The sequence below is a fragment of the Methylophilus luteus genome, assembly GCF_042676265.1.
Lineage (GTDB): Bacteria > Pseudomonadota > Gammaproteobacteria > Burkholderiales > Methylophilaceae > Methylophilus > Methylophilus luteus.
On the sequence record NZ_JBHTKB010000001.1, the window covers coordinates 786079 to 1247451 of the forward strand.

A 461373-nucleotide genomic window follows, 5' to 3' on the forward strand; every position below is an offset into this window, starting at 1 on the left:
TTCCCAGTCTGACCATAGAGACCGGGCTGCTCTCTATCAAGCCGGCTGGCATTATCATCTGTCCTGTCAGTTACCAGGAAAAACGCCTGGCAGTGCTGGTGCTGGCGGCAAGCCGTGCCGTGACTGACCGTGACCAGACCTTTATTGAGCGCCTGTCGGCTCAACTTGGGGTGGCGCTGCATAATATCCAGCAATACGGCGACCTCAAGCTGCTGGCCGAGCAACTGCATCTGCGCAGTGAAGAGATAGGCCTGAAGAACGAGCAGCTGCTGGAAGCAGACAAGATGAAGTCTGAGTTTCTCGCCACCATGTCGCACGAGCTGCGCACACCGCTTAATGCCATTATCGGTTTTTCGGAGATATTGCGTGATGGCTTGATCGGTAAATTGGCGGCTAAACAGAAAACCTACGTCAATGATATTTTTGAAAGCGGGCAGCACCTGCTGTCACTGATCAATGATGTACTGGACCTGTCTAAGATCGAAGCCGGCCGCATGGAGCTTGAAGGCGAGATGGTAGACGTGAAAGGCTTGCTGCAAAACAGCCTTTCCATCGTCAAGGAAAAAGCCGCCAGCCAGCATATCAAACTGCTGTCTGAGCTGCCAGATGCTCTAGGTCATGCCTGGCTGGATTCGCGCAAGGTGAAACAGATCGTTTACAACCTGCTCTCTAATGCGGTGAAGTTTACGCCTGAAGGCGGGCAGATCACCCTGCAGGCTAGCCTGGTTGAACGTGACAGTGTGCTGGAGCAAATCAGGGATATCCCGAAAACCCATTATTCGCCTATAGGCGATGCCAGCCAGTTTATCCAGATATCCATCACCGATACCGGCATAGGCATAGCGCCTGAGGATATCAGCCGCCTGTTCCAGCCTTTTGTGCAGGTTGAAAGCACGCTTTCACGGCGGTTTGAGGGCACCGGCCTGGGCCTGGCTCTGGTGCGAAAACTGGCGGGGCTGCATAGCGGGGCAGTGGCCGTCACCAGCACGCCTGGGGCAGGCAGCACCTTCACGGTCTGGCTGCAATATAATCCCAACCTCGGTGACAGCACTCTCGCCAGCATACAGCCGGGCGACAGTCTGCGCCCGTTCGTGCACACCGATACACCGCATGTGTTGGTGCTGGAAGATGACGACAGGGCGGCCGACCTGATCAGGCTGCAACTAGAACTGGATAATTGCCGGGTGACGCGTGCGGCGACTGCCGAAATAGCCCTGACTATCCTGGCCGGAGGCGATCCGCCAGACCTGATCACACTGGATATTTTGTTGCCAGGCATGGACGGCTGGGAATTTCTGACCAAGCTGAAAACCGATGCCAAACTCGCCCACATTCCAGTGGTCATTCTTTCCATCATTGCCGATAGCAATCGTGGCTTGTCGCTGGGCGCGGCACAGGTATTGCAAAAACCGGTCTCGGCCGACGATCTGCAATCCGCATTAAGCACACTGGGCTTTAACAAACCCGGAAAGAACCAGCCCGGTGCCAAAGTACTGGTAGTTGATGACGACCCCAAAGCAGTAGAAATCATTTCTTCTTATCTTGAGCACGCCAAACACACCGTGCTGCGCGCCTATGGCGGCGTTGAGGCTACGCATCTTGCCAAAGTAGCACAGCCGGACCTGATAGTGCTAGATCTGATGATGCCGGAAATCAATGGTTTTGAAGTGGTTGAAGAATTAAGGCAGGATAAACTCACGGCAAAAATCCCTATTATTATCGTGACCTCCAAATTCCTCACGCCACAAGAGCAGCAGACCCTCAAAGGGCATGTACTGGCGGTGCTGGAAAAATCTGAATTCAATCATGGCAACTTTATCACTGAAGTGCATAGAGCATTGTCCGGTAAGAAAAAACGCATCAGCAAGGCAAGGGCGTAGAGGCGATCATGGCAAAAGTACTGGTGATTGAAGACAACCCTACCAATATGAAGCTGGCGCACTTGCTGCTGGAGACTTCAGGCCATGAGGTGCTGCAGGCGGTCAACGCGCTGGATGGCATAGATATCGCGCGCAAGGAGTTACCTGCCGTGATACTGATGGATATCCAGCTACCGGGCATGGACGGCCTGACCGCCACGCACATGCTGAAACAGGAGAGCAGCACCAGTCATATCAAGATAATCGCACTCACCGCATTTGCCATGAAAGGCGACGAAGAAAAAATGCGCCAGGCTGGGTGCGATGGCTACATAGCCAAGCCTATCCGCTATAAAGAATTTCTGGAAGCCGTTGATGCCTTACTTTAAAACAACAGGATTCCACTTTAAAGCAGATCTGCGCATAAAAAAATGCTGGCGAGAGGGTTGATACCATGGACATGAAAGTCACACGCAAGACCATACTCATCGTCGATGATGAAGCGAATAACCGCACCTATCTGGATACGCTGCTGAGCTCAGAAGGCTATGCCACCTTGCAAGCCCACGATGGCAAAATGGCACTGGAGCTGATTGCACAGCATCAGCCCGACCTGATTTTGCTTGATGCCATGATGCCGGTACTCGATGGTTTTGAACTGGCCTCACAGCTGAAAAGCAATGAGGCGACTAAAGTCATCCCCATCATCATGATCACCGCGCTGATAGACAGAAACTCCAAAATGCGTGCCCTGCAATGTGGAGTAGAGGAGTTCGTCACCAAGCCGGTAGACCGCGCCGAACTGTGGATACGCGTGCGCAACCTGCTACGCCTCAAGGAATATAACGACTTTCTGAGCAACTATAGCCGTACGCTGGAAATACAAGTTGAAGAGCGCACAGAGCAATTGCTGACCAGTTATTTTGATTCCATGTTCAGCATACTTCGCGCGGCTGAATTCCGCGATAAGGAGACCGGCGACCATATCCACCGCATCGCTTTTTTCTGTAAGGAGCTGTCGGCTGACCTGGGCATGAGCACAGACTTCATAGACACCATCTACCATGCCAGCCCCTTGCATGATGTAGGAAAAATAGGCATCCCCGACCATATTCTGCTCAAACCTGGTGCACATACTGCAGATGAATGGGAGATCATGAAAACCCACGCTGCCCTGGGCAACAGCATACTTGGTCACGGAAAAAGCACCTCGCCGTTCACCATGATGGGCGCCGAGATCGCGCTCAACCACCATGAACGCTGGAATGGCACCGGCTACCCGAATGGTCTGAAAGGCGAAGCAATCCCGCTATCTGCCCGTATTATGGTGATCAGTGATGTATATGACGCCTTACGCAGCAAACGCCCGTATAAAACGGCATTCACGCATGAACATGCCATGCATATCATCTTGAAAGGTGATGGCCGCACACGCCCAGAACATTTTGACCCCATGGTCCTCAGCGCCTTCGCCAGGCTGGCTGAACGCTTCCGTGAGATTTTTGAAGAACATGCAGACCTGCCTGAATAAGCATGAAATTAAGGTTGAAAAGTAGGGCGCTGATAGCTGCTCTACCTGTTTAGCCCTATCTATTACGCTTGGTTTCCATGACCAGCGTGGTCACCGATTTGCTATCAATAAATACCATACAGCTTAACTCGGCAGTTTTCGGGCCGGTAGGTCTGGAGCTGCAAGTGCTGGAAACCCGCTTATCCTGATAACTGATCCCCGGTAGCTCGCCAAAGCCAGTGCGATCTAATTTACCGGTGATATGCAACACCTCATCAAAATAAATGAACACCGTGCTGGTCACGCTTTTACCCAGGATGCCACTCCTGAGTACCTGGTCAACTTTGCCGGTGATGTGTGCCGGCTTGGTGACAGTGGCTGGCGCTTGCGGATGTGCAACGGTGTGACTGTGATGCGTAGTGCATGCTGCAATAAACAAACTGGCAATGCATACATAAACCTTTTTCATCTTAAGCACCTCGTGTCATGGATGTGTGCAGATAGTAACTCAAATCACAACAGGGGAACGCGTTTATAACTCTGGTTTATAGTGCTGATTACCGCACACCTTTAATTTAACATAATATACATTATGCGAAATTAAAGATGGTTAGCCTTGGCTCGAGATTTTTATTTCAGCAATGGCTTTTTTCTCTCGATTTGCTTTAACTTGTTAGACGCGACCAGTTGCTGGCGTTGTGATTCTTTTAGCTGACCTTTGATCAGGCCCACATTTTCGCGCAACTCATTAACCAGTTTTTGATTCTTGGCGGTCTGCGTTTTGTTGACTGCATGTTCTTTAAGTATCGTCTTTTTCAGTTCTGCGACCTCAGACTCCAGTTTGTAAGTACGTTGCCTTTCCCTGTCGACATCAGTAAATGATTTTGCCTCTAGTTTTCTATAGCGGTCTTCTGACAACTTCAAGGCGGCATGCAGTTTATTCAGTTCGGTATCAAACTCGTTATTGATGCTCTTGAGCGAACCTTCCAGCGCCGATTTTTCGTATTGCAGCGTTTTGACTGATTCTTTATGGTTGGCCGATACCTGATGATCTATGAGGAATCTTTTTTCGCTGTCCTGCAGTTGCTTTCTCAGCGTCACCAGTTCCGCAGACTGTTCGATATTCAGCGCTTCCAGCTTTCTGAGCTGGGCCTTGCAGTTTTCCAGCTCCAGACGGTTAGCACTTTCAAGGCCATTGATCACAGAATGCTTTTCTTTCACATTTTGCCTGGCTACTTCGAGCGCCGATTTCCACAGGGTACCCAGTGCTTCGCCAGCAAACTCGCGCAGGCTCTCAGGCAAACCAGAATGTTCTATATCCACCCTGTTTTTAAGTCTTAGTTCCGACCAGAAATTACTCACGGCTTGGGCCGGTATCGTCATCGTGCCTTTACGCACCAGCTGATATAGCTTGTTCGCAGTCGGTTGAATGCCGTATCGAAAAAACATCACTCGACAGACTTCTCTGTATAAATCTTTTGCTTGCGGGAATTGAATGCGTAAGTTTTCTACGTCCTGGATGAGTTTGGTTTCAGTGCTATGCGTAATGGTCATGTTATTCAAAGGCTATCAGGTTGCTAGGTTTCCCTTTTGTGACAGATTTATAACGTATTTAGTTTGCAAAAAATTTCCTGCGCGCAATTTTTCAACATTTTTATTGGTAGAAAATCGCTACGACTGCTAGAGTGATAATACATGAAGTATATTTCACAACCAATTGATTTAAATAGTTTATTTATATTTATAAATCTAATTTATGGTTATGACACTCATCAGAAAAAGGGAAATTATATGAATAATAAAACCATGCGTAATAAAAGCAGAATTGAAAAATTGCAGACGCAATACTCCCTTGAATGGAGTTTGAAAATCGGCGCATACCTGGGGACTTTAACTCGGCAAAAGGCAATCAAACTGGCAGATGTGAAACCGGCCATTTTTCAACGCTGGCTATTCGGCGCACTGGCAGCCCCGGCAGACAAGCTGAATCGTATCAAGCAGCATGCCTATGCCGCTTTGAGAACCAGGCAACGAAAGAAACGCAAGCAGCATCAGGTCGCACACACTAATGAGCAGATCATCAAGACGCAGTTTTTATGGAAGCAATTGATTTTTGATCAACTCAGAGTGGTGGCAAAGCGCAGGTTTTGTACACGTATGAAAATACAATATCGTGAGATGAATCAACGACTTGATCTGAATTGATACGCGCTGAATAACAAAAAACCCGCATTTAAGCGGGTTTGTGAGATGTTTTGGTACTTTTTGATTTTGGTAATTGGTGGAGCTGGGGGGAATCGAACCCCCGTCCGCAAGCCCTCCACAGACAGTTCTACATACTTAGCTGTGTTGTTTATATTTAACCGTACACTCACCAACGAGCAAGCAAGTGCAAAGCGAGTTGCCTTGGATTTAATGCGTGACTAAGCAACCCAACCACGCACGATTCTCTCTAAATGACGCTGCTGCCGGTTACCCGGCCCGACCGAGAGACTCTTCGGGGCAGCGTTCAGCCGGGATTAAGCGGCTAAAGCGTAAGTTTCGTCGTTTGCGACTATACTTTTTCAGATGGATTTACGAGGGAACCTGAATCCTCGGTATGCCCTGCACTGCTTTGCAACCCACGTCGAAACCTGGTCAGCCCCAATGCAAGCTGGCAAGTATACGCCTGAAACCCATACTAGCCAAACTTCAGACGCAGTTGTATGACATGATACAATTCCTGAATGTTCAATAAAATCGTGATCTTCGGCGTAGGATTGATAGGCGGCTCAGTCGCCCTGGCGCTGAAAAAATTAGCCAATCCACCTCAGATCATAGGCGTAGGCCGTTCAGAGCAAAGCCTGCAAGAAGCATTGAGTTTAGGGCTGATAGACCAGGCCGTGACCGACATTGCAAGCGCATTAGAAAATGCAGATTTGGTATTGATCGCTGCCCCGGTAGCGCAAACGCCTGCCATTTTACGCACTATCCGCCCTCACCTTGCCGCACAAACAGTGATCACCGATGCCGGCAGTACCAAGTCCGACGTCATGGTGTATGCTCAGGCTGAGCTGGGAGATCAATTCAACCAGTTTGTCGGTGGCCACCCTATCGCCGGTGCTGAAAAAAGCGGCCCCGGGGCGGCCATGGCTGATTTGTACATAGGCAAAAACGTGATTCTGACACCCGCCGAAACTACCAGCCCGCAAGCGCTACAAAAGGTAGCCGCTTTATGGCAGCAGTGTGGTGCGATTGTCTCAAATATGCGTGCGCAAGAGCACGACAGCGTATTCGCCGCAGTCAGCCATCTGCCGCATTTACTGGCATTTGCACTGGTTGAGGACTTAGCCAAGCGAGATAATGCAGAGTTACTGTTCAAGTTTGCCGCCAGCGGTTTTCGTGACTTTACCCGGATTGCCGGCAGCCACCCTGAAATGTGGCGCGATATTGCGTTGGCAAATAAACAGGCCTTATTGCACGAGCTGAATATGTACCAGCAGGCGGTCACTGAAATGAAGACCTTGCTGGAAAATAATGACGATGAAGGGCTGTTCAACTTATTTGAACACGCCAGCCTTGCGCGCAATGCCTGGGCGAAATCCAAAATTCAATCATAGACTATATATATGGAACAACTGCATTTAGCTGCCGCTGCACAAGCAACCGGGGTGATCACACTACCAGGCTCAAAAAGCATTTCTAACCGCACCTTGTTACTGGCGGCGCTTGCAGACGGGGTGACGGTGATACGGGACTTGCTGGATTCAGATGACACGGCGCGCATGCTGGAAGCGCTGCAATCACTAGGCGTGCAGCTGGAAAACATTGCAGAAAATGCCTGGCGAGTGAGCGGCTGTGACGGAAACTTTCCGAACAAACAGGCTGACTTGTTTTTAGGCAATGCCGGCACTGCATTCCGTCCGCTGACCGCAGCATTGGCATTTTCTAACGGCGATTACCATTTGCATGGTGTGCCGCGCATGCATGAACGCCCGATCGCCGATCTGGTCAGCGCCCTGCGCCTAGCGGGAGCCAAGGTCGATTATCTGGCTAACGAGGGCTACCCTCCCCTGCAGATCTCCCCGGCGACGCTGGATGTCAGCCAGCCTATCCAGATCCGCGGCGATGTTTCCAGCCAGTTTCTGACCGCTTTGCTGATGGCGCTACCGCTGACAGGCCAGGCAGCCACCATTGAAGTAGTCGGCGAGTTGATCTCAAAACCTTATATTGAGATCACCCTTAACCTGATGCAGCGTTTTGGCGTCAAGGTTGAACGGGATGGCTGGCAAAGATTTCATATACCTGCTGCAACACGTTATCAATCGCCAGGCGAGATTTACGTAGAAGGCGACGCTTCTAGCGCTTCGTACTTTATTGCGGCAGGCATAGTGGCGGGCGATGTCACCGTGCAGGGCGTAGGCCAGCACAGTATTCAGGGCGATATTCTGTTTGCCGAAGCGGCCAAGCTGATGGGTGGCCGTATCAGCTATGGCGACAACCATGTACGTGCAGAAAAAACTGGCGCGCTAAAAGCGATAGACCTAGATTGCAACCATATCCCCGATGCGGCGATGACGCTGGCGGTGATGGCGGTGTTTGCGCAAGGCACCACCACCCTGCGCAATATCGCCAGCTGGCGTGTGAAAGAAACTGACCGTATTGCTGCCATGGCCACAGAGTTACGCAAAGTGGGTGCCAGTGTGACCGAGTCGGAAGATGCGATCGAGATCACGCCACCTGCGCAACTGATTGAAAATGCAGTGATAGATACTTATGACGACCACCGCATGGCCATGTGCTTTTCATTGATCAGCCTGGCCGGTGTGCCTATCACCATTAATGACCCCAAGTGCGTCGCCAAAACCTTTCCTGAATACTTTAAGGTGTTTGCCAGTATCGCGCGCTGATCAGGCGGCATAAGCCCATTCGTGTTCATCTGCTTCGCGGCTGGCAGCATGCGCATGGTGGTGGTTCCATGCCCGCTCGTGAAAGTAAAACACCACGGTATTAATGGCTGGCTCTATCAGCGCCATCAGGCCACCGATCAGCATGCTGCCAGTGAGTAGATAGGCAATGCTAAAAGCCACGCTGAAATGCAGGATTGCGAAAGAAAATGTTTTGATCATGCTGTGCTCCTTAATCGTTAGGCACATCATATAAACCACTGAAAATTTTATCCAATTCATTGTTTTTAAGTATTTGATAAGCAAAATTTATGACCGAACAAACTTTATGGCCCGTGATCGCCATCGATGGCCCATCCGCTTCCGGTAAAGGCAGCGTCGCAGAACGTGTCGCCCAGGCATTTGGCTTTCATTACCTGGATTCCGGTGCCCTTTACCGCCTGCTGGCTTATGCAGCGCATACCAGATCGGTTGCCTGGAATGATGCAAGCAAACTGGCACAGATCGCCGCTGTCATGGAGATCAGGTTTGAAAACGGTGAGGCATTTTTAGATGGCGAGCATGTCAGCGCTCATATCCGCAGCGAACAAATGGGCAAAGGCGCTTCCGAGGTCGCAGTGCACCCTGAGGTGCGCACGGCGCTGTTGCAGACGCAAAGAAACTTCAGGCAAGCGCCAGGGCTGGTGGGCGATGGCCGTGATATAGGCTCGGTGATCTTTCCGGACGCAGCGCTGAAAGTGTTTCTGACTGCGGCGGTAGAAACCCGCGCCCAGCGTCGTTATGACCAGCTGATCAATCGTGGTGAAACTGCCAGTTACGAAACGATACTGCAAGATTTAAAGCAGCGTGACCTGCGTGACACGCAACGCTCTTCCGCGCCCTTAGTGCAATTGCCGGATGCCATGCTGGTAGATACCACGAAAATGAATATCACCCAAGCTGTCGACATGATCATTGCCGCCTTTAAAAAGACGGCCTAAATCAGATAAAAAACGCTTTAAGTCATTGAAGCCAATAATTTTTTTGTGTATAGTTCCAGATTCGCGTTATATCTGGCGCCAGCCGGATATAGCAATTTTTAACTTTATCCATTGACTGCTTTTTTTAGGTAGCAATGGCTCGTTAGTCAGCATGGGCTGTTTGGCGAGTAAATTTGGACAATTTTTTAATGGCTTCTATTTCTAATTCAACCTCTTCTAACGAATCTTTTGCAGCCCTCTTCGAAGAAAGCCTGGCCCGCCAGGAAATGCGCGCTGGTGAAGTGATCACCGCCGAAGTAGTCTCTGTAGACAATGATTTCGTGATTGTTAACGCTGGCCTTAAATCCGAGAGCGTGATTAATGCCGGTGAGTTCAAAAATGCCCAGGGCGAGCTGGAAGTTGCTGTAGGCGACTTCGTCAAAGTGGCGATTGAAAAACTCGAAGATGGTTTTGGTTCTACACAACTGTCTCGCGAAAAAGCGAAGAAAATGCAAGCATGGCTGGATCTGGAAGAAGCCATGAACGAAGGCCGTGTAGTTAAAGGCTTTGTCAGCAGCCGTGTTAAAGGTGGTCTGCGCGTTTCTGTCAGCGGCATCATGGCGTTCCTGCCTGGTTCACTGGTAGATATCCGCCCGGTAAAAGACACTACTCCTTACGAGAACAAAGAGTGGGATTTCAAAGTCATCAAGCTGGACCGCAAGCGTAACAACATCGTGGTTTCCCGCCGCGCAGTCATGGAAGACACCCTGGGTGCTGACCGTGAAGCCTTGCTGGGTAGCCTGACTGAAGGTGCTGTGATCAAAGGTATCGTTAAAAACATCACTGACTACGGCGCGTTCGTGGATCTGGGTGGTATCGATGGCCTGTTGCACATCACTGATTTGGCATGGCGCCGCGTGAAGCACCCATCAGAAGTGCTGACCGTTGGTGAAGAAGTTGAAGCCAAGATCCTGAAGTTCGATCAAGAGAAAAACCGTGTTTCCCTGGGTATCAAGCAATTAGGCGACGACCCATGGGTAGCATTGAGCCGCCGTTACCCAGTAGGCACACGCCTGTTCGGTAAAGTGTCTAACCTGACTGACTACGGTGCGTTCGTTGAAGTAGAACCGGGTATTGAAGGTTTGGTACACGTGTCTGAAATGGATTGGACTAACAAGAACATCCATCCGGGCAAGATCGCTCAACTGGGCGACGAAGTTGAAGTCATGATCCTGGAAATCGACGAAGACCGTCGTCGTTTGTCACTGGGTATGAAACAGTGCAAACCAAACCCATGGGATGATTTCGCTGCCACTCACGCTAAAGGCGACAAAGTATCAGGCCAAATCAAGTCTATCACTGACTTTGGCGTGTTTATCGGTCTGCCAGGCGGCATTGATGGCCTGGTTCACTTGTCTGACCTGTCATGGACACAGTCTGGCGAAGAAGCGATCCGCAACTTCAAAAAAGGTGACGAGCTGCAAGCAGTTATCCTGGCAATCGACGTTGAGAAAGAGCGTATCTCTCTGGGCGTGAAACAGCTGACTGAAGATCCAAGTGGCAACAGTGCGCCAATTGGTGACGACAAAGGCGGCAAACCAAAAGCCAAAAAAGCAAAAACTGATGATGTCCTTATCGATGAAGCCTCAGCCGGTACCACTAACCTGGGTGCTTTGTTGAAAGCTAAATTGGACAGCAAAAAATAATAAAGGCTTTAGGTCATGACTAGATCTGAACTCATTGATTTACTTGCACAGCGCTTTCCGCAATTAGTGCTGAAAGATGCCGAGTTATCTGTTAAAACCATCCTCGATGCGATGACAGAAAACCTGGCGACTGGCGAGCGTATTGAGATCCGCGGTTTTGGTAGTTTCAGTTTGAATTACCGCCCGCCCCGTTTGGGACGCAATCCTAAAACTGGCACCAAAGTACAGGTGCCAGCCAAGTATGTGCCTCATTTCAAGGCAGGTAAAGAACTGCGCGACCGCGTAGACGCTATGGAGTAAATCAGCCTTTGCTGACAAAAACGGCATCTCATTGAGGTGCCGTTTTTTTTCGCCCTGCCTGGCCTGAATTACCACTCAGGACATCACTATCTGCATAGCGCTGCTATATTCATGACAATGCCACAGGCGCTTAAGGTAAAATAGGCGCTATCTAAAAAAGAGACCTTGTATGCTGGTTGAATTTGAATATTGGTGGCTATTGATCCTGCCACTGTTTTTCACGCTGGGCTGGATCGCCGCCCGTGTGGATATCAAGCAATTGATTGCAGAATCGACCTCGCTGCCCGCCACTTATTTTAAAGGCCTGAACCTGCTGATCGCCGACCAGTACCACAAGGCGGTAGATGCATTCAGTGAAGCGCTCTACCTGAATAAAGACTCCCTGGAATTGCATTTTGTGTTGGGCAGCCTGTTCCGCCGCACTGGTGAAACCGACCGCGCTATCCACCTGCACATGAATCTGCTGGAAAACTATGAGCTGACTGAACAACAATCGACTTCGATCAAAGTCGAGCTGGCACAAGATTATTTTAAAGCCGGGCTGTATGATCGCGCAGAAGAACTGTTTCTGGCACTGCGTCACACGCGCTATGAACAAGCAGCATTACGCCATTTGCTTGAAATATATGTAAAAGAGCGCGAATGGTCGCAAGCGATCACCATCGCCATTGAGCTGGAAGGTTCCTCCGGCATCTCTTACCGCAAGGAAATCGCCCAGTATTACTGTGAACTGGCCGTCAACGCCATCATCCAGCAAGACTGGCAGAACGCCAAAGGCCACCTGGCCCAGGCCCTGGATGCCAACAAAAACTGTGTCCGCGCCAATGTGCTATTGGGGGATATGGCAGCGCAGCAGGAAGACCATGCCGCAGCCATCTCTTTCTGGAAAAGAATAGAAATGCAGGACCCGGAATACCTGGGCCTGGTCGCGCAGAAAATGCTTAAAAGCTATGCCGCGTTGCATGAAGGTGATGGGCTGATTGCGGGCAATATGTCCAAAGGCCTGAAGGAAGGCCTGGACCAGTTGAGTCATTATCTTGAATCCTACCAGCTGAGCAGCATGATGTCGGTGTTATACGAAGCCACTTTGCAAGCAGAAGGTGCCGATACTGCCGCCAAACTGGCGCGTAATGAGCTGATACGCAAACCCAGTTTGAAATCGCTGGACCAGTTACTGCAAGCGCGCGCCATGCTCGAAGACGAACAACATGATTTACAGCTGATGCAGCAAACCGTGCGTAACGCCATCGGTGACCGTGCCGCCTATTACTGCGACCAGTGCGGTTTCCGCGCCAAGCAATACCACTGGCAATGCCCGGCCTGTAATGCCTGGGAGTCGCTGCCTGCCGAGCCGACAGAAGCGACTATCCGTGATATCAAATTGCTTAAACGCAAATAACCGTTCGTTCATTTCCCCCTACTGATCACACATGACTGATAGCAAAATCATTGTTGCCCTGGACTACGCCGACGCCGCCTCTGCACAAGCACTGGTTGCCAGACTGGACCCGGCGCTGTGCAAATTAAAAGTCGGCAAGGAGCTATTCACCGCAGCCGGACCGGCATTTGTCGAATCGCTGGTCAAACAGCAATACGATGTGTTTCTTGACCTCAAATTCCACGATATTCCCAACACCGTGGCCAAGGCATGCCAGGCAGCGGCAAACCTCGGCGTTTGGATGCTGAATGTACACGCCAGCGGTGGCATGCCCATGATGCAAGCTGCGCGTGAAGGCCTGGATAAAGCTTTTGGCAGCCAGGCCCCGCTGCTGATCGCGGTCACAGTGCTGACCAGCATGGATGAGCCCACCCTGCATACCCTAGGCATACAGCGCTCTTTAAGCGAGCATGTATTAGCACTGGCTAGCCTGACGCAACAAGCCGGCTTACACGGCGTCGTCTGTTCAGCACAAGAAGCAGCCATGCTCAAACAGACACTGGGCCCTGACTTTTGCCTGGTCACCCCGGGCATACGTCCGGCAGATGCCAGCCAGGATGACCAGACCCGCATAGTCACGCCTAAAGATGCCATCGCCCTTGGCTCCCACTACTTGGTTATAGGCCGCCCGATCACGCAGGCAGCTGATCCGATTGTTGCTTTAAACACAATTATTAAAAATATTTAACATTTATTAATAAAATAAAAGCCACTGCCAGTAACAGCTGGCGACTGCTGGATAGAATAAAAGCAGGCTGAGTATTCAGCCTGCTTTTTTCATTCAATGACAAGGAGAAGCTATGAGACACGCTTTATTAGTCTATTTAGTATTATTGTTTTTATCCCCAGCCGCTTATGCCGTCGTAGATATCAATACCGCCAACCAGGCAGAACTCGAGACCCTGAATGGCATAGGCCCATCCAAAGCCCAGGCCATAATTGAATACAGGAAAAAGAATGGCGGTTTTAAAACAGTGGAAGAGCTGGATCAGGTGCCCGGGATAGGTCAGGCAACCCTCAACAATATGAAGAAGGATATTAGCGTGGGAAGCAAAAAAGCAGCGCCTGCAGACACTGTGAAAAATACAGCGGAGAAAAAAAAACCTTGATACGGCATGCAGCTTAAACCGTGAAAACCCATAAAACACCCATCCGGGTGTTTTTTTATTGCTGGCTATAGGGCTACCTGCCCTGCTCTTTTATTCTTAGGTCATAAACCTTCATTAAAACGCAAACAATAGCCTGGCTATACTTTAATTATGCCGGCATAGTAGAATCGTTTTCATAAGCAAACCTAATAAAATCACACTAAAGAAAAATAATGAAAATCGATACTATAAAAAATATCATGCTTGTGTTTATCCTCATTCAATTTGTCCTCAATCTGCAATACGCGCATACCATTTACCTGCTCTCTAGCACCGGGGCCCTTGCCTTGTTCCCGTTTCTATTCTGGATGATCGGCAGCCTGAGTCTGTATATTGCAGCCATCAGGCTGCTGCTGAAGCGTAACAGTCATGGCAAGTTATTTATCCTGGCTGCCGGTCTATTACTTATCTGCACCTCATCACTGCTGCCTTTCCCTCCCATATATGTATTCCTGGTGACTTTAGGCGCGCTGTTAGGTGCGGCTGGCTGGTGGGTGAACAAGAAGTACCGAAAAGACTTGGTGCATATGAAGTGATAGTTAGAATCACCAGGCGCTCTTTTTCTCAGCTCTTACACTATTGCTTATTCATCACGGCATTGCATTGGTTGTGATTAAAAGTCCTCTTTAACACGTCAAAACCCGGAGACGACATTGGAAAATGTGCTGAGTATTTTAAATTGGGCTTTAGCTTTGCGAAAAGGCTTTAAATGAACTTGGTAGGTCACTGCTACATAGCTATAGTTTTAAGTCTATTAGCGACTTTAACGCATGCAGAAACTTGGACATGTGCTCAAGAAAGCATAGCAGTCTATGGTAATGAATTCTGTGAGGCTGAACATGCTCAATATCGAGCGAATCAGGCTAACATTCATTTAGATAAAGCTTATGAAAAATTGCTCAATAATACCGCAAGCAAGGAAAGGAAACAGCTAATCATCTCTCAACGAAAATGGGTAGAGTCATCTACAGCCTACTGCGAGCGTTTCTTGAGGGATCACCCAAGTGGACGCGCCACTCAGGCCGAGATGGCCGCTTCATGTAATGAACAGCAGGCACTTAAACGGACTATGGAGCTAGAGAAAAGACTAAGTGATAGGTCTATGTGCTCTGCTCAGCATGAAGAACTTACGCTACGCCCCTCCTTTGAAGCTCAACTGCTTGGGAACACAACTGCTTTTTTGTATAGCGCGCCAAATCGAAACTGTAAATTGAAAAACGCTAATGTGGCTCAAAGCAGCTACTTTACAGTCTATGGTTTAAACAAAGGCCATGATTGGGCTTATGTAATGTACATCGCAAAGAATGGTGACGATTTTATGGGATGGTTGCCAATGAGTGATATTAAGATCATTGGCCCTTATGGAAGTAACGTGAAGTAGATAGCAATGAAAAACCTATTTGGCTTTCTCAAATGATGGAATCCGCAATCACCTGCAACTCTTTCTGCAGTTTGTTTTTATCAGCAATAGACTCAGCATCTAACTTTAAGAACGCCTCAATACGCTTGCGCAGTGTCGAATATGCTTTGAAGAATGCAGCGTCTATTTCAGACGCTGTGCCCGTTGCCTTGGCGGGGTCATCAACGCCCCAATGTGCTCTTAGCACGTTGCCAAGGTAAGCTGGGCAAGTCTCACCCGCGGCATTGCCGCATACGGTGATGACGATGTCGGGCGTCACTGGCAGATTATCCCATGACTTGCTGTAATAACCGTCTGTAGCTATGCCCTCACATTTCAATAACGCGATAGAACGCGGGTGCACTTCACCAGTCGGCTGACTGCCGGCACTCATTGCTTGCATGCCTTGTGGCGCTAATGCGTTGAATGTAGCTTCGGCCAGAATGGAGCGGCAGGAGTTACCTGTACATAAAAACAGGATGTTCATTGATCACTTTCTATTGTTAAGCGCTTTCGTACCAGCCACGGCTACGATTAACGATGGCGACGACTGACAGCATGACAGGCACTTCGATCAGCACACCGACAACGGTAGCTAGCGCTGCGCCTGAGTTAAAGCCGAACAGAGCGATGGCGGTTGCTACAGCCAGCTCAAAGAAGTTTGAAGCACCGATCAGGGCAGACGGCGCTGCGACACTGTGAGCCACTTTGAGCTTTTTATTCAGCCAGTAAGCCAGCATGGAATTGAAATACACCTGAATGATGATAGGCACAGCCAGCAAGGCAATGATAAATGGCTGTGCCATGATCTGACGGCCCTGAAAGCCAAACAGCAACACCAGGGTCGCAAGCAATGCAGACAGGGAAACGGGTTGAATGCGCTTAAGCAATGCATCAAGTGATTTCTGCCGACCAGCCAGAAAGACCTCGCGTATCAATTGACTGATGACCACTGGCACGACTATGAACAATAACAGAGACAACCACAGCGTATCCCACGGTACGACTATGCTAGACAGCCCCAATAACAACGCTACCAGCGGCGCAAAGGCAAACAGCATAATGGCATCATTGAGTGCCACCTGAGACAGCGTGAACTTGGGCTCACCACCACATAAGCCACTCCAGACAAACACCATGGCCGTGCATGGGGCAGCAGCCAGCAGTATCAGGCCGGCAATATAGCTGTCTATCTGCTCTGCCGGTAACAAGCCAGCAAATAAGTGACGAATGAACAGCCATGCCAGCAAGGCCATAGAAAACGGCTTTACTATCCAGTTGATAAATAAGGTCACGCCTATGCCTTTGCTGTGCGCCAACACATCGCCCATGGTCCTGAAGTCGATCTTGAGCAACATGGGGATGATCATCAGCCAGATCAGCACAGCGACAGGGAGATTCACTTCAGCAATCTTGAGGCCGCCTATGGCTTGAAAGGCACCAGGGAAAGCCTGGCCTAAGGCAATACCGACCACAATGCAACCTAGCACCCACCATGTCAAATTACGTTCAAAGCTCCTGATCGGGCTAGGTTGTGTGATGACATTCATTTAGCAACACTTCTTTCTAGTAGCAATCTCAATCTTTTCAGCAGCAGGAATGCAACAAGCCGCGTCAGCCTCAGGTGATTCTTGGCCACTGAATGTCGGTGCGTTGCCTAACGTGCGATAGGTTTCCCAGGCGATGCCTGAAGGGTCTTGTACCCAATGCTTGTCTGACTTTGCATAGCAGCAGGTGGCACCCTCTTCAGTGATCAGACTCAGTTCTGCCTTTTCTAAACGCTGCTTGATTTCCTCAAGCTCAGACTCATTCTCAACCTGAATCCCAATGTGGTCTAAGCCAACTTTAGCGCCGCGCTTGCTGATAGCAAAGTTGACCAATGGGTCATCTAACATCCACTTGGCATAGTCAGGCTTAGAGACTGTCGGAGACGCACCAAACAGCTTGTTATAAAAGCCCACACTTTGTGCGATGTCATCGACTGAGACATGCAAATGCATACGTTTCATTATTGACAACCTTTCTCAGGGTTGCAGCTAGCCATATCAGGGCAGCATTCAGTGATACCCGCACAGCAATTTTCAGTCAGGTATGCCAGCAAGCCATTCATCGCCGTATAGTTTGCCGAGTAGTAAATGAACCTGCTGACCTGGCGCGAGTCGATCAGTCCGGCGTTGCTCAACTCTTTAAGGTGAAACGAAAGCGTGCTGGGCGGTATTTTGAGTTTTTCTCCTATGCTTCCGGCCGGCAACCCTTCAATGCCCGCTTGAACTAACAAGCGGAATATCTCCAGGCGTGCTTCTTGAGCGATAGATGAGAGTTGTGTCACTGCTGATTTGATATCCATGCATTCTATATTTCCATAAATATAGAAATAATGCAACGGGCTTGTAGACTAGTGCACAGATAAGAATTTAGTTTATAGGGAAGGCTATAGACAGCTATTCTTCCAACAATGGCGTTCTCAGTGTAAGGCGATAGGCAATCCTTTCTAATCCCTTTACCATACAACCTTATTTTGTTGAGGTGTTTTATGCTGCGTTTTCAGTCCATAGCCATGCTGGCTTTAGAAACTGCAGGACTGCTCATCATTATCGCCTTAACCTTGCTGGCGAACCGCCTTTTAAAATCCCTGCCACCTGATAGTAAGATAAAGAGATACTTTCAGCCGCCCCTTACTCAAGCCCAGCTCGAGTGGTGTGTATTATTGCTGATCACGCTTTGTGCGATTGGGCTCACCTTCTATTACACTTGATTAGCTCAGACTATGAATATAACTACAACAAGACTGTTGCATGTATTTAAGTGTTTAGTTATGCGAAGCGACGCAAGGTAAATATGCAAATAGTAGAAGAACAAAACTATTTCAATAATGGAAAATTAATTGTCAGTAGTGACGAGCTAACAGTCGGCAATAAAACGTATCCGTTGAGTGAGGTAACATCGGTTCGTGCTGGAGAAGTTAAACACAAGAAGGGACTGGAGTTTAGCGTGTACATAATCCTATTAGGACTGGTAATCATAGTTACACTATATGAAGAACATAGAGGAGTTTATCTAGGTAGCTTGTTAATCACTTCCGGTGCAATACTTACCTACCGAATTATGAAACAAACTCAATATGCAGTGATTCTTACAATGAAGTCTGGTGAGCATGAAGTATTGGTTGAGACTGACAAACCTTACATTGAAAAGGTGAGTCATGCAGTAAGCGAAGTCATCAGTAAAAGGGACTAAGCCCTAAATTTCACCGCAAATTTTCGTGGAGATATAGATATCCTAATCAATCAACATGCAGCCGGCTGATACTTTGCTTGAAGGACATGGCTGAGAAGTCTGCTGATGCAATACATTTTTCAATATCAATTTCTTGGTGGCTAGTATCAATGTAGCCCATACCCCAGCTTTTATATAGCCTGTCTGCGTGGCTGCCGTTGAGTATCACCTCGATGTTTTTGTGACGGACATCTCGTAGAATATTTGCTAGCAAGGTGTCTACTACGTCTGCTTCACCTTCAAAGTATTGAGTGAAACTCATGCCATCAAATAACAATACTCCTGAAACCTCATTCTTAATGTTTTTAGCGCGCGAGGTTTTGATGATGCTCGACACTTCCATCACGTCATAACCATCTTGGTTTAAGGCGCTTGTATACAAAACAAATCTCATGACCACTCCCTCATTGCTTTTAGATACTTAGAGGATAGTAACAGCTTAATACCAGAACTCTACAATACAGAATATTAAGCCCTCCCAACTCGCACAGTTAGGACTCTTAACCCCCCTCCTCATTGACTATGCCTTAAGTGATGGTCAAAAAAAACTACAGCGCATTATCAGATGCAGGCACAGGCCTTGCCATAGCGAGTGCCAGTCGTTTTCAGAGCGTGTAATATGCGCATGATAACGGCTACTAAAGGGAAGCGATGTCTTACAATATGGATGGAATACTAAGGAAGAGCAATGAGGCTAAATTCTCAATTCTTACAGTGATCATTACTTTGATAGCCAACATACTGTTAAGAAAAGCTGATCTTGTTTTGATTCAGTCATATATGCTTTATATCCCGGCATACTTAATCGTGCTTTCTTTTTACTTCATCATTAAGCATAAGGTTTACAAGCAAGAGGTTTCACATAGTCCTGACTCATATTCATACATTGAGGATGCCGCAATACCAAAGCTAGATAGGCTCATAATATTTCTATCTATGACTATCGGTGTCTGGATGGTGTTAACTACTGGTATGTTTTTGAAGTTGTTCGTGCGATGACAATGGCAATCAAGTGAAGCTCAGGAATGACCTACAGCGCAATTGCTACAAGCAGCACATTAAGTACGCTCTTTTCTCTCCAGATATCGATTAATCCAGAGTATTAAGGAACACCACGCCAACGTAAGACAAAAAAGAAAAAGCCCGCGTTCTGTACTTTTAATTAGTCACAGAAAACAGGCTTTACTTTACTGCTGGCGGAGAGAGAGGGATTCGAACCCTCGATAGAGTTGCCCCTATGCCACCTTTCCAGGGTGGTGACTTAAACCGCTCATCCATCTCTCCGAAAGAAGGCGCGATTATAGCTGATTCCCAATTTCGCGCCAAATGATTTATGGCGGAATCGGCAGATTACAAAATCACGCGTTTTAGCACCCGCGCGCCACGGCTATGAGATTGAACTTTTCAGGATTAAATGGACTAACTCAGTTATCTTATAAATCAGCAAAAACACAGCAAAAACGCTTGATTTTGTAGGTTTTAAGGGTTAATGTTTATCCCGTTAATCATCTTAAAAAGCCTTATTTTAAGCGGCTTGGCAGATGATTTATCAGGTTATTGGGCCATGATCGGATATGGGGTTCAATACGGCGGTTTGGAGAGCAGTTCTGCTATAACATCTATACAAAAAGTACAGGAGTGATTATGAGTTTGGATCTATTGAAAGCCATGGGGGTAAAAGTCCCTTACAAGGCAAAATATGACAACTTTATCGGTGGCAAATGGGTTGCACCGGTGAAGGGTGAGTATTTTGATGTGATTTCCCCCATTACTGGTAAGCCTTATACGCAGGCTGCCCGCTCCAGTGCTGAGGATGTGGAGCTGGCGCTGGATGCCGCGCATGCCGCAACCGATAAATGGGCGAAAACTTCTGCGGCGGAGCGTTCTAATCTGCTGTTGAAGATTGCAGACCGTATCGAACAGAACCTGGAGTTGATCGCGACTGCTGAAACAGTCGATAACGGTAAACCTATCCGCGAAACATTGAATGCCGATATTCCGTTGGCTGCTGACCATTTCAGATATTTTGCCGGTGCGTTGCGTGCGCAGGAAGGCAGTCTGAGTGAGTTGGACGAGAATACCGTGGCTTACCACTTTCACGAACCGCTGGGTGTGGTCGGGCAGATCATTCCGTGGAACTTCCCTATTCTGATGGCAGCCTGGAAACTGGCGCCAGCAGTGGCAGCCGGTAACTGTGTGGTGATGAAACCAGCCGAATTCACGCCTATCAGTATCCTGATACTGATGGAAGTGATAGGCGACCTGATCCCGCCTGGCGTGATGAACATCGTCAACGGCTATGGCCGTGAAGTTGGCGCCCCGCTGTCTAACAGCAAGCGTATTAACAAGATCGCCTTTACCGGGTCGACCGCCACTGGCCGTTTTATTGCGCAGGCGGCAGCCAACAACCTGATCCCGGCAACGCTGGAACTCGGTGGCAAATCACCTAACATCTTCTTTGAAGACATCATGTCTGCCGACGATGACTTTCTCGACAAGGCAGTGGAAGGCCTGGTGCTGTTTGCCTTTAACCAGGGTGAAGTCTGTACCTGTCCGTCACGCGCCCTGATCCAGGAATCCATTTACGACAAATTCATGGAGCGCGTGTTGCCACGTGTCGCCGCAATCAAGCAAGGCAACCCGCTGGACCCTAACACCATGATAGGTGCGCAAGCCTCACAAGACCAGATCAACAAGATCCTGTCTTATATGGATATTGGTCAACAGGAAGGTGCGCAGCTGCTGTGCGGCGGTGAGCGTAATGTGCTGGGCGGCGATCTGGCCGAGGGTTATTATGTGAAGCCTACGCTGTTCAAAGGCCACAACAAGATGCGTATCTTCCAGGAAGAGATTTTTGGACCGGTACTGGCAGTGACTACCTTTAAAGATGAAGCAGAAGCGCTGAGCATAGCCAATGACACCATCTTTGGCCTGGGTTCTGGTGTCTGGTCACGCGACGGCAGCCGTGCTTATCGTATGGGCCGCGGCATCAAAGCTGGCCGTGTCTGGACCAACTGTTACCATGCCTACCCTGCTCATGCCGCTTTCGGTGGCTATAAAGAGTCTGGCATAGGCCGTGAAACGCACAAAATGATGCTGGACCACTACCAGCAAACTAAAAACCTGCTGGTCAGCTACAGCCCGAAAAAACTGGGTTTCTTCTAAACTCAGGGTCTGGCTTGAGCTGATTAAATGTAGTTGCAACCTGATTTAGGTAGTTGCAAAAAAAGGGGGCGAATCTTTCGCCCCTTTTTTGTCTATAAGATAAATATTGAGGGCAAAACCATGGCGGAAAGACTTTCTGCAACACCCAGTGCGATCACATTGATAGAACAGCTGACAGCGCAGCACGGCCCTATCGTGTTCCTGCAATCTGGCGGCTGCTGTGAAGGCAGTGGCCCCATGTGCATGCCTGCAGCCGAGTTCAGGCCCAGTCCGTCAGATGTCAAATTAGGGGTGCTAGCAGGCGCGGTGTTTTACATGGGTGACAGCCATTTCAGCTTTATGGCGAACACGCATACCATACTGGATGCCGTGCCCGGTTCCAGTGGCTCGTTTTCATTAGACTGTGGCAGTGGCTTTGCTTTTATCACGCGCGGCCGTGTATATACCGATGAAGAGCTGGCCGCCCTGCCCGCTGAAGATAGGGTGGGTTATGCATAAGCAAAAAGGGCCGTCAGGCCCTTTTTTATTGGAACAGATGCAGCTGTTAAAAGCCTAAACTATCCAGCAGGTCATCTACCTGCTCCTGGTTAGAAACCACATCCACAGTGTTGTGCGGGTCTATCTGCGGCCCATTCAGCAACGAGTTTGTAGACTCTTCTTTTTTCGCGCCTGGTGAAAAATCCACCAACACCTGCACCAGTTGTCTTTCCAGCTCTTGCACCAGTGTTGTGATTTTTTTGATCACTTGTCCGGTCAGGTCCTGGAAATCCTGCGCCATCATGATATCCATCAACAGCGACTTGGTGGTTGCAGTATTCTTATCTGCCAGTGACAGGTATTCGAGCGTGTCTTGCACCACAGAGTCGTATTCGGATTTGAGCGCCGATTTCGCCATCACATCCTGCCAGCGCGCTTTTAACTCACTGGCCTTATCCGCCAGCTCAGACTGCAAAGGCGTCGCCAGATCAGTGGCATTCAATACCCGCTCTGCTGCCTGCTCAGTCATTTTGGCGACATAATTCAAACGGTCACGCGCATCAGGGATCTCCTGCGCGACTTGTTCCAGCACTTTGTCGTAACCTAATGCACTCAGGCTGTCGTGCAGCGTGCGTGTCATATGGCCAATCCGGCTGATCATATCTTCTTGTTGGTTATCGTTCAGATTGTGCATCAAGGCAGAAGCCATATCTACCATGGCGTTGTCTTGCTTCGGATTGACAGCTTCGGTCATGATTACGCCTCGCCTTTTTCCAGTTTCTCAAAGATTTTAGATAACTTTTCTTCCAGCGTGGCGGCAGTAAACGGTTTCACCACGTAGCCGTTAGCTTTTGCTTGCGCGGCAGCGATGATGTTTTCTTTTTTTGCTTCGGCCGTCACCATCAATACTGGCAATTTGGATAGTTTGGCATCTGCACGGATATTCTGCAGCATGGTCAGACCATCCATATTTGGCATATTCCAGTCAGACACGACAAATTCGAAATCACCACTGCGCAGCTTGCTCAATGCATCAGCGCCGTCTTCGGCCTCCTCCACATTGTTGTAGCCCAGCTCTTTAAGCAGGTTACGCACAATTCTGCGCATGGTGGAAAAATCATCAACCACCAGAAATTTAGTATTCGGATTGCCCATTTGTTACTCCGCTATCATTAGTGACATATTTTACAGTTAGCATTATCAACCCATATGCTGTCAATGCTTGCGCCAATAAAGCGCTGAATTGCCTGTTTGTTCTTTGAGGATTTAAACACGCATGGCGCGTTCACTATTGGTTGCCAGGTGATGCAACACCATCCTGGGCAGGTCTTTCAGGTGAGCAACCTCATGCACACCACCATGCGCTACCGCTTCACGCGGCATGCCATAAACCACACAGCTCTCTTCATTCTGTGCAAAGTTGTGGGCGCCGGCTTCTTTCATACGCAGCATGCCGACCGCACCATCTTTACCCATGCCGGTCAGTATGATGCCTATGGCGTTTTTACCGGCATGCACCGCCGCAGAGTCAAACAATACATCCACAGAAGGCTTGTGTCTATTGACCGGCTCGCTGTCTGACAAGCGGGTGACATAGTTGGCACCGCTTCTGGCCAGCAGCAAATGCTGGTCACCCGGCGCAATATAGGCATGGCCGGGCAATATGCGTTCGCCATCTACCGCTTCCTTGACCGAGATCTTGCACAGGCTGTCCAGACGGGTGGCAAACGATTTGGTAAAGCCTGCCGGCATATGCTGGGTGATCAATACACCGGGGCAATCTGAAGGCATTTGCGTCAGGAACGCTTTGATCGCTTCGGTACCACCGGTAGAAGCGCCTATGATCAATAATTTCTCACTACTGATCAACGGGTTACGGATGGCATTCTGCACCTGGCCACCAACCGCTGATGCTTTGGCTATGCTTTGCAAAGTGCTGACTTTGGCCTTGGCCGCAGTGCGTATCTTATCGGTGATCTCATCGGCATATTGCTGCATGCCCTGGGTGATGCCCATTTTAGGTTTGGTCACAAAATCGGTAGCGCCCAGCTCCAGCGCCCGCAAAGTGATCTCAGAGCCTTTTTCTGTCAGCGTAGAAACCATCAATACCGGCATAGGCCGCAGGCGCATGAGTTTTTCCAGGAAATCCAGCCCATCCATCCTCGGCATTTCCACATCCAGCGTCAGCACATCCGGGTTCAATTGCTTGATCATTTCTCGCGCCACCAGTGGGTCGGGTGCGGCACCAACGACTTCCAGGTCTTTGGTATCGTTGATCAACTCGGTCAACAGGCTGCGTATCAGCGCCGAATCATCAATGACTAATACTTTCGTTTTCATGTGATTTCCTTTTTATAATTATTATTATCAAAACAAATCGATATCGCCACCCACATCGTTGGTTTTCAGCTTGCTGGAGTAAGCCTGCTCGCGTTTGACCAAAGTGTAGTTGTTCAGTTGTTTCAGTTTTTTTACCAGCACCTTGCCGGTTTTGGGAAAGTAATAGACTTTACGCGGATAAATATCCAGCAGGTCTTCCCCGGTCACCCGAATACCTTCATCCTTGAGGTATTTTTTAACGAACTCGGCATTGCGATCACCAACGTTATTGGTGGTGAAACTGCGCAATACATTGCCGCCGCCAAAGATCTTGGCTTCGAGGTTCTCGCGCCTGGCACCATTTCTCAGCAGCTGGTTGATCAGTACTTCCATGGCATAAGTGCCATAGCGCATAGATTCTGAAACCGGGCTATCCCTATCGGCACTGCCACTCTCAGGCAACATAAAGTGGTTCATGCCACCTATGCCAGACTTGGTATCGCGGATACAGGCAGACACACATGAGCCGAGCACAGTGACGATCAGCATATCCTTATCGGTATAGTAATACTCTCCAGGAGAGATCTTGGCCGCTTCGCAATTAAATGTTCTGTCAAAGTAGAGGGTGTTTGCAATGTCTTCTTGTGAAACACTCATGGCTATTTCCGATTCATTAACAGGCTGGAACGAGCCGCGCCGTTAGTTTTTAGTTTGTAGACGGTTTTACCCAGCAATTGCAGCTGGTTGGAGACATAGAGGAAGTTCTCTGAATGCCCGGCCAGCAACAAGCTGTCATCATTCATCAGCGTGATGAATTTTTCTATGATCTTGCTTTGGGTGGGTTTATCAAAATAAATCATGACATTACGACAGAAGATCACATCATAGGCCTCACGAAACGGCCATTGCTGATCCAGCAGGTTGAGCTGGTGAAAGTGAATCAGGTCGCGTACTGATTTTTTTACCCTGACTAATCCCTCATGCTTGGCAGTGCCTTTTTCAAAGAACTTGCGCAACCGGGATTCGTCCATTTTCTTGATGCGGTCTATAGGGTATACACCCGCACTCGCAGTCGCTAATACATTGGTATCGATATCAGTGGCGATGATTTCTACCGGGGGTTTGAGCGAATTGAATGCCTCACACGCGGTGATGGCGATCGAATAAGGCTCTTCGCCGGTCGAAGCCGCAGAACACCAGATACGGATAGGTTTTGCCTGCCGGTTTAAAGCAGCAAGCCTGGTCAGATGCTCTGCCAGTATGGGGAAATGATGCTCTTCCCTGAAAAAAGAAGTCAGGTTGGTGGTCAACGCATTGGTAAATGCCTGCCACTCGTCCGAACTCTGGTTTTGTTCAAGCTTATCCAGATACAGCTTGAAACTTTGCATATCGAGTGCACGTAAACGCCGGCCTATCCGGCTGTACACCATATCCGTCTTTGCATCGGACAATGAAATGCCTGCATGGCGATAGATCAGACTTTTGATTCTGACGAAATCATCGCGCGTAAACAAAAACTCGCGCTCTTCTTGTTCTTGTTTCTTCAAGGCAGTCACTTCGTTATCCTATGCAAATCCGTTGGGTTGCCATTAATTTAAGTCAGACTTAAATTAAGCCTTGGTGGTGTTGATGCGCTCTTTCATCTGGCCGATCGCTAATTCGATCTGCTTTTCTTCACGCGCTTTTGCTTCAGCACTGGTGCGTGCATACTTGCTGCGCTCTTGCATTTGTGTGATTGCCAAAGCAGCAGCGGTGTCATCAGCACGACGGTTTTGTGCTTCTGGTGTTTGTGCTGCAAACGGGTGCAATGCCTCTTTGTATTGTTTCACTACATCAGCCGCTTTAGGCTCGCGGTTGATCGCGGCTTTCAGTGCGATTTTTGTCGCGCGGTAGTTCCAGTCCTGGATACGGTCATCCATATCGGCTTTACTGTCGATAAATACGCCTACGCAAATAAATACGTCATCGGCTTCTTCCAGCGGGATAGTGCCATCAGCTACGCAATCCATCACTGCCATGGCTACGCCACGTTGTGCCGGGCCAAACATCTGAGTCGCCTGACGGCCATCTTTGATCGTCACTTTGTTAAACATCACAGTGTTTGGTTTTACCATCATGTTTGGCGCTGCAATCGCCAATAAACCGTTTACCCCTTGTTTTTGGTCGGTGAGCGTACGACAAAATGCGTCTTCTGCAGCGCTACCGCGTGGTCCTAAAATTAAGTCGATGTGAGCCACGTTCTTCAGATCCAGGCCGCCTTCCGGACGGTCCTCGATGACCAAACCTTCACCAATCAATACTCGATCAATCACTGCCATTTTTATGCTCCTGTTAATTAAAAGTACTACTTTATAAAGGGCTTACAGCGTGCCCTATCCATTACTGACTTGCCGGAAATCTTCCGACCAGCCTGCATTCCCGTGACGCGTTTGCTTCGCGTTGCCTTCGACGATGAATACACTCACTGCTGTTGCCAGCTCATTGGAGTGATCCATCAGTGATTCGGCAGCCGCAGCGGCCTCTTCAACCAAGGCGGTGTTCTGTTGTGTCACATCATCCATACGGATCACGGCGTCATTGACCAGCGCGATACCGGCACTCTGCTCATTAGAAGCCGAGGCGATCTCGCCAATAATGATGCTGACACGTTTGACCGAGCTCACAATCTCATGCATGGTTTTGCCGGCTTCTTCCACCTGGCGGCTACCTTCTGCAGTCTTGTTGACCGAGTCATTGATCAATTCTTTAATTTCGCGCGCCGCAACTGAAGAGCGCTGTGCCAGGTTACCCACCTCGGAAGCCACCACGGCAAAACCCCTGCCCTGCTCACCGGCACGGGCGGCTTCAACCGCGGCATTCAGCGCCAGGATATTGGTCTGGAAAGCAATGCTGTCGATGACAGAAATAATGTCTTCGATCTTGCGTGCACTTTCATTGATGTCGCTCATGGTATGCACCACGGCATTGACCACATCGCCACCTTTGACTGCCACTTGCGAAGCCTGCGCTGCCAGTTCATTAGCCTGTTTTGCGTTTTCTGCGTTCTGTTTGACGGTTGAAGATAGCTCTTCCATGCTGGAAGCTGTTTTTTCAAGATTCGCTGCCTGATCTTCGGTCCTGCGGCTTAAATCCGCGTTGCCCTGGGCGATCTCTTTGGCTGCGATATTGATAGATTCTGCTGCGGCTTTCACCGTCAGTACCGGTTCCACTATCATATCCAGCGTGTTATTCATGCCTTCCACAATACGGCGGTAATCGCCTGGGTGGCGGCTGGCATCGGCACGTACCGTGACGCGGCCCTGTTTCGCTGATTCGGCCAGCAACTCTGCATCATGATTCAATGCTTTCAGGTTGCTACGAACTTTCTCTATGATCTGGTTGATTTCGGCTTTCTGGCCAGGGAACTGCTCCAAAGGCGCATCGAAATTACCATCACCAAACGCTTTGACGCATGCCATGGCTTTTTGATTCAATTCAATATGGCCGGCAACGATTTTATTGATAGAGTCTGCCAGTACCGAGAATTGGCCTTTAAACATATCGGCACGCAGGGTCATATCGATATTGCCCTGTTCGTGCTCGTTATTGACCCAGTTCACAGAGTCCACAATACCCTTAAGGTTGCCGCGTATGCGGTCCACACTCTTGTTCATGGCGGCTTTTTTGCCTGGCAGCGGTTCCAGCTGGGCAGTGAGGTCGCCGCGACCTATGCTGTCCATCACGGCGATGAATTTACCGGTATCGGCGATATAAGCTGACACCATGCTATTGATGCTTTGCGCGACCTGTTTAAAATCACCATCAAATTTGGCGACTGCCAGCAAGGTTTCGTCCTCGCCCTGCGCATGTGCGCTGCTCATAGCGGTTAAATCTGAGATCAGGGCCGTGACATTGCTTTTCAGGCCATCAAAGTGCTGGTTCAGCACGGCAAGCTCACCTGGCAATGGCGCTAACTGGGCAGTGAAATCACCCTGGCCCAATGCCAGCATCGCGTCGCCTGTTTTGTGCAGAAAACCGGCAGGTAAAGCCAGGGTCTGGTTGATATCGGCAGCCATCTGGCGATATTCGCCATGAAACTGGCTCAGATCTAGGCTGGCTTTAAAATTGCCACTGGCATGTTCTGCAGTGATATAAGTGATTTGCTGGCTCAGTTTGGCCAATGTCGTCTTGGCTTGCTGCAATGCATCCAGCACATTGATATCTTCTGCGCTCGCTGCATGGTCGCCATCGCCAAACTCACCATTGGCGAGACTGTTTGCGACAGCTGCAGCCTCACCGGCCTGGCCTCCGAGCTGACTTTTAGCGCTGTAAAGCAACAAGGCACCCAGCCCTGTAGCACAGACCAGCAAGCCCACGCCTAAGCCAGCGTGAATAAAACTGCTGGCGACACCTGCACCGGAAACTGCCAGCAACAAGCCTAACTGAGACGAGAGATTGAGACGACTAAACACACTCAATTTTCCTGACAACATGTTGTCACTCCTTTTTTTCTATTTTCCAAAACCCGCTTACCTTGGATTTTTTTACTATTTATCGGTATATAACGGCATTATTAAATAGCAACGCCACTTTCGAATGATGTGAAAAAAGGGGAAACTGGGCTCTATTTTGGTAATTGCAGCCCTAAAGAAATCAGAAATAGCGTATGCGCTAGTGGCAGATTAATCCTGGGTTAAGGGATGATTTTTTATGTTAAGCCTGCTTTATAAACCTTACAGTCAGCAGCGTTTACAACAAGCAATAAAACAAAAAGCCGACTGCAGTGGCAGCCGGCTTTTGCTATACCCAGTACTTAATACAAGGACTCAGTTAAAACTCTTCCCAGTCCTCATCGTCAGTACCTGTCCTGCGCGACATGCCTGGTGATTTCGCCGGGGCGCTGGCGTGGCCTGCTGTTTTGCCAAACGACCCTCCTGACACCGGCCGCGCGGGCGGCCCGCTATCCCGCTGCTGAGTGGAATGTGACACCGCAGCCTTGACCGGCGCTGGTCTGGCGGCCGCTTTGTGCGTCACTGCCTGCCCGCCACCAAAGCTCTTGCCTTCCAGTTTGAACTGACTGATGGCATCTGCCAGCTGGTTAGCCTGGTCTACCAGCGATTCAGCTGCAGCAGCCGCTTCTTCTACCAGCGCCGCATTCTGCTGTGTGGTTTCGTCCATGCTGGTCACTGCCTGGTTGACCTGGTCGATACCAGTGGTCTGCTCGGCAGAGGCTGCAGAGATCTCACTGATGATGTCAGCCACGCGTTGTACCGATGACACTACGTCTTCCATGGTGTTACCGGCGTTTTCGACCAGACGTGTACCTTCAGTGGTTTTGTTGACTGAGTCGGTGATCAGTTCTTTAATTTCTTTCGCCGCACTGGCTGAGCGTTGTGCCAGGTTGCGCACTTCACCCGCGACCACCGCAAACCCTCTGCCCTGCTCGCCGGCACGTGCGGCTTCCACCGCTGCGTTCAAGGCCAGGATATTGGTCTGGAAGGCGATGCCGTCGATCACGGAGATGATGTCTTCGATCTTTTTCGCGCTTTCGTTGATGGCACTCATGGTCGCGACGACTTCGTTGACCACGGCTCCACCTTTGACGGCGACGTCAGATGCAGTCAGTGCCAGTTGGTTGGCCTGTTTGGCGTTCTCGGCGTTCTGTTTCACGGTTGAAGCCAGTTCTTCCATGCTGGCTGCGGTTTCTTCCAGGCTGGACGCTTGCTGTTCAGTACGGGCTGACAGGTCGGCGTTACCGCTGGAGATCTCGTTGGCTGCAGTGGTGATGGTCTCTACCGCTTCGGTTACGGCAATGATAGGGTCCACGACCATATCCAGGGTGCTGTTCACCCCTTCGATGATCTTGCGGAAGTCACCCTGGTGCTTGTCAGCGTCGGCGCGTACGGTAATACGCCCTTCACCGGCAGCTTCGGCCAGCAGGTTAGTGTCTGCGACCAAATTGTTCACCGCTTCTATGCTGGTATTCAGGTTGTCTATGATCTGGCTGTAATCACCTGGGTAATGGTCGGTGATCCTAGCTGGAATCTGACCTTTGGCGATGTTGTCCAGGTACTCTGAGGTGATGGTCAATGGTTTGACCACCGCATCCAGGGTACCGTTGACACCTTCTATCACTTTGCGGAAATCGCCATTGTGCTTGCTGGTGTCAGCACGGGTAGACAAGGCACCGTTTTGCGCTGCCAATGCCAGTTCGTTGGCATCTGCCACCAAGGCATTCACTGCATCTATGCAGGTGTTAAGGTTGTTGATGATCAGACTGTAATCACCCTGATATTGTTCGTTGATCTTGGCCGGGATATTGCCCTTGGCGATGTTATCCAGGTAGCTGGAGGTCACGCTCAATGGTTTGACGATGGCGTCCAGCGTGTTGTTCAGGCCTTCTACTATCATGCGGAAGTCACCCTGGTGGCGTGAGGCATCAGCGCGCGTGGACAAACGGCCTTCAACGGCGGCATGCGCCAACTCATCGGCGTCGCTGACCAGGCGCTTGATATTAGCGCGCACCTGCTCTATCGCTTCGTTGACGAATGCTTTTTTGCCCGGGAAAGGCTTGAGTGGCGCATCCAGATTACCTGCACCAAAGGCTTTAACTACTTCTATCGCTTCCTGGTTCATGGCGATATGGCCGGCCACCATTTTATTGATGCCCGCGGCCATTTCACCATAGCCACCTTTAAAGCGGGTCTCATCCACCGTGCAATCGATATCGCCTTCATCATGCTGCTGGCTGACATAGTTCAATGACTGCACCAGGCCATCCAAAGTCTTTTGCAATACGCGGATAGAGTATGCCACGCTGGTCTTGTCATCTGCCGGCAAGTCTATCTTCTGCTTCAGGTTACCTTCACCGAAGTTACGGGCGATGATGGTCAGTTCAGCAGGCTCCATGCCTAATTGCTTAAACATATTGCGTTTGATCAGCAGGCCTATGGTCACCACCAGGGCCAGCGCCACCAAGGCGATCGCAAACAGCATGACGATAGCCTGGTTTTTAATGCTTAATGCCTGGCTGGCATTGGCGCGCGCGACATCATTGTTAAATTGACGGTGCTGGCTGATGGCCTTTTGCACATTGGCAATGATAGCCTGATTGGAAAGCAGCACATCACGCGCTGCTTCCTTTTTATTCGAAAGCGATAAAGTCAGCGCATTGCTGCCCAGACCATCATAAGCAGTGATCGCAGCCAGGTCTTTGGCCAGCAAAGACTTGTCTTCTGCGTTGCTGACAAAGCGGTCATACTTTTTCAGCGCAGCCATCAACTTGTCATGGGTCTCGGCAACCTGTTTTTCGATAGACTGCATCTTGGCATTGTCTGTATTCAGCATATGTTGCCAGATCAGGCTATTCAGTTTCTCAAACTCTGCCAGCGTTTCATCCAATACTTCAATACTGGGTGCAGCTGTTTCATTGGCATAATTGGTGTAGCCATAGACCCGCTCAGTCTGAAAGTAACTGATCCCGGCCAGTGCAAACAACCCCAAAGCTGCCACTACAATCAGAATGGTCATCCTTTTTGCGACGCTCATAATTCTTATACTCCAAATCCGTTAATTATTTTTAGCCAAACCCTGGCTTGCATACTATGTTCTTACATGGCTGAAATTTCCTATCAGCCAATAAAATATGTTTTATGACTTCTTATCAGGCTCAAGTTTTACTTGTTGAGAGTTGGGCATTAAAAAACCCCTCATCACAAGGGGTTTTCTATGATGACTATCGTGTACTTATTTCTTTACTTTTGATGCATCAGCCAGATCTGTTTTCTTCTTGGCGTTGTTTGATTCGGCCACTGCGTCGCCTTTCATGTGGGTGGCAGTCAGTTCTGGGCTACCTTCTTCGTAGCATACGCGACCCATCATAGATACAGTGCATACCTCGGCTGCCAGAGCATGAGTGGACAATACTGAGAATGCGCATAAAGCGATGGCGGTGTTAAACGTGTGTTTCATAAAGTCTCCATTAGAGGTTCAAGTCTTGTTGTAGTGGTTATTGATTACCACTTGAACTGGTTTACGAACGCCTGGAGAAAAACTTGAGAAAACTTACAACTTTGTTACAAAATAGCTGTAAATTTGATTGATGATTGTATATTTCAGTCAGAAAACATAAGCCAGTCAGAAATATAAGCCCAGTAAAAAACATAGCTAAGTGCCAAAAAAAGCCGACTGCATCTGCAAGTCGGCTTTTTTATTTCTTTAGCGCTTAAAACTCTTCCCAGTCACTATCATCCGTGCCTGTGCGTTTAGAGGCGGCCGCTTTGCTGGGTGGCGGACTGCTAAAGCCACCTGCTGCCGGCTTGCCGGATCCTCCCCCGTCTGACCCTGACCGGTATGCGTTGCTACTATGCGCACCGGCAGACTGTGTCGCCACTTTTAATGGTGCTGGTCTGGCAGCCGCTTTGTGCGTCACTGCCTGCCCGCCACCAAAGCTCTTGCCTTCCAGTTTGAACTGGCTGATCGCATCTGCCAGCTGGTTAGCCTGGTCTACCAGGGATTCAGCCGCAGCAGCCGCTTCTTCTACCAACGCCGCATTCTGCTGTGTGGTTTCGTCCATGCTGGTCACTGCCTGGTTGACCTGGTCGATACCAGTGGTCTGCTCGGCAGAGGCTGCAGATATCTCACTGATGATGTCTGCCACGCGTTGTACCGATGACACTACGTCTTCCATGGTGTTGCCGGCGTTTTCGACCAGACGTGTGCCTTCAGTGGTTTTGTTGACTGAGTCTGTGATCAGTTCTTTAATTTCTTTCGCCGCACTGGCTGAGCGTTGTGCCAGGTTGCGCACTTCACCCGCGACCACCGCAAACCCTCTGCCCTGCTCGCCGGCACGTGCGGCTTCCACCGCTGCGTTCAAGGCCAGGATATTGGTCTGGAAGGCGATGCCGTCGATCACGGAGATGATGTCTTCGATCTTTTTCGCGCTTTCGTTGATGGCACTCATGGTCGCGACGACTTCGTTGACCACGGCTCCACCTTTAACGGCGACGTCAGATGCTGTCAGTGCCAGCTGGTTGGCCTGTTTGGCGTTCTCGGCGTTCTGTTTCACGGTTGAAGCCAGTTCTTCCATGCTGGCTGCGGTTTCTTCCAGGCTGGACGCTTGCTGTTCAGTACGGGCTGACAGGTCGGCGTTACCGCTGGAGATCTCGTTGGCTGCAGTGGTGATGGTCTCTACCGCTTCGGTCACGGCGATGATAGGGTCCACCACCATATCCAGGGTGCTGTTCACCCCTTCGATGATCTTGCGGAAGTCACCCTGGTGCTTGTCAGCGTCGGCACGTACGGTAATACGCCCTTCACCGGCAGCTTCGGCCAGCAGATTGGTGTCTGCGACCAAATTGTTCACCGCGTCTATGCTGGTATTCAGGTTGTCTATGATCTGGCTGTAATCACCTGGGTAATGGTCGGTGATCCGGGCTGGAATCTGGCCTTTGGCGATGTTGTCCAGGTACTCTGAGGTGATGGTCAATGGTTTGACCACCGCATCCAGGGTACCGTTGACACCTTCTATCACTTTGCGGAAATCGCCATTGTGCTTGCTGGTGTCAGCACGGGTAGACAAGGCACCGTTTTGCGCTGCCAGTGCCAGTTCGTTGGCATCTGCCACCAATGCATTCACTGCATCTATGCAGGTGTTCAGGTTATTGATGATCAGGCTGTAATCACCCTGATATTGTTCGTTGATCTTGGCCGGGATATTGCCCTTGGCGATGTTATCCAGGTAGCTGGAGGTCACACTCAATGGCTTGACGATAGCATCCAGCGTGTTGTTCAGGCCTTCTACTATCATGCGGAAGTCACCCTGGTGTTTACTTGCATCTACCCTGGCGCTCAGGCGGCCTTCTACCGCAGCGTGCGACAGCTCTTCAGCGTCGCTGACCAGGCGTTTGATATTGCTACGCACCTGCTCTATCGCTTCGTTAACGAAGGCTTTTTTGCCTGGGAAAGGCTTCAATGGCGCATCCAGATTACCGGCACCAAAGGCTTTAACTACTTCTATCGCTTCCTGGTTCATGGCGATATGGCCGGCCACCATTTTATTGATGCCAGCGGCCATCTGGCCATAGCCACCTTTAAAGCGGGTCTCATCCACCGTGCAATCGATATCGCCTTCATCATGCTGCTGGCTGACATAGTTCAATGACTGCACCAGGCCATCCAGGGTCTTTTGCAACACGCGGATAGAGTATGCCACGCTGGTCTTGTCGCTTTCTGGCAAAGTGATCTTCTGGTTCAGGTTACCCTCAACAAAGTTACGTGCGATCACTGTCAGTTCAGCTGGTTCCATACCCAATTGCGCACGCAGGCGTCTGGTGATCAGCACACCGGCCACCACGATCACTGTCAGGCACAGCAAAGCGATGGCAGCAGATTGCCACAAGGCAGTCTGTTTGATAGCAGCAGCATTCTCGGCGTGCTCCAGGCTGATCTTCTGGTTATACACCATATGGTCATCGAGTTTATTGGCCAGCTCTATCGCTACTTTATCGGCTTGCTGCAACAGGGCTGCAGCTTCAGGCGAACCGGCATCTGACAAAGCCAGCACACGCGTCATCTGGTCAAAATAACCACTGAGCATGGCCTGCTCTTCTGTGAACATGGCCTTGTCTGTGCTATCGGTGGTCAGGCTTTGATAGCTAGTCATGGCCTCTTCGACCACTTTGCGTCTGTCATGGATCTGCGCGGCAAGCTTTGCCTTCTCAGCCGGCGTAGTCGCCGACACATGTCGCAACAGGTTCAGGCGCAGGCGCTGATAGAAGTTCTCAGCCTTGGAAAGCTCCAGAATGCTGGGAATGCTGTTCGCATTGGCCTGATTGGTATATTCATATACTTTGACCACCTGGGTTAAGGTAAATCCGATCAGGATCACCATTGCGATCGCACAGGAGGCGATCAACAGATACATACGTTTCGCTATTGTCATCTCAAATCCCTAAGATCCAAATTAACTGGCCATACCAGTTTTATATCGCTGAATTATGGCAAAAAACCTGTGCTCTACATGCGTCTATCAGAAGGGTTTTTCCCTGCCAAATCTCACGCAGAATCCAAGTCATACCGACTGCTGTCACCGCGGTTTTCCGGCATGGGCAGGTTTCACGGTTACACATCTTGTATATCGGCATTTAGAGGGCGAAACTTGAATGTAAGATTAAGTGAATTTATTGAATGGATTCAATGACTTTAGTGATGCGGAAAATAAAAAAAGAGAACCATTTTCAAATGGCTCTCTTGCTGAGAAAAATCGAGATATTGTTTGAATCAAACAGCTGCAAATCTTAAGGCTGCAACCGCACTGCCACCCCCCTCAAAGAGGGTAACCGATCACGGCAGATGCCCATAACAAAAACCCTTCATGCAATGTATCCATAACCTGACGCAGTTTACTTGTCATGCTGCAGCCTCCTTAGAAAAAATCACATGTTAAAACTCTTCCCAATCGCTGTTATCGGTACCGGTTTTTGCCAGTCTGGCCGGTTGTTCCTGTACCGCGGCATGACTGTGCGCCACTGGCTTGGCTTTGTTGGCAAATGGGACAGCTGCCGGTTTTTTTGCCGGGGCCACGCTGCTACGTGCCGCTGGCTTGGCCTGATGCAGACGGTATTTGTTGACAGAATCCATCAGGGTGGCAGCCTGCTCAACCAGCGATTCAGCTGCGGCGGCGGCTTGTTCAACCAGGGCAGCATTCTGCTGGGTGGTTTCATCCATCTCGGTCACAGATTTATTGACCTGATCTATGCCTGAACTCTGCTCGGCAGAGGCGGCGGTGATCTCGCCCATGATGTCGGTCACGCGTTGCACAGAAGTCACGATCTCGTGCATGGTTTCACCGGCGTTTTGCACCAGTTTAGTCCCCTCTGTGGTTTTGCTGACAGAATCCGTGATCAGTTCCTTGATCTCTTTGGCGGCACTGGCCGAGCGTTGTGCCAGGTTGCGCACTTCACCCGCTACCACTGCAAAGCCCCTGCCCTGTTCACCGGCACGGGCGGCTTCTACCGCGGCGTTCAAGGCCAGGATATTGGTCTGGAAGGCGATGCCATCGATCACGGTGATGATGTCTTCGATCTTGCGCGCGCTTTCATTGATCGCGCTCATGGTCGTCACCACATTACCCACCACTTCACCGCCGCGTACTGCGACCTGCGAAGCGGCTTCTGCCATCTGGTTAGCCTGGCGCGCGTTGTCTGCATTCTGTTTCACAGTAGAGGCCAGCTCTTCCATGCTGGAAGCGGTTTCTTCCAGGCTGGAGGCCTGCTGTTCGGTGCGGCTGGAAAGATCGTTATTACCGCTGGCGATCTCCTGGGCTGCAGTATTGATGGTTTCACCTGCCTCACGGATCTGCACCAGTAATTCGGTCATGTTTTCCAGCAGGTTGTTCACGCCTTTGCAGATCTCGGCCGTCGGGCCGGATTTGTCGGACAGGTCTATACGGTCTGTCAGGTCACCCTCTGCCGCATTGGCGATAATGGAAGAGATCTGGTCACTGACGCGACGTTCCTGCGTGATATCCACCCACTCCAGTGAAGTGCCTGAGCGTACGCCCTCTTTATCAAAGATAGGCATGGCTTTCAGGCGCACAAACATGTCGCCCAGCGGCATTTCTACCACATGCTCTTTGGTTAATGAGGCAAGCAAACCACGCTGATGCGCCGGGTTCTTGTGAAAGATATCAAAATTCTGGCCGACGATCTTGCCGGCATCAAAGTGAGGCAGCACCTGGCGGAAATTGGATTCCGAGCTACGCATCAAACGCTCGGTAGAGGCATTCATGTAGCGGATGATGCCGTCGTTATCGGCCATCATCATATTGGTTGAGGCCGAATCCAGCGTGGTCTGTATCATAAAGGCTTCGGCGGATCTGATCGCTTGTTCCTTATCTGCCAGCACCGCTTTGGTAATGTCTGTCGCATATTGCACGACTTTCACCGGTTTGCCATCCAGGCCTATGATAGGGTTGTAAGAAGCCTGCAACCACAGGTCTTTATGGTTTTTGCCATACAGGTGGTAAACGCTCTCGTCAGGTTCGCCACGATTCAGTTTTTCCCAGAAGGTCTGGTATTCCGCGCTGGCTTTATGCCGATCGCTGACAAACATGCTGTGATGTTTGCCCACGACTTCATCCAGCGCGTAGCCGGTCACTGCCAGGTAATTCTGGTTGGCGGTGAGTACATTGCCGGCGAGATCGAACTCTATCACTGCCTGCACTTTTGAAATGGCCTGAACCTTACCTTCATAGTCCAGTTCCTGCTGTTTTTCTGCGGTGATACAGAAAGAGAAGATCTTGATCTTCACCAGCTGTTTATCATCATTGAGGATAGGGATATAGTTGGCGCTGAACCAGTATTCATTACCGGTTTTAGCCACACGGCAGACTTCCTGTTTGCCGTTCTCGCCCCTGGCCAGTTTTTGCCATAGTTGCTGGTATGCCGGGCTTTGGGCTGAATGCGCTTTGAGCAGGAAGCTGACATTTTTGCCTATCACTTCTTCGCGGGTGTAGCCTAAAGGTGCTACCAGCAGCTCGTTACAGTCCAGTATGGTGCCATGCGGGTCGCATTCCATCACGCCAAACGATTGATTCACTGCCTGGCCATCTTCCAGCAAGGCCAAGCTTTGCTGTTTGTCTTTGGTGATATCAGTCAGGTAGGCCACGGTTTTGCGCAGTTTGGCCGAGTTGTCCAGCACGGGTGCGTAATAACCCTGAAACCAGTTTTCCTGGCCTGATTTATGGATCAGTTTGAAAGCGCCTACGCGTGATTTGCCTGCGCCCAGATCACTCCAGAAACCCTGGTAATCAGGGCTGGCAGCGTCTTCACCGGCAAGCAGTGTGCGATGATGTTTTCCGATCAACTCACTGGCGCTATAGCCTAAGGCCGTGCACAAATTCTCATTCACATGGCTGATGTTTCCATCAGCGGCTAATTCGATGATGGCCCTGGCCTTGTTGATCTCGGTTTTGAGCGCCGAAAATTCAGCCGATTCATCCAGAATATGCTGATACTGTTTAGTGCCTGCTGCCAATTTATTTAAAATTGTTGAAAACATGATCGCCCCTTTGCAAGAAGTGCCTGTTGCAGTGCTGCTGTTTTGTTGTTAGAAAAGTGCTGTGTTTAATGCACTGCAGCGTCCATCAGTTCCATTTCGTTACTGGTCATCAATTTCTCGATATCCACCAGGATCAGCATTTCCTGTTCTATGGTGGCTAAGCCGACGATGTATTTAGTATCGATGCGGGTGACCAGTGATGGCACTTCGCGCAGGTGTTCTTCACGCAACTCACGTACGTCAGACACACCATCAACCACGATACCGACGATGCGGCCGTTCAGATTGAGGATGATGACGACGGTGAACTCGTTGTACTCCACCTTGCCCAGCTTGAATTTGATACGCAGGTCAACGATAGGCACGATCTTGCCGCGCAGGTTGATCACGCCCTTGATAAAAGGTGGCATATTGGCGATCTGGGTCACCGCATCATAGCCGCGGATCTCCTGTACCTTGAGGATCTCTATGCCATATTGCTCATTACCCAGCACAAAGGTCAGGTATTCGCCGGCGGCGGTTCTCATGCTGCCTGCGTTATTAGCACCGTGATTGTTAGTCATTTCAGTTGAAGTCATTGCATATGCTCCTTATGCATTGATGTGATTTTTTAAGTTGGAATAATCCTGGTCGGCAAATGACCGACCACCCGTCACATAATTGGTTGTTTGGCCCATCTGGGTGATCGCAGGCACATCAAGAATCAATGCCACCGAGCCATCGCCCATGATGGTGGCGCCCGAGACGCCCGGAATACGTTTGAAATTGGTCTCCAGGCTCTTGATCACTACCTGCTGCTGGCCAACCAGGCGGTCGACGAATAATGCCGATTTCTTGCCATCTGCTTCCAGGATCAGCAATACCCCTTCAGTCGGGTTGGTGATCTCGGTAGGATGGTTGAACAAAGCGTGCAAGGCGATGATAGGCAGGTATTCCCCGCGCACATGCACCATCAGGCCTTCGCCGGTGACGGTTTTCAGGTCTTCGGCACGTGGCTGTAAGGTTTCTACGATCAGGTTCAATGGCACCACATACAGGCTCTTGTCCAGCGAGACTGACATACCATCGAGGATGGCCAGTGTCAGTGGCAGCGAGATCGAGATCGTCGTGCCATAACCCAGTGCAGAACGGATCTCGATATTGCCGCCCATGGCGCTGATATTACGTTTGACCACGTCCATACCTACACCACGGCCAGAAACATCGGTGACCACCTCAGCGGTAGAGAAACCCGGTGCGAAAATAAGGCTGTACACCTCGCTGTCGCTCATGCTTTCGTTCACCGGCAAGCCATTAGAAGCGGCTTTGGCCAGGATACGGTCGCGGTTAAGGCCACCGCCATCATCGGTGACTTCAATGACGATGCTGCCGCCTTTATGCGCTGCAGACAGGGTCAGCACCCCGACTTCGGACTTGCCCATTTCACGGCGTACTTCCGGTTTTTCAATACCGTGGTCCACACTGTTGCGTACCAGGTGGGTCAACGGGTCTACGATACGTTCTATCAGGCTCTTGTCCAGTTCGGTGGTGGCACCATTGGTGACGAATTCCACTTTCTTGCCCAGTTTGCCGGCCAGGTCACGCACCATGCGCGGAAAGCGCGAGAATACGAAATCCATAGGCATCATGCGGATAGACATGACTGATTCTTGCAGGTCGCGCGTATTGCGCGTCAGTTGGCTGACACTGTTGATCAGGCCTTCGTTATCTGCCGGGTCCAGCGCATTGACGCGTTGTTCTATCATGGCTTGTGTGATCACCAGCTCGCCTACCAGGTTGATCAATTGATCGACTTTTTCAATGCCGACACGGATAGAGCTGCTTTCAGCGCTCTGTGCCGCTGGCTTGTCAGACTCACGACGTGCCTGGGCACGGCGCTCATCCTTGACTTCAGGTGCTGGTGCGCTGGCTGCTACCGTGGTTTCAGCCTCGGCAGAGGCTTTTGCCAATGCAGCAGCGGCATTATCATCACCTATCATTTGTGCTTTTGGCGCATCAGGGTGTGGTTTGAACGGTGCAAAGAAACCGTAGCCTTCTTCCTGCTGCTCTTCGCCATTATTCGAGAATAAGCCGTAGCCTACTTCTTCAGCAACGGCCACCCTGCCATCCTTGGCTGGCGGTGCCTGTGTGGCGGAACCATCTGGCTCGTTGGTAAAAAATCCATAGCCAGGATCTTCAGGTTCGGCGGCTGCCACGGCGACTTCGGCCACGGCAGGTGCTGGCTCGGCTGCGGCTGGCTGTGCACTTGCTGCCTGAGTGCCTGCTGCCTGAGCGCCTGCGATCTGGATCACCAGTGCGTCAGGGTCGACAATGAATGAACAGATAGAAACAATATCGTCGGTAGAAGAATCGGTTTTGATCAGCAAGGCATGACGGTTGTCGGCACGCTGATACACCGCGACTTCACCCAGCAACTCCAGTTCATCTTTGAGGTTGCCCAGATCTTTTTCTGTGACGTCGGGTAAACCCACGTCATAAAGCTGTATGCCCTGCGCCTGCTCTTCTGCAGAGACAGTCAATGCCGGTGGTTGCGGGTTGACGGCAGCGGCTGGCGCTGCCGGTGCAGTCTCGGCGGGTGCCGCTGCTGCCTTGCCTTCAGATAAGGATTTCAGTCTGGCAGAGACATCGCTCACCTGCTCAGGGTCTACATCTGAGCCATTGCGGTGACCATCCACCTGCATTTTGATCACATCTTTAGCGGCCAGAAATGCATCGACATGCTCAACAGTGAGCGCCATTTCTTGCTTGCGTATCTTATCGAGCAGGTTTTCCAGCACATGCGTGATTTCTGTCATGTCCATAAAACCGAATGTTGCTGCCCCGCCTTTGATAGAGTGGGCTGCTCTAAAAATAGCATTCAGCTCTTCGATATCCGGAGCATCCACATTAATTTCAAGCAAAAGGCGTTCTGCTTCGGCGAGTAATTCCTCAGCCTCATCAAAGAATACCTCATAAAACTGGCTCATATCCACTGTCATTTTTTTCTCCAGTCCCTTAACTTAGGGCACTTATCATCAGGACTCTTAAGCACCGATCACTTTTTGTACGACTTCAATCAAACGTTTAGGATCAAAAGGTTTGACCAGCCAGCCATTGGCACCGGCGGCTTTGCCTTTTGCCTTCATTTCATCTGATGACTCGGTAGTGAGCATCAGGATAGGTACTTTCTGGTAAGAGGCCAGGTTACGAAGATTGGAGATCAGAGTCAGGCCATCCATCACCGGCATGTTCTGGTCAGTCAGTACCAGGTCTACGGTTTTTTCCTTGGCTCTGTTCAAGCCATCCTGGCCATCCACCGCCTGCACCACATCATAGCCGGCAGCTTTCAGACTGAATGCGACCATTTGACGCAAAGAACCTGAATCGTCTACTGTTAAAATTGTCTTCGCCATTTTTACTCGCCTTTTTTACTCAATATGTTAAACATGCTGTGATCAGAATAAATCGATATCACCGCTCGCCAGGTCTTGCTGATTCACCGACTTGCGCAAATTGCCAGTCAGGTGGTGGCTACCCTGGTCAAAATTCTGGTTCAGTTGCATGATGAAATGTCTGATCTCTTCATGCTCGCTTTCCGCCGCCATAGGAAACTGGTGGCTGGATAACTCCTGCAATAATGTTTTCAAGCCATTGACACGATTGATCGTGCGTTGCAACAGCTGGTTGGTCATGTCCTGGAACTGCATACCGGTCACCACTTTATTGATCTCCTGACCAATGCTTTCCTCAAACCCCTGCAACTGCTGCACCATCTCTGGCTGCAAATTGCCGGATTCTGCCAGTGACTTGACCACGGCCTGTTGCTCGGTTAACTGGCCGTATACGTTCATGAAACTGGTGCTGAGCTTTTCTATCGCTTCGTTCAGCAAAAAAGTGGTTTGCTGCAGATCGGTTTCGATCTCCAGCAAGTGCCAGTCACCGTGGCGAGAAACTGCAGCCAGCAATTCCCTTAGTTCTTCGATGGGCAATGTTTTCATAGTGGTCCTATCTTGCCTGATTCCCCTGATTTTCAATCAAGAAATAAGCATGATAAATATCGCTTATTTCTTGGGCTCCTTGATGTCACGTTTATTGCGCTTCTACTGCTTTTTCTTGCTTTTCTTGCAACGATTTCACCTGCGACAGATCATGCTCACTGGCAGAGATCTGGTCATTGTCTTTTAACAATTCTTCTTCGGTTTCTTTATTCATCACGATCAGGCTGATACGCCGGTTGATCGGGTTGAACGGGTTCTCTTTATCCATCATGATCGCCGAGCCCAGGCCGACCACGCGCATCAGCTTGGTCTCGTCCATACCGCCGGAGATCAGCTCGCGGCGCGAAGCATTCGCACGGTCTGAGGATAACTCCCAGTTACTATAACCATGGTCGCCATTGGCATAACCGGCGGCATCGGTGTGGCCGGATAAACTGATCTTGTTATCCACCCCATTCAGTGTCTTGCCGATTTCACGCAGGATCAACTTGGCATACGGCTGCAACTCGGCCTTGGCATTCTCGAACATAGGCCGGTTCTGCTCGTCTATGATCTGTATACGCAAACCTTCACTGGTGATATCCAGCTTGAGTTGTGACTTGAACTGCTTCAAGGTCGGGTTTTCTTCTATCGCCTGCTCTATCTTGGCTTTCAGCGATTCCAGCTTGATCTTCTCAGCCTTTTTCAAGGCTTCTTTAACATCTTCTATCTTGACTGTTTTCAGCTTGCCGGGGTCACCATCGACTGGTTTCACCTGGCCCTGTTTCTTGGTCACGTCCTTGCCGCCGGTGTTTTTCAGGGCCGAATCACTCTGGCCGACCGAAGGCCCCATGAGCACCACATGCAATGGCGTCTGGAAATATTCTGAAATGCCTTCTTTTTGCGCTTTAGAGGTAGAACCCAGCAACCACATGAGCAGGAAGAAAGCCATCATCGCGGTTACAAAGTCGGCATAAGCGATCTTCCAGGCGCCGCCATGATGACCGCCGCCACTTTTCTTTATCTTTTTAACAATAATCGGGGCAACACGATCTTCTGCCATGATGTTCTCCAGCGCTACGCTGATTCAATTACCGGGTTGATTATTTGGACTTGGCCTGTTTCACGTGCTCTTCGAGCTCGGTGAAACCAGGACGCTCAGTGGAATACAGCACCTTACGGCCGAATTCCACCGCGATAGGCGGGGCATAACCGTTAAGGCTGGCCAGCAACACCACTTTCACGGTCTGAAAACTTTTGCTGGATTCTTCCAGCTTTTGTTCCAGCAAACCGGACAAGGGGCCGACAAAACCATAAGCCAGCAGAATACCGAGGAAAGTACCCACCAGCGCGTGCGCGATCAGGATACCCAGCTCAGCCGGTGGCAATGCCACGTTTTCCATGGTGTGCACCACACCCATCACCGCGGCCACGATACCGAAAGCGGGCAAGCCATCACCCAGCTTGGCGATACAATGCGCAGGCACATGGCCTTCCATATGGTGGGTCTCGATCTCGTTATCCATCAGGTTTTCGACCTGGAATGCATCCATATTGCCGGACACCATCAGGCGCAGGTAATCAGTGATGAATTCAACCAGGTGGTGGTCATGCAGGATGTTGGGATATTTGCCGAACAAGGCGCTGGCTTCAGGGTCTTCAATGTCTTTTTCGATCGCCATCAAGCCGTCCTTGCGGATCTTAGTCAGGATCTCGAACAGCAATGCCAGCAGATCCATATACAGCTGCTTGGAGTATTTGGAGCCCTTGAACAAGGTAGGCAAGGCTTTGACGGTGGCCTTGATGGCTTTACTGTCGTTACCGACGATAAACGCACCGAACGCACCACCAAAGATCATCATCACTTCCAGCGGCTGCCACAGCGCGCCCAGATGACCGCCGGCCAGCGCATACCCGCCGAAAATCATGCCGCAAACGACTACGTACCCAATAATAACGAACATGCCCTACTCCACTTTTAGCATTGAATACCTACAGCATAACAATCGTCATCCGGTTTCAATGTTGCAAATAAAAGGGATTTAGCAGGCTAATTAGCTTGCAATATCTGATAGAGGCAGGCGCAGGCAAGCAGAAAGGCTGCTAGTGCGGTATTGCCACCCGCCAGCGTTACAGGGTGTAAACGTAGAGTGCGGGAGCGTTTGCTGCAGGATAGATGATACGGGTGGCAGTCACATCCGCCACCGGGAACTCGGAACTGACAAACAGGCTGCCGGGAAGCATCTCCTGCTGTACCTTGTGCCAGACATCCGCCATTACGGCCGGTGAAAGGTAGGCGAATACCACATCCAGTTGCGTGAAGTCGCTGCGCCTGTAATCGCCCAGCGTGAATCTGGCCCGGCTGCGTGTAAAGGTCGCATGCAGCACGCTGACCAGCCAGGGCAATGGCGCGATCTCTATACCGTCTATCTGGTCTTGTGCACGTTGCCTGGATAAAAACAGCGCAACATCGCCCAGGCCACTGCCTATCTCCAGCACACGTAACGGCTGCGCACCGGCATGTTGTTCCAGAATATGGTGTATGGCGCGCCAGGTAGCGGGAAAAGACGGGTAAAAAGGCACGCGCGTATTGTGCACAGACCAATACAGCGCCAGAGTGATGACAAAGCCGGCAAGGTAAACTACGGCCGGCAAGGCGATCTGCTGCATGCTGATCACCGCCAGCGGGAAAATAACATGTATCCAGCGCCACCAGACCGGCATACGGCTGGCCCTGGCCATGACACTGACCAGTATTGCATGCGGTAGCAGCCAGAACCAGATTGAATCCAGCCGCAGCCCCAGGCTGCGTAGCTCAAAAGCGAATACACTGTTGATTACGTCAGGCGCGACGCCCGCAATCAACAGCAGACTCAAACACTGTATCAGCAATGCCTGGCACCATAATTTGCGCGGCATCAGTTTCTGCACCCATAACTTAGGGGACAGGGAGCGTTGTGCACTTACATTTTGCTGCAACGCCCCTGCCGAAAGTTTGATAGAACGCATGCTGAGTCTTTCTTTAAATACCAGGTTGTATCAGTGATAACCTGTTAGTCACCACCACAGCCTGATTAAGCTGACATTGAAACCAGTTTGTAGCTGAGTTCTTTGGCTTTTTTGGTTTTACCGGCACGTGAAGGCACGTGGCACAGGTTGCACACATAGTTCTGGTTCAGATCGTAGCTGTTGACGATATATTGGCCGCCGCAGCAATGACAGACTTTAGTTGTCAGCATTTTGCTTTCAATAAAGCGCACCAGGGTCCAGGCACGGGTCAGGGACAACACAGGTTCTTCAGTCTGGCCGCCATCCGGGTTTTGCACTTGTTGCATGTACAGAGTGTAGGCTTTGATGATGGCATGTATGCCTTCTACACCTGCATAATCGACCATGAAACGATAGATATTATAGAAAATGGAAGAGTGAATATTTGGCTGCCAGGTCAGGAACCAGTCGGTCGAGAACGGCAACATGCCTTTAGGAGGTGAAACACCTTTCATCTCTTTGTAGAGCTTGATCAAGCGCTCACGTGACAAAGTAGTTTGTGATTCCAGCAATTGCAAACGTGCACCCAACTCAATCATTTGCATGGCCAGTTTAATTTGTTCTGCTTCGTTAACGACACTCTTCTTTTGCATGATAAACCCTCTTTTCTATTCTTTATCGCCAGATGGAAATAAAACTTATACTGTAGATTCTGCAGCTTGGGCGGACATCAGTACCGCTGTGTGCAGGTGCGCCTGGGCAGGATCTTTAGTGTAGCTGGTCAGCATGCCCAGGATCTCGCTATCGTCAAAACGGAAGCGTGTCAGCAGCATGTTGGTGTTACACAATTTGAGCAGTTGCAGGTTGGTCAGGTTTTCCAGCAGGTCTGCGATTTCCTTGTTGATACCCAAACGGAAAATTGCAGTGGCTTTGTCGGCGCGGATCAGTTGTTGTGCCAGCATCAGGTAGTTCAGATTGGCATCTTTGATTTCAGCGAGTAAATCGTTTTGCATGACATTCATGATCTTTTCTCCATTTATTTGCGGTTCAATTTAAGTACGCATTTGCGTTAGGCGTACTTTGCGCGCATTCATGGATGCCAACAATCAGGGTTTGTCGGTTAATTTTGTAAGACGGACGAAAACAGCCATGTAGGTGTTTGTCTTACAAAACCCGGCATGGCACAACACACAACTATATAAAACATATAGTTATGATATTTATTTAATGTTTAACTGTAATAAATATATGGTTATTCTCGCAGTTGCCTGCCCCTTTCAATTCAAAAAATAATTAAAGTTTTCCCGTTGTATTCCGTTAACAGCCATTTTTTTGCTGCATGGGCGTCATCAGATCCGGTTCACGGGCACTTTTAGTCATAACTCGTTTACGGCGGGCTTCACTAAAACTTTAGGGTTTTGTTTGAAAATAATTCATTTATTTTATAAGTCATTGTTTTTTAATGATTAATATTTTATAAATTTGCACTTATTAACAAAATTCAATTCATAACTATTAGATTGCGGTCTATTAGTGCCTTTATTCCAACTATAAAAAACCGCTTTCCTGCTGAATAATCACTCATGTACGACGCAACGCCTGTTGTGTTCCTGAACCCCGACAAGTGAGTGATATGGCAGCTGATGACAGCGATATGGAGAAAACCGAGGACGCGTCCCCCAAGCGATTGGAGAAGGCACGCGAAGACGGCGATATCCCCCGCTCTCGTGAACTGGCCGCCTGTGCCGTCTTGTTCACCAGTGGCATGGCCATCATGATGCTGGGCCGCCCTATGGGTGAGGCACTGAAAGATGTATTAAGACAGGGCCTGCGCTTTGACCAGGCCATGGCGTTCGAGCCGGAACTGCTGCTGGTCCACCTGCTCAAAGTGATAGAGCAAGTGATGTGGGCTTTTCTGCCGCTGGCGGTGATCATTGTGGCAGTGGCAGTAGCTTCACCTATCCTGGTCGGTGGCTGGGTGATGTCACAGAAATCGCTGGTGCCTAATTTTGGCAAGTTGAATCCTATTAAAGGATTGAGCAACCTGTTCTCCAAGAACTCTTTGGTTGAGCTGGTGAAATCACTGGCCAAGACCATACTGGTGGCGTCTGTAGGCTACACCATCGTAAAAAAAGATTTGCAGCCTATGCTGGGCTTGTCTGAAATGCCGCTGGAATCCGGCATCAATGCCATTAATGATTATATGGTGACCGGCTTTCTGACCATTGCTTCTGCCCTGGTGCTGATTGCGGTGATCGATGTGCCCTACCAGCTTTATCAATATGCGCAAAAGCATAAGATGACCAAGCAGGAACTGAAAGACGAAGCGAAAGAGGCGGAAGGCAGCCCGGAAGTCAAAGGCCGTATCCGTCAGCAACAACGCGAAATGGCACGCCGCAGGATGATGAGCAATATTCCGACTGCCGATGTGGTGATCACCAACCCTACCCACTATGCAGTGGCCATACGCTATAAAGAAGGTGAAAGCGGCGCCCCAATAGTGGTCGCCAAAGGCATGGATGCGATCGCCCTCAAGATCAGGGAGATCGCAGCAGAGCACAATGTGATGACCATGGAGTCACCCAAACTGGCGCGTGCCTTATATGCGCATACCGAACTGGAACGTGAAATACCACAAGCCTTATATGCAGCGGTGGCCGAGATACTGGCTTATGTATTCCAGCTGCGTGTATTCAAACAGCATGGTGGCGTGCGTCCGCCTGTGCCTGCCAATGTACCGGTGCCAGATGCGCTGGACCCGCATGCACTGGTGGCGACACCGCCTTCAGCAACAGATATAGAGTGATCAGAGCAGGTTTAAGGAGCTTATAGATGAACAACTGGCAACAAATGATGGGAAAACTGGACGGTCGCGCAATCGCCGCACCACTCATTGTTGTAATGCTGCTGGCGATGATGATCTTGCCGCTGCCAGCCATCGTGCTCGATGTGTTTTTCACCTTTAATATCGCCCTGTCTATCCTGGTGCTGATCATAGGCCTGCAAACCACCAAGGCGCTGGACTTTATCGCCTTTCCTACCGTGTTGCTGATGACTACCATGCTGCGCCTGGCACTCAACGTGGCTTCTACCCGCGTGGTACTGACTGAAGGCCATGCCGGCCCGGACGCGGCTGGTAAAGTGATTGAAGCTTTTGGCCACTTTTTGATTGGCGGTAACTATGCCGTGGGTATCGTGGTGTTTGTGATCCTGACTATCATCAACTTTACCGTGATCACCAAAGGTGCTGGCCGTATCGCTGAAGTGGGCGCACGTTTCACCCTGGATGCGATGCCTGGGAAACAAATGGCGATCGATGCCGACCTCAACGCCGGCCTGATCGCGGAAGATGAAGCCCGCCGCCGCCGTAAGGAAGTCAGCCAGGAATCCGAATTCTACGGCGCCATGGACGGTGCCAGTAAGTATGTGCGTGGTGATGCGATCGCCGGCATTTTGGTCATCATCATCAATATCGTCGGCGGCCTGATCGTGGGCATGGTGCAACATGATCTGAGCTTTGCCGATGCGGTTAAAAACTACACTCTGCTGGCGATCGGTGATGGCCTGGTGGCGCAGATCCCTTCACTGGTGATCTCTGTCGCGGCCGGTGTGGTGGTTTCACGCGTGGCCAACAACGAAGACATCGGTGGCCAGTTGATCAGCCAGCTGTTTGAGAACCCACGCGTACTGAGCGTGACTGCCGGCATCGTAGGCACTATCGGCCTTATTCCTGGCATGCCACACCTGGCTTTCCTGGCACTGGGTGCCATGCTGGGTGGTATGGCTTATTCAGTGAAGAAAAAGCAGGAGAAAGCCGCGCTGCAAGCCATGCTGACACCGCAACCAGAAGACAAACTGGCACCTGCCAGCGAAGCAGAAGAAGCGACCTGGAACGATGTATTGCCGGTAGACACCGTAGGCCTGGAAGTCGGCTACAGACTGATCCCCTTGGTGGACAAGGCACAAGGCGGCGAACTGTTGAAACGCATTAAAGGCATACGCAAGAAATTCGCCCAGGAAATAGGCTTTCTGGCACCGACTGTACATATCCGCGACAACCTGACATTAAAGCCGAATGCCTATCGCATCACCATGAAAGGTGTAGAGATGGCCAGTGGTGAATCCAACTTTAACCAGATGCTGGCCATAGACCCGGGTGCGGTAACCGGCGAACTGGATGGTACTAAAACCACTGATCCTGCATTTGGATTGCCAGCAGTTTGGATAGAATCAGAGCGTAAAGAGTATGCACAAAGCCTGGGTTATACGGTGGTGGATGCGGGCACGGTGATCGCCACCCACCTCAACCATGTGATCTCACTGAATGCCGGTGAATTGCTGGGCCGCCAGGAAGTACAGCAACTGCTGGACCACCTGGGTAAAGAATCCAGCAAGCTGATAGAAGAGATCGTGCCTAAACTGATCAGCCTGTCAGCGCTGCAGAAAGTATTACAGAACTTGTTGAACGAAGGTGTGCACATACGCGATATGCGCACCATACTGGAAACCCTGGCCGACCATGCGCAATATAGCCAGGATGCAAATGACCTGACTGCCATGGTACGTGTCAAACTGGGTCGCGCCATCGTACAGGACTTGTTCCCGTACAGTGACGAAGTGACCGCCATGACGCTGGATGGCCAGCTGGAGCGTTTGCTGTTGCAGGCATTACAGAACAACCAATCCGCACAAAGCGTGATTGAACCTGGCATCGCTGAGAAACTGTCGCAACAGACAGAAGTCGCTGCCAGACAACAGGAGCAGATGGGACTGACACCGGTATTACTGGTTGCCGCCCCGCTACGCCAGGCTTTATCAAGGTTTTTAAGAAGGACCGTCCCGCATCTCAGAGTGCTGTCGCACGACGAGTTGCCAGACAACAAATCAATACGAGTGACCAGCTTAATCGGAGCGCAATAACATGAATATCAGAAGATTTTTTGGCAAGAATGCACGTGAAGCATTGGCTCAGGTGAAACAGGCCTTAGGTGAAGATGCCATTATCGTTGCCAATCGCAGCGTCAATGGTGGCACCGAGATCATGGCCATGCTTGAAACTGATATCGCCAACTCCGATAACAAACAACCGCAGGAGCCGCAGAGTGATGCCCGCAGCCTGCTCGACTATGTGAACGGTCAAGCCGGTGTCAACGGTCAGTCTGGTGTCAACAGCCAGTCCGCAGCGCAAGCAATGCCAGCCGCCAAGGCTCAGCCGCGCATGGCTGCGCCGGCGCCAGCGGCAAAACCGGCGGTCGCTGCACCAGCGGTAGAAGAAACGACGAACAATGACCACGCGATGATGGACTTGTTCAAACAGCACAGCGAGCAGCAGGAGCAGGCCTACCAGGTCGCCACGCAGACGCTGGAAGAAAAAATGCTGACCATGATGCAGGAAATGCGTCATATGCGCAGCAACTTTGAAACGCAGATGAGCGCCATGACCTGGCAGCATCATCTGCAGCACAGCCCGGCCAAATCTAAAGTATTGAGCACCCTGCTCTCTGCCAGCTTCAGCGCCGCCCTGTCACGCCAGATCGCTGAAAAAATGCCGCAGCATATCGATGTGCAGAAGGCACCTATTTGGGCTAAAGAAGTCATCAGCCGCAACCTGCATACGCTGGATGATGAAGATGCATTGCTGGATAAAGGCGGTGTGTATGCGCTAGTTGGCCCTACCGGTGTCGGCAAAACGACCACCACGGCCAAACTGGCAGCCCGTTATGTGATGAAACACGGCACCCAGAACCTAGGCCTGATCACCACAGACAGCTACCGTATCGGCGGTTACGAGCAATTGCGTATCTACGGCAAGATCCTGGGCGTGATGGTACACGCGGTGAAAGATGAAGAAGACCTGAAGATCGCGCTCAACGAGCTCAAAGGCAAACACATGATACTGATAGACACTGTCGGTGTCAGTCAGCGTGACCAGGCAGTGACCGAGCAGCTCTCCATGCTGAGCCGCGCTGAAACGCCTATACAGAAACTGTTGTGCCTGAATGCGACTTCAACCGGTGAAACCCTGACCGATGTGATGCGCAGCTACAAAAAACATGATATCGCCGGTTGCATAGTCACCAAACTGGACGAAGCCGCAGCCATAGGCAATGTGCTGGATGTATTGATCCGTGAGCGCATGCGCCTGTACTACACCACCGGCGGCCAACGCGTGCCGGAAGATATAGAAGTGGCGAATAAACACGCCCTGGTTGAAAGAGTGTTAACCCCACACCAGGCCAGCCTGCCCTACCAATACCTGGATGAAGAGTTGCCACTGGTGATCTCGAGCATGATGCAGGCGCAGGGAGAGCAGCACCATGTTTAATTACCATGACCAGGCCGATGGCCTGCGCCGTATCATGGCCAGATCATCTGCACGCATGATCAGTGTGATGGCGGCCAATGGCCAGCCTGCTGACAGCTGGTTGAGCCAGCTGGCGGCCAGCATGGCCACCCCAGGCAAGCGCGTGTTGCTGATACAGGCCCAGCAGCGGCCCATGACCAAATGCACATTGCAGGCAGTAGCCATGCGCAAAAGCAACCTGAGCCGCGCCGTGGTCAAACACCCGCAAGGCTATGATCTGGCCAGCCTGACAGAAACTGACGCATTAACCTCGCCTTTATCCGCCGATTTAAAAAGCGAGCTCGACGGTATAGTGAAGCAACTTGCGTATGACTACGATACCGTGATGATAGAAGCATTATTAGACACCAGTGACCAGAGCTTAGTCTTGCCCGTGATGGCCCAGCATAGCCTGGTGCTGCAGATGGAACGCCATGATGAAGCGATCAAATCGGCATATACCTCCATCAAGCGTATTTGCCAGCAGCATGGCCAGCTGCCTTTGAGCGTGGTAGTCACAGATGCCACGCATGAACAAGGCCAGCAGTATTTCATGCGCCTGAACCAGGTCTGCCAGCAGTTCCTGGGCATCTCCCTGGGTTTTCTCGGCGCTATCCCGGAGAGCAAATCCATGCAAAAGGCCCAGCCAGCCACCGGTTTGAAAAACCGTCTGGCAGCGGAGCCAACTCCGGCAACACAGTCTGCAATGGCATTTAAAGCCGTTGCCAGAAGTCTGGAACAACAACGTTTAACGACGTCGTCACTGGCTGCTGCCTAGAGTAAAGAGGGAAAACATGTATACCGCTAAAGGCAAAACCAACAATACCGACCAGATGCTCAAGCAGCATAGCGGCCTGGTCAAGAGAATGGCCTACCAGCTGAAATCCAAATTGCCTTCCTGCGTGGAAGTTGATGACCTGGTGCAGGCTGGCATGATAGGCCTGATGGATGCGATCCAGCGTTATGAAGACACGCATGGCGCACAGTTCGAGACCTATGCCTCGCAACGTGTGCGTGGTGCCATGCTGGACGAGTTACGCGGCGCCGACTGGCTGCCACGCGGTATCCGCAAGAATATGCGCGATATCGAGGTAGCGGTACAGCAACTGGAACAAAAACTAGGCCGCCCACCTACCGAATCCGAAATCGCCAAACACATGAACTTCAGTCTTGAAGACTACTACGATGTGTTGAGTGACTGTCAGGGTCACCAGTTGATCTACTACGAAGATTTTCACGATGATGAAGGCGGTGGCGAACACTTCCTGGACCGCTTTGTCGACGATGACAGCAATGACCCGGTCAAATCTCTGCTGGAAAGTGATTTCCGCGAGGCATTGATAGACTCGATAGACCATTTGCCGGAACGCGAAAAAATGCTGATGGGCCTTTACTACGAACAGGAACTGAACCTGAAAGAGATAGGCGCCATCATGAATGTGTCTGAATCACGCGTATGCCAGCTGCATAGCCAGGCCGTGGCCCGCTTGCGTGCTTCTATGCGTGATAAATCCTGGACCGGAGTGTCGTAATGGATTGGGGCAGCCTGGCAGGGCTACTGATCGCGCTCGCCGGCCTGGTGCTGGGACAGACCCTGGAAGGCGGACACCTTAAGTCGCTGCTGCAACCGGCCGCCTTTATGGTGGTGATGCTGGGCACTATCGGTGCCGTGCTGCTGCAAAGCGAACTCAAATCATTTATCAAAGGCCTGCGCATGCTGCGCTGGGTTTTTGTGCTGCCTGAAGATGACAGGCACAAACTGGCGCAGCGTATCAACCAGTGGAGCCAGCAAGCGCGTAAAGAAAGCGTGTTATCGCTGGAAAGCCAGATCAAGCGCGAGCAAGACCCATTTGTGCGCAAAGGCCTGCAGCTATTAGTGGATGGCACGCCAGCTGACCGCATACGCGAAGTCTGCGCCATCGATATGTATTATTTTGAAGTGCAGGAACGTGATGCAGCCAAGATCTGGTCTGCGGCCGGTGGCTATGCGCCTACCGTGGGCATCATAGGTGCCGTGCTCGGCCTGATCCATGTTATGGAAAACCTGTCAGACCCGGCCAAGATCGGTAGCGGCATCGCCGTGGCTTTCGTGGCGACCATTTATGGTGTCGCGCTGGCCAACCTGGTGTTCCTGCCTATCGCCAACAAACTCAAGGGCCATATACAGCACGAGCTCTCGCGCCGCGAGATGCTGCTGAATGCCTGGGTGTCTATTGCCAGAGGCGATAACCCGAAACTGGTCAGCGAACGCCTGGAAGCCTATTTGCGCCTCAGGGAGTCGTGATGTACCGGCGCAAGATCCACGACGATGACGATGACAGCCACGACCGGTGGCTGATTTCCTATGCCGACTTCATCACGTTGCTGTTCGCGTTTTTTGTGGTCATGTATGCCACTTCCAGCATCAACCTGAATAAATACCAGGCATTGTCGAGTTCGGTGGTCACCGCTTTTCAGGGCAAACCTGGCCAGACACCTAGCATGAACATAGACACGCCCTCCTCGCTGCAAAACCAGAGCGCCAGGCTGAAACCGTTGCCGCTCAACTATCTATACCAGGAAAAAAAGCAGCGTGACCTCGACAAAATGCGCGCCATCGGTCAACAGCTGGCCAATGTGCTTGAGCTCTGGATAGATCAAAAGCAAGTGGCTATCCTGCAGGGCGAATTCGGCATAGATATCACCTTGCGCAGTGACTTACTGTTCAAGGCTGACCAATCTGCGCTGAGTGAGCAAGGCCCTTATGTGATCAAGCTGATAGGCGAACAGCTGAAGAATGAATACCGCACCGTGCAGGTTGAAGGCCATATAGACCGCCATATGTATAGTGATGACGCCAACCCTGAAGCCAGGCGCTGGGAAACCACCGCCACCCAGGCAGCGCGTGTGGCCGCTATTCTGGGCATACGCGGTGTGAGCAGCAAGCGCCTGTCGGCGATAGGCCTGGCTGATACCAAACCGGCTTCCAGCAGCGAAAACAATCTGGCGCAATCGGTGAATAACCGCATCATCATCCGCATACTGACGGCTGAAAGTAATGCGCAACAGGCCGCCAACAACACCAATAGCACACAACTTGAGATCTTGCCTAAAGCCGAGCAGGCATTGCAGGCAGCGCCAGAAGTGCAAGACACGCCGTCGGCGACGCTGGCACCAGCTGCCGGCACCAGCGGTACTAAAGGTGCTGGCCTGGACTGATCACTGCAACGCCTGGGCCAGGCTGGCTTCAAACTGCGCTATCGGCATGGGTTTGCCAAACAGATAACCCTGGTAGCGACGGCAGCCATTATTCAGCAACAACTCCATTTGCTCCTGCGTTTCTACCCCCTCGGCGATCACGCTCAGATACATGCTTTGCGCCATGGCGATGATGGTACGTACTATGGTGCGGTCATGGCTATCGGTGACGATATCATTGACGAATGAGCGGTCTATCTTGAGCTGGTATAAAGGTAATTTTTTCAGGTACTGCAGTGAGGAATAGCCGGTACCAAAGTCATCCAGTGAAAACTGGATGCCGATATGGCTGAGCTCGGTCATGATGTTGACGGCGTCATCAACGTTCTCCAGCAACAGGCTCTCGGTCAGCTCCAGCCGCAACGCATTCGGGTTGATCTGGTGTTTCTGTATGCAGGCTTTGATCATGGAGATAAAGTTGGCCTGCCTGAACTGCCTGGCACTGATATTCACCGACAGGCTGAGGTCGCTGGTGTTGCGCGCATGCTGCCATTTGGCGATCTGGGCGCATGCCTGGTCCAGCACCCACATGCCGATATCGATGATGAGTCCGCTGGATTCTGCCACCGGGATAAACTGCAGCGGTGAGATAAAGCCACGCTGCGGATGCTGCCAGCGTAACAAAGCCTCGGCACCGAACGGCCGGCCGGTATGGTCTACCTGCACCTGGTAATGCAAAGCCAGTTGCTGCTGCTCTATCGCCAGCCGCAACTCGGCTTCCAGCATCACCTGGGTGGCGATCTCTGTCTGCATGCCGGGTTCATAGACACATACGCTGTTGCGCCCTGCCTGCTTGGCCCTGTGCATGGCGATATCTACCGCTTTGACAAAGTCGGTGTCGCACGCTTCTACGCTATTAAAACTGGAGAGCCCCATACTGGAGGTGATCTGCAGCTTCTGGCCATCCACTTTAAAGGCACGTTCAAATATCTTTTGCAGTTTGCGCTGCAACACCCACACCTGTTGCAAGGCTTTTTCGCTGTCACTGGCCAGGCCGGACAGCAGGATAAGGAATTCATCACCCCCCATGCATGCCAGAAAATGCGGCGCCACCACCTTTTGCAGACGCTGGGCGACCTGCTGCAACAAGTGATTACCCAGTGCATGGCCGTGCGCCTCGTTGATCCATTTGAAGTGATCTATATCCAGATAGATCAAGCCCCAGTGCTGGCCAGTGGCCGGTTGCAATTGCACCCGCTGCAACACTTCATACGCTTTTCTGCGGTTAGGCAGGCCGGTCACCGGCTCCAGGTAGGCCAATGCCTCCATGGTGTCCTGCGACAGATGGCGGTCGACCACGATACTGACTAATTTGGCCGCCTGCTCTATCATCGATTGCTCACTGGCAGTCGGCGTCTGCGCCTGACGGTAATAAATGGCGAACGCACCGAGAATGTCACCTGCGGCCGTCAGCAAAGGTTCAGCCCAGCCGGCATGGATACCGGAAGCCAGCGCGGCTTCGCGGTGATCCACCCAGTAAGGGTTAGTCATCACATCATCAACGATCACGCGCTGTTTCATGGCGATAGAAGTCGCCAGCGAGCCTTTATCGGTTTCCAGCTGTAACTGGCGCAGGGTTTCCTGCATGGCTTTGGGCAAGGTAGGCGCAATCACCGTTTGCACCAGTCTGCCCAGGTTCTGCGTCAGCACGATGGCGCAATACATATCGGTATGCATGGCCTCAATATCACGGGCGATGGTTTCCAGCACCCGCGTCGCATCCTGCTCCTTGAGTACCAGTTCCAGCATGGAGAACTGAAAGCGCTCATAGGCCAGCGCACGCGATTGTTGCTGTTGTGTCGCCTGCACAGCCTGGCGCTCACGCGTGATCTCACGCACCAGCACTAAAGAGCGTGGCCTGCCTGCAGTGTCGCTAAATTCGTGGGTGCTGCATTCCAGCCAGCGGTTGTGCGGGTCTTGCACGGCGAGTTGTATGCTGCGCTGGCTGATGCCAGGCAAAGGCTGGGAGAGCATGCCCTGCAGCGGCGCATGCGTGATGGCGGGCAGGTAATGCCATAGCGGAGTGAGCGCCGCCACTACAGTGGCAGGCAAAGCTTCAGGCACAGGCATACCGGCCCGATTAAAAAACAATAGGGCGTCGCATTTCCCCTGCTGGTCGGTCACTGCTGCCAACCCAAAACCAGAGGAATCTATGGTGGATTGCCATCTTGCAAACGTGCTGGCGAGCGCCTGATCCGCCAGAACGAATGCGTCGGGCTCGAGTATTACTTTTGACATCACATACCTTCACAACCGCAGTGTGAAATCCAACCCACGACTAGTACCAGCCAGCAAAAGCCTGTCGTTGGTTAAAACCACACACCCCTAAAAATTATTAGTGAGAGTCCCCCATGCAGCACGGCTCTCTTTATATTTACAGTAATGTGTCTAAAAGCGTGAATGATGTCAATAGCGAACAGTGAAGAATGCGACTGTGACGGCAGTCACACAAGCATTTAAAGCCGTGGAATAGCGTTTATGGCCACATGCGGGGAGCACTAGGCCGCTAGATCAGCGCCGCCGCTCAAACGTCAGCCACCAGCGTGCCAGCATCAGGCCGGCAAACAGCAGGCTGTAAATCACTGGCTCGGTGACATCTTTTTTGACCAGCCACCAGTAATGCAATAAAGCCAGCACCGCAATGACATACACCAGCTGGTGCAGGCGTTTCCAGCGTTGTTTCAGCGCACGTATGGCGCGCTGGCTAGAAGTAGCGGCGAGTGGCAGCGTGAGCAGGAAAGCACTGGCCCCTACCAGCACATACGGGTGCTTGACGATATCGTGGCCTATATCCGGCCAGTCAAAGCTGTAGTCCAGCCACAGATAACTCAGTACATGCACACAGGCATAGGCAAACATCCACAAGCCCAGCAGGCGACGCACGGCGATCAGCCAGGATAATCCTGCCCACAGCCGCAACGGCGTGATGCTTAAACTCAGCAGCAAAAACACCAGTGCCCAGGTGCCGGTGAAACGTTCTATGAACTCGACCGGATTAGCACCCAGATCATCAGTGACCGCCAGCACCAGCAAGCGCAGCAGTGGCAGGCAGGCGCCCAGCCAGATCAGCGCCTTCAGTGCGCGTATACGGGCAAGCGGGCTGCTAAATAGAGGTGAGATTGAACGTAGCATCAAGCGTGACACAACATAGCCGAGGGCGGAGTCAACCGCTTAAAAATTCTTTTTTAGATCCATGCCGGCGTATAACTGCCCTACTTCGTCATAGCCGTTAAACATCCTGGTTTTTATACGCCCGGCGAATAATCCTGCGCCTATGCGTTTTTCTGAAGACTGTGTCCAGCGCGGATGATCGACTTGTGGGTTCACGTTGGCATAAAAACCATATTCGCGCGGGCCGGCTTTGACCCAGGTGGTGGTCGGCATCTTCTCGACAAAGCGAATAGTGCTGATAGCTTTGGCGCCCTTAAAACCATATTTCCATGGCACGACCAGGCGTACCGGGGCGCCGTTCTGGTTGGGCAACACCTTGCCATACAGCCCTACGGCCAGGATAGCCAGTGGCTGCATGGCTTCATCCATACGCAACCCTTCCACATATGGCCAGTCCAGCACTGGCAGGCGCGCACCAGGCATATGACGCGGGTCATTATGAGAAACGAATTCTATGTATTTGGCATCGCCGGTGGGCTGGGCCCAGTCTATCAACGCCTTTAACGGCAGGCCTATCCAGGGGATCACCATAGACCAGCCCTCTACACAGCGCATACGGTAGATACGCTCTTCCAGCGGCGCCAGTTTGATCAACTGCTCTATATCCAGTGTCTTAGGCTGCTTGATCGCGCCTTCGACTTTGATGGTCCATGGCGCAGGCTTGAACAATACTGCCTCGCGTGCCGGATCTGCTTTGCCGGTGCCAAACTCATAGTAGTTGTTGTAACTGGTGATATCTTCATAGCTGGTCAGTTTCTCATCCTGGCCATAGGTGGTTTTTCTGGCAGCGAGTGCAGCTGTCGCCGCCTGGGCATTGAATGGCAGCCACAAACCGGCGCTTATTGCACCGGCCGCTTTCAGCAGGCTGCGGCGCTGCCTGAACACCTGGTACGGCGTGATCTCTGAAGGCTGGATGTCACTGGGGTTACGACGATTATTATCCAACAACATACAGGCTCCTTAAGCGCTGGCATAGCATGATAGGTATATGAGTTACGACCTGGTCAGCGGCCAAACAATTCCAAATGATCGCTGCGACTGCAAAGTTTAACAGTGCCAGACCAAGCTTCGCCAGACCAAGTATCGCCAGATTAGGCAACGCCAGACAAGCAAAAGGGCTAAAGTCAGAGAGTGACCTTTAGCCCTTTAAGCACCAGCAAACAGTTTAGCTGCGCTGTCTGGATCTTCTCAGTGCGATGCCTGCAATCATGCCCAGACCTGCCAGCATCATGGCATTGGTACTTGCTTCAGGCACGACGGCGGCCACGCCTGTCAGGCCATTAAAAGTACCGTTCAGCGTGGTCAGATAAGTGGCTGCGCCTGTGCTCAAGTTGATAGAAAACAACTGTGAATCCAGGGTGCCATCATCTACATTGAATAGTGCATAAGCTTTACCGTTACCCAGGATATCAAAGCCATTGGCGGATAACACATCCACACCCAGTGAACCTAGCGTTTGTATGCCGCCATTGCTGGACGGGCTGTTAAAACCGGTATTGAGGAACTGCAGGCTATCACTGCTGCTATTGATGTAATACAGATCAGTGGTATCCCCCGCACCAGGGTTCACGCCTGGACTGGAGTTGCTGTAAGCCACTGCCGTGTAGCCGCCGCCTATATTGCTGGCGGTATTACCTATGACGCCGGTATCAGCATTCACCGCATAGTTGCTGCCTGCCGCTGTGACCACCCGCAGTGAAGCGTTACCGGCAAAATCCGCACTAGGGTTAAAGTCTATGCCTACAGCCTGGCCGGTCAATGAAGCGCCAGTCAGACTGGTTTTCAGGGTGGCAGCACCTGTGCTGGTGTTGAAGGTATACAGGTTATTGGCGCTGGTGATACCGTAAACCAGGCCGTCAGTTGGCCGCAAGTCTACGCCTAGCAGGCGTTCGCCCTGAGACAAACCGGAGATGTTGATATAGGAAACAGTACCCAGACTTAAAGTATCTATGACTGCCAGTTGATTACTGTTGAAGGTGTACAGCGTGTCAGCGTTTGCTTGGAAAGCCCCAGTCAGTGCAACTGTGGCAAGCATAGCCTTGTAAACAAAGCGTATATCCATGGTCTAACCTCTCATCAATCATTATTTATATATATAAGAAATCTGATAGCCCCGATAAACTATATCACGATAAATAATTATTGAGTTAATAATAAATAGACACCACTATTATGGCGATAACTATTTATTTACTATGCATGAATAATAAAAAAGTAAAGCGTGAAAGCGTCTGCTGAAATGTACACACACAGACGTATTTGAGAGTGACACAAGCACCGACGCCAGTTGTGACGGCCAGTGTCTAGGGCCCGTGTCAATGATGATTAAGGTTTTGCCGTGCGCGCCCTGGCCAGCAGGTCAGTTAACTCGTCATCCTGGATCTTGCGGCTGATGGTTTCAGCCTGTGCCAGCAATGTTTCAGCACCAGCCCTATCGCCTTGCGCACGCTTGGCCTCGGCCCAGTGTATCGCCGTTTTGGCTTCATAAAAACTGCCGCCGTTCTCTTGCGCGTATTCCATCAGGCGCTGATAGGTTCTTTCAGCACCGACATAGTCTTTTTTGGCGATAAATAGCTGGGCCAATTGCAGGCTGCCTTCAGCATATTGCTCTGGTGCGGCAGACTTACGGAGCATCATCACGCCTTTTAACTGGTACTCGATGGCGAGGTCCAGCTGTTGCAGTTTCTGGTAACTCAGCGCTTCATGCACATAGCTGTCTGCACGCTCATCGTCGTTTAAAGCCAGCTTTTCGCCGGCCTGAAAAGCTTGCAGTGATTCTGCGTACTGGCCATTGTCGTAATAAGCCTCGCCTAGCAGATTGTGCGCGATACGCACATAGCGGCGCATGTTTTGCTGCTCACTGAATTTGAGTGCCTGCTGGTAACTGGCGAGCGCAGCCGGGGTATTGTTCGCTGTTTTCTGTGCATGGCCTAGTAGCATATAGGCAGAAACCAGATCCAGGCCTTGCGGCTTGAGCGCAATGGCTTGTTTAAAGCTCGCCTCTGCCTGGGCATGTTGCTGCAAAGCCGCTTGCGCGCGCCCTTTGCATAGCCAGAATTCGGGCTGGCTGGCATGCTGCGCGGCAATCTCCACCGCTTGCGCATACTGCTGCTGGTAGACCGCGGCCTCGCATGCGTCCAGCGCTGCGTCTCTCGCAAATACATTATTTATAATCAATAGATTAAACAACAATGTTAAAGTGATTTTTGAGTTTATTTTTAAAGTCATGTCAGAACAACCCTGCTTGTGTTTGCACATTTTCAGTGTCAACTTTTGTGTCAACTTCTGTCGTTGCAGCTGGCAACTGCAGCATGGCCAGCAATGCAGACTCATCGAGGATGGTGACATTGAGTTGCTGCGCTTTTTCCAGCTTGCTGCCTGCCTCTGCACCAGCGACTACATAACTGGTTTTGGCAGAAACACTGCCACTGACTTTACCACCCACCGCCTCTATCATGGCTTGCGCCTGGTCGCGCTTCAAGCTGGGCAAGGTGCCGGTCAGCACAAAGGTTTTGCCTGCAAACGCAGCCGATTGTATCTTTCTGGGGATATCGGCCCAATGCACGCCTAAAGCACGCATGGCTGCGATCACTTCGCGGTTATGCGGCTCCTGGAAAAACTGGTAGACCGCATCGGCCACTACCGGGCCGACATCATTCACCTGCAGCAGGCTGTCTATATCGGCCTGCATCAGCGTGTCCAGGTCACCGTAATGCTGCGCCAGGTCTTTGGCGGTGGCTTCGCCCACATTGCGTATGCCCAGCGCATAAATAAAGCGCGGCAGACTCGCCTGCTTGCTTTTGTTGATGGCGTCCAGCACATTCTGTGCTGACTTTTCCGCCATGCGGTCCAGACCGGACAACATGGCCAGGTCCAGGCGATAAACATCATCCAGATGGTTGACCAGGTTGCGCGCCACCAGTTGGTCGACCAGCTTTTCACCCAGGCCTTCAATATCCATGGCTCTACGGGAGGCAAAATGGGTGACCGCCTGTTTACGTTGTGCCGGGCAGATCAGGCCGCCGCTACAGCGCGCGATGGCCTCATCCTGCAGACGGACCACATGCGAACCGCATTCCGGGCAAGCCGTGGGCATCACAAACACACGTGCATCTGCCGGCCGCAACTCAGGCATGGCCGCAACCACTTCAGGGATCACATCCCCTGCCCGCCTGACGATCACGGTATCGCCGATATGGATATCTTTACGGCGTAATTCATCCTCGTTATGCAAGGTGGCATTGGTCACGGTCACGCCACCGACAAATACCGGTTTCAGCCTGGCCACTGGCGTGATAGCGCCGGTGCGGCCTACCTGCACCGTGATATCTTCAACCAGGGTGGTCGCCTCTTCAGCCGCAAACTTGTGCGCCACTGCCCAGCGCGGCGCGCGCGAGACAAAGCCCAGTGTGCGTTGCAGATCAAAATCGTTGACCTTGTACACCACGCCATCAATATCAAACGGCAGGCTGCTGCGTTGCGCCCCTATCTCGGCGTAATAATCACGCAAGCCCTGCGCGCCGGCTTTGACTGTGCGCAGAGAGGTGACCGGAAAGCGCAGGTCAGCCAGGTATTGCATGGCTTGCGCATGCGATTGCAATTCAGGGATACCTTCACTGGCGCCCAGGCCATAAGCAAAAAAGTGCAGCGGACGTTTGGCGGTGATATTGGAATCCAGCTGGCGCAGGCTGCCGGCAGCGGCGTTGCGCGGGTTGGCGAACAGTTTGCCGCCGGTGGCTGCCTGTTGCTGGTTGAGCTTTTCAAAGTCTTTTTTCAGCATCAGCACCTCGCCACGTACTTCGAGCAAGGCCGGTGGCTGCGCGGCTGTGAGCCGGGTAGGAATAGCGCGTATGGTTTTCAGGTTGTGGGTGACGTTCTCGCCGGTGTAGCCATCGCCGCGGGTGGCCCCTTGTACAAACACGCCATTCTCATAAGTCAGGGTGATCGCCAGACCATCGAATTTGGGTTCTACCGCATATTCAACCACGGTTTCATCTGTGGCTTCGCGCACGCGGCGGTCAAAGGCTTCCAGTTCCTGGTCGCTGAAAGCATTATTCAGCGAAAGCATGGCCTGCCTGTGCTGCACACTGTCAAAAGCGGCTGAGGCCAGCCCGCCGACGCGCTGGCTCGGAGAATCAGGCGTGACCAGCTCAGGATACTGTTGCTCCAGCGCTACCAGCTCGCGGTAGACACCATCGTATTCATTGTCGCTGACCAGTGGCGCATCAAGCACGTAATAATGGTAGTCATATTCGGCGATACGCTGCTTGAGCTGTTGCAGGGCCAGCGCAGCCTCATTGGCAGCCATGATCAGGAGAACAGGCGTTTGGCATGGCTGCTGCCGGGTACTATCCCCTGTGCGGCCATGGCATTAGAAATATTTTTTAACTGCTGACGGATCTTGTCGAGTTGCGGGTCGCCGATAGGCTTGCGGTTCACGTCTATCAGGCTGGCACTCAGGCTGGCAGCCATATTGCGCGCCAGTTCTACCATACGGTCAAATACCTGCATGCTATCCGAGGTGGTGGGGATATCGAGCTGGAATGTCACGCCCGTCATCACCGTGGTTTTCAGCATCTCGCCTGAAAAGGGCTTACCTTCGTAGTTACGCACAGAAAATTCCAGCTCGCCTTCGTTGTTGAACAACTCAAAGCGGCCTTCGGCACTGAGCTGCAAGCCACAGGCTTCAGCCAGGCCGCGCAGTTTAGTCGCATGAAACATACCCTGATTAGCCAGCACGTGGAATTCGACTGCTTTATCGACCTCGATACAGAAAGCATCTATCTCCTGCGCTTGCAACGAAGGCTCATAACCACCTTGCCAGTGCACGCTCAAACCCAGGGCGCGCGCCAGTGTCTCCATAGATTTCTGGAAACGCTTCAGGGTTTCCTGGTCTACCGGGCCACCACGGTCAGCCAGTTGCAGGCTACATACCACCTGGCTAAGCGGTATTTTGCTCTGCAGGGCAGTGCTATCCATGGCCAGCACATCCAGCCATTTGGCATCCGCACTACTTTGCCCCCACAAGCTGGCGTGGTGCGGGAATGTCCTCGCTTCGGCCTGCAAGTCTTCCAGTTCGGCCAGCATCACACCCAGCGGTGCATCTATGACACCCACCCAATCCATCGCCGTATGCAAAAACGCAGGCAAGCTGACTGCTGGTTCTGGCGTATCCTGGGCTGGTGGCTGGTCAGCATCATGCGCTTGCGCATGGTCTGTCACTTGCAGCCCGGCTGATGGTTGAGAAAAACTGTCTGAGGTTTCTTGCGCAGTTTGTTGCTGCGGTGCTGAGATCGAAGGTTCTTGCTTGGGTTCGGCGTTAAAAGCTGCAGGCGTAGATTTGGGTTGTAACGGACGTGTTTCTTGCGCTGGCTTATTCAGCGGCGGGCTGGCGGGGTTTTGCGCAGTGGCTGGTTTGGCTTTCTGGCTATCGTTTACCGTGAATTCCGGCTCAAATTTTGCCGACTGGCGCACACGCGGCTCCGACATCCAGCCTTCTACATCTTCAGTCACGGCGTGTTTGTCAGCCGCGGCGGATTTCTGGCCAGTTTCGGCCTTGTGACCGCCTGGCAACTCGCCATCCAGCACATCTGTACGCGTATGGCTGAAGCGATATTCAACATCTTTGCGGTACTTTTTTTCTTGCCACCAGTTAAAAACTACCACTGCCAGTACAATGCTGACCCCCAGCAATACCAAAATCATCCACAAATCAGACATGTATGGTTACTATCCCTTAAAACTCCGCGATATGATACAACAAAACATGCTTTACGCCGCATGCATGCGTATCGCCTCATCTATATCAACATCAACAATCCGCGATACACCTGATTCCTGCATGGTGACGCCAATTAGTTGTTGAGACATTTCCATCGTGATTTTGTTGTGTGAAACAAACAAAAATTGCGTTTTTTCTGACATCACGCGCACCAACTGACAAAAACGTTCGGTATTACTGTCATCCAGCGGCGCATCGACCTCATCCATCAGACAGAATGGTGCCGGATTGAGGCGGAACAGTGCAAACACCAGCGCCATCGCCGTCAGCGCTTTTTCGCCGCCAGAAAGTAATTGTATGGTGGTGTTTTTCTTGCCTGGCGGCTGCGCGAATACCTGCACGCCGGTATCGAGGATCTCATCCCCCAGCAGTTCCAGCTTGGCCTGGCCGCCATTGAACAGGGTCTGGAACAACTCGCCGAAATTGCGGTTGGCTTCTTCAAACGTTGCGCGCAGCTTGCCGCGCGTTTCGCGGTCTATCTTCTGTATGGCTTCTTCCAGGGTCTCACTGGCGGTGAGCAAGTCTTTCAACTGGCTATCCAGATAACCTTTGCGCTCTTTTTCTACAGCCAGTTCTTCTATGGCCGCCATATTCACCGGCCCTAATTGTTGCATCTGCGCTTGCAATTTTTGTGTGGTCTGCGCCAGCACCTGCACTTTGCTGTCCAGGCTCAAGCCCTGCTGTAGCATCGCATCATCCAGCCCGGTGTCTGCCAGCGCCGCCTGGCATTGTTCCACCTGCAGGCGGCATTCCTGTTGCTTGAGGCGTCGCTGCTCCACTGCATCCCGCAGCGGGTGTAGCTGCTGTTCAACCTGCATACGGCTGCGCTCTTGCGTCTGCAAGGCGTTTTCCTGCTCGGCAAGCAGGTTACGCGCCTGCGCCAGTGCCTGTTCGCACTCATGCTGCTGGGTCAGGGCGTGCGCCAGATTGGCCTTGAGCGTCTCCATATTGCTGATGGCCAGGGTTTGCTCTGTCTCAAGCAATTTATGCTGCAGGTTCTGGCTTTCCTGTTCATTATGCGTCAGCCGCTGTTGCAGATCTTTGACGGCGTTGTTGAGCAAAGTATGTTCAAACACCTGCGACTGATGGGCTTTTTCAGCCTGCTGCACGCTATCACGCAAGTTGAAATAAGCTTGTTCCGCCTGTTGTTTTTGCGCCTGCGACTCTCGTGCCGCTTGCTCCAGTGCAGCAAACTGCGCTTGCTGGCTGGCGATACTGGCCAGCGCGGCCACGCTTTCTGCATTTAAAGCGGATTGCCGGCTTTCGGCCTGCGTGATTTCCTGTTGCAGCCCAGCCTGGCGACGTACCGCATTATCGTGCGCCTGCTGCAAGCGCGAGATCTGCATCTGCGTATCATGCGTGCCGGTGGTCAGTTGCTTGATGCGCACATGCGTCTGTTGTTGTAGCTGACGGGTATTCTGCAACGCAGATTCCAGCGTTTGCGCCTGCTGCTGCGTAGCCGTCACTGCCTGCTGCGCCTGGCTCAGGCCGGATTGCAGTTGATCCAGCTGCTGTTGCCGCTCAAGCACGCCTTGCATCTGGTTCTGGCGGCCATAAAACACCGCGCTGTAGCGTTGGTAAACATCACCGTTTTTAGTCAGCAGGCTCATGCCGGCGCTTAACTGCGGCTGGTATTGTGCCAGCTGCTGTATATCATCAAGCACATAGACGCCGGCCAGCCAGTGTTGCAGGGCTGCGGCTATTTCAGGCTGCTTGATGGTCAACAGACTGAACAAACTGGGTAAGCCCTGCCATTGCGCTGCTTGCGTCTCAGCGCCTGACCCGGCTTTGGCGATCGCCAATGCGGCCTGTGGATGTGGCAATTGCGACCAGTCCGGCAGGTTTTGCGGCAGCAAGGCATTGAGCTTGTTGCCGAGCAGGTTCTCCAGCGCCGATTGCCATTCGGCATCGACTTGAATGGCTTGCCATAAACGCGGCGCCGATTGCAGCCCGTTCTTTTGCAGCCACGGCCCCAGCTGCTGGTCTTGCTTCATGCTTTGCTGCAATTTCTGCAATGACTGTATCTCGGCTTCTAACTGATGCAAGGCACGCTGTGCCTGCTGCCAGTCTTGCCGCGCCTGCTGCAAGGCCTGCTGCTGCGTATTTTCGTCTGCCCTGAACTGTGCCAGCTGCTGCTCTTCATGCTGCAAGTCAGATTGTTGTGTCGCCAGTTGTTGTTGCAGCTCTCCCAGCGCCTGTGTGTCTGGCAATGCCCACTGCCCCAGCTCATGCTGCAAATGCTGCAACCGCTGCCCTACTTCAGCCAGGTTGCGCTGGATAAAATTGACATTGTTCTGTTCCAGCTGCATCTGCTGGCGGCTTTGCTGTACTGCTTGCTGCGCTTGGTTGGCGGTTTGTTGTATCGCTTGCAGCTGCGTAGCCTGTGCCGGCAGATCATGCTGCATGCCCTGCAAGCTCAGGGCATGTTGTGCTACCGACCCTTCAGCCGCCGCCAGGGCAGCCGTTTTATCGTTTAATTGCGTGTTTAATTGCTGCTGCTGTTGCGCCCTGTGTTCCATCTGCCTTTGCAGTTGCTGCTGTTCCTGCAACAGACGGTCACGTGCCTCTTCAGATTGTTTCACCTGCAAACCAAGGTTAGAGACCTGTGAGTTCGCCTCATAAAAAGCCGCCTGTGCTGTATTTAACTGGCCGGAGGCCTGCTGGTGCTGCTGGCGCGACTGCTCAAGTTGCAACTCGTTGCTGCGTAAATTGGCCATTTGCGCTTCTAGCGCATTTACCGCCTGCTCCACCGCTTGCGAAGCCGCCTCATGTTCCAGCACCGCATCGCGTTTACGCAGCCACCACCATTGCGCTTCGGCCAGCTTGTGCGCCTCCTGCAAGGCATGAAACTTTTGCGTGACCACTGCTTGCGCTTCAAGCTTGATGATCTGCTTGTTCATCTCGCGCGAGATATCTTCCACCCGCTCCAGGTTCTCGCGTGTGTCACGCAAACGCAACTCGGTCTCGCGGCGGCGTTCTTTATATTTGCTAATCCCGGCTGCTTCTTCAAGAAACACGCGCAGTTCTTCCGGCCTGGCTTCTACGATGCGGGAAATGGTGTTTTGGCCTATGATGGCATAAGCCCGGCCGCCCAGCCCGGTACCCAGAAACAGGTCAGCCACGTCGCGGCGGCGCACCGCAGTATTGTTGATGTAATAAGTAGAGCCCTTGTCGCGTTCGATCACGCGCTTGACCGAGATCTCGGCGTATTGATTCCACTCGCCGCTGGCACCGCCCAAGCTGTTATCAAACACCAGCTCCACACTGGCGCGCGAGATAGGTTTACGGTTACCCGAGCCATTAAAGATCACCGCATCCATGGCATCCGCCCGCATCTCCCGCGCCGAAGATTCGCCCAGCACCCAGCGTACAGACTCCATGACATTGGATTTACCACAGCCGTTCGGCCCGACCACCCCTACACGTTGCCCGTGCAGATGAATAGTAGTCGGATCGACAAAAGACTTGAACCCCGCAAGTTTTAAATGAGTGAGACGCAAAGTAAGAAAAACGCTTATAAGAATTTGAATGATTGCTTAAGCGTTATAATACCCACTTTTATCAAGAAACATAGCCTGCAATGAACGAACATTTACTCGGTGGCAAGCCAACCGCTGTCCCCGCTAAGACACTGGAAACCTTTGACAACCCGAACCCGAACCGTGATTTTCATATCCATATGGAAATCCCGGAGTTCACCTGTCTGTGCCCCAAAACCGGCCAGCCGGATTTTGCGGTCATTTACCTGGACTATATTCCTGGCCAGCTGTGTGTGGAATTAAAAAGCCTGAAGCTCTATATGTGGTCGTTCCGTGACGAAGGCTGCTTCCACGAAGCGGTGACTAACCAGATCCTGGATGACCTGGTCAGCGCGATCGCGCCCAAGTTTATGCGCGTCACCGCCAAGTTTTATGTGCGCGGCGGCATCTTCACCAACGTGGTCGCTGAACACAGGGCCGCCGGCTGGCAACCGCAACCCTATGTCGAGCTGTCCCACTTTGCGGCACAGAGCAATATTCGCGGCTAAACAATAGCGCCATCAGGCAGGCACAGGCGCTGAAATACAGACTATCGCAGTTTTTTAAAGAATCCTGCGAAAAGTCGTTGACAAGACAAGTGCCCGTCATTAATATGGCGCCTTCTTTGAATTGCAGCGCAAAACAAAGAAATGCAGTACCAGGATTCGGGGGTATAGCTCAGCTGGGAGAGCGCTTGCATGGCATGCAAGAGGTCAGCGGTTCGATCCCGCTTATCTCCACCAAGTGATTGAAAATATTGAGTTTTTTGCAAAAAAATATTTTTCGATTATTTGAAACAATGGTATACTGCACACGTTGTAAAATTTCTTAGGTCCCCATCGTCTAGAGGCCTAGGACACCTCCCTTTCACGGAGGCGACCGGGGTTCGAATCCCCGTGGGGACGCCAAAATCCACGCAGTGGTTGAATCGTTAAAGTATCAATTGATTCATACAGATCAAACCTCCAGTGTTTACGCACTCGAGGTTTTTTCATTTGTACAAGTCCATTCACCCGCCATTCAAAAATGGTATCTGGTATTTCCGTCTAAAAGTCCCTAAAGACCTCAACCCGTAAAAATGTAGATACAATCGGGCAAACACTAAAAGAATAAGAAGATACAGATGAAAGACTCAATCGGCTTCCGCATTCCTAGACGCGCCCTTATTCGCGAGTACAGATCAATGGCGATTGTTATGCCTGTAGGTTTGCTAGCGCCTTGGTTGTTAGGGGTAGTCACACTATCTTCCGTAATACAGACATTTTTCTTTGTTGCCTTTATCTTTGGCTGCTGCTTTTGGTACACACTAAAATATAGATGGGTGTACCTCTCAATGGAGGGTGTACAAGGCGAATCGCCATGGGGTGCTAAATTTTTTATTCCCTGGACTGCTAAAGTAGCACTAGAGAGTCGTTCAGCCTTTGGAGGGATTAAGTGCATATCTATTCAAGCTGAAGATCAAAAGCCAGCGTTAATGCTCCCAGTTGCGATCAGCGAGACACCTGAGTTTATTGAAGCGCTTAAGATGGTTGCACCGTCTGAACACCCTTTGCTGTCTGCAACAGATCACCTCAAGATTAAATAACATAAGAGCAGGCTTCAGCTAGCTTAAATGCAGGCTAGAGCTTGGCGTGAATAAGACTAAGGCCAGATTGATACGATACAATTTAGCTGATAGAAAACCAGAAAAGAGTTTATATATGAAAACTAAGGGGTTAGAAAACCGGGACGACTTCAGATCATACGCCACTGTATTTTTCTTCGTTGCCCTGATAGTGATTGCAGGGTACTTTCTGCGGCAGGCGAATAAAACCAGGCAAGCCCAGGTGGTAGAGTCTGTAGCTGCCGGGCATGTGGTTAATACAGTGTTAATTACTAATACTTTCAGCTCAGACGACACTAGAGTTGAAACGGACAAAGAAACTTACCTGGTGCATGGCAAAGCTCAAGTCGAAAAAGGCAGCAGCCTGCGCTTGGAGAAAAGGTTAAATAAGCAGAAATTCCTCTGCGAGACTTCAAAGAACGAATGCTGGAAACTGGTAGTTTAAAGAATAAACCATACGCAAAATTGACATACAAAAAACCTCAAGTGCTACACACTTGAGGTTTTTTCTTTTGGGGCAACAGCCCCATATTCAGCAAGGCCAAAGTAGTGTTGGCTACTGCGACTGCTTAACAGGCTGATTAATGCGTCTCAAGCTTCATGTAAACCTCTTCGTCGGCCACCATATCCAGCACAGATTCGGTGAACTCATCTGTACATTCGCTGGACCATTCTGCATCTTCAGTGAATTCGCGCGTCATCATGGGCAGAAAGCTCATGTGCATATACTGTCCATCATCCATTTTGATCGCTTGCACCTGGTCAGGGTGTTCTACTAATTCCCAGGTGTCAGGGATATCTAGCTCCACTTGAATGGTGACGATTAGTTTTTTCATGATGCTCTCTTTATATTAAGTGGGTTTGATGACCTGAGACTATAGGTGCTCTTCAACAGAACTACAAGCTAACTTTCACTCGCAGGTGTTTGATTCGGCTTAGCCGAACGAACTCTGTTTGTATGATCAGGTCAATTAGTAGCCTTGCATGTGAATAAATACACTTTTGTCCGAAATGGATTAATTGAGGCCATCACAATGCTGCTAAAATACGTCAAACTTAATTTTTGACCTTGATCAACTATCACTTAAAAGAGCTATATGACGGATAAGACTGCTTTGCAACTGGAAATCGCCGACCTGATGGTAGAGGCACTGAACCTGGATCTTGCTGCCAATGAGATTGAGCCAGATGCACCTTTGTACGGTAGCGGTTTAGGGCTGGATTCTATAGATATCCTTGAAATTGCACTGGTAGTTTCCAAACGCTATGGTCTGCAGCTTAAATCCGATAACGAAAACAATCACCAGATTTTCAGTTCGTTGCGTAGTCTGACCGACTATGTGATGGCCAATAAAACCAAGTGATCTCCTGACGAGCCAGGCTTTCAAAAGACGTTATGCACAAAGCTTTTAAAGTCGTGCGCGGCCTGATCATCGCATTTTCCATCGTCGCCTTTGCATTGCTCGTCCATCATGTGAATACTGCGGGGCAGCACAGTCTGCTAGGCGCCCTGCTGGCTTTAGCACCACTGGTATTGATCGCCTTTGTCTATGCGATAAACATGGATTCCAAATTATATGGCAGCGGCTTGATCCTGCTGGTGTTGATTGTCAGCTGGTGGGCATTACCGCTGGTTCAGCAGCACACCGGCCTGATATTCTGGTTACAGGACATAGGTTTGCTGCTGATGCTATTCATCACCTTCGCCAGGACGCTGATGGCCGGTCGTAAACCTTTATGTGTGAGTTTTGCAGAGATCATTAATGGTGGTCCGCTCCCTGCCGACCATGAACATTATGTGTATAAAGTGACCGTGGCCTGGGTGATTTTCTTCGCTTTGATGATAGCTGCATCCACCCTGCTTTTCTTTTTTGCGCCACTGGCTACCTGGTCTTTCTTTGTCAATTTCCTGACCCTGCCATTGGTGGCGCTCATGTTTATTGCAGAATACCTGGTGCGCAGACGTGTGCTGACTGACCTGCCAACCGGAAATGTACTCGATGCAGTACGCGCCTACCTGGACTCCAGGCAGGTGTGACGGCCTGGACTTGACCTCTATGCAGAAATTACCCTTAGTTAGTCATAGCAGTCTGCAGCAGACGATAGCCTGGCGCAAAAACACAGCCATCACAGTCGGCCAGTTTCTGGCAGATGTGGCTGCACTGGCCAGCATACTGCCTGCAGGCCAGCATGTATTGAACGTATGCCGTGACCGTTACCACTTTGCGGTCGGTTTTGTCGCCGCATTAGCCAGCAATAAGATCAGCCTGCTGCCGCCAACACACACGGTAGAAATGGTGCAGCAGTTGCAAGCGTTTGCAGCGGATGTTTTCTGCCTGCACGACAATCCGGATTGCGACATCGCACTACCCAAAGTGTGCTATCCGGCCAGTCCAGCTGCGCCTTTGGCACCTGCGGAGATCCCGTTGATAGACGCACAGCAAGTGGCTGCGATCGTGTTTACTTCTGGTTCAACCGGCACACCGCTGCCGCATGTCAAGCGCTGGGGCTCACTGGTGCGCAATGTCCAGGCGCAAGCCAAACGCCTGGGTTTAGATCCAGAGTTGGCTTATACCCTGATAGGGACTATACCGCCGCAGCATATGTACGGATTTGAATCGACGGTGTTACTGGCGCTGCAAAGCGGCAATGCCCTGCACAGCAGTCAGCCTTTTTACCCGGAAGATATTGCAGAGACCCTGACCCAAACCAGTGGTGAACGCATACTGGTCTCAACACCTTTGCACCTGCGCCTGCTGCTGGATGCGGAACTGTCATTACCTGAGATATCGCTAGTCTTATCAGCGACTGCACCATTATCAGAAACACTGGCGCATAAAACAGAGAACTCGCTGCATGCGCCATTGGTCGAGATATACGGCAGCACAGAGACTGGCCAGATCGCGACCAGACGCACCACGCAAACCGATGAATGGCAGTTACTGCCAGATGTGCGTTTGCAGAGCGTGGACGAAAGACTGTGGGCTGAGGGCGGTCATGTAGAAATCCCCGCGCCACTGAATGATGTGATCGTACCTACCGCTCATGACAGGTTTTTATTGCAGGGCCGCATGCAGGACATCATCAACATTGCCGGCAAACGTAACTCCCTGGCCAGCCTTAACCACCATTTGACCAGTATAGAAGGCGTAGTTGACGGTGCATTCTATATGCCGGACGAGCTTTCGCATGACCACGTGACGCGCCTGAGCGCATGTGTGGTAGCCCCTGCCTTGAACGCTAGCCAGATCATGGCCGAATTGCGTAAACGGATAGATCCGGTATTTTTACCAAGGCCACTATTATTCGCTGAATCACTGCCGCGCAACAGCACCGGCAAGCTGCCGCGTCAGGCATTACAACAGCTGATCAGCCAACTTGTGCAAACCAGTGCCAGAGTCACGGAATATTAAGTTTATGAAAAACAAGGCAATCAATATCCCATCTGACCACCCGGCTTTCGCCGGCCATTTTCCTGGCACCCCTATTGTGCCAGGCGTGGTTCTCCTTGATGAAGTGTTGCATACCTTAAGCAGCGAAATCGGCCTGACTGTCACCGATTGGCAGATCAGTTCAGTCAAGTTCCTGAGCCCGTTGACGCCAGGGGAATCTGCCAGCCTGGAATACCAGCAACTCGCCAGTGGCAGTATTAAATTCGAGGTGTCATGTCCCGACCCTGACAGGCAAAGGCAGATCGTCATCGGCAGCCTTAGTCCAGCAGCGAAAGCCTGATCGCATGTCACAAGAAAAAGAAAGCGTTTACCAGAAATCTGCGCCCTGGCTACAGCGCAAAGAGCGCAGCAATATGCTGATGCTGCGTATCATGAGCTGGTTATCGCTGCGCCTGGGCCGCCAGGTTTCACGCTCGGCACTGCATCTGATCGCCTTTTATTTTGTACTGTTCTCACCTGCCAGCCGTAAAGCCTCACTGAATTATTTACCCCGCGCACTGGGAAGACCAGCGACCTGGCGGGATCTATACCGGCACTTTTTCAGCTTTGCTTCTACCATTCATGACCGTATCTACCTGATCAATCGCAATTACGACTTGTTCGATATCGAGATTCAGGGCAAAGACGTGATCAACCCGCTGATAGAAGCCAACCAGGGCGTGTTGCTGATGGGGGCACACCTGGGCAGTTTTGAAGTGATGCGAGCGATCGGCCGGCAACTGCCGGGGTTGAAAGTGGCGATGGTGATGCATGAAGACAATGCACAGAAGATCAATGCCATGCTGGCCGCCATCAATCCAGAAGCATCCATGGGCGTTATTCCGCTGGGCCACCTCGATTCCATGCTGCAATTCAAACAGCACCTGGATGAAGGCATGCTGGTCGGCATGCTGTCTGACCGCACGCTGGGCAATGAACCGATGGCAGAAGTAGAGTTGTTGGGCGATATCGCAGCCATCCCTAGCGGCCCGTTCCGCATGGCTGCCCTGTTACGACGCCCGGTGGTGTTCATGGCCGGCCTGTATCTGGGTGGCAACCGCTACCAGGTCGTGTTTGAAACGCTGGCAGACTTTTCAGAGACCCCGCGTGGCGAGCGTGAACAGGCGGTCAATGCTGCCATTGCCCGTTATACCGAGTTGCTGAACCAATACACGCGTCTGGCGCCTTACAACTGGTTTAACTTTTTTGACTACTGGCAAACGACCCCTGCTTCACTAGCAGAAAGGAAACAATGAATATCGCCATATTTTCTAACACTAAACGCCGCCTGCTGGTGGGGCTTAGCAGCCTGTGTTTCACGCTGCTGGCGGTTGCCAGCCATGCTGACAATAGTTTTGATATCGATCAGCTGATGCAGGCGCTGGCAAGCACACAAAGTGGCCATGCCAGTTTTATCGAGAAGAAGAATATCGCGGTGCTGGACAAACCGGTCGAGTCATCCGGTGAGTTGTTTTACACGGCCCCTGACCGTTTGGAAAAGCGTACTTTAAAACCCAAACCTGAAAGCATGCTACTGGAAAAAGATAAACTGACCGTAGAACAACGTGGCCGCAAACACGTCTTGTCTTTGCAAAGCTACCCGGAAATCGCAGCTTTTATCGATAGCATACGCGGCACGCTGGCCGGTGACCGCAAGGCCCTGGAAAAGTCTTATAAACTGAGTCTTTCCGGTACGCAAGAAAACTGGACACTCACTCTGTTACCTAGTCTGGAAAAGATGAAAAAAGTGGTGAGCAGCATCACCATCAGTGGTGTCAGCCAGCAGGTGCAGACCATAGAAATCAAACAGGCCGATGGCGACAGTTCAGTGATGACTATCACCCCTGTCGCTGACACCCCGGTTTCGATTCAATAGCGCTTATCAGCTGATCATCACGTGACTAAATCCATTTACTCCCCTGGCCATGCGCGTACAGCCATCATTGTCTGGCTGGTGCTGGTATTGCTTAGCCTGGGGGTGATCAGCCGCAGCCACTTTACAGCGGATTTATCCGCTTTTCTGCCCAGCCACCCCACTGCCGAGCAACAACTGCTGATGGACCAGCTCAAAGACGGGCTGGCGTCGCGGCTGATACTGGTCGGTATTGAAGGCGCAGATGTGCAAACCCGCGCCACGCTTTCCAAGGCGATTGCCAAAAAGCTGCGCGACAACCCCGCGTTTGTCAGCGTCAACAACGGCGAAGCCAAGAGCGCAGAGCGCGACCGTGAATATTTATATAAGAATCGCTACCTGCTGAGCCCGGCAGTGACGCCTGAGCGCTTCAGCAGTGACGGCCTGCATGCAGCCATCAGCGACAGCATAGACCAGATCGCCTCCCCGGCCGGTTTGCTGATGAAATCTTTGTTACCGCATGACCCGACTGGCGAAATGCTGCAATTACTGGATGCCATGAGCGCAACCAGCCATCCGGAAATGCAGCAAGGTGCCTGGGCGACTCGCGATGGCGAGACTGCATTATTGCTGCTGCAAACCAGCGCGGCCGGTTCTGATACAGACGCGCAAAAACTGGCAATGCAAGCCATAAAAGCCGAGTTTGACCATGCGTTGACAGCGACAGCAACCAGCGCCAATCCCAAATTGTTAATGACCGGCCCTGGCGTCTTTTCAGTGATTGCGCGTGACACCATCAAAATGCAGGTCAGGCTCATTTTCATTGTCAGCTCGGTGCTGATCGCTTTGCTGTTATGGGCAGTGTATCGCTCTAAAACAGCTTTATTGCTGGGGTTCTTGCCGGTAGCAACCGGTATCCTGGCTGGCATCGCCGCAGTGAGTCTGGCTTTTGGCGTGGTGCATGGCATCACCCTGGGCTTTGGCACCGCATTGATAGGTGAAGCGGTAGATTATTCTATCTACCTGTTCATGCAAACTGACTATGCGGGCGATAAGGAAAATAGCCGTAAGCGATGGGTAGCAGCAGTATGGCCTACGGTAAGGTTAGGCGTACTCACTTCGGTGTTCGGTTTTGCATCACTGCTGATGTCCGGCTTTCCCGGATTGGCACAGCTGGGCCTGTATTCGGTCGCAGGCTTGATCGCCGCTGCGGCAATGACACGCTACGTATTGCCATACTTGTTACCGGCTCAGTTTAACATCCAGGATTTCAACCCTATAGGCACCAGGCTGGCACGCTACGCGACATCGGCCAGGGCACTGCGCTGGCCAGCTATAGTACTGGTTGCCGTTTCCGCCATGATCGTCTACCAGCATCACGATAAATTATGGACCACCGAATTATCGGCATTAAGCCCGGTCAGTGCCGCTGACCAGGCACTGGACGGCAGGCTGCGTGGTGGCATGGGCGCACCCGATGTACGCTATGTGATTGTTCTGTCAGGCGACAGCCAGGAAACAGTGCTGCGCAATAGCGAAAAACTAGCGCCTACTCTGGCCCGGCTGGTCGAAAAAGACTTGCTGGCCGGTTTTGACAGTGCCAGCCATTACCTGCCCAGCCAGGCCGCTCAGCAAGCCAGGTTGAACAGTCTGCCTGATGCTGATGAACTCGAGTCGCGGCTGAACGCTGCCGTGCAGGGCTTGCCGGTCAAAGCCAGGACATTCGAGCCTTTCCTGCAAGAGATACAAACCGGCCGTAGCAGGCCTCTGTTGCAACGCAGCGACTTGCAAGGTACTTCTATGGCCATGGCGGTAGATGCCATGCTATTGCAGCAAGGCCAGCGCTGGAATGCACTTGTTCCGCTCACCAGCCCGGCTGGCCGCGATATTGATGCGGCACAGGTACGCAAAGCGCTAGATGATGCGCAAGTCGAACACGTGTTATTCGTTGATATGAAGGCCGAGTCTGACCATCTCTACTCCAGCTATATGCAGGAGGCGATCTGGCTGTCACTGGCGGGAGTACTGGCGATCATAGGCCTGCTGTTACTTGCCTTGCGTTCGCTCAAGCAGGTGCTGGCGATCATTGTGCCATTGGCCGCCGCCGTGTTTACCGTGATGGCAGGCCTGGCCCTGTTTGGCCAGCAGCTGATGATACTGCACCTGATAGGCTTGCTGCTGATTGTGGCTATAGGCTCTAACTATGCCCTGTTTTTTAACCCGGGCACTACAACTACTCAGCAAACGATTTCTCCAAAGACTTATGCTTCACTGGTGTTTGCCAATGTGGCTACGGTACTCGGCTTTGGGCTGCTGGCTTTCTCTACTGTGCCGGTGTTGCAGGCGATGGGGGTGACGGTCGCACCTGGCGTGATCCTGGCATTGATTTTCTCCGCTGTGTTTGCAGCAAGCGCAGGCGACTGATGCGCTACCTGCTTGATTCAGCCCATAGCAACCATAAGGCAAGCACCTTGATGCTTTTGCTGCCAGGCGCCACCTACCTGCCTGAGGATTTTATCAGCCAGGGTTTTGTGCAAGCGGTGCGTGAACGCGACCTAGATATCGACCTGATGTTGGTCGAATTACCTTTTGAGCAGATTGCCGACCTGACCGCCCTGCATGCCTTACACTGTGACCTTATTCAACCGCTTGCATCGCAATACAGTACCATCTGGCTGGCCGGGATCTCCATAGGCGGCTATATCGCCATGGCATATGCACGCCGCTATTCAGGGCAAGTGCACGGTCTATTGCTGATGGCACCCTATCCCGGAAACCGCATGACTACCGGTGAGATAGTCAGCGCTGGCGGCTTGCATGCATGGCAGCCAGCCGCCATCGCTGACGACGACCTGGAGCGTGGCAACTGGCACTGGTTAAAGCATGCGCAAGATGTGGAAATCTATTTGGCTTATGGCACAGAAGACCGCTTTGCCAATGGCATCGCGCTGATGGAGCAGGTAATCCCTGCCACCCAGGTGGATAAAATAGCGGGTGACCATACCTGGCCGGTATGGCAGCAGTTATGGTCTAATTTTCTCAATCAACAACAGGCACGCTGGCAAACAGTTCAACAGCTAGACAGGGTTGCAAAGTGATGACTGAATATCAGGCTAACTCTGCCAAGCTCGAAAAATTCAGGCAAGCCCCCTGGCTGGTGAAAGCTTCGATCTTACTGCATGCGGCATTGCTCATCTGCCTGCTGTTTGCACCTGGCTGGTGGCCTTGGCTGCTTGCGATATTTCTCGCGAACCATTTGCTGATTTCGCTGGTGGGTTTGTGGCCGCGCAGTACCTGGTTAGGCTCAAACTGGACCGAACTACCGCCATCAGCAAAACGGCGCAACGAGATCGCCCTGACCATAGATGACGGGCCGGATCCCGCAGTCACGCGACCAGTGCTGGATATCCTTGACCATTACCAGGTGAAAGCCACGTTTTTCTATATAGGTCACAAAGCCGCACAACACCCTGAGCTGTGCCGCGAGATCGTGGCACGCGGCCATGCCATAGAAAACCATAGCCAGCAGCATAGTGTCTACTTTTCTATGTTTGGTTATACCAGGATGGCAAATGAAATAGTGGCGGCGCAACAAACACTGCACGGCATCACCGGCATAGCTCCGCGGTTTTTCCGCGCCCCGGCCGGTTTGCGCAATCCATTTCTGGATCCCGTCCTCAAACGGTTGGGCTTGCAGCTGGCGAGCTGGTCGGTACGGGCGTTTGACACCAGGGTGAATGATGCAGACCAGGTAAAAACCAGGCTGATCAATGGCTTGCGTCCGGGCGCTATTGTTCTGTTGCACGATGGCAACGCTGCCAGAACGGTAAACGGTGAAGCCATTATCGTCGCTACCCTGCCCGCTTTATTGCAAGCGGCTAAAGCGAAAGGGCTGCATTTTGTCACCCTGGCCCAGGCCGCCAATTGATATGCTTGCTCAAAGCTTGCAATTGCTGTGTGTCAGCCATCAGGGAGTCAGCTATACTGGACTCAAACCCGGTGTGATCGAATTGAATATAAACGTACAAACAAACCTTGAAATGAAAGCCGAGATTTTTTGAAACCATTATTACTTTCACATTTCACCGTGACCAGCTGCATAGGCAAAGGCTTGCAGCAGACACTGGATGCTTTGTTACAACAACGACAGGCGCTGAAACCCTGCGATTTCGAGACCGTAGATCTGCCAACATTTATCGGCGAAGTTGAAGGCGTGGATGAAGTCACCATGTCTGAAGGCATGCAGGCTTTCGATTGCCGCAATAACCGCCTGGCCAAATTAGGCCTGGAGCAGGATGGCTTCGATCAGTCTGTCAACGCCGCTATACGCCAGTATGGCGCTGAGCGTATCGGTGTGTTTTTAGGCACCAGCACTTCAGGCATACTGGAAACGGAAATGGCTTTCCGCAACCGCGATGAAAGCACAGGCGCACTGCCTGATGGCCTGGATTACGGTAAAACCCAGAATACCTATTCGGTTGCCAACTTTACCCGCCACTATTTCAAGCTGACCGGGCCAGCGGCAGTGGTGTCCTCTGCATGTTCCTCGAGTGCCAAGGTATTCAGCGTCGCACGCCGCATGATAGAGGCTGGCCTGATAGATGCGGCGATCGTAGGCGGTGTCGATACACTATGCCTGACTACCCTGTATGGGTTCAATTCGCTGAACCTGCTTTCCAGCCAGGCATGCCGGCCTTTTGACAAGGACAGGGATGGTATCTCGATTGGCGAAGCCGCCGCTTTTGCCTTGCTGGAACGTGTGCCTGAAACAGCCACACCCGGCCTGGCCTCAAATACCAGCCAAAAGGATATTGTTTTACTCGGCATAGGCGAATCCAGCGATGCCTACCATATGTCCTCGCCGCATCCTGAGGGATTGGGCGCAAATATGGCGATGCAGCAAGCCTTGCACAGCGCTGGCCTGCAACCGTCTGCAATTGATTACATCAATCTGCATGGCACGGCGACGCCGAGTAATGATGCAGCAGAAACCAAGGCTGTCAGCGCATTGTTCGGCGAGGAAAACAGGGATGTACCCTGCAGTTCCACTAAAGGCGCTACCGGGCATACGCTAGGCGCGGCAGGGGGAGTAGAAGCCGTGATCTGCGCCCTTGCCTTGCAGCACGGTTTTATTCCCGGCGGACTAAATACCCAAACCACAGATACTGAACTGCCGCTGAATTACCAGTTGCAAAACCGCCCGCAAGCCCTGCAGCGGGTGATGAGCAACTCATTCGGCTTTGGCGGCACCAACTGCAGCCTGATCTTAGGCTTAGCCAGCGCAATCACCGCAGAAACGGCTGACAAATCATGACTTCCAAATTAACGGCATATATCGAAGGCATAGGCCTGATAGGCCCGGGACTGAATGACTGGGCAAGCGGAAGTCAGGTTCTTGCTGGTTTGCAACCCTATCTATCCGCTAAAACGGTGATTCCCGTACCAGAACTTTTACCAGCGGCAGAGCGCAGGCGCGCCAGCGACATCGTAAAACTCACCCTGGCAACCTCGCTGGAAGCCTTATCACAGGCCGCGCTGGCAGACAGCAACCTGCCCAGTGTATTTTCTTTCTCGAATGGCGATGGTTTGAACTGTCATAGCATCTGTGAAATGCTGGCATCTGAAGACCGCGAGATCTCCCCTACCCGCTTTCACAACTCCGTGCATAACGCTGCAGCAGGCTACTGGAGCATTGCGACAAAAACCATGGCGACTTCATCGGTGTTATGCGCATTTGACGCCAGCTTTGGCGCCGGGCTGCTGGATGCGCTGACGCAAGTCGTGGTTGAAGGCACGGCTTGTATCCTGATGGCTAGCGATACCCCTTACCCTGAACCCATGTTCAGCAAACGGCCGATTCCAGACAATAGCGGCATTGCCCTGGTGCTGGCGGCGGAAAAAAGTAAACAAAGCATCGCGCAGATAACGGTCAGTATCACCCATGAGCCAGCTGACAAGTTTGATGATGCTGCGCTGGAAAACCTGCGCACCAGCCTGCCCTCCATGCGCGGCCTGCCGTTACTGCAACTGATCGCAAGCCAGCAACACGGCTTGGTGGTGCTGGATTACCTGGATGGTTTACGCCTGGCAGTAGAGGTGCGATCTTGCTAGAACAACCAGCCCGTCTCGAATCCTGTGCAGCACTAGACCACACGTGGATCGCCAGCCATATTCCGCATCAGGGCGATATGTGCCTGCTCCAGCATGTTAAAGCCTGGGACGCCTTGAATATCAGTTGCATCGCCAGCAGCCACCGTTCAGCAAGCAACCCTTTAAGATCTGGTCAGCAGTTGGGGATCGCAAGCGGCATAGAGTATGCAGCGCAGGCGATGGCCGTGCACGGTGCACTGACGGCCCCCAGGAACCAGCCAGCCCCTAAAGTCGGTTACCTGGTCAGCGTGCGTGGCGTGAACATGCATGTGGCCCGCCTGGATGATATTGCAGCGGATCTGTTGATCGAGGCCACCTGTATCATGGCGAATGAAAATAATATGTTGTATGAGTTTAAGGTCAGTGCGAATGAAAACATACTGCTGCAAGGCAGAGCGGCAGTGGTATTGGACGCTAATGCCTTGATCACCTGAAAAATCAGTCCGGGAAATCGGGCCGGCAAATCGGGTAGTTGAATCTAGTTCGCAAATTTAATTTATGGAAATTGCATCATGAAAAGAGCTTTGGTCACAGGCGGTAGCGGCGGTATCGGTGCGGCGATCTGCCAGCGATTAGCCGCAGATGGCTATCACGTATTTATTCATGCTAACAGCAACAAGGCAACTGCCGAACAGCTGGCAGCGCAAGTCACCGCAGCGGGCGGCAGCGCTGAAGCCTTGCAGTTTGATGTCACAGATCAGGCTGCGGTCCACAGCGTACTTGGCGCGCTGGTTGAAGACCAGCCTATCCAGGTGCTGGTCAATAATGCCGGCATCCATGATGATGCGGTGTTTCCTGGTATGAGCCCGCAACAATGGCATAGCGTGATCGATGTTTCGCTAAACGGTTTTTTTAATGTGACGCAAGCACTGATGATGCCCATGATACGTAGCCGCTGGGGGCGTATCGTCAATGTATCGTCTATTTCCGGCATTACCGGCAACCGCGGCCAGACCAATTATTCTGCGGCCAAAGGTGCACTGAATGCGGCGACCAAATCGCTGGCACAGGAAGTCGCCAGCCGTGGAATCACCGTGAATGCGGTCGCGCCCGGCATTATTGAAACCACCATGACCGAGAATAGTTTTGATGCGCAAGCGATTGCCAACATGGTGCCTATGAAGCGCGCGGGCACCGCCAAAGAAGTCGCCGACCTGGTCAGTTTCCTGGCTTCAGACCAGTCGACTTACATTACCGGGCAGATCATCTCGATTAACGGCGGCATGATTTAAATCGGGATGATTGCTTGAGATGACGTTGAGCTGGCACTGATCAAGTGCTAAGTCAGACCAGGCGCGGCTATGTAAAAAGACATTCTTTATACGCAACCACGTATGGCAAAGATGTGCTTGATGAAAGTTTCTTAAAAACGCTCGCGCAAGCGCCGCGCCATCAATATCGGCAGCCTAAGAACAAAGCCGACGAACAACCTTGTATACATCCAGGTCAGCAGCACATTGTCGCGCAAGTAACGAAAATGCGAGACTCCACCTTCAGCAGAACTGAAATAACGGACCGGTGCCGGCAGGTTAATGACTTTAACCCCCAGCCAGCTTAAACGCACCGCGGCTTCCGGATCGAAATCAAAATGCCGCATCCACGGGTTGAAGCGCATCACTTTTCTCAGCGGTTCTATCGGATACACGCGGAAACCGAACAGCGAATCGCCGATATTTCCGCCCAGCGTCTCAAGGTTGGCCCACATATTGGAGAGCTTACGACCCTGCACACGGATATTCGGCGCGCTGGCGTCAAAGATAGGCTTGCCCAACACCATAGACTTCGGTTGTTCTATCGATGCCTGCATAAACTGCGGAATCAGTTCTGCCGGATGCTGGCCGTCAGAATCCATGGTCAGCACATGCGTGTAGCCAGCTGCACTCGCTTGTTGCAGACCCTGCAATACGGCAGCGCCCTTGCCCTGGTTTTGCAGCAGGTGTATCACCCGCAACCCGCTATCCTGCTCGGCCATGGCTTTTAACGCCACTTCAGAGCCATCGGTACTGCCGTCTATCACCACCCACACCGGGTTCCAGAATTCGCGTGCAGACTGCACGGTTTCGTATACCTTGACGCCAGGGTTGTAGCTGGGGATAAGCACAATATGGGTGTTTGAAGGGTTCATAGTAGGACTTATCTCGGGGTGTGCCTGATTCACAATTGAATCGGTGACTTAAAATTTGATGTATCTATGGTTGTGCTGATATTTTCACTGACAGCCATGTCAGCGGTATCCTGCTTAAGCACATCCCTGAAATACTGTTCGAGTTCTTCCATAAAGCGATGGGTATTTTCCGGCGGCGAGAACCTTTTGCCCAGCCGGACTCTATAGCTGATCGGCATTGCAGGTTTGCGGAACAAGGACCAGCCTTTGCTGAGGAAAGGTGAGTCAGTTTCAATGATCACGGTTTGCACCGGTACTTTGGCCTTTTGCGCGATCAGGGCGATGCTGCCTTTCAGGGCATTGACAGGCTGTTGCACTGTGCGCGTGCCCTCTGGGAACAACAATAAATGGCTACCGGTTTTAAAGTCCCTGGTCGCCTGCATCACCATCTGACGTATAGGCTCGTTACGAATATAACGTGCCAGTCTAGCCCCTGCCCCCAGAAAAACATTATTCATCAGTTCTGACTTCATCACGCAGGCGATATTCGGCAATCTGGAAATAATCATGACCGCATCCAGCAGACACGGATGATTGGGCGCAATGATCAAAGGCTCATCGTTACGCAGCGCATCAAGTTCGGACAGGTCAAAGCTGCACCGCTGCGATGAACTCAGGCTGGCCAGGTAGAGGCGAAAAGAGATCATGATGACGTAACGCCCCAGATATAAGCCTTTGCGCTCTGGAAGCAATGGGTAGAGCAGGCTGGCAACCAGTGTCCAGCACAGGCTGAGAAATCCCAGCCAGATCAGGCCGGCATACAGCACAAAATAATCATACAAGCGCCCTAGCATGCTGGAGATTGGATGCGTGAGAGTTTGTCCGGTTTTCATGCCGCGTGCGCAATGCTTGTTTGTTGCAGGGTTGCTTCAATCTCGATCAGCAATTCTTCGCGGCAGATATCCGCCTGCACAAATACCGCCTGCACCTGATGGCTGAAATGATTTCGCATGGTTTCACGTATGCTATCCAGGTCAGCCGCATGGCGTACATATACCCTGAAACAGGCATTAGAAAGATCGAACACTGCCCCTCCTTGTACACGGTTAGCTTCGCTGACAACCGCCTCAAGATTGACTAAAGTCTCCTGGGTCTGGCCAGTGATATCCTCGGCATGTAGCGTTTCATGGCCCACGATACTCGCAGTTCCCGAGATGAACAAGCACGCTTTCTGTTCTATGTGCACCAAGGTGGCGCGTGAAAAGCTGGGCGTGCGCGGGCCGTATTGTTCCGGATAATTGTAAGCCTTGACCTGCCGCGGGTTTTCAATCGCTATTGCCGGCGCCTTACCTGCTAAAAAAGCAATAGTCAGTGGCCCGCCTTTCAAGCCTAGGGCGCATGCCGCTGGTAATTGCTGCCCGTGCTCCCTGCCCATCTTGACGAATACGTTTTTGCGACCGATATTGAATTGACGATAGCGTTCGAGGTTTTGTTGATCATCACCGTCACTGCCATTGATATTGGCCATGTAGTTCCAGAAACGGTATACGTTGGGGAAACCCAGATCATCTAGCAGTGTGAAGATCTGCTGATAAGCGATTTCCGTCGCCTGTTGCAACGCAGAAAAGGGATTGCCAGGACTTGTGATGATTAATTCAGATGCTTCATCCAGGCTGATCACGCCAAATAGCAGATCACCGTTGCACCGGTAGCGAATTTGCCCCTGCTCACCGCTGATCAATGGCTGTTTCGTGTCCATGCTGGATTCGTCTGACAGCAAGATCTCGCTTGCTGACTCGGCGCCAGAAAGTACCGACGCACCCAGAAAAATCCCTGGAATCTGGCCATTGATTTTCTGCGCCTCATAGACGCCTGCAGCATCGACAAAGCTGACCAGGCCCAGCACCTTATTTTGCCATGCCAGGGGCTGAGACTTTAATTCTGCAAGGGAGAGGTACTCAATTTGAATGCCCATTAGATTGCTTCATTCATAAATTATATGGTTAACCTGGTAGGCATCGAGCGATTTAAGTATTTCTTGTTCAATACTGGACTTCAATACAGAACCTAGGAGGAGTAAGCCCTCAAAAGACTGACTAATCCTGACAGCGGATTATAAGGGGTAGCAGACATTTTCGTTAGAAAACTAGCGTGAAAAACTTAACTTTTTTGTATGTTTATCATTTAAACGGATAAACATTTAATGAATTAAAAGGGTTACAGTTTTTCCCGCCTTACATCGAATGTGCATTTAGCCCAAGGTCTGCCATTCATTTAGATAAGAGCCGCTACTTTAAATAAGGCTTTATTTTACCGACGATTTCTTCACTGTCCGGGCGTGTCATGCTGTTGAATGAATACACTTTCTGGCCGCCGGGCAGGATCACGTATTTATAGAAATTCCATTGCGGTGCTTTGCCGGTCTGTTTGATCAGTTGCTGATAGAGCGGATTGGCAGTGGCGCCGGTGACGCTGGTTTTTTCCACCATGGGAAACTTGACAGAATATGTCAGTTTGCAGAAGTCCCCTACCTGTTTGTTATTGCCTGGTTCCTGCTTGAAGTCGTTGGAGGGGAAGCCGATCACCACCAGGCCTTTGTCCTTGTATTGCTCATAGATAGCCTCCAGCGCTTCAAACTGCGGGGTAAAGCCACACTTGCTGGCGGTATTGACGACGAGGATAGGTTTATCCTGGAATTGACAAAAATCGACAGTCTGACCTTGCAGGGTCTTAAACTGGTGTTGATAGAAAGGTAAACAATCAGCATTGGCCATCGTAGAAACTCCTATAGTGCACAACGCGATGATCAAACCACGCATTACTTTTCTCCTGAAAATTTAACAATAATATTTATATTAATTCTTTACAGACAATCAGTTAGCGCAATTGTTCTGTCGATCATAAGGCATTTTTTTATTTTTGACTGACTATCGTTGCCCACAACGCAGGAACTAAACCCGGCTTTGGCACAGTCTATGCTAATGATTACGGTAAGAATGTCATGACTGACATGTTTGAGCAATATCAACTACCAGTAAGGAGTGAATTATGTTGCAAAAAGCAGGACCTACCGACAAATTTAAGCGTATAGACCAGATGCTGGAAGACTTTGCCGGCGATGAAGTGGATGATTTTGACACCAGCTATGGCAGCTATGAAAAAAGTCATAAACACTATTCGGCCGACGAAGATGCATTGATGGATATTGACGACCTATATTAATGCAGTGATCGGTTTTCGTGCAGAGCGTGCTGCATGGTTACTGATATAATATCGTCATGGAAATTACTACACGCTTGGAGTTCGATGCCGGACATCGTATTCCTGATCACAAAAGTCAATGCCGCAATTTACACGGTCACCGCTACGCGATAGAGATCACCTTATCGGGTGAAATCATTCAGGCGGAACACGCTTCAGAAAACGGAATGGTGATGGACTTTGCCGACGTTAAGCGCATTGCCAGAGAAACCATTGTTGATCGCTGGGACCATGCCTTTCTGGTCTATCAAGGCGATACCGCTGTGCTGGACTTTTTAAACAGCCTGCCTGGTCACAAGACTGTGATCTTCCCGACTATCCCAACCGCAGAAAACATGGCTGCCGAGGCCTTTAAGTTGCTTAAAGCGCAATATCACGGCACCTTTGATAACCATCTCAAACTGATCAAAGTCAGGCTGTATGAAACGCCTAACAGCTGGACAGATGCGTTTGCCTAACCGCTGGTTGACCCAGATTTAATTCAAAACCGGTTTACCAGGGCGTTGCGCCAGATTTGGCCAGGCCTTCGATATACTTGGCATGCGCGGCCAGTTCTTCAGCGTCAGCGGCCAGCAGTTTCACGTTGTTCAAGTCAACGGCAACGCTGTCGTGGGAGACTTGCTCTTCGGTGCCGGATAACTCCATCAGCAGGCTTTCCTGGCCACGCGTCATCGCGATATAGACTTCACCCAGCAACTCCGCATCCAGCAAGGCGCCGTGCAGGGTACGCTTGGAGTTATCGATGCCAAAATGGCGGCATAATGCATCCAGGTTGTTACGCTGCCCCGGGCGCGATTCTTTGGCCATTTTCAGCGTATCTATGATACCGCTGACTGCCGTTTCCAGCTTATCCATCCCCAGTCTGGCCAACTCCATATTGAGAAAGCCCATATCGAACGGCGCATTGTGGATGATCAGCTCGGCACCGCGTACGAATGCTATGAATTCGTCAGCCACCTGCGCAAACAGCGGTTTATCCTGCAGGAACTCGAGCGAGATCCCGTGTACTTCCTGCGCACCGGCATCGATCTCGCGTTCAGGGTTGATATAAACGTGAAAATGGCGCTGGGTGGGCCTGCGGTTAAAAATCTCCACCGCAGCGATCTCAATGATGCGGTGCCCCTGGTCAGGGTATAAACCGGTGGTTTCGGTATCCAGAAAGATTTGTCTCATGGCTGGGCTTTTTAAAGTTGATTCAGGTCGGGTTAACGTTGATTCAGACCGGCGATTTTGCCACGGTGAGTACACCCTGGTTGGCCAGCACATCGGCGCGCTCGTTACCCAGGTTACCGGCATGCCCCCTGACCCAGATCCAGTCTATGGTATGCGGGCTGGCCAGCTCATCCAGCATCTGCCACAGATCGGCATTCTTGACCGGTTTTTTATCGGCCGTCCGCCATTGCTTCTGCTTCCAGCCTTTGATCCATTCCGTCATGCCTTTTTGCACATAGCTGGAATCGGTATAAATTTTGATATGGGCAGGCTTTTTTAACGCCTGCAGGCCCTGGATCACTGCCATTAACTCCATGCGGTTGTTAGTGGTCAATGCTTCACCACCGAACAACTCCTTCTCATGCAGCCCGGCTTTCAGCCAAACGCCCCAACCACCTACCCCCGGGTTGCCTTTACAGGCCCCGTCCGCGTACATTTCAATCCAGCTTTGTGTCGACATGCGCGCATTCTAACTGTTTTTGCACTTTGTTTTGAATGCGCGTGCGGCTTTTTTGCGCCTGCAAGGCCTGGTTCAGCGGAGATTTTTTCCAGTCTGGCTTAAGCAGGCGCATATTCAACACCCTTTTCTTGGCCACCAGAAAATAAACGCCTCCGGTCATGCCCAGGGTGCACGCCCCCCATTTTTCCAGCCTGGCCTGGCGCTGCAGCCAGTTAAAGTCATTGATGGGCAGCGCATGCATCAGGTAATTGCTCTGCACCACCTCAAAGCCCAGTACATTCAACCAGTCCCTGATGCGGCGGGCAGTAAACAGTCGCTTGAAGGCTCCGGCCTGCTTGAACCAGCCTATTTTTGCCCGTAAGCCTAAGCAGCTGAATGGCGTGACGCCGGTCAGGATCAGGGTCCCTTCCGGCACCAGCACGCGAAAGGCTTCGCGCAAGGCCTGGCGCGGATCGTGGCAGTGCTCAAGCACATGCGGCATGCAGATCAGGTCTACAGAGTTTTCAGCCAATGGCAAAAACTCCGGCTCACACAGCAAAGCGCCTTCTTTCAGGGCGTGCTCGTGTAAATAATGTTTATACGGGATGCGGCTCTGCGCCAGCAGGTCATAGCCTGGCCAGCCTAGCTGCAAGGCATGAAAGCCAAACACATCTGCCACTGCCTGCCCGTAAATCGCGGTTTCGCGCTGTGAAATATAGTGCCCTAGCGCGGTCGCATCAAAGGTGGCTGGCTGATCAGACTGCAATATAGGCTCCGGCGAAAGAATTAATCATCATGCATGCTGCAAGCATGCATCACACCCGTTCTTGACAACAGTGCGCGTTTTCTCAATGATGCGTGATGCACGAAACTTCTGCAAGTATACAAATCACTGCCCTGCCCGCTTTCAACGATAACTATTTATGGTTGATACACGCGGGTAAACATGCCCTGGTGGTCGACCCCGGTGATGCCAGCGTGGTGCAACAGGCGCTGCAAGCCGGCGGTTACCAGCTGGACGGCATTTTACTGACCCATCACCATGCCGACCATACTGGCGGGGCACTGGCATTGCAGCAACACTGGCGCTGCCAGGTGTATGCCCCGGACAACGACCATGCCGCCTACCGCGAACTGGATGCGGTCAGGGTAAAAGATGGCGAACAGATCGTATTCAAGACTTTCCCTGGCCTGTCGTGTGTCGTGTTATCGCTGCCCGGCCACACCCTGGACCATATTGCCTTTTATATCAACCAGCAGCATTTATTCAGCGGCGATATTATTTTTGGTGCCGGCTGCGGCCGCCTGTTTGAGGGCAGCCCGCCACAAATGTATGCCTCGCTGCAACGTATAGCGGCCTTACCCGCGGCCACCCTGATCTACCCGGCGCACGAATATACCGCGCATAACATCGCATTCGCCCTGACGGTGGAACCGGACAACCTGGCCTTGCAGCAACGCGCGCAAGACACCGCCGCCCTGCGCCAGCGGCAACAACCCACACTGCCGACCACGCTGGCATTAGAAAAAGCCACCAATCCCTTTTTACGTTGCCTGCCACTGAGCCAGCAAGCTGCCTTTTATCACTGGCAGCCGGTAGATGTGTTTGCCGAGCTGCGGGCACGCCGCAATGTGTTTTAGCCCACGCCATGCGCACGCACAAACTCAGCATGGGCGCAAGGGCTTGTCTGACCGGGAAATTAACGTAGAATGATGTCCTCCTTTAAGCGCTGCTATACGTTACGTCACTCACATGCTGTCTGACAGTGCTCAACGGCCACTCAGGTTTGATCAATGCATGCATAGGCTCTTATGCCCGGACAGTCGGTATCCGCATATGGCCTTTTGCATCAGTCTCAGGATTTAGAAACACCGTCATGCGTTTTAATGAATTACTGCTATGTATCACTTTTTCAGCCTTTCCTATGCTGGCGATGGCTGAATACGTGGAGCCAGCGACGCTTTCGACTGACAATGGTGGTTATGAAGAGAACTTTGGCGAGACCGATACTGAAAGTTATAGCTCCAGCTACCAGTTTGAAGATGCGCTGACGCTACAGGAAAGCTTGTGGGACCGCGTGCGTGACGGTTTTAACATGCCGGATATCGATTCGACCTACACCAATAAACATGAGCAGTGGTACGCGTCTCGCCCTGATTATGTCTCGCGCATGCTCGAACGCAGCAAGAAATACCTGTATCACATCGTGGTAGAAGTAGAAAAACGCGGCATGCCGACTGAGATCGCGCTGCTGCCCATGATAGAAAGCGGCTTTAACCCTAAAGCCTTATCCACCAGCAAGGCTTCTGGCATCTGGCAGTTCATCCCTTCTACCGGTAAAGATTTCGGCCTCAAGCAGAATTACTGGAAAGACTCGCGTAAAGACGTGACGGCGGCGACACAGGCGGCACTCAATTACCTGCAAAAACTCTACACCATGTTTGGCGCCTGGGACCTGGCGCTGGCGGCCTACAATGCCGGTGAAGGCACCGTGGCGCGTGCCATAGAGCGCAACCGTCAACTAGGCTTGCCTACCGATTACCAGCATTTGTCACTGCCGGACGAAACCCGTAACTATGTGCCCAAGCTGCAGGCGATCAAAAACATTGTTTTCCGGCCAGAACAATACGGGCTGACCTTGAATGAGATCCCCAACAAACCGTATTTCACCACGGTGCAGGCGCCGAACAAGATAGATGCCAAACTGGCGGCAGAACTGGCCGGCATCTCGCTGGAAGAGTTCACCGCGCTGAACCCCAGTTTCACCCGGCCAGTGCTGATCACCGAAAACAGTTTCCAGAAGCTGCTATTGCCGACCTGGGCAGCCAGCAATTTCACCAACAATTTAAATGGTTATACGCGCCCCTTGTCTAACTGGCATAGCTATCACCCCAAACGTGGCGAGCGCCTGGGCGATATCGCCAATCGTTTTGATATCAGCCTGTATGAGCTCAGCGCCACCAACAACCTCAAGCCCAACAGAAACCTGATCGTGCGCAGGACCTTGTTAGTACCGGCTGGCAACCACTCCACCCTGACCAAGCCTATAGACGCGGTCGCCATGGCGCAGATCCCGATAGAAGTGGCGGTGGAAAAAGCCTCGGCCAATAAATACACGGCTATTTCGCACAAGGTAAAGCAAGGCGACACGCTTTCCAAACTGGCGAAACGTTATGGCGTCAGTTCCAAGCAGATCATGCAGCAGAACCATTTAAAGAGCAAAAACCTGACCGTGGGCCAGACACTGCAATTCGAGCAGCAGGAGAGCACCGCCAGCGGTTCTGGCAAAAAAAGCAGCGCTGCGGATAGTGGCAGGAGCAGCCGCAAGAAAACCTCTTCAACCAGCAAGCCAAGCAGCAAGCATAGCGCAAAGAGCAGCTCCTCTTCTGCCAGGAAAACAACGACTTCACATGTAAAAAAAACCAAAAACAGTCATAAATAATAAAACTTGTATATGATGGATGATCAGTGTGACATCCGCTTTTTTGCAAAGCCCAAAAAACTGCCCATGTTCCAGCGTCATTTACTCACCCTAGCTATATGCAGCCTGCTTGCGGCTTGTGGCGCAGATAAACCTGAACAGAACGCCTCTGCACTGAACCAGCCCTACCCGCCACAAACAGGTGGCACATTAAGGGGCGCCATGCCTTCAGACCCCAGCAGTCTGATTTTCATGGTGGCTGGTGAGTCCGCTTCCAGCAGTATCACTGCCAATTTATTTAACAGCCTGCTGACCTACAATCAAAACCTGGATCTGGCTGGAGAACTGGCGGAATCATGGCAAGTATCTGCAGATCAGAAAACGCTGACTTTTCACTTAAAACCAGGTTTGCTATGGGCAGACGGCAAGCCATTGACTAGTGCAGATGTACTCTTCACCTGGCAGGCGATCATTGATGAAAAAACGCGCAGCCCTTATGCCTCAGACTTTCAGTTAGTGACCAAAGCAGAAACGCCAGACAAACTGACCTTTGTTGCGCACTATGCAGAAGCCTTTTCTCCGGCACTGGATAGTTGGGCGGGCCTGCAAATATTACCCAAACATAAACTGGCGGGCCAAGATCTGCATACCACCAGTTTTGCGCAAAAACCTATGGGTAGCCATTACTATCAACTCAAAGAATGGCGACATGGGGAATATATCAAGTTGGAGAAAAACCCTAAATCTGTATTGGGGCCTGCCAATATCGACCATCTGGTGGAACGTATCATTCCTGACCCGGGTGCACAGTTTCTGGAGCTGATGGCGGACAATATTGACAGCCTGAGCTTGGACCCTATCACTTATGCACGCATCATTCCGGCCAGGCCAGAACTGCAGGCCAGACTGAATCAATATAAATCGCTAGGCAACAGTTATACCTACCTGGGTTTTAATCTGAAACGCCAGCCATTCACTGACATACGTATCCGTAAAGCAATCAATCTTGCCATTGATAAGCAGGAGATCATAGATGGCGTCTATCTGGGCCTGGGGGTACAGATCGCTTCCCCTTACAAACCTGGCACGCGCTGGAGTCACCCTACATTAAAGCCCTACCCGTTTGATCCGCAACAAGCGCGCAGCTTGCTGGCTGAGGCGGGTTACCAGGACACGGATGGTGACGGTTTCGTAGACAAAAATGGCAAGAAGCTTTCTTTTGAGGTGTTAACCAATCACGGCAACAAAGAGCGCGAAAAATCTGCCGTCATTATTCAGCGCCGCCTGCAAGAGGTCGGTATCGATGTCCGTATCCGCTCTATAGAATGGGCCAGCTTTATCACGCGCTTTATTAAAACCGGCGATTTTGATGCTGTGTTGATGGGCTGGCAATTAGGGTTGGAACCTGACCAGTTTGGGATCTGGCATTCCAGCCAGCAAAAGCCAGGACAATTCAATTTTATCGGTTATAGCAACGCTAAGGCCGATCAACTGCTGGAACAGGGCAGGCGCGAATTTGACCCGGAAAAACGCATGCATATTTATCACCAGTTGGCTGAAGTATTGTACGACGACAGCCCTATTGTGTACTTGTCGGCCGGATATAATTTAACGGCTATTCATAAGCGTGTGCGCGGCATCATGGACCCGGTACCGCCAGCGGGTGTGGGTTACGACTCACAAAAGTGGTATATCCCGATGTCACTGAGACACACTCAGTTTCAGGCACAATAATCATGTTACGTTACCTGCTGAAAAGACTATTCTGGATGATTCCGATGCTGATAGGCATCAGCCTGATCTCGTTCTTTATCATGCATCTGGCACCTGGTGATATCACCAGCACTGAATCTGCGTTCGACCCCAAGTCATCGGAAGAATCCAGGCAAAAACTGCGCGAGTTATACAACCTGGATAAGCCAGTGATCGTGCAATATGGCTTGTGGATGCAGCGCCTGGTAAAGCTGGATTTCGGCCATTCGTTTGCCAGCCATCAGCGGCCGGTATTTTGGGCCGAGAAAGATAAAGACGGCAATGTGACGCCGGGCATGATACAAGAAGCCCTGCCCATCACCTTGCTCATGAATATCGCCGGCCTGCTCATCACCCTGTCGATTGGTATCCCCCTGGGCGTGATGGCGGCTAAACGCTACGGGCAATGGCCGGACCGCAGCATCACCCTGTTCAATTTTATCGGCTTTTCGATTCCCGGATTCTGGCTGTCATTGCTGCTGATGTACTGGCTGGGCGTGATACACCCGTGGTTTCCCATCTCCGGCATGCATAGCCTGAATTACGAGCAGCTGGGTTTCTGGCAAAAGGGCCAGGACCTGTTTATGCATGTGTTCCTGCCGGTGGTGATCCCTTCTATCACAGGCCTGGCCGGCATCACCCTGTTTGTGAAAAACGGCATGCTGGATGTGTTGAGCCAGGATTACGTGACCACTGCGCGCGCCAAAGGCCTGAGTGACCGCACTGTCACTTATAGACATGCCCTGCGCAATGCCTTGTTGCCGCTGATCACGCTGATAGGTCTGTCGCTGCCTGGCCTGATAGGCGGCTCGGTGATCGCCGAGACTATTTTTGCCATCCCCGGCATGGGCAAGTTGTTTTATGAAGCGGTGATGATGCGCGATTTCCCGGTGGTGATGGGGATATTGACCATAGGCTCGGCGCTCACCCTGCTAGGCAGCCTGCTGGCTGACCTCGCTTATGCATGGGCAGATCCACGACTGCGCAAAGGGGTGATGCCTAACCGCTGACCGCAACTATCCAACCATGAAAAAAATCTTACACAACCCCTTGGCCGTTGCCGGTTTATGCATGATTAGCGTGATATTGCTGCTGGCATTGCTGGCACCGTGGCTGGCACCGTATGACCCTGATGATATCAACGTCAAACAGATCCTGCTGGCACCCTCATGGCAGCACTGGATGGGCACCGATGGCCTGGGCCGCGATGTCTGGAGCCGCATGCTGTATGGTGGCCGGGTTTCATTGCTGGTCGGCCTGGTCGCGGTGGGTATTTCCACCGCGATAGGCGTGATCCTGGGTGCCATTGCCGGTTTTTATCGCGGCTGGACAGATACCATCATCATGCGCCTGGTCGATATCATGCTGTCTATCCCCAGTTTTTTCCTGATCCTGGCCGTGATCGCCTTTTTAAGCCCTTCCATCACCAATGTCATGATAGTGATAGGCCTCACCTCGTGGATGAGCGTGACGCGACTGGTGCGGGCAGAGTTTCTCAGCCTCACCCAGCGCGAGTTCGTCGCCGCCTCTACTGCACTCGGCGCGCAAGACTGGCGCTTGATATTCAAGCATTGCCTGCCCAATAGCCTCACACCGGTACTGGTGAGCGTGGTGTTAGGCATCGCCAGCGCCGTACTGCTAGAGTCCGGCCTCAGCTTTCTGGGGCTGGGTGTGCAGGCGCCACAAGCCTCCTGGGGCAATATCCTGACCGATGGCAAAGAGTATATTCAATTTGCCTGGTGGCTTTCGCTCTACCCCGGACTTGCCATCTTAATCACGGTGTTAGGGTATAATCTGCTCGGTGAAGGTTTGCGTGATGTGTTTGACCCCAGGTCCAACACCAGACGCTGACCGTTTAATAAACTACCAAACAGGATCAAGCATGGCATTTCTTGCTGGAAAAAAAATTCTGATCGCCGGTTTGCTCAGCAACCGGTCAATCGCATACGGCATTGCAGCCGCTATGAAGCGTCAAGGCGCTGAACTGGCCTTTACCTATCAAGTCGACAAACACGAGAACCGTGTGCGCGACCTCGCAGCAGACTTTGAATCTACTTTAGTACTCCCCTGTGATGTGGCCGAAGATGCCCAGATCGACAACCTGTTCGTAGAACTGGCAAAAGTCTGGGATGGCCTGGACGGTTTAGTGCACTCTATCGCCTTTGTGCCTAAAGTCGCGCTGGCTGGTGATTACCTGGATAACATCAGCCGAGAGTATTTCCATATCGCGCACGACATCAGCTCCTATAGCTTCTCTGCCATGGCCAAAGCGGCCTACCCTATGATGCAGGGCCGTAACGGCAGCCTGCTGACGCTCAGTTACCTGGGTGCCGAGCGCACCATGCCTAACTACAACGTCATGGGCGTGGCCAAAGCCAGCCTGGAAGCAAATGTACGCTATCTGGCACAAAGCCTGGGCCCGCGCGGTATCCGTGTCAATGCCATCTCTGCCGGCCCGATCAAGACCCTGGCTGCTTCAGGTATTGCCGACTTTGACAAAATGATAGGCTTTAACGAAAAACACGCCGCCCTGCGCCGTAACGTGACCATAGAAGAAGTCGGCAACGTGGCTGCCTTCCTCAGCAGCGACCTCGCTTCTGGTGTGACTGGCGAGATCACCTATGTTGATGGTGGCATGAATATCACGGCTGCCGGTCAAATCGATTGATACTACCCTAAGCAACAAAAGACGCCTGTACTGTCATAGTCAGGCGTTTTTTATTATTTGCTTTTTAGCTTTTAAAGTCTGACAGGCAAAACATAGAGAATAGTTAGAGCAATGACCAAAGCGAGTTGTTACTTTTGCAATCCCTAGCATAAGCATTACTTGCAATATTGTCTTATAAAAAATATATTTTTATTATTTATCTGGTGTACTAAATATTAACTAGTTTATGAAATTATTAGATAAATTATTAAATTTATTTTTTACAAGACAGTTAATATAAAAATTATTCACTCGATTTAAGGTAATCTTAATGCCTGGAAAGGGGTCGCCATGCGGGACGATAGAATAGACATCCTGAGATTTATTGGTCTATCGATGATCATTCTTGCCCATGTGGACCCGCCAGGATTGCTGTTCCAGCTCAGAAATTTTGACGTGCCGCTGATGGTATTAGTCTCTGCCATGTCTTTCAGCCTGAGCTACAAAGCCGATGAACCCTACCCCGCCTACGTCTGGAAAAGAATCAAAAGACTGGTTTTTCCGGTCTGGTGTTTTTTAACTGTTTATTTCCTGGCGATTGCCGCCTTTAATCCAGGCAGTGACGAGCTTGATTCCACTACCGTCATCACCTCTTATGGCTTGCTCGAAGGTATAGGTTACGTATGGATCATACGCGTGTTCCTGCTAGTCGCATTGATCTCCCCATTGCTTTTCCGCTGGCATCAGAACACTATTAGCAACAGCCGGCATTTTACGCTGCTGGCTCTCAGTTTTCTGATTTATGAAGCATTAAGGTATTGTTCACTGCCATATATACAGCCAGGCGCTGGCGAGCTGGTTTCAGCTGTGCTGCTTTATCTGATCGCTTATGGACTGATATTCGCCATAGGGTTGCGCATAAGCCGGCTCAGCAGCAGGCAACTGTACACGCTGGCCCTGTTGAGCCTGGGCATCTGCCTGCTGGCAGGTGGGTGGCTGTTTTTACTGCATGGCGAATTCACCCCTACCCAGTCACTGAAGTATCCACCTTCGGTTTACTATTTCTCCTATGCGGTATTCGTTTCAGTCTTGTTGTGGACATATAGCGCATACATAGACCGCTACATAGAACGATTGAAATTAAAACCGCTGGTGCTGTTTATAGCGAGAAATTCCATCTGGGTATATCTTTGGCATATCCCGGTGATTAAAACCGTGAACACGCATTATCTGGTTAAATATCTGATCGCATTCAGCGTGGCCGTCACTATCACTTATGCGCAGGTCAAGCTGGTGGGGCATGGCTTGAACCACGTAAAAAGTGACGCCTGCAGAAAAAATATAAAAATGATTTTTACCGGCTGACTGATGCTTTGCACGCCTGCTCACGTTCACGCGTAAACACCTGCAACTCTGATGGAATAGAGAGACGAAAGGAAACATATGCCGCAGTTTCTAATCGCCATTCACCGCCCGCTGGACTATGACCCGCTGCTTGCCGAAGATGCAGCCATGACACAAGAGATCACTGACCTAAATCAAGCCATGCGCGCGGCCGGTATCATTGTATTTGTGGGTGGCCTGAATGCGCCAGCCAGCGCCAGATCTATACAGATACAAGCGAATGGTGAGGCGCGCGTCACACCGGGATTATATTTAAATAGCAGCGAATATGTAGGCGGCTTTTGGGTAGTAGAAACGCCAGACCTTGATGACGCCATCAGCTGGGGGAAAAAAGCCGCGGTCGCCTGCAGAGCAGCGGTTGAAGTACGGCCATTTCATAGCAGGAAATAAACTGGCCGCTGATACCGGCCAACCTGCCAGTCTCTGGCTTTAAAAGGCCCAATAAAAAAGGGAGGGCTTAGCCCTCCCCTTGTTACTTTAGCGCAACAAACTAGTTGTTAGCGTTAGACATCAGCACTTTCACATTCAGCTGGATATCTTTCTTGGCTTTGAGTGATGCCACATAGGCATGTGACATCTCAGCACCCAATGCCTGCTGATAGGCTTTATAGGCCCTGTCAGCCACTTCCGGGCTATCTTTGAGCTTCTGGTTCACCGCAATCACTTTAATCACGGTGTAGCCCTGATTAGCTTCATTAAAGCCATAATAGGCTGGCAAGCTATGCGTGTTGACCTTGAACACATTTCTCATCACGGAATCTGACAAGCCTTGCGCATTTCTACGGTCCACGGTCACCGGTGTGATCCAGTCTGCATTTACCGCTTTACCGGCTTTCAGATCGGCCAGTAATGCTTCGCCTTTTTGCTGCGCCAGTTTGCCAGCGGCTTCCGCTCTCAACAACGACTCTATACCGCCTTTGACTTCGTCGTAGCTGCGTGGGGCTTCTGCGATGTATTCTACTGTACGCGCTGCGACCAGATTATTAGGCGAGACTTCGACCGCTTCGGTATTGCGCTTTTCTTTCACCACTTCATCTGAGAACGCCAGGCTGGCCAGACGCTCACTCTTGAAGAACTTGGCAATCTCATCTTTGGTCATGGCCGGCGATGTTTGTACCTGCAAACCAAACTTCTTGGCCACTGGCTCTAGACTGCCGGACTGCTCATACACGGTATTGCCAAAGTCATCGGCCAGTTCAGCGTACTTGGCCTGTGCTTTCTGGAACAGCAACTCGGCTTTGATCTTGAGTTTCATCGCTTCAAAATCTGAAGACTCGCCGGTGATGCCGGTCAGTTTAATGATGTGGTAGCCGAACTCAGATTCCACCAGGTCACTGATTTCACCGACTTTCATAGCGAAAGCGGCATTTTCAAATGGCTTCACCATGGCACCACGGCCAAAACTGCCCAGATCTCCACCTTTGCCGGCTGACCCGCTGTCTTGCGAATACTCTATCGCCAGCTTCTCAAAGCTTTTAGGGTTTGCTTTGATCTGCTGCAGGATTGATTCTGCTTTTTCTTTGGCAGCGGCCTTTTCGGCTGCGCTGGCAGTATTGCTGAATCCGATCAGGATATGGCTAGCCTGACGCTGCTCGTTACCCTGGTATTTCGCAGCATTCTCTTCGTAGTCCTGCTTCACTTCTTCGTCGCTGACAGAAACTTGCCCGACCAGGCTGGCGGCAGACAACAAGGCAAACTGCAATTTAACCTTGGCAGGCGCGATGAATTTGGTTTTGTGCTGGTTGTAATAAGCTTGCACCTGCTCAGGCTTGATGCTGACCTGGCTGGCGAAATCAGAAACTTTCACATCTGCCACTGAGACTTCACGCTGCTCGAATTCAGACATCAGAGACTGCTCAGCGACCTTTTGCGGCATGAATACCAGGTTGGATAAGCCATCACGCACTTGTTGCACGGCTAAATCCTTGCGTATGTTTTGCTCAAACTTGGCAGGTGTCAGCTTGTTCTGTGTCAGCAACTGGTGGTAAGTTTCCTCGGAGAACTTGCCGTTGCTCTGAAATTCCGGCATGCCTATCACATGCTGGCTCAATTGATCATCACTGATGCGGAAACGGTAATCATGGATCGCCCCTTCCATTAAGCGACGCGTAATGATGCTATCCAGCACCGATTGCTTGAACGCCGGGCTTTCCAGCATGGCTGCGTCTACCTTCTGGCCTTGCGATTGCAAGTAGTTACGCGCATTCTCAACCGCATTGGAATATTCCTGCAGCGAGATCTTCTGGCCGTCGACTTTTGCCACCGCGACCTGGCCACCAGCCTGGTTTAGGTATGAATCTATCCCAAACAATGCAAATGTCACCACAATCAGCGCCAAAATGACTTTCGCCACCCATCCTTGTGTATGTTTTCTTAATGCTTCTAACATTTTCTAGTTTCCATTACCTGATTTTTTGCAACGGCAAACTATACCATAAATAGGTCAAAATCGCCTGTCCGCAGCCATTGCCTATGCTTTTGCCTGCGCTGGCTATATACCTCAGCCCTGCTCAAGGTGGATAAGAAAAACAGTAAAAGAAAATTGGCCGGAAAATGCTTTTGAAAAGCATGACATGCATGATGTGCGTTTGGGTAAGGAGTGGACTTGTGCAGCAGGTACAGACGAAAAAAAACGAGTCAGGTTTTACCCTAACTCGTTTTATTTGTTGGCGGAGCGGACGGGACTCGAACCCGCGACCCCCGGCGTGACAGGCCGGTATTCTAACCAACTGAACTACCGCTCCAGTAATCGTTAAAATGAAATTATAGCACGATTATTTTTATAATTTCAACAACTATTTTCTAACTATTTACCGCTACTTATCGTTACTTATTAATGTAATTTATTAAGTATGGCAAGACCGAAAAAATTAAGAGCGCAGACTTCGCACTCTTGATTTTTAAATTGTCTGGTGGGTGCTAACGGGGTCGAACCGCTGACATTCGCCTTGTAAGGGCGACGCTCTACCAACTGAGCTAAGCACCCGTAACAACCCAAGTGTTGCTACAGTTGGCCGAGCATGTTAGCGCTCAACCAAAGCACGCTAGTTTACAGCATCTTTCAGACCTTTGCCAGCCCTAAATTTAGGAGATTTAGCAGCTTTGATGTTAATTGTCGCACCAGTACGTGGATTGCGGCCGGAACGGGCAGAACGCTCACCTACATAGAATGTACCAAAACCAATCAATGTTACCAAATCACCCTTTTTCAGTGCACCAGAGATTGCCTCTGTAGTTGCATCCAGAGCACGAGCGGCTGCGGCTTTCGAAATACCGGCTGCATTAGCAATATGATCTATCAATTCTGATTTATTCACGTGTTTCCCCTATCTAGTTAAAAAAACAGGTACATCCTGTATTGCCTTTATATCAAGCCGCAAAACGAGCTGTCAAGCGCTAATCCAGCGTTTTGACAATAAATCGCATCAATTTTACTAATGCGTGACCGCCTGCTCCGAATTTCCGTCTTCTGCAGCCACGATTTCGACTTCGGGCGTTTTAACGGAAAGTGGCTGCGGCGCACTTTCAAGCGCCAGATCCAGCACCTGATCTATCCATTTTACCGGGTGAATTTCCAGGTCTTTTTTGATATTCGCAGGAATATCGACCAGATCTTTTTCATTGGCAGAAGGGATCAAAACGGTTTTGATACCACCTCTATGCGCCGCCAGCAGTTTTTCTTTCAAACCGCCTATAGGCAACACTTCACCACGCAAGGTGATTTCACCTGTCATGGCCACATCTGCACGCGCAGGGATGCCGGTCAGCACTGAAACCAGTGCTGTCGTCAGGGCGATACCCGCACTTGGGCCATCTTTGGGCGTAGCGCCTTCCGGCAAGTGGATATGGATATCTTTTTTCTCGTAAAAGTCAGGGCTGATGCCTAAACCTTCGGCACGGCTACGCACCACACTCATGGCGGCAGCCACAGATTCCTGCATCACATCACCCAATTTACCAGTGGTGGTGGTCTTACCCTTACCTAGCAGCGTCACCGCTTCAATGGTCAGTAATTCACCGCCCACAGAGGTCCAGGCCAGGCCAGTCACCTGCCCTACCTGGTTCTCCTTGGCTGCGACACCAAAGTCATAGCGTCTCACGCCCAGGTATTGCTCAAGGTTCTTGCTGTTGATGTTGATCTTCTTGACCGTTTTGGTCTTGCCTTTGGCCAGCAGCTGCTCTTTCACCGCTTTACGGCAGATCTTGGCTACTTCTTGCTCCAGACGGCGCACACCGGCTTCACGCGTGTAATAACGTACGATATCGCGCAGCACGCTTTCAGCCACTGAGATATCGGTGGTTTTCAGCGCATGTGCCTTCAGCTGCTTGGGCAACAGGTAGCGTTGGGCGATATTGATCTTTTCGTCTTCAGTATAACCAGCCAGACGAATGATCTCCATACGGTCCAGCAATGGCTCGGGAATATTCATGCTGTTTGCAGTCGCCACAAACATGACATCGCTCAAGTCATAGTCGACTTCGACATAGTGATCGGCAAACGTGTGGTTCTGTTCAGGGTCCAGCACTTCCAGCAAGGCAGAAGAAGGGTCTCCGCGCATGTCCTGGCCCATTTTGTCTACTTCATCCAGCAGGAACAGCGGGTTCTTCACGCCGACTTTGGTCATGCTTTGCAGCACTTTGCCCGGCATAGAGCCTATATAAGTACGGCGGTGACCGCGGATCTCGGCTTCGTCACGTACGCCACCCAGAGCCATGCGCACAAATTTGCGATTGACCGCTTTGGCGATACTCTGGCCCAGCGAGGTCTTACCGACGCCAGGAGGGCCTACCAGGCACAAAATCGGCGCTTTCAGCTTGCCGACACGCTGCTGTACCGCCAGATACTCGACGATACGCTCTTTCACCTTGTCCAGGCCATAATGGTCTGCATCAAGAATGTCTTCAGCGGCTTGCAGATCTTTGCTGATCTTGGTTTTTTTCTTCCATGGCAGGTTAAGCAAGGTGTCTATGTAGTTACGCACCACCGAAGCTTCTGCCGACATAGGCGACATCAATTTGAGTTTTTTGAATTCGGCCGTGACTTTGGCCAAGGCTTCCTTAGGCATGGCAGCATTTTTAATGCGCTGCTCAAGCTCTTCCATCTCGGCATTTTCGTCCTGCTCGCCCAGCTCTTTCTGTATGGCTTTTACTTGCTCATTCAGGTAATACTCGCGCTGGCTCTTTTCCATCTGCCGTTTTACCCGGCCACGGATGCGTTTTTCAACCTGCAGGATATCGATCTCAGATTCCATCAGGTATAACAGGTGTTCCAGGCGCTCTATCACACTGAGCATCTCCAGCACTTTCTGCTTTTCTTCCAGCTTGAGTGTCAGGTGCGCAGAAATGGTGTCCGCCAGCCGGCCTGGCTCATTAATGGTGGCCAGTGAGGTTAAAATCTCAGGCGGGATCTTTTTGTTCAATTTGACGTATTGGTCAAACTGGGTCATGACTGTACGCATCAAGGCTTCGGCCTCTTTGTCGTTCTGGTCAGTTTGTTCGACCTCTACACCTGTTGCCATAAAGCATTCATCGGTTTCGGTGAAATCAGTCACCCGCACTCTATGCAGGCCTTCTACCAGCACTTTCACCGTGCCATCCGGAAGTTTCAGCATTTGCAATACGGTGGCTAAAGTACCGATCTCATACAGGTCTTCTGCCACAGGGTCATCTTTATTGGCAGACTTCTGGGCAACCAGCAATATCTTCTTGTCGCCTTCTGAAGCACGTTCCAGGGCCTTGACCGATTTAGTGCGGCCTACAAACAGCGGAATGACTAAATGCGGGTATACCACCACATCGCGCAATGGCAACAGCGGGATCAGGGCGGTTTCTTCCGGAGTTTCGGCGTCAAACAAAGTGTGTTCAGTCATAGCTTCTTTCAATAAGTGTCAAAGGCATGTGCCTTCGCATTTAGATGGGAACGTACTTTGAAAATTCAAGAGAACAGACTCTCATGAGTCATAGATGGTATCTTGCAATAGCCCGAAGGCTATTGCAAGCATGATTTAACTCGCGTTTTCGACGCGCTTTTGGGCATCCTGATAAATCAGGATAGGCTCAGAGGTATGCTCTATCGCGCCAGCATCGACAATGACTTTAGACAAGTCTTTCAGCGATGGCAATTCATACATCAGATCAAGCAATGAGTGCTCAAGGATAGAACGCAGGCCACGTGCACCGGTTTTTCTTTCCAGGGCTTTCTTGGCAATCAGACGCAGGGCCGAATCTTCGAACTCCAGCTCTACGCCTTCCATCTTGAATAGCTTCATATATTGCTTGGTCAGCGCATTTCTTGGCTCGACCAGGATAGTCATCAAAGCCGCCTCATCCAGCGATTCCAGCGTTGCCACGACTGGCAAACGACCGATAAACTCCGGGATCAGGCCGAACTTGATCAGATCCTCAGGCTCGACATCACGCAATACTTCGCCTACAGCGCGGATATCTTCCTTGCTCTTGACCTCAGCACCGAAACCGATACCGCCTTTTTCTGAGCGATGACGGATGACTTTTTCCAGGCCATCGAAAGCACCACCGCAAATAAACAGGATATTAGTGGTATCCAGCTGCACAAACTCCTGGTTAGGATGTTTGCGGCCGCCTTGGGGAGGCACAGAAGCGATCGTGCCTTCTATCAGTTTGAGCAAAGCCTGCTGTACGCCCTCGCCCGATACATCACGCGTGATGGAAGGGTTGTCAGACTTACGCGAGATCTTGTCGACTTCATCGATATAGACGATGCCACGCTGTGCTTTTTCAACGTCGTAATCGCATTTTTGCAGCAATTTCTGCATGATGTTTTCAACGTCTTCACCGACATAACCAGCTTCTGTCAGTGTGGTGGCATCCGCCATCACAAATGGTACATCCAGCAGGCGTGCCAGTGTCTGTGCCAGCAATGTTTTACCTGAGCCGGTCGGGCCTATCAGCAAAATATTACTTTTTTGCACTTCTACATCGTCTTTTGGCGCCTGGCTGCCTTCGGAAAGCGGGTTGTAGCCTAAACGCTTGTAGTGGTTATATACCGCCACTGCCAGGTTCTTTTTCGCCCTAACCTGACCAATGACGTATTGATCAAGGATGGAACAAATCTCCTGCGGCGTCGGCAGTTTTTTATCGGCTGATTTGATCTCGTTCAGGCTCTGGATCTCTTCACGAATGATGTCATTACATAAATCAACGCATTCATCGCAAATAAATACGGACGGGCCTGCAATCAGCTTTTTGACTTCATGCTGACTCTTGCCACAAAACGAGCAATACAAAAGCTTTTCGCTATCTGACTTATTGGCCATATTTATTCCCTTACTGGTCGCTTTTCACTGAGTTAAACAGCGCGTGCGGCAATTACCTGATCTACCAATCCGTATTCTTTGGCAGCATCAGCACTCATAAAGTTGTCACGGTCGGTATCGCTGGCGATACGCTCAACCGGTTGACCGGTGTGGTGAGCCATGATGCCGTTCAACTTGTCTTTCAAATACAGGATCTCTTTGGCATGGATCGCGATGTCAGACGCCTGGCCCTGGAAACCACCCAGCGGCTGGTGGATCATGACGCGTGAGTTAGGCAGGCAGAAGCGCTTGCCTTTAGAACCTGCGGTGAGCAGGAAAGCACCCATACTCGCGGCCTGGCCTATGCACAAAGTGCTCACGTCAGGTTTGATGAACTGCATGGTGTCATAAATAGACATGCCTGCAGTCACCGAACCACCTGGTGAGTTGATATACAGAGAAATGTCTTTGTCTGGGTTTTCTGCTTCCAGAAACAGCAACTGTGCGACCACCAGGTTGGCAGTCATATCGTTGACTGGTCCGACCAGAAAAATAACGCGCTCTTTGAGCAGGCGTGAGTAGATGTCATATGAACGCTCACCTCTACCACTTTGCTCAATGACCATAGGGATATACCCAAGTCCTTGCGGCTCCATTCTTTCCTGCATCATGCCTTCGCTTGCGTTCATATAATTCATGGTTTAAGCACCCATCATCAATTCATCAAATTTAATTTTCTTATTAGTGACTTTGGCCTTTTCAAGCACCCAGGCCACCACATTTTCTTCTGTCGCCAATGCTGCTGGCTCGTCCAGACGTTTTACGTCGGCATAGTACCAGCTGACCAGCTCATCAGGTTTTTCAAAGCTCAGCGCAAAAGTATCCACCATGGCACGTACCTGGTCTGCATTAGCCTGAAGATTATTGGCATTCACCACTTCAGTCAGGATCAGGCGCAATTTGGCATTGCGTTGCGCTTGTGCCTCAAATACTGAAGGCTCCATAGGAACAGTTTGCGGGTCTACACCGCGCTCACGCAGGTTTTGCGCCGCCGTTTGCATCAGGCGATTGGTCTCAGCCGCCACTATAGCTTTCGGCAGCTCGAAATTGCTTTCGTTCACCAGTGCCTCAAACACGCCCTCTTTCAGGCGTGCCGTAATGCGTTTGGCAACTTCCTGCTCCAGGCTTTGCTTGATCTCCGACTTCATGGTGTCCAGGTTGCCATCTTCAACACCCAGGTTCTTGGCGAACTCTGCGTCTATCGCTGGGTACACCGGTTGCGAGACAGAAACGAATTTCACTGCATAAGTCACTGTTTTTCCAGCCAGTTGGGCAGGATTGTGGTCTGCAGGATAAGTGATATCAAAGCTTTTTTCAGTACCGGCTTTACCACCGATCAAGGCATCATCAAACTCAGCCACACGGCCAGGCTCACCGATCACCAGGTCTATGCCACGGTCACCAGTGCTTTCAACCTGCTGACCATCGATAGAAGCAGTCAGTGTGATATTGATACGGTCGGCTTTTTTCGATGCACGCTTGACTGGCTCATAGCTCACGCGCTGCTTCACCAATACGTCCAGTGTTTTTTCAACATCAGCGTCTGTCACTTCCAGTGCCGGACGTTCGATCTTGACTTTGCTCAGGTCGCCGATAGCGACTTCAGGGAAAATCTCAAAAGTGGCGACATATTCAAGCTCCTGGGCTGCTTCCTTGAATGGCAGGTGCTCAATGTTAGGAAAGCCCGCAACACGCAATTTGTTTTGTTCAACAGCGTCACCAAAGCTAGTTTCTACCGCTTTGGAATAGATCTCGTCACGTACCTGATTACCATAGTGCTGGTTCACCAGACCCACCGGCGCTTTGCCCGGGCGGAAACCTGAAAATTTGGCGGTGCGCGAAATTTGTTGCAAACGTTGCCTGATTTGCCCTTCCAACGGAGCTAAAGGGACTTTAATTGTCATGCGACGTTCCAAGTTGCTGACTGTTTCAACAGATACTGCTGCCATGCTGCACTTCCTGTAAAAATCGTTTGATAACGATGGGTTATGTGAATGGGCGCGCTCTGGCACGCCTCACTGAATGTTTAGCATAACCTGACCATACTCTATAAGCTTTACAAAGAGATCAAATCATGAAAAAAGAGCATAAAAATATAACACAAGTCGCCATTGAAATAAACTTCAAAACAGCGCACGGCCGCGAAGCCTGTTACAGATGGGATGTTGCCTGTTTAATGCGGATAAAACAATACACATTAAACAGTTATTAAAACCCAGGGTTTAGAAAACCCCAGGGTTAAAAAATCTTAGATCTCGCCCAGAGCGACGATGGCTTCGATCTCAACCAGTACATCACGCGGCAATTTGGCGACCTGCACTGTAGAGCGCGCAGGTGTGTGCGTGCCAAACGTCTCGCCATACACCTCGTTCATCGCCACAAAATCATCCAGGTTTTTCAAAAACACTGTTGTTTTAACCACCTGGTGCAAGTTGCCACCCGCCGCCTCTATGATCGCCTGCAGATTAGCCAGCACCTGCTGGGTTTGCGCGACGACATCGCCGTCATTCAGACTGCCATCAGGACGCAATGCGATCTGGCCTGAGGTATACAGCATATTACCGACGATAACGCCTTGCGCATAGGGACCGATCGCTGCGGGTGCCTGTGGGGTTTGTACGATTTTCATGATTTATTTCATCCTGTCTAAGTCAGTTCACCTGAATAAGGGCTTGCCCAAACAATAAAGGCCTCCTGTGAAGGAAGCCTCATTGATCGTAATACACTTTAAATAGTTAATTTTAAAACCTTAAATTTTAAAATTCGCACCATACATTTTGTATGGTTCTAAATGTATGGTGCGAAAGGAGAGACTCGAACTCTCACGCCTCGCGGCGCTGGAACCTAAATCCACCCCCAAAACCTCACCAAAGCCCGCCAAATAAGGACTTCAAAATATTTTGACCAGAATTAATGGTCAAATATGGTCAAAATCGCGAAATGCCAGGCAGAGGTTGAGTTAATATCAATTATGGTCATTAGGCTTCACCAAAACTGAACAAAGGATTTTAACATAGTGGATATGAAAAATATAACGAAACGCGGCAAGTACAGCTACCGCGTGAGAGTCTACGTTAACGGCTCTACTGAGACAGAAACCTTTGATACGCTCAAGGATGCACAGATCTGGCGTGATATGAAAAAAGCTAGAATTGCTCTTGATCCTGACAAGCAACAAATCAGTAACGCCCGTATTAAGCAGCGCGAAGCTAAATCTTCCACCCTGCTTAAAGCTATAGAGCGTTATGAAAAGGAAGTAACGCCCAAGAAAAAAGGCGCAAAAGTGGAATTGACTCGAACTAATAAATTGAAAAAAACCTCGATTGCTAAAAAGAGTATCTATGCCATCCATCCTTCAGACGTTTTGGAAGTTTTAGATGAAATCGGATTTAGCGAAAACAATAAACGTAAATATGCTTCGCTCATTTCTCACATATTCAAAACAGCAAAACAAGAATGGCGCATGAACGTACATAATCCTGTTGCTGGTGAAATCACTTTGCCGAGCAATGGGAAAGCTAGAGATCGCAGACTCAAAGAAGGGGAATTAGAACAATTAGAGAAACTGCTTACAGGCCAGCTAAAACAATATTTGCGCCTGGCTATTGAAACGGGCATGAGAAGAAGCGAGTTATTAAATCTTACTTGGGATCAAGTTGATTTGAAGAAAGTGACTATCTGGCTAACCGACACCAAGAATGGTGAAAGTCGAGCCGTCCCACTATCAACGAAAGCTCGCTTAGCGTTAGAGGAGCTTAAAGGCCTGGATAAAACCAAGATTTTTACTATGACTCCCTTCCAATTGCGCAAAGGATGGGAAAAAGTTAGGACTCAATTAAACCTTGGAGACTTAAGAATCCATGACCTCCGCCACGAGGCCACAAGCAGGTTCTTTGAAAAAGGATTGAATGTCATCGAGGCAGCTAGCATAACCGGTCACAAATCCCTGACTATGCTAAAGCGCTATACACATCTCAATCCAACTGATTTAGCAAAAAAGCTGGATTAAGAAAAGCACATGGAACACATTTCTCCACCACCGCTATCAGATGTGAAGAATGCATTAGAAATGGCCATATCAAGACTTTTACAAAAAGACCATCACCTTCTGGCTGCGAATGCAAGTGAACGCAGCCTTACACATTGGCTTGCAATTCACCTGATGCCATTTTTCAAAAATTATGAAGTTGATTGTGAGTACAATAGAGATGGCTTTGATGTTAAAAAACTGATGTTAAATGAACGTCCAGTCGTAGATACCCAACTCGAAGCCGTGACTGTATTTCCGGACATTATTGTCCACAGACGAGGTTCTAATAATTACAACTTGCTTGTCGTAGAAGTAAAGAAATCAAAATCAGCAGAGGGTTCTGGTTATGACTTAATGAAACTAAAAGCATTCAAAGAGGAGCTTAATTATACTTATGCTGCTCACGTAATTTTAGGGGAACAGAGTCCCGGTAAATTGATTTACGAAATCAATTGGCAATAGTTGAATATCCTTCAAAACTCTAGGTCGATACTCTTAACTCTCCAAAATAAGCTGGGATTGTGACTTACTACCATTTGGCAAATAGGTATGTGCAGTACCAATCAATTTTGCATCCGGCCCTAGCTTTACAATTAGCAGAACGACAAAATTTGCCCCCACTCCATCATCCATGATTATTTCCAGCATGGATTCATCATCCTGAGAACTTGGGTAAGGACTAAATAGTGGGTGCGAATGCCATTCACCTATATAATTAAACCGAGAATAATCATTGTTACTTTGCTTAAAAAAAGCATTTAGTTTCCCAAGGGCATCTTCTATTATTCGTAGAAAATGGCTAATACCTCCAATTTTCTGAATAGTGATCTTGGTCACTTTGAATTCATCCGGCCCAGAGTGCTCCCCCATCAAAATACCGCCAATCTCGCGACTGCCAGACCTCCTTAGCGCACTTGCAATATCTTCGACAACCTCAGGAATTAGAATCAGGTTTAGCACTGCTACTCTCACTAAGTTTATCTAACAACAATTTCACTGCTGCCAAAGATGCGTCACTACTAGGTTCAGCCACATCTTTCCAGCCCTCCCCTTGGATTGCAATTGGTCTAGTGTCAAAAGGCTGAGTGAAAATCCATTCTTTTTTCATACCGATTAAATAAACTGGAACTGGATACTCACTAGGCTTCACTTGCAATAAGGTATCAATAATAAGGCTCGTTAATGACATAGCTATCAAGCTCACATTACTATCATAGGCAATAGCTGGTGTCTCAGCATCAGCCTGGACATCATATCCATGCGCCTGCTTAAATGGAGCAGGTGGTAGTTCTGATAAATACGTGTAGAAGCTGTCTCTTACAGCGATGGGATTGGGATCAATATCCGGCCTTGCTCGGGCAATGAGTCCACCATAACCGCCGGCGTACACCTCACCCCAGCACATAGGAATTTTATGTGCATGAGCAATAGCAGCAATATGTAGAAAAACTTCGGGATTTGCTGTTGCATCAATCAGAAGATCACATTGTGAAAGGGTTTGAAGTGCATTAGCTGCTTTTATTGGTGGCTCTTGACCAGCAACACGATGATTCAATGCTTCGATTTCAAGGTTAGGACTTATAAGGTTTAGGGCTCTTTTAATAGCATCTACTTTATGCAAGCCAACTTCCGCCCAACTCAAATCGTGTCTAACTAAATTCTCAAGTTTGAGGAAATCATCATCTACAATGACAAATTTTCGGATCCCGCTTCTAGCCAACGAGATAGCAATCTTACTACCCATTGAGCCAAGCCCTACTATACCCACTTTCAATCCAGTAAGATTTTGATGGTCGGGTGGCAACCGCATTTCATCGGCAGGTGGTGGCAATATAACCTTAAATTGCTTTAAGGGGCTCTCAGAATAGGAAACTATCGCGAATTGATTAACCTGCCCTGTTTTATTTCCATACAAAACAATCGTACGTTTCTCATACTTCTGTGTTGTTTCATTAATAACAGCAATATCGGAGTTGTCGAGACCAGCTTCGGCAATGACCCTTAGCAAATCCTCAACAGAAGAGATTTCATCAACGGAATCAAATGCATCACTTTTTAAAAGCCATCCTTTACCGTCAATGTTGAACAACGAAGAAAACCCTGTAATTCCAACTGGAATATCGTTGACAACGTAAGTGCTATCATCTGCAGCCTTAAAGCTAGTAATAAAATCAACCTGCCCGCCTTCACCAAACAGCGAGTTGAGCTTCAACTCAACTTTGGATTGCGGCTCCAACTTTTCAATTATCGACAATGCATCTTTTGTCACAATAGAGCGAAAGTAAATATTTCTCGAACTTTGCCCTTCAGTTAAGGCATGTACAGAAGGTACTACGCCAGGTTCAACTGGGGTATTTTCAGTATGCAATAGCTCATATGCGCTTCGGATAATGTCAGCCCCAGTTATCTCTGGATGCCAATTATCTGCTCTCCATTGCAAGCAGAGTGATCCTCCTGTGCCAAACTGATGGTTTGACCATCGCTCAGATGGATCCCTAGGGCGAATATATAGAGGGGCGTTGGGGAATATCGCGGGATAGCCCATACGTGCTTCATAGACTCGTCCATGCACTACCATGTCTATCTGGACTTCGAGGGCCAAACTGTCTGGTAGTATTGCCCAAGAGATAGTTAGCCAATCTACTTCTCTGGATAATTTGTCCAGCTCAGCACATTCTCGGACAAATCTTTCTGGATATTTATTCAACCAATCCACTTATGCAAATCCTGAAGATTTGTTTGGTACGATAGGTTTGTTAGGAAAAGATAATCCTGATGATACGACAGCTGCGGGCTGCAGAAGCGACGCTGCAGCCTTATTGGTGGGAATAAAATCACTAAAATAATCTGTATCAAAAACTTTATTCCATGCCTTCATGGCCTCTTCTTGACTACAGTCAGATTTATCAAGCACATCAAGGTGTTTTAAGCTATCTAACAAACAAGCCTCAAAAAACCCAACACGCTCATCGTCCCATTCCGCCAAATTAATAGGCTGAACGGGATGTTTCACCGTCCGAGAAAAAGCCAGTACATTTTTTATTGCCTGCCACGTAGAACGTAAGGCTTCATCATCTCGATCCGTGACATATACCATATGATCAACAACTAACTTTGTAATACAAATACCACTAGTTGTTTTGTTTTTCCAAGCCTTTCGGCTTCTAGCTAACTTTTTGGTAAGGCGTACCACCTTCCTCAGTTGACTCGTATCTACATCGCCGCTTTTAAGCTCTTGAGTCACATGACCATTAAACCATTTCGTGACAGCCCGTGCGTCGGAGACAACCCACTCGTCCCCACTGGCAAGCTCATGGGTGATCGTTTCATTACCAAAATAATCTTCTGACCAGGTAGTTCGATAAACAGGTAAGTCAATGTGATAGCCAGCTGGATAATATTGCCTTACACAATTGTTCTTAACTTGTGCATCGAAAGCCAAGCGAGCATCGTGAAGTGCCTTTTTGACAAGCCTTCTGGCGGCCTTGGGCTCTAATTCGTTCCCATCTTCGTCTAGCAGGTCTTCGTATGCGAAATAGACACCATCATCAATATCATAGTCATTTTCATCATCCTGAACCATTGTACGCATCGCATAAGAACCTTGCGATGAAACTAAGTAAGGTAGTGCATGATCGGCTGCAATTAAACCATTTTCCAACCTAATTCGGCCATTGTCTCTACGATCACGCATCTCATCTTGTTGCGCTTTTGACAGCACCACTTCGTTCGAATGATATTTCCTAATTTCACGATTGCAATTGAAGCTGGCCATTTATGCGAGTCCTTACGATCTAGAGGTTGAAGTTTCTAAAAGAGCATCTCGGAAGCTCTTCATTTGAATATTGGACTCTATAGAAGCCCAAGCAAAATCCACATCAGAGACGGCCTGCCTAGCCAATGCATTCAACACTTTAGGTCTCGCATCGTCCATATTTTTTAAGTATCCATGCAACTCAGTTGATGGGCATTGCGCAGGAAACCTATAGGCAAAACTACTATAGCCTCTTAACTCTGCGATTTTTTTGGAGATATAGTCATTGGCAACCGCTTGAGCATTCATACTTGCAGTGATAGCCTTTATGCCAAAAGACCAACCAAATGCGCCTCTATGAACAGAATGCCCTACCTCTTCACCACCTTGAACGGGTAAGGTTCCAAGCATATACAGGTGAATTGGTCTATCAAACTCTTTTTTTCGGCTAAGAATCTCATAGGCTTCAAGCATACCCACGGCACCGGGGTTGTTTGCCCAGAGTCCTCCGTCAACGTAGTTCACATAAGTGCCGGCAGTGCCCGGCTCTTCCAAATTTGCTACCGAACGTAGGATAGGTGCTGCGCTACTGGCCATACAGGCATCTACAATGGATCGGTTGTTATCACGACCGTTTAGTCGATCCATATGGGGCGTTTTGAAAACAGTTGAAGCGTGCCGATTTAAATCCACGGCAGTAATTGCGAGAGCAATGCCTCTTCGCTCGTAGACTTGACCTATTGTCAAATCACCGAACGTTTCGGTTAACACTGCACGCAAAGCAGCATCGCCAGCCCGGACACCAGCAAAAAAACCTCGAACTATCTTTTCAATTCCAGGAAGGGATCTCAGCAGCTGTGACGGAAAAATTTTGTCACCGTGCGAATAGTATAGGCTAACCATTTTATCCAATGGTGTACCAGCTGCTAAGGCACTTGCTACAAATGCGCCAGTACTTGTGCCAACAATCAAATCAAAAGCTTTGCCTACGTCAATAGAATGACCTGCTGTGCTCTGTATTCGATCAGAGAACGTTTTTAAATACGTAGCCTGATATACACCACGTACACCTCCACCGTCCAGGCAGAGTACTCGAAATGGATCGGTTGATGCCATATCGCCTCCCAGCGTTTTTATAATTAATCAGTGAGGGCTAATTTATCAAATTCAAGAGGCACTGAAAAAAGTTATTAACTTTTGTTCGACCGTTTTTTACTCAGCTTGGATTCCGTTCTAACATAGCAATCTTTATGAAAATCCAGTGGTATAGATTTCACATACTCCAGCAGTTCGGATTGAACAGTGAGATAAATCGGACTATTCAGTAATGAGTTATCTATCAGATCTCTAAGCATCATTTCGAACTGTCTTAGACGTGCAGATGTATCCCTGATAATAAGAGGAGATTTTGGTCTATTAAGAGACTTTGCCAAAATATATTCCGAAACTGATTTATGGTTGTCGCCTGCTCTATCCTCAATACTGCTCCACTCTTCTGCGGTGACGCGCATTGACACCCTGGCATCCTTTTTTACCGTTTCGAGAGGGAGATACAGCTCTGGTTTTTTATTAACAAGCCGATCAGGGAGGTCCTTAATTGCCTCACCCACTGCATTCAATATTAACCTCTGTAGTGGCTCCTGACTTTTATCCAGCGCCCATATCTCACGTTGAATGTAAGTTATATGCAACAGCTTTACACCGACATTAGCGGTGTTGTATTTGTGTGTAGCTTTGGCAAGAGCGCATTTAATAAGGTAGTCTGAAAGATCCATATTCAATATAGTCACTTCTTGCTCAAGCAACCCCTTCTCTGCAATGGAAAGCCTAATTTCCACTCTCTTTTCTTTTTTTATGTCTTTCAATCTAAACAGGCACATACACTTGACTCCATTGCTTACGATATTAGGGTCTCGGGGCGAAGCCCTGAGTTTATCCAGTAGGATAGACTGAGCTGGGCACGTAGTGACCAAACAGCCTATCTGGTGGATGTGCAAACTTGTTTGTACGTACAACTGGCATCCTGTCCGACAGCAAAGGTCTAAAAGTGGATGGTTTAGGGGACACTTTTGTCGACAGTTTTCGAATACGCATATACATACATTCATATCACTTTGGTTACGATACCCAAATGCTTTGCATTCGTTTGGGTGTTCGTATGGTGAGCATTTCCGGAACCAATGTGATATCGTTATCAAAATTAAAGTATCTACATACATTTAACTTGCATAATAAATGTATGTAGATACAATTACAATATGAGGAGACAAAATGGGTAGGCCAAGAAAACATCTTCCAGGCGAAGAACCGCAAGCGAAAGAGAGATTGATGAGATCTAAAGAGAAACTAATCGCAGCCGGTGGAAAAATGTTGAACGTGCGGCTAACACCAGAAGGTAATGAAGCACTTAAGAAATTATTGAGTACAGAGGAATTCAGCACAGAGACCGAAGCAGTGAATCGAGTGCTGATAGATCGCAGTAAGAAGTAAAGGAACGGCGAGGTACTTTCTCAGGGTCGCCCCGCCGTACATTTTTAACACTAGTGAAAGAGTCAAAATGCAGACACATTCTAACATCACCCTTATTAAAAACCCGCCGCTTGAAACTGGAGTACAAGCATTAAACGAGCTTCTGCAAATATATTGGGATCAAACTCAAGCTTATGTACAGGCAGAATTAATGGGGCTTCCAGAGCCTGAACTCCAAACTCCCCCACTCCCAAATTATTTAATTTACCGAATTTAATTAAAATATTTAGTAAGTAAATTTAATAAATAGTTGTTATTAATCAATAACTTCCATTGCTTTATCGCATTGGATATAGTGTTGTATTGTCAACAATTTTCAGGAGTCAAAAATGAGTAAACGCATTTTGATTGCAGCAAGTCTATTTAGCTGGACCGCAGCATCGATATATTTAGTTTGGTTCACCGAATTAGAGCTGATTGGAGTTGCAGGTTTTCTAGTACTCGTGGCTATGAATGTTTATTTTAAGAAAGCGAATGCGGGAGGTGTTGCATGAAAATAATCTCTCGACTAATCGGTTTGGCCTTGGTTATCTCTGCAGGATCTGCACACCCAGACACGGTGTACTGCGTTAACTGTTCAAGTGAGGTCATGGAAATTGCTCGCCAGGCACAGAACTTTGCGCAGTACGCACAACAAACTTCTAACCTTATAGCGCAACTGGAGGTAATGAGAGCTCAAGCCTCAAGACTTACATCAGCCACGCCATTTTCACAAACTTCATCACTTTTATCCAATTTAATGAAAGTTGTTAATCAAGGTCAGGCGCTTGGGTATGACATAAGCAGCATCACCCGCAAGTTTGAAAATCAGTACCCAGATTTTGGGAGGAGTCAGGGAAACTATTTTGATAGCTACAAGAACTGGTCACAAACCACGTCTGATTCAATCAAATCTGCATTGACGGCATCAGGTTTGCAAATGGAAAATTTTGCTACAGAGTCTGCTACCGCTGACACCTTGAGAACAATGAATCAGAGCCCTGCCGGCCAGTTACAAGCGATCCAGATAGGTAACGCCGTATCTTCTGAAATGCTGGATGAGATGCGCAAACTTAGGCAGCTTAATACTGCGCAAAACCAAGCACAGAATGCCTATCTACTAGGTGCTGCGCAACAAAAGGATGATACGACTAATGGATTGAAAACCTTCCTCAACCAAAAAAACAATGTCGTAAAGAGCTACGAGGAAACAGCAAGGAAATTTAAATGAAAAAGATGAAATTACTTACTTTGGCAACCTTGGTAGTACTGACTGGTTGCGAAAAGGAAAGCGAACAGAAACCATCCTCTTTCTATAACCAAAAAAACGCAACCGTTTATAGTTACGAACAAACGCAGCAAAAAATGGACTATCAAAATTGTCTTGCAAAACATCGTGAAGCGCACATTGAAGGAGAATGCCGTGTTCCTGACTTCCTCAAAAAGTAAATGGTTTCTAATAGCTGCAATCGTCGTTCTAATGGTGCCAGATATCTCTATGGCAATGAGTACTGGAACGCCGATGGAAGTACAAAACGAATTCAAGAAAGCGGCGTTCACGTTTGCTAACAACATCAGCTCATTAGCCCTCAAGCTTTTATGGGGATTAGCTGCGCTAGAAACTGCCTGGGGAACTGCAAAGCACGTACTTGAACAACATCCATTTGAGAAACTTGTTGGAATGCTGTTCAAAATCGCGTTTTTCCCAGCTTTATACACTCTCTTAGTGCATAAGGGGTCTGAATGGCTTCCTGCAATAGTAGAAGGCTTTAAACTTTTTGGTACCGTCGGTACAGGATTGAATCAAGACATTGATCCTCTAACCATCTTTGATATGGGAGTTGCACTTCAAAACTCGATGGTTACTACCTTTAACCAGGAGTCAGGCGCAGACTCGGCTATAGGGGCATTGCAAAATATTTTCCCTGCTCTTTTGATGACCTTTATTTGCATCATCATTTTGATATCGTTTGCAGCTATGGCACTTCTATTGTTCTTGAGTATCGTTGAAGCATATTTACTCATGGCCGTTGCTCCAATTTTATTTGCTTTTGGAGGGGCACGATGGACGAAGGACATAGCCACAAAACCGTTTAACTCTATGATTGCCGTTGGCCTGAAGATCACAATACTTTATTTAATTCTTTCCATTTCGCTACAACTTGCTCCGTTGTGGGCAAAAACAGCAGCAAACTGGACAATGACTGATTGGAGTCCACTCTGGTATGTCGCATTTTCCGCTGTCGCTACCGGTGTACTTACCTGGAAAATCCCAAAAATAGCAGCCGATGCTTTATCCGGATCTGCTAGTTTGTCTGCAGGTGAAGCATTGCAAATTACTGCAGCAGCAATAGCGGGCCTTGCAGGGGCTGCAGCATTGGGGTCTAAGGCCGCAGAAACAACTGCAAATGGTCTTGGTACGGTATTAGATAAAGGTTTAGGTGCTTTGGGTAATGGTTTATCAAATCTACGTGCCCCCTCTATTGAACCAATGTCATCTAATGTACCAGTACCAGATCCGACTGGCCCAGCGCCAAGAGGTGATGGCAGTACGATAAGCACTTCGAATTCGCCAGGCGGTAATGCCAAAGGCGCAAACCTTAGCGGTACAGGTTCTGTAGGCCAAACTTCAAGTAAAGCTATTGATCGTTTTGCAGAGCAGCAGCAACAAAGAAGATTATCCGAAAGATTCCAAGATAGTATGAAAAGCTTGGAGTCTGCGATCCCAAACGATCAAGCAACTGTTGGTGGTGATTTAGTTAAAAATCACTCTGAATGATCGATTGAAAATTAAAAACCGCTTTCGAGCGGTTTTTTTATACCGAACACCTGATAGCATGACTGAATATGAAAACCGTTGAGACACTGAAACTTAGTGAGGCAGAGATCCTACGCATAAAACGCGAAGGCCAAGCTAAATCACGCCGGTTAGTCAAAGAAGGAATTCGTACGCAAGAGAGCATGTTTCTGATATCTCCTGAGGTGGCAAAGGCATCAAAAGTTCGGTATAGAGGATTTTAGACCCTCACTTCACAAAATCTTTAACTGCTCCCGAAGAGGTATGCCTTCACTCCTGATAACTTGACTGAATATGAAAACCGTTAAAACAGTAAAGCTTAGTGAAGCAGAGATCTTACGCATCAAACACGAACAGCAAGCCCGTGACCGTCAATTAGTTAAAGATGGTGTCCGCACTCAAGAAAGTATGTTTTTAATCCCACGCGAAGTCGTAAAGAACTCTACGGTGCGGCATCGTGGTTTCAGTTCAGATGATGATTGAGTTAATTTAAATACGGCTCATTCTTAACTTTATTGGATGGGCTCAATGTCTTTGAGTATCGAAAAAAAATTTAGTGGAATTTGGCATCGCGCGCTTTCTCATAGTCCGCTGACCGACTTGACGCCCGATTTGATCGAAAAATGGGCTACCGAGAAGCAACTTATCAATCCAGTAGCGGAACTTGCTAACGTCGGTGCGTTTCACACGACGCCCTGTATTGTGCTGACTGTCGAGGGTGGCAAAGCTTGCTTTCCGACTATTCCAGCTACAGGTGATGAAAACTGGGAAACTCGACGAAGACAACATGAAGATCAAGCTGCTCTATGGGATAAAGTTGAGTGGTTTATGCCACTTTGGGTACCTATGGGGAAAATATTTGAACTTCTTGCTTCTGTGAAGAATGTAACGAGAGGCAGAGCTCTAGAATTATTCAGGTATCACACTTCAATGTTTTATACATTGCCTTTCGAAGCTGTATGCATTGAGCAGATACTGCCTCAAGCTCGAAGTTTGAAAGATATCGTGCCTTTAGCACGGGAAGCATATCTAGGTGCTTATAGTGGCTACTGGGCGACAAGTGTTGGAACTCTAATACCAGCAATCGAAGGTAGTCTGACAAGAATTGTGTCGGATCTTGGAGAAAAGGCCACCACCACTGAAAAGATCGATTACGCAATCAATCGAGCGATTGAAACTGCTGCGCAACTCCACTTTGATCGAATGTGGGTGCCGCCAGAGTATAGAACATGTGAATATCTCTTCGGACAAGATGAGCGTGTTTTTGCTTTTGAGACATTTCGCAGATGGCTAAAAAATCATTTCTTTTGCAATACAGGCGAATACCATGGTGAAACTTGGTTGAACAGGCACATGTTTGCCCACGGTACAGTTGATTCATGGCAGCAATCTGGCAATTTTACGCGGATGATTGTTGCGCTAGCGACTCTTGCTGCTATCGAATCCTGGTATAACTCTTCTCACAGTGTCTCGTTTTTCCTCCCAGAGATGGATGATGCCAGTAAATTGTTGTGGCAACAGGCATTGCTCCGAGGCCAAACTCAGATGAAGATTAATCTTGCGGAGCTAGAATATTTCCGAAAACACGGGCATTTAGTTCCGCCACTACCAGTTGACAGTGGGGTTTCACTCCGTAAAGCCAGGCTAACCCAAGATTGTATGGACGACTTGGTTAGACCTTTACGAGATGCTGGATGGAGCGTGAAAGTTAATGAGGCCGAAGACACAGCACTTTATATGACTGTCGATGTATCAAACAGCGAGAAGCACTTTAGGGTCGCGTTGTTGTATAGCTGTGCCACCGATAATAAAATTTATAAAAAGCTGGCTGAGAATTGCAGGTTTATTCTTTATTGTGGAGCTCCATACCATCAGGACTCTTATGCTTACGGGCTTACAGTAGATGTTGGCCCAGTTTTAGGATGGCAGCCACCCAAAGCAGATGATCAATTCTAAAAGCAATATTAAATTCATGAGTAAAACCTAGTTTATTCAATAATGCACTAAATCCTAGCTCTAGGTATATTCCCTTTTCGAACAAACATTCATCTAATTTTAAGAGGTAATATGGCTGACCTATTTAGTGACATGATAGATATCGAAAGTTATCTGCCCAAAGAAGGTAAATGGCTGAGTTTAAATTCGGTCTACAATAATCTTCAATGGTATCCCCTATTAATTATCTATTTTGCACTAATCAAGTTTCTATTTGATAAGGGTGACATACTTGAACAGGTTTCAGCTTGTTTCCTTTTGGTTATCTGGTTGTTTCTAATGGCCACAGTTTCAGCACAAACGGCGGTCGTGATGGTCGTTATCATAATAGGGGTGTTCATCCACCCCTACAAACCAAATTGGTTGACTGACATGAAGTCCTTAGCGGACAACAAATTGATAAAATCTTTATTTTGGCTCGCAATTTTCCTTCTTACATGGATCAGCATTTTGACTGCTTTGGCCATTTTGAAAGCAATGATTTCACTGAAAGTGGGCTTATAAAAGCAAGGCTAACTTTAGTAGGTATGTTCATATGTGGAAGCGAAAACCTTCATACCATTCCCTTCCTCTTAAACAAAAACCTTCTCTTTAGGCAACAACAATAAGGCATTAACTCTTGCTATATTGCAAATAAACACCAGCTTGCTTTAGCCTATCCCGCAGAGGTTTGTTTCTCGGCACACTATTCTTTGGCTTAGGCAACTGTTTAACTTCCTGCTTTTCAATCAGCATTCTATTTCTAGCAATAGAAATACCTGCGGCCGGTACAAATGTTCCAGAATGGCACTTTTTGACTAAACCTGAAGCCAATGCCAGCACAGAAACTTTTAGCTTACCAGACTTGCAGATACCAACTATCTCGTCGCAAACCTCTTGAGCCTGAATTTGATCAAGACCTTGCAACAAAAGCCTCAATGAATTCAGTTCAGCAATTTTTAAGTTTTGGGGATAAACCAATAGACTAATGCTTGGTTTCGCTTCCTCACCTGGTTGTAGTAGTTTCTGAGTAATCTCTGTATTAGTAATCTCTGTATTATTGAGCTGTTGATTCTGAATCTCCTGTAGATTCAGTTTCTCCATTTCTAGAGATTTACTTTCTACATCTACAGGAGATTGAGTTTCTGCATCTCCTGTAGATTGAGTTTCTGCATTTCCCGTAGATTGCCTTTCGTCTTCTTCGATTAAAGCCATCTTTACTCCCATGCCTCCACTTGCTTCAGGAGGCGTATTTAAATGGCCTAATAATTCATCCAATGCGGCATCAGCTAGCTTGTGATTTCTAAAATAAAAAGTAAGGTTCGCTCGCTTATCTTGATAACTAGCATATAGCTTGCCTTTAAATTTATCGTTGGCTTGCTCGAATTCCGTCTTTGATTTCCAACGGGTACTAATCCGATCAAAAGCAGTTCTAAATTCAGCGACACTGACCCCGATCTCTTCCTGCCAGCTTTGCCCTAAAACGTATTTTGGGTGTTCAGAGGGTTCTAAAAATTTATAGAAACCTGAAGGATAACGTTCAAACCAATAATCCAGTTGTTGCATCAAAATGCATCCAACGACAGAATCGGTAAATATGCGTAACTCTTTGACGTATGGAATGACATTGCGAGTTAAAGAAAGAATCTTATTTCGCATAACTATCCCCAGCATCATGCAGTCTTTGGCCAGCCATTTTAGAAGCCTTTGTGGGCCTCCCACGACGAGTTTTCATTGCAGGCTGACTCTGGTCTCTAAGGCTGTCTATAAATTTAGCCAAATCCTGGATATATACAAACCTTCTAGACCCACTTAGCACTGTAGGGATCGGGAATTTCCCTTTATAGATCATGTTACGTGCTGTTTGCTCTTGAAAGCCGGCTGATGTCACCGCATCAACAAATGGAATAAGTATCTGGCCGTTAAAACGAGCCATTAATAACTGAACTGTGGAGGTGCTTTTATCCATGCTTTTCTCCTAGGCAGCTAGACACTCAAAGATGTCGCTACCCCTAAAATTCTAGCTTTGCAGCGTAAGCTGCCCGTTTTTAGGAATGGAGAAAAGAACGAGGTACGCCAGGAAGAGGCGCAAATGTATTGTCTGGAAGTGACTCTTTATAAGTAAATACTTGCGCTTCAAATAGCCTAAAGGATATCTGAGGCGTTATAGAAAGAATAACGGCTTTATAGCAATAAGCTGCCAAGACTGAAATGAGTCGCGCACTAAGAGAAGACACCATCAAAACAATTGATAGCAATAAGGTGCATGTAGACATAAAAATCATTGCAAGGCAAAGAACAACCAAAGCAGCAATGCCAAAGCGACGAGCAAACGCATTACCGCTCTCGACGACTCTTTTGCAAAACTGATTTAATTTGCCATGCCTGTGCATGGCTTTGAATATAACAAGGCATAACCATGTTGTCAAATAACAACATGGTCAAATTTGACCAAATTTTAAGGGATTTTTTGAGTATGCGAGGGTATAATTGAATATACCGATATATACTTTAACTTATTGATTTAATTTTGATTTTATTTGGTGCGAAAGGAGAGACTCGAACTCTCACGCCTCGCGGCGCTGGAACCTAAATCCAGTGCGTCTACCAATTCCGCCACTTTCGCTAATCCAGTCACTGCATTTGCATGCATGACCAACTTCGCCATTATAGCGCATTCAAGCTGTGCTCACAATCTGCCTGACATCACATTGACAAGCCGGGCATTCAACTGCAAGATGCGCAATTGATTTCGTAATTTGTGAGTGTCAGGACAGTATATGTATTCAGCCGAAGAAAACATGCTCAGAGCAGAACTTGAGCTTTTAATGAAAGAGCGCGAAGTGCTGCTTAAGATTGCGGGCGTGGCAGCAGGGTTGATCGCGGAGTTGAATTCGGCCGACCTGCCTATACGTACCGTTGAAGCCGCCGACTTGCTGGCGACCAGCATCAACCAGTTACCTGAAGACCTGTTACAAGATGCGTTGGATGCCGTCAACGCGACCATAGTTGAATAAGTACCTGGCGTTGAGTCATTCTATCGCACGACGACGCGTCGCCTGTCTATACTGTTGACCCCATGCGCTACCTTGCCTGTCTCTGCCCACTACTGCTTGCTGCTTGCGGTATTGCATACCAGGCCCAACCTATACAGCAACAGCAGAACATTGAAACCATACAGCAGGCCCAACCCACGCAAGAAGGTTTCAGGCAGTTTGTACAGACCCAATACCCGCAGACAGCCTGGCCTATCACCGCTTGGGATATAGACAGGCTCACTCTCTCAGCGCTCTACTTTCACCCCAGCCTCAAGGTCGCAAAGTCAGATTATGCGGTGGCACTGGCGGGTATCACCAGCGCCGGCTTGCGCCCGCTGGTCGGTTTAAATGGTCAATTAAGTAAAAGTAACCAGGCCAATGGCGATATCAGCCCGTGGGCATATGGGCTGCAGGTAGATATTCCTTTCATTACCGCCAACAAACGCCAGATCAATATAGATATCGCCCGCTACCAGGCTGATATCGCCAAGATACTAATTTCGGAAACCGCGTGGATGCTCAGGCAGCAACTGAGCCTGGACCTGATCCTGCTGGCAGAACAGCAGGCCTTGCAGGCCAGTCTGGCCAAACTGCAGAAATCGCAGGCCAGCCTGTTAAGTGCATATCAGAAAAGGCTGGATATCGGGGTCGCCGGTAAATCCGATGTGTTGCCTATACGCTTGCAGCATGATCAGGCCGCCTGGCAGTTACAGCAACTGACACTGCAGATCAGGCAGACCGAGCAGAAGATCATGCATGATGCCGGGCTGACCGGCCAGAACAATGCCGCCCTCAATATTGCGGCGATGAATATATCGCAGATACTGAAAGCCAGGTTCGACCAGCCGCAAGCTTACCAGGACGCGAAGACCATACAGCATTATGCGCTGACCAACCGCATGGATATACAGCGCGGCCTGGCACAATATGCCAGGGCCGAGTCGCAGTTAAGACTGGAGATGGCCAAACGTTACCCGGATATTACGCTCAGCCCGGGCATACTCTATGAATATGGCGACAGGATATGGGCGCTGGGCATAGGCGGCATGCTCAATCTGCTGAATAAATCCTCAGACCTGTGGGCGCATGCCGAGCAGCTGCGCCAGAATGAAGCCACGCGCTTTTATGCCTTGCAGCATCATATTATTCAATTATCCGAGCAAAGCTATTTAAAATACCGCGATGCCGCCAACCTGCTGATCAGCATGACCCAGGAATACGCGCAGCAATCGCAGCGCAAGCAACAGCTTGAAAACCAGTGGCACCAGGGCCTGATCGATAAAACCGAATATTTGCAGACCGAGATCCAGTTTTATGCGGCACAGCAACGGCTGGTGACCCAGCAGGCAAATGTGCTGCGTGCCTTGCAGGAGATAGAAAACGTGATGCAAAAACCAATATTGTTGTCACAACAAACGGCAACGTTTGCCATTCAAGCTCAAGAGGTGCCAGTCAAATGAATAAAAAAGCACTCTGGATCATAGGCGCTCAAATTGCATTCATCATAGTCCTGATCTGGGTGGTGGTACTGGTCGGCCGCGATGAATATGAGACCATGCAGGATGATCAGGAAGAAGAAATCGAAGGCCCGGTGCGTGTGGTCGAGCAAAACGGCCTGCAGATGGTGAAACTGAACCTGGCGACCCAGCAGAACAGCGGCATCAGCGTGCAGGCCCTGCAAGGCTATGACTATCATGGCAATATCAAGGTGCTGGGTTCTGTGGTTTCTATACAGACCCTGGTCGATTACAACAGCCAGTATCAGCAGCTGAACACCCAGCTCGCCATCGCCCAAAGCGTATTGCCTAACCATCAGCTGCAATACCAGCGTTACAAACAGTTGAATGAAGACGATAAGAACGTCTCAGACAAAGCGGTGCAAGAGGCGCAAGCGCTGGTCATTAATGACCAGACGCAGATCAGATCTACCCAGGCACAGCTGAAAGCGCTGACAGACACCATAGTCGCGCAATGGGGCAAGCCACTGGCGACACTGATCACCCAGCAGCCTGCATCCGGCCCGCTGCATGACTTGCTCATGCAAAAGAAAGTACTGGTGCAAGTCAGTTTCCCGCTCAATTTCAAAGAGCCGGAAGCGAATTCCACTATTTTCATCTCGCCTATCCAGGATGAAGTCAAACCTATACGCGCCGACTATGTTTCGCAATCGATACAGACTGATATCAGCAATATAGGCAAAACCTACTTCTATAGTGCCCCGGCGGATTTTCTGCGCGTAGGCATGCGCGTCAACGTCGTGCCTGCGCAATCGTCGTCGGCCATGCTCAAGGGTGTGCTCGTACCCAACCAGGCCATCGTCTGGCATGGCGGCATGGCCTGGATCTATGTCAAAACCCAGGCGGATACTTTTTTGCGTAAACCGGTGGCATCAGATGTAGAGCTGGATAATGGCTGGTTTGATAATAACCTGCGCCCTGGTACTGAGGTGGTCATCCATGGCGCGCAACTGTTGCTCTCGGAAGAGTTTAAATTCCAGATCAAAAATGAGAATGACGACTAAGCCGCATTTGATCAGCTTGGTGAAAGCGCCGTCGCCATGATGACTGCACTGGTCAGATTCGCGATCCGTTTTTACGGTGTCATTATCGGGCTGGCGATGCTGGTGCTGGTGTATGGCACTTACAGCCTGACGCAAAGCGACTTGAATGTCTTTCCCGAATTCGCCCCAACGCAGATCGTCATACAGACCGAATCGCCCGGCCTTTCAGCCAGCCTGGTCGAGAAACTGGTCACCCAGCCTATCGAAAACATCATCGCTGGCGCCATAGGCATTAAAAGCCTGCGTTCCCAGTCTATCCCCGGCCTGTCTGTGATCACGGTGATTTTCCAGGATAAGTCGGATATTTACCGCAACCGGCAGATCATTGCCGAACACCTGAATATGCTGGGTAACCAGCTACCGCCAGGCATCATCCCGAATATCACCCCGCTCACCTCCTCGGCCAGCACGGTGCTGGGCCTGGGCGTCACCTCAGACAAACTGAGCATGATGCAATTGCGCACCCTGGTAGATTGGCATTTGACCCCACATCTGATGGCTATCCCCGGGGTGGCGGATATCAATGTGTTTGGTGGCGAAGTGCGCCAGTTCCAGATCAAGATAGACCCGCGCAAGCTGATGCTGTACCAGTTGAATATACAGGATGTGGTGACTGCCGCCAGCCGCGGCACTGGCGTGCGCGGTGCCGGTTATATCCAGAATGATAACCAGCGCATCATACTCAATAGCCAGGGCCAAACCACCACCCCGCAGCAATTAGGCAATATCACGCTGATACGCAAGCTGGGCCGCACCATACGCATACGCGATGTAGCCGAGGTGGCTGAAGGGGCTGCGCCTTCCATCAGCGCTGCCGCGGTGAATGGCAAGCCTGCCGTCTATCTTTCGGTACAAGGCCAGCTGGGTGCCAATACCTATGCCTTGACCCAGTTGCTGGAAAAAAAGCTGGCCGATATCAAGCCCAGCCTGACCAGCCAGCAAGTGACCCTGCATGAAGGCCTGTTCCGCCCCGCCAACTTTATTGAAACGGCGATAGACAGCCTGCGTTCAGATATCCTGATCGGCTCGGTGCTGGTCATCGCTGTGTTGTTCGTGTTTCTGTTCAATGTGCGCACGGCAGTCATCTCAGCCACCGCTATCCCGCTTTCGCTGCTGTCTGCCATCGTCGTGCTGCACCAGTATGGTGTGGGGCTCAACATCATGGTGCTGGGCGGCCTGGCCATTGCCCTGGGCGAAGTGGTGGATGATGCCATCATAGATACCGAGAATATTTTCCGCCGCCTGCGCGAGAACCGGCAACTGGCGCAGCCTTTGCCTATCCGGCAAGTGGTGTTCCTGGCCTCTATGGAAGTACGTGGCTCGGTTTTCTATGCCACCATCATCGTGGCGTTGGTGTTCTTGCCATTGATCACCCTCTCCGGTGTGGCCGGTAAACTATTCGCGCCGCTGGCGTATGCCTATATCTCGGCCATTATGGCGTCACTGCTGGTAGCGCTGACACTGACGCCGGCACTTTGCTACGCCCTGTTAGGCAGAGCGCGGCTGGATAACCAGGAATCTCCCCTGCTGCGCTGGTTAAAACAAAGATACGTGAAACTGCTGCACCATATAGAGCACCGCTACCAGATGATTTTGGTGACCAGCTTTGTCTGTATTGCGCTGGGCCTGGTATTACTGCCCTTGTTCAGAAGCCAGTTTATCCCGGTGTTGCACGAGGGGCATTACATACTGCATATGACCACGGTGCCTGGCACTTCCGAGGCGCAATCAATCAAGCTCGGCAATCAGCTGACTAAGGTGCTGCTGGATATCCCCGGCGTGAAAAGTGTGGCGCAATGGGTAGGCCGCGCGCCCAATGCCGCCGATACCTTTGGCACCCACTACAGCGAGTTTGAAGTAGAGACCGGCACCGTTTCCGGTGCGGAACAGGAGCGCATCTACCGCAGCATACGCGAGGAGCTGGCCGGAGAGGCAGAAGATGACGACGATGATGGCAAAGTGGAACTGGGCTTTGTCGGGGCCAATTTTGCCATCAACACCTTTTTGAGCGAACGCATAGAAGAAACCATTTCCGGTTATGCCGCTGGCCTGGTGGTGAATATTTATGGCCATGACCTGGACGCGCTGGACAGAGATGCGCAAAAAGTCGCCCAGCTGCTGGGTAGCATACGTGGTGTCAGGGATATCATGGTGCAGTCGCCGCCGGAGACGCCGGAGATCGCCATCCGTCTCAAGCAGGAAAAACTTTCATTGTGGGGGCTGCAACCGGTGGATGTGCTGGACACGGTCAAAGCCAGCTATGAAGGTGTGCCGGTCAACCATGTGTTTATGGGCAACCGCTCCATAGGCGTCAGCGTTTTGCTCAACGATAGCAACCGCGACGATATCGCCGACATGCGCAATATCCCTATCTTCAACCCTGAAGGCCAGATGCTGAAACTGTCTGATGTGGCGTATATCACACAGGAAGGTGGCCGCTCCAAGATATTGCACTCGGGTGCCAAGCGCATACAAACCATTACCGCCAATCTTGCCGGGCGCGACCAGGCCCTGGTGATGAGCGAGATACAAAAAAGCTTACGCCAGAAACTGACCCTGCATACCGGCAACTATATGGAGTTTTCGGGTGAAGCCGAGGCCAATGCCGAATCACGCCGTGATCTGATCATACATTCGCTGGTAGCCGGGGCGGCTATCTTCCTCATGCTTTATATCGCTTTTGGCAGCCTGCGTAACCTGCTGCTGACTTTTGCCAACCTGCCCTTCGCCCTGATAGGCGGCGTGGTGGCCACTTTTTTTGCTGGCGGCTGGATCTCGCTAGGCACGCTGGTGGGCTTTGTGACCCTGTTTGGCATCACTTTGCGCAACTCCATCATGATGGTGTCGCATTTCCAGCACCTGGTGGATAAAGAAGGCTGTGTCTGGAACCTGGATACCTGCATACGCGGCGCGTCTGAACGCCTGCCTTCGGTGCTGATGACGGCTCTGGTGACGGCGCTGGGCCTGTTACCACTGGCAATAGGCAGCGGCGAGCCCGGGCGTGAGATCGAAGGGCCTATGGCTACGATCATTGTAGGTGGCCTGATCTCCTCCACCGTACTCAACCTGCTGATATTGCCGACCATCATGCTGCATTTTGGCCGCTTTGAAAAATCAGCTAGCTTTGATGAGGCAGAGTCACCAGCCCGCTAAGTATTTGCGCATCCAGGCCTGGTTCAAACTGGCCGACATGGCTGTGGTGCATGACCCAGGTTTGAAATGTCGCCTGCGGCAATATGCTGGATAATCCTGTATCGACGATGCCATCGGCCTGCAATGCAGCCAGTGCATGACTGGGCTGTTGCTGCAACAAGCGATCATCGGATTTCACCAGTAGCAGATGGCTGGCCTCCAGCTGGCAAGCCAGCCAGGCGGCTAAACTGTCAGAGGTGGTCTCCCAGCTCTCCGGCAGTGCCGTCCCCGCCCACAATTCAGGGTTCAAGGCCATCTCACTCGGCAGCCAAACCAGGCCGCGGTGCTGCCAGCCGCGCTCGGCGATTTCCAGCGGATTGCGTACCAGTGTCAGTTCAGGCAGCATGGCGACCAGGCTGCGCGCCATCTGGTCCATGGCATAAATGGCGAGTGCATGGGCATGCACATCGCTGAGATGCCCGGAAGGCAAGCTTTGTCGCATCTGCTGGAATTCACGTACCGCGTTGGCATACACACCGCCACCCGGTACTATGATCACTTTGCCATCACCCCAGCGGGCAACCAGTTGCAGCCATTTGAGCAAAATGTCATGGTGCGTCACGCTACCGCCCAGCTTGATCACCCACATGGTATTTTCCCCGGACATTAAGATGCTGTTTTGAATTGTGCAACCAGTTTTAAAAACTGGGAAGCTTTATCTAGCGTTTCCTGATATTCCTTGTCACAATCTGAATCCGCCACCACACCGCCACCGGCAAAAAAAGTCATGTTCTGCTGGCAGATCACTGCGGTACGGATAGCGATATTGGTATCCATACTGCCATCAAAACCGATATAGCCTATGCTGCCACAATAAATGCCGCGCCGATGTGGCTCCAGCTCTTCAATGATCTGCATGGCCCGCAGCTTGGGGGCACCGGTGATAGAACCACCGGGAAAGCAGCCGCGCAACAGGTCCAGCGCATGATAACCCTGCGCCAGCACACCGCGCACTATACTCACTAGGTGGTGCACATTGGTGAACCGTTGCAAGCGGAACAAGGCATCGACCTTGACCGAGCCTATCTCGCAGACCTTGCCGATATCGTTACGCAGCAGATCCACTATCATCAGGTTCTCTGCCCTGTCCTTGAGGCTGTTTTGCAATGCCTCGGCCTCTTGCCTGTCGCGCTCTGCATCTGCATGCCTGGGGCGCGTGCCTTTGATAGGCCTTGTCTCCACTTTATGCTCAGTCACCTGCAAAAACCGCTCTGGCGACATGGAAAGTACTTCAAACGGCAGCCCCTGGCCATCATCCACCTGCAGATAAGCCATAAATGGCGCTTTGCTCAGTTGCCGGAAGCTGTCATACGCTTGCCAGGCATCGCCGCTGACTTTGACCGCCAGGCGCTGGGCCAGGTTGATCTGGTAACAATCGCCGGCACGAATATAATCTTTGACTTTGCTGAATGCCTGCGCGTAATAGGATTTATCCATATTGTGCGCAATCTCGCCAGTGACGGCAAAGGGCTGCACCACGGCTTGTTGCCGTGTTTGAAGCAGGTCCTGATGCAGTATGTGCAAGGCAGCGATGTCACCAAACCTCTGATGAGACAGCAGCTGGCAGCGCCGTAAATGATGATCAACGACGATGGCCCAATCATAGATCCCCACCAGCAACTCCGGCAGAGGCATGTCCTGCGCGGCCAGCTCTGGCATGGGCTCTATAGTGCGCCCCAGATCGTAGCCATAATAGCCCAGCGCGCCACCGGCAAAAGGCACATCGACCACCCGCGCTAGCTGGTGCGGCTGTAACCAGCGTTTGATCACGGCAAAAGGGTCTTCTTCATCACGCACCATACCTTGCGCCGTATGTACTTCGGTATAAGGCCGTCTATGTATGATTTTTGCGACCGGGTCAGCGACGACGATATCGAACCTGGCTCCCAGGCTGACTTCTTCATCCACCGCAGATGCTTGTTCTGCAGTATCCACCCGCCCGCTCTCAAGCAGCATAGGCCACGGCAGATGCCTGACCTGTGCCAGCCAATGGGCACCTTCTACATAAGGTAAATCGAGTCGTATCAATGCCATGCCTGCCATAACCTCGCCACCGCATAAGCCGGAAAACATACCTGCGCGTGGTCTTTTAATGTGGGATCATCCGCCGACATCCAGCTAGTGGCCGGGGTGTAAGTCAGCTGCAACTGCTGCGCGATGGCCGGTAGCAGAAAACTGCCCGCGCCCAGGCCGGTTAAGCTTTGCGGCTGCAGATCTGCTTGTGTCACGCAGGACTGGATAGCATGCAAAAGACTGGCCACCTGCTGTTGCCTGAACGCCAGCGCCAGCGACTGCCAATCACTGCTGGTAGCATCTTGCAGATCATGGCCCAGCATACGCGCCAGACGGCGCATGCTGGCTGCTACAGAACGGTCCTGGCCATCGGCGGTATCCGCCAGGTCATGCGCCGGGTCTAATTCACCCAGCACGCGGTAAACATCAGCCGTGGTGGCAAAATATTCAGCGGCAAGATGGCGTGTTTGTTGCTGCCACGCTATATAGGGGCCAAACGCCATTAACGGCGTGCGTACCACGCCTGAATACAGCAGGCCATGGCTGGCCATACGCTCAGCGTCTGTCCAGCCGTTGGCGACCAGCTGTTTGGCATGGCACAGCGTGATATCGCTGGTGGTGCTGCCGATATCGACGATCAGCATGCTGGCAGCAGCACTGGTTTGGGCCAGACCACTGGTCTCGGCCAAACCACTAATTTCTGCCAAACCACTGGTTTCTGCCAGACATAATGCCGAAGCATGCCAGTTCATGGAGGCGATCGCTGGCTCCAGCCCGTGCACGGTCGCTGTGAACGAAGCGGCCTGATCAGCAGCAGCCATATAAAACACCGCCCCTGGCAAGCATTGTTGCACCGTCGCTGCGATCTCGCGCACGCCCTGCGCCCTACTTTCAAACAGATCGACCAGCTCGCCGGTCATGGTCACGGCATGTGTGCAGGCCTCTGGCGCCAGCGACCAGGATTGCAATATGGATCGCAGGCTCGCTTGCAGCAGGTGCAAGCCTTTCCACAAAGCGCAGGCCTGTTGCGAGACCTGCACGATACGCCCTGCATCATCCAGCCACACTGCTTTAACATGCGCGCCGCCTATATCCCAGCCTATCACTGCCTGACTCATTGCGCAGTGCCTTCCATCAGCGGTGGCAAGCTCACTGGCACTGCTGACGCGGCCACCAGTGTGGTTAAACAGTTATTCAATACTGCATCTAATATCATCCTGGCCGGATTCTGTTCTAACACTTTGCATAATCCTATATAAGGGGTGGTCAAACGCGGGTTGATTTCAACCAGGGTCAGCATATCATCCGCGCCTAGTATCAGGTCTGCGCCCCAATAACCGGTCAGTCCGGCAATCGCACGCTGTATGTTTTCTGCCATGGCCTGCATCAGCGGTAAAAAACTGGCGGCCTGGTTCACGCCTGCGCCCTGAAAACTGAACTGGCCAGCCTCCAGCTTCAGCCATTGCTGGTGTCCGGCGATGACTTGCACCTGCTGGGTACTCGCGATCACAGACATGCTCAAAGGCTGACCAGGCAGATAAGGCTGTAATAATAGCTTGTCATAAGGAATAGCAAAATTAGATTTAATTTTATTATTAAATTCAATAAGTTCAAAATCATTTTTAAAGTGATAAGTAAACTCACAGCCTGCCCCGTCGTCAGGTTTTACCACCCAGCCAGATTGGGCCCTGGCGTACCACGGCAGTGCCGGCAAAGGCATGGCGGCATGCAGGTAACAATGCGGAATAGTAGAGATGCCGGCCTGCGCGCAGATGTCGGCCATCAATGATTTAGAGCTGGTTTGACTGATCGCAGCCTGGCTGCAACCTATCCAGCGCTTGCCGGTTTCTGCCACCATCTGGCACATGCGCTCCAGTATGCCATCGGTTTCCGGCGCGATCACCCAGCAGGCATCTACATCAGCGGCTGCCAGTTGTGCACGCCAGATGGCATCTGCATCGTCACCAGAGTGTATGGCTATGCTGACTACACTGGCAGGCGCGGTCACCCGCGCGTCATGGCTGGTGATACAATCGACATCCGATAGTACCAGGTCAGCCAGCAAGGCATCGCGCATCAGCAGGCCTTCCTGTAACAGGCTGGCAGGCAGGTCGGCAGACGCCAGGCCACCGGCACTGACATATTCACAAACCCAGATTTTCAAACGAGATTTATTTTGCATATTATTCCCGTCATCGATTTGATGCATGGCCAGGTAGTGCAGGCCATACAGGGGCAACGCCAATCTTATCGTGCGATACAATCACAACTGACTGAAAGCCATGCCCTGCTCGATGTGGTGGCTGCTATTTTACAAGTTTATCCATTTGACTGTGTGTATATCGCCGATTTAAATGCCATCACCGGCGATAGCACTTTAGCCAACCACCGCGACCATATCGCCGCAGCGATTCAGGCATTTCCGCACATCACCTGGTGGGTAGATGCCGGCCTCAGCAGTGTGGCTGCACTGAAGCCGTGGCTGCATGATGCTATCCAGCCTATCCTCGCCAGCGAGTCGCTGCCAGACCTGCAAACCTATCAACAACTTCGCGTCATGGCTGCAAACAGCGTGTTATCGCTGGATTATTTCCAGGATGGCTTTCATGGCCCTGCCAGCCTGCAAACCGATCACGCACTGTGGTCGCAGCCCAGCATAGTCATGAGCCTGCCCAACGTAGGTGCCAAACTAGGCCCTGATCTGCACAGGCTGCAAAGCCTGAAGCAAAAAACCGGGGCATCTCTTTATGCAGCCGGTGGCGTCAGGCACATTGCGGATATACAAGCGCTTGCTCAGACCGGTGCTGACGGCGTATTGATCGCCAGCGCCCTGCACCAGAAACAGATCTCAGCGGCAGACTTACACAAGCTGCAGCCATAAAAAAACCGGCCATACAGCCGGTTATTGAGAGGAATAAAGCTTATTCCAGGTTTGCGTGCAATGCGCGCATGCCTTCTTCAGTCAGGCCTTTGGCGTGGATCAGCTCAGAAATTGCGCCTTCCAGGAACACCAGGGTAGACAATTCGAATTGACCGCCCATAGGCATGCCTTTTACCAGTGGGAAGCTGTCGTCCTGACCGATCTGAACGACCAGGTCAGCCACATCTGCCATGGCAGAAGATTTCTTCATAGAGATCACGACCAATTTAGCGCCGACTTCTTTGGCTTTTTTCACGAATGGCAACAAGGTTGCTGTACCGCCAGAACCTGAAACCAGGATCAGCAAGTCACCGGCCTTGATCGCAGGTGTCACTACTTCACCTATCATGAACACGCTGTAACCAGAATGTACCAGACGCATTGCGAAGAAGCGTGAAACCAGCAATGAGCGGCCAGCGCCACCAATGAATGTTGAGCCTGCTTCGCTTACCAATTTCAGTAATTCAGCCGCTTTTGACTTGTCAGTCACGTCTAAAATGCGTTTTAAATTGTCCAAAATAAACTGTTGATGATCCATTTTCTTGTCCTGTGTATTCAAAATATCAAATAAAAAAACCCGACTCATTACTGGGTCGGGTTTTATTATCGCTGATCAATAATTACTTATTGATAGTTAATAAATTAACCGTGAGCGATAGCAGTGATTTCAGCAGCAGAAGCAGCTGGATCAGCAGCGCCGTAGATAGCAGCACCAGCAACGATGATAGTCGCGCCAGCGTCACGTACTTGAGCAGCTGTAGCAGCTTTAACGCCACCAGCAACAGAGATGTCAACACCCAGGTTCAAACCTGCGATCGCTGCCAAGTCAGCGAAAGGAGTTTGACCAGCAGCTTGTTGGTCCAAACCAGTGTGGATACCGATGATGTGAGCACCAGCAGCAACAACTTCTTTAGTTTTAGCAACTTTGTCTTCAACGCTGATCAGGTCAACTTGAGCTTTTTTGCCATATTTGTTTGCAGCTTTGATTACGCCTTTGATTGTACCGATATCAGATACGCCCAATACAACAGCGATGTCAGCACCCGCTTTGTAGAATGGCTCAGACTCGTACTCACCAGCATCCATAGTTTTCAAGTCAACCAGGATTTTGTTGTTTGGGAATTTAGCGCGCAATGTTTCCAGCAATTTGATACCGTTGTGCTTGATGCATGGTGTACCGATTTCCAGAATGTCAACGTGCGGAGCAACTTTTTCTGCCAAAGCGATAGTTGCGTCAAAATCCAATGAGTCTAATGCCATTTGAGTTAATGCCATGTTTTTCTCCAAATATTTAAGTTTCTAAATGCTATTTCTAGCGTACTACCAATTCAAGCTGGTCGCTAATAGTAAGCCGGCAGCCAAAATAAGTCAATGTAACAGGCCAAATTATGCCTGAATATAAAATCAAAAACGGGCAGGTCTCTGCCCGTTCTCTCATCATCTCACACAGATATTACAGTTTTGCGGCTAATGCTGTTTCCAGTTTGTTCTGGTCAGCCACGAAACCGCGGATACCTTCAGCCAGTTTCTCAGTCGCCATCGGGTCCTGGTTCAATTCAAAACGGAACTGCTCTTCTGTCAGTTTAGCTGGCGCTTCTTTAGTTTTGCCGCCATCTTTCAGCACTTGTACCAAAGTACCTTCTGTCGCTGCCAGGTCTTGCAGCAGGTTAGGAGAAACAGTCAGGCGGTCACAACCGGCCAGGGCGATCAGTTCGCCAGTGTTGCGGAATGAAGCACCCATCACCACTGTTTTGTAACCGTGCTCTTTGTAATACTGGTAGATAGCACGTACAGAAACCACACCTGGGTCTGTTTCTTGTGTGTACTCTGTACCTGGGTTTTTCGCTTTGTACCAGTCAAGGATACGGCCAACGAATGGAGAGATCAGGAATACGCCTGCTTCAGCACAAGCACGTGCCTGGCCAAAACCGAACAACAATGTCAGATTACACTGGATGCCTTCTTTTTCCAGTTGCTCACCGGCCTTGATACCTTCCCAGGTAGAAGCCAGTTTGATCAGTACGCGGTCTTTGGAAATACCAGAGTCTTGGTACAGTTGGATCAGTTTGCGGCCTTTGGCGATCATCGCATCGATGTTGAAAGACAAACGTGCATCAACTTCTGTAGAGATACGGCCAGGAACCACTTTAGTGATCTCAGCACCGATCAGCACTGCCAGTTTGTCGGCTGCGTTTTCGATCTGTTGCTCTTTTGAACCGCCTTGTGCTTTTGCATAGGCAATCGCTGTCTCGATCAGAGGTGCGTACTCAGGAATCTGACTCGCTTTCAATACCAGGGATGGGTTGGTAGTTGCGTCTACCGGTTTAACGCTTTTAATCGCTTCAACATCACCTGTGTCAGCCACAATAGTGGTGATTGCTTTCAACTGATCTAATAAATTTGCCATTCGTTTGCTCCTAAAATGCAATTATCGTTACGTATAGTTATACATAGAAACCTCGAATATTATAACTGAATTTAATTGAGTTAGTTAAGGGCTGTTGCAATTAGCGGCTCTGTGCATGCCGCCCGCAGGCAGTGTATGGGCCGGATGAAAGTCAGGGCATATCCATCGGCATACCCTGTCATTGCAGCTGTGTCGGCTTTTCATCCAGCCCCTTTTCGGGCACAATTGCTGTTTTTTGCAAGTGTTCAAACAGTTAGAAATATGGGTTCTGTCACCTCTTTAAATAAAGAACAAAACAAGACTCGCTTCGCACAATTACCTGTTGACTGGTACCTCAATCCGGAAATTTATGCATTAGAGCAGGCGCACTTGTTCTCGCTGCAGCCCCAATACTTAGGGCATGCGCGCATGACGCCGAATGCAGGCGATTTTCGTGTGCTGGACTGGAAACATAATGCCATGGCGCTGGTGAACAACCATGGCGAGCACCAGCTGGTCAGCAATATCTGCCGCCACCGGCAAGCCGCCATGCTCAGTGGCCACGGCAATACCCAGCATATCGTCTGCCCACTGCATCGCTGGACCTATGACCTGAACGGCCAGCTGCTGGGTGCGCCCCACTTTGAACAAAACCCGTGCCTGCACCTGGAAAAACAAGCGCTGATCAACTGGCAAGGACTGCTGTTTCAAGCGTCTGCCGGCGCAGGCAAGGCCAAATCATTGTCTATCGCCGATACCCTGCGACAGCTGGGTTGCAAGCAGGATTTTGACTTCACCGGTTACTATTTCGACCAGGCCATCGTTGACCACTATGATTTCAACTGGAAAACCTTTATTGAAGTCTATCTGGAAGATTATCACGTTGGCCCTTTCCACCCGGGCCTGAACCAGTTTGTCGATTGTGGCGAGCTGAACTGGGAGTTCGGCGAGCATTACAGTGTGCAGACGGTGGGCTACAAACCTTTGCCTGAATACAGTCTGTCTCCTGCCTATAAAGCCTGGCAGCAGGCAGTGACGGACTATCAACAAGGCGAGCAGCCCAAGTATGGCGCGATCTGGTTCGTGCTTTACCCTTTGCTGATGATAGAGTGGTACCCCAATGTACTGGTGGTGTCGCATATCATCCCGACTGGGGTGGATTCCTGCAAAAACGTAGTTGAATTTTACTACCCGGAAGATATCGCCCTGTTTGAACGCGAATACGTCAAAGCGCAACAGGCCGCCTATTTTGAAACCGCGATTGAAGATAACGAGATCTGCCAGCGTATGCAGCAAGGCCGCAAAGCACTTTACCTGACCGGCAAGGATGAACGCGGCCCATACCAGCACCCTATGGAAACCGGGCTCGAACACTTCCACCGCTGGTATCGTTCACAACTGGAACCGCACCTGAGCGCGCACGCCGTGCGCTAGCGCCAGACCCCACCCATTTTGCTCAGCTTAATTCACCCCAGGCGCTGGTCGCACCCCAGACATTGGCAACTTGGCAGCCTGTGGATGCTGGTCGCCGGCCTGGGCTTTGCCGTGATGGGTGCTTTCGTGAAAACCGGCGCCGCCCGCTTCAGCAGCACAGAACTGGTGTTTTATCGATCGATATTCGGCTTTATCACCATTGCCGCCATGGTCTGCTGGCAAGGCAAGCCACTCAAAAGCCCCATGCTGGGCAAACAGATGGGCCGTGCCTTTACCGGTTTTATCGCCCTGCTGCTGTTTTTTTATGCCATTGCCAATTTACCGCTGGCCACTGCCATCACCCTTAATTACACCTCGCCCATGTTTCTGGCCTTATTGTCGCCGTGGTTGCTGACGGCCGAGAAACCGTTGTCGCGCTGGCAGCAAGGCACTTTGAATCTATGCGTGATGGCCGGGTTTATTGGTGTGACTTTACTGCTGCAGCCAAGATGGGAGCCGGACTTGTGGATAGCGGCCAGTGTAGGCCTGCTTTCCGGCCTGGGTGCGGCGCTGGCTTATGTGCATGTGAAACAACTGGGAGCAAGTGGCGAGCCAGATTGGCGCACGGTGTTTTATTTCACGCTGGTATGCAGTGTCGCCAGTGGCGGCCTGATGCTGAATACCGAGATCACGCCGCTGCACTGGCAAGACTTACCGTTTTTGCTGGGGCTGGGCGTATCTGCCACCATCAGCCAACTGGCCATGACGCGCGCCTATCGCACCGGCCGCACCTTGACCGTCGCCAGCCTAGCTTACAGCACAGTGGTGTTCGCGACGCTGATAGGCGTATTCTGCTGGGGCGAACATTTATCCTGGCTGGAGTATCTGGGCATGCTGCTGATCATGCTGAGCGGGATAGTCAGCTCGCGCGCCAGCAGCCCCAAACAATCAGAATAAGACCCAAGCAGATTAAGGTTCAGGCTGATTAAGGCTCAAGCAGACTAAGGTTCAAGTAACCCACAGCGCATGGCGATCAACGCTATCTCTGCCGAGTTCTGTGCGTTTAACTTCTGTTTGATATTGTATAAATGCGTGCCTACCGTGCGCGGGCTCAGAAACAGCGTTTCGGCGATCTCATTGGTCGACTTTCCGCGTGCCAGCGACATGAACACTTCAAACTCACGCTCGCTCAACACATCGACCGGGTTCTGCTCACCCGACAATTGCTGGATCGCCATTTGCTGGGCCACGCTGGCTTCAATATATTTTTTGCCATTGGCCACACTGCGGATAGCCTTGATCAACTCCTCGGCCGCACTGCGCTTGGTCACATAGCCCATCGCGCCTGCGTTCAACACGCGTTTGGGGTGCACGGAGTCTTCATGCGCTGACAGCACCAGGATGCGCGCATGATTATCTTTGGCGAGAATTCGTTCTATGGCTTCCATGCCGCCTATGCCAGGCATGGTGATATCCATCACCACCACTTGCGGATGATGTTCTACATAGGCACGTATGGCCGCCTCCCCGCTCTCGGCCTCAGCAATGACCTTGATATCCTGATCGGACTCGAGCAGCATTTTAAACCCCATCCTGACGACTGCATGGTCATCTACCAGCATCACGCTAATCATACTTTGCTTTCCTCTTTTTTAAGGCTGTTGTGTCAAGCCGCTTGTAGTGGTAATCGAATGTCCAATGTTGTTCCGCGGCCCGCGCCGGGCTCTGAAACGATTTTAAACTGGCCTTGCAAGGCTTGTACACGTTCGCGCATGCCCAGCAGGCCAAAATGCTGAGTTTGGTCCACCAGCTCCGGCTGCATGCCTACACCATCATCCGCTATCGTCAGCTGCAGGCCATCCGGCGCTGACACGATATGCACATTGATAGATTGCGCATGCGCATGTTTAATGGCGTTGTTGATCGCTTCCTGCACGATACGGTAAAGATTGATATTGACGTTTTCGCCCAGAGGATCGAACTGGCCGGACACCTGCAGCTGTATATTCAAATCCGCATGCTGTGCCTGGTAGCCAGCCACCATATCACGCAGGGTTTCAACCAGGCCCATATTATCCATGGCAGCAGGCCGTAACTGGCGGATGATATTGTGCATGCCGTCGTAAATATGGTTGGCGGCAGCGACTATGGTTTGTGCATTGGCAGCAATATCCGGTGTTTTATCTCTGGTTTTGTTGACGATAGCCACGGCAAAGGTTTTGATCGCCGTCACATACTGGCCCAGCTCATCGTGCAGCTCGCGCGCCAGGCTGCGGCGTTCATCTTCAATATGTTGCTGTATCAGCTGCGTCAATTGCCGGTTCTGTTCCAGCTGGCGCTCGGCATCCAGTGACAGCGCCATCTGGTTCAGGCTGGCACCTATGCGGTCAAATTCCGGCAATGGGAATTTCGGCAGGCGCGTCGCCAGGTCACCCTGCTCTATCTGGTTGATGGCACGCAAAATCTGTTGTACCGGCCGCAAGGCATGGCTTAACAAACCGTAAACCAGCAGATTTAATAACACGAAAAAACCGCTGCCCATCACTATCAGTTGCAAAAAACCTGACCAGGCTTCCCGGACAGAGCCTTCGGCGCTGGAGCTGATGATCAAAATGCCATAACGCACCCGGCGCGTCACGGTTTCCACTTTAGGTGAAACCAGTTTCACAAACCATTTGGGTGGCTCGATCTCGGATTTAAATGTAGATTCCGGCGAAATATACAAAGGCGTATTGGAATAATCATAAAGCTCAATGCGACTGCTGCGCACATAGCCTAACGACTTGAGAAAATCCTGCAACACGTAATGAGTAGGCCCCAGGCTGGGGTTCATCGCAGAGCTGACGATCACGGTATCCAGCAACTGCACGGTGACACGCATAGCTGCTTCCACGCGCTCACGTATGCTATCGCGGGTGTCGCGTACCAGCACTATGCCTGCTGCCAGCAGGAATGCCAGCGACAGCATGGTGACTAGAAGATTTAATCGAAAGCGTAAACTCATTTTTCAGACGCAGACACATTTTCTAACGCAGACATAAGTGGCGCTATTTAACCGTGATAGCCTGCTTTTTGACAGCGTAAAATCATTAAATTAATTTTTAACACTAATCCTTGATGACCAGCTTGTTCCAGGCTTTCGGTTTCTCGGGGTAGGCCAATGGCAAACTTTCCAGTGCCTGCAATAAAATCCGAGAAATCAGCAGGTTACGGTTGGTTTTTGAATCTGCCGGTATCACATACCAGGGCGCATAGTCAGTCGATGTTTCCTGCAAGACACGCTCATAGGCCTGCATATATTTGTCCCACAGCGCGCGCTCATCCAGATCCTTAGGGTTGAACTTCCAGTGTTTGGCAGGCTCGTCCAGGCGTTCCTGCAAGCGCTCTTGCTGCTCTTGTTTGGAAATATGCAGGAAGCATTTGATGATGGTGGTGCCCGACTCGCTCAGCATGCGTTCAAAATCGTTGATCTGCTGATAACGGCGTTCGGCTTCGGCTTCGTCTATCCAGTCATGTACTTTGACGATCAGCACATCTTCATAATGGCTGCGGTTAAAAATAACCAGCTCGCCTTTACGTGGCACCTGTGCATGCACACGCCACAAATAATCATGCGCCAGCTCATCCTCACTCGGTGCCTTAAAGCTCGCCAGGCGGATACCCAGCGGGTCACAGGCACTGAACACCTGCTTGACGGTACCGTCCTTGCCACTGGTATCCATGCCTTGCAGGATCAATAGCACTTTATGCTCAGCCTGTGCGTGCAGGATGTCTTGCCGCTCGTTGATGGCCTCGGTCAGTTGCATCAATATGGCAGCATCTTCTGCCTTATCGCCTGACCGCGCTGATTTGTCGTCTGCCTTGATTTGCTTGAGTGAAAACTTTTTCGGGTTGACGCGATAATCGCCTAAACTGAATTTATCCATGCACTATGCCAACTTCACTGTTAGAAAATATAAGCCAGTGTAGCGCAGTTTATTCAGCCCGGCACCATGCTGCCAGCAAAAGGACAGTAAGACTGATGAAAAAAAAGCCCTCAAATGAGGGCTTAATTAAGGATTACTTGGAAGACCGTTTACGCTCGTGCTCTAACAGGAAGCGTTTGCGCAGACGGATAGTCTTTGGTGTGATCTCGACCAATTCGTCATCATCAATAAACTCCACAGCGCTTTCCAGGCTGATAGAGATAGGTGGAACCAGACGCACCGCTTCATCAGTACCGGAAGCACGCACGTTGGTTAACTGCTTACCCTTGATAGGGTTGACCACCAGGTCATTATCACGGCTATGGATACCGATGATCATGCCTTCGTACAAACGGTCACCCGGGCTGGAGAACATCTTGCCGCGGTCTTGCAGCTTCCATAAGGCATAAGCCACCGCTTCGCCCTGCTCGGCTGAGATCAGCACGCCGTTACGACGGCCAGGCATATCGGCTTTCACAGGTGCGTATTCATCAAAAATATGCGCCATCAGACCAGTACCGCGGGTCAGTGTCAGGAACTCGCCCTGGAAACCGATCAGGCCACGCGCAGGAATACGATATTCCAGGCGGGTACGGCCATTACCGTCAGACTCCATATTGCTCATTTCACCACGGCGGCGGCCCAACTCCTCCATCACCGCGCCCTGGTTCTCGTCTTCCAGGTCCACAGTCAGGATCTCGTATGGCTCGCATTTCTCACCGTTGATCTCACGGAACACCACGCGTGGTTTACCCACGGCGATCTCAAAACCTTCACGGCGCATGTTTTCCAGCAAAATGGTCAGGTGCAATTCACCACGACCAGAAACGCGGAACACGTCGGTATCTTCAGTATCTTCAACGCGCAGGGCAACGTTGACTAATAACTCTTTAGTCAGGCGGTCACGGATCTGGCGTGAAGTGATGAATTTACCTTCGGTACCGGCCAATGGCGAGGTGTTGACCATAAAGTCCATGGTCAGCGTAGGTTCATCTACGCCCAGGTGCGGCAAGCCGACCGGTTTTTCGCGGTCACAGATAGTAAAGCCTATGCCTATCTCTTCTATGCCTGAAATAATGACGATGTCACCTGCTTCAGCTTCATCCACCGGCACGCGCTCCAGGCCTTTAAAACCTAGCACCTGATTGATACGGCCTTGTGCCACTTGTTCGTCTTCACGCATCACGGCAACTACCTGGCCTGGTTTGATACGGCCATTGGTCACGCGGCCTACGCCCAGGCGGCCGGTATATGTAGAGTAATCCAGCGCTGAGATCTGCAACTGCAATGGCGCTTCGCTATCGCCTTTTGGCGGCTCAACGTGACTTAAGATCGTTTCAAACAAGGCACGCATATTATCTGAAGGTGCATTCATATCCAGTGTTGCAAAGCCATTTAAAGCCGATGCGTATACGACCGGAAAATCCAGTTGTTCGTCTGTCGCGCCTAGGTTGGCAAACAGATCAAATGTATGGTTGATCACCCAGTCAGGGCGTGCACTCGGGCGGTCAACCTTGTTGATGACCACGATAGGCTTCAAACCAAGAGCCAGGGCTTTCTTGGTGACAAAGCGCGTTTGCGGCATAGGGCCGTCCACGGCATCCACCAGCAACAATACGCCATCCACCATGCCTAATACACGTTCTACTTCACCACCAAAGTCGGCGTGGCCCGGTGTATCTACGATGTTAATGTGGGTGCCTTCATAAGTTAAGGCGGTGTTTTTTGCCAGAATCGTAATGCCACGCTCTTTTTCCAGATCGTTGCTATCCATCACACGTTCAGTCACTGCCTGGTGTGAGGCGAAAGTACCTGACTGTTGAAGTAACTTATCGACCATGGTGGTTTTACCGTGGTCAACGTGGGCGATAATTGCGATATTTCTAAGGTTGCGTGCCATGTGAACTGCCATCTGTTTGGAAAGGGCGCGATTTTAGCATAAATCACGTTAAATATTTGACTTTTAAAATAAAATGGCTATACTGCGCTCAACTTAAAACGCACTGGGCTGAAATTGATGCCCGACTGTTTTAAATTCATCGCCCTGACCCATCGATAAGCTCGTGAACTTTTGAGGCTATCATCTTTAGAAGTTGTTTTTATGACAACCTCTTCTTTTATCGGTTAGTGGCTATGCCTAGCGCCGGTAAAAGCGATTCATCTCCATATTTGCTTTGGCTTACCTTAATGAGTTAGCACACTGAATGATTGTGTGCGCTGTCATTGGTCAGCTTTGCTTTTTTGCTTTGCTTTAATTTGCTTTACTTGCGCCCTTTTTAATTGATATACGAAAGGGACATCCTTGTCTTTTGCAGATTTAAATCTAGACCCATCCATTTTGCGTGCATTAACCGATGCAGGCTATGAGAACCCAACCCCTATCCAGTCGCAATCTATCCCAGAAGCATTGCAAGGCCGTGACATCATGGCCTCTGCCCAGACCGGCACCGGCAAAACAGCCGCTTTTACCTTACCAGCGTTAAACCTGCTGGCAACACAACATCCGGTACGTAGCCGTGGCCCACGTATCCTGGTGCTGACCCCTACCCGTGAACTGGCAGCCCAGGTGAACGAAGCCGCCCGTAAATACGGTAAATTCCTGCGTGCCCGTTGTGTGAGCATCGTCGGTGGCATGCCTTACCCATTACAAAACAAACTGCTGTCACAACCACTGGATATCCTGGTGGCCACACCTGGCCGTTTTATTGACCACCTTGAGCGTGGCCGTATTGACCTGAGCCGCTTGCAGATGCTGGTGCTGGATGAAGCTGACCGCATGCTGGACATGGGTTTTATGCCTGATGTTGAGAAGATCTGCGCTGCATTGCCAGCCGAACGCCAGACACTGCTGTTCTCTGCCACTTTAGATGGCATCATGGATATCGGTAAGCGTTTCCTGAACAATCCGCTGACCATACAGGTCGCTGGCCAGAAACAGCAGCACGCCAATATCGAGCAACGTCTGCACTTTGTTGACGACATGAACCACAAAAACAAACTGCTGGAGCATCTGCTGATCGCTCCGGACGTGAATCAGGCCATTATTTTCACCAGCACCAAACGTCACGCTGACCTGCTGGCTGAAGACCTGTATGCCGCTGGTCACAGCACCGCTGCCCTGCATGGTGATATGACACAAGGCGCACGTAACCGCACCCTGACCAAGCTGCGTCATGGCGATGTCAAAGTGCTGGTGGCGACTGATGTGGCTGCGCGTGGTATCGACGTGCATGGCATCACGCATGTGATCAACTATGACCTGCCAAAATTTGCTGAAGATTATGTACACCGTATCGGTCGTACCGGCCGTGCCAACAACTCCGGCATCGCTATCTCTTTTGCTTCTAACACTGATAGACACCTGTTGCGCAAAATTGAGCAATACACTGGCCATAAACTCCAGCCAGCGGTGATCGCCGGCTTTGAGCCTAAGCGTGCAGTGCGCATGGATGACGGCGGTGACAAGCGCGGCAATGGCGGCAAACGCCATGGCAGCAGCAATGGCCGTCCACAGAACAAAGGTGGTTTCCGTGGTAACAGCCGCGATGGCCGTAGCGACAGCCGTGAAGGCAGCCGCGAGTTCCGTGGCAACCGCGAAAACAGTTCTTTTGGTGACCGCGTGATGCGCGAAGGCCAGCCGCACAAGCCGCGTGAACCACGCGCCGCGACCGGCGCCAGCGAGCAAAAGTCAGACCGCGAAGTCAACGGCAACAGCAAAAGCTACACTAAAGATACCGACTTTCAGTTCGCCCGCGCATTGACAGAAGAGTTTGGTCAACGTCGCCCGCGTTCTTCAGCCGGTAACCCATCAGCAAAACCGCAAGAGCGTTTTGGTAACCCTAATGCTGGCAATGGCAACCGTGGCGCAAATAAACCGCGCACCGGTGGCAAGCCTTTCGGTGAGTCCGGTGGTATCAAACGCCCTCGTTCATTTGCATAAGCCCACACTATGTCAGAGCAAATTACTGTAGATTTTCGTGCATTAGGCCTAGCCGAGCCGTTGTTAAAAGCCATTGAAGAATCCGGCTATACGACACCAACGCCCATACAGGCCAAAGCCATCCCGCTGGCGCTAGAGCGCAAAGACTTGATGGCAGGTGCACAAACTGGCACAGGAAAAACGGCCGCGTTCTCGCTACCGATTCTACATACCTTGCTACCTCACGCAAGTACCAGCACCTCTCCGGCAAAACACCCGATCCGGGCGCTGGTGCTGGCACCTACGCGTGAGCTGGCTATCCAGGTGTATGACAACATCAAAGCTTACGCCAAGCACACCTCGCTGCGTAGCCTGGTGGTATATGGTGGCGTTGATATCAAGACGCAGACGCCGATTTTAAAAACCGGTGTCGAGATCCTGGTCGCCACGCCTGGCCGCCTGCTGGACCACGTAGAGCAAAAAACGCTTTCTTTAAGCCAGGTGCAGTTCCTGGTGCTGGACGAAGCCGACCGCATGCTGGATATGGGCTTTATGCCCGACCTCAAGCGCATATTGGCTTTATTACCCAAACAGCGCCAGAACCTGATGTTCTCAGCCACCTTCTCGGATGAGATCAAAAGACTGGCTGATGCTTTCCTGAACCAGCCGACATTGATAGAGGTGGCGCGCAGCAATGCCACCAATGACAATGTGGAGCAAAAAGCCTATCTGGTAAATACAGATAAAAAGCCACGCTTTCTGGTGCAGTTGCTGAAACAGTATGACAGCCAGCAAGTGATCATCTTCACCAAGACTAAACTGTCTGCCAGCAAACTGGCACGCGTGCTGGAACGTGATGGCATCCCGTGTAGCGCTATCCACGGTGACAAATCGCAAAAAGAACGTATTGAAGCGCTGGATGCTTTCAAAGCCGGTAGCATTCATGCCCTGGTCGCCACTGATGTGGCTGCCCGTGGCCTGGATATCAGCGACCTGCCTTTGGTCATCAATTATGAGATCTCAACCGCGCCTGAAGACTATGTGCACCGGATAGGCCGTACCGGCCGCGCTGGCGCCAAAGGCATTGCCATTTCATTGATTGATGAAGAGGAAACCAAATACTTTGATGAAATCGAAAAGCTGATCAAAAAGCAGATTCCTAAAGAGAATGCGGTCACCAGCAGTGCGCCAAGCCAGCACTCAGCCACAGCCAGTCGGCAGACCTCAAGTCCACGTGCAACTGGCCAACGTGCGTCTAAATCTAAAAATGCAGATGACGCCTGGTTCTATCAACCTTATGAGTCCAGCGGTTTTGTTGAACCAGCCAAATCGGTAGTCGCGCCTGTGACTAAACCATCTGCAGCTAAACGTAAAGTGGTGGCGGCATTACTAGGTGGGTTTGGCTTTAAGGCAACGCCTAAAGCCAAAGGGCGTACGGCAGAAAGCAAACGGCAATCCCCTGCTAAAACCCGTCAGAAAGAGGGTTTGGAACAAGCGGTAGCCGAAATTGAAGTCGAAGTCGAAAGTTCTCAGTCATAATAAAAAGCCCCGTGAAAACGGGGCTTTTTATTTGCTGTGCAATATATGCTTGCTTAACCTTCACGGTTACGCATAAAGTCAGCCACACCATACAACTGGTTAGCCATATGCCGCATCAGGCTTTCCTCAAACTGGCATTGGTGCATGGCCTTGATCATGCAGTACATCCACTGGTCACGTTCGGATTCACCTATGGTAAACGGCAAATGACGCGCGCGTAGACGCGGGTGACCATAACGTTCGATATACAGCTGCGGGCCGCCAGTCCAGCCCATCAAGAACATAAACAGCTTTTCACGTGTTTCGGTCAGATCCGGCTGGTGCAAGGCGCGTAATCCTGCTGCTTTAGGGTCGCTATCCATGATGTCGTAAAAAGTCTCTACCAGCAGGCGTATATTTTCCGTGCCCTTCTCCGCGCCGCCCAGCCACTCAAACAATGATTGTTTTGCTGCATTTGGCTCTTGAATATCGGTCAGTGCCATGCCTTGCTTAACCTGCGACTTTAGGTGTTACCAGCGCTGCTGCCTGCTTGGCGCGTTCACGTGCCAGCTCAGTGTTTTCTGCGGTTGCCAGGGCGACACCCATGCGGCGGCGTACAAAAGATTCTGGTTTGCCAAACAGGCGGATTTCGCTATCAGGCACTGCCAGTGCTGCTTCCAGCCCATGGTATTCCAGGCTGGCCGCATCAGCGCCACCATAGATCACGGCACTGGCGCCAGCGTCGCGCTGGCTGACATCTACCGGCAAGCCCAGGATAGCCCTGCCATGCAATTCAAACTCATTCAGGCGCTGGGTACACATGGTGACCATGCCGGTGTCATGCGGGCGCGGGCTGACCTCGGAGAACCATACCTGTTCGCCCTTGACAAACAACTCCACGCCGAACAGCCCCTGGCCGCCCAAAGCCTCAGTCACTTTTCTGGCGACTTGCTGGGCATTTTCCAGCGCTTTGGGCTGCATGGCTTGTGGCTGCCAGCTCTCTACGTAATCGCCGTGCTGCTGCACATGGCCGATAGGCGCACAGAAATAGGTTTCCAGCTGGCCTTGTGCATTTTTCGCACGCACGGTCAGCAAGGTGATCTCATAATCAAAATCAATCTGGCCTTCTACGATGACCACGCCCTGGTTGACGCGTCCGCCGCTGGCGGCATATTCCCAGGCGGTCTTCACTTCACTGGCCTGGGTGATACGGGATTGCCCTTTGCCGGAAGAAGACATGGTGGGTTTGATAAAGCATGGATAACCAATGCCGGCATCGATGGCGGCCTGTAATTCGGTCTCGGAACGCGCAAATGCGTAAGGCGATGTCGGCAAACCTAATTCTTCAGCCGCCAGTCTGCGTATGCCTTCACGGTTCATGGTCAGCTGCACCGCACGCACGCTGGGCACTACGGTGACGCCGCCAGCCTCGATCTCAGCCAGTGCCTGGGTATTCAGTGCCTCGATCTCGGGCACGATGAAATGCGGTTTGACCTGATCGACCAATGCTTTCAAGGCATCAGCATCTGTCATATCTATCACATGCGCACGGTGGGCGACCTGGTGACCGGGCGCGTTCTTATAGCGATCAACAGCAATCACCTCTACCCCTAAACGCTGCAAGGCGATAATCACCTCTTTACCGAGTTCACCGCTGCCTAACAGCATGACTTTGGTCGCGTTTGCGCTTAATGGGGTCCCTATCATTACTGCACTCCGATGTAAAAGTGCAATTCTACCATGTGCGATTTGGATGACGGCTGCTCGACGTTGATTTAAATCAAGGATTTAAATCATGCGCAAGCGCTGCAGCCAAGGCCAGCCAGTTAAAAATAAAAGACCCCGCAGTGGCGAGGTCTTTTTCACAGCATTGCTGCCGCATCTGACTAGCGGCAGGCTATTGTATGCACATCAAACTGAGATGCCGTGCTTATCCATACGGTAACGCATGGTCATGCGGGTGATGCCGAGGATACGTGCCGCTTTAGAAACATTATTGCGCGCCTGTTCCAGCGCGCTTAATAACATGGCCTTTTCAGCACCATCCAGCGTCAGTTGTGCCTCATTGGCGGCTGCAGCCGGGCCAGCGGGCAAATGGCCTACCTGCGGCAGGCCCAGATCATGTTCTGAAATGACAGGCTGGGTACACATAAGCACCGCACGGCTGATCTGGTGCCGCATTTCTCGCACGTTTCCGGGCCAGCGGTATTGCTGTATGGCGATCAGCGCGGTCGGGCTGAACTCATGATGCGGCAAAGCATAGCGTTTTTCCGTCATCTGGCGGAAATAATTGGCTAGCAGTATCACATCCTGGCTACGGTCACGCAATGGCGGCATCTGCATGGTGATGACATTCAGGCGGTAATACAGGTCTGAACGAAAACGGCCTTCATTCGACATCTGGTATAAATCGCGGTTAGTGGCAGCTATGATACGTGCGTGTACCGGCCTTTCCTTGGTAGAGCCCAGGCGGCGGACCATGCGTCTTTCGAGTACATTGAGCAGTTTGGCCTGCAAGCCTAATGGCAACTCGCCGATCTCATCCAGAAACAGCGTGCCATCTTCGGCAGACTCTATCAGGCCTGGGCGTGAGGCCACCGCATTGGTGAAAGCGCCTTTTTCATTGCCAAACAACTCACTTTCAATCAACTCGGCCGGTAGTGAAGCACAATCAACATGCACGAACGGCTTATCGTGATTGACACAGCTGGCGTGCAAATAACGCGCAACCACATCTTTACCGGTACCGGTCTCACCGGTGATCAATACGGTAGGCTGCACGGCGTCACTCAGCGCGCTCAGTTGCGCGATACGTGTGATCTGCTGGCGCACGCTCTGCATGGCGGCGCTCTCGCCTATCAGCTGTACCGACTCATTTGCCAGCGTATCGCGCTGCCGCGAGTAATCCAGGCTGGTCTGTAATTCAGTTGTTTTTTCATTTTTTTGAATGATCAGCAGTAACTCTTCGAGATCAATCGGTTTTTTCAGGTAATCGATGGCGCCCAGTTTGATGGCGTTCACCGCATCGGTGACATCGCCATATGCGGTCATGACGATGATATTGATGTTTTTAGCGACGAATTCTGGCAGTAAATCGATACCGTTGCCATCCGGCAGGCGCATATCGAGTAACACCATATCCGGCTCAAACTGCTTTATCAGCAACCTGGCATCATGCAGGGATTCTGCGTGCTCACACTCAAAACCGGCTTTCTGCAAGCGCTTGACCACCGCCCTGGCAAACAGCACCTCATCTTCGACCAGCAAGATTTTCTTTTTGCTGACTAAACGAATCGGTTTATCTATAGATGATGAAATTTGTGAGAGCACGCGTCCTCCTTTAATTATTATTGTTAGTCTTTGTCGTAGCTAGCTAAAGATTGTTTCGGTTTAAACTCATAACGCAAACCAATCCAGCCAGCACGTGGAGCACCTGGCAACAGGCTCAGCACTTTACGCTCTTCGTCAAAATTGCCGGCGTTGTCAAATAGGCTTTCAGCCAAGCGTCCAGCGAGGTAATAGTCTTTATCAAAGATATTGGTTGCTTTAGCAAAGACTTTCCAGCCATTACCAAAGTTGTACTGACTATCGAGGTTTACGATAAAGTAACCACCGAGTTTGCCGCGACCAGTAGCACAATCATCACCGTCATTACAATTCGCAGCATTAGACTGGTGACTGTTATTCTCGTTACCCAATACATACTGGTTGGAATAGCCAATCACGTTAGTACCAATATTCCAGCTAGGCGTAACCGCATATTGTGCGCGCAGTTTCAACTGATGTTCTGGGATAGCCGGGATGCGGTCACCTGAACGCGCAGTGTAAATACCGTCAGCGTCGCCACTGGAGTTGGAGCCATTAACGAAATCAACATCGGTGTCATAGGTAGCGCGTACAAAACTATATGAAGCACTCCATTTGAATTTTTCGATAAAACCGTTAAGACCCAAATCTAAACCCTGGCGCTTAGTACGGCCCACGTTCTTGAAGTAACCTGCTCCGGATTGCGTATTCGCTGCGGTAAACTGGATATCATCATGGTTTACCGCGTGGTAAACACCTGCGTTCCAGTTCACGTTATCAGTCAACTGACCACGACCACCGAACTCATAGGTTTTAGCAACCACTTGGTTTAAAGGTGGGTCATCCGCCAATGCCGCTGGCAGCAAGCATGGAGAAGCTGGATTTGAACAGCCGACTTCAATCACCGTTGGTGCACGGCTGGACTCGCTGTAAGACGTGTAAACCGTCAGTGCTTTCGTTGGTGTATATGTCAACCCTACTGTTGGGTTCAGGCGAGTGTAGCTGTCTTTCGCGGTCAAACTATTAAAGTTATTCGCAGCAGATGCCGGGCCACGCAATGTGTCGGTATTGTCGATACGAGTAAAGTTCCAGCTGGCACCTGCATTCAAATGCCAGAACTCATTCAAAGACAAGGTATCAGTCGCAAATAAACGTGCTGTGTATTGTTTGCCAGTCAAACCAACCGTTTGCCTTTGATTCAATGCACCGGCGCCATCTAGTACAGGTGCTCTAGTATCATCAAATACAGGGTCACTCTCACCAATGCCTGTAACAGTACCGTCAATGTCACCTATGTTGATTTGTTCAGACTGTTTAAACCGGATCAGACTGTAATCGTAACCAGCACCGACAACAAATTGGTTTTCTTTGCCGAATAAATCCTGATTAAAAGTCGCCTGCCCTGTTGCGCCATATGTATTTTGGCTGGTATGCGTACGGTTCATCACAGCACCAGTCAATTCACAATCTGCAGGGTCATTACAGGTTACGGTTGGATAACCTGCCAAAGAGTCACCATCATCGACTTCAGCCTCGTAGCCATCACCATTCAAGGTTCTACGGTTAGATTTTTTGTAGTAAACATTACCTGAAAGTAAAGTGTCACTGTTCAACCAATGGCTGCCATTCAGTGCCAGGAAGTGTGAGTAATTGTTGGTCGCATCCGGTCGGGTATGGATCTGGTCACGGTCACCACTTAACAAGAATTCAGGAGTCAAACCGTTACCGATCAATTTATTGTCGGCACCGATGTAAGTCAGCTCCAGCTTGCTGGTTTCGCTTTGCCAGCCGGTTTTGGCAAACAGCTGATTCACATGCGAAGGTGAGTATTTTCTCCAGCCATCTTCAGTCGTATGCTGAAAACCTATCATGTAGTCTACTGAACCATCTTTAGACACACCGCCGTATTCAGCCAATGCGCGTTGACGGCCCCAGGAGCCAGCTTCATACTCAAGCGCAGCGCCCTGATGGTCGCGGCCATTTTTGGTTTGCACTGCGATCGCACCACCCAAGGTGTTCAAACCGTACAAAGGGTTAGAACCAGGGATCAGTTGCATGTCGCCTATGGCGAAGTTCGGGATCTTATCCCATGAGGTCACATCACCAAACGGCTCGTTGACGCGCACGCCATCAACGTAGGTAGAAAGGCCTTGCGGGTTGCCCAGTAATGATGAAGCAGAGTAGCCCCTGAAATTGATTTCTGGCTGCCATGGGTTACCACCCAGTTCGGTCACCGTCACGCCTTGCATATTATTGTTCATGTAATCGGCAATAGAGACGCCGACCTGATTGTTGATGGCCGCAGGGTTAGCTACCTGGATATTGGCAGGCACCTTGTGCAAAGGCAATCCTATGCCTTTGAGTGGCGTTGCACTGAACACTTCAACTTTTTGAATATTCAATGATTCATCAGCCTTTACGATGGCGGTTTGCGCTGCATATGCAGACACTATGGCAAGCAGCAAAGGCTTGACATTGGTTTTATTCATATAAGGTATCCTTTTCCCGAGAATTTGATTTTTAACTTTTTGAAAAAGCTTATTCCCTAATGCAATTAATGTTCCGCAATTGCAGCAAAGAAAAAGACCATTAAAATCAATACTGTAAAAAAGGACTGGTGTATAACAACCATAAAAATGGCTATTTACAACCAATTTTATGGTTGTTATTGGTTGTTGGCAACCAATTTATGCGTGATTGGGAAGTGGCTGCAGAGAAATTTCCAAGCCGTAAGCATTACGGCCCGGGCGCCAGGCGGCGTCTATGGCGAGCGAGGCGAGTGAAACCAGAGTCTGGCTGTGTGAGGGTTGGGTAGCGATGACATTCACCACCGGATAAAATGCGCGCTGCCAGGGCGGGATGGCCAGCATCTGGAAGATCACTTTTAATTCGCGACGCGGGCGCTTGGCATCCGGCTGCAGGCTTTCACCACCAGCCCGCGCAAATAGCATGAGTTCCAGGCCTTGGGCTAAGGTGATTGCTTGGCCGTAGCGCTTGTTCAAGGTAATGGCGGCAGGATGCACCCCCAGGCGGGCCAGGGCGATGCCGCGGCCTTTACTGACCTTAAACTGGACTTGCCAGTCACCCCAGATCTGACTTTTACCGCCCTGCCAGACCAGTGGCGTTTTGGGCAGCGCGGCGGGCTTGCCTACGCAATACAAGCGTTGCTGGTAATGATGCAGGTAAGCCTGGCGTTTGACTGCCTGCCCTTGTAAAGGCAAGTGCAGGTAGCGATGTGGTTTCACTGTAGACAGTTGCTGCCAGTAGTTCTGCAACTGTTCGGTATTAGGCATGCGCAGATCCAGCTGCTGAAACCAGTAGCGCAGCATGTTTTTCGCACGCGCATCACCTAGCTGGCGCAAACGCTGGATATCTACCGATTGCCCCAGCCATTCTTCGCGTACATCACAGGCGGCGATATCCTGGCCGGCCAGTGTATCGAGCAGCGACTGTGCTTCGGCCATATGGCTGGCACTGCGCGCCAGGGCGCTATCTAATTGCGGGTAGCGCTCGCGCATGACAGGCATCACCGTCTGCCGCATAAAATTGCGGTCATAGCTGATATCGGTGTTGCTTTCGTCTTCTACCCACTGGTATTGCAAGGCGGTTGCCTGTTGCAGAATATCGGCCTTGCTGACCTGCAACAGTGGCCTGAACAGCTTGCGCTCGGCATCCCAGTCGCCCATGGCAGACAGCCCTTTGACGCCGGCGCCGCGCATCAGCTGCAACAGCAAGGTCTCGCTCTGATCCTGCATATGGTGTGCGGTGACGATGGCCTGCGCATCGAGCTGCTGGCGCATTTGATCCAGCGCCTGATAACGGGCCTCGCGCGCGGTGGCTTCTATGCCTTGCCCGCTTTGCAGATTGACATGTACATTGGCCGAATAGAACGCTATGCCCAGCTGCTGGCACACCCGTTCGCACAGGCTTAGCCATTCATCCGCATGCGGGCTCAGGCCATGATGGATATGCATGGCGGATAAAGTGTAAGGCAGACGCGAGGAAAACTGCGCCAGGGCATGTAACAGCACAATGGAATCTACACCGCCACTTAACGCCAGTAGCAGATGTACCGGGGCAGTTTGCGGCGTTTGCGCAGCCAAAAAAGAGGCGACGCCCTTTTCTAGCTGCGTCGTAAATACGGCGTTATTTGTCACTAGTCGCTTTAAATTTACCGTAACTCATCAGGCGCTGATAGCGTGTTTCCAGCAATTGCGGTATTTTTTTAGATTGCAGTGATTTCAGTTGCAGGGCGATGGTCTGGCCTATGCGCTCCATGGTTTCTTCGTAATTGCGGTGCGCGCCGCCTAATGGCTCGCTGATGATGGTATCAATCAGGCCTAGTGATTTCAGGCGGTCTGCCGTAATGCCCAGGGTTTCTGCTGCGTCTGAGGCCTTGCTGGCACTCTTCCACAAGATAGAAGCACAGCCTTCAGGCGAGATGACGGAATAAGTGGAGTATTGCAGCATGTTCAGGTGATCGACCACGCCTAAAGCCAGCGCACCGCCTGAACCACCCTCGCCTATGACTATGCCTATGATAGGTGTCTTCAGTTCAGCCATCACATACAGGTTGCGGGCGATGGCCTCAGACTGGCCACGTTCTTCAGCGCCTATGCCTGGGTAAGCCCCGGGGGTATCTATCAGCGTGATGATAGGCAGATTGAATTTTTCTGCCAGGCGGAACAAACGCAAGGCCTTGCGGTAGCCTTCCGGGCGCGGCATACCGAAATTACGGTACTGGCGCTCTTTGATATCGCGGCCTTTCTGGTGGCCCATGACCATGACCGGGATGCCTTTGAAACGGGCGATGCCGCCTACGATAGCCGGGTCATCAGCAAAAGCTCTGTCGCCATGCAGTTCCTGAAAATCGGTAAACAGGGCGTTGATGTAATCTATGGTGTAAGGCCGCTGGGGATGACGGGCGACCTGTGAGATTTGCCAGGCAGTTAAATTCTGGTAGGTGTCTTGCAGCAGTTTGCTGTTCTTCTTTTGTAATAGATCCAGCTCTTTGGAGATATCCAGGGAATCATGCTCGTCATGAGATGACTGCAGAGCCTCAATACGCTTTTCAAGTCCGGCAATAGCTTGCTCGAAATCAAGATAAGTCAGTTTACTAGGCGTTAAACGTTTGGCACTCATTATGAATTCTTTAGTTAAAAAGTTCAGGCATTATAAAGGATTTTGACATTTTCTTTTGATAACCAGCCCTGTAAATTCAGCAGCAGGTCATCATGCAATACCACTTGCCAGTCTTCGCCCAGCATTAAGCTGACCTGCGCCGCCTGGTTATGGTAATCGACCTTGATCGGGCAACGCTTCTGCTCTTCGTTGGCGTAGCGATAAGGCGTTAATACCGTCATCAATCGCTGCAGATCAGACTGGCCATTGCAGCTAAGCGTCAGCATCTGCGCAAAACGGTTACGCACCGCGGCCAGGTCGTAGAGCTTTCTGGCGCTGACGCGGATACCGCCGGAAAACTCGTCATTGGAAATACGGCCTTCTACTATCAATAGCTGGTCTTCCTTGATCCACTGCGCGTGCTGCATCAGCAACTCAGAACCGACCACCACATCGGTACGCCCCACTGCATCATCCAGCGTGACAATAGCCATCTTGCCGCGCTGGGTCATACGCACGCGCACGCCCATCACCACACCTGCCAGTAATTTAGGTTCATTCTGCGGAGTCAGCTCGCCGAGGTTGCCTTTAATGAACGGCCCCAGCTGCGATTTGTAACTCAGGTAAGGATGGCCGCTGAGGTAGAAACCCAGCGCTGATTTTTCTTCCTGTAATGCCTGCTCTGGGCTCCAGGCGACCACGTCCGGCAGGTTGTGCTGTGTCTCGACCACCCCGCCAAACAGGCAATCCTGCCCGGCATGCGCGGCTCTTTGCTCGGCGGCGCTGATGGCACCATCCAGGCCGGCCAGCAAGGCGGCACGGTTTTGCTCAAGCTTGTCAAAAGCGCCGGCGCGTATCAGTGATTCAATCACGCGCCGGTTCACTTTGCGCAGATCCAGGCGCTGGCAAAAATCAAAGATATCCTTGAATGGCCCCTCAGCCTGGCGCGCTGCGACTATCAGGTCTATCGCCGCCCCGCCGGTGCCTTTAATAGCGCCCAGGCCATATAATATCTGCTGCGCGCTCAACGGTTTAAACTGGTAGATACTGGCGTTGACATCGGGTGGCAATACATCGACATGGTTGCCGCCGCAATCATCAAAAAACGTGTGCACGTTATCAGTATTGTTCATATCGGCCGACATGGTGGCAGCCAGGAAAGCGGCAGGATAATGCGCTTTCAGGTAAGCGGTGTGATAAGCCACCAGGGCATAAGCGGCGGCGTGCGATTTGTTAAAACCATAGCCGGCAAATTTTTCCAGCAAGTCAAACAGGTCGTTCGATTGCTGCAAGGTCAGGCCATTTTTCAGCGCACCCTCGTTGAAGATTTCACGCTGGATCACCATTTCTTCAGGCTTTTTCTTACCCATGGCGCGGCGTAGCAAGTCGGCACCGCCCAGGCTAAAGCCGGCCACCACCTGCGCGATCTGCATCACCTGCTCCTGATAGACGGCGATACCGTAGGTTTCTTTCAGGATGGACTCGGTAGACGCATGCGGGTACTCCACGCGCTGCGTGCCGTGCTTGCGCCGGCAAAAGTCAGGGATCAGGTCCATAGGGCCAGGACGGTACAGGGCCACCAGGGCGATAATGTCTTCAAACAGGTCAGGCTTGGCCTGTTTGAGCATGTCCTTCATGCCGCGCGATTCCAGCTGGAACACCGCGGTGGTGTTGGCGGTTTTCAGCAAGTGGTAGCTGCGTTTATCATCCAGCGGTATGGTCTCGAAACTGAGTGGCGGCAACTCCTCCTGCGCACGTTGCGCATTGGCGTTCTCCAGTGCCATATTGAGTATGGTCAGTGTACGCAGGCCCAGAAAGTCGAACTTGACCAGGCCGACCGCTTCCACGTCATCCTTGTCATACTGGCTGACCAGGCTGTCGCCATTAGGCTGGCAATAGATAGGTGAAAAATCAGAGATCTTGCCTGGGGCGATCAGCACGCCACCGGCGTGCATACCTATGTTACGCACCAGACCTTCCAGCCGCAGTGCCAGGGAAAGTAATTCCGAGACTTCCTCCTCTTTTTCACGGCGTTCCTGCAGCTGGGGTTCTTTTTCCAGTGCGGACTCCAGTGTGATGCCAAGCTCTAAAGGAATCAGCTTGGCGATGCCATCCACAAAATTGAAGGGCAAATCGAGCACGCGGCCTACATCGCGGATCACCGCTTTGGCCGCCATGGTACCGAAGGTGGCGATCTGAGATACCGACGCCAGTCCGTATTTGTTCTTGACGTAATCGATGACGCGATCACGACCTTCCTGGCAGAAGTCGATATCGAAGTCGGGCATGGATACCCGCTCAGGATTAAGGAAACGCTCAAACAGCAAGTTGTACTTGAGCGGATCGAGGTCGGTAATACCCAGGCTGTAAGCGACCAGTGACCCGGCACCGGAACCCCTGCCCGGCCCTACCGGCACGCCATTATTCTTGGCCCAGTTGATAAAGTCGGCCACGATCAGGAAATAGCCAGGGAAACCCATCTGGATAATGATGCCGCATTCAAATTGCAGCCGCTCTTCATACTCGGGGCGTTTCTGCTCGCGTTTAGCCTCATCCGGGTACAGGTATGAAAGCCGCTTTTCCAGGCCTTGTTTTGATTGATCGATCAGGAAAGCGTCCAGGCTTTCACCATTGGGCGTAGGGAAATCCGGCAAGTAGTTCTTGCCCAGCGTGAGTGAAAGGTTGCAGCGCTTGGCGATTTCGACCGCATTCTGCAAAGCGATAGGCATATCGGCAAACAAGGCCTGCATCTCTGCCTGTGTTTTCACATATTGCGACGCCAGAAAACGCTTGGGCCGGCGCTTGTCTGCCAGCACATAGCCTTCGGCGATACAGGTACGCGCCTCATGCGCCATGAAATCATCAGGGGTCTGAAACTGTATGGGATGTGTGGCTACCAGTGGCAGATCCAGTTGCTGCGCGATCAGCACGGTCTGCTGTATGCATAACTCCTGGGCACGCGACTCCTGGCTGCCAGGTTCATGCACGCGCTGCACCTCCAGGTAGTAGCGGCCCTCAAATATCTGTGCCCACTGCCGCGCCGCTTGCAGCGCCTGTGTCTGGTTACCGGCCTGCAAGGCCTGGCCGACATCGCCAGCCACAAAGCCGGACAACATCAACAGGCCGGCATTTTTCTCCTGCAACCATTCAGCTTTGATCTCGGCACGTTCACGGTACTGGTTCTCCAGGTAGGCACGGCTGAGCAGCTCGCATAAATGTCTATACCCCTGCGGGTTCTGCACCAGTAGCAACATGCGCTGCGGCTGGTCGCGCTGCAAGGCATTCTCTACCCATACATCACAACCCAGTATAGGTTTCAGGCCTTTGCCGCGTGCTGAGTTATAAAATTTCACTGCGCCAAACAGGTTGGCAAGGTCAGTCAATGCAAGCGCAGGCATGCCGTCTTGCTTGGCGGCTTTAACATAATCGCCTATGCGTACAGTGCCATCCACAATGGAATATTCACTGTGGCAACGCAGGTGTACAAATGCGGGCGATAAGGTTGGAGTGAGCGGTGCTTCCATGGGGTTATTTTACCCGCCATCCCCTTTTTTGTGATGCCTGCACATGCAAATAATCTGGTTGACAGCGATAAAATGACGGTGAGAACAAGCGATCAACTGCGCTCTTAACAGTTGCAAAAAGCACTTAAGCTGGCTGGCAATATGCACTATGATGTCAGGCTTATTGATAATTGAGCGCTCATGATTATGTCCCACGCCATTTCACTGCTTGATGAACCGATACTCGTGGAAGACAACTTACCGCGTGTGGGCGAAGTGCTGCCTTTTTTCCAGCTGGTGAATCACTCGCTGGAAGATATCACACTGGAATCTTTCCAAGGCAAACGCAAGATACTGCATTTTTTCCCCGGCATAGACACGCCGGCCAGCGCCGATAGTGTACGCCGGCTGGATGCACTGGCTGAGACCTTGCCTAACATCGCCATCCTGAATATATCCCCTGACCTGCCGTTCACCATGTCACGCTTCTGTGAAACCGAGCAACTGCGGCATAGCACCAACCTCTCCACCCTGCGTGGCCGCGACATGATTAAAAATTATGGCGTGCTGATCATGTCCAGTAAACTGGCAGGATTACCGGCGCGTGCGCTGATGGTGGCTGACGAGAATGACAAGGTCTTGCATGTGGAATTAGTGGAAGACCTGACCAGCGAACCAGACTTTGCAGCCGCACTTAAGTCACTCACCGGTCACTAAAGCATCACTTATTCACCAATTAACTTAAATTTACAAGTTGATTGCCGACCAGCTAAGCGCTATAGTAGCTACCTTTACCATTTAACCAGTCTTGGAGAACAATATGGCAAGCGTAACGCTTAAAGGCAACCCGGTCGCTGTTGGCGGAAAATTCTTAACAGTAGGTGATACAGCGCCTGACTTTCAACTGGCGGATGCCAAACGTACACTGGTAGGCCTGGATGCCTACGCTGGCAAACGTAAAGTGCTCAACATTTTCCCAAGCATAGACACTCCGACCTGCGCGACTTCTGTACGCACTTTCAATAAAGAAGCCAGCAAAGCCAGCAACACTGCAGTATTGTGTATCTCTGCAGATCTGCCATTTGCGCAAAGCCGTTTCTGCGGCGCTGAAGGCCTGGATAATGTAGTGACCTTGTCTACTTTCCGCGACACAGCTAAATTTGCCAATGATTACGGTGTATTCATCACCGACAGCAGCCTGGCCGGTTTAACCGCACGTGCCGTGGTAGTGCTGGATGAAAACAATAAAGTCCTGCACAGCGAACTGGTCAGCGAAATCGCCAATGAGCCTAACTACCAGGCTGCCCTGGCTGTTCTGTAAACCTGAATAGCTTGTAGCTGCAATAGAATCAGCTATCGTGCTGATTCAAATAATAAACCAGTTTTCAGGCTGGTTTAGAATAATAAAAAAGCCAGCTTACGCTGGCTTTTTTATTGTTTGCTGGCAACAACTTAAACTCGTTTGAACAACAAGCTGCCGTTAGTGCCACCGAAACCGAAGTTATTCTTCAGGGCGTATTCGATCTTCAGATCACGTGCGGTGTTAGCGCAGTAATCCAGGTCACATTCCGGGTCCTGATTGAATATATTGATGGTCGGTGGTGATACCTGGTGATAGATGGACAACACGGTAAACACCGACTCCAGCCCACCGGCACCGCCTAATAAGTGACCAGTCATCGATTTGGTTGAGTTAACCACCAGATTATAGGCATGGTCACCAAAAGTCGCCTTGATCGCATTGCTTTCGTTGGCATCACCCAGAGGCGTAGAAGTACCGTGTGCGTTCATAAACTGCACCTGGTCAGGGTTGACCCCTGCATTTTTCAATGCATTGACCATGGAACGGCGCGGGCCGTCCATGTTAGGCGCCGTCATATGATAAGCATCGGCACTGCGGCCATAGCCTGACAGTTCAGCATAAATACGCGCACCCCTGGCTTTGGCATGCTCGTATTCTTCCAGCACCAATACGCCAGCACCTTCACCAATAACGAAGCCGTCGCGGTCTTTATCCCAGGGTCGACTTGCCGTTGCCGGATCATCGTTGCGGCCAGATAAGGCGCGCGCAGAGGCAAAGCCACCTACGCTCAGCTCAGTGATCGCCGCTTCGGCGCCACCGGCGACCATGACATCGGCGTCGCCATACTCTATCATGCGCGCAGCTTCGCCTATGCTATGGGTGCCGGTCGTACACGCGGTAACGATAGCGATATTCGGCCCTTTCAGACCCAACATGATAGACAGGTTGCCGGAGATCATATTAATGATGGTCCCGGGAATAAAGAAAGGCGAGATCTTGCGTGGACCACCATCGTCATAACTGTCGTTAGTGGATTCGATCAAGCCCAAACCGCCTATGCCAGAGCCTATGGCGACACCAATGCGTTCGGCATTAGCCTCTGTCACTTCCAGGCCGGAATCACGGAAAGCTTCCAGACCTGCTGCCAGACCATATTGGATAAACGTATCCATACGGCGCGCATCTTTAGCTGGAATATAGTCTTCGGCGTTAAAGCCTTTGACTTCACCGGCTATTTGCGAGGCAAACGGGCTGGGATCGAATTTGCTTATGCGGGTAATGCCTGATTGACCAGCGATAAGATTGTTCCAGGCGTTCTGGTAGCCAATCCCAACTGGAGACACCACGCCTAAGCCGGTTACTACTACTCTGCGTTTGGTCATAATAGAAATCAGCCCTCTTGCGAGGGCTGATTAAAGAATTAATTCAAAGAATTACTTAAGGTTAGCAGTGACGTAGTCAATTGCTTGCTGAACGGTGGTGATTTTTTCTGCTTCTTCATCAGGAATCTCACAATCGAATTCTTCTTCCAAAGCCATGACCAATTCTACCGTGTCCAGAGAATCTGCACCCAGATCATCCACGAAGGATGAAGTGTTTTTAACGTCAGCTTCGTTTGCACCTAATTGTTCACAAACGATTTTCTTTACGCGTTGTTCGATGTCGGACATCTAAAATACCCCTTATTGATAAGTGTCTTGTTCAGTAAACCGGTATTCTAGCAAATCTTGCCCAGAATACCAAAAAACTATTGTAAAAATGAGCAGGCAGATGCACTTGCCTACTCCAGCTATGCGCTATACATGCCACCATTCACATGTATGGTCTCGCCAGTGATGTAAGCCGCCGCTGGCGATGCCAGAAAAGCCACCGTGGCTGCGATCTCATAGACTTGGCCCAGGCGACCTACCGCAATGCGTTCCAGCATTTTGGTTTTGATCTCTTCCGGCAGTTCGGCCGTCATATCAGTTTCTATGAATCCAGGCGCGACACAGTTGACAGTGATGTTACGGCTACCCACCTCTTGCGCCAGCGACTTGGTAAAACCAGACATGCCAGCCTTGGCAGCGGCATAATTGGTCTGACCGGCATTGCCCATGTGGCCCACCACGCTGGAAATATTGATGATGCGGCCCTGACGGGCTTTCATCATCGGCCGCAATACGGCCTGGCTCATGCGGAACACGGATTTCAGGTTGGTGTTCAGTACCGCATCCCAATCGTCGTCCTTCATGCGCATCAGTAAAGTATCTTTGGTGATACCGGCGTTATTCACCAATATAGTTACGTCACCGTATAGTTCTGCGATCTTCTTCAGCACCTGCTCTATCTGCTCGGGCTGGGTCACATCCAGTGCCATACCCACGCCATTCACACCTGCTGCCTTCAGCGAGGTGGTGATCGCATCTGCGCCGCTGGCAGAAGTGGCGGTACCGATCACGATCGCGCCCTGCTTGCCCAGCTCCTGGGCGATGGCAGCACCAATGCCGCGGCTGGCACCAGTGACCAACACTACTTGTTGAGTTAGCATCATCTCTCCTTTATTCACACCGTATTTTATTATTATTGGTTTACAAAAGCCTGTATGGCTTCTTCATTGATCAGCGCCACGCAACTCACTTCTGCCACAATGCGCTTGGCTAAACCAGCCAGCACCTTGCCTGGCCCACATTCTGCACTGACCAACACCTGCTGCGTCGCTAGTAACTGCACTGTTTCAACCCAGCGTACCGGGTTATAAAGCTGGCGTACCAATGCATCTTTTATCTGGGCTGCGTCACTATAAGATGCGACATCCGCATTGTGCAACACCCGCACTGCGGGCGCTTGCACAGTGACATTCTGCAAATAATCACGTAATTTTTCGGCGGCTGGTTTCATTAGATCGCAATGCGAAGGCACGCTGACCGGCAATGGTAGTGCACGTTTGGCACCTTTGGCTTTGGCCAGTTCCATACCGCGCTCTACCGCCGCTTTTTCTCCGGCGATCACTACCTGGCCCGGCGAGTTGAAGTTGACTGCCTGCACCACCTGGCCTTGTGCCGCTTCGCTGCAGACTGCACGTACAGTGTCGTCATCCAGACCCAGAATAGCAGCCATCGCCCCTAGACCTTCCGGTACCGCTTGTTGCATGACTTCGGCGCGGAATTTCACCAAGGGCAAGGCGTCGGCAAAACTCAGCGCGCCAGCAGCCACTAGTGCGGTGTACTCACCTAGGCTATGGCCTGCCATGGCTGAAGGCTGCTTGCCACCCAGGCTTTGATAGACGCGCCAGGTAGCGATACCGGCAGTCAGCATGATAGGCTGGGTATTCTGCGTCAGGTTGATCGCATCATTCGGCTCGGTGGCCATCTGCCAGAAATCCACTCCCAGCACGCTGGAAGCTTCTTCAAATGTTTGTTTGACGATAGCGTGGGATTCGAGACCTTGCATCATGCCCACAGATTGTGAACCCTGGCCAGGAAAGAAAAAAGCAAATGTAGACATAGGCGTTTTAAATCAGTAATTAATCAAGTTTTGAGTTGTGCAGACACGGCAAGTGCGTGTTAAAACTTTACCAGCGCAGAGCCCCAGGTAAACCCACCGCCAAACGCTTCCATCAGTAATATGTGTCCGCGCTGGATACGTCCATCCCTGACGGCGGTGTCCAGTGCCAAGGGAATTGAAGCGGCTGAGGTGTTGCCATGTGTATCTACGGTGACTATCACTTTATCCATGGACATCTCCAGCTTTTTGGCGGTCGCTTGCAGGATACGGATATTGGCTTGGTGCGGCACCAGCCAGTCGATATCGGATTTCTGCATATCATTGGCCTGCAGCGTTTCGTCTACGATCTGGTCCAGCGTATTCACGGCGATCTTGAATACCGTATTGCCTTCCATCACCACGGTATCCGGGCCATCCGGATTGCGTGGTACGTGCAAATGGTTCTCGTAATTGCCGTCGGCATGGATATGGGTAGACAGCACGCCGGGCTGGTCGCTGGTCTGCAGAATGACAGCGCCTGCGCCATCGCCCCACAAGATACAGTTGCTACGGTCGGTGTAATCACAGATGCGGGTAAAAGTATCGGCACCTATCACCAACACATTTTTATGCTGCCCGGAGCGCATAAACTGGTTGGCGGTGGCCAGCGCATAGATGAAGCCGCTACAGACGGCCTGTACATCAAAGGCCGGACAGCCGGCAATGCCAAGTTTGCGCTGCACCATGGTGGCGACACTGGGAAAGAGTTTATCTGGTGTGGTAGTGGCGACTATGATCAGATCGATGTCCTGCGCCTGTATGCCTGCCGCTGCGATCGCATTGAGGGCTGCCTTGGTCGCCAGGTCACTGGTCAGTTCATCGGTGACCTTATGGCGCTGCTTGATACCGGTGCGGGAAAATATCCACTCGTCAGTGGTATCGACCATTTTTTCCAAATCCAGGTTGGTCAATATATTGGGCGGCAGATAGCTGCCAGTCCCTGCAATACGTGTGTGAATCATGGGTGCGATTATGCCTTAAATGGAAAAAAACGCCTAACAGAACAATGGCTGCGAGCCCATCAGGACTCTTCTTCTGCCGTGGCGAGATGCTCGATCTCGAGCTGGGTCTGGATACGCTTGAGAACGCCGCTTTGCGCCTCTTCCATGGCCACGTGTATCGCATGGTAAAAACCTACGCTATCTGCGCCACCATGGCTTTTAACCACGATACCACGCAAGCCGAGAAAGCTGGCGCCATTATAAAGGCGCGGGTCTACCCGTTTTTTAAATGCCTTCAATACCGGGAAAGCGCCCAGCGCCATCAATTTGGTCAGCCAGTTGCGCTTGAATTCCTGGGTCAGGAACTTGCCCATCATGTGCGCCAGGCCTTCAGTGGTTTTAAGCGAGACATTGCCGACAAAGCCATCGCAGACCACTACATCAGTGGTGCCTTTGAAAATATCATCGCCTTCCACGTTGCCATAAAAATTCAGGTGGCTGCCGCGCAACAGTTCAGCGGCCTGTTTTGCCACCTCATTACCTTTGATATCTTCGGAACCGATATTGAGTAAGCCTATGGTGGGGTTAGCTTTATTGTTGACACAACTCACCACCATGGCACCCATGATCGCAAACTGGTACAGGTGTTCGGCGGTGCAATCGGCATTGGCGCCCAGGTCCAGCATAAAAGTACTGCCGTTCTCTGAAGGCAAGGTAGAGGCGATCGCCGGCCTATCTATGCCTGGCAGGGTTTTGAGCACAAAACGTGCTGTGGCCATCAGGGCGCCAGTATTACCGGCACTGACACAGGCTTGCGCTTCACCGGTTTTCACCATATTGATCGCCACCCGCATAGAAGAATCTTTTTTGTTCTTCATCGCGCTTTGCGGCGATTCGTTCATCAGCACCACTTCGCTGGCATGGTGCACGCGCAGGCGCGGGTTAGGCGTCACATGCAGCACTTTCAGCTCGGCCTCTATGGCGTCCTGCAGGCCGACCAGAATAATATTGAGATATGGGTTTTCGTTGAGGATACGAACTGCCGCAGGCACAGTCACATGTGGACCGTGATCTCCGCCCATGGCATCTATCGCAATGACAACTTCCTGAGATTGCCCGTGTTGACCAGTAGTCATGTTATTTCCCATGTTCACTTAAACACATGTGCTGCACTGCGCTAAAACCGCAGGCATACGCCAGATACACAAACGCCGCGCATTTTGTGCGCGGCGCAGTTTGAAACTTTATAACTTTGTGCCAGCGATTACTCGCCTTTTGCAGGCATCACTTTACGGCCACGATAAAAACCGTTCGGGCTCACGTGATGACGCAAATGCACTTCACCTGTGGTTGGCTCGATAGCCAAAGGTGGGTTTGTCAAAAAATCGTGGGAACGGTGCATACCACGTTTGGACGGTGTCTTTTTGTTTTGCTGAACTGCCATTTTAAATTACTCCAAAATTAACCGCCGCAATTTATCAATGGGCAGTTTAAAAACTAGAATTGCTACCTAATCCAGCATTATAAAATATTCCAGAGACAACTGCAAACAAATCCTGCAACTGTCGCTTTTCATTGGCTTTTTATGCAAATACAGGCAGCAACACAGCATGCAATCGTCTATTTTTCCAGCTTGAGGTTTTTAAGCGCTGCAAAAGGGTTGGGCTTCTCGCCCGCCGTATTCTGCAACGGTGCACACGCTTGTTCATGCATCACCGCAATAGGTAAAGCCATCAGCAGCTCATCTTCGACCAGTGATTCAAAGGTCGATTCTGCGTCAGACTCCAGCCAGTCCACATCCTCATCTTCAAGCAGAGCTTCAGGTGGCTCATCACAGATGGCAAATTCAAATTGCACATCCATGGCCTGCGGCATAGCGGCAAAACAGCGCTGGCAAACCAGCGGCAGGTCGGTTTGCACCGCCAACGCCAGCATGGGCAGCTGCGTGTCGCCAAAATAACGTGCTGGCAGACCCTGCAACTGATAAGCCACCGACACCCCGGCCAAGGCCTGGTCGTCACTGACGCCCAGCTCGCGCAAAGCCTCCTGCAGTCGTGGCAAAGCTGCTATCTGCAGCACCCCTTCAGTCTTTTTTTGCTGCCTGGCTAACTCCAGATAACGCGCATTCGACAAAAAAATCTCCTTCTGTTTACTTGCTATTTAATATAGCAAACTATGCAGTCATTGACGAATCCTTATATAGCACCCCATAGCCGCTGATCACTTCATAATGTATAAGCCGCAGTTTTTTGTTATAATAACGTCGCTTCACGCAGTGCTCTTTTCGAGGGTACAACCATGGTGCGGTTTGTATTATCGGCCAGCCTGTCCGGCGGTCTAGATAATATTCAACCACCACCAAACTAGCCAAAACATTGTAGATACAGGCATTTAAAAACCTTATAAAACAATGTGCTTAATAAAAACTCTGTCCTTTTTTTCTTGCTTTATTTAAGGGTAATGTGTGTTTAAGAAAATTTTAGTCGCGAATCGCGGTGAAATTGCGGTGCGCATTGTGCGCGCATGTTCGGAAATGGGCATTAAATCTGTCGCCATCTATTCCGACGCCGATCGCCATGCATTGCATGTCAAAAAAGCTGACGAGGCCTACAACATCGGCTCTGACCCGGTGGCAGGTTACCTGAATGCACATAATATTGTGAATATTGCCGTCGCCGCCGGCTGTGACGCGCTTCACCCTGGTTACGGCTTTCTCTCTGAAAACCCGCAACTGGCAGAGGTCTGTGCCCGCCGCGGCATCAAGTTCATCGGCCCAGAAGCGCATGTGATCCGCCAGATGGGTGACAAGATCCAGGCGCGTAATGCCATGATAGACGCCGGAATCCCTTGCGTTCCAGGTAGCGATGGCAATCTGGAATCCCTGGATGCGGCGATCGCACTGGCCAAGAAGATCGGTTACCCCATCATGCTCAAAGCCACTAACGGTGGCGGTGGCCGTGGTATCCGCCGTTGCGATAGTGAAAAAGACTTGCTGAGCAATTATGACCGCGTGATCTCCGAAGCCAGCAAGGCGTTCGGCAAGCCGGAAGTGTTTCTGGAAAAATGTGTGGTGCATCCGCGCCATATCGAAGTACAGATACTGGCTGACTCGCAAGGCAATGTGATCCACCTGTTTGAGCGCGATTGCTCTATCCAGCGCCGTAACCAGAAGCTGATCGAGATCGCGCCTTCACCACAGTTGTCACAGGCACAACGCGATTATATCGGTGGCCTGGGGGTGAAAGCAGCAAAAGCGGTAGGCTATGAAAATGCCGGTACGGTCGAGTTCCTGCTTGATTCAGACAACAATTTTTATTTCATGGAAATGAACACCCGCCTGCAGGTGGAACATACCGTGACCGAAACCATCACCGGTGTCGATATCGTGCAACAGCAGATACGCGTCGCCGCCGGCCTGCCATTGCAATACAAGCAAAGCGAGATCGCTTTCCGTGGCTTTGCCATGGAGTACCGTATCAATGCGGAAGATCCGCAAAAAGACTTCCTGCCCAGCTTTGGCAAGATCACCCGCTACTACGCACCAGGCGGACCTGGCGTGCGTATGGATGCAGCGATCTACAGCGGTTATGTGATCCCGCCCTATTACGACTCCATGTGCGCCAAACTCACGGTATGGGCACTGGACTGGGAAGGCGTGATCGAACGTGGCCGCCGTGCGCTGAACGACATGGTGGTATATGGCGTCAAAACCACGATCCCTTACTACCTGCAGATCATGTTACACCCGGATTTCCGTTCGGCTAACTTCAATACCAGCTTTGTGGAACAACACCCGGAGCTGACTGAATATGACGTAGGATTACCGAAAGAACTGATGGCCGCAGCGATTGCAGCCGCAATTGCAGCCCATGAAGGCATTTGATTAACCGTATCGCAGTATATTAATTAGATCGACAAGATTATGAGCAAAATACACGTCACCGAACTCGTTTTAAGAGATGGCCACCAATCCCTGATCGCTACGCGCATGCGTACCGATGACATGCTGCCTATCGCCGGCAAGCTGGATGATATTGGTTTCTGGTCTCTTGAAGCCTGGGGCGGGGCCACTTTTGACGCCTGCGTGCGCTTTCTGAAAGAAGACCCATGGGAGCGCCTGAGCAAACTGCGCAAGGCTTTGCCTAATACGCCTATCAATATGTTGCTGCGCGGCCAGAACTTGCTCGGCTACCGCCACTATTCAGATGATGTGGTGCATGCGTTTGTCAAACAGGCGGCTGATACCGGTGTTGATGTGTTCCGTATCTTTGATGCGATGAACGACATCCGCAACCTGAAAACAGCGATCGAAGCTGTTAAATCGGTGAAAAAACACGCGATAGGCACCCTTTCATTCACCACCAGCCCGGTGCATGACGTGGCTTATTTCGTCAACATGGCCAAAGAGCTTGAGGCGCTGGGCTGCGACAGCATAGGCGTAAAAGACATGGCGGGTCTGTTGACCCCTACCCTGGCTGGCGAACTGGTCAGGGAGCTGAAAGCAGCAGTGAGCCTGCCTATCCATATGCATAGCCATGCCACCTCTGGTTTAGCCAGCATGGTGATGCTGAAGAGCGTTGAGAACGGCGTAGATATCATAGACACCTGCAACTCGTCTTTCTCGGAAGGTGCCAGCCACCCGACCACAGAGAGCCTGGTAGCAGCCTTGCAAGGCACTGAGTACGACACTGGCCTTGATTTAGGCAAACTGCAGGAGATCACTGCCTACTTTAAAGATGTACGCAAAAAATACTGGCAGTTCGAGAGTGAATTCACCGGCGTGGATACCCGCGTCCTGGTCAACCAGGTACCAGGCGGCATGATCTCCAACCTGTCCAACCAGTTGAAAGAACAAGGTGCGCTCAACCGCATGGATGAAGTGCTGGCCGAGATCCCTCGCGTGCGTGAAGACCTGGGCTTTCCTCCGTTGGTGACACCGACCTCGCAGATCGTTGGTACACAGGCAGTATTGAATGTACTGACTGGTGGCCGCTACAAATCCATCACCAACGAAGTGAAAAATTACCTGTTAGGCCAATATGGTAAATCTCCAGCGCCGGTCAATGCCGAAGTACGCCAAAAAGCAGTTGGCAATGCAGAAGTGATCACCTGCCGCCCTGCTGACCTGTTGCAACCTGAAATGACCAAGTTGCAAGGTGAAGCCGAACGCTTTGCCAACAACGAAAAAGATGTGCTGACCTATGCCATGTTCCCGGACATAGGCCAGACTTTCCTGCAAGAGCGTAATGCCGGCTCACTGCAACCTGAGCAATTACTGAGCAAAGAAGCCGTGACCCAGCAGACAGCGGCTGCGCGCTATGCTCCAAATGAATTCAATATCACGCTGCACGGTGAAACCTACCATATCAAACTGACTGGTAGCGGCCATGCCGGCGAAGAGCGCCGTCCTTACTATGTGAAAGTAGATGGTATCTCTGAAGAAGTGTTTGTTGAAACACTGAGCGAGATGGAGATCAGTGATGGCGGCAGCTCCAACGGTGGCAAGAAAAAAGCCGCAGCCGTGGCTTCCAGCGGCCGTCCCCGCCCTACCCACCCGGGTTGTGTGACAACCGCCATGCCAGGCACCATAGTGACGGTCAAAGTCAGCGTTGGCGATAAAGTCAACGCCGGTGATGGCGTGCTGGTGATAGAAGCGATGAAAATGGAAAACGAGATACAGGCCAGCAAAGCAGGCACTGTGGTCGCGATCCACGTCGCCAAAGGCGATAGCGTGACACCGGATGAAACACTGATAGAGATTCAGCCGGATTAATCTTGCAACAGCCGTAAACAGCAATGCTAAAATCCCCGGATCGTTATCCGGGGATTTTTTTATCCTATGTCTGCATCCACGCCGCCCATTATTCTTGCCTCATCCTCACGTTACCGGCGCGAAGTGCTGGAAAAACTGCATCTGCCTTTTAGCTGCATCTCGCCTGACATTGATGAGACACCATTAGTGAATGAAAGCCCGGAGCAGACCTCATTGCGGCTATCTGAAAGCAAAGCGCGAAAAGTGGCAGAGCGTTACCCGCAAGCCCTGATCATAGGCTGCGATCAGGTAGCGACAGTGGATGGCTTGCAGATAGGCAAACCCGGCAATCACGAAAATGCGGTTAAACAACTCACCATACTCAGCGGCAAAGAAGTGGTTTTTCATAGTGCTATAGCTTTGTATGACAGCGCCAGCCAGCACATGCAATCGACTAGCGTGCCGTATCACGTTAAATTCAAGACACTGACGCCGCTGCAGATAGAAACCTATTTGCAGCTAGAACAACCTTACGACTGTGCCGGCAGCGCCAAATCTGAAGGCATGGGCATAGCGCTGCTGGATTATATGCGTGGTGACGACCCCAATGCATTGATAGGCTTGCCGCTGATCGCATTGGTCAACATGCTGCAGCACGCTGGTATCAATGTCTTATCCCTGCCACGTACATAGCCTATGTCAGGCTTGTTGCAAGCGGCTGTTAACTTTTGAACGGCTGCCGCGTTTACACAGTCACATGCTTACAAGTACACACAACAACGAGAGGACATTCATGCGACTCAGCTCCCTGCTACTGTTATCACTGGGCAGTTTTTCATTAGGCAATGCTTCATTGGCCCTGGCAGAAACAGCTACCATCAGCCCGCAATCAGACCAAACCGGTGTCGCCGTCACCATTTACAACGAAGATCTGGCCCTGGTTAAAGATAGCCGCAAGCTCAAATTAAACAGTGGCTTATCCGCCTTGTCATTCCGTGATGTCAGCGCCCAGATCAAACCAGAAACCGCGCTGCTGCGCAGCCTGCTGCCAAATACCAGCTTGCAGGTGCTGGAACAGAACTTTGATTTTGACCTGCTCAGCCCGCAGACCCTGTTAGAGAAGTTTGTCGGTCAGCAAGTCAGCGTGATCAAAACCAACCCGACCACCGGCGCCGAGACCGAAGAAAGCGCGACTGTGCTCTCGGCTCAGAACGGCATAGTGCTTAAGATAGGCAACCGTATCGAAACCGGCTTTCCTGGCCGTATCGCCTACCCTAACGTGCCCGGCCAATTGCGTGACCGTCCTACCCTCACCACACAAGTGCAATACAAAGGTGCTGAACAATCCAGTCTGGAGTTAAGTTACCTGACCGGCGGCCTGAACTGGAAAGCCGATTACGTGGCCGAACTCAGCAGCAAGGAAGACAGCATAGACCTCTCCGGCTGGGTCACCCTCAACAATACCAGCGGCACTTCTTACCCTAACGCCAGGGTGCAATTGGTGGCAGGTGACGTTAACCGCGTGCGCGAAGCGATACGCCCTAAAACCATGATGATGCGCTCAGAAGCCATGGCCGCCGATGCACCTATGCCCAGCGAGCAAGGCTTGCTGGAATACCATCTCTACACCCTGCCCAGAGCAACCACCATCGCCGAGAACCAGACCAAACAAGTGGCCCTGCTGACGGCGCAACATATCCCGGCACGTAAAGAGCTGGTGTTGACCGGTGCTGATTACTACTTCCAGGGCCAGTACCGCGCGGTAGAGAAAAAACAGAAGGTTCAGGTTTATGTAGAGTTTGAAAACAAGGAAAGCAGCAAGCTGGGCATCCCTTTACCCAAAGGCACCATGCGCGTTTACAAGAAGGATAACGATGGCACCGCGCAATTTGTCGGTGAAGACCAGATAGACCACACCGCTAAAAACGACAGCGTAAGGCTCAAACTGGGCAATGCGTTTGATGTGACCGCAGACCGCGTGCAGACTGATTTCAAAAACCTGACTAAAGAAAAGCAGACTGCGCTATATGAAAGCGCTTATGCCATCACCCTGCACAACGCCAAAAAAGAGCCAGTCACAGTCACCGTGAAAGAGCCTATCAACGGCGACTGGAAGATCCTCAATGCCTCACAAGCGCACGAAAAAACTTCAGCGCATGAGGCGACCTGGAAGATCAATGTACCAGCCGAGAGTGACGTCACCCTCAAATACAGGGTGCAGGTGAAATACTAGACAGTCATCACCACGCCATCACTGCGTGAGTGAGGTCTTTTAAAAAGCATTCCCTAAGCGGAATGCTTTTTTTATGCCTGGCATGGGATAATCCGGTTTTTGCAATCCTCCAGATACCCTTATGGCTACCGGTACTTTATATTTCATTCCTGTCCCTCTTGCAGAAGGCACCACTCCGCAACAAGTGCTGCCGGCAGAAGTGGTGCAACGCATGCATAGCCTGCGCCACTTTATTGTCGAGAACGAAAAAACAGCCCGCCAGTTTTTAGCCGCCAGCGGCCACCCGGTAGCGATACGCGAACTGACATTCGCGCTGCTGACTAAAGACACCCAGCCCAAAGACTTGCCCGCGCTACTGCAACCATTGCAAAAAGGCATGGATGTGGGCCTGATGAGCGAAGCCGGCTGCCCTGGCATTGCCGACCCCGGCGCCGCGCTGGCTGCGGTGGCGCATCAGAAAAACATACGCGTGGCGCCACTCATAGGCCCCAGCAGTTTGTTGCTGGCTTTAATGGCTAGCGGCCTGAATGGCCAGCGTTTTACTTTTCTGGGGTATTTGCCCAGTGACAAAGCTGAACGCATCAAGGCTATTAAAGGCATAGAGTTTGACTCTAAAAAACAGCAAGCCACGCAGCTGTTTATCGAGACCCCCTACCGTAACCAGCATATGCTGGAAGACCTGATAGCCAACCTGCAACCGCAGACACGGCTATGTGTGGCCTGCAATATCACGGCACAGGATGAGTTGATCGTGACCAAGACTGCAGCTGAATGGAAAAAAACGCCGCTGCCGGATGTACATAAAAAACCGGCTGTTTTCCTGCTGCTTTCAAGTTAGAAATACAGATAAACAAAAAGCCCCGCATTTAACGGGGCTTTTTTTAAGTATGGTGTCGCTTAGCTCTTCAATGGCTGACTCGTAGACTACGCTTAAGCTTTACTAGCTATATTTATCTTGCGGCAAACAAGCAGCACCTCATCCACTCCTTCGGCATCTATCATTCCAGCGACAAGGGTTAGCTTTTTCTGGAAACGCACACCCATCGGCATGAATACATTGTTATACCACCACAGTGCGCGTTCACGCCTATGGGTGAGAAACCACATGCCCAGATCAAGCAGGCGTGACGATTTCGGCTGCATACCGTAAACAGCACTTTGCTCGATTTCAAACCCATATTTGGCAAGCTTGGCGACCAGCGATTGTGGTTCGTAGCGGCGACAGTGCCCGACAAACTCGTCAAAGGCTGTCCACTGCGATGGATGCAGAGGTACCGAGAGCAGCAATGTCGCACCGGGTGCAGCCACACGCGAAAGCTCGGATAAAGCGCCATCATCGTCATCGACATGCTCAACAATATCGAAAGCGCATACCAGGTCGAATATACCATCCTCAAACGGCAGCGCCGAAACCAGGCCCTGCATCGCATTTGCACCATGCGCTTGCAGCTTGGCAACTGCGGGTGCGCTGATGTCCACGAAATGTGTGCCCTCAATAGGTAATCGCGGTCTTAAGCCCGGAGCGATTTCAAGACGAGTTTGCGGTTGGGAGATCAAGGATGAAACTAACGGCCAGGTATTGAAGCGCTCAGGGCTAACCAGGCGCGCATCCGTCCATAGCGGGTCGTAGAATTGCCGGTTTGCTTCAATGAGTTCGAGGTCGTTACTGACAGTGGATGCTGCTGTATTTTTCATGCAGGCATACTAACAGCAGATTTGAAATAGCAGGAAAAAACATGCATCGACAATAGCTACGAGTCGCCAAATGCTTGCTTGCAATCTTCGTTTGTCTTTTCTAGCTGATGCGAATCGGCTTAATCAAGGTAAACGATGACGTTTCGCCAGTCCTATAACGCACAACCCGGCTAGCAATAGCATATAGCTTTCAGCTTCAGGCACAGGTGAGAGGATAAGCTTAGGTGGCAACTGAGGGCCGGTCAGCGGGCCTTCCCGCGGCGGCAAAGGGTGAGAAACGCCATCAAACTTGATAGAGCCGGAAAAATCCATACGCTGGTCTGGAATAAAATTGATCCGTCCACCGCCAATGAGATTGAGGATGCCAGAGAAGTCGATTTCGTTTGCTTTCAGCGTAGTATCCGCTACAAACAGATTTAAATAGCCAGCAATATTGATAGAGCTGTTCGCAATAATGGAGAAAGAAGCATTTTGGCTATTGCCAAAAATATCAATGCCACCGGAAGAAGTGATACTCAAGGAAGACAAGTCAAATATATCGCCGTCATTCACATATAAGGTCTCTCGCTGATCCACAATCAAGGGCGACCCAGCAGCTGGCATCACCAAGGCATGACTAAGATTGCTCAGCAAAGCCAAGTTAACCAGCAACACTGTTTTTAATATATTCACATTCACTCCCGATTAATTTTTCATTGTTATCAATTAGAAAAATATCAGAAATGTGCTGCTTAAAAGATGACTTTTTGATGAAAGCAGGACCAGTTTCAGAGTGAATGCCTATGGCGTAAGCGCCTTAAAAGCATACGCCAGGCTTAGTCTGTTAATTGGATATCGATTTGACGCTGAGAGCAGCATTACAAATGCTGGGTTTGCTATGCTTTATTTAGCTTTTTTATTCGCCACGCCAAACGGGATATGCACCATAGGAATATCTCCCGCAGAAGATTGCAAATGGCTACGCTGATCATCAAAGAACATATGCGGTTTTAACACTGAGAGTATCCTGGCTTTTTCCATGCCGCCCAGAAAAAACGACTCATCTGCAGAAACACCCCATTCTTTTAAGGTGGTGACGACTCGCTCATGTGAGGGTGCATTTCTGGCGGTGATAATGGCGATTCTGAGTATTTTTTTATAACTGGGGTTTTCTTTCAGCAATTTATCTTCCAGCTGTTGCATAAAAGATAGCTTTTTAAACAGATCAGCCAAAGGCCCGGCCTGATGCGGGATAGCCTGTTTCTCGACTTCGTGCGCTTCAAACTCGTTGAGATCATTATTCATTTTGAAAACGGCTTCAGCTTCGTCATCCGCAATCACGCCATCAAAGTCAAACGCTATCCTTAATTCAGTGTCGGCTTCATCATCGTAGACTTTGGATGGCAGCACCACGCCTGCTGGATAATCCAGATCTATCGCGCTTTGTACGTCTTCTTCATTCGCACTCAGGAATAATGATGTATTGAACGCCGGAATATATTCATGAGGAGACCTGCCGGTCATAAAACTGGCGCGGCTGATGTCCAGCCCATAATGCTGTATAGATCTGAACACGCGCAGCCCGGTCTCTGGTGAGTTTCTGGATAACAGCACCACTTCTACCGGTAATTCTGCAGGGAAGGCCTGGTTAATTGCCAGAAACCTTCGTATAAAAGGGAATGCCACACCTTTAGCAAAAGGAATATCAATATTGGTCTCCTGGTGCCTGCGATATTCCTCTACGCCTTGCGTCTTATAGATTTCGTGGGATTCAGTTAAGTCAAATAAAGCACTTGAAGCAACACTAATGACTAATTTTTTATCGATTGGATAGGCCATCACATCTTATTCTTATAAGCAACGCGTTACTGCCCACGCATAAACATCTTGTCCAGATCATTCAAACTCACCTGAAACCAGGTCGGCCTGCCGTGATTGCACTGCCCGCTTCTTTCTGTTGCTTCCATATCCCTGAGCAAGGCATTCATTTCCGTGGTGCTGAGCTGGCGGTTGGCCCGAACAGCCGCATGGCAAGCCATGGTGCCTAACACTTCATTTTGCCGTTCCAGCAGCACCCTGCTGGCACCATACTCATGCAGATCACGCAATACAGCGCGTGCCAATGACACCACATCGGCATCCTGCAGCATGGTTGGGACGGCACGGATAGCGATGGTGGTCGGCGATAAAGTCGCCATATCAAAACCCAGCTGTTGCAAGGTATCGCTGCCTTGCAGCGATTGCAGCGTGGCGACTTCGACCTTTTCTGCATAAAAGCTCATGGGGATCAGCAGCGGCTGCGTGGCTATGGCTTGTTCGCTGAGGGCGTTTTTCAGGCGCTCGTACATGATACGTTCATGCGCGGCGTGCATATCGACCACCACCATACCCTGGGCGTTTTGGGCCAGGATATAGATACCGTGCAATTGGCCCAGGGCAAAGCCTAATGGATATTGTTGCGGTTCTGGCGCGGGTTCCGGGACTAGTACTGCTTCAGACAGCGATATCGGGTTTAAGTAGTCTTCAGCCGCATGCGTTGGCTGCGGGTTGCCCAGAGCACTGATATCGGTCGCTTTCAGGTCACCATAAAGCTGGCCGTAAAACTGCTGGGCGATCGCTTCGCCCTGGTTGGCGACATTATCAGCGCGGTAGCCGCCATCGAATACCGAGCGGCTCTGCAATGGCATTTCGACTTGCTGCCGCGGCATGGATAAGCCTGGCGTGAACGGGTTGAATGGCGCTTGCACCGGCTGGCTGGCTTGAATCTCGGCCGAAGTCTTGCCCAGCGCTTTGTGCAGGCTATGGAAAATAAAGCGATGCACGGCCTGTGATTCACGAAAACGCACTTCGGTCTTGGCCGGGTGCACATTCACGTCGACTAGCGACGGCTCCAGTTCCAGAAACAGCACGAATGCCGGGTGTTTATCGCCATGCAGTACGTCCTGATAAGCCTGCTTGATGGCGTGCGCGATCAGTTTGTCACGCACAAAACGGCCATTCACAAACACATATTGTGTATCGCGGCTATGGCGCTGGTAGGTCGGTGAGGCAGTCATGCCCCACAGGCGCAGACCACTGCTCTGTTCATCCAGCCACACGCTTTGCGCGGCAAACTCGCTACCCAGTACATCGCTGATACGTTGCTGCGGCGTGCTGGCGGCCAGCCGCATGATGGCTTTGCCGTTATGTTGCAGCAAAAAGCCAATTTGCGCGCGCGACAGGGCGATACGGGTAAAGGCATCTTCACAATGGCCGAACTCGGTATTCTCGGTTTTGAGGAACTTGCGACGCGCCGGAGTGTTGAAATACAGGTCATGCACCTCGACGATAGTGCCTGCATCAAGCGCTGCCGGGCTCACAGGCTGGCCTTGTGTGCCTTCGGCGCTGATCTGCCAGGCGTGGCTGGCAGCCTGCTGCCGGCTGGTGAGCACAGTGCGTGAAATAGAAGCGATACTGGCTAGCGCTTCACCACGAAAACCCAGGCTACCCACCTGCTCCAGGTCATCCAGGCTTTGAATCTTGCTGGTGGCGTGGCGGGTCAGGGCCAGTTCCAGCTCATCTTTGGCAATGCCGTGGCCGTTATCGGTGACTTTCAGCAGTTTGGTGCCGCCTTGTATCAGGGCCACCTGGATCTGGGTGCTACCGGCATCTACACTGTTTTCAAGCAGCTCTTTGAGCGCCGAAGCCGGGCGCTCAACCACCTCGCCAGCGGCGATCTGGCTGATAAGTTGATCGGGTAATAATTTGATTTGCATCTCGCCATTCTAAAGGAAACTCGCAAGTAAATGGCTAGATGGGCAAATTTCTGCGTTGCATGCGCCTGGCCATGGATGCCGCGGCTACACTAATTTCTGGCTTGCAACACTGTTTTGCTAGAATAGCTGCCATGTCGCTTTCTGATTTCCAGGCCTACCTTTCCCGCTACGCCCTCGCCCGCCAGCTAAAACGCCAGCACCACTTTTATGTGGGCCCGACCAACTCAGGCAAAACTTACCAGGCGCTGGAAACTTTACGCAAAGCCGAGTCTGGCGTATATCTCGCGCCCTTGCGTCTGCTGGCGATGGAGATACGCGACAGGCTGATGCAAGCCGGCGTGCCATGTAACCTGGTGACCGGCGAAGAGCGCGTCATTATGCCAGGGGCCAGGCACACAGCCTCCACCATAGAAATGCTGCGGCCAGATCATGCGGTTGATGTCGCCGTGATAGACGAGATCCAGATGCTGATGGACCCTGATAGAGGTAGCGCCTGGACGGCCGCCTTAGTCGGCGTGCCCGCCAAACAGGTATTTATCTGCGGCGCCAATAGCGTGACTGCCAGTTGTACCCGCGTGCTTGATGCGCTCAATGAGCCCTACACCCTCACCCACCTGCAGCGCATGACACCATTGGTGATAGAAGACGCTAGTATCTGTGGCGAACGTTACCACGCCGCCAAATTGCGCAAAGTATTGCAGGCTGGCGACGCCATCATTGCCTTCAGCCGCAAAGACGTGCTGACGCTGGCAGCGCGCATCCGTCAGTGGGGCTTCAATGTGGCCACCATCTATGGCGCACTCTCGCCCGAAGTACGCCGCGGCGAATCGGCACGCTTTGCCAGTGGTGATGCACAGATACTCATCGCCACCGATGCCATAGGCATGGGCCTCAACCTGCCGATCCGGCGCGTGATTTTTGCCAATATCCATAAATTTGACGGCGTGGCACCACGCCCGCTCAACGCGACCGAAATGCGGCAGATCGCCGGGCGCGCCGGTCGCCACGGCTTATATGAGACCGGCTATGTCACCGTGCTCGAAGATGACGAACAATGGCATTTAAATGAAATGCTGGCTTGCGATGACACCGTAGCCCCGTTTGCCCTGCCCATGGCGGTGAGTGGTGGCGATATAGAAGCACTGAGCCAGCGCATCCCCACCTGGCGCCTGGCGGAATGTGTAGCGCACTTGCACGCCCAGTATCAACGACAAGCCGGGCCTGAGGCTTTGCAATGGCAAGTCACCCCTTTGCAATACCAGCAAGCGCTATTGATAGATGAAACCGCCCCCAGGCTGTCCATGCGCGATAAATACCGCCTGATGTGCGCGCCGCTGGCGATACAAGTCCCTATCGCACGGGATTATTTTGTGCAGTGCCTGCAAGCCATAGCCGATGAGCGCCCGCGTGCCCTGCCGCTATTGCCGGAGTGGTTAAAAGGTCAGCAGGCGCAGTATCTGGAACAGGCGGAACTGATATGCCAGCATTTGAGTTTGTATAGCTGGTTGAGTTATCAATACCCGCAGGTTTTCCCGGACAGGGAGCTGGTGGATGACGCCAGAAAAACCTTGAATGGGTTTATCAGCCGGGCGTTGAGGGTGCAGGCGGGGTATGGCAAGACGCAACGGGAGACGGAATTGGCGCAATTCCGTTAGCATGGTTGTCGCTATCAGGCGCTAAGCAATCGCTTGCTAGCCACGGGAATGGAAGGCGCAACCTGGCTTGCGCCTGTGCCACTGAGATAAGAGTGCTTGGTATGCAAGCAGATGCTCGCAAAAAGCGGCCGTCATTCTGGCGTAGGGTGTAGCTGGGGCTTCTCTGAGCATACTCAGAGCCTGCGAAACGGTTGGCTTATGCAGAAGCCAACGCGCCCTGCAAGGGAGAATCCAGGCAACGCTAATGCTTAGCTGAGTAACCTTAGATAGTCCCTGGCTACGCACATGGTTAAATGAGTAATTTAGTAGGTATTTCTTTGGATGGTCAGTGCTCTGTTTGTGTTCTATTTCAGCGTTTTCTTTCGCCTCTAGGCGAGTTACTTTTCTTTGTTTGCCCAAAGAAAATGTAACCAAAAGAAATGCACCCTAGCATCCGCTTGTTTCCTGCGTTGCTCATCAAAATAAGCGGTCGCGAAACTCGCCCTAGCGGCCTGCACAGGACGCAGGCCACCGCGGAGCTCAGACAGTCGCTCCCTTCCTCCTTATTTTGACTCCGCTACTCGGCGCGTCAGATAGGGGCCCGTTTAAAACCACCACGATGACACAATGGCTGAACTCAATGGGCTGAGGGCGCTAAGCGCCTGTGCAATCTAAAACCAAACCCGCCAACAATCTTTCTGCTTTGTTTTTGATTTGTTATTGCGCTCGTCGAGCGGGATGCTATGTGAAGAGTCTCACCTCACTCACCGCGTGGTGTCTTTCCGGGTCCCCTATCTGACGCGCCGAGTAGCGCAGGCAGCGTGGGAGGGGTCGGCCAGCGTCTGTTCGAGTTCCGCGGTGGCTTGCGTTTTGTGCAAGCCGCTAGGGCGAGTTTCGTTGGACGCCCACGTTGACGAGCAACGCAGGAAATAAGCGGATGCTAGGGTGCCCTTTCTTTTGGTGCCTTTTCTTTGGGCACGCAAAGAAAAGGCACTCGCCTAGGGGCGAAATAAAAGGCAGATACAGCGCACTAAACCATCAAAGAATTACCTGATCACAATGTTCAGAAATTGCAACTAACCCATGCTTGCGCCTTGCCTGAAGCGCCATCGCCGGAGATTTCCGCCTGTCAGAAAAACAGCGCTTTAAACCTAACGCTTATTTTTTAGAAAACGAAGGATTCGTTGCTATATAGGACTTAACGCCCATTAAAATCGCATTCACCAGCTTATCCTGATAAGCATCATCATTCAGCCTGGCCTCTTCCTCCGGGTTGCTGATAAACGCCGTCTCCACCAGGATAGAAGGAATATCCGGTGATTTCAGCACCGCAAACGCGGCTTGTTCCACATATTTGGAATGCAAGGTATTGATCTTTGCGATTCGGCCAAGCACGCCTTTACCCAGGCGGATACTGTCGTGTATGGTCGCAGTCTGTGACAGATCCAGCAAGGTGCGCGCCAGATCCATATCACGCGTATCTATAGCCACGCCACCGATCAGATCCACCGCGTTTTCTTTCTTGGCCAGGTAGCGCGCACTGGCGCTAGTGGCGCCGCGTTCAGACAAGGCGAACACCGAGGAACCACGCGCGGTGCTGTTGATAAATGAATCGGCGTGTATGGAGATAAACAGGTCGGCTTTTGCGGCACGCGCTTTTTTGACGCGGTCGCCCAGGGGTACGAAGTAGTCGCCATCGCGGATCAGGATGGCTTGCATATTATCTTCAGCATCTATCTGCTGCTTGAGTTTGCGCGCGATTGCCAGCGTTATATGCTTTTCGTGGCTACCTTTGGAGCCTCGGGCGCCGGGGTCTTCACCGCCATGGCCTGCATCTACCGCAATGGTGATGATCTTTTGCCCTGGCCTGGCTTGTTTGAGCGGTTTTTCAACCGGCTTTTCAGCCGGTTTTTCCGCTGCTTTTTCTGCTGGCGGTTTGTCTGCGGGTTTTTCTGCAGCCGGACTGGTAACGGCTGGCTCTGCCGCTGGCTCGCTGGCAGGGGCTGGCTTTTCTTCCGCGCTGGCAGCTTCGGCCTCTTGCAGTTTTTTGCTATGCGCCAGGGCCGGTGAACCTAGTGGCGGCTCGTTCGTGGCGGTGGCCGGGGCAATGCTGATCGCCAGGCGTTGTTGCGAGTTTCCGGCATTCATGTCAGTGACTAACGGTTTGATGTCCGACTTGATATCGAACACCAGCCTGGTGGTATTTTCAGTGAACGGCGCGATGCGTATCCTGGAAAGATAAGGGTGCTGCGGGTCCAGTTGCGGCGGCAGTGCTTTCAGGGTCGGGCTGAAGGCGACGGTGTCCATGTCTATGACCACGCGAAACGGGTTATCCAGCGTGAATACCCGGTATTTGACCTGCTGGTCCAGCAACAACTCCAGATGCACCTGGTTGCCCTGCTGCTGCAGATTGGCCAGTATCACTTCAGCGGCCTGGGCCGACATGCTGAGTGCACATAACAAGGCGATCAGCCATAGGTGCAGTTGCTTAAAACGACTTACTGACATAAACCTTCCAATGATAGCGGTTGCTGGCTGGTGATATGCAGCACGCGCCCATGTGGCAAAATATCAAAACGGATCTCAATATCGGCGATTGGTAATAAAGCACCGGCATTCTCAGGCCACTCGACCATGCAGATGCTCGTGCTGTTGAAGTAATCCCTGAAACCGGCGGCTTCCCACTCTTCAGGGTCTTGAAAGCGGTACAAGTCAAAATGGTAACATGAACCGATAGCCAGGTTGTAAGGTTCTACTATGGTATAAGTCGGGCTTTTGACTTTGCCGACGTGGCCGAGTGCATGCAATATGCCGCGCACCAGCGTAGTTTTACCGGCGCCGAGGTCGCCATGCAGATAGATCACCTGCCCTGGCTGTAACTGCTTTGCCAACAGGCCTGCCGCATGCGTGGTGGCTGCTTCGTCTATTAAAATCTGTGTAGAATACGTTTCTGTCATGTCACACCATTCACATCCCGCTCCCATACACCTGCCTGATCATCATGCTGCCGAGAAAATGGCGGCCACGATCAAGGGCTGGGCGCGCGAATTGGGCTTTGGCAATATAGGCGTTACCGATACCGACCTGTCTGCCGCAGAGCCAGGATTTATGCGCTGGCTGGAAAAAAAATACCATGGCGACATGGATTATATGGCAAAACACGGCTCCAAGCGCAGCCGACCGGCAGAATTGGTGCCCGGTACCCTGCGCGTGATCTCGGTGAGCCTGAATTATCTGCCGGACGACGCCCAGGATGGCTGGAAGGTGCTGTCAGAGCCGGACAAGGCTTATGTCGCCCGCTATGCCATGGGGCGCGATTACCACAAAGTCATGCGGCAAAAACTGCAGCAACTGTGCACACGTATCAGTAGCACTTTTGGCAGTTTTGAATACCGCGTATTTGCCGATAGCGCACCGGTACTGGAGGTGGCGCTGGCGACCAAGGCTGGCGTGGGCTGGCGCGGCAAACACACCCTGCTGCTCAACCGGCAACAGGGTTCATGGTTTTTTCTCGGTGAGATCTACACCAACCTGCCTTTACCTGTAGACCCACCCACCAGCTCACACTGCGGCAGCTGTAGCGCGTGTATAGATATCTGCCCTACCCAGGCCATAGTCGCACCTTATGAACTCGATGCCAGGCGTTGCATCTCGTATCTGACCATAGAGCATAAAGGCAGTATCCCGTTGGCGCTGCGCCCGCTGATAGGCAACCGCGTCTATGGCTGTGATGATTGCCAGCTGATCTGCCCCTGGAACAAGTTTGCGGTTGCCACTGAAGAAAGTGATTTTGCCGTGCGCAATGGCCTGGACAGCACAGACCTGGTGACCTGCTTTGCCTGGACAGAAGCAGAGTTTCAGCAGCGCATGGCGGGCAGCGCGATCTACCGTATCGGCTATGTGCAATGGTTGCGCAATGTGGCCGTCGGATTAGGCAATGCGCCTACTTCAGCCGCAGTGGTCAACGCGCTTACAGCCAGGCAGCATGATGACAGTGAACTGGTCAGGGAGCATGTGCAATGGGCTTTAGAAATTCACAATAAAAATACTATTAATCAATAATTTAATAATTATTTATAAAGTAATTTATTAAAATAAAAAAGCTGGCCAAAGCCAGCTTTTTTAGATTGAAAAGTGCTCAGACCGACTGTTTGCGTCTGGCCATCAGCCCAAGCAAGCCCAGCCCTGCCATTAACATGGCCACACTATCCGCTTCTGGCACCGCAGTGACGGTTAACGCTGAAGTGACTGCCCAGACATAGGTATGTGAAGTCTTACTGAAGCCATCCATCTGCGTGCCATCATCGGTGGCAAATATCCAGGCACCACCTGGCGTTGCAGATTGCAATGACGACCAATAGATATCGTACACCTCGTTATCAAAATAAGCAGTATCAGGAATACCGTCTGCGTCTGGCTGGTAATTGCCCAGTTTATCTCTGACCCCCTTGCCACCCAGTTCATCGTAATAGAGTTTGGCCATCTCACCGGTGCTGGTGTCCACGTTATAACCACAATCTGTGCCATTAGTCGAATAGTTGCAGCCTGTGCTGCCAGTATCGATAATGGTTGGCAGGCGCCACTGGTTGGTGCCGGCGTAAGAGACGCTGTTTAAATAGCCAATAAAGGCGTTTGCCCCAACCCAGGTCGCAGCGCCGTCACTCTCAAAGTCGCCGGCGGTTAAAGCATAACTCCCGGAATAACTGCCTATGATCGCATTCACCACCGTTGAAAAGCCCTGGCTGTTGAACATAGACCCCAGCAAATTGGCATCTTTAGTCCAGCTGATGTCACCGGCACTGCTATACACCACTTCGCTGCCAGCTGAAGTGTAGTTTGTTAATGCTGCGTGGGAAGAACTACTGAATAAACCGAACACGACGACAGAAATAAAAGCCGCTTTATTATTTTTTTGCACGACCAGCTCCTCAAGAATTTTTTTTTAAGTTTTTGATTGAATCTTTAAAAAGCGATTCAATTTATCACAAAAAGCTTGTCCCAGTCACCTAAGCTAACAGGCAGGCTAACAGTCACCTACTCTACATGATCAGCGAGTAAGGCAGCGCCCAGTATGCCGGCATTATCTGCCGAGGATGTCAGGTGTATCTTGATCTTGTCGCGCAACACAGGGATCAAGTCTGTCTGCAAACGCTGGTTAAAGGCATCCTGCATCAGTGGCCAGGAAGAAACCACGCCGCCGCCTACCACCACGTGTTCCACATCTACAATATTAAGCGTCAGGGCGATCGCCTGCGCCAGCTTGGCACCAGCCAGCTGGAACACGGACTGCGCCTGTGCATAGCCCTGGTCAGCCAGCGTCGCTACTTCAAAAGCGCTTAACTGTTGCTTGCTGAGCCTGGCGTAGTTTTTGCCGATGGCAGTGGCAGAAGCATATTGCTCTACGCAACCAAAGTTGCCGCAACCGCATTCCGGCCCGCCGGGTTCGACGATCAGGTGACCTAATTCCAGGGCATAACCATGGGCGCCCGCCCAAACCTGGCCAGCAGTGACCAGCCCGCCGCCTATGCCGGTACCCAGGCCAGCGTAGAGCAGACCGCCGTCAGGCCGGCCTAACAGGCAATACTCGCCATAAGCCGCAGCATTGCCATCATTGGCCACCAACACCTGACGCCCTAGCAAGCGCGATAGATCCTGGCCGAGGTTGACATTGAGCAGCCCGGGAAAGTTAGGTGATTGTGCCAGCACCCCGCTTTGCGGATTGATAAACCCGGGGAAACCTATGCCTATGGACTGGATAGCCGGATATTTTTCCAGCAGTGGCTGTATGGCCTGGGCAGTGACCTGCAATATCTGTTGCCAGGCCTGGTCCGGCGCGTGTTGCTGGCATATAGCGGAATAATTGGCCTGAAAGCGGGTATCTTCAACTAAGGCCAGGTCTGAAAAAACGCCTAATCTCAAGTTAGTACCGCCTACATCCAGCCCCAGGCGTAAAACGCTAGCAGCTTCAGGCATAGGCGCGGCCGCTTTCTTTCACCAGTTGCTTGAAGGCGGTTATCTTGTCATCGGTCAATTGTTCCCAGTGCATGCGCCAGGCCCAGTTATTGATACTGGTGCCTGGCGTGTTCATGCGTGCGCTGCCATCCAGGCCCAGAATATCCTGCATGGGCACCACGGCCAGAAAAGCAATGCTGTTCAAGGCCAGCCGCATCAGTGCCAGTGGCATGTCAGGACTTGCCTGCTGCAGATAGTCATGCAGATGTAAACGTGCGCCCTCTTCAACCTCCTGATACCAGCCCAGGGAGGTATCGTTGTCGTGGGTGCCGGTATACATCACGCTGTTTTCGTCTATATTTTCCGGCAGGTAGGGGTTATCGTAACCACTGCCAAAGGCGAATTGCAGGATCTTCATGCCTGGCAGGTCAAACGCGTGGCGCAAGGCATCGACATCTTCGGTGATGATGCCCAGGTCTTCGGCCACCAGGCTCAGCTGGGGAAAGGTCTGTATGATGGTTTGCAACAAGGCGTGGCCAGGAGCAGGCTGCCAGTAACCATTGATGGCGGTCGGTTCGCTGGCGGGGATCTCCCACGCCGCCTGCAAGCCACGAAAATGGTCTACGCGCACGATATCAAACAGCTTGGACTGGGTCTGGATGCGGCCCAGCCACCACGAGAAACCATCTGCCTGCATCAGCTCCCAGTTGTAATGCGGATTGCCCCAGCGCTGGCCGGTGATGGAAAAGTAATCCGGCGGCACGCCGGCCACTACCGTCATATTGGAATCGGCATCCAGCTTGAACCAGTGCGGGTGTGCCCAAACATCGGCACTGTCATAAGCGACAAAGATAGGGATATCGCCAAAAAGCTTGATGCCGCGCTGGTTGGCGTATATCTTGAGCTGCTCCCATTGCTGGAAAAATATGTATTGGGTGAACTTGATCAGGGTCAGTTTTTCCTGATGGGTTTCGGCAAATGCCTGCAAGGCCTGTGCATCGTGCCTGCGGTAAGCCTCTGGCCACTCGTTCCAGCTTTTATAGCCATGCTGTTCGCGCAGGCTCATAAACAGGGTGAAGTCTTCCAGCCAGTATTGCTGCGCCTGACAAAACCGGGCAAAGCCAGACCAGCTCAGGCCATGACCATCCACTTTGGAGATGGCGCCATTTGACTGCACACGCAACATCACTTTGGCGAACAATTCGGGTTGTGACAGGTTGACCTCATCCGGCAGGCACCAGCCTTCGTTCAACAACTGTTTGACGCTGATCATGCCGGTGTGCCCGGCATGCGCCGACACGCTCTGGTAGGGAGACTGGTCTTCATGCGGCAAGCTGACCGGCAGAGTCTGCCAGATGGTCACTTCCATATCCGCCAGATGATTCACAAAACGATACGCATCCGGGCCAACATTACCTTCCGGTAACGAGGTGATATGCATCAATACACCAACTTGTCTGGATTGCGTCATATTGTTCTTATTGAATAAGGGGAGATGATGATGAAGTTAATCGGGAAATCTGATCAGGTCGTTTTTAATGCCTGATCAGGACGTTCCTCTACGCATGGTGCCTGCATTTTCAGAGTTACCGCCACCATGACTGATAGACTGAGACAAATTATCAGGCGGGACTAAACCCAGCAGATGATAGAGATTGCTCAGGTTGCGGCGGTAGAGCTTGTCAAAACTGGTGACGCTTTGCGCATTGTTGTAATCACCAAACCACCAGAACCAGTCTGAGCTTTCGCAGACAGATAGCTGTTGCTGACACTTTTCTCTGGCTGACAGTGAAAGCTTGTGCACATGCTGGTCATACTGGCGCTTGGCCTCGCACAACAGGTCCCAGGCACGGTTCTTGGCCGGCTCGCCTATCCAGGTGCTGAAGGTGCCGTGCACCCAGCTACCGGCGCAAATATCTTGCAATAGTTTGGGCGGTGGTAATACTTTCGACTTCTGCAAAGCAACAATATCGCTAAATGTGGTCATCTGAATCAGCGGGTGACTTGCCAGGGCCTGGTATAACTCATTCAAGAAGTAATAGCCGTTGTAAGGGTAGTATTCCCAGGCATTTTCACCATCGAGAATAACGCTGACCACCGGCGTACTGTCTTCGCTATTGGCATGAATGGCTTCCAGCGATTGCACAAAATCATGCACCGCTTCGCTGGCATATTGTTTGGAGTATTCAAACCCGATTTTGTCGGATAGCTGGTCATCGCGGAAAAAGCAGACGATGTCCTGCTGGCCATTAGTCACACGATAAGGCTGGTACAAATAGTCGTTCGCTGTCTCATGTTCTAACCCCAGCGCTTTCAGACTATTAACCAGCACGCCCTGCCCGGTAGCTGCCCAGGCGACATCTTGCTCTGCAAGTAAAGATAAAGCCGCATGCGAGACCGCACCTTCAGCTGGCCACATGCCTGTGGATTTTTGCCCGAACACTTTCTCATGAAACACCTTGGCTGCTTCTACATGGGTGATCGCACGCGTATGCCCATCCGGGTAATTGGTCGATTTAGGCAGAGGCGCATCCGGCATTGCGTCTTGCGTACTGTTGAGATCAATCAACAATGGCAGGATAGGATGGTAGTAAGGTGTGGTGGTGAGTTCGATTTGCCCCTTGGCAACTAACGCCCGGTAGCGCGGCAAAATACCCTGCAGGGTTTCACTGAGCACCTCCAGCAACGCTACCCGGTCTTCCAGCGTGAAAAGCATGCCTTTTTTCATCAGGCGCTGTATCACTTTGCTCTTGCGGCGCAGGCCTTCTCCCGTCCACGCCAGGTGGTACCATACCAGCAGGTCCGCCTTGTACTGTGCGGATAGATAATGAAACTGCCCGGACTTCATCACCGGCTCTACGATCTCATACAGGTGCAACAGGCGCTGATAATGCGGGAAAGGGCTCAGCATCTTCTCATGGTGGGCCTTAAAGCAGCTATCTACGATCAGCTGGCAATCGGCATCGGTGATATGATCAAGATCAGGGCTGGCCAGCAGGCGCAACAGCGGGTCGCGCCACTGGCCGATACGCGATTGCTCGGCGTAATCCTGCAGTTGTTCGACCAGGATAGGCACAAAATTGAAAGTCACCCTCGCCGCGGCATTCTGCTCAAGATGGTAGGCCATGTCGCTGTAATCTTTCAGCGCATGTAAATATGTCCATGGCAGCACATATTCACCGCTGACCTGGTCGCGGTAATCTGGTTGATGCATGTGCCAATACAGATTTAACAGCAGTTTTTTATCGGACATACATATACCTCATTTCAAATTCGACCTACTTTATTTTTTTGGAAGCTCTGATCAAAACCCGCTGCGTCACCATACTCGTTGATTTTATTTTAAAGCCTGCCCATGCATGCCGCGTCAAAACAGGCATGTCACAGGCCGGTATTCACTATTTGACTCTATACAGATCCTGGCCCAGCATATCCGGCGTCACCAGTACTATGCCTTTTTCTGATACGTAAAAGCGCTTGCTGTCACGCACCAGGTCTACACCTATCTCCATGCCGGCCGGGATATCACAACCGCGATCTATCACCACATTCTTTAAAATCACGCCCTCGTTGATCTTCACCTTGGGCAGCACTACCGCGCCATCGAGGTCGCAATAATCCGCCACATGCACACCGGAGAATAAAACCGAGTTTGAGACGCTGGAACCACTGATCAGGCAACCGCCCGAAACCAGGGAGTCAGTCGCCTTACCGGTGCGTCCTTCGTCTTTGAAAACGAATTTAGCCGGTGGCAATTGCTCCTGGTAAGTCCATATAGGCCACTCGCTGTCATACAAGTTCAATTCCGGAATGACTTTTGTCAGCTCCATATTGGCTTCCCAATAGGCATCTATGGTTCCTACATCGCGCCAGTAGTAGCCGTTCTCGAGCGCGCCCACGCAGCTATCGGTAAAGCGATGCGCCTGCACCCGGTATTTGTTGATGATGTATGGGATGATGTCCTGACCGAAATCGTGGTGCGAGTTGCGGTCATACGCATCGCGTATGAGCTGCTCGTACAAGAACTTGGCATTGAAGATATAAATACCCATGCTGGCAAAAGCCTGGCTGGGGTCATTCACCATAGGCTTGGGATTAGCCGGTTTTTCATCAAAGGCGACCACGCGGTCAGAGGCGTCTACTTCCAGCACGCCAAAACCCTTGGCATCTTCCAGCGGCACATTGATGCAGGCGATGGTCATATCCGCATTGCTGCGCGCATGGGTGGCCAGCATCTTGCCGTAGTCCATTTTATAGATATGGTCACCGGCCAGCACCAGGATATATTCACCGCCATTTTCGCGCAGCAAGTCTATATTCTGGTAAACCGCATCTGCCGTGCCCTTGTACCACTCCTCACCCAGGCGCTGCTGGGCGGGGATAATGTTCACATACTCGTTGAATTCACCGCGCAGAAAGCCCCAGCCGCGCTGTACGTGCTGGATCAGGCTTTGCGCCTTATATTGGGTGGCGACATTGATACGGCGTATACCGGAGTTGATGCAATTTGAAAGCGGGAAATCGATGATGCGGAACTTGCCGCCGAACTGCACAGCGGGTTTCGCGCGCCAGTCAGTCAGGTTCTTCAACCGGCTGCCACGGCCGCCGGCGAGGATGATGGCGACGGTATTTTTGGTCAGGGTACTGATAAACCGGTCGGAATGCCGTTCTTGCCGCCGGGTATATTTTCTGCGTTCAACAAATTCTGCTTGAGACATGATGCCTTTTCCTTATTTTCCTGATTCCAAAAAATCAGCCTGCAGCAATGCACAGCGACGAATTGTAAAGGCAATATAACGCTTGTTAACTGCAGGTTTGACATCCACAGTCTGCATGATAATGCGGGCAAAGACAACGATATTTCCGCGCTAAACAGCGTAAAACTTCACTTTTTTTGTTAGGATGGCTGACTTTTTTTGTTAGGATGGGTGTTAGTCAAACGGACCTTGCCAGCATGACAGTCAAATTAGCTCCACCGAATCACACAAATAACCAGCACCTGCAACGCATACTTGATGCGACTCACCACGACCCTTTCCAGTTCCTGGGCATACACCAGGATACCGTAAACGGGCCATGGCTGGTGCGTGTGTTCCAGCCCAATGCCGGGCAAGTCTGGGTCAAGGTCGATGACGACTGGCAAGCGATGACCTTAGTCGACAGACACGGCTTATTCGAGTTTTCGTCCAAGGTCGCCATCGCGGCCCCGGTGGCATTACGCATACAGCCGCATGGCCAGACCAGCTTTTATGAGACCAGTGACACCTACTGCTTCGCCAGCACGGTGACGCAAGAAGAACTCTACCTGTTTGGCGAAGGCCGCTTACTCGAGGCCTACAATACCCTGGGCGCAGTGCCCATGACCTTGCAAGGCGTACCCGGCGTCAGGTTCGCCGTATGGGCACCCAGTGCCGAGCGCGTCAGCGTGGTGGGGAGTTTTAACCAGTGGGATGGCCGCGTGCATGCCATGCGTGTGCTGGGCGGCAGCGGCGTGTGGGAACTGTTTATCCCCCACCTGACAGAACATGATCTGTACAAATTCGAGATACGCAACCGTGAGCATGGTTTCGTCGTCATCAAAGCCGACCCTTACGGCAAGGCTTTCGAGCCCAGGCCAGGTGCAGCCAACCGTATCAGCCACAGCCAATACCAGTGGCAGGACCAGGACTGGCTGCAGCAGCGCCAGCAATATGATTGGCTGCATCAGCCTTTCAACTGTTATGAAGTGCATCTGGGCAGCTGGCAACGCGATGAAAATGGTCATTTCCTCAGCTATCGCGCCCTGGCAGATGCGCTGATCCCGCATTTGACCAGCATGGGCTATACCCATATCGAACTGCTGCCTATCGCCGAGCACCCGCTCAATGAATCATGGGGCTACCAGGTGACCGGCTACTTTGCGCCTACCCAGCGCCATGGCAGCCCTGACGACCTCAAATACTTTATAGACCGCTGCCATGCTGCCGGTATCGGCGTCATTCTCGACTGGGTGCCTGGGCATTTCCCCAAAGATGACTGGGCGCTGGCGCGCTTTGATGGCACCGCCTTGTATGAGCATGCCGACCCCAGGCTGGGCGAACACACCGACTGGGGCACCTATATCTTCAATTACGGGCGCAATGAAGTGCGCAACTTCCTGCTCAGCAACGCCTATTACTGGATAAAGGAATTCCATATCGACGGCTTGCGCGTAGACGCGGTGGCTTCCATGCTCTACCTCGATTACTCGCGCAAAGAAGGTGAATGGCTGCCTAACGCCTACGGCGGGCGCGAGAACCTGGAAGTGATAGAGTTTCTCAAGCAACTGAACACCATGGTCGGCGAGCGCTTCCCCGGCGCACTGGTGATCGCGGAAGAATCCACTTCCTGGCCGGCGGTGTCACGCCCGGTCTATGCTGGCGGCCTGGGTTTCAATATGAAATGGAACATGGGCTGGATGAATGATGTCCTTACCTACATGCAGCTAGACCCTATCTTTCGTCAGCATCACCACAACCGGCTGACGTTCGGCCAGATGTATGCCTATTCAGAAAACTTTGTGCTGCCTTTCTCCCATGATGAAGTGGTGCATGGCAAAAAATCCCTGCTCGGCAAAATGCCGGGTGACAGCTGGCAGCAGTTTGCCAACCTGCGCCTGCTGCTGACTTTCCAGATGACCATGCCGGGCAAAAAACTGAACTTCATGGGCAACGAATTCGGCCAGTGGCGCGAGTGGAACGTCAATCAAAGCCTGGACTGGCACCTGCTCGAAGAAAGCCATCCCGGCCATGCCATGCACAGGGGCGTGCAGTCACTGGTGCGTGACTTGAACAGCCATTACAAGCAACGCCCTGCCTTGCACGCGCATGACTTTGACCAGCAGGGCTTTCAATGGCTAGATTGCCAGGATAGCGGTCAGTCGCTGCTGAGTTATATTAGGCGCGGCAATGATAATAGTTTTGTTATAATAGTACTGAATTTCACACCAGTGCCGCGCCTGCAATATCGTCTGGGCGTGCCACAAGCCGGTGTCTATAAAGAAATATTTAACAGTGACGCAGCTTGCTACGGCGGAAGTAACGTAGGCAATGGCGACAGCTGTCACAGTGCCCCGGTTGCGTGGATGGATCATGCTGATTCTATCAGCATAAACTTACCGCCACTGGCAGGTGTCATACTTCAGTTACAATAACTGGCTACACTGTAGCAAATACATAAGCGCCTGCAGGCCAGCGATGAAAATCGCGCTGCAGGCGCTATAAAACGAATCGACTTAAAATTTAATTGACTTGAAAACTAAAGCAACAACATAACATGGCTAAATTAACGACGCACCCTAGCTGGCACGCGCTGAACCAGCATCAAAGTGATATCCGCAATGTTCAAATGCGTGATCTGTTTAAGCAAAACGCAAAACGATTTGAAGAATTCAGTTTAGATGTAGATGGCATTCTGCTCGACTACTCCAAACACCGTATCACCAAAGAAACCTTATCCCTGCTGTTTCAACTGGCACGTGACTCCAAAATAGAAACCTGGCGTGACCGCATGTTTTCCGGTGAAAAGATCAATATCACCGAAAACCGTGCCGTGCTGCATACCGCGCTGCGCAATCGCAGCAACACGCCGGTAGCCGTCGATGGCAAGGACGTGATGCCGGAAGTGAATGCCGTGCTGGCGCATATGCGTACCTTCACCGAGCAGGTGCGTAACGGCCAGTGGACTGGTTACACCGGCAAACGTATCACCGATATCGTGAATATCGGTATCGGCGGTTCCGACCTCGGCCCGGTCATGGCCTGCGATGCACTCAAGCCTTATGCCAGCCCTGATTTAAAAGCACATTTCGTCTCCAACATCGATGGCGCTCACCTGGTGCGCGCGCTGGAACAGTGCGACCCGGAAACCACGCTGTTTATCGTGGCATCCAAAACTTTCACCACCCAGGAGACCATGACCAATGCACATTCCGCACGTCGCTGGTTCCTGGCTGCAGCCAAAGATGAGCAGCACGTAGCCAAGCATTTTGTCGCCTTGTCGACCAATGCCAAAGCGGTAGAAGCTTTCGGCATCAACACTGACAATATGTTTGCCTTCTGGGACTGGGTAGGCGGCCGTTATTCGCTGTGGTCTGCCATAGGCTTATCCATCGCCCTTTACGTGGGCATGGACAATTTTGAACAGTTGCTGGCCGGCGGTCACGCCATGGACAAACACTTCCAGGAAGCGCAGCTGGAACAGAACATGCCGGTGATTATGGCATTGCTGGGCATCTGGTATAACAACTTCTTCCATGTAGACACGCATGCGATCTTGCCTTACGACCAGGGCATGTCGCGTTTTGCCGCCTACCTGCAACAGGCAGATATGGAAAGTAATGGTAAATTCATCTGCCGTGACGGCAGCCGTGTCAGCTATAAAACCGGCCCGGTCATCTGGGGCGAAGCAGGCACCAATGGCCAGCATGCGTTTTACCAGCTGATACACCAGGGCACACAGATGGTACCGGCTGATTTTCTGATGCCGGTGAAAAGCCATTACCAGGTCGGCAGCCCGGATGACCAGCACCACAAGATCCTGCTGGCTAATTTCCTGGCGCAGACCCAGGCGTTGATGCTGGGCAAGACACGCGAGGAAGCCCGTGCAGAGCTGGCACAACAGAACATGAGCGGCCAGGCGCTAGAAGACCTGTTACCGCACAAAGTATTTGAAGGTAACCGCCCTACCACTTCTATCATGTTCGAGCAGTTGACTCCATACACATTGGGCAAACTGATCGCCTTGTATGAACACAAGATCTTTGTGCAGGGCATTATCTGGGACATCAACAGCTATGACCAGTGGGGTGTGGAATACGGCAAACAGATCGCCAGCCAGATCCTGCCACTGCTGATCAGCGCTGAGGCGGTGACCAGCTTTGACAGCTCTACCAATGGGCTAATCAATTACTCCAAAAAAAATGCGTAATAAGTTTTGTAGATAATTGATTTAAAGAATAAAAAAAGGCCTTTAATAAGGCCTTTTTTTATTGCATTGATATTACTCGACCAACTGGTTCTTGATTGCGTAATGCGTGATCTCGGCATTGTGTTTCAAGTTCATTTTCTCGAGCAGGCGGGTGCGGTACATGCTCACGGTCTTCACCGACAAAGCCAGTTTATCGGCGATCTCGCTCACACTGAGGCCGGAAGCGATCATACGCATCACCTGGAATTCCCTATCAGACAAAGATTCATGCAAGGCGGCGGCATGTTCATTACCGACCTGTTCAGCCAGGATCTCCGCCACATTGGCGGTGATATATTTGCGGCCTTTGGCCAGGGTATGGATGGCAGTCAGCAACTCCTCCGACGCCGTATGCTTGCACAGGTAGCCGGAAGCACCCGAGCGTATCGAACGCACGGCATACTGGTCTTCCATATACATGGATAACATCAGGATATTCAGCGCGGCATTTTCGCGCTTGATCAGTTTAAGCGCTTCTATGCCGGTTTTATCCGGCAGGGAAATATCCAGCAGCATCACATCTGCCGGTATTTCGCGCACACATTTCAGTGCCTGTGCCACATTCTCCGCTTCGCCTACCACATCGATATCGCCGCTGGCGACCAGTATCTGTTTAATGCCAGAGCGCAGAATCGCATGGTCATCAACAATGATGACTCTGATTTTTTTAGTATCCAAGCTGTTGCCTCACGTTTTTTATGTTGCTGCCGTCCGCACCGGCGCCTGCACCCGTATCAGCGTGCCGGTCCCCTCTAGTGGTGATTCTATATAGCATTCGCCGCCAAAAGCGGCTGCCCGCTCCTGCATACCGCGCAGGCCAAAAGAATTAGGTTTGATTTTATCAGCCGGGGCAATGCCTATGCCATTATCCGAGATGGTCATGTACAAGGCTTGTTCGACCTGGTTCAACTCTACCCGCACCTCATCTGCCTGGGCGTATTTGGCGATATTGGACAAGGCCTCCTGGCAAATGCGGAACAGCGCCATGGATTTGTCATGGTCGCAGTCCAGCTCATCGCAATTGGTGACAAACCTGGCTTTTAAGCCTAATTGTTTCTTGAACTGGTTGACTTGCCATTCGAGTGCATCGACCAGGCCCAGATCGAGGATATTAGGCCGCAGGTTGCCCGAGATGCGGTGCACAGAATCAAAGGTCTGGTTGACGATAGATTGCAGCATGGTCGCCTGCTCCAGATCTACAGGCGCGCCCTGCTGGATTTTCTGCACTATGGTGGAAAGGCCTAGCTTCATCGCCGTCATATTGCCACCGAGATCATCATGTATCTCGCGGGCGATGCTGACACGCTCCTGCTCTTTTACCTGGTTGAGGTGGGCAGTCAGCGCCTGTAAATCGTGCTTGGCCTGTTCTATCTCCTGCTTTTCCTGCTTGCTCTGGCTGATATTGAGCATGATGCCATCCCATTGCACCGCGCCCTGGCCCAGGGCCTGTATGGTGGCGCGTATATTGACCCATTTCATATCCTGCCAGTCGGCGATCCAGATCTTGCCCTCCCAATCCAGCCGTTTGTGCTGGCGGGCGGATTGTTGCAGCTTATGCTTGAACTGGCTGGCAGACTTTTCTTCCATGGCATTGAATAGTGCTTGTGCGTCTTTAAGCAAAGCGGCGGCAGGAATGCCGAGCAAGGCCTCACAGCCTTCACTCAGGTAGGTGAATACGATCTGCGCATCGGCAGTCATATGCATTTGAAATACCAGGCCGGGAATGCTGGAAACAATGGCTGAAAATCTGCGCTCGCTTTCATGCAAGGCATCTTTGACGCTATCGACTGGAGAATCAGTTGCTGGGCTGGTCACAGGGCACCTCGTGTTAGATGCCAATCAGCATAGCATGACTCCCCGTGCGTTGGGTATGCTTTATGGGAAATGCCAGCAGCCGTTGCAGCTGACTGGCAGCTGGCAAGCTACTGGCGAGGTGATGAAAAGCAGAATCAGGACTGGCTAAGCTTTAGGTCTATCTCGGTCATCACCCGGTTTTTGCCACTCTTTTTGGCCAGGTACATGGCCTGGTCGGCGCGCAGCAATATAGAGCTGACATCGTCTTCCTTTTGAAACAGGGCGACGCCGGCACTGAAGGTGATCAGCAATTTCTGGTTGTTGCCTAGAAAATATTCCTTGGTGAGTGCGCGCTGTAAACGGCTCATGGTGATGACCGCGTCATCCAGGCCGGTATTAGGCAAAATAACCACAAACTCTTCGCCGCCCATGCGGGTGACGATATCGGTGGGGCGTACGGTACGCTTGACCACGCCAGCCAGGTGTTTCAAAGCACTATCACCGGCGGCATGGCCGTGCTGGTCATTCAGTAATTTAAAGTTATCGATATCGAGCAGCGCCACGCTCAGCGACTCACCACCCCGTTGATAACGGGCGATTTCGGTAGCAAAGGCATCATCCATACCACGCCGGTTCAGCACGCCGGTGAGCTGGTCTATACGCACCACTTCACTTAACTGGCTCAACTCGTCCTGCAACTTGAGGATGCGCGCCTGGGTATCGCTGGCGACCCGTTGCTGGTTAAGCAGATCGTCGCGTGAGCGCAGGATATCAGTCTGCATGACAGAGGTATCACGCATCAGGTGGGTGACCAGTTCATTGATCTTGATCAGGTCATCAGTCTGCGAGAGCTCCTGGGCATAAGTCTCTATCTTGCCGCTATATAGCTCGCTGGCCTCGCCCATGTATTTCAGCTTGTCTATAAATGAGCTGATCAGGGTTTTAAACGAATTTCTCGCTTCTATCAGGCTATGTTTCAACAAGCCCTGTTTATAGATCACTTCTTTCAGGCTTTTTTCTGCCTGCTTGAGTTTGGCGCGGTCCAGCGGTCCGCTGATGATGGATTGCACCGCGTAGACCTGGCCGCTCAACCAGCTATCTTCAGCCACCAGCTCGCCTATGTTAGACAGCAGCAGATGCAGCAGGTCTATGATATCGCCGCGCACATCATCTTCTTTCGCGCCTATCACTTCCACGCGCATCAGCAAGGCTTTGAGCGACTTGGCCAGCGCCTCCCACTCTTTGACTTTTTTCGCCCGTTCTGTGCTTTCCTGCACGGCGATGGCTTCTACCTGCAGGTCAGGATAACCTTCCAGACGCGGGATCAGACCTAGCTGCAGGGTCTGCTTGAGCAGGGTCTGCAGAATAGTGAATGCACCATGAAACTGCTGCACTTCACTGGGTAATTCGTCTTTGCTGAGTGGTTCTATCGCTGCGGGCAGTGCAGCCGGGCTGGCCACTTCTTTTAACTCGGGCACCGGGATGCCTTCTACCCTGGCGTCGGCCGGTAACCAGTTATTCGCCATGCCCAGCAATTTGTCAGACAGGGTGTCGTCATTGCCAAAATTGATCAGCACGCGTTCCAGCATCTCGCGCTTTCTGGCGAGGTCCATGCCGCTGCGCTTATCATCCCAGCCCTGCATCAGCGTGCGTATCGCTTTAGGCCATTTAGTGGAGTGACTGAGCTGCTGCTGCATGGCTTCTTTGAGTAGCTCACCCAGGCCTTGCCAGTTATCCTGCTTGAGCACTTTTTCCCAACGGTTCACCCAGTTGGTCTGTTCCATGGAGTCATGCGGTAACTGCTTCAATGCCTTGCGCAAGGCTGATGCAGCATCCTCTTTGGCAGGCTTGCCTGAAACTTCGAGATAGATCTGTGTGTAATTGTCCGGCGTAGGCTCCACACGGCGCACCGCCATCTGCTTGATGGTTTCGCGCGCGATCTCCGACGCAGTCATGGATGTTCCCTGGGTTGCCATAATTTAGTCTACCGCACACAGTCACTGAAAAATATGGCCTATTGTGCAATGCGCAGCAGCGATTTAATGTGGCCATAAGAAGGCAGATTGCGTGTCATTTTTGAATTGTGACGCCTGCCGTTTTAAACAAGCAGCTTTCAAAAAAACAAAGCCATGCCGGCCTGGTTTTGCGTTACAATAGCGCCGGCGGGCCTCCCCGCATTGTAAGATAGCCAACCTGGTCAGATGCGGAAGCAAGCAGCCACAACTGTCAAGCAAGTGCCGGGGGTTGGGCTCGCCCCTTTCTGTATTGCCATCCTGCCAGACTTTGATACCATCCTGCCGGATTCTACATCGCCATCCTCCGGATTCTTGCTTGTGTTGCCGGTATCATTTAGTTGTAACTATGTGCGCATGAGCAGGCAATTTAGGCTAAAGTATTGGTTTGGCTTCATGATATTTAATCAATAGAGACCGCAATGTCTTACCAAGTGCTGGCGCGTAAATGGCGCCCAAAATCCTTTAGTAACCTGGTCGGCCAAGACCATGTAGTGCAAGCATTAAGCAACGCGCTGAGCCAGCAACGCCTACACCATGCCTACCTGTTTACCGGCACGCGTGGCGTCGGTAAAACCACGCTGTCGCGCATACTGGCCAAGTCACTCAACTGTGCGACCGGCATCACCGCTATCCCTTGTGGTGAATGCGATGCCTGCCGCGCGATCGATATCGGCCGCTATGTAGATTATGTAGAAATGGATGCTGCCTCTAACCGCGGCATCGCCGATATGGTCAGTTTGCTGGAACAGGCGATCTATGCGCCCTCCTCCGGCCGCTTCAAGGTCTACATGATAGATGAAGTGCATATGCTGACCAAAGAAGCGTTCAATGCCATGCTGAAAACGCTGGAAGAGCCGCCGGCACACGTTAAATTCATCCTTGCCACCACAGACCCGCAAAAAGTACCGGTGACTATACTCTCCCGCTGCCTGCAGTTTAATCTGCGGCAGATGGCGAGCAGCACCATCACCTCGCACTTGCAGGATATCCTGGGCCAGGAACAGATCACCTTTGAAGCACCAGCCCTGCAACTGATCGCGCGTGCCGCCAATGGCAGCATGCGTGACGCGCTGTCACTGACTGACCAGGCGATCGCCTATGGTAATCAGTCTGTGCGCGAAACCGATGTGCGCAGCATGCTGGGGGCTATCGACCAAAGTTACCTGTATGAGTTATTGCGCGCCCTGATCAACAGTGACGCCACTGCCCTGCTCAATATTGCGCAGCAAATGGATTCACGCAGCATAGGCTTTGAAAGTGCCTTGAAAGACCTGGCCGCCTTGCTGCACCTGCTGGCCATCGCCCAGCACAGCCCGCAGGCGATAGCCGATGACCACCCGGAAAGGCAGACCCTACTAGACCTGTCATCGCAACTGACAGCCGAGATGCTGCAACTGTATTACCAGATCGCTATCTTCGGTCACCGCGATATCGGCCTGGCACCGGATGCCTATGCCGGTTTCACCATGACCCTGCTGCGCATGCTGGCATTCAAAACAGATGCCATGGCACCGGTTTCAACCGCGCCTGCCTCAGCGGCCCCGGCTGGCAATAGCAATTCTAATGAAAGCAACACTAGGTCAGCCAGCGCCGCTGGTGGCGCACGCGCCGCCCTGGCCCAGAGCCGTCAGCCAGCGGCTGAACCGGCAGCCGCTATGGTACAGGCTGCCCCTGTAGTACAAGCACCCGCGTTTGCTGCGCCAGCGCCTGCCATGGCAGTTGAAGCGACGATAGAGGTCACGCCGGCAGTGCCAGTGGCCCCGCCTGTGGCAGAAGCGGCAACTACCGCCCAAGCAGAACCTTCCCAGTTGGCCGAAACAAGTGAAATACCTGCTGCAGCCACAGCCTTGGCATGGGATGGCAACTGGCGCAGCCTGGTCGAGAACCATTTAAGTAAACTGGGCCTGGTGCGCGCACTGGCGCAAAACTGCGAGTTAGTTTCTTTTGATGCAGACACCATGGTGCTGCGCATAGGCGACGCGCACAAGCATCTGGCCAGCACTAACTACCTGGATAAATTGAACAGCGCCCTCAATAGCCATTTTGGCCGCCGCATCAAACTGACCATACAGGTCGGCCAGGAAGCCAACACGCCAGCCAGGCAAATGGCAGTAGAAAGAGCAGAATTGCAGGACCAGGCCAAAGACGCCATTCTGAGCGACCACTTTGTGCAAGGCCTGATGCAAGAAATGGGTGCGACCATAGTGCCCAACTCGATCAAACCTCTACATTAACCACATCAAACTTAGGAGCATACGATGATGAAAGGTGGCATGGGCAATATGATGAAACAGGCCCAGATGATGCAAGCCAATATGCAAAAGGCGCAAGCCGAGCTGGCGATAACCGAAGTGGAAGGCATAGCCAGCAATGGCATGGTCAAGATCACCATGACCTGTAGCAACGACGTCAAGCGCATACAGATAGACGATGCAGCCATGGATGACAAGGAAACGCTGGAAGACCTGATCCTGATCGCCCTCAAAGATGGCAAGGCCAAAGCCGAAGCCACCTCGTCTGCCAAGATGAGTGGCATGATGCCTGCCGGTTTTAAATTACCGTTCTAAACACAAGGTCATCGCTTGAACTCTCCGGCAGTCCTGGAACAACTGATCAACGCCCTGCGCTGCCTGCCGGGCGTTGGTCCTAAATCCTCCACCCGCATGGCCTACCACCTGCTGCAGCGTGACCGCGAAGGCGCACAACGCCTGGCCGCCAGTCTGCAACAGGCACTGGATAAACTGGCGCATTGCGATTACTGCAATAATTTCAGTGAGCATGCAGTGTGCAGCCTGTGCCAGGACAGCCAGCGCGACAAATCTGCCCTGTGTGTGGTTGAAATGCCCACCGACCTGATGATGCTGGAAAACACGCGCAGCTATCAGGGCCAGTATTTTGTGCTGATGGGCAAGCTGTCGCCCATGGATGGCATAGGCCCCAAGGATATACACCTGGATAAACTGCTCAAACGCGCGCAGGACAGCTTGGTTGAAGAAGTGATATTAGCGACAAACTTTACTTCTGAAGGCGAAGCCACCGCCCATTACATAGGGCAGATGCTGAAATCCAGGGGCATCAAAGTCAGCCGCATCGCCCGTGGTTTGCCTATGGGCGGCGAGATCGAATATGTAGATAGCGGCACACTCTCTACCGCACTGCTGGAACGCAAGTTCGTCACTTAGAACTTCCATTCTGTTTGCTGGCACACGCCAGTGGTCAACCGATTCCTACACAGATTTAAGCAACAGCCGATAACCCAGGCGGCTGTAACTCCTTATATTGATCATCATATTCTTCACTGTATGTTGCAGCTGTTTGCTTAACCCGGTTCAAATCCGGCGTGAACAACTGGTTTTTTGTGAAGATCCATCATAAATAAACAAGGAGCGGTGATGAAACTAACAAAATTATCTTTACCTTTCGTGAGTGTATTACTGCTGGGGTCATTACAGCTTTCGACTGCCTGGGCAGGTGGCGCGGCAGGCGGGGCAACTGGTGCGGCCGGAGTCGGTGCTGGTGCTGGTGGTAACACTGGTGCGGCTGGCGTAGGCGCGGGTGCTGGCGGCAATGCCGGTGCCAATGGTGTAGGCGTAGGCGCTGGCGGTAACGCTGGTGCGGCCGGCGTGGGTGTCGATGTAAACGGTAATGCAGGTGCCAATGGCTCGGTAGTACCGAATGGGTCAACGACTAACCGGACTGGCGTAAACCCGAATCAACCTGCCGCTCCTGCTGGACAGACCCAGAACAACCCCGCACCGGTGCGTAAAGACATCAACCGGGTAGACCCTGCAAACCGCGATACCAGGGCCAGAAGCAATACCTCTACTGTGCCTCCGGCTACCAATAACACCTGTACTACCATAGACGGCCAAATGGCATCCGGTAGCCAGTGTACTGCAACCGGCGCCACACCGAACACCCGTTAATCGTGTGGACTAAAAAAACCGCCAGCGTGTAATGCGCTGGCGGTTTTTCATGTGGCCATGATATGGCTAGATATAGTTGGCCTGGGTACGTGTCTAGCTATGCGATTTGTTGCATACACAGGCAATGCTAGATGTTTTAATGCCCGCTTAGGGATAGCCGATATCCCTGAGGTTTTCTTCAACCTGCTCCCGCGCCAGGCCATATCTTTCCTGTAATTTACCTATCAAATAATCTGTATTACCTTCTGAATCCTGAATCTCATCATCGGTCAGCCTGCCCCATTTGGCTTTAATTCTGCCAGCCAACTGTTTCCAGTCATCTTTTGCAATGTCTTCATTCATCAAACTCTCCTTTTAAAGGCACTTAAAATATTATTGTTTTAATCCAACTGCGCCTTTATAGGCTTTTACTGATTCATATGTAGGATTTTTTAGCTGAAAAGTGCTTTAAAAGTAATGTGTTCTGTAGATTTAAAAATCATGGCAAACCATTTATTAGGCAGGGTTTACTAGGTTTGTACTCTTAATAAAAACCGGTCAGTGTCGTTATAAAATTAAGACGCCTAGGTCTGATCATAAAGGCGCTTAGAGTCTGCCACACTTATAAAAAAGCAAGGTCGTATTAAATGGAATTATTTCTGCATACTTTTGACGCCAACAACCACGCTGATCCAGATAGTCCACTTTTCCCAGGAATCAATACTTCATCATTTAGCTACAGTTCAGAAACTGAACTGCTGCATATTCTGGACGGGGTGATCGCGACCGAGACTGCACGCACACTGCGCGATACCTGGGCGCTGGTGACGGCAGATAATAAGGCGATAAGCCCGATGGAGGCGCTGCAGGCCACGCTACCGTTCAATACCTTTTATGCGCGGCATAAATATCCATGGCTGCTTTCTGATCTGACACCCTATGTGCAAATGCATTATCAGCCGATTGTGGATTTTAACCAGAGCGGAAAAGTGTTTGGTTTTGAAGCTTTATGCAGGCTGAAAACACCCGAGGGTAAATGGCTGAATGGCATGGAAGCCTTTGCGCTGGCAGCAGAAGTGAAACGTACCCATGAACTAGATCTGGCTTGCCAACAACTGGCTTTGATTGGCAAGTCACTATCCATCTCTGCCGATAAGCCTATCTTTATCAATGTGCTGCCGCAAACCATTATGAGCCCTGGCTGGCTGGACTTTATTTTAAAGATATTGAATCAGCAGGAGATTGATAAACGTGATGTTGTGATCGAAATTGTAGAAAGTGAAAAAACAGACCCCGAAGTACTGGCGCGTTATTGTGATGAGATCCGCAGGCATGGCCTGCGAATCGCATTGGACGACATGGGTTCTGGTTTTAACGGTCTGCGCATTCTGGCCGAGGTGCGGGCAGATTTTATCAAGATAGATCGCGCGATCGTGCATGAGGCACAAGGCAGCCGGGTGCGCACAGTGTTACTCGAAGCCATTATTTCAATGGCCCAACGCCTGGGATGCACCATTATTGCGGAAGGTCTGGAACGCGTAGAAGATATCACCTATTGTCAGGATTTAGGCTTGCATTATGCGCAAGGCCATTATTTTGCGTATCCGCAAAGCACGCCTAGTGACAAAGTGACCGCGCTGCCAGTACGCGATGAGTCACACCGCTCACATGTGCCTGATGATTTTCATATCGGGGAATACATCAGTCACGGCCTGACCATTGATGTGAGCTGCTCGCTGGCCGAGGCAAGACGTTTATTCAATGCGCATGCCGATATTGCCAATGCGGTGGTGCTTGACGGGCAAAAACCACTGGGCGTATTGAGACGTGGCAAGGTTTTTTCTAAGAAACACACTGGTCTTGGCGCTTGCTGTGACCCGCTGCCCAAGGTCATTAACCATATGCTGCCCTCTTCCGTGCTGGCGCGCATCTTTTATCTGGAACGCGGCAATATCGATATCTGGATCACGGTCAATGACGATGGTGGCTATATGGGTGTCTTGCAACCGATGGAGATCATGGCCCAGTTAATCAGCCGTAAAGTCTCGAGCGGCAATCTGCACCCGCTCAGCCACCTGACCACCGGTCCAACGCTTAGACAAACGCTGGATAACAGCCTGCGTAATAACACCAATACACAACTGATCTATATTGATCTGGATCATTTCAAGGCATATAACGACCGCTACGGTTTTATCCGCGGCGACGCCATGATACGCTTATTATCTGAAATCATCCGTCAGGAATACCAGGATAAATCTGGCGTCATGGTGGGACATATAGGCGGCGATGACTTCGTGCTGATCTATGATCACAAAGCGCCTGCCCTTAACGATACCTTGCTACATATCATTAGCCAGTTTCAGGCGCTGGCTGTGCATCTGTATGATGCCAGTGATCTTGAGCGCGGATTCTTTACCACCGAAGACGGCAAAGATCACCCGGTAGCTAGCGTATCTATTGCCGTGGTCAATGGTAAACAAGGCGCTCTGGAAAACAGCGTGGTCGCGGCAGAACGGGCCGCCCAGCTCAAAAAAATCGGCAAAGCCAATATCGGTAGCATCGTCGTGGTCGAAGACACGCCGCCACAGACCATTTTGCCAACAAAAGAGTTTTACTCCGGCTGGCAACAAAAAGCGCTCTCAGCACTGCAATCATTGCTGAATACACACCGCTCAACCGGTTCCCACGACTTGGACAGCTGTTTCGCCGAATTCCCTTACTTTGAAGTGATCTTTGAGCTGGAAGCTAACGGCACCCAGCGTTATGCCAACTGGATAAATCCGAATATGTATGGAAAGATCAAAGCAGGTGGTGCAGGCATAGATCGTAGCCAGCAGGCATATTACCAACGCGTGGCAGAAACCCATGCGCCTTATATTTCAAGCATTTATCTCTCTACCGCCACTGAAGATTTCTGCCTCACAGTCTCTTTACCGATCTTGGGTGACGATGGCCAGCTAGCCAGTATTCTGGTGGCGGATATTAATATTGCAGCGATGGCAGTACTTAGCAGTGCTCGCAATTAACTGACTTGGCCATATACAGACCTGATGTACAGAACCAATGTAGAGACTTAGACTTAGGCTTAGAGATAGGACAACAAGTCTTGCGGGTGCTGAATATAACCCTTGGCACCCCACTGCTCAGGCTGATCGGTTTCTGACAGGTAGCCAAATAAGGCAACCAGCGTGGTCATGCCTGCCGCATTACCTGCCTGCACATCGCGCTCGGCATCTCCCAGGTAAATAGTGCTAGCCGGGTTTAACTGCATCTGCTCGCAGGCGAGCAACAAGGTCTGCGGTGAGGGTTTGGGCGCTGGGGCATCATCGCCACTGATCACTGCACCGGCACGGGCTGCCAGGCCTAGCGCCTCGACGATAGGTGTGGTAAAACGGCGCGGCTTGTTGGTCACTATGCCCCACTGCAAGCCGCGCTGTTCAATTGCGGCAAGGGTTTCGGCCATGCCCGGGAATAACACCGGCTGCCGGGTCAACACCTCGGTATACAAGGCCAGGTATTCGGTACGCATATCCTCAAAACTTTGATCCTCAGGGCTCAATCCAAAGCCAATTTCCAGTAGCCCCCTAGACCCGTGCGAGGCGTAAGGACGCATAGCGGCATCCGGCAGAAAAGCCAGGCCATGGCGCTGGCGCTGTAAATTGAGCGCATAACCGAGGTCGGCTGCGGTATCTACCAGGGTGCCATCCAGATCAAATAAAACTGCCTGCATCAATAGTCTTTAATCGCATGCAGCATGTAATTGACGCTGGTATCCTGCGTCAGGCTGTATTGCTTGTTGAGCGGGTTGTAAGTCACGCCTGACTGGTGTTGCAGCTCTAAACCTGACTGGCGCAACCAGGCCGCCAGCTCTGAAGGCTTGATGAATTTAGCGTAATCATGCGTGCCTTTAGGCAGCAGGTTCAATATATATTCAGCACCGACCACCGCCATCAGATAAGCTTTGGCATTGCGGTTCAGGGTAGAAAAAAACAGGTGGCCGCCCGGTTTGACCAGCGCCGCACAGGCACGTACCACACTGGCAGGGTCAGGCACGTGTTCCAGCATCTCCATGCAGGTCACCACGTCAAACGATTGCGGCTTTTCTTCAGCCAGCGCTTCAACCGCTACGCAGCGATATTCGACAGACGCAGCAGATTCCAGCGCATGCAGCTGCGCCACTTGCAACGAGGCTTCAGCCAGGTCTATGCCTGTCACCTGCGCGCCGCGGCCAGCCATGGATTCACTCAGGATACCGCCACCACAGCCCACATCCAGCACTTGTTTGCCATTGAGGCTGGCGCGGCTGTCTATATAATCCAGGCGCAAAGGGTTGAGCTGGTGCAAGGGTTTGAATACGCCTTGTGTATCCCACCACTGGTGCGCCAGCTCAGCAAATTTATTCACTTCAGCGGCTTCTACGTTTGCCATCATGACTCCTTTTCACTTCTCTCAAGATTGCACTGACTGTATTTTCAGTTGCCATTGCAATGCGATAGACCTTAATTCTTCAGTTTCTATGCCGGCGAAAACGGCCTGGCCTTCATCGCTGCGCTGATAGCGCAGATCGCCTGCCACCCAGGTGTGGCTGACCTGCTCGCGCCCGGCCACATAGACCAGGTGTGAGATCGGGTCATAACAAGGCAGGCTGTTGAGGTCATCCAGCCTGACAGCGATCAGGTCTGCCTGCTTGCCTGCTTCTATACTGCCTATCTGCTCTTGCAAGCCCAGGGCCTTCGCCCCGTTAATGGTGGCCATTTGCAGTGCCGTATAAGCGGGGATGGATTCTGCATTATCATCGGCGACTTTTGCCAGCAAGGCAGCGGTGCGCATTTCTTGCCACAGGTCCAGCCGGTTATTACTGGCCGCACCATCCGTGCCCAGGCCTACATTCAAGCCTGCACGCAAGGCGGCTGCAACCGGGGCGATACCGCTGGCTAATTTCAAGTTAGAGCACGGGCAATGCGCGAGATGCACCCCTTGCGTGGCAAGCAGCTCTAATTCACTTTGCTGCAGATGCACGCCATGCGCACACACGCTAGTGGGGCCCAGCATGCCTACCGCAAGCAATCTGTCCACTGGCCGCACCCCATACTGATCCAGGCTTTGCTGGATCTCGGCGCGGGTTTCGTGCAAATGGGTATGTATGCCCAGATTCAGCTGTTCTGCCAGGGTACCTATCTGCTCAAACGTGGCATCGCTTACCGTGTAAGGCGCATGCGGAGCAAAAGAGAAGCTGATGTCAGCGTCAGACTTGTACTGATCCCTGACTTCAGTGCCCAGGCGTATATATTCGTTGGCGGTAGCGGCGTAATTGGTGGCGAACTCCATGACCACCAGGCCTATGTGCGCACGCATGCCACTGCGTTTGGCCGCTTCTATGGTCGCTTGCGGAAAGAAATACATATCGTTGAAAGTGGTCACACCACCACTCAACATTTCGGCACACGCCAGCAAGCTGCCATCATGCACAAAAGACTTGGACACCCATTGCCGCTCGGCTGGCCAGATATGCTGGTTTAGCCAGGGCATTAAAGCATGATCATCGGCATAACCCCTGAGCAGATTCATGCTGCTGTGCGCATGCAGATTAATCAATCCAGGCAAAAGTGCGTGGCGGGAACAATCAACCACAGACCAGTAGCTGGCCCATTCCGGTATCTCGTTCTTGTGGACTATAGCCACTATCTTTCCGGCATCTACCAATACGGCGTGCTGTTCCAGAGTGGTCTGCTTGCCATCCATGGGGATCACCCAGCGTGGCTTAATAATAAATTGAGAGTCACTCATGTCTGAATTATAACCGAGGCAAGTAGCAGCTGTACCCGCTGCCAGGCACAGACGTAAAAAAAGCCACGCATTTGCGTGGCTTTTAGCAAGACTAAGTGCTAATTACTGGCAACCAAGTTGCTTGGTACCTTCAGCACGGATCTCAACGCGACGGTTAGGTTGCAGGCAAGAGATCAGTTTTTTGGATACTTTTTTACCTTCGCACTGTACTACTGGCTCAGATTTACCTTTACCTTCGGAAGTGATGATACCGCCATCAATACCTTGAGCGATCAGGTAGTCAGAAACTTGTTTAGCACGACGCTCAGACAATTTCTGGTTGTAAGCATCTGTACCGATACGGTCAGTATGACCAGTTACGATCACAGCAGTGATTTCTGGATTAGCCTTGATCTTGGCTGCAGTTTCTTCCAGAACTTTACGACCTTCTTCACGCAGGTTAGCTTTATCAAAGCCGAACAGTTTTTCAGCACTGACGGTAACTACTTCGTTTTGTGGTTTGCAAGTTGGTGCTGGTGCTGGTGCTACCGGTGCTGGTGCTGGCTCAGCGGCTGCTACTGGTTCCGGTGCCGGTGCTGGTGTTGGCTCTTCAACTACTGGTGCTGGTGCGCCGAAACGGAAGATACCGCCCAGGTTTACCAGAGTGTTGCCGATAGTGCCATCTGCATCAACTGTACGAGCAGCATTACGTGCATCAGCACGGCTCCACTGGTGACGTACATCTGCTTGGATACCAAATTTATCGCTAAACAAATATTGTGCGCCCAAACCAACGTTTGCCATCCATGAAGTGTTGGCTTTGTCAGACAAACCAGCATTGCTGTAGTCAACATCGTTACGTGCCGCACCGATACCTGCTAACAGGAATGGGCGGAATTTTTCGCGGCTGAATACATATAAAGCATCCAGGCCTAAAGCTGTTTGTTTGTATTTACCACTTGCACCAGCAATGCCGGTATCTTCATCAGAACGGGTATGGCCCAGACGACCCTGGATATCCCAGTGTTCGCTGATTTCTTTACCGATAGACAGGAAACCGCCACGGCCATTGTCAGCCTCAAGATCATTGTCGGTGTTGATGTATGTTGCACCTGGCACTACGTACCATGCGCCACGGTACATGTCTTCAGCTTGCGCAACTTGCGATGCTAATACAAATGCAGAAGCAATTGCCAAGCTCAAAAAATTCTTTTTCATTCATTGACTCCTTTATTATAGGCTTTAATAGCCACATCTTTGAAAAGACTTACAAGTTGAACTATACGCAAAGCGTAACTTTGACGCAACCCTCACCAGCACTCGAATCAAGTATTTATTGGCTTTGAGGCAATATTCAACAAAATGCCGACACTTTTGCCGTGACAAGATGTAACTTTTCTTTAATCAAGGGCTGTTCCCGGCGCTGATTCAGGCATAAACCGCTTCTAAAGCCCAGATAATCCGGGGACAGATCGGCTAGGCTATCCACTTGCGCCAGCTGTAGCCCGCCCGCCAGGCCGACATATAAGCCGTGTGCTTTTGCCGATTGGACAAAAAACCCCAGCAGATCGAGACTGATCAATGCTGTTACGGCCTGTGATTTTTGTATGGTGTCTATCATCACCCCCCAGTAACGCGCAGAGGCGAGATCCTGCAGCATAGTGCTGACAGCTGCTGTGCCGGAAAGATGATCGGCGGACAGCACGGCGATAAGTTTCACCCGTTGGGCCAGGAATGCCTTTATCACCGCTGTATATGCCGCATTCGCCCAAATGGTTTGCGGTAGCTTGATCACGTCCACCCCTATATCCAGCCTGGATTGGATCAGCTCACTGAGCGCCTCGGCTGAGCTGCAATCATCACCTATGGTGGCACTGACGATGATGCCGGCTTGTGGGTGTTGCTGCCGGTAACTATCGACGGCAGCAACCATAGCTGCAGACAGCGGGATATCCAGCGCCGCCAGTGCGCCATAGGCAGTTTCTTTCAGGTCTATCAGGCGCACGCCAGCTGACAATACCATCTGCGCTTCAGCGACTGAACTGACACTTACCAGCACTTGCATATGGCTTAGGCCTGTTGTAGGCCGCTTAGGCGTGCCAGATGGTTATTGACGCTATCGACCAGCCATTGCCAGGCTTGCAGCTCGCGCTCGCCAGCGGTTTTATCAATGGCGATCTGCAGGTATTGCATCTCCTGGGTGATCTTTTCAACCGGCAGCATATGCAGGCGGCTGACCAGGACAGCCAGCTCTATCACTGCCGCCTGGGCACGATTGAATCCCATGAACGGGCCGTGCAAGGCACTTTCCAGCACGCTCATCGTCAGCCTGGGCCGCACTTCATCTTCTTCGACCTGATCCAGCTTTAATACATGATGAGTCAGGCAATCTTGCAGGCGTACACAGCCGGCGGCCACCGGCAAGGTGGCAAACTGGGCTTTTTTGGCGATGGCGGCTGCGAATACGCGCACGTCATCGGTCAGGTTCAATACGGCATGCCCGGTTTCAAGGATGTTCTGCAAGGTGGCAGATGGCTTGAACGGCGAGATGATCACTTTGCCATCGAACCATTGCACACCGAATGGCGCAATATGCGTTTCACCTTGTGCAGAACAGGTCGTGACTATGGTTTCGTAAATCATGTGAGTGTTTCGTAAATCATATAAGTGTTTCTTGGATCAGCTTAATTGTAGCAACGTTCATGACAGGTCATTCTACATCCGGCGCCGGTTTAGCATCAGGGGTGGCGCGGGCATTTTCCTGGCGCTCTTTGATTGAAGCTTCTCTGTGCGCGATCTTGGCCTGCCTGTTTTGCGTGATGGAAGCCACGCCCCACTCCAGCATCTCGTCCTGCACATAGCGTTTTTTCAGCTGCCAGGCGATCTGCGCACGCGCCAGCTCAACGCCCAGGTAGAACGCATGCGATGCATCATTCTGCAGATTCAGCCCGGCATAAAAACTGAAAGGGTCAGTGCCATGCTGTATGCCGTCCCGGTTATAGACATGCACGCCCTGCTCGCTGACCATGACGCGGAAGCTGGGGTCTTTGATCTGGCTGGCCAGGTCCATGATCTCTTCAGTGCTATAAGGGAAAGGCTTGCGGTCATGCAGACCGAGTAAGCCGCTGGAATAACCGCGCGGCAATCGTTTATCCTGGCTGGCCCGGTACATGACGCGGCGCGCGATATCGGCTTCGGCGATCGCTTCAGCCGCATGCGGGCTGACCGAAGTCGCCAGCACGGCATTGATATTCAGCTCGCTGATCACGCCAAACAACAGCGCGTTGACGCCGGTGGTGTCGGCATCGGTCAGTTCGGTCAGGTTACCCACCCCCATCATCATCTCTATCTCCGGATAACGCTTGCGCAACTTGTGGTAACGCACGATGGAGTCGGTAAGGCCAAAATGGATAGGGTCCAGGATAGGGTCGGCGATAAAGCGGCGCCCTCGTTGCAGACAATGCTCTATCGCGCGGGTCAGACTGGCGACATTGGTTGGCTTGGCCGGGATCAGGATAGGCGTAGACTCGACTTCATCGGCTATCCACAGATTATTTTCATGCAGGCTGAGCAGATAGTCGGCCCCGGCTTTGCCTGCAGCCAGCAGGTCTTCATCGCGCATGGAGTCTACACTGACTTGAAAACCCTGGGCTTTCAGCGCTTGGATGGCAGCAGACATATGCGCAAATGACTTACCCGGCAAACAACCGAGGTCTATGACGTCGGCACCCTGCTGCTGAAAATGTGCGGCTTTGGCCACGATCTGCTCTACGCTCAGGTCTGGCGCATCGACGATTTCAGCAAAAATGGTCACGCTATGGCGCGTCAGGTCTGGCGCCTTGCCTTTTTGTCCAAAATATTGAGGCAGATCTTTCAAGTCTTTGGGTCCACGTTCCACTGGCACCCCCCACTGCGCCACTAAAGGTTGCAGATCACCCTGGCACAAGCCAGGCAAGATCACTTTGTCGATATTCTCGACTTTAGGCACCCGGCGCGCAATTAAAGATGGGGTCATTAATGCGGCCACCGACACCCCTATGTGTTTCACTTCATATTCAAACGGAGATTGTTTGCTATCGGCGACGATAGACGCCAGCACTTGATGCAGACTGTGTTCTGCCAGTTTTCCGGTTAGGAACAGCAGTTTTGACATCTCGCCTACTCAGCCAGCTGATCAGCGACCTGTATACCCGCGTGCAAATACAACTCATGATACGTCGCCAGACGCTGCATGATGGTAGATTGCAGAGCAGCCATATCCTCCACCACTGTCGTGTCAGCAAATGATTTCAATTTTGCCACATTCTCCAGATCGATCTGGCGCGGGTAGACCTTGACCATATGATCGCGCGGCGCTTCAGATTCGAGCTCAGGCGCTGTATCACAGGCGAACACCAGGCTATGCACACGCGTTTTACCGGCCTGGGCATATAAATTGGTGACCAGGCTATCCGAAAAGCCGTAAGCCATCTTGGCGATGGTGTTAGAGGTGGCAGGCGAGATCACCAGCGTGTGGTAGACGCCCTCGTAAAAGCGCTCTACCGGGATGCTGCTGGCGGTTTTGTCCTGATAGACCTTATGGCCGGTCGCGTCCAGCTGGTCCTGAAAACCATATTGGCGGATGATCTCGGCAGCGGCGCGACTCAGGTAAATATCGACATCCTGCAAGGTCTGCAGGATAGCGAGAGATTCCCGCAGATAATGGCCGGAACCGGTAATTGCCCAAGCCAGTCGCTGTGCGTGCATGACGGGAATCTCTTGATCAGGCAAACGGATGTTGCAAAACTATGGTCTCATCGCGCTCTGGGCCGGTAGAAACGATGGCGATAGGCACGCCGCACAAGGCTTCCAGACGCTTGAGGTAATGCTGGGCATTTTTTGGCAGGCCTTCCCAGGTTTTAACGCCAAAAGTAGTTTCTGACCAGCCAGGCACTGTTTCGTAGATAGGCTCGCAACGGGCGACATCATCCGCACCTACAGGCAACATATCCACTACCTTGCCATCGAGTTTATAGCCAGTGCAGATATCCAGCGAGTCTATGCCATCGAGCACGTCCAGCTTGGTGATGCACAGGCCGGTCAGGCCATTGATGCGGGCTGAACGACGCAAAGCCGCAGCGTCGAACCAGCCGCAACGGCGTTTACGACGTGTGACTGTGCCTATCTCCTGGCCTACGGTAGACATCTGATAACCAGGCACGCCTTCGGTTTCTATATCCAGCTCGCTGGGGAAAGGGCCGCCACCGACACGGGTGGTATAGGCTTTGGTGATGCCCAGCACATAATGCAGCATATTGGCACCGACACCGGTACCGGCCGAAGCTTGGCCAGCGATACAGTTGCTGGAAGTCACATACGGATAAGTACCATGATCGATGTCCAGCAAAGTGCCCTGCGCACCTTCAAACAGCAGATGTTCGCCACGCGCATTGGCTTCATACAAGGCGGCAGAAACATCTGCCACCATAGGTTTCAGCACTGCCGCATGCTGCATGCTGGCATCATATTGCTGCTGAAAATCCACCGCAGTCGCACCCAGATACTGAGTGAGTACAAAGTTATGGTAATCCATCACTTCGCGCAGCTTTTCAGCGAAGCGCTCGGGGTGGAACAAGTCATACACGCGCAAGGCACGGCGTGCGACCTTGTCTTCATAAGCCGGGCCTATGCCTTTGCCAGTGGTGCCTATCTTCTTCTCGGCACTACGCTTGGCTTCACGCGCCAGATCTACTGCAACGTGGTGTGACAAGATCAGCGGGCAGCCAGGGCTGACTTTTAAACGGCTTTTCACATCCAGGCCGCCCTGCTCCAGCGTGTCAATCTCGTGCAGCAGATGCGTGGTATCCAGCACCACACCGTTACCGATATAGCAATTGACACCGTCACGCACGATACCGGAAGGCACCAGGTTCAGTTTATACACCTTTTGTGCCGCGCCCTGGCCAACCACCAGGGTATGGCCTGCATTATGACCACCCTGAAAACGGACTACGCCCTGGGCGTGATCTGTCAGCCAGTCAACGATCTTACCTTTACCTTCGTCGCCCCACTGGGTGCCAATAACAACGACGTTCTTTGCTTGCCTTGATTGTGTCATGTTCAATATTTATCTTGTCAAAAACGAAAATGGGTTGCCAGTTCAAAACCAGATTAAAAAACCAGCTTAAACCGCAACCACCTGCCAGTGACCATCGACTTTTTCCAAAGCACGGTCACAGGCTAATTCAGAATAATCCAGCACTGCATTCGGCAGCGCTTCGACCACCACCTGGCCTTGCGCACGCAAGTTATCCACCATTGCTGCCAGTGCCGCATCGCCAGATGCCGGTGCCAGTATGCCTTTGCTCAGGGTGGCGGGACCCAATGCCTGCAAGGCACCACGCAGATCCAGGCTGAACCCGGTCGCCGGGCGTGCACGGCCAAAAGCAGCGCCGACTTCATCATAACGCCCACCGAGGGCGATAGGGCCGGCATATTCTCTGGCATAAGCGGCGAACACCATGCCGTTATGGTAGTGGTAGCCGCGCAACTCACTGAGGTCTATGGTGACGCTGACTTCATGAGTAGCCAATGCAGTCGCCACTGCGGCCATTTCATGCAGTGCCTGCTCGATCTCAGGCGAGTCAGGCAATACATCACGCGCCTGCTCCAGCACTTCGACACCGCCACTGAGCTGGGTCAGGGCGATAAAGGCTTTGCGTGATTTCTCAGACAGGTTGGCGATCAGCTCCTGCACGCGCGCAACATCTTTGGCCTGCAAGGCGATCTGCAGTTCACGTTCTTGCTGCGTGCCCAGCTGCGCCATATGCGACAGGCTGGCAAAGATCGCCACGTGGCTCAAATCCACGAACAAAGTGCGCATGCCTAGCAACTGCAAGGCTTTCACCATCAAGCGCTGCACTTCGATATCGCTTTCAATGCCGGCGTGGCCGTAGATCTCGGCGCCCAGTTGCAGCGGCTCACGCGTACGTGCCAGGCCGTCGGGCTTGGTACGCAACACGGTGCCTGCATAACAGAGACGCGAAACACCTTGATGGTTGAGCATGTGCGCATCAATACGCGCCGCTTGTGGGGTAGTATCCGCGCGCAAGCCCATCAGGCGGCCGGTGAGCTGGTCCACCACTTTAAAGGTTGCAATATCCAGGTCATGACCGGTGCCGGTCAGCAATGACTCCACATATTCCATCATGGGTGGCATCACGTATTGATAACCATGCACGCGGAATAAATCGAGGATTTGACGGCGGTAAGATTCTAGACGTGCCGCCTCGGCCGGCAACACATCTTCAATATATTCGGGAAGTAACCAATTATGCATGGCGTTATTATACCTGCAAACCCCTGCCTTAGACATGGCTTTAGCGATGGCAATGGCTAGCAATGGCCTGAGCAGGCAATAAAAAAGGCACGCTCTAGAAAGCGTGCCTTTAAAATATCCGGCAGGATAATCAGCGATTAAGCCATAACAACAGCAGGCCGACTGCGGCAGAAACAAAACCGAGAAAACGGATCTGCCCGTCTCTCAGTTGCAGCAGCTTTTCAAAGGTTTGCCGCCATGCCTGCGTAAACAGCAAGGGCATCAATCCTTCAATCAACAGTACGCCGCCTATCAGCCACCACCAGTTCATCATATGCCCCAGGACACTGAATAATCCCGGACGCCGGCCTCAACTATTTCTTACCGGAATTGCGCATGTATTTGAAGAAGTCAGAGCTCTGGTCTATCACCATGACATCAGACTTGCTCTTGAAGCTGTTCTTGTACGCTTCCTGGCTACGGTAGAAGGCATAGAATTCAGGGTTTTTGCCGTATGCCTGTGCATATACTTCTGCAGCTTTGGCATCGCCTTCACCCTTTATTTTTTGCGCTTCGCGATAAGCTTCGGCAATAATCACTTCACGTTGTTTGTCGGCATCGGCACGTATCTTCTCGGCAGCGGCAGCACCTTGTGAACGCAACTCATTGGCAACCGATTTACGCTCGGCTTCCATACGCTGATAGACAGACTCACTGACCTCTTTAGTCAGGTCTACCCGGCGCAGGCGTACATCCAGGATCTGTATGCCCATCTGGCGGCTTTCCTTGTCGGCACGCTCACGCAGGATATTCATGATAGTGGCACGCTCACCTGAGACCACGTCGTGGATATTGCGTTTACCGATCTCTGCACGCAGACCATCATTGACCATCTGCGAGATACGGCGCTCGGCCTGCACCTCTTCACCACGCACGGATACATAGTATTTGGCCGGATCTATGATGCGCCACTTGATGAATGAATCCACCAGCACGTTTTTCTTCTCGCTGGTGATAAAGCGGTCAGGCTCTTCCCAGTTCAGGGTCAGGATACGCTTGTCGTAATAACGGATATTCTCCACCATAGGCATCTTGAAGTAGAGGCCAGGTGTTTTCTTGACTGACACGATCTCACCCAGGCGGAACACCAGTGCAAACTCGCGTTGATCTACCGTATATGCCGATGAAGTGATCACCACCAGCAAGACGAATACCCCGATTAATATACTTCCAATATTTCTCATGTTGTTTTTCCTTCAGGGCAGACTAGCGATATTCGCGATCACGGCTACGCATGGCATCGCGGGTGCGATCCAGCACACCGGCATCAGATTGTGAGGATTCCTGCGCCGGCTTTTCAGCCGCAGGGGCCGCGTTAGTGCCACCAGCGGCGCCAGTCGCGCTCATCAATTTATCCAATGGCAAATAAAGCAGGCTGTTGCCACCCTTTTGATCCACCAGCACCTTGCTGGTGTTAGAAAGGATGTGTTCCTGCGCATCCAGGTACAAACGCTGACGCGTGACTTCCGGCGCCTTGTTGTACTGGGTCAGGATCTGCTCAAAACGGTCGGCGTTACCTTTGGCCTCGTTCTCAACACGCAGTTTATAACCAGAAGCTTCTTCACCCAGACGAGCCGCCGTACCGCGGGCTCTAGGGATCACGTCATTGGCGTAAGCCTGACCTTCATTCTTCTGGCGCTCGAGGTCCTGCTTGGCTTTGACCGCATCATCAAAGGCGGCTTGCACCTGCTCTGGCGGCTGCGCATTCTGCATGGTAACGTTGACCACATGCACGCCGGACTGATAACGGTCCAGCATTTCCTGCATCAGTTTTTTCGCTTTGGCTGCCACTTCATCGCGGCCTTCATAAAGCACGAAATCCATCTTGCTTCTACCAGCGACTTCACGGATGGCGGTCTCGGCAATGCCGCGCACGCTTTCTTCTGTAGAGCGGTTGCTAAACTGGTAATCTTCAACTGACTTGAGGTTGTATTGCACCGCCACTTGCAGGTCTATGATGTTTTCATCATCAGTCAGCATCAGCGATTCACGCGGCTCTTTGCTACGGCCAGACTCACCCTCAAACGAGCGATAACCCAGTTCTATGGTGCGCACCTGTTCAAGGTTGACATTTTCAACCGTTTCAATCGGGAAAGGCAGGTGCCAGCGCGGGCCGGGCGTGGTGGTTTCCACATGTTTACCAAACCGCAACACCACCCCACGCGAACCCTGGTCAACGATATAAAAGCCGGAACCGAGCCAGATCAGGGCCACCAGGCCTAAAATCGGCGCGATAGGCAAAGGTTGAGGCGCAGGGCCATTTGCCTTAGGGCCGCCCTGCCCGCCTTTGCCACCGAACATACGATTCAGCTTTTGATTCAAATCCTTGAACACCTCGTCCAGATCGGGCGGGCCTTCGTTATTTTTATTCCAAAAGCCTGGAAACTTTCTCATTCATGTACTCCGTGTTTTCTATTTCCGGTTAAACGTAAGCACGCTCTTCCGTACTTAGTTTTTTCAAATGTTGTTGATGCTCAAGCAGCGCCTGACGCAGATCCTCTATACCAGTACCATCCCTGGCCGACACGCGTATGGTGCTGATATTACCATACTCGTCCCTGTCGATTCCCGGCGCCATGCCCATGCGGTCTATCTGGTTCAGCACCAGTATCTGCGGCACCTGGGCAGCGCCTATCTCGTTGAGTACGATATTCACCTGCTCTATCTGGTTATCGCGATTGGGGCTGGCAACATCAACGATGTGCAGCAACAGGTCAGCTTGCGAGGCTTCTTCCAGCGTGGCACCAAAGGCTTCTATCAGGGTGGTAGGCAAGTGTTTGATAAAGCCGACCGTATCTGAAATGACCACAGGATAACCTTCAGGCAAGTGCATCTTGCGCGAAGTGGTATCCAGCGTGGCAAACAATTGGTCAGCAGCGTAGACGCCGGAATGAGTCAGCCGATTGAACAAGGTGGATTTGCCGGCGTTGGTATAACCCACCAGGGAGACGGTCAGCAAAGGTGACCGTTTGCGGGCACGGCGCTGCATACCGCGCTGCTGTTTCAGTTTAGACAGCTTTTCACGCAGCTGCTTGACGCGTACGCGCAGCATGCGCCTGTCCAGCTCCAGCTGCGTTTCACCAGGGCCGCCACGCACACCGATACCACCTTTTTGCCGCTCAAGGTGGGTCCAGCCGCGTACCAGCCGCGTTGATAAATGCTCAAGCTGCGCCAGTTCGACCTGTAATTTACCTTCGTGCGATTGTGCACGCTGGGCAAAGATCTCCAGGATCAGGCCGGTGCGGTCTACCACACGGGCTTCGAGAAACTTTTCCAGGTTGCGTTGTTGCGAAGGGCTGAGGTCGTGATTAAAAGCGGCCACTTTACTTTCGCAATTGGCCATCAGAGCTTTCAGTTCATCCGCCTTGCCCGACCCGATAAAAAACTTGGGGTCAGGTGACTGGCGTTTGCCTTCAAGCGTCGCAGAGATATTTAATCCGGCAGTACCGGCAAGGTGGCGGAGTTCTTGTAAACTTTCTTCATAATCAGCATCACCAAAGTTGATACTGACCAGAACGACAGCATCTCCGCCGCTAGGTCTATCAAACATGCATTAAGATTCTTGTGCGGGTTCGTGTGGCCCCAGGCTCACAGGACGGGCTGGAACGATGGTGGAAATAGCGTGTTTGTATACCATTTGCGTCACAGTGTTTTTCAGCAGAATGACATACTGGTCAAACGAATCTACCTGACCCTGCAACTTGATACCGTTCACGAGGTAAATAGAGACTTGAACATGCTCTTTCCTCAACGCGTTCAGAAAAGGGTCTTGCAGCATTTGGCCTTTATTATTCATCGAATTGCTCCTTCATTGTTTTAATCATATATTGGAGTTTTTATTATGTTGAACACCAATCCCTTACAGTGACTATGATTGTACTAATTTGTTCCAATTTCAATGCCTGTACCTTATTTTTTTGGAAATAATGTGCGAATGCGCTGCAAACAGGCGGTTTTGCCCAGGATAGACATCACCTGATCTATGCTGGGTGACTGCGCGATACCGATCAGAGCCACCCGCAATGGCATCGCCAGCTTGGGAAACTTGATCTGTTGCTCAGCAACGACCTGGTTCAGGCCATCGTGTAAATTATCGGCAGTCCAGTCTGAATCTTTAACTTTTTCCAGAAAACTTTCGATATAGGCCGCTGTTTCCGGCACTATATGTTTGCTCGCATCCGCCTCATTGATCTGCGGGTCGCGGTAAAAGAAAGCGATCTCCTGTGCCAGCTGGTTCAGGTTATTGCTACGCTCACGGTAGAGGTTGAGCACAGCCAGCAAGTCCGGCGATTGCGTTTCTGTCACGCCTAATTTGGCCAGGCGCGGTTGCACCTCGGCGGCGATCTGCTCCAGCGGCAAGGTCTTGATATAGTGCGCATTCAGCCAATTGAGTTTTTCAGTGTTGAACTGTGCAGCGGATGGCGTGATATGGTCGAGGTCGAACCACTGGCAGAATTGCGCCATATCAAAGACTTCGTCATCGCCATGCGACCAGCCCAGGCGCGCCAGGTAATTCAACACCGCCTCGCGCAGGTATCCATCTTCATGGTATTGCATCACACTCACTGCGCCATGGCGCTTGGAGAGTTTCTGGCCATCATCACCCAGTATCATGGACAGATGCGCATATTGCGGCACCTGTGCACCCAGCGCCTGCAACATATTGATCTGGCGCGGCGTGTTGTTGACGTGGTCATCGCCACGTATCACCTGCGTCACGCCCATTTCCCAGTCATCAACCACCACACAGAAGTTGTATGTCGGGGTGCCATCGCCTCTGGCAATGATCAGGTCATCCAGCTCGGCATTGGCGATCTCGATACGGCCTTTGACCATATCATCCCACGCCACTACGCCGTCTTGCGGGTTCTTGAAACGCACCACCGGCGGAACATCTGCGGGGGGCTGCGGCAATACCTTGCCTGGCTCAGGCCGCCAGCGGCCATCGTAACGTGGTTTCAAACCTTGCTGCATCTGGCTTTCACGCAAGGCATCCAGTTCTTCCTTGCTGCTATAACAGTAATAGGCCTGGCCTGCATCCAGCATTTTCTGGATGGTGGCCTTATAAGTGTCCATGCGCTGCATCTGGTAGTAAGGGCCTTCATCATGGTCCAGCTGCAGCCAGGCCATGCCATCCAGGATGGCCTGCACGGCTTCAGGGGTAGAGCGCGCAACATCCGTATCTTCTATGCGCAGGATAAACTGGCCAGCGTGACGCTTGGCATAGGCCCAGGAAAATAAGGCGGTACGCGCGCCACCAATGTGCAGGTAGCCAGTCGGGCTGGGCGCAAAACGGGTTTTAACAGCTTGTTGCATGATGACTCTCTGAATTCTTAAGCGGGCTATTTTAACATGCTGGCGCGGCTATTGCCCGGCGCGGATTTTTTGCATGCTGGCAGATTGAAGCACAGGGTCAAACGCGTTATCATGCGTCCATGATGCAGTCTACCCCTACCAGCAGCGCTATCCATGTCGGCGAGCTTTACGGCAAACCGGCCATGCCTGGGCAAACCAGTGTGATCTACCATGTGGTTGCCGTACACAAGCAAGGCATCACCTTGCAGAATATGGATAACCCTTTAAGCCAGTTTGAGACCACTGAGAAAAAACTGTTGCAGTCCGGCTATGTCAGGCTTAGCCAGACGCCTTATGTCAACCTGGCCCAAACCGGCAAACGTAAAAACCTGCAGGCTACACTGAAACGCTGCCCTTACACGCTGGATATCTTTGCTGACCGCGCAGACTGTGAACGGCCGCAGCTGGTGCAGGCTGCATAAAGTAGCGGTGGTCTAAGTAAACATTGGTCTAGACAAAAACTGGTCTAGACAAAATAAAAAATGCCGCAATTGCGGCATTTTTCATATTCGCTACAGCGATTAAAACTCAGGCGGCGCGCCTATCAGGTCATGCCCTTGCGCATCTACAATTTGCACATCGACAAAGTCGCCAGGGCTGATGCCATCGGCGTCCTGCAGATAGACGATGCCGTCGATTTCCGGCGCATCGGCCTTGGTACGCGCGATCGCGATCACATTGCCAGCGTCATCTTCAGTCAGTTCATCCACCAGCACGGTTTGCAGGCTACCTATCTTGGCTGACACTTTGGCCGCACTGATGCGCTCCTGCACTTCCATAAAGCGGCTCAAGCGCTCTTTCTTGATCTCTTCCGGCACCTGGTTATCCAGGGCATTGGCGGTCGCGCCATCTACTGCGGAATAAGCAAAGCAGCCTACACGGTCCAGCTGTGCTTCTTCCATAAAGTCGAGCAGCATTTTAAAGTCATCTTCGGTTTCACCGGGGAAACCGACAATAAAGGTACTGCGGATAGCGATCTCCGGGCAGGTCTCGCGCCAGGCCTTGATACGTGCCAGGTTGTTTTCACTACTGGCCGGACGTTTCATCGCTTTCAGTATGCGCGGGCTGGCGTGCTGCAGCGGCACATCCAGATAAGGCAGGATAGCGCCCTCTGCCATCAACGGGATCACTTCATCCACATGCGGGTACGGGTATACATAGTGCAGGCGTATCCACACACCCAGCTCACCCAATGCTTTGCTCAAGGCAGTCATATGGGTCTTTACCGGCCTGCCGTTCCAGAAACCGCTACGGAACTTCATATCCACGCCATAGGCCGAGGTGTCTTGCGAGATCACCAGTATCTCCGAAACCCCGGCATTGACCAGGTTCTCGGCTTCGTTCATGACATCGCCTATAGGGCGGCTGACCAGGTCACCACGCATGCTGGGGATAATGCAGAAACTGCATCTGTGGTTACAGCCTTCAGAGATCTTCAGGTAGGCATAATGCTTGGGCGTCAGGCGCACGCCTTGTGGCGGCACCAGGTCGGTATACGGGTCATGCGGTTTGGGTAAATGCGTGTGCACATGGCCCATCACTTCTTCCAGTGCATGCGGGCCGGTCACCGCCAGCACGCTGGGGTGCGCGCCGGTGACTACATCTTTTTTGGCGCCCAGGCAGCCGGTGACTATCACCTTGCCGTTTTTATTCAGCGCTTCACCTATCGCGTCCAGCGATTCCTGCACTGCAGAATCAATAAAGCCGCAGGTGTTCACCACCACCAGGTCTGATTGCTCATAGCTGTTGCTGATCTGGTAACCCTCAGCGCGCAGCTGGGTCAGAATACGTTCTGAATCCGAGCCTGCCTTGGGGCAGCCCAGTGAAACAAAACCAACTTTAGGCATACTCTGCATAAATAAAACCTTTTAACCTTCTACCAGGAATTTGGTGATAGCGACCGAAGCCACACCCAATGTGATCAATAACAGTTGTAACAGCGTATCGCGCATGGCGGTGCGCTTGTGCAAGCCGGGGATCAGGTCTGCCACCGCCACATACAACATGCTCGAAGCCGCCAGGCTCAGGATATATGGCACCCAGTGCTGCACCATATTCAGCCCGGCATAAGCGATCAGGCCACCCGCCAGCGTCGCCAGGCTAGAGGCGATATTGAACAGGAATGCCTTGCGCTTGCTGTAGCCTGAATGTAACAAAATCAGAAAATCGCCGACTTCCTGCGGGATCTCGTGCGCGATGATCGCCAGCGCAGTCACCAAGCCCACCTGCATATCGACCATAAAAGCGGCACAGATCAGCACACCATCGACAAAGTTATGAAAGGTGTCGCCTATCATGATCATCATGCCGCTGCGGCCATCATCATGATGGTGGTGGTGACTCAGCACCTGCGGCGTTTCGGCTGGCAGCGGCCGGAATTTGATCGCGCCCTGCGGCACTTTCACTTTTTGTGCCGAGGCTTTTCCGGGGTGCAGTTCCGGGCAATGCGCTTCGTCATGCATGGCATGCATCTCACAGTGCTCACCGTGACAGTGCCGCCATAACACCAGTTTTTCCAGCGCAAAAAACAGCAAGATACCGAACAGCATGGTAGCTGTCATCGCCTCTATATTCGGGCTGGTTTCAATCGCGTGCGGCAATATCTCGAGGAACACCGCCGCCAGCAAAGCGCCTATCGCATAACTGACCAGCAGCGGCACCCAGTGCTTTCTGGCGTTGAGTGCAAACAGGGCCGCGATAGACACACTCAGCACGCCACCGGCCAGGCAGGCGATCACCATCCCGGTCAGGGGTGACATGGTTGCCAGGCTGGCGGTCAGATCGGCTGATAAATTAATCATGCGTACCTTGTAGAAATAAGGCGCGCATTATACGCGAGTTCTGGCAAAAATGAGCAGAAACAATCAGTTATCATCAATGCCGGCCTGTGGATCATATGAACTGCGCAATCACATAGCCTATGACTATGCCTATCATCAGCGCCATGGTCAGACCACGGTAAGTCAGCACATCTTTTGAATAACCACGCCGGATAGCGACGAAAGAAATAATGTAACCCAGCGCATTCAGCAACCAGATAAAACCAAAGCTCAGCACTTTGACGATGATGGGCCCGACCACGGGCAACAAAGCGATCAAACCCATGATCCAGACAAACACGCCGGAAACCAGGCCGACCAGCACAGTCACCCCGGCCAGCATTTTCACGTCCCAGCCCTGATGCAGGCCCCACCAGACAAAGCCGGTGATGAATACTGCCACCGGCAGCATCTGTTTCCAGTCCTGCCAGTGCCAGCTGCGGTCGCTATCTACCGGCCTGGCCGGGGGGCGGCGCACCCTATGCTGTTTCATGATTGAATACCCTGGTTGCCAGCGATCAGTGCCGGCAAGTCACCAACCGCGGTGCAGCTTTGCCAATGCGGTTTTTTCTGGGCCGCATCGGCGGCGTAGCCCCAGGTCACCAGCACGAAGTCCATCTGCTGCGCATCCGCCGCCAGGCCGTCTTCGAGGCGGTCGCCTATATACAGGCATTCTTCTACCGGCAGTGCCAGGTCCTGCACTATGCGGCCTATCATATCGGATTTGCGGCTCAGGGCGGGCTGAAAATAATCCAGCGCAAACACGTCCTGAAACAACGGCTCCCATTGCAGATGGCGGATGATCTTTTCAGTCGGGTATAAACGCTTATTGGTCGCAATATACAACTGGTAGCCTGCACCATGCAGTTGCTGCAACAGCTCGCTCACACCGGAAAACACTACAGATTTCAGGTAGCCGCTGCTGTCGTAATGCTGCTTGAATGCTTCTGCCAGGGCTTGCAGCAGTGCATCATCGTCACTGCCGGAAAGTATCTTCAGGCTTTCTATCAGTGGCGGGCCTATCACGTCACTTCTTAATGGCACCTGTAATGGCGTGTCTGTGGTTTTAAAGGCCTGGTCATAGCCTTCGAGGATACTGGGGGCGGAATCGATCAGGGTGCCGTCCAGGTCAAAGATCAGATGTTTTTTCATGGATTTATATTATGGGTCTCAAACTGCAGGGAGTGGGTGTGTGAAGGTTATTGAATTGGAGTAGTTGCCGGGGTATGCCCTACTCCAGCCAGATCATGGTCGCCATGCGCCCGGTTTCACCATCACGCCTAAAACTGAAAAATGTGTCGACCTCATTGTAGGTGCAGCGGCCGCCACCATAAATACGTTGTATGCCTAAGTGGTTCAGCCGTTGCCTGGCAATGGTATATAAATCACCCAGCCATTTTTCGCCATGGGCACGGAAAGCAGTTTCCGCTTGCGTATCCTGCGCCATGAATTGCGCACGCACTTCGCCACCGACCTCAAAAGCATCCGGGCCTATGGCCGGGCCCAGCCAGGCCAGCAAACGCCCGGCTTTGACCGGCATGCTGTTGACGGTGGCTTCGATCACACCGTCACACAGACTGCGCCAGCCAGCATGGATAGCGGCCACTGCGGTGCCCGCCTCGTCACACAGCAAAACGGGCAAACAATCGGCGGTCATGGTCACGCAGACCACATCGCTGCGCGTGGTAAAACTGGCATCTGCGGTTTCCAGGCAACTGGCGGCAGCGGCATCGATCACGCGTATGCCATGCACCTGTTGCAGCCAGACCGGTTCAGTCGGCAAAAACGGGCTCAGCAACTGGCGGTTATGCGCCACATGCTGCGGGTCATCCCTGACGTGGTCACCCAGATTCAGGCTGGCGTAGTTGCCGCTGCTGACACCGCCAGCGCGCGTGGTTTGTAGCGCTTTGACGCGCGCTGGCGCTGGCCAGTCGGGAATAATGAATTCGGGCTTAGGCATCTTCCTCGTCCGCCAGCAACTCGTCATCATCCCAGTCTTCGTCGTCTTCGAGGTCGTCATCGCCCCAGTCTTCATCGTCGTCACCGATAAACAAGCCGTTCTCATCTACATTGAGGTCTACCGGCGACAACGGCTCATCAGGCACTTCGGTCGCACGCATGGCTTCGAGCAAGGCACGCATATCGTCCGCCAGCTCGATCTGCCACTCCATATGCTCATTGGTTACCGGGTGAGTCAGACCGAGCTTGATGGCATGCAAAGCCTGGCGCTTGAAATCACCGATCACGGCGCGCAACTCTGCCGACATCATTTTATGCGGGATGATATTGCCTATGCCGTACAAGGGGTCACCAACCATAGGCGCTTTTAAATGCTGCAGATGCACACGGATCTGGTGCGTGCGCCCGGTTTCAAGATTACAGCGCAGATAGGTGTTGGTGCCAAAGCGTTCCAGCACCTGATAATGCGTGACTGCGGATTTACCGCGGCGTATCACCGCCATTTTCACGCGCTGGTGCGGGTGGCGGCCTATAGGCTGGTCGACCTTGCCGCTACGCCACAGCTGGCCCCAGACGATGGCACGGTATTCGCGCTTGACCGAATGCGCCTGCAACTGGCGTACCAGGCTGGTTTGCGCCTCCAGCGTTTTCGCTACCACCAGCAAGCCGCTGGTATCTTTATCCAGCCGGTGCACTATGCCGGCACGCGGCACTTCCTTAAGTTGCGGCCGGTGAAACAGCAAAGCATTGAGCAAAGTGCCGCTCCAGTTTCCGGCGGCCGGGTGCACCACCAGGCCGGCCGGCTTGTTGATCACGATCAGGGCATCATCTTCGTAAACGATATCCAGCGGGATATCTTCCGGCTCAAATGCGTTGTCCTGTGCATTTACTGGCGGCGTCACTGCAATGTTTTCGCCACCCCAGACCTTGGTTTTTGCGGTGGGGGCCTTGCCATCCAGCAACACCAGGCCCTCTTTGATCCAGGCCTGTAACCGGCTACGAGAATGGTCGGGCAGCATTTGCTGCAAAACCAGATCCAGCCGCTGCCCACCAAGGTTGGTAGGCACGACCAGATGTAAGGAAGCGCTTTCTTTCATATTTTCAAACGGCATCAGTTATAATGCCCTGAGTTTCCTTATATATAACGATATTGAACAACATGCTTCGCATTTTACCGCTTAACGCCCTGCTCACGCGCGCTTTTATTTTTTTCGCCGCGCTCACCCTCAGTGCTTGTGCTATTTTCGGCGACCCGAATCCGCTGGACGAAACCAAAGGCTGGCCTGAACAGCGCCTGTACGCCGCCGGTCAGGAGAAAATGGCGGATAAAAACTACGATAAGGCAATCGATTACTTTCAAAAGCTCGAAGCGCGTTATCCGCACGGGGCTTATGCCACCCAGGCCCAGCTTGAAGTCGCTTACGCCTACTACAAAAAATCAGAACCGGTGCTGTGTCTGTCTGCTGTTGACCGCTTTATTAAACTGCACCCTAACCACCCTAACCTGGATTACGCCTACTACCTCAAAGGTCTGGCGACGTTTAACGAACGTGGCATTATCGAAAAATACACCAAGCAGGAAATCAACGACCGCGACCCTAAGACCCTGCGCGTCTCATTCAATGCCTTTAAAGAGCTGGTCGAGCGCTTTCCTAATAGCCGTTACGTCAAAGACTCCACCCAGCGCATGATCTACCTGGTCAACACCCTGGCCATGCACGAGATGCACGTTGCGCGTTATTACATGCAGCGCAAAGCCTATGTCGCCGCCGTCAACCGTACCAAATACGTGCTCGAGACCTACCCTAACTCCAACGCGGTTGAAGATGCACTGGTGACCATGATCAGCGCCTACGACGCCATGAACCTGGACGACCTCAAGGCTGACACCCTGCGCGTGCTCAAAAGCAACTACCCTGAGAACCCTATGGTCAGCGGCAAGATCACCGAGGACGAAAAAGTGTGGTGGAAATTCTGGGAAAGCCTGTACCAGTAATGCCTTAAGGCTATGCCGGTCTACAAAAAAAGCGCTCATAACATGAGCGCTTTTTATTTGGCATAGGCAAGTTTGATAGGCGGTTTATACCTGCTTGCGAACCGGCGGTTTTGCCGTAGTGACATCCGCAGCAAAAGCCTCCAGCTCAAAAGGATTGTCGTAATACATGTGCCGCCCGCGCAACTTTTGCCACAGCCCGGCCAACAGATAGGCGGGAATAAACAATATTCCCCAGCGCTCAGCCTGCCGCACATGCACATGCTCATGCGGGCGCAACTGCTCCAGCCGGCTGGCTGAAAACCCCATGATCACATGACCCAAGGCAATAGCAGCAAACCCCCGCCGCATAAACCATAGTGCCAGCTTGCCACCATGCACCTCAAGCACGCCGTGCGCCACCCGCAGCCTGGCGCCAAACGACAGCCAGAGCACGGCCGCCAGCAGCCCCACCAGTGTCGTAGGCAAGGCCCATAACAAAATCAGAAAACGCATAAACCGGGCATCCTTTATTCAACTGATACGCTTGCAACTGATACGTTGATACGTGAGCCTGCTTGCCTGAGCAGCTAGTCTCGAATATCTCAGCAATATATCGCATTCATAGATTTCGCGCTGTTCAATATGCGATGCCTTATGTTTCCAGATGAAAGTCTGGCGACAACATCAAAGCACACGCTTTAATCCTGTTCCAGTTAAGCTAAACGCAGCAAGGATATAGCTAGTCATAGATTGCTTGCTGGATAGAGCCCTTTTTCTAACCAAACTTCAATCCAATTCCGGCTAAGCGCTATATTTATGCCGACCGCACATATTGACAGCCCTATCACCCGCCACTTATCATGTTGAGAATAATTATCATTAGTAATGATTCCCCTCATGTCCATTGTGGATGCGCCACCGCAACAAGAAGTTCATACGCTATACCATACGCATCACGCCTGGCTGGTCAGTTGGTTAAAGCGGCGTTTAGGCTGCATCCACCATGCCAATGACCTGGCCCATGATACCTTTGTGCGGTTGATCAGCAAATCACTCGGCACCGCCCACCTCGATGAACCGCGAGCTTTTTTAACCACCATCGCGCATGGCCTGATGGTAGACCAGTTTAGACGCAAGGCTGTAGAGCAGGCCTACCTGCAGGCGCTGATGCATCTGCCTGAAGCCATGGCGCCTTCGCCTGAAGAACAGCTGGCCCTGTTGCAAACCCTGTTGCAGATAGATCAGTTGCTACACGGGCTGAAACCGGTGGTGCGCTCGGTTTTCCTGCTGTCCAAGCTGCAGGGCCTGACCTATATCGAGATCGCGGCAACGCTCAAGATCTCACTGCGTAGCGTAGAAACACATATGGCGTTCGCCTTACACCATGTGCTGCTGTCACGCAGCCGTTGAATCACAGTGTATCCATTCGCGCTATGTCTAACTCACACGCTCAAGCCTTGAACGATCCCCAGCCTATCCCGCCGGCGGTGATGCAAGAACGATCGCCTGGTCAGTCAAACTCAGCTCAGGCACAGCCAGCGCACAAGACCAGCAGGATTTTGAGCAATGGCGCGCCAGTGACACTATGCATGAGAGCGCCTGGCAGGCCTTGCATGCGCTGGAACAGACGCTGAATGCGGTTCCGGCAAGCTCAAAATCGCTGCTCACCCAGAGTATCGCCCTGGCCGACCAACAATCGCAACGTGCTACAAAACGCCAGGGCAGGTTCAAGCAGCTGGGCATAGGCGCGATCGCGCTGTTCACGCTTGCCGTGCTGGTCAACCAGTTTGCTCCGTGGCAACAACAAGCACATTTTGCCACGCCGCTGGGGCAACAGGCAGGCTATACACTCTCTGATGGCACCAGGCTGACGCTGAATACCAATACCAGCGTCGACATTCATTACGCCCTGCTCAAACGTGAGATCGTACTCAATGCCGGCGAGATCTATGTAGAAACCGGCCACGATAGCCAGGCACTGTTGGGTCGTCGCGCATTCTGGGTAAAAACCCGGCAAGCCAGTTTACAAGCCATAGGCACGCGCTTTTCGGTTTATCAGCAAGAAACGGGCACCCGCCTGCATGTGAGCGAAGGTATCGTGGCCATGCATACGCAGTCGCATCCGCCGGTGCGCGCCTATGCGCATGAGTCTTACCGCATGCAGGATGCAAACACGCCACCGCAAAAAGAAGCACTGTCCGAGCAAGACCCCACGGCCTGGCTGGAAGGTATCATCGTGGCGAAACAGATGCGTCTTGATGCACTGCTGGCCGAACTGTTGCGCTACCAGGCGCTGCCGGTGACTTATGACAGAGAGGTAGCCAAGCTCACTGTGTCCGGCGTGTTCCAGCTTAATCGTGCCGACCCAGCCGAACATGCCTTGCAAACTATAGCCCAGACATTACCTATACGCATCAGCAGACGACATGACCAGATCGTGATCAGAAAAAAATAATTTGAAAAAATCTGCGGGTTTTTTCATGGTTATCCGGCATAGGGTTATTTCTCATATTTCTCAAGAGGTTTAACCTGATGCAAGCTAGCACCATCCGCAAAAAATCTACCCTGAAACGGCAACTTTCTCATGCGCTGCATGCCGCATTGCTCACCGGCCTGGCTGGCAGCCTGACCTTAGCCTCGGCCGTGACCGCCTATGCTGAAGAAAGCAAGGTGTATGATTTCCAGCTACCGGGGGGCAAACTGGCAGACGCGCTCAATGCACTGGCCAGGCAATCCGCCGTCACCCTCACCTTTGATGCGGCACAAGTCCAGGGTAAAAGCGTACCCGCGCTGAAAAAGCAATTGACGCGTGAGCAAGCGCTGCAGCAATTGCTCAAAGACACCGGACTGCAAGCCAGATCAGTCAACGGCGCAACCATTATTGTGCCGCGCCCGCTGTCACAGCATACCGACACCCTGCCCGAAGTTGCCGTGCAAGCCAGTCGCGGCCAATCTCCCAGCGATCTGCCGGCGCCATTTGCCGGCGGTCAGGTGGCAAAAGCCAGCCGCATGGGCATTCTGGGCAATGTCGATATTTTCAAGACCCCGTTCAGCAGCCAAAGCTTTACCGAAGAGTTCGTGCTAGACCAGCAGGCCCGCCGCCTGGCGGATATTGTTGCGGTAGACCCTTCCGTGCGTAGCGCCATGGCGGAATATGGCGATAGTGAAACCTATCATATCCGTGGCTTTCCGTTATTCACCAACCAGGTGGGTATCAATGGTTTATACGGTATGACAGAACTGCGCCGCATCGCGCCAGACTTTTATGAACGCGTGGATGTGTTAAAAGGCCCTGCCTCCATGCTCAATGGCAGCAGCCCATTCGGTGTCACCGGCGGCAATATCAACCTGGTCTCCAAACGTGCTGCCGATACCCCGCTTAACCGCTTTACCGCCAGCTATATCTCAGACAGCCAGTTTGGCGGACATCTGGACCTGGGACGCCGCTTTGGTGAAGACAACGCCTGGGGCGTGCGTCTGAATGCCCTGGCCAGAGAAGGCGACACCCCCATCAGCCGCCAGTCCGACCGCATGTACATAGGCTCACTGGCCGTGGATTACCGTGGCGAAAAGCTGACCGCCAGCCTGGATATCGCCAGTCAGGACCGCCTGACCAAAGGCTATTCAGCCAATATCGTCTACAACTCAGGCTTTGCTTTGCCCCGCGCACCACAAAATGACAAGAACTTTGTCAATGACTGGGAGTTCTTTAGGGGTGACTCCAACTACTGGATGACAAAAGTAGAGTACGAGTTTGACCCTGCCCTCACCGCCTATCTCACCTATGGTCAGGCCAGGGGCAACGAAGAATATTTTTATGCCGGCTCGCAAGGCCGTCGCATCATCAACAGTGCCGGTGACTTTACCGCGCGTGCCGGCGGCTACACCGGCTGGTATGAAGTAGCCACCTATGAGTTGGGCGTGCGCGGCCAGCTGCAACTGGGTAGCGTCAGCAACAACTACGCGCTGACTTATACCGATTTTGACCGCACCGCGGGCGGCTTAACGGTCAATGCCATTCCGCAATATACCGGCAATATCTATCAAAGCCCCAACCTGCCTAAACCTACGGTCAATTATGGCCCTATCCCGCAGAATGGTGATTTGCAACTGCATAGCGTCGGCCTGGTCAACACCTTCGGTTTCCTGCAAGACAATCTACTGCTTACCGTAGGTGCCCGCCACCAGTCACTCTACAGCGGCATTTTTGCCTCTGGCGTCAAAGCAGATGCATATGACGAAAGCAGAGTCACGCCTACGGCAGCCCTACTCGCCAAACTGGGTGATTACTCGGTGTATGGCAATTACAGCGAAGGCTTATCCCAAGGTGCAGTCGCCCCCAACACAGCGGCCAACGCTGGCGAAAGTTTGCCGCCCTTTGTGACGAAACAGCAAGAAGTCGGCGTGAAATACAACGCGGGCACATTTGGCGTCACTGCGGCCGTGTTTCAAATCACCCAGCCCAGTTCATTCACAAATGCCGCTAACCGCCTGGTGGCTGATGGCGAGCAGCGCAACCGTGGCCTGGAGCTCTCCACATTCGGCCAACCATTCAGCGGCGTGCGCCTGCTTGGCGGCGTCACTTTTATTGACCCGGAGCAAACCAAAACACAGAGCGGGCTCAATGATGGCAAAGACGCAGTCGGGGTGCCGAAAATAAGCGTAGTCATCAATGGCGAATATGATATTTTCGCCGTTCCCGGCCTGACATTGACAGGCCGTATCTCCGGTTTTAGCGAAGCACAAGCCGATATCGCCAACACCCAGAGTATCCCTGGCTGGACCACGTTTGACGCAGGCGCAAGATATGCGACGCAGATTTCAGGTAACAAACTCACTTTTCGCGCCAATATCATTAACCTGGCAAACAAGGATTACTGGAACTCAGTTTCGCGCAGCTTTATCACTATGGGAGCGCCACGCACGGCACTGATTTCGGCAACCGTTGATTTTTAAGCGTTAGCTGCAATTGATTATGCAGTTTTAAAAAATATGGCAGCTTGTAGCTATTACAGGCTGTCATATTTGCTGATAGGCAAGGAAGCGTTTAGTTTGTTTGGCTGAGAGGCGGCAAATTTTGACTACATTTACCGGGAGTTGTAATTAGGTATTTGTTTGGATGGTTTAGTGCTCTGTTTCAACGTTTTCTTTCGCCTCTAGGCGAGTTACTTTTCTTTGCTTGCCCAAAGAAAACGTAACCAAAAGAAATGCACCCTAGCATCCGCTTGTTTCCTGCGTTGCTCATCAAAATAAGCGGTCGCGAAACTCGCCCTAGCGGCCTGCAAACTGCGCAGGCCACCGCGGAACTCAGACAGTCGCTCCCTTCCTCCTTATTTTGACTCCGCTACTCGGCGCGTCAGATAGGGGCCCAAGGTCAACACCACCACGATGGGCCATTAGTGAAACTCCATGTGCAGCGGGCGCTTAGCAACTATGTAATTGTCGACTTAACCCGCCAACTATCTCTCTGCTTTGCTTTTTTTTTTATTGCCCTAGTCGAGCGGGATGCCATATGTACAGTCTCACCGCTCTAACCGCGTAGTGTCTTTCCGGGTCCCCTATCTGACGCGCCGAGTAGCGCAGGCAGCGTGGGAGGGGTCGGCCAGCGTCTGTTCGAGTTCCGCAACAAGCCACGGGTTGTGTGGCTTGTCAGGGCGAGTTTCGTTGGACGCCCACGCTGACGAGCAACGCAGGGAAAAAGCGGATGCTAGGGTGCCCTTTCTTTTGGTTACTTATTCTTTGGGCAAGCAAAGAAAAGTAACTCGCCGAGGGGCGAAATAAAATGCTAAAACAGAGCACAGAACCCTCAGCATCAAACCATCCAAAGAAATACCGATTAGAAAATCAGCTCGCCCTGCTCTACGCTGCCTGCTGCAGACCGCTGGTGTAAGCGTGGTCGCTTAGCGTGCCATCACTGCCTTGGAGCAAACATGATAATCGCCATCCCCAGCATGGCGACTGCTGCACCTAGCAGGTCCCAGGCGGTCGGGCGTATGCCATCTACCAGCCACAGCCAGACGATAGCCACGCCTATATAGACGCCGCCATAAGCGGCGTAAACGCGTCCGGCGGCCGTGGGGTGCAGGGTCAGCAGCCAGGCGAAGATTGCCAGGCTGATGGCTGCAGGCACCAGCAGCCAGATGCTTTTGCCCTCACGCAACCAGAGATAAGGCAGGTAGCAGCCGACGATCTCGGCGATGGCGGTGAGCACAAACAGCAGTAAGGTGTTGGCCACGTTTATTCCTGCTCTGAGATCAGCAACTGGTTGTGGTCGGTTTTGAGGTAAAAGGTGCCGTTAGCGTCAATCTGGATAGCGCGTATGCGGTAATCGCTCAGCACCGGCTCGGCATACACCAGCGTAGTGCCTTCGCGGCGCACGCGGTACAAGGTGGTGTTGCCCATGCCGGCGACAAACAGATCGTTATCCCAGAAGTCGTTGCGCCCGGTGGGTGGATATTTGGCCAGCGCGCCTATGCCTATCGAAGGCACAAAGGTCATCAGCGGTTTTTCGTGGCCTTCATGGCTGTTGAATTTATTGCCGTAATAGCCGCTCATGCCATCGCGTTCATAAATCGTGCCGTAGCTGACGATAGGCCAGCCATAGTTTTTGCCGCGCTTGATCAGGTTGATCTCATCCCCGCCACGCGGGCCATGGTCGGTGAGCCACAATTCATTGCTTTCTTTATCGTAAAACAGGCCGCCCGAAGGTGAGCGGAAGCCGGTGGCATACACTTCGGCATTCAGGCGCTGCAGATCGATACGCATGACTTTGCCTAATGAGGTGGTTTTATCCTGCACGCGGTCAGGCTTGGAAAAATCGCCTATGCTCAGATACAGGGTGCGTTCATTCTCGCCCAATGCCAGCTTGCCGCCGACCTGGTGGCCGAGGATAGGCTCTTTGATCGCCGGGCGGCTGATGTAGATCTCGCGGTCAAAACTCACTTCGCTGTTTTCTACATCGACAGCAAACTCACTGACAGCCAGGCGCACGCCGTTGGTCACTTCATCCCATGCGGTATACGCCACATACAGGGTCTTGCCTATCAGCAGTGAGTCTTTGACGCCGGAAAGCTCCTTGCAATACACCAGTTGCTTGCTGCTGCTCTCATCGGCCGAGGTATCGCCGCCAGGAATGTATTTCGCCAGTTGCTTGCCGGGTTTCACCAGTTCCAGCGTCTCATTCTGGCGCACAAAATAGACGTCGCCACATTTGCTGATAAACAGGAATAAATGCTTATCCAGGCGCTCAAAAGGACCGCTGGGATAGGAGTCTTCAAAAGGCAGTTTATAGACTTTAAGAGGTTGGGTGCCGAACACCGAGCTGATCCTGGGCGGCTCCGGTTCTTTGTTGGCTTCTTTCTCCGCTTCGGCGGCACCGTTGCCGGATAACAGCAAGCGAGGTACTACGTCATCGCCGGCGTGCGCTGCAGGCTGCAGCATATGCCAGCTGATACTCAGCCATAACAGGGTGAGCAGAAAATATTTAAAAAATGATGGTTTTGTTTTTTTGTGGTTCAGGGCAAGCAAAGCAAGATACTCCATTCTTATGATTGCATTCGAGTTGCAAGCATAGCGAAAAGTTTACATAAGGCAGATGTAAAAATATTTTTTATATTTAAAATCAATTGTCTATTATTTTTTATTAATCCATTTTGTTATGAATATTTTCAACAGTAAAACCGTGATCATCACCGCCCAGGCGGCCAAGGTCAATTGTATGAACAAGGCAAAAGTGTCTTGCTGGCAGACTGCACCGAGGGCGGGGTCCAGACTATCGCAGCCAAAGGACACCACTGCAAATGCAAAGCCCGGCCCAAGATGCAAGATGGCCAGCCCATAAATCAACGCGCTTAACATACCACTCCACTACTTTGTTTATACTAGTTTCAGCGTGCTAGTACTAGTTCCAGTTATCGATTTTGACATCATCAGGCGAAGGCCGCCCCTGGCCGCTTTCTACCAGCATTTTCAAGCTCATGAGGAATGTTCCCCATTTCATATTGCAGTGCGCCATAAACTCCCCCGGCTCGGACCAGTCTCTATGACCAAACAGTACGATGGTGTAATCGCCATCCTGAATCAGGTCAAAGCTGGCATGGGTAGTCAGCCACTCTTGCGGCCCGGAGATAAATCGCCAGATCACCTGTTTGTCGGGCTGTAATGTCATCACCTCAAACTTGATCACACCTACGCTTTCACCAGCCACAGTTTTAAACACAAGTTCTATGGCACCACCCGGGGTTGAAACACCCGTTGCCTGTTTTGACCACCAGGCAGCGACGCCTTCAACCGTTGCAATCGCAGCATAAACTTTAGCGATAGGAGCTTTGATGCCTACTCTATGGATAATGTCTGCCATTCCTTCTCCCACTATTCTCAAACTTCAGGTGTCAAACTCCAGGTCTCAAACTTAACGCTTAAACGCCAGCACCAACACGCCGCTGGCCACCAGTGCCACGCCCAGCCATTCACGCGTTGACAGCCGCTCACCCAGAAACAGGAAAGCGAACACTGCCACCAGTACCAGGCTGAGTTTATCCACCGGCGCTACTTTTGAGGCTTCGCCCAGCTGTAGTGCGCGAAAATAGCATATCCACGAAGCACCGGTCGCCACGGCCGACAACACCAGGAACAACAATGAGCGTGCCGGCATAGCCAGCGGGTTGCTCCACTTGCCGGCAAACCACACAAACGGTGCCAGCACCGCGGTGATCACCAGCGTGCGTATCAGGGTGGCAAAGTCGGAATCTACGCCGTGGATGCCGATTTTGGCGAAGATGGCGGTCAACGCGGCAAAGCAGGCAGACAGTGCCGCCCAAAACAACCAGTCAGTCATCATATTGCTGCGCGCCTAATCAACATTCTGGCCTATGCGCCACAGCACGCCTGAAGGGTCGGCAATACAGAAGTCACGCATACCCCAGGGTTGCAGTGTCACTGGCCAGATCTTCACGCCATATTTGGCCACCACCCCGCTGTCTTCCACCTTTTGCCACCAGGCATCCACGTCTTCCACCAGCAGATGCATCATGTAGTTCTCGGCAAAACCTTCTGCACAGAAATCCTGCAGTAAAAAACTGCGATATTCATAGTGAAAATAAGCCACGCCGCCGCCTTCTGAGGCCATGGTGAAACCTATGTCCTGATAAAACTGTTTGGATATTGCAAAATCTTTGGCCGGCACAAAGGCCTTGATCTCTGTGACTTTCAGATTTGCCATGATGGTAGGTCTGCTCCGCGATGATGGTTGGATTGATTTGTATGAGTATAAATCAAGCTTGCTGCTTAGGTGCAAGCGTGTGGTGTTCAAGATGCAATGCCAGTACTACCCGGGCTATCAGATTCAGCGGTAATGGTTGCGCCAGCGGGAAAGATAGATTGCCTTTTTCACCGCGGTAAGCTGCCAGCGCGGTGATCAGCGCCTGGTCATGCCTGACCGGTGGGTAGATGCCTATGTGATTTTTAAATGCAGCGAAATAGAAGAACACGCGTTGGTCGTGGTAGGCAGGGATACGATAACTGATGCAGCGCGTGGCTGCGGGTAACAGGGTTTCGACCAGGTGCTGGATAGCTTGCAGCTTAGACCTGACTTCTGGCGCCAGGCCGGCAAGATAGTCGTCATGCGTTAGCAAAGCCATAGCCGCTTTCTGAAAACCTGCGTGCTTGCTGCGACTGCCAGGCTGGCAGCTTTATTCGGCAAGCTGCCAGTCCGGATTAAAGACTATCTCCCACAGATGGCCATCCGGGTCCTGGAAATAGCCACCATAACCGCCCCAGAAAGTATCCTGGGCCGGTTTCACTATGGCCGCCCCGCTCGCTTGCGCTTGCGCCATCAGTGCATCCACCGCCGCGGGGGAAGCGACATTATGCCCGATTGCAAAACTGGGTGTGCCTGGAGCTGTTGCGGCTTGCTTTGTTGTGCCAGGCGCTGCCGCCGGCAGGCCGGTATCATGCGCAAGGCTGGCCCGCGGCCAGATTGCCAGTTTGAGACCACCTTGCAGCTCAAAGAACACCACCGCGCCGTGCTCGAACTCGGTGCCCATGATGCCTTCAGTGGCCAGGCCCAGGCCGTCGCGATAAAACGCCAGCGAGGCTTGCAGGTCATTCACGGCCAGCGTGATGATACTGATATGGGCTTGCATGCGTCACCTGATCAGCATATACGCGCATAGCCCCAGCGAAGCGGTGGATAGCGCCAGTGACAGGAACAGCATGGTCTTGTAGGCAGTGACTTGTTTTTGTGCCTTTTGCGCAGCGGCTTCTATGCCCTGAATAGCCAGTTGCATCTTCTCGGCCAGCACATGCAGTGACTCTGCGTTCTGGGTCGCCGCCGATTGCAACTCCTCTATCTGCTTGGTTAATAAAGGGTCGACTTTGGCGACTTCAGGTTTGGGCGTAAACGCCGGGATCGCCGCGGTGGCCACTTGCGCAATATAAGGCGCGAAGGCTGTGATGATAGGTAAAAACTGAATAGCCACTTAAACCCCTCTCTGACTTGTAGACTTTAACTCATAGTACGGGCTGGGATGCCATACGTCTAGCCAAATTACGCTGTAGCCTAGCCGGCATCAGCCGTGTCTGGCCGCTTCAATGGCAGCGATATCTATCTTGCGCATCTGCATCATCGCCTCAAAAGCACGCTTGGCAGCAGCCGGATCCGGATCAGTGATCGCTGCTATTAATGCGCGCGGTGTGATCTGCCACGAAATACCCCAGCGGTCTTTACACCAGCCACAGGCACTCTCTTCACCACCGTTTGCCACTATGGCCTGCCATAAGCGATCGGTTTCAGCCTGGTCGTCGGTGGCGACCTGAAACGAGAATGCCTCATCATGTTTAAAAGCCGGGCCGCCATTCAGGCCCAGACAGGGGATGCCCATCACAGTGAATTCCACAGTCAATACATCGCCCTGCTTACCTGATGGATAATCGCCGGGTGCGTGGTGCACGGCCCCTACGCGACTATCGGGAAAAGTGGCGGCATAGAATTCGGCAGCGGCCTGCGCCCCACCGTCAAACCAGAGGCAGATCGTGTTTTTAGCAACGCTGGCTTTATCCATAAACTGGCTTCCTTCATAAAAAGTTAAAAACCATATATAGCGCGGTGGTGGTTTTAATCTTGACCAATCGTTGGCGATACAAGTTCTGGGTCACTCGCAGCGGTATTTTATTTTATTATCCGCCTACAATAATAAAAAATGATAATAATTGATATTTTTCAATATTTAATTTAAATTTAGTGCACCTTTAAAAAGAGTTCTATTTATGGATAGCATACCCTTGCAAACTCCTCAGACCAAGCTGTTCCCCAGCATAGTCGAGCGGCTGGAAGCGCTTAAATATAGCAAGCGCACCGAAGAGTCTTATATCCAGTGGATAAAACGCTTTATCACTTTTCATGACAAGCGCCATCCGCGCGAGATGGGTAGCGCAGAGATAGCCGCTTATTTAAACCATCTGGCGCTAGAGAAAAAGGTGTCGGCCAGCACGCAAAACCAGGCCAAAAGCGCGCTGCTGTTTTTATATAAAGAAGTGTTGCAGCGTGAATTGCCGCCTATGGAGAATCTGACCAGAGTCAAAGCCGATAAGCGTTTGCCGGTGGTTTTGAGCAAACATGAGGTGCAGGCCATACTGTCGCGGCTGGATGGCAGCATGTGGTTACTGGTGAGCCTGTTATACGGCAGCGGCCTGCGCGTAATGGAATGTTTGCGCCTGCGGGTAGCCGAGATAGACTTTGACCGGCTGGAGATACTGGTGCGCGACAGCAATGGCTATAAAAATCGCGTCACCCTGTTGGCGACCAGTCTGGTAGAGCCGCTCAAAGCCCATTTGCAGCAAGTGGCAAGTTTGCACGATGAAGACCTGGCCAAAGGTTTTGGCGAGGCCAGGATGCCGCCAGGGCTGGCAAATAAATATGCCGACGACAGCGCAGCGCTGACCTGGCAGTATGTTTTCCCCTCAGGCAAACTTTCAGTCGATCAGCAGACTGGCGCAGTCTATAGACACCATGCCGATGAAAAAACCGTGCAGCGTGCGGTGAAAAAGCTGGCCAAACAGGCCGGCATCCACAAGCAGGTGACACCTAACACCTTGCGGCACAGCTTTGCCACCCATTTGTTGCAAGGCGGGCAGGATGTGCACACGGTGCAGGCCTTGCTCGGCCATGCTGATGTGAGCACCACCTTGATTTATACCCAGGTAGTCAATACCGGCAGCCGCGGTGTCGCCAGCCCGCTGGATGTCATTTAACGGCAGTGATTTAACGGCAGTGATGCACGGCCTGCTTGTCAGGCAGCAGACGTCAGGTTCTTGATGCCTATCAGGCTGGCAAACTGTGCGGCCGGCATAGGCTTGCCGAACAGGCTGCCCTGCCCCTCTTCACATTTTTTCTCTTTTAAATAGTGGTACTGGCTTTTGCTTTCTATGCCTTCGGCGATGGTCTGCAGGTCAAAGCCATGCGCGATATCCAGCGTGGCACAGACCACGGAATCGTCCTGCTTGTGCTCCAGCATGCCATGCACAAAAGAGCGGTCTATCTTGATGCGCGTCAGCGGATAGGTTTTGAGCAGGCTTAACGAGGCATAACCGGTGCCAAAGTCGTCAAAGGCGATGCCCACGCCATACAGTTTGAGCTTGCGCAGTGCGTTCAGCACCACTTCATCGTTATCGAGGGCGATGTTTTCGGTGATCTCCAGTTCCAGCGCCTCTGGCGGCAAGCCGTGGCGGGCCAGTACATCCATCACCTCCTGCACCACGTTGCCGACGTGAAACTGCGCTTCAAACAGGTTGACGCCTATACGGAACTCGCTGGCGCCGTTGCGCCGCCAGTAAGCAGCCTGGGCACAGGCTTCATCCAGTATCCATGAACCGACGATGGCGGCCAGCGGCCCGCCTTCGAGTGCCGGTAAAAACGAGATAGGCGTCAGCACGCCGCGCTTGGGGTGGCGCCAGCGCAATAAAGCCTCTGCGCCTATCACCGCACCGCTGTTCAGGTTGACCTGCGGCTGGTAATAGAGCAGGAATTCACCCTGGTCTACGGCGCGGTGCAGCTCCATGGCGTACAGGCGGCGTGCCACTGCTTCCATGCGCAAAGCGGGTGTGAACAGAAACACCCGGCCGCGCCCGGACATTTTGGCCTTGAACAAAGCCAGGTCGGCATCGCTGACCAGTTCCAGCGCTTCCTGCGCATGCATAGGTGCCAGGGCGACGCCACAGCTGGCGGCGACACGGACTTCATGGCCGTCTATCAGGATAGGCATGGCGATGCGCTGTATGACTTTTTCAGCCAGCTGCATGGCGGCTTCGGCACTGACGATATTAGGTACTATGATAGCGAATTCGTCACCGCCTATGCGGGCGGCCAGCCCTGGCACATTGACCAGCTGCGACAACTGCACCGCCACTTGTTTGAGCACCGCGTCACCCAGCGTGTGCCCCAGCGTGTCGTTGACATCCTTAAAACCATCCAGGTCTAGCATAAACACGGCGGCAGGCTTGGGCAGGGTCAGGGTATCTTCTACCACCCGGTAAAAGCGCGCGCGGTTGGCCAGGCCGGTGAGCAGGTCGGCATTGGCACGCAGCCGCAATTCGGCCTCTTCCATGCGTTGCTCGGTGATGTCTTTGAGGATAGCCTCAAACCGCATCTTGCCGGACTCTTTCCAGGCAAACAGCGAAAAGCCGAGCAGAAAACGCGTGCCGTCTTTACGCAAGCCGGATATTTCAGAAAAGGTATCCAGATGGCCCAGGGTATCGGCGGCGATGGCTTTATCTATGGTCTCATGCAATATGGGGCGATCGCGCTCCGGCACCAGCATATCGACAGGCTGGCCTACGCCTTCTGACAGCGTATAACCATGCGAAAGTGCCGCCGCCGCGTTCCAGGCGATGATCTGCAGTTGCTCGTCAAACCAGACCACAGGCGTGGTTGAATTGCCGGCATATTTTTCAAAGGTCGGTCTATGGCGGTTGCTGGAGGTTTCTATGCGTCGCAGTTCCAGTCGGTCTGAGACGATATGCGCCAGTTCCACTAACCTGCGCTGATCTTCTGCAGAAAAATCCGGGTGCGGCTTGTTATCGATGACGCAGAACGCGCCCAGTGCTAGCCCGCCCGGCGAGCGCAGCGGTACGCCGGCATAGAATCTGACATTGGCGTCACCGGTGACCAGTGGATTATCGTGAAAGCGCTCATCGAGCGCGGTATCAGGCACCACCATGATCTGCGGCTGATTGATGGCATGCGCGCAAAAAGACACATCGCGCCGCATATCCGTTTCGCCCACACCCACTGCAGCTGCAAAAAACACATGGTCGCTGCCTATCATATTCACCGCCGCGACCGGCATATCAAACATGCGCGCGGCGATCTGCACAATAGGCTCTAAACTAGGAACCAGCCCTTCATCGTCAAACCCATGTTCATACAGCGCAGCGAGACGCTCTTGTTCATTGGCTAATATTGCAGGGCACTTCACTGCCTTCTCCTTAATAACTAGCGTAGGTATATCTGGTCTGGCACTTTGATAAAAGTATAGACAAAATCACATATATTTACACCAATTTTATTTCACGAACATGAAATCAGGCGGGCAAAGGCTGCCAGGCGTGCACTTCAAGCCCGGCACAAGCTTAAGGCAGAATTAACATTTGTTATTTATGCTTGCCATCGCCGATATGGGTCTGCCCACGCGCTTTGGCCAGTTTGACCTGTTTTTGCCGCTCGCGCAGAGAATCGCGTTTATCAGCAGAGAGTTTATGATAGCAATACGGGCAGGAAATTCCCGCCTCGTACTGTTCGCTGTGCATTTCTTCCTGCGTGAGCGGCATGCGGCAGGCGTAGCACTGCTCATGGTCACCGACTGCCAGCCCATGTTTGACCGCCACGCGCTGGTCGAAGACAAAGCAATCGCCCTGCCACAGGCTTTCTTCCTCAGGCACGGTCTCCAGATATTTGAGTATGCCGCCCTGCAAGTGGTACACCTCTTCAAAACCTTGTTGCTTCATGAATGAAGAAGCTTTTTCACAGCGTATGCCGCCGGTACAGAACATGGCCACTTTTTTATGTTTGGTGTTATCCAGGTTGTCAGCCACGTATTTGGGAAACTCGCGGAAGGTCGTGGTCTTGGGGTCCACCGCGCCTTTGAAAGTGCCTATGTGCACTTCGTAATCGTTACGCGTGTCGAGCAGGATCACATCCGGGTCTGAGATCAGTGCATTCCAGTCTTCCGGCTTTACATAGGTACCCACCACGTCATTCGGGTCTACGCCCTGCACACCCATGGTGACTATCTCTTTTTTCAGCTTGACCTTCATGCGGTAGAACGGATGGCTGTCGGCCCAGGATTCCTTGTGTTCCAGCTCTGCCAGGCGCGGGTCGCTACGCAGATAGGCCAGGATGGCGCGTATAGCATCCGGCTTGCCGGCGATAGTACCGTTGATTCCTTCATTGGCCAGCAGCAAAGTGCCTTTGATGCCCAGCATCAGGCATTGCTCCAGGATAGGCTGTTGCAGGTCTTTATAGTTTTCTAGGGTGACGAATTTATACAGCGCGGCGGTGAGGTATTGACTCATGTGCGGAATAGCTTGGTTGCAAAGAATGGCATTTTACCACCCTAAGCCGCTGAATGAAAAAGACAAACACGCAAAAAACAAACGGGCGTCGCGCCCGTTTGACTAATGTTGATCCAGATCAAAAAATGACCAGAGCAATCAACCACAAGATTATAGGATATGCAGGATCTCTGCCTTACCCAGGCCGCCCATATCGCCCATCCAGCGTTGTACGCGCAGGCTGCTGATGCTGGCAAAACGGCTATCGAGCAGCTTGAACGATTTATACAGGATATTCAGGAACGGTAACTGATGCAGGCCGCAATCTATCCAGGTCGCCTGTGGCGCAGGCGCTTTGGCCAGCAACAGGGTGCCGCGTTTCATGCCATAACCTAGGTAGGCGCCGGTAGTACCCAGCACGCCCAGGGTGCCGGCCATCATGTCAGAAGCACAATAATCACCGGCATCGCCTTCTATCAGCAACATGCCACGCCGCATGCGGTCACCTGCCCGCGCGCCGGCATTGCCTTTGCAGATCAGCACGCCTTGCTGCATCTGTGCGCCTAAAAAGTCACCGGCATCCTGCTCTACGATGACCTGGCCCAGCGTCATGCCGAAACCGATATAGGCATGGTAAGCACTGGTGTTTTTAAACACCAGTTGCACGGCGCCCTCAGTGTCATCTACGCTGATATCGAACACTTCAGCAGCAGTGAGATTCTTCGCCAGTTTGATGGCCTCTATCTCAGCCACGGTTTTAGCCTGCAAGGCTTGTGGCGACAAGGCGCAGCAATCAACCACGCGTGTGATGGCTTTGGCTGTTAATGTGATGATACTCATGCGACCTCCCCGCTTAAAATCGGGCGCAGTTTGAAGTGATGTGGCCCCAGCTTGCCGCCGTAGTTACCGGCAGAAATGCGCAGTATGCCATTGTCTTTACCAAGTCCACATGCGGCCTCAATACCCGCCTTCATCGATAACGCGATATCTTCAAACGTCAGGCCATTGACCACGATCTCCATCACGCTTTCCACGCGCGGGTCGAGCTCGCTCTTGACCACGCCTTTCAGCGTCGGACAGAACGCATCGTTGGTACTGGCAAACATTTTCGGGTATTTGCTACCGACTTTAGAGCCTGAGCGCACCACCCCACCAGGGAAAGGCATGATCACATTCGCAAACTTGCGCATGGCATCAATCGCTGCTTCACATGCCGTCAGCACTTGTGCCTGGCTGGTGCCCAGCACCAGGAAGTTGCCGCCACCGATGGCACGCACCATGCCAGTGGTTTCTTCAGTGAGGAACTCACCATCCATAACCGGGATGCGCCAGTAGCGCTTGAGCTTGCCGTCGGCATTGGCGATCTGTTTGGAGATCTGGTTGCCATCGCCGAAAAAGCGCAAATGCTTGCCCAGGCTGATCATGTCTTCTGACTCGATACCAGCAAAGGCTGCCGCCGTCGGGCAAGTGAGGATACATTGCCCCATGCGGGTTTCCAGTTGCTGCATCAACACTTTGCTGCCCATGGCAAACAGCAGCACGCTGACACCGGGACGGCCATCAGGCGTTTCTTCCGCTGTCAGTTCACGCTCTATGCCTGCCTCTACGCCACAACCGATCACGCTGGTGGCAAAGCCGGTCATGGCATTGGCTGCGTTATACGCCCAGCGCAGGTTTTGTGCGGTGATCAGCACGCGCGTGGCGCGCATATTGAATGCTTCAGCAAAGGTGTCGTCTATTTCTACGCCGTTAATGATCATCATGCCCCCTGCACATGATTAATGACATGGTTGCGGCCATCTTCCGCAATATGGTCATTACTGATTTTAAAATGTTGCATCTGCATGGTGTGGTATCTATCAAAATACTGCTTGATGTCTTTTTCCACCCCTGAATCAAATGCAGGCTTGGCGGTATGGGTAGCGCCCCACACCACCTTGATGACCTTGCCTTCTTTGACCACCAGCTGCCCATCCTTGAACACCAGGTCTGGCTTGGCAAACATGGCTTCTTTATCGGCTTGCTCGGTGTAAACGGTGATATCTGCCGCTGCCCCTACCCCTAAATGACCCCTGTCATGCAGGCCTATCAGTTTAGCCGGTGCGGCACGGGTCATGACGGCGATCTCATACAAGCTGTATTCGCGGTCCAGCGCCTTGAGGTTGCTCATGGCCTGCGCGTCGAGGTTGAGTTTATCGAACGCGTCGTTGCGGAAAGACCTGTCCATCAGCAAACGGATCAGATGCGGATAGCTGGTGAACGGCGCGCCATTCGGGTGATCAGTAGTGAGGAATACCCGCCATGGGTCTTCGACACTGAGGAAGATCTCCAGCCCTATCGCCCACTGCAAGGCATTGACGTAGTTTTCATCGCGGTATTTGAATGGCACCACACCACAACCGGCATCACACTCTATATCCATGATCACCGATTTTTTCGGATTGGCGACTTTGGCATTCAAATGCTGCATCATATTGTCGCCGGATGCGGTCACAGTCTGGCCAAACAGGATCTGGCCGACATCTGCAGTGATATGTTTGTTTGTATTGATCGCTTCGGCAATATTGGCAGCGGCAGAAGAGAATTTCTTGTCGCCTTCGGTGCCGTAGCTGTGAAACTGGATATGCGTCAGGTGCATGGGCAAACCATCGCTGGCGCCCATAGTGTCCAGCGTGGTCTGAAAGTTGCCAGCCACGCCCAGGTTGTTACAGTGCACATGCAGGGGCTTGGCAATGCCAAGATCGTTCACGGCACGGCTCAAAGCCTGCAGGATGCGGCGTGGCGTGATGTGGTAATGGCTGTGCTGCTGGTCCAGGTCCTGGCGACGCTCGTTGAATTTGAAAGCCGAGATACCGCCCGGGTTGACCACCTTGATGCCTATGGTCTGCGTCGCGTGTAAAGTCCAGGCCACATAATCATTGATCGTTTTCTGGTCAGCATTCTGGCTCAGCAGGCGTAGCAGGTAATCATCGTTACCCAGCATGGCGTAACCGCCTTTGTCTATCATGGGCGTATCGCCCATCTCCATATGTGCCTGGCGCGCATTGACAGCCAGGATAGCCGGCTCAAATGCTGCGGTATAACCCATCTCTATATAGCGCATGCCGGTGTCTGTGGTGTTCGGCGTCGCATGGTGGCTGCAGTTCGCGCCACAGATATGGGCTTCCGGCTCCTGCAGGCGGCGCATATCCTGATACTCGGGCAGCAACATACGCGCGATATTGACCTTGCCGCCGCCGATATGGCTATGCATATCAATGGCGCCGGCCATCACGATCTTGCCGTTCAGCTCATGCGCCTGGTCTATTTTTTCAGTCTCAGCCGGTTTGTCTATGATGCGGCCGTCACGGATATAAATATCTTCCAGCACGCCATCTTTATTCTGGGTAGGGTCTATCACCCTGGCATTCTTGAGTAAGGTGATCATGCCGGTTTCCCTTCATTCACTAGTGTTTCTTCTATCAATGCCACCACCTGCGACAAGGTCGCTACGGCAGAAGGTTTTGCCGCTGTCAGCGGCAAGGTCACCGAGCCATCGACGCGGAATTGCTGGCCACTGGTATCCAGGCCCGGGGTCGCTACCGGTATGAACACAGCAGGCGCGGTGCTGAATACGCTGTCAGCGGCGCCAAGCACGATGACTGGTGCGACATCCGCCGGCGGCATGGCTTCGGGGCTAAAGCTGTTCACCCACACCACGGCATCATGTTCCTGCCAGTTTGGCGCATCTATGATCACGCCATTAAGCCAGGTGTGTGCGTAATTGACACTGGTATCGCCATCGCTGCCACCCAGCGACAAACCCATGGCGCGGCTTTTCTGGTTGAGTGCGACCACGGTCTCGGTGATGTTTTCTATGGTGAGTTCAGCATGCTGGTAGTGCAGGTCTTTGGCGACCCAGACCAGAGTGGCGTATTTTGCTGTTTTCAGGGTATCTGCCAGCGCCTGCAAGGTGCTGACCTCGACCCCGGCCACGGCTGTGCCCGCCACCGGTTTATTCATGACCAGTGCGCGCAAGGCAGACACCACTTGTGGCAATTGCTCGGCAGCACAGTCTATCACTTGTGGCGCACGGCCATCCGGTGCCGTACCAGCCTGTGTTTTCAGCTTATCGCCACCCAGGTAAATGATCTGGCGGGCGCCAGGCTCGGTGAACATGGCTTCATCCACCCACACCACGCGCTCAAAAAAGCGTGCATTATGGCTGACCACATCGGTGCCTATCATGAGGATCACATCGGCACGGTTGCGCACTTCGGTCAGCGTGGTGGTCTGCCAGCCGCGGTGCTGCAACACTTTCATATTGCGCAAGGTGCTATCGGCATTGAGGTGGGTCATGGCGGCACCGCTATGGTTGGCCAGCCTGACCAGGGCACGGGCGCCATGCACATCGGTGCTGCTACCCGCGATCAATGGTGCTTTGGCCTGGCCTAACAACGCGGCAGCGGCGGCCACGGCTTCAGCCAGCGTGACTGGTTTGCCATTGACCTGCGGCTGCGCGGCGACTGTCTTGCGCGCGTAAAATTTTGCTGCCTTGCCGCACGAAAACTGCTGTTTGGCAATGGCATCCCCCGTAATATCGTCACATAGCAAGCCACAGGCTGGGCAGGCATGCATATTCTGTTCTGTATTAATCATTATGGAAAGATCTCTCGTCTACGTTGAAAAAGCCAACGCCATCGTTGAAAAACCATCACATCATACAAACATCTATACACTCTGGATAGAAAAAATAACGCTGGGAATGCGCGTTATTTACACTGTTAAAACCAAACCGGCTGCTGGCGGGTGAACCAGGCATCAGCCAGCCATGCATAAACAATCCGCAATCAAGGTTTATCTATCACGTTAAAAATAGTAGAATAGCTGTTTGATTTTTCTTGTTAATTAACTACACATTGGAGTTTTCATGGCTTTAGAGCGCACACTTAGCATTATCAAACCAGACGCGGTTGCAAAAAACGTGATCGGTCAAATCTACACCCGTTTTGAAAACGCCGGTTTGAAGATCGTCGCTGCTAAATTCACGCAACTGACACAAGCTGAAGCTGAAGGCTTTTATGCTGTGCACAAAGAGCGTCCTTTTTTCAACGACCTGGTCAAATTCATGATCTCCGGCCCGGTGATGATACAAGCACTTGAAGGTGACAATGCAGTATTGAAACACCGTGACCTGATGGGTGCTACTAACCCTAAAGACGCAGCGCCAGGCACTATCCGTGCTGACTTCGCTGAAAGCATTGATGCCAACGCTGTGCACGGTTCAGACAGCCTGGAAAATGCAGCGATTGAAATTAAATACTTCTTTGGTTAATCATTGAAGCTTCGTCATGACACGGCGTTGCCTGCTAAAAAACGATTTCCTTACATACTCGAATGTATGCGGCGTCATCATTTTTTAGCCTGCGCCTGATCTCATTTAGAAGCTTAAATGATTGAGAAGATGAGAAATGGAACTTTGGTTAATTTACTGAACTTAAACCAGCCGCAACTCGCCGATTACTTTAACAGTATCGGCGAGAAGCCTTTCCGCGCCAAGCAACTGATGCGCTGGATGCATCACTTCGGGGTGTTAGACCTCGACCAGATGACAGATATCGCCAAAGTCCTGCGTGAAAAACTGCGCCAGGAAACCGAATTCAAACTACCCGATGTGCAGTTGGAACAAGTTTCCGACGACGGCACGCGTAAATGGCTGATAGGCACCAACAACCTTAAAGACGGTACTGCCAATAGCGTAGAGACCGTGTTTATCCCCGAAGATGACCGTGGCACGCTGTGCATTTCCAGCCAGGTCGGCTGCGCACTTGAATGCACATTCTGCAGCACCGGCCGCCAGGGCTTTAACCGCAACCTCAGCGTGTCAGAGATCATAGGCCAGCTATGGGTGGCTAACCACTCGCTGCGCCAGGCCGAAGGCTACAACATGCTGCCTGCCAGTGACCGTATCATCTCCAACGTGGTGATGATGGGCATGGGCGAACCGCTGGCCAATTACGATAATGTAGTCACCGCCATGCAGATCATGCTCGACGACAGCGCTTATGGCTTAAGCCGCAGGCGTGTGACCTTATCGACCAGCGGCATGGTGCCGGCGATGGACAGGCTGAAAGAGGATTGCCCGGTGGCACTGGCAGTGTCATTGCATGCGCCGAATGATGCCTTGCGCGACGAGATCGTGCCTATCAACAAGAAATACCCGATCAAAGACCTGATGGCGGCCTGTGAACGCTACCTGGTCAAAGCACCGCGTGACTTTGTCACCTTTGAATACGTGATGCTGGATGGCGTCAATGACAGCATAGAGCACGCCAGGCAATTGCTGGACGTGGTGCGTGATGTGCCATGCAAATTCAACCTGATCCCGTTCAACCCTTTCCCTAACAGCGGCTATGGTACTTCCAAGCCCATGCAGGTACGCGCGTTTCGTGATATGTTAATGCAAGCTGGCTATGTGGTGACCGTCAGGAAGACCCGCGGTGAGGATATCGATGCCGCTTGTGGCCAGCTGGCTGGCAAGGTGCTGGACAAAACCCGCCGCACACAAAGAACCATTGCCATACAACCGGGCGAATAAGTGATGAGAACACATTTTTTTGCGCAACCCATGCTCTTGTTAGCGCTGGCCACCTGCCTGTGGCTGAGCGCTTGCGCGCAAAACCCATCTGCCAGCTCAAACAACCTGCCCTATGACCAGCAGCCCACCAGCCGCGAAACCGGCGATGAGGAATCTGCACGTGTGCACACCGAGCTGGGCGCCGAATACTTCAGGCTCAAACGTTACGATGTCGCGCTTGAAGAGTTCAACACTGCCACCGAGCGCAGCCCTGGTTATGCACTGGCGTATAACGGCCTGGGCCTGGTGTATGCGTCACTGGGCGATAAACCGCGGGCAGAAGCGGCTTTCCAGCGTGCGATCCAGCTGCAGCCTGCCAACTCAGAATCACATAACAACTATGGCCGCTTTTTATGTGACCAGGGCCGTTATGAAGATTCGCAAAAAGAATTCTTGCTGGCGGTTAAAAACCCGCTCTATAAAACACCGCAGGTGGCTTATTACAATGCCGGCGTGTGTGCCTTGCGCAGCAAACAGAAACCACAAGCCGAAAGCTATTTCAGCAAAGCCTTGCAGGTGGACCCTCTGGCACATGCCAGCGCTTACCAGCTCGCTAACCTGCAGTTTGCGCGCGGTGATGCCAGCGCGGCTTTGAGCACACTGCAAACCAGCGTCAGTGTCGCCCCTACCCCTGAATCACTGTTGCTGGCTGTGCGCATCTACCGTGCATTACAAATGCCGGATGAGGCACATCATTACAGTGTACAGTTGCATAAACTGTTTCCAAATTCCAACGAAACCAAACAACTGTTGAAAATGGAGTAAATGCAAGTGACGTCAGAAGATAACATCAACGTCAGCGCCCCTAACACAGAGGCGGCAGATAAACCCAAACGTGGTCGCAAGCGTAAGGTCGACACGGAAGCCACGCCTACACTGGTGCCCGCTACCGGCGTTGAGGCCCAGACCTATGACCCACTGACACCGACGTTAACAGGCGACACACACAGCATGCAACCTTCTACACCAGAAACGGCAACGCCACTCATTGAAGAAACCCCGCCTATTGAAGAAACACCGATAGTCACACTACCGGGTTCCGGATGCGGCAATGTGCTGAAAGCCGCACGCGAAACACAAGGGCTGAGTATCCATGAGGTCAGCAGCCATCTGCGCCTGGGGCCTAAACAGATACAGGCCATAGAGCAGGATGACTTTGACAAGCTGCCGCAACCCAGCATAGTGCGTGGTTTTATCCGCAACTATGCCAAGTTGCTGAATATTGATGTGACGCCGGTGCTGGCAGCTTACCAGCGCATAGTGCCCAGCACTGCGCCTTTGCCATTGAGTGTGAGGTCCAACGCCAGCCCATCGGTGATAGACAAACCGGCACGCACCATTAGGCCGCAGCGCATACTGACGTTTTTTATTTTCCTGATCCTGGCCGCGATACTGGCTTATTTCTATATCAACCATATCAAACCGCAGGCGCTTAAAAACGCCTCGCTGGCGCTGGATGTAGATGAGATCAGTGAAACCACCGGCCAAGACATCAATGTGCCGCCGGCAGTGACCGAGACTGTGTCACTGCCTGCAGCAGCAGATGCAACAGCTACTACTGGCCAGGCAGCCGCGCCAGCCACAGCAACTGCGACTGAACCCGCTGCAGGCATCGCGCCTGAAGCTGCGACTACCCAGACCCAGGCCCAGGTGGCGGAGCCAGCCGCAGTGGCAACCTCCACGCCTGACAGCACCATAGTCAGCACCCCCACCCCGGCTGCCAACAATGCGGTGGAGAGCACTACGCTTAAATCTGCAGACCCGCAAAAAGCCATACTGGTGTTCCGCGTCACTGAAGATTCCTGGGTGCGTATCGAGGATATGCAAGGCAAGAAGATACTCAGCGAAGTGCTGAGTGCCGGATCTGAGCACAATGTAGTGGCCGAAAAGCCGGTCAATGTGATTGTTGGCCATGCCCAGGGCACACAGCTGACCATAGACAACCAGCCTTATGACCTGACCCAGGCCACCCGTGGCCGTGTGGCCCGAATACAATTAAAATAAGCACAGTTTGAAATAAGCACAATTGAGAAGCATGATACAACGTCGAAACACCCGCCAGGTCATGATAGGCCACGTCGCAGTCGGCGGCGGCCTCTACGGCACCACTGCTTCGCCTGTGGTGGTGCAAAGCATGACCAATACTGATACTGCCGATGCCGAAGCTACCATACGCCAGGTGTATGAGTTATGGCAGGCCGGTTCTGAAGTGGTGCGTATCACGGTCAACTCGGCAGAAGCAGCCGCACAGGTAGCGACTATACGCAAAGGCCTGGATGCACTGGGTTGCAGCGTGCCCTTGGTCGGCGACTTTCACTTTAATGGCCATAAATTGTTGCAGGCTTATCCGGAATGCGCACAAGCGCTGGCTAAATACCGCATCAACCCGGGCAATGTGGGCAAAGGCAGCAAGCGCGACGAGCAGTTCGGCGCCATGATAGAAGCCGCCATCCACTATAAAAAAGCGGTGCGCATAGGCGTCAACTGGGGCAGCCTGGACCAGGCCAAGATGGCGCAGATGATGGATGATAACGGCAAGCTGGCCGAGCCGCTGTCTGCAGATGCGCTGATGCGTGAAGCACTGATCCAGTCAGCGCTGGAAAGTGCGCAGCAAGCCATAGACCTGGGACTTAGCCCGGACCAGATCATTATTTCCTGCAAGGTCAGCAATGTGCAAGACCTGATCCAGGTCTATAGCGACCTCGGCCAGCGTTGCGAGTACCCGCTGCACCTGGGCCTGACCGAAGCCGGCATGGGTTCCAAGGGCATAGTAGCGTCAACGGCGGCGCTGGCTATCCTGTTGCAGTCCGGCATAGGCGACACCATACGCGTTTCGCTGACGCCAGAGCCTAACGAATCGCGTACCAAAGAAGTGGTGGTCGCGCAGGAGATCCTGCAGACTATGGGCATACGCTCGTTCACCCCTTTGGTGACGGCCTGCCCCGGTTGCGGCCGCACTACCAGCACCTATTTCCAGGAGCTGGCGATGCAGATCCAGACCTGGTTGCGCCAGCAGATGCCGGTGTGGCGTGGCCAGTACCCCGGGGTAGAGACATTGAACGTGGCGGTGATGGGCTGCGTGGTCAATGGTCCAGGCGAATCCAAACTGGCTAATATAGGCATCAGCCTGCCTGGTACCGGCGAGACCCCGGTAGCACCGGTGTTTGTCGATGGTGAAAAAACGGTGACGCTGAAAGGCGAACGCATCGCGCAGGACTTCCAGTTGCTGGTGGATGAATATGTGCGTACCCATTATGCCGAAGGCGGTAAATTACGCGCCCACAAACCCAGCGTGATCCCTATCGTCGCCATCCCACAATAATTAAAGCAACGGCTGTTAGCAATGACCCAAAAATTCCAATCCATCAAAGGCTTCTATGACATATTGCCGGAAGCCACCCCGCTGTGGTTCAAGCTGGAAGACACCGCACGTGCCATTTTGAGCCAGTACGGCTACAACAATATCCGCATGCCTGTGGTAGAGCCTACCGAATTGTTCGTGCGCAGTGTAGGTGAACATACCGACATCGTCGAAAAAGAAATGTATGCCTGGCAAGATGCACTTAACGGCGACAAACTCACCTTGCGCCCGGAAGGCACTGCCGGCTGTGTACGCGCAGTAGTAGAACATAACCTGACCTATAACGGCCCGCAACGCCTGTGGTATATGGGGCCTATGTTCCGCCATGAGAATGTACAAAAAGGCCGCCAGCGCCAGTTCCACCAGATAGGCGTGGAAGCTTTTGGTTTTGATGGCCCGGATGTAGATGCTGAACAGATAGTGCTGCTGGCACGTTTGTGGCAAGCGCTGGGTATCAAGGATGTAGAGTTACAGATCAACAGCATAGGCGACGCTGATGAGCGTGCGCAATACCGCGAAACGCTGATCGCTTATTTTGAGCAGCATGCCGAATTGCTGGACGAAGATGCCAAACGCCGTCTGCACAACAATCCATTACGCATTTTAGATAGCAAGAACCCGCGCATGCAGGCCATGTGCGAAGCGGCACCCAAACTGATGGACGGCCTGGGTGATGCCTCTAAACAGCACTTCGCACAGCTATGTGCCCTGCTCACGCAAGCCGGCATAAACTACACCATCAACCACCGCCTGGTGCGCGGGCTGGATTACTACAACCGTACCGTATTTGAATGGGTGACCACCAAACTAGGCGCGCAGGGCACCATCGCCGGTGGTGGCCGCTACGACACCCTGGTAGAACGTATAGGCGGCAACGCCACCACCGCCTGTGGTTTTGGCATAGGCCTGGAACGCGTATTCCTGCTGATGCAGGAATATGGTGTCAGCGCCCACAACCAGCCTGACATTTACCTGGTCAATGTCGGCGAGCTGGCAGAACAAAAAGCCTTTACCGTGGCGGAAACCCTGCGTAATATGGGGCTTAGCGTGGTGCTACATGCCGGTGGTGGCAGCTTTAAATCGCAGATGAAGAAAGCTGACCGCAGCGGTGCCCGCTACGCTGCCATTTTTGGCGATGATGAAGCGGCCGCCAATGAGATCAGCCTGAAACCCATGCTGGGCCAGGGTGAACAGGCCCGCGTGCCATTCGAACAAGTATTAGGCATAGTGCAGGCTGCATAATTGCCATGCCAGGAGGCCAGCAGTTGCATGACTCACAGGTTTCCACTTATGACACGGGGCCACTTATGCACTGGCTGTTTTCATGATTAACACTCTAGCCCTCTCAACTCTGGCACCCCTATCAGATGACTGAAATTTTACGCATAGACCAGTTAAGCATCGTTCCGGCGCACACGCCGGAACGCAAACTGGTGCGTAACGTTTCGCTTTCATTATCGCGCGGCAAAACCACCTGCATCGTCGGCGAATCCGGCAGTGGCAAAAGCCTGACCGCACTCAGCGTGATGAAACTGCTCTCCCCGCAGCTGCATATGCAAGGCCATATCGTGTTTCAGGGCCAGGACCTTGCCAGCCTGGATGAAAAAGCCATGCAAACCGTGCGTGGCCGGCAGATAGGCATGATCTTTCAGGAGCCTATGACTTCATTAAATCCGGTACTCACCATCGGTTTTCAGATCGGTGAGCCATTGCAGACGCACCTGGGCTTGCGCGGCGTTGCGTTAAAACAAAAAGTCGCTGAGCTGTTGCAGCAGGTGGGCATAGACTCTGGCCGCGCCAACAGCTACCCGGATGAACTATCGGGTGGCCAGCGCCAGCGCGTGATGATTGCCATGAGCATCGCCTGCGAACCTGCCCTGCTGATCGCAGACGAGCCGACCACGGCGCTGGATGTGACAGTGCAGGCACAGGTATTGCGCTTGTTGAAGCAACTCAAAGACCGTATGCACATGGCCATGCTGTTCATCACGCATGATTTTGGCGTGGTGGCCGATATCGCCGATGAAGTGGTGGTGATGTTCAGGGGTGAGATCGTTGAAGTCGGCAGCGTCAGCCAGGTGCTGACCCAGCCGCAGCACCCATACACCAGAGCATTGCTGGCCTGTGTGCCGGATGCCGAAGGTAAAAAAATACTACAGCCTATGACCTATGACTGGCTGAGCCCGGCCTGATGGAACGCATATGACTGATCTTATCCTGCAAGCGCGCAACCTGAGAAAAACCTATATTCAGCGCACCGGTGCGCTGGGTTTAGGCAAGCAGACCATCACCGCACTGGATGATGTCAGCCTGCAGCTCAAACGCGGCACCACCCTGGCGGTGGTCGGCGAATCCGGCAGTGGCAAATCTACCCTGGCGCGCGGCATTTTACGTTTACTGGCGCTGGATAGCGGCGAAGTAGAGTTTGACGGCACAGACTTTCTGGCCCTGGATAAATCGGCCTTACGCCGCGCGCGACGCGATATCCAGATGATATTCCAGGACCCGTTCGCTTCGCTCAACCCGAGAATGCGCGTTGGCGATATCATCGCTGAAGGGCTGGTGATACACGGTATGGGCGATGCCAGCCAGCAACGAGACAATGTGCGGCAGATGCTGGAAAAAGTCGGTCTGCTGGCAGAGGACGCTCAAAAATACCCGCACCAGTTTTCTGGCGGCCAGCGTCAACGCATAGGCATCGCGCGTGCCCTGATACTGCAACCGAAACTGGTGGTGTGCGATGAGCCGGTATCGGCACTGGATGTGTCAGTACAGGCGCAGATCCTGTTGCTGTTAAAGCAGCTGCAGCAAGAAATGGGGCTCAGTTACCTGTTTATCACCCACGATTTGAGAGTGGTCAGACATATCGCCGACCAGGTGCTGGTGATGCAAAAAGGCAAAGTAATTGAGCAAGGAAGCGTAGAAAACATTTATAATGCACCCGATCAAATTTATACACAACAATTACTTAGCGCGATTCCCGGTCAGGGCTTGCGCTCAGCGATCACGTAATCACTCAAACAAAAAATAAGCAGGAAAATATCATGGCGTACGATTTGGAAGAACAGGAACAGCTGGACGAATTCAAAGTCTGGTGGAACAAGAACGGCAAGATGGTGACACGCCTGCTGCTGGCCGCCATCGTGGCCTTTGCCGGTTGGCAGGCTTACCAGACATGGATGGAAAACAAAGCCACTGCTGCTTCCACCGCTTACCAGACCCTGGTCAGCAACTCATTGCAGGACGTAGATGCTAAAAAAGCCGAGCAGATCAGCAATGATGCGCAGGCCTTGCAAAAAGATTACAGCATGACGCCTTATGCAGGCAGAGCGGCCTTGTTTGCTGCGCGTGCCTTGCACCAGGCCAAACAGGGCGAAGCGGCCGAAAAGCAACTGCAGTGGGCAGTAGCTGAAGCCAAAGAGCCAGCGATCAAGCACATGGCAGCGATTGAGATCGCCGGCCTGCAGATAGAGCGCAATGCACTGGATGACGCCAGGAAAACACTGGAAGCCATCGACGACAGCGGTTTTGACGGCCTGAAAAACAGCATGCTGGGCGATATCTACATTGCCAAAAAACAGGATAAAGAAGCAAAACAGGCTTACATTCAAGCACTTAAAGGCCTGGACCCAGAAGGAAAACTGTTTTACCTGACCCAGCAAAAACTGGACGCACTGGGTTAACATGCAACGCTTGCCTAGCTCAAATAATCTGCCTATGAAAAAACCTCATTTGCTCAACAGCCTGACTCTGGCTGCCATATTGCTGCTAGGCAGCGGCCTGTCTGCCTGCACCGCTTTCAATGACGTTAAAACCAATCTGAGCGAAAGCATTTTTGGCGCGGAACCTGCCAACCCGCCAGTCGAACTTGAAGAGATCAAAAGTTCTTACGAAACACGTATCGCCTGGTCTACCGACGTCGGTGAGCCGGGCCGTTTCACCTATGCGCCAGTGCTGGCGGATAACATGGTCTATGCAGTCAACGCCGAAGGCACCGTCACGCAACTGGCGGCAGACAATGGCAAGATCCAGTGGCAGACCGAGTTGAACGAGCCTATCAGCAGCAGCGTAGGCCTGGGCGGCGGCCTGATACTGGCAGGCACCAGCAAGGGTCACTTATACGCCTTGAATATGAATGGCAAAAAACTGTGGAACGCCATCCTCAGCAGCGAGGTTCAAGGCCAGCCCCGTTATTTTGATGGCACCGTGATAGTACGCACCAGCGATCACCATATTTACGGCATAGATGCCGCAGATGGCCGTCGCAAATGGGTATATGAACGCGCCACCCCTTCGCTCTCACTGAAGAACCAGGCCGGTATCGTGGTTGACGGCGGCGCTGTTTATGCCGGTTTCCCGGGTGGTAAACTGGTTGCTATCCGCGCCGACAATGGCAAACTGCTATGGGAAGCCACCGTAGCGCAGCCTAAAGGCGTGACCGAGATCGAGCGTATCGCCGATATCACCAGCCTGCCATACGTCGATGGCGCTATGGTCTATGTCGTGGCCTATCAGGGCAAAGTCGCCGGCGTAGACCGCCAGCGCGGCCAGGTCGCCTGGAGCCGCGATATCTCCAGCTATGTAGGCCTGACCGTTGATAACAACAAGATCTATTTAAGTCACACCATAGGTTCTGTCTACTCGCTGGATACCAGCAATGGCAAAACTTTCTGGCGCCAGGGCAACCTGGGTTACCGCCACCTGACCGTGCCATTGCCTATGAGCTCTGTGGTCGCGGTGGGTGATCTTGAAGGCTATATACACCTCCTCAGTCAGGATGATGGCAGCTTTGTAGGCCGCACTCAGCTTGGCTCCAAACCAATCATGTCACTGGTTGCAGGGACTAATAACCAGTTTCTAGCACAATCACGTGATGGGCACATTTATGCCGTCACATACAAGTAATGTTACCTACCATTGTTCTAGTCGGCCGGCCAAACGTCGGCAAATCCACTCTTTTTAACCGCCTGACAAGGACGCGTGACGCGCTGGTTGCAGACCTGCCCGGCCTGACACGCGACCGTCACTACGGGCGCGGCCTGGGTGCCAGCCAGCCTTACCTGGTGATAGACACCGGCGGTTTTGAACCTACCGCTGATAGCGGCATCCTCAAGGAAATGGCCAAGCAGACCCTGCTGGCCATAGATGAAGCCGATGTCATCATCTTCCTGGTCGATGCGCGTGCCGGGCTCACCCCGCAGGAATTCACCATTGCGCAGACCTTGCGCAAGGCACAACGCCCGGTGCTGCTGGCCGTGAACAAAACCGAAGGCATGCGTAAAGCAGTGGTCAGTGCCGATTTTCACGAGCTGGGCATAGGCGAACCGCTCTCCATCTCCTCCGCCCATGGCGAAGGCGTGCGTGACCTGATAGAGATCGCGCTGGAAACCATGGTCGCCAAAGAAGAAGAATCCTCGCCACCAATCAACCCGGATACGCCAAGGATAGCCATCGTCGGCCGCCCTAACGTAGGTAAATCCACCCTGGTCAACGCCCTGCTCGGTGAAGACCGTGTGATCGCGTTTGACGAGCCAGGCACGACGCGCGACTCGATAGAGATAGACCTCGAAAAAGACGGCAAACACTACACCATCATAGACACCGCCGGTGTGCGCAAGCGCGGCAAAGTGTTTGAAGCAGTAGAAAAATTCTCGGTAGTGAAAACCATGCAGGCGATCGAAGACGCCAACGTCGCCATCCTGGTGGTCGATGCCAAGGAAGGCATCACCGAACAGGATGCACACGTCGCCGCCTATATTCTGGACTCAGGCCGGGCACTGGTGGTCGCCATCAATAAATGGGATGGTTTACAAGACGATGAACGCGAATGGATCAAACGCGAGATCGACCGCAAACTGCAATTCCTGGACTTTGCCAAATTCCACTATATTTCTGCCCTGCGCAAAAAAGGCCTCAACGAGTTACTCGGTTCAGTGGATGTCGCCTTTAAGGCCGCCATGGCCAAGCTGGCCACGCCGCAGCTCACGCGCGTACTCGGCGAAGCCACCACGCAGCACCAGCCACCGATCACACGCGGCATACGCCCCAAATTGCGCTACGCGCACCAGGGCGGCAGCAACCCGCCTATCGTGGTGGTACACGGCAACCATATCGATGGTATCAAAGACAGCTATACCCGCTACCTGGAAGGCATCTTCCGCAAAGCCTTCCAGCTGGTAGGCACGCCACTCAGAGTGCAATATCACAAAGGCGACAACCCGTTTGACAAAGAAGACGAGCGCAAACAAGGCGAAGGCCTGGTCACCATGCGCCGTCGCAAGAACGAGTTGCGCGCCAAACTCAAGCAGCGTAACGAAAAGAACAAGACCAAAAAATAATTCTTTTTTGAATCAGGTTTTAATTTGGGCATGCCTGGGTTAAAACTTGATTGAATCATTCTGATATAACGCTTTGATTTAAAAGTCTTTTACTAAAAGCGTTATTTGATAAGTCTGCCAATGCGTGTGTTCTGCAATCCTGTCATAACAGGCTCTTGCACGCTGATTATCTTCTGCCGTCACCCAACGGACCACTGACCACTGGCTGGCCTGTCCGATAGCAACAACTGTTTTAATCAATTGCCGGGCAATGCCCTGCCCTCTTGCCTCAGGCAACACAAACAGATCGTCCACATAGCCACCCATACTTGCGGCCAATGGGCGCACAAATGTCCGGAAATGCAAAAAGCCGATTACATTCCCCACTTGATCCACTGCCACCAGTGCAGAAACTAATGGCGCGGATTGATGTATCCAATGCCACACCTGCTCACGCATCCCCTGAGTTTGCTCAACAGCATAGAATTCAGCATACGCGGCATATAGTTGATTCCATCCAGCATAATCATTGACTTCAATTGCGCGTATTGTGAGCGGAAGATAATGGGTCATACGAGTAATATCCGGTGAATAAAATCGAGAAATAAAAAAGGGACCTAAGGTCCCTTTTTCAAAATAAAGCATTGCAGGGATTAGCGCAGCATTGGCAGCAAGCTCTTAGCATTTAGGCCCAGCTCGTGGCCCATACTCGCACCGAGTTTTTTGGCGAAACGGTCAACCACGGTCTCCTGGTAGGTGAAATCCACGATCTCGGATTCTTTGATCACTTCGCGTGCCACGTAATCAGCACTGCCTTCAGCGTCAGCCAGGCCGAGTTTGATGCTTTCTTCGCCATTCCAGAACAAGCCGCTGAAAGTTTCCTGAGTCTCTTTCAGGCGGTTGCCACGTCCATCACGCACCACTTTGATAAACTGCTGGTGTATCTGGTCCAGCATGTTCTGTGCAAACGCTTTTTGCTTTGGATTCTCAGGCGAGAACGGGTCCAGCATGCCTTTGTTCTCACCGGCGGTCATCAGGCGGCGTTCTACGCCGACTTTTTTCATTAATTCGGTAAAACCGTAGCCATCCATCAACACACCTATAGAGCCGACGATACTGGCTTTATCGACAAAGATCTTGTCCGCCGCCACTGCGATGTAATAACCACCCGAGGCGCAGATATCTTCTACCACCGCATATACCGGCACTTCAGGGTGCAGTTTGCGCTGACGGTGTATCTCGTCATTGATAATGCCGGCTTGTACCGGGCTGCCGCCTGGGCTGTTGATACGCAAGATGATGCCTTTGGTGCCTTTATGGTCGTAAGCATCTTTGAGGCTGCTGATGACGGCATCGGCATTGACCTGGCCACCCGCTTCGATCACGCCATTGATATCTATCAGGGCCGTGTGTGCCAGCGAGGAGTTCTTGTTCGCCCCTACCCAGCCCAGCAGCATCAGCAGTAGGAAGAACAGGTAGATAAAAGTCAGGGATTTGAACAATACCGACCAGCGCCTTGAAACCTTTTGTTCCTGCAAGCCGGCCAGGGCTATTTTTTCCAGGCTGCTGATAGCCGAATCCTGAGAGGCCTGGCTATTTTTTAGTTGTGGCGACTGCGGGTTTTCTTCTTGCATAACTCAACTTTCATTAATAAATTTTAGTCAGTTTAACGATTTTAATCAGTTTGCCACTATTTAGTCATCATGCGCTGAAAATAAAACTGTTCAGAACTGATCCAGATGCACGGTCACTATGCCATCGTGCTCACTGACCGGGATAGGCGACAGCGATTTACCCTGGCATGGGCCGACGATGCAACGCCCGCTCTGCGGCGAATACATGGCACCATGGGTGGCGCAGATCAGCCATTCTTGCGTCATATTGAAAAATTTTCCGTGTTCCCAGTCCAGTTCCACCGGCACATGGGCACAACGGTTGACATAAGCATAGGCCTTGCCCTGGTAGCGCACGACAAATCCGCTGGCATGCGGCCCCAATGCCGGTATGGCAAAACGCAGGCCATCGCCTTTTTCCAGCAGGTCGGCACTATTGAATGTCAGCACGGTGTCACTCATGTCGCCGCCAGCAACCAGGCACTCAATGTTGCCACATCATGAAACATGTGATCCGGCGAATACTGCTGCAAATGCGTGGCAGTTTGCGAGCCGTAACTCACCGCAGCGGTGATAACACCGGCATTTTTGCCCATTTGCATATCATATTGCGAGTCGCCTATCATCAGGGTGCGCTCGGGCATGACCACCAGTTCGTCCATCAACTCATCCAGCATCTGCGGATGCGGTTTTGAAAAGCATTCGTCCACCGTTTTGGTGGCGCTGAAATATTTGCCCAGGCCAGAAAGCTGCAAGGCGGCATTCAGGCCACGGCGGCCTTTACCGGTGGCGACCGCCTGTTTACAGCCTTTTCTGGCTATGCTGGCTATGGTGTCGCTGATGCCGGAAAACAGCAGTATGGTTTCTTCTGCAGCGTAATAGTTGCGGTTGTAATGTGTGATCAGCGCCTGCACCTGCTCGGCCGGGATATTGCCGAATAGCACTTCTATCGATTCACGCAAGCCCAGGCCTATGATGCTGCGTGCACGCGCTTCACTGAGCACAGGCAGGCCGGCTTCATCGGCGGCTTTGATCAGCGCCTGTGTGATCATGCCGGTGGAGTCGGCAATGGTGCCATCCCAGTCCCAAACAACCAAATCAAACTGCTTCACGAGAACGCTTTCTATCATTTATTTCAATTCTTTTATTATTAAGTATTCTGTTGACGCTGATATTGCAAAAAAGTGTCCAGTTCTGCCGGTAATGGCGCGACCAGGTGCAATGGCTCGCCGGTCAGCGGATGCGCGATGCGTGTTTCACTGGAGTGCAGATACATGCGCTTTAACTTTTGCTTGCTCAGCTGTTTATTGAGCGTGAAGTCACCATATTTATCATCCCCCAGGATAGGAAAGCCCAAATGCGATAACTGCACGCGCAACTGGTGGGTACGCCCGGTGATCAGTTTGGCCTGTAGCAAGCTGAACTGTCCTAGCGCCTCTTGCAGGTAAAACCAGGTCTCAGAAACTTGTGTCTCAACTTCAAAGCGGCCTTTAGCTGCCTGCTGCGTGGCGATCACGCCAGCGGATTTGACTGATTTACGCCCACCTGGTGCATTGTTGAGCAAAGGCTGCTCCACTACATGCACGCGCCGCTCACCGCTTTCAGTCACATACTTCTGCAGATCAAGAATGACTTTCTTTTTTGCTTCCAGCCACTGCCCGTGCACCATCATCACGTAGCGTTTATCCATTTTGTGCTGGCGCATGGCTTCGTGCAGGGCGGTCAGCGCCGAACGTTTTTTGGCGATCATCAGCACGCCGGAAGTTTCTCGGTCCAGCCTGTGCACCAGTTCTAGAAACTTGGCCTGCGGGCGTTCCAGGCGTAACTGTTCGATCACACCCAGGCTGATGCCACTGCCACCATGTACGGCCATGCCGGCCGGTTTGTTCAGCGCCAGCATGGCGTCATCTTCATAGATGACCATCTCGGCCAGTTTGGGCCTGACCGCAGGCACGCCAGGTTTAGGCGCGGCTTCTGCCATGCGTATAGGCGGTACCCTGACCTCATCGCCCAGTTGCAGGCGGTACTCGGCGGTGACGCGTTTTTTATTCACCCGCACTTCACCACTGCGCAAAATGCGGTAGACGTGGCTCTTGGGCACGCCTTTAAGTACCTTGGCCAGATAGTTATCCACGCGCTGGGTCTCAGAAGCCTCATCCACCAGCAGCAAAGTGACTCTGTCACTGGCTGGTTTATCCTGGTGCAATGGCTTTTGCGCGTTGTCTGGCAAGGCCGGTATTGGTGTTTGTTGTGAATTGGGGGTCATATGCAGGTCTTGCTTTGCTTTATCAGGACTTATAGATATACTGTCGGCATTCTGGGTCTGCGTTTTTTCCGGTATCGTCAACAATTTTTCACATTGCTGGCAACGAAACAACCTTAGCGACAGCGGCCATTTTACTGGCCCTGCGTGTCAATTCAGAATCAAAAAATTTTGGTGAATACCGCTCGCCATCAAGTAGCGATAATTAATAGAAATACGAAACGCGAAAGCTCAAGCAGAATAAATAACGATATGAGCCCGGCGTTTGCCAAACCCGAATTTTAACGAATTTAGACTCTGCATAGGGTTTTATTTTAGTAGATAAATAGTGCTAAATCACACAGGTGGATAACAACGACACACCTGACTAGCCTTTCATCAGCTAAGCTCTTTCAGATAATATGAGTATCAATATGATTGCCCTTGTGGCTCATGGACATACTCAAAGATTGTGCATATTGATGCCTGCACTGCTTCATTAGCTTTGCAATTGCCATTGCACTGGCCTCAGGTTAAATCTGGCCTCACGTTAAATTCTGGCGGTTGATACACAACCCTGGCTCGCCCTGTACTCATTTTTATTCTGCAGCTTCCGCCAAGGAGCACTGCATGAAAAGAATGTTGTTTAACGCAACGCAATCGGAAGAATTACGCGTTGCCATTGTCGATGGACAAAAACTGATAGATCTGGATATTGAACACGCTGGTAAAGAACAGCGTAAAAGCAATATCTACAAAGGGGTGATCACCCGCATTGAACCCTCACTTGAAGCCGCGTTTGTCGACTACGGTACTGACAGACACGGCTTTTTGCCTTTTAAGGAAATCTCCCGCAGCTACTTTCAGGAGAAACCTGAAGGTCGCGCCCGCATCCAGGATGTGCTTAAAGAAGGCCAGGAAGTCATCGTCCAGGTGGACAAAGACGAGCGCGGCAGCAAAGGTGCAGCATTAACCACCTTTATCTCGCTGGCTGGCCGCTACCTGGTGCTGATGCCTAACAATCCACGCGGAGGTGGTGTCTCACGCCGCATTGAAGGTGAAGACCGCAATGAGCTGCGCGACACCATGGCGCAACTGGAAGTACCTAACGGCATGAGCATCATCGCGCGTACCGCCGGCATAGGCCGTACCGCTGAAGAGCTGCAATGGGATCTGAACTACCTGACCCAATTATGGCAGGCGATCGAAGATGCTTCCAATTTCCAGCCTGGTGCTTACCTGATCTACCAGGAAAGCAGCCTGGTAATCCGTGCCATCCGTGATTACTTTAGTGCCGATATCGGCGAGATCCTGATTGACACCGCAGATGTGCATGAACAAGCCTTGCAGTTCATGAACCACGTCATGCCGGGCAATGTGACACGCGTCAAGTTGTACCAGGATGAGATCCCCCTGTTCTCGCGCTTCCAGATCGAGCACCAGATCGAATCTGCGTTCTCGCGTGAAGTCCGCCTGCCTTCAGGCGGTGCGATCGTGATCGACCACACTGAGGCGCTGGTGTCTATCGACGTCAACTCTGGCCGTTCCATCAAAGGTGCGGATATTGAGCAGACAGCATTCAATACCAACCTGGAAGCAGCTGAAGAAGTCGCGCGCCAGATGCGCCTGCGTGACCTCGGCGGTCTGGTCGTGATCGACTTTATCGATATGGAGAACCAGCGTAACCAGCGCGAAGTGGAAAATGCGCTGCGTGATGCATTGCACCATGACCGCGCCCGGGTACAAATGGGCAAGATCTCGCGCTTTGGCCTGCTGGAGCTGTCACGTCAGCGCCTGCGCCCTAGCCTGGGTGAAACCAACCATATGACCTGCCCGCGCTGTAACGGCACCGGCCATATCCGTGGCATCGAATCAACTGCCTTGCATATCCTGCGTATCACGCAGGAAGAAGCGATGAAAGACAACAGCGCCATCATCCAGGTACAACTACCGGTTGAAGCGGCGACTTTCCTGCTCAATGAAAAACGTGCCGATATCCACAAGATAGAACAGCGCACTGGCGTTGAGGTCATCCTCATCCCTAATATTCATATGGAAACGCCTAACTACAATATCGTGCGTATCCGCAATGATGATGTCAATGAAGAAACCACCCAGGCCAGCTACAAAATGGTCGACCTGCCGACTGAGTCAGACTACCAGCACCGTTTAGAGCAAGCAGCAGGTCCAGGTAAAGTTGAAGCCCTGGTCAAAGGCATCACCCCGGCGACTTCTGCTCCTATCGTGGAAGAAAAACCAGTGGTGGCCGCGGTAGATCCTAAAAAGTCATTCTTTGGCGTGATCAAATCCTGGTTAGGCCTGGAAGAAAAACCTGTCGTTGAAGAAACCAGCAAGCCAACGCGCGAAGGCAAAGACCAGGGTCGTGACCGTAACAAGAACCGTAACCGTCGTGACCGTGACCGTCAGCGCGAGCGTCCACAGCAGGAACGTGGCGAGCGCCCGGCCAAAGATCAGGATGCCAAGCCTAGACAGGAAAGACCGCAACAGGAAAGACCTGCAGCAAAAGACAGGCAAGACCGTCCTGACAGACAGGAAAGAGCAGACAGGCAGCCACGCCAGCCTGCACAGGAAGCAGCCAAAACCGAGACTAACCAGCCCGCATTGACCGCGCAACCAGGTGAGAACAAGGAACGTGGCGAGCGTGGCAACCGCCGCAACCGTCATGGTCGTCGTGACCGCAGGCCACGTGATGAGTCTGGCAGCACTGAGAACACTGAAGGCCTGAACAACAACGCCCAGGCCCAGGTGAACGAGTCGCAAGCGGCAGCACAGACGCCAGACCATGTTGAGACCTCTAACCAGGCTACCGCAGCGCCAGTTGCAGCCAAGATAGAAGCTAAGCCTGAGGCCAGGACTGAAGTAAGGACTGAAACCAAGGCTAGCGCAGCGGCTGAAACGCAATCTGTAGCACCAGCCAGCAGCGCAGACACTGCTGACCAGGCAGAGGCCAGCAAGGCAGCGCCAGCAGCAAAAGTCGCAGAAAAAGCGCCAGCTGATGACAGCACTGCAGAAAAACCGGCACGCAACCGCTCACGTGGTGGCAAGACCGCTGGTAAAGGCCAAGGCAAAGCAGCAAATGGCAAGGCTGCAGAAGAAACTTCTGCAACAGCTGCGCCAGCGATTGAACTGGTTGAAACAGCACCAGCTGCCAAACCAGCCAGCAAATCAGCAGTTGCTGATCAGGCAGACACTGCGGAAAAGAAACCGGCAGCACGTAAACGCAAACCGGCCGCTGCCAAAGCAACCGCTGACAGCACTGCGGCAGACCCAGGCATACAATTGGTTGAAACCAAGTCTGGTGACAGTAAACCCGCCGCTGCCGCACCCACAGAAGCGGCGAGCAAAGCCAAAAAGCCACGCTCAGCTGCCAAGTGGAAAAAAGATGAAGCAGCCGCTGGCGAAGCCAACGCGATGGTGATGGTTGAAACGCAAAAGAAATAAGCTATCAGCCATAACCACCCGAGCCAGTTTTAGCCAGCCTGAAACTGGAACCGGTAACAAAAAAGAGAGCCAGTGATGGCTCTCTTTTTTTATGTGCCTGGTTTTATGTGGTGGCTGGTAGCAGTTATTGCCAGCGCAGCACACACCAGTAACCAATGATGGTCAACACAATAGAGACGATGACATGGCTGCTGATATAAAGCATGGCCCAACCGTAGTTTTGCTTTTGCAGGAGTGCGAAGGCTTCTGCCGAAAAAGTGGAGAATGTGGTCAAGCCGCCCAAAAAGCCGGTGGTCATCAGCAAGCGCCATTCCGGCGACAAGGCCGGCACAGTTTGCAAGATGCCTAATGCCACGCCCATCAGCAAACCGCCGATCGCATTTGCCAGGAAGGTACCCAGCGGGATCACCCCTATCCCATTCAGGCTCAGCGATAAACCCCACCTGATCCATGCGCCCACACTCGCGCCGACCGCCACTGCTAGCCATGATTTCATTTTAATGTCCTTCTAAAACTGTTTCAGGCAATGTATCATAACTTGCCAGTGACACTTTATAGTGACATTGCCTATCCACCACATTCAGTCGATTTAAAGAGATTCCCTTGCGTTTATTATTTGCCACCTCAGAAATTTTCCCCATTATCAAAACAGGCGGTTTAGCAGACGTAAGTGGCGCACTCCCCACTGCATTATTCGCCAGCGGGCTGGATATCCAGATCGTCCTGCCGGCTTATCGTGGCATTCTGGCCACCTGTGAGTCACCGCGTTTACTCGGTGCATTGCAGGTGTTCCACGACATAAGTTGCGATATTTACCAGACCACCTTGCCTGGCACACACATTCCGCTGCTGCTGATAGATCACCCGCAACTGTATGACCGCGAAGGCGGGCCTTACCATCATCCGCAATACGGCGAGTGGCAGGATAATGCCTTGCGCTTTGGCGTGCTCTCCAAGGTGGCGGCCCTGCTGTCTATGCCCAATGACTTACAGACGTGGCAACCGGATGTGATCCACTGTAATGACTGGCAGACCGGCCTGACACCCTACTACCTGCGCCAGATGGGCAGCAGCACCAAGTCGGTGTTCAGCATACACAATATCGCTTTCCAGGGTAATTTTCATGCCGACTGGCGCCATCGTTTGACGCTGGATGAACAGGATTTCAAAACCGAAGGCTATGAGTTTTATGGCCATGTCTCATTTATGAAAGCCGGGCTTTACTACGCCGATGCGCTGTCTACCGTGAGCCCGACCTACGCCAAGGAGATACAGACCGAGCAGTTCGGCTTTGGCTTTCAGGGCCTGCTGCAGCACCGCTCTGCCGATCTGACCGGCATACTCAACGGTATAGATACGCATGTGTGGGACCCTTCTACCGATGCCTACCTGCCTGTGCACTACAGTGTCAGTAAATTGCGCTGTAAAAAAGAAGTCAAACATGCGCTACAGACCGAACTGGGGCTGACAGTGGATGCCAACGCGCCTTTGCTCGGGGTGGTCAGCCGCCTGACGCACCAGAAAGGCCTGGATATGCTGGCGACCATTGCCCATCAACTGCTGGACAGCGGCTGTCAGCTGGCGGTGCTTGGCAGTGGCGAGCCGGCGCTGGAACAACAATACAGGACCCTGATGCAGCTTTATCCAGGGCAGGTGTCTGTCACCATAGGCTATAACGAACCCTTGTCGCACCGCATCATGGCGGGGGCCGATATCTTTGTCATGCCTTCGCGTTTTGAGCCTTGTGGGCTGAACCAGATGTATGGCCTGCGTTACGGGACGATTCCGGTAGTGGCCAACACCGGTGGGCTGGCAGATTCCGTGCATGGCGGCGCGCCGACTGCAGCAGGAAAACTGCCAGCAAAAATGACAGGATTTGTTATGCCCTACCATAACCCGTGGACACTTTTGGTCACCTTGCGCCAGGCAATCGCGATTTTTGCCAATTCTGGTCAGTGGTTACAACTGCAAAAACAGGCGATGCGGCAGGATGTGAGCTGGGAAACGCGGGCAAAACACTATCAGAAGCTATATGAAACGCTGGTTCCAGGCTGATTAGCCCTAAATTTTGATGATACGCAGAGGGAAAAAGGAGAGTTGGCACAAAAGCTGCTAATTACTAATCAAGCTTCTCCAAAGCTAACTTCTCCTCCCTCAAGGCGCCCAAGTAGGCGTCTTTTTTTTATCCTGCTTTTGCCGTTTATTCTGCCTTGGCTGGCGGCGTCATTACCAGGAAATGCTCACGGTAATATTTAAGCTCATCGATGGACTCATAAATATCTGCTAGTGCTTCATGGCGGCTGGCTTTTTTAAAGCCTGAGTAAATATCCGGGCGCCAGCGACGTGACAACTCTTTAAACACGCTGACATCCAGGTTGCGGTAATGAAAAAACTGCTCCAGACGCGGCATGTAACGCGCCATAAAACGTCTGTCCTGACAGATGGAATTACCACACATAGGTGATTTGCTGGCTGCGACGTGCTCTTTGAGAAAACTGAGCATGGCATCGGTGGCCGCTTCTTCATCCAGCGTAGACGCTTTCACTTTTTCGATCAGGCCACTGCGTCCGTGTGTGCCTTTATTCCAGGCATCCATGCCATCAAGCACGGCGTCAGACTGGTGAACGACCAGCACCGGGGATTCTGCGATCACATTCAGTTGCGCGTCGGTAACCACCGCTGCCAGCTCAAGAATACGATCAGTCTCTGGCAGCAAGCCACTCATTTCCATATCCAGCCAGATTAAATTGTCCTGATTAGTCGCCAATTGTGTGCCTCACGTCATGATTTCCATTAAAATGGGACATTATATTCAGTTCAGTGAACAAGGTGGGTATAAATCCATCAAAATAGCTAACCGAAAACACTTAGCCAGAATCATTTAGCGAACCCACGAACGATATGCCTGAACTCTTTACTCAAATCTTTATTGCTGTCATTGCCATCAGTCTCGCTATCCGTGTCTGGCTAGGCTTGCGGCATATCCGGCATATCCAGCACAACCGCCAGCAGGTGCCCAAGGCGTTTGAAGAAACCATCAGCCTGGAAGCGCACCAGCGTGCCGCCGATTACACCACTGCCAAAGTCAAACTGCGTTTAAGTGAAACCATCATTGAATCAGTGGTGTTAGTTGTCCTGACCCTGGGCGGCGTGTTACAAAGCCTGGACCAACTGTGGCAACAATGGCTACCTGCGCATGAGATCATCCGTGGCGCGCTGATGATCTGTTCGGCCATGCTGATCTCAGGGGCGGCGACATTGCCGTTTGATTACATTCAAACCTTTAATGTGGATGAAAAATTCGGTTTTAACAAAATGTCGCGCGCCATGTTTTTTGCCGACCTGGTCAAACACAGCCTGGTCGGTTTGCTGCTGGGCGGCCCTCTGCTGTTTGCAGCCTTATGGTTGATGGAAGGCGCTGGCGACTGGTGGTGGTTATACCTCTGGCTTATCTGGAGTGTATTCAACCTGTTTATGCTGGCGGTCTACCCTATCTGGATTGCGCCATTATTCAACAAATTCACGCCTATGCAGGACCAGAGCCTGAAAGCCCGCATTGAAGCACTAATGCAAAAATGCGGCTTTGCCAGCCAGGGTCTGTTTGTGATGGATGGTTCCACACGCTCGGGCCACGGCAATGCCTATTTCACCGGTTTTGGTAAAAACAAACGGGTGGTGTTTTTTGACACCCTGCTTGAGAAACTCAATGCCGACGAGATCGAAGCTGTACTTGCCCACGAACTGGGCCATTTCAAGCATAAACATGTGATCAAACGCATAGTCATGATGTTCGGTCTCAGCCTGCTGGGCCTGGCTTTGCTGGGTTTTCTGATGAAGCAGGACTGGTTCTACCAGGGCCTGGGCGTAGTGCAGGCCAGCAATCACATGGCTTTGCTGCTGTTTATGCTGGTCAGCCCGGTGTTTATGTTTATATTGCGCCCGCTGATGGCGGCTTATTCGCGCGTAAACGAATTTGAAGCGGATCAATACGCCTCGCAACAGTCGCGTCCGCAGTACCTGATAGATGCACTGGTCAAACTGTACCGTGATAATGCGTCTACGCTGACGCCAGACCCATTACACTCGGCCTTTTACGATTCACACCCGCCCGCCAGCCTGCGTATCGCCAAATTGCAAACCTACGCATGAGAGCAGCCATCATCCTTGCACTAAGCACAATGGCGGTCAGCAACGCATACGCAGAGGCGACTGCCGATGTGCAGGCAGGGGAAAAGCTGGTGAAAAGCCAATGCATCTCCTGCCATGCCAGTAGTTTTGGCGGTGATGGCAGTGGTATTTACACCCGCGAATACCGTAAAGTGCGTTCACTCAACGGCCTGAAAGCCCAGGTCACCAACTGCAACACCATGCTCAATCTCAAGTGGTTCGATGACGATGAGCTACAGGTGGTGCAGTACCTCAACCAGACCTACTACCATTTCTAATATGCTGGAACAGGGATTGATCGTCGCTGCCTTTGGCAAGCGCTATAACGTCGAGCTGGCTGATGGACGCATACTCAGTTGCGTCACGCGTGGCAAAAAAGTCGATAATGCGGCTGGTGACCGGGTCTCGGTCAAACTCACCTCCAATAAAGAAGGTGTGATTGAAAAGACCGCTGAACGGGATACCCTGCTCTACAGAAGCAACGCCTTTAAAAGCAAGATCCTGGCGGCGAATGTTACCCAGATATTGATAGTACTGGCCACCCAGCCCAGCTTTTACGAAGACCTGCTCAACCGTTGCCTGATCGCGGCCGAAGCCGCCGGCATACGCGCGGTGATCATACTGAACAAGAGTGACCTGCCCAACCCGGATGCGCTGGACAAGCTTGCCCGCTATGCGCAGCTGGGCTATATCTCGTTACCACTCAACGCCAAAGCGTCGGTCGATGCCTTACGGCCTATACTTGCCGGGCATACCAGCATACTGGTCGGTCAATCGGGCATGGGTAAATCCACCATCATCAACGGTTTATTGCCAGAAGTGCGCAGCAAGACCCAGGAGATCAGCACCACCCTGGATAGCGGCAAACACACGACCACGGCCACCCATTTGTATCACCTGGATAATGACAGCGCCATCATAGATTCCCCCGGCCTGCAGGAATTCGGCTTATACCACATAGACAGTATCGCGCTCGAATATGCCTTTGTTGAATTCAGGCCGCACATAGGCCACTGCAAATTCAATAACTGCACGCACACGCATGAACCGGGATGCATGATATTGCAAGCGGTCGCCAAAGGTGAGATCGCCCCGGCACGCCACCAGATATTTCAGCAGATACGTGCTGAAAATGCAGTGCATATCTACGGCTAAGCTAGCCAGTACCGTCTTAAGGCCAATGCCTTCTATTACCAGTTAAACTTCCGGCCTACTCAGGTCTCGTCCCGCAACTTAAATCTATTGTTGAATTCCACAAAACAAAACACCCTGCCGAAGCAGGGTGTTTCTAAGACTACGTATTGCTAAAGTAACTTTGAGATAAATCTCGAATTACAGTGAGAATACATTCAGTGCACCGCCGCCAGGAGCAGCGTTGTACTTGGTCAACTCTTTGTAACCACCAGCAGCACCCAGTGCGTCGGTATCACTGGTCATACCCAGGTTCATCGCCACGCCAGCCCAGCCACCGATACCGGAGAAGATACCAACGTATTGTTTACCTTTGTTACCGTAGGTGAATGCGTTACCGATCGCGCCAGAACCAACCTGGAATTTCCACAGTTCTTTACCAGTTTTGGCATCTACTGCCTTGAACCAGCGGTCCAGAGTACCGTAGAACACAAGATCTGTTGCAGTCGTCAGAGCACCACTCCAGGCGGAGAATTTCTCTTTGTTGTACCAGACTTTTTTGTTGGTCATAGGATCATAAGCACCGAAGCCACCCATCACACCGTCAGGACCTGCAAACATGGTCAATGTCGCGCCAACCCATGGCTGACCAGCAACATATTTGGACTCAACTGGCTCGTATGTCATACATACGTGGTTGAGTGGAGAATACATCAAACCGGTTTTTGGTGAGTAAGCAGCAGGTTGCTGGTCTTTAGTACCCAACGCAGCCGGGCAGATACCTTTAGCGTTGTAGTCCTGGTGAGTAGAGTAACGGCCATCTTTGCTTGGCACGCCTGTTTTCAGGTCTACGTCAGCAGCCCAGTTAACAAACGGGTGTACTTTTTCAGCAGCGATCAGCGTACCGGTGTTTGCGTTCCAGGTGTAGGCGAAACCGTTACGGTCATGGTGCCAGGCGTATGTTTTGCCACCTTTGTCGAACAGGATGACTTCGTTCACGCCATCGTAGTCCCACTCATCGTGTGGAGTCATTTGCATCGCCCATTTGGCCACGCCGGTGTCCAGGTCACGCGCAGTCACTGTCATAGACCATTTGTTGTCGCCTGGACGTACGTCCGGGTTCCAGACAGATGGGTTACCAGCACCGTAGTAAACCAGGTTTGTTTTAGCGTCATACGGCCACCAGCCCCATACGGAACCGCCACCATGTTGCCAGCCGTCTTTGATCGCCTGTGGTTTCAACCAGGTACGTGTACCCAATTCTTTTTCGCCACCTTTGATCTGTGAAGCGTCCAGACGCTTGAAGGAACCGCCTTCTTTGTTACCACCGTTTACGTCCTGGTAAACTGACAGCGCGTTGTACAGTGGGTTGTCTTTGTTAGTGTTGGCGTCGTGCAATGTTTCAGCATCAGGGCCTGTTGAGTAGGCTTTCCATGCCAGAGAACCGTCTTTCAGGTTGTATGCAGCGATAAAGCAGCGTACGCCGAATTCAGCACCTGAACAGCCGGTCAATACTTTGTCTTTGATCACGTGCGGTGCGTTAGTGTTAGTCGCGCCAACTTTTGGGTCAGTGTTTTTTACTTCCCAGATTTTTTTACCATCTTTGGCATCCAGAGCGACCAGCATGCCGTCGTTCTGTTGCAGGAAGATCTTGCCGTCGCCAAAGCCCAGGCCACGTGTCACGTTATCGCAGCACAGAACCGCTTGCACGCTTGGGTCTTGCTTAGGGAAATAAGACCAGACGATTTTCTGGTTATCGTTCAGGTCCAGCGCGTAAATGTTGTTCGGGAAAGCAGACACCAGATACATCATGTTACCAACGACGACTGGAGAACCTTCGTGACCACGGTTAACACCGGTAGCGAATGTCCAGGCAGCTTTCAGGTTCTTGATGTTGCCTTTGTTGATTTGTGCCAGGCTGCTATAACCTTGGTTGTTATGTTGGCCACGTGGGTGTGCCCAGTTATTTGGGTCTTTCATGGCGGCTTCCTGGTCAGCAGCGGCAAATGCCAGCACTGGCAAGGCAAGCGCTACGCTAGCAGCAACACCAAAAGCGGTTTTGATTTTCATCATAGTTATATCTCCGGAGATAAATCACATGTAGCAATATTGTAAAAATATTGAATAAACGTAAAAACATTGAGCGACGCTTAGTTTGCTACCGGACTAGGCTTCCAGAGCTGTTACCCATCCTGTTACAGATGTATCACTGTATTAAGCGGATGTAACTGTAATATAGATAGCACGCGATGACAGCCAGCCAGTTTCGGGTTTTATTCATGGGCCAGATAAGGAATTTTTCCGAAAACTTTGTTGAAATGCATTTCTTTTGTATCATGCAGACATTGGAGGGCACGTCCTAGTGTGATCTTCAGGTAATTGCGGCATCGTCTTAACGGCGGTATCGCGTTCTTACTTGATATGATTGAAGGTATACACTGGCTGTGCTCAGACCCTGGCATTATTCCCTGGTATTAGATAAAGAAGCTGCGGCCTCTATCCATCAGCAATTGATAGAGCATTTTCGCGGCATGATAGAAGGCGGTGCCTGGCTGGGCGGCAGTGCCCTACCCAGTTCGCGCGACATCGCGCAACGCCTCAGCATCAACCGCAAGACCGTTTCCCGTGTTTATGAAGAACTGTCCGCCCTGGGCCTGATCTATACCGAGCCTAAACGCGGCACCTTTGTCACCGCCACTGCGCGCGTCAAACAGCCCGCCAGCGCCCTGCGCGACGCAGAGTCTGTTGCGGCCTCGCTGCAGCGGCCACAGTCAGACCCTTACGCCAACAGCATACACACCCTGATCCAGAAAACCAGCCTGCACCACATCCGCCGCGCGGCATTGCATATGCACAAGCTGCAAACGCATGATTATGATGCGACCGGCCTGTTCAACCTCAAGCACATGCTGGCCAACCTGTTAGCACATGAAAAACGCTTTCTGGTCTCGCCTGACCATATCGCCTGCGGCAGCTGGCTGGCGCTGCAAAACGCTGTCATCCATAGCATCAACCCGGATGATGGCTTATTGCTGGTAGACCACAATATCAGCGCCAGCCTGATCACGCTGCTGCAAAAACAGGGCATACATGTGATACAGCTGGCCGAAACTGCAGGCAACCAGGCTGCGACCTTTGCCGAGCAGATAGAGAAATACTGCATCAACTACCCGGTCGCGGCGCTATGGTGCGACACCTCCGCCCTATTCAGCAGCGAAAACTATGTGACAGACCAAGCCCTGCTGGCGCAAAAGCTGGCCGATTACCGCCTGCTGCTGATAGATGACCAGCGCAGCAGTTTTCCACTCAGCCAGGAAAGCCCGCCGCCACTAGCCAGCAAATATGCCAGGAGCCTGATGATAGGCAGCCTGTATGGCGATTTTTGTGATGCTTTTAATCTGTGCTATGTCGCCAGCAATGAAAACCTCTCCAGCGCCTTCCTGGACGCCCTGAATACACAGCACCAGCAGTCTTCGCTGCTCAATATGCTGGCGCAGAGCGAGCTAATCAAACGCGGTGAGTATAAAAAGCTGCTGACGGGCATACACCGCTTTCTGCAGTCTGCCTGATTCTGTCAAACAAGAATTGGTTGTAAATACGCGGAATTACAACCAATTGGCTGTTATCAGCCACCAATAATTCGGGATAAATTCCCATTGACTAAAAAAATAGTTTTTTCAATCATGCGCTTAAAAATCAGGGTTGTACTGGCATATTTAATGCTCATTACCAGCAGGGAGTGAACTATCACTAGGACCGATATGAGCAACTGCAAACTTGCTCCTATCGGGGTAGACGCTCCCTAACTTGCATATTGATCTCATGCAAAAAAGGCACCGCATATGCGGTGCCTTTTGACCTACTGAGTTACTAGTCTGAACGCCTCAGTATAACAGGCGGTTCAAGTCAGCCGTTTACTCCTGGCCGATCTGGTAGACTTCATAGCTGGTTTCAACGATCTTGCCGGTGGTCGCATCAACTTCCACTTTCACTTCTTCGTTGTCTGCTTCCAGAATATCAAACTCGTATGAAGCTTTGCCGTCTGGCTCAAGCTCGTACTCTGTTTCTACCACTTTACCTGGATGCGCAGCCAGTGCAGTGGCTTTCGCGTCTTCTTCAGATACTTTGGCTAATGCCTTGAATCTTTCGTCATCAGCTGTGACTTCTTCTTCTACTTCAGTGATCTTGCCAGTTTTAGCATTGCACTCGATATCCCATGCTTTGCCATCGCTGGATTGCATGTCAAACTCGTAAACCAGTTGCTTGCGCTCTGATTTAGCTTCAAGTTTAACGATTTTGCCATCGTGCTTGGATAAAGCTGCTTTTACACACTTGCCCAGGCTATCGTAGGCTTTAGGTTTGAGGGTGGCGTGGTCAGCAAAAGCCTGACCCGACAATACACCGCACAGCGCGGCAGTGATAAGTGACACTTTTATTTGCATTTTGATCTCCTTGTTAAATGTCATGATTGAGGTGTGGCGCTCAAGCTAGGTACTCTTACACCACGATACATAACGCGAAAAAGGATAACAAAAACAGCTTATTCTGGTGCAAAAATTACATCTTGTTAACAAAATGGCTAAAAATAGCCATTTGTCAGGATTTATCAGCGACTGGACTATACAGCGACTGGCGCCTTGATGGCCGGGTGCGGGTCGTAGCCTTCCAACGTGAAATCTTCAAAGCGGAAAGCGAAGATATCTTTCACCTCGGGGTTGATACGCATGGTCGGCAATGCGCGTGCTGAACGCGACAATTGTTCTTTGACCTGGTCCATATGGTTGTTATAAATATGCGCGTCGCCCAGTGTGTGCACAAAGTCACCCAGTTGCAAATCACAGGCCTGCGCAACCATCATGGTCAGCAGTGCGTAAGAAGCAATATTGAATGGCACGCCGAGGAAGATATCGGCACTGCGCTGGTACAGCTGGCAGCTCAGCTTGCCATCGGCGACGTAGAACTGGAAAAAAGCGTGGCAAGGCGGCAGTTTCATCTGCTCAATATCGGAAACATTCCAGGCAGACACGATCAGTCTACGTGAATCAGGCGTTGTTTTGATCTGATGGATGACCTGGCTGATCTGGTCTATGTGCGATCCGTCCGGCTTGGGCCAGTTACGCCATTGGTAGCCGTAAACCGGGCCCAGGTTACCTTCGGCATCTGCCCATTCATCCCAGATACTAACGCCATTCTCTTTCAGGTAGGCGATATTGGTGCTGCCTTTTAAAAACCATAACAGCTCATGAATGATGGATTTTAAATGCACTTTTTTGGTGGTCAGCAAGGGGAAGCCTTCTGCCAGGTTGAAGCGCATCTGGTAACCGAATACCGAGATGGTGCCGGTGCCGGTGCGGTCGGTTTTCTGGTGGCCGTGCGCCAGTACGTGGTTGAGCAGGTCATGATACTGTTGCATGCGAGGGCTCCCGAAAATGATTAAGTATTGGCGACTATAAACGCTTTGACCGCATCTACACTGGCATCCATCACTGTGGATCTCTGCGGCAGGTCCTCCAGGCCATTGAGGCTGGCTGGCCGTTCGGGGGCTACACCCAGCGCTTCTACGATGGCATCTTCAAACTTGGCCGGCAAAGCGGTTTCCAGCACCAGCATGGGCACTTGCGGATCGCGTTTTTCCAGCGCGACCTTCAGGCCATCGGCGGTATGCGTATCTATGGTCACGCCATATTTCTGTTTGCTGGCACGGATGGTATTCAGGCGGTCAGCGTGATTGCTGCTGCCAGACACAAAACCAAAGTCAGCGACCTGGTCAAAGTAGCCGTCGGCATTGAGGTCGAACTTGCCGCCATGGTCCACTGCCGTCCATAACTCGCGCACCCTGGCACTATCCTGCCCTACCAGGTCAAACACAAAACGCTCAAAGTTAGACGCTTTGCTGATATCCATAGACGGGCTGGAGGTATGGTAGGTATTGGCCGCGCCACGCGGGGCGTAGACACCGGTCCTGAAGAACTCGTCCAGCACATCGTTTTCGTTGGTGGCAACGATCAGTTGCTCCACTGGCAGGCCCATCATGCGGGCGATATGCCCGGCACAGACGTTACCGAAGTTGCCACTAGGCACGGTGAAACTGACTTTCTGTTTATTATCCCGGGTGACTGCCAGGTAGCCTTTAAAGTAGTAGACGATCTGGGCTGCGATACGGCCCCAGTTGATGGAGTTCACTGCACCTATCTTGTATTGCGCCTTGAAGTCATGGTCATTGGACACGGCTTTGACGATATCTTGCGCATCGTCGAACACGCCTTTGACGGCGATATTAAAGATATTGTCATCCTGCAGGCTGAACATCTGTGCAGTCTGAAAACGGCTCATCTTCTGGTATGGCGACAGCATGAATACGCGCACGCCCTTTTTGCCACGCATGGCATATTCGGCGGCAGAGCCGGTATCGCCAGAGGTGGCACCCAGGATATTGGTGGTCTGGCCGGTTTTGCTGAGTACGTATTCAAACAGATTGCCCAGCAACTGCATGGCCATGTCTTTAAAGGCCAGGGTAGGCCCGTTGGAAAGGCTTAGCAGGTACAGATTCTCTTCCAGCTTGAGCGTAGGCGTGATGTCTTCGGCAGACTGCCCGGCACGCGCAAAGCCATATACCTCTGCTCTATAGGTTTTATCTATGATGGCTTTGAGGTCGCTGTGCGGAATATCGCTGTCATCGACCAGGCGTGACAAGATGGCAAACGCCAGTTCACGGTAGTTCATGCCGCGCATGGCGGTGAGGTCTGCGTCGCTGAATTGCGGATATTGCTCAGGCAGATAAAGGCCGCCATCCGGCGCCAGGCCACCAAGCAGGATCTCACTGAAACTCAAGGCCGGTGATTGGCCGCGGGTACTGATATATTTCATTACATATTACCTAATGTATTAGCGCTGGTTCAGGCATGGCGCAAACCAGCATGGCTAGCGTTAGCGGGACAATGTTTAGCGGGACAATGTTTCCAAGCGGATCTTGGTCACTGCACCGTCAATAGCAGGCAAAGCCTCAATGTTGCCTATGGCAGCGTCCATGATCTTTTCCTGTGTAGTATGCGTCAGGATAATGATATCGGCTTCGGCTTCACCTTCCTCTGGTTCTTTTTGCAGCATGGCATCTATGGAGATCTTCAGGTCGGCCAGTATCTTGGTAACATCCGCCATCACGCCTGGCTTGTCTGATGCACGTAAGCGCAGGTAGTAGCCAGAGTGCACTTCAGCAATCGGCAATACCGGTAACGCTTGCTGCTGCTCAAGCTGGTAACCGAGGAAAGCCACACGCTGTTCAGCCGTGGTGCCTTGCAAGCGGGCAATATCCACCAAGTCAGCCACCACGGCGCTGGCCGTGGGTTCGGCACCGGCTCCGGCACCGTAATACAGCGTAGGCCCGACTGCATCACCTTTGACCACCACGGCGTTCATCGCGCCATCCACATTGGCGATCAGGCGTTTTTCCGGGATCAGGGTGGGATGCACACGCAATTCCACACCGGCTTCTGTTTTTTTACTGATGCCCAATAACTTGATTCTATAGCCTAGCTCTTGCGCGTATTGGATATCCTGGCTCGTCAGCTTGGTGATGCCTTCGGTATAAGCCTGCTCAAACTGCATAGGTGTGCCAAAGGCGATGCTCGCCATGATTGTCAGCTTGTGGGCGGCATCTATGCCTTCCACATCAAACGTAGGGTCTGCTTCTGCATAGCCCAGGCGTTGCGCTTCTTTCAGCACGTCGGCAAAAGCCAGGCCTTTGTCACGCATTTCAGTCAGGATAAAATTAGTGGTGCCATTGATGATGCCGGCCACCCATTCTATCCTGTTGGCACTTAAGCCTTCGCGCAGCGCCTTGATAATAGGGATACCGCCAGCCACTGCCGCTTCAAACGCGACGATCACGCCTTTTTCAGCCGCAGCCTTGAAGATCTCGTTACCGTGCACGGCCAGCAAAGCCTTGTTAGCGGTGACCACATGCTTGCCATTGTCTATTGCTTTTAACACCAGCTCTTTGGCTATGGTATAACCACCGATAAGCTCGACCACTACATCCACTTCAGGGTTATTCACCACGGCAAAAGCATCGTCAGTCACGGCCACCTGGCCACCGGTGACTTGCCTGGCTAATTCCAGGTTACGGTCTGCCACCTGCACGATACGGATATTGCCGCCTATACGGCGCGTAATATCTGACTGGTTGCGTGTGATCACAGTGTATGTACCACCGCCTACAGTGCCAATGCCTAACAAACCTACTTTGAGTTCTTTCATATTCACATTCTATAACTTAAGTCACACTCTAAATGAATCATCAGCACGTGCCGGCACGCGCTATTTGCTATGTTTTTTACGGTAACCATCCAGATAACGGCCTATGCGCGTCATCGCTTCGGTCAGGTCATCGACATTGGGCAGGAACACCACCCTGAAATGGTCAGGGGTAGGCCAGTTAAAGCCGGTACCCTGCACCAGCAATACTTTCTCTTCCAGCAACAGGTCGAGGATAAATTGCTGGTCATCCTGAATCGGATAGATTTTAGGATCCAGCCGTGGAAACAGATACATGGCCGCTTGCGGCTTGACACAGCTGACGCCAGGTAAGGCGGTCAACATCTCATAAGCCAGGTCACGCTGCTTGCATAAGCGTCCGCTAGGTGCGACCAGGTCATTGATACTCTGATAGCCGCCCAATGCGGTCTGTATCGCCAACTGCCCTGGCACATTGGCACATAGCCGCATAGACGCCAGCATATTCAGGCCTTCGATATAATCCTTGGCCGGTTTTTTATCGCCGGAGATGATCATCCAGCCGGAACGATAGCCACAAGCACGGTAATTTTTTGATAGCCCGTTGAAGGTGACGAACAGCACATCATCTGCCAGCGAGGCGATAGAAGTATGCGTATTGCCGTCGTACAGCACCTTGTCATAGATTTCATCGGCGAAAATGACCAGGCCATGGTGGCGCGCGATCTCTATGATGCCTTCCAGGATTTCTTGGGGATAGAGGGCACCAGTCGGGTTATTCGGGTTGATGATGACTATGCCCTTGGTATTGGCAGTGATCTTGTTTTCGATATCCTTCAGGTCTGGCAACCAGCCTGATTTCTCATCACAGATATAGTGACGCGCACTGCCACCGGCCAGATTCACTGCCGCCGTCCACAACGGGTAATCCGGCATCGGGATCAATACCTGGTCGCCATTGTTGAGCAGGCCCTGCATCGCCATCACTATCAGCTCAGACACACCATTACCAATGATGATGTCGTCTATGGTCACGCCTTCGATATTCTTTTGCTGGGTGTAATGCATGATGGCTTTACGCGCTGCAAACAAGCCTTTTGAATCGGTGTAGCCAGAGGCCTGATCCATGTTGTGGATCACGTCCTGCACGATCTCCTCCGGCGCATTAAAACCGAATGGCATGGGGTTACCGATATTCAGCTTGATGATGCGTTGGCCGTCTTCTTCCATCTGGCGGGCGCGCTGCAATACCGGGCCGCGGATGTCATAACAGACATTACTTAATTTATTTGATTTATTGACTGGCTGCATACACTGTTAACAAACGCATTTCGCGTGTGTTAAGCTCTTAAAGTAAAACTTTCATTCTACCTGCAAACCCTTGCTTCATCAATGAAACAGGCGAGCAGATCATGCTGGTTCAGGCAGATGCAAGCTTTTATTTTTGAATGTTTAGAGATGATCACCGCGCATGAAATTACACCTGCATAAAAGCGAGCAGCAATACCAGATCAATGGCGTAGACAGCCAGGCCATCACCATCAATCAGCAGCCATACACGCAGTCGCTGATCATCAGTGATGACGCGCTCACTACCGACTGGTTCAGTGGCGCGTGGGAGACTCTGGATGCGCAGGCACTGGCAGCGATTCTGGCGTTCAAGCCGGAGGTGGTGTTACTCGGCAGTGGTGACAAGCAACGTTTTGTGCACCCCAAACATCTGCAGGCATTTCAGGCGGCACATATCGCGGTCGAATGCATGACCACTGCCGCCGCTTGCCGTACCTTCAATATACTGACCGCAGAAAGTCGTAAAGTGGTGGCGGCCTTATTGCTCGAAAAACATCTGACCCCGTAATAGCATAATAGCTTACACTGGTGCGGCTGTCATATCACTGGGGCTTTAAAGTCACCAGCACTTCATCTGCCGTGATGCGAAGATCAGTCGGCTGGTAATGCGTGCCGCCATACACCAGCTCCTCCGGTTTCACCTCATATAACACCAGTTGATTCAACCACTTGCTGCCTGCTTCCTTGGCCAGCTGCTGCAGCATGCCATTCCATTGGCTATTGGCACCGTCCAGCTGTATGGCTTCTATCGCAGGCTGATCCAGGATCACCGCATTGCGCGCCGCATCGAATTTAAGCAGCCCGGACAAGGTCGCCTTGCCGGTCGCCGTGTTTGCCAGTAACTCACTGCCTATATTGGCGTCCATGCTGGTATGTATCCTGCCAGTGGCCGGGTCCAGCGTCACCAGTGCGTTGGAGAGCTGCACATGGAACATCTTCTTCACCGTGAACGGTTTTTCCAGCTTGCTGTTCAGCTTTTGCTGGATCTGGCTGGCACTCATGCGCACTGTGCGTTCACCCATCATGGTGGCACACTGGCTGAGTAAAATGACCACCAGCAACGCTGAAAAAATGTTTTTAAAAAGACGCATTTGTAAGCCCTATTTAACACTTGCAACATTCATCAAAAATTCGCATTCGCTGCATATGCTTACAGTAAGATAGCGCGCGATGCATAAAAATGACACTCTAAATCCTGAACTGAAACATGCCGCGAGCACTGAATCCGGCTTCACCCTGGTCGAACTGGTGGTCGCGCTGCTGGTCATCTCGGTGCTTGCAGCCGGTGCTTATTCGCGCCTGGCAAACACCGATACCCAGGCCAGGCTGGCATCGTTACAGTCTTTCAAAGCCACCGTGCTGTCGGTCGCCGCCATGGCAAAAGGCATGTGTATCTCTGACCCGCAATGCGATATCGATCAATACCAGACGACCTCCTCTACCACCATAGAAGGCAAACCCATTTTGTTCACCGGCAGGTACCCGGTCGGTTTGGCTCCCCACGGCGCCGGCGGCCTGGACCAGTTGATGATGCCTGGCAAATTCACCATACAGCCTGCACTTTCTGACACCAATCGTGCCACCTACTTTCTGGCAGGCGCGCATGACGAGCGTCATTGCAAACTGGAATATAGCATCACTTCAGCACAGTCCAACCCATCTGTGCTATCAGTAACAGTAGACAGCAGCGGCTGTTAAGAAAATCCTGCAGCGGGAAAAAGCGGCGGCTAAAAAAGATAAAGTGTGCCCCTGGTTTTCAGGAACACACTTTCGGCTTAGTAGGGACTAGACGCTAGAGGCTAGAGATTTTTGGTTGACAGTGTCAGGGTGGCGTTAGTGCCACCAAAGCCAAAGCTGTTTGACAATGCAGTCTCTATTTTTGTAGCCGTGATAGGCTGGCGCACAATATTCAAGCCTTCGGCTGCCGGGTCCAGGTTATCGATATTGGCAGAAGCCGCAATAAAACCATGCTGCATCATGAGCAAGGTGTAAATCGCCTCGTTGACACCCGCTGCACCCAATGCGTGACCAGACAGTGACTTGGTCGAAGCGATGGCGGCCTTGCTTTCGCCGAACACGGTGCGTATCGCTTCCAGCTCTTTGGTATCGCCTACCGGGGTGCTGGTGCCATGGGTATTGATATAATCGATATCATTGATGTCTAGCCCCTGCAGCGCCTGCTGCATACAGCGCACTGCGCCTTCACCGCTAGGCGCAACCATGTCGTAGCCATCCGAGGTCGCACCATAGCCTACTACTTCGGCATAGATATGCGCACCGCGCGCTTTGGCATGTTCGTACTCTTCAAGCACCACGATGCCACCACCACCGGAAATCACGAATCCGTCACGGTCTGCATCATAAGTACGTGAAGCTTTGTCCGGAGTTTCGTTATATTTGCTGGACAGCGCGCCCATGGCATCAAACAGATAGCTCATGGTCCAATGTTCTTCTTCGCCACCGCCGGCAAACACGATATCCTGCTTGTTGAGCTGGATCTGCTCAACCCCTGCGCCTATACAGTGCGCACTGGTAGAACAAGCAGAGCTGATACCGTAATTGACGCCCTTGATCTTGGCACCTGTGGCCAGGCAGGCGACGATGCCGCTGCTCATGGTCTTGGTCACCATATAGGGGCCGACGCGGCGTATGCCTTTTTCTGCCAGGGTATTAGTGCCTTCCAGCATGCTTTCGGTAGACGTGCCACCGGCACCGACGATCAGGCCGGTACGCACATTGGAAACCAGGTCTTCCGGCAGTTTGGCATCGGCGATCGCTTCCTGCATCGCCAGCCAGGCATAGGCATGGCCTTTCGCCATAAAGCGCAACAGTTTGCGATCTATCAGTGCTTCGACATCCAGATTTTTAATAGAGCCAGCCACATGCGAACGCAAACCGCGCTCAGCATATTCCGGTTGATAGGTGATACCGGAACGGCCAGCTTTCAGGCTGTCCAGCACTTCCTGTTTGTTATTACCAAGACTGGATACGATACCAAATCCTGTAATCACTACGCGACGCATTGCGCCTCCTTAGACTTCAACACTATAACGACTTCTAGAAATTATCCGTGGTAGTAAACAAGCCTACACGCAAATCACTGGCATTATAAATCTCACGGCCATCGATTTCCATGCGTGCATCGGCAATACCCATGACTAATTTACGCATGATCACACGCTTGAGATCAATGTGGTAACGTATCATTTTAGCGGTAGGCAATACCTGTCCGGTAAACTTGACCTCACCTGAACCCAGCGCGCGACCACGACCCAGGCCACCTTTCCAGCCCAGGAAGAAACCTACCAGCTGCCACATGGCATCCAGACCCAGACAGCCTGGCATCACCGGGTCACCGGTAAAATGGCACTGGAAAAACCATAAGTCAGGGCTGATATCCAGCTCGGCAATGATCTCGCCCTGGCCGTATCTGCCACCTTCGTCAGATATTTTAACTATCCGGTCAAACATTAGCATTGGCGGCAAAGGCAGTTGTGCATTGCCCTCACCAAACATCTCACCCCGGCCACAGGCCAATAGTTCTTCTTTACTGAAACTGCTTTTTCCAGACATGGAATTCGTGGACATGTAATTTTAATTTTTTTGATAAAACAATATTTTCGCCGGAAATCGCGTTTAGTCAAAGCTTTTTGTCAGAGCAAGAATATACAGACCTGTATACTTTTAGCAAAAACCTAGGTAAGATTCCCGAAATTGTTACGGAATTTTACATATTGGAAAGTGTCTTTGCATAAGGGTTTAAGCGATAATCTGCGACAAATGCCTGTTAAGAAATTACAATTTAGTTACAATTAACCTTCAAAAAATTATATTACGTCAGGAAATCAGCAATGCATGATCAACAACTAGCCGATTGGCGGGTACACGCGTTAAAACTTGAATCAGAAGTCAATAAAGTGGTGGTCGGCCAGGAAAGCCCGGTGCGTTTGATCACCACGGCAGTGTTTGCCCGTGGCCATGTATTGCTTGAAGGCGATGTAGGCGTAGGCAAGACCACATTGTTGCGTGCATTCACCCGCGGCATTGGTGGCGGATACCAGCGTATCGAAGGCACCATAGACCTGATGCCTAACGACCTGGTCTACCACACCTACCTCGGTGAAGACGGCAAGCCGCATGTGAGCCCGGGGCCGTTGCTGATGTCCGGTCAGGACTTGTCCATCTTTTTCTTTAACGAGATCAACCGTGCCCGCCCGCAAGTGCACTCGCTGATGCTGCGGGTGATGGCAGAACGCACCCTGACCGCTTTTAACAAAGAACATTATTTCCCGCACATGCTGGTGTTCGCTGACCGTAACCAGGTCGAAAGAGAAGAAACCTTTGATATCCCGTCTGCGGCGCGTGACCGTTTCATGATGGAGATCCCTATCGTGGTGCCGCCTGCGCACGACATCATGGAATCACTGATCTTTGATACGCGCTTTCATGATGTGGATCAGCTGATAGGCAATGTAGAGGCCCATATACTCAAGTTCGACCAGCTCAACAGCTTTGCCAAAGTCATACAGGAAAACATCACTGCCAGCCCTGCCCTGCGTAAATACGCATTGAACCTGTGGTTGGCCACCAAAGACCCGCTGGCTTACGGCATCAAGGTCTCCAACGTGGATATGAAACGCCTGGTATTGTCCGGCGCCAGCCCGCGCGGCATGGGTATGTTGCTGCGTGCTGCACGTGTCAATGCCTGGCTGAACGAGCGCGATGCGGTAGTGCCTGAGGATATTCATGCCGTGTTCCACGAAACCATCGCCCACCGCCTGGTGTTCAGCCCGGTGTATGAGATGCGCCGTACCGAGATTGCGCGCGAGATGCTGTCCGGCATCGTCAATGCTGTGTCTGCGCCTTAAGCCACGCCTGAACTGACGCAGCTTATGGACTACATCAAGGAATTCAGCTACCACATCAGCTGGCGCTCACGCTCCCGCCGCCCTGGTCGCCATAAAAGTAACCAGCGCGGCATGGGCATGGAGTTTCGTGGGCATACCACCTTGCTTTCCTACCCTGACCCGCGCCGTATCGATATACGCCAGACCATACGCGACCCTATGGAACAGGTTTATGTGCGCATTTTCAACCAGAAAAGCGCCACACCGGTGTTTGTCATGTGTGACCTTTCTGGCTCTATGCAGTATGGGGTGCCGCATACCAAGTTGACCACCGCCGCACAGATCACGCGTTCGGTGGCGCAATCCGCGACCCGTAACGGCGACCCGGTGGCGTTTGTCGGTTTTGATGACGAACTGCGTGATGAATGGCTGAGCACCCTCTCCGCCCGGCCGCATAGCATGCTGGAACTGGCCGACCGCCTGGAAAACCATCTACCGAACGAGGTAGGTGCCGGCGCATTGCTGGAAAGTGCCCGCCTGCTGCCGCGTGAACGGGCACTGATCTTTCTGGTATCAGACTTTCACATGCCGCTGGAACACCTGGAAGAGACCCTGTTACTGATGCTGCGCCACCATATCGTGCCGGTGGTGTTATGGAACAGCACCGAATACAAGGACCTGCCGGAGTTTGGTATCACCAGCATCAACGATCCGGAAACCGGCGAACGGCGTACCCTGTTCCTGCGCGCCTCTTATCACCAGCGCATACTGGATACCTTTGCCGCCAGACGCCAGGCGATAGAAGATATATTTATGAAATTTGATATGCAGCCATTTTTTGTGGAAGACACGTTTGACGCAGACCTGCTGTCCGACTACTTCCATCAATATGTGACTGTCTGAGGAATGCGATTGATGAAAGCGCCTAAATCCCTGTTCACCTGTTTGCTGCTGGCGGTATCACTATGCGCCGCGCTGCCTGCCAGTGCCGATGTCACCTTGCCCAACGTAGACAATAAATATGTCACGGTCAAGGAGATCAACCCTACGCGTGACGCCGGTTATGTGGTCGGCGACAAACTGGAACGCACCATCATACTCACCGTTAAAAAACCTTATGAACTGGTGCGCGAATCGCTGCCTATCGTCGGTTATGAGCACCGCTATCGCGGCCAGGTGTCTGGCGTTGAACTGGCTGGTATCAGTGTAGAAGAGGAAAAATTCTCCGACCGCAGCGAGCACACTATCCACCTGGTCTACCAGGTGTTCAAGTCCGGGCGCGTGGTCAGGCCAGCCATACTGCGCGGCGAGATCGTCAAGCTGCGTCACAACGGCAAAACAGAACTGCGCCAGTTACGTTTTCCGTCTTTCAATTTCCGCACCTCACCACTGTCTATCTATGGTGAAGTCAACCTCAAGAGTGAGATGAGCCCGCTGATCCCGCCTTTCACCATCAGCACGGTGAGAGAAGAGCAAGCCCTGAAAATAGCGGCGGCGGTGCTGGCGCTGAGCCTGCTTGGTTTACTGTATATACTGGGTGCCCACACCTGGTTGCCACGCATGGGGGGTGCCTTTGCCAAGGCTTATCGCAAAGTAGGCAAGCTGCCTGACAATGAAGAAGGCCTGCAACAAGCCATAGGCGTAGTACACCAGGCCATACAGCAGGTGGCCGGGCACAGCGTGTTCAGCAACAATGTAGAACAATTCATACAGGAAAAACCCGCCTATCAACCGGCCCGGGCCGAGATTGAGCGTTTCTTCAACCTCTCGCGCCAGGTGTTTTTTGATGCCAAGACCACGCCGGAACTCGGCATGCCGGCCAAACAATGGTTGCGCAAGTTTTGCCGTCATATGCGCGATTGCGAACGCGGCCTGACACCAGATTTACAAGCAGGGGCGAAATAGCATCATGGCATTCACTCACCCCTGGGTACTGTGGGCATTACCACTGGCGTTGCTGCCATTGCTGCTGGAACGCTCACACAGCAAACATTATTCGTGGATAGGCCTGCTGCCGCCTGACCCTTTATCCAGCATCATAGGGCTGTTATTAAAAGCGCTGGCCGCACTCAGCATATTGTTTGTGATCTTAGGCCTGGCCGGGCCACATACGCTGGAACAAAAAGTCCTGCGTACCGGTATAGGCGCGCAGATAGGCCTGGTGCTGGACCGCAGCGCCAGTATGGATGATGCTTTTGTCGGCGATAAGGACGGCCATATAGGCGAGACCAAGTCGGTAGCGGCTGCGCGTATCATCACCAACTTTATTAAAGGACGCCGCAATGACATGATGGGCGTCATCACCTTTAGTAACTCGGCCATGTATGTATTGCCGCTGACCGAGAACAAGGAAGCCGTGCTGTCTGCCGTGCAGGCCACAGCAGGCAACTCGCTGTTCCAGACCAATATCGGTGGCGGCCTGACCAGTGCGGTAGAGTTGTTCAAAGACGTGCCTGACTCCGGTTCACGCGCCATCATACTGATCTCGGATGGTGCCGGCCGCGTCAGCGATATGGTACAGCAGAAGCTGCGTGACTGGCTGCAACGCTACAACATAGGTTTGTACTGGATAGTGTTGCGCCAGCCAGGCGGCATCACCATTTTTGACCCCAAGTACACCGCCAGCGGTTATGACGGCCATATGCCTACCGAAGTGTTGCTGTACCAGTACTTTCAGACACTGCGCACCCCGTTCAATGCTTATGAAGCGTCTGACCCGCGCTCACTGGAAACAGCGATCGCCGACATCAACAGCAAAGAAAAAAAACCAATTCAATATATGGAAAAAGTCCCCGGCCATGATTACACCAATGTGTGTTACTGGATCGCGATCGTCATGATCGCCTTTCTGCTGGCGGTTAAATATCTGGAGATCAACACATGGCGCTCAGCGTAAAAAAACTGGTCACAGGCCTGATCGTGGTCGCAGTGGCCGCCACAGTCACCATGGCTTATTCCTGGCAACGCATACAACAGGCCAGGGCATTCAATGCAGCCATCACCACCGCAAAAACTCCGCCAACCGACCAGCAGAGTTTTGAAGCCAAATATGCAGTGGCTTACTGGCTGGCAAAGAACGAGCGCTATAAAGAAGCCACCCTGCTGTTTGCCAAACTGATAGATGGCACCACGCCTGTGCAACGCGCCGCTATCCTGCATAACATAGGCAATATGTTCTTTCTCAAGGCGATACAGGTCACCGGCGGCAACGACAATAACACGCGCGATGAGGTGGAGTACCTGCTGACGCAGGCCATGACCTCGTATAAGAGCGCGCTCAAGGCAGATAACAGCCACTGGGGCACACGCCGCAATTACGACCGCGTGCTGAGCTTGCTGCCGGAAAAACCGACTCCGGGTGTGGGCGAATCCGATAATCCCGGCCTGATCATGGGCAATATCCCCAATGGTCTGCCTTAATCGCTGGCACTATACAAACTGAAAATATGAATATCTGGCTCAGACGATTTATCAAACACCGCGACTCTGTCCTGCTAGGGCTGGCGCTGCTATTCCTGCTGGGCGCTATTTTGCGCCCCAGCATCCCTTTCAAGCACAATATCTACACCTATTTTCTGGTGGCCGATATTTCGCAGAGCATGAATACCAAAGATATGGTCATCCGTGGCAAAAAAGTCACGCGCCTGGCCTATATGCAGAACATGATGCATGAGGTGGTCGGCTCCCTGCCCTGCGGCACCAAGGTCAGCATAGGCTTGTTTGCCGGCAACTCGGTGGCCGCCATGTATTCGCCTATCGAGATCTGCCAGAACTTTGCCGCTATCCAGGACACCATAGAACATCTGGATTGGCGTATGGCCTGGTCAGGCAACAGCCGCCTGCGTGAAAGTTTGTTTGTCACGGCCAAAGTGGTGCGTGGCCTGTCAGAGCCAGCGCAGGTGGTCTATTTCACCGATGGTGAAGAAGCGCCCAAACTGCATGCCTTCAACACCAAGAACCTGGAAGAGTTTCAGGGCGGCGATGACTGGATCTTTGTCGGCATAGGCTCAGAAGAAGGCGATGCTATCCCCAAGCTCAGCGAAGATAACCAGGTGATCGGTTACTGGTCTAACGAAAGTTTTGCCATGCAGCCTGGCATCGCGCAGATCTCGGAAAGCACCCTGGGCGTGCGCGATGACAACGTGGCCGGCGACAACGACCGCTATATCTCAAAAATGGCGGCTGAATACATGCAAAGCCTGACCCAGGAGATAGGTGCCAAATATATCAAGGGCGACAACAGTTACAACGTGCTGCAAGCCATGCGTGCACAAAAGCCCGCCCGCAGGGATATCGCGCCGCTGCCGCTGGGCTGGTTGCTGGCGACCCTGGCCGGATTATGTATAGTTGGCACTTATGCCAGCCGCCACCCGCTACGGCAGATCAAACAGAACCTGAAGATCTATCATCATGAGATCAGGTCCAGACTATTCACCCGCAGTGAGGCGATCGCGCACGACAACCATTTTCAGTAATTTTTTTGTTAACGCCTGATTTACCTCGGACATCCTAGGCCAGTGATGCAGGCACATCATGAACGAAATACCGCATGGCGGTTTTCCGGGGATACACCATGAACACTCACTGGCTCAAATACTGGCTTAAACATAGAGACAGCTGCCTGCTCGCAATGGCTTTATTCTGTTTACTGGGTGCCATCCTGGTGCCTACTGTGCCTATAAAGCGCAACGTACATACCTACTTTCTGATTGCTGACGTCACCCAGAGCATGAATGCCAAGGACGTGTCGCTCAACGGCCGCACTGTCAGCCGTTTAGACTACACCAAGCACATGATGCATGAGATCGTGGCCCAGCTGCCCTGCCACACCCGTCTCAGCATAGGCTTGTTCGCCGGTGATGCAGTGGCGGCGCTATATACCCCGCTGCAGGTGTGCCAGCATTTTTCGGCCATACACGAGACCATAGACCACCTGGACTGGCGCATGGCCTGGACCGGCAACAGCCAGTTACGTGAAAGCCTGGCGATCACGGCCAAACTGCTGCGGCAGATGCCGGAAGCGACTAAAGCGGTCTATTTCACCGATGGCGATGAAGCGCCCCTGCTGCATGCGTTCAACACGCGCAATCTCAGAGGTTTCCAGGGTGGTGATGGCTGGTTCTTTGTCGGCATAGGTTCGGATAAAGGCACAGGCATACCCAAACTGACCGAAGACAACCAGATGATAGGCTACTGGTCGAATGAAAGTTTTGCCGTGCAGCCCAATGTCGCGCAGGTGACTGCCAGCAAAAGCAGCGGCCGCGACGACAGCGTGGCACTCGCTGATTATGACCGCTTTATTTCCAAGCGCGACGGCCCTTACCTGCAGAAACTGGCGCAGGAGATAGGTGCGCAATATATCCGCGGCGATGATACCTACGAGGTGCTGCAAGCCATACAAGCGCACAAATCACCGCGGCATGAAGTAGTGCCATTCTCTATCGCCTGGATACTGTCTACGCTGGCTGGCCTGTGTCTGCTGGCGACCAGCATACACCGGGATTCCATACGCCAGTTCAGGCATGCTTTCGGCCTCTATCGCAAGCAGGTAAGAGCCAGGTTGTTTGCCCGCAGTGAATCGGTGGCGCACGACAATCATTTTCAGTGATGCCGCAAGCTGTTATTCACGCAGGCCCCAGTTCAGCCACACCCGCATCGCCTTTTGCGCGGCTGGCTCTGCCTGGTCAAACAAGATCAGCAGCCGCCTGGGGCGTAGCAGCCGCCACAACTTGTCAGCTAACACCTGGCAATGCGGTTCTGCCACTGACGGCGGCGATGGCAGGTAAACTATATGCAACACCATCAGGCCATGATGCACCACACTATCCGGCAACACCAAGATCTGCCAGCGCTGGCCAGATGCATAACTCACGCTCATCTGGCCAAACACATCCACCTGCAGGGTCTGCACACTGAATCTCCAGCGCGTGGCGACCAGTTGCGTCCATTGCCAGCCACAGGCGAGCCCGTAGAGAGTAGTCAAGGCGAACGCCCATGCCACGGGCAGGCAAAGCCAGACACTGGACAGCACCGCCATTGAAAATAGAGACCACCATCCCCATAAAAATTTAGAGGGATGAAAGCGCAATACAATTTCAGTTGGTAGAATAGGTTTTTTCATCAAGTCTGCATGCAGCCGATTGATACCCCATCATTCGCGCCCCTAAGGAAGGTCTTTTATGTCCAACGCAACTATTTCCAGCGCAACTATATCCAGCGCAACCTGGCAACAATTCTTAATTTCACAAGGTGCCCAGTTCAATGCAACAGGTGAAGCTGTCTTTACTACACCGGCAGCGCCTGCCTCCGGCCAGTTATTCGATCTGTCTAGCCATGGTCTGATCGCAGTCAGTGGCGCGGATGCGCTGACATTTTTGCAAGGCCAGTTCACCAATGATATTAAGCAGCTGTCACAAGCCGCGCAATTCACCGGTTACTGCACGGCAAAAGGCCGTTTGCTGGCCCTGTTTTATGCTTTTAGCATCAATGAGACTATTTACCTGCAATGCCCGCGTGCATTGATTGCGGCGCTGGTCAAACGTTTGCGCATGTTCGTCCTGCGCAGCAAAGTGGTGGTTGAAGATGCCAGTGAACAGTTTGTCATCCTTGGGCTGGCAAGTGCTGACTCAGCAGCGCATATTCAACATCTGCCGCTGCATGCACACCAGTACAGCCAAACGCCTTTGGGCAGCCTGATCCGCCTACCGGACAGCCACGGCAAACAGCGCGCGCAGCTGATCGTTGAATCCGCCCAGGCTGAAGCTGCCTGGAAAACCCTGGCGGCCAGCTTTAACCCAACCGACAGCGAGCAATGGGACACGCTGGAGATACAGGCCGGTATCCCTCAAGTATATACAGCTACCCAAGAGCAATTTGTACCGCAAATGCTGAACCTGGATGCGCTGGATGGCATCAACTTTAAAAAAGGTTGCTATACCGGCCAGGAGATAGTGGCACGCACCCATTACCTGGGCAAAGTAAAACGCCGCACCCTGCTGGCGGCCTTGCCGGAAACGGCAGTTGCGCCCCAGGTGGGCGATGCGGTGCTGGATGCCAAACAGCAGGAGGCAGGCCAGTTAGTACGTGTGGCAGCCAACAAACAAGGTGGCTGGTGGTTGCTGGCAGAATGCAGGCTGGAAGCCAGAGCTGCAGGCAGTATCTATTGGCAGGAGTATGAACTGGCGTTTGCGGAATTACCGTATACGCTGGCATAAACTGCAGCTTGCAGAACTGTATCTTGCAGAAACAAAAAATGGCGCATCATGCGCCATTTTTTGTTTAAAGCTTTAATCTCAATCAAGTACTGCTGGCGGTGTTTCTGAGCCGGGTGCCGGCGTTTGTTGCGTGGGCGTTGCTTGCGTGGGGGCAAGCGGCGGCAGCACGGCTTCTTTAGGAGGCGTGGCGGTGATGACGCTGGCAGGCGCGGCAGGGTTAGGGTTCTTGCGCTGCATCACCTGGTAAAACACTTCGTCCTGCTTGATCATGCCCAATTCACTGCGGGCACGTTCTTCTACCGCTGACTGGCCCTGTTTCAGGTCACGCACTTCAGCGCGCAAAGTCTCATTACGCTGGCGGTAATAATCATTGCGCTTTTCATGTGCCTGTATCTGCTGTGAATACTGCCAGACACGCAACCAGCCGCCCTTGCCCAGCCACAATGGATATTGCAGCAGGGCAATCAGCACTACCAGTACTATGGTCAGTTTGCGCACATCGGCCTGTGTAGCAGTGGCTCAATTATTTGAATAATTGATAGAAAGCAGACAAGCCGGCATAACTGGTGGCATCGCCCAACTCTTCTTCAATACGCAGCAACTGGTTGTACTTGGCGATACGCTCAGAGCGGCACAGCGAACCGGTTTTGATCTGCAAAGCGTTGGTGGCGACAGAGATATCGGCAATGGTGGTATCTTCTGTTTCGCCAGAGCGGTGAGAAACCACAGCGGTGTAGTTTGCACGTTTTGCCATCTCAATGGTCTGGAAAGTCTCAGTCAGAGTACCGATCTGGTTGACTTTGATCAGCACAGAGTTAGCCACGCCTTTCTGGATGCCTTCACGCAGGATCTTAGGGTTGGTCACAAACAAGTCATCACCTACCAGCTGGGTGGTTTTACCCAGGCGTTTTGTCAGCAGATCCCAACCTGCCCAGTCGAATTCGTCCATGCCATCTTCGATGGTAATGATAGGATATTTGCCAGCCAGATTAGCCAGGTAGTCGCTGAATTCAGAGGAAGTCAATGAAGCGCCTTCTGACTCCAGGTGGTATTTGCCATCTTTGTAGAACTCGGTACTGGCGCAATCCAGGCCCAGGTAGATATCTTTGCCTGGCTCATAACCTGCAGCTTCAATCGATTCCATGATCAATTGCAAGGCAGACTCGTTAGATGGCAGGTTAGGTGCAAAACCACCTTCATCACCCACTGTGGTAGCCAGACCTTTGTCATGCAGTGTTTTCTTCAGGGCATGGAAGATCTCGGCACCAGCACGCAAGGCTTCGCGGAAAGTCGGCAGGCCAGCCGGCACTATCATAAACTCCTGAATGTCTACCGAGTTGTCAGCATGCGCGCCACCGTTGATGATGTTCATCATAGGTGTAGGCAATTGCATGAATGCAGAACCGCCCAGGTAACGATAAAGTGGCAAACCACTTTCTTCAGCAGCAGCACGCGCACAGGCCATAGATACACCGAGGATGGCATTGGCACCCAGACGGTCTTTGTTATCTGTGCCATCAAGCTCTATCAGTGTTCTGTCGATAAAGCTTTGCTCTTCAGCATCCAGACCCAGAATGGCTTCAGTGATCTCGGTATTGACGTTTTCAACCGCAGTTAATACACCTTTGCCCAAATAACGGCTTTTGTCGCCATCACGCAGCTCGACCGCCTCTTTTGCACCGGTCGACGCGCCTGAAGGTACCGCAGCACGGCCGATGACGCCGCTTTCCAGCAACACATCCACTTCAACGGTCGGGTTGCCACGTGAATCCATGATCTCGCGGGCGATAATATCTACAATTGCGCTCATACTATTTTCCTTATGTTTTTCTAACTTAAAACTTTACGAATATCTGCGATGCCTGGTGCAGGCAGGGCTTACAGCGTTTGTTCTGCAAAGCCTGCTTTTTTCACCAATTTGTCCAGATCGACCAGTAAATGCAATAAATCTTCCATTTTGCCTAATGGCCAGGCGTTAGGGCCATCCGACAGCGCCTGGCTAGGGTCAGGGTGAGTCTCCATAAACACGCCGGCGATGCCACTGGCCACCGCAGCACGCGCCAGCACTGGCACAAACTCACGCTGGCCACCGCTTTTTTCGCCCTGCCCGCCCGGCTGCTGCACCGAATGCGTGGCGTCAAACACCACCGGGCAATCGGTTTCACGCATGATGGCCAGGCCGCGCATATCAGAAACCAGGGTGTTATAGCCGAACGAAGCACCTCGCTCGCAGACCATGATATTGTCCGCACCGCCATTGGCTTCCTTGGCTTTGTTCACTACCTGTTTCATATCGCCCGGAGCCAGGAACTGGCCTTTCTTGATATTGACCGGTTTGCCGGATTGCGCACAGGCGACGATAAAATCAGTCTGCCGGCACAGGAAAGCCGGTGTTTGCAGCACATCGACCACCGCCGCCACATGCGGCACCTGCGCTTCGGTATGCACATCGGTCAGGATAGGCACATTCAATTGTGCACGCACGTCATCTAGTATCCTCAGGCCTTCATCCATGCCAAAACCACGGAAGGTCTTGGTCGAGCTGCGGTTGGCTTTGTCATAAGACGATTTATAGATAAAAGGCACGCCCACGCGTGCCGCCATCTCTTTTAACTGGCCGGCAGTATCTATCGCCATTTGCTTGGACTCGATCACACAAGGCCCGGCAATGATAAACAGTGGATGTTGCAGACCCACCTCAAAACCACATAACTTCATAATGTTCCCTATCTGCTTATTCTGGTTCTGCTTATTCAGGCCTGGCTTTTGTTTTTCTGGGCCAGCGCAGCTTGCACATAGGCTTTAAACAAAGGGTGGCCGTGTCTTGGATTGGAAGTGAATTCAGGGTGGAACTGGCAGGCGACGAACCACGGGTGCTCGGTCTGCGGCAACTCTATCATTTCACACAATTCTTCACGCGGCGTACGTGCTGAAACCACCAGTCCTGCTGCTTTGAGCTGGTCTACATAATGGTTGTTGACTTCGTAACGGTGACGGTGACGCTCATTGACCTCACTGCCATAAATGCTGGCCGCCAGCGTGTCAGGCTCTATAGGCGAGCTTTGTGCGCCCAGGCGCATGGTGCCGCCGAGGTCAGAATGTTCATCACGTTTTTCGATCTTGCCGGTGGCATCCTGCCACTCGTCGATCAGGCCTATCAGCTTGTGTTCTGTGGCCGGGTTGAATTCAGTACTGTTGGCATCGGCCAGACCCGCTACATTGCGTGCGAATTCGATCACTGCCAGCTGCATGCCCAGACAGATGCCCAGGTAAGGCACTTTATTCTCGCGCGCGAATTGAATCGCCTTGATCTTGCCTTCGGTACCACGCACCCCAAAACCGCCTGGGATCAGGATGGCGTCCATGCGGTTCAGGGCGTCGGTGCCGGATTTTTCTATATCTTCACTGTCTATATAGTGGATTTTGACTTTGGATTCAGTGTGTATGCCGGCGTGTATCAAGGCTTCGGTCAATGATTTGTAAGACTCGGTCAGGTCAACATATTTACCGACAAAGGCGATATCCACCTGCGCTTTAGGATTGGCCACCGCATAGGTGATCTTCTGCCAGGCAGACAGATCGGCAGCCTTGGCCAGGATATTCAATTTATGACAGACGATCTCATCCATCATCTGCTCATGCAGCAAGCCAGGGATCTTGTAGATAGAGTCGCTGTCGATGGCGCTGATCACCGCCTCGAAAGGCACATTGGTGAACAATGCGATCTTGCGTTTTTCATCTTCCGGGATCTCGCGCTCGGCGCGGCACAACAGGATATCCGGCTGGATACCGATCTCGCGTAGCTCTTTGACTGAGTGCTGGGTAGGCTTGGTTTTCAACTCGCCTGCAGTCGGGATCCACGGCAACAGTGTCAAATGCACGTAGCAGGCGTTGTTCTTGCCTTCTTCAAAACCCATCTGGCGTATGGCTTCCAGAAAAGGCAGCGACTCAATATCACCTACCGTACCGCCGACTTCAACGATGGCGACATCGGCGCCTTCGGCACCGCGCTTGATATGGGATTTGATTTCATCAGTAATATGCGGGATCACCTGTACGGTTTTACCCAGGTATTCACCGCGCCGCTCTTTCTTGATCACGGTTTCGTAGATCTGGCCGGTGGTAAAGTTGTTGCGCTTGGACATCTTGCTGCTGATAAAGCGCTCGTAATGCCCGAGGTCGAGGTCGGTTTCCGCGCCATCATCGGTGACGAACACTTCACCATGCTGAAACGGCGACATGGTGCCAGGGTCAACGTTGATATAGGGGTCAAGCTTGAGCATGGTCACTTTGATGCCACGCGATTCCAGAATAGCGCCCAGACTAGCCGCTGCGATACCTTTTCCAAGAGAAGAAACTACACCGCCGGTTACGAATACATATTTGGTCATGGATGAGGTACTTTGAGATTGTTGCAGACGGGAGAACATTTTACCGTAAAGCCCCTTCGCCCACAATGAAGCAAAGGGATAAAATCTTGCACACACTCGCTAATCCGCACAGACAGGCATACAATCAAGCCATGTCTCACTACCAGTCTAACTCGCCTGCCCTGTGGGAAGCCTTATTGCCCAGCCCGCATAGCAACAGCCATAAATACAGCCGTGGCTATGTGCTGATCCAGGGTGGATACCCGGTCACAGGTGCCGCCAGACTGGCAGCATTAGCCGCCGCGCGCAGTGGTGCCGGCATCACGGCGATCGCAGTGCCTGCAGCGGCCCTGGCCATTTATGCCAGCCAGCTATTGAGCATCATGGCCAAACCCTATGCCAGCACGCTGGATTTATACGCACTGATCCACGACCCCAGGATAGGCGCTTTCCTGATCGGCCCCGGTGCCGGCGCCAGCAAGGAAACACGCGAAACCACACTGACCATGCTGCAGACCGCCAAACCGGTGGTGATAGATGCCGATGCCCTGACCGCCTTTGCCAGAAAGTCAGATAGCTTGAAAAAAGCCATCCTCGGCCAGTGCGTGCTGACGCCGCACGACGGCGAGTTTGAAAAGTTGTTTGGTTTGCAGCCAGCAGATCAGCTGCCTGAACGCATCGCGCAGGCCCTGGTTGCCGCCAGGCAAACCAATGCCATCATTTTGCTAAAAGGCGCAAACACCATTATTGCAGCACCTGATGAGCGCGTCATCGTCAATGAAAGAGCGCCCGCCACGCTGGCCACCGCAGGTGCCGGCGATGTACTGGCAGGCTTGATCACCGGCTTGTTAGCGCAAGGCATGCCGGCATTTGAAGCGGCGGCTGCAGCGGTATGGCTGCACAGCACAGCCGCTGAACTGCATGGGATAGGTTTGATCGCTGAAGACCTGCCGGGCTTGATCCCGGCAGCATGGCGCCAGCTAACGCCTTGAAAACCTGATTCTTAAATTGCAAGAGAGGGTCAGGAGAGAATATGGTGCTGATCAGCGGCTACGCACTTTGTTTTTCAGCAACTGGCTTTGTTCACGCTTCCAGTCTTTTTCACGCTCTACATCGCGTTTGTCGTGCTGCTTCTTGCCTTTTGCCAGGCCGATCTGCACTTTCACCCGGCCACGCGTGAAATGCATGTCCAGCGGCACTATGGTGTAACCGGCACGTTCCACCTTACCGATCAGCTTGCCTATCTCTTCGTTATGCAACAGCAACTTGCGCGTGCGTATCGCGTCCGGGCGCACATGCGTAGAAGCCGCACCCAGCGGGGTGACATGGCAGCCTATCAGGTAGATCTCGCCACTCATGATCACCACATAGGCTTCTTTGAGGTTGATGCGGTTATCGCGTATGGCCTTGACTTCCCAGCCTTCGAGCACGACACCGGCCTCGTACTTCTCTTCAATAAAGTAGTCAAAAAACGCTTTTTTATTTTGCGCGATGGTCATAACGCTGGTTTGCCGGCTTAAATCACTTAAAATAGCATTTTAACCCAAAACCAAACTCCGTTCCGGCGCTATATATAATAATGGCTCAAGTAGAAAAAACCGTATTGGTCATGCACTCCTGCGCCACCATGTTTCAACTGGTGGACGCGGTAGAGGATTACGCCAGCTTTTTACCATGGTGTGGTGGCAGCGAGGTGACAGAGCGCACAGAACAGGTGACCCAGGCGACTATTCATATCCGCTACCACGGCATAGTGCAACACTTCACCACCCGCAACCACAAACAGTTTCCGCACCAGATGGATATCACCCTGGTGGATGGCCCGTTCAAGCAGCTGACTGGCCACTGGCACTTTACCCCCTTGCGTGAAGATGCCTGCAAGATCGAATTCAAACTGGAATATGTATTTGCCAATGGTCTAATAGAGCGCATCATCGCGCCGGTATTCAGCCATATCGCCAATACTTTTGTCGACAGCTTTGTCAAACAGGCCAACAAGCTTTATTCCAAATGATGACCGACTCCATGCGTGAAACGCTTGCTGAGATGATGACAGTGGAGGTGGCTTATGCACTGCCGCAAAAACAGTGGCTGATCGCAATCACTGTCGCCAGTGGCACTACTGCGCTACAGGCTGTTCAACAATCAGGGCTGTTAATGCAATTTCCTGAAATAGCCATAGAGAAATGCAAGATAGGTGTATTTGGAAAAGTAGTTCAGCGCGACCAGGTACTGCAAGCCATGGACCGGGTTGAAATCTACCGGCCATTGATCGCCGACCCTAAACAGGCGCGCAGATTAAGAGCTGCGATTAAGAACACTGTTGCTGAGAAGAAGCAGGCTGCCAAAACTGGTCAGCAAAAACGTAAAAGCAAGTGACAGTGCTAAGGTCAGCGTTCGTCAGCTGGACAATTTTCGTCAATCTCGAACTGGGCGCGGGCCAGATTCTCCCGGATCTGCTCATCGCTTAAATACTCTTTTTCACCGAACTCGTTGACGTTTTGCATGCGTCCGCCCACCGCATAATTGCGGTAATTAGAACGTGCGGCGGCACAGTTTTGCGCTTTCATGCGCGTTTCTGCAGCCAGGGCCACCGCCGCAGCTTCATCTGAGAGCGGCTTGCGCAACTGGCCTTTTCCGGCCGCAGTTTCTTTATCTGCCGCGGCAGCTGGTACATCCTCTTTATAAGCATCGGCGCGGGTCAGCGGGTATTCACTGGAGACTTTTGTGGCTTTGATCTGCTGGGCAGCCTGCTTACCTGCCGCGGGCGGAACGTCTGAATAATTCATCACTCCTTTGGCATCACGCCATTTATAGATCTCGGCGTGCGCGGATATATGCAACAGGCAAATCATGCATACGATATTCCGAATCACTTTCATTAATCTCACGTTCAATTCCCACATTAACAGTCTATGCCCATGTCCAGCATTCGAAATAGCCATGCATAAACCATGCCAGAGAGAGCTGTTTTAGCGGCAAAAAACACAAAACGCTTTGTCAAGCTAAAACGAAATCGGTATAATTATATTTTGGAGATAAGGATTCCACATGCGTTTGTTGCAACAAGCTCTAACCTTTGACGATGTTTTACTCGTTCCAGCCCATTCTACCGTGATGCCTCGTGATGTCAGCTTGCGCACAAAACTCACAAAAAGCATCACTTTAAACATCCCCCTGCTTTCTGCCGCCATGGACACCGTGACGGAAGCCCGCATGGCCATTGCACTGGCACAGTTGGGCGGCATGGGTATCATCCACAAGAATATGTCTATAGAGATGCAGGCCTCACGCGTCTCGCGCGTCAAACGCTTTGAATCCGGCGTAGTGATAGACCCGGTGACCATACACCCGGCAATGACAGTGCGCGAAGTGATAGAACTGACCAAGCATCATAAAATCTCCGGCTTGCCCGTATTGCAGGATGGCAAGGTGGTAGGCATAGTCACCAACCGTGACCTGCGTTTTGAGACCAACCTGGACCAGGCTGTGAGCAATGTCATGACCTCGCAAGACCGCCTGGTGACAGTGCGTGAAGGTGCCAGCCGTGAAGAGATCATGGGCTTGCTGCATAAACACCGCCTCGAACGCCTGCTGGTGATAGGCGAGCAATATGAGCTCAAGGGCCTGATCACCGTCAAAGACATACAAAAATCCAGCGACCACCCGCTGGCCTGTAAAGATGAAAAAGGTCGTTTACTGGTCGGTGCTGCCGTCGGTGTCGGCGACGGTACTGATGAACGTATCGCCGCCCTGGTTGAAGCAGGTGTGGATGCTATCGTAGTGGATACTGCGCATGGCCACTCACAAGGCGTGCTCGATCGCGTGAAATGGGCCAAGACCCGTTACCCGCAACTGCAAGTGATAGGCGGCAATATCGCCACTGCCGATGCCGCACTGGCACTGGTAGACCACGGTGCCGATTGCGTCAAAGTGGGCATAGGCCCCGGCTCTATCTGTACCACCCGTATCGTGGCTGGTGTCGGTGTGCCACAGATCACTGCCATCAGCAATGTGGCTAAGGCGCTGGAAAAATCCGGCGTACCGTTTATCGCCGATGGCGGTATACGTTTCTCGGGTGATATTTCCAAAGCGATCGCCGCGGGTGCCAACAGCGTGATGCTGGGTGGCATGTTTGCCGGCACTGAAGAAGCGCCTGGCGAAGTCGAGTTATACCAAGGCCGTTCTTATAAGTCTTATCGCGGCATGGGCTCCATAGGTGCCATGCAAAAAGGCTCTTCTGACCGCTACTTCCAGGACAACACTTCTAACGCGGACAAACTGGTGCCAGAAGGCATTGAAGGCCGCGTGCCTTACAAAGGCAGCGTACTGGCAGTCGTGCATCAACTGATGGGCGGCCTGCGTGCTTCCATGGGTTATGTAGGCTGCTCCACGATCGAAGACATGCGCAGCAAAGCCGAATTTGTACAGATCACCAGTGCCGGCATGCATGAATCGCATGTGCACGATGTTCAGATCACTAAAGAAGCACCGAACTACCGTATTGATTAAGTTAACTGTCAAACACTAAACCTGGCCACAGAGGACACAGAGGACGCAGAGATTTTTCTCTGAACCCCCTGTGTCCTCTGTGCACTCTGTGGCTAAAAAAATGTCTCACTCAAAAATCCTTATTCTTGATTTCGGTTCGCAAGTAACCCAGCTGATCGCCCGCCGTGTGCGCGAAGCCCACGTCTATTGTGAAATTCACCCTTGTGATGTGTCGGACGAATTTGTCCGTAATTTTGGTGCCGATGGCATCATCCTCAGCGGCAGCCATGCCAGCGTTTACGAAGAGGAGACCGACCAGGCCCCGCAGGCAGCATTTGAACTCGGCATCCCGGTGCTTGGTATCTGCTATGGCATGCAAACCATGGCGCAGCAATTAGGCGGCAAGGTAGAAGCAGGCCAGAAACGCGAATTCGGCTATGCCCAGGTGCGTGCACGCGGTCACTCTGCCCTGTTCCGCGACATTCAGGATGCGACCAATGAACAAGGCCACGGCCTGATAGACGTCTGGATGAGCCATGGCGATAAGGTCACCGAGTTGCCAGCCGGCTTTAAAGTGATCGCCAGCAATGACACCACCCCTATCGCCGCCATGGCGGATGAAGATCGCAAGTTTTACGCGGTGCAGTTCCACCCTGAAGTCACGCATACCAGACAAGGCCAGGCCATGCTGGAGCGCTTTGTACTTGAGATCTGTGCCGCAAGACCGGACTGGGTCATGGGCGACTATATCGCCGAAGCGGTGGCCCGTATCAAGGCACAAGTCGGTGATGAAGAAGTCATCCTCGGCTTGTCCGGCGGAGTGGATTCCTCAGTGGCTGCGGCATTGATACACCGCGCCATCGGCGACCAGCTGACCTGTGTGTTCGTAGACCACGGCCTGTTGCGTCTTAACGAAGGCGATATGGTGATGGAAATGTTTGCCGGCCGTCTGCACGCGAATGTGATCCGTGTCGATGCCAGTGCGCAATTCATGGGCAAGCTGGCCGGTGTCAGCGACCCGGAAGCCAAGCGCAAGATCATAGGCGGCGAGTTTGTAGAAGTATTCAAGGCCGAAGCCGCCAAACTCAAGGCCAGCGGCGGCGGTCACAAAGGGGCGACTTTTCTGGCACAAGGCACTATCTACCCGGATGTGATCGAATCCGGCGGTGCCAAATCCAAAAAAGCCGTCACCATCAAAAGCCATCACAACGTAGGCGGCCTGCCGGAACAGCTGGGCCTGAAGTTGCTGGAACCGTTGCGTGAACTGTTTAAAGACGAAGTGCGCGAACTCGGCGTCGCCCTGGGCTTGCCGCGAGACATGGTCTACCGGCACCCTTTCCCTGGCCCTGGCCTAGGTGTACGCATACTCGGTGAGGTAAAAGCCGAATACGCCTTGCTGCTGCAACGCGCCGATGCGATTTTCATTGAAGAATTACGTAATACCGTGGACGAAAAAACCGGCAAAACCTGGTATGACCTGACCAGCCAGGCCTTTACCGTGTTTCTGCCGGTGAAATCGGTAGGCGTGATGGGCGATGGCCGCACTTATGATTATGTAGTGGCTTTGCGTGCCGTGGTGACCAGCGACTTTATGACTGCGCACTGGGCAGAGTTACCTTATAGCCTGCTCGGCAAAGTGTCAAACCGCATCATCAACGAAGTGCGCGGCATCAACCGCGTGGTCTACGATATTTCCGGCAAACCACCGGCCACCATAGAGTGGGAATAAACCCTGATTTTTGATTCGATCTCACATTAAACAGAGAACAAGACGATGAGCACAAAACCGATTATCCTGACTGGCGACCGCCCTACCGGACCTTTGCATCTGGGGCATTTTGTCGGCAGTTTGCGCAACCGTGTCAAATACCAGCACGAATACAAGCAATACGTGATGCTGGCCGACGCGCAGGCGCTGACCGACAATATGGATGATATTGATAAAGTGCACCGCAATGTGGTGGAAGTCGCGCTGGACTACCTGGCGGTGGGCATAGACCCCAAGCTATCGACCATTTTTATCCAGTCACAAGTACCTGAGCTGACTGAACTGGCGTTTTACTACCTCAACCTGGTCACTGTCGCGCGCCTGGAAAGAAACCCGACAGTGAAAGAAGAGATCCGCCTGCGCGACTTTGAGCGCGATATTCCGGCCGGCTTTCTCACCTATCCGGTCAGCCAGGCGGCAGATATCACCGCGTTCAAGGCGACCCTGGTGCCTGTGGGCGAAGACCAGATCCCTATGATAGAACAGACCAACGAGATCGTACGTCGCTTTAACCGCACCTATAAGCATGCCAGCACCAAGCAGGAGATCCTGGTCGAGACCAAGGCGCTGGTGCCGGAGCTGGGCCGTTTGCCCGGCATTGATGGCAAGGCCAAAATGAGTAAATCGCTGGGCAATGTGATCAACCTGGGCGCAACGGCTGATGAAGTGAGCAAAGCCGTGAAAAAAGTCTACACCGACCCGCTGCACCTGAAGATAGAAGACCCAGGCCATGTAGAAGGCAATATTGCCTTCACATACCTGGATGCGTTTGATACAGACAAAGCGGCAGTGGCCGAACTGAAAGCGCATTACACGCGTGGCGGCTTGGCAGACAGCATCGTTAAAAAGCGGCTGGAAGCGGTATTGCAAGAGATGCTGGAACCTATACGCACCCGCCGTGCCGAACTGGCTGACGACAAAGGCTATATCTTGCAACTGCTGCGTGAAGGCACTGAGCAGGCGCGCGAAGTCGCCGCCCTAACCATGAGTGAAGTCAGAGCTGCGCTCGGTTTAACATATTTCTAAAGTTTAACTTATCTCTAAGCTTTTGTATTTGTCATAACAGCCAGCCAACAGGAAACGATCACACATCAAGCATGAGTCGCGGATTTGTAAAGGAAGACGACCTTGAGCGGGCGGGCACTGATCTGCCAGAACGCCCGGTCAGCCCGCATGCAAATTATGTGACACCCACCGGCCTGCAGCAGTTACAACTGACCGCGAAGACGCTGGAAAGCGAGCGCGCTGAATACAGCAAACGCAAGGAAGACCCCAATGCGCAGCAAAAACTGGCAGAGATAGACCGCGATCTGCGTTATTTTGTGGCCAGACTGGAGTCTGTTCAACTGGTCACCCCAGAGCAGCAGCCACAACATACAGTATTGTTTGGTGCCAAAGTCACGGTTGAAGATGAAGAAGGTGAACAGCAGCAGTACCAGATAGTCGGTGAAGATGAAGCCGATATCGCCCAGCACAAAGTCAGTTATGTCTCGCCGCTGGCTAAAGCTTTGCTGGGCCGTAAAGTTGGCGATAGCTCCACCTGGCAACGTCCGGCTGGCCCCTTGCAATTAGACATTTTAAATATTGAGTATTGAAGACCAAATGAAAGTATCACAAGCCATCAACGAACGACGTTCTGTTAAAAGTTACGACCCCAGCCATCGCATGACAGAGGCTGAGATCGAACAACTGATGTCGCTGGCTATGCTCTCCCCCACCGCATTTAATATCCAGCATTGGCGATTCGTGGTGGTCACGGACCCGGTGCTGCGTCACCAGATCCGTGCTGTGAGCTGGAACCAGGCGCAAGTGACTGATGCCTCCTTGCTGATCATACTGACCGCAGACCTTAAAGCATGGGAAAAAGACCCGGCCAGGTATTGGGTGCATGCACCCAAGCAAGCCAGTGATTACCTGGTGCAGGCGATTCATGACTATTACACCGACCACGCCCAGGCTGAGCGTGATGAAGGCATGCGCTCTGGCGGCATGGCAGCCATGACCCTGATGCTGGCCGCCAAGGAAATGGGCTATGACACCTGCCCTATGGATGGTTTCGACTTTGACGCAGTGGGCAAACTGATCAACCTGCCTGCCGACCATGTGCCGGTCATGTTCGTCGTGGTTGGCAAACCACTGGAAGCTGCCAAGCCACGCAGCGGGCAATTGCCATTGAATGAAGTCGTCATTTACAACCGTTTTGAATGATTTTGCGTGAAGCGCGCAGTCTTAATTAACCAATTTAATTAACTATTTTTGAGAGTTCTTGCATGTTAGTTGCGAACAATATCACCATGCAGTTTGGTTCCAAGCCACTGTTTGAAAACGTTTCCGTGAAATTCGGCGACGGCAACCGCTATGGCCTGATAGGTGCCAATGGTTGCGGCAAATCCACCTTTATGAAGATCCTGGCCGGTGTGCTGGAACCTTCCAGCGGCAATGTCAGCCTGGACCCGAATGAGCGTATGGCTTTCCTGAAACAGGACCAGTTCGCCTATGAAGACCAGCGCGTGCTGGATGTGGTCATGATGGGCCACGAGCAGATGTGGAAAGCCATGCAGGAACGTGACGCGATCTACGCCAACCTTGAGGCGACTGAGGATGACTACATGCGCGCCGCAGAACTCGAAGGCGAGTTCGCCGAGTATGACGGCTACACCGCTGAAGCGCGTGCTGGCGAATTGCTGCTGGGCGTAGGGATCCCTATCGCACAGCATACCGGCCCCATGAGCGCCGTAGCACCTGGCTGGAAACTGCGCGTGTTGCTGGTGCAGGCCCTGTTCGCCAACCCGGACGTGTTACTGCTCGATGAACCGACCAACAACCTGGATATCAACACCATACGCTGGCTGGAAGATATCGTGAATAACCGTGACTGCACCATGGTGATCATTTCGCATGACAGGCACTTTCTGAACCAGGTCTGCACGCATACCTGCGACATGGATTACGGCAAGATCACCTCTTACCCGGGTAATTACGACGACTACATGGAAGCCAGCATCGCTGCGCGTAACCAGCAGGCCAAAGACAACGCCAAAGCCAAGCAGCAGATCGCTGACCTGCAGGACTTTGTGCGCCGCTTCTCGGCCAATGCGTCTAAAGCCAAACAGGCCACCAGCCGCGCCAAGCAGATCGACAAGATCAAGGTCGAAGAATTCAAGCCTTCCAGCCGCCAGTATCCGTTTATCCGCTTTGAGTACGACGAGAGAGAAAAACTGCACCGCAATGCGGTTGAGCTGAAAAAACTCAGCCATGGCTTTGATAAACCTTTGTTCAATGGCGTTGAAATGATGTTTGAAGCTGGCGAGAAAGTGGCGATCATAGGCGAGAACGGCATTGGTAAAACCACCTTTCTGCGCTGCCTGGCTGGCGACCTGCAGCCCAAGCACGGTGAGGTGAAATGGGCAGAAAAAGCCAATCTCGGTTATTTTGCGCAAGACCATGAATACGAATTTGAAAAAGGTGAAGACCTGTTTGAATGGATGACCGCACAACGCCAGCAAGGTGATGATGACAACACGGTACGCAGCATGCTGGGCCGTTTGCTGTTTCCCACCGAGGCGACCAGGAAATCCGTCAAAGTGCTGTCCGGTGGTGAAAAAGGCCGCATGCTGTATGGCAAGCTGATGCTGGCCAAAACCAATGTGTTATTGATGGACGAGCCGACCAACCACATGGATATGGAATCCATAGAAGCGCTCAACACCGCGCTGGATAAATACAAAGGCACCCTGTTCTTTGTCAGCCATGACCGTGAATTCGTCAGTTCTATCGCCACCCGCATCATTGAGATCAAGGCCGATGGCATCGTCGATTTCACCGGCAACTATGAGGATTACCTGGCCAGCCAGGGCATAGAATAAGCAATGACCTGCCAGTTGACTCGCCACCTGTTGCGTATTGGGTAGCGATACATTCAGATACATAAGCCTGCAGCCCTGACAAACACCCGATACATTCGGGTGTTTTAATATCAACATTGCAATTTCGCAATGATGATTGAAAAGGATACATCATGAAATTAAAACAATTGGCTATCGCAGGTAGTTTGGCTTTGCTTTCCGTGACTGCCTTTGCAGATCATGGCCCTGCATGCGGTAAAGGCAAGTTCGATAAAACAACCTGGCAAGAACATCGCGCAGAACATTTTGAAAAGCACCAGGAAAGATTGCATACCGTGCTGCAACTGACGGCCGCACAAGAGAACGCCTGGAAAACCTACCAGACGCAGATCAAACCTAAAGACAAAGGTGAGCGCCCTGATGTGGCCGGCTTGGACAAGCTGAATACCGTGCAGCGTCTGGATAAATTAGATGCGCTGGATAAAGAACGTGATGCACGCCAGGCCGAGCGTTCAAAAGCCATACGCACTTTCTATGCACAATTGAACGATGCACAGAAAAAAGTGTTTGATGAGAATGCTTTCCCGCACCCGCATCATGGCGGACGTGGTCACGACCATGGTGGCCCTCAGCATGACAAACCACTCCATAATCAGCCACCGCAGGACCAGCCACAATCGTAATCGCAGCTGATGACTATAAACCGGCCTGAATGGCCGGTTTTGTGCTCAAATATTGACTTCAATTCATAGAGATAACCAGTGATGACAGAAACCAGCCACGAAACCCATGTACTGGTGGTAGATGATGATGACGCGATCCGCGATCTGCTCTGTGATTTTCTGCATGAGAATCAGCTGAGCACCCATCAGGCCGCTAATCATGCGCAGATGTGGCAGGTGTTGCAGCAGAAAGTGCCTGATGTGGTCATCCTGGATATCAATATGCCGCAGCGCAATGGCATAGAACTGTGTCGCGAGCTGCGTGAATCGCCCAAATACCATAGCATCCCCATCATCATGCTCACAGCGCGCAGCAGCTCGCTGGATACCATTATGGGCCTGGAGACGGGCGCGGATGATTATGTTGCCAAACCGTTCGAACCGCTGGAATTACTGTCGCGTATACGCAGCGTAGTGCGCCGTAGCCGCATGGCAGCTGAAAATTCCGGCAAGCACGCAGAAGAGCTGGATAACGGCATTATGCGCTTTATTGCCTTTAACGAATGGACGCTGGACATTCAGAACCGCACATTGATCGATAAACTCAATACCAGCATCCCGCTCTCTAACGCAGAATTCAAGTTCTTACGCTTTATGTTATTGCACGCCAACCGCCCGCTCAGCCGCGACCAGCTGATGGAAGAAATGCACGGCCGTGAAGCCGGCCCGTTTGACAGGTCTATAGACTTGCAGATCAGCCGCATACGGCAAAAGGTCGAAGTCGATAGCAAAAACCCCACTGTGATCAAAACCCTGCGCAATGAAGGTTACTTGCTCACCGCCGATGTGCGTTATCTCAAATAATGAGGCTTAAGGCTATGTTGAAAAACCTGCTAGGGGCGATGTCAGTCAGAATCTTCCTCATCACTGTCATCGGTATCCTGCTGACAGCCACCGTGGTCAATATGCTGGGCGAGCGCGACTCACGCGTCAATGAATCAAGGCTGCGTGATCAGTTTGCGTTTGACCGGGTCGAAAGCATGATACGCATCCTTGAAATCACCGTGCCAGAAAAGCGCCAGGAGATCCAGCAGGTGTTCAACCGCATGGGCAGCAGCCTGAAACTGCACGCCAGGCCACCACAAAACGCCGAGTCCTTGCCTGCCGAACTGGCCAACCTGAATACTTTACTGGTGCCAGAAATCGCCGATCAACTCGGCATCCTGGCGCTGGATCAGTGCGCCCCGCGCAACCGCCCGCCCCCACCGCCTTCCGGCTTTGGCCCTACGCCGCCACACCTGCAAGGCTATTGTCTGGCGGTATATACGCACTTGCAGGATGAAACGCCGGTGCTGATCCAGCTGCGTTACGGTGGCCATAGACCGCCTCCCGGCCACCCGCCAGAGCGTAACCCGCTCGCCTTCCTGCTGGCCTTGCTCGGGCTGATCAGCATCATCTGGGTGGTCGCCTCGGTAGCAACCCAGCCCTTGCGCAAACTGGCAAACGCGGCCCTGCAACTGGCACGCAATATAGAACATCCACCCCTGCCTGAAAACCAGGGCTCCACTGAAGTGCGCCATGCCGCCAAAGCCTTTAACGAGATGCAGCGCAGCATACTCAACCATGTGCAGGAACGCGGCTTTATCCTCGGTGCGATCGCGCATGACCTGCAGACCCCGTTGACCCGCTTACGCCTGCGGCTGGAAAAAGTCAAAGATGCCGAACTCAAGCAAAGCCTGGTCAACGACCTCACCGCTACCCAGGAGATGGTGCGTGAAGGCCTGGACTTTGCTCGCCTATGCAGTGAAAGCATAGATAAGAACCGCGTAGACCTGACCGCCCTGGCCAACGCCGTGTGCGATGATTTTGAAGAAGCAGGCTACCCTATCAACAAAACATTGCCGGCAGAAGCCATCACCATCATGGGCTCGGCACACCTGCTCACCCGCTGCCTGAATAACTTGCTCAACAATGCCATACACTACGCCAAATCGCCCGCTCTCGCGATACACCGCGAAGACACACGCGTGATCTGCATCATCAGCGATGAAGGCCCCGGCATTCCGCAACAAGAACTGGCAACCGTGCTGGAACCATTCCGCAGGCTGGAAGATTCACGCTCGCGCCACACTGGCGGCACCGGGCTGGGATTATCGATCGCACGCATGATCGTTGAAAAACACGGCGGCAGCATGACACTCAGCAACAAACCGGCGCCTGCGTCCGGGCTCGTCATCCATATCGAACTGCCTTTGAACTGAGCCGCGAGCACAACCAGCCCAGCACACTGGCTAGCCAGATTTATATTGAAACCCGCCATGCGCCCGGTGTAGACTATCGCCCTTGCCAGGCAGTGAATGCCTGCGCAAAATCGGAGAAGTGGCAGAGCTGGTTGAATGTACCTGACTCGAAATCAGGCATGCGTGAAAGCGCATCGAGGGTTCGAATCCCTCCTTCTCCGCCAGCGCTAGCGGGACAGCGTTCAAAGCGCATCTACTAGCGTACAGTTAGCCTTAAAAAAATCCCCAAATACCTGCCTGCGATCGTGCAAGCACCGATAGCGAAAATTCGGGAATAACTCCCATATACACAATTAATGATTCCCGGCATTCTGACTAAGGGCTAATTTGCCGACTAGGACAGGCTGAAATAAGGCGACTTGTTTTATCCTGGGCGAATCAGCCCCATCCCCAATTTAGTTTGTATGTAGTCTCCGAGTTTAAAGGCACCTGTTACAGGGTGCCTTTTCTTTTTGATGCCTGCGCATGCGCATAGACATACCCCGTGACGCCAGTGTTTCATTCAAGCCACTTGCAAGCTCAGTGGCTGCGTTAAGTCTATTCAATTAAAAATATCAGCCTGTCTAACTGGACTACGTTGTTTAACGTATTAATAAACAATAGCTTAGATGCGAGCATAGGGTCATCAACCAGCAACATTAACACGCTTGGCTGATGGTTAACTTATGCAGTTATTGCACACGCATACAACCCGCCATCCGCCCACGACCAGTAATTCAAAATCAGGCGATCTTGAATAAAAGTATTTATGTATTTTTAACTCAGTGGAGTCTTTTAAAATGGCGGAACATACTTGTAGTCCCGGTTGTAATCATGGCGTCACCCCAGAGAACGAGGCGCTGGTCAAAGAGGAGTTTCACGAGGCCAGGCGTTCTTTCCTGAAAGATGCGTTTGCGGTGGGCGGCAGTACGGCGGCCCTGGGCGCATTGGGCATCACTATGTCACAGAGTGCATTCGCTCAAAGCCCAAAAGTCGGTGCCGGCGCCGGGCGGGCCAGTCATTACTATGTGCCAGCCAACGATAAAACCGTGCACTGGGGCTTTTTCAGCAAGTCGCTCAAACCGCTGATAGAGGTTGAATCCGGTGATTATGTGACGCTGGAGACACTGACCCACCACGCCAATGATGACGCCGAACGCATGGTGCGCGGTGACCCTGGCGCAGAAAGTGTTTTTTACTGGGACAGCAAACGCAAGGGCGTGGACCGCCGCGGCATAGGTGCCATGAATGCCAAGGTCGGCGCGGGTGGTGGTTTGGGCGTGCATATCTGCACCGGGCCGGTTGCCATTAAAGGGGCTGAACCTGGTGACATCCTGGAAGTGCGTATTGTAGATGTCACCCCCAGAGCCAGTGCCAATCCGCTATATAAAGGCAAGGCCTTTGGCAGTAATGCCGCTGCCTGGTGGGGCTTTCACTACGGCGACACGGTAGAAGAACCCAAAAAACGCGAAGTCATCACTATCTATGAGGTGGATGCCACCGGCGAAAGAAATTATGCCAGTGCCGTGTATAACTTCCGCTGGACACCGCAAACCGACCCGTTTGGCGTGGTGCACCCTATCATAGACTATCCAGGCGTGCCGGTAGACCACAAAACCATACAGGAAAACCACAATGTACTTAAAAATGTGCGCGTGCCCATACGCCCGCACTTTGGCACCATGGGCGTGGCACCGGCCGAGGCAGATATGGTCAACTCTATCCCGCCCAGTTATACCGGCGGCAATATCGATAACTGGCGCATAGGCAAAGGCGCGACCCTGTATTACCCGGTGTCGGTGGCAGGCGGTTTATTCTCGGTCGGTGACCCGCATGCGTCACAAGGTGATTCTGAGCTGTGTGGCACCGCGATCGAATGCTCGCTCACCGGCACTTTCCAGCTGATACTGCACAAAAAAGCCAGCTTGCCCGGCACGCCGCTGGAAAGCCTGAAATATCCGTTGTTGGAAACGCAGGATGAATGGTTGCTGCATGGTTTCAGCTACCCTAACTACCTGGCTGACTTGGGTGCGGATGCGCAAAACAGCATCTTTGCCAAATCGTCAGTCGACCTGGCTTTGCGCGATGCTTATCGCAAGATGCGGGATTTCCTCATGAGTACGCAGGGATTAAGTGAAGATGAGGCGATTTCGCTGATGTCTATTGCTGTGGATTTTGGTATCACCCAGGTAGTGGATGGCAACTGGGGCGTACATGCCCTGGTGAAAAAAAGTATATTCCCGCCACGCAAAACCTGATCCCACAAGATCTGATCCCACAAAACCTGATTATGGTCTGGCTAGCGTTTGGGGATAGCTCGCCAGCCCAAAATAAAAGAAGCCGGTTGCTTGCAGCAAACCGGCTTTCTTCTTTTTTAAAAAACGGCTTAGCTTTCTTTCAGCGCCCGGATCTCCGGCAAGTTGCGCCACCAGCCATACACATCCATACCACAGCCGAACACGTAGCGGTTGGGTACGCTTAAGCCGACCACGTCTGCTTGCAGCGGCTTGGTCAGGCCATTATCTTTTTCAGTCAGCACGGCAGTCAGCACCTGTTTGGCATTCGCCTGCTGGCAATGCTGCACCACTGCCGCCAGCGTGATGCCTTCATCCAGGATATCGTCCAGCACGACCACAGTCTGCCCGCTGAGGTCGAACTCCGGCAGCCTGGCCCAGACGATGTCACTGCCGGCAGTGCCATGGTAGCGATTGGCTTGCAGGTAATCCAGGCGCGCCGGCAGTTGCAGCCTTTGCATGAGCTGCCCGGCCAGGTAAAGCCCACCACGCATCACGCATAACAGCAATATGGGTTGAGCGGCCAGCCTGGCCTGCAAGGCTTGGGCTATCTGGTCCAATGCGTGCGTTACCTGGTCTGCACTGAACACCAACTCAGAGTTGGCAAGCCAATAGTCTGGCGAGCGGGTATTAGGATCTTGCATAGTGATTTAGATAAAACTGACTTGAATGCAGGTTTAAATCGCCAGTGTTTTCAGGTATTCCCTGAAGCTGTCAGCGATCTCATCATGTTTTAATGCCAGCTCAACGTTGGCTTGCATAAAGCCCAGTTTGCTACCGCAATCATAGCGTTTGCCTTTATAGCGGTAGGCTTTCACTTTTTCGAATTCCATCAGCGCAGAGATACCGTCAGTCAGTTGGATCTCGCCGCCCTTGCCTGGCTTAACGTGTTCCAGGCAGTCAAAAATACGTGGTGATAATACATAACGGCCGACCACCGCCAGGTTGGAAGGCGCTTCTTCCGGTTTTGGTTTTTCAACCATGCCTTTGACTAACAGCAGATCATCGGTTTCCGCCACCGCATCCACCACGCCATAGCTGCTGGTTTCTTCAGGCGCAACTGTTTCTATACCCAGGATAGAGCATTGATTCTGCTCGTAGACATCCACCATCTGCTTGGTGATAGAAACATCGCCACACAGCAGGTCATCTGCCAGCAGCACGGCAAATGGTTCGTCACCAACGACAGGTTTGGCACATAACACAGCATGGCCCAGGCCCAGCGCTTGTGACTGGCGGATAAACACGCAGCTCACGCCTTTAGGCAGGATGCTGTGTACGATATCCAGTAATTTCTGTTTACCGGCGGCTTCCAGTTCGGCTTCCAGCTCATAGGCTTTGTCAAAATGGTCGGCGATAGAACGTTTGTTACGGCCGGTGATAAAGATCAGTTCAGTGGCACCAGCGGCGATCGCCTCTTCAGCGGCGTATTGAATCAGCGGTTTGTCTACGATGGGCAACATTTCCTTGGGGCTGGCTTTGGTCGCCGGCAGAAAACGGGTCCCTAACCCGGCAACAGGAAACACGGCTTTTGTAATTCTTTTCATGGTCATATCCTAAGAAATTTCTAGTTATAAAAAAAATAATATCAATCTGACATTAGCAGCGTGCAATTGATTTCAATTTTAACAAAAGAACCACACTTGCCAGTACTGCAGTGACCGCATTGGCAATGATCACCGGCCAATCACCTATTAATAATCCATACACCAGCCATAAAATGACACCCAGGGTGAAGATGGTGTACATAGGCAGCGAGATACCACTGAGGTCGCGCGTGCGCCATGATTTGATCACCTGTGGCACAAATGCTAACGTAGTGCAGATGGCCGCTATAGACCCAATACAGGCATTTAAGCTGATCATTTCAAATCTTCTACTTCGGCACCAAAAGCCTGCAACTTGAGCTTTTTGAACTGGTCACGGAACTGGGCTGCTTTTTCAAACTCGAGGTTCTTGGCTGCGTCGTGCATGGCTTTTTCAATACGCTTCAGTTCTTTGGTCAGCGTTTTTTCGCTCATGTTTTCATAGCTGGCCTGCTCTTGCGCGGCCTTACGCTCGCGGTGTGCCTCATCCTTGTCGTATACACCCTCAATGATATCCTTGATACGTTTGGACACGCCTTTAGGGGTGATGCCGTGCTCGGCATTGAACGCTTCCTGTATCGTACGCCGACGATCGGCTTCGTCCATCGCCAGCTTCATGCTGCGAGTGATCTTGTTGGCGTAAAAGATCACCTTACCATTCAGGTTACGCGCGGCACGGCCTGCGGTCTGTATCAGTGAGCGTTCCGAACGCAAAAAGCCTTCTTTATCTGCATCCAGCACCGCCACCAGCGATACTTCAGGGATATCCAGGCCTTCGCGCAGCAGGTTGATACCCACCAGCACATCAAACTCGCCCAGGCGCAGGTCGCGTATGATCTCCACCCGTTCTACCGTTTCAATATCGCTGTGCAGATAACGCACTTTCACGCCGTGTTCAGACAGGTAATCGGTGAGGTCTTCTGCCATGCGTTTGGTCAGCGTGGTGGTCAGCACACGTTCACCTACCGCCACGCGCTCCTTGATCTCGCCGAGCAGGTCATCCACTTGCGTATCCGCCGGTTTGACTATGATTTTCGGGTCGACCAGGCCGGTGGGACGTGCGATCATTTCCACCACTTGTTGCTGGTGGTTCTTTTCGTAATCTGCCGGTGTGGCCGAGACAAACACGCACTGGCGCATGATGCGCTCAAACTCTTCAAACTTGAGCGGACGGTTATCCATGGCTGAAGGCAGGCGCCAGCCGTAATCGACCAGGTTGGACTTGCGTGACCGGTCACCCAGGTACATGCCGCCTATCTGCGGCACGGTGACATGGCTTTCATCTATGATCATCAGCGCCTGCGCCGGTAAATAATCGATCAGGGTCGGCGGCGGGTCGCCGGGGTTGCGGCCAGTCAGATGGCGGCTGTAGTTTTCAATGCCTTTGCAGAAACCGATCTCGTTGAGCATTTCCAGGTCAAAGCGCGTGCGCTGTTCAATGCGCTGTGCTTCTACCAGTTTGCCATCCGCTAGGAAAGTCGCCACGCGGTCGCGCAATTCGACCTTGATGGTTTCCATCGCCCGCACGGTCGCTTCACGCGCAGTCACATAATGGCTGGAAGGGAAAATACGGAAGTTATGGATCTTGTTGAAGACCTGGCCGGTCAGTGGGTCAAACAATTGTATGCTATCTATCTCATCATCAAACAGGCTGATGCGTACCGCTGTTTCACTGTTTTCAGACGGGAACACATCAATGATGTCGCCGCGCACGCGGAAACAGCCACGGCCAAAATCAAAATCGTTGCGGTCATACTGCATGGCGATCAGGCGCGCGACCACATCTTTCTGCGCGATCTTCAGGCCCTGGTGCACATGCAGCACCATGCCATGGTATTCGCCGGGGTCACCGATACCGTAAATGGCAGACACGGTAGCCACGATCACCGCATCTTCACGCTCTAGCAAGGCTTTGGTGGCGGCAAGCCGCAGCTGCTCGATATGCTCGTTGATGCTGGAGTCTTTTTCGATAAATAGGTCGCGTGAGGGGACGTAGGCTTCGGGCTGGTAATAATCGTAGTAACTGACGAAATATTCCACCGCATTGTTAGGAAAAAACTCCCTGAATTCACTGTATAACTGCGCCGCCAGGGTCTTGTTCGGTGCCATGACGATGGCAGGTTTGCCGGTACGTGCGATCACGTTGGCCATGGTATAAGTCTTGCCCGAGCCGGTCACGCCGAGCAGGGTCTGAAACTTCAAACCATCTTCTATGCCCTTGGTGAGTTTTTCAATGGCCTGAGGCTGATCACCAGCCGGTGGAAAAGGCTGATGCAACTCAAACTTGCTACCTGGAAAGGTGACGATCACAAAAACAATCTGATGAAATATACAATAGTGTCATTTTAACCGTTTTTAGTTCATCAGGCGCGTCATTTACATTTGAAAGCGCAGGCAATTCAGCGAACTTTTAGCGGTGAAAAGTGGTCCTTTTTTGAATGCCTGCAAAATCACCCTGGGGAATCGCTTGAAGCTTCTGTTATCGGTTTGCATAGTACTACTCTCTTCAGCAGCGCAGGCTTACAACCAGCAGGCCATGATGGAAGCTTATTTCGGCGTGGTCATGATACGCGGCTACAACGAGAACGGCGGCATGGCGTATGGCTCGGGCGTGATCATCGCTGACCATACTGTAGTCACCAACTGCCATGTCTTGCGCGCCACCAAACAACCCTGGGTGTCGCGCGGAGAAGACACCTACCCTATCACCAGTGTGCGCGCCGATGTCTGGCACGACCTGTGCGTGGTCAGCTCGCCTACGTTGCCATTCAAACCGGTAGTGCGCGGCAACAGCTACGCCCTAGTGCGCGGGCAGGAGATCAGCGCGATCGGCCACTCCAACGGGGTGCCCGCGCCCATCACCTCTATAGGTGAGATCCAGGGCCTGTACCCTACCCCTTCCGGCAATATGATACGCAGCAGCGCAAAGTTCCTCATGGGCGCCAGCGGTAGTGGCCTGTTTGATATGGAAGGCCGGCTGGTCGGCATCAACACTTTTAAAACCGCCGGCCATGGCGGCAGCATACACTTTGCACTGCCGGTGGAATGGCTGGAGACGCTGGAGAAGATGCCAGCCACTAGCGAGTTCCCGGTGCGTGGCAAAGCGCTGTGGGAAGAAGACGAAGATAAAAAGCCTTATTACATGCGCGCCGCCGTGCCTGAATCGCGCCAGGACTGGCCTAAGCTAGAGCAAATAAGCCAGCTGTGGACACAGCAGGAAACCAATAACGCCGATGCCTGGTTCAGCCTGGGCCTGGCCGAACAATCGCTGAAACAGCTGGATGCTGCCGCCCTGGCTTTCCAGAAAGCGGTGACCCTGGACGGCCAGTTTGTCGAAGCCTGGTTCAGGCGTGGCGAAGTCGCCCAGCTACTTGGCGATAATCAAACAGTCAAAGATGTTGAACTGCAATTGCAGAAAATCGACCCGCTGCTGGTGTCTGTGTACCAGAATTACCTGCATTGCGAGAAAAACTGCCAGAAACAATGAGTTAAAGCGGTAAAAAACGCTACTCGCTGGCTTCCACGACAGGTCGTTTTTGCGTAAAATGTTGCGTTTTTCATTTTTTTGCAGGCGTCTGCTGCCTGCTTGTGCACACCGACCAACAAGGAAGCCATTTTGAGCAAACCTGCCGCCAACGTGCTGTCTGCGCGTGTTTTATCCATTAAAGAATCCCCTACTTTGGCGATCACGGCCAAAGCCGCCAGATATAAATCTGAAGGCCGCCCTATCATAGGCCTGGCAGCAGGTGAGCCGGATTTCGATACCCCGCAGCATATCAAGGACGCAGCCAAAGCCGCCATTGATGCCGGTTACACAAAATACACACCCGTCAGCGGCATCCCGGCGCTGAAAAAAGCCATCGTCAACAAATTCAAAAACGAAAACGGTTTTGATTATGCGGTCAATGAAGTGATCGTTGGCGTAGGCGGCAAGCAAACCATTTTCAACCTTTGCCTGGCCGTGTTAAACCCGGGCGATGAAGTGATCATTCCGGCACCTTACTGGGTCAGCTATGCCGATATCGCCATGGTGGCCGAAGCTAAACCGGTGATCCTGGAATGCGGTATCGAGCAAGGCTTTAAATTGCTGCCTGCCCAGCTGGAAGCCGCCATCAACAGCCACACCAAGCTGGTGATGTTCAACTCGCCGTCCAACCCTACCGGCGCCGTTTATACCCTGGATGAATTAAAGGCCCTGGGTGAAGTATTGCTCAAGCACCCGCATGTACTGGTCGCCACCGATGACATGTATGAACACGTCAACCTGACTGGCGAAAAATTCCATAACATCCTCAATGCCGCGCCTGGCCTGAAAGACCGCTGTATCGTATTGAACGGCGTCTCCAAAGCCTATTCCATGACCGGCTGGCGTATCGGTTATGCAGCTGGCCCGGCTTATATCATCAAGGCGATGGAGATCCTGCAAAGCCAGTCGACCAGCAACCCGGCTTCGATCTCGCAATATGCAGCGGAAGCGGCCCTGAGCGGTTCACAAGACTGTATCAAGCCTATGGTGGCTGCATTTAAAGAGCGGCATAAATATGTAGTTGACCGCTTTAACGCCATGCCTGGCCTGAGCTGCCTGATGGCTGGCGGCGCTTTTTATGCCTTCCCGGATGCGCGCCAGGCGATCAGCAATCTGCACCAGGCCGGCAAGATCAAGGAAACCAGCGATATGGCCCTGGCTGAATACCTGCTCGAAGAGCATAACGTCGCCGTAGTGCCTGGCTCTGCTTTTGGTGCCGAAGGTTATTTCCGCATCTCATTCGCCACCAGCATGGACAACCTGCGTGAGGCTTTGGACAGGATAGAAAAAGCACTCAACGTTTAAGCAGTTTTCTAGATAGCAGACAATAAAAAAGCGCCTCAGGCGCTTTTTTAGTTTTAACACTTTAGTTTTACCACTTAGGTAGGTTTAACACTAGGGCATCAATCATTCAGAAAATCTTTGATCGGGCCGTTAGGCAGGCCGATATCGATAGTTGAAGTCTGTGTCATCAGATCCGCCAGCTGCGTCACCGGCATCACCGCTGCAGGCAAGGCCGCATGGTTGTCGCCGCTAATCAACACATCATGGATATTCAGCGCATCAGGCTGCAATACCCGCTCAGTGACAGACGCATGCGTGATAGAAACGAAAGCACTGCTGTCGTCTTGCAAAGTGCTGGTCAAAGGTAGTGATAAATCGATTGCATCATTCAACTGCAAGGCAGCCAGCAAATGCTGTATCACCGCCGGATTCACGGCATGCTCGCTGATATCCACCAGCTCAGGCGAGGCAGACAACACTTCAGACAGCTTGATCGCCTGCTGTTCGGCAAATTGCACCAGCTCGCCATTGCCCACTTGCATGGTGACCTGCGCCCCGGCCACTGTGATCAACTGGTCACCCTCATGCAAGGCATCGCCCGCTTTCAGCAAATGATGCTGACCCTGCTGATCGACAATTTCTGCAGCACCGGCCAGACCAACGACTTTTCCTAATACTGTACGCATAGTAATCTCCTGTTGCGCTCATTATAAACGACGTTGGCACAATAAAAAATTGGCCCATTTGGGTAATAAAGCGGCATTCTGGCCGGGTAAACCCCTTGACTTTCACAGCTAGTTTATTAGCGAAACCGGCATTTAAACGGCACATAGAAAAATATAAAGAAATTCGCAGAAAGTGGTTGACCAAGGGGCACGCTCTCAGTAATATAGCGCCTTCAAACGACGTACCGATTCCTCAATAGCTCAGTCGGTAGAGCGCCGGACTGTTAATCCGTAGGTCCCTGGTTCGAGCCCAGGTTGAGGAGCCAAATTAAAAAGGCCTTGCAGAAATGCAAGGCCTTTTGCTTTTGGCTCAGCGTTGCCAAGCACGTTGTGGATGATCAATCAGCAGGCCGTTTCATCCAGTCCGGTTTTATTTCCAATCAATAAACAACAATTCGCAATCTTCAGCATGCGCGACTTTGGCGACTTCACCTTTGCCATAGCACTGCAGTTTTACTGCTTGCCCTTTTTGTAGCTCAGCTGCCTTGCTTTTTTCACTGTCAGCCAAGATGAAGTGTGGCTCCAGCGAAGGGTCCCCGCCACCTTCGAGTACCAGTACCGCATGGTCAGATGCATCAGCATCCTTCTTGACGACACTGCCGCTGACAATAAAAGCTTTATTTTTGTACTTTTCATCTGCTGCCACGCTATCGCTGGCATAGGCTTTTGCGATTTCAGCTGCGGTGGTTTCAAAAGGTGGCGCATCGTCACTTGGCCCGGTGTTTTGTTGCGTAGTTTGTTGCGTCTCTGTTTCTTTGAACGACTCCCCCACTATCAGCCAGGCGATGATAAGCACTGCCAATATCCCCAAAACCCATTTAATATTTTTCATTGTTATCTCCATTTTGAATAATCAGTCACTGCTCAGTGAATTATCTGAAGTTTTTATCATGTGCTAGCTGCCACAGCTTATAACCTTAACACTTAACTCAACACTCATAAATCTAAGCAGCGCTGACTTTTATGATGGATGCAACTATCTTGGCGAATATCCGCTCCATGTTATTACCCTAGTCACTCTGTTAACATTCCTGCGTACAACATCACGCCAGGCATGTGACTAGCGGTAGTACTGTGCGCTATATATAAGGATAACAATGTCTGATCTGGCATTAACGTTAGCAAGAATCCAGTTTGGGTTCACCATCTCTTTCCATATCATCTTTCCGGCCATCACCATCGGCCTGGCAAGTTACCTGGCGGTGCTTGAAGCCAGTTGGTTAAAAACCAAGAATACGGTTTACCTCGATTTGTACCACTTCTGGGTCAAGATATTTTCTTTGTGTTTTGGCATGGGCGTGGTGTCTGGCCTGGTGATGGCTTACCAGTTCGGCACCAACTGGGCTGGGTTTTCCACGGTGGCCGGTAGCGTGACCGGGCCGCTGCTGACTTATGAAGTGTTGACTGCGTTTTTCCTGGAGGCAGGCTTTTTAGGTGTGATGCTATTTGGCTGGAACAAGGTCGGGCCGGGTCTGCATTTCACCGCGACCTTGATGGTGGCCATAGGCACGCTGGTGTCGGCGACCTGGATACTGGCTTCAAATAGCTGGATGCATACGCCGCAAGGGTTTGAGCTGGTCGATGGCAAAGTGATCCCGGTGGACTGGTTTAAAATCATTTTCAACCCTTCTTTCCCCTACCGGCTGGTGCACATGGTGATAGGCGCTTACCTGGCGACCGCCTTGTTCGTATCGGCGGCGGCTTCGTGGCAATTGCTGCATGCTAAAAACAACCCCAGCGTGCGCAAGATGCTGTCCATGGGTTTATGGCTGATTCTATTGCTCGCGCCGCTACAAGCCATGATCGGTGACTTGCATGGCCTGAATACCTTGAAACACCAGCCGGCCAAGATCGCCGCGATCGAAGGCCATTGGCAGAACCCGGGCGATGAAGCGTCGCCACTGGTGCTGTTTGCCTGGCCGGATATGGCGCAGGAAAAGAATCATTTTGCGCTGGAGATCCCGCTTCTGGGTAGCCTGATCTTGCGCCACTCGCTGACCGAGCAGATCCCGGCGCTCAAGGACTTTCCGGCTGCGGACAGGCCGAACGCGACCATAGTGTTCTGGACCTTCCGCGTCATGGTAGGCCTGGGGCTGCTCATGATATTGCTGGCTGCCACCTCGCTCTGGCTGCGTTTCAAAGACAAGTTATACAACAGCCCGCCTTTCCAGAAATTCAGCATCGCCATGGGGCCTGCCGGGCTGGTTGCTATCCTGGCTGGCTGGTATACCACCGAAATAGGCCGGCAACCGTGGGTGGTATACGGTGTTTTGCGCACCGCAGATGCAGTCACGCCACATACGACTGCTGAAATGGCGCTGACGCTGGGCCTGTTTGTGGTGATCTACCTCGCGCTATTCGGCATGGGTACTTTATATGTGTTGCGGCTGGTGAAAGTCGGGCCTAAAACCGGTGAAGCCCTGCAGGGCGATGCGATCTCCATCAATCGCAACGAGCTCGATGAATTCACCCTGGCGCCGGAGTTTCACCCGGATAATAAAAAGCCAGCCACTGCCGACAGCAAGACTGAGCAGCAAACCAACCCTGATAAAAAGGATAATTAAATGGATTTATCACTGGACTTATCATTGGTTTGGGCCGGCATCATCCTGTTTGGCATCATGATGTATATCATCATGGACGGTTTCGACCTCGGCATAGGTATTCTTTATCCTTTTTTTAAGGAAAAGCACGACAGAGACCTGATGATGAATACTGTGGCACCGGTCTGGGATGGCAATGAGACCTGGCTGGTGCTGGGCGGTGCCGGCTTACTGGCGGCCTTTCCGCTGGCCTATGCCGTAATACTGAGCGCGCTTTCGCTACCGCTGCTATTAATGCTGATGGCCCTGATCTTCAGGGGCGTGGCGTTTGAATTCCGGTTCCGCGCTACTGATGAAGAGCGGCATTTCTGGGATAAAGCCTTTTTGTGCGGATCGATCGCCGCGACTTTCTTCCAGGGCATGACGCTGGGTGCTTATCTGCAAGGCATCAAAGTCGTCAACGACGCCTATGCCGGCGGGCCGCTGGACTGGATCTCGCCATTTTCCATCTTTACCGGCTTAGGCTTACTGGTGACTTATGCTTTGCTCGGCTGCACCTGGTTAATCATGAAAACCGGCGGCGAGTTGCAGGCCACCTGCTACAAACTGTCGCGGCAGGTTTCCATCATCCTGCTGCTGATCATCGCTGCCATCAGCCTGTGGACGCCGCTGATGGACAAAGGCATCGCCGAGCGCTGGTTTACCATGCCCAATTTTCTGTTGCTGTCGCCGGTGCCGCTGCTGGTGGCATTCTTTTTTTACCGGCTGCAGGCATCGCTGCGCGCAAGATCAGAAACCACGCCGTTTATCTACACGCTGTGTCTGATCCTGCTTGGCTATGTCGGCCTGGGCATCAGCATCTGGCCGAATATCATCCCGCCGCATATCTCCATATACGCCGCGGCAGCGCCGCCGCAAAGCCAGATGTTCGCCCTGATAGGCGCGCTGGTGATCATCCCTGTCATACTGATCTACACCGGCTGGGCCTATTACGTTTTCCGTGGCAAGGTAGACCCGGATGAGGCTTACCATTGATAAGGGGTGGTAAAGAGGCGCAGTGTATGACAGGCACCAAACCGAAAAACAGTTTTGCCAAACGATTAGGCTGGCTGCTGCTGATCTGGCTGGCGAGTATCGCCGCACTCAGCGTGGTCAGCCTGCTGATCAAGTTTTTGATGAAAGCCGCAGGATTTAATAGCTAATCCTGATCATTGCAGGCTAGTATGGCCGCAATCAAAGAATCTTTTTTGTTTTAGCAGGTCACTACTATAGTGAAATTTATAATGACATTGCCATCGCAGGCAAGATCGAATGTGCTTGCCCGGTCAAAACCAATCCGTTTAACATGCATATAAAGCTGACCTGAACAAACCCAACCTACCCTGATGACCACTACCCAGCAAAAAATAAAATGGCGGCGCTTGCGTGCCTGCAGTGCTTGCGATATGGTCAGCGCCATCCCCGTGCTGCGCCCGGGCGAGCACGCCAGTTGCCCGCGTTGTGGCCATGTCTTGGCCAGGCGCTATTTGCACCCGGTGCAGCGCAGCATCGCGCTGGCGGTCACCGCCTTGCTCAGTTTGATGATCGCCATCGCCTTTCCGTTTATCAGCATGGATACCAATGGCCTGGATAGCCAGATCGCGCTGCCGCAAACCGCGGTCACCATGCTCAATGTCAACCAGCCGCTGGTGGCCCTTATCGTCAGCGCCACCGCCATCATCCTGCCCGCGCTGTATCTGATAGGGGTGATACTCATGCAGGCCAATGTGCTGCGTACAGTACCGCGCGCTTATAGTGATGTGATCGCGCGGTTATTTTCGCGCCTGCATCCGTGGATGATGGCCGATGTGTTCATGATCGCGGCGCTGGTGAGCCTGGTGAAACTGACCGACATAGGCGAAGTGCAGCTGGGCGTTTCGTTCTGGGCCTACTGCGTGTTTGCCCTGTTATTACTGATGACCACCCGCTCGGTCGATATCGATCTGCTATGGCTGAAACTGGCTGGCGAGCCGCCGCCAGATACCGGCATACGCTGCGGCGTCAATGCGGCAGAACAACATGTTGCCGGCTGCACCACCTGCGGCTTGCTCAATACGCTACCACCGGCAGCTAAAGGCTCGGCTTATCTATGCATGCGTTGTGGCAGCACGCTCTATGCGCGTAAACCGAACAGCCTGCAATTCACATTGGCCTTATTGCTGACCGCAGCCGTGCTCTATATCCCTGCCAATGCCTACCCGATGATGATCACCACTTCGCTGGGCCAAAGCCATTCTTCTACCATCATAGGCGGCATGATAGAACTGTGGCAGCATGGCTCTGAGCCGGTGGCAATGATTATTTTTGTCGCCAGCGTGCTGGTGCCTATCATTAAAATGCTGATACTGATGCTTTTGCTATGGCTGGCGCGCCATCCGGGCCCGTTGAATGCGCAGCAAAAAACCGCCCTTTACCGGATCACCGAACTGATAGGCCGCTGGTCCATGGTAGATGTATTTGTCGTCGCCATCATGGTGGCACTGATACAATCAGGCAACCTGATGTCAGTATTGCCCGGCCCGGCGGCACTGGCGTTTTGCGCAGTCGTCATTACCACCATGCTGGCAGCGATGGCTTTTGATCCCCGTTTATTGTGGGATACCCAAGGAAAACCTTATGACAGAGCATAACAATAATCAGCCACCCAAAAACCCGCCCCGCCCTGATGAACAGAATCCGGATGAACAGAATCCGGATGAACAGAACCCTGCTGAACAAAGCAATGTTCAGCCAGAGTCCGCTCAGCAAAACAGAAGCCAGCCCACCCACGAGCATCTGCTGGCCAATGTCAGCAAGCAGGTGCGCGTTTCGCCGATCTGGATAGTGCCTATCGTCGCCCTGTTGATAGGCTTATGGCTGATCTATGATAATTACACGCGTGTCGGCAAACAGATCACGCTTTCCATGACCAATGCCGAAGGTATAGAAGCCGGCAAAACCAAGATCAAGGTGCATAGCGTGGACATAGGCCAGGTGGAACAAGTGACCTTGTCTGACGACCTCAGCCATATTGAAGTACTGGCGCGTATCACGCCCAAAGCGCAACCCATGCTGGTGAAAGACACCCAGTTGTGGGTAGTCAAACCGCGCATAGGCCTGGAAGGCATCAGCGGCCTCAACACGGTGATCTCGGGTTCTTATATCCAGTTGCAACCGGGTAAAGATCAGGAAGAAACCGACCACTTCACCGTGCTGGACCAGCCACCTATCTCACTCAATGGTGCCAAAGGCGTGCATGTCAACCTCGAAGGCAAAGTCGGTAATGCCTTGCGCGTCGGCGACCCGGTCACTTACCAGGGCTTGCGCGTCGGCCGCGTGGTCAGCGCCACGTTTGACCCCAAACAGCGCAAAATGCAGCACGAACTGTTTATTGAGCACCCTTACGATGTGCTGGTCACGGAAAACTCGCGTTTCTGGACCGCAGTCGGCATAGACGTCAAACTGGATGCAGAAGGCTTTAAAGCGAATATCCCCACCGTAGAGTCACTGATCGCCGGTGGCGTCAGCTTTGGGCATCCCGACGATACGCCTATGGGGCAACCGGTGCGCTCAGAGACCAAGTTTGAACTGTTCGCCAATGAAGAAGCCGCACGCCAGCAGACCTACGCCCAGTACATAGAATATGTGTTGCTGGTGGATGACACCGTGCGTGGGCTGACCAAGGGCGCCCCGGTCGAATTCAGGGGCTTGCGCATAGGCACGGTGATGAACGTGCCGTGGAAATTCAACTCGCCTGAACGCAAGAAAGACTTCCGCTATGCGATCCCGGTGCTGATCCACCTCGAACCAGGCAGACTGGCCGACAATGGCCAGGCTGATCTGGCAGAATGGAAAACCCGCATCGGCCACATGCTGGATCGCGGGCTGCACGCCACCCTCAAATCCGGCAATCTGCTCACGGGGTCGGTCTACGTCGACCTCAATGTGGGCCCAAAAGGGCATAAACCCTATAAACGCGAGCGTTTTGAAGGCTTGCCGGTATTGCCTACCAGTGCTACCAGCCTGGCGCAGATAGAACAAAAACTGTCTGACCTGCTGGATAAACTCAACCGTCTGAATGTAGAGCCTGTGCTTTCCGGGCTGGATAAAAACCTGCAGCAGTCCGAGATCACCCTAAAAGAGATCCGTGCGCTGAGCGTGCAGGTCAACCAGTTTATCAGCCAGCCAGACCTGCAGCAGATGCCAGCCAACCTGAACAAAACCATGCAGGAGGTGCAAGCCACGCTTAAAGGCCTGTCACCAGATTCACCGGCCTATCAGGAACTGACCAGCACCTTGCAACGCCTGGACAAAGCCCTGCGTGACATACAGCCACTGGCCCGCACCCTGAACGAAGAGCCGAGTGCTGTGCTGTTTGGCCGCAAACCGGGGAATGACCCGGTGCCTCAAGCACCGGCTGACCCACAGTTGCCACTAGCACCGGCCAAGCCGTAAGGAAACACATAGATGATAGCTACCCGCAAACACTTACACACCGGCTTGTTGCTGATTGCCGCATGCAGCCTCAGCGCATGCCTGAAATCGAACCCGCCGGTGACCAGCCAGCGTTTCAGTCTGCCGGAAGTCAGCGCACAGCCGGCTGCGCCGCAATCGACTTCTGCAGCAAAGCAGACGCTGGTTTTAAACCGCATTCAACTGGCAGATTATCTGGATACAGACCGCATCGTCGTGCAACTGGATGATGTGACTTTGCACCCAGCGCGCGACCATCTATGGGTAGACAACCTGTCACAGGAGTTACACCGTGGCCTGCGTGCACGCCTGGCCAGCCGCCTGCCGGATACGGTCATCACAGACCCACTGCCTGGCGCGGCGCCCTCTGCTACCAGCCTGCAATTGACCATAGACCAGTTTCACGGCCAGATCAATGGTTATGCCATATTGAGTGGCCAATGGCAGTTGCTGTCTGCTGAGCGCAAGCCTTTGCAAAGCCAGTCATTCAAGTTCAGCACCCCGCTGGCCGAGAGTGGCTACCCGGCGCTGGTACGCGCACTGGGCAGCAACCTCGATCTGCTCAGCGCGCAGATCGCCGGGCAATTGCCACACACTCATTAGCCTCCTCCGCCTGCAGCCACCTGTGGCTGCAGCATCTGTAGTAGCGCCCCGCATGCCAGGCAAAGAAATACCGTCCTGGCGGCACTAGTGGCGCAACTCTGTATTTGCTATGATGACTTTTCCATTCACAATAAAAAAGTCAGGAGCTGCAATGGGTTTATTCTCTTTTATCAAAGAAGCGGGTGAAAAGCTATTTGGGGCTGGCGAGGCCAAGGCCGCGCAGGAAACAGCCACTAAAACACCTACCTCTGTCAATGTAGATGCCGCCAATACAGCTGCCGCCAAGGCCATCCAGAATTACATTGCAAAAAACAATCTGCCAACTGCAGGCTACGACATCAAGTTTGATGGCGCCAGCGCTACCGTGATAGCGCAAGGCAATGTAGAAACACAGGAGATCAAGGAAAAGATCCTGCTGTGCTGTGGCAATGTGGCCGGGGTCGAGGCGGTACAAGACCAGTTATATGTGCCCAGCCAGCAAGCAGAAGCCAGGTTTTACACGGTGGTCAAAGGCGATACCTTATCCAGGATAGCCAAAGAGATGTATGGCAATGCCAATGCCTATATGAAGATCTTTGAAGCCAACCGGCCCATGCTTAACCACCCTGACAAGATCTACCCGGGTCAGGCCTTGCGCATTCCCGAATAAGTCACAGCCAGCCTGTGCCAGATTGTTAACCTCATCGTAAATGATACAAAACCATTAGGAGCCAAGATTATGTCTGCATTTTTTCGTTTGTTGATGATTGCCGGTTTAACTGCCAGCTTGCTGGTTGGCTGCGGCGAGAAAGAACCCACGGTTGAAGAAGCGCTCGAATCTGCGCAAACCCACACTGAGGCCGCCGCAGCAGAAGCCAAAGATGCCGCTGCAGATGCCGTTCAGGCGGCAAAAGACGCAGCGGCGGCGGCAAAAGAGAAGATAGCTGAAACCACCGCAGCAGCTGAAAAAGCGGTTGAAAACAAGTAAGGCCGCGCCCGCATAAAAAGCCCGCATTTGCATGCGGGTTTTTTATTGCCGCCAGCACAACGTTAGTTAGTAACTCTTTGCTTTTCTTAATCGCCTGGCCCAGCTATCTGCCGGGAATTTTTCATGTACACTGCCCCGTGCTTTACAGCGTTGACTGGGAAATTTAGATTGCAACGATATCGGCTTTGGACGCTACTGACACTGTGGATCAGCCTTGTTCCAGCAGTGATCTGCCTGGTGCCACTGGCATCTGCGGCCCCGGCTTTGCTCGGAACAACCTGCATAGACCAGCAGGGAGATATCATTGCCAGCATTCCCCTGCAGGGCGGCAGGTTCGCCTGCCAGAGCGTGCTTAAGATCACCGAGGCTGGCCAGTATGTGATCGATTTTAAAAACACTTCTACCATTGCCCGCTTTCAGCATGAGATCACGCTGGAGAATAGCCCTCAGCTGGCGGCTACCCAGGGTAAAAATCCCCCGGCTGACCTAGCAGCAGAATCTGTAAGGCCTGACCAGGCATTAGCGCAAAGTCCACACAAAAAACAACAACCTATCGTGCTGACTGGTGGTTTGAGCAGTACGGCTCACAACCCTTTCATGTTGCGGCACGGGCGCATAGTCAGCCTGCAACCAGGCAGCTATAGACTGGTCACCTGGCTGCAATCACCTTATTACCTGGCCGCGCCCAGCCTGGCAGTCAGCGAGCTGGCCAGCTACCAGCAACAAAGCAACGTCAGCGCCGCCACCAGTTTGCTGTTACTGGGCATATTGCTGGGCCTGTTCAGCTATTACGCCATTTTGGGATCGCTACCCGGCCACCTGACCGAACGCATGTATGCCATCTTTATTTTTGGCAACCTGCTGTTTCACGCCGCCGCCATGGGCGTGTTCAACCAGTTTTTTCACTGGCACTGGTTTTACCTGACCGGCCTGCCCTTGCTGATCGCCAACCTGGCGTATGTGAATTTTATCTGCCACCTGCTGGGCATCAACCAGTTTCACCGGCCGCGTTTATACCAGTTATCGCTGATCGCCAGCAGCCTGCTGATCGCCCTTATCGTACTCGGCATGATCTTCCCCGACTGGATGCTGGAAATGTCGCGCCTGGGCATAGTGATCTTTCTCGCTTTTGGCCTGCTTTGCGGGCTGCGCCTGAGTGCCCAGCGACAGATCATCGCCCAACTCTACCTGCTGACCACCATAGGCTTTGGCATACTGGGCATGATGGCGGTCAACGCAGCCAACGCCAGCCAGCATATCTTCAGCATTGAGCAGTTGGGGCTGTTTGCGGTGACGGTACACGCCATTCTGCTCGCTATCCTGGTCGCCTATAAACACAGTCGTCTGCATCATGAAAAAGAGCAATTGCTGCTCGAGCTGCAAAACACACGCTCACTGGCTTTGAACGACAGGCTTACCGGCATCCCCAACCGGCATGCGCTGGAAAACAAGCTGCTGAAGTTGCCGCAACATGGGTGCCTGATGTTTCTCGATATGGATAACCTCAAGCATGTGAACGATCAGTTCGGTCACGAAACGGGTGACACGCTGCTCAAACTGTTCAGCCAGATTTTGTCGCAAAAGCTCAGCGAGCACGGCCAGCTTTACCGGCTGGGCGGCGATGAGTTCGCCATCCTTTGCCATGAAGATGATGTCGAGTGGTGCCAGCACCAGCTGGAATACACGCATCTGCAACTGCACAAAGAGGGTTTCAGCGGCGTGGGTGCCAGCATGGGCATCGTCTTCGCGCATGAAGCCAGCAGCACCGAAGCACTGCTGCGTATCGCGGATAAACGCATGTACGAAAACAAACGCACGCGCAAGAACCGTAAAGAAATGATGCAGGTGCTGCACCCGTGATTCAGGCCAGCGCGCCAACAGCAACGTTGCCAGGCGCAGTTTTTCTGCCGCTTGGTGCATAAGTCGTTTTAAAAGCGCAAGCCGCGCCGGCTTTGATTTATACTCTGGCTATGGATTAGTCAGGCAGCGCACTCAGCCTGTGATTGAAGACTTTACGCTTCAATAACACCAGGCCAGCGTTTGCCTTGCATCAGTAATAAAGAAAGTAGTGATGCCTTTACTTACCACCCTGCTTGTTCTCATCGTTTGTGCCCGCCTGTTAGGGCAAGTGTTCAGCCGCTTTAACCAGCCCGCCATCATCGGTGAAATGGTCGCCGGTGTCATTCTCGGCCCCAGCCTGCTCAATTTCATCACCCCTACCCCGGCCTTATCCGGCATTTCCGAGCTGGCGGTGTTTTTGATCGTGCTTTCCGCCGGGTTGGAAATGAATTTCAAGGAGGTCATAGACTCCATGCGCGGCAAGGGCATAGTGATCGCCCTGCTAGGCTTTTTGCTGCCGCTCACCGGCGGCATACTGGTCGGTGTGGCGTTCGGGCTGGATGTCAGCCGTACCATCTTTTTAGGCTTGTGCGTATCCATCACCGCGCTGCCAGTCACTGTCAGCATACTGCAAAGCTTTAAACTGCTGGACTCAGACATTGCCCGTTATTCGGTGGCCACCGCCATCTTTAACGATATCGCCGCACTGCTGGTGTTGGGCGTGATCCTCAACCTGCCGGAACAGAAATCCTACCAGGCTGTGAGCTTTGCCATCTTTCACGCCAGCTGGAAGCTGATACTGCTGATCTTGCTTATCCTCAGCGTCAGCCTGATCATCAAGAAAGTGATAGATAAAGGCGTCAACCTGCACTTGTGGTCAGAAAAACTGGTGGCGCTGATAGGCAATGAAGCGTTGTTCGGCATCTTGTTGTTATTTGTGCTGTTGTTCGGTTCTGTGAGTGCCGCGCTCGGTTTCCATTTCGTGATAGGCGCATTCTTTGGTGCACTGTTGATAGACCGCAACTTTTTCCTGCCCGCCCGCTACCAGGAACTGGAGTTGACGCTGGGCTCTATCACCGGCGGTTTTCTGGCACCGGTGTTCTTTGCCTACCTGGGGCTGGAATTCAAAGTGCAGATCATAGAATCATTCTGGTTTGTCGCGGTGGTGTTGCTGGTGTCTATCGCGACCAAGATCCTGGCCGGATGGCTGGGTGGCCGCCTGATAGGCCTGCCGAAAAGCGACGCGCTGGGCATAGGCTTTATCCTGAATGGCCGCGGCGTGATGGAACTGGTGATCGCCAGCATCGCCTACGAGCGCGGGTTTATCGGCCAGGACCTGTTCTCGGTGCTGATCCTGATGGGCGTAGTCACCACCCTGATCACGCCGCTGATGTTCCGTAAATGGATCATGCCGCAGATAGAAGCCAGGGCCAGCACGCTATCGTCAACGTCGTCATCCGGGCATTGATGACCATGAAAAAGTCTTGCCACACCGCCGGGCTTTTTCTATTATCAATACTGCGGTTGTCTGCATTACACGCGAGCATACTGACCGTTGCGCATGCTTTCACGCTCCATTCAGGCGTGAATTCATACATAATAGCGTTTTATCCACTGCCAGTGCTCAAGGGTGCGTTGTGCTGACGTCAACTATTCATCGTTATTTGTGGCTGTTGCTCAGCCTGCTGCTGGCCAACCCTGCGTTTGCCCAGCCCAGCCTGGGCGCGACCTCATGCCAGGACGAGCATGGCCATGCGGTGGCACAGATCCCGCTGCAAGGTGGTAAATTCACCTGCCATACCCCGCTGACCATCACAGACGCCGACGACTATGTGCTCGACTTTAAAAATACCACGGTGATCGCCAATTTCAGCCATCAGCTCACCACGGCAGATGGCGTCAGCCACATGGTGCACGGTGGCCTTAACAGTCACCAATCTAACCCCTACCTGCTGCGCCATGGCCGCAAGTTCAACCTGTTGCCTGGCACTTACCAGCTCACTACCCAGCTCAACTCACCCTATTACCTGGCGCAACCGGAACTGTTTATCGCCAGCGAGCCGGATTATTTGAGCCAGGTCATTAAAAGTTCGGCCGGTGCGATTTTGATGCTGGGCGTGCTCATGGGTATTTTTGTCTATTACATCGCCATCGGCATGGCCCCTGGCCACACCACCGAACGCATGTATGCCCTGTTTATTCTGGGCAACCTGATCTTTCAGGGCGCGGCACTGGGCGCATTTGCGCAACTGGGCGATGCGCACTGGTTTTACCTGAGCAGTGCGCCTATCCTGTTGTCCAATATGGCCTACGTCAGCTTTGTGCGCCACCTGCTGGGCATCAATGCCACCCACTACCCCAGGCTGCACCAGCTGTCACTGGTGGTCTACGCCATTTTGCTCGCCTTATTGATCAATGCGCTGATCAACCCGAACTGGATGCTGGAAATGGCGCGCACCGGTGTGGCTATCTTCCTGGTCTTTGGCATGATCTGCGGCGGTTACTTCAGCTGGCTGAAACATCGCACTGCCCAGTTCTATCTGATCGCCATCACCGTGTTTGGCGTGCTCGGCGGCATCAGCATCAGCGCGCAAAAACTCAGCACCAATATCTGGACCATAGAACAAATGGGCCTGATCGCCGTGACTGTAGAAGCGATCTTGCTGGCACTGGTGCTGGCCTATCAGATCAACCGCCTGCACCAGGACAAAGAGCGCATGCTGGTCGAGCTGCAGGATACGCGCTCCCTGGCCCTCACCGACCGCCTGACCAACCTGCCCAACCGGCATGCGCTGGAAGGCAAGATGCTGAATTTTCCGCCCTATGGCTGCCTGATCTTTCTCGATATGGATAATCTCAAGCACTTTAATGACCACTTTGGTCACGAAGTCGGCGACACTCTGTTAAAGAACTTCAGTTTGTTCCTCAACCAGCGCCTGGGCCACGACGCGCAGTTATACCGGCTGGGTGGCGATGAATTCGCCATTCTGTGCCATGAAGATGAAGTGGAATGGTGCCAGCACCAGGTCGATGCCACCAACAAACAGCTGCAAGCCAGCGGCTTTATAGGTGCAGGTGCCAGCCAGGGCGTGGTGTTCGCGCGTGAAGCCGACACCTCGGCAGACCTGATGCGCATTGCCGATAAACGCATGTATGCCAACAAGCGCTCGCGCAAAGACCGCAAGGAAATGATACAGATCTTGCAATCCTGACCCGCAGCCCAGGTTTCTGGGTATATTCCGCTAAATTTAGTGTTATAAACCCGCTCAAAAACTAAGCAACTATATTGATATGTTAATGTTTGACGCCAAGTCAGTTTGACAGCTACTCTAACCCTCAGCATTTAAAAACAAACTGAGAGGACTAAGTGATGGCTAAGCAATATACAAATAGCAAGTTATTGAAAGCATTGCATTATTCACTGTTAGCAACCGTGCTGGGCGTTAGCTTTAGCGCCCAGGCAGCTGTTTACAATGTCTATGGCACCATCAACTTTGAACCAGTCGGTTCGGTGGTGGATAATCCGCTTGGTCAAACTATTGTTGATACATTGAATGGCAAGTACGCGGCATTTTCTTTGACTGTGGATACCAGCGTCACGGATAGCGATAACGACCCCAATGTGTTTGATCTGCGCAATGCAGTGATTTCAACCGCCAATATTGCAGGCATTACTTTCACAAGTAACAGTCAGTCGTGTACCAACCAGGAATTGGATTGCAGAGTGACTTCGCAATTGAATATTGGTGGCTCTACTTTCGACAGACAAACGATCACCGGCCAGTTTCTAGCTGCTACCGCATTTAGCGCGGGGGATAGGCTGAGTTTCGCTGTTTACACTTCTGGCAACGACCTCTACACCTCCCCGCAACTGATAGATCCTTTCTCAGGCAACATTGGTGCCAGTTTCGCCATTTATTACCTCAACAACAACCAGGCAAACAGAATCGCTTTCCAGCTCTCAAACATTACAGCTACCCCGGTGCCTGAACCAGCCACCAGCGCAATGTTTGGCGCCGCAGCACTACTGTTAGGTTTACGCCTCAGGCAGCAGCGTAAAAACCCAAGCATTTAATGATCATGCTTGATCACAAAAACCTCCCAAGCGGAGGTTTTTTGTTTTAAGCGACGATCACAAGATTAAGTAACACAGGTTTCACAATCTAAATCCCCGCCTTCAGTTATAATGCCGCCACCTTTGGGGAGTAGCCTGCTTCGGCCCAATAAGTTTTTGGGGCATGAAGCGCCTGTGTCAACATAATCGACTCACGTCGTGGTGCAGGCAGCCGTTTTCGGTTGGCGAGACTAATGGATATCAGTGCGACAAAAGTCGGGCGTGCTGCTATCTGTTAATTTCGTCCCGACTAGAAAACAACACGCAATGAACCTTACCAGCACCTCCATCGCGCTCATCGCGCTAGCCATGTCCACCGACGCCTTCGCCGCCGCTATCAGCAAAGGCGCAGCGCTCAAAAACCCAAAACTGTCAGAAGCCCTACGCACCGGTTTGATCTTTGGTGTCATAGAAGCCATCACGCCCTTAATCGGCTGGGCCATCGCCACCTTCACCATCAAAACTTTTGCGTCACATTACATTACTGATTGGGATCACTGGATCGCCTTCACTCTATTGCTAGCCCTTGGCCTGCATATGATTTACGAAGGCTTTCAGCCAGCAGAACCTGAAGAAGAAAAACCAACCAGTCGCTCTTTCTACATCCTCGCCCTCACCGCAGTCGCCACCAGCATAGATGCCATGGCCGTAGGCGTCAGCCTGGCGTTTATGGAAGTGAATATATTCGTCACCGCCGCAGCGATTGGCTTTGCGACTTTTACCATGGTGACCATTGGGGTGATGCTGGGACGGGTGTTGGGGTTGATGTTTGGGAAACGGTCAGAGATCGTGGGTGGCTTGGTGCTGATTGCGATTGGGTCTTATATACTTTATGAGCATCTTAATTTTGCAGCTTAATTAGGCAAACTACACAAATTGACGAAAAATCATTTTTTGTGTAAAAATACACAAAAACCTGGATGACCAACAAATGGATTCCAAATCGTTATTGCAACTGCTTTACGATGATGGTTGGCAAATCGTTAGAACAAAAGGTAGCCATCACCATTTAAAGCACTCAGTCAAACCTGGTTTGGTCACAGTCCCGCATCCTAAAAAGGACCTGCCACTTGGGACTGTACGCAGCATTTTGAAACAAGCCGGACTCAAGTAACGTAAAGGAAACGCTATGTTATTCCCTATCGCAATTCATAAAGACCCTAAGTCAGCTTACGGTGTCACCGTGCCTGATGTGCCCGGCTGCTTCTCTTTTGGTGATACTCTAGACCAGGCTTTAATCAACGCCAAAGAAGCCATCATTGGGCATATTGAGACCCTGTTAGAACTCGGCGAACCTGTTGATATCAAGGTCAGTGAGATTGAAAAACTCCAAGCTGAGCCTGAGTTTAAGGAAGCTGCCTGGGCATTTGTCAATGTGGACTTAAGCGAGCTGGATGCAAAACCAGAGCGCGTGAATATCAGCCTGCCCAAGTTTGTGCTCAACCGCATTGATCACCATGTCGCAAGCAAGCATGAAACGCGTAGTGGATTTTTAGCCAGAGCTGCCCTGGCAGCATTAGCGCATGAGAAATAGACTCCCCTTTGAGTCAATCGAGCCTGACGCATAGCTTTATTAGCTTTAATATTTTTCTGCCACATTCACACCTCCTGACCGTACATTGTTTCCTTCATTCTTTACGAACATCTAGTTATGTAAGGCAATTCATTGCTGTTAATTCGGATATTATGTATGAATATCTTTGTAGCCCCTCATGTTACATAAACGGGGCAATCCGTTGAGCTGACGCATTACCTATTTGCCCATTAACAAAACTAAAAAAATGACAATATCTAATAATGAGATTCTTCAAATTGTAAATAGCATCGCAACTATCGCAACACCTTTTCTTTTGCTATTTTTAGGTGGAATAGGTTGGCTAATTCAAAACAAGATCTCTATTTCGAATTCAAAACAGCAATTTTCTGAAGCAAGAATTCAAGAACTAGAGTCAAAGCTAAGAGAAGATAGAATAGATACATATTACGCGTTGTTAGATCCATTCTTTTTGATTTTTATGAGCGATGCCGCTTTTGCAAGTGACCCTAAATTTAAAGGAAAAGATAAATTCAAATTAGCCGAGAGCAAAATGCTATCTTGGGAATACAAAAAAGTCGGCTTCAAACTTTCGCTAGTCGCTAATGATGCTGTAGTCATTGCATATAATGATTTGATGCAGTTTTTCTACAATGCAGAGGAAACTAAAACTGACGAAGAACTCACCGCAAGAACATGGGAATGGATGGAGTTAATAGGAACGTTGTTATTAGAAATTCGTAAAAGTATGGGGAATGAGAGTAGCGCACTGAGTAATTGGGGAATGCTTGAGTGGTTCATGAAAGATGCTAGAAAAAAGAGCTAAAAATTGAGGTTTTTTTATTGCAGAATCTCTTGTCTTTAGAAACTAAAACTCCACATAAGTCGAAACACTTAGTACCCCAAACAACCATCCGCGTTAAAATACCGCCACTCTCGTTTTATTAAAATTTATATGGATAAACGTATCCCCGTCACGCTGCTCACTGGTTTTTTGGGTAGCGGCAAAACCACCCTGCTTAACAAGCTGCTGCATAACCCGGCGATGAAAGATACCGCCGTGATCATCAACGAGCTTGGCGAGGCTGGCTTGGACCAGATTTTTGCCAATAGCCAGATTTCACAGACAGTTGAGAGCGAGCATGTCGCCGATAATACGGTGCTGTTGAGTTCGGGCTGTTTGTGTTGCTCGCTCAAGAATGAGCTGGCCGATACCATGCGCGATTTGTTTTTTAAGCGCAGTTTGCAGGCGGTGCCGGAGTTTAACCGGTTGGTGATTGAAACTACCGGCATGGCTGACCCTGGCCCGATTTTGGCCAATCTGATGAATGAGCCGGTGATTGAGTCGGTTTACCGTCTGGATGCGGTTGTCGTCACCATAGATGCAGCTTATGGTTTGCAGCAGATTGCGACGCAGAAAGAAGCTTTGAAACAGGCGGCGGTGGCAGATGTGTTGCTGATCACCAAGTCAGACACGGCCACGCCTGAGCAGATAAGCGCGTTGCAATCCAGGCTAGCCGCGATCAACCCGAATGCGACGCAGCAGTTTGTGTTGCATGGCGAGATAGACCCTATGCAGATCATTGATGTGGGGCTGTTTGATTTTGCCAACAAGCAGGCTAACCCAGAGCGCTGGTTGCGTGCGCCTGCCAGCGGTTTTAGCACGGCTAAAAAAGGCACGTTGCCGCAGGCACCGGCGCATGACGATGTGACGACTTTTACCGTTTATTTGCCCAAGCCTATGGCGTGGGCTGACTTCAGGGGCGTGATCCTCAAACTGTGCCAGGTGCATGGTGAGCAGTTGCTGCGTTTAAAGGGGATATTGCATGTGGAAGATGCGCCAGCACCGCTGGCGGTGCACGCGGTGCATTTCACGCCCTACCCGCCCACGCTGCTGGAAGGCTGGGATGAAGAGGAGCCTATCAGCCGCATTGTGATCATAGGCAAGGGTATAGATGAAGCGGCGATTCGCGAAATGTTAGTACAGTTTTAAGTTGTTGCCGTCATCATGACGGCGTCAAAACTATTCATCATGATAGATGACTAAGAGAAGTTCTTGTGCAACCGCACAATGTTATTTGGAGTTTTTATGGGACGTTATTTAGAAAAATTATTAGAAGGCTGGATCTTCCAGAGCCGCTGGTTGATGGCACCTATGTATCTGGGTTTGGTGGGTGGCCTGTTTATCCTGCTGGTGAAATTTGGCCAGGAGTTCTTTCACATTGCCTCGCACCTAGCCTCACTCACAGAGCAGGAAACCGTGCTTTCACTGCTGGCGCTGGTGGATATCACCCTGGTGGGCAATTTGCTGATCATGGTGATTTTCAGCGGTTATGAAAACTTTGTGTCGCGCATAGATACGGCCAACAGTGAAGACCGGCCTGAGTGGATGGGCAAGGTCGATTACTCTGGCCTCAAGATCAAGCTGATCGGTTCTATAGTGGCGATTTCGGCGATCGACCTGCTGAAAGCGTTTGTGCACCAGAGCTCGGGCACTGCCAGCTTTACCACCGAGCAAATGGCATGGCTGGTCGGCATACACCTGACCTTTATCATCACCGGCGTGCTGTTCGCCTGGATGGATAAGATTGCCGGTCACAGTCATGCCAAAGGTAAGTCAGATCATTAAGTAATTTGTCAGCACAGAAGTTATACTGATTCAAACAGCAAAGACTGTACACGGAAATTTCCGTAAGAAATATTTCAAACAATTAATCAGATAACCTTGGGATAACCACTATGACAAAAAAAATTGTTTTATTAGCTTTAATGAGCATGCTGCTTTCAAGCTGTGTCGTCTTGCATGACCGTGATCATTGCCCGCCGGGACAGGCTAAAAAAGGTAATTGCTAGATTAAGTAGTTAGACTAACAAGTTGAAAATAAAAAGCCTCACAGATGTGAGGCTTTTTATTTCGCTGGAAAGATCAGTGCCCTATGGTCCTGATCTGCCAGTTTTATAGAATGTATAAAAAACGGGCGCATAAGCGCCCGCCATCAGTTCAAGAGATCAATATCGATTAAGCTTGTTTACGGCGTTTAGCAACTGCACCTACTAAAGCCAAACCGGCAAACATCAGGGCGTAAGACTCTGGCTCTGGCACCACTGCGGCAGAGGTCACGGCGGTGTATTGCAGGCTGAGAAAGCCATTGCCGTTGAAAGGCAACTGCCAGCCCTGGCCAGGAATAGTGCTGTTGTAGGCATGGCCCAGGCCAAAGCCAGTGGTGTCGGCAGCCGTTTGCGTACGGGACAACTGAATGCCAGTCACACTGGCGTCGCTGCTGGTCAGGTAGGCTATGTACTTGGTGCCGGCAGTCAGGCTCAGGCCCAGGTTTTCAAACGACAGCGTGGTGTAACCACCGGTGGCATTGTAGGTATCCACCGCGTTGAATGTGCTGGTCAGCAAGTTGCTGCCTACGCTATTCACGGCCTGGTTCTGCGCGTTAGTGCTAGGGTTCCACTGCGCGACGTTGAGTTGGAAAGAAGCTGAAGTATTGCCGATAGCGTAGAAGCTGAAAGATGAAAGCAGGCTGTCTGCTGTCAGCGAGAACACCTGGCCGACCTGAGGGGAATCACCACTTGGGTTGCCGGCATTGCCAAACGAGGCGAATGGCAGACCGGTGGTGGCACCAGCTGGCACGTTGCTGTAAACCGCCGCTGAAGCGCTACCGGCAAAAGCCAGCAACAGGCCGGCCACTACTTTCATTTTGAATGCTGATGAGATCATGATTTTTCCTTAATATCTGGGGATGGCAGTGAGTTAAAACACGTTGTAACGCTGCCAAATTACGCCTGGAATATTGCAGATATTTGAAAAAAATGACTCGCCATAGTCCGAAAAACGCATGCTATGCATACAGACTATGGCGGCAAAGCCTGCATGTAAATTTAAATAAAATACAGCCTTAAGGGAGTTTTACCGGTGCTGATCAGCACCGGGGATTTTAATGCCCTGCCTTATTCGCGTTGCAGCAGGATAGTGATCAACAGCGTGGTATCGGTGAGCGCTTTTACAGTATGTGGCTCATTGGCTTTTAAATAAACCAGGTTGTTCACTTTTAGCACCCTGGTTTCATCCCCTAACCCCAGTTCTACCTCACCTTCTATGCACTGTATGGTGATCGCACCTGCTGCGGTATGTTCCGGCGTGGTTTTACCTGCCTTCAACACAAACCTGAACACCTCGATATGGCTCTCGCGTATCAGGGTCTCAGATGCGGCATTGGCAAAGTCAGACCCATAGGGGCTGATATCAATGACCTGGCCAGGTGCAAAATGCTGGATACTCATATGCTAACCTCACTTGATGCGTGTGCTGTCGATTCTAACGCGACTTCGCTGGCTTTCCAAATAGGCTTAAGGCAACCTGGCTGGCGATGGCTAATGCACCCACGATAAACACGACATCGCCGAACGTCCTCACCCAGCGCAAGGTTTGCAAGAGAGGTTGTTGCATAAACGCTTCGCTACGCGCATACCACAGACCATGCGTAAAACTTGCCTGAAACTGCATGATACCGATAGGCAGCAGGCTGGTGAAAATCATCAGCAGCAAGCCGATATTGAGCGTCCAGAAGCCAGTGCGCATCAGATTTTCATTAAAGATGGCATGGGGCCGGATATAACGTAGCACCAGCAGTGTGAAGCCTATCGCCAGAAAACCATACACGCCAAACAAGGCGGCATGCGCATGTACTGCCGTGGTATTAAGGCCCTGGATGTAATACAGCGAAATGGGCGGGTTGATTAAAAAGCCGAACACGCCTGCGCCTAACATATTCCAGAAAGCCACTGCGGCAAAGCAGCACAGCGGCCAACGCAGATTTTCCAGCCAGGCGGCACGTTTATGCAAATGCCAGTGATGCCAGGCTTCGTGGCTGAGCACCAGCAAAGGCACGACTTCAAGTGCACTGAAACTGGCGCCTATGGCCATTACCGGGGTCGTGGTGCCTGAAAAATAAAGGTGATGAAAAGTGCCCGGAATACCGCCCACCATAAACAGCGATGCCGAAGCCAGGCTGGCAGTCGTGGCAACCGTGCGTGACACCAGGCCGAGCGACATGAAAATATAGGCCAGCGCGGCGGTGGCAAATACCTCAAAAATGCCTTCTACCCACAAATGCACTACCCACCAGCGCCAGTACTCCATTACTGAAAGATTGCTGTGCTCACCGTAAAACAGGCCAGTGCCATAAAACAGGCCTATGGCGATCACAGATGCTGTCAGCAATGCCAACAGGTTTTTGTCGCTGTCTTTTGCCTTGAGTGCGGGGATCATGCAGCGCAGCATCAGGCCCAGCCACAGCAACAACCCGATAAACAAGGCGATCTGCCAGAAACGCCCCAAGTCGATATACTCATAGCCCTGATGCCCGAACCAGAAGTTAAATGCAGCTGGCATCAGGTTAGCGATGGCTGAATACTGGCCTAGGAAAGAGCCGACGACTACGATGAGCAAGGCGACAAACAGGCTATTCACACCTAGCTTTTGATAAGCCGGATCTTTGCCGCCGTTGATGATGGGGGCAAGAAACAACCCGGCTGCCAGAAAGCCAGTGGCTATCCAGAACAAGGCACTCTGAATATGCCAGGTACGCGTCAGCGAATAAGGGAACCATTGCGAGACATCAACGCCATAAAACTCCTGGCCTTCAACCGTGTAATGTGCGGTAAACCCGCCAATAAACACCTGAAAAACCAGCAATGCAACCACTATGAACAGGTACTTGCCCAATGCCTGTTGCGAAGGCGTTAAGCTAAAACTGCTGATCGGGTCAAGCTTGCCGGCCACGGGCGGCACATCATCCTCTTTACGCAAGATAGACCAACCCAGAATCAACAAGCCTATGCCTGCCAGTAAAAATACGATACTACCCAGGGACCACAGCATATTCTCACTGCTGGGCTGGTTATCAATCAGCGGCTCGTGCGGCCAGTTATTGGTGTAGGTCACTGTGCCTTCAGCACGTTCTGTCGCGGCAGCCCACGCTGTCCAGAAGAAGAAATAAGCCATTTTTTGCCTGGCTTCGGCAGCAGGCAAAGTGTTGTCCTTCATGGCGTAGGCGACGCGTGTTTTCTTGAGTGCAGGTGCGTCAGAAAATAAGGCCTGGTAATAAGCAGCGGTCTGTTGCACTGCCTGCGCGCGGCGTGGTGTCAGCGTTAAAGTGCCCTGCGCATCCAGCCGGTTGCTGCGATACTCTTGTTTCAGCAGCTCACGCAGGCCAGCCTGTTTAACCGGGTCTAGCGTATGGTAGCTTGCACTGTATTGTTGCTGTGCGGCCAGATCCAGCCAGTTGACCAGTTCACGGTGCAGCCAGTCGGCCGTCCAGTCTGGTGCCTGGTAAGCGCCATGCCCCCAGATGGAACCCACCTGCATGCCGCCTATGGATTGCCAGTGTGACTGCCCTGCGAGAATATCGGCTGCTGCAAAATTGAGGCGCTGGTCACTGCTCACCACAGCGGCAGGCACTGGCGGCGCAGAACGGTAGATCTCCACCCCCATGTAACCAAGGATAGTGAACGTCGCTATCAGGACGGCAATCAAAATAAGCCAAAGCTTTTTATATATCCCCATGAGGCACTCTCTTTTCTTATCAGGCTGGGAGGAGCGGAGGTTGTACTCTCAGCATAAATTATTCATGTGACTGCGATGTCATGCAAGCCTAAGCATACACAACAAGCGCGCATCTACATTTGCGATAGATCAACCTGCCAGCTTTCTGAAGAGGGAGATTTTGCTACAGCACGGGATGGGAAAAAAGCGATGGATGCGATGTGATCAATGAAAAAGGCCGGTCTCCCGGCCTTGGTTTTTACAACATGCACTGCCAGGCAGTGCGATCAGGAAAGATATTTATCCGTTGAGATCACCGAGCCATAGCCAAACGCAAACGCTGCCATCGCGGCGGCATGCACCTGCGCTGCAGGGATATTGACGCCGTCAAACTCCAGGTCCAGCGTGGCACAGGCATCATGCAATATGGTGGCGACATAACCCAGGTCTACCGCGGCACGCACCACGGCATCTATGCACATATGGCTCATGGCGCCGACCACGATCACTTCTTCTACCCCTTGCGCATCCAGCTGCTGTTGCAGATCGGTATCGCGAAAGGCATTGATGTGGTTTTTGACGATGACCACCTCCCCTGCCAGCGGCGCAACGCTGGGCTGGATCTCTACCCCAGGCGTACCAGGCACAAACACTGGCGCTTCACCGTTGGCGAACTCATGGCGGATATGGAAGACAGGAATCCCCTTGTGGCGGGCATCGGCGATCACCCTGGCGGCATTGGCCGCCGCAGACTCTATGCCGGTTAACGGCAGTTTGCCGCTGGGCAGGTATTCATTTTGCAAATCGACAACAATGAGGCCACTTTTATTCATGCTGCTCTCCTGCAAAGGTTCAAAGGTGATTTAGGTCAGCCAGTTTCCATCAGGCAATGTCGCACTAACTGAAATCATCACGATCATTTTTCTTCGGTGGCGATATTCAACCTGTTGTATTCGCTGGTGTTTTCAGAGGCATAACACTCCAGTATTTTGGAATCATTGGCCTTGAATTTGATGCTTTCTATAGAATTGATGTTTTTTTCAAAAGCCGGGTCTAACTCGCCGCACTTCTTGGCCCGGTTACTCACAAAATGTAAATAATCTTTCTTGTTCAGCTCAGAATGGATAGAGCCATCATTGAGCAAATTGGTATAAGCACGCCGCAACCTGAGTTCAGACACGCTCCACAGGCTGAAAGTGATCTGGTTGGTAGACACGTTCACCATAGGTCGCAGGTCTTCTACCGGGGCTGGCTCAACGCTTGGCGCTGGCGCAGTTTCGGCGACCGGCGCTGGTGCTGCTGGCGGTGGCGTGATCACGGCTGGTGCGGCCACAGGCGGTAACGCTTCTACATCGGCAGGCTTGGGCGCTGCTTTGACCGGCGCAGCAGCGGTTTCAGTCTCTTCCTCGACTTCGGGCAGTGCTATCTGTTGCTCGGCGCGGGTTAAGGAATCTTCGACTGCGCTCAATGGCTCGACTGGCGGCAATGGTTCAGTTGCCTGCAAGCTGTAGATGACCAGGCCGAGCACGACCAGGCCGGTCAGGTAAAACAATATGGTGGCGATGAAGTTGAATTTTTCATTAGCCGTATCTTCACTGCCGCAATTCGGGCAGTGTGACGATAGCGCTTCATCCTTGGGGTACCAGATAAATCCGCAGGCGTTGCAGACCTTGTGAAGTCGAAGAAATAGGCTCATCAGGGGTTCTCTTATTGTTATTGAATCATCATCATATTTAAAGCCACTGCCGGTACGCATATATAAGCCAGTGCGTGCATTAGCTGGCATGCTGCCTAATTTTAGGTTTTGCCATTTGAGATAAGTTCACAGCCACGGCCACAAATAGACATTGCCCAAAAGCCTGCAGTATGAATTTTAACGCATATGCAGGGTCGGTATGAGTAATGCGAATGAAACAAAGGTGGGCAAATGGAAGAAACCGTATTTTTTAATTTTAACGGCATCATCGTCAGCAATAGCCGCTTTATCGTGCGCAGCCAGACTTACGCCATGCAAAGCGTCACTTCGGTGAAACCCGGCGTGGTCAAACCATCACGCACGGTAGCGTTGGCATTTATATTCATAGGTGTGCTGTTGCTGATCGCTGAACTGCTGGCGCTGATTGATCAGCAAGGCGTATTGCTGGTGGCAGGTGTGGTCGCCATTTTGCTAGGGCTGATCGCCTGGTACCTGGCAAAACCCAGATACTCGGTGGTTTTGCATACTTCTGCTGGCGAGCACCATGCACTGGTCAGCGACAACAAGCAGGACATAGAACATGTGCTGCAGGCGCTGAACCAGGCTATAGTCAGCAGGGGCTAGTTAAAAAGGCCAAAGCTAGGGGCTAAGGCCTTGCACCACTCACCTCGCCTTTAATATTTGGCTGGCACAAACATTTCTTTAGGCACAGGGCCACGGATGTAATCCGGGTTGTGCACGCGTTTAGGCAACACCACTGACGGGTGCTCTACTTTGTCATACTCGATCTGGCTCAGCAGATGGTTGATGCAGTTCAGCCGCGCTTTCTTTTTATCCACCGCTTCTATCACCCACCATGGTGCCTCAGGGATATGCGTGCGTTCCAGCATGATCTCCTTGGCTTTGGTGTATTGCTCCCACAGGCGGCGCGACTCCAGGTCCATAGGGCTGAGTTTCCACTGTTTGAGCGGGTCCTGGATACGCGTCATAAAGCGCAGGTGCTGTTCATCGTCGGTGATCGAGAACCAGTACTTGATCAGGATGATGCCTGAGCGCACCAGCATTTTTTCAAACTCTGGCACCGAGCGGAAAAACTCTTCGTACTCTGCTTCATTACAGAAGCCCATCACCTTTTCTACGCCGGCGCGGTTGTACCAGCTGCGGTCAAACAGCACGATCTCACCGCCGGCTGGCAGATGCGAGATATAGCGCTGGAAATACCATTGTGTGCGTTCACGCTCGCTGGGGGCCGGCAAAGCGGCCACCCGACAGACGCGCGGGTTGAGGCGCTGGGTGATGCGCTTGATCACACCGCCCTTGCCTGCTGCATCGCGGCCCTCAAACAGCACCACCACTTTCAGTTTGTTGTGCACTACCCAGTCCTGCAATTTGACCAGCTCGCCTTGCAGGCGGAACAGTTCTTTAAAGTAGATCTGGCGGTCAGACAGCGATTCGCTATGCACGCCGTCCAGGCCGGTGGCTGTGGCGTACTCAGCCAGCAACTGGTCCATACGCTGGTCGTCCAGCTCCATCTCCAGCTCTTCGTCAAAGCTATCCAGCATTTCATTATGCATCTGTGCCTGGCTGAATTGCTCATCGCTAAATTGTTCATCACTGGATGATTCGTGGTTTGCAGAGATTGCGGCGGCTTTATCTATGGTCATGGTGGCTACCCTGGGAGAGATTAGGTGTTATCTGGGCATGCTAAATTTCCTGCATGACAGTTTGATGACTATTTTGCTTTTGCTGGCGGATGGCGACCTGTAGCTGTCATCAATTTGTCACATTGAAAATCAATACTCGGGGTTCTCGATAAAAATATCAGGCTAATATCATGAATACTTCATCTGCCAGTGCCTCATCGTTATTACCTAGCAGTTCCAGACCTAACCTCGACAACAAGCCGGGTCTGCTCACCAAAGCCATCTTTATAGGCTTGCTGGTCATGGGCCTGATCTACACCGGCTTTAGCCTGATGCACGACGTCAACGACAACGGCGCCAGCACCACCACCTGGCTACCGTTCATTTTGCTGGGCGTCGCCCTGGTGATCGCACTCGCGTTTGAGTTCGTCAATGGTTTCCATGACACCGCCAATGCAGTGGCCACCGTGATCTATACCCATTCATTACCGGCCAACTTTGCGGTGATCTGGTCTGGCACCTTTAATTTCCTCGGTGTGCTGGTTTCCAGCGGTGCGGTGGCGTTCGGCATCATCTCACTACTGCCGGTGGAGTTGATCCTGCAAGTAGGCTCAGGCGCTGGCTTTGCCATGGTGTTTGCCCTGTTGATCGCCGCCATCCTGTGGAACCTGGGCACCTGGTTGCTAGGCTTGCCGGCTTCATCCTCACACACCCTGATAGGCTCTATCATAGGCGTAGGCGTAGCCAATGCGCTGATGCATGGCCGTAATGGCACCAGCGGTGTCGATTGGGCACAGGCGACCAAGATAGGCTATTCATTATTGCTGTCGCCGGTGATAGGTTTCTTTTTTGCCGCTTTATTGCTGCTGACACTGAAAGCCTTTGTCAAAAGCAAAGAGCTCTACCAGGAGCCTAAAGGCAACAAGCCGCCACCACTGTGGATACGTGGCCTGCTGATACTGACCTGTACCGGTGTTTCGTTTGCGCACGGCTCGAATGATGGCCAGAAAGGCATGGGGCTGATCATGCTGATCCTGGTGGGGACTGTGCCTATGGCGTATGCCCTGAACCGTGCCATGCCGGTAGACCAGATGACACAATTTGTAGCAGTTGCGCATGTCACCCAGCAGTCACTGCAACAAAACACGACTGCCACACCGCCTGCCAGCAATGACGCTGCCCGCCACACCCTTACCGAATACGTACGCACCAAAACGGTGACGCCGGAACTGATCCCTGCCCTGGCTGCCATGACCGGCAGTATCGGCGACCAGGTGAAAGCGCATGGCACTTTTGCCGCAGTACCCGCCGAGCAGGTCGGCAACGTGCGTAATGATATGTACCTGGTGTCAGAAGCCATACGCTTTCTGGATAAAGATGAGCAAGTGAAATTTGAAGGCGACACCAAAGCGAATGTGACAGCGTTTAAAAAAGAGATCGATAAAGCCACCAAATTCATTCCGCTATGGGTAAAAGTGGCGGTCGCCATTGCCTTAGGATTAGGCACCATGGTCGGCTGGAAACGCATCGTCGTCACCGTAGGCGAAAAGATAGGCAAGACCCACCTGACCTACGGCCAGGGTGCCTCGGCCGAACTGGTGGCAATGACCATGATAGGTGCGGCGGATATGTACGGTTTGCCGGTATCGACCACCCATGTGCTGTCATCCGGCGTAGCTGGCACCATGGCGGCGAACAAGTCTGGCTTGCAAATGTCCACTATCCGCAACCTGCTGATGGCGTGGGTGCTGACATTGCCGATGGCGATGCTATTGTCAGGCAGTTTGTACTGGCTGTTCACCCAGCTGTTTTAACTAACACGCCAGCCACTGAAAACCGCGATAAACCATCGCGGTTTTTTTATTGCTGTCCCATTCATCAACTTGCGTTAACTATGTAAATTGATTTATGCAAACTTAAGAACTAAGGGTAAAACCACGCTTTTGTTAAGGAAATGGAACGTAAATCCGCGCTTTATCGGCAAATCCTTTTTGCTGTGTTGGGTATTTAATACAGGCTATAAACAAACAACAATGGTTAAAACCTACCCAAGTGAGGGCGATGCATAATGAGTATTGATTTTCTGAGTAAACTGACTGGTAAAGCGGGCAAATCCAGCGAAACAAAGCCGCGCGATGATAGCGGGCAGATTCAAGCCATACATCAGGTGATGGGCGTGATCGAGTTCGACCTGCAAGGCAATATCCTGGCGGTCAATGACAACTTCGCGGCGGTGACCGGTTACAGCAAGCAGGAAATCATCGGTCAGCATCACAGCTTGTTTGTGGACCCCGACTACAAGAAAAGTGCCGAATACAAACAGTTCTGGGAAGACCTGGGCCGCGGCAAGGCCGATAACGGCCAGTTCAGAAGAATAGGCAAAGCCGGCAAGGAGATCTGGCTGGAAGCCAGCTATGTGCCGGTCAAGGATGAAAGCGGCAAAGCGTTCAAAGTCATTAAATATGCATTCGATATCACGGCTGAGAAACAGCGTGATGCAGAATCACAAGGGCAGATCGCCGCCATTAACAGGATCATGGGCGTGATCGAATTCGACCTCAAGGGCAATATCCTGGCGGTCAATACCAATTTTGCTGCTGTCACCGGTTATAGCAAAGAAGAGATCGTCGGCCAGCACCACAGCCTGTTTGTCGAGCCGGCTTATAAAAGCAGTGCCGAATACAAACAGTTCTGGGCCGACCTGGGCAACGGCCAGGCCAATGAAGGCCAGTTCAAGCGCGTGGGCAAAGGCGGCAAAGAGATCTGGTTGCAAGCCAGCTACAACCCTATTTTTGATAGCCACGGCAAACCATTCAAAATCGTCAAATACGCCACTGACATCACCGTCAGCCAACTGCGAAATTCGGATTACTCTGGCCAGATCAATGCCATAGGCAAAGTCATGGGCGTGATCACTTTTGACCTCAAGGGTAACGTCACCGATGTCAATGATACTTTTGCCGCCGTCACCGGCTACAGCAAGCAAGAGATCATAGGCCAGCACCATAGCCTGTTTATCGAACCAGCTTATAAAAGCAGCGCCGAATACAAACGCTTCTGGGAAAACCTGGGCAGCGGCAAAGCCGAAGAAGGCCAATTCAAACGCATAGGCAAAGGCGGCAAAGAGATCTGGCTGCAAGCCAGTTACAACCCGATATTAGATGCGGCAGGCAAGCCTTTCAAAGTGGTGAAATACGCCACCGATATCACTGCAGACAAACTGAAAAATGCAGATTCTTCAGGCCAGATCGATGCCATAGGCAAAGTGATGGGCGTGATCAGCTTTGACCTCAGCGGCAAGATCACTGACGTCAATGATAACTTTGCCGCAGTCACCGGCTACAGCAAGAGCGAGATCATAGGCCAGCACCACAGCATGTTTGTGGAAGCGGCTTACAAGAACAGTGCTGAATACCAGCAGTTCTGGGAAAACCTGGGCAAAGGCAAAGCCGATCAGGGCCAGTATAAGCGTGTAGGCAAAGGCGGCAAGGAAGTCTGGTTGCAAGCCAGCTACAACCCTATTCTAAATTCTGACGGCAAGCCGTTCAAAGTGGTGAAATACGCGACTGACATCACCGCCAAAGTGGCTGAAGCCAATATCATGCAACAGGCGGTGCACGAGACCGCGCAAGTGGTCGCGGCCACCAAGAGTGGCGACCTGACACAAAGGATAGACACCGATAACAAACAAGGCGAGATCAAAACCCTGTGTGAGGGTGTCAACACCATCGTTGATGAAATGACTGATATCCTGTCTTCGGTCAAAGTCGCCGGCGAAGCGATCAGCACGGCTGCCTCGCAGATCTCGCAAGGCAATAATGATTTATCGCAACGCACTGAAGAACAAGCCAGCTCACTGGAGGAAACTGCTTCCAGTATGGAAGAGATCGCTTCTAACGTGAAAAATAACGCTGAAAATGCGCAACAGGCCAACCAGATGACCGACCAGGCCAGCAGCATTGCAGCCAAAGGTGGTGAAGTATTTGGCAAGGTGGTGTCTACCATGTCAGAAATCACCGAGAGCTCTTCACGCATTGAAGAAATCATTTCGGTGATAGACAGTATCGCCTTCCAGACCAATATCCTGGCGCTGAACGCAGCGGTTGAAGCCGCGCGTGCCGGTGAACAGGGCCGTGGCTTTGCCGTGGTCGCCAGCGAGGTGCGTAACCTGGCACAACGTTCCGCCAGCGCTGCCAAGGAGATCAAGTTGCTGATCAATGATTCGGCCGCCAAAGTCGCCAATGGCTCTACCTATGTAGAACAGGCCAGCGGCACTATGGAAGACCTGGTCAGCGTGATCGAACGCTTCTCGCAGCTGATCAGCGAGATCACCAGCGCCTCGGTAGAGCAAAGCAGCGGCATAGACCAGATCAATACTGCGGTCTCGCGCATGGATGAAGTGACCCAGCAGAATGCTGCGCTGGTTGAAGAAGCTGCTGCCGCTGCGATGTCACTGGTGGATCAGGCAGAAAAACTGCAGGAGACCGTCAGCCATTACCGCTTTCAGGACAACGGCGCTGGCAGCTCAGCTGTTAAAGCCGCCAGACCGCAATTGCAATCCAGAAGCCAGAGCTTTGCAAAAAAAGTCAGAACCGGTACCAATAACGCTGGCTGGGATCAGTTTTAAAACCAGTCACAATAGCTGATGCAAAACCCGCCGCTGGCGGGTTTTTTTATGCCTGCCCGGCTGGCGGACGCCTGCTGGTAGCAGATGCTGACAGTCAGTGGCCTCAATATGCTTAGCTGCTGATTTCATGGAGTATTTTTCAAAAACTGGGTAACTATCTGGCCTACATCTGGCTTACTATATGTCTCGCCAAATGGCAAACGAAAGCCAACATTTACAGATGTTATTGTCAATTATATTTACTTAAATTAATTGAGCTATAAATCCCTCTCTGTTTCATCAGTTAAAAATCCACGGTGTATATTAAGATAAATTAACTTTATTTCATCTTATTTATGACCTCGGAGAGTTGATATGCTCAGTATTTTTAATGGTAGTAAGAATTCCAGCAAAGAACTGTTACTCAAGCAGATCGACCTCACAGGTCAGATCGACGCCATCCATAAAGTGATGGGCGTGATCGAATTCGATCTGCAAGGAAATATCCTTGCAGTCAATGAAGGTTTTGCGGCTGTCACTGGCTACCCTGCGCAAGAGATCACCGGCCGCCACCACAGCATGTTTGTGTCAGCAGAGTACAAAGCCAGCAGCGAATACAAACAACTGTGGGAAAAGCTAGCCAAAGGTGAAGCAGCAGATGGCCAGTTCAAACGCATAGGCAAAGATGGCAAGCAGCTGTGGCTGCAAGCCAGTTACAACCCTATCTTCGATGAGGATGGCAAACCATACAAAGTGGTGAAATATGCCACTGACATCACGCAGGATAAACTCAAGAACGCCGATTTTTCAGGCCAGATCGCCGCCATAGGTAAAGTCATGGGCGTGATCGAGTTCGATCTGCAAGGCAATATCCTGTCTGCCAATGACAATTTTTCCGCAGTGACCGGCTACAGCACCCAAGAGATCGTCGGCAACCACCACAGCATGTTCGTAGCGCCAGAACAAAAAGGCAGTACTGAATACCGTCAGTTCTGGGAAAACCTGGCCCAGGGTATCGCCAGCAACGGGCAATACAAACGCTTTGGCAAAGGCAACCGCGAGATCTGGCTGCAAGCCAGTTATAACCCTATCTTCGATACCGATGGCAAACCATTCAAAGTAGTGAAATATGCCACCGATATCACGCGTGAAAAACTCAAGCATGCCGATTTCTCCGGCCAGATCGCCGCCATAGGCAAGGTCATGGGCGTGATCGAATTCGACCTCAAGGGCAATATCCTGTCTGTGAATGACAATTTTGCCGCAGTGACCGGTTATAGCGCGCAGGAGATCGTCGGCAACCATCACAGCATGTTTGCCACCACTGAATATAAAAACAGTGCAGAGTACAAGCAACTCTGGCAGCAACTGGCCCAGGGTGTGGCCAACGACGGCCAATACAAACGCATAGGTAAAGGCGGCCGCGAGATCTGGTTGCAAGCCAGTTACAACCCTATCTTCGATATGGACGGCAAACCGTTCAAAGTGGTGAAATACGCGACGGATATCACCCGCGAAAAACTGCAATACGCTGATTTTTCAGGGCAGATCGCCGCCATCAGTAAAGTCATGGGCGTGATCGAGTTCGACCTCAAAGGCAACATCCTGGCGGTCAATGATAACTTTGCCGCAGTCACCGGTTACAGCGCGCAGCAGATCATAGGCAACCACCACAGCATGTTTGTAGGCTCGGCCTATAAAAACAGCCCTGAATACAAGCAGTTCTGGGACAATCTGGGCCGTGGCCAACCCGATAGCGGCCAGTACCAGCGCGTAGGCAAAGGTGGCAAGGAGATCTGGCTGCAGGCGACTTACAACCCTATCTTTGATATGGATGGCAAACCGTTCAAGGTGGTGAAATATGCGACTGATATCAGTGCCAAGATCAAAGAGACACATGCCATGAAACAGGCGGTGGATGATGTGGTGCGCTACACCAAGACCGGCGACCTGACTCACAGGATACCTACTGCTGACAAATCCGGCGAGATCAAGCAGTTGTGTGAAGGCATCAATATCATCATCGACGCCATGACCGGCATTCTGGCCACCATTAAAACATCAGGCGCAACCATTTACTTGTCTGCTTCTGAGATCTCTATGGGTAATAATGACCTCTCTCAACGCACCGAGGAGCAAGCCAGTTCACTGGAAGAAACCGCAGCCAGCCTGGAAGAGATCGCTGCAACCGTCAGACACAACGCCGAGAATGCCAAGCAGGCCAATATCATGACCAGCAAAGCCAGCGAAGTCGCCAATAAAGGCAGTGAAGTGTTTACCAAAGTGGTGCAGACCATGGCCGAGATCAGTGAGAGTTCTTCGCACATTGAAGAGATTCTGACTGTGATAGACAGCATTGCTTTCCAGACCAATATCCTGGCACTGAACGCAGCCGTCGAGGCCGCGCGTGCCGGTGAACAAGGTCGTGGCTTTGCCGTGGTGGCCAATGAGGTGCGCAATCTGGCGCAACGCTCAGCCACCGCCGCCAAAGAAATCAAGCAATTGATCGCCGATTCGGCCAGTATCGTCGCCAGTGGCTCACAATATGTAGACCAGGCCAGCGGCACCATAGAAGAGATGCTGCATGCGATCAAGAGTGTTTCGGCCATTATTTCCGAGATCACCGCTGCCTCTGCCGAACAGACCACAGGCATAGACCAGATCAACTCGGCCATGAACCAGATCGATGAAGTGACCCAGCAAAATGCGGCACTGGTGGAAGAAGCCGCTGCCACGGCCATGTCGCTGGTTGAACAAGCCAACAAACTGACTGAGACGGTAGACCAGTACAAACTGCCGGACAGCCGCCCTGCCGCGCACAGCCAACCGGCCAGCAAACAAAGCTACCAGATCGCCGCTGCGGCCTAAGCCAGTTTACGCTGTGCCATAGCACAGACCAGAGATTCAGATTCGATACCTTGCACAGCTCCTGCAAGGTATTTTTTTATCTTACGCTTGTAATTACAGTGTGTGTGGAATTGACGCGCTGCCGGCCATGGCAGCGCAACAGCCAAGGCTGTAGGCCGGGGGGTTAATGCCCGTATAGATCCTGGGTCTTGTAGTTAGGCCCAAAGAACTCTTTCATCAGGAAATCCTCCAGGCCGGCACTGTCGGCAGGTCTGGCCGATAAAGTCACAGTGCGGCCAAGGCGGTTGGATATCCAGTCGAAATCGCCATTGTAATGCTCGCGTATGATGGCGATCATGCGACGTACCATGACCAGGCGTATATCTTCACCGGTGCCCGCCTCTACCTGGTAAAACTGGGTATTGGCAGAGGTATAGTCATTCACCCAGCCTTTAAAGCTGAAGCTGGCATTGTAAGGGTCCATGCGCTTGATAGAGAACAGGCCATTGGTTCCGACCTTGAGGTTGTTCATGATGTTTTTGGTGCGCCGCTCGTCTTCACTAGGCCCACGCTCGGCGGCCGCGGCTGCATCGTTGACCTGCTTGGCAGCCATTTCTTCCGAAAAGCGGTCCGACTGCCTGCGCTTGATCATGCTGGAGAAATCTTCTGCCGGCGGCGGTGGCACCTGCTGTGGCGTAGGCTGCGGACGTGGTTGCGGCTTGGGCTCAGGCAGCTTGAAACTGCTGTCCGGGTTTTGCGATTGAATGATCTTTTTAGGCAGCTTGGGCGCTTCTTTAGGCTGCGGCTTGGGTTTGGGCTGCGGCTTGGGCGGCTCTGGCAGTTCAAGTGGCGGCTCAACGACTTTGGGCGGGGTGGCAGCGGGTTTGGCCGTGTTCAGCACTATGCTTAATGGCGCTTGCGATGACTCTTCCATAGGCGTCAGCAAGTCCAGTATAAAGCCCCAGAACAATAACGCGTGAAAAAGCAGCGACAGCAGAAAGCCCCACATCAACCTGGCCGGGATGCGCAACACATAGTCCCGCTGCTTTGGTTTCAGCCAGTTGGGCGTGCTAAAGGGTTCAAATGGGGAAGGCTTGCGCATGAACAGGATTAATCACTGAGTTTGCTGATGTCACGCATGACTATTGTATTTCTTGCCAAAGTTTTTCGAGTCTTTTGATTGAGACAGGATAAGGCGTTCTTAATTCCTGTGCAAATAATGATACACGTAACTCCTGTAACTGCCACGCAAAGTCTTGTAACCTGGCTGTTACAGAGGCATTCGCCTTGCGTAACTGTTCAACTTTTTGCTGCCAGCGCTGCTCCAGTTGCCCTATAACCTGCGCGTGCTTGCCATCACGTTCTATGCTGGTCGGATATTTATCTATGCGCATGCGTATCGCTTTCAGATAGCGCGGCAGATGCGGCAGATATTCCCAGGGCGTACGGCTGAAGCATCCGTGATAGACCAGTGCCTGCAACTGTTGTTCACATTCACGTTTGATCTTCTGCGTCACCGGCGTCATTTTTTGCAGTTGTGCCATCAACAGCTGGTATTCGCTGGCGATCAGCTGCACCTGCCGGGTCAGCGCTTCAGCCACCGCAGGCAGACGCGTGCGTGCGCGTTGCTTGAGCTGCATGAACTCAGCATTGGTGCGCGGCAATGCGTCTTCGGCGATAAACGCGCGGTCTGCGATCGCTTGCAGCATGTCTTCACGCAACTGGTCCGGGTTCATCACCGCGCGTAGCAGCAAGGCATACTGGTTAAAGCCCGGCAGGCTTTTTTCCAGCTGTTTCATCTGTTCCTTGAGCTCAAAACGCATCAGGCGGCACACGCCTTTGCGATGGGCCACATCAGCCGCCTCAGGCGTATCAAACAGCTTCACCGCCACGCTGTCCTGGTTATCCTCCACCGCCGGATAACCGGTCAGCTGGCGGCCATCCTTGCTAAAGGTCAGCGTTTGCGGCAGGTCACCAAAGTCCCATTGTTTGAGCCCGGTTTTTTCAATATCCGGTGAACCGCTGCGGAAAGTCAGTTGCGCGGCTGAACCCAACTGTTTCTTGAGCGTATTCCAGTCACGGCCCATGCCTAGCTCGCGGCCTTTTTCATCGACCACGCGGAAATTCATCAGGTGATGCGCATCCAGTCCGGCCAGGTCAAATTCCTCAGCTTTGAGCTTGAGCGCAGTCTTGTGCTGGATAAACTGCGTCAATGCCGGTAGCAAGGCCCCGCTGGCCTGGTGTGCCTGCAGAAAACCGGTGACAAAGTCAGGCACAGGCACGCACACGCGGCGCAAAGTCTTGGGCAGTGCCTTGATCAGCGCGGTGAGTTTGTCACGCACCATGCCTGGCACCAGCCATTCAGTCACGCTGGCATCCAGCTGGTTGAGCAAAGCCAGGGGGATGGTGGCGGTCACACCGTCCAGCACATGGCCAGGTTCAAACCGGTATTTCAGCGGCACGGTAGCGCCATCTATGTTCATCTGCTCGGGAAACTGTACTTCGGTGATGGCATTGGCACCGTGGCGCATCAGCGATTCACGCGTCAGGTATAACACTTTAGGGTTGATCTTTTCCGCGTCCTGCCGCCATTTTTCAAACGAAATGCCATTGAACACACGGTATTGCTCGCTGATCTCAGGCACCACCTTGTCGTAGAAAGCAAACAGCTGGTGTTCGTCTATCAGCACATCCTGGCGACGCGCCTTGTGTTCCAGTGCTTCCACTTCCGAGATCAGCCTGCGGTTAGCCTCCTGAAAAGGCGCGCGCGTATCAAACTCCATATTGGCCAGGGCTTCGCGTATGAAGATCTCGCGTGATTGTGCCGCATCTACCGGCCCGTAATGCACGCGGCGTTTAGGCACTATGGTCAGGCCATACAGGCTGACACGCTCCCAGGCGACTACCTGCGCGGTCTTGCGGTCCCAGCGCGGGTCACTGTAATGGCTTTGCGTCAGGTCACGTGCCCCGCCCTCGTGCGCCACCGGCTCTATCCAGTCCGGGTCTATCTTGGCAACGATGCGTGCATACAGTTTGCTGGTATCGACCAGCTCGGCGGCGATCACCCATTTAGGCCGGCTCTTTTTCAGTGCCGAACCGGGCGCAATGGTAAAGCGTATGCCGCGCGCACCGGCATAGGTCTCACCGTCGCCATCCTTAAAGCCGATATTGCCGAGCAAGCCGGATAGCAGCGCTCTGTGCACCTGTTCATAGCTGGCTTCCTTATCGCCGAGCTTGAAATCCATTTCTTCAACCATCTCGCGCAGTTGCGCATGCAACTCACGCCACTCTTTCAGGCGCAGAAATGACAGAAAAGATTGATGGCACTGGTTGAGCAGCTCGCGGTTGGATTTCTTGGTCTTTAAAGCCTGGTCGTACCAGTCCCACAATTTGAGATAGCTCATAAAATCGGAGTCATCGGCCTTGAACTTGGCATGTGCCTGATCAGCCGCTTCGCGCTTGTCCATAGGCCGCTCGCGCGGGTCTTGTATGCTGAGCACACTGGCAATGATCAGGATCTCGCGCAAGCAGCTTTCTTTTTTGGCCGCCAGTATCATGCGCGCGACGCGCGGGTCCAGTGGCAGGCGTGCCATCTGCCGCCCGATCTCGGTGATCTCGCGCCGCTCGGTCACCGCACCCAGCTCCTGCAGCAACTGGTAACCATCGCTGACCAGGCGCGATGAAGGTGCCTCGATAAACGGGAACTCGGCGACATCGCCCAGGCGCAGATCGGCCATGCGCAAGATCACGCTCGCCAATGAGCTGCGCAAGATCTCCGGCTCGGTGAACGCCGGGCGCTGGTTAAAATCCTCTTCCGAATACAAGCGCACACAGATACCGCTGGACACCCGGCCACAACGCCCTGCGCGCTGTTTGGCCGCTGCCTGCGAGACTTTCTCTATCTGTAATTGCTCAACCTTGGCGCGCGGGCTGTAACGGTTGACGCGCGCCAGCCCGGCATCGATCACATATTTAATGCCTGGCACCGTCAGTGAAGTCTCAGCTACATTGGTAGAAAGCACGATGCGGCGCTGCCCGCCGGGACGGAAGATCTTCTGCTGGTCTTCAATGCTCAGGCGCGCAAACAGTGGCAGTATCTCAGCCGATTTCAGCTTGAGTGACCGGCCCTGGTTTTTGCGCAAATGGTCAGCGGTATCGCGGATCTCGCGCTCGCCGGGCAAGAACACCAGGATATCGCCGTCGCCCTGCCGCAACAGGTCTTCAGCCGTATCAAGGATGGCATCTTCCATCACCTCCTCTTCGTCATCCTCTTCCAGCCAGCGTGTTTCGGTACGTGGCGGTTTGCGCTTGATGCCCATCAGGTCCTGCGCGAAACGGTCTATATCGTCCAGGCCGTCATCAACCGGCACCTCTACCGCCACCATAGTGGTTTTATTGCCCAGCGGCCGGTAGCGGATCTCCACCGGATAAGTGCGGCCAGAAACCTCTATCACCGGCGCGCCATTGAAATGACTGGAGAACCTATCCGCATCTATGGTCGCCGAAGTGACTATGATTTTCAGGTCTGGCCGCTTGGGTAACAGCTGCTTGAGGTAACCCAGCAAGAAATCGATGTTCAGGCTACGCTCGTGCGCCTCATCGATAATGATGGTGTCATAGCCATTGAGGAATTTATCACTTTGCGTTTCTGCCAGCAAAATACCGTCTGTCATCAGCTTGACGTAACTGCCGGCCGAGAGTTTGTCGTTAAACCGCACCTTGTAACCCACCGCCTCGCCCAGCGGACTTTTAAGCTCCTGCGCGATACGGGTGGCGACCGAACGCGCCGCGATCCTTCTGGGCTGGGTGTGGCCGATCAGGCCGCTGACGCCGCGCCCGAGTTCCAGGCAGATCTTGGGTAGTTGCGTGGTTTTGCCGGAGCCGGTCTCCCCACAGACGATCACCACCTGGTGTTTCTGGATAGCCGCCGCGATCTCGTCTTTCTTGCCACTGACAGGTAATTCTGGCGGGTATTCCGGCTGCGGCAAGGCTGCCTGGCGCGCCTGCAGGCGTTGTTGCGAAGCCTGCACTTTATGTGCGATATCCACCAGAGGCTTATCGACGGGTTTGTTCTGTTTCAAGGCATCGCGCAACTGGTGCAAACGGCGCTTGAGCGGAAAACGGTCAGCCAGCATGCACTGCAGAAGTTGTTTTTCGAGTTGGCTGATGAGTTGTGCGGGGGAGACAGCGGTCATAGGGGTGAGATTTTAACATGCCGGGGATTAAAGCTATTCATGGTTGGCGTGGAGATCAGCAGGGAATTTTCGGGATAGATGCACTTGCTGTGAGGTTGTAATTCGTATTTCTTTGGAAGTTCTGTGTTCTGTTTTAGCTTTTTCTTTCGCCTCTAGGCGAGTTACTTTTCTTTGCTTGCCCAAAGAAAACGTAACCAAAAGAAATGCACCCTAGCTTCCGCTTGTTTCCTGCGTTGCTCGTCAGCGTGGGCGTCCAACGAAACTCGCCCTGACAAGCCACACAGAACGTGGCTTGTTGCGGAACTCGAACAGACGCTGGCCGACCCCTCCCACGCTGACTGCGCTACTCGGCGCGTCAGATAGGGGCCCAAGGTCAACACCAGCACGATGGGCCATTAGTCAACCACCATGTGCAGCGGGCCGCTTAGCAACTGTGTATTTGTTTTTGATTTTTTTTATTCGCTCGTCGAGCGGGATACGATGCGAGAAAGACTCACCTCACCAACCGCGTAGTGTCTTTCCGGGTCCCCTATCTGACGCGCCGAGTAGCGGAGTCAAAATAAGGAGGAAGGGAGCGACTGTCTGAGCTCCGCGGTGGCCTGCGTTCTGTGCAGGCCGCTAGGGCGAGTTTCGCGACCGCTTATTTTGACGAGCAACGCAGGAAACAAGCGGAAGCTAGGGTGCCCTTTCTTTTGGTGCCTTTTCTTTGGGCACGCAAAGAAAAGACACTCGCCGAGGGGCGAAAAAGAACGGTGAAATAGAACACTAAAGCATTCAAGGAAAAGTAACTCGCCGAGTGGCGAAAGAAAAGGCTGAAACAGAGCACCAAACCATCAGCCCAGAACCATACTAAGAAGTACCGATTAGAACTTCATAGAAATTTACCTTCTCACACACTCCTCAACACCCGTATTGCCGCCTTTAAACGCCGGTTCAAAATAAAACTTCCTGAACATCAACCGCCCGTCCGTGCCCTTCTTGAATTCCGCAATGCCGGTGCCAAAATCACCGGTCTTGCCACCATACTCGCCATTTTCCATCGGCAAAGCAAAATGCATAGCCGCATGCATGCCATGTGCCGCGGCATGGCCTTTGTAGATGCCGTAATTGGGGACTTCCAGCTGGAAGTCGTAGCTGCTGTCTGCACCCTTGCTATGCTCTTTGCGCAACTTCATCGTCACTATGCCGGTATATTCACCCTCATGCGCATCCTCGCCTCTACAGTCGTAAACACCGCTTAAATCCAGGGCGTAAACACTGGTGGTGATCAGGCACATCAGCAGCGTTGCTAAGCATTTCATATTGTTTCCTTTAAACAATGCTTGGTACTTTGAATACAAAGTTAATGAATTAATTTTTACTTATAAATCATAGCACTTGGCACCATAACTTATCGTGATGCATGAGGTCCATCCAGAGGGCGATCAGGCTTAAAACTACCAGCATCAAGCCACTGATACGCATGCCTGTGCTCTCCTGCATCCAGCCGGGTAAGGCTTGCTGGCCTGAACGCCACAAGACAGGGGCGATAGCCAGGATAGTGGCTGAGCCTGTGGCAAAGGCCATCATCACCAGTGCGCCTTGTAGCCATTGCGATTGCAGCGAAGCCAGCATCACGGCGGAATAAAGCAAGCCGCACGGTAACAAGGCCCATACCATGCCGGTGAACAGGAAGTTGAATCTGGCGTGGCGGGTATGCTGTTTGATCCAGGCCCACACCTGCTGCGCGCCCTGCACTGCCCATTGCGGCTGTTTACCGGTGGCTAGCAGCAAAAAGCCCCAGGCAAAAATGAGGGTGTGCGAGAAGGTCCACAGTGGCTGGAATACCTGGCTTTGACCGGATAACCAGGCCAGGCCACGCAGGCTTTGCGCGGCTAATGCGCCTAGCAAGCCGTAACCGAGCATGCGGCCCAGGTAAAAGCTCCAGGGCACGGTCTGGGCTATGCGTATGGGAATGGATCTGGCGTTGGAGGGTGTTTGCATGGCGCCGCAAGCTGCACCACACATGGCAATGCAGTGAGGCCCGCCTGCCAGCCCCATGACAAAGGCGGTCAGGAGTAAACTGGCTAACATGGCGAGAGTTTAAAGGATTTTGGAAAACCTTGCACGGTTGGCGTCGTGCTGCAAATAGCGGTCAAACACCATGGCGATGGCACGTATAAAGAACCAGCCCATTTCGGTGACTTTAATGCCGTCGTCTTCTAATACCACCAGGCCTTGTTTCTCTTTTTCAGCAAGTTGTTGCAGCTCAGACTTAAAGTATTCTCTGAAGTCTGCCATATAGGATAACTCTATGGATTCATAGCTCAATTCGCCATGGCACATGATGGCCATGATCACGGCACGGCGTATCAGGTCATCACGGCTGAGTGCCAGGCCACGCACAACCGGCAGCTGCGACTGATCGAGAAAATCATAATACTCAGCCAGCGTTTTGGCATTCTGGCTGTAGCTGGCGCCCATCTTGCCTATGGCCGAGACCCCCAGTGCCAGGATATCCTGATCGGCCATGGTGCTGTAACCCTGAAAGTTTCGGTGCAACCTGCCCTGCTGTTTGGCTATGGCCAACGCATCTTGCGGCAAGGCAAAGTGGTCCATGCCTATGTAGACATAACCGGCCTGGATCAGCTGCTGTATGGCTTCGGAAAGCATCTGTATCTTATCGACAGCGCTGGGCAGGTCTTCATCCAGAATACGCCGTTGCGGTTTAAAACGCGAAGGCAGATGCGCGTAGCCATACAAGGCGATGCGGTCTGGCCGCAGCGTGATGATCTGCGAAATGGTCTGCCTGAAAGTGATGGGCGTCTGCTTGGGCAGGCCGTAGATCAGGTCGGCATTCAGTGACTGAAAACCCATCTCACGCGCCTGACGCATCAGCAAGGCCACTTGTTTGTAGGTCTGTATGCGATGCACGGCCTGCTGCACATCGACATCAAAATCCTGCACGCCGAAACTGAGACGGTTAAAACCCAGGTCGCGCAAATGTTGCAGGCGCGCGCTGTCTACGGTGCGCGGGTCGATTTCGGCTGAATACTCGCCCTGGTCGCTGAAGACAAAAGCCTGTTTCAGCATCTGCATCAGGCGGGATAACTCTGCGTCACTGAAGAAGGTGGGTGTACCGCCACCCAGATGCAATTGATTGACCGCCTGCTGCGGACCTAATGCCTGCAGATGCAGGTCCAGTTCGCGTTGCAGATAATCCAGGTAGATAGCGCTCTGCTCGTAGCGCTTGGTGACTATCTTGTTGCAGGCGCAATAAAAACACAGCGAGGCGCAAAACGGGATATGCACATAGACAGACAGCGCCTGTTTCCAGCCACTGATATTGCGCTGTTCCAGCGCCTTGCCATAAGCGGTGGCATCATAGGCTTCAACAAAGCGGTCAGCGGTGGGATACGAGGTATACCGCGGCCCCGATACATCGTAGCGCTCTATATGCTCCTGCGTGATCATCAACGGTTGTTTCATGGTATCCAGCACACTTTTTCCTGTTCTCTATGGATGGCTTTACGCCTATCACAGCATGGCCGCCACTTTGCCACAAAGTAATCCTCGCCCACTTGATGTACATCAAACCCGCAGCAGTCATGCGCCTGCATAATGGCACTACATAATAAAGGGAAGAGACCTCGTATCATGTTCACTGAAATTGCCACCAACGGCATGGCCGTCTTTGAAACACCTCACCAGGGCGCGTATAATCCGCTAGATACTCAACGCCAGTCCAGGACAGCCTCTATGCATGCCGAGCCCAAGCCCATAGCACCCAAAGCAGCGGACAGCAAACAGGCGGAATCCAGCTTTAAAGTCGCCTGCTCTAACTGCAATCTGCGTGAACTGTGCCTGCCGGTCGGCCTGAACGCAGACGAGATGCAGCAACTGGATGGCATGGTGGCCACCCGCAAAAAAATCAAACAGGGCGGGCATCTGTATAGCAGTGGCGACGCCTTCACCATGCTCTACGCCATACGCACCGGTTTTTTCAAAACCAGTGTGGTGTCTGAAGACGGCCGCGAGCAAGTCACAGGGTTTCAGATGGCCGGTGAGATCATAGGCCTGGATGGCATAGTCAGCGATAAACATAATTGCAATGCCATCGCGCTCGAAGACGCCGAAGTCTGCGTCATGCCTTTCAACCATGTGGAAGACCTTTCGCGCGAGATCCCCATGCTGCAACGTCATGTGCACAAGATCATGAGTCGCGAGATTGTGCGTGAAAATGGCGTGATGATGCTGTTAGCCAATATGCGCGCAGAAGAACGCCTGGCAGCTTTTTTACTCAATCTGCTGCAACGCCTGCACGCCAGGGGTTACTCGCAAAGCGAGCTCATCTTGCGTATGACGCGTGAAGAGATAGGCAGCTACCTGGGCATGAAGCTGGAAACGGTGAGCCGCACCTTCTCCAAGTTTAGCGAAGACGGCATTATTGAAGTCAAACAGAAAAATATCCGCATCCTGGATCACGATAAACTGAAAGCGATATTCAACGCCAGCACCTGCTGATGCAAACACTACTGCAAACATAAGTGCAGGCAATACAGCATGCTGCTGCAAGCGCTATTCAGCGAGCTCGCCGCTTATACAGCGACCCGTGACTGGCAATATGTCTACCCGGTCTGGTCACGGCGCGCGCAAGGCATTTCTATCGGCATAAATCTGCACCCCAACCATAGCTGTAACTGGCATTGCATTTATTGCCAGGTGCCAGGTTTGCAACGCGGCCCGTCACCTATGATAGACATCGCGCGTTTGCAGACCGAGCTGGAACACTGCCTGGACTGGATCAGTGCGCAGGCTGTCAAGCATGGTCCAGACCTACTCTCCCCTCTAATACAGGACATTGCCTTTGCCGGTGATGGCGAACCAACCACCTCTCCACAGTTTAACCAGACCTTGAACGTCATCAGCCAGGTTCTTAAGCACCGTCAGCTGGTGATATTAGTCAGGCTGATCACCAATGGCAGCCAGCTGCAGCATGCGCATGTGCAACATGCCATTCAGTGTCTGCATGCGCTAGGCGGCGAGGTGTGGTTCAAGCTGGATGCCGGCAGTGATGCCGAGATGCGGGCGGTGAATGGCAGCCATGTGCCGCTGGCTTTGCATATGCAAAGGTTGCACACTTGCTGCAGCCTGTGCCGCACCTGGGTACAAACAGCGATAGTCAGCAGAAAGGTTTATCAGCAGCTGGTCACTACGCCATCCCTACCTGGCTATATAACAGCACTGCAAGCGTATCAGGACAAGGTCGCAGGTATTCTGCTATATGGCATTGCCAGGCCTAGCCAGCAAGCGGCTGCAGCGAGCCTGCAGCCTGTTGCAGCCAGTGTGATAGAGGATTATGCAGTGGAACTGCGCGCACAAGGCTTTCAGGTGCGCGCATTTGATTAGGATTGCTTTAGAAATCAGGGTTTAATCGTCAGCCGGTTTCATGCCGGTTTGTGCATGGTTGCGTGCCTGCACGGCCGGCGCCATGCCATCGCGCTCGGCATCCAGCGTTTTGTTGATCTCTATGCCTTTGCGATAGTAATCGTCTATAGGCGGGTCAGGATGGGTGATCGCCAGATATAGCGTGATAAACGAAGCCACCACCACCAGTGCCGGGCCGCCAATAATCAACCAGACATAGGGGTTCTGGTACCATTTTTGTGGATCGACCATCTGTGTTCCTTTATGCATCATGCTTTGTGCCACTTTGCTTTACTCCGTTGGTTCGCCGTTAATTAGCGCTGAGCCATTAATGACTACGTGAATGACTGCATTAATTACTGGGTACGATAAATACAGATTTTTCCCTGATGGTTTCTTTGGCCTGAATATCGGTCATCTCAAAGAAGATCTTGTGTGAACCGGCGCGTGTCTCGCCATCCGGCAACTGCACCTCAACAATGACATTACGCTTCTCAAAAGGTTTAAGCGCTTTGATCTGCTGCGCATTATTATCAGAAAAATGAATGGCCAGCTCAGGTAAACCAGTGACTTTCAGGTCATAATCCCGCACTACTTCGGTCTCGTTTTCCAGCTTGAGGTTATAGACGTTCTCTATCTTGCCATCATTGCTGTAACGCGCCATCACCGCGCGGTCACGCAACACATCCAGCCTGAAATCCGGTTTGTAGTAGATACCTACACCCATACCTAGCACCATGGTCATCAGGATAGTGGTATAGATCAGCACACGCGGCCTTAATAAACGCGCCCACATCTGCTGGCGCGACCAGCGATTATCCATGCCATTTTGCGTGGTGTATTTAATCAGGCCTCTGGCGTAGCCCATTTTTTCCATGACATCATCGCAGGCATCGATACAGGCACCGCAACCGATGCACTCGTACTGCAAGCCGTTACGGATATCGATACCGGTCGGGCACACTTGTACGCAGATATTGCAATCGATACAACTGCCCAGGCCATTGACGTTTTCACTGGCTTTTTTCGAACGTGCGCCACGCGGCTCACCGCGCGCTTCATCATAGGTCACCGTCATGGTGTCGCCGTCAAACATAGCACTCTGGAAACGTGCATACGGGCACATATATTTGCAGACCTGCTCGCGCATGTAACCAGCGTTGCCATAGGTGGCAAAACCGTAAAAACATACCCAGAAAGTCTCCCAGCCACCGGCCTGGAATTGCATCAGGCTGGGCACCAGTTCACGCATGGGGGTAAAGTAGCCGACAAATGTCACGCCCGTCCATAAGCCAAAGGTTATCCAGGCAAACTGCTTCAGCGATTTACGCGTGACCTTGTTCAGGTTCCACTTGCTGTCATCCAGGCGCATGCGCGCAATGCGGTCGCCTTCTATCTTCTGCTCCATCCACATATAGATCTCGGTATACACCGTTTGCGGGCAGGTGTAGCCACACCATAAGCGCCCGGCGATGGCAGTGAACAGGAACAGCGAAAGCGCAGACACGATCAGCAGAAACGCCAGGTAGATCAGGTCTTGCGGATGAAAGATCAGGCCAAACACATAAAAGCGCATGCCTTCGAGGTCAAACAGCATGGCCTGGCGGCCATCCCATTGCAACCAGGGCACACCATAGAAAAACAACTGCGTGGCCCACACCATCACCCAACGCCAGTTGTTATAAAGACCGGAAACGCTGCGGGCGTAAACCTTATCTTCAGATTTATAAAGCGAAAAAACCACCTCCTGCTCAGGAATGGTGGTTATTTTCACAGCATTTTTTCCAATGTCACCCATGGATTTCTGCATGCCTTACTTGTTAGAAAGACCCCAGACATAAGCCGTCAGCAGATGGATCTGCTCAGGGCTAAATTTTTCTTCCCAGGCTGGCATCTGGTTGGTTTTACCTTCGTGTATACGCTTGATAATGGCCGCTTCACCCTGGCCATGCAACCAGATGTTGTCTGTCAGGTTAGGCGCGCCTATCATCTGGTTACCTTTACCTTCAGGGCCGTGACAAGCTGCACATACCACGAACTTATCCTTACCGGCGTTGGCACGACCGGAGTCATGTATGCTGCCAGACAGGCTTAACACGTAGTTAGCCACGTTTTTAACATCTTCTTCGCTACCAACAGCGGCTGCCATAGGCGGCATCATGCCTATGCGGCCTTCGGTGATGGTTTCCTTGATTCTTTCAGGGCTGCCACCGTATAACCAGTCGTTGTCTGACAGGTTAGGAAAACCGCGGCTACCTTTGGCATCTGAACCATGGCAGGCTGCACAATTGTTGAGGAAGATACGTTTGCCGATATCGCGTGCTTCAGGGATCTTGGCGACATCTTCTACTGACATGGCGGCATATTTGGCATACAGCGGCGCAACTTTTTCGTTGTTTTTAGCCACTTCAGCTTCGTACTGCTTGACGCCAGTCCAGCCAAACTTGCCTTGATACTCACCCAGACCCGGGAACAGGTACAGGTAAGCCAGACCAAAGATCACCGTGATGATAAACAAGCCTACCCACCACATAGGCAAAGGATTGTTCATTTCCTTGATGCCGTCCCACTCGTGGCCATTGGTATTATCACTATCCAAAGTCACTTTTACGCGGCTAGCGAAAATCAGCAAGCCGACACAGAATGCAATCCCACCCAGGGTTATGGTCGAAATCCAGATCGGCCAAAATCCACTTACAAAATCACTCATGATGTTTTTCCCTTAAACCTTTACGCACACAGTCCACTAGTCTTCATCGAACGGCAGGTTCTGCGCGTCCTTGAACTGTGCGGAGTTACGATTGCGCCATGCCCACACTGCGATCACTACAAACAGGACAAAGGTGAGTAATGTAAACAGTATGCGTAATATGCTGATGATATCCATGGCGCGTCTCCTTATTTGAGGTGTATACCCAACACTTGCAGGTAAGCCACCAGTGCATCCATTTCAGTTTTACCCTTAATGGCCGCACCACCCTCTTTGATCTGTTCATCGGTGTAAGGCACGCCTACTTTACGCAGGGCCGCCATATGGTCACCAATGGTGGTATCGTCAACCAGGTTTTCATTCAACCAGGGATAAGCTGGCATGATGGATTCCGGAACCACGTCACGCGGCTGGTTCAAGTGCACACGGTGCCAGTCATCAGTGTATTTACCGCCTACACGATGCAGGTCAGGGCCAGTACGCTTGCTACCCCACTGGAACGGGTGATCGTAAACATATTCACCAGCCACTGAGTAGTGACCGTAACGCAGCGTTTCAGCATGGAAAGGACGTATCATCTGTGAGTGGCAGTTGTAGCAACCCTCACGCTGATAAATGTCACGGCCAGCCAGCTGTAATGCAGTGTATGGTTGCAAACCACGGATAGGCTCTGTCAGTGTCTTCTGGAAAAACAAAGGCACGATTTCTGCCAGACCACCAAAAGAAATGGTGATTAAAGTCAGCACGATCAGCAGAAAGTTATTGGTTTCTATCTTCTCGTGCAGATTGCCACTATTGTGTTCATGAGATGCCATGATGTATTCCTTAAGCGTGTGCAACCACAGCCGGTATTTCTACCGTTGCTGGTTTGCCGCTGGTTGCTGTTTTGTAGGTGTTCCACAACATGATCACTAAACCGCTCATGTAGAGGAAACCACCGATCGCACGTGTGAGGTAGTACGGGAATTTTGCTTTTACGCTTTCAACAAAGGTATAAGCCAAAGTACCGTCAGCGTTCATCGCACGCCACATCAGGCCTTCCATCACGCCAGAGATCCACAACGCAGCGATGTACAGCACCACACCTATCGTTGCCATCCAGAAATGCACTTCGATCGCTTTCACGCTGTACATCTGTTTCTGGCCGAACAGGCGCGGGATCAGGAAGTACAGTGAACCGATGGAAATGAAACCCACCCAGCCCAGGGCACCAGAGTGCACGTGGCCTACTGTCCAGTCAGTGTAGTGAGACAAAGCGTTCACAGTCTTGATCGCCATCATCGGGCCTTCAAAGGTACTCATACCGTAGAAAGACAGTGAAACGATCAGGAAACGCAGGATAGGGTCAGTACGCAGTTTGTGCCATGCGCCGGACAAGGTCATGATGCCGTTGATCATACCGCCCCAGCTAGGTGCAAACAGGATCAGCGATAACACCATGCCTAACGACTGGGTCCAGTCTGGCAATGCGGTGTAATGCAGGTGGTGAGGACCCGCCCACATATAAGTAAAGATCAGTGCCCAGAAGTGCACGATAGACAAGCTGTAAGAATACACAGGACGCTCGGCTTGCTTAGGCACAAAGTAGTACATCATGCCCAGGAAACCCGCTGTCAGGAAGAAACCAACCGCGTTGTGACCATACCACCACTGCACCATCGCATCTTGCACCCCTGCATAAGCAGAGTAAGACTTGAACCAGCCAGCAGGAATCGCCGCACTCTCAACGATGTGCAACAAAGCCACCGCCAGGATAAACGCACCGTAGAACCAGTTAGCCACGTAAATGTGCTTGACCTTGCGGATACCTATGGTACCGAAGAACACGATGGCATAAGAGATCCACACCACAGCGATGAGGATATCGATAGGCCATTCCAGCTCGCCGTACTCTTTACCCTGGGTGTAACCCAAAGGCAGGGAGATAGCCGCAGCGACGATCACCGCTTGCCAGCCCCAGAAAGTAAAGCTCGCCAGTTTATCGCTGAACAAGCGCGTCTGGCAGGTACGTTGTACGACATAGTACGAAGTCGCAAACAAAGCACAGCCGCCAAATGCAAAAATCACCGCATTGGTATGCAGTGGTCTCAGGCGGCCGAAAGAGGTATATGACAAGCCCAGGTTTAAATCCGGCCACACCAGCTGGGACGCAATGATCACGCCCATTAATGTGCCAAAAACACCCCAAACCACTGCCATGATTGCGAATTGGCGCACTACTTTGTCATTGTAGGTCGCAGCCTTCACGGTTGCATCTTGCATGGATTTCTCCCAATCATTAAAACAAACACCCAACATGAAAAAACTACTTTTTTAGATACACACCCAATATCGCACACATTACATGGCGAGCATTTGACACATATCAATCCTGCTCTAGTATTCGGGACCCTTCTTCTTCCAGATCCTCAAATTGTCCTGTATGGATGGCCCACCAAAAGCCACCCAGAATCACAAACACCAGCAGCACTGCCAGTGGTATCAACATAAATGCTATTTCCATAGAGCTATGCCTGACCTTTCTGCCAACGCGACTTGTCCCAATCGGTCAAGCGCAATGCATTGAGCAACACCAGCAGCGAACTGGCCGCCATGCCTAAACCGGCCAACCAGGCTGGCAGCAGGCCCATGATCGCTAAAGGCACACCGGCAGCGTTATAAAGCGCCGCCCATAACAAATTTTGTTTGACGATGAGGATGGTTTTCTTGCAGTGCGAAATGAGCGAAACCAGCACTCCGATATCATTGCCCAAAATCACCATATCGGCTTGTGCCTGCGTCAAAGGGACGCCGGTACCCATTGCAATAGAAGTATGCGCTGCAGCAATGACAGGGCCGTCATTCAAACCATCACCTACCATTAAAACTTTCCGCCCCTGTTGTTGCAGCAACATCACGTGTTGCAGCTTATCTTCTGCTTTTTGCAGACCTGACGCACTCTGAATACCGAGTTGTAATGCCAGATTTTTTACCGGCGCTATTCTATCACCAGATAACAGTTGAATATCAAGCCCTTGTGAAATTAATTGTGAAATCGCCGCCTTGGCATGTGGCTTCACTTGCTCGGCCAAGGTGAATCTGGCGACCATCACATTGCCAGCCATCAGATACACCTGGCGCTCTGCCCCGCTCTCTGCTTCTACCACGCCGCTGAACTGCGCATTACCGAGTCTGACTGCTACGGCAGTATCAGCCTGGGTATCCAGCGTAGCTGAAATACCGCCACCGACCACTTCCTGCCAGTCATGCATGACCAGGTCAGTGAGGGCATCTTGTTCTACCGCATAAGTATGCAAAGCCTTTGCTACCGGGTGCAGAGAGTCGCGTGTGATCGATGCCAGCATATCCAGAATTAAGGTGTTACCCCAATCCGCATGCGTTTCTGCCAGCTGCACTTGTTGCAGGTTTTCGGTCAGCGTGCCGGTCTTATCAAACACTATGGTGTCGATTTCGCTGATGGCCTGTATCGCCTGCAAGCGGCGTATCAGTACGCCACCTTTGGCAAAGGTGCCAGCACTGGCCAGCATGGCCGCCGGGGTCGCCAGCGACAATGCGCACGGGCAGGTCACTACCAGCACCGCCACGGCAGACATCACCGCTTTGGCCGGGTCTACAGACCACCAGTACACCACCGCCAGCAGCGCTGCCAGCAATACGCCCCACAGAAAAGGTTGCGCGACTTTGTCTGCCAGCAGGGCGATGCCAGGTTTTTCAGTCGATGCCGAAGCCATCAGATTGACCAGCGCATGGTATTGCGTGCCCTCACCCACCTGCTCGACCTGCATTTCCACCACTGAAGTCAGGTTGCCGGAACCGGCGATCACCTGTGCACCGGTGGCTTTCATCACCGGCTCAGATTCACCGGTCAGCATGGATTCATCTGCACTGGTATTGCCGACCACCACTTTGCCATCGGCGGCGAACACTTCACCGGGGCGCACAAACAGGATATCGCCGACATTGATATTGCTGGCAGCGATCTGCACCCACTCGCCGGCCTGGTTTTTCTTGAGCACGGCATTGGGCAAGCGGCGCATCATGTTTTCCAGCGCGCCAGCGGTACGGTTGCGCAGTTTCACATCCAGCCAGCGCCCTATCAGCAGAAAACTGACAAACATGGTGAGTGAATCGTAATACACCACATCGCCCCACCAGCCGCCAGGCGCAAACGTCGCCAGTGTGCTCATGACAAATGCGGCGATGATACCCAGCGACACCGGCACATCCATGCCCAACTGGCGCTGCCTGAGGCTGGCCCAGGCTTGCGACAGGAATGGCGTCGCCGAGAACAGCATCACTGGCAAGGTCAGTACCCAAGAAGCCCATTTCATCAGTTGCACCATATCCGGCGCCATGTCGTTGCTGTCAGCCGTATAGGTCGGGTAGGCGTACATCATGACCTGCATCATGCAGAAAACCGCGACCACCAGCCGCCACAGCATCTTGCGCTGCTGTATGGTTCTATCGGTGATGGCGTTGTACTCGTTGAGCGGCAAGGCGGAATAGCCTATCTGATCCAGATCGGCAAACCATTGCGAAGGGGAGATCTTTTGTGCATCCCAAACCACACGCACGCGTTTGGAAGCAGCGCTGGCATAGACGGCAAGGACGCCGGGGATTTGTTTGATGTTTTGTTCTATACGCCCGCTACAGGCGGCGCAATGCATGCTTTCGACCCACACATGCGAGGTCCAGATATTGGAAGTGCTAGACTCACGCTGGCTAAAACGCTCCCATTCAGACTGGATATCCAGCCCTTGCCAGGGATTTGCGCTGCTCACAACCTGCGACTTTGCCATTGCAATATGGACCATTCGTGAAACATTATACAACTTTATATTATATGATTGAATATAATATAAATCAATGTCTTAGCTGATAGTTGAAACGTAGATTAAGCCCGAAAACGGCTGCCTGTTACTTGATTCAGCGCAAACATCTGCTAGCAGAGCTAACGCTGGCATAGCAAATGCCGGAGCAATCGGCTCCGGCATGCCCTCACATTACTTCACGCGCATGCCTGGCTGCGCACCACTGTCTGGCGACAGGATATAAGGCCCGCCGCGCTCGTCACTGGCTGCCAGCACCATGCCTTCACTCATGCCGAATTTCATCTTGCGTGGCGCCAGGTTAGCGACCATGACGGTAAGCCTGCCGACCAGGCTGGCAGGGTCATAAGCAGACTTGATCCCGGCAAAGATCTGGCGAGGGTTTTCTTCGCCTATATCCAGCATTAACTTCAGCAACTTTTCTGCACCTTCCACATGCTCGGCACTGACGATCTTGGCAATGCGTAAATCGACCTTGGCAAAATCATCGATAGAAATATAAGCGCCCTCTTCTGCAGCCTGGCTGGCTGGCGCAGGTTTGTCGGCCTTTGCTGCAGCTGGTGCCGGGATTGCCGCCGCAGCCTGCAGGTTGTCCTTGTTAGCTTCTACCATGGCTTCGATCTGCTTGCTTTCCAGGCGCGTCACCATATGGCTATACGGCTGTATGCTTTGCGAGCCCAGGCCAAAAGCCGCATCCGCCCATTGCAAAGGGGCTACGCTGAGAAAAGCTTCTACCGCCGCTGCAATATTCGGCAGCACCGGTTTCAGGTAAATGGTCAACAGACGGAACATTTCCAGCGCGTTGCTGCAGATCGCATGCAACTCCGGTGCTTTGCTGTCATCTTTAGCCACCACCCACGGCGCCGCTTCAGCCACATAAGCATTGGCCGCATCGGTGAGTTTCATGATCTCGCGCAAGGCACGCGCAAAATCGCGCGCAGCATACGCTTCGGCGATGGCCGGTGCCGCAGCGCGCATATCATCGATCACCGCATGCTGGGCAGGAATGATCTTGTTATCGAACTTTTTGGCAATGAATCCGGCAGTACGGCTGGCGATATTGATATATTTACCCACCAGATCACTGTTCACGCGCGCGACAAAATCTTCCAGGTTCAGGTCTATATCTTCCATGCTGCCATTCAGTTTGGCCGCATAGTAATAGCGTAAATACTCCGGATTCTTGACATGATCCAGGTAACTGCGCGCCGTGATAAACGTGCCGCGTGACTTGGACATCTTCTCGCCATTCACAGTCAGGAAACCATGCGCAAACACCTGCGTAGGCGTGCGGTGACCTGAATATTCCAGTGTCGCCGGCCAGAACAAAGCGTGGAAATACAAAATATCCTTACCGATAAAATGATACAGCTCGGTGGTGGAATCCTTTTTCCAGTATTCGTCAAAATCCAGTCCTGCCTTGTTGCACAGGTTCTTGAAACTGGCCATGTAACCAATCGGCGCATCCAGCCACACGTAGAAATACTTACCTGGTGCATCCGGGATCTCAAAACCGAAATAAGGCGCATCGCGCGAAATATCCCAGTCAGACAACTTGTTCTCGCCCGCTTCGCCCAGCCACTCGTTCATCTTATTGGCAGCTTCAGCCTGCAAAGTGCCTGATCGCGTCCAGTCACGTAAAAAGTCTACGCATTCACTTAACTTAAAGAAGTAATGCTCGGTCTCTTTACGTACCGGTGTCGCTCCGGACACTGCGGAATAAGGATTGATCAATTCTGTCGGGCTGTAAGTGGTCCCGCAGACTTCACAGTTATCCCCATATTGATCTTTGGAATGACACTTAGGGCACTCACCTTTAATAAAACGGTCAGGCAGGAACATGCTTTTGACCGGGTCAAAATACTGTTCTATGGTCTTATTGGCGATCTTGCCATTGGCTTTCAGCGCACGGTAGATATTGCCGGATAACTGGCGGTTCTCTTCAGAATTGGTCGAATAGTAGTTATCAAACTGCACCAGAAAATCGGCGAAATCCTGGCTGTGCTCCACATGCACTTTTTCGATCAGCGCCTCAGGCGTGATGCCTTCTTTTTCTGCACGCAACATGATAGGCGTGCCATGCGTGTCATCCGCGCAAACATAGTGCACAGTATGGCCCTGCATTTTCTGAAAACGCACCCAGATATCGGTTTGAATATATTCAACCAGATGCCCCAAATGGATACTGCCATTGGCATAAGGCAAGGCGGAAGTCACCAGAAGTTTGCGTGTCATGAAAGCAAGACCGAAAGTAAAAGGAGCTATTTTAGCAAACCGGCGAGCGTTTCTGCGACATTTATGCGGATAATCGCCGGCAAACAGCAATTGGCTAAATTACACCAACATGGCTGTATACAGCCAGTCAGATTTTTTTAGCCATTACGCCTGCGCTTAAAACTAGATTTGAAAACAATCAGTTATCGTTAAACCGGCCATCTGCCTGCCCCCGGTACAATCCTTGCCTTAGATTCAGACTTACTATTCACTCGCAGAGTCAAGATGTTCTGGCACGGTATCAATCTACATTGGGCGTACACCACACTGCTACCCGGCATCCGGCGCAAAACCCACTGCCAGCATCAGGCCAAAGACATTCTGCATGATGGTTTTTTGCGCTTTGCCTTGACCACCAGCCCCAACCGCGAGCAGGAGCCGCACGCCTACCTGCGCACCATAGTGCAGAACCTGATCCTGGAGCAACACCGCAAGCAAAGCTACTTCGCCGACTACCAGCAACAAATCGATCTCGAAGAGCCGGCCACTGTTTCAACCGAACACTTGGCCGATATCAAGCAGCGCCTTGAGCTGGTCACGCAAATCATCCAGGACTTACCGCCGCGCTGCCGCCAGGTGTTTATCATGTACCGCATTGAAGGCTATGCGCAGAAAGAGATCGCCAGGGAGCTCAGCATCACCCTGAATATGGTAGAGCGCCACCTGATACGCGCTTTGCTGGATATACGCGCCGCCCGTGAGCAGTTCCTCAAATAAGCATGCAGACGCAAAAGAAAATCAGTGAAACCGCCGCCCGCTGGTTTATCCGCATGCAGGAAGCCGCACCCGATGCGCCTGAACGCAGCCAGTTTGAAGCCTGGCTGCTGCAACACCCCGCGCATCAAAAAGAATATTTAAGCATCAGCGATGCCTGGCAAGGCCTGGATTCAATGAACGAGTTGAAAACCATGGCACAAGCCAAACAGGCCGATGTGTTCTTCAAGCAAAGCGAGCGCAAAAAAACCACGCGCAAACTGGTGGGCACCCTCTCCGGCTGTATGGCATTGCTGTTTATAGGCTGGGCCGGTTACCAGCAATATCAAACCTGGCAAGCAACGCCTACCCTGCAACTGGCTTCAGAAACCACGCGCGCGCAACTGGTGACTCAGACACTGGATGACGGCAGCCGTGTGACCCTGAATGCCAACACGCAAATTGAAATCAAGTACTACCGCAACCAGCGCCATATAGCTCTGCTCAAGGGCGAAGCCATATTTGAAGTGCAACGTGACGCCGAGCGGCCGTTTGTGGTGGAAACTGACCGCATTAAAGTCACCGTATTAGGCACGCGTTTCTCCGTCAACAAACTCAGCCGTTTAGAACGCGTCAGCGTAGACCACGGCAAAGTAGAAGTCGCTTCCAAAACTGGGGAAGAAAAAATCATCCTGCAAAATAACCAGGTCGGTGAGTTCAAGCAAACCAGATTACAACCACGTACCAATGTATCGGCACAGGATTACTTCAAATTCACCAGCGGCACACTGGTCTTTAATCAGGCTGAACTGGCTGAGATCGCAGAAACTCTCACGCGCTACAACCCCACACCGGTGCTCGCCGATGGCTTGTCCAAAGACCATATCAGCGCAGTCGTAGCCGTGAAAGATACCAATAACTTTATCTCCACCCTGCCACGTATCGCCAATATCCGTATCAAGCAAACATCCGCAGGCACACTGCTAGAAACCACCCCGGCAGCTAAATAATTAGCCAAAGCAGTTAGCAAACACCAAGCGCCTAACAATCTTTTGCAATTGGCATATCAGGATTTTGATTCCCCGTGCATTAAGGCAATAACAAGCCAAGCAATAACGAGGAAGTCCTGATGCAACGATCCAAAAAAATCATTCTGAGCGCAGCGGTAGCTGCATGCTTTGCCAGCAACCCGTATTGGCGCGCGCCCTTGCAGGCAGCAGAGCTCAATACCAACATTCCAAAATCAGATGAAGAGATTGTTCTCGGGCAAAAAATCACGGTAAATTTACCGGCCCAACCGCTTGCGGCTTCGCTCAAAGCACTCAGCGCCAAAATAGGCTTGAACATCACTTATAACGATAAACTGGTATCTGACAAACAAGCACCCGCGCTAAGTGGCTCAATGCGCAGTAAAGAAGCGTTGCAAAAGCTTCTGGCAAATACCGGGCTTGAGGCAAAGCTGAATGATCAAACACTTTATATTCAGCGTATTCCAATGCGCGCCGAAGACAAAAGCGTAGAGATTGATAAGGTTGAAGTCAGAGCAAAGAAGTTTTATGAGATTGGCCCAATGCCAGGCCTGGCTTTGACAAAGGAAGAAATTCCAGGCAACGTACAAAGCATTTCAGCAAAAGAAATTAAAGAATCACATTCTGTAAGCATCAGTGATCTGATGAATAGAAACTTGCAGTCTATCTCCGTGAACGATTACCAAAGCAATCCTTTTCAGATGGATGTTAACTATCGTGGATTTACTGCATCTCCACAGTTGGGAACAGCACAAGGTATTTCGGTATTTTTCGATGGAATTCGAGTTAATGAACCATTTGGAGATGTTGTGAATTGGGACATGATCCCAATGAATGCTTTAGCCGGAATCGATGTATTCCCAGGGTCAAACCCAATTTTCGGACTAGGGACTCTTGGCGGCGCAATTTCCATGCGCACTAAAAGCGGCTTTGACGGAAAAAGCCTGGATGCAGAAGTGTTGACCGGCGCTTTTGGACGCAAACAATTACAGATATCCGCTGGCGGAAACAATGGAGTAATTGCAGGTTTTGTATCTGGCAATTTCTTTCTAGAAGATGGTTGGCGTAATGACTCTCCCAGCAAAGTGAATCAGGTATTTGGTAAGGCTGAATGGCAGAACGACCGTGCGCGCTTAGGACTATCCATGCTGTATGCCGGCAATAAATTGACTGGCAACGGCTTGTTACCGCAGCAAATGGTAGATCAAAACCCTAAGCAGGTTTACACCTCACCGGATGAAAGTAAGAATGATTTGTTCCAGTTTCAATTGAGTGGTATCTGGGATGTAACAGATACCTTCAATATCACAGGCCAGATTTATAAACGAAATAGTAAACGTAAAACAAGCACATCAGATGTGAATGAAAACTTTGGTGGTACTCGAGGCCGCTCCAACCTGGCAACGGTAAGGGATCGTAACCGTCAGCTTCTGTCTGGATTACGCGATGAAAACCGCGACGGAAAACCTGACTACAATAACTATGCCATGAATGTAGCTTCCGACGCAGCTGATAACCCTTTAGCTACTGAGGAAGTTTTAGACGGTTCTGGAAATGTCATAGACATAAAAGTAGTTCCATGTACCGACCCCAGCGCACCTTGTGCCAGTCGTCTGATTTATGGCACCAACTTTGGTACTCAAGCGCAATATCTCGATGAAAATAATCAATGGCAAAATGTTACCGATCAAGATAGGGTCACTGCGGCAGATGGCTCAGGCAATCAAGTATGGAAGTGGACTTATCACCCGGCTATTAACACAGAAAATATTCAAGAAGACCCTTCGAATGCTCCCCGTGTTTTCAATGAACCAGTGACTGCAGAGTATGACCAGTTAGTTCGCTTTGCTAATGCAAATTATGGCTTATTACTTGCTGGTCTGAGTATTGGTAGCTTAGGTGGAAGGCTACAATCAAACATTCCACATCCTGGTACAGGGGCTCCAACTTATAATTACAACATTGGCAACGCAATGGGCCTCGCAGGGACAGATGGTAGTTACACCGATAATGAAGGGTTCTACCATTACTTCCAAGAGCTATATACGCCAATTAATAGCGCAAACTTAACCAATCCAATTACTGCGGTAGGTGGATTATCAACTATTGCTAGTATTGGGCCTCTTGCAGTCGATTCAGCCGGAAACACGATATATCGCGATGGAGCAATGGGAGCAGCTAATGGCTCGCTGGATAGCGGTTATATGGAAGGCACTCCAACTGCAATTTTCACAGATACAAACATCGATCAAGCAGGCACGGGCGGTGCGTTACAGCTGAATTGGAACTTGGATAAACATAAAGTGATGGTGGGAAGTTCCATTGACAAATCAGATAGCCTTTATGATAGTAAACAATATCTAGGTTTACTGGACTCAAATCGCCATGGTTTTGTAGCGCCTGATTTGTTAGGGTGGGAATATTACGCGAATAGTCCAGCTTTTGGCGTTGGTCTAAATGACTTTAGTGGCAAATCAATGACCAAAAGTATTTATGCTAGTGAGACTTGGTCGCCTACAAAAAACTTGAGCATTACAGCAGCTGCTCGCTTTAACCATACAGCAGTAGAAAATAAGCTTGCAGTAAATGCGTTAACATCATTTAGTGATGTTAACTCGATTCTTAATTTTCTTAACCTCATTAATTTATGTACTGACAACGACAACAACGGTACGATTGACGCCAGTGAATGCCCCAATGGCTTAGATGGAAATATAGTACCTTTCAACCCTGCCGTATTACCTTCAACGGCTCAAGGACAAAACGTCGGCGATTTCAGGCCGCCAGAAACAGATAAATTCAAATATCGTTCTTTTAACCCATCCCTAGGGATTACTTGGCAAGCACGTGAAGACTTAAATTTATACGGGAATATTGGGCGCGGCGCAAGAACACCAACAGTCATAGAATTGGGTTGTGCATTCGATCCAAGACCTCTTCCAGGAAGTAACATACCTCGCTCTATTGAGGAGCAAAGAACCTGTACATTGCCAGGAGCGTTATCGGGCGACCCTTACTTGAAACAAGTACGCTCCACCAGTTATGAGATAGGTGTACGCGGGAAGCTAGCAGATAATATCGAATGGAATACCAGCCTCTACCGTACTGATTTGACTGATGACATCTATTTTGTAGCAGTAAATGCCACTGATAGCTTTTTCCAGAATGTTGGAAATACACGCCGCCAAGGTTTAGAGCTGGGTTTAAAAGGCAAATGGGGAAAAGCTCGTTTTGGTTTTAATTATGCATTCACAGATGCGACTTTCCAATCAGCCATTAAGTTGGCTAGCCCTCATAATAGCTCAGCTGACCCTCGTGAAATCATAGATGATGGTGGGGTTAATAACGTCGGCCAGCCAATTGATATATTAAATCCGGATTATCAGCAAATAAAAGTTAAACCAGGAAATCGTCTTCCAGGCATTCCTTTACACAATCTAAATTTCAACTTTGCATACGAGATAACCGACAACTGGACAGTTGGCTTGAATGCGATAATGCATTCAAGCGCTTTTGTTCGCGGCAACGAGAACAATCAACATCGTGCAGGCCCTGCTGAGCCACTTGTACTTATTTGCCCTGCAATCCCGGGACAGCCAGCTTCCGGAATTTGCCCTGTAGCACGTGCTGATTTTGGAGATGGGAAAACATCAGGGTATACCGTCTTTAATTTTCGGACCAGTTATAAGATTTCCCCGGAATGGACTTTTGGCATGCAGGTAAATAATTTATTTGACAAAGACTACGCCAGTGCTGGACGACTTGGTTTAAATGCATTTTCACCTTCGATTCGTGGCGTGATAGGTGAAAGTGGTTTTAACTACAACAGCGCTGACTGGCAAGGCAGTAGCTTTCTGGGTACAGGCGCACCTCGCTCTGCTTTCGTTACTTTGAGCTATGAGTTCCAACCTAAGAAATTAGATCTTATAGAATGACTTTTCCAAATTATCCAAACTACAATATTGGCTGATATTAGCCAATATTGTAGTGCGGTAACCATTTATTTAAGATGGACTTAAACGCAAACGCATGAAAAACAAAGGCTTGCAAAGAACCCTCAACACGGCATAAATATTGCAGTAAATACTACTCAATACACTCCACTTGGTTTATGTAATGAGTTTTTTAAGCAAAGCCGATCATGATAGTTACTGGTGCAACCTGAGCCTGAAATGGGTTTACACCGATTTGTTTCGCAGTATTTACGGGCAAACCAGGAATTTTCATCTGGCGAACGATGTATTGCACGACGCAATTGTGAAGTTTGCGGTGAAAAACAGCCTGCGGCAGATTGATGAGCCGCAGGCTTATATGCGTGGCATCGTTAAAAATACCATTGTCGATTATTACCGCGACGCGGCACATTATGTCGATATGGAATTGTCAGGCGCCAACCAAGATTTACTGGATGCCGAGCATGAACTCAGCTACCAGCACTCACCCGAGAAAATAGCAGATTTAAAACAGCGCATGCTGGCGCTGCAAAATATCATCGACTGCCTGCCGCCCAAATGCCGCCAGGTGTTCTGGATGCACCGCATAGAAGGCAAGCTGCAGACGGACGTTGCTACTGAACTCAACATCAGCCTGAATATGGTTGAGCGACACATGATACGCGCGCTGGTGGATATTTCACTGGCTAAAGATTTCCTGCTAAACGACAAATGACCCGGCAACGACACCTGATCCTGGAGCAAGCTTCCAAATGGTTTATGCGCCTGAAGGACGCAGCGCCGGATCACGTCGATAGAAGTAAATTTGAAGCCTGGTTGATGGAGTCTGAAGCGCATAGACAGGCGTATCAAACCATTGCAGAAACCTGGGGCGATTTTGATTCATCGGCGCAGATCCGCCATATTTCGCAAGCGATGAGCATGCGCAAACTGGATGAAGATATCCGCAAGCGTCAAAAAAAAGCCACCTTTGCCAAGCTGGGGGCCATCGCCATCATAGGCCTAGCCAGCCTGTTTGGTTTTAACCAGTGGCAGCAATGGCGTGCCCAGCCGCTGGAAACCATCGCCCAGACCAGCACGCCCGGCCATATGGTCAGCCGCTATTTGCCAGATGGCAGCAAACTCACACTCGATGCGCACAGCGACACCAAAGTGCTGTATTACCGCGATAAACGATATGTGCAACTGCTGCACGGCCAGGCGGTGTTTGAAGTGTTGAAAGACGCCGACCGGCCATTTATCGTAGAAAGCGACCACGCAAGAATCACCGTGAAAGGCACGCGCTTTGTGGTGAATATGATCAATCACAAAACAGTGGTGGCCGTCGACCATGGCAAAGTGCTGGTCGAGACCCTGCAGGCTGGCCAGACCAACAGCGTGCTACTCACCGATGGCCAGGTCGCGGAAGTCAAAGCGCAAGCCAGCCCGGTGAAAGTGCAAAAACCGGCCAAAGACTATTTTTCTTTCCTGCAAGGCAAGATGATTTTTGATGGCGCGCCGTTGAATGAAGTGACTGAAACCCTGTCACGCTACCGCGAGCCGCCGTTAGTCAATCACTCACATGCGCATGCAGAAATCTCGGCTGTGGTCGATGTGAAAACGCTGAACAAGTTTATCAAGACCCTGCCAGCGGTGGCACCGGTCAAACTGCAGGAGTCAGACACTGAAACCGCCGTGCTTGATCGCTAGCGCAACGTAAGAACACGACTTTCTGCCTGCCTCACAAAAATTTACCTTTCCCACATCAGGGAGTTGCCGCCCTCCTCGTCATTAGTCTGTTAAGGGGACTTTTTGAGGTGGGTAGCAACATGTTTAAAACAAAAAAAATCAATCGTATCGGTAAACAATCGGCATTACTGTTTTGCGCGATGTATCACATAGGCATTGCAGAAGCTGATCCTTTAAAAACCGATATCCCCGCCAATATCAATATCCAATCGCAACCACTGGGCAACGCTTTAAAACAATTTGCCACCCAAACCGGCAAAAATATCATTTTTGATAAAACACTGGTCAATGGCAAAACCGCCCCGCCAGTGAAAGGCAACTACGGCGAGATGGATGCCTTGAAACGTGTGCTGGAAGACTCTGGCCTTGAAGCAGTGCAAGAAGATGGCACCATCGTGATTCGCACAGCGCGACCTGTCGTGCAAAAGAAAGCAGAGAGCCTGGAACTGGATAAGGTTGAAGTGCGTGCCAAACGTTTCTACGAGATCGGCCCACTACCCGGCTTGGGTTTAACTAAAGAGCAGATTCCTGGCAATGTACAAAGCATTTCCGCCAAAGAGATCAAAGAAGCACACTCGCTAAGCATCACCGATTTAATGAACCGTAAATTGCAATCCGTCACGGTCAATGATTACCAGGGCAACCCATTCCAGATGGATGTGCAATATCGTGGTTTTACTGCGGGTCCACAGATAGGCACGCCACAAGGCTTAAGCGTTTTTCTCGATGGTATTCGAGTGAATGAACCGTTTGGCGACGTGGTGAACTGGGACATGATTCCCATGAATGCGCTAGCAGGTGTGGATGTTTTTCCAGGTTCCAACCCGATATTTGGCCTCAATACTTTGGGTGGCGCATTCTCTATGAAAACCAAAGATGGTTTTAATAATGCAGGTGTGGATGCCGATATTTTGACGGGCTCATTCGGACGCAAGCAGTTTCAGGTAGAAGGCGGTTGGAACAACGGCACCGTAGGTTTATTTGGTGCAGGGAATTTCTTTTTAGAAGACGGCTGGCGTAAAAACTCTCCTAGCAAGGTTAACCAGTTTTTTGGTAAAGCGAGTTATCGGGGAGATAAACTTGACCTGAATTTTAGCGCTTTAATGGTGGGCACTGACTTGGTTGGTAATGGCACAATCCCGAGTGAAATGTACAACCAAGACCGAAACGCTTCATTTACCTCAGAAGATGAGACAAAAAATCGATTACAACAATTTCAGCTATCAGGTGCATTTCAAGTAAATGACACTTTTAGTGTGACCGGACAGGTTTACAGGAGGAATAGTAAACGCCATCAGAAAGGTGCTGATGTATTTATCGACTATGACGAGTTGCGTGCGGCAAAATCAAGACCGGCCGCAACAGACGGTTATACCTGCATGTTCAAAACGACAGCTAATCCGACGGATGGGAGTAATCCAAATGTATATGGCATCCCCGACTATTTAGTCATTTCGATTAATCGCTCTGCCGGAGAGCTCCTTGAAACGCACCCAATTTTCAATGATTGGAATAACAATAATGGTCAAGTGGATTTATCCAATAGTCCTACTGGTTATGGTCAATATAAGAATTTAGCTGTATTACCAGAAAAGTTTGTGAACGGGTTCAAAGGGAATTTTGAAGCAAGAAAAAATTTTGCAGAAAAGTTTTATTATGACCGTGGTAGTACAGACGATTTCATACCAGAAGATCAGTTTGACTTTGATGGAGATGGCATCGCCACAGAAGTTGCTTATGGCATAGGAGGAACCACTTTCGGTGGACCAAGTTCTGGATTTGGTGGACTTAGTTTTTTTCCAAACCAAAACATCCTACTTGGATTCTTTGATTCTTATTATCCGGAGGTAAAAAGTAACGGAGATATCTATCAGAATTTTGTGATTTTCTTGGCACCGACAAACAACTCCACTTGTCGAAACGATATCAACGTCTCATCTGATTTTCCCGGTCCTTATAATATTATTAACCCAGATACAGGGTTTCCAGTATTGATTGATGGCTTTGTTTTTAACGAGCCTGGATATGCAGATGGAACGCCGACTGCCGTAATTACTGATAACAAAATTGACCAATTGATAGATGGAGCTTCATTACAATTAAACTGGAATTTTGATAAACACAAATTGATGGTTGGGGCCTCAATTGATGCTGCTAGTGCGGCATATTCAAACACACAGCAATTGGGTTTTCTGACTGCAGACAGAAAAGCCTATTTGGATCCTGCGCAGGCAAACCCGCAATTTGGAGGAGCTATTGACCCGCTATCAAACAACGATTTCAGTGGAACAAACACGACCAAGAGTGTTTACTTCAGTGAAACTTGGACACCAGTGCCGACATGGAATTTCAATATTTCAGCACGCTACAACGAAACTAAAACACAGAATAAGATTGCCACCCGTTATGGTTTTGCCGCTTTTTCTGTTGGTGATATTCGATATCAACCAGATGATTTTGAACTCTGCCAAACAGATGCAGAGTGTGCAATTCCAAGAAACTACAGGCCTGCCACCATCAATAGAAAAGTGCTTGACCCTGCAGAAACAGAGAAGTTTAGCTATTACTCACTAAACCCCTCTATCGGCGCAACATGGCAAGCAAAAGAAAATCTAAATATATATGCAAATGTAGCCCAAGGCACACGTACCCCAAGTGTGATTGAATTAGGGTGCGCTCTCGATAAAAAACCATCCGGTGTATTTTACAGTGACGGGGAAGGGGGAGTTTATGAAGTTCCAAAAAGCGTATTGGAAAATCGAGACTGTTCACTACCGACAACCTTATCTGGCGACCCATACCTGCCGCAGATAAAGGCCACCACTTATGATATTGGGATGCGGGGTACTTTTGGCAACAGCATGCAGTGGAATTTAGGTGCATTCCAAACTGACTTAAAGGATGACATTTATTTTATTGCTGCAGGTGATGGTAGGGGCTTTTTTGACACCATTGGTAAGACCCGCCGTCGAGGGATAGAAGCAGGGTTATCAGGAAAAAAAGATAGGCTTGGTTTTAGCCTCAATTACAGCCTCACAGATGCAACATTCGAAGATGATTTTCTGATGATTAGTGATGACAATAGCAGCGGACAAGCTATTCCTATTCTAGGTAACAGCATTATTCAAGTTAAACCTGGTAGCCGTATGCCTGGCGTTGCATTACATAACTTAAACGCTAGTATGAATTTTGAGTTAACACCAAAATGGACAGTGGGCCTTAACACGGTAATGCACTCTGAAAGTTTTTTAAGAGGAAATGAAAATAATGAACACCAAAAGGGAATAAGTCGAGAAGTGCTTACCGCATTTGGAAGTGCCTTTAGACAACCTACATCAAATCCTGGAAATATTCCCGGCTATGCTGTGTTCAATCTGCAAACATCTTATAAGTTGAGCAAAGAATGGACTGCAACGATGTTGATAAATAATCTTTTCGATAAAGAGTATTTTAGTGCTGGTCGATTGGGTCGAAACCCATTCTCGCCCTCAATCAATGGCGCAATTGGTGTGAGCGGCTATAACCACAACTCCGGCGACTGGCAAAGCACAAACTTTGTAGCGCCAGGTGCACCGAGAGGCATTTGGTTTAGCCTGAACTGGCATTTTGTCCCTGACTAATAATAGCTGTTCGAGCAAAAGCCTGAACAAGGCTTTTGCTGATTAGCACAACAATCACTAGCTTTTCGGAATAAGCACAGCACTCACTGTATGAATCACGCCATTGTCAGCATTGAGTTCATTGCCAGTCACTTTCACGTTATTCACTTTTACCCCCTCGGTGACTGAGAGCTGTAGATCAGCGCCTTCTAAGGACTTTATTTTTCCGGCGCTGACATCGGCCTGGGTGATTTTGCCGGGGTAGATATGGTAAGAAAGCACTTTTTTGAGTTGATCGCTATTCGCCATCAAGGCGTTTAGCTTGGCTTTGGGCAGTTTGGCAAAAGCGGCATCATCTGGCGCAAATACGGTCATCGGGCCATCGCCATTCAAGGTGTTATCCAGGCCAGCGATTTTGACTGCTTTTAAAAAGGTTTTAAAGCTGCCATCCTGTTGTGCGGTTTGCAACAAGGTATCGGCATAGGCAATGCTGGAAAAGCTGAAGGCTAAAAGTGTAAGTGCGAGTATTTTTTTCATGATGGCTTTCCTGATAATGATTAAGCACGGATGCCGGTCTTGCGACCCGGTCACCCATGTGCTCACACTATCCCTCTCGCCTTACGTTTAACTTACCGCCCTGCCCTTAAAACTTACAGGCAACTTACCGACCTTAAATTGTGCCGAATGCCGGTGATTAAGTGCAGCGCTATTTTTCAGTTAGCAGCTGCTCTTGATCCACCGGTTTGACTTCCACCGGTTTGACTTCCACCGGTTTGACTTCCACCGGTTTGACTTCCAGCAGTTTGACTTCCACCAGTTCGGCAACACTCACGTCTTTGCATTTGTTCATTTTGGCTGTGGCACAGCTGAACTCCTGGCCGTGGAACAACTCCCTGGCTTTTTCATAGTAAATTCTGGCCGCCTCTTTATGGCCCATGCCCTCAGCGGCCAACCCTAAATGGTAATAAGACAGATCGGATTTGTGATTCACCTTGATCAGCGTTTGCATCAATCTGCGCCAATCCTCTTTTTGTAGATATTCGTTGATGGTTGAATTGCTCATCATGTTGCTCAGCCCGCAATTAAGGCAGGTCAGCTCCAGCGTGCCTTGTTTAAATGCGGCGTACTCGGCGGAATAGAATATGCGTGGTTTGATCACTGCAGTGGGTGGGACCAAGCTATTGCTAGCTCCCTCACTGCTCACCACCCTGACATTGCTAGAGTTGGCTAAGGGGTCGGTGCCCATTTTTACAAAATTGTAACTGGCCTGGCTCTCTGCCGTGTAGCTAGCTTTGCTTTGGGCATAGATTTGCTGCATGGGGTCTTGCAGCGCTTTGAATGCATCTATGCGGTTAGGTGGTGAGGGATGGGTGCTCCAGAAATCACCGCGTGATTGCTGGCCGGTGGCGTTCATCATCTTCTCCCAGATGCTGATGGCTGCGGCCGGGTCATAACCGGCTTGTGCGGCGATCTCAACGCCCATTTTGTCTGCTTCGGTTTCGGCAGTGCGGCTGTTGGGCAGTGTGATAAATGCTGCTGTCCCCACCACCGCCACATCTTGCAACACTCTCTGCGTTTGCTGGTTGTAACGGCCATTGTTGCTATCCGCAGCGGCGGCGACCACAGCTACGGTGCCGACTATGATCTGGCCCAGAATCTGATTCGACATCTTCTCTGCACCATGGTTAGCCAGGGCATGCGAGATCTCATGCCCCATGACCTGCGCCAGTTCGTCGTCGCTAGGCTGTATTTTCTCGAGCAAGCCGGTATTGACGCCCATCTTGCCGCCAGGCATGCAGAATGCATTGGGCGTGTCATCTTCTATCACGTTGACTTGCCAGTTCCAGTCTGCGGTTTCCGGCCTGTATTCTATGGCCCGGTGGACAAGACGGTTGGTGATGGTGCGCACGCGCTCGTTCACTGCCGGGTCTTTTGAGATCTTGCCTTTTTTCTCGTAGCCATCGACCAGTGACAGATACATGCTGTCACTTTGCTGTATCACCGATTTTTCAGAAACAAACGCCAGCTGCTTTCTGCCTGTCATGGCATTCGTGGCACACCCCGTCACCAACATCAGCAAGACGCTGATCACAACCAGTCTGTAGAACCTCATGATTGATCCTATCTCGTTATTATTTAAATTTTTTATGCTTATAACCGTAGCATAAGTCGATTTTAATTCGGAGTAAATGGCTATCAGCTGGGTCGCATTCTGGCATGCCTTTTACTGGCGATCTGGCCTTCAAACCAGTGCCATGTGACTGAAAAAGGTGGCTGAAATTAGTGTGGTGCCTATTTGCAAGGGATGCAGTAAAATACCCGATTCATTTAGTCAGGCATTTCTGCAGGAATCCCAAGCATGGCCATCAGCGAACTATTGATTCAAAGCACTTTAAAACTCTGCATAGACCCGAACACTGGCAAGGATTTTATCAGCACCAAATCCATCAAGAACGTACAGATCAGCGGCAACGATGTCAGCCTGGACGTGGTGCTGGGCTATCCGGCGCAAACACAGCTGGATGTGCTACGCCAGCAAGTGGTAGATGCCTTGCGCGGTATAGATGGCATAGGCAACATCAGCGTCAACATCGGCAGCCGAATTGTCGCCCATAGCGCGCAACGCGGCGTCAACCTGTTGCCTAATGTAAAGAATGTGATCGCGGTGGCTTCTGGCAAAGGGGGCGTAGGTAAATCCACCACTTCCGTCAACCTGGCGCTGGCGCTGGCGGCGGAAGGCGCTACGGTGGGCTTGCTGGATGCCGATATTTACGGCCCCAGCCAGCCGCAGATGCTGGGTATTTCCGGCCGCCCGGACAGTGCCGATGGCAAGAGCATAGAACCTATGCGTGCGCATGGCATACAGGCCATGAGTATAGGCTTTCTGGTGGATACCGATACGCCTATGGTGTGGCGCGGCCCTATGGTGACGGGCGCACTGGAGCAACTATTACGCGACACGCGCTGGCAAGACCTGGATTACTTAGTGATAGACCTGCCGCCAGGCACCGGTGATATCCAATTAACGCTGGCGCAGAAGATCCCGGTCACCGGGGCTATCATCGTCACCACTCCGCAAGACATCGCCCTGCTCGATGCGCGCAAAGGCCTCAAGATGTTTGAGAAAGTCGGTATCCCTATCCTCGGTATAGTCGAAAACATGAGTACGCATATCTGCTCCAATTGCGGCCACGAAGAGCATATCTTTGGTGCCGGTGGCGGCGCATTGATGGCAAGTGATTACAACGTCGATCTCCTGGGCAGCCTGCCGCTGGATATCAATATCCGCATGCAGGCTGATAGTGGCCAGCCTACCGTGGTGGCAGCGCCAGACAGTGCGGTGGCGGCCAGCTATAAACAGATAGCGCGCAAAGCCGCCAGCAAGATCGCCATCGCCAGTCTGGACCATAGCGCGAAATTCCCTAATATAGTGATCCAGAAAACCTAGCCAGAAAATTTAGAAAGACACACCCATGACCAAGCGTGAGCATCATCTTGCAGAACAGCTGATAGGCACGCAGTACGAGGCCATGGATGAAGGTACAAAAAGAGTGGCGCGACAGCTGACCGAGCGCCGCCACATTTCGCGCCAGCCTGGGCAAAAGGCTGGCGGGCAGTCCACCCTGGGGCAGCGTGCCGCAGATGCGATGGCGCGTTTTGGCGGGTCGTGGACCTTTATTTTTATTTTCCTTCTGATCCTGGTCAGCTGGGTGGTGCTCAACTCAGTGATTCTGTTGCGCCACGGCAGTGCGTTCGACCCCTACCCTTATATCCTGCTCAATCTGTTTTTATCCATGCTGGCTTCTATCCAGGCGCCTATCATATTGATGTCACAGAATCGCGAAGCCGAGATAGACCGCGGCCAGGCCGAGCATGACTACGAAGTCAACCTGAAAGCAGAATTAGAGATATTGCTGCTGCATGAAAAAATGGATGGCCTGCGTAACCAGCAATGGCAGGAGTTGATTGAACTGCAACAGCAGCAGATCACCCTGCTGGAAAAATTGCTGCTGGATAAAACCAAAGCCAGTTAAATCCAGAGCCAGTTAAATCCAGAGCCAGTTAAACACTAGACACATAACTGATATAAAAAAAAGCGCCAGGGATGCTGGCGCTTTTCTGTTTGCTGCTCACGGCGAGCTGCTTATTTCAATTCCACACCAAAATTATACACATCGATCCCATTCGGTGACTGGATCAGAGTCGCTGGAATAGCGACGCCGTTACGCCAGTTGTCGACGGCTTCCTGCTTGCCGGCACCTGTCACCAGAAACATGACTTCATGTGTGTTATTCAGGCGGTCCTGGCTGATGGTGATGCGGTCAGCCGGTGGCTTGGGTGAGTTGAACACCGGCACCGCATCTGCCGTATTGTTAACGACCTGGCCGGGGAACAGGCTGGCGGTGTGGCCATCTTCACCCAGGCCGAGGATGACCAGATCAAAGGTACGCACGCCTTTTAATGTCTCAGCATAGGCCTTGGCACCTTCAACATTGCCTAATTCGGCAGGAATATCATGGATCTGGCTGGGCGGGATAGCCACATGGCTCAACCAGGCATCACGCGCCATTTTGCTGTTTCTTTCGGCATGGTCTGCTGGCAGGCAACGGTCATCGTTGTGATACACATGCCATTTGGACCAGTCAGCATCGGCTTTAGCCAGCAACTGGTAAACCGCTTTCGGTGTGCTGCCACCCGCCAGAACGATCAGGAAATCACCATATTTGGCGATGGCTTCATCAGCTGCTTTTAAAATGCGCTGCAGAGCCGCCTGGTTGATCTCATCTTGTGATTGAAAAGTGTGCCAACGTGTTTGAGAATTCAAAGACATAAAAAACCTGTAAGAAAACGATACAAAACAACTTTAAGACATTCACAAAAACACTTTGTGACATTTTTGTTAAATAACAAAATGCAGCCTTTCAGTCGCTGGCTGCATTTGTTATAATTATAACCGACTCGACATGATAATTCTGCAAAATTATCAAATAACCCGCTCGGGTTCATGCCATCCAAAAGATGGGTGTTTCAATAACTGTCCTTACACCATAGGAAAATCCTGATGAAATTAGCAATGATTGGCTTGGGCAAAATGGGCGGCAATATGGCTGCACGTTTGCTTCGTCACAAAATCAACGTGGTTGGTTTTGACTTTAATACCGAATTCGTGAACAAATTAGTAAAAGACGAAGGCCTGGAAGCAGCAACCTCAGTTGCTGATGCAGTGAGCAAACTGGAAGGCCAAAAAATCGTCTGGTTGATGTTACCAGCTGGTGAAATCACTGAAAACCAAATCAAAGACCTGATCCCACTGCTGAACAAAGGCGATATTATCGTTGATGGCGGTAACTCTAACTACAAACACAGCCAACGTCGTGGTGCTTTACTGGCTGAACATGGTATCGGCTTTATCGACTGTGGCACTTCCGGTGGTATCTGGGGCCTGGAAAACGGCTATTGCCTGATGTACGGCGGCGACAAACAGTTCGCAGACGTATTGGCACCTTATGCACAAGCATTGACACACGCTGACCGCGGTTGGGCGCACGTAGGCCCAGTTGGTTCAGGCCACTTCACCAAAATGATACATAACGGTATCGAATACGGCATGATGCAAGCATTTGCTGAAGGCCTGGACCTGATCAAGGGTAAAGAAGATTTCCATCTTGACCTGGCTCAGATCACTGAACTGTGGCGTCATGGTTCCGTGGTACGTAGCTGGTTGCTGGACCTGACAGCTGAAGCGCTGAAAGACGACCAGAAACTGGAAGCGATCGCACCATACGTGGCTGACTCCGGTGAAGGCCGCTGGACAGTGGTTGAAGCAGTTGAACAAGGCGTGGCAGCGCCAGTGCTGACAGTAGCACTGCAAGCCCGCTTCCGCAGCCAGGACTCAAAAGGTTACAGCTACAAACTGCTTTCGCTGATGCGTAATGCATTCGGCGGTCACGCAGTAAAAACCAAGTAATAAAACAAGCCTCTCTCGCTGAGAGGCTTTTTTGCTTATTGCTACTGTTTTTTAAAAATATGGGAAAGGCTTGCCCTTTCCCGTTTACATTTTTATCTTAAGGTTAGAAATGACGAATAAAATTGATCCTTGCACACTGGTACTGTTTGGCGCTAGTGGCAACCTGGCCCGCGTTAAACTGTATCCTGGTTTGTTCAGACTGGACTCACTGGGCCGCTTGCCGGCAGACCTGAAAATCGTAGGCGTAGGCCGTCAGGTAGTTGACCTGGAAGCCTGGCGTGCAGACATCAAAAGCATGCTGGATGCGAAATTTAAAAAAGGTTACGACCAGGCCGTGTTTGAGCGTTTTATTGCGCGTAACTTTTACCATGCCAACCCGCCAACTGACCCAGATGCATTCAGCAAGCTGAAAGCGACCCTGAGTGACGAAAAAGTATTCCCGCAGAACCTGGCTTATTTCCTTTCTGTGCGCCCGGTGGACTTCGCCCCGGTGGTGGAATCACTGGCTAACGTAGGCCTGACGCAAGAAGACAAATACTGGCGCCGTGTGGTGATTGAAAAACCATTTGGTACTGACCTGCCATCGGCCAAAGAATTGCAGGCTGCCATCACCAAACACCTCAAAGAAAGCCAGATCTACCGTATCGACCATTACCTGGGTAAATCGGCTTTGCAGAATATCCTGCTGCAACGCTTTACTAACACCGTGCTGGAACCAATCTGGAACAACCAGTACGTAGACCATGTGCAGATCACTAACACCGAAATGCTGGGTGTAGGCGACCGTACCCAGTTCTACGACAGCACCGGTGCATTGCGTGACATGTTGCAAAGCCACATTCTGCAGACCCTGGCACTGACAGCGATGGAACTGCCCAAGGACTTGTCTCCAGAAGGTGTGCGCGACGCCAAGATCGCATTGCTGGAGCAGATCCGCCCTATCCCGGTGGATGACCTGGAAAAACACGCCTTCCGTGCGCAATATAGCGCTGGCGAGATCAATGGCGAAAAAGTGCCTGGTTACCTGGAAGAGCTGGGCAACAACGATAGCGTGGTTGAAACTTATGCCGCACTGAAGCTGTTTATCGACAACCCGCGCTGGAAAGGTGTGCCGTTCTATATCCGCACAGCTAAACGCCTGCACGAAGCCGACACCCGCATTGCGATCCGCTTCAAAAAAGCACCGCTGCAGATCAATGACCAGGACCAGAACTGGCTCATCATCGGCATACAGCCACGCGAATGCATCAAACTTGAGATCCAGTCCAAGATCCCTGGCCTGGATATCCAGACACGCACCATACAGCTGGATGCCGCCAACCGCTTGGATAACGACGACAGCGTAGATGCGTACGAGGCACTGTTGCTCAACCTGATGCAAGGTGACAACTCCAACTACCTGCATATTTCAGAAGCCGAAGCGCAATGGCGCCTGGTTGATCCAGTCGTGAAAGCCTGGGCTGAAGACAAGCGTCCGGTATATCAATACCCGGCCGGCAGCCGCGACCCTGAAGCGTCTAAAGTGATCTTTGAAGGTGAAGATCAGTTCTGGCGCTACAGCATTGAATTGGGCGGCGACAAATAAAGACCAGCGGTTGCAAAACCGCTGTCTTAAATAATCGCCAAAAATTCATAAAATAATTGCAAAACTGACAACATTTGTTGTTATTATTTGCACTCACTAAAAGCGGGGTTTAAACTCCGCTTTTTTCTCTTTATTGCAAGCCTGTATACAACGAGCTGGCACGCAAGGAATGGATAAGGCAATGAGCATTAAGTCGGACAAATGGATACGCAGGATGGCTGAACAACACGGCATGATCGAGCCGTTTTCGCCGACACTGATACGTGAACAGAATGGCGAAAAAATCGTCTCCTACGGCACATCATCGTATGGTTACGATATCCGCTGTGCTGACGAATTCCGCGTGTTCACCAACATCAACAGCACCATCGTCGACCCTAAACAGTTCGACCCGCAATCATTTGTCGAAGTCTCAGGCAAAGGCTACTGCGTGATCCCGCCCAACTCCTTTGCATTGGCCCGCACGGTAGAATATTTCCGCATCCCGCGCTCGGTGCTGACGGTTTGCCTGGGCAAATCCACTTATGCGCGTTGCGGCATCATCGTTAATGTCACACCATTTGAACCAGAGTGGGAAGGCTATGTCACACTGGAGTTCAGCAACACCACACCGCTGCCGGCCAAGATTTACGCCGGTGAAGGTTGCGCGCAAGTGCTGTTCTTTGAGTCGGATGAGATCTGCGAGACCAGCTACAAAGACCGCGGTGGCAAATATCAGGGCCAGGTCGGTGTGACTTTGCCAAAAATCTGATTGTCGCCGTCATTCTGGCGCTGGCCAGAATCCAGGCCAGCTGAAAACTGCGAAGAAATTAATATGTAACCTTGTGGTTATATCATGACTAATCAGCCGTGAAAAAGCACTCAAATTTTGGAAGCGCATTGCAAAACTGCGCATTATTGAACAGATGAATCCAGATTGGCTGGACTTGTATCGTGAAATTACTGGTCTGGATTCTGGCCTACGCCAGAATGACAGCCATTACAAAGGTTGACTATGAAATTCCGTTTCCCTGTCGTCATTATTGACGAAGACTTCCGCTCCGAAAACTCTTCAGGTCTGGGCATCCGTGTGCTGGCTAAAGCCATTGAAGAAGAAGGGACTGAAGTCCTGGGGGTTACCAGTTATGGCGACCTGACTTCGTTTGCACAACAGCAAAGCCGTGCTTCTGCGTTTATTCTATCTATCGATGATGAAGAAATCGTCGAGGAAAAACCGGAAGCCATAGAGCAGCTGCGTAATTTCGTGCAGGAGATCCGCTACCGCAATGAAGAGATCCCTATCTTCCTGCACGGTGAGACACGTACCAGCCGCCATATCCCTAACGATGTGCTGCGCGAACTGCACGGCTTTATTCATATGAATGAAGATACACCGGAATTCGTGGCGCGCCTGATCATACGCGAGGCAAAGGCTTATCTGGACAGCCTGCCACCGCCGTTCTTCAAGGCATTGACTCATTACGCGGCCGATGGCTCCTACTCCTGGCACTGCCCGGGCCACTCCGGTGGCGTGGCTTTTCTCAAATCACCGGTGGGCCAGATGTTCCACCAGTTTTTTGGCGAGAACATGCTGCGTGCCGACGTCTGTAACGCGGTAGATGAATTAGGCCAGTTACTGGACCACACCGGCCCGGTCGCTGCTTCAGAACGCAATGCTGCGCGCATCTACAACTGCGACCACTTGTACTTTGTTACTAACGGCACCTCGACTTCCAACAAGATCGTCTGGAACTCCACCGTGGCGCCTGGCGACATCGTGGTGGTAGACCGCAACTGCCATAAATCTGTGCTGCACTCCATCATCATGACCGGTGCGATTCCCGTGTTCCTGATGCCTACGCGCAACCATTTCGGCATTATCGGCCCTATCCCGAAAAGCGAATTCGCCTGGGAAAACATCCAGAAAAAAATCGCGCGCAACCCATTTGCCAGTGACAAGAACGCCAAACCACGCGTGCTGACCATTACCCAATCCACCTATGACGGCGTGTTGTACAACGTTGAAGAGATCAAGGAAATGTTGGATGGCAAGATAGACACCCTGCACTTTGACGAAGCCTGGTTGCCGCATGCGACTTTCCATGACTTTTATGGTGATTACCACGCCATAGGCGCCGACCGTCCGCGCTGTAAAGAGTCTATGGTGTTCTCTACCCAATCCACCCACAAACTGCTGGCTGGCCTGAGCCAGGCTTCGCAGATCCTGGTGCAGGACGCACAGGATAACCACCTGGACCGGGACCTGTTTAACGAAGCCTACCTGATGCACACCTCCACCAGCCCGCAATATTCCATTATTGCCAGCTGCGACGTGGCTGCCGCCATGATGGAAGCACCGGGCGGCACTGCCCTGGTCGAAGAATCCCTCAAAGAAGCGCTGGATTTCCGCCGCGCCATGCGCAAGGTAGACGAAGAATGGGGCACCGACTGGTGGTTCAAAGTCTGGGGGCCTACAGATCTGTCTGAAGATGGCCTGGAAGAGCGCGACGCCTGGATGCTGAAAGCCAACGAACGCTGGCACGGTTTCGGCAACCTGGCCGAAGGCTTTAACATGCTGGACCCGATCAAAGCCACCATCATCACCCCAGGTCTGGATGTGGACGGTGATTTCTCTGAAGAATTCGGCATTCCCGCCGCCATCGTCACCAAATACCTGGCCGAGCACGGCGTGATCGTAGAAAAAACCGGCCTCTACTCGTTCTTTATCATGTTCACCATAGGCATCACCAAAGGCCGCTGGAACACCATGGTAGCCGCCTTGCAGCAGTTTAAAGACGACTACGACAAGAACCAGCCACTGTGGAAAGTCTTGCCCGAATTTGTGCAAAAACACCCGCGTTATGAACGCATAGGTCTGAAAGATCTGTCTACCCAGATCCATGAAGTCTACAAAGCCAATGACGTCGCGCGCCTGACTACCGAAATGTATCTGTCAGACATGGTGCCGGCCATGAAACCGACCGATGCTTTCTCAAAAATGGCGCACCGCAAGATAGAACGAGTGGCGATCGATGATCTGGAAGAGCGCGTCACCGCCGTATTGCTGACGCCCTACCCGCCTGGCATTCCATTGCTGATCCCTGGTGAGCGCTTTAACAAGGTGATTGTGAATTACCTGAAATTCGCGCGTGAGTTTAATGAGAAGTTTCCGGGTTTTGAGACCGATAACCATGGTTTGGTCAAACAACTGGTGAATGGCAAAGCCGAGTATTTTGTTGATTGCGTCAAGCAGGACGATTAGGGCCTCATTGAAAGTAGCGGGATAGATAGTCAAGGCCTGATGACTTTTGTTCCGCTGGCTTTTGCCGAATGGGGCGGCAAAACCTTTGCTGACGCACTTGCTGTGACGTTCTAATCGGTATTTCTTGGATAGTTCTGCGCTCTGTTTCAGCTTTTTCTTTCGCCTCTAGGCGAGTTACTTTTCTTTGCTTGCCCAAAGAAAATGTAACCAAAAGAAATGCACCCTAGCATCCGCTTGTTTCCTGCGTTGCTCACCTCAGGACTTTCGTCCGTTGCTTTGCCGGACTTAGGCATAAGCGGTCACGAAACTCGCCCTGACAAGCCACACACCCCGTGGCTTGTTGCGGAGCTCAGACAGTCGCTCCCTTCCTCCTTATTTTGACTCCGCTACTCGGCGCGTCAGATAGGGGCCCGGAAAAACACATGCCCTTAGTGAAGCTGGGTTTTTTCACATTCATTCCCGCGCAACCATTGCCATAGAATCGGTATTTGTTTGGATAGTTTGCGCTCTTTTTCAGCGTTTTATTTCGCCTCTAGGCGAGTTACTTTTCTTTGCTTGCACAAAGAAAATGTAACCAAAAGAAATGCACCCTAGCTTCCGCTTGTTCCCTGCGTTGCTCGTCAACGTGGGCGTCCAACGAAACTCGCCCTAGCGGCTTGCACAAACCGCAAGCCACCGCGGAACTCGAACAGACGCTGGCCGACACCTCCCACGCTGACTGCGCTACTCGGCGCGTCAGATAGGGGCCCAAAGTCAACACCACCACGATGAGACTTCAGTTAACTGCCATTGCTTGAGGTCGCTTACCAGTTGTGGAAAAAACAACCCGCCAACTCTCTTCCCTGCTTTGTTTTTGTTTTAGTTTTTGCTTTGGTTTTTATTTCGCTGGTCAAGCGGGATGCCATATAAAGAGTCACACCGTTCTAACCGCGTAGTGCCTTTCCGGGTCCCCTATCTGACGCGCCGAGTAGCGGAGTCAAAATAAGGAAGAAGGGAGCGACTGTCTGAGTTCCGCGGTGGCCTGCGTCTTGTGCAGGCCGCTAGGGCGAGTTTCGCGACCGCTTATTTTGACGAGCAACGCAGGAAACAAGCGGATGCTAGGGTGCCCTTTCTTTTGGTGCCTTTTCTTTGGGCACGCAAAGAAAAGACACTCGCCGAGGGGCGAAAAAGAACGTTCCAATCATCTAAAGAAATACCTAATTACAACTTCCAGCAATCTATCTCTCGTTCTGCGCGAATCCGCCAGTATGAACAAGCAAAGAAAAGTAAGTCGCCGAGTGGCAAAATGAAATGGTGAAATAAAGCTCAGAACTATCCAAAGAAATACCGATAGCGCTTCACAGCAAAAGCATCATTCTAACCAAGCAATTCATAAACCCAGCCTTGTTGCTTGTTACAGGTAAGCCCTGCACTCATTCAAACTGCAAATAATCTATAAACCAATCAGTCTTTAAGCTTACGCCGCTGATAAACCATATCACTATACTGCAACCCTTTTTCCGAAACGTGCGCCTGTTCCGACACCAACTCCCACTCGCTCATTTCCAGCGGCGGGAAAAACGCATCTCCCTCCACTTGGGCAAACACCCGTGTCAGGTATAAACGCGTCACATGCGGCAAACCTTGCAGATACAACTCGGCACCACCGATCAAAAATGGCTCTTCATCGCCTGCACACGCCGCCAGTGCCTCGGGGATGGAATGCACTACCTTAGCCCCCTCGACCTGGTAAGTCTGGTCACGCGTGACCACTACCGTGGTACGCCCGGGCAATAAGCGCCCCAGTGACTCATAGGTTTTACGGCCCATGATGATATGGTGGCCCATGGTGAGCTGCTTGAAACGTTTCAGATCTTCCGGCAGGTGCCAGGGTAGCTGGTTGTTGTGGCCGATGACTCGGTTATCGGCATGGGCGACGATCAGTGAGAGTGCTTGCATGATATTTCTAGCTTAAAAAGCGGAGAGCCGTTTGAGGTCTTTGATAATGGCTTCGCTATGCCCGTCAGGGTTCACGTTGCTGTAGATCTCGGCGATAGTACCTTGCGGGTCAATGACAAAGGTAGTGCGCTTGGCGACCTGGAATACCACCAGGTTGAATAAGGCGCCATAGGCATCGGCGACCTGACCATCGGTATCGGCAAGTAGCGGGAACGGCAGGCGATGCTTGTGGGCAAAGCCTGCGTGGCTGGCGACGGTATCTACGCTGACGCCTATGACTTCGGCACCCAGGGCATGGATCTGCTGGATATCGTCGCGAAAATGGCAGGCTTCCTTGGTGCAGCCTGGCGTATCATCTTTGGGGTAAAAATACAGCACTACCCATTGGCCATGCCAGTCGGCCAGTCTGCGCTTTTCGCCCTGCGCGTCCTGCAGGGTAAAGTCAGGGGCTTTCATGCCGACGCTGACCCGCGCAGACGGTTGTTGATATTGGCGATAGCCCCACACCGCTAGCCACAGTATCAAGCCATACATGATCAGTTTGACGAACATTGCTACTTTTCCTTTCTAAACAGGTCTACACGACAGATGGGTCGTTGACGCATCAGGCTGCTTATTGTACCTTAATCCGCCATTGCCCTTTTTAAGGCCCACCAAAAACGCGTGTAGTATTGCAGTTACCCCCCATGAATAATGAAGCCATCGCAAAACTGCTGAAACTGATTGCCGCTGACCCGCAAAGGTGGGAGGCGTACCAGAAGCTGGCAGGCCTGATGCTGCAGAATGACGAGTTTCATGCGGCCGAGCAGTATCTGATGCAGGCCATCAGCTTGCAGCCCAAGGCGCTGCAGTTACGCTTGCAACTGGCTAATCTGCAGATGCGCACCCAGCAGTTCGCGGCGGCACATGACACTTACAAACAGGCGATCAGGCTGGATGCCAGGCAGTCACAGAGCTACTACCTGGATGCGCGCGCACTGAAAAACATGGGCCGTACGCAAGAGGCGATCTTGCGTTTGCGCACGGTGACCAAGCTGGACCCGCAGCATATCCAGGCCTTTACCGAATGTGTAGACCTGATGCTGCAGGCACAACAGTTTGAGCAGGCGGTGGCTGTGCTCAAGCAGGCGGTGACCGCCCACCCTGAACATGCGCACTTTCACTATAGGCTGGGGGTGTTGCAGCAGCAATTGCATGCCACGGCAGAGGCACTGGCCTGCATGGATGCTGCCATCCGGATACAGCCGGATTTTGCCGAAGCCCATCACCAGCGCGCATTGATATTGCAACTGCAAGGCCAGGCGGCACCAGCCTTGCGCGCGTTTCATCATGCCATTGCCTATCAACCCAATTTACCGGTGCCCTACAATAATCGCGGCGTGGTGTTATGCCAGCTGGGCAAATATGCCGACGCCATTACCGACTTTCGGCAGGCTTTGCGGCTGAACCCGGGCTATGCCTCGGCCTATTGCAACCTGGGGCTGGCCTTGTATGAAAATGGCGATAGCGAAGAGGCCTATCCATGCCTGGAAACAGCCTTGAAACTTGCCCCTGCCCATGCACAGGCGCGCTATGTCTTGAGCATGCTAAAACTGGCCCGGGGCGAATATGAAGAGGGCTGGCCCATGTATGAAGCCCGCTGGCAGGTGCTCACCAGCACCGCTTTACCGGACCGGCAATTGCGATGGCCTGGCAACAGCTCGCTGGTGGGCAAAACCATACTCATCCTGGCAGAACAGACGCTGAGCGATACCCTGCAGTTTTGCCGCTACATTACCATGGTCAAGAGCTTTAAGCCCAACCAGATGATAGTGGCCGTGCCGGATGCGCTGTATACCCTGTTTAATGAGTTATGGGGCCACGATGTCGAGATACAGGTCATCCGGCAGGACGGCCGTGCATTGCCGCACTTTGATTACTACTGCCCCATGCTGAGCTTGCCGGCGGCATTCAATACGCTGACAGCAACCATTCCGGCTGCCTTGCCTTACTTGCAGATCGCCGAACGGCACCAGCAGCCCTGGCAGCAACTGCTGGGCCCGGCCAGAAGACTGCGTATAGGGGTGAACTGGTGTGGAGATGCACAGAATAAATATGACAGGCAGCGCAGCATCCCGCTGCACCTGATGGCGCCTTTATTAAAGATGGAAGTCGAGTGGCACAGCTTGCAGAAAGAGTTCAGGCGTGAAGACCACATCATGCTCAAGCGCTTTCCCATGCTGGAATGCCATCACCCGTTGCTGTCTGACTTTAGCGATACTGCCGGGCTGATCATGCAAATGGATCTGATTATTTCGGTGGATACCGCAGTCGCGCATCTGGCTGCCGCGCTCGGCAAACAGGTGTGGTTGTTATTGCCGGCGCAAGCGCATTTCCGCTGGTTGCAACAGCCTGAAACCTGCGCCTGGTACCCTGGCATGCGGCTGTTCCGGCAAGCGCCAGACAGCAACTGGGAAACCCTGATCGACCAGGTACACCAGGCGATCACCGATGTGCTGAGCCAAGGCTATCGCAGCGAATAAAGTTATCGCAGCGAATAAAGTTTATTCGGCGTGCGGCACGCCGACGATGTGCATGACGCGTGGCACATCCACATGCAGCAACTGGGCGATGTCCTTGTAATCATCTGGCAAGGCGGCATTGTCCCAGCCTTCGGCAGAATGCCTGGCCAGGTTAACGGCTAACTGCACATTGCGCACGCGTGGCAGATCTGCACGCTGTTCATCCATCAGATCAGTCAGCAATGAAGGCAGATTAAAGGTGTGCACCAGTTCGGCCTGCAGGTCCAGTATCCTGAAACCCAGCACTTCCTGCTGTACGGTGCGGCTGCGCAAGGTGGCATCGGCATGCTGGCGCTTATGGATCTCTATCATGGCTTCGGGGTTAAAACACCACATCAGCATTTCGGCAAAGTCGTATAAAGAAGCCGCCACGCGTAACTCTTCAGCATGCAGATCCATCAGGTGTGAAGCAAATTCTGCCGCGAAATAACCGGCACGGTGAGCACGTACCACCAGTTTGATCAGATTGACCAGCGCAGCCACATGCTGGCTCAACAGGTCTTCCACATGCGGCACGGTAGGGATCTGCGCAAAAAAAGTACTGGTACCCATCATGATGATGGCCTGCTCCACCTGCACCAGGTCTTGCAACTGGTGACGGCTGCGATGGTTATTGGCAAAGGTCAGCACTTTAAAAGTCATCAGCGGGTCGTTAATGACCACGCGCGTGATATCGCGCGCGCCGGTTTCCTCTTCATGCTCGTGCAATTCGGCCAGCTCGCGCGCAGTTTGCCGCAACACCGGGATATCGGCATTTTCAAGGAATTTTACCCAACTGGAAATGTTCCGATTGGCCCTGGCCTCGCTAAGTGTCACCATCTAAACGCTCCTGCTTGAACTTTATACGCCCGAGTATAAAACAATGCTGTTTTGCGGCATGTGCCGAAAAGTCACTGAATTCAGCGCCAGTTTCTATCATGACTTCAGTCTGCCAGAGCCATAAAACGCTTGCTCAAGGCCATAAAAGGCTTGTTTCTTTAGCCATTAGACCCAATCTGCTATGTTAGAATGCAACTTTAGTGACTGATTTCAGGGTCAGGCGTATTTGCCGTGACTCTATTGTGACCAAACTATGGCGATTATTCTGCATACCCCCGAAGATATTGAAAAAATGCGCGTGGCCGGACGCCTGGCATCAGAGGTTCTGGATTACATCACGCCATTCGTCGTCGCCGGTGTCACGACCAACAAACTCGACCAGCTCTGCCATGACTACATCGTCAATGTGCAGCAGGCGATCCCGGCGCCGCTGAATTATGCGCCGGATGGCCACACGCCTTATCCAAAGTCTATTTGCACCTCTATCAACCAGCAGATCTGCCACGGTGTACCCAGTGAAAAAGAGCTGAAAAATGGTGATATCGTCAACCTGGATATCACTGTGATCAAGGATGGCTACCATGGCGATACTTCGCGCATGTTTATGGTGGGCACGCCCTCGCCGCAAGCCAAACGCTTGTGCGAACTCACCTACCAGGCCATGTGGCGCGGTATAGAAAAAGTCAAACCAGGCAACACCCTGGGCGATATCGGCTACGCCATCCAGTCATTTGCTGAAAAAAATGGCTACAGCGTGGTGCGCGAATTTTGTGGCCATGGCATAGGCAAGAAATTCCATTGTGAACCGCAGGTGCTGCATTACGGCAAACCTGGCACTGGTGTCACCCTCAAACCGGGCATGATCTTTACCATAGAGCCTATGATCAATGCCGGCCGTCGCGATATCAAGTTCATGTCGGATGGCTGGACCGTGGTGACCAAAGACCGCAGTCTTTCTGCACAATGGGAGCACACCATAGTCGTGACTGAAGATGGCTTTGAGATCATGACAGTATCTGACGGCACTCCTCCGCGGCCAACCCTGTAAAACCCCGAGAAAGCATGCCAGTGATAGCCAAAGAACAACTCAAGCAGTGGCGTGAGTCGTTCCAGCTGTCACAGCAGCAGCTCGCCGCCGCCTATCTGGCCAAACCCAATGCAAAAGTCCTGCTACAGCAAAACACCCGCCAGCTCGATCAGCTATTACGTGAGATCTGGTCCAGCTTTCAGCTGCCTGCCACCGTCAGCCTGATCGCTGTTGGCGGTTATGGCCGCGGCGACATGTTCCCGCATTCAGATATAGACCTGCTCATACTGCTGCCGGAAGACTGCCCTGCTGCCTTGCAAACAGAGATAGAGTCGCTGATAGGCGCATTGTGGGACATAGGCCTGAATATAGGCCACAGCGTGCGCTCGCTCAGCGAATGCCTGGCCGAAGCGCAGCTCGATGTGACCATCATGACCAATCTGCTGGAAGCACGCTGGCTGGTCGGGCAAAAAGCCAGCTTTAAGAAACTGATGCAGTCTTTGCATGCGCAACTGGATAAACCGCGTTTTTTTGCCGAAAAATTACGCGAACAGCAGATACGCCACGCAAAATTTCACGATACCGCCTACAACCTCGAGCCTAACCTGAAGGAAAGCCCGGGCGGCCTGCGCGATCTGCACATGATTTTGTGGATAGCGCAAAGCCAGGCGCTAGGTAATGACTGGCATGACCTGGTGCAGGCCGGCCTGCTTAGCCTCACACAGGCGCGACGACTGAAAAGCCATGAGCGTTTACTGCAGAATCTGCGCATACGCCTGCATTTAATGGCCAAACGACGCGAAGACCGGCTGGTGTTCGACTTTCAGAACACGCTGGCAGAGCAAATGGGCTATCAGACCACTTTGCAGAAACGCGCCAGCGAGCAATTGATGCAAGGGTTTTACCGCAGCGCCAAAGCCATCATTATCGAAAATGAAGTCTTGCTGAAGCTGATGCATGCCGGGGTCAGCCCGCAAACTGAGCCCGCCACCGTGATAGACGAAGATTTCGTGCTAGCGCAGGGTCTGCTCAGCGCACGCACGCCAGACCTGTTGCAACGCAAGCCTGAGGCTATTCTGCGCTGTTTCCAGCTGTTACAGCAACACCCTGCCATTGCAGGTTTTAGCGCACCGCTGGTCAGGGCCTTGCAGGCAGCACAACCGTTGATCAATATCCGTTTTCGTCAGCAATCTGCCAACAAGGCCTTGTTCCTGCAGATTTTGCAATCGCGCGAGGGCGTACATCGCAGCCTGCGGCGCATGAACCGCTACGGCATCCTGGGCCGCTATATCCCGGAGTTTGGCCGCGTCATCGCGCAAATGCAGCATGACTTGTTCCATGTCTATACCGTGGATGAACACACCATGAATGTGCTGCGCAACTTGCGCCGCTTTGCCAAGCCCGAGTTACGGCATGAGTTTCCCTTATGCAGCCAGCTATTCGCCGAATTCAGCCAGCCGCATCTGCTTTACCTGGCAGGTATTTTTCATGATATCGCCAAAGGCCGTGGCGGCGACCATTCGCTGCTGGGCACCATAGATGCAAAACGCTTCTGCCAGAAACACGGCCTGCCCAAAGCCGATGCCGACCTGGTCGCCTGGCTGGTAGAAGCCCACCTCAAGCTCTCCAGCACCGCGCAGAAAAGCGATCTTTCCGACCCGGATGTGATCGAAGCCTTTGCCAGACTGGTGGGCACGGAATACCGGCTGACTGCTTTGTACCTGTTAACGGTGGCCGATATACGCGGCACCAGCCCCAACGTGTGGAACGCCTGGAAAGCCAAGCTGCTGGAAAGCCTGTTTTTACAGACGCGCCGCGTGTTGCAGCAATCATTGGATACCGAAGCCCAGTTAAGCCTGCGCAAACAGGAAGTCCTGCAAAAACTCAGCAGCTTCAACCTGAAAGAAGACTCGGTACAGCCCTTGTGGCAAGCATTTGGTGAAAGTTATTTCCAGCGCTTTGACAGCGATGAGATCGCCTGGCAAAGCCGTTTGCTCATTCCGCACAAACTCACAACAACCGCCATCGTACGCGCGCGGCTCAGCCCTAAAGGCGACGGTATCCAGGTCATGATCTACAGCCGTGACCAGAGAGAGATCTTTGCGCGTATCTGCCATTTTTTTGACAGCATGCAATACAACATCGTGCAAGCCAGGATCTACACCACAGCCCATGGCTATGCGCTGGATAACTTTATCGTACTGGAACCGGACACGCACCAGATCAGCTACAACGGATTACTCAAGCATATCGAGCAGGGGCTGACTGAACAATTATCCACCGCCACCGCTATCCCCACCCCTATCCGTGGCCGCGTCAGTCGCCAGGTGAAACATATGCCCTTGCCTACGCAGATCTTTATCCACCCGGCCAGTGGACATCACGACCAGCAACAACAGCTACAGCAACTGGATGTGGTTGCCAACGACAGGCCAGGCTTGCTGGCAAACATGGCGCTGGTGCTACTCAACCATGATGTGGCGCTGCACAATGCGAAAGTAAATACGCTGGGCAATCGCGTTGAAGATAGTTTTCTGATCTCAACCAGTGACGGCCAGCCTTTGGACGAAGCGCAGATCATCGCGCTGAAATCAGCTTTCAGCGAGCTCTAGCCGCACAGACCATACCTTACAAACCCGGCCTGATGGCTTAGAATGTAAGTCTTACCATGTTTATTTATCCGCACCTCACACCCTCAGAGCAAGCCAGCCTGCCCAGGCTGCTCGCCCAGCCCCGTGCTATCCCGAACAAGTTTTCGGATAGTACGCATCAGCTATTTCATTGCCAGACGGCGGATGGTGATATGGTGCTGAAAGTGTGCAATCAGGCCACTATACAAAGATCTCAGTTCTGGTCAGGCGCAAACCATTTATTCGCAGCTGACTTTCCCAATAGCCTGGGCGAGATCCATTTAACGCATGATTTCTTGCAGAAGTATGGTCTATTTAGCGTGCCTGAATGTGTTTCAGCCAGCGCACACCGGTTCGTACTTACGCGTTTTTTAACAGGCAAAGATGTAGAAGCGCAGCATATCAGCGAGCAGTGGGTGATACAGCTGGCCGGGCATATCGCGCAATTGCACCAATGTAGTTACGCCAGCTGGGGCAATCTTCACGCGCCGCAGTTTGCTGCCGACCTATGGGCCAGCCGCTTGCACGAGACACTGGTTTTGCTGGCCAGCCAGCACGATACGCCCATTGCACAACCGTTATTGGCTGAAGTACTCGCAGGCGCAAGAAATAGCCATGAAACCGAATTCGTACCCATGATGCTGGATTTACGCTGGGATCAGTTCCGCAGCGCCAACGCCAACTCCAACGACCTGGCGCTGATAGATCTGGATGCATTTGTGATCGCGCCGCGCGCGCTGGACCTGGTGTTGCTCGAATATGTATTAACACCCGCGCAACTGGCTTTATTCAAACAATACTATGTGCAAACGCACCCCTGGCCTGACCATAACGAAAATACCCCTGGCTACCAGTTACTGCTGTTTTTGATGAATATACTCGGCGAAACTGACCTGGCAAAGTGGATGCAGCGCCTATAAGCTGCCCCCTTAACCTGTGAGTCATTTACCTGGCCTGTTGCCGGTAAAGCTTGACCCAGCTGATAAAACCGACCACGGCCAGGATAGTGTTCAACACAAACAAAGCCCCCGTCGCGTAATAACCGGTTTGAATATACAAAATCGTGGCAGCACCATCGATCACCGCCCAATATAGCCAGTTTTCCAATACCTTCCTGGCGATCAGCCAGGTGTTCATCACTGAAAAAACCGTGGTATAAGCGTCTAACATCGGGCTTTGCGATTGCCCGGTTTTTTGCAGATAGGCACTCACCAAAGCACTCACAACAATACCCAGCGCAATAAAACCAGCATGCCAGAGCCAGGGCCAACGGCTGATAGTTAAGGAGTCAGTTTGCTTGCCATGTTTATGCCATAGCCAAAAGCCATAGATCGCCATGCCCATATAATAAAAATTCAGCAGCGCCTGCATGGGCAGCTGGCCTTCCCAGAACAGCACGGTGTAAACCACGGTGCTGAAAAAGGCAAACGGCCAGCACCATTGTGACTCTTTTGAGGCCAGCAGAATATAAGCGACACCCATGAGCGCAGCGGCAATTTCCCAGGGCGACATTTGCTGAAATGCCGTCAGGACAGCCTGAAAATAATCTTGGTTCATGGTTAGCAAGTACCGAACAAGTGAACGACTGTGTTGTTATACATCAACCACATCCGCCCTGTCAGTGCCTATGAATTTCATCACAAACACGCTGTGCGGCAGCGCATTAAACACCGCTTCCATTTCCGCATCCAGGCAATCCATCACTGCGCGGTAATCGCCAAACACCTGTGTCGCCAGACTGTTACGCTTCACCACCAGATTTGGATTGGCTTCCAGCTTGTTGATGAACTCCAGAATGGGCTCAACATAACCTTCGGTTAAGGGGTATAGACTGATATCGACTGAAATACGCATAAAAACTCCAAAATTTAAACTATCCCAAAAAGGGCAATCATGCCCTGGGCTTAATAATCGTAAGTGACAGTGATCCCGCCAATGCGAGGCTCAGCATACTGAACGTACTTTTCATTCACCAAAAAGTTATTGGCCGGATTGTTCGCAAAGAAAAATCCACGTGTAGCATAGTCTTTGTCGAATAGGTTTCTCGCCCATACACTGATTTTCCAATGTTTATCAAACCTGTAGTCGGTACTGGCATTCAGCACAGCATAAGCGTTTGATTTGGCATTGTGGCTGTCTGAAAAGTAGAAGCTATCTTTGCCTTCGACATTGGCGCGTATTGTCCAACTGTCGTTCGGGTAGTACTCTGTGCCCAGGTTAAAAGTATATTTTGGTGCATGAGCGACTTGGCGTCCTTGCGCATTGTAGGCAGCCGGATTCGGATTTTGATAGCTGTCAAACTTTGCATCCAGCAAACCCAGTGAACCCATGATACGGAATTGATCCGTCAAGAACCAGTCCAGGCTTGCTTCCACACCTTGATGTGAGGCTCTGGCAGCATTATCATAAAATTCGATAAAATTACCGGTGCCCGCTATCTGGGCAGAACTATGCGTTTGCGCATCCAGCCGCTTGGCGTAAAAAGCTGCCAGATTGGTGATCAATGAGCCATCCAGCCAGCGCGATTTAAGCCCTGTTTCAAAATTCCACATGTACTCGGTGTTGAACTGCCTCTGGTTTTGCGGCAAATTGGCCTTGTTGTTGATCCCGCCAGGTTTGTAGCCGCGTGTTAAAGATGTATACAGTAATTGATCCGCGTTAGCCTGATAATTCAGGCCTAATTTGGCTCCAAAAAGGACTTCGTCCAGACGCTTTTGCGTGCTGCTAGGGACAGAGGTAACAAATCCACTATCAGCATAGTCGGCCTTGAAATCCTCTACCCGCAGACCTGAGACCAGTGTTAATTTGTCAGTTAAATGGCTATCTAATTGTCCAAACAATGCCGTGTTCTCTGTTTTGTATTTACCCCTCAACTGAGTCAATTCATCAGGCCCGTAACTTCTGTAATCGACACTGGACTTGAAGTGTTCATCTTGCACAAAACGATAAACACCTACCGTCCAATCCGTGGAGCCATTGAAGATACGGCCAGCTTTATCAGACAAGGCACGTAACTCAAATGAGTAATTGTCGCGGTCACGGTTATGTTTTTCGAAGTCATTCTCTGTTCTCCAGTCACCATCAAAACTGTAGGTGGATGAAGAATTTAAATAAGTGGCTTCAGACTGTATGATCACTGCATCCGAAGCCTGCCAATTAGCCTTTACCGCAAACGCGTTGGTGTTCTGTGTGTCTGCACCAGGCTGATTGGCCTGGCTGCGCCTGGAGTTGTCCAGGGTAAATGCGTCATAGCCATTATTCACATTCACATGCATCAGGGTGAAATCCAGGGTCAGGTCTTCAGTCGCGAATAACTTGAATTTACTGCGGAAGGTCAGCTCATCCTGCTTTTGCGTGTCGTCCCTACCCAGGGTGTCGTTTTGCATATAGCCATCAGATTTATGCGTATAGATAGAAGCGCGCCCCAGCAACTGGTCCTCGACTATGGTACCGCCTACCGCGACGCCAAAGTTACGCGTGTTGTATTCACCTATCCCGGCTTGGGCGCGCATTTTAAATTCTTTGCTAGGCTCGGCACTGCGCATGGTAATGGCGCCGGCAATCGCATTGGGGCCGAATTTAGTGCCCTGAGGCCCTTGTAGCACTTCTATCGCTTCAATATCAAACAGCGTAGCTGCACCACCCAGGCGGCTAAAGTCTATGCCATCGATGATCAAACCGACTGACGGGTTCACCGGGTTATCGTATTGACTGAGTATGCCCATGCCGCGGATCTGGAAAAATCGTCCGCGCGATGCCCCTGCTGACACATTGACATTCGGTGCCAGGTTCAACACTTCTTCCAAATGCTGCGCGCTACGAGCTTCTATGGTTTCCTTGTCGATCTCGGTCAGGCTGACAGCGGTTTTCTGTGCGGTGCTGGGGCGGAAATCCGCGCTCACTACGACGTCAGGCAGTTTGACTGCTTCGTCATCCTCGGCGGCCAGCGCGGGCGTGGTCAGTAACAGCCCTATCAGGGACAATGGTTTGCTAATCGGTTTCAAGGTAATCCTTTCTATAAGACACATAAAAAGGACAGGGGGAGAGTGACAATGACGTGAGTAGGTGTGTTGAGGGGACAACAAACCAAAAACTTTTGCGTTGTAGATGCTCTGCCTGTCCCTACGCCAGCATTATCTGGGTCAGGTTCATTGGGTTCCTCGCTTGCGCGAGATCTCAGGCGTTAGCCACCCCAAGGCGGTTTGATTTTTCAATCAGGATGAGATTGTAGTTTGATATCAATTACTTTGCTAGAGAGTGATGCGCTATTAGGCTTAAATCCGCTGCATACTTTGCAAAGTTTAAACATAGCGCCTGCAGCAAAAACAAAAAACCCTGCATGGCAGGGTTTTTTTATTGAATACTTGCTACAACAATCAATTAGAAATGTTTGTAGTGTTTTTTCAATTGTTTAACTACTTCCCACTGGGATTTCAGGCCTTTTGGAAACTCAACGTAGTCACCAGCTTTGATAGTCACTGTGTCGCCACCTTGTGGAGTCACTTTGAATTCGCCTTCCAACACATAGGCTTTTTCAGTCATGGTGAAATCGAGAGGGAATTTTGAAGGTGCGCAATCCCAGGTATTCCAGCTTTTTACGCCCAGGTCTTTCAATTTTTCTTCAGATGGATTGTGGTCGATGATGATTTGTGTCATGACATTTCCTTAATAAATAAAGCGATAATAAAAACTTTAAATGGTAAAACTTTAAATAGAAATGCCGCAATCATGCGGCATCTTGGTAACTGGCGGAAGAGGTGAGATTCGAACTCACGGAGGGCGTGAACCCTCGACAGTTTTCAAGACTGTAGCATTAAACCGCTCTGCCACTCTTCCGGAAGGCAGGATTATAGCAAAATATCAGTCATCTGGAAACGTTATTCCAGGAAAAAGTACATCATTAAAGCCAAATTTTGACATATCGCGGATACGCATGGGGTAAAGAACGCCAAACAGGTGGTCACATTCGTGCTGCACCACCCGCGCATGAAAGCCGCTCGCAGTGCGGTCTATCACATTGCCCTGCGGGTCAAAACCGCGATAATTCAGGCTTTGGTAGCGTGGCACCAGGCCGCGCATGCCAGGTACTGACAGGCACCCTTCCCAGCCATCCTCCTGCTCATCATCTAGCGGCGTCAGTTCAGGGTTGATCAGTACGGTGAAAGGCACTTCTTCGGCATCCGGGTAACGCGGGTTCTTGCCGACGCCAAACATCACTACCTGCAAACTGACGCCTATCTGCGGCGCAGCGATACCGGCACCATTCATTGCGCTCATGGTGTCATACATATCCTGGATCAAGGCATGCAATTCAGGCGTATCAAATTCGGTGACCTTTTCTGCGACCTGATACAGCACAGGGTCACCCATTCTCAGTACAGGTTTAATCGCCACGCGTAGGCTCCCGCAAAAGTGATAACACCATCAGGCCGTTGCGCACTGATGGTCAGACAGACATTGCGCAATGATGCAGCGCACTTTATCCATGGTTTGCTGTAATAAAGGCATGACCTGCTCAAAATGGATGGCTTGGGCGCTATCGCCGCGGCCTGCCGCAAAATTAGCCACCGGGCAGATGGCAGCATAAGCCAGCCCCATCTCGCGTGCCAGCGCGGCTTCCGGCATGCCGGTCATGCCGACGATGGTGGCACCATCACGTTCATAGCGGTCTATTTCTGCGGCCGTTTCCAGCCGTGGGCCTTGCACGCAGGCATAAATGCCGCCCTCGACCAGCTGGCATCCGGCAGCGGCAGAGGCTTGCAGGCAGCGCTCGCGCATGGCTTGCGAGTAAGGCAGGGTGAAATCAATGTGCCTGACCGGCAGTTCTACGCCATCGTGGTAGGTGTTATCGCGGCCATAGGTGTAATCCAGTATCTGGTGCGGCAACACGATATCGCCAGGAATCAGGCGATTGCTGATGCCGCCTACTGTGGCCACTGCCAGCAGATCAGTCACCCCCACCGAGTGCAGTGCCCAGATATTGGCCCGGTAATTCACTGCGTGCGGCGGTATGGTGTGGCCGCCGCCATGACGCGCGAGAAACACCACTTGTTTACCATTGATCTCGCCAAACACCAATGGTTGCGAAGGCTTGCCGTACGGCGTGCGCACTATCAGGCGTTTTGAAATATTCAGATTGGTGAGCTCTGTCAGCCCGGTGCCGCCGATAATGCCTAACATCCTGTCTTCTCCGACATTGCGTTCTCTTTACTACTGGTTAATGTGCAAGGCGTAAGCGTATCACGGATTTATGGCATACTTAAGCCATGCAAGCCTTTTCCAAGCCAGTGACTACACCGGCCAGCGTGACCCTGGCACACACACATTATGAGAATTTTCCGGTCGCTTCTGTGTTGCTGCCGGCCCATTTGCGTTATGCGGTGAGTGTGATCTACCAGTTTGCGCGTGAGGCGGATGATATCGCCGATGAAGGCGATGCCAGCGAAACGGAACGCTTGCAAGCACTGCAGGCTTATGAAGATGAGTTATTGCTGATTCAGGCTTATATCCAGGCCGAGCGCCCATTATTTAAAACCCTGCAGCACGTGGTCCACAGCCATAAACTGGAGGTGCAGTCGCTGCTGGACCTGATCAGCGCCTTTAAACAGGATGTGGTCAAAACCCGTTATGCCGACTTTGAGGAGCTGCTGGATTATTGCCGTCGCTCGGCCAACCCGGTGGGCAGACTGATGTTGCAATTGTATGCGGCGGATACGTCGCAATACCGGCAATGGTCTGACCAGGTTTGCACAGCTTTACAGCTGATCAATTTTTACCAGGACATTGCCATAGATCTGCAAAAACACGGCCACAACGGCCGCATTTACTTATGCCAGGACGAAATGCAGGCCGCCGGCATTACGGAACAGGATTTACGTGATGAGCGGCTGGATAGCGCCTGGCAGGCATTCTTTTTGTACAATGTAGCCCGTGCCGAGCAATTGCTGCTCGCCGGCAAGCCACTGGGCCGGCATTTAAGCGGCCGTATCGGATTCGAACTGCGCATGATAGTCGCCGGTGGTGAACGAATTATTTATAAACTAAAGCGTTGCCGCGGCGATATCTATCGCCACCGGCCCACGCTGCGTGCTTTTGATTGGCCGATAATTTTGCTGAAAGCCCTGTTCAAACAATGACCCCGCAACAATATTGTCAGCAGAAAACCAAACAAAGCGGTTCCAGCTTTACCCTGAGTTTTTTGTTTTTACCCAAACATAAACGTGAAGCAATGACGGCACTGTATGCCTTTTGTCGCGAAGTGGATGATGTAGTCGATGAATGCAGCGATTACCAGATCGCACAGACCAAGCTGCAATGGTGGAAACAGGAGATCCATCGCTTGTTTCACGAAGTGCCGCAACACCCGGTCACCCGCGCCTTAAAACCTGTGGTTGAACAGTTTGCGCTGCAGGAAGCGCATTTCATCGAGATCATAGATGGCATGCAGATGGATACGCAATACAACCGCTACGCCGATTTTGAGCAACTGGCGCTGTATTGCTACCGTGTCGCCAGCGTGGTTGGCCTGCTTTCGGCGCAGATCTTTGGCTATAGTGATAAAGCCACCCTGGCTTATGCACATGACCTGGGCCTGGCTTTCCAGCTGACCAACATCATCCGCGATATCGGTGAAGATGCGCGTCGCGGCAGGATATATATCCCTATCGATGAGCTGGAAAAAGCAGGCGTGACCGAGCAGGCACTGTTACATAGCCAGCCATCGGCGCAGACACAGGCTTTATTGCTCAAGCAGATAGAACGTGCGGAAATGTTTTATGACAAAGCCCTGAGCCAGTTGCCGGCAGCCGATATCAAAACCCAGTTGCCAGGCCTGATGATGGCTGCCATTTACCGCGCATTACTGCAGGAAATCAAGCAAGACCCCAATCTGGTCCTCAGCCACAAAGTCATACTGCCACCCTTCAGAAAACTGAAACTGGCTTTAGGCGTATGGTTGAAACGCCGCTGATGCACTGGAATGCTTAAGCACACGCATACTCCCCGCCATGTCGCTGTTGTCGGTGCCGGGCTGGCCGGTTTGGCTGCCGCGCACACCTTACTGCGTTCAGGACACCAGGTATCGTTATTTGAAGCTGCCCCGCAAGCCGGTGGCCGTGCGCGTGGCGTGCCGCATGCTGAAACCATGCTGGATAACGGCCAGCATTTATGTATAGGGGCTTATCAGGCCACATTGGCATTATTAGGCCAAGCTGGCCTGGAGCCGGCGCAGATATTCACCCGTTTGCCGCTGGCCTTGCATATGCATCATGGCGCAGCGCGCATGTCACTCGTCACGCCCACCTGGCTACCTGCACCGCTACATTTATTATGGGGCTTGCTCAGCGCGCGTGGATTGAGTTTAAACAGCAAGTGGCAAGCCATACGCTGGATGCTATGGTTAAAACGATGTGCATTTACCCTGGGGCAAGATACCACGGTTGCAAGCCTGTTACAGCAAGGCCGGCAGACAGACGCTGCTATCAAGCTTTTATGGGAACCCTTGTGCCTGGCCGCATTGAATACCCCCATCCAGATCGCCAGTGCGCAGGTGTTTCTGAATGTGCTGCATGACAGCTTTCAGCAAAACCGCGCTGACAGTGATTTTTTGATTTTGAAATCGGATCTATCCAGCAGCCTGATCACACCTTTACTGGCAAACATCACCGCAGTTGGTGGCAAGGTATTTCTGCGTACGCCTGTGGTTTCAGTCAAGAACCAACATCCATATTGTGTGCTGGAAACCTCACAAGGCACACAGTTATTCGATGATGTGATTCTGGCGGTTGGCCCGCACCAACTGAAAACCGTGGCGAGCGACCTGGTTGTGCCGGCGTTTGACTACCAGCCCATCACCACGGTCTATCTGCAATATCCGCCAGCAACAGCGCTGCCACTGCCAGTGATGGGTTTATGCCATGGATTAGCGCAATGGGTATTTGACCGCGGGGTATGCTGTGATCAGCCAGGATTACTGGCCGTAGTGATCAGTGCGCATGGGGTATTAAGCGCTGACAGATCCAGACTGGTGCAACAATGTATCGCCGAAATAAACCAGGCCCTGGCGGGCTACGGCTGGCAGCTTGCACAACCGGCGTGGACACAGATCATCACCGAAAAACGCGCGACCTTCAGTTGTACGCCTGATCTGACTCGTCCGCCCACCCATACTGCGCTGGCGCATATATTCCTGGCGGGCGATTATGTCGCGGGCCGCTACCCCGCTACCATCGAAGGCGCCGTCATCAGCGGGATAGCCGCCGCGGATGCGGTGCTGGCTGCCACCTGACGCCCTGCTAGCCTAAGTTCACACCTGCTTGCAGCTGACCACCACATGGTTTCTGGCCGGCATATAAATGCCGTCACCACTGTCTGGAAAAGTTTCCCTGAAAGTCATATGCGGATCTACATCATAACCATGTGAACACAGCTCACTGGCTTTCACTTTGCATTGTTCTATGGTGGTATTGAATTCGCTACAGGTCAGCTTGTAACCGGCTTTGCCACTACTGGTGGTTTGCGGTGTCGGCTGCATGCTGGCACAAGCTGTTAATAGCAGAGGAATCAATAAGAGTGTTTTTTTCATTTTTCGGCTCCTGTTCCGTTTTTTTATTCACCGTCATATTCTTGTCATATTCATGTGGTATTCCACACAGATTAAGGCAAACAAGTTGCATGAATAGTTGCATGAACTTTTTGTGAAAAAACAAAACAGCCACCCCCTGCGCAGCCTTATAAATACTGGCTAGCAGCGAATGTATCAGCCCGGCTACACATTGCTACAAAACCCCGCCCAATGTAACTGACCTGCCCGCTTGAATTTTTTATACTGTTTCTGAAATCACTACGCAGGCTTAAACCCTGTAGTGTGAAATGAAAAGCCGGATGTTCTGCATGCCGATAGTTGCAGAGACGCCCCTGCTGGCATAGTGAATGAATAAAGGATCAAGCAACACGCGAAGCGCAATACGGAATATCAACACCACTTCCCTGTGGCTGTTCACCCTCTTCTGAACAACCACCACTCCCGGCAACGATGGCACTCCCTGGCATCGTTGCCCTTTTTTTATCCGCGTAGCAGATCCAGGGCTTGTTCCAGCCTGTCTATCGCATCGATATGCAAGCCCGGTACACCGCCTTTGGGAGCATTAGCCTTGGGGATGATGGCATGGGTAAAGCCCAGCTTGGCGGCTTCTTTTAAACGTTCCTGGCCACGTTGTACCGGCCGCACCTCGCCCGCCAGCCCTACTTCGCCAAACACGATTAATTTGTCTAGTAATGGTTTATTTTTAAAAGATGAAACAATAGCCAGCAGCACGGCCAAATCCACGGCAGGTTCGCTGATCTTCACGCCGCCTACTGCATTGATAAATACATCCTGATCAAAACAGGCAACACCGGCATGGCGATGTAATACCGCCAGCAGCATGGCCAGGCGGTTTTGCTCTAATCCCACACATAGTCGTTTAGGATTAGGGGCATGAGAGGTATCCACCAATGCCTGGATCTCGACCAGCAATGGACGCGTACCCTCTTGAGTCACCGTGATGCATGAGCCGGGAACAGGGGTATCGTGATGAGACAAAAACAGGGCAGACGGGTTGCTGACCTCGCGCAAGCCTTTTTCAGTCATGGCAAACACGCCCAGCTCATTCACCGCACCAAAGCGGTTCTTGAAGGCACGGATCAGGCGGAAACTCGAATTCTGGTCGCCTTCAAAGTAGAGCACGCTATCAACAATATGCTCCAGCACGCGCGGCCCGGCCAATGAGCCTTCTTTGGTCACATGGCCGACCAATATCATGCTGATGCCCAATTGTTTGGCGATGCGCGTCAATTGCGCACTGCATTCACGCACCTGCGCCACCGAGCCCGGGGCTGATTGCAGCGCTTCGGAATACACCGTCTGTATCGAGTCTATGATCACCAGGTCAGGCTGGTGCTGCTGCAATACGTGGCTGATTTTTTCCAGGTTGATCTCAGCCAGCACATCGACCTGGCTGGCATCCAGCCCCAGCCGTTTTGCCCGCATGGCGATCTGCTGCGCAGATTCTTCGCCACTGATATAAAACGATTTCAGCGTTTGCGACACCTTGCACACGGTTTGCAGCAACAATGTGGATTTACCTATGCCCGGGTCTCCGCCTATCAACACCACCCCGCCAGCGACCAGGCCACCACCCAGCACGCGGTCAAACTCGGCGATACCGGTTTGCTGGCGTGAGACATCCTGCGCTTCGACCTCGGCCAGTTTTTGCAATTGCGCAGTAGGTGCCAGGCTGGCAAAACGGCTCTGGGTGGCGACTTCTGGCACACTTTCCACCAGAGTGTTCCAGGCGTGGCAACTCGGGCACTGCCCTTGCCACTTGGGCTCAGAGGCACCACATTCGGTACAGGTATATTGTGTTTTAGCTTTTGCCATGATTATCAATTTATTCTTCAAAAATGGCCTGTACCCGCATCAGGCACGCCTGCACAATGTCATCTGGCACTGTTTCTTTTTTTCTTGCCTGGCGCGTTACCAGATCCAGAGGTCGCACCGCATTCGTTAACACAACACCCTGTGTTTCGGTGCCTGCGCCAGTCAGGCTGACTGCAAACCCGGCAAAACGCGCTTGATTGCCACCCTGAGTGATAGGCGCTACCATGGCCGTCCCCAATGCATTGAAAGCTTTGGTTGAAAGCACCAATCCCGGCCGCCATTCACCCTGCAACTCACGTCCTAGCACAGGGTTGAGATTAACGTACACAATATCTCCGCGATCAAACACGGCTGGGGCTACCATAATTCATTGCCAACTGCTGCACTGCTTTCCCATGCGCCTAAATCTTCTGGCATAGGTGCATTGGGGTCACATTGAGCGAGTAATTCGCTCAGGCTTATTTTTTTTGTCATTGGTTTTAATAAAAGGCCTTGCTCAGTTTGCTCGAGCTTGATCGTTTGTCCAGCGGACAACGCCATAGAGTCGCGTAATACTTTAGGAATGACCACCCCAAGACTGTTGCCGAACTGGCGTAATGTTGTTTCCATGATTCACCTCACAGTTTTACTTTGTCAAACCATAAGACATGCGCAGCATAATGTCAAACTTAATTTGACAATATCAACTGCAGGAGTTTATTTAAAAGGATCAGGACAGCGACTAATCAATCACATGCACAGGCACGCGTGCAGTGACTGCGCATAGCAATTCATAGCCTATGGTGCCACTGGCTTGCGCCACCGCATCTACTGGCACCAGGTTACCCCATAGCTCTACAGCACTGCCGATAGCGGCTTGGGGGATATCGCTGATATCCACTGCCAGCATATCCATAGACACACGGCCCAAAGTGCGGGTCAGCACGCCATTCACGGCTATCGGCGTACCGGTGGGGGCATGGCGCGGATAGCCATCGGCATAACCGCAGGCGACTATGCCGACACGAGTAGGTTGGTCTGCAGTGAACAGGCTGCCATAGCCTACACTTTCACCGGCGGCGATCTCCTGCACGCCTATCAGGGCGGAGCGCAGTGTCATCACCGGGCTTAACCCAAGCGAGGCAGCAGACTTTTCCGCGATCGGGGTCGCCCCATACAGCATGATGCCAGGGCGTACCCAGTCAGCGTGGGTGTGTGGCTGCTGGATCACCGCAGCTGAGTTGGCGAGTGAGCGCTTGTAGGCTTGCGTGCCCATCACCTGCGCTACGATATCCATTGCCTGCGTGACACCGTCAGCCAGGTCCGAGTTGGCAAAATGTGTCATCAGCACCACTTCACTGACATTGGCACTGGCGCTTAAGCTATCCAGTGCTGGCTGGTAATCGGCAGGCTGAAAGCCCAGCCTGTGCATGCCGCTATCCAGTTTGAGGTAAACCCGCAAAGGCATATTCGGTTGGCTTTGCAGCAACCATTGCAATTGCATGTGATGGGAGACCACAGTATCCAGCCTGTACCTATCGACCAGCGCCATTTCCTCGGCAGAAAAAACGCCTTCCAGCAACAGGATAGGATGCTGATAACCGGCATCGCGCAAGGTCACCGCTTCTCTGATATTGAGTACGGCAAAAGCATCTGTCTGTTTTAATCCACGCGCGGCATTCAGCAGGCCATGGCCGTAAGCATTGGCTTTGACCACAGCCAGCACTTTGGCATGCGGCGCATAACGCCGCACCTGCGCCAGGTTATGGGCCAGTGCTTGTTCCGAGATCTCAGCAACGATGGGACGCATCTTCAGCCGCCCCTAGTATTCGTCTGGCATATATGACGCATTGGCATAGTTCTCAAAGCGGGTATGCGCGCCCATAAAGGTCAGGCGCACACGGCCGATAGGGCCGTTACGCTGTTTGGCGATAATGATCTCGGCCGAGCCTTTTTCAGCACTATCCGGATTGTAGTATTCATCGCGATACACGAACATGATCAAGTCGGCATCCTGCTCGATAGCGCCCGATTCGCGCAAGTCACTCATCACCGGGCGTTTGTCAGGCCGCTGGTCCACACTACGGTTCAGCTGCGAGATGGCGATCAGTGGCACATTGAGTTCTTTTGCCAGCGATTTCAACGAACGCGAGATCTCCGAGATCTCCGTCGCCCGGTTTTCGCCTGAACGCCCTGCCGGCGAGGTCATCAACTGCAAATAATCGATCACGATCAGGCCCAGCTCACCCGCCTGTCTATGTAAACGTCGCGCGCGTGCACGTACGTCAAAGCTGCTTAAACCGGCGCCTTCATCAATATAGATAGGCGCTTCGTTCAGCTTGCCCAAGGCCGTGGTCAGTTTTTCCCAGTCCTCATCCTCGAGGTTACCGTTACGCATCTTGTGCTGGTCCAGACGCCCGATAGAACCTATCATACGCGTCGTCAGCTGTGTCGCGCCCATCTCCATCGAGAAGATAGCCACAGCCTTGTTGGTTTCCAGCGCCACGTTCTCGGCGATGTTGATCGCAAACGCCGTTTTACCCATAGAAGGACGACCGGCAATAATCACCAGATCACCGCCCTGCAAGCCGGAAGTCATGGAGTCTAGGTCACTAAACCCGGTGGGGGTGCCAGTCACATCAGAATGGTTTTCACGCGAATACAGGTAATCGATACGATCGGCCACCTGCGGCAACAACACTTGCATGCCCAAAAAGCCCTGGCTCTTGCGATTACCGCCTTCAGCGATCTGGAAGATCTTGGCTTCGGCTTCATCCAGCAACTGCTGCGCATTGCGGCCATTCGGCAGATAAGCACTTTCGGCGATATCAGTGCCCACGGTGACCAATTGGCGCATGACAAAGCGTTCATGCACGATCTCGGCATAGCGGCGGATATTGGCCGCTGTGGGCGTATTCTGTGCCAGCGCGCCCAGATAGGCTACCCCGCCTATCGTCGTCAGCTCAGCCGTACTCTCCAGCGATTCGGCGACAGTCACAATATCGGCCGGCTGGTTACGCTCTATCAGCCGGGTGATATGTTCATAAATCAGTTTATGGTCGTGCTGGTAGAAATCCTGCCCGGATAAAATATCGGCAATCTTGTCCAGCGCTTCATTGTCGAGCAATAACCCGCCGAGCACGGATTGTTCGGCTTCTATGGAGTGTGGGGGGAGTTTGAGAAATTCTAGTTGTTCGTCAGCCATCTGGCGATTATACCGAAAAGCCAATCGGCATTTTCGTGTTTTGAAATTAACTGTAAATCAAGAGGGAGAGTGATGCTCTATCTTTGAAGTTCTAATCGGTATTTCTTTGGATGGTTCAGAGCTCCGTTTGCGCTCTGTTTTAGCATTTTATTTCGCCTCTAGGCGAGTTGCTTTTCTTTGCTTGCCCAAAGAAAACGTAACCAAAAGAAATGCACCTAGCATCCGCTTGTTTCCTGCGTTGCTCATCAAAATAAGCGGTCGCGAAACTCGCCCTAGCGGCCTGCAAACGACGCAGGCCACCGCGGAACTCAGACAGTCGCTCCCTTCCTCCTTATTTTGACTCCGCTACTCGGCGCGTCATATAGGGGCCCAAAGTCAACACCACCACGATGACACAATGGTCAACATCCATGGGCAATGGTCGCTTAGTAATTGCTTTTCTCAATGGTTAAGCGGGATGCGCTGTGAGCAGATTCACTGAAATAACCGCGTAGTGCCTTTACGGGTCCCCTATCTGACGCGCCGAGTAGCGCAGGCAGCGTGGGAGGGGGGTCGGCCAGCGTCTGTTCGAGTTCCGCGGTGGCTTGCGCAGTGTGCAAGCCGCTAGGGCGAGTTTCGTTGGACGCCCACGTTGACGAGCAACGCAGGGAAAAAGCGGAAGCTAGGGTGCCCTTTCTTTTGGTGCCTTTTTCTTTGGGCACGCAAAGAAAAGACACTCGCCTAGAGGCGAAAAATAACGTTCAAATCATCCAAAAAAAGTTACTCGCCGAATGGCGAAATAAAATGGTGAAACAGCGCGCACAACCATCCAAAGAAATACCGATTAAAACGTCACATGAGATGCAACACCAGCTCGACCAACCCAGCCCTACCCCATAAACCATCCGTCTTTTACAAAAATAAAAAAGGCTACCGAAGTAGCCTTTTTAAGTACTGCTAAACGCTTAAATTAAGCTTCAGCAGCCACTGTCACATTGATATCAACAACAACATCATGGTGCAGTGCAACGCTCACAACAAACTCACCGATATTTTTCAGTGGGCCGTTAGGCAAACGTACATCTGATTTTTTCACTTCGTGACCTTGGGCTTGCAAAGCTGTTGCAATATCCAGATTGGTCACAGAACCAAATAGACGGCCATCAACACCAGCTTTTTGCGAAATGGTTAACGCAAAGCCTGCCAGTTTTTCGCCACGTGTTTGAGCAACAGCCAACAAATCAGCCTGTTGTTTTTCCAGATCAGCGCGACGGGCAGCAAATTCAGCCTGGTTAGCTTCGGTTGCGCGTTTGGCTTTACCTTGTGGGATCAGGAAGTTACGGCCGTAACCGTCTTTCACTTTAACCACATCACCCAGTCCACCCAGGTTTGCTACTTTTTCTAATAAAATTACTTGCATGTTATTCTCCTAAGCCGCCGATTAACCTGGGTGTTTGTCTGTGTAAGGCATCAGCGCCAGGAAACGTGCGCGTTTAACCGCAGTTGTCAGTTGGCGTTGGTATTTAGCCTTGGTACCAGTCATACGGGCTGGAATGATTTTGAAGTTTTCAGAAACGAAATCTTTCAACAGATCCACGTCTTTGTAATCAACTTCTTTGATGCCTTCTGCACTGAAACGGCAGTAACGGCGGCGTTTGTACATATCTCTTGCCATTTATAACTCCTTCAATTCTGTCTGCTGTATTAGCTGTATCTCTTGTATATGCATGACCACTTGTGTGCTTTTTGCGCTGCGCTGCGCCAGAAAACCTTTGGCTTTGATGCGATCTCCGCTTTGCAGTGGCAGACTGGCTTTTTCACCAATCAACACTGCGGCTAACTGACACTGCACTTTGCGATTCAGGCCAGCTTCTTGCTGTTCTGAATCATGTTGCAACTGCAAACGCAACAAGGGTAACCCGGCCGGTGTATAGCGTAACGGTTCAATCGTTTGCACCGTTGCGGCGATCACCAGCGTATTCACGACGCTTAGGCGGCTGCCTCAGTAGTTGCTGCAGGTGCGTCACCAACGATGGTTTTGGATTTTTCCTCTTTCATCATCGGGCTTGGTGCAGTCACTGCTGTTTTAGTCGAAATAGTCAGGTGACGTAATACAGCATCGTTAAATTTGAAGCCGTGTTCCAACTCTTCCAGTACTTCCTGACTCACTTCGATGTTCATCAACACGTAGTGGGCTTTGTGTACTTTGTTAATTGGATAGGCAAGTTGACGACGGCCCCAGTCTTCCAGACGATGGATGTTGCCGCCATTGCCAGTGATCTGAGTGCGGTAGCGCTCAATCATCGCAGGCACTTGTTCACTCTGGTCTGGGTGAACAATAAACACGATTTCATAGTGTCGCATGTAATCTCCTTACGGTTATCAGCCACCCCGAATGCGAAATCAGGTGTGGCAAGGTTGGAAAAGCGTGCGATTATAGACTATAAGTCCTGTGTGAATCAAGGACTTATCTTTAATCCTGGCGCTGACTAGACACTATTGTCTTTATTTTCCAGGCTTTTGTCTTCTTTGGGCAGGTAATAAGGGTCGGCCACATAACCCGGCCCTTTCATGATGATGATCACCACTAAGCCTATCATCAGGGCGCCGATAAAAAACCAGAAGGTGAACAACAGGCCGAGAAACATAGAGGTGCGTTCAATGTTTTGCGTCAGCAGGTCTTCCTGCTGCCACCAGGTGTAGGCGATAGGGCTGGCGAATACCAGCGTACCCAGCAACCACCACTTGGGCAGTTTTTTCAACAGTTGCCACTCTTTGTGGCTGGAATAACGTACCCCGTTCGGGAGTTTGTTCAACATAAGCTTACTCTGCTCGCTGATAGATCATCAGGTAGTGACACAAGAAAAAAACATTCATTCATTTTATCGCAAGTCGCGGCTGGCATCAGCCTTGGACATTACCGCACGCACCCGCGCTTGATGTTTAGCCAGCGTCTATTTCAGGCGGGCGGGCTATTTTTCAGCAACAGATTAAAGAAGCACGCGCTTGCTGCCGTAAACAAAGTTAAACCATAAATGCGCATGGTTGTAGTTGGCCTGCGCACAATAACTTTGAGGTATCTCCATGCTGGCACAAAAAAAACAAGCACATTGGGAGGGAATTCTGCATGCAATACAGAATTCATACGCCATTCAACGCCATGTTGACTTTTTCAACTGGCTAAAACAAGACATACATCCTCTGATGCGCCACGACGCCCTGCTGGCGACCTGGGGCAATTTCAGCACCGGTGAGCTGCACTTTGATGTTTCTTCTGCGCTGCCTGAAGTGACCACACAGTGCCTGCTGCAGGATTCGGCCATCGTCAATTATCTGATGTGCAACCTGCACAAGCGCTGGCTGGAAAATGACGAGAAATGGTATGTGATCAACCGTTTTGACGCCAGCGGCATACATGCGCAATCGCCCAATGCCTTTACCCAGCAATTAATGAAAATGCACTCGCTGCTGGTGTATGGGGTACGCGATACCCGCGGCAAAAATGATTGTCTGTATGTGTTTTTTGACCGCACCCGCGAGTTTCATGTGCCTGACCAGTTTCTCGGCATGATCATGCCGCATGTGGATGCAGCCATACGCCGCGTCGGCCACCTGAAACCGATAGTGAAAGATGAAGACCTGCTTGATAGCATGGCCCATGGTGGTTTGTCTGACCGCGAGCAGGAGATCTTGCATTGGGTGCGCGGTGGCAAAACCAATCTGGAGATAGGTATGATCCTGGATATCAGCGCCAACACGGTTAAAAACCATCTCAAGCGTATTTTCCAGAAACTGGATGTTTCATGCCGTGCGCAGGCGGTGGCAAAAACCGGCACCGTGACTGCTTACCCAAAACCAAGCTAAGCTGGAATGCGGTTTAATCCCGGCCGGTAAAGCGCTGGATATCGCGCATTTGCCGTTTGGTGGGGCGGCCTACGCCGCGGTCACGTTCAGCAAAATGATCAGCGCCACTTTCCTGGGCCTGTTGCCGTATGCGCAGGCTTTCTTCGGTTTCGCGGTATAGCAGTGCCGCTTCTGGCGCGCCGCGCCGCACATTACTTAGTGCCAGCACTTCGACTTCTATCTGCATGTCTTTGTTTTTGATGCTGACGCGCATGCCAGGCTTCATTTCCCTGGCATTCTTGGCGCGGTCACCATCTATGCGCACTTTGCCGCCATCAACGGCATCGGCTGCCAGGCTGCGTGTCTTAAAAAACCGTGCCGCCCATAACCACTTATCCAGACGGCAACTGTCATCCTCGTCTTTATCAGCGGGCGATTGTTTATCCTGCTTTTTATTATGCGTTCTGGCCATAGTGCGAATTAAGACTTGCCGGTCTCTGCCTGCGGTTGAATATAGGCCAGATGCGCCTGGTTGCGCTCCAGCGTCTGCCTGAAACTGGCAAGCACGGTTTGCGCGCGCGCCATCAGCGTATTGCCGCTATAAGTGCCGTCAGCTTCCTGCGTGCCGGCTTCGCAACCAGTCAGGTGCGCGATGCCTTCCAGCACATGGTCTATGGTAATGATCTTGAACATGCCATTATTCACCGCCGTCACCACGCTTTCATCGAGTACCAGGTGGCGCTGATTGCGTTTGGGGATGATCACCCCCTGCTCGCCATTCAGGCCCAGTGCCTGGCAGACGCGGAAATAACCTTCTATCTTCTCGTTGACGCCGCCTATGGGCATCACTTCACCAAACTGGTTGAGTGCGCCCGTTACAGCGATGCCCTGCTTGATAGGCAGGCCAGTCAGTGCCGACAGCAGTGCAAACAACTCGGCACAAGAGGCTGAATCACCCTCCACGCCGTTGTATTCCTGCTCAAACACCAGCGAAGCACTCAGGCTTAGCGGGGCCAGCGCCCAGAAACTGGCACTCAGCCAGTTTTGTAATATATAGATGCCTTTGTCGTGGCTGGGGCCGCTCATTTCGACTTCGCGGTCTATATTGATCACCCCGCTACGGCCAGGGTAGCAACGCGCTGTGATACGGATAGGCGAGCCAAAACTGGCATCGCCGAGCTCGATATGGGTCAGGCCATTGACCTGGCCGACCACATCGCCGTGCACCTGGATCAGCAGCTCGTTATCAATGATAGAGTCGCGGATCTGCGTTTCAAAGAATTGCTGGCGCAACAGGCGCGCCGACAGCGCCTGCTTGACATGCGCATCAGTCACCAGGCGTGCATCTGCCGCGGCCGCCACGCTTTCATGCATCAGTTGGTCCAGGTGCGCAAAACGGATGCTGATGCGGCTCTGGTCTTCTTCCAGCCTGTGCATAAAATGCAATAGCTCATTGACTGCCGCGCCACTGAAATGCGGCAGGCTGTGCTGCTGGCATTTTTGCGCGATATAACCAGCCACCCAGGCATAGTTTTCCAGCGAGGCCGCTACGCGGTCTTCAAACTCGACCTTGACCGGAAAAAAGTCAAAGAAATCAGGCTGCGCTTCCAGGCAATCATAATAGTCTTCGCGCGTGGCGATCATGATCAGCTTGACATGCACCGGCAAGGCGCCATGGCGATTGCCGCCCGCGCCTTGCTGGGCATGGTTGGCCCAGTCTTCTATCTGCACTTCGCGGTTACGCATCAGGCGGTAGAGTTTTTCCAGCAAGGCACCGCCGTTATTCTCATCCTGCATCAGGTCACGCAGATGCAGCAGCAGCATGCCGCCATCTGCCCGGTGCACGCTGCCTGCACGCAAGCGCAGAAACTCCGGCCATTGCGCGGCTTCACCGGCAGCGTTTTCCAGCATGCCGAACAGCGCAGCGAAACCGGGGTCTTTTTCTTCCACCACCGGCTGTTTGACTGCGGCGGTCAGATTGGCGCGCTGGTCTACCAGCAGGTTGACGCGGAAACGTGCTAAAAAGCTTTCATTGACCAGGCCATCGTTACTGCCTTCAGGCTCACTGCCCAGTTGCTGCCAGGCTTGCAGATAAGCGAGCACTTCCGGCTTGATCACATTAAACAGCGATGACAGCTTGGCACTGCTCAGCTGTGCGCGCAGGCTGTCTACCCGTTCTTCCAGCCAGACTTCCGCCTGCGGGAAATTCACCTGGCCGTTGCTATCCAGCCACTGCGACATTTCCACCATCAGCGTTTTGATGAATGCATCCATCACTGTGCGCAACTGCGAACCCAGCCCGGCCGGCAGCTTGATGTAATTGGCACAGGATTGCTGGCTGAAATCATACAGCGCGACCAGGTCAGTCAATGAGCTGTCTATGCCGGTCACGGCAGCAGCCTTCATGGCGGCCAGGCTCAGGCTGGCACGACCGGAGCCAGGTGTGCCCAGCACCAGCACATTGCAACCGCCCTCTTGTATAGACAAGCCCATCATCAGGGTCTTTTGCGCCTCGGGCTGCAGTTTCCAGCCGTAGTCGGTCAGGCTCATGTCAGAGGCATCCAGCAACTCTTGCGTAGATTCAAACGACATGGGCGACAGTTTGTACGCCACTGTCATTTCAACAGGATTCAATACTTGCATCATGTAGGTGACTTTCCATTATTCTTTTGCCACTGTTGTTTTGCGTGTTCATCCGAGGCACGGGCTTCGACCCAGCGCTCGCCAAAATCGCCGATTTCTTTTTTCCAGAACGGAGCTTCTGTCTTCAAATAGTCCATGATAAAAGCGCAGGCTTCAAATGCTGCCTGCCGGTGCAGGCTGCTGGTGGCCACCAGCACGATCTGCGCCTGTGCCGCCAGGGCTCCGACGCGGTGGATCAAACGCACACCGAGCAAGGGCCAGCGCTGGCAGGCCTGTTCGGCGATACGCTGCAAGGCCGCTTCTGTCATGCCCGGGTAATGCTCTATCAGCATCTGGTCCAGCTTGCCATCTGCCGACAGGTCGCGCACCAGCCCGACAAAACTGACCACGGCACCAGCTTGCGGCGTCGCCGCCCGCAGTTGTTGCAACTCAAGGCCGGTATCAAAGTCTTGCGGCTGTACAGAGATGTTCAGGGTGGCAGGCACGCTCAAGTTCAGCCTCCGGTCACCGGTGGGAAAAACGCCACTTCGTCGCCATCATCCATGGTCGCCATATCATCCACCAGCTCATGGTTGATGGCGGCACGCACCACGCCTGTGCCACTGAACAGTTTCTGCCAGGTGGCACCGCGATTGGACAACCAGGCCTTTAACGCAATGATGGTCTCCACACCTTCGGGCAGCGCCACCTCCTCCGAGGAGTAGTTGACGACTTCCTTGATGCGGGCAAAGTACAAAATGGTGATCTTCATGTCGGGTTACTCTTCTCAATTTCCTCTAATTCTTCCAGCAGCTCGATTGTGCCTAACCCTTCTTCCTGCGCCAGCTCCACTTTCTCAATCTGGGCAAAACGCCTGGTGATTTTCTGGCTGCTGATATGCACATCCTGCGCATTTTCGTGGGCCTGGCGTATATTATCAGCCAGTTTTTTCATGCGTGTATCAAAGCGGTTGAAGTCCTTGCTCAGTTTGCCCAGTTCATCTTTAATGATATGTACCTGCTTGCGCATTTCCACATCTTTCAGCACGGCGCGGGCAGTGTTCAGCACCGCCATTAACGTGGTTGGTGACACCAACCACACGCGTTTCTGCATAGCATAATCCACCACTTCACTATGGTAGGCATGAATCTCGGCAAATACTGCTTCGGCTGGGATAAACATCACCGCGCCATCTGAGGTTTCATTGGCGATAATGTATTTATTACTGATATCGTCGATATGCTTCCTGATATCCGCCTTAAACTGTTTCCCTGATTGCGCCTGCAATACTTCACCAAGGCTGCTGTCATACATGCGGTGGTAGTTCTCAAGCGGAAATTTACTGTCTACTGCCACGGTCCCGGTTGGATCAGGCAGGAATAATGCGCAATCCGCGCGCGCGCCATTACTGAAAGTATGCTGCATGGCAAAACTGTTACTAGGCAGCACATTGCGCACCAGCCCTTCCAGCTGCACCTCGCCAAAGGCGCCACGGCTGCGTTTATCACCCAGCAACTCCTGCAGGCTCACCATATTGACGCTGAGACCATCAATTTTCTTTTGTGCTTCATCAATGGTCGCCAGGCGCGCCATGACGTTGGCAAAGGTCTCGTTGGTTTTTTTAAATCCCTCTTCCAGGCGCTCGGATACTTTGCCGCTCATTTCTTCCAGGCGTGTATCCACCACCTTGGTCAGCGCCTCTATACCTTGCATCAGGCTATGCGTGGTGGTCTGCAAGGCGGTGTTGAGCAGGTTTTGCTGCGCCATGCCCTGCTCAGACAAGCCATTACGCAGACTCTGGCTGAGCTGCTCGCTACTTTGGGAGAGATGGTCGCGCTGCGCTACCTGCAGCTCTTGCATGGTGACACGCAAAGCCTGCATGGAATCACGCGTAGCATTCAGCTCCTGTGACAGCTGCGTGCGTAAACGGTCTTGCTGGTCGGCGTTCTGGTTTTGCAACCTGTCTGCCAGCAGATTGAGCGATTGATGCAACTCGCTCATCATCAGCCTATGTTTTTCTTCGAGTTGCTGTGAAAGCAACAAGGCCAGCGCTTCCTGTGTAGCCTGTTGCTGCTTGCGTGACTGCCAGACCAGTATGCCTATGATCAGGGCTAGCAGGAGTAATTGAATGATTTGTAGGGCCATCAGCGCATTATAGCCGATGACAGTTGCGCCATAGCGCCTCGCAGAAAATTACGCTGCGAGGCGCTAGCTTAGCTGGTGACTGGCTGCCAGGCGTGATTTAGTGATTATGCGCCTGCAAACCAGGTGTAACTCAATGATTGTGCGCCTGCAAGCCAGGCGCACCGTGCGCACGGGTCAGCCATTGCATTTCCGAAGGGTTATGTTCCATATCGCCGAGGTCGGTGAAATCGACATGCTGGTAATTGCTCAACGTCGCCAGGCTCGCTTTAGGCGCGATCACCGCGTCGCCGGCAGCCGGGGCACCGGTCTGCAAAACCTGCAGCTGGATAGTGACGGTATGCTCGGGATAGTGGTATTGCACTGAATAGGGCAATTTCACCGCCGGCATCCACAATACCTCGGTACGCACGCCGTTACCCAGCTCGCCTACATATTTCTCTACATCGTGACCATATTGCTGTTGCTTTTCCATTTGCTGTTGCATGTCTAGGGCCACTTTTTTCAGTTTGCCCAGCTCTTCATCGGTGACCAGTTGTGATTTCACCTGCCAGATATTGAGGTCGGTTTTGATCGCCAGCAACTTCAGGTCTACATCAGAATAGTCGATAGTGCGGCCATCTTCGTGCATCAGAAAACTGTAATTGAACTGCCCGGCCGGTTTTTTCATCCACAGGCTGCTGTTGTGTGCCGGCTGGCCATTCTGGTACAGGTGGCGTATCTCGACCTGATCGTCTTCGCGCATCAGCCACCACTGCAGGCGTTTAGCGGAAGCATCTGTACATGGGGTCGCGCATTGTGTGGTTTCGAAACGCGCATTGACGACTTCCTCGGCAATACTTGCTTTGGCCGCCAGCATAGCCAGCGCGGCCAGACCCAGCATTTGAATAGTTTTGTTCATTATTTCTTTCCATCAAGTGGTACAGGGCGACAGATCGCCGCCCTGCATTGCAAAACACCTAAACTAGCTACGGACACTTTCTCAAACAACCTGGAAAAAGTGAGCGAGCGGGATAAAGTACCAGGCGCACGGCACGCAAAAACCGGAATGTACATAAGTACATGAGGATTTTGAGTACCGCGCAACGCAGTAATTTGCCCGCGCAGCCACTTGTTTTCCTCAATTAGTAACCGAAAGCGTCTTTCATGACCTGGTAGATATAGCTTTGCTCCTGCACGCCGTGCACCAGATAAGATTTAGGGCCGATGGCATAGATGGCCACTTCTTCACCAGCGTGGGTTTCAGAGCTCAATGGCACCAGTGCTTCCTGGTGGAAATCAGGGTCTTCAGTATCTACGCCTGACATATCCACCACGCGGCCAGCGGCGATCGCTTCATTGTAAACAGCTTCGCCTGGCGAGTTTGTGTGATAACCAGGGCCGTTAGCAAAGCTCACTGTGGTGTAAGGCTTGCCATCAGCAGCCAGCGTTGGCGCTGTTTTACCTGGCTCAACCACTTTACCCAAAATAGGGTTGCCACGTTTTGGGTAACCACCGATAGTCAAGGTGTGGCTATGGTCGGCCGTCACAATGATCAGCGTTTCGTTGAGGTTGACCTTGCTGGCAGCTTCACGTACCGCGTCAGACAGTGCTACCGCGTCCTTGAAAGTACGGTAGGCGTTACCAGCGTGAGAAGCGTGATCGATACGGCCAGCTTCAACCATGAGGAAATAACCATTCTGGTTTTTCTTCAGGATATCAATGGCTTTGCCGGTCATGTCAGCCAATGAAGGCTCACCGGCGATATCGTTAGCACGGTCTTGCTCAAACTCCATGTGCGATGGGTTGAACAGGCCGATGACTTTGTTGGTGGTCACTGGATTCAAGGCATTGAAACCGTTCTGGTCCTGGATATACACACCACCGAATTTGTTGACATATTCTTGCGGCAGGTTACGGCCATCGGTACGGCGGCCTTTAGTACCTTCGATATCTGTCACTGTGTTTGGCAGGAAATAGCTACGGCCACCGCCGAATACTACATCGATGCCATCACCGATCTTGCCGGTACCGAAATTGTCTATCAGTTGTGCAGCAATGTCTTTGACACCATTGGTCGCGGCAGCAGCTGACAGGTTGGCGTTGCCTTCCCAGTCACGGTTGGAGATATGTGCATAAGTCGCAGCCGGAGTCGCGTGCGTGATACGCGCTGTAGATACCACACCTGTGGATTTACCGGCGATCTCAGCCTGTTCCAGGATAGTCGTCACTTTGCCAGCGTTGATCACAGACGGATTCGCTTCGTTTCTGGCCACAGACTGGTTCAGCGAAATAATGCCATCGTTGGTTTTCACGCCAGAGATGATCGCTGTCATGGTAGGTGCAGAGTCAGAAGTCTGCTGGTTAGTAGAGTAGGTTTTTGAAAGAGCTACGTAAGGGAACTCTTCAAATGACAGCTTGTTACGCTCGCCGTCTATGCCTTTTAACTGGCCCTCAAAAATGCGTGCGCCGGTCACGGTTGAGATACCCATGCCATCGCCCACGAACAGGATGATGTTCTTGGCTTTTTTGGCATTCGGTACCAGCTTTTTGCTGTCATTCAGGCTGGCAGCGCCATCATTCAGCCAAAACTGTGCATTTTCAGCCTGTGCCACATTAGACAGGGCGAATTGCGAGCCCAGCAGCATGGCAACCACGGCCGTGCGTTTCAAGTTTAAAAAGTCCATGATTTTTCCTTTAGAGAGTTTATTTTATATATATAAAGTATTTGTTCAGCTACGACGACGGCGCACAACACCTGCCATCAGGCCCAGGCCGGCCAGCAACATGGCGACTGAATCGGCTTCCGGCACAGAAGATACTGCATTCAGGCTGATGTTATCCACACCCAGCTGTAATGAATTCTGGTTTGCCACGGTGGCAAAGCGCAAGATATAACTACCGCCTGCAGCCAGGCTGGAACTCAGGTCAAAGCTGTAATTCACATAGTTGTTCGCAGTCAGCACACCATTGGCGCCGCCGATATAAAGGCTTTGTACAACATCCGCGCTATCGATAGAGAAAGGGTCGGCACCGGCTTTCAAGATATCTACACGCACGTGCTGGTTAGGGTTATCTGTAGCATCTACGCTGTAATCCAAGCCGGCAGCATCGATATTCGTGGTGCTGTTCTGATTATTGACAAACATCTGAAAGCTTAAAGTAGCAGAAGAAACTGCACCAGTGCTAAAGGTCTGGAACAATGCATTGCTGGCATAACCGTAGTTATCCAGAATGCCATAGTAGCTGCCCTGATAAGCGCCCACGGTAGCGTTGGCGGTGGCTTCGGTAGATGTGCCGGTTTGCGCCAGCACACCGCCGAAAAAGCCCTGCTCTGCCACTTGCCAGCCGGTGATATCGTAAACATCGGCTCCGTGTGACTCAAAACCGCCATTTTGTATGAGTTCTGCCGCTTGTGTCGCAGGTGACAGTGCTGCCATGACCAGCAGGCCGGTCATTGCCCAAGAGTTAAGCTTCATGTGTAGGTTCTCCCTGATTGTATGTGATTAACTTGCGCGCCAGCATGCAAGCCAGCGCGTTTACCTGGAGTATTGTTAAAAACATCTGTGGCAGAAAGGTTGCACTTACATGAAGCTTGTGTGACGGGGGAGACTAGGCTGCTCGGTAGGCTGGTGCTGATGGGCGGCAGAAAAGAAAAAACCCCGTCACGACGGGGTTATAAATGACTTTAAACTTGAAAAACACGCCACACTCACACAAAGACATCCATCATGCTGATGAACATGAGCAAAATAAATCCAAAAAACACGATTTTCAGATTTACACTCATAAACGACCCTGCGCATTTGTGATGTTGCTAGAATAGGACTATTAGCGTTGACGCTCAATGGCCCGTTCGGGTCAATGCAGGCATGGCGTCACTAAAATAATACCAACCGGGAAAATACTAAAGCGTGACCCGTCACCACCACGGAGCGATATGCTAAAACTGAAACTCATGCTCGGGTTCTGGCTGGCCAGCCTGACCCGCAGGCTCAAGAATAACTTTTATCTCTACCTGGCGCTGCTGTTCAGCGCGGTGATCCTGCTGGATGCCGGCGTATTTCATGTCGGCCAGAACATGCGCGACAAGGCGTTTGACCTGATGGTGAAAAACCGCATCTTCAAACCGGCCGCCGACCCTGCCATCGTCATTATCGATATCAATGAAGCCAGCCTGGAAGCCATGTCCAAAGAATATGGCCGCTGGCCGTGGCCGCGCCAGGTGCTAGGCGAGCTGGTAGAGAATATACAGCGCCAGCAACCTAAAGCCATCATTTTCGATATCGTGTTCTCGGATGCCGATGTATATAACCCGGATAGCGACAACTATTTCAACGATGTCATCACCGCCTGTGACAATTGCTTTTTTCCGTTGCTAAGGCTGGATGCCAGTCAGGATAGCAAAAGCCAGCTCACCTATGCGCAGATCCCCGGCCTGGCGCACACGCCGGATGCAGACCAGCAGGCCACTTTTGCCGCTATCCCGCCCTATTTCAAAGGCGCCTGGCAAGCGCAGCGTATGGGTACGCACAATGTCTACCCCGATAACGATGGCGTCGTGCGCCAGTACCGCATGCGTCATCACGACAGGGGTTGGACCCTGCCTGCCCTGCCCTTGCTGGTGGCAGATGCCATGCAGTACGAGACTGGCAATACGCCGGATGAGATGCTGCTGAACTGGCGCGGCAAACCGTTCACCTATCACTATATTTCGTTCAGCGAGGTGTATACCGATAGCGCCAGCTCGCAGCCCAAGCGCCCGCAGGATGAATTCAAAGACAAGATCGTCATCATAGGCTCTACCGCACCGGCGCTGTTCGATATCAAACCTACCGCCATGGATAAGCAGTTTCCGGGGGTGGAGATCCTGGCAACGGCGCTGGACAACACGCTGCACCAGGATTACCTGAAAGTCTGGCGCGGCAAACTGCCTTATATACTGCTCAGCCTGTTGCTGGTGTGGCTGACCACGCTGGCGTTTTATTTCAAGGTAGACCGCGACCGTTTCAATGGCATCTTCACCGGCAGCCAGATCGGCCTGCTGGTGCTGTCTTACCTTGCTATCAACCTTTTTCATACCTATCTCGACCTGGCGGCCCCCATCGTCTGGGCAGTGGCCTATTTCGGTGTTGCCAAGATCTATGCCCTGGCGACCGACCGTGCCCTGCAGCGCTGGCTGGCATTTGGCCTGAGCGCCAACAGTGCGGAGCTGGAAGTCTTGCTGATGCCTATCGTGATCGAAAGCCCGGACACCCTGGGCGATGCGGTGATGAAACTGGTGCGCAAGGAGATAGAATCCGCCTGCCGTGCGCCCAACCAGACAGATATACTGTTGGGTACGCAAAGCGGCATCTGGGGCCTGTTTGGCGACCTGGTCATCGTCAGCTGGCAATACAAGCCAGAGACCGTTTACCGCGAAGCTGCCGCGCAGGACGCGCAACAGCTGGCAGCACAATTACCGACTTTGCTGGATAAATTGCGTCTACCCAATAAGCCGGCTATCCGCTATGGCATGCATCAGGGCAAGATCGCCAACCAGGCGCCGCAACTGGCAGCACAATGGCGCATTCTGTTTGCGCAAGCCATCATCCAGCTAGAGATGGCAGATTTAACAAGCATGGCAGATTTACCCGGCACGGAGAAAGTGGAGACACCCATATGACAAAAACAAACATGATCAAGCTAAGGCTGATCGCGCTGCTGGCTGCATGCTGTTGCAGCAGCGCGATCGCGGCAGACACCGGCGTGGTGCTGAAACCTGACCAGCTGCGCGCTGATGCATTTGGCGACGCCAAGGTGGTCGGCAATGTGAATAAGAATGACGCAGTCGAGATACTGAATAAAAAAGGCGCATGGCTGCAGATCAAAACGGCAGGCAAAAGCGGCTGGGTACGTTTATTGACCGTGAAACGCAATAGCGCCAACGGCAATAATGTCGCCGGTGTGGTGGGTGTGGCGACTGGCCGCAGCGGCACCGGAAAAGTGGTGTCTACCACCGGTATCCGTGGCCTCAGTGCCGAAGACCTGAAAACCGCGCAGTTCAATGAAGCAGAGACCAAAAAGCTGGAAAGCTATAGCGTGACTGCAGACGAAGCAAAACAATATGCTGCCAGCGCTGGCTTGAGCAGCCAGCAGATCCCTTATTTTCAGGGAGGTAACCAGCCGTGAAGAAGCAGTTATTGAACCATACCAGGCTTAAACAGGCAGTCATCGCTGCCGTAGCTAGCGGCTTACTCACTGCTGGCAGCGCCATGGCGTTTGACCTTAAAGGGGCACTCAAGGATGCCGTGAGCGACCAGCTGGGCGGCAACAGCAAGACAGTGCAGCCTGCGGCAAGCGATAACCAGAACGCTGCTGCCCAGGAAAAATCGGCCCAGGAAAAACTAGCCAATATCGACTGGAAGAACCCCAGCCAGGAAGACGAGATCGCCGTCGGCCGCAATGTGACCGGCACCATACTCGGTGCCGCGCCGCTGGTGAATGATGCGCAGTTGCAGCAATACGTGAATAAGGTAGGCCGCTGGGTGGCCAGCCAGTCAGAACGCACCAGCCTGCCCTGGCATTTTGGTGTGATAGACAGTAGCGATGTCAATGCCTTTGCCGCACCTGGCGGCTATGTGCTGATCACCAAAGGCCTGTATCAACGCTTGAGCAGCGAAGCACAACTGGCCGGTGTGCTAGGGCATGAGATCGCCCACATCGTGCAGAGGCACCACCTGAAAGTGATGCAGAAACAGGCGCTGATGGATGCAGGCAGCTCATTTCTGAAACAGAAGATCAGCAAAAACAAAATCACGCAACGTGCCTTGTCTACCGGTGCTGAGATCAGCGCCCGCAACCTGGATAAAAGCGCCGAGTATGAAGCCGACAGCATGGGCACCGTGTTGGCTGCGCGTGCCGGCTATGAAGTCTATGGCCTGGCTGAAGTCCTGCAGGACATGGAGACCCTGAGCAGCAATGATGGCAGCGTGGCCTTGCTGTTTCAGACCCATCCGCACCCGGATGAGCGTGTCGCGCAACTGAGCCTGACCAGTGGCGAGCAGATAGATAAGCTCAGCGGCGGCAAAACGTTGGAAAACCGTTTGTACAAGCTGAAATAATATTGCCGGATAAGCAAACAGGCTCGCAATCGCGAGCCTGATGTTTTTTTGCACACTGCCAGCCTAAACCCAGTCAGCCTAAACCCAGTCAGCCTAAACCCAGTCAGCCTAAACCCAGTCAGCCTAAACCCAGTCAGCCTAAACCCAGTCAGCCTAAACCCAGTCAGCTTAAACCCAGTCAGCTTAAACCCAGCCGCGTTCGCGGCACTCACTTTTAATATAGGCGTAATAGATAGGCGCTGCCACTATGCCAGGCAAGCCAAAGGTCGCTTCCATCAGCAGCATGGCCACCAGCAGCTCCCAGGCATGCGCGCGTATCTGACTACCTACGATGCGTGCATTTAAAAAGTATTCCAGCTTGTGGATTACGATCAGGAAAAACAGCGATCCTAGCGCAACTACAAATGAATGACTGATACTGACGATCACAATCACGGTATTGGAGATCAGGTTACCCACCACCGGCAGCAATCCGACCAGAAAGGTGATCAGTATCATGGTTTTGGTAAACGGCAGATGTATGCCGCACAGGGGCAATATGATGGCCAGATAGACCGCAGTCAGGCTGGCGTTCACTGCAGAGATCTTGACCTGGGCAAAGATGATATTCTTGAACGCCTGTGCGAACAGCGTGATGCGCTGCAACAGGCTTAGCGCAAACGGGCGCGGGTTGGTCTTGCTCTGCACGTCATGCAAAGCCACCATCGCCCCTATCACCATACCTATCAGTATATGTGCCAGGTGATGGCCGGCTTCTTTACCCAATAACTGCCAGTCAGCCGAGTGCGCGCGCAGCCATTCGATCACGGTATGCTGCAAGGTGATCGCATCATCCGGCAGCCTGTCATTGAGCCATACGGGCAATACCTGGCGCGAGTCTTCAATGATCTTGGCCAGTTGGTCGAACAACATGGTCAGCCCGCCGGTGTCACTGCGTATCAGGGTGATGATACTCATACCTATGGCGACCAGTAAGCCTATCACCAAAGTCGCCAGCAACACCACTGCCAGCCACTTGGCATATTTGCCTGGCAAGCGGCGCGCGATCAATGGCGCGATGACATGTATCAACTCATAGACCAGCAAACCGGCCAGCAAGGCAGGCAGCAATTGTACTTTCAATACCAGCCACATCAGTACCGCCATCAACACATAGGTGGCGGTATCGAATTTTTGCGTTTGGGTCACATCAGACTCCGGACTTTAATCATAAATGGCTAATATTTGGCCTGTAACTGCCTGGCCGCATCAATAGGTAGTTTAAGCAGGAAATGCACCGCTTCATCAAATTTCTTGTCCAGCACCTCGCCGTGCAATCGCTGCACTTCGCGGGTCAGCTCGTCGACACGTTTGTAAGTCGTTGAGATCTTCAGCTGCACCATCTCAACGAAAGCAATGCTGCCTGCCTGTTCCATCGCCTGTTTGGCGGTGCCGCCATAAGCCCTGACCAGGCCGCCGGTGCCCAGATTGATGCCGCCATAATAGCGTATCACCGCGACACAGCAGTTCACATAATCCTGCCCGTCCAGCATCTGCTGTATCGGTTTGCCGGCAGTACCAGCCGGCTCGCCAGCGTCTGAGAAACGGGCGACTATGCCTTCAGCCGTCTTCATACGGAAAGCATAAGCCAGATGGCCTGCGCTTTGATGCTCGCTGGCAAACTGGCGCAAAAACAAGGCCAGCTCACGCTCGTTCTCACAACGACCGGCACGCGCGATAAAGCGCGACTTATTGATGGTCTGGTCGGCGTGGCCGGTTTGTTGAAAGGTCAGCATGAATATTCGTCTTTCGTATGCTTAACCCTGGGTAGTCGCATGCTGACGTATCCATTCGGCAAAAACCACTTCATCCATATCACCAGCGGCCACGGCCAACATGACCATGACGCACTCAACATCAGTAGCATTGAGCTCATAACCGTTGAGGACCAAAAATAACTCCACCGCGACAAAGGCGGTGCGTTTGTTGCCATCCAAAAAAGGATGATTGCGCGCGATGCCATAGCCATAAGCCGCAGCCAAGGCGGCATGATCCGGGTCATCGTATACAGCCAAATGTTGTGGCCGACTCAAAGCCGATTCAAACAAGCCCAGGTCACGCACACCTGAAATACCGCCATGTTCAGTTAATTGTTCATCGTGTACAGCCAGCAATACCTGCGCATCCAGCCATATCCAGCTTTGCCCGGCAGTCATTTAGCGAGCTCGCGTAAGACTTCTCGCCTGGACTTCATGATCTTCCTCGCCACATCCATCTGTGTTTCAAAGGCCGGATCATGTGGCGATATAGTCACTGCACCAGGCGCATCCGTCAGGTATACCGTATCGCCTTTTTCCAGCTTGAGCCTGGCGAGTACTTCTTTAGGCAGGATCACACCGACAGAATTACCGATTTGGGTCAGTTTGAGAGAATGCATATTGCGCTCCTGTAAATATTGACGTTATAACAAAAGTTATAATATCAGACTATAGCGAGAAAAAACAGGTTCAGGAAAGGCCAAGAATACGGCCGCTATCGTCTACAGCTATGCGCCCGCTGGCCGGCTGTTTGGGCAGGCCTGGCATGGTCATGATGTCACCACATATCGCCACCACAAAGCCGGCCCCGCGTGACAGGCGTAATTCGCGCACATGCAGGGTATGGTTTTGCGGCACATTGCGCAGTTTGGCATCGCTGGACAGCGAATATTGCGTTTTGGCGACGCATACCGGCAGGCCATCACTGGCGCCAGCCATATCCAATAATTGTTTCTGCGCCAGTTCGCTTAAGGTCACGCCATCAGCGCCATACAGCGATTGTGCAATCACCGTCAGTTTTTCTGGCAATGACAGATGATCTTCATAAAGCAGGGTTGGGTTTGCCGGCTGTTGTGCCAGTGCGGCCACCGCATGTGCCAGCTCCAGCGCCCCTTTGCCGCCCTCGGCCCAGTGTTTGCAGACATGCAGGCTGGAACCCCAGGACTCAACGGCAGCGCGTAGCTGTGCGACTTCTGCCTCGGTATCCTGGGTAAAGTGGTTGAGCGCCACCAGCACCGGCAAGCCAAAATGCTGGCGCATGTTATCTACATGTTTTTTCAGGTTGTCTATACCGACAGCCAATGCTGGCAGATTTTCGCTGTTCAGGTCAGCAACTTCCACACCACCATGATATTTCAGTGCGCGCACAGTGGCGACCACCACCGCCATATCCGGCCGCAGGCCAGACTGGCGGCACTTGATATCCATAAACTTCTCGGCACCGAGGTCAGCGCCAAAACCAGCTTCAGTCACCACATAATCGGCCAGCCGCAACGCTGTCTGCGTGGCGACCAGGCTGTTGCAGCCATGTGCGATATTAGCAAACGGGCCGCCATGCAGCAGCGCAGGTGAACCTTCCAGTGTCTGCACTAGGTTAGGCTGGAAAGCATCTTTGAGCAAAGCTGTCATCGCGCCCTCAGCCTGTAAGTCACTGGCCAGGATGGGCTTACCCTGTTGCGAGACACCCACTTGCACGCGCCCCAGACGGCGGGTCAGATCGGCCAGGTCAGTCGCCAGGCAGAATATCGCCATCACCTCACTGGCAACGGTGATATCAAACCCGGTGTCATAAGAGGTCGGCTGGTTAATGGTGATCCTGCGCAGCGCCCTGTCATTCATATCCATACAGCGGCGCCAGCTGACCTGGTCGAACTGCAGCGCATTGCCATGGTAGATATGGTTGTCGACCAGCGCCGCCAGCAAATTATTGGCGGCGCTGATGGCGTGAAAATCGCCAGTGAAATGCAGGTTGATATTCTCCATGGGCACTACCTGCGCATAGCCACCGCCGGTGGCACCGCCCTTCATGCCAAATACCGGCCCCAGCGAAGGTTCGCGCAAACAGGCCAGTGCCTGGTAGCCGGCCAGGTTCAAGGCATCGGTCAGCCCCACCGTGGTGGTGGTTTTGCCTTCGCCTGCGGGGGTAGGGTTGATGGCGGTGACCAGTATCAGTTTGGCACGGCTGGGCTGGCTATGCAGGTGGTTGACTGTGGCCTGCGTCAGCTTGGCCATGTGCTGGCCGTAAACATGCAGGTCAGTGGGCGCCAGGCCCAAGCGCTGCGCAATATCGTGTATGGGCCGCAAAGTGGCTGCTTGTGCTATTTCGATATCGCTGGACATGCGTTTTACGTCCCCTTTAGCTAAAGTTTCAGCGCTTAGACTTGCTGCCGCCGAGTATAGAGCCGAGCACGCCGCGGATAATGGCGCGACCAAGCTGTGAACCTATGGCGCGTGCTGCCGATTTAGCAGCAGATTCGAGCACAGAATCCGAACGGCCGGTTTTGCCAGTGAGTATGCCGCCCAGATCGAAACCGGAAGAAGATTCCTGTTCCTGCGCGGTTTTTTCCTGAGTTGCGCTAGCCGCCTGCTCAGCCCGCTGTTTGAGGATCTCGTAAGCTGATTCTCTGTCCACCAGTTTGTCATAGACACCGGCCACCAGCGATTGCTGCATGACCTGCTGGCGCTCGGCATCGCTTGCCGGGCCGACACGGCTTTCCGGCGGACAGATAAAGGTGCGCTCCACCGGGGTAGGTGCGCCCTTCTCATCCAGAAACGACACCAGCGCTTCGCCTACGCCCAGCTCGGTGATCACGGTCGCCACATTCAGTTTAGGGTTAGCCCTGAAGGTCTGCGCTGCGACCTGCACTGCTTTCTGGTCGCGCGGCGTGAAGGCACGCAAGGCATGCTGCACGCGGTTACCCAGTTGCCCCAGCACCACATCCGGGATATCCAGCGGGTTTTGTGATACAAAATAAATCCCTACGCCCTTGGAACGCACCAGGCGCACCACTTGCTCTATCTTCTGCATCAGCATGGCAGGCGCATCATTGAATAACAGGTGCGCTTCATCAAAGAAAAACACCAGTTTGGGTTTTTCCAGGTCACCCACTTCCGGCAGCTTTTCAAATAGTTCGGACAACAGCCACAGCAATAAAGTGGCATATACACGTGGCGCATTCAGCAGTTTGTCTGCCGCCAGGATATTGATATAGCCCAGGCCTTTGGCGTCCGTCTGCATCATGTCTTCGAGGTTGAGCGCCGGCTCGCCAAACAAGGCGTCGCCGCCTTCGGTTTCAAGTTGCAATAAGGCACGCTGGATAGCGCCCACGCTGGCGGTAGAGATATTGCCGTATTGTGTCTGGTAGCTGGCTGCATTTTCAGCGCAATGCTGCGCCATGGCGCGCAGGTCTTTAAGGTCGAGCAACAGCATGCCATTGTCATCTGCCACCTTGAAGATCGCATTCAGCACCCCGCTTTGCACTTCATTCAGGTTGAGCATGCGCGACAGCAGCAACGGCCCCATCTCACTCAGGGTGGTGCGAACCGGATGGCCTTTTTCGCCAAACATATCCCAGAACATGGTCGGGTATGCTTTATTACTATATGCGCTCAATGCCAGCTGCTGCACGCGCGCTTCGACTTTGGCATTACCGCCGCCAATCTGGCTCATGCCGGAAAGATCGCCTTTGACGTCGGCCATAAACACCGGCACGCCTATGCGTGAAAACTGTTCGGCCAGGCTTTGCAGGGTCACGGTCTTGCCTGTGCCGGTGGCACCGGCGATCAGGCCATGGCGGTTAGCCATTCTTGGCAGCATCACGCTGTCGGTTTCATTATTTTTGGCGATGAGCATGGGTTGTATCATGTTAGCTACTCGGATAAGTAATCAGGTTGTTTCGAGTATAGGTGATGGGCCTGAAAAGTGGAAGGCAGTCAGCCTAAATCGATATGTTGTGGACGCTGGCTCAGATCGCGAACAGGGTTAAAAGTCGCCGCGTCTGGCTTTTTCCAGCAAGCCTATCAGGGCATCTTCCAGTTGCTGCGCAGAAGCCTGCGCCCTGGGCGTGGGGTTCTTTATATTTTTCAAATCATGGGTAGGCCGGTCCAGCCCCAGATACAGATGCCGTTTGCCTTGCGCATCCGGCTTTTCATAAATGGCTACCCGGCAAGGTGCAAACACCAGAAACTCTGGGTGATCGAGAATGATCTCCGTGCCCATGCTCAGGTTGCAGAATGTACGCACCTCCTTGATGCCTTGTGGGTCCTGCCCGCGCAGTTTCATATGCTCACCGATGGGGAAACTGGCCGGGCTGACAAAATTCATGCCTTCAGAAAGTGACTTCAGGCTGTCGACCAGATCCTGGTAGCTGACATTGGCGGCAACCGGTACTTCATAGATCGCGTTATCCAGGTCTACATCGGGCATGCCATGCCCGATCACGCGCAGATGGGGCTGATTAGCCGGTGGCGCTGCCTGCAAGCCTAGCGGCAATATCAAGCACAGCAAAGCCAGACGATGACGCATAGAAATCCTTTATTCGCTATATCCACCTTATTACAGCAGCAAGGCAGCGGCTGATCGGTGACTGTGGTTACAAGCCTGCAGATCTACATCAGTCAGGTTTTAATCAAAGGTCCTGATGAAATGCGCGTTGCACAGTGCGCTTGTCATATTGCGGCGACAGCATGGTGATAAAGTTCAGCATATAGTCACGCAAGAAAGCATCGCGCCTGACCCCTAAGAACGTAGTGCTATTGGGGAACAAGTGGCTGCAATCCAGGCTTTTGAGCGGCGCGTCACGCGTTTCATCATAGGCCATATTGGCGATCAGGCCTATGCCCAGGCCAAGGTTGACATAAGTTTTGATCACGTCGGCATCGATCGCGGTAAACACCACGTTAGGTTGCAGGCCGGCGTCGTGAAACACTTTTGAGACCAGCGTGCCGCCGGTAAAAGCAAAGTCATAGGTGATCAGCGGGTAATCGGCCAGATCTTTGAGCGTCAGCCGCGACTTTTGCAGCAGCGGGTGTTGTGGCGGCACCACCAGGCAGCGGTTCCACTCATAGCATGACAGGCAGGACAAGCGCTCGTCATCACTGATATTCTCAGTGGCAATGCCTATATCTGCCTCACCCGAAGCCACATGTTCGGTCACTTGCGCCGGGTTGCCCTGGTGTATGGCCAGTTTGACATTTGGATATTGCGCCATGAATTGCTTGACCGCCGAAGGCAGGCGGTAACGTGCCTGCGTGTGGGTGGTGGCGATGGTGAGTTCGCCACTGTCTTCCTGGCTGTATTCATCGCCGACGCGCTTGATGTTCTGCATATCCAGGATCACGCGTGCGGCCAGGTCAACGATCTTGCGACCAGGTTCGGTCACGCCTATCAGGCGTTTGCCATTACGCTGGAATATCTGCAAGCCCAGTTCTTCCTCCAGCAGCTGGATCTGTTTGCTGACCCCGGGCTGCGAAGTATGCAGGACTTCTGAGGCTGAAGAAATGTTCAGCTGTTGGCGGACGACCTCGTGTACATAGCGTAATTGATGGAATTTCATCACCGACTCAATATAAGCAAATGCTATATCATAGAACAACTGGTTATTAAATCAATAATTAAAAATCTGGTACATTTCGCGCACTAAAGTTTAAGAAGATACTCCTCATGGAATTCGGATACATACTGGCAGGCTTTGTGGTCGGCTTTCTGGTGGGCCTCACCGGCGTAGGTGGCGGCTCGTTAATGACCCCTATCCTGCTGCTGATTTATAACATCAAACCGGCAGTGGCGGTAGGCACAGACCTGCTGTATGCATCTGTCACCAAATCCGTTGGTATTTTTGCACATGGCAAGCTAGGGAACATAGACTGGGTGATCGTCAAGCGCCTGGCCATCGGTAGCGTACCCGCCTCAGTGGTCACGTTATGGGTGTTGCACAATACAGATCTGCAATCTGACAATGTCGTTTCAACCATCAAGTTCTGGTTAGGCATTGCCCTGATTGTCACCTCTATCGCCGTATTGCTGCGCAACAGGCTGCATTCTTTAGTTTCAAATGGAGAGTGGGTGCCTGAACGCCATGTCCCCCTGGCTACCGTCATACTCGGCATCATACTGGGCGGCCTGGTGACACTCACTTCAGTAGGTGCCGGCGCATTGGGCGTAACCGCGCTCATCATGCTCTACCCTAAAGAAAAGATCACCACCATAGTCGGCAGTGATATCGCGCATGCGGTGCCATTGACGCTGGTGGCAGGTGCAGGTCATGCCTCTCTGGGCACCATAGACTACACCTTGCTGGGTACATTATTGATAGGTTCTATCCCCGGCATCTACCTTGGCAGCCACCTGAGTTCAAGGGTTGCCGAGCACTGGGTGCGTATTGTACTGGCTATGATATTGATTTATGTAGGCTTTAAGCTGGTTTTCCATTAAAATACTGCCTCTTCGCATATGGCGAAAAAGTGATTTAAGCATGTACAAATACGACCCTATAGACCAACAGATTGTCAATGAACGTGTTGCGCAATACCGCGACCAGACCCGCCGCTATATCGCTGGCGAGCTTTCAGATGAAGAATACCGCCCGCTACGTTTGCAAAATGGCCTGTATATCCAGCGCCATGCACCTATGCTGCGCATCGCCATCCCTTATGGCCTGCTAGCCAGCAGACAGCTGCGCAAGCTGGCGGATATCACTAAAAAGTATGACCGTGGTTACGGCCATTTCAGCACCCGCCAGAACCTGCAATTGAACTGGCCCAAGCTGGAAGATACTCCGGATATCCTGGCTGAACTTGCCACGGTCGAGATGCACGCCATCCAGACTTCAGGCAATTGCATACGCAATATCACCACCGACCAGTTCGCAGGTATCGCACCGGACGAGATCATAGATCCGCGCGCCATCGCCGAAATCATGCGTCAATGGAGCACTTTCCACCCTGAATTCGCCCTGTTGCCGCGTAAATTCAAGATCGCAGTTTCTGGCACTACCCAGGACAGGGCGATCGTGCAGGCGCACGATATCGGCCTGGAATTCTACAAAGACAGCAACAATGAGATGGCGATCAAAGTCTGGGTCGGCGGTGGCCTGGGCCGCACGCCTATCCTGGGCATGGTCATACGCGAGCACCTGGAATGGCGCCATATCCTTTCTTACTGCGAAGCCATCATCCGTGTCTATAATGTGCATGGCCGCCGTGATAATGCCTATAAAGCGCGTATCAAGATCCTGGCCAAAGCACTGGGCATAGAAGAATTCAAGCGCCAGGTAGAAGAAGAATGGGCGCATTTAAAAGATGGCCCACTCACCATCACACAAAACGAGCTTGACCGCGTGGCCAAACATTTCGAGCCTATGCCTTACGAGACATTGCCGGCGAACGACGCTTCATTCGACGCCGCTATCGCCTGCAACCCGGCCTTTGCTGCCTGGGTGAAACGCAATGTGCAAGCGCACCGTGTGCCTGGCTACCGTGCAGTGACTTTGTCATTGAAACCGCATGGCAAAGCGCCTGGCGATATCACCAGTGAGCAGATGCATGTAGTGGCCGATCTGGCCGATGCCTACAGCTTTGGGGAACTGCGTTCTTCGCATGAGCAAAACCTGATTTTGGCTGATGTCAAACTTTCAGACCTGTTTGCGGTGTGGGAAAAAGCACGCGCAGCTGGCCTGGCAACGCCTAACATAGGCTTGCTGACCGATATCATCTGCTGCCCTGGCGGCGATTTCTGCAGCCTGGCCAATGCCAAATCCATCCCGATCGCAGAAGCGATACAGCTGCAATTCGATGACCTTGATTACCTGTACGAGATAGGTGACATCGAATTGAATATCTCCGGTTGCATGAACGCCTGCGGCCATCACCACGTGGGCCATATCGGCGTACTCGGTGTGGATAAAGACGGTTCGGAGTGGTACCAGGTCACCATAGGTGGCAAACAAGGTAACGATGCCAGCATAGGCAGCGTGATCGGCCCTTCTTTCTCCGCCGAAGAAATGCCTGGCGTGGTGCAGAAACTGATAGAAGTGTATATCCGCGAACGTCATGAAGATGAGCGTTTTATCGATACCGCGCGCCGCCTGGGCATCGCCCCGTTCAAAGCGCATGTCTACGCCGACCAGAAAAAAGGAGCCACGGCATGAGTAACCTGATCCGCCTGAATGCCCAAGGCGTCGCCGAGATCGTGCAGGACGAATGGACGCGCGTGATCCCGCCTGCCCCGGCTGAAGAATCGGTGCGTAAACAGGCCGGTAAAGTGGTGCTGTTCAAACTGACCGGCGAAGCCACCTTCACCCCTGAGCAGATCGCAGAGACGCAGATCCCGGCCAGCGGCAAAGTGCTGCTGCCACTGACCATCTGGCAGGCACGTAAAGCCGAGTTGCAAGCGCGCTTTGACGCTGGCGAGGTAGGCATAGTGCTGGCCACCCATGAAACCGCCGAAGCCTTGCAGGCCGAGTTTGCTGACATCAACCGCCTGCCGCTGGTTGCCGTGTTTGTCGAACGCTTTGCCGATGGCCGTATTTTCACATTGGGCAACTGGTTGCGCACCCGTTTTGCATATAAAAACGAATTGCGTGCCATAGGCGACGTATTACGCGACCAACTGTTTTTCCATAAACGTTCTGGTTTTAACAGCTTTCTGATCCGTGCCGACCGTTCTGCACAAGAAGCAGTGGCCAGCCTGAATGATTTCAGCCAGCCATATCAGGGCGCGGTAGATGACGTACCTGTGTGGCGGAGAGTCAACCGCACATGAGTGGTGCTGTCAGCATGCTCAAGCCGGCGTTTACAAACCCGGCTACCAGCCCTGAATTAACAGACGCTCTGGTTGCCAGCGTACAAGCTAAACGTGCGCAATTATTGGACTTGTTAAAGTCTGCTGCAGCCGAGTTTCCTGCGATCACGTTTGCCAACAGCTATGGCGCAGAAGACATGGTGCTGACTGATATCATCGCCAAAGAAAATCTCGCGATCGAGATCTTCTCACTGGATACTGGCCGCCTGCCTGCTGAAACCTACACGCTGATGGCTGACGTGGAAAATACCTATGTGATCAAACCCATGGTGTTTTTCCCCAAGCACGAAGCGGTTGAAAGCTATGTGCGTACGCAGGGCATCAATGCATTCTATGAAAGCATAGAGCTGCGCAAAGCTTGCTGCCATATGCGTAAAGTGGAGCCACTGCAGCGCGCATTGGCCGGCAAGCAGGCCTGGATCACCGGTATGCGTGCGGAACAGGCCACCACGCGTTCCAACCTGCCAGTGCGTGAATACGACGCCGGCAACCAGCTGGAAAAATTCAATCCTTTAAGTGATTGGACAGAAAAAGAAGTCTGGGCTTATATTCGTTTGTACAGCGTGCCCTACAACGCCCTGCACGACCAGTTTTACCCCAGCATAGGCTGCGCGCCTTGTACGCGCGCCGTGGCCATGGGCGAAGATATACGTGCCGGCCGCTGGTGGTGGGAAGACCCGACCAGTAAAGAATGCGGACTGCATGTTAAAAAGTAAGGACAGCTGCATATTTAGCAAGCATCTGTCGCTGATTGATAGAAGATTGAAATGACTACAAAACAACCTTTGTCTCACCTCGACTGGCTGGAAGCCGAAGCCATTCATATTTTGCGCGAAGTCGCTGGTCAATGCGCCAACCCGGTATTGCTGTTTTCCGGCGGTAAAGACTCATTATGCATATTGCGCCTGGCTGAAAAAGCGTTCCGCCCTGGCCGCTTCCCTTTCCCGCTATTGCATATTGATACTGGCCACAACTATCTGGAAGTGGTCAACTTCAGGGACCAGCGTGCTGCCGAGCTCGGTGAGCGCCTGATCGTGCGTTCGGTAGAAGACTCGATGAAACGCGGCACCGTGGTGCTGAAATCAGCCGATGAACCGCGTAACAAGCACCAGTCGGTGACCTTGCTCGAGGCGATAGAGGAATTCGGTTTTGATTGCTGCATAGGCGGCGCACGCAGGGACGAAGAAAAAGCCCGCGCCAAAGAGCGCATCATGAGTTTCCGTGATGAGTTCGGCCAATGGGACCCGAAGAACCAGCGCCCAGAATTGTGGAACCTGTATAACGCCCGCGTGCACAAAGGCGAAAACATACGCGCTTTCCCGATCTCGAACTGGACAGAAATGGATGTCTGGCAATATATAGAGCGGGAACAACTTGAGTTGCCCAGCATCTACTTTGCGCATCAACGCGACATCGTCATGCGTCATGGCGCTATCTTCCCGGTCAATGTGCCGCTCGCGGATGGCAGCGTGATCAATCAGCCTAAAGCCAGCGAAGAAGTGATCAATATGCAGGTGCGCTTCCGCACCGTGGGTGATATCACTTGTACCGCGCCGGTGATCTCGGACGCCGATGACGTGGGCAAGATCGTACTGGAAACGGCGACCACCACTATTACCGAACGTGGCGCGACCCGTCTGGACGACCAGACTTCCGAGGCTTCGATGGAGCAGCGTAAAAAAGAAGGTTATTTCTAAAAATGCAGATAAATCCATGGGTAACATCCATAGCGGCGTTGCGCGGTGCTCAAAATCCTCATGTACTGAATGTACATTCCGGTTTTTCCGCGCCGTGCGCCTTGCTCTGAACGTTCCCCAAGAATTTATCAAGCATTTTAATTAAGTGAAAATTATGACAATAGAACACAATGATTCTTTGCTGCGCTTTATGACTTGCGGCAGCGTGGATGATGGCAAAAGCACCCTGATAGGCCGTTTGCTGTACGACACCAAGACCATATTGGCCGATACGCTGAGCAATATTGAGCGTACTTCCAGCAAACGCGGCATGGAAGCCGTGGATCTGTCACTGCTGACCGACGGTTTGCAGGCAGAGCGCGAACAAGGCATCACCATAGACGTGGCTTATCGCTATTTCAGCACCGGCACACGTAAATACATCATTGCCGATGCGCCCGGCCACGAGCAATATACCCGCAACATGGTCACTGCCGCTTCTACCGCCAATCTGGCGATCATTCTGATCGATGCGCGCAGAGGCGTATTGACGCAAACGCGTCGCCACAGCTATCTGGCGCATCTGGTCGGTATCCCGCATATCGTGGTTGCCGTCAACAAAATGGACCTGGTGAATTATGACCAGGCCGTTTACGAGAAGATCAAGGCCGACTACATCGCCTTTGCCAGCGAGATAGGCCTGGCCCAGGCGCGTGACATCAAGTTTCTGCCCATGTCTGCCCTGAATGGCGATATGCTGGTAGACCGTCTGGACAATATGAACTGGTACCAGGGCGAAACCCTGCTGGAGACACTGGAAGCGGTGCCGGCTGCACATAGCGAGCAGGCTGAAGCATTCCGTTTCCCGGTGCAGTTCGTCTGCCGTCCGCATGACTCAGCCAATCCTGAACTGCATGATTTCAGGGGCTTTATGGGCCGTGTAGAGTCCGGTGATATTGCCGTGGGTGATGCGGTGACAGTGTTGCCGAATGGCTACCAGTCCAAAGTCAAAGCCATACAATTGGGCAATCAGCAGTTGCAAAGCGCACAAACGGAACAAAGTATCACCCTGCTGCTCGAAGATGAGATCGATACCTCGCGCGGCGATATGATAGTGAAAACGGCTGAAGCGATAGAGCCGGTGAAGCAGATAGAAGCGCATGTGTGCTGGCTGTCTGAAACACCGCTGTCTACTGCGCGCACCTACATCGTACGCCATACCAGCCGCGAATCTAAAGCCAAGATAGGCAGCATTCAATACAAGGTCGATGTGAACACCCTGGAACAACAGGCCACTGCCGACCTCAAGATGAATGATATCGCGCGTGTCAGCTTTAAACTGGCGCAACCGTTAATGGTGGATAGCTACGATAAGAACCGTGCCACCGGCGCTTTTATCGTGATTGACGAAAGCACCAACAATACCGTTGGTGCTGGCATGATAGTTTGAGACCAGGCAAAAAGCCACATCGTCATTTAGACTGATTTGCAATAAAATATCGTTTTAGCAGTACCTAATATTCTGGCTGTAACGTAGCCACAAAGGATTTGAAAATATGACATATGTAGTAACCGAAAATTGTATTCAGTGCAAATATACCGACTGCGTAGATGTCTGCCCGGTAGACTGCTTTGTTGAAGGCCCCAATTTTCTCGCCATTAACCCGGATGAGTGCATAGACTGCACCCTGTGTGTGGCAGAGTGCCCGGCTGAGGCCATCTTCTCAGAAGATGATGTGCCAGCTGACCAGCAGCATTTTATCGAGCTGAATGCGCGCCTGTCGCAAGTATGGCCTGCCATCACCGCCAGGAAAGACCCGCTGCCTGACGCTGAGGAAATGAATGGCAAAGCCGGCAAGACAGAATTACTGATCGAGTAGTTTTTTGACTGGCAACAATAAAAAAAAACCGCTAGCTGATAGCGGTTTTTTTTGTTTGCTGCGCGCTGGGTAATATTCAGCTAAACCTATATTCAGCTAAACCTAATATTCAGCTTGAGTATTCAGCTTAAGCCAGCAATTTTTTCACTGGCGCGTAACTGAGGCGGTGCTCGGCTGTCACGCCATGCTCGGCCAGCCGTTGCAGGTGTAAGGCGGTTGGGTAGCCTTTGTGCTGGGCAAAGCCGTATTGCGGATACTGACTATCCAGCGCCAGCAACGAGGCATCCCTGGCAGTTTTGGCCAGGATAGAAGCGGCAGAGATCTCGGCGACCTTGCTATCGCCTTTGACGATAGCCTCGCACGGCAGGTCGAACTTGGGGCAGCGATTACCGTCGACCTGGATCAGCGTGGCATGCAGGCCGAAATCGGCCACCATGGCCAGATAGGCGCGCTGCATGGCCAGCATGCTGGCTTGCAGTATATTGATCTCGTCTATCTCCTGCGCGCTGACGCTGGCGATACCCCAGGCCAGGGCATGTGTTTTGATTTCAAGCGCCAGTACATCACGCCTGGCTTCAGAGAGTTTCTTCGAGTCTGCCAGCCCGGCGATAGGCCGTGCCGGGTTGAGGATCACCGCCGCTGCAAACACAGCGCCGGCTAATGGCCCCCTGCCCGCTTCATCTATGCCACACAGTACATTCATGCGGCAGGTAAAAACTGCTGTATGACAGCGGCGGCTTTCTGCGCACTGTTCTGTTTGAGCTGGGTGTGTATAGTGCGGTATTTCTCACGCAACTCGCTCAAGCCGGTCTTATCTGCCAGCAGGTTATACAGGGTCTGTGCGATCTGCTCGGGGTTAGCGTCTTTTTGCAATAACTCCGGCACGATGAACTCACCAGCCAGAATATTGGGCAAGCCCACATAGGGTTGCAGCCGCATGCGTTTGAGCAGCTGCCAGCTCATATTCGACATCTTGTAGGTGATGACCATAGGCTTCTTCAGCAAAGCGGCCTCCAACGTGGCGGTGCCTGAGGCTACCACAATGGCATCGGCGGCGATCATGGCCTCATGCGCGTGACCGAACATGATCTGCATATCGATGTGCACATCAGGTTTTTGCGTCAGCAGCTGATGCCAGGCATTCTGGAAGATATCGCGGGTTTCCCGCGTTACCAGTGGCACCAGGAATTGCACGGTGTTGCCATTCTCGCGCATCAGGCGCTCAAACGAGATCGCGCTTTCCAGCATCAGCTCGGCATGAAAGATCACTTCTGACTGGCGGCTGCCAGGCAACAGCGCGATCACCACGCTGTTTTTTTTCATTTTGAGTTTTTCGCGCATCTGCGCGACGTTCGGTTCCATAGGCAGTGCATCTGCCAACGGGTGACCGATATAGGTCACAGGCACGCCTACCTGTTGATATAGCGCAGGCTCAAACGGAAACAGCGCCAGGATATGCGACACCGCCCGCTTGATGGCGTGGATACGGTTTTTGCGCCAGGCCCAGATAGACGGGCTGACGTAATGGATAGTGGCTATGCCTTTGGCCTTGAGTTTTTTCTCTAGCCAGAAATTGAAATCAGGCGCATCAATGCCAATAAACACATCCGGTTTTTGTTTGAGGATCTGCTTGAGTAACTCTTTGCGTAGTTTAAGCAAGCCCCACAGATGCCTGAGCACCTCAAGATAGCCGCGCACAGAAAGACGTTCTATCGGGTATAGCGATTTCGCACCCAGACTCATCATTTTTGGGCCGGCGATACCGAAGATCTCGATATCCGGCTGCAGTGACTTCAGCTCCTGGATCAGGTGATAACCCAGCAAGTCACCGGAAGCTTCGCCCGCCACCATTGCAATCTTGGCCATATATTTTTGAATTAACGCACAATGCCGCGCGTGGTCTGCGCGAGAAAACGGGTCATCAGGCCAATCTCGGGGCAAGACTGCTCCATCGCAGCCAGTGCTACTTTGGCCTCTTCAAATGACAGGCCCTGTCTGTATAACACTTTATAGGCGCGCTTGATCTGCTGTATGGCTTCGGCACTGTAGCCACGGCGTTTCAGGCCTTCGGCATTGATGCCATGCGGCTGCGCGTCGTAGCCGGCAGCGGTGACATAGGGCGGAATATCCTTGAATACCACGGAGCCGACGGCGGTGATGATATGCTCGCCGATCTGGCAGAACTGGTGCACCAGGGTGAAACCACCGAGGATGGCGTAATCGTATATGGTCACATGGCCGGCCAGCGACGAGTTATTGGCCATGATGGTATGGTTACCGACGATACAATCATGCGCGATATGCACATAGGCCATGATCCAGTTATGGTCGCCTATCTTGGTGGTGCCTTTATCCTGTATGGTGCCGCGGTTAAAGGTGCAGAATTCGCGTATGGTATTGTGGTCGCCTATCTCCAGCAGGGTAGGCTCGTCCTTGAACTTTTTGTCCTGCGGTTTTGCGCCCAGTGAAGAAAACTGGAAGATCTCGTTGTGTTTGCCTATGGTGGTCGGGCCTTCGATCACCACATGTGAACCGACTTTAGTGCCGGCATCAATACGCACACCGGCGCCTATGGTGGTGAAAGGGCCCACCTCTACCGAACTGTCCAGTTCGGCTTTGGGGTCAATAATGGCAGTAGGATGGATCAGGCTTTGCATCTTTAATTGTGTGCTGCATACCGCCAGCAATACGGAGCTAGGAGGTTATTTTTCAATGGCTTTGAGAATACACATCATGCTGGCTTCAGCCACCACTTCGTCAGCCACTCTGGCGACTGCGTTGTATTTCCAGATGCCTTTCAGGATACGGTCTATCTTGACGTGCAGGATGATCTGGTCGCCCGGAGAGACTGGTTTCTTGAAACGTACATTATCAATGCCGGCAAAATAATACACAGAGTCATTGGTCGGCTTGGTATTCATTGTTTTAAACGACAGCAAGGCGGCTGCCTGGGCCATGGCTTCGACAATGAGCACACCTGGCATGACCGGATGATACGGGAAATGGCCAGGGAAGTATGGCTCGTTCACTGAGACGTTTTTAACCGCCACAATTTCCTTACCCAGTTCCATAGACAATACACGATCCACTAATACAAACGGGTAACGATGCGGCAGGTGTTCTAAAATCTCATGAATATCCATGCTATTCATTGCATTCTCAGCCATAAACTCTCTCAATCTTCTGTATGTTTTTTTATACTACTTATTGCTTGCTCAAGCTGCTTGAGCTTGAGGTTGGTTTGTTCCAAATGGCGGATATTCGCAGCTGTACGCAACCAGTCTTCGTGTTTCTGGAAAGGCATCAGCGCAGTATAAGTGCCTGCTTGCTGGATGGAGCGCATGATCATGGAGCCCGGTGATATCGTCACGCCATCGACGATCTGCAGGTGACCCAGTATCATCGCCGCCCCGCCTATCTTGCAATGCTGACCTATCACAGCGCTTCCGGCAATGCCTGTACAGCCTGCAATCACGGTATGCGCGCCAATGCGGACATTATGGGCGACCTGTATCAAATTGTCCAACTTCACACCATCTTCGATCACAGTATCATCCAAAGCACCGCGGTCTATGGTGGTATTGGCACCGATATCGACATGATTGCCTATCACCACCCGCCCTACTTGCGGTATTTTAACCCATTGGCCTTGTTCTTCGGCATAGCCAAAGCCATCATTTCCTATCACTGCCCCGGAAAAAAAATGGCAATCATGGCCTATGATGGTGCCGTGCTTGATCACCACCCTGGGTTCGAGGATGGTATTCGCGCCTATCACCACATCATCCTCGATCACGCAGCCAGCGCCTATACGCACACCTTTACCCAGCTTCACGCGGTCACCTACGGTAACCATGGCATCTATGGTCAGGTCAGACGGCAATTTGGTCTCATAGCCTATCACCGCACTGGCATGCACATGATGCGTATACTGCTTGGGCGGATTCAACAGCGCAGACAACCTGGCAAAATAAGCATACGGGTTGTCAGTCAGTATAGTTGGCAAACCTGTCAGGTGCTGATGCTCAGGACGCAGGATAACCGCAGTTGCCTGCGTAGACTGCAGTGACTGCGTGTATTTGGTGTCATTGAAAAAACTGATGGAGCCAGCTTGCGCATGGGCCAGCGAGGACATGCGTGACACCAGTATTTTAGCGGGGCTGGTGTCAGAAAGCCCAATATTGACTTCGCCACCCAATGACGCCGCAATATCCTGCAATGAAAAAAGTTGCGCCATGGGTTTATTTGACCTTAAAAATGCTTTCCTGCTTGATATGGCAAGTTTATTTCTTGCCCAGCAGCTTGAGGACTTTATCAGTGATATCGATACGTTTGCTGGCATAGGCAATGCCACTGTAAGCCACCAGGTCGTAACCTTCGCTCTCCGCCACTGTTTGTACTGCCTTATTGATACGCTCTTGCAGCACAGCCAGCTCTTCATTCTTGCGCAGGTTGATATCTTCGCGCAATTCACGCTGTTTGCTCTGGAATTCCAGACGCATATTGTTCAGCTGACGTTCCTTGACGCGGCGTTCTGATTCATTGACGTTGCTACGCTCATGATCGAGCTGGGTTTCGAGGTCGCGGATCTGCTTTTGCAGTTTTTCCAGGTCCAGCGAACGCGGGCTGAACTCTTTCTCCAGCTTTTTACCGGTTTCTACAGTTTGTGGCGCTTCTTGCAGCAGTTTGTCTACCTGCACATAGCCCACCTTGAAGTCGGCCGACCAGACCTGGCCGCTCCATAGCAACAGGCTTAGCCACAATACAAAGATATTTCTCATGCAGCGATTCCTTTCCGCCCGGGCATTGTTGCCGACTTAAGCCAGTCCGCCATTAAAATTGCTGACCAAACTGGAATTGTAAGGTTTGCGTATCGTCGTTCTCTTTTTCTTTCAGCGGCTTGGCCAGCACCAGCTTCAACGGGCCAAATGGTGAGACCCAGGTCACGCCGACACCGGTTGAGAATCGCAGATAATCAGAGTTGATGGAATCGTTTTCGCCAAACACACCACCGCCGTCGATAAACGCGCTTAACCTGAACTGGTTAGATTGCGACACAAAAGGCACAGGCATGAATAATTCGATATTACCCACCAGACGCTTAGTACCACCGATGGCGAAATCCGAACCCGAGATCGGGTTAACATCACGCGGACCCAGTGAAGAGTTCAGGAAACCACGCACGCTGTTGACACCACCGGCATAGAAGTTCTTGAAGAACGGATAGTTCTTGCCACCATAACTCTTGGCATAACCGGCTTCACCATTCAGCATCAGGGTGAAGTCTTTACCCATGTCTTTGAACCAGCTGTGCTGGTAACTCATTTTGTAGTATTGCAAGTCCAGGCCTGGCAATGAGACATCGCCTGACAAGCGTTGCAGCACACCACGCCGCGGGAACAGGATGTTATCCCTGGAGTCGAAGGTCCAGCCTGCGTTCAATACGATGGAGTTACTGCTACAACCGCTGCTGTTCTCGCAGAATCGCAGGTACTGGATAGGACTGTCAGCAGACAGGTCTACGCTGGTCATATCCAGGGTGACACCGGCACTGAGGAAATCCATTTCCGACATAGGCATGCCGAAACGCATACCTACACCATAAGACTGGCTATTGTAAGTACCGACGTTCAGGGTAGAAGAGTTTCTTCTGCTGGTATCCACATCGCGTCTGTAGACATCGAAGCCACGGCTGATGCCATCCGGCGTGAAATAAGGGTCGGTATACGACAATGAATACACGGTGTTGTAGCTACTGGTGTTCACCTGCAGGGCCACCCGGTTACCGGTACCGAGGAAGTTAGGCTGGTTGACGTTAAAGCCCAGCACCACACCATCACTACTGGACAGACCGGCACCGAACTGCACGCTACCGGTGGCTTTTTCAGCCACGGTCACCGTCATATCCACCTGATCATTGATGCCTGGTACAGATGGGGTCTCGAGCTCTACACTGTCAAAGAAGTTCAGGCGCTGGATACGTTCTTTGGAACGCTTGATCTTATCGCCAGCATACCAGGCGGATTCCAGCTGACGCATCTCGCGACGCACCACTGCGTCACGCGTTCTGGTGTTGCCTTGTACATTGATACGACGCACATAGACTTTACGGCCCGGGTCGATAAAGAAGGTGAAAGCGACGGTATGCTCAAGCTTGTTGATCTCTGGCACCGCGTTGACGTTGGCAAACGCATAGCCATCTTCACCCAGCTTGTCATTGATGTTCTTGCTGGCATCGGTGACTTTTTGACGGTTGAACACATCGCCGTCCTGGATATTGATCAGTTTTTTCAAGTCTTCTTCAGGCAGCAACATCTCGCCGGCCAGCTTGGTTTTGCTGATATTGTATTTTTCGCCTTCAGTGATGTTGACGTTGATATACACGTCACGCTTGTCCGGCGAGATCGATACCTGGGTGGAATCGATGGAGAACTCCAGGTAACCCTGGTTCATGTAAAACGAACGCAGCGCTTCCAGGTCAGCAGTCAGTTTCTGTTTGGAATACTGGTCATCCTTGTTCCACCAGCTCATCCAGTTAGGCGTGGTCAGCAAAAAGTTGGCGCGCAGGTCTTCAGTGGTGAACAGGTGATTACCGACGATATTGATATCGCGGATCTTGGCGGCCGGGCCTTCGGTGATCTCAAAACGGATAGAGACGCGGTTGCGTTCCAGCGGGCTGGAAACGGCTTTCACTTCGGCGCTGTATTTACCTTGTGACAGGTACTGGCGCTTGATCTCCTGCTCGGCGCGGTCAAGTTGCGCCTTGTCGAATATCTGGCCTTCGGCGATGCCGATCTGCTTGAGGCCTTCTTTCATCTTGTCGGTAGGGAAAGATTTGTTACCGCTAAAGTCTATCTGCGAGATGGAAGGTCGTTCCTGTACGGTGACCACCAGTACATCACCGTCATTTTCAATGCGTATATCCTTGAAAAATCCGGTGGAATACAGGGATTTGATCGCTTGTGCGGCCTTTTCGTCGCTCATCACATCGCCTACCTGCATAGGCAGGTAATTGAACACCGTACCGGCTTCGGTACGCTGCAAGCCTTCGACGCGGATGTCAGAGATGACAAACGGCTCTGTCGCGTGAGCTTTCAGATGGATGATTGCTGTTAACAGGCACAACAATAACTTGGAACTAGACTTTATTCTCATTAACTATGCTCTCAACCTACCAGGTAGCGATTAATGTCATTAAAAAACGCAATAAACATCAATGCAGCCAGTAACCCCAAACCAAGGCGCTGACCAATCTCCAGCACCCTGTCAGGCAAAGGTTCTCCTCGAATCAATTCCGCCATATGATACAACAAATGCCCGCCATCCAATACTGGTATTGGTAGCAGATTCATGACTGCGATGCTGATACTCAGCAGCGCGATAAAGCCTATATACGGTTTAAGACCCAAACCGGCTGTTTCACCCGCCGCATCTGCAATACTGACAGGGCCGCTGATGGCTTTTAATGAGGCCTGCCCGGTCAGCATCTTGCCTATCATCTTCAATGTGAAAACGATTTTTTCCTGCACCCTGTGGACTGCGCGTAGTGCGGCTTCGGCCACCGAGTAATGCCGTTCTACACGGTAGGGCTGCATGTCCACGGCATCCATATTCACGCCAGCACCCAGGCGGCCTATCTTTTGCCCGGCTTCTACCACTGCTTCGGGCAGCAATTTCACCTGCAGGGTTTCGTTGCCGCGCTGATATTCCACTTTGAGTGGCTGTGATGGGTTGGCCCTGACCCATTTCACAAACTGTTGCCAGTCTTCTACCGGCTTATTATTCACCCGCAGTATACGGTCACCGACCTGCAAGCCACTTTTTTCTGCCACCGAGCCTGGCAGTATCTCGCCCACCACAGCCGGGATCACCGGCATCAGCATGGAAATACCCACTTTTTGCAACACATCGCCTTCAGGCTCGCCAGGCAATTTTGACATCGGCAATACGTGCGTATGTGACTCGCCTTGTTGCGTGCGCGTCACTACCTTTAGTGGCTTGTGTGCCACCCAGGCTTCAAGCAGTTGCCATTGGGCATCTTGCCAGGTGCCTATGGGCTTGCCATCCAGCGAAACCAGCAGGTCACCCGAACGCAACTTGGCCTGAGCTGCCAGCGAACCGGACTCTACCGGCCCGATATAGGGTTTCAGGCCGACCTCGCCTTGCGCGATCAGGCCCCAGTAACAGACGAACGCCAGCAATAGATTAGCCAGTGGCCCGGCAAACACTATCCACATTTTGGCAGCGACGTTTTGCCGGTCAAAAGCGCGTGACCAGTCGCTGGCCGCAAGCTGTTGTTCGGCAGGCTCTGACGCGTCAGTCTCGCGACTATCCAGCATTTTCACGTAACCACCGAGCGGAATCCAGGATAACACCCATAATGTAGACTGTGGCGAGTGCTGGTATTGCAGGATAGGCTTGCCAAACCCGATAGAGAACTTGAGCACCCTGACACCACAGCTGCGTGCAGCAAGGTAATGACCGAACTCGTGTATGGTGACCAGCACGCCGATAGCGACGATAAATGCCAATACCGACATCATAGCGCCAGCGCCTTGTAATCCGCGTCGGAGAGATTACGCATGGCCTGCTGCACACAGGCGCGGGCTTTGGCATCGATTTCCAGCAACTGAGCGATAGAAGTCACGGCTTCGACCGGCAGCGTCTGCAGCGTTTGATCTAACAGGCGCGGAATATCCAGGTAATGGATCTCATCGCGCAGGAAAGCAGCCACCGCGACTTCATTGGCGGCGTTGAGCACGGCAGGTGCGGTGCCGCCTGCCTCCAGTGCGTCATAGGCGAGTTGCAGACAGGGGAAACGGTCAGTATCAGGTGCTTCGAATTCAAGTTTGGCGATCTCGACCAGGCTTAACGGTTTCACGCCTGAGGCTATGCGTTCCGGGTATCCCAGCCCATAGGCGATAGGCGTGCGCATATCCGGGTTGCCCAGTTGCGCCAGTATGCTGCCATCGACATATGACACCATGGAGTGGATCACGCTTTGCGGATGCACCACCACTTCTATCTGCTCTGGTCTGGCATTGAATAACCAGTGTGCTTCTATCACTTCCAGCCCCTTGTTCATCAGGGTAGAAGAATCGACAGTGATCTTAGCGCCCATCACCCAGTTGGGATGTTGCAGCGCCAGTGCGGGCGTGACTTGCGCCAGCTGCGCTTTGCTATAACTGCGAAACGGCCCGCCAGAGGCAGTCAGAATGATCTGGTTGACACCGACCTCGGCCAGGTCAGCATAGGCCTGGCGCGGCATGGCCTGAAAGATGGCATTGTGTTCGCTGTCTATAGGCAGCAACGTCGCCTGACCCTGCTTGACGGCGTCCATAAACAGCTGGCCAGCCATCACCAGTGTTTCTTTATTGGCGAGCAATATTTTCTTGCCGGCTTTAGCAGCGGCCAGCGCAGGTAATAGCCCGGCAGCACCGACGATGGCAGCCATCACCGCATGCACGCTGGCATGCGCCGAGACCTCGATCAGGCCTTGCACGCCAGCAAGCACCTCAACCTTACAACCTTCTGCCAGCAAGCGCTGGCGCAGCGCTTGCGCAGCCTCTGCATCCTGCATCACGGCATACTGTGGCTGGTAACGCACACATTGCTGCAACATGGCTTCCACATTGCGGTGTGCGGTCAGGGCGAACACGGCATAACGGTCCGCATGCTGTGACATCACATCCAGCGTTTGCTGACCTATGGTACCTGTACTGCCCAATATGGTGACGTATTGCAAAGTGGCCTTTTAAAATGAATAAGACTGTTGCCAGTAATGAAACCAGAACACCAGGCACAAACCGACCGGCAGGGCCGGGATCACGCCATCGACACGGTCCAGCAATCCGCCATGCCCGGGCAGGAACTGCCCGCTATCCTTGAGGTTGGCGCGGCGCTTGAAAAAGGATTCAAACAGATCGCCGTAAATGCCGACGATGGTGATCAGCCATAAGCCGGGCAATATCCACCAGGTCGCTACCGCTGCGCTGGCTTTCAAAGTCACAGCATACACTGCTACTGCCAGCAAAGCACCCAGTACGCCCTCCCAGGTTTTACCCGGGCTGATCGCTGGCGCCAGCTTGTGGCGCCCGAACTGCTTGCCGAAAAAATAAGCGGCACTGTCTGCCAGCCAGATAGTGGAAATGATCACCAGCAACACATATGGGTTCACTTCCTGCGCGGTCACCAGCGCCATCCACAACGACAGCATCAGAAACCAGCCCAGCAACAGATTCACTGCCTGCTGCTTAAAAAAGGTGTTAAAGAACATCGCCACCGGCACCACCAGCAGCCAGAACAGAGTCATGCCCATAAACACATGCAGCGCATGATAAAAAAACCAGTGAAAGCCCCACTGCTGCAACAACACCAGCAGGCCCACGCCGGTGACGGTAGACAAGGCCAGGTAAACACGCGTCTGTAGCGGGCTTAACTGCAGAAATCCGGCCCACTCATGCAAACACACCAGCGTCAGCAGCAGCATGGCCGCAGCCCACCATAGCATGGGCAGAAAAAATAAGGCCGGGAGAAATAGCCCCAGCAACACAAATGCCGTAATGACTCTGGTTTTCAACATAGCTTAAGGGGCGCTGCTATCGCTGCTGAATTGTTCACTGGTGCGTCCGAAACGACGCTCGCGCTGACGATAGGAAAGCAATGCCTGCTCGAACGCCGTATCATCAAAATCCGGCCACAAGGTAGGCGTAAAGTAGAGTTCGGTATAGGCAAGCTGCCATAACAGGAAATTACTGATGCGGGTCTCACCGCCGGTGCGGATAAACAGGTCAGGCTCGGGCGCATACGGCATAGAAAGATAAGGTGTCAGGTCAGACTCACTGATCTCGCTGACCTGCCCAGGGTTGGCTTGTAATAGCGCGTTGACCGCATTGACTACGTCCCAGCGGCCACCATAGTTGACGGCGATAGACAGGGTCAGACCGGTGTTGGCTGCGGTTTTCTGCTCGGCTTCCAGCATCTTTTGCTGTAACAGCTCGTTGAACAGGCTGCGGTCCCCTATCAGTTTGAGGATGATATTCGCTTCATGCAGCTTGCTGACTTCGCGCTCCAGCGCTTCGAGGAACAAGCCCATCAGGAAAGTCACTTCGTCAGAAGGCCGGCGCCAGTTCTCGCTACTGAAAGCAAACAGGGTAAGAAACTTGATATCAAGACGTACGCAGGCTTTCACCAGTTGCCTGACAGACTCGAGGCCGCGCTGGTGACCGGCGACACGCGGCAAGAATCGTTTTTTTGCCCAACGTCCGTTACCATCCATGATCACTGCCACATGTTGTGGCAGCTCACCGGTGTCAGGGACTTGCTTGGTAGAACTGGAAAAGAAACCCAAAATATATACGCCCAGCCTGATAGCAGCTTACACTGCCATCAGATCCGTTTCTTTTTGCTGTAACAGTTTATCGACTTCAGCCACTGCCTTATCGGTCATTTTCTGCACTTCGTCCTGTGCCCTGTGCTCATCATCTTCCGAAATGGCTTTGTCTTTGACCAGTTTTTTCAAGGCATCGTTGGCATCGCGGCGCACATTGCGGATGGCGACTTTGGCGCCCTCGCCTTCGGTGCGCACGATCTTGGTCAGGTCCTTGCGGCGCTCTTCAGTCAGCATAGGCATAGGCACACGGATCAGATCGCCATTGGTAGCCGGATTCAGTCCCAGGTCACTGTCGCGTATGGCT

General features: G+C 52.0%; 427 protein-coding genes, 9 tRNA genes, 2 other RNA genes and 1 riboswitch (2 of these 439 cut by a window edge). Of the genes, 194 read left to right on the top strand and 244 right to left on the bottom strand.

From position 1 onward, the window contains the following. The 3 genes from ACFQ1Z_RS03490 to ACFQ1Z_RS03500 form a co-directional block, all read left to right on the top strand. Positions 1-1880 carry the 3' portion of a response regulator gene (locus tag ACFQ1Z_RS03490; RefSeq protein WP_379055691.1) on the top strand. Its footprint begins 1330 nt before the window's first position, so only the last 1880 of its 3210 coding nucleotides appear in the window; the start codon falls outside the window, past its left edge; it ends in the stop codon at positions 1878-1880. An 8-nt stretch (positions 1881-1888) separates the two neighbouring features. Next, positions 1889-2248, top strand: a complete 360-nt coding sequence (locus tag ACFQ1Z_RS03495) for a response regulator (RefSeq protein WP_379055693.1) — start codon at positions 1889-1891, stop codon at positions 2246-2248. A gap of 65 nt (positions 2249-2313) precedes the next feature. Beyond that, positions 2314-3390, top strand: coding sequence for a response regulator (locus ACFQ1Z_RS03500; protein WP_379055695.1), 1077 nt, complete (start codon positions 2314-2316; stop codon positions 3388-3390). 55 nt (positions 3391-3445) lie between these two features. On the opposite strand, the gene ACFQ1Z_RS03505 is transcribed toward ACFQ1Z_RS03500, so the two are convergent. Both ACFQ1Z_RS03505 and ACFQ1Z_RS03510 read right to left on the bottom strand, forming a co-directional pair. After that, complete coding sequence (locus ACFQ1Z_RS03505) at positions 3446-3838, bottom strand: hypothetical protein (RefSeq protein WP_379055697.1); 393 nt, start codon at positions 3836-3838, stop codon at positions 3446-3448. Positions 3839-3999: 161 nt separating this feature from the next. Then, positions 4000-4923 (bottom strand): DNA-binding protein, encoded by a 924-nt coding sequence (locus ACFQ1Z_RS03510; protein ID WP_379055699.1) that lies wholly within the window; start codon positions 4921-4923, stop codon positions 4000-4002. A 237-nt stretch (positions 4924-5160) separates the two neighbouring features. On the opposite strand from ACFQ1Z_RS03510, the gene ACFQ1Z_RS03515 reads away from it, so the two are divergent. Next, complete coding sequence (locus ACFQ1Z_RS03515) at positions 5161-5574, top strand: hypothetical protein (protein ID WP_379055701.1); 414 nt, start codon at positions 5161-5163, stop codon at positions 5572-5574. Positions 5575-5648: 74 nt separating this feature from the next. Here the strand turns inward: ACFQ1Z_RS03515 and ssrA are convergent. Further along, positions 5649-6014, bottom strand: a transfer-messenger RNA (tmRNA) gene (gene ssrA / locus ACFQ1Z_RS03520). 81 nt (positions 6015-6095) lie between these two features. Here ssrA and ACFQ1Z_RS03525 point away from each other — a divergent pair. Next, on the top strand, positions 6096-6968 hold the full coding sequence (locus tag ACFQ1Z_RS03525) for a prephenate dehydrogenase (RefSeq protein WP_379055703.1): 873 nt from the start codon (positions 6096-6098) through the stop codon (positions 6966-6968). Between the two features lie 9 nt (positions 6969-6977). After that, a complete protein-coding gene (gene aroA / locus ACFQ1Z_RS03530) occupies positions 6978-8258 on the top strand; it encodes a 3-phosphoshikimate 1-carboxyvinyltransferase (protein WP_379055705.1) in 1281 nt (426 codons plus the stop codon). On the opposite strand, the gene ACFQ1Z_RS03535 is transcribed toward aroA, so the two are convergent. Continuing rightward, on the bottom strand, positions 8259-8477 hold the full coding sequence (locus tag ACFQ1Z_RS03535) for a DUF2061 domain-containing protein (protein WP_379055707.1): 219 nt from the start codon (positions 8475-8477) through the stop codon (positions 8259-8261). It abuts the gene before it with no gap. 89 nt (positions 8478-8566) lie between these two features. Between ACFQ1Z_RS03535 and cmk the strand changes: the two genes are divergently transcribed. The 8 genes from cmk (at position 8567) to ACFQ1Z_RS03575 (ending at position 15187) form a co-directional block, all read left to right on the top strand. Next, on the top strand, positions 8567-9235 hold the full coding sequence (gene cmk / locus ACFQ1Z_RS03540; protein WP_379055709.1) for a (d)CMP kinase: 669 nt from the start codon (positions 8567-8569) through the stop codon (positions 9233-9235). A 188-nt stretch (positions 9236-9423) separates the two neighbouring features. Next, positions 9424-10920: a 30S ribosomal protein S1 gene (gene rpsA, locus ACFQ1Z_RS03545; protein ID WP_379055711.1), complete on the top strand. Its 1497-nt coding sequence runs from the start codon at positions 9424-9426 to the stop codon at positions 10918-10920. 15 nt (positions 10921-10935) lie between these two features. Continuing rightward, positions 10936-11220 (top strand): integration host factor subunit beta, encoded by a 285-nt coding sequence (locus ACFQ1Z_RS03550; RefSeq protein ID WP_379029822.1) that lies wholly within the window; start codon positions 10936-10938, stop codon positions 11218-11220. Positions 11221-11389: 169 nt separating this feature from the next. Beyond that, complete coding sequence (lapB, locus tag ACFQ1Z_RS03555; protein WP_379055713.1) at positions 11390-12619, top strand: lipopolysaccharide assembly protein LapB; 1230 nt, start codon at positions 11390-11392, stop codon at positions 12617-12619. Positions 12620-12650: 31 nt separating this feature from the next. Then, positions 12651-13346, top strand: a complete 696-nt coding sequence (pyrF, locus tag ACFQ1Z_RS03560) for an orotidine-5'-phosphate decarboxylase (protein ID WP_379055715.1) — start codon at positions 12651-12653, stop codon at positions 13344-13346. Positions 13347-13458: 112 nt separating this feature from the next. Then, positions 13459-13767: a ComEA family DNA-binding protein gene (locus tag ACFQ1Z_RS03565; RefSeq protein WP_379055717.1), complete on the top strand. Its 309-nt coding sequence runs from the start codon at positions 13459-13461 to the stop codon at positions 13765-13767. A gap of 212 nt (positions 13768-13979) precedes the next feature. Further along, positions 13980-14342, top strand: coding sequence for a hypothetical protein (locus tag ACFQ1Z_RS03570; RefSeq protein WP_379055719.1), 363 nt, complete (start codon positions 13980-13982; stop codon positions 14340-14342). 173 nt (positions 14343-14515) lie between these two features. Beyond that, positions 14516-15187: a lysozyme inhibitor LprI family protein gene (locus ACFQ1Z_RS03575; protein ID WP_379055721.1), complete on the top strand. Its 672-nt coding sequence runs from the start codon at positions 14516-14518 to the stop codon at positions 15185-15187. Positions 15188-15215: 28 nt separating this feature from the next. On the opposite strand, the gene ACFQ1Z_RS03580 is transcribed toward ACFQ1Z_RS03575, so the two are convergent. From ACFQ1Z_RS03580 to ACFQ1Z_RS03595, 4 genes are read right to left on the bottom strand one after another with little or no spacing between them, the layout of a single operon-like run. Beyond that, positions 15216-15692, bottom strand: coding sequence for an arsenate reductase ArsC (locus tag ACFQ1Z_RS03580; protein ID WP_379055723.1), 477 nt, complete (start codon positions 15690-15692; stop codon positions 15216-15218). Positions 15693-15708: 16 nt separating this feature from the next. Next, on the bottom strand, positions 15709-16755 hold the full coding sequence (gene arsB / locus ACFQ1Z_RS03585) for an ACR3 family arsenite efflux transporter (protein ID WP_379055725.1): 1047 nt from the start codon (positions 16753-16755) through the stop codon (positions 15709-15711). Beyond that, a complete protein-coding gene (locus ACFQ1Z_RS03590; protein ID WP_379055727.1) occupies positions 16756-17214 on the bottom strand; it encodes an ArsI/CadI family heavy metal resistance metalloenzyme in 459 nt (152 codons plus the stop codon). Then, on the bottom strand, positions 17214-17552 hold the full coding sequence (locus ACFQ1Z_RS03595; RefSeq protein WP_379055729.1) for an ArsR/SmtB family transcription factor: 339 nt from the start codon (positions 17550-17552) through the stop codon (positions 17214-17216). Before ACFQ1Z_RS03595 ends, ACFQ1Z_RS03590 begins: the two co-directional genes overlap by 1 nt. A gap of 491 nt (positions 17553-18043) precedes the next feature. On the opposite strand from ACFQ1Z_RS03595, the gene ACFQ1Z_RS03600 reads away from it, so the two are divergent. Further along, a complete protein-coding gene (locus tag ACFQ1Z_RS03600; protein ID WP_379055731.1) occupies positions 18044-18442 on the top strand; it encodes a DUF6232 family protein in 399 nt (132 codons plus the stop codon). 46 nt (positions 18443-18488) lie between these two features. Here ACFQ1Z_RS03600 and ACFQ1Z_RS03605 read toward each other — a convergent pair whose 3' ends face one another. Together ACFQ1Z_RS03605 and ACFQ1Z_RS03610 are read right to left on the bottom strand one after the other, a co-directional pair. Then, positions 18489-18875 carry a BLUF domain-containing protein gene (locus ACFQ1Z_RS03605; RefSeq protein WP_379055733.1) on the bottom strand — a complete coding sequence of 129 codons (387 nt, stop codon included), beginning with the start codon at positions 18873-18875 and terminating at the stop codon, positions 18489-18491. A gap of 800 nt (positions 18876-19675) precedes the next feature. Then, positions 19676-19765 (bottom strand) — tRNA-Ser (locus ACFQ1Z_RS03610). 360 nt (positions 19766-20125) lie between these two features. Here ACFQ1Z_RS03610 and exaC point away from each other — a divergent pair. Together exaC and ACFQ1Z_RS03620 are read left to right on the top strand one after the other, a co-directional pair. Beyond that, positions 20126-21646, top strand: coding sequence for an acetaldehyde dehydrogenase ExaC (gene exaC, locus ACFQ1Z_RS03615; RefSeq protein ID WP_379055735.1), 1521 nt, complete (start codon positions 20126-20128; stop codon positions 21644-21646). Positions 21647-21766: 120 nt separating this feature from the next. Next, positions 21767-22144, top strand: coding sequence for a DUF779 domain-containing protein (locus ACFQ1Z_RS03620; RefSeq protein WP_379055737.1), 378 nt, complete (start codon positions 21767-21769; stop codon positions 22142-22144). A 46-nt stretch (positions 22145-22190) separates the two neighbouring features. Here the strand turns inward: ACFQ1Z_RS03620 and cheZ are convergent, their stop codons facing one another. From cheZ to flhD, 20 genes are all read right to left on the bottom strand, one after another. Continuing rightward, positions 22191-22877: a protein phosphatase CheZ gene (gene cheZ / locus ACFQ1Z_RS03625; protein ID WP_379055739.1), complete on the bottom strand. Its 687-nt coding sequence runs from the start codon at positions 22875-22877 to the stop codon at positions 22191-22193. Between the two features lie 2 nt (positions 22878-22879). Then, positions 22880-23278, bottom strand: a complete 399-nt coding sequence (gene cheY / locus ACFQ1Z_RS03630) for a chemotaxis response regulator CheY (protein ID WP_055831421.1) — start codon at positions 23276-23278, stop codon at positions 22880-22882. 111 nt (positions 23279-23389) lie between these two features. Next, complete coding sequence (locus ACFQ1Z_RS03635) at positions 23390-24463, bottom strand: protein-glutamate methylesterase/protein-glutamine glutaminase (protein WP_379055741.1); 1074 nt, start codon at positions 24461-24463, stop codon at positions 23390-23392. Between the two features lie 27 nt (positions 24464-24490). Further along, positions 24491-25099 carry a chemoreceptor glutamine deamidase CheD gene (gene cheD / locus ACFQ1Z_RS03640; RefSeq protein ID WP_379055743.1) on the bottom strand — a complete coding sequence of 203 codons (609 nt, stop codon included), beginning with the start codon at positions 25097-25099 and terminating at the stop codon, positions 24491-24493. Positions 25100-25101: 2 nt separating this feature from the next. Further along, complete coding sequence (locus ACFQ1Z_RS03645) at positions 25102-25998, bottom strand: CheR family methyltransferase (RefSeq protein ID WP_379055745.1); 897 nt, start codon at positions 25996-25998, stop codon at positions 25102-25104. Between the two features lie 54 nt (positions 25999-26052). Continuing rightward, positions 26053-26760, bottom strand: a complete 708-nt coding sequence (gene fae / locus ACFQ1Z_RS03650; RefSeq protein WP_379055747.1) for a formaldehyde-activating enzyme — start codon at positions 26758-26760, stop codon at positions 26053-26055. Positions 26761-26814: 54 nt separating this feature from the next. After that, positions 26815-28914, bottom strand: coding sequence for a methyl-accepting chemotaxis protein (locus ACFQ1Z_RS03655; RefSeq protein ID WP_379055749.1), 2100 nt, complete (start codon positions 28912-28914; stop codon positions 26815-26817). A 337-nt stretch (positions 28915-29251) separates the two neighbouring features. Continuing rightward, positions 29252-31969 carry a methyl-accepting chemotaxis protein gene (locus tag ACFQ1Z_RS03660; RefSeq protein ID WP_449288884.1) on the bottom strand — a complete coding sequence of 906 codons (2718 nt, stop codon included), beginning with the start codon at positions 31967-31969 and terminating at the stop codon, positions 29252-29254. Between the two features lie 198 nt (positions 31970-32167). Next, entirely contained in the window at positions 32168-32392 is a 225-nt protein-coding gene (locus ACFQ1Z_RS03665; protein ID WP_379055752.1) for a hypothetical protein, read from the bottom strand. Positions 32393-32645: 253 nt separating this feature from the next. Continuing rightward, on the bottom strand, positions 32646-35363 hold the full coding sequence (locus ACFQ1Z_RS03670) for a methyl-accepting chemotaxis protein (protein WP_379055754.1): 2718 nt from the start codon (positions 35361-35363) through the stop codon (positions 32646-32648). A gap of 500 nt (positions 35364-35863) precedes the next feature. Next, positions 35864-38482: a methyl-accepting chemotaxis protein gene (locus tag ACFQ1Z_RS03675; protein ID WP_379055756.1), complete on the bottom strand. Its 2619-nt coding sequence runs from the start codon at positions 38480-38482 to the stop codon at positions 35864-35866. Between the two features lie 65 nt (positions 38483-38547). Continuing rightward, positions 38548-39060, bottom strand: a complete 513-nt coding sequence (locus tag ACFQ1Z_RS03680) for a chemotaxis protein CheW (protein WP_379055758.1) — start codon at positions 39058-39060, stop codon at positions 38548-38550. Between the two features lie 12 nt (positions 39061-39072). Further along, positions 39073-41460 carry a chemotaxis protein CheW gene (locus ACFQ1Z_RS03685; protein WP_379055760.1) on the bottom strand — a complete coding sequence of 796 codons (2388 nt, stop codon included), beginning with the start codon at positions 41458-41460 and terminating at the stop codon, positions 39073-39075. Between the two features lie 45 nt (positions 41461-41505). Continuing rightward, complete coding sequence (locus tag ACFQ1Z_RS03690; RefSeq protein WP_379055762.1) at positions 41506-41874, bottom strand: response regulator; 369 nt, start codon at positions 41872-41874, stop codon at positions 41506-41508. Between the two features lie 42 nt (positions 41875-41916). Further along, positions 41917-42459, bottom strand: coding sequence for a chemotaxis protein (locus ACFQ1Z_RS03695; RefSeq protein ID WP_379055764.1), 543 nt, complete (start codon positions 42457-42459; stop codon positions 41917-41919). A 91-nt stretch (positions 42460-42550) separates the two neighbouring features. After that, positions 42551-43501: a flagellar motor protein MotB gene (motB, locus tag ACFQ1Z_RS03700; protein WP_379055766.1), complete on the bottom strand. Its 951-nt coding sequence runs from the start codon at positions 43499-43501 to the stop codon at positions 42551-42553. A gap of 40 nt (positions 43502-43541) precedes the next feature. Beyond that, the gene (gene motA / locus ACFQ1Z_RS03705; protein ID WP_379055768.1) at positions 43542-44402 is read right to left on the bottom strand and encodes a flagellar motor stator protein MotA; all 861 of its coding nucleotides are present in this window, start codon (positions 44400-44402) and stop codon (positions 43542-43544) included. 166 nt (positions 44403-44568) lie between these two features. Further along, a complete protein-coding gene (locus ACFQ1Z_RS03710) occupies positions 44569-45447 on the bottom strand; it encodes an SAM-dependent methyltransferase (protein ID WP_379055770.1) in 879 nt (292 codons plus the stop codon). Between the two features lie 65 nt (positions 45448-45512). Beyond that, complete coding sequence (gene flhC, locus ACFQ1Z_RS03715) at positions 45513-46079, bottom strand: flagellar transcriptional regulator FlhC (RefSeq protein WP_379055772.1); 567 nt, start codon at positions 46077-46079, stop codon at positions 45513-45515. Positions 46080-46124: 45 nt separating this feature from the next. Then, entirely contained in the window at positions 46125-46448 is a 324-nt protein-coding gene (gene flhD, locus ACFQ1Z_RS03720) for a flagellar transcriptional regulator FlhD (RefSeq protein ID WP_055824950.1), read from the bottom strand. A 611-nt stretch (positions 46449-47059) separates the two neighbouring features. On the opposite strand from flhD, the gene flhB reads away from it, so the two are divergent. From flhB to ACFQ1Z_RS03755, 7 genes are read left to right on the top strand one after another with little or no spacing between them, the layout of a single operon-like run. Further along, positions 47060-48232 (top strand): flagellar biosynthesis protein FlhB, encoded by a 1173-nt coding sequence (gene flhB / locus ACFQ1Z_RS03725; RefSeq protein WP_379055774.1) that lies wholly within the window; start codon positions 47060-47062, stop codon positions 48230-48232. Between the two features lie 26 nt (positions 48233-48258). Beyond that, positions 48259-50346: a flagellar biosynthesis protein FlhA gene (gene flhA, locus ACFQ1Z_RS03730; RefSeq protein WP_379055776.1), complete on the top strand. Its 2088-nt coding sequence runs from the start codon at positions 48259-48261 to the stop codon at positions 50344-50346. 1 nt (position 50347) lies between these two features. Further along, complete coding sequence (gene flhF / locus ACFQ1Z_RS03735; RefSeq protein WP_379055778.1) at positions 50348-51751, top strand: flagellar biosynthesis protein FlhF; 1404 nt, start codon at positions 50348-50350, stop codon at positions 51749-51751. Beyond that, a complete protein-coding gene (locus tag ACFQ1Z_RS03740; RefSeq protein ID WP_379055780.1) occupies positions 51744-52547 on the top strand; it encodes a MinD/ParA family ATP-binding protein in 804 nt (267 codons plus the stop codon). The genes flhF and ACFQ1Z_RS03740 overlap by 8 nt, the downstream gene beginning before the upstream one ends. Before the next feature lie 16 nt (positions 52548-52563). Next, on the top strand, positions 52564-53301 hold the full coding sequence (locus tag ACFQ1Z_RS03745; protein WP_379055782.1) for an RNA polymerase sigma factor FliA: 738 nt from the start codon (positions 52564-52566) through the stop codon (positions 53299-53301). Beyond that, positions 53301-54053, top strand: a complete 753-nt coding sequence (locus tag ACFQ1Z_RS03750) for a flagellar motor protein (RefSeq protein WP_379055783.1) — start codon at positions 53301-53303, stop codon at positions 54051-54053. Before ACFQ1Z_RS03745 ends, ACFQ1Z_RS03750 begins: the two co-directional genes overlap by 1 nt. Continuing rightward, a complete protein-coding gene (locus tag ACFQ1Z_RS03755) occupies positions 54053-54967 on the top strand; it encodes a flagellar motor protein MotB (RefSeq protein WP_379055785.1) in 915 nt (304 codons plus the stop codon). The genes ACFQ1Z_RS03750 and ACFQ1Z_RS03755 overlap by 1 nt, the downstream gene beginning before the upstream one ends. Here ACFQ1Z_RS03755 and ACFQ1Z_RS03760 read toward each other — a convergent pair whose 3' ends face one another. From ACFQ1Z_RS03760 to smc, 8 genes are all read right to left on the bottom strand, one after another. Then, the gene (locus ACFQ1Z_RS03760; protein WP_379055787.1) at positions 54968-57244 is read right to left on the bottom strand and encodes a sensor domain-containing protein; all 2277 of its coding nucleotides are present in this window, start codon (positions 57242-57244) and stop codon (positions 54968-54970) included. Positions 57245-57517: 273 nt separating this feature from the next. After that, positions 57518-58138 carry a protein-methionine-sulfoxide reductase heme-binding subunit MsrQ gene (locus ACFQ1Z_RS03765; RefSeq protein ID WP_379055789.1) on the bottom strand — a complete coding sequence of 207 codons (621 nt, stop codon included), beginning with the start codon at positions 58136-58138 and terminating at the stop codon, positions 57518-57520. Positions 58139-58177: 39 nt separating this feature from the next. Then, a complete protein-coding gene (gene msrP, locus ACFQ1Z_RS03770; RefSeq protein WP_379055791.1) occupies positions 58178-59128 on the bottom strand; it encodes a protein-methionine-sulfoxide reductase catalytic subunit MsrP in 951 nt (316 codons plus the stop codon). 214 nt (positions 59129-59342) lie between these two features. Further along, entirely contained in the window at positions 59343-60239 is an 897-nt protein-coding gene (locus ACFQ1Z_RS03775; RefSeq protein ID WP_379055793.1) for a DUF4394 domain-containing protein, read from the bottom strand. Between the two features lie 263 nt (positions 60240-60502). Next, complete coding sequence (locus tag ACFQ1Z_RS03780; RefSeq protein ID WP_379055794.1) at positions 60503-61405, bottom strand: hypothetical protein; 903 nt, start codon at positions 61403-61405, stop codon at positions 60503-60505. A 1-nt stretch (position 61406) separates the two neighbouring features. Next, complete coding sequence (gene ligA / locus ACFQ1Z_RS03785; protein ID WP_379055796.1) at positions 61407-63485, bottom strand: NAD-dependent DNA ligase LigA; 2079 nt, start codon at positions 63483-63485, stop codon at positions 61407-61409. 2 nt (positions 63486-63487) lie between these two features. Then, positions 63488-64897, bottom strand: coding sequence for a cell division protein ZipA C-terminal FtsZ-binding domain-containing protein (locus tag ACFQ1Z_RS03790; protein ID WP_379055798.1), 1410 nt, complete (start codon positions 64895-64897; stop codon positions 63488-63490). 51 nt (positions 64898-64948) lie between these two features. Beyond that, positions 64949-68458, bottom strand: coding sequence for a chromosome segregation protein SMC (gene smc / locus ACFQ1Z_RS03795; RefSeq protein ID WP_379055800.1), 3510 nt, complete (start codon positions 68456-68458; stop codon positions 64949-64951). An 80-nt stretch (positions 68459-68538) separates the two neighbouring features. Between smc and queF the strand changes: the two genes are divergently transcribed. The 5 genes from queF to ACFQ1Z_RS03820 all read left to right on the top strand — a co-directional run bounded on the left by queF (position 68539) and on the right by ACFQ1Z_RS03820 (position 70524). Then, positions 68539-68985, top strand: coding sequence for a preQ(1) synthase (gene queF / locus ACFQ1Z_RS03800; RefSeq protein ID WP_379055802.1), 447 nt, complete (start codon positions 68539-68541; stop codon positions 68983-68985). Positions 68986-69143: 158 nt separating this feature from the next. Continuing rightward, positions 69144-69219, top strand: a tRNA-Ala gene (locus ACFQ1Z_RS03805). Positions 69220-69308: 89 nt separating this feature from the next. Further along, a tRNA-Glu gene (locus ACFQ1Z_RS03810) sits at positions 69309-69384 on the top strand. A gap of 215 nt (positions 69385-69599) precedes the next feature. After that, positions 69600-70061, top strand: coding sequence for a hypothetical protein (locus ACFQ1Z_RS03815; RefSeq protein WP_379055804.1), 462 nt, complete (start codon positions 69600-69602; stop codon positions 70059-70061). A gap of 115 nt (positions 70062-70176) precedes the next feature. Then, positions 70177-70524, top strand: coding sequence for a hypothetical protein (locus tag ACFQ1Z_RS03820; RefSeq protein WP_379055806.1), 348 nt, complete (start codon positions 70177-70179; stop codon positions 70522-70524). A gap of 136 nt (positions 70525-70660) precedes the next feature. Here the strand turns inward: ACFQ1Z_RS03820 and ACFQ1Z_RS03825 are convergent, their stop codons facing one another. Then, positions 70661-70915: a hypothetical protein gene (locus ACFQ1Z_RS03825; RefSeq protein WP_379055808.1), complete on the bottom strand. Its 255-nt coding sequence runs from the start codon at positions 70913-70915 to the stop codon at positions 70661-70663. 261 nt (positions 70916-71176) lie between these two features. Between ACFQ1Z_RS03825 and ACFQ1Z_RS03830 the strand changes: the two genes are divergently transcribed. From ACFQ1Z_RS03830 to fabG (ACFQ1Z_RS03890), 13 genes are all read left to right on the top strand, one after another. Then, positions 71177-71443, top strand: coding sequence for a phosphopantetheine-binding protein (locus ACFQ1Z_RS03830; RefSeq protein ID WP_379055810.1), 267 nt, complete (start codon positions 71177-71179; stop codon positions 71441-71443). Between the two features lie 32 nt (positions 71444-71475). Further along, complete coding sequence (locus tag ACFQ1Z_RS03835; protein ID WP_379055812.1) at positions 71476-72117, top strand: COG4648 family protein; 642 nt, start codon at positions 71476-71478, stop codon at positions 72115-72117. 19 nt (positions 72118-72136) lie between these two features. After that, positions 72137-73492 (top strand): AMP-binding protein, encoded by a 1356-nt coding sequence (locus ACFQ1Z_RS03840; protein WP_379055814.1) that lies wholly within the window; start codon positions 72137-72139, stop codon positions 73490-73492. Positions 73493-73496: 4 nt separating this feature from the next. Beyond that, positions 73497-73811 carry a hypothetical protein gene (locus tag ACFQ1Z_RS03845; protein WP_379055815.1) on the top strand — a complete coding sequence of 105 codons (315 nt, stop codon included), beginning with the start codon at positions 73497-73499 and terminating at the stop codon, positions 73809-73811. Positions 73812-73815: 4 nt separating this feature from the next. Further along, positions 73816-74766: an LpxL/LpxP family acyltransferase gene (locus ACFQ1Z_RS03850; RefSeq protein WP_379055817.1), complete on the top strand. Its 951-nt coding sequence runs from the start codon at positions 73816-73818 to the stop codon at positions 74764-74766. Beyond that, complete coding sequence (locus ACFQ1Z_RS03855) at positions 74763-75386, top strand: LolA-related protein (RefSeq protein WP_379055819.1); 624 nt, start codon at positions 74763-74765, stop codon at positions 75384-75386. The genes ACFQ1Z_RS03850 and ACFQ1Z_RS03855 overlap by 4 nt, the downstream gene beginning before the upstream one ends. Before the next feature lie 21 nt (positions 75387-75407). Continuing rightward, positions 75408-77786, top strand: coding sequence for an MMPL family transporter (locus ACFQ1Z_RS03860; RefSeq protein ID WP_379055821.1), 2379 nt, complete (start codon positions 75408-75410; stop codon positions 77784-77786). 50 nt (positions 77787-77836) lie between these two features. After that, on the top strand, positions 77837-78460 hold the full coding sequence (locus ACFQ1Z_RS03865) for an alpha/beta fold hydrolase (RefSeq protein WP_379057161.1): 624 nt from the start codon (positions 77837-77839) through the stop codon (positions 78458-78460). After that, positions 78460-79290, top strand: a complete 831-nt coding sequence (locus ACFQ1Z_RS03870) for a polysaccharide deacetylase family protein (protein WP_379055823.1) — start codon at positions 78460-78462, stop codon at positions 79288-79290. The genes ACFQ1Z_RS03865 and ACFQ1Z_RS03870 overlap by 1 nt, the downstream gene beginning before the upstream one ends. Before the next feature lie 129 nt (positions 79291-79419). Continuing rightward, positions 79420-80676, top strand: a complete 1257-nt coding sequence (locus tag ACFQ1Z_RS03875) for a beta-ketoacyl-[acyl-carrier-protein] synthase family protein (protein ID WP_379055825.1) — start codon at positions 79420-79422, stop codon at positions 80674-80676. Next, positions 80673-81473, top strand: coding sequence for a beta-ketoacyl synthase chain length factor (locus ACFQ1Z_RS03880; protein WP_379055827.1), 801 nt, complete (start codon positions 80673-80675; stop codon positions 81471-81473). Before ACFQ1Z_RS03875 ends, ACFQ1Z_RS03880 begins: the two co-directional genes overlap by 4 nt. Then, positions 81467-81946, top strand: coding sequence for a 3-hydroxylacyl-ACP dehydratase (locus ACFQ1Z_RS03885; RefSeq protein ID WP_379055829.1), 480 nt, complete (start codon positions 81467-81469; stop codon positions 81944-81946). Before ACFQ1Z_RS03880 ends, ACFQ1Z_RS03885 begins: the two co-directional genes overlap by 7 nt. Before the next feature lie 78 nt (positions 81947-82024). Further along, on the top strand, positions 82025-82744 hold the full coding sequence (gene fabG, locus ACFQ1Z_RS03890) for a 3-oxoacyl-ACP reductase FabG (protein WP_379055831.1): 720 nt from the start codon (positions 82025-82027) through the stop codon (positions 82742-82744). Between the two features lie 131 nt (positions 82745-82875). On the opposite strand, the gene ACFQ1Z_RS03895 is transcribed toward fabG (ACFQ1Z_RS03890), so the two are convergent. The 4 genes from ACFQ1Z_RS03895 to ACFQ1Z_RS03910 all read right to left on the bottom strand — a co-directional run bounded on the left by ACFQ1Z_RS03895 (position 82876) and on the right by ACFQ1Z_RS03910 (position 86390). Beyond that, positions 82876-83637, bottom strand: coding sequence for a glycosyltransferase family 2 protein (locus tag ACFQ1Z_RS03895; RefSeq protein WP_379055833.1), 762 nt, complete (start codon positions 83635-83637; stop codon positions 82876-82878). Positions 83638-83666: 29 nt separating this feature from the next. Beyond that, a complete protein-coding gene (locus ACFQ1Z_RS03900; RefSeq protein WP_379055835.1) occupies positions 83667-84509 on the bottom strand; it encodes a lysophospholipid acyltransferase family protein in 843 nt (280 codons plus the stop codon). Beyond that, positions 84506-85591, bottom strand: a complete 1086-nt coding sequence (locus tag ACFQ1Z_RS03905) for a chorismate transformation enzyme, FkbO/Hyg5 family (protein ID WP_379055837.1) — start codon at positions 85589-85591, stop codon at positions 84506-84508. Before ACFQ1Z_RS03905 ends, ACFQ1Z_RS03900 begins: the two co-directional genes overlap by 4 nt. A gap of 313 nt (positions 85592-85904) precedes the next feature. Beyond that, complete coding sequence (locus tag ACFQ1Z_RS03910; RefSeq protein WP_379055838.1) at positions 85905-86390, bottom strand: glutathione peroxidase; 486 nt, start codon at positions 86388-86390, stop codon at positions 85905-85907. 274 nt (positions 86391-86664) lie between these two features. Between ACFQ1Z_RS03910 and ACFQ1Z_RS03915 the strand changes: the two genes are divergently transcribed. Together ACFQ1Z_RS03915 and queD are read left to right on the top strand one after the other, a co-directional pair. Beyond that, complete coding sequence (locus tag ACFQ1Z_RS03915) at positions 86665-86838, top strand: hypothetical protein (protein WP_200934417.1); 174 nt, start codon at positions 86665-86667, stop codon at positions 86836-86838. 56 nt (positions 86839-86894) lie between these two features. Beyond that, on the top strand, positions 86895-87335 hold the full coding sequence (gene queD / locus ACFQ1Z_RS03920) for a 6-carboxytetrahydropterin synthase QueD (RefSeq protein ID WP_379055839.1): 441 nt from the start codon (positions 86895-86897) through the stop codon (positions 87333-87335). 34 nt (positions 87336-87369) lie between these two features. On the opposite strand, the gene dnaQ is transcribed toward queD, so the two are convergent. The 3 genes from dnaQ to ACFQ1Z_RS03935 are packed head-to-tail and all read right to left on the bottom strand — an operon-like array spanning position 87370 to position 89294. After that, complete coding sequence (dnaQ, locus tag ACFQ1Z_RS03925) at positions 87370-88050, bottom strand: DNA polymerase III subunit epsilon (RefSeq protein ID WP_379055840.1); 681 nt, start codon at positions 88048-88050, stop codon at positions 87370-87372. 43 nt (positions 88051-88093) lie between these two features. Then, positions 88094-88525 (bottom strand): ribonuclease HI, encoded by a 432-nt coding sequence (gene rnhA, locus ACFQ1Z_RS03930; RefSeq protein WP_379055841.1) that lies wholly within the window; start codon positions 88523-88525, stop codon positions 88094-88096. Between the two features lies 1 nt (position 88526). Next, complete coding sequence (locus ACFQ1Z_RS03935; RefSeq protein ID WP_379055842.1) at positions 88527-89294, bottom strand: class I SAM-dependent methyltransferase; 768 nt, start codon at positions 89292-89294, stop codon at positions 88527-88529. A 95-nt stretch (positions 89295-89389) separates the two neighbouring features. Here ACFQ1Z_RS03935 and gloB point away from each other — a divergent pair, with 95 nt between their 5' ends. The 8 genes from gloB to ACFQ1Z_RS03975 all read left to right on the top strand — a co-directional run bounded on the left by gloB (position 89390) and on the right by ACFQ1Z_RS03975 (position 98143). Further along, on the top strand, positions 89390-90169 hold the full coding sequence (gene gloB, locus ACFQ1Z_RS03940; protein WP_379055843.1) for a hydroxyacylglutathione hydrolase: 780 nt from the start codon (positions 89390-89392) through the stop codon (positions 90167-90169). Between the two features lie 236 nt (positions 90170-90405). After that, positions 90406-91971: a transglycosylase SLT domain-containing protein gene (locus ACFQ1Z_RS03945; RefSeq protein WP_379055844.1), complete on the top strand. Its 1566-nt coding sequence runs from the start codon at positions 90406-90408 to the stop codon at positions 91969-91971. A gap of 66 nt (positions 91972-92037) precedes the next feature. Next, on the top strand, positions 92038-93684 hold the full coding sequence (locus ACFQ1Z_RS03950) for a peptide-binding protein (protein WP_379055845.1): 1647 nt from the start codon (positions 92038-92040) through the stop codon (positions 93682-93684). A 2-nt stretch (positions 93685-93686) separates the two neighbouring features. Further along, positions 93687-94712 (top strand): ABC transporter permease, encoded by a 1026-nt coding sequence (locus ACFQ1Z_RS03955; RefSeq protein ID WP_379055846.1) that lies wholly within the window; start codon positions 93687-93689, stop codon positions 94710-94712. Between the two features lie 16 nt (positions 94713-94728). Further along, positions 94729-95553, top strand: a complete 825-nt coding sequence (locus ACFQ1Z_RS03960) for an ABC transporter permease (RefSeq protein ID WP_379055847.1) — start codon at positions 94729-94731, stop codon at positions 95551-95553. 31 nt (positions 95554-95584) lie between these two features. Continuing rightward, positions 95585-96370 (top strand): enoyl-ACP reductase FabI, encoded by a 786-nt coding sequence (locus ACFQ1Z_RS03965; protein WP_379055848.1) that lies wholly within the window; start codon positions 95585-95587, stop codon positions 96368-96370. 330 nt (positions 96371-96700) lie between these two features. After that, the gene (locus ACFQ1Z_RS03970; protein WP_379055849.1) at positions 96701-97714 is read left to right on the top strand and encodes an acyltransferase family protein; all 1014 of its coding nucleotides are present in this window, start codon (positions 96701-96703) and stop codon (positions 97712-97714) included. A 78-nt stretch (positions 97715-97792) separates the two neighbouring features. Next, the gene (locus ACFQ1Z_RS03975; RefSeq protein WP_379055850.1) at positions 97793-98143 is read left to right on the top strand and encodes a YciI family protein; all 351 of its coding nucleotides are present in this window, start codon (positions 97793-97795) and stop codon (positions 98141-98143) included. Between the two features lie 100 nt (positions 98144-98243). Here ACFQ1Z_RS03975 and ACFQ1Z_RS03980 read toward each other — a convergent pair whose 3' ends face one another. The 9 genes from ACFQ1Z_RS03980 to ACFQ1Z_RS04020 form a co-directional block, all read right to left on the bottom strand. Next, entirely contained in the window at positions 98244-100142 is a 1899-nt protein-coding gene (locus ACFQ1Z_RS03980) for a SurA N-terminal domain-containing protein (RefSeq protein WP_379055851.1), read from the bottom strand. 278 nt (positions 100143-100420) lie between these two features. Continuing rightward, a tRNA-Asp gene (locus tag ACFQ1Z_RS03985) sits at positions 100421-100497 on the bottom strand. 166 nt (positions 100498-100663) lie between these two features. Then, positions 100664-100739: transfer RNA gene (locus ACFQ1Z_RS03990), tRNA-Val, on the bottom strand. Between the two features lie 58 nt (positions 100740-100797). Beyond that, positions 100798-101070, bottom strand: a complete 273-nt coding sequence (locus ACFQ1Z_RS03995; protein ID WP_055825077.1) for an HU family DNA-binding protein — start codon at positions 101068-101070, stop codon at positions 100798-100800. A gap of 117 nt (positions 101071-101187) precedes the next feature. Next, positions 101188-103623 (bottom strand): endopeptidase La, encoded by a 2436-nt coding sequence (gene lon, locus ACFQ1Z_RS04000; protein ID WP_379055852.1) that lies wholly within the window; start codon positions 103621-103623, stop codon positions 101188-101190. A gap of 135 nt (positions 103624-103758) precedes the next feature. Continuing rightward, complete coding sequence (gene clpX / locus ACFQ1Z_RS04005; protein WP_379055853.1) at positions 103759-105048, bottom strand: ATP-dependent Clp protease ATP-binding subunit ClpX; 1290 nt, start codon at positions 105046-105048, stop codon at positions 103759-103761. 32 nt (positions 105049-105080) lie between these two features. After that, complete coding sequence (clpP, locus tag ACFQ1Z_RS04010; RefSeq protein WP_379055854.1) at positions 105081-105725, bottom strand: ATP-dependent Clp endopeptidase proteolytic subunit ClpP; 645 nt, start codon at positions 105723-105725, stop codon at positions 105081-105083. 3 nt (positions 105726-105728) lie between these two features. Next, positions 105729-107036, bottom strand: coding sequence for a trigger factor (gene tig, locus ACFQ1Z_RS04015; protein ID WP_379055855.1), 1308 nt, complete (start codon positions 107034-107036; stop codon positions 105729-105731). A 299-nt stretch (positions 107037-107335) separates the two neighbouring features. Further along, a complete protein-coding gene (locus ACFQ1Z_RS04020) occupies positions 107336-107716 on the bottom strand; it encodes a RidA family protein (RefSeq protein WP_379055856.1) in 381 nt (126 codons plus the stop codon). 393 nt (positions 107717-108109) lie between these two features. Between ACFQ1Z_RS04020 and ACFQ1Z_RS04025 the strand changes: the two genes are divergently transcribed. Together ACFQ1Z_RS04025 and ACFQ1Z_RS04030 are read left to right on the top strand one after the other, a co-directional pair. Continuing rightward, positions 108110-109096, top strand: coding sequence for an integrase (locus ACFQ1Z_RS04025; RefSeq protein ID WP_379057162.1), 987 nt, complete (start codon positions 108110-108112; stop codon positions 109094-109096). Between the two features lie 9 nt (positions 109097-109105). Further along, a complete protein-coding gene (locus ACFQ1Z_RS04030; RefSeq protein ID WP_379055857.1) occupies positions 109106-109579 on the top strand; it encodes a hypothetical protein in 474 nt (157 codons plus the stop codon). A 33-nt stretch (positions 109580-109612) separates the two neighbouring features. On the opposite strand, the gene ACFQ1Z_RS04035 is transcribed toward ACFQ1Z_RS04030, so the two are convergent. The 5 genes from ACFQ1Z_RS04035 to ACFQ1Z_RS04055 form a co-directional block, all read right to left on the bottom strand. Then, positions 109613-110077, bottom strand: coding sequence for a Mov34/MPN/PAD-1 family protein (locus tag ACFQ1Z_RS04035; RefSeq protein ID WP_379055858.1), 465 nt, complete (start codon positions 110075-110077; stop codon positions 109613-109615). After that, complete coding sequence (locus tag ACFQ1Z_RS04040; RefSeq protein WP_379055859.1) at positions 110052-111833, bottom strand: ThiF family adenylyltransferase; 1782 nt, start codon at positions 111831-111833, stop codon at positions 110052-110054. The genes ACFQ1Z_RS04035 and ACFQ1Z_RS04040 overlap by 26 nt, the downstream gene beginning before the upstream one ends. Continuing rightward, positions 111834-112892, bottom strand: a complete 1059-nt coding sequence (locus tag ACFQ1Z_RS04045) for a cyclic GMP-AMP synthase DncV-like nucleotidyltransferase (protein WP_379055860.1) — start codon at positions 112890-112892, stop codon at positions 111834-111836. A gap of 12 nt (positions 112893-112904) precedes the next feature. Beyond that, a complete protein-coding gene (locus tag ACFQ1Z_RS04050; protein ID WP_379055861.1) occupies positions 112905-113987 on the bottom strand; it encodes a patatin-like phospholipase family protein in 1083 nt (360 codons plus the stop codon). Positions 113988-114061: 74 nt separating this feature from the next. Continuing rightward, positions 114062-114751 carry a plasmid mobilization protein gene (locus ACFQ1Z_RS04055; RefSeq protein WP_379055862.1) on the bottom strand — a complete coding sequence of 230 codons (690 nt, stop codon included), beginning with the start codon at positions 114749-114751 and terminating at the stop codon, positions 114062-114064. Positions 114752-115199: 448 nt separating this feature from the next. On the opposite strand from ACFQ1Z_RS04055, the gene ACFQ1Z_RS04060 reads away from it, so the two are divergent. The 9 genes from ACFQ1Z_RS04060 to ACFQ1Z_RS04100 all read left to right on the top strand — a co-directional run bounded on the left by ACFQ1Z_RS04060 (position 115200) and on the right by ACFQ1Z_RS04100 (position 120675). Then, entirely contained in the window at positions 115200-115361 is a 162-nt protein-coding gene (locus tag ACFQ1Z_RS04060; RefSeq protein WP_379055863.1) for a hypothetical protein, read from the top strand. 67 nt (positions 115362-115428) lie between these two features. Next, positions 115429-115617, top strand: a complete 189-nt coding sequence (locus tag ACFQ1Z_RS04065; protein WP_379055864.1) for a hypothetical protein — start codon at positions 115429-115431, stop codon at positions 115615-115617. Between the two features lie 112 nt (positions 115618-115729). Continuing rightward, entirely contained in the window at positions 115730-115894 is a 165-nt protein-coding gene (locus ACFQ1Z_RS04070) for a hypothetical protein (RefSeq protein WP_379055865.1), read from the top strand. Beyond that, positions 115891-116610: a P-type conjugative transfer protein TrbJ gene (trbJ, locus tag ACFQ1Z_RS04075; RefSeq protein WP_379055866.1), complete on the top strand. Its 720-nt coding sequence runs from the start codon at positions 115891-115893 to the stop codon at positions 116608-116610. The genes ACFQ1Z_RS04070 and trbJ overlap by 4 nt, the downstream gene beginning before the upstream one ends. Continuing rightward, positions 116607-116828: a hypothetical protein gene (locus ACFQ1Z_RS04080; RefSeq protein ID WP_379055867.1), complete on the top strand. Its 222-nt coding sequence runs from the start codon at positions 116607-116609 to the stop codon at positions 116826-116828. Before trbJ ends, ACFQ1Z_RS04080 begins: the two co-directional genes overlap by 4 nt. Then, positions 116803-118158 (top strand): P-type conjugative transfer protein TrbL, encoded by a 1356-nt coding sequence (gene trbL, locus ACFQ1Z_RS04085; RefSeq protein ID WP_379055868.1) that lies wholly within the window; start codon positions 116803-116805, stop codon positions 118156-118158. The genes ACFQ1Z_RS04080 and trbL overlap by 26 nt, the downstream gene beginning before the upstream one ends. Positions 118159-118470: 312 nt before the next feature. Further along, positions 118471-118659: a hypothetical protein gene (locus ACFQ1Z_RS04090; protein ID WP_379055869.1), complete on the top strand. Its 189-nt coding sequence runs from the start codon at positions 118471-118473 to the stop codon at positions 118657-118659. A gap of 45 nt (positions 118660-118704) precedes the next feature. After that, positions 118705-120132 carry a hypothetical protein gene (locus tag ACFQ1Z_RS04095; RefSeq protein ID WP_379055870.1) on the top strand — a complete coding sequence of 476 codons (1428 nt, stop codon included), beginning with the start codon at positions 118705-118707 and terminating at the stop codon, positions 120130-120132. 111 nt (positions 120133-120243) lie between these two features. After that, positions 120244-120675 carry a hypothetical protein gene (locus ACFQ1Z_RS04100; protein ID WP_379055871.1) on the top strand — a complete coding sequence of 144 codons (432 nt, stop codon included), beginning with the start codon at positions 120244-120246 and terminating at the stop codon, positions 120673-120675. Positions 120676-120783: 108 nt separating this feature from the next. Here the strand turns inward: ACFQ1Z_RS04100 and ACFQ1Z_RS04105 are convergent, their stop codons facing one another. The 3 genes from ACFQ1Z_RS04105 to ACFQ1Z_RS04115 form a co-directional block, all read right to left on the bottom strand. Next, positions 120784-121809, bottom strand: a complete 1026-nt coding sequence (locus tag ACFQ1Z_RS04105; protein WP_379055872.1) for a hypothetical protein — start codon at positions 121807-121809, stop codon at positions 120784-120786. Then, complete coding sequence (locus ACFQ1Z_RS04110) at positions 121799-122119, bottom strand: pyocin activator PrtN family protein (RefSeq protein ID WP_379055873.1); 321 nt, start codon at positions 122117-122119, stop codon at positions 121799-121801. The genes ACFQ1Z_RS04105 and ACFQ1Z_RS04110 overlap by 11 nt, the downstream gene beginning before the upstream one ends. Before the next feature lie 572 nt (positions 122120-122691). Further along, positions 122692-122776, bottom strand: a tRNA-Leu gene (locus ACFQ1Z_RS04115). Positions 122777-122930: 154 nt separating this feature from the next. Here ACFQ1Z_RS04115 and ACFQ1Z_RS04120 point away from each other — a divergent pair. The 4 genes from ACFQ1Z_RS04120 to ACFQ1Z_RS04135 all read left to right on the top strand — a co-directional run bounded on the left by ACFQ1Z_RS04120 (position 122931) and on the right by ACFQ1Z_RS04135 (position 128901). Beyond that, on the top strand, positions 122931-123167 hold the full coding sequence (locus ACFQ1Z_RS04120) for a hypothetical protein (protein WP_379055874.1): 237 nt from the start codon (positions 122931-122933) through the stop codon (positions 123165-123167). A 62-nt stretch (positions 123168-123229) separates the two neighbouring features. Beyond that, positions 123230-124648, top strand: a complete 1419-nt coding sequence (locus ACFQ1Z_RS04125; RefSeq protein ID WP_379055875.1) for a TolC family protein — start codon at positions 123230-123232, stop codon at positions 124646-124648. Further along, positions 124645-125709, top strand: a complete 1065-nt coding sequence (locus ACFQ1Z_RS04130) for a hypothetical protein (protein WP_379055876.1) — start codon at positions 124645-124647, stop codon at positions 125707-125709. Before ACFQ1Z_RS04125 ends, ACFQ1Z_RS04130 begins: the two co-directional genes overlap by 4 nt. A 36-nt stretch (positions 125710-125745) precedes the next feature. Then, a complete protein-coding gene (locus ACFQ1Z_RS04135) occupies positions 125746-128901 on the top strand; it encodes an efflux RND transporter permease subunit (RefSeq protein WP_379055877.1) in 3156 nt (1051 codons plus the stop codon). Here ACFQ1Z_RS04135 and ACFQ1Z_RS04140 read toward each other — a convergent pair. The 4 genes from ACFQ1Z_RS04140 to ACFQ1Z_RS04155 are packed head-to-tail and all read right to left on the bottom strand — an operon-like array spanning position 128867 to position 133135. After that, positions 128867-129547 carry an amino acid kinase family protein gene (locus tag ACFQ1Z_RS04140; RefSeq protein WP_379055878.1) on the bottom strand — a complete coding sequence of 227 codons (681 nt, stop codon included), beginning with the start codon at positions 129545-129547 and terminating at the stop codon, positions 128867-128869. The genes ACFQ1Z_RS04135 and ACFQ1Z_RS04140 overlap by 35 nt on opposite strands. Then, positions 129547-130974, bottom strand: coding sequence for an aminodeoxychorismate synthase component I (gene pabB / locus ACFQ1Z_RS04145; protein ID WP_379055879.1), 1428 nt, complete (start codon positions 130972-130974; stop codon positions 129547-129549). Before pabB ends, ACFQ1Z_RS04140 begins: the two co-directional genes overlap by 1 nt. Further along, positions 130965-132071: a hydantoinase/oxoprolinase family protein gene (locus ACFQ1Z_RS04150; protein ID WP_379055880.1), complete on the bottom strand. Its 1107-nt coding sequence runs from the start codon at positions 132069-132071 to the stop codon at positions 130965-130967. The genes pabB and ACFQ1Z_RS04150 overlap by 10 nt, the downstream gene beginning before the upstream one ends. Then, positions 132068-133135: an ATP-grasp domain-containing protein gene (locus ACFQ1Z_RS04155; RefSeq protein WP_379055881.1), complete on the bottom strand. Its 1068-nt coding sequence runs from the start codon at positions 133133-133135 to the stop codon at positions 132068-132070. The genes ACFQ1Z_RS04150 and ACFQ1Z_RS04155 overlap by 4 nt, the downstream gene beginning before the upstream one ends. On the opposite strand from ACFQ1Z_RS04155, the gene ACFQ1Z_RS04160 reads away from it, so the two are divergent. Next, positions 133130-133834 carry a HisA/HisF-related TIM barrel protein gene (locus tag ACFQ1Z_RS04160; RefSeq protein ID WP_379055882.1) on the top strand — a complete coding sequence of 235 codons (705 nt, stop codon included), beginning with the start codon at positions 133130-133132 and terminating at the stop codon, positions 133832-133834. The two genes, ACFQ1Z_RS04155 and ACFQ1Z_RS04160, sit on opposite strands and share 6 nt — an antisense overlap. A gap of 40 nt (positions 133835-133874) precedes the next feature. Here the strand turns inward: ACFQ1Z_RS04160 and hxlB are convergent, their stop codons facing one another. The 3 genes from hxlB to tal all read right to left on the bottom strand — a co-directional run bounded on the left by hxlB (position 133875) and on the right by tal (position 136280). After that, positions 133875-134411, bottom strand: coding sequence for a 6-phospho-3-hexuloisomerase (gene hxlB, locus ACFQ1Z_RS04165; RefSeq protein ID WP_379055883.1), 537 nt, complete (start codon positions 134409-134411; stop codon positions 133875-133877). Between the two features lie 104 nt (positions 134412-134515). Then, positions 134516-135148 (bottom strand): 3-hexulose-6-phosphate synthase, encoded by a 633-nt coding sequence (gene hxlA, locus ACFQ1Z_RS04170; protein WP_379055884.1) that lies wholly within the window; start codon positions 135146-135148, stop codon positions 134516-134518. 178 nt (positions 135149-135326) lie between these two features. Continuing rightward, positions 135327-136280 (bottom strand): transaldolase, encoded by a 954-nt coding sequence (gene tal, locus ACFQ1Z_RS04175; RefSeq protein ID WP_379055885.1) that lies wholly within the window; start codon positions 136278-136280, stop codon positions 135327-135329. A 261-nt stretch (positions 136281-136541) separates the two neighbouring features. Here tal and ACFQ1Z_RS04180 point away from each other — a divergent pair, with 261 nt between their 5' ends. Together ACFQ1Z_RS04180 and ACFQ1Z_RS04185 are read left to right on the top strand one after the other, a co-directional pair. Next, the gene (locus ACFQ1Z_RS04180; protein ID WP_379055886.1) at positions 136542-137693 is read left to right on the top strand and encodes an aromatic ring-hydroxylating oxygenase subunit alpha; all 1152 of its coding nucleotides are present in this window, start codon (positions 136542-136544) and stop codon (positions 137691-137693) included. 18 nt (positions 137694-137711) lie between these two features. Next, a complete protein-coding gene (locus ACFQ1Z_RS04185) occupies positions 137712-138629 on the top strand; it encodes a DMT family transporter (protein ID WP_379055887.1) in 918 nt (305 codons plus the stop codon). Positions 138630-138673: 44 nt separating this feature from the next. Here the strand turns inward: ACFQ1Z_RS04185 and ACFQ1Z_RS04190 are convergent, their stop codons facing one another. From ACFQ1Z_RS04190 to typA, 4 genes are all read right to left on the bottom strand, one after another. Continuing rightward, positions 138674-139306, bottom strand: coding sequence for a response regulator (locus ACFQ1Z_RS04190; RefSeq protein WP_442922428.1), 633 nt, complete (start codon positions 139304-139306; stop codon positions 138674-138676). Between the two features lie 32 nt (positions 139307-139338). Further along, positions 139339-140640 (bottom strand): HAMP domain-containing sensor histidine kinase, encoded by a 1302-nt coding sequence (locus tag ACFQ1Z_RS04195; RefSeq protein WP_449288887.1) that lies wholly within the window; start codon positions 140638-140640, stop codon positions 139339-139341. 139 nt (positions 140641-140779) lie between these two features. After that, the gene (locus ACFQ1Z_RS04200) at positions 140780-141598 is read right to left on the bottom strand and encodes a polyphosphate kinase 2 family protein (protein ID WP_379055889.1); all 819 of its coding nucleotides are present in this window, start codon (positions 141596-141598) and stop codon (positions 140780-140782) included. Positions 141599-141731: 133 nt separating this feature from the next. After that, positions 141732-143537: a translational GTPase TypA gene (gene typA, locus ACFQ1Z_RS04205; protein ID WP_379055890.1), complete on the bottom strand. Its 1806-nt coding sequence runs from the start codon at positions 143535-143537 to the stop codon at positions 141732-141734. 402 nt (positions 143538-143939) lie between these two features. Here typA and ACFQ1Z_RS04210 point away from each other — a divergent pair, with 402 nt between their 5' ends. Both ACFQ1Z_RS04210 and ACFQ1Z_RS04215 read left to right on the top strand, forming a co-directional pair. Further along, the gene (locus ACFQ1Z_RS04210) at positions 143940-145577 is read left to right on the top strand and encodes a DEAD/DEAH box helicase (protein ID WP_379055891.1); all 1638 of its coding nucleotides are present in this window, start codon (positions 143940-143942) and stop codon (positions 145575-145577) included. Positions 145578-145586: 9 nt separating this feature from the next. Beyond that, positions 145587-147095, top strand: coding sequence for a DEAD/DEAH box helicase (locus ACFQ1Z_RS04215; protein ID WP_379055892.1), 1509 nt, complete (start codon positions 145587-145589; stop codon positions 147093-147095). 53 nt (positions 147096-147148) lie between these two features. On the opposite strand, the gene ACFQ1Z_RS04220 is transcribed toward ACFQ1Z_RS04215, so the two are convergent. From ACFQ1Z_RS04220 to dnaE, 7 genes are all read right to left on the bottom strand, one after another. Beyond that, positions 147149-147577 carry a group II truncated hemoglobin gene (locus ACFQ1Z_RS04220; protein ID WP_379055893.1) on the bottom strand — a complete coding sequence of 143 codons (429 nt, stop codon included), beginning with the start codon at positions 147575-147577 and terminating at the stop codon, positions 147149-147151. A gap of 7 nt (positions 147578-147584) precedes the next feature. Beyond that, positions 147585-148781 carry a formate-dependent phosphoribosylglycinamide formyltransferase gene (purT, locus tag ACFQ1Z_RS04225; protein WP_379055894.1) on the bottom strand — a complete coding sequence of 399 codons (1197 nt, stop codon included), beginning with the start codon at positions 148779-148781 and terminating at the stop codon, positions 147585-147587. A gap of 204 nt (positions 148782-148985) precedes the next feature. Continuing rightward, on the bottom strand, positions 148986-150404 hold the full coding sequence (locus tag ACFQ1Z_RS04230; RefSeq protein WP_379055895.1) for a sigma-54-dependent transcriptional regulator: 1419 nt from the start codon (positions 150402-150404) through the stop codon (positions 148986-148988). 23 nt (positions 150405-150427) lie between these two features. Continuing rightward, positions 150428-152869, bottom strand: coding sequence for a TonB-dependent receptor (locus tag ACFQ1Z_RS04235; protein WP_379057163.1), 2442 nt, complete (start codon positions 152867-152869; stop codon positions 150428-150430). Between the two features lie 198 nt (positions 152870-153067). Continuing rightward, positions 153068-154483 carry a tRNA lysidine(34) synthetase TilS gene (tilS, locus tag ACFQ1Z_RS04240; RefSeq protein WP_379055896.1) on the bottom strand — a complete coding sequence of 472 codons (1416 nt, stop codon included), beginning with the start codon at positions 154481-154483 and terminating at the stop codon, positions 153068-153070. A gap of 43 nt (positions 154484-154526) precedes the next feature. Further along, the gene (locus ACFQ1Z_RS04245; RefSeq protein ID WP_379055897.1) at positions 154527-155522 is read right to left on the bottom strand and encodes an acetyl-CoA carboxylase carboxyltransferase subunit alpha; all 996 of its coding nucleotides are present in this window, start codon (positions 155520-155522) and stop codon (positions 154527-154529) included. A 23-nt stretch (positions 155523-155545) separates the two neighbouring features. Continuing rightward, complete coding sequence (gene dnaE / locus ACFQ1Z_RS04250; protein ID WP_379055898.1) at positions 155546-159025, bottom strand: DNA polymerase III subunit alpha; 3480 nt, start codon at positions 159023-159025, stop codon at positions 155546-155548. 180 nt (positions 159026-159205) lie between these two features. On the opposite strand from dnaE, the gene tpx (ACFQ1Z_RS04255) reads away from it, so the two are divergent. Continuing rightward, positions 159206-159721 carry a thiol peroxidase gene (gene tpx, locus ACFQ1Z_RS04255; RefSeq protein ID WP_379055899.1) on the top strand — a complete coding sequence of 172 codons (516 nt, stop codon included), beginning with the start codon at positions 159206-159208 and terminating at the stop codon, positions 159719-159721. Positions 159722-159824: 103 nt separating this feature from the next. Next, positions 159825-160325: a thiol peroxidase gene (tpx, locus tag ACFQ1Z_RS04260; protein ID WP_379055900.1), complete on the top strand. Its 501-nt coding sequence runs from the start codon at positions 159825-159827 to the stop codon at positions 160323-160325. Positions 160326-160456: 131 nt separating this feature from the next. Here the strand turns inward: tpx (ACFQ1Z_RS04260) and fabF are convergent, their stop codons facing one another. The 8 genes from fabF to ACFQ1Z_RS04300 all read right to left on the bottom strand — a co-directional run bounded on the left by fabF (position 160457) and on the right by ACFQ1Z_RS04300 (position 166906). Next, entirely contained in the window at positions 160457-161689 is a 1233-nt protein-coding gene (gene fabF, locus ACFQ1Z_RS04265; RefSeq protein WP_379055901.1) for a beta-ketoacyl-ACP synthase II, read from the bottom strand. A gap of 51 nt (positions 161690-161740) precedes the next feature. Then, complete coding sequence (acpP, locus tag ACFQ1Z_RS04270; protein ID WP_379055902.1) at positions 161741-161977, bottom strand: acyl carrier protein; 237 nt, start codon at positions 161975-161977, stop codon at positions 161741-161743. A 119-nt stretch (positions 161978-162096) separates the two neighbouring features. Further along, the gene (gene fabG, locus ACFQ1Z_RS04275; RefSeq protein WP_379055903.1) at positions 162097-162837 is read right to left on the bottom strand and encodes a 3-oxoacyl-ACP reductase FabG; all 741 of its coding nucleotides are present in this window, start codon (positions 162835-162837) and stop codon (positions 162097-162099) included. Between the two features lie 32 nt (positions 162838-162869). Next, positions 162870-163793 carry an ACP S-malonyltransferase gene (gene fabD / locus ACFQ1Z_RS04280; protein ID WP_379055904.1) on the bottom strand — a complete coding sequence of 308 codons (924 nt, stop codon included), beginning with the start codon at positions 163791-163793 and terminating at the stop codon, positions 162870-162872. 59 nt (positions 163794-163852) lie between these two features. Next, complete coding sequence (locus tag ACFQ1Z_RS04285) at positions 163853-164794, bottom strand: beta-ketoacyl-ACP synthase III (protein WP_379055905.1); 942 nt, start codon at positions 164792-164794, stop codon at positions 163853-163855. 59 nt (positions 164795-164853) lie between these two features. Next, a complete protein-coding gene (gene plsX, locus ACFQ1Z_RS04290) occupies positions 164854-165909 on the bottom strand; it encodes a phosphate acyltransferase PlsX (RefSeq protein ID WP_379055906.1) in 1056 nt (351 codons plus the stop codon). A 128-nt stretch (positions 165910-166037) separates the two neighbouring features. Beyond that, on the bottom strand, positions 166038-166217 hold the full coding sequence (gene rpmF, locus ACFQ1Z_RS04295) for a 50S ribosomal protein L32 (protein WP_018985326.1): 180 nt from the start codon (positions 166215-166217) through the stop codon (positions 166038-166040). Positions 166218-166393: 176 nt separating this feature from the next. Further along, positions 166394-166906 (bottom strand): YceD family protein, encoded by a 513-nt coding sequence (locus ACFQ1Z_RS04300; RefSeq protein ID WP_379055907.1) that lies wholly within the window; start codon positions 166904-166906, stop codon positions 166394-166396. A gap of 331 nt (positions 166907-167237) precedes the next feature. Here ACFQ1Z_RS04300 and ACFQ1Z_RS04305 point away from each other — a divergent pair, with 331 nt between their 5' ends. The 5 genes from ACFQ1Z_RS04305 (at position 167238) to ACFQ1Z_RS04325 (ending at position 173596) form a co-directional block, all read left to right on the top strand. Continuing rightward, positions 167238-168656, top strand: coding sequence for an acetyl-CoA carboxylase biotin carboxylase subunit (locus tag ACFQ1Z_RS04305; RefSeq protein ID WP_379055908.1), 1419 nt, complete (start codon positions 167238-167240; stop codon positions 168654-168656). Positions 168657-168695: 39 nt separating this feature from the next. Next, on the top strand, positions 168696-170546 hold the full coding sequence (oadA, locus tag ACFQ1Z_RS04310) for a sodium-extruding oxaloacetate decarboxylase subunit alpha (protein ID WP_379055909.1): 1851 nt from the start codon (positions 168696-168698) through the stop codon (positions 170544-170546). 66 nt (positions 170547-170612) lie between these two features. Then, complete coding sequence (locus tag ACFQ1Z_RS04315; protein ID WP_379055911.1) at positions 170613-171218, top strand: Maf family nucleotide pyrophosphatase; 606 nt, start codon at positions 170613-170615, stop codon at positions 171216-171218. 100 nt (positions 171219-171318) lie between these two features. Then, on the top strand, positions 171319-172758 hold the full coding sequence (locus ACFQ1Z_RS04320; protein WP_379055912.1) for a DUF4139 domain-containing protein: 1440 nt from the start codon (positions 171319-171321) through the stop codon (positions 172756-172758). 121 nt (positions 172759-172879) lie between these two features. Then, positions 172880-173596: an SAM-dependent methyltransferase gene (locus ACFQ1Z_RS04325; protein ID WP_379055914.1), complete on the top strand. Its 717-nt coding sequence runs from the start codon at positions 172880-172882 to the stop codon at positions 173594-173596. Between the two features lie 92 nt (positions 173597-173688). Here the strand turns inward: ACFQ1Z_RS04325 and ACFQ1Z_RS04330 are convergent, their stop codons facing one another. The 4 genes from ACFQ1Z_RS04330 to mutL form a co-directional block, all read right to left on the bottom strand. Then, on the bottom strand, positions 173689-174453 hold the full coding sequence (locus ACFQ1Z_RS04330) for a class I SAM-dependent methyltransferase (protein WP_379055915.1): 765 nt from the start codon (positions 174451-174453) through the stop codon (positions 173689-173691). Positions 174454-174576: 123 nt separating this feature from the next. Then, positions 174577-175125: a PEP-CTERM sorting domain-containing protein gene (locus ACFQ1Z_RS04335; RefSeq protein WP_379055917.1), complete on the bottom strand. Its 549-nt coding sequence runs from the start codon at positions 175123-175125 to the stop codon at positions 174577-174579. Between the two features lie 210 nt (positions 175126-175335). Further along, positions 175336-176271, bottom strand: coding sequence for a 5'-nucleotidase (locus tag ACFQ1Z_RS04340; protein ID WP_379055918.1), 936 nt, complete (start codon positions 176269-176271; stop codon positions 175336-175338). Positions 176272-176297: 26 nt separating this feature from the next. Further along, the gene (gene mutL, locus ACFQ1Z_RS04345) at positions 176298-178187 is read right to left on the bottom strand and encodes a DNA mismatch repair endonuclease MutL (protein WP_379055919.1); all 1890 of its coding nucleotides are present in this window, start codon (positions 178185-178187) and stop codon (positions 176298-176300) included. A 131-nt stretch (positions 178188-178318) separates the two neighbouring features. On the opposite strand from mutL, the gene ACFQ1Z_RS04350 reads away from it, so the two are divergent. Next, positions 178319-179842, top strand: coding sequence for a helicase-related protein (locus tag ACFQ1Z_RS04350; protein WP_379055921.1), 1524 nt, complete (start codon positions 178319-178321; stop codon positions 179840-179842). Between the two features lie 1137 nt (positions 179843-180979). On the opposite strand, the gene ACFQ1Z_RS04355 is transcribed toward ACFQ1Z_RS04350, so the two are convergent. Together ACFQ1Z_RS04355 and tsaE are read right to left on the bottom strand one after the other, a co-directional pair. Continuing rightward, positions 180980-182329 carry an N-acetylmuramoyl-L-alanine amidase gene (locus tag ACFQ1Z_RS04355; protein WP_379055923.1) on the bottom strand — a complete coding sequence of 450 codons (1350 nt, stop codon included), beginning with the start codon at positions 182327-182329 and terminating at the stop codon, positions 180980-180982. Then, entirely contained in the window at positions 182320-182778 is a 459-nt protein-coding gene (tsaE, locus tag ACFQ1Z_RS04360; RefSeq protein WP_379055925.1) for a tRNA (adenosine(37)-N6)-threonylcarbamoyltransferase complex ATPase subunit type 1 TsaE, read from the bottom strand. Before tsaE ends, ACFQ1Z_RS04355 begins: the two co-directional genes overlap by 10 nt. Here tsaE and queG point away from each other — a divergent pair. Then, entirely contained in the window at positions 182777-183883 is a 1107-nt protein-coding gene (queG, locus tag ACFQ1Z_RS04365; protein WP_379055926.1) for a tRNA epoxyqueuosine(34) reductase QueG, read from the top strand. The genes tsaE and queG overlap by 2 nt on opposite strands. A gap of 76 nt (positions 183884-183959) precedes the next feature. Here the strand turns inward: queG and ACFQ1Z_RS04370 are convergent, their stop codons facing one another. The 5 genes from ACFQ1Z_RS04370 to glgC form a co-directional block, all read right to left on the bottom strand. After that, complete coding sequence (locus tag ACFQ1Z_RS04370; RefSeq protein WP_379055928.1) at positions 183960-184739, bottom strand: Lcl domain-containing protein; 780 nt, start codon at positions 184737-184739, stop codon at positions 183960-183962. Positions 184740-184855: 116 nt separating this feature from the next. Further along, positions 184856-185794: an ROK family protein gene (locus ACFQ1Z_RS04375; protein ID WP_379055929.1), complete on the bottom strand. Its 939-nt coding sequence runs from the start codon at positions 185792-185794 to the stop codon at positions 184856-184858. After that, entirely contained in the window at positions 185787-187244 is a 1458-nt protein-coding gene (gene malQ, locus ACFQ1Z_RS04380) for a 4-alpha-glucanotransferase (protein WP_379055930.1), read from the bottom strand. Before malQ ends, ACFQ1Z_RS04375 begins: the two co-directional genes overlap by 8 nt. Before the next feature lie 75 nt (positions 187245-187319). Beyond that, positions 187320-189026, bottom strand: coding sequence for a glycoside hydrolase (locus ACFQ1Z_RS04385; RefSeq protein WP_379055931.1), 1707 nt, complete (start codon positions 189024-189026; stop codon positions 187320-187322). Between the two features lie 145 nt (positions 189027-189171). Further along, positions 189172-190491 (bottom strand): glucose-1-phosphate adenylyltransferase, encoded by a 1320-nt coding sequence (glgC, locus tag ACFQ1Z_RS04390; RefSeq protein ID WP_379055933.1) that lies wholly within the window; start codon positions 190489-190491, stop codon positions 189172-189174. A gap of 236 nt (positions 190492-190727) precedes the next feature. On the opposite strand from glgC, the gene glgB reads away from it, so the two are divergent. Together glgB and pgi are read left to right on the top strand one after the other, a co-directional pair. After that, entirely contained in the window at positions 190728-192944 is a 2217-nt protein-coding gene (gene glgB, locus ACFQ1Z_RS04395) for a 1,4-alpha-glucan branching protein GlgB (protein ID WP_379055934.1), read from the top strand. Between the two features lie 122 nt (positions 192945-193066). Next, positions 193067-194719, top strand: coding sequence for a glucose-6-phosphate isomerase (gene pgi, locus ACFQ1Z_RS04400; protein WP_379055935.1), 1653 nt, complete (start codon positions 193067-193069; stop codon positions 194717-194719). A 72-nt stretch (positions 194720-194791) separates the two neighbouring features. Here pgi and ACFQ1Z_RS04405 read toward each other — a convergent pair whose 3' ends face one another. The 3 genes from ACFQ1Z_RS04405 to ACFQ1Z_RS04415 form a co-directional block, all read right to left on the bottom strand. Further along, the gene (locus ACFQ1Z_RS04405) at positions 194792-195436 is read right to left on the bottom strand and encodes a response regulator (protein WP_379055937.1); all 645 of its coding nucleotides are present in this window, start codon (positions 195434-195436) and stop codon (positions 194792-194794) included. Between the two features lie 18 nt (positions 195437-195454). Beyond that, entirely contained in the window at positions 195455-196573 is a 1119-nt protein-coding gene (locus ACFQ1Z_RS04410) for a PAS domain-containing sensor histidine kinase (RefSeq protein WP_379055938.1), read from the bottom strand. 134 nt (positions 196574-196707) lie between these two features. Further along, complete coding sequence (locus ACFQ1Z_RS04415) at positions 196708-198507, bottom strand: diguanylate cyclase (protein WP_379055939.1); 1800 nt, start codon at positions 198505-198507, stop codon at positions 196708-196710. Between the two features lie 206 nt (positions 198508-198713). Between ACFQ1Z_RS04415 and ffs the strand changes: the two genes are divergently transcribed. The 5 genes from ffs (at position 198714) to ACFQ1Z_RS04440 (ending at position 202493) form a co-directional block, all read left to right on the top strand. Continuing rightward, an RNA gene (ffs, locus tag ACFQ1Z_RS04420) (signal recognition particle sRNA small type) lies at positions 198714-198810 on the top strand. A 176-nt stretch (positions 198811-198986) separates the two neighbouring features. After that, positions 198987-200801 carry a DNA polymerase III subunit gamma/tau gene (gene dnaX, locus ACFQ1Z_RS04425; RefSeq protein ID WP_379055940.1) on the top strand — a complete coding sequence of 605 codons (1815 nt, stop codon included), beginning with the start codon at positions 198987-198989 and terminating at the stop codon, positions 200799-200801. A gap of 24 nt (positions 200802-200825) precedes the next feature. Then, positions 200826-201134, top strand: a complete 309-nt coding sequence (locus tag ACFQ1Z_RS04430) for a YbaB/EbfC family nucleoid-associated protein (RefSeq protein WP_379055941.1) — start codon at positions 200826-200828, stop codon at positions 201132-201134. 15 nt (positions 201135-201149) lie between these two features. Beyond that, complete coding sequence (recR, locus tag ACFQ1Z_RS04435; protein WP_379055943.1) at positions 201150-201749, top strand: recombination mediator RecR; 600 nt, start codon at positions 201150-201152, stop codon at positions 201747-201749. Between the two features lie 210 nt (positions 201750-201959). Further along, the gene (locus ACFQ1Z_RS04440; protein WP_379055944.1) at positions 201960-202493 is read left to right on the top strand and encodes a hypothetical protein; all 534 of its coding nucleotides are present in this window, start codon (positions 201960-201962) and stop codon (positions 202491-202493) included. Between the two features lie 147 nt (positions 202494-202640). Here ACFQ1Z_RS04440 and ACFQ1Z_RS04445 read toward each other — a convergent pair whose 3' ends face one another. Further along, positions 202641-202835, bottom strand: a complete 195-nt coding sequence (locus ACFQ1Z_RS04445; protein WP_379055946.1) for a CsbD family protein — start codon at positions 202833-202835, stop codon at positions 202641-202643. A gap of 284 nt (positions 202836-203119) precedes the next feature. On the opposite strand from ACFQ1Z_RS04445, the gene ACFQ1Z_RS04450 reads away from it, so the two are divergent. After that, positions 203120-205501, top strand: coding sequence for an EAL domain-containing protein (locus ACFQ1Z_RS04450; protein WP_379055947.1), 2382 nt, complete (start codon positions 203120-203122; stop codon positions 205499-205501). Positions 205502-205560: 59 nt separating this feature from the next. Here ACFQ1Z_RS04450 and ACFQ1Z_RS04455 read toward each other — a convergent pair whose 3' ends face one another. The 16 genes from ACFQ1Z_RS04455 to gltX form a co-directional block, all read right to left on the bottom strand. Next, positions 205561-206205 (bottom strand): HAD family hydrolase, encoded by a 645-nt coding sequence (locus ACFQ1Z_RS04455; RefSeq protein WP_379055948.1) that lies wholly within the window; start codon positions 206203-206205, stop codon positions 205561-205563. Continuing rightward, positions 206205-206903 carry a bifunctional 2-polyprenyl-6-hydroxyphenol methylase/3-demethylubiquinol 3-O-methyltransferase UbiG gene (gene ubiG, locus ACFQ1Z_RS04460; RefSeq protein WP_379055949.1) on the bottom strand — a complete coding sequence of 233 codons (699 nt, stop codon included), beginning with the start codon at positions 206901-206903 and terminating at the stop codon, positions 206205-206207. The genes ACFQ1Z_RS04455 and ubiG overlap by 1 nt, the downstream gene beginning before the upstream one ends. 21 nt (positions 206904-206924) lie before the next feature. Next, entirely contained in the window at positions 206925-208262 is a 1338-nt protein-coding gene (locus tag ACFQ1Z_RS04465; RefSeq protein WP_379055950.1) for a TRZ/ATZ family hydrolase, read from the bottom strand. Between the two features lie 102 nt (positions 208263-208364). Then, positions 208365-209459 carry an OmpA family protein gene (locus tag ACFQ1Z_RS04470; protein WP_379055951.1) on the bottom strand — a complete coding sequence of 365 codons (1095 nt, stop codon included), beginning with the start codon at positions 209457-209459 and terminating at the stop codon, positions 208365-208367. A gap of 136 nt (positions 209460-209595) precedes the next feature. Then, entirely contained in the window at positions 209596-210306 is a 711-nt protein-coding gene (locus ACFQ1Z_RS04475; RefSeq protein WP_379055952.1) for a (5-formylfuran-3-yl)methyl phosphate synthase, read from the bottom strand. Between the two features lie 5 nt (positions 210307-210311). After that, positions 210312-210884 carry a DUF447 domain-containing protein gene (locus tag ACFQ1Z_RS04480; protein ID WP_379055953.1) on the bottom strand — a complete coding sequence of 191 codons (573 nt, stop codon included), beginning with the start codon at positions 210882-210884 and terminating at the stop codon, positions 210312-210314. A gap of 67 nt (positions 210885-210951) precedes the next feature. Beyond that, the gene (locus ACFQ1Z_RS04485; RefSeq protein ID WP_379055955.1) at positions 210952-212394 is read right to left on the bottom strand and encodes a DUF6513 domain-containing protein; all 1443 of its coding nucleotides are present in this window, start codon (positions 212392-212394) and stop codon (positions 210952-210954) included. 5 nt (positions 212395-212399) lie between these two features. Further along, the gene (locus tag ACFQ1Z_RS04490; protein WP_379055957.1) at positions 212400-212987 is read right to left on the bottom strand and encodes a flavoprotein; all 588 of its coding nucleotides are present in this window, start codon (positions 212985-212987) and stop codon (positions 212400-212402) included. 16 nt (positions 212988-213003) lie between these two features. Then, positions 213004-214338 carry an adenylosuccinate synthase gene (locus tag ACFQ1Z_RS04495; protein ID WP_379055959.1) on the bottom strand — a complete coding sequence of 445 codons (1335 nt, stop codon included), beginning with the start codon at positions 214336-214338 and terminating at the stop codon, positions 213004-213006. 66 nt (positions 214339-214404) lie between these two features. Beyond that, positions 214405-215559: an ATP phosphoribosyltransferase regulatory subunit gene (locus ACFQ1Z_RS04500; RefSeq protein ID WP_379055961.1), complete on the bottom strand. Its 1155-nt coding sequence runs from the start codon at positions 215557-215559 to the stop codon at positions 214405-214407. Positions 215560-215689: 130 nt separating this feature from the next. Further along, a complete protein-coding gene (locus tag ACFQ1Z_RS04505) occupies positions 215690-215872 on the bottom strand; it encodes a DUF2065 domain-containing protein (RefSeq protein ID WP_379055963.1) in 183 nt (60 codons plus the stop codon). Between the two features lie 40 nt (positions 215873-215912). Further along, on the bottom strand, positions 215913-216782 hold the full coding sequence (gene hflC / locus ACFQ1Z_RS04510) for a protease modulator HflC (RefSeq protein WP_379055965.1): 870 nt from the start codon (positions 216780-216782) through the stop codon (positions 215913-215915). 22 nt (positions 216783-216804) lie between these two features. Beyond that, on the bottom strand, positions 216805-217992 hold the full coding sequence (gene hflK, locus ACFQ1Z_RS04515) for an FtsH protease activity modulator HflK (protein WP_379055967.1): 1188 nt from the start codon (positions 217990-217992) through the stop codon (positions 216805-216807). A 28-nt stretch (positions 217993-218020) separates the two neighbouring features. Beyond that, a complete protein-coding gene (hflX, locus tag ACFQ1Z_RS04520) occupies positions 218021-219148 on the bottom strand; it encodes a GTPase HflX (protein ID WP_379055968.1) in 1128 nt (375 codons plus the stop codon). Positions 219149-219151: 3 nt separating this feature from the next. After that, positions 219152-219394, bottom strand: a complete 243-nt coding sequence (gene hfq, locus ACFQ1Z_RS04525; RefSeq protein WP_379055970.1) for an RNA chaperone Hfq — start codon at positions 219392-219394, stop codon at positions 219152-219154. Positions 219395-219507: 113 nt separating this feature from the next. Then, positions 219508-220914: a glutamate--tRNA ligase gene (gene gltX / locus ACFQ1Z_RS04530; protein ID WP_379055971.1), complete on the bottom strand. Its 1407-nt coding sequence runs from the start codon at positions 220912-220914 to the stop codon at positions 219508-219510. 119 nt (positions 220915-221033) lie between these two features. Here gltX and ACFQ1Z_RS04535 point away from each other — a divergent pair, with 119 nt between their 5' ends. Next, positions 221034-221375, top strand: a complete 342-nt coding sequence (locus ACFQ1Z_RS04535; RefSeq protein WP_379055972.1) for a hypothetical protein — start codon at positions 221034-221036, stop codon at positions 221373-221375. Between the two features lie 99 nt (positions 221376-221474). Here the strand turns inward: ACFQ1Z_RS04535 and rimO are convergent, their stop codons facing one another. The 6 genes from rimO to rluD all read right to left on the bottom strand — a co-directional run bounded on the left by rimO (position 221475) and on the right by rluD (position 226843). Beyond that, a complete protein-coding gene (rimO, locus tag ACFQ1Z_RS04540) occupies positions 221475-222809 on the bottom strand; it encodes a 30S ribosomal protein S12 methylthiotransferase RimO (RefSeq protein ID WP_379055973.1) in 1335 nt (444 codons plus the stop codon). 12 nt (positions 222810-222821) lie between these two features. After that, complete coding sequence (locus tag ACFQ1Z_RS04545; RefSeq protein ID WP_379057164.1) at positions 222822-223712, bottom strand: ZIP family metal transporter; 891 nt, start codon at positions 223710-223712, stop codon at positions 222822-222824. A 133-nt stretch (positions 223713-223845) separates the two neighbouring features. Beyond that, entirely contained in the window at positions 223846-224265 is a 420-nt protein-coding gene (locus ACFQ1Z_RS04550; RefSeq protein ID WP_379055974.1) for a hypothetical protein, read from the bottom strand. Next, complete coding sequence (locus tag ACFQ1Z_RS04555; protein WP_379055975.1) at positions 224262-224924, bottom strand: HAD family hydrolase; 663 nt, start codon at positions 224922-224924, stop codon at positions 224262-224264. The genes ACFQ1Z_RS04550 and ACFQ1Z_RS04555 overlap by 4 nt, the downstream gene beginning before the upstream one ends. A gap of 79 nt (positions 224925-225003) precedes the next feature. Then, positions 225004-225732, bottom strand: coding sequence for a peptidoglycan editing factor PgeF (gene pgeF, locus ACFQ1Z_RS04560; protein ID WP_379055976.1), 729 nt, complete (start codon positions 225730-225732; stop codon positions 225004-225006). Next, positions 225725-226843 (bottom strand): 23S rRNA pseudouridine(1911/1915/1917) synthase RluD, encoded by a 1119-nt coding sequence (rluD, locus tag ACFQ1Z_RS04565; RefSeq protein ID WP_379055978.1) that lies wholly within the window; start codon positions 226841-226843, stop codon positions 225725-225727. The genes pgeF and rluD overlap by 8 nt, the downstream gene beginning before the upstream one ends. A gap of 47 nt (positions 226844-226890) precedes the next feature. Here rluD and ACFQ1Z_RS04570 point away from each other — a divergent pair, with 47 nt between their 5' ends. Then, a complete protein-coding gene (locus ACFQ1Z_RS04570; RefSeq protein ID WP_379055979.1) occupies positions 226891-227727 on the top strand; it encodes an outer membrane protein assembly factor BamD in 837 nt (278 codons plus the stop codon). An 84-nt stretch (positions 227728-227811) separates the two neighbouring features. On the opposite strand, the gene ACFQ1Z_RS04575 is transcribed toward ACFQ1Z_RS04570, so the two are convergent. Continuing rightward, positions 227812-228219, bottom strand: a complete 408-nt coding sequence (locus ACFQ1Z_RS04575; protein WP_379055980.1) for a hypothetical protein — start codon at positions 228217-228219, stop codon at positions 227812-227814. A 384-nt stretch (positions 228220-228603) separates the two neighbouring features. Between ACFQ1Z_RS04575 and ACFQ1Z_RS04580 the strand changes: the two genes are divergently transcribed. From ACFQ1Z_RS04580 to ACFQ1Z_RS04590, 3 genes are all read left to right on the top strand, one after another. After that, positions 228604-229116 carry a sigma-70 family RNA polymerase sigma factor gene (locus tag ACFQ1Z_RS04580; RefSeq protein WP_379055981.1) on the top strand — a complete coding sequence of 171 codons (513 nt, stop codon included), beginning with the start codon at positions 228604-228606 and terminating at the stop codon, positions 229114-229116. A gap of 91 nt (positions 229117-229207) precedes the next feature. Next, positions 229208-230161, top strand: coding sequence for a FecR family protein (locus ACFQ1Z_RS04585; RefSeq protein ID WP_379057165.1), 954 nt, complete (start codon positions 229208-229210; stop codon positions 230159-230161). Between the two features lie 77 nt (positions 230162-230238). Then, the gene (locus ACFQ1Z_RS04590; protein ID WP_379055982.1) at positions 230239-232662 is read left to right on the top strand and encodes a TonB-dependent siderophore receptor; all 2424 of its coding nucleotides are present in this window, start codon (positions 230239-230241) and stop codon (positions 232660-232662) included. A gap of 955 nt (positions 232663-233617) precedes the next feature. Here the strand turns inward: ACFQ1Z_RS04590 and ACFQ1Z_RS04595 are convergent. The 10 genes from ACFQ1Z_RS04595 to ACFQ1Z_RS04640 all read right to left on the bottom strand — a co-directional run bounded on the left by ACFQ1Z_RS04595 (position 233618) and on the right by ACFQ1Z_RS04640 (position 238766). Then, positions 233618-233941, bottom strand: a complete 324-nt coding sequence (locus ACFQ1Z_RS04595) for a YnfA family protein (protein ID WP_449288885.1) — start codon at positions 233939-233941, stop codon at positions 233618-233620. Between the two features lie 2 nt (positions 233942-233943). Continuing rightward, entirely contained in the window at positions 233944-235146 is a 1203-nt protein-coding gene (locus ACFQ1Z_RS04600; RefSeq protein ID WP_379055984.1) for a PQQ-dependent sugar dehydrogenase, read from the bottom strand. 192 nt (positions 235147-235338) lie between these two features. Beyond that, positions 235339-235563, bottom strand: a complete 225-nt coding sequence (locus ACFQ1Z_RS04605) for a hypothetical protein (protein ID WP_379055986.1) — start codon at positions 235561-235563, stop codon at positions 235339-235341. Between the two features lie 43 nt (positions 235564-235606). Further along, the gene (locus ACFQ1Z_RS04610) at positions 235607-236065 is read right to left on the bottom strand and encodes an SRPBCC family protein (protein WP_379055987.1); all 459 of its coding nucleotides are present in this window, start codon (positions 236063-236065) and stop codon (positions 235607-235609) included. Positions 236066-236116: 51 nt separating this feature from the next. Beyond that, the gene (locus ACFQ1Z_RS04615) at positions 236117-236545 is read right to left on the bottom strand and encodes an EamA family transporter (protein WP_379055988.1); all 429 of its coding nucleotides are present in this window, start codon (positions 236543-236545) and stop codon (positions 236117-236119) included. Between the two features lie 12 nt (positions 236546-236557). Beyond that, entirely contained in the window at positions 236558-236926 is a 369-nt protein-coding gene (locus ACFQ1Z_RS04620) for a VOC family protein (RefSeq protein ID WP_379055989.1), read from the bottom strand. Positions 236927-236978: 52 nt separating this feature from the next. Continuing rightward, the gene (locus tag ACFQ1Z_RS04625; RefSeq protein WP_379055990.1) at positions 236979-237344 is read right to left on the bottom strand and encodes an iron chaperone; all 366 of its coding nucleotides are present in this window, start codon (positions 237342-237344) and stop codon (positions 236979-236981) included. Between the two features lie 51 nt (positions 237345-237395). Next, positions 237396-237848, bottom strand: coding sequence for a VOC family protein (locus ACFQ1Z_RS04630; RefSeq protein WP_379055991.1), 453 nt, complete (start codon positions 237846-237848; stop codon positions 237396-237398). 3 nt (positions 237849-237851) lie between these two features. Then, positions 237852-238184: a hypothetical protein gene (locus ACFQ1Z_RS04635; protein ID WP_379055992.1), complete on the bottom strand. Its 333-nt coding sequence runs from the start codon at positions 238182-238184 to the stop codon at positions 237852-237854. Positions 238185-238274: 90 nt separating this feature from the next. After that, the gene (locus tag ACFQ1Z_RS04640) at positions 238275-238766 is read right to left on the bottom strand and encodes a VOC family protein (RefSeq protein ID WP_379055994.1); all 492 of its coding nucleotides are present in this window, start codon (positions 238764-238766) and stop codon (positions 238275-238277) included. A 205-nt stretch (positions 238767-238971) separates the two neighbouring features. Between ACFQ1Z_RS04640 and ACFQ1Z_RS04645 the strand changes: the two genes are divergently transcribed. Next, positions 238972-239955, top strand: coding sequence for an integron integrase (locus ACFQ1Z_RS04645; protein WP_379055995.1), 984 nt, complete (start codon positions 238972-238974; stop codon positions 239953-239955). Positions 239956-239993: 38 nt separating this feature from the next. Here ACFQ1Z_RS04645 and ACFQ1Z_RS04650 read toward each other — a convergent pair whose 3' ends face one another. From ACFQ1Z_RS04650 to ACFQ1Z_RS04675, 6 genes are all read right to left on the bottom strand, one after another. After that, positions 239994-242177, bottom strand: a complete 2184-nt coding sequence (locus tag ACFQ1Z_RS04650) for a putative bifunctional diguanylate cyclase/phosphodiesterase (protein ID WP_379055997.1) — start codon at positions 242175-242177, stop codon at positions 239994-239996. A 175-nt stretch (positions 242178-242352) separates the two neighbouring features. Further along, complete coding sequence (gene trhO, locus ACFQ1Z_RS04655; RefSeq protein WP_379055998.1) at positions 242353-243273, bottom strand: oxygen-dependent tRNA uridine(34) hydroxylase TrhO; 921 nt, start codon at positions 243271-243273, stop codon at positions 242353-242355. Between the two features lie 150 nt (positions 243274-243423). Next, on the bottom strand, positions 243424-244092 hold the full coding sequence (locus ACFQ1Z_RS04660; protein WP_379056000.1) for a GltB/FmdC/FwdC-like GXGXG domain-containing protein: 669 nt from the start codon (positions 244090-244092) through the stop codon (positions 243424-243426). Continuing rightward, positions 244089-245012, bottom strand: a complete 924-nt coding sequence (gene fhcD, locus ACFQ1Z_RS04665) for a formylmethanofuran--tetrahydromethanopterin N-formyltransferase (protein WP_379057169.1) — start codon at positions 245010-245012, stop codon at positions 244089-244091. Before fhcD ends, ACFQ1Z_RS04660 begins: the two co-directional genes overlap by 4 nt. Continuing rightward, positions 245012-246679: a formylmethanofuran dehydrogenase subunit A gene (locus ACFQ1Z_RS04670; RefSeq protein ID WP_379056001.1), complete on the bottom strand. Its 1668-nt coding sequence runs from the start codon at positions 246677-246679 to the stop codon at positions 245012-245014. Before ACFQ1Z_RS04670 ends, fhcD begins: the two co-directional genes overlap by 1 nt. Continuing rightward, positions 246676-247890, bottom strand: a complete 1215-nt coding sequence (locus ACFQ1Z_RS04675) for a formylmethanofuran dehydrogenase (protein ID WP_379056002.1) — start codon at positions 247888-247890, stop codon at positions 246676-246678. Before ACFQ1Z_RS04675 ends, ACFQ1Z_RS04670 begins: the two co-directional genes overlap by 4 nt. Positions 247891-248161: 271 nt before the next feature. On the opposite strand from ACFQ1Z_RS04675, the gene ndk reads away from it, so the two are divergent. From ndk to der, 11 genes are all read left to right on the top strand, one after another. Beyond that, positions 248162-248566: a nucleoside-diphosphate kinase gene (gene ndk, locus ACFQ1Z_RS04680; RefSeq protein ID WP_379056003.1), complete on the top strand. Its 405-nt coding sequence runs from the start codon at positions 248162-248164 to the stop codon at positions 248564-248566. Positions 248567-248710: 144 nt separating this feature from the next. Continuing rightward, positions 248711-249829 carry a 23S rRNA (adenine(2503)-C(2))-methyltransferase RlmN gene (gene rlmN, locus ACFQ1Z_RS04685; protein ID WP_379057171.1) on the top strand — a complete coding sequence of 373 codons (1119 nt, stop codon included), beginning with the start codon at positions 248711-248713 and terminating at the stop codon, positions 249827-249829. 3 nt (positions 249830-249832) lie between these two features. Continuing rightward, positions 249833-250633 (top strand): type IV pilus biogenesis/stability protein PilW, encoded by an 801-nt coding sequence (gene pilW, locus ACFQ1Z_RS04690; protein ID WP_379056005.1) that lies wholly within the window; start codon positions 249833-249835, stop codon positions 250631-250633. Continuing rightward, a complete protein-coding gene (locus ACFQ1Z_RS04695) occupies positions 250634-251872 on the top strand; it encodes a helix-turn-helix domain-containing protein (protein ID WP_379056006.1) in 1239 nt (412 codons plus the stop codon). Between the two features lie 31 nt (positions 251873-251903). Then, a complete protein-coding gene (gene ispG / locus ACFQ1Z_RS04700; RefSeq protein ID WP_379056008.1) occupies positions 251904-253190 on the top strand; it encodes a flavodoxin-dependent (E)-4-hydroxy-3-methylbut-2-enyl-diphosphate synthase in 1287 nt (428 codons plus the stop codon). Between the two features lie 21 nt (positions 253191-253211). Further along, complete coding sequence (hisS, locus tag ACFQ1Z_RS04705; protein ID WP_379056009.1) at positions 253212-254471, top strand: histidine--tRNA ligase; 1260 nt, start codon at positions 253212-253214, stop codon at positions 254469-254471. Between the two features lie 125 nt (positions 254472-254596). After that, complete coding sequence (locus tag ACFQ1Z_RS04710; RefSeq protein WP_379056011.1) at positions 254597-255421, top strand: ATP-binding cassette domain-containing protein; 825 nt, start codon at positions 254597-254599, stop codon at positions 255419-255421. Positions 255422-255431: 10 nt separating this feature from the next. Then, on the top strand, positions 255432-256241 hold the full coding sequence (locus ACFQ1Z_RS04715) for an ATP-binding cassette domain-containing protein (protein ID WP_379056012.1): 810 nt from the start codon (positions 255432-255434) through the stop codon (positions 256239-256241). 32 nt (positions 256242-256273) lie between these two features. Beyond that, a complete protein-coding gene (locus ACFQ1Z_RS04720; protein ID WP_379056014.1) occupies positions 256274-256912 on the top strand; it encodes a YfgM family protein in 639 nt (212 codons plus the stop codon). A gap of 34 nt (positions 256913-256946) precedes the next feature. Continuing rightward, on the top strand, positions 256947-258134 hold the full coding sequence (gene bamB, locus ACFQ1Z_RS04725; protein ID WP_379056016.1) for an outer membrane protein assembly factor BamB: 1188 nt from the start codon (positions 256947-256949) through the stop codon (positions 258132-258134). After that, on the top strand, positions 258134-259567 hold the full coding sequence (der, locus tag ACFQ1Z_RS04730; protein ID WP_379056017.1) for a ribosome biogenesis GTPase Der: 1434 nt from the start codon (positions 258134-258136) through the stop codon (positions 259565-259567). The genes bamB and der overlap by 1 nt, the downstream gene beginning before the upstream one ends. Before the next feature lie 78 nt (positions 259568-259645). Here der and ACFQ1Z_RS04735 read toward each other — a convergent pair whose 3' ends face one another. The 5 genes from ACFQ1Z_RS04735 to ACFQ1Z_RS04755 all read right to left on the bottom strand — a co-directional run bounded on the left by ACFQ1Z_RS04735 (position 259646) and on the right by ACFQ1Z_RS04755 (position 263425). After that, complete coding sequence (locus tag ACFQ1Z_RS04735; RefSeq protein ID WP_379056018.1) at positions 259646-260191, bottom strand: GNAT family N-acetyltransferase; 546 nt, start codon at positions 260189-260191, stop codon at positions 259646-259648. An 8-nt stretch (positions 260192-260199) separates the two neighbouring features. After that, positions 260200-261180: a S49 family peptidase gene (locus tag ACFQ1Z_RS04740; RefSeq protein WP_379056020.1), complete on the bottom strand. Its 981-nt coding sequence runs from the start codon at positions 261178-261180 to the stop codon at positions 260200-260202. Positions 261181-261270: 90 nt separating this feature from the next. After that, complete coding sequence (locus ACFQ1Z_RS04745) at positions 261271-261621, bottom strand: Rieske (2Fe-2S) protein (RefSeq protein WP_379056022.1); 351 nt, start codon at positions 261619-261621, stop codon at positions 261271-261273. After that, positions 261618-262271, bottom strand: a complete 654-nt coding sequence (locus ACFQ1Z_RS04750) for an HAD family hydrolase (protein ID WP_379056024.1) — start codon at positions 262269-262271, stop codon at positions 261618-261620. The genes ACFQ1Z_RS04745 and ACFQ1Z_RS04750 overlap by 4 nt, the downstream gene beginning before the upstream one ends. Before the next feature lie 38 nt (positions 262272-262309). Beyond that, complete coding sequence (locus ACFQ1Z_RS04755) at positions 262310-263425, bottom strand: pseudouridine synthase (protein WP_379056025.1); 1116 nt, start codon at positions 263423-263425, stop codon at positions 262310-262312. Between the two features lie 606 nt (positions 263426-264031). On the opposite strand from ACFQ1Z_RS04755, the gene ACFQ1Z_RS04760 reads away from it, so the two are divergent. Next, positions 264032-266863: an Rne/Rng family ribonuclease gene (locus ACFQ1Z_RS04760; protein ID WP_379056026.1), complete on the top strand. Its 2832-nt coding sequence runs from the start codon at positions 264032-264034 to the stop codon at positions 266861-266863. A 124-nt stretch (positions 266864-266987) separates the two neighbouring features. Here the strand turns inward: ACFQ1Z_RS04760 and crcB are convergent, their stop codons facing one another. After that, the gene (gene crcB / locus ACFQ1Z_RS04765; RefSeq protein ID WP_379056028.1) at positions 266988-267359 is read right to left on the bottom strand and encodes a fluoride efflux transporter CrcB; all 372 of its coding nucleotides are present in this window, start codon (positions 267357-267359) and stop codon (positions 266988-266990) included. 107 nt (positions 267360-267466) lie between these two features. Between crcB and glgA the strand changes: the two genes are divergently transcribed. After that, positions 267467-268918: a glycogen synthase GlgA gene (gene glgA / locus ACFQ1Z_RS04770; protein WP_379056029.1), complete on the top strand. Its 1452-nt coding sequence runs from the start codon at positions 267467-267469 to the stop codon at positions 268916-268918. A gap of 145 nt (positions 268919-269063) precedes the next feature. On the opposite strand, the gene orn is transcribed toward glgA, so the two are convergent. Continuing rightward, a complete protein-coding gene (gene orn / locus ACFQ1Z_RS04775; protein ID WP_379056030.1) occupies positions 269064-269630 on the bottom strand; it encodes an oligoribonuclease in 567 nt (188 codons plus the stop codon). Between the two features lie 134 nt (positions 269631-269764). Between orn and ACFQ1Z_RS04780 the strand changes: the two genes are divergently transcribed. Genes ACFQ1Z_RS04780 through rsgA form a run of 3 tightly spaced genes read left to right on the top strand, consistent with a single transcriptional unit; the run spans position 269765 to position 272185 of the window. After that, entirely contained in the window at positions 269765-271012 is a 1248-nt protein-coding gene (locus ACFQ1Z_RS04780) for a M48 family metallopeptidase (protein ID WP_379056032.1), read from the top strand. Then, positions 271009-271308: a c-type cytochrome gene (locus ACFQ1Z_RS04785; protein ID WP_379056034.1), complete on the top strand. Its 300-nt coding sequence runs from the start codon at positions 271009-271011 to the stop codon at positions 271306-271308. The genes ACFQ1Z_RS04780 and ACFQ1Z_RS04785 overlap by 4 nt, the downstream gene beginning before the upstream one ends. Position 271309: 1 nt before the next feature. Next, a complete protein-coding gene (gene rsgA, locus ACFQ1Z_RS04790) occupies positions 271310-272185 on the top strand; it encodes a ribosome small subunit-dependent GTPase A (RefSeq protein WP_379056035.1) in 876 nt (291 codons plus the stop codon). 177 nt (positions 272186-272362) lie between these two features. Here rsgA and ACFQ1Z_RS04795 read toward each other — a convergent pair whose 3' ends face one another. Further along, positions 272363-274234, bottom strand: a complete 1872-nt coding sequence (locus ACFQ1Z_RS04795) for an outer membrane protein assembly factor BamB family protein (RefSeq protein WP_379056037.1) — start codon at positions 274232-274234, stop codon at positions 272363-272365. Between the two features lie 371 nt (positions 274235-274605). Here ACFQ1Z_RS04795 and ACFQ1Z_RS04800 point away from each other — a divergent pair, with 371 nt between their 5' ends. Beyond that, positions 274606-275730, top strand: coding sequence for a GntR family transcriptional regulator (locus ACFQ1Z_RS04800; protein WP_379056039.1), 1125 nt, complete (start codon positions 274606-274608; stop codon positions 275728-275730). 345 nt (positions 275731-276075) lie between these two features. On the opposite strand, the gene ACFQ1Z_RS04805 is transcribed toward ACFQ1Z_RS04800, so the two are convergent. The 5 genes from ACFQ1Z_RS04805 to ACFQ1Z_RS04825 all read right to left on the bottom strand — a co-directional run bounded on the left by ACFQ1Z_RS04805 (position 276076) and on the right by ACFQ1Z_RS04825 (position 281704). Continuing rightward, positions 276076-276603: a PepSY domain-containing protein gene (locus tag ACFQ1Z_RS04805; RefSeq protein ID WP_379056041.1), complete on the bottom strand. Its 528-nt coding sequence runs from the start codon at positions 276601-276603 to the stop codon at positions 276076-276078. Positions 276604-276779: 176 nt separating this feature from the next. Next, entirely contained in the window at positions 276780-277574 is a 795-nt protein-coding gene (locus ACFQ1Z_RS04810) for a thymidylate synthase (protein ID WP_379056043.1), read from the bottom strand. 20 nt (positions 277575-277594) lie between these two features. Then, entirely contained in the window at positions 277595-279028 is a 1434-nt protein-coding gene (gene thrC, locus ACFQ1Z_RS04815; protein WP_379056044.1) for a threonine synthase, read from the bottom strand. Positions 279029-279103: 75 nt separating this feature from the next. Beyond that, positions 279104-280417 (bottom strand): homoserine dehydrogenase, encoded by a 1314-nt coding sequence (locus ACFQ1Z_RS04820; protein WP_379056046.1) that lies wholly within the window; start codon positions 280415-280417, stop codon positions 279104-279106. A 60-nt stretch (positions 280418-280477) separates the two neighbouring features. Continuing rightward, positions 280478-281704, bottom strand: coding sequence for a pyridoxal phosphate-dependent aminotransferase (locus tag ACFQ1Z_RS04825; RefSeq protein ID WP_379056048.1), 1227 nt, complete (start codon positions 281702-281704; stop codon positions 280478-280480). A gap of 160 nt (positions 281705-281864) precedes the next feature. On the opposite strand from ACFQ1Z_RS04825, the gene ACFQ1Z_RS04830 reads away from it, so the two are divergent. After that, a complete protein-coding gene (locus tag ACFQ1Z_RS04830) occupies positions 281865-282251 on the top strand; it encodes an Mth938-like domain-containing protein (protein ID WP_379056049.1) in 387 nt (128 codons plus the stop codon). Between the two features lie 34 nt (positions 282252-282285). On the opposite strand, the gene ACFQ1Z_RS04835 is transcribed toward ACFQ1Z_RS04830, so the two are convergent. Beyond that, a complete protein-coding gene (locus tag ACFQ1Z_RS04835) occupies positions 282286-282834 on the bottom strand; it encodes a DUF1439 domain-containing protein (RefSeq protein ID WP_379056050.1) in 549 nt (182 codons plus the stop codon). A gap of 79 nt (positions 282835-282913) precedes the next feature. Between ACFQ1Z_RS04835 and ACFQ1Z_RS04840 the strand changes: the two genes are divergently transcribed. After that, entirely contained in the window at positions 282914-283441 is a 528-nt protein-coding gene (locus tag ACFQ1Z_RS04840) for a prepilin-type N-terminal cleavage/methylation domain-containing protein (RefSeq protein WP_379056051.1), read from the top strand. A gap of 101 nt (positions 283442-283542) precedes the next feature. On the opposite strand, the gene fabB is transcribed toward ACFQ1Z_RS04840, so the two are convergent. Then, the gene (gene fabB / locus ACFQ1Z_RS04845; protein ID WP_379056052.1) at positions 283543-284766 is read right to left on the bottom strand and encodes a beta-ketoacyl-ACP synthase I; all 1224 of its coding nucleotides are present in this window, start codon (positions 284764-284766) and stop codon (positions 283543-283545) included. Positions 284767-284800: 34 nt separating this feature from the next. After that, a complete protein-coding gene (gene fabA / locus ACFQ1Z_RS04850; protein WP_379057173.1) occupies positions 284801-285316 on the bottom strand; it encodes a 3-hydroxyacyl-[acyl-carrier-protein] dehydratase FabA in 516 nt (171 codons plus the stop codon). A 278-nt stretch (positions 285317-285594) separates the two neighbouring features. On the opposite strand from fabA, the gene ACFQ1Z_RS04855 reads away from it, so the two are divergent. From ACFQ1Z_RS04855 to ACFQ1Z_RS04885, 7 genes are all read left to right on the top strand, one after another. After that, complete coding sequence (locus tag ACFQ1Z_RS04855) at positions 285595-286611, top strand: AAA family ATPase (RefSeq protein WP_379056054.1); 1017 nt, start codon at positions 285595-285597, stop codon at positions 286609-286611. A gap of 24 nt (positions 286612-286635) precedes the next feature. After that, on the top strand, positions 286636-287493 hold the full coding sequence (locus ACFQ1Z_RS04860; RefSeq protein ID WP_379056055.1) for a DUF58 domain-containing protein: 858 nt from the start codon (positions 286636-286638) through the stop codon (positions 287491-287493). A gap of 12 nt (positions 287494-287505) precedes the next feature. Continuing rightward, the gene (locus ACFQ1Z_RS04865; RefSeq protein WP_379056056.1) at positions 287506-288495 is read left to right on the top strand and encodes a hypothetical protein; all 990 of its coding nucleotides are present in this window, start codon (positions 287506-287508) and stop codon (positions 288493-288495) included. 4 nt (positions 288496-288499) lie between these two features. Then, positions 288500-289486 carry a vWA domain-containing protein gene (locus ACFQ1Z_RS04870; RefSeq protein ID WP_379056058.1) on the top strand — a complete coding sequence of 329 codons (987 nt, stop codon included), beginning with the start codon at positions 288500-288502 and terminating at the stop codon, positions 289484-289486. Further along, positions 289471-290010 carry a hypothetical protein gene (locus ACFQ1Z_RS04875; protein WP_379056059.1) on the top strand — a complete coding sequence of 180 codons (540 nt, stop codon included), beginning with the start codon at positions 289471-289473 and terminating at the stop codon, positions 290008-290010. Before ACFQ1Z_RS04870 ends, ACFQ1Z_RS04875 begins: the two co-directional genes overlap by 16 nt. 26 nt (positions 290011-290036) lie before the next feature. Beyond that, positions 290037-291065, top strand: a complete 1029-nt coding sequence (locus tag ACFQ1Z_RS04880; RefSeq protein WP_379056061.1) for a VWA domain-containing protein — start codon at positions 290037-290039, stop codon at positions 291063-291065. A gap of 98 nt (positions 291066-291163) precedes the next feature. After that, complete coding sequence (locus ACFQ1Z_RS04885) at positions 291164-292198, top strand: VWA domain-containing protein (RefSeq protein WP_379056063.1); 1035 nt, start codon at positions 291164-291166, stop codon at positions 292196-292198. Between the two features lie 12 nt (positions 292199-292210). On the opposite strand, the gene ACFQ1Z_RS04890 is transcribed toward ACFQ1Z_RS04885, so the two are convergent. Continuing rightward, positions 292211-292573 carry a hypothetical protein gene (locus ACFQ1Z_RS04890; protein ID WP_379056065.1) on the bottom strand — a complete coding sequence of 121 codons (363 nt, stop codon included), beginning with the start codon at positions 292571-292573 and terminating at the stop codon, positions 292211-292213. Positions 292574-292769: 196 nt separating this feature from the next. Here ACFQ1Z_RS04890 and ygfZ point away from each other — a divergent pair, with 196 nt between their 5' ends. Continuing rightward, the gene (gene ygfZ, locus ACFQ1Z_RS04895) at positions 292770-293804 is read left to right on the top strand and encodes a CAF17-like 4Fe-4S cluster assembly/insertion protein YgfZ (RefSeq protein WP_379056067.1); all 1035 of its coding nucleotides are present in this window, start codon (positions 292770-292772) and stop codon (positions 293802-293804) included. Positions 293805-293882: 78 nt separating this feature from the next. On the opposite strand, the gene ftsB is transcribed toward ygfZ, so the two are convergent. The 4 genes from ftsB to ACFQ1Z_RS04915 all read right to left on the bottom strand — a co-directional run bounded on the left by ftsB (position 293883) and on the right by ACFQ1Z_RS04915 (position 298195). Further along, complete coding sequence (gene ftsB, locus ACFQ1Z_RS04900) at positions 293883-294302, bottom strand: cell division protein FtsB (protein ID WP_379056068.1); 420 nt, start codon at positions 294300-294302, stop codon at positions 293883-293885. Positions 294303-294327: 25 nt separating this feature from the next. Then, positions 294328-295614 carry a phosphopyruvate hydratase gene (gene eno / locus ACFQ1Z_RS04905; RefSeq protein WP_379056069.1) on the bottom strand — a complete coding sequence of 429 codons (1287 nt, stop codon included), beginning with the start codon at positions 295612-295614 and terminating at the stop codon, positions 294328-294330. A 68-nt stretch (positions 295615-295682) separates the two neighbouring features. After that, positions 295683-296522 carry a 3-deoxy-8-phosphooctulonate synthase gene (gene kdsA / locus ACFQ1Z_RS04910; protein ID WP_379056070.1) on the bottom strand — a complete coding sequence of 280 codons (840 nt, stop codon included), beginning with the start codon at positions 296520-296522 and terminating at the stop codon, positions 295683-295685. 35 nt (positions 296523-296557) lie between these two features. Next, positions 296558-298195: a CTP synthase gene (locus ACFQ1Z_RS04915; RefSeq protein WP_379056071.1), complete on the bottom strand. Its 1638-nt coding sequence runs from the start codon at positions 298193-298195 to the stop codon at positions 296558-296560. Between the two features lie 131 nt (positions 298196-298326). Here ACFQ1Z_RS04915 and ACFQ1Z_RS04920 point away from each other — a divergent pair, with 131 nt between their 5' ends. Further along, positions 298327-299166 (top strand): NAD(P)H-hydrate dehydratase, encoded by an 840-nt coding sequence (locus tag ACFQ1Z_RS04920; protein ID WP_379056072.1) that lies wholly within the window; start codon positions 298327-298329, stop codon positions 299164-299166. 51 nt (positions 299167-299217) lie between these two features. Here ACFQ1Z_RS04920 and smpB read toward each other — a convergent pair whose 3' ends face one another. After that, positions 299218-299706: an SsrA-binding protein SmpB gene (smpB, locus tag ACFQ1Z_RS04925; protein WP_379057175.1), complete on the bottom strand. Its 489-nt coding sequence runs from the start codon at positions 299704-299706 to the stop codon at positions 299218-299220. A gap of 47 nt (positions 299707-299753) precedes the next feature. On the opposite strand from smpB, the gene ACFQ1Z_RS04930 reads away from it, so the two are divergent. Together ACFQ1Z_RS04930 and ACFQ1Z_RS04935 are read left to right on the top strand one after the other, a co-directional pair. Next, complete coding sequence (locus tag ACFQ1Z_RS04930) at positions 299754-300188, top strand: type II toxin-antitoxin system RatA family toxin (protein WP_379056074.1); 435 nt, start codon at positions 299754-299756, stop codon at positions 300186-300188. Continuing rightward, positions 300185-300553 carry an RnfH family protein gene (locus ACFQ1Z_RS04935; RefSeq protein ID WP_379056076.1) on the top strand — a complete coding sequence of 123 codons (369 nt, stop codon included), beginning with the start codon at positions 300185-300187 and terminating at the stop codon, positions 300551-300553. Before ACFQ1Z_RS04930 ends, ACFQ1Z_RS04935 begins: the two co-directional genes overlap by 4 nt. A gap of 11 nt (positions 300554-300564) precedes the next feature. On the opposite strand, the gene ACFQ1Z_RS04940 is transcribed toward ACFQ1Z_RS04935, so the two are convergent. Beyond that, a complete protein-coding gene (locus tag ACFQ1Z_RS04940; protein ID WP_379056077.1) occupies positions 300565-301056 on the bottom strand; it encodes a DUF4124 domain-containing protein in 492 nt (163 codons plus the stop codon). Between the two features lie 169 nt (positions 301057-301225). On the opposite strand from ACFQ1Z_RS04940, the gene guaB reads away from it, so the two are divergent. From guaB to ACFQ1Z_RS04995, 11 genes are all read left to right on the top strand, one after another. Further along, entirely contained in the window at positions 301226-302686 is a 1461-nt protein-coding gene (guaB, locus tag ACFQ1Z_RS04945) for an IMP dehydrogenase (protein WP_379056078.1), read from the top strand. 100 nt (positions 302687-302786) lie between these two features. After that, positions 302787-304394, top strand: a complete 1608-nt coding sequence (gene guaA / locus ACFQ1Z_RS04950) for a glutamine-hydrolyzing GMP synthase (RefSeq protein ID WP_379056080.1) — start codon at positions 302787-302789, stop codon at positions 304392-304394. Positions 304395-304439: 45 nt separating this feature from the next. Beyond that, positions 304440-305459 (top strand): tryptophan--tRNA ligase, encoded by a 1020-nt coding sequence (trpS, locus tag ACFQ1Z_RS04955; protein WP_379056081.1) that lies wholly within the window; start codon positions 304440-304442, stop codon positions 305457-305459. Between the two features lie 71 nt (positions 305460-305530). After that, entirely contained in the window at positions 305531-306028 is a 498-nt protein-coding gene (locus tag ACFQ1Z_RS04960; protein WP_379056083.1) for a GreA/GreB family elongation factor, read from the top strand. Between the two features lie 7 nt (positions 306029-306035). Continuing rightward, positions 306036-306641, top strand: a complete 606-nt coding sequence (locus tag ACFQ1Z_RS04965) for a nitroreductase family protein (protein WP_379056084.1) — start codon at positions 306036-306038, stop codon at positions 306639-306641. Between the two features lie 62 nt (positions 306642-306703). Then, the gene (locus ACFQ1Z_RS04970) at positions 306704-308299 is read left to right on the top strand and encodes an ABC-F family ATPase (protein ID WP_379056086.1); all 1596 of its coding nucleotides are present in this window, start codon (positions 306704-306706) and stop codon (positions 308297-308299) included. Between the two features lie 152 nt (positions 308300-308451). Continuing rightward, positions 308452-308961, top strand: coding sequence for a Spy/CpxP family protein refolding chaperone (locus tag ACFQ1Z_RS04975; protein ID WP_379056087.1), 510 nt, complete (start codon positions 308452-308454; stop codon positions 308959-308961). A gap of 81 nt (positions 308962-309042) precedes the next feature. Continuing rightward, complete coding sequence (locus ACFQ1Z_RS04980; protein WP_379056088.1) at positions 309043-309804, top strand: response regulator; 762 nt, start codon at positions 309043-309045, stop codon at positions 309802-309804. 14 nt (positions 309805-309818) lie between these two features. Continuing rightward, positions 309819-311201: an ATP-binding protein gene (locus ACFQ1Z_RS04985; protein WP_379056089.1), complete on the top strand. Its 1383-nt coding sequence runs from the start codon at positions 309819-309821 to the stop codon at positions 311199-311201. A gap of 112 nt (positions 311202-311313) precedes the next feature. Further along, positions 311314-311404: transfer RNA gene (locus tag ACFQ1Z_RS04990), tRNA-Ser, on the top strand. A gap of 615 nt (positions 311405-312019) precedes the next feature. Further along, positions 312020-313477, top strand: coding sequence for an acetamidase/formamidase family protein (locus tag ACFQ1Z_RS04995; RefSeq protein ID WP_379056090.1), 1458 nt, complete (start codon positions 312020-312022; stop codon positions 313475-313477). 128 nt (positions 313478-313605) lie between these two features. Here ACFQ1Z_RS04995 and ACFQ1Z_RS05000 read toward each other — a convergent pair whose 3' ends face one another. From ACFQ1Z_RS05000 to uvrB, 4 genes are read right to left on the bottom strand one after another with little or no spacing between them, the layout of a single operon-like run. Continuing rightward, positions 313606-314157: a hypoxanthine-guanine phosphoribosyltransferase gene (locus ACFQ1Z_RS05000; protein WP_379056091.1), complete on the bottom strand. Its 552-nt coding sequence runs from the start codon at positions 314155-314157 to the stop codon at positions 313606-313608. A 33-nt stretch (positions 314158-314190) separates the two neighbouring features. Further along, on the bottom strand, positions 314191-315060 hold the full coding sequence (gene galU, locus ACFQ1Z_RS05005) for a UTP--glucose-1-phosphate uridylyltransferase GalU (protein ID WP_379056093.1): 870 nt from the start codon (positions 315058-315060) through the stop codon (positions 314191-314193). 52 nt (positions 315061-315112) lie between these two features. Continuing rightward, positions 315113-315379, bottom strand: coding sequence for a SemiSWEET transporter (locus tag ACFQ1Z_RS05010; RefSeq protein WP_379056094.1), 267 nt, complete (start codon positions 315377-315379; stop codon positions 315113-315115). Beyond that, on the bottom strand, positions 315376-317409 hold the full coding sequence (gene uvrB / locus ACFQ1Z_RS05015) for an excinuclease ABC subunit UvrB (protein WP_379056095.1): 2034 nt from the start codon (positions 317407-317409) through the stop codon (positions 315376-315378). The genes ACFQ1Z_RS05010 and uvrB overlap by 4 nt, the downstream gene beginning before the upstream one ends. Positions 317410-317566: 157 nt before the next feature. Here uvrB and ACFQ1Z_RS05020 point away from each other — a divergent pair, with 157 nt between their 5' ends. Together ACFQ1Z_RS05020 and ACFQ1Z_RS05025 are read left to right on the top strand one after the other, a co-directional pair. After that, positions 317567-318586 carry a trypsin-like peptidase domain-containing protein gene (locus tag ACFQ1Z_RS05020; RefSeq protein WP_379056097.1) on the top strand — a complete coding sequence of 340 codons (1020 nt, stop codon included), beginning with the start codon at positions 317567-317569 and terminating at the stop codon, positions 318584-318586. Between the two features lie 129 nt (positions 318587-318715). Next, entirely contained in the window at positions 318716-319930 is a 1215-nt protein-coding gene (locus tag ACFQ1Z_RS05025) for a pyridoxal phosphate-dependent aminotransferase (protein WP_379056098.1), read from the top strand. 98 nt (positions 319931-320028) lie between these two features. Here the strand turns inward: ACFQ1Z_RS05025 and ACFQ1Z_RS05030 are convergent, their stop codons facing one another. Further along, on the bottom strand, positions 320029-320595 hold the full coding sequence (locus ACFQ1Z_RS05030) for a hypothetical protein (protein ID WP_379056100.1): 567 nt from the start codon (positions 320593-320595) through the stop codon (positions 320029-320031). Positions 320596-320824: 229 nt separating this feature from the next. Between ACFQ1Z_RS05030 and ACFQ1Z_RS05035 the strand changes: the two genes are divergently transcribed. Then, positions 320825-320900 (top strand) — tRNA-Asn (locus ACFQ1Z_RS05035). A gap of 104 nt (positions 320901-321004) precedes the next feature. On the opposite strand, the gene ACFQ1Z_RS05040 is transcribed toward ACFQ1Z_RS05035, so the two are convergent. Beyond that, on the bottom strand, positions 321005-321466 hold the full coding sequence (locus tag ACFQ1Z_RS05040) for an OB-fold protein (protein WP_379056102.1): 462 nt from the start codon (positions 321464-321466) through the stop codon (positions 321005-321007). A gap of 265 nt (positions 321467-321731) precedes the next feature. Between ACFQ1Z_RS05040 and ACFQ1Z_RS05045 the strand changes: the two genes are divergently transcribed. From ACFQ1Z_RS05045 to ACFQ1Z_RS05130, 18 genes are all read left to right on the top strand, one after another. After that, positions 321732-323198: a cytochrome ubiquinol oxidase subunit I gene (locus tag ACFQ1Z_RS05045; protein ID WP_379056103.1), complete on the top strand. Its 1467-nt coding sequence runs from the start codon at positions 321732-321734 to the stop codon at positions 323196-323198. Further along, the gene (cydB, locus tag ACFQ1Z_RS05050; protein WP_379056105.1) at positions 323199-324212 is read left to right on the top strand and encodes a cytochrome d ubiquinol oxidase subunit II; all 1014 of its coding nucleotides are present in this window, start codon (positions 323199-323201) and stop codon (positions 324210-324212) included. It abuts the gene before it with no gap. Positions 324213-324238: 26 nt separating this feature from the next. Then, a complete protein-coding gene (locus ACFQ1Z_RS05055; RefSeq protein ID WP_379056107.1) occupies positions 324239-324379 on the top strand; it encodes a DUF2474 domain-containing protein in 141 nt (46 codons plus the stop codon). Positions 324380-324562: 183 nt separating this feature from the next. Beyond that, the gene (locus ACFQ1Z_RS05060) at positions 324563-325846 is read left to right on the top strand and encodes a PqiA/YebS family transporter subunit (RefSeq protein WP_379056108.1); all 1284 of its coding nucleotides are present in this window, start codon (positions 324563-324565) and stop codon (positions 325844-325846) included. Further along, the gene (gene pqiB, locus ACFQ1Z_RS05065) at positions 325833-327650 is read left to right on the top strand and encodes an intermembrane transport protein PqiB (RefSeq protein WP_379056109.1); all 1818 of its coding nucleotides are present in this window, start codon (positions 325833-325835) and stop codon (positions 327648-327650) included. Before ACFQ1Z_RS05060 ends, pqiB begins: the two co-directional genes overlap by 14 nt. A gap of 12 nt (positions 327651-327662) precedes the next feature. After that, on the top strand, positions 327663-328271 hold the full coding sequence (locus ACFQ1Z_RS05070) for a PqiC family protein (RefSeq protein WP_379056111.1): 609 nt from the start codon (positions 327663-327665) through the stop codon (positions 328269-328271). A gap of 151 nt (positions 328272-328422) precedes the next feature. Next, positions 328423-328920 (top strand): peptidoglycan-binding protein LysM, encoded by a 498-nt coding sequence (gene lysM / locus ACFQ1Z_RS05075; protein WP_379056113.1) that lies wholly within the window; start codon positions 328423-328425, stop codon positions 328918-328920. Positions 328921-328989: 69 nt separating this feature from the next. Next, the gene (locus ACFQ1Z_RS05080; protein WP_379056114.1) at positions 328990-329238 is read left to right on the top strand and encodes a hypothetical protein; all 249 of its coding nucleotides are present in this window, start codon (positions 328990-328992) and stop codon (positions 329236-329238) included. 237 nt (positions 329239-329475) lie between these two features. Further along, positions 329476-331098, top strand: coding sequence for a GGDEF domain-containing protein (locus tag ACFQ1Z_RS05085; protein ID WP_379056115.1), 1623 nt, complete (start codon positions 329476-329478; stop codon positions 331096-331098). A 211-nt stretch (positions 331099-331309) separates the two neighbouring features. Then, positions 331310-332545, top strand: coding sequence for a cation:proton antiporter (locus tag ACFQ1Z_RS05090; RefSeq protein ID WP_379056117.1), 1236 nt, complete (start codon positions 331310-331312; stop codon positions 332543-332545). 169 nt (positions 332546-332714) lie between these two features. Next, positions 332715-334289 carry a GGDEF domain-containing protein gene (locus tag ACFQ1Z_RS05095; protein ID WP_379056119.1) on the top strand — a complete coding sequence of 525 codons (1575 nt, stop codon included), beginning with the start codon at positions 332715-332717 and terminating at the stop codon, positions 334287-334289. Positions 334290-334447: 158 nt separating this feature from the next. Beyond that, positions 334448-335152: a PEP-CTERM sorting domain-containing protein gene (locus ACFQ1Z_RS05100; RefSeq protein ID WP_379056121.1), complete on the top strand. Its 705-nt coding sequence runs from the start codon at positions 334448-334450 to the stop codon at positions 335150-335152. A gap of 306 nt (positions 335153-335458) precedes the next feature. Next, entirely contained in the window at positions 335459-336049 is a 591-nt protein-coding gene (mntP, locus tag ACFQ1Z_RS05105; RefSeq protein ID WP_379056123.1) for a manganese efflux pump MntP, read from the top strand. Between the two features lie 73 nt (positions 336050-336122). After that, complete coding sequence (locus tag ACFQ1Z_RS05110) at positions 336123-336305, top strand: type II toxin-antitoxin system HicA family toxin (RefSeq protein ID WP_379056125.1); 183 nt, start codon at positions 336123-336125, stop codon at positions 336303-336305. Between the two features lie 15 nt (positions 336306-336320). Beyond that, entirely contained in the window at positions 336321-336725 is a 405-nt protein-coding gene (locus ACFQ1Z_RS05115; RefSeq protein WP_379056127.1) for a type II toxin-antitoxin system HicB family antitoxin, read from the top strand. A gap of 247 nt (positions 336726-336972) precedes the next feature. Further along, positions 336973-337551, top strand: a complete 579-nt coding sequence (locus tag ACFQ1Z_RS05120) for a hypothetical protein (RefSeq protein ID WP_379056128.1) — start codon at positions 336973-336975, stop codon at positions 337549-337551. A gap of 129 nt (positions 337552-337680) precedes the next feature. Next, positions 337681-338718, top strand: a complete 1038-nt coding sequence (locus ACFQ1Z_RS05125; protein ID WP_379056130.1) for a CobW family GTP-binding protein — start codon at positions 337681-337683, stop codon at positions 338716-338718. 96 nt (positions 338719-338814) lie between these two features. Further along, positions 338815-339354: a TIGR00645 family protein gene (locus ACFQ1Z_RS05130; protein ID WP_379056131.1), complete on the top strand. Its 540-nt coding sequence runs from the start codon at positions 338815-338817 to the stop codon at positions 339352-339354. 390 nt (positions 339355-339744) lie between these two features. On the opposite strand, the gene ACFQ1Z_RS05135 is transcribed toward ACFQ1Z_RS05130, so the two are convergent. The 5 genes from ACFQ1Z_RS05135 to ACFQ1Z_RS05155 form a co-directional block, all read right to left on the bottom strand. Then, a complete protein-coding gene (locus tag ACFQ1Z_RS05135; protein WP_379056133.1) occupies positions 339745-340452 on the bottom strand; it encodes a PEP-CTERM sorting domain-containing protein in 708 nt (235 codons plus the stop codon). A gap of 230 nt (positions 340453-340682) precedes the next feature. Then, positions 340683-341015 carry a cupin domain-containing protein gene (locus ACFQ1Z_RS05140; protein ID WP_379056135.1) on the bottom strand — a complete coding sequence of 111 codons (333 nt, stop codon included), beginning with the start codon at positions 341013-341015 and terminating at the stop codon, positions 340683-340685. Positions 341016-341049: 34 nt separating this feature from the next. Next, the gene (locus ACFQ1Z_RS05145) at positions 341050-343269 is read right to left on the bottom strand and encodes a nitric-oxide reductase large subunit (RefSeq protein WP_379056136.1); all 2220 of its coding nucleotides are present in this window, start codon (positions 343267-343269) and stop codon (positions 341050-341052) included. A 296-nt stretch (positions 343270-343565) separates the two neighbouring features. Further along, positions 343566-344111 carry a cysteine hydrolase family protein gene (locus ACFQ1Z_RS05150; RefSeq protein ID WP_379056137.1) on the bottom strand — a complete coding sequence of 182 codons (546 nt, stop codon included), beginning with the start codon at positions 344109-344111 and terminating at the stop codon, positions 343566-343568. Positions 344112-344194: 83 nt separating this feature from the next. After that, positions 344195-344974, bottom strand: a complete 780-nt coding sequence (locus tag ACFQ1Z_RS05155; protein WP_379056138.1) for a hypothetical protein — start codon at positions 344972-344974, stop codon at positions 344195-344197. Positions 344975-345205: 231 nt separating this feature from the next. On the opposite strand from ACFQ1Z_RS05155, the gene ACFQ1Z_RS05160 reads away from it, so the two are divergent. Beyond that, on the top strand, positions 345206-345598 hold the full coding sequence (locus tag ACFQ1Z_RS05160; RefSeq protein ID WP_379056139.1) for a DUF6232 family protein: 393 nt from the start codon (positions 345206-345208) through the stop codon (positions 345596-345598). A gap of 50 nt (positions 345599-345648) precedes the next feature. On the opposite strand, the gene ppk2 is transcribed toward ACFQ1Z_RS05160, so the two are convergent. Then, on the bottom strand, positions 345649-346638 hold the full coding sequence (gene ppk2, locus ACFQ1Z_RS05165) for a polyphosphate kinase 2 (RefSeq protein ID WP_379056140.1): 990 nt from the start codon (positions 346636-346638) through the stop codon (positions 345649-345651). Positions 346639-346808: 170 nt separating this feature from the next. Between ppk2 and ACFQ1Z_RS05170 the strand changes: the two genes are divergently transcribed. From ACFQ1Z_RS05170 to ACFQ1Z_RS05180, 3 genes are all read left to right on the top strand, one after another. After that, positions 346809-348431, top strand: a complete 1623-nt coding sequence (locus ACFQ1Z_RS05170) for an inorganic phosphate transporter (RefSeq protein WP_379056142.1) — start codon at positions 346809-346811, stop codon at positions 348429-348431. A 254-nt stretch (positions 348432-348685) separates the two neighbouring features. Continuing rightward, a complete protein-coding gene (locus ACFQ1Z_RS05175; RefSeq protein ID WP_379056143.1) occupies positions 348686-351244 on the top strand; it encodes a methyl-accepting chemotaxis protein in 2559 nt (852 codons plus the stop codon). A gap of 354 nt (positions 351245-351598) precedes the next feature. Further along, entirely contained in the window at positions 351599-354091 is a 2493-nt protein-coding gene (locus ACFQ1Z_RS05180) for a methyl-accepting chemotaxis protein (RefSeq protein ID WP_379056145.1), read from the top strand. A gap of 163 nt (positions 354092-354254) precedes the next feature. On the opposite strand, the gene ACFQ1Z_RS05185 is transcribed toward ACFQ1Z_RS05180, so the two are convergent. The 5 genes from ACFQ1Z_RS05185 to hemN form a co-directional block, all read right to left on the bottom strand. After that, positions 354255-355172: a hypothetical protein gene (locus ACFQ1Z_RS05185; protein ID WP_379056146.1), complete on the bottom strand. Its 918-nt coding sequence runs from the start codon at positions 355170-355172 to the stop codon at positions 354255-354257. 40 nt (positions 355173-355212) lie between these two features. After that, complete coding sequence (gene hrpA / locus ACFQ1Z_RS05190; RefSeq protein ID WP_379057177.1) at positions 355213-359205, bottom strand: ATP-dependent RNA helicase HrpA; 3993 nt, start codon at positions 359203-359205, stop codon at positions 355213-355215. A gap of 941 nt (positions 359206-360146) precedes the next feature. Further along, the gene (locus ACFQ1Z_RS05195; protein ID WP_379056147.1) at positions 360147-360566 is read right to left on the bottom strand and encodes a hypothetical protein; all 420 of its coding nucleotides are present in this window, start codon (positions 360564-360566) and stop codon (positions 360147-360149) included. Between the two features lie 67 nt (positions 360567-360633). Next, entirely contained in the window at positions 360634-361338 is a 705-nt protein-coding gene (locus ACFQ1Z_RS05200; RefSeq protein WP_379056148.1) for a sulfite exporter TauE/SafE family protein, read from the bottom strand. Positions 361339-361347: 9 nt separating this feature from the next. After that, on the bottom strand, positions 361348-362733 hold the full coding sequence (gene hemN / locus ACFQ1Z_RS05205) for an oxygen-independent coproporphyrinogen III oxidase (RefSeq protein WP_379056149.1): 1386 nt from the start codon (positions 362731-362733) through the stop codon (positions 361348-361350). Positions 362734-363003: 270 nt separating this feature from the next. Here hemN and fnr point away from each other — a divergent pair, with 270 nt between their 5' ends. Beyond that, positions 363004-363768, top strand: coding sequence for a fumarate/nitrate reduction transcriptional regulator Fnr (fnr, locus tag ACFQ1Z_RS05210; protein ID WP_379057179.1), 765 nt, complete (start codon positions 363004-363006; stop codon positions 363766-363768). A gap of 39 nt (positions 363769-363807) precedes the next feature. After that, positions 363808-364653 (top strand): hypothetical protein, encoded by an 846-nt coding sequence (locus tag ACFQ1Z_RS05215; protein WP_379056150.1) that lies wholly within the window; start codon positions 363808-363810, stop codon positions 364651-364653. Positions 364654-364674: 21 nt separating this feature from the next. Here ACFQ1Z_RS05215 and ACFQ1Z_RS05220 read toward each other — a convergent pair whose 3' ends face one another. The 9 genes from ACFQ1Z_RS05220 to metG form a co-directional block, all read right to left on the bottom strand. Continuing rightward, complete coding sequence (locus ACFQ1Z_RS05220; protein ID WP_379056151.1) at positions 364675-364923, bottom strand: FixH family protein; 249 nt, start codon at positions 364921-364923, stop codon at positions 364675-364677. A gap of 100 nt (positions 364924-365023) precedes the next feature. Continuing rightward, positions 365024-366469: a cytochrome c oxidase accessory protein CcoG gene (gene ccoG / locus ACFQ1Z_RS05225; RefSeq protein ID WP_379056152.1), complete on the bottom strand. Its 1446-nt coding sequence runs from the start codon at positions 366467-366469 to the stop codon at positions 365024-365026. A 15-nt stretch (positions 366470-366484) separates the two neighbouring features. Continuing rightward, positions 366485-367381, bottom strand: coding sequence for a cytochrome-c oxidase, cbb3-type subunit III (ccoP, locus tag ACFQ1Z_RS05230; protein ID WP_379056153.1), 897 nt, complete (start codon positions 367379-367381; stop codon positions 366485-366487). Between the two features lie 36 nt (positions 367382-367417). Next, positions 367418-367558 (bottom strand): cbb3-type cytochrome oxidase subunit 3, encoded by a 141-nt coding sequence (locus ACFQ1Z_RS05235; protein ID WP_379056154.1) that lies wholly within the window; start codon positions 367556-367558, stop codon positions 367418-367420. Between the two features lie 11 nt (positions 367559-367569). Continuing rightward, positions 367570-368196 (bottom strand): cytochrome-c oxidase, cbb3-type subunit II, encoded by a 627-nt coding sequence (ccoO, locus tag ACFQ1Z_RS05240; protein ID WP_379056155.1) that lies wholly within the window; start codon positions 368194-368196, stop codon positions 367570-367572. Positions 368197-368206: 10 nt separating this feature from the next. Further along, complete coding sequence (ccoN, locus tag ACFQ1Z_RS05245; protein WP_379056156.1) at positions 368207-369643, bottom strand: cytochrome-c oxidase, cbb3-type subunit I; 1437 nt, start codon at positions 369641-369643, stop codon at positions 368207-368209. 103 nt (positions 369644-369746) lie between these two features. Then, positions 369747-369884, bottom strand: a complete 138-nt coding sequence (ccoS, locus tag ACFQ1Z_RS05250; protein WP_325240666.1) for a cbb3-type cytochrome oxidase assembly protein CcoS — start codon at positions 369882-369884, stop codon at positions 369747-369749. Between the two features lie 4 nt (positions 369885-369888). After that, a complete protein-coding gene (locus ACFQ1Z_RS05255; RefSeq protein WP_379056158.1) occupies positions 369889-372162 on the bottom strand; it encodes a heavy metal translocating P-type ATPase in 2274 nt (757 codons plus the stop codon). A gap of 222 nt (positions 372163-372384) precedes the next feature. Next, on the bottom strand, positions 372385-374445 hold the full coding sequence (metG, locus tag ACFQ1Z_RS05260; RefSeq protein WP_379056159.1) for a methionine--tRNA ligase: 2061 nt from the start codon (positions 374443-374445) through the stop codon (positions 372385-372387). Positions 374446-374709: 264 nt separating this feature from the next. Here metG and ACFQ1Z_RS05265 point away from each other — a divergent pair, with 264 nt between their 5' ends. From ACFQ1Z_RS05265 to ACFQ1Z_RS05290, 6 genes are all read left to right on the top strand, one after another. Then, positions 374710-375201 (top strand): RNA polymerase sigma factor, encoded by a 492-nt coding sequence (locus ACFQ1Z_RS05265; protein ID WP_379056160.1) that lies wholly within the window; start codon positions 374710-374712, stop codon positions 375199-375201. A gap of 2 nt (positions 375202-375203) precedes the next feature. After that, the gene (locus ACFQ1Z_RS05270; RefSeq protein ID WP_379056161.1) at positions 375204-376187 is read left to right on the top strand and encodes a FecR family protein; all 984 of its coding nucleotides are present in this window, start codon (positions 375204-375206) and stop codon (positions 376185-376187) included. Between the two features lie 119 nt (positions 376188-376306). After that, positions 376307-380140, top strand: a complete 3834-nt coding sequence (locus tag ACFQ1Z_RS05275) for a TonB-dependent receptor domain-containing protein (protein ID WP_379056162.1) — start codon at positions 376307-376309, stop codon at positions 380138-380140. A 181-nt stretch (positions 380141-380321) separates the two neighbouring features. Beyond that, the gene (locus tag ACFQ1Z_RS05280; protein ID WP_379056164.1) at positions 380322-380873 is read left to right on the top strand and encodes an RNA polymerase sigma factor; all 552 of its coding nucleotides are present in this window, start codon (positions 380322-380324) and stop codon (positions 380871-380873) included. Beyond that, positions 380870-381847: a FecR family protein gene (locus tag ACFQ1Z_RS05285; protein ID WP_379056166.1), complete on the top strand. Its 978-nt coding sequence runs from the start codon at positions 380870-380872 to the stop codon at positions 381845-381847. Before ACFQ1Z_RS05280 ends, ACFQ1Z_RS05285 begins: the two co-directional genes overlap by 4 nt. 119 nt (positions 381848-381966) lie before the next feature. Beyond that, entirely contained in the window at positions 381967-385506 is a 3540-nt protein-coding gene (locus tag ACFQ1Z_RS05290; RefSeq protein WP_379056168.1) for a TonB-dependent receptor domain-containing protein, read from the top strand. 57 nt (positions 385507-385563) lie between these two features. Here the strand turns inward: ACFQ1Z_RS05290 and ACFQ1Z_RS05295 are convergent, their stop codons facing one another. Together ACFQ1Z_RS05295 and ACFQ1Z_RS05300 are read right to left on the bottom strand one after the other, a co-directional pair. Next, a complete protein-coding gene (locus ACFQ1Z_RS05295) occupies positions 385564-386022 on the bottom strand; it encodes a fasciclin domain-containing protein (protein WP_379056169.1) in 459 nt (152 codons plus the stop codon). Between the two features lie 169 nt (positions 386023-386191). After that, positions 386192-387598, bottom strand: a complete 1407-nt coding sequence (locus ACFQ1Z_RS05300) for a M48 family metalloprotease (protein ID WP_379056170.1) — start codon at positions 387596-387598, stop codon at positions 386192-386194. Between the two features lie 246 nt (positions 387599-387844). Here ACFQ1Z_RS05300 and apbC point away from each other — a divergent pair, with 246 nt between their 5' ends. Together apbC and ACFQ1Z_RS05310 are read left to right on the top strand one after the other, a co-directional pair. Next, entirely contained in the window at positions 387845-388933 is a 1089-nt protein-coding gene (apbC, locus tag ACFQ1Z_RS05305; protein ID WP_379056172.1) for an iron-sulfur cluster carrier protein ApbC, read from the top strand. Positions 388934-388958: 25 nt separating this feature from the next. Further along, positions 388959-389519 carry a DUF1003 domain-containing protein gene (locus ACFQ1Z_RS05310; RefSeq protein WP_379056174.1) on the top strand — a complete coding sequence of 187 codons (561 nt, stop codon included), beginning with the start codon at positions 388959-388961 and terminating at the stop codon, positions 389517-389519. 110 nt (positions 389520-389629) lie between these two features. Here ACFQ1Z_RS05310 and pgl read toward each other — a convergent pair whose 3' ends face one another. Then, a complete protein-coding gene (gene pgl, locus ACFQ1Z_RS05315) occupies positions 389630-390316 on the bottom strand; it encodes a 6-phosphogluconolactonase (RefSeq protein ID WP_379056175.1) in 687 nt (228 codons plus the stop codon). Positions 390317-390547: 231 nt separating this feature from the next. Between pgl and gnd the strand changes: the two genes are divergently transcribed. The 4 genes from gnd (at position 390548) to ACFQ1Z_RS05335 (ending at position 396279) form a co-directional block, all read left to right on the top strand. Beyond that, positions 390548-391453: a phosphogluconate dehydrogenase (NAD(+)-dependent, decarboxylating) gene (gene gnd, locus ACFQ1Z_RS05320; RefSeq protein ID WP_379056177.1), complete on the top strand. Its 906-nt coding sequence runs from the start codon at positions 390548-390550 to the stop codon at positions 391451-391453. A gap of 109 nt (positions 391454-391562) precedes the next feature. Then, positions 391563-393038 carry a glucose-6-phosphate dehydrogenase gene (gene zwf / locus ACFQ1Z_RS05325; protein ID WP_379056178.1) on the top strand — a complete coding sequence of 492 codons (1476 nt, stop codon included), beginning with the start codon at positions 391563-391565 and terminating at the stop codon, positions 393036-393038. A 181-nt stretch (positions 393039-393219) separates the two neighbouring features. Next, on the top strand, positions 393220-393789 hold the full coding sequence (gene dcd / locus ACFQ1Z_RS05330) for a dCTP deaminase (RefSeq protein ID WP_379056179.1): 570 nt from the start codon (positions 393220-393222) through the stop codon (positions 393787-393789). Positions 393790-394032: 243 nt separating this feature from the next. Then, the gene (locus ACFQ1Z_RS05335; RefSeq protein WP_379029030.1) at positions 394033-396279 is read left to right on the top strand and encodes an Orn/Lys/Arg family decarboxylase; all 2247 of its coding nucleotides are present in this window, start codon (positions 394033-394035) and stop codon (positions 396277-396279) included. A 1443-nt stretch (positions 396280-397722) separates the two neighbouring features. Here the strand turns inward: ACFQ1Z_RS05335 and ACFQ1Z_RS05340 are convergent. Further along, positions 397723-398217, bottom strand: a complete 495-nt coding sequence (locus tag ACFQ1Z_RS05340; RefSeq protein ID WP_379056180.1) for a dihydrofolate reductase — start codon at positions 398215-398217, stop codon at positions 397723-397725. A 12-nt stretch (positions 398218-398229) separates the two neighbouring features. Then, entirely contained in the window at positions 398230-398769 is a 540-nt protein-coding gene (locus ACFQ1Z_RS05345; RefSeq protein ID WP_379056181.1) for a peroxiredoxin, read from the bottom strand. Positions 398770-398903: 134 nt separating this feature from the next. Between ACFQ1Z_RS05345 and ACFQ1Z_RS05350 the strand changes: the two genes are divergently transcribed. Then, positions 398904-400739, top strand: a complete 1836-nt coding sequence (locus ACFQ1Z_RS05350; RefSeq protein ID WP_379056183.1) for a tetratricopeptide repeat protein — start codon at positions 398904-398906, stop codon at positions 400737-400739. Between the two features lie 21 nt (positions 400740-400760). Here the strand turns inward: ACFQ1Z_RS05350 and ACFQ1Z_RS05355 are convergent, their stop codons facing one another. Further along, positions 400761-401597, bottom strand: a complete 837-nt coding sequence (locus ACFQ1Z_RS05355; RefSeq protein WP_379056185.1) for an HDOD domain-containing protein — start codon at positions 401595-401597, stop codon at positions 400761-400763. 253 nt (positions 401598-401850) lie between these two features. Between ACFQ1Z_RS05355 and map the strand changes: the two genes are divergently transcribed. From map to ACFQ1Z_RS05370, 3 genes are read left to right on the top strand one after another with little or no spacing between them, the layout of a single operon-like run. After that, a complete protein-coding gene (gene map, locus ACFQ1Z_RS05360; protein WP_379056187.1) occupies positions 401851-402645 on the top strand; it encodes a type I methionyl aminopeptidase in 795 nt (264 codons plus the stop codon). Between the two features lie 14 nt (positions 402646-402659). Next, positions 402660-405236 carry a [protein-PII] uridylyltransferase gene (locus ACFQ1Z_RS05365; protein ID WP_379056188.1) on the top strand — a complete coding sequence of 859 codons (2577 nt, stop codon included), beginning with the start codon at positions 402660-402662 and terminating at the stop codon, positions 405234-405236. Between the two features lie 56 nt (positions 405237-405292). Further along, a complete protein-coding gene (locus tag ACFQ1Z_RS05370; RefSeq protein ID WP_379056190.1) occupies positions 405293-406174 on the top strand; it encodes a phosphotransferase in 882 nt (293 codons plus the stop codon). Between the two features lie 25 nt (positions 406175-406199). On the opposite strand, the gene pnuC is transcribed toward ACFQ1Z_RS05370, so the two are convergent. From pnuC to ACFQ1Z_RS05405, 7 genes are all read right to left on the bottom strand, one after another. After that, entirely contained in the window at positions 406200-406811 is a 612-nt protein-coding gene (pnuC, locus tag ACFQ1Z_RS05375; protein ID WP_379056192.1) for a nicotinamide riboside transporter PnuC, read from the bottom strand. A 36-nt stretch (positions 406812-406847) separates the two neighbouring features. After that, positions 406848-407108 carry a YkoF family thiamine/hydroxymethylpyrimidine-binding protein gene (locus ACFQ1Z_RS05380; protein WP_379056194.1) on the bottom strand — a complete coding sequence of 87 codons (261 nt, stop codon included), beginning with the start codon at positions 407106-407108 and terminating at the stop codon, positions 406848-406850. Positions 407109-407158: 50 nt separating this feature from the next. Then, positions 407159-409258, bottom strand: coding sequence for a TonB-dependent receptor (locus tag ACFQ1Z_RS05385; protein ID WP_379056196.1), 2100 nt, complete (start codon positions 409256-409258; stop codon positions 407159-407161). A 97-nt stretch (positions 409259-409355) separates the two neighbouring features. After that, positions 409356-409459, bottom strand: a riboswitch (TPP riboswitch). 175 nt (positions 409460-409634) lie between these two features. Beyond that, entirely contained in the window at positions 409635-409910 is a 276-nt protein-coding gene (locus tag ACFQ1Z_RS05390) for a cupin domain-containing protein (RefSeq protein WP_379028994.1), read from the bottom strand. Positions 409911-410000: 90 nt separating this feature from the next. Beyond that, positions 410001-410090: transfer RNA gene (locus ACFQ1Z_RS05395), tRNA-Ser, on the bottom strand. 24 nt (positions 410091-410114) lie between these two features. Then, positions 410115-410648, bottom strand: a complete 534-nt coding sequence (def, locus tag ACFQ1Z_RS05400; protein WP_379056198.1) for a peptide deformylase — start codon at positions 410646-410648, stop codon at positions 410115-410117. Between the two features lie 30 nt (positions 410649-410678). Next, complete coding sequence (locus tag ACFQ1Z_RS05405) at positions 410679-411434, bottom strand: S-methyl-5'-thioinosine phosphorylase (RefSeq protein WP_379056200.1); 756 nt, start codon at positions 411432-411434, stop codon at positions 410679-410681. A gap of 86 nt (positions 411435-411520) precedes the next feature. Here ACFQ1Z_RS05405 and hpnC point away from each other — a divergent pair, with 86 nt between their 5' ends. Genes hpnC through hpnE form a run of 3 tightly spaced genes read left to right on the top strand, consistent with a single transcriptional unit; the run spans position 411521 to position 414540 of the window. Continuing rightward, complete coding sequence (gene hpnC / locus ACFQ1Z_RS05410) at positions 411521-412390, top strand: squalene synthase HpnC (protein ID WP_379056202.1); 870 nt, start codon at positions 411521-411523, stop codon at positions 412388-412390. Further along, positions 412387-413223, top strand: a complete 837-nt coding sequence (gene hpnD, locus ACFQ1Z_RS05415; RefSeq protein WP_379056203.1) for a presqualene diphosphate synthase HpnD — start codon at positions 412387-412389, stop codon at positions 413221-413223. Before hpnC ends, hpnD begins: the two co-directional genes overlap by 4 nt. A 9-nt stretch (positions 413224-413232) precedes the next feature. Continuing rightward, complete coding sequence (gene hpnE / locus ACFQ1Z_RS05420; protein WP_379056205.1) at positions 413233-414540, top strand: hydroxysqualene dehydroxylase HpnE; 1308 nt, start codon at positions 413233-413235, stop codon at positions 414538-414540. An 18-nt stretch (positions 414541-414558) separates the two neighbouring features. Here the strand turns inward: hpnE and ACFQ1Z_RS05425 are convergent, their stop codons facing one another. The 6 genes from ACFQ1Z_RS05425 to dnaB form a co-directional block, all read right to left on the bottom strand. Beyond that, entirely contained in the window at positions 414559-414837 is a 279-nt protein-coding gene (locus tag ACFQ1Z_RS05425; RefSeq protein WP_379056207.1) for a hypothetical protein, read from the bottom strand. Between the two features lie 480 nt (positions 414838-415317). Next, positions 415318-416673 carry a DNA repair protein RadA gene (gene radA / locus ACFQ1Z_RS05430; RefSeq protein ID WP_379056208.1) on the bottom strand — a complete coding sequence of 452 codons (1356 nt, stop codon included), beginning with the start codon at positions 416671-416673 and terminating at the stop codon, positions 415318-415320. 10 nt (positions 416674-416683) lie between these two features. After that, the gene (locus ACFQ1Z_RS05435) at positions 416684-417001 is read right to left on the bottom strand and encodes a type II toxin-antitoxin system ChpB family toxin (protein WP_379056210.1); all 318 of its coding nucleotides are present in this window, start codon (positions 416999-417001) and stop codon (positions 416684-416686) included. 29 nt (positions 417002-417030) lie between these two features. Next, positions 417031-417282 (bottom strand): AbrB/MazE/SpoVT family DNA-binding domain-containing protein, encoded by a 252-nt coding sequence (locus ACFQ1Z_RS05440; RefSeq protein WP_379056212.1) that lies wholly within the window; start codon positions 417280-417282, stop codon positions 417031-417033. Positions 417283-417394: 112 nt separating this feature from the next. Beyond that, entirely contained in the window at positions 417395-418462 is a 1068-nt protein-coding gene (gene alr / locus ACFQ1Z_RS05445; RefSeq protein WP_379056214.1) for an alanine racemase, read from the bottom strand. 12 nt (positions 418463-418474) lie between these two features. Next, positions 418475-419857: a replicative DNA helicase gene (gene dnaB, locus ACFQ1Z_RS05450; protein WP_379056216.1), complete on the bottom strand. Its 1383-nt coding sequence runs from the start codon at positions 419855-419857 to the stop codon at positions 418475-418477. Positions 419858-420475: 618 nt separating this feature from the next. Between dnaB and ACFQ1Z_RS05455 the strand changes: the two genes are divergently transcribed. Then, complete coding sequence (locus tag ACFQ1Z_RS05455; RefSeq protein ID WP_379056218.1) at positions 420476-420736, top strand: hypothetical protein; 261 nt, start codon at positions 420476-420478, stop codon at positions 420734-420736. A gap of 70 nt (positions 420737-420806) precedes the next feature. On the opposite strand, the gene rplI is transcribed toward ACFQ1Z_RS05455, so the two are convergent. From rplI to ACFQ1Z_RS05480, 5 genes are all read right to left on the bottom strand, one after another. Beyond that, positions 420807-421256: a 50S ribosomal protein L9 gene (gene rplI / locus ACFQ1Z_RS05460; RefSeq protein WP_379056219.1), complete on the bottom strand. Its 450-nt coding sequence runs from the start codon at positions 421254-421256 to the stop codon at positions 420807-420809. A 21-nt stretch (positions 421257-421277) separates the two neighbouring features. After that, on the bottom strand, positions 421278-421511 hold the full coding sequence (gene rpsR, locus ACFQ1Z_RS05465; RefSeq protein ID WP_024929836.1) for a 30S ribosomal protein S18: 234 nt from the start codon (positions 421509-421511) through the stop codon (positions 421278-421280). Beyond that, positions 421512-421820 (bottom strand): primosomal replication protein N, encoded by a 309-nt coding sequence (gene priB, locus ACFQ1Z_RS05470; protein ID WP_379056220.1) that lies wholly within the window; start codon positions 421818-421820, stop codon positions 421512-421514. Positions 421821-421825: 5 nt separating this feature from the next. Next, positions 421826-422200 (bottom strand): 30S ribosomal protein S6, encoded by a 375-nt coding sequence (gene rpsF / locus ACFQ1Z_RS05475; RefSeq protein ID WP_379056222.1) that lies wholly within the window; start codon positions 422198-422200, stop codon positions 421826-421828. A gap of 125 nt (positions 422201-422325) precedes the next feature. After that, entirely contained in the window at positions 422326-422655 is a 330-nt protein-coding gene (locus ACFQ1Z_RS05480) for a hypothetical protein (RefSeq protein WP_379056223.1), read from the bottom strand. Positions 422656-422920: 265 nt separating this feature from the next. On the opposite strand from ACFQ1Z_RS05480, the gene epsA reads away from it, so the two are divergent. Further along, positions 422921-423700 carry an XrtB/PEP-CTERM-associated transcriptional regulator EpsA gene (gene epsA, locus ACFQ1Z_RS05485; protein WP_379056224.1) on the top strand — a complete coding sequence of 260 codons (780 nt, stop codon included), beginning with the start codon at positions 422921-422923 and terminating at the stop codon, positions 423698-423700. A gap of 13 nt (positions 423701-423713) precedes the next feature. Here the strand turns inward: epsA and ACFQ1Z_RS05490 are convergent, their stop codons facing one another. The 8 genes from ACFQ1Z_RS05490 to ACFQ1Z_RS05525 form a co-directional block, all read right to left on the bottom strand. Then, positions 423714-424151, bottom strand: a complete 438-nt coding sequence (locus tag ACFQ1Z_RS05490) for an RNA-binding S4 domain-containing protein (protein ID WP_379056225.1) — start codon at positions 424149-424151, stop codon at positions 423714-423716. 8 nt (positions 424152-424159) lie between these two features. Beyond that, positions 424160-426325 (bottom strand): Lon protease family protein, encoded by a 2166-nt coding sequence (locus ACFQ1Z_RS05495; RefSeq protein WP_379056226.1) that lies wholly within the window; start codon positions 426323-426325, stop codon positions 424160-424162. Beyond that, positions 426322-426813, bottom strand: coding sequence for a molybdenum cofactor biosynthesis protein MoaE (locus ACFQ1Z_RS05500; RefSeq protein WP_379056227.1), 492 nt, complete (start codon positions 426811-426813; stop codon positions 426322-426324). The genes ACFQ1Z_RS05495 and ACFQ1Z_RS05500 overlap by 4 nt, the downstream gene beginning before the upstream one ends. Before the next feature lie 2 nt (positions 426814-426815). Next, the gene (moaD, locus tag ACFQ1Z_RS05505) at positions 426816-427073 is read right to left on the bottom strand and encodes a molybdopterin converting factor subunit 1 (RefSeq protein ID WP_379056228.1); all 258 of its coding nucleotides are present in this window, start codon (positions 427071-427073) and stop codon (positions 426816-426818) included. Continuing rightward, a complete protein-coding gene (locus ACFQ1Z_RS05510; RefSeq protein ID WP_379056229.1) occupies positions 427070-428446 on the bottom strand; it encodes a DNA recombination protein RmuC in 1377 nt (458 codons plus the stop codon). The genes moaD and ACFQ1Z_RS05510 overlap by 4 nt, the downstream gene beginning before the upstream one ends. A gap of 130 nt (positions 428447-428576) precedes the next feature. Further along, a complete protein-coding gene (locus ACFQ1Z_RS05515; RefSeq protein WP_379056231.1) occupies positions 428577-429344 on the bottom strand; it encodes a hypothetical protein in 768 nt (255 codons plus the stop codon). Between the two features lie 223 nt (positions 429345-429567). Further along, positions 429568-431109, bottom strand: a complete 1542-nt coding sequence (locus ACFQ1Z_RS05520; RefSeq protein WP_379056232.1) for an alkaline phosphatase — start codon at positions 431107-431109, stop codon at positions 429568-429570. 45 nt (positions 431110-431154) lie between these two features. Further along, positions 431155-431901, bottom strand: coding sequence for a PEP-CTERM sorting domain-containing protein (locus tag ACFQ1Z_RS05525; protein ID WP_379056233.1), 747 nt, complete (start codon positions 431899-431901; stop codon positions 431155-431157). A gap of 461 nt (positions 431902-432362) precedes the next feature. On the opposite strand from ACFQ1Z_RS05525, the gene ACFQ1Z_RS05530 reads away from it, so the two are divergent. Genes ACFQ1Z_RS05530 through ACFQ1Z_RS05540 form a run of 3 tightly spaced genes read left to right on the top strand, consistent with a single transcriptional unit; the run spans position 432363 to position 435525 of the window. Next, positions 432363-434087: a CHASE2 domain-containing protein gene (locus ACFQ1Z_RS05530; RefSeq protein WP_379056234.1), complete on the top strand. Its 1725-nt coding sequence runs from the start codon at positions 432363-432365 to the stop codon at positions 434085-434087. Continuing rightward, complete coding sequence (locus ACFQ1Z_RS05535) at positions 434084-434593, top strand: SH3 domain-containing protein (protein WP_379056235.1); 510 nt, start codon at positions 434084-434086, stop codon at positions 434591-434593. Before ACFQ1Z_RS05530 ends, ACFQ1Z_RS05535 begins: the two co-directional genes overlap by 4 nt. Positions 434594-434604: 11 nt before the next feature. Continuing rightward, the gene (locus tag ACFQ1Z_RS05540) at positions 434605-435525 is read left to right on the top strand and encodes a M48 family metalloprotease (RefSeq protein WP_379057180.1); all 921 of its coding nucleotides are present in this window, start codon (positions 434605-434607) and stop codon (positions 435523-435525) included. A gap of 183 nt (positions 435526-435708) precedes the next feature. Here the strand turns inward: ACFQ1Z_RS05540 and ACFQ1Z_RS05545 are convergent, their stop codons facing one another. From ACFQ1Z_RS05545 to ACFQ1Z_RS05580, 8 genes are all read right to left on the bottom strand, one after another. Further along, positions 435709-436713 carry an AI-2E family transporter gene (locus ACFQ1Z_RS05545; RefSeq protein WP_379056237.1) on the bottom strand — a complete coding sequence of 335 codons (1005 nt, stop codon included), beginning with the start codon at positions 436711-436713 and terminating at the stop codon, positions 435709-435711. Between the two features lie 29 nt (positions 436714-436742). Next, entirely contained in the window at positions 436743-437300 is a 558-nt protein-coding gene (locus tag ACFQ1Z_RS05550; protein WP_379056238.1) for an IMPACT family protein, read from the bottom strand. 21 nt (positions 437301-437321) lie between these two features. After that, positions 437322-437720: a type II toxin-antitoxin system death-on-curing family toxin gene (locus ACFQ1Z_RS05555; RefSeq protein ID WP_379056240.1), complete on the bottom strand. Its 399-nt coding sequence runs from the start codon at positions 437718-437720 to the stop codon at positions 437322-437324. Continuing rightward, entirely contained in the window at positions 437717-437941 is a 225-nt protein-coding gene (locus tag ACFQ1Z_RS05560; protein WP_379056241.1) for an AbrB/MazE/SpoVT family DNA-binding domain-containing protein, read from the bottom strand. The genes ACFQ1Z_RS05555 and ACFQ1Z_RS05560 overlap by 4 nt, the downstream gene beginning before the upstream one ends. Positions 437942-438011: 70 nt before the next feature. Beyond that, entirely contained in the window at positions 438012-439661 is a 1650-nt protein-coding gene (locus ACFQ1Z_RS05565) for a formate--tetrahydrofolate ligase (RefSeq protein ID WP_379056243.1), read from the bottom strand. A 28-nt stretch (positions 439662-439689) separates the two neighbouring features. Then, a complete protein-coding gene (locus tag ACFQ1Z_RS05570) occupies positions 439690-441186 on the bottom strand; it encodes a helicase HerA-like domain-containing protein (RefSeq protein ID WP_379056244.1) in 1497 nt (498 codons plus the stop codon). 117 nt (positions 441187-441303) lie between these two features. Continuing rightward, on the bottom strand, positions 441304-441846 hold the full coding sequence (locus ACFQ1Z_RS05575; protein WP_379056246.1) for a DUF302 domain-containing protein: 543 nt from the start codon (positions 441844-441846) through the stop codon (positions 441304-441306). 103 nt (positions 441847-441949) lie between these two features. Next, a complete protein-coding gene (locus tag ACFQ1Z_RS05580; protein WP_379056247.1) occupies positions 441950-442876 on the bottom strand; it encodes a CysB family HTH-type transcriptional regulator in 927 nt (308 codons plus the stop codon). A 107-nt stretch (positions 442877-442983) separates the two neighbouring features. Here ACFQ1Z_RS05580 and ACFQ1Z_RS05585 point away from each other — a divergent pair, with 107 nt between their 5' ends. The 7 genes from ACFQ1Z_RS05585 (at position 442984) to fdxA (ending at position 449677) form a co-directional block, all read left to right on the top strand. After that, the gene (locus ACFQ1Z_RS05585) at positions 442984-443754 is read left to right on the top strand and encodes a sulfite exporter TauE/SafE family protein (protein WP_379056249.1); all 771 of its coding nucleotides are present in this window, start codon (positions 442984-442986) and stop codon (positions 443752-443754) included. 40 nt (positions 443755-443794) lie between these two features. Further along, on the top strand, positions 443795-445468 hold the full coding sequence (locus ACFQ1Z_RS05590) for a nitrite/sulfite reductase (RefSeq protein ID WP_379056251.1): 1674 nt from the start codon (positions 443795-443797) through the stop codon (positions 445466-445468). Next, the gene (locus ACFQ1Z_RS05595) at positions 445465-446082 is read left to right on the top strand and encodes a DUF934 domain-containing protein (protein WP_379056253.1); all 618 of its coding nucleotides are present in this window, start codon (positions 445465-445467) and stop codon (positions 446080-446082) included. The genes ACFQ1Z_RS05590 and ACFQ1Z_RS05595 overlap by 4 nt, the downstream gene beginning before the upstream one ends. Continuing rightward, entirely contained in the window at positions 446079-446837 is a 759-nt protein-coding gene (locus ACFQ1Z_RS05600) for a phosphoadenylyl-sulfate reductase (RefSeq protein WP_379056255.1), read from the top strand. The genes ACFQ1Z_RS05595 and ACFQ1Z_RS05600 overlap by 4 nt, the downstream gene beginning before the upstream one ends. 51 nt (positions 446838-446888) lie before the next feature. Further along, positions 446889-447818: a sulfate adenylyltransferase subunit CysD gene (cysD, locus tag ACFQ1Z_RS05605; protein WP_379056257.1), complete on the top strand. Its 930-nt coding sequence runs from the start codon at positions 446889-446891 to the stop codon at positions 447816-447818. Positions 447819-447972: 154 nt separating this feature from the next. Continuing rightward, positions 447973-449247, top strand: coding sequence for a sulfate adenylyltransferase subunit CysN (gene cysN / locus ACFQ1Z_RS05610; protein WP_379056258.1), 1275 nt, complete (start codon positions 447973-447975; stop codon positions 449245-449247). Positions 449248-449353: 106 nt separating this feature from the next. Continuing rightward, complete coding sequence (gene fdxA / locus ACFQ1Z_RS05615) at positions 449354-449677, top strand: ferredoxin FdxA (protein ID WP_379056259.1); 324 nt, start codon at positions 449354-449356, stop codon at positions 449675-449677. Between the two features lie 127 nt (positions 449678-449804). Here fdxA and rnhB read toward each other — a convergent pair whose 3' ends face one another. The 12 genes in view from rnhB to frr are tightly spaced (at most 52 nt apart) and all read right to left on the bottom strand, a layout consistent with a single transcriptional unit that may run on beyond the window. Beyond that, complete coding sequence (gene rnhB / locus ACFQ1Z_RS05620) at positions 449805-450380, bottom strand: ribonuclease HII (protein WP_379056261.1); 576 nt, start codon at positions 450378-450380, stop codon at positions 449805-449807. Then, positions 450377-451543 (bottom strand): lipid-A-disaccharide synthase, encoded by a 1167-nt coding sequence (lpxB, locus tag ACFQ1Z_RS05625; protein ID WP_379056262.1) that lies wholly within the window; start codon positions 451541-451543, stop codon positions 450377-450379. Before lpxB ends, rnhB begins: the two co-directional genes overlap by 4 nt. An 11-nt stretch (positions 451544-451554) precedes the next feature. After that, positions 451555-452334, bottom strand: a complete 780-nt coding sequence (gene lpxA, locus ACFQ1Z_RS05630; RefSeq protein WP_379056263.1) for an acyl-ACP--UDP-N-acetylglucosamine O-acyltransferase — start codon at positions 452332-452334, stop codon at positions 451555-451557. A 45-nt stretch (positions 452335-452379) separates the two neighbouring features. After that, complete coding sequence (fabZ, locus tag ACFQ1Z_RS05635; protein ID WP_379056265.1) at positions 452380-452844, bottom strand: 3-hydroxyacyl-ACP dehydratase FabZ; 465 nt, start codon at positions 452842-452844, stop codon at positions 452380-452382. 8 nt (positions 452845-452852) lie between these two features. Further along, a complete protein-coding gene (lpxD, locus tag ACFQ1Z_RS05640; RefSeq protein ID WP_379056267.1) occupies positions 452853-453914 on the bottom strand; it encodes a UDP-3-O-(3-hydroxymyristoyl)glucosamine N-acyltransferase in 1062 nt (353 codons plus the stop codon). A 46-nt stretch (positions 453915-453960) separates the two neighbouring features. Beyond that, on the bottom strand, positions 453961-454458 hold the full coding sequence (locus ACFQ1Z_RS05645) for an OmpH family outer membrane protein (RefSeq protein WP_379056269.1): 498 nt from the start codon (positions 454456-454458) through the stop codon (positions 453961-453963). Positions 454459-454510: 52 nt separating this feature from the next. Then, a complete protein-coding gene (gene bamA / locus ACFQ1Z_RS05650) occupies positions 454511-456832 on the bottom strand; it encodes an outer membrane protein assembly factor BamA (RefSeq protein WP_379056270.1) in 2322 nt (773 codons plus the stop codon). Positions 456833-456843: 11 nt separating this feature from the next. Beyond that, positions 456844-458220 (bottom strand): RIP metalloprotease RseP, encoded by a 1377-nt coding sequence (gene rseP / locus ACFQ1Z_RS05655; RefSeq protein WP_379056271.1) that lies wholly within the window; start codon positions 458218-458220, stop codon positions 456844-456846. Next, a complete protein-coding gene (ispC, locus tag ACFQ1Z_RS05660; RefSeq protein ID WP_379056272.1) occupies positions 458217-459422 on the bottom strand; it encodes a 1-deoxy-D-xylulose-5-phosphate reductoisomerase in 1206 nt (401 codons plus the stop codon). The genes rseP and ispC overlap by 4 nt, the downstream gene beginning before the upstream one ends. Positions 459423-459431: 9 nt before the next feature. Beyond that, a complete protein-coding gene (locus tag ACFQ1Z_RS05665) occupies positions 459432-460259 on the bottom strand; it encodes a phosphatidate cytidylyltransferase (protein WP_379056273.1) in 828 nt (275 codons plus the stop codon). 3 nt (positions 460260-460262) lie between these two features. Further along, positions 460263-461027, bottom strand: coding sequence for a polyprenyl diphosphate synthase (gene uppS / locus ACFQ1Z_RS05670; RefSeq protein WP_379056274.1), 765 nt, complete (start codon positions 461025-461027; stop codon positions 460263-460265). Between the two features lie 27 nt (positions 461028-461054). Continuing rightward, positions 461055-461373 carry the 3' portion of a ribosome recycling factor gene (gene frr / locus ACFQ1Z_RS05675; protein WP_379056275.1) on the bottom strand. It continues 239 nt past the right edge of the window, so 319 of the gene's 558 nt are visible here — the last part of the coding sequence; its start codon lies off the right edge, out of view; the stop codon is at positions 461055-461057.

Bases quoted from the DNA above. Each gene is read 5' to 3' on its own strand.
- dcd (WP_379056179.1), top strand. From the start codon at position 393,220: ATGAGCATTAAGTCGGACAAATGGATACGCAGGATGGCTGAACAACAC.
- fabG (WP_379055831.1), top strand. From the start codon at position 82,025: ATGAAAAGAGCTTTGGTCACAGGCGGTAGCGGCGGTATCGGTGCGGCG.
- ACFQ1Z_RS04555 (WP_379055975.1), bottom strand. From the start codon at position 224,924: ATGAAAAAACATCTGATCTTTGACCTGGACGGCACCCTGATCGATTCC.
- ACFQ1Z_RS04150 (WP_379055880.1), bottom strand. From the start codon at position 132,071: ATGAGTCAGGCAGTGATAGGCTGGGATATAGGCGGCGCGCATGTTAAA.
- ACFQ1Z_RS04760 (WP_379056026.1), top strand. From the start codon at position 264,032: ATGAAAAGAATGTTGTTTAACGCAACGCAATCGGAAGAATTACGCGTT.
- epsA (WP_379056224.1), top strand. From the start codon at position 422,921: ATGCTGGCACAAAAAAAACAAGCACATTGGGAGGGAATTCTGCATGCA.
- pgi (WP_379055935.1), top strand. From the start codon at position 193,067: ATGGCTAAATTAACGACGCACCCTAGCTGGCACGCGCTGAACCAGCAT.
- pgeF (WP_379055976.1), bottom strand. From the start codon at position 225,732: ATGCCTAAGCCCGAATTCATTATTCCCGACTGGCCAGCGCCAGCGCGC.
- hxlB (WP_379055883.1), bottom strand. From the start codon at position 134,411: ATGGATCATCAACAGTTTATTTTGGACAATTTAAAACGCATTTTAGAC.
- ACFQ1Z_RS04480 (WP_379055953.1), bottom strand. From the start codon at position 210,884: ATGATTTACGAAACCATAGTCACGACCTGTTCTGCACAAGGTGAAACG.
- plsX (WP_379055906.1), bottom strand. From the start codon at position 165,909: ATGACTACTGGTCAACACGGGCAATCTCAGGAAGTTGTCATTGCGATA.
- malQ (WP_379055930.1), bottom strand. From the start codon at position 187,244: ATGACGCAATCCAGACAAGTTGGTGTATTGATGCATATCACCTCGTTA.
- ACFQ1Z_RS03620 (WP_379055737.1), top strand. From the start codon at position 21,767: ATGGCGGAAAGACTTTCTGCAACACCCAGTGCGATCACATTGATAGAA.
- dnaQ (WP_379055840.1), bottom strand. From the start codon at position 88,050: ATGAGACAAATCTTTCTGGATACCGAAACCACCGGTTTATACCCTGAC.
- lysM (WP_379056113.1), top strand. From the start codon at position 328,423: ATGGGTTTATTCTCTTTTATCAAAGAAGCGGGTGAAAAGCTATTTGGG.
- rluD (WP_379055978.1), bottom strand. From the start codon at position 226,843: ATGCCGTTTGAAAATATGAAAGAAAGCGCTTCCTTACATCTGGTCGTG.
- glgB (WP_379055934.1), top strand. From the start codon at position 190,728: ATGACAGTCAAATTAGCTCCACCGAATCACACAAATAACCAGCACCTG.
- ACFQ1Z_RS05495 (WP_379056226.1), bottom strand. From the start codon at position 426,325: ATGATGCAAGTATTGAATCCTGTTGAAATGACAGTGGCGTACAAACTG.
- kdsA (WP_379056070.1), bottom strand. From the start codon at position 296,522: ATGAAGTTATGTGGTTTTGAGGTGGGTCTGCAACATCCACTGTTTATC.
- ispG (WP_379056008.1), top strand. From the start codon at position 251,904: ATGATACAACGTCGAAACACCCGCCAGGTCATGATAGGCCACGTCGCA.
- ACFQ1Z_RS05520 (WP_379056232.1), bottom strand. From the start codon at position 431,109: ATGGACTTTTTAAACTTGAAACGCACGGCCGTGGTTGCCATGCTGCTG.
- rsgA (WP_379056035.1), top strand. From the start codon at position 271,310: ATGCTGGAACAGGGATTGATCGTCGCTGCCTTTGGCAAGCGCTATAAC.
- ACFQ1Z_RS03905 (WP_379055837.1), bottom strand. From the start codon at position 85,591: ATGGGCATTCAAATTGAGTACCTCTCCCTTGCAGAATTAAAGTCTCAG.
- ACFQ1Z_RS04535 (WP_379055972.1), top strand. From the start codon at position 221,034: ATGATGCAGTCTACCCCTACCAGCAGCGCTATCCATGTCGGCGAGCTT.
- ACFQ1Z_RS04915 (WP_379056071.1), bottom strand. From the start codon at position 298,195: ATGACCAAATATGTATTCGTAACCGGCGGTGTAGTTTCTTCTCTTGGA.
- ACFQ1Z_RS03895 (WP_379055833.1), bottom strand. From the start codon at position 83,637: ATGAACCCTTCAAACACCCATATTGTGCTTATCCCCAGCTACAACCCT.
- hisS (WP_379056009.1), top strand. From the start codon at position 253,212: ATGACCCAAAAATTCCAATCCATCAAAGGCTTCTATGACATATTGCCG.
- ACFQ1Z_RS04715 (WP_379056012.1), top strand. From the start codon at position 255,432: ATGACTGATCTTATCCTGCAAGCGCGCAACCTGAGAAAAACCTATATT.
- ACFQ1Z_RS04785 (WP_379056034.1), top strand. From the start codon at position 271,009: ATGAGAGCAGCCATCATCCTTGCACTAAGCACAATGGCGGTCAGCAAC.
- rpsR (WP_024929836.1), bottom strand. From the start codon at position 421,511: ATGGCAAGAGATATGTACAAACGCCGCCGTTACTGCCGTTTCAGTGCA.
- rpmF (WP_018985326.1), bottom strand. From the start codon at position 166,217: ATGGCAGTTCAGCAAAACAAAAAGACACCGTCCAAACGTGGTATGCAC.
- ACFQ1Z_RS05405 (WP_379056200.1), bottom strand. From the start codon at position 411,434: ATGTTAGGCATTATCGGCGGCACCGGGCTGACAGAGCTCACCAATCTG.
- ACFQ1Z_RS03505 (WP_379055697.1), bottom strand. From the start codon at position 3,838: ATGAAAAAGGTTTATGTATGCATTGCCAGTTTGTTTATTGCAGCATGC.
- ACFQ1Z_RS05200 (WP_379056148.1), bottom strand. From the start codon at position 361,338: ATGTTAGCCAGTTTACTCCTGACCGCCTTTGTCATGGGGCTGGCAGGC.
- radA (WP_379056208.1), bottom strand. From the start codon at position 416,673: ATGGCAAAAGCTAAAACACAATATACCTGTACCGAATGTGGTGCCTCT.
- tig (WP_379055855.1), bottom strand. From the start codon at position 107,036: ATGGCAGCAGTATCTGTTGAAACAGTCAGCAACTTGGAACGTCGCATG.
- ACFQ1Z_RS05355 (WP_379056185.1), bottom strand. From the start codon at position 401,597: ATGGTGACACTTAGCGAGGCCAGGGCCAATCGGAACATTTCCAGTTGG.
- ACFQ1Z_RS05345 (WP_379056181.1), bottom strand. From the start codon at position 398,769: ATGTTCGTCAAACTGATCATGTATGGCTTGATACTGTGGCTAGCGGTG.
- ligA (WP_379055796.1), bottom strand. From the start codon at position 63,485: ATGGCTGCCAATGAGGCTGCGCTGGCCCTGCAACAGCTCAAGCAGCGT.
- ACFQ1Z_RS04495 (WP_379055959.1), bottom strand. From the start codon at position 214,338: ATGACACAATCAAGGCAAGCAAAGAACGTCGTTGTTATTGGCACCCAG.
- ACFQ1Z_RS05590 (WP_379056251.1), top strand. From the start codon at position 443,795: ATGTACAAATACGACCCTATAGACCAACAGATTGTCAATGAACGTGTT.
- ACFQ1Z_RS04470 (WP_379055951.1), bottom strand. From the start codon at position 209,459: ATGAAAAAGAATTTTTTGAGCTTGGCAATTGCTTCTGCATTTGTATTA.
- ACFQ1Z_RS05150 (WP_379056137.1), bottom strand. From the start codon at position 344,111: ATGAATAAAAGTGGCCTCATTGTTGTCGATTTGCAAAATGAATACCTG.
- ACFQ1Z_RS03830 (WP_379055810.1), top strand. From the start codon at position 71,177: ATGACGGATAAGACTGCTTTGCAACTGGAAATCGCCGACCTGATGGTA.
- hflX (WP_379055968.1), bottom strand. From the start codon at position 219,148: ATGTTTGATAGACCTAGCGGCGGAGATGCTGTCGTTCTGGTCAGTATC.
- ACFQ1Z_RS05175 (WP_379056143.1), top strand. From the start codon at position 348,686: ATGAGTATTGATTTTCTGAGTAAACTGACTGGTAAAGCGGGCAAATCC.
- dnaB (WP_379056216.1), bottom strand. From the start codon at position 419,857: ATGGCTGACGAACAACTAGAATTTCTCAAACTCCCCCCACACTCCATA.
- ACFQ1Z_RS05290 (WP_379056168.1), top strand. From the start codon at position 381,967: ATGTTTAAAACAAAAAAAATCAATCGTATCGGTAAACAATCGGCATTA.
- ACFQ1Z_RS05440 (WP_379056212.1), bottom strand. From the start codon at position 417,282: ATGGAAACAACATTACGCCAGTTCGGCAACAGTCTTGGGGTGGTCATT.
- flhF (WP_379055778.1), top strand. From the start codon at position 50,348: ATGAATATCAGAAGATTTTTTGGCAAGAATGCACGTGAAGCATTGGCT.
- ACFQ1Z_RS04820 (WP_379056046.1), bottom strand. From the start codon at position 280,417: ATGAAAGAACTCAAAGTAGGTTTGTTAGGCATTGGCACTGTAGGCGGT.
- der (WP_379056017.1), top strand. From the start codon at position 258,134: ATGTTACCTACCATTGTTCTAGTCGGCCGGCCAAACGTCGGCAAATCC.
- ACFQ1Z_RS04125 (WP_379055875.1), top strand. From the start codon at position 123,230: ATGCGCTACCTTGCCTGTCTCTGCCCACTACTGCTTGCTGCTTGCGGT.
- ACFQ1Z_RS04670 (WP_379056001.1), bottom strand. From the start codon at position 246,679: ATGATCACCTTACTCAAGAATGCCAGGGTGATAGACCCTACCCAGAAT.
- ACFQ1Z_RS03695 (WP_379055764.1), bottom strand. From the start codon at position 42,459: ATGAAAACATTGCCCATCGAAGAACTAAGGGAATTGCTGGCTGCAGTT.
- typA (WP_379055890.1), bottom strand. From the start codon at position 143,537: ATGGCACGCAACCTTAGAAATATCGCAATTATCGCCCACGTTGACCAC.
- hemN (WP_379056149.1), bottom strand. From the start codon at position 362,733: ATGAAACAACCGTTGATGATCACGCAGGAGCATATAGAGCGCTACGAT.
- ccoP (WP_379056153.1), bottom strand. From the start codon at position 367,381: ATGAGTGATTTTGTAAGTGGATTTTGGCCGATCTGGATTTCGACCATA.
- ACFQ1Z_RS03780 (WP_379055794.1), bottom strand. From the start codon at position 61,405: ATGACTTTAAAAATAAACTCAAAAATCACTTTAACATTGTTGTTTAAT.
- rpsA (WP_379055711.1), top strand. From the start codon at position 9,424: ATGGCTTCTATTTCTAATTCAACCTCTTCTAACGAATCTTTTGCAGCC.
- ACFQ1Z_RS04840 (WP_379056051.1), top strand. From the start codon at position 282,914: ATGCATAAAAATGACACTCTAAATCCTGAACTGAAACATGCCGCGAGC.
- exaC (WP_379055735.1), top strand. From the start codon at position 20,126: ATGAGTTTGGATCTATTGAAAGCCATGGGGGTAAAAGTCCCTTACAAG.
- ACFQ1Z_RS03600 (WP_379055731.1), top strand. From the start codon at position 18,044: ATGCAAATAGTAGAAGAACAAAACTATTTCAATAATGGAAAATTAATT.
- ACFQ1Z_RS05575 (WP_379056246.1), bottom strand. From the start codon at position 441,846: ATGCGTCATCGTCTGGCTTTGCTGTGCTTGATATTGCCGCTAGGCTTG.
- fae (WP_379055747.1), bottom strand. From the start codon at position 26,760: ATGGCAGTGATTGATCGAGTATTGATTGGTGAAGGTTTGGTCATCGAG.
- ccoS (WP_325240666.1), bottom strand. From the start codon at position 369,884: ATGGAAATAGCATTTATGTTGATACCACTGGCAGTGCTGCTGGTGTTT.
- ndk (WP_379056003.1), top strand. From the start codon at position 248,162: ATGGCTTTAGAGCGCACACTTAGCATTATCAAACCAGACGCGGTTGCA.
- ACFQ1Z_RS05595 (WP_379056253.1), top strand. From the start codon at position 445,465: ATGAGTAACCTGATCCGCCTGAATGCCCAAGGCGTCGCCGAGATCGTG.
- ACFQ1Z_RS04325 (WP_379055914.1), top strand. From the start codon at position 172,880: ATGGCTACCGGTACTTTATATTTCATTCCTGTCCCTCTTGCAGAAGGC.
- fabF (WP_379055901.1), bottom strand. From the start codon at position 161,689: ATGACCAAACGCAGAGTAGTAGTAACCGGCTTAGGCGTGGTGTCTCCA.
- ACFQ1Z_RS04825 (WP_379056048.1), bottom strand. From the start codon at position 281,704: ATGCAGCCAGTCAATAAATCAAATAAATTAAGTAATGTCTGTTATGAC.
- ACFQ1Z_RS05275 (WP_379056162.1), top strand. From the start codon at position 376,307: ATGCAACGATCCAAAAAAATCATTCTGAGCGCAGCGGTAGCTGCATGC.
- ccoN (WP_379056156.1), bottom strand. From the start codon at position 369,643: ATGCAAGATGCAACCGTGAAGGCTGCGACCTACAATGACAAAGTAGTG.
- ACFQ1Z_RS05525 (WP_379056233.1), bottom strand. From the start codon at position 431,901: ATGAAGCTTAACTCTTGGGCAATGACCGGCCTGCTGGTCATGGCAGCA.
- ACFQ1Z_RS04025 (WP_379057162.1), top strand. From the start codon at position 108,110: ATGAAAAATATAACGAAACGCGGCAAGTACAGCTACCGCGTGAGAGTC.
- ACFQ1Z_RS03745 (WP_379055782.1), top strand. From the start codon at position 52,564: ATGTATACCGCTAAAGGCAAAACCAACAATACCGACCAGATGCTCAAG.
- ACFQ1Z_RS04865 (WP_379056056.1), top strand. From the start codon at position 287,506: ATGAAAGCGCCTAAATCCCTGTTCACCTGTTTGCTGCTGGCGGTATCA.
- hxlA (WP_379055884.1), bottom strand. From the start codon at position 135,148: ATGGCATTAACTCAAATGGCATTAGACTCATTGGATTTTGACGCAACT.
- ACFQ1Z_RS04615 (WP_379055988.1), bottom strand. From the start codon at position 236,545: ATGATGACTGACTGGTTGTTTTGGGCGGCACTGTCTGCCTGCTTTGCC.
- ACFQ1Z_RS04315 (WP_379055911.1), top strand. From the start codon at position 170,613: ATGTCTGCATCCACGCCGCCCATTATTCTTGCCTCATCCTCACGTTAC.
- ACFQ1Z_RS03755 (WP_379055785.1), top strand. From the start codon at position 54,053: ATGTACCGGCGCAAGATCCACGACGATGACGATGACAGCCACGACCGG.
- ACFQ1Z_RS04580 (WP_379055981.1), top strand. From the start codon at position 228,604: ATGTCCATTGTGGATGCGCCACCGCAACAAGAAGTTCATACGCTATAC.
- ACFQ1Z_RS05600 (WP_379056255.1), top strand. From the start codon at position 446,079: ATGAGTGGTGCTGTCAGCATGCTCAAGCCGGCGTTTACAAACCCGGCT.
- queF (WP_379055802.1), top strand. From the start codon at position 68,539: ATGAACGAACATTTACTCGGTGGCAAGCCAACCGCTGTCCCCGCTAAG.
- lpxB (WP_379056262.1), bottom strand. From the start codon at position 451,543: ATGGCCAAGATTGCAATGGTGGCGGGCGAAGCTTCCGGTGACTTGCTG.
- ACFQ1Z_RS04575 (WP_379055980.1), bottom strand. From the start codon at position 228,219: ATGCGTTTTCTGATTTTGTTATGGGCCTTGCCTACGACACTGGTGGGG.
- ACFQ1Z_RS04190 (WP_442922428.1), bottom strand. From the start codon at position 139,306: ATGATTAGCGTGATGCTGGTAGATGACCATGCAGTCGTCAGGATGGGG.
- ACFQ1Z_RS04050 (WP_379055861.1), bottom strand. From the start codon at position 113,987: ATGGCATCAACCGATCCATTTCGAGTACTCTGCCTGGACGGTGGAGGT.
- pgl (WP_379056175.1), bottom strand. From the start codon at position 390,316: ATGTCTTTGAATTCTCAAACACGTTGGCACACTTTTCAATCACAAGAT.
- fhcD (WP_379057169.1), bottom strand. From the start codon at position 245,012: ATGATCATTAACGGCGTAGAAATAGACGACACCTTTGCTGAAGCATTC.
- ACFQ1Z_RS03680 (WP_379055758.1), bottom strand. From the start codon at position 39,060: ATGACTTCAACTGAAATGACTAACAATCACGGTGCTAATAACGCAGGC.
- ACFQ1Z_RS04630 (WP_379055991.1), bottom strand. From the start codon at position 237,848: ATGCAAGCCCATATCAGTATCATCACGCTGGCCGTGAATGACCTGCAA.
- ACFQ1Z_RS03675 (WP_379055756.1), bottom strand. From the start codon at position 38,482: ATGTTTTCAACAATTTTAAATAAATTGGCAGCAGGCACTAAACAGTAT.
- fdxA (WP_379056259.1), top strand. From the start codon at position 449,354: ATGACATATGTAGTAACCGAAAATTGTATTCAGTGCAAATATACCGAC.
- gnd (WP_379056177.1), top strand. From the start codon at position 390,548: ATGAAATTAGCAATGATTGGCTTGGGCAAAATGGGCGGCAATATGGCT.
- ccoG (WP_379056152.1), bottom strand. From the start codon at position 366,469: ATGGGTGACATTGGAAAAAATGCTGTGAAAATAACCACCATTCCTGAG.
- ACFQ1Z_RS04120 (WP_379055874.1), top strand. From the start codon at position 122,931: ATGTATTCAGCCGAAGAAAACATGCTCAGAGCAGAACTTGAGCTTTTA.
- cheY (WP_055831421.1), bottom strand. From the start codon at position 23,278: ATGGGCAATCCGAATACTAAATTTCTGGTGGTTGATGATTTTTCCACC.
- cmk (WP_379055709.1), top strand. From the start codon at position 8,567: ATGACCGAACAAACTTTATGGCCCGTGATCGCCATCGATGGCCCATCC.
- ACFQ1Z_RS05135 (WP_379056133.1), bottom strand. From the start codon at position 340,452: ATGATCTCATCAGCATTCAAAATGAAAGTAGTGGCCGGCCTGTTGCTG.
- ccoO (WP_379056155.1), bottom strand. From the start codon at position 368,196: ATGGCATCTCATGAACACAATAGTGGCAATCTGCACGAGAAGATAGAA.
- ACFQ1Z_RS05665 (WP_379056273.1), bottom strand. From the start codon at position 460,259: ATGTTGAAAACCAGAGTCATTACGGCATTTGTGTTGCTGGGGCTATTT.
- ACFQ1Z_RS04020 (WP_379055856.1), bottom strand. From the start codon at position 107,716: ATGAAAATCGTACAAACCCCACAGGCACCCGCAGCGATCGGTCCCTAT.
- ACFQ1Z_RS05565 (WP_379056243.1), bottom strand. From the start codon at position 439,661: ATGTCCAGCGATATCGAAATAGCACAAGCAGCCACTTTGCGGCCCATA.
- ACFQ1Z_RS03915 (WP_200934417.1), top strand. From the start codon at position 86,665: ATGTTGCAAAAAGCAGGACCTACCGACAAATTTAAGCGTATAGACCAG.
- rplI (WP_379056219.1), bottom strand. From the start codon at position 421,256: ATGCAAGTAATTTTATTAGAAAAAGTAGCAAACCTGGGTGGACTGGGT.
- ACFQ1Z_RS05560 (WP_379056241.1), bottom strand. From the start codon at position 437,941: ATGCATTCTCTCAAACTGACCCAAATCGGTAATTCTGTCGGTGTGATC.
- ACFQ1Z_RS04330 (WP_379055915.1), bottom strand. From the start codon at position 174,453: ATGAAAAATACAGCAGCATCCACTGTCAGTAACGACCTCGAACTCATT.
- ACFQ1Z_RS04720 (WP_379056014.1), top strand. From the start codon at position 256,274: ATGGCGTACGATTTGGAAGAACAGGAACAGCTGGACGAATTCAAAGTC.
- fabZ (WP_379056265.1), bottom strand. From the start codon at position 452,844: ATGGCTGAGAATGCAATGAATAGCATGGATATTCATGAGATTTTAGAA.
- ACFQ1Z_RS03635 (WP_379055741.1), bottom strand. From the start codon at position 24,463: ATGAAAACGAAAGTATTAGTCATTGATGATTCGGCGCTGATACGCAGC.
- arsB (WP_379055725.1), bottom strand. From the start codon at position 16,755: ATGAATGTCATCACACAACCTAGCCCGATCAGGAGCTTTGAACGTAAT.
- ACFQ1Z_RS03535 (WP_379055707.1), bottom strand. From the start codon at position 8,477: ATGATCAAAACATTTTCTTTCGCAATCCTGCATTTCAGCGTGGCTTTT.
- ACFQ1Z_RS04860 (WP_379056055.1), top strand. From the start codon at position 286,636: ATGGACTACATCAAGGAATTCAGCTACCACATCAGCTGGCGCTCACGC.
- ACFQ1Z_RS04695 (WP_379056006.1), top strand. From the start codon at position 250,634: ATGCAAGTGACGTCAGAAGATAACATCAACGTCAGCGCCCCTAACACA.
- ubiG (WP_379055949.1), bottom strand. From the start codon at position 206,903: ATGGCAAACGTAGAAGCCGCTGAAGTGAATAAATTTGCTGAGCTGGCG.
- ACFQ1Z_RS04970 (WP_379056086.1), top strand. From the start codon at position 306,704: ATGTTAGTTGCGAACAATATCACCATGCAGTTTGGTTCCAAGCCACTG.
- ACFQ1Z_RS03790 (WP_379055798.1), bottom strand. From the start codon at position 64,897: ATGTCTGATTTGTGGATGATTTTGGTATTGCTGGGGGTCAGCATTGTA.
- ACFQ1Z_RS03710 (WP_379055770.1), bottom strand. From the start codon at position 45,447: ATGCGTTCTATCAAACTTTCGGCAGGGGCGTTGCAGCAAAATGTAAGT.
- ACFQ1Z_RS03835 (WP_379055812.1), top strand. From the start codon at position 71,476: ATGCACAAAGCTTTTAAAGTCGTGCGCGGCCTGATCATCGCATTTTCC.
- ACFQ1Z_RS05155 (WP_379056138.1), bottom strand. From the start codon at position 344,974: ATGAGCCTATTTCTTCGACTTCACAAGGTCTGCAACGCCTGCGGATTT.
- bamB (WP_379056016.1), top strand. From the start codon at position 256,947: ATGAAAAAACCTCATTTGCTCAACAGCCTGACTCTGGCTGCCATATTG.
- ACFQ1Z_RS03870 (WP_379055823.1), top strand. From the start codon at position 78,460: ATGACTGAATATCAGGCTAACTCTGCCAAGCTCGAAAAATTCAGGCAA.
- ACFQ1Z_RS05585 (WP_379056249.1), top strand. From the start codon at position 442,984: ATGGAATTCGGATACATACTGGCAGGCTTTGTGGTCGGCTTTCTGGTG.
- ACFQ1Z_RS03825 (WP_379055808.1), bottom strand. From the start codon at position 70,915: ATGAAAAAACTAATCGTCACCATTCAAGTGGAGCTAGATATCCCTGAC.
- ACFQ1Z_RS03850 (WP_379055817.1), top strand. From the start codon at position 73,816: ATGTCACAAGAAAAAGAAAGCGTTTACCAGAAATCTGCGCCCTGGCTA.
- ACFQ1Z_RS04180 (WP_379055886.1), top strand. From the start codon at position 136,542: ATGGGTTCTGTCACCTCTTTAAATAAAGAACAAAACAAGACTCGCTTC.
- ACFQ1Z_RS04645 (WP_379055995.1), top strand. From the start codon at position 238,972: ATGGATAGCATACCCTTGCAAACTCCTCAGACCAAGCTGTTCCCCAGC.
- ACFQ1Z_RS05280 (WP_379056164.1), top strand. From the start codon at position 380,322: ATGAGTTTTTTAAGCAAAGCCGATCATGATAGTTACTGGTGCAACCTG.
- ACFQ1Z_RS04195 (WP_449288887.1), bottom strand. From the start codon at position 140,640: ATGCTGTCGCTGGCATTCCTGCTGGCAGCAGGCATAGTGCTGGTACGC.
- ACFQ1Z_RS05555 (WP_379056240.1), bottom strand. From the start codon at position 437,720: ATGACTGCCGGGCAAAGCTGGATATGGCTGGATGCGCAGGTATTGCTG.
- guaB (WP_379056078.1), top strand. From the start codon at position 301,226: ATGCGTTTGTTGCAACAAGCTCTAACCTTTGACGATGTTTTACTCGTT.
- ACFQ1Z_RS04105 (WP_379055872.1), bottom strand. From the start codon at position 121,809: ATGCGAAATAAGATTCTTTCTTTAACTCGCAATGTCATTCCATACGTC.
- ACFQ1Z_RS05120 (WP_379056128.1), top strand. From the start codon at position 336,973: ATGACAATATCTAATAATGAGATTCTTCAAATTGTAAATAGCATCGCA.
- ACFQ1Z_RS03605 (WP_379055733.1), bottom strand. From the start codon at position 18,875: ATGAGATTTGTTTTGTATACAAGCGCCTTAAACCAAGATGGTTATGAC.
- ACFQ1Z_RS05080 (WP_379056114.1), top strand. From the start codon at position 328,990: ATGTCTGCATTTTTTCGTTTGTTGATGATTGCCGGTTTAACTGCCAGC.
- ACFQ1Z_RS03775 (WP_379055793.1), bottom strand. From the start codon at position 60,239: ATGGATATACGCTTTGTTTACAAGGCTATGCTTGCCACAGTTGCACTG.
- ACFQ1Z_RS04755 (WP_379056025.1), bottom strand. From the start codon at position 263,425: ATGACCCCCAATTCACAACAAACACCAATACCGGCCTTGCCAGACAAC.
- ACFQ1Z_RS04090 (WP_379055869.1), top strand. From the start codon at position 118,471: ATGAAAACCGTTAAAACAGTAAAGCTTAGTGAAGCAGAGATCTTACGC.
- ACFQ1Z_RS04605 (WP_379055986.1), bottom strand. From the start codon at position 235,563: ATGTTAAGCGCGTTGATTTATGGGCTGGCCATCTTGCATCTTGGGCCG.
- ACFQ1Z_RS05000 (WP_379056091.1), bottom strand. From the start codon at position 314,157: ATGCAAGATCCTAATACCCGCTCGCCAGACTATTGGCTTGCCAACTCT.
- flhA (WP_379055776.1), top strand. From the start codon at position 48,259: ATGAACAACTGGCAACAAATGATGGGAAAACTGGACGGTCGCGCAATC.
- pabB (WP_379055879.1), bottom strand. From the start codon at position 130,974: ATGGCATTGATACGACTCGATTTACCTTATGTAGAAGGTGCCCATTGG.
- ACFQ1Z_RS04940 (WP_379056077.1), bottom strand. From the start codon at position 301,056: ATGAAAGTGATTCGGAATATCGTATGCATGATTTGCCTGTTGCATATA.
- ACFQ1Z_RS03965 (WP_379055848.1), top strand. From the start codon at position 95,585: ATGGCATTTCTTGCTGGAAAAAAAATTCTGATCGCCGGTTTGCTCAGC.
- ACFQ1Z_RS04455 (WP_379055948.1), bottom strand. From the start codon at position 206,205: ATGCAGGCAGTTTTATTTGATCTGGATGGCACCCTGGTAGATACCGCA.
- ACFQ1Z_RS04780 (WP_379056032.1), top strand. From the start codon at position 269,765: ATGCCTGAACTCTTTACTCAAATCTTTATTGCTGTCATTGCCATCAGT.
- ACFQ1Z_RS03655 (WP_379055749.1), bottom strand. From the start codon at position 28,914: ATGTTGTCAGGAAAATTGAGTGTGTTTAGTCGTCTCAATCTCTCGTCT.
- ACFQ1Z_RS05535 (WP_379056235.1), top strand. From the start codon at position 434,084: ATGACAAAAACAAACATGATCAAGCTAAGGCTGATCGCGCTGCTGGCT.
- ACFQ1Z_RS03980 (WP_379055851.1), bottom strand. From the start codon at position 100,142: ATGTTAGAAGCATTAAGAAAACATACACAAGGATGGGTGGCGAAAGTC.
- ACFQ1Z_RS04350 (WP_379055921.1), top strand. From the start codon at position 178,319: ATGTCGCTTTCTGATTTCCAGGCCTACCTTTCCCGCTACGCCCTCGCC.
- ACFQ1Z_RS05285 (WP_379056166.1), top strand. From the start codon at position 380,870: ATGACCCGGCAACGACACCTGATCCTGGAGCAAGCTTCCAAATGGTTT.
- ACFQ1Z_RS05350 (WP_379056183.1), top strand. From the start codon at position 398,904: ATGAATAATGAAGCCATCGCAAAACTGCTGAAACTGATTGCCGCTGAC.
- ACFQ1Z_RS04795 (WP_379056037.1), bottom strand. From the start codon at position 274,234: ATGATGAAAATCAAAACCGCTTTTGGTGTTGCTGCTAGCGTAGCGCTT.
- mutL (WP_379055919.1), bottom strand. From the start codon at position 178,187: ATGCAAATCAAATTATTACCCGATCAACTTATCAGCCAGATCGCCGCT.
- ACFQ1Z_RS05185 (WP_379056146.1), bottom strand. From the start codon at position 355,172: ATGCGCAAGCCTTCCCCATTTGAACCCTTTAGCACGCCCAACTGGCTG.
- ACFQ1Z_RS04415 (WP_379055939.1), bottom strand. From the start codon at position 198,507: ATGACTGCGTCGGAGATCGCGCGCGAAACCATCAAGCAGATGGCGGTG.
- ACFQ1Z_RS03500 (WP_379055695.1), top strand. From the start codon at position 2,314: ATGGACATGAAAGTCACACGCAAGACCATACTCATCGTCGATGATGAA.
- hflK (WP_379055967.1), bottom strand. From the start codon at position 217,992: ATGAGAAAGTTTCCAGGCTTTTGGAATAAAAATAACGAAGGCCCGCCC.
- ACFQ1Z_RS04870 (WP_379056058.1), top strand. From the start codon at position 288,500: ATGGCATTCACTCACCCCTGGGTACTGTGGGCATTACCACTGGCGTTG.
- ACFQ1Z_RS03515 (WP_379055701.1), top strand. From the start codon at position 5,161: ATGAATAATAAAACCATGCGTAATAAAAGCAGAATTGAAAAATTGCAG.
- ACFQ1Z_RS04625 (WP_379055990.1), bottom strand. From the start codon at position 237,344: ATGGCTTTGCTAACGCATGACGACTATCTTGCCGGCCTGGCGCCAGAA.
- rnhA (WP_379055841.1), bottom strand. From the start codon at position 88,525: ATGTACGCGGACGGGGCCTGTAAAGGCAACCCGGGGGTAGGTGGTTGG.
- ACFQ1Z_RS03960 (WP_379055847.1), top strand. From the start codon at position 94,729: ATGAAAAAAATCTTACACAACCCCTTGGCCGTTGCCGGTTTATGCATG.
- ACFQ1Z_RS03495 (WP_379055693.1), top strand. From the start codon at position 1,889: ATGGCAAAAGTACTGGTGATTGAAGACAACCCTACCAATATGAAGCTG.
- ACFQ1Z_RS05425 (WP_379056207.1), bottom strand. From the start codon at position 414,837: ATGAAAAAAACACTCTTATTGATTCCTCTGCTATTAACAGCTTGTGCC.
- ACFQ1Z_RS05295 (WP_379056169.1), bottom strand. From the start codon at position 386,022: ATGAAAAAAATACTCGCACTTACACTTTTAGCCTTCAGCTTTTCCAGC.
- ACFQ1Z_RS04375 (WP_379055929.1), bottom strand. From the start codon at position 185,794: ATGCCTGAAGCTGCTAGCGTTTTACGCCTGGGGCTGGATGTAGGCGGT.
- ACFQ1Z_RS05130 (WP_379056131.1), top strand. From the start codon at position 338,815: ATGGGACGTTATTTAGAAAAATTATTAGAAGGCTGGATCTTCCAGAGC.
- ACFQ1Z_RS04930 (WP_379056074.1), top strand. From the start codon at position 299,754: ATGGCTCAAGTAGAAAAAACCGTATTGGTCATGCACTCCTGCGCCACC.
- dnaX (WP_379055940.1), top strand. From the start codon at position 198,987: ATGTCTTACCAAGTGCTGGCGCGTAAATGGCGCCCAAAATCCTTTAGT.
- ACFQ1Z_RS04600 (WP_379055984.1), bottom strand. From the start codon at position 235,146: ATGCTGCAGCCTGCAGCGCACGCCGGCGATGACGTAGTACCTCGCTTG.
- ACFQ1Z_RS05390 (WP_379028994.1), bottom strand. From the start codon at position 409,910: ATGACACAAATCATCATCGACCACAATCCATCTGAAGAAAAATTGAAA.
- alr (WP_379056214.1), bottom strand. From the start codon at position 418,462: ATGCGTCCCATCGTTGCTGAGATCTCGGAACAAGCACTGGCCCATAAC.
- motA (WP_379055768.1), bottom strand. From the start codon at position 44,402: ATGTTCGTTATTATTGGGTACGTAGTCGTTTGCGGCATGATTTTCGGC.
- cheD (WP_379055743.1), bottom strand. From the start codon at position 25,099: ATGAGTGTTTCACAAGAAGACATTGCAAACACCCTCTACTTTGACAGA.
- ACFQ1Z_RS05480 (WP_379056223.1), bottom strand. From the start codon at position 422,655: ATGTTGAACAAACTCCCGAACGGGGTACGTTATTCCAGCCACAAAGAG.
- rseP (WP_379056271.1), bottom strand. From the start codon at position 458,220: ATGATGTCGGTATTGGCATTTATCGTCGCTATCGGCGTGCTGGTCACC.
- ACFQ1Z_RS05140 (WP_379056135.1), bottom strand. From the start codon at position 341,015: ATGAGTATCCAGCATTTTGCACCTGGCCAGGTCATTGATATCAGCCCC.
- ACFQ1Z_RS04935 (WP_379056076.1), top strand. From the start codon at position 300,185: ATGATGACCGACTCCATGCGTGAAACGCTTGCTGAGATGATGACAGTG.
- fabD (WP_379055904.1), bottom strand. From the start codon at position 163,793: ATGTCTACATTTGCTTTTTTCTTTCCTGGCCAGGGTTCACAATCTGTG.
- lpxA (WP_379056263.1), bottom strand. From the start codon at position 452,334: ATGCAAAGCCTGATCCATCCTACTGCCATTATTGACCCCAAAGCCGAA.
- pnuC (WP_379056192.1), bottom strand. From the start codon at position 406,811: ATGAACCAAGATTATTTTCAGGCTGTCCTGACGGCATTTCAGCAAATG.
- ACFQ1Z_RS04135 (WP_379055877.1), top strand. From the start codon at position 125,746: ATGATGACTGCACTGGTCAGATTCGCGATCCGTTTTTACGGTGTCATT.
- ACFQ1Z_RS04155 (WP_379055881.1), bottom strand. From the start codon at position 133,135: ATGCAAAATAAATCTCGTTTGAAAATCTGGGTTTGTGAATATGTCAGT.
- clpX (WP_379055853.1), bottom strand. From the start codon at position 105,048: ATGGCCAATAAGTCAGATAGCGAAAAGCTTTTGTATTGCTCGTTTTGT.
- pyrF (WP_379055715.1), top strand. From the start codon at position 12,651: ATGACTGATAGCAAAATCATTGTTGCCCTGGACTACGCCGACGCCGCC.
- ACFQ1Z_RS05060 (WP_379056108.1), top strand. From the start codon at position 324,563: ATGACCACTACCCAGCAAAAAATAAAATGGCGGCGCTTGCGTGCCTGC.
- ACFQ1Z_RS03580 (WP_379055723.1), bottom strand. From the start codon at position 15,692: ATGAACATCCTGTTTTTATGTACAGGTAACTCCTGCCGCTCCATTCTG.
- thrC (WP_379056044.1), bottom strand. From the start codon at position 279,028: ATGAAATATATCAGTACCCGCGGCCAATCACCGGCCTTGAGTTTCAGT.
- ACFQ1Z_RS05570 (WP_379056244.1), bottom strand. From the start codon at position 441,186: ATGATACAACCCATGCTCATCGCCAAAAATAATGAAACCGACAGCGTG.
- fabG (WP_379055903.1), bottom strand. From the start codon at position 162,837: ATGCTAACTCAACAAGTAGTGTTGGTCACTGGTGCCAGCCGCGGCATT.
- cysN (WP_379056258.1), top strand. From the start codon at position 447,973: ATGACAATAGAACACAATGATTCTTTGCTGCGCTTTATGACTTGCGGC.
- ACFQ1Z_RS04475 (WP_379055952.1), bottom strand. From the start codon at position 210,306: ATGCAAGTGCTGGTAAGTGTCAGTTCAGTCGCTGAAGCGCAGATGGTA.
- pqiB (WP_379056109.1), top strand. From the start codon at position 325,833: ATGACAGAGCATAACAATAATCAGCCACCCAAAAACCCGCCCCGCCCT.
- ACFQ1Z_RS04140 (WP_379055878.1), bottom strand. From the start codon at position 129,547: ATGTCCGGGGAAAATACCATGTGGGTGATCAAGCTGGGCGGTAGCGTG.
- ACFQ1Z_RS04110 (WP_379055873.1), bottom strand. From the start codon at position 122,119: ATGGATAAAAGCACCTCCACAGTTCAGTTATTAATGGCTCGTTTTAAC.
- purT (WP_379055894.1), bottom strand. From the start codon at position 148,781: ATGATAGGGACCCCATTAAGCGCAAACGCGACCAAAGTCATGCTGTTA.
- ACFQ1Z_RS04500 (WP_379055961.1), bottom strand. From the start codon at position 215,559: ATGCATAATTGGTTACTTCCCGAATATATTGAAGATGTGTTGCCGGCC.
- ACFQ1Z_RS05380 (WP_379056194.1), bottom strand. From the start codon at position 407,108: ATGCGTATTTCAGTCGATATCAGTCTATACCCCTTAACCGAAGGTTAT.
- ACFQ1Z_RS05180 (WP_379056145.1), top strand. From the start codon at position 351,599: ATGCTCAGTATTTTTAATGGTAGTAAGAATTCCAGCAAAGAACTGTTA.
- ACFQ1Z_RS04450 (WP_379055947.1), top strand. From the start codon at position 203,120: ATGGAATTATTTCTGCATACTTTTGACGCCAACAACCACGCTGATCCA.
- ACFQ1Z_RS04220 (WP_379055893.1), bottom strand. From the start codon at position 147,577: ATGGCACTGACCGATATTCAAGAGCCAAATGCAGCAAAACAATCATTG.
- ACFQ1Z_RS05030 (WP_379056100.1), bottom strand. From the start codon at position 320,595: ATGCGTACAGTATTAGGAAAAGTCGTTGGTCTGGCCGGTGCTGCAGAA.
- ACFQ1Z_RS05645 (WP_379056269.1), bottom strand. From the start codon at position 454,458: ATGAGAAATATCTTTGTATTGTGGCTAAGCCTGTTGCTATGGAGCGGC.
- ACFQ1Z_RS03690 (WP_379055762.1), bottom strand. From the start codon at position 41,874: ATGGCGAAGACAATTTTAACAGTAGACGATTCAGGTTCTTTGCGTCAA.
- ACFQ1Z_RS04620 (WP_379055989.1), bottom strand. From the start codon at position 236,926: ATGGCAAATCTGAAAGTCACAGAGATCAAGGCCTTTGTGCCGGCCAAA.
- ACFQ1Z_RS05510 (WP_379056229.1), bottom strand. From the start codon at position 428,446: ATGGCCCTACAAATCATTCAATTACTCCTGCTAGCCCTGATCATAGGC.
- lpxD (WP_379056267.1), bottom strand. From the start codon at position 453,914: ATGGCGCAACTTTTTTCATTGCAGGATATTGCGGCGTCATTGGGTGGC.
- ACFQ1Z_RS05550 (WP_379056238.1), bottom strand. From the start codon at position 437,300: ATGCTGACCTTTCAACAAACCGGCCACGCCGACCAGACCATCAATAAG.
- ACFQ1Z_RS03665 (WP_379055752.1), bottom strand. From the start codon at position 32,392: ATGAAACACACGTTTAACACCGCCATCGCTTTATGCGCATTCTCAGTA.
- ACFQ1Z_RS04200 (WP_379055889.1), bottom strand. From the start codon at position 141,598: ATGGATAAATTCAGTTTAGGCGATTATCGCGTCAACCCGAAAAAGTTT.
- hpnE (WP_379056205.1), top strand. From the start codon at position 413,233: ATGCTTAAGCACACGCATACTCCCCGCCATGTCGCTGTTGTCGGTGCC.
- flhB (WP_379055774.1), top strand. From the start codon at position 47,060: ATGGCAGCTGATGACAGCGATATGGAGAAAACCGAGGACGCGTCCCCC.
- ACFQ1Z_RS04975 (WP_379056087.1), top strand. From the start codon at position 308,452: ATGAAATTAAAACAATTGGCTATCGCAGGTAGTTTGGCTTTGCTTTCC.
- ACFQ1Z_RS03565 (WP_379055717.1), top strand. From the start codon at position 13,459: ATGAGACACGCTTTATTAGTCTATTTAGTATTATTGTTTTTATCCCCA.
- ygfZ (WP_379056067.1), top strand. From the start codon at position 292,770: ATGTCCAACGCAACTATTTCCAGCGCAACTATATCCAGCGCAACCTGG.
- ACFQ1Z_RS04550 (WP_379055974.1), bottom strand. From the start codon at position 224,265: ATGAAACAGCATAGGGTGCGCCGCCCCCCGGCCAGGCCGGTAGATAGC.
- ACFQ1Z_RS05045 (WP_379056103.1), top strand. From the start codon at position 321,732: ATGTCTGATCTGGCATTAACGTTAGCAAGAATCCAGTTTGGGTTCACC.
- ACFQ1Z_RS04875 (WP_379056059.1), top strand. From the start codon at position 289,471: ATGGCGCTCAGCGTAAAAAAACTGGTCACAGGCCTGATCGTGGTCGCA.
- trbJ (WP_379055866.1), top strand. From the start codon at position 115,891: ATGAAAATAATCTCTCGACTAATCGGTTTGGCCTTGGTTATCTCTGCA.
- ACFQ1Z_RS04505 (WP_379055963.1), bottom strand. From the start codon at position 215,872: ATGATGAACTGGTGGTGGCTGATAGGCGGCGTACTGTTGATTGAAGGA.
- tpx (WP_379055900.1), top strand. From the start codon at position 159,825: ATGGCAAGCGTAACGCTTAAAGGCAACCCGGTCGCTGTTGGCGGAAAA.
- ACFQ1Z_RS05265 (WP_379056160.1), top strand. From the start codon at position 374,710: ATGTTCTGGCACGGTATCAATCTACATTGGGCGTACACCACACTGCTA.
- ACFQ1Z_RS03910 (WP_379055838.1), bottom strand. From the start codon at position 86,390: ATGGCCAATGCTGATTGTTTACCTTTCTATCAACACCAGTTTAAGACC.
- ACFQ1Z_RS04130 (WP_379055876.1), top strand. From the start codon at position 124,645: ATGAATAAAAAAGCACTCTGGATCATAGGCGCTCAAATTGCATTCATC.
- ACFQ1Z_RS04235 (WP_379057163.1), bottom strand. From the start codon at position 152,869: ATGAATAAAACCAATGTCAAGCCTTTGCTGCTTGCCATAGTGTCTGCA.
- ACFQ1Z_RS05040 (WP_379056102.1), bottom strand. From the start codon at position 321,466: ATGAAAAATATTAAATGGGTTTTGGGGATATTGGCAGTGCTTATCATC.
- hrpA (WP_379057177.1), bottom strand. From the start codon at position 359,205: ATGCTGGCTGACCGTTTTCCGCTCAAGCGCCGTTTGCACCAGTTGCGC.
- ACFQ1Z_RS03510 (WP_379055699.1), bottom strand. From the start codon at position 4,923: ATGACCATTACGCATAGCACTGAAACCAAACTCATCCAGGACGTAGAA.
- fabB (WP_379056052.1), bottom strand. From the start codon at position 284,766: ATGCGTCGCGTAGTGATTACAGGATTTGGTATCGTATCCAGTCTTGGT.
- rpsF (WP_379056222.1), bottom strand. From the start codon at position 422,200: ATGCGACACTATGAAATCGTGTTTATTGTTCACCCAGACCAGAGTGAA.
- ACFQ1Z_RS05515 (WP_379056231.1), bottom strand. From the start codon at position 429,344: ATGAACAAAACTATTCAAATGCTGGGTCTGGCCGCGCTGGCTATGCTG.
- ACFQ1Z_RS04355 (WP_379055923.1), bottom strand. From the start codon at position 182,329: ATGTCAGTAAGTCGTTTTAAGCAACTGCACCTATGGCTGATCGCCTTG.
- rimO (WP_379055973.1), bottom strand. From the start codon at position 222,809: ATGCAGAGTATGCCTAAAGTTGGTTTTGTTTCACTGGGCTGCCCCAAG.
- ACFQ1Z_RS04995 (WP_379056090.1), top strand. From the start codon at position 312,020: ATGGCGGAACATACTTGTAGTCCCGGTTGTAATCATGGCGTCACCCCA.
- ACFQ1Z_RS04060 (WP_379055863.1), top strand. From the start codon at position 115,200: ATGAGATCTAAAGAGAAACTAATCGCAGCCGGTGGAAAAATGTTGAAC.
- ACFQ1Z_RS04740 (WP_379056020.1), bottom strand. From the start codon at position 261,180: ATGCAAGAAGAAAACCCGCAGTCGCCACAACTAAAAAATAGCCAGGCC.
- flhD (WP_055824950.1), bottom strand. From the start codon at position 46,448: ATGAATGTCATGCAAAACGATTTACTCGCTGAAATCAAAGATGCCAAT.
- ACFQ1Z_RS04440 (WP_379055944.1), top strand. From the start codon at position 201,960: ATGAAACTAACAAAATTATCTTTACCTTTCGTGAGTGTATTACTGCTG.
- ACFQ1Z_RS03855 (WP_379055819.1), top strand. From the start codon at position 74,763: ATGAATATCGCCATATTTTCTAACACTAAACGCCGCCTGCTGGTGGGG.
- ACFQ1Z_RS03820 (WP_379055806.1), top strand. From the start codon at position 70,177: ATGAAAACTAAGGGGTTAGAAAACCGGGACGACTTCAGATCATACGCC.
- gltX (WP_379055971.1), bottom strand. From the start codon at position 220,914: ATGCAACAAGCTGTTAAAACCCGTTTTGCGCCCAGCCCGACTGGCTAC.
- ACFQ1Z_RS03865 (WP_379057161.1), top strand. From the start codon at position 77,837: ATGCTTTTGCTGCCAGGCGCCACCTACCTGCCTGAGGATTTTATCAGC.
- ACFQ1Z_RS04320 (WP_379055912.1), top strand. From the start codon at position 171,319: ATGCGACTCAGCTCCCTGCTACTGTTATCACTGGGCAGTTTTTCATTA.
- ACFQ1Z_RS03550 (WP_379029822.1), top strand. From the start codon at position 10,936: ATGACTAGATCTGAACTCATTGATTTACTTGCACAGCGCTTTCCGCAA.
- metG (WP_379056159.1), bottom strand. From the start codon at position 374,445: ATGACACGCAAACTTCTGGTGACTTCCGCCTTGCCTTATGCCAATGGC.
- queG (WP_379055926.1), top strand. From the start codon at position 182,777: ATGTCACACCATTCACATCCCGCTCCCATACACCTGCCTGATCATCAT.
- ACFQ1Z_RS04965 (WP_379056084.1), top strand. From the start codon at position 306,036: ATGAAAGTATCACAAGCCATCAACGAACGACGTTCTGTTAAAAGTTAC.
- ACFQ1Z_RS03765 (WP_379055789.1), bottom strand. From the start codon at position 58,138: ATGCTACGTTCAATCTCACCTCTATTTAGCAGCCCGCTTGCCCGTATA.
- ACFQ1Z_RS04980 (WP_379056088.1), top strand. From the start codon at position 309,043: ATGACAGAAACCAGCCACGAAACCCATGTACTGGTGGTAGATGATGAT.
- eno (WP_379056069.1), bottom strand. From the start codon at position 295,614: ATGAGCGCAATTGTAGATATTATCGCCCGCGAGATCATGGATTCACGT.
- hpnD (WP_379056203.1), top strand. From the start codon at position 412,387: ATGACCCCGCAACAATATTGTCAGCAGAAAACCAAACAAAGCGGTTCC.
- dnaE (WP_379055898.1), bottom strand. From the start codon at position 159,025: ATGGAAGCACCGCTCACTCCAACCTTATCGCCCGCATTTGTACACCTG.
- ACFQ1Z_RS05370 (WP_379056190.1), top strand. From the start codon at position 405,293: ATGTTTATTTATCCGCACCTCACACCCTCAGAGCAAGCCAGCCTGCCC.
- ACFQ1Z_RS03660 (WP_449288884.1), bottom strand. From the start codon at position 31,969: ATGAGCGTCGCAAAAAGGATGACCATTCTGATTGTAGTGGCAGCTTTG.
- ACFQ1Z_RS05170 (WP_379056142.1), top strand. From the start codon at position 346,809: ATGAATACTTCATCTGCCAGTGCCTCATCGTTATTACCTAGCAGTTCC.
- fnr (WP_379057179.1), top strand. From the start codon at position 363,004: ATGCATGCCGAGCCCAAGCCCATAGCACCCAAAGCAGCGGACAGCAAA.
- ACFQ1Z_RS04285 (WP_379055905.1), bottom strand. From the start codon at position 164,794: ATGATTCACACACGTATTGCAGGGACTGGCAGCTATCTGCCGCCCAAT.
- ACFQ1Z_RS05220 (WP_379056151.1), bottom strand. From the start codon at position 364,923: ATGGTCGATCCACAAAAATGGTACCAGAACCCCTATGTCTGGTTGATT.
- cysD (WP_379056257.1), top strand. From the start codon at position 446,889: ATGACTACAAAACAACCTTTGTCTCACCTCGACTGGCTGGAAGCCGAA.
- ACFQ1Z_RS04590 (WP_379055982.1), top strand. From the start codon at position 230,239: ATGCAAGCTAGCACCATCCGCAAAAAATCTACCCTGAAACGGCAACTT.
- ACFQ1Z_RS04810 (WP_379056043.1), bottom strand. From the start codon at position 277,574: ATGCAACAGTATCATGACCTGCTCAACCACGTACTGGCGCACGGCCAC.
- cheZ (WP_379055739.1), bottom strand. From the start codon at position 22,877: ATGACCGAAGCTGTCAATCCGAAGCAAGACAACGCCATGGTAGATATG.
- ACFQ1Z_RS04880 (WP_379056061.1), top strand. From the start codon at position 290,037: ATGAATATCTGGCTCAGACGATTTATCAAACACCGCGACTCTGTCCTG.
- ACFQ1Z_RS04745 (WP_379056022.1), bottom strand. From the start codon at position 261,621: ATGAGTGACACCGTGCTGACATTCAATAGTGCCGACCTGCTGGAAAAA.
- glgC (WP_379055933.1), bottom strand. From the start codon at position 190,491: ATGTCTCAAGCAGAATTTGTTGAACGCAGAAAATATACCCGGCGGCAA.
- galU (WP_379056093.1), bottom strand. From the start codon at position 315,060: ATGAAAAGAATTACAAAAGCCGTGTTTCCTGTTGCCGGGTTAGGGACC.
- ACFQ1Z_RS04985 (WP_379056089.1), top strand. From the start codon at position 309,819: ATGTTGAAAAACCTGCTAGGGGCGATGTCAGTCAGAATCTTCCTCATC.
- oadA (WP_379055909.1), top strand. From the start codon at position 168,696: ATGAGCAAAATACACGTCACCGAACTCGTTTTAAGAGATGGCCACCAA.
- crcB (WP_379056028.1), bottom strand. From the start codon at position 267,359: ATGAAATCATGGCTAGCAGTGGCGGTCGGCGCGAGTGTGGGCGCATGG.
- ACFQ1Z_RS03900 (WP_379055835.1), bottom strand. From the start codon at position 84,509: ATGAAAACCGGACAAACTCTCACGCATCCAATCTCCAGCATGCTAGGG.
- ACFQ1Z_RS03945 (WP_379055844.1), top strand. From the start codon at position 90,406: ATGCGTTTTAATGAATTACTGCTATGTATCACTTTTTCAGCCTTTCCT.
- ACFQ1Z_RS05195 (WP_379056147.1), bottom strand. From the start codon at position 360,566: ATGAAATGCTTAGCAACGCTGCTGATGTGCCTGATCACCACCAGTGTT.
- ACFQ1Z_RS04570 (WP_379055979.1), top strand. From the start codon at position 226,891: ATGCTTCGCATTTTACCGCTTAACGCCCTGCTCACGCGCGCTTTTATT.
- zwf (WP_379056178.1), top strand. From the start codon at position 391,563: ATGACGAATAAAATTGATCCTTGCACACTGGTACTGTTTGGCGCTAGT.
- moaD (WP_379056228.1), bottom strand. From the start codon at position 427,073: ATGAAGATCACCATTTTGTACTTTGCCCGCATCAAGGAAGTCGTCAAC.
- lon (WP_379055852.1), bottom strand. From the start codon at position 103,623: ATGACTGAACACACTTTGTTTGACGCCGAAACTCCGGAAGAAACCGCC.
- tpx (WP_379055899.1), top strand. From the start codon at position 159,206: ATGATTATGTCCCACGCCATTTCACTGCTTGATGAACCGATACTCGTG.
- ACFQ1Z_RS04830 (WP_379056049.1), top strand. From the start codon at position 281,865: ATGAAATTACACCTGCATAAAAGCGAGCAGCAATACCAGATCAATGGC.
- ACFQ1Z_RS05115 (WP_379056127.1), top strand. From the start codon at position 336,321: ATGTTATTCCCTATCGCAATTCATAAAGACCCTAAGTCAGCTTACGGT.
- ACFQ1Z_RS05125 (WP_379056130.1), top strand. From the start codon at position 337,681: ATGGATAAACGTATCCCCGTCACGCTGCTCACTGGTTTTTTGGGTAGC.
- ACFQ1Z_RS05090 (WP_379056117.1), top strand. From the start codon at position 331,310: ATGCCTTTACTTACCACCCTGCTTGTTCTCATCGTTTGTGCCCGCCTG.
- mntP (WP_379056123.1), top strand. From the start codon at position 335,459: ATGAACCTTACCAGCACCTCCATCGCGCTCATCGCGCTAGCCATGTCC.
- ACFQ1Z_RS03840 (WP_379055814.1), top strand. From the start codon at position 72,137: ATGCAGAAATTACCCTTAGTTAGTCATAGCAGTCTGCAGCAGACGATA.
- ACFQ1Z_RS03975 (WP_379055850.1), top strand. From the start codon at position 97,793: ATGCCGCAGTTTCTAATCGCCATTCACCGCCCGCTGGACTATGACCCG.
- bamA (WP_379056270.1), bottom strand. From the start codon at position 456,832: ATGAGAATAAAGTCTAGTTCCAAGTTATTGTTGTGCCTGTTAACAGCA.
- flhC (WP_379055772.1), bottom strand. From the start codon at position 46,079: ATGCAAAAGAAGAGTGTCGTTAACGAAGCAGAACAAATTAAACTGGCC.
- ACFQ1Z_RS04445 (WP_379055946.1), bottom strand. From the start codon at position 202,835: ATGAATGAAGACATTGCAAAAGATGACTGGAAACAGTTGGCTGGCAGA.
- clpP (WP_379055854.1), bottom strand. From the start codon at position 105,725: ATGAATTATATGAACGCAAGCGAAGGCATGATGCAGGAAAGAATGGAG.
- ACFQ1Z_RS03685 (WP_379055760.1), bottom strand. From the start codon at position 41,460: ATGACAGTGGATATGAGCCAGTTTTATGAGGTATTCTTTGATGAGGCT.
- fabA (WP_379057173.1), bottom strand. From the start codon at position 285,316: ATGTCTGGAAAAAGCAGTTTCAGTAAAGAAGAACTATTGGCCTGTGGC.
- ACFQ1Z_RS04855 (WP_379056054.1), top strand. From the start codon at position 285,595: ATGCATGATCAACAACTAGCCGATTGGCGGGTACACGCGTTAAAACTT.
- hpnC (WP_379056202.1), top strand. From the start codon at position 411,521: ATGCAAGCCTTTTCCAAGCCAGTGACTACACCGGCCAGCGTGACCCTG.
- ACFQ1Z_RS04660 (WP_379056000.1), bottom strand. From the start codon at position 244,092: ATGAGTATCATCACATTAACAGCCAAAGCCATCACACGCGTGGTTGAT.
- ACFQ1Z_RS05335 (WP_379029030.1), top strand. From the start codon at position 394,033: ATGAAATTCCGTTTCCCTGTCGTCATTATTGACGAAGACTTCCGCTCC.
- ACFQ1Z_RS04030 (WP_379055857.1), top strand. From the start codon at position 109,106: ATGGAACACATTTCTCCACCACCGCTATCAGATGTGAAGAATGCATTA.
- ACFQ1Z_RS03590 (WP_379055727.1), bottom strand. From the start codon at position 17,214: ATGAAACGTATGCATTTGCATGTCTCAGTCGATGACATCGCACAAAGT.
- ACFQ1Z_RS03955 (WP_379055846.1), top strand. From the start codon at position 93,687: ATGTTACGTTACCTGCTGAAAAGACTATTCTGGATGATTCCGATGCTG.
- ACFQ1Z_RS04885 (WP_379056063.1), top strand. From the start codon at position 291,164: ATGAACACTCACTGGCTCAAATACTGGCTTAAACATAGAGACAGCTGC.
- queD (WP_379055839.1), top strand. From the start codon at position 86,895: ATGGAAATTACTACACGCTTGGAGTTCGATGCCGGACATCGTATTCCT.
- ACFQ1Z_RS05300 (WP_379056170.1), bottom strand. From the start codon at position 387,598: ATGAGGTTCTACAGACTGGTTGTGATCAGCGTCTTGCTGATGTTGGTG.
- ACFQ1Z_RS04835 (WP_379056050.1), bottom strand. From the start codon at position 282,834: ATGCGTCTTTTTAAAAACATTTTTTCAGCGTTGCTGGTGGTCATTTTA.
- tal (WP_379055885.1), bottom strand. From the start codon at position 136,280: ATGGCAAATTTATTAGATCAGTTGAAAGCAATCACCACTATTGTGGCT.
- ACFQ1Z_RS04465 (WP_379055950.1), bottom strand. From the start codon at position 208,262: ATGAGTGACTCTCAATTTATTATTAAGCCACGCTGGGTGATCCCCATG.
- ACFQ1Z_RS03570 (WP_379055719.1), top strand. From the start codon at position 13,980: ATGAAAATCGATACTATAAAAAATATCATGCTTGTGTTTATCCTCATT.
- ACFQ1Z_RS04805 (WP_379056041.1), bottom strand. From the start codon at position 276,603: ATGCAAATAAAAGTGTCACTTATCACTGCCGCGCTGTGCGGTGTATTG.
- ACFQ1Z_RS04245 (WP_379055897.1), bottom strand. From the start codon at position 155,522: ATGAGTGCCAAACGTTTAACGCCTAGTAAACTGACTTATCTTGATTTC.
- ACFQ1Z_RS05365 (WP_379056188.1), top strand. From the start codon at position 402,660: ATGCCAGTGATAGCCAAAGAACAACTCAAGCAGTGGCGTGAGTCGTTC.
- trpS (WP_379056081.1), top strand. From the start codon at position 304,440: ATGAGCACAAAACCGATTATCCTGACTGGCGACCGCCCTACCGGACCT.
- ACFQ1Z_RS04960 (WP_379056083.1), top strand. From the start codon at position 305,531: ATGAGTCGCGGATTTGTAAAGGAAGACGACCTTGAGCGGGCGGGCACT.
- ACFQ1Z_RS03740 (WP_379055780.1), top strand. From the start codon at position 51,744: ATGTTTAATTACCATGACCAGGCCGATGGCCTGCGCCGTATCATGGCC.
- lapB (WP_379055713.1), top strand. From the start codon at position 11,390: ATGCTGGTTGAATTTGAATATTGGTGGCTATTGATCCTGCCACTGTTT.
- ACFQ1Z_RS05490 (WP_379056225.1), bottom strand. From the start codon at position 424,151: ATGGCCAGAACGCATAATAAAAAGCAGGATAAACAATCGCCCGCTGAT.
- ACFQ1Z_RS04055 (WP_379055862.1), bottom strand. From the start codon at position 114,751: ATGTGCCTGTTTAGATTGAAAGACATAAAAAAAGAAAAGAGAGTGGAA.
- motB (WP_379055766.1), bottom strand. From the start codon at position 43,501: ATGGCAGAAGATCGTGTTGCCCCGATTATTGTTAAAAAGATAAAGAAA.
- ACFQ1Z_RS04045 (WP_379055860.1), bottom strand. From the start codon at position 112,892: ATGGCCAGCTTCAATTGCAATCGTGAAATTAGGAAATATCATTCGAAC.
- ACFQ1Z_RS04080 (WP_379055867.1), top strand. From the start codon at position 116,607: ATGAAAAAGATGAAATTACTTACTTTGGCAACCTTGGTAGTACTGACT.
- ACFQ1Z_RS04545 (WP_379057164.1), bottom strand. From the start codon at position 223,712: ATGTCACCCCTGACCGGGATGGTGATCGCCTGCCTGGCCGGTGGCGTG.
- ACFQ1Z_RS04385 (WP_379055931.1), bottom strand. From the start codon at position 189,026: ATGTCCGATAAAAAACTGCTGTTAAATCTGTATTGGCACATGCATCAA.
- ACFQ1Z_RS05010 (WP_379056094.1), bottom strand. From the start codon at position 315,379: ATGATCAGCTTAAATGCCTGTATTGGGTCTATAGCGGCCATCTGCACT.
- ACFQ1Z_RS03525 (WP_379055703.1), top strand. From the start codon at position 6,096: ATGTTCAATAAAATCGTGATCTTCGGCGTAGGATTGATAGGCGGCTCA.
- ACFQ1Z_RS05160 (WP_379056139.1), top strand. From the start codon at position 345,206: ATGGAAGAAACCGTATTTTTTAATTTTAACGGCATCATCGTCAGCAAT.
- tsaE (WP_379055925.1), bottom strand. From the start codon at position 182,778: ATGACAGAAACGTATTCTACACAGATTTTAATAGACGAAGCAGCCACC.
- aroA (WP_379055705.1), top strand. From the start codon at position 6,978: ATGGAACAACTGCATTTAGCTGCCGCTGCACAAGCAACCGGGGTGATC.
- guaA (WP_379056080.1), top strand. From the start codon at position 302,787: ATGTCTCACTCAAAAATCCTTATTCTTGATTTCGGTTCGCAAGTAACC.
- ACFQ1Z_RS05530 (WP_379056234.1), top strand. From the start codon at position 432,363: ATGCTAAAACTGAAACTCATGCTCGGGTTCTGGCTGGCCAGCCTGACC.
- ACFQ1Z_RS04430 (WP_379055941.1), top strand. From the start codon at position 200,826: ATGATGAAAGGTGGCATGGGCAATATGATGAAACAGGCCCAGATGATG.
- ACFQ1Z_RS04485 (WP_379055955.1), bottom strand. From the start codon at position 212,394: ATGTCAAAACTGCTGTTCCTAACCGGAAAACTGGCAGAACACAGTCTG.
- ACFQ1Z_RS05055 (WP_379056107.1), top strand. From the start codon at position 324,239: ATGACAGGCACCAAACCGAAAAACAGTTTTGCCAAACGATTAGGCTGG.
- ACFQ1Z_RS05110 (WP_379056125.1), top strand. From the start codon at position 336,123: ATGGATTCCAAATCGTTATTGCAACTGCTTTACGATGATGGTTGGCAA.
- hfq (WP_379055970.1), bottom strand. From the start codon at position 219,394: ATGAATAATAAAGGCCAAATGCTGCAAGACCCTTTTCTGAACGCGTTG.
- ACFQ1Z_RS04340 (WP_379055918.1), bottom strand. From the start codon at position 176,271: ATGGCCTATCCAATCGATAAAAAATTAGTCATTAGTGTTGCTTCAAGT.
- ACFQ1Z_RS05310 (WP_379056174.1), top strand. From the start codon at position 388,959: ATGACCAAGCGTGAGCATCATCTTGCAGAACAGCTGATAGGCACGCAG.
- ACFQ1Z_RS03970 (WP_379055849.1), top strand. From the start codon at position 96,701: ATGCGGGACGATAGAATAGACATCCTGAGATTTATTGGTCTATCGATG.
- ACFQ1Z_RS03950 (WP_379055845.1), top strand. From the start codon at position 92,038: ATGTTCCAGCGTCATTTACTCACCCTAGCTATATGCAGCCTGCTTGCG.
- rnhB (WP_379056261.1), bottom strand. From the start codon at position 450,380: ATGAATGTACTGTGTGGCATAGATGAAGCGGGCAGGGGGCCATTAGCC.
- apbC (WP_379056172.1), top strand. From the start codon at position 387,845: ATGGCCATCAGCGAACTATTGATTCAAAGCACTTTAAAACTCTGCATA.
- ACFQ1Z_RS03815 (WP_379055804.1), top strand. From the start codon at position 69,600: ATGAAAGACTCAATCGGCTTCCGCATTCCTAGACGCGCCCTTATTCGC.
- ACFQ1Z_RS03845 (WP_379055815.1), top strand. From the start codon at position 73,497: ATGAAAAACAAGGCAATCAATATCCCATCTGACCACCCGGCTTTCGCC.
- ACFQ1Z_RS03670 (WP_379055754.1), bottom strand. From the start codon at position 35,363: ATGACAATAGCGAAACGTATGTATCTGTTGATCGCCTCCTGTGCGATC.
- hflC (WP_379055965.1), bottom strand. From the start codon at position 216,782: ATGAGAAATATTGGAAGTATATTAATCGGGGTATTCGTCTTGCTGGTG.
- ACFQ1Z_RS03750 (WP_379055783.1), top strand. From the start codon at position 53,301: ATGGATTGGGGCAGCCTGGCAGGGCTACTGATCGCGCTCGCCGGCCTG.
- ACFQ1Z_RS04610 (WP_379055987.1), bottom strand. From the start codon at position 236,065: ATGGCAGACATTATCCATAGAGTAGGCATCAAAGCTCCTATCGCTAAA.
- ACFQ1Z_RS05215 (WP_379056150.1), top strand. From the start codon at position 363,808: ATGCTGCTGCAAGCGCTATTCAGCGAGCTCGCCGCTTATACAGCGACC.
- ACFQ1Z_RS04070 (WP_379055865.1), top strand. From the start codon at position 115,730: ATGAGTAAACGCATTTTGATTGCAGCAAGTCTATTTAGCTGGACCGCA.
- ACFQ1Z_RS04215 (WP_379055892.1), top strand. From the start codon at position 145,587: ATGTCAGAGCAAATTACTGTAGATTTTCGTGCATTAGGCCTAGCCGAG.
- ACFQ1Z_RS04100 (WP_379055871.1), top strand. From the start codon at position 120,244: ATGGCTGACCTATTTAGTGACATGATAGATATCGAAAGTTATCTGCCC.
- ACFQ1Z_RS03595 (WP_379055729.1), bottom strand. From the start codon at position 17,552: ATGGATATCAAATCAGCAGTGACACAACTCTCATCTATCGCTCAAGAA.
- ACFQ1Z_RS05580 (WP_379056247.1), bottom strand. From the start codon at position 442,876: ATGAAATTCCATCAATTACGCTATGTACACGAGGTCGTCCGCCAACAG.
- ACFQ1Z_RS05235 (WP_379056154.1), bottom strand. From the start codon at position 367,558: ATGGATATCATCAGCATATTACGCATACTGTTTACATTACTCACCTTT.
- msrP (WP_379055791.1), bottom strand. From the start codon at position 59,128: ATGTTGTTGGATAATAATCGTCGTAACCCCAGTGACATCCAGCCTTCA.
- ACFQ1Z_RS05070 (WP_379056111.1), top strand. From the start codon at position 327,663: ATGATAGCTACCCGCAAACACTTACACACCGGCTTGTTGCTGATTGCC.
- ACFQ1Z_RS05340 (WP_379056180.1), bottom strand. From the start codon at position 398,217: ATGCAAGCACTCTCACTGATCGTCGCCCATGCCGATAACCGAGTCATC.
- ppk2 (WP_379056140.1), bottom strand. From the start codon at position 346,638: ATGACCATAGATAAAGCCGCCGCAATCTCTGCAAACCACGAATCATCC.
- ACFQ1Z_RS04095 (WP_379055870.1), top strand. From the start codon at position 118,705: ATGTCTTTGAGTATCGAAAAAAAATTTAGTGGAATTTGGCATCGCGCG.
- trhO (WP_379055998.1), bottom strand. From the start codon at position 243,273: ATGAGTCAATACCTCACCGCCGCGCTGTATAAATTCGTCACCCTAGAA.
- ACFQ1Z_RS04735 (WP_379056018.1), bottom strand. From the start codon at position 260,191: ATGCTTTATTTTGAAAAAGGGACCTTAGGTCCCTTTTTTATTTCTCGA.
- ACFQ1Z_RS03760 (WP_379055787.1), bottom strand. From the start codon at position 57,244: ATGTCAAAAGTAATACTCGAGCCCGACGCATTCGTTCTGGCGGATCAG.
- map (WP_379056187.1), top strand. From the start codon at position 401,851: ATGGCGATTATTCTGCATACCCCCGAAGATATTGAAAAAATGCGCGTG.
- ACFQ1Z_RS05270 (WP_379056161.1), top strand. From the start codon at position 375,204: ATGCAGACGCAAAAGAAAATCAGTGAAACCGCCGCCCGCTGGTTTATC.
- pilW (WP_379056005.1), top strand. From the start codon at position 249,833: ATGAGAACACATTTTTTTGCGCAACCCATGCTCTTGTTAGCGCTGGCC.
- ACFQ1Z_RS05100 (WP_379056121.1), top strand. From the start codon at position 334,448: ATGGCTAAGCAATATACAAATAGCAAGTTATTGAAAGCATTGCATTAT.
- ACFQ1Z_RS04640 (WP_379055994.1), bottom strand. From the start codon at position 238,766: ATGGATAAAGCCAGCGTTGCTAAAAACACGATCTGCCTCTGGTTTGAC.
- ACFQ1Z_RS03880 (WP_379055827.1), top strand. From the start codon at position 80,673: ATGACTTCCAAATTAACGGCATATATCGAAGGCATAGGCCTGATAGGC.
- ACFQ1Z_RS04490 (WP_379055957.1), bottom strand. From the start codon at position 212,987: ATGCACGCACAGCGACTGGCTTGGGCAATTACCGGTTCCGGCCATTAT.
- acpP (WP_379055902.1), bottom strand. From the start codon at position 161,977: ATGTCCGACATCGAACAACGCGTAAAGAAAATCGTTTGTGAACAATTA.
- cydB (WP_379056105.1), top strand. From the start codon at position 323,199: ATGGATTTATCACTGGACTTATCATTGGTTTGGGCCGGCATCATCCTG.
- ACFQ1Z_RS04710 (WP_379056011.1), top strand. From the start codon at position 254,597: ATGACTGAAATTTTACGCATAGACCAGTTAAGCATCGTTCCGGCGCAC.
- ACFQ1Z_RS04920 (WP_379056072.1), top strand. From the start codon at position 298,327: ATGTCTCACTACCAGTCTAACTCGCCTGCCCTGTGGGAAGCCTTATTG.
- gloB (WP_379055843.1), top strand. From the start codon at position 89,390: ATGCACGAAACTTCTGCAAGTATACAAATCACTGCCCTGCCCGCTTTC.
- ACFQ1Z_RS04065 (WP_379055864.1), top strand. From the start codon at position 115,429: ATGCAGACACATTCTAACATCACCCTTATTAAAAACCCGCCGCTTGAA.
- ACFQ1Z_RS03575 (WP_379055721.1), top strand. From the start codon at position 14,516: ATGAACTTGGTAGGTCACTGCTACATAGCTATAGTTTTAAGTCTATTA.
- ACFQ1Z_RS04675 (WP_379056002.1), bottom strand. From the start codon at position 247,890: ATGATTAATACAGAACAGAATATGCATGCCTGCCCAGCCTGTGGCTTG.